The 461373-nt window shown below is 65.6% G+C and carries 379 protein-coding genes, 6 tRNA genes and 2 pseudogenes (2 of these 387 only partly in view); 191 read left to right on the top strand and 196 right to left on the bottom strand.

Features of this window, described 5'->3' with window-relative positions; genetic code table 11:
- On the top strand, positions 1-585 hold the 3' portion of the coding sequence (locus FDY95_RS09770) for a murein hydrolase activator EnvC family protein (protein WP_138077198.1). It extends 873 nt beyond the left edge of the window; only the last 585 of its 1458 coding nucleotides appear in the window; its start codon lies off the left edge, out of view; it ends in the stop codon at positions 583-585.
- A 277-nt stretch (positions 586-862) separates the two neighbouring features.
- On the opposite strand, the gene FDY95_RS09765 is transcribed toward FDY95_RS09770, so the two are convergent.
- The gene (locus tag FDY95_RS09765) at positions 863-1780 is read right to left on the bottom strand and encodes a GAF domain-containing DNA-binding protein (protein WP_171025617.1); all 918 of its coding nucleotides are present in this window, start codon (positions 1778-1780) and stop codon (positions 863-865) included.
- A 304-nt stretch (positions 1781-2084) separates the two neighbouring features.
- Between FDY95_RS09765 and FDY95_RS09760 the strand changes: the two genes are divergently transcribed.
- The 10 genes from FDY95_RS09760 (at position 2085) to FDY95_RS09715 (ending at position 19571) form a co-directional block, all read left to right on the top strand.
- Complete coding sequence (locus FDY95_RS09760; protein ID WP_171025616.1) at positions 2085-2303, top strand: Sec-independent protein translocase subunit TatA/TatB; 219 nt, start codon at positions 2085-2087, stop codon at positions 2301-2303.
- A 12-nt stretch (positions 2304-2315) separates the two neighbouring features.
- Positions 2316-2714 (top strand): Sec-independent protein translocase subunit TatA/TatB, encoded by a 399-nt coding sequence (locus FDY95_RS27070; RefSeq protein ID WP_138077194.1) that lies wholly within the window; start codon positions 2316-2318, stop codon positions 2712-2714.
- 106 nt (positions 2715-2820) lie between these two features.
- Complete coding sequence (gatA, locus tag FDY95_RS09750; protein WP_138077192.1) at positions 2821-4269, top strand: Asp-tRNA(Asn)/Glu-tRNA(Gln) amidotransferase subunit GatA; 1449 nt, start codon at positions 2821-2823, stop codon at positions 4267-4269.
- A gap of 15 nt (positions 4270-4284) precedes the next feature.
- On the top strand, positions 4285-6390 hold the full coding sequence (locus FDY95_RS09745; protein WP_138077190.1) for a lytic transglycosylase domain-containing protein: 2106 nt from the start codon (positions 4285-4287) through the stop codon (positions 6388-6390).
- A 248-nt stretch (positions 6391-6638) separates the two neighbouring features.
- Positions 6639-8912, top strand: coding sequence for an NADP-dependent malic enzyme (locus tag FDY95_RS09740; protein WP_171025615.1), 2274 nt, complete (start codon positions 6639-6641; stop codon positions 8910-8912).
- Between the two features lie 178 nt (positions 8913-9090).
- On the top strand, positions 9091-9696 hold the full coding sequence (ruvA, locus tag FDY95_RS09735) for a Holliday junction branch migration protein RuvA (RefSeq protein ID WP_138077188.1): 606 nt from the start codon (positions 9091-9093) through the stop codon (positions 9694-9696).
- A gap of 39 nt (positions 9697-9735) precedes the next feature.
- Positions 9736-17262 carry a T9SS outer membrane translocon Sov/SprA gene (gene sov / locus FDY95_RS09730; RefSeq protein WP_246073976.1) on the top strand — a complete coding sequence of 2509 codons (7527 nt, stop codon included), beginning with the start codon at positions 9736-9738 and terminating at the stop codon, positions 17260-17262.
- A gap of 168 nt (positions 17263-17430) precedes the next feature.
- Positions 17431-17811 (top strand): glycine cleavage system protein GcvH, encoded by a 381-nt coding sequence (gene gcvH / locus FDY95_RS09725; RefSeq protein WP_138077186.1) that lies wholly within the window; start codon positions 17431-17433, stop codon positions 17809-17811.
- Positions 17812-17825: 14 nt separating this feature from the next.
- A complete protein-coding gene (locus FDY95_RS09720; RefSeq protein WP_138077184.1) occupies positions 17826-18227 on the top strand; it encodes a VanZ family protein in 402 nt (133 codons plus the stop codon).
- A gap of 33 nt (positions 18228-18260) precedes the next feature.
- Positions 18261-19571 carry a M28 family metallopeptidase gene (locus FDY95_RS09715; protein WP_138077182.1) on the top strand — a complete coding sequence of 437 codons (1311 nt, stop codon included), beginning with the start codon at positions 18261-18263 and terminating at the stop codon, positions 19569-19571.
- Positions 19572-19845: 274 nt separating this feature from the next.
- Here the strand turns inward: FDY95_RS09715 and FDY95_RS09710 are convergent, their stop codons facing one another.
- Both FDY95_RS09710 and FDY95_RS09705 read right to left on the bottom strand, forming a co-directional pair.
- A complete protein-coding gene (locus FDY95_RS09710) occupies positions 19846-20388 on the bottom strand; it encodes a hypothetical protein (protein WP_138077180.1) in 543 nt (180 codons plus the stop codon).
- 320 nt (positions 20389-20708) lie between these two features.
- Positions 20709-21599 carry a YicC/YloC family endoribonuclease gene (locus FDY95_RS09705; RefSeq protein WP_138077178.1) on the bottom strand — a complete coding sequence of 297 codons (891 nt, stop codon included), beginning with the start codon at positions 21597-21599 and terminating at the stop codon, positions 20709-20711.
- A 173-nt stretch (positions 21600-21772) separates the two neighbouring features.
- On the opposite strand from FDY95_RS09705, the gene FDY95_RS09700 reads away from it, so the two are divergent.
- From FDY95_RS09700 to FDY95_RS09685, 4 genes are all read left to right on the top strand, one after another.
- Positions 21773-24571, top strand: coding sequence for a TonB-dependent receptor (locus FDY95_RS09700; RefSeq protein WP_171025614.1), 2799 nt, complete (start codon positions 21773-21775; stop codon positions 24569-24571).
- 186 nt (positions 24572-24757) lie between these two features.
- The gene (locus tag FDY95_RS09695) at positions 24758-26422 is read left to right on the top strand and encodes a T9SS type A sorting domain-containing protein (RefSeq protein ID WP_138077174.1); all 1665 of its coding nucleotides are present in this window, start codon (positions 24758-24760) and stop codon (positions 26420-26422) included.
- Positions 26423-26601: 179 nt separating this feature from the next.
- A complete protein-coding gene (locus FDY95_RS09690; protein ID WP_138077172.1) occupies positions 26602-27816 on the top strand; it encodes a glycosyltransferase in 1215 nt (404 codons plus the stop codon).
- The gene (locus FDY95_RS09685) at positions 27813-29156 is read left to right on the top strand and encodes a lipopolysaccharide biosynthesis protein (RefSeq protein WP_138077170.1); all 1344 of its coding nucleotides are present in this window, start codon (positions 27813-27815) and stop codon (positions 29154-29156) included. Before FDY95_RS09690 ends, FDY95_RS09685 begins: the two co-directional genes overlap by 4 nt.
- A 43-nt stretch (positions 29157-29199) precedes the next feature.
- On the opposite strand, the gene FDY95_RS09680 is transcribed toward FDY95_RS09685, so the two are convergent.
- Positions 29200-30021, bottom strand: a complete 822-nt coding sequence (locus tag FDY95_RS09680) for a class I SAM-dependent methyltransferase (protein WP_171025613.1) — start codon at positions 30019-30021, stop codon at positions 29200-29202.
- Between the two features lie 120 nt (positions 30022-30141).
- Positions 30142-31128 (bottom strand): AAA family ATPase, encoded by a 987-nt coding sequence (locus FDY95_RS09675; RefSeq protein ID WP_138077166.1) that lies wholly within the window; start codon positions 31126-31128, stop codon positions 30142-30144.
- A 357-nt stretch (positions 31129-31485) separates the two neighbouring features.
- Here FDY95_RS09675 and FDY95_RS09670 point away from each other — a divergent pair, with 357 nt between their 5' ends.
- Both FDY95_RS09670 and FDY95_RS09665 read left to right on the top strand, forming a co-directional pair.
- A complete protein-coding gene (locus FDY95_RS09670) occupies positions 31486-37149 on the top strand; it encodes a T9SS type A sorting domain-containing protein (RefSeq protein WP_138077164.1) in 5664 nt (1887 codons plus the stop codon).
- 63 nt (positions 37150-37212) lie between these two features.
- The gene (locus FDY95_RS09665; RefSeq protein ID WP_138077162.1) at positions 37213-37431 is read left to right on the top strand and encodes a PID-CTERM protein-sorting domain-containing protein; all 219 of its coding nucleotides are present in this window, start codon (positions 37213-37215) and stop codon (positions 37429-37431) included.
- A 167-nt stretch (positions 37432-37598) separates the two neighbouring features.
- Here FDY95_RS09665 and FDY95_RS09660 read toward each other — a convergent pair whose 3' ends face one another.
- Both FDY95_RS09660 and FDY95_RS09655 read right to left on the bottom strand, forming a co-directional pair.
- Positions 37599-37988: a hypothetical protein gene (locus tag FDY95_RS09660; RefSeq protein WP_171025612.1), complete on the bottom strand. Its 390-nt coding sequence runs from the start codon at positions 37986-37988 to the stop codon at positions 37599-37601.
- 524 nt (positions 37989-38512) lie between these two features.
- Positions 38513-46285 carry a beta strand repeat-containing protein gene (locus FDY95_RS09655; RefSeq protein WP_138077158.1) on the bottom strand — a complete coding sequence of 2591 codons (7773 nt, stop codon included), beginning with the start codon at positions 46283-46285 and terminating at the stop codon, positions 38513-38515.
- A 345-nt stretch (positions 46286-46630) separates the two neighbouring features.
- On the opposite strand from FDY95_RS09655, the gene xrtX reads away from it, so the two are divergent.
- Positions 46631-47155, top strand: a complete 525-nt coding sequence (gene xrtX, locus FDY95_RS09650; protein WP_138077156.1) for an exosortase X — start codon at positions 46631-46633, stop codon at positions 47153-47155.
- Entirely contained in the window at positions 47145-47660 is a 516-nt protein-coding gene (locus FDY95_RS09645; RefSeq protein WP_138077154.1) for an XrtX-associated membrane protein, read from the top strand. The genes xrtX and FDY95_RS09645 overlap by 11 nt, the downstream gene beginning before the upstream one ends.
- A 377-nt stretch (positions 47661-48037) precedes the next feature.
- Here FDY95_RS09645 and FDY95_RS09640 read toward each other — a convergent pair whose 3' ends face one another.
- Entirely contained in the window at positions 48038-48547 is a 510-nt protein-coding gene (locus tag FDY95_RS09640) for a hypothetical protein (protein ID WP_138077152.1), read from the bottom strand.
- Between the two features lie 337 nt (positions 48548-48884).
- On the opposite strand from FDY95_RS09640, the gene FDY95_RS26280 reads away from it, so the two are divergent.
- Complete coding sequence (locus FDY95_RS26280) at positions 48885-49037, top strand: hypothetical protein (RefSeq protein WP_171025611.1); 153 nt, start codon at positions 48885-48887, stop codon at positions 49035-49037.
- A 129-nt stretch (positions 49038-49166) separates the two neighbouring features.
- Here the strand turns inward: FDY95_RS26280 and FDY95_RS09635 are convergent.
- The 4 genes from FDY95_RS09635 to mutS form a co-directional block, all read right to left on the bottom strand.
- Positions 49167-49249, bottom strand: a tRNA-Leu gene (locus tag FDY95_RS09635).
- Positions 49250-49306: 57 nt separating this feature from the next.
- A tRNA-Gly gene (locus tag FDY95_RS09630) sits at positions 49307-49382 on the bottom strand.
- Between the two features lie 143 nt (positions 49383-49525).
- Positions 49526-49601: transfer RNA gene (locus FDY95_RS09625), tRNA-Gly, on the bottom strand.
- 250 nt (positions 49602-49851) lie between these two features.
- Positions 49852-52524, bottom strand: a complete 2673-nt coding sequence (gene mutS, locus FDY95_RS09620; protein WP_138077355.1) for a DNA mismatch repair protein MutS — start codon at positions 52522-52524, stop codon at positions 49852-49854.
- A gap of 272 nt (positions 52525-52796) precedes the next feature.
- Between mutS and FDY95_RS09615 the strand changes: the two genes are divergently transcribed.
- The 3 genes from FDY95_RS09615 to FDY95_RS09605 all read left to right on the top strand — a co-directional run bounded on the left by FDY95_RS09615 (position 52797) and on the right by FDY95_RS09605 (position 54813).
- Positions 52797-53345, top strand: coding sequence for an RNA methyltransferase (locus tag FDY95_RS09615; protein ID WP_138077150.1), 549 nt, complete (start codon positions 52797-52799; stop codon positions 53343-53345).
- Positions 53346-53425: 80 nt separating this feature from the next.
- Entirely contained in the window at positions 53426-53851 is a 426-nt protein-coding gene (locus FDY95_RS09610; RefSeq protein ID WP_138077148.1) for a hypothetical protein, read from the top strand.
- On the top strand, positions 53848-54813 hold the full coding sequence (locus FDY95_RS09605; RefSeq protein WP_138077146.1) for a J domain-containing protein: 966 nt from the start codon (positions 53848-53850) through the stop codon (positions 54811-54813). Before FDY95_RS09610 ends, FDY95_RS09605 begins: the two co-directional genes overlap by 4 nt.
- Before the next feature lie 79 nt (positions 54814-54892).
- Here the strand turns inward: FDY95_RS09605 and FDY95_RS09600 are convergent, their stop codons facing one another.
- Together FDY95_RS09600 and FDY95_RS09595 are read right to left on the bottom strand one after the other, a co-directional pair.
- Positions 54893-55660: a TerC family protein gene (locus FDY95_RS09600; RefSeq protein ID WP_246073975.1), complete on the bottom strand. Its 768-nt coding sequence runs from the start codon at positions 55658-55660 to the stop codon at positions 54893-54895.
- 116 nt (positions 55661-55776) lie between these two features.
- On the bottom strand, positions 55777-56274 hold the full coding sequence (locus FDY95_RS09595; protein WP_138077144.1) for a YajQ family cyclic di-GMP-binding protein: 498 nt from the start codon (positions 56272-56274) through the stop codon (positions 55777-55779).
- Between the two features lie 111 nt (positions 56275-56385).
- Here FDY95_RS09595 and FDY95_RS09590 point away from each other — a divergent pair, with 111 nt between their 5' ends.
- Positions 56386-56829, top strand: coding sequence for a GNAT family N-acetyltransferase (locus FDY95_RS09590; RefSeq protein ID WP_138077142.1), 444 nt, complete (start codon positions 56386-56388; stop codon positions 56827-56829).
- 6 nt (positions 56830-56835) lie between these two features.
- Here FDY95_RS09590 and FDY95_RS09585 read toward each other — a convergent pair whose 3' ends face one another.
- The gene (locus tag FDY95_RS09585) at positions 56836-57159 is read right to left on the bottom strand and encodes a DUF962 domain-containing protein (protein ID WP_138077140.1); all 324 of its coding nucleotides are present in this window, start codon (positions 57157-57159) and stop codon (positions 56836-56838) included.
- 68 nt (positions 57160-57227) lie between these two features.
- Between FDY95_RS09585 and FDY95_RS09580 the strand changes: the two genes are divergently transcribed.
- Positions 57228-57716, top strand: a complete 489-nt coding sequence (locus FDY95_RS09580; protein ID WP_138077138.1) for a PaaI family thioesterase — start codon at positions 57228-57230, stop codon at positions 57714-57716.
- 102 nt (positions 57717-57818) lie between these two features.
- Here FDY95_RS09580 and FDY95_RS09575 read toward each other — a convergent pair whose 3' ends face one another.
- Entirely contained in the window at positions 57819-58799 is a 981-nt protein-coding gene (locus FDY95_RS09575; protein WP_138077136.1) for an NYN domain-containing protein, read from the bottom strand.
- 407 nt (positions 58800-59206) lie between these two features.
- The gene (locus tag FDY95_RS09570) at positions 59207-60034 is read right to left on the bottom strand and encodes a metal-dependent hydrolase (RefSeq protein WP_138077134.1); all 828 of its coding nucleotides are present in this window, start codon (positions 60032-60034) and stop codon (positions 59207-59209) included.
- 148 nt (positions 60035-60182) lie between these two features.
- On the opposite strand from FDY95_RS09570, the gene mfd reads away from it, so the two are divergent.
- Both mfd and FDY95_RS09560 read left to right on the top strand, forming a co-directional pair.
- Entirely contained in the window at positions 60183-63689 is a 3507-nt protein-coding gene (mfd, locus tag FDY95_RS09565; protein ID WP_138077132.1) for a transcription-repair coupling factor, read from the top strand.
- A 123-nt stretch (positions 63690-63812) separates the two neighbouring features.
- Positions 63813-64817, top strand: a complete 1005-nt coding sequence (locus FDY95_RS09560) for a hypothetical protein (protein WP_138077130.1) — start codon at positions 63813-63815, stop codon at positions 64815-64817.
- Positions 64818-64928: 111 nt separating this feature from the next.
- Here FDY95_RS09560 and FDY95_RS09555 read toward each other — a convergent pair whose 3' ends face one another.
- The 4 genes from FDY95_RS09555 to FDY95_RS09540 form a co-directional block, all read right to left on the bottom strand.
- A complete protein-coding gene (locus tag FDY95_RS09555) occupies positions 64929-65168 on the bottom strand; it encodes a hypothetical protein (protein WP_138077129.1) in 240 nt (79 codons plus the stop codon).
- A 463-nt stretch (positions 65169-65631) separates the two neighbouring features.
- Complete coding sequence (locus FDY95_RS09550) at positions 65632-66462, bottom strand: alpha/beta fold hydrolase (RefSeq protein ID WP_138077127.1); 831 nt, start codon at positions 66460-66462, stop codon at positions 65632-65634.
- Positions 66463-66756: 294 nt separating this feature from the next.
- Entirely contained in the window at positions 66757-67092 is a 336-nt protein-coding gene (locus FDY95_RS09545) for a DUF5615 family PIN-like protein (RefSeq protein WP_138077125.1), read from the bottom strand.
- On the bottom strand, positions 67089-67319 hold the full coding sequence (locus tag FDY95_RS09540; protein WP_212744880.1) for a DUF433 domain-containing protein: 231 nt from the start codon (positions 67317-67319) through the stop codon (positions 67089-67091). Before FDY95_RS09540 ends, FDY95_RS09545 begins: the two co-directional genes overlap by 4 nt.
- A gap of 242 nt (positions 67320-67561) precedes the next feature.
- On the opposite strand from FDY95_RS09540, the gene FDY95_RS09535 reads away from it, so the two are divergent.
- From FDY95_RS09535 to FDY95_RS09525, 3 genes are all read left to right on the top strand, one after another.
- Positions 67562-68095, top strand: a complete 534-nt coding sequence (locus FDY95_RS09535) for a hypothetical protein (RefSeq protein WP_138077123.1) — start codon at positions 67562-67564, stop codon at positions 68093-68095.
- 467 nt (positions 68096-68562) lie between these two features.
- Positions 68563-69219 carry a hypothetical protein gene (locus tag FDY95_RS09530; protein ID WP_171025610.1) on the top strand — a complete coding sequence of 219 codons (657 nt, stop codon included), beginning with the start codon at positions 68563-68565 and terminating at the stop codon, positions 69217-69219.
- Between the two features lie 258 nt (positions 69220-69477).
- On the top strand, positions 69478-70662 hold the full coding sequence (locus FDY95_RS09525) for a tail fiber domain-containing protein (RefSeq protein ID WP_138077119.1): 1185 nt from the start codon (positions 69478-69480) through the stop codon (positions 70660-70662).
- 97 nt (positions 70663-70759) lie between these two features.
- On the opposite strand, the gene FDY95_RS09520 is transcribed toward FDY95_RS09525, so the two are convergent.
- The 5 genes from FDY95_RS09520 to FDY95_RS09500 form a co-directional block, all read right to left on the bottom strand.
- Positions 70760-71473 (bottom strand): DUF1345 domain-containing protein, encoded by a 714-nt coding sequence (locus FDY95_RS09520; protein ID WP_138077117.1) that lies wholly within the window; start codon positions 71471-71473, stop codon positions 70760-70762.
- Positions 71474-71553: 80 nt separating this feature from the next.
- The gene (locus FDY95_RS09515) at positions 71554-72951 is read right to left on the bottom strand and encodes an FAD-binding oxidoreductase (RefSeq protein WP_138077115.1); all 1398 of its coding nucleotides are present in this window, start codon (positions 72949-72951) and stop codon (positions 71554-71556) included.
- Positions 72952-73385: 434 nt separating this feature from the next.
- On the bottom strand, positions 73386-74114 hold the full coding sequence (locus FDY95_RS09510; protein WP_171025609.1) for an energy transducer TonB: 729 nt from the start codon (positions 74112-74114) through the stop codon (positions 73386-73388).
- Between the two features lie 348 nt (positions 74115-74462).
- Complete coding sequence (locus FDY95_RS09505) at positions 74463-75623, bottom strand: alpha/beta hydrolase (protein ID WP_138077111.1); 1161 nt, start codon at positions 75621-75623, stop codon at positions 74463-74465.
- Positions 75624-75783: 160 nt separating this feature from the next.
- A complete protein-coding gene (locus tag FDY95_RS09500; RefSeq protein WP_138077109.1) occupies positions 75784-77703 on the bottom strand; it encodes a glycoside hydrolase family 13 protein in 1920 nt (639 codons plus the stop codon).
- A gap of 240 nt (positions 77704-77943) precedes the next feature.
- Between FDY95_RS09500 and FDY95_RS09495 the strand changes: the two genes are divergently transcribed.
- The 5 genes from FDY95_RS09495 (at position 77944) to FDY95_RS09475 (ending at position 81749) form a co-directional block, all read left to right on the top strand.
- A complete protein-coding gene (locus tag FDY95_RS09495) occupies positions 77944-78525 on the top strand; it encodes a hypothetical protein (RefSeq protein WP_138077107.1) in 582 nt (193 codons plus the stop codon).
- A complete protein-coding gene (locus tag FDY95_RS09490; RefSeq protein ID WP_138077105.1) occupies positions 78522-79202 on the top strand; it encodes an OmpA family protein in 681 nt (226 codons plus the stop codon). The genes FDY95_RS09495 and FDY95_RS09490 overlap by 4 nt, the downstream gene beginning before the upstream one ends.
- A gap of 209 nt (positions 79203-79411) precedes the next feature.
- The gene (locus FDY95_RS09485) at positions 79412-80437 is read left to right on the top strand and encodes a N(4)-(beta-N-acetylglucosaminyl)-L-asparaginase (protein WP_138077103.1); all 1026 of its coding nucleotides are present in this window, start codon (positions 79412-79414) and stop codon (positions 80435-80437) included.
- Complete coding sequence (locus FDY95_RS09480) at positions 80434-81144, top strand: copper homeostasis protein CutC (protein WP_138077101.1); 711 nt, start codon at positions 80434-80436, stop codon at positions 81142-81144. Before FDY95_RS09485 ends, FDY95_RS09480 begins: the two co-directional genes overlap by 4 nt.
- Before the next feature lie 44 nt (positions 81145-81188).
- Complete coding sequence (locus FDY95_RS09475; RefSeq protein ID WP_138077099.1) at positions 81189-81749, top strand: GNAT family N-acetyltransferase; 561 nt, start codon at positions 81189-81191, stop codon at positions 81747-81749.
- A 78-nt stretch (positions 81750-81827) separates the two neighbouring features.
- On the opposite strand, the gene FDY95_RS09470 is transcribed toward FDY95_RS09475, so the two are convergent.
- Complete coding sequence (locus FDY95_RS09470) at positions 81828-82811, bottom strand: GlxA family transcriptional regulator (RefSeq protein ID WP_138077097.1); 984 nt, start codon at positions 82809-82811, stop codon at positions 81828-81830.
- 134 nt (positions 82812-82945) lie between these two features.
- On the opposite strand from FDY95_RS09470, the gene FDY95_RS09465 reads away from it, so the two are divergent.
- The 3 genes from FDY95_RS09465 to FDY95_RS09455 all read left to right on the top strand — a co-directional run bounded on the left by FDY95_RS09465 (position 82946) and on the right by FDY95_RS09455 (position 84874).
- A complete protein-coding gene (locus tag FDY95_RS09465) occupies positions 82946-83377 on the top strand; it encodes a DoxX family protein (protein WP_171025608.1) in 432 nt (143 codons plus the stop codon).
- A 232-nt stretch (positions 83378-83609) separates the two neighbouring features.
- A complete protein-coding gene (locus FDY95_RS09460; protein ID WP_138077093.1) occupies positions 83610-83999 on the top strand; it encodes a hypothetical protein in 390 nt (129 codons plus the stop codon).
- Positions 84000-84178: 179 nt separating this feature from the next.
- A complete protein-coding gene (locus FDY95_RS09455) occupies positions 84179-84874 on the top strand; it encodes an START domain-containing protein (protein WP_138077091.1) in 696 nt (231 codons plus the stop codon).
- 80 nt (positions 84875-84954) lie between these two features.
- Here the strand turns inward: FDY95_RS09455 and FDY95_RS09450 are convergent, their stop codons facing one another.
- On the bottom strand, positions 84955-85263 hold the full coding sequence (locus tag FDY95_RS09450) for a hypothetical protein (protein WP_138077089.1): 309 nt from the start codon (positions 85261-85263) through the stop codon (positions 84955-84957).
- A 140-nt stretch (positions 85264-85403) separates the two neighbouring features.
- Entirely contained in the window at positions 85404-86105 is a 702-nt protein-coding gene (locus tag FDY95_RS09445) for a DsbA family oxidoreductase (protein ID WP_138077087.1), read from the bottom strand.
- Between the two features lie 232 nt (positions 86106-86337).
- Here FDY95_RS09445 and FDY95_RS09440 point away from each other — a divergent pair, with 232 nt between their 5' ends.
- Together FDY95_RS09440 and FDY95_RS09435 are read left to right on the top strand one after the other, a co-directional pair.
- Positions 86338-86940 carry a hypothetical protein gene (locus FDY95_RS09440; RefSeq protein WP_138077085.1) on the top strand — a complete coding sequence of 201 codons (603 nt, stop codon included), beginning with the start codon at positions 86338-86340 and terminating at the stop codon, positions 86938-86940.
- Positions 86941-86946: 6 nt separating this feature from the next.
- Entirely contained in the window at positions 86947-87447 is a 501-nt protein-coding gene (locus FDY95_RS09435) for a YdeI/OmpD-associated family protein (RefSeq protein WP_138077083.1), read from the top strand.
- A gap of 91 nt (positions 87448-87538) precedes the next feature.
- Here FDY95_RS09435 and FDY95_RS09430 read toward each other — a convergent pair whose 3' ends face one another.
- Positions 87539-87967, bottom strand: a complete 429-nt coding sequence (locus FDY95_RS09430; RefSeq protein ID WP_138077081.1) for a hypothetical protein — start codon at positions 87965-87967, stop codon at positions 87539-87541.
- A gap of 306 nt (positions 87968-88273) precedes the next feature.
- Complete coding sequence (locus FDY95_RS09425; protein ID WP_138077079.1) at positions 88274-88726, bottom strand: DUF2141 domain-containing protein; 453 nt, start codon at positions 88724-88726, stop codon at positions 88274-88276.
- Between the two features lie 364 nt (positions 88727-89090).
- On the opposite strand from FDY95_RS09425, the gene FDY95_RS09420 reads away from it, so the two are divergent.
- On the top strand, positions 89091-90425 hold the full coding sequence (locus FDY95_RS09420; RefSeq protein ID WP_138077076.1) for a Gfo/Idh/MocA family protein: 1335 nt from the start codon (positions 89091-89093) through the stop codon (positions 90423-90425).
- Between the two features lie 141 nt (positions 90426-90566).
- On the opposite strand, the gene FDY95_RS09415 is transcribed toward FDY95_RS09420, so the two are convergent.
- Together FDY95_RS09415 and FDY95_RS09410 are read right to left on the bottom strand one after the other, a co-directional pair.
- On the bottom strand, positions 90567-91379 hold the full coding sequence (locus tag FDY95_RS09415; RefSeq protein ID WP_138077074.1) for an alpha/beta fold hydrolase: 813 nt from the start codon (positions 91377-91379) through the stop codon (positions 90567-90569).
- Complete coding sequence (locus FDY95_RS09410) at positions 91376-91789, bottom strand: hypothetical protein (RefSeq protein ID WP_138077072.1); 414 nt, start codon at positions 91787-91789, stop codon at positions 91376-91378. Before FDY95_RS09410 ends, FDY95_RS09415 begins: the two co-directional genes overlap by 4 nt.
- A 537-nt stretch (positions 91790-92326) precedes the next feature.
- On the opposite strand from FDY95_RS09410, the gene FDY95_RS09405 reads away from it, so the two are divergent.
- Positions 92327-93385, top strand: coding sequence for a ferredoxin--NADP reductase (locus FDY95_RS09405; protein WP_138077070.1), 1059 nt, complete (start codon positions 92327-92329; stop codon positions 93383-93385).
- Between the two features lie 8 nt (positions 93386-93393).
- Here the strand turns inward: FDY95_RS09405 and FDY95_RS09400 are convergent, their stop codons facing one another.
- Both FDY95_RS09400 and FDY95_RS09395 read right to left on the bottom strand, forming a co-directional pair.
- Positions 93394-93627, bottom strand: a complete 234-nt coding sequence (locus FDY95_RS09400) for a hypothetical protein (protein ID WP_138077068.1) — start codon at positions 93625-93627, stop codon at positions 93394-93396.
- Positions 93628-93906: 279 nt separating this feature from the next.
- Entirely contained in the window at positions 93907-95436 is a 1530-nt protein-coding gene (locus FDY95_RS09395) for a T9SS type A sorting domain-containing protein (protein WP_138077066.1), read from the bottom strand.
- A 196-nt stretch (positions 95437-95632) separates the two neighbouring features.
- Here FDY95_RS09395 and FDY95_RS09390 point away from each other — a divergent pair, with 196 nt between their 5' ends.
- Complete coding sequence (locus FDY95_RS09390; RefSeq protein ID WP_171025607.1) at positions 95633-96934, top strand: MFS transporter; 1302 nt, start codon at positions 95633-95635, stop codon at positions 96932-96934.
- 266 nt (positions 96935-97200) lie between these two features.
- Here FDY95_RS09390 and FDY95_RS09385 read toward each other — a convergent pair whose 3' ends face one another.
- Entirely contained in the window at positions 97201-97800 is a 600-nt protein-coding gene (locus tag FDY95_RS09385; protein ID WP_138077062.1) for a DUF4136 domain-containing protein, read from the bottom strand.
- 161 nt (positions 97801-97961) lie between these two features.
- On the opposite strand from FDY95_RS09385, the gene msrA reads away from it, so the two are divergent.
- Complete coding sequence (msrA, locus tag FDY95_RS09380) at positions 97962-98636, top strand: peptide-methionine (S)-S-oxide reductase MsrA (protein ID WP_138077060.1); 675 nt, start codon at positions 97962-97964, stop codon at positions 98634-98636.
- 194 nt (positions 98637-98830) lie between these two features.
- On the opposite strand, the gene FDY95_RS09375 is transcribed toward msrA, so the two are convergent.
- From FDY95_RS09375 to FDY95_RS09360, 4 genes are all read right to left on the bottom strand, one after another.
- Positions 98831-99406, bottom strand: a complete 576-nt coding sequence (locus FDY95_RS09375) for a fasciclin domain-containing protein (RefSeq protein WP_138077058.1) — start codon at positions 99404-99406, stop codon at positions 98831-98833.
- A 140-nt stretch (positions 99407-99546) separates the two neighbouring features.
- Positions 99547-102414 (bottom strand): TolB-like translocation protein, encoded by a 2868-nt coding sequence (locus tag FDY95_RS09370; RefSeq protein WP_138077056.1) that lies wholly within the window; start codon positions 102412-102414, stop codon positions 99547-99549.
- 179 nt (positions 102415-102593) lie between these two features.
- A complete protein-coding gene (locus tag FDY95_RS09365; RefSeq protein ID WP_138077054.1) occupies positions 102594-102992 on the bottom strand; it encodes a hypothetical protein in 399 nt (132 codons plus the stop codon).
- A 61-nt stretch (positions 102993-103053) separates the two neighbouring features.
- Positions 103054-103449, bottom strand: coding sequence for a hypothetical protein (locus tag FDY95_RS09360; RefSeq protein ID WP_138077052.1), 396 nt, complete (start codon positions 103447-103449; stop codon positions 103054-103056).
- Between the two features lie 174 nt (positions 103450-103623).
- Between FDY95_RS09360 and FDY95_RS09355 the strand changes: the two genes are divergently transcribed.
- The 3 genes from FDY95_RS09355 (at position 103624) to FDY95_RS09345 (ending at position 108969) form a co-directional block, all read left to right on the top strand.
- Positions 103624-106662 carry a PAS domain S-box protein gene (locus FDY95_RS09355; protein ID WP_171025606.1) on the top strand — a complete coding sequence of 1013 codons (3039 nt, stop codon included), beginning with the start codon at positions 103624-103626 and terminating at the stop codon, positions 106660-106662.
- Between the two features lie 190 nt (positions 106663-106852).
- Entirely contained in the window at positions 106853-108010 is a 1158-nt protein-coding gene (locus tag FDY95_RS09350) for a methionine aminotransferase (protein ID WP_317129483.1), read from the top strand.
- Between the two features lie 152 nt (positions 108011-108162).
- Complete coding sequence (locus tag FDY95_RS09345) at positions 108163-108969, top strand: amidohydrolase (RefSeq protein WP_246073974.1); 807 nt, start codon at positions 108163-108165, stop codon at positions 108967-108969.
- 130 nt (positions 108970-109099) lie between these two features.
- Here FDY95_RS09345 and FDY95_RS09340 read toward each other — a convergent pair whose 3' ends face one another.
- Positions 109100-111382: a T9SS type A sorting domain-containing protein gene (locus FDY95_RS09340; protein ID WP_138077046.1), complete on the bottom strand. Its 2283-nt coding sequence runs from the start codon at positions 111380-111382 to the stop codon at positions 109100-109102.
- Positions 111383-111484: 102 nt separating this feature from the next.
- Here FDY95_RS09340 and FDY95_RS09335 point away from each other — a divergent pair, with 102 nt between their 5' ends.
- Entirely contained in the window at positions 111485-112807 is a 1323-nt protein-coding gene (locus tag FDY95_RS09335) for a UDP-N-acetylmuramoyl-tripeptide--D-alanyl-D-alanine ligase (protein WP_246073973.1), read from the top strand.
- 80 nt (positions 112808-112887) lie between these two features.
- Here FDY95_RS09335 and rfbC read toward each other — a convergent pair whose 3' ends face one another.
- From rfbC to FDY95_RS09305, 6 genes are all read right to left on the bottom strand, one after another.
- Positions 112888-113433 (bottom strand): dTDP-4-dehydrorhamnose 3,5-epimerase, encoded by a 546-nt coding sequence (gene rfbC, locus FDY95_RS09330; protein WP_138077043.1) that lies wholly within the window; start codon positions 113431-113433, stop codon positions 112888-112890.
- A gap of 74 nt (positions 113434-113507) precedes the next feature.
- A complete protein-coding gene (locus tag FDY95_RS09325; protein ID WP_138077041.1) occupies positions 113508-114626 on the bottom strand; it encodes a glycosyltransferase family 4 protein in 1119 nt (372 codons plus the stop codon).
- A 402-nt stretch (positions 114627-115028) separates the two neighbouring features.
- Positions 115029-116468, bottom strand: a complete 1440-nt coding sequence (locus FDY95_RS09320) for a T9SS type A sorting domain-containing protein (RefSeq protein ID WP_138077039.1) — start codon at positions 116466-116468, stop codon at positions 115029-115031.
- 374 nt (positions 116469-116842) lie between these two features.
- A complete protein-coding gene (locus FDY95_RS09315; RefSeq protein WP_138077037.1) occupies positions 116843-117592 on the bottom strand; it encodes a hypothetical protein in 750 nt (249 codons plus the stop codon).
- Between the two features lie 83 nt (positions 117593-117675).
- Entirely contained in the window at positions 117676-118428 is a 753-nt protein-coding gene (locus tag FDY95_RS09310; protein ID WP_138077035.1) for a hypothetical protein, read from the bottom strand.
- A gap of 83 nt (positions 118429-118511) precedes the next feature.
- A complete protein-coding gene (locus FDY95_RS09305) occupies positions 118512-119261 on the bottom strand; it encodes a hypothetical protein (protein WP_138077033.1) in 750 nt (249 codons plus the stop codon).
- A gap of 421 nt (positions 119262-119682) precedes the next feature.
- On the opposite strand from FDY95_RS09305, the gene FDY95_RS09300 reads away from it, so the two are divergent.
- The 7 genes from FDY95_RS09300 (at position 119683) to ppk1 (ending at position 131075) form a co-directional block, all read left to right on the top strand.
- Positions 119683-122298: a glycoside hydrolase 5 family protein gene (locus FDY95_RS09300; protein WP_138077031.1), complete on the top strand. Its 2616-nt coding sequence runs from the start codon at positions 119683-119685 to the stop codon at positions 122296-122298.
- A gap of 94 nt (positions 122299-122392) precedes the next feature.
- Positions 122393-123271, top strand: a complete 879-nt coding sequence (locus tag FDY95_RS09295) for a GNAT family N-acetyltransferase (RefSeq protein ID WP_138077029.1) — start codon at positions 122393-122395, stop codon at positions 123269-123271.
- Positions 123272-123375: 104 nt separating this feature from the next.
- Complete coding sequence (gene hflX / locus FDY95_RS09290; protein ID WP_138077027.1) at positions 123376-124740, top strand: GTPase HflX; 1365 nt, start codon at positions 123376-123378, stop codon at positions 124738-124740.
- Between the two features lie 220 nt (positions 124741-124960).
- A complete protein-coding gene (locus tag FDY95_RS09285) occupies positions 124961-126238 on the top strand; it encodes a M43 family zinc metalloprotease (protein WP_138077025.1) in 1278 nt (425 codons plus the stop codon).
- Positions 126239-126508: 270 nt separating this feature from the next.
- Entirely contained in the window at positions 126509-128218 is a 1710-nt protein-coding gene (locus FDY95_RS09280; protein ID WP_138077023.1) for a GEVED domain-containing protein, read from the top strand.
- Positions 128219-128379: 161 nt separating this feature from the next.
- Positions 128380-128877 (top strand): phosphohistidine phosphatase SixA, encoded by a 498-nt coding sequence (gene sixA / locus FDY95_RS09275; protein WP_138077021.1) that lies wholly within the window; start codon positions 128380-128382, stop codon positions 128875-128877.
- 101 nt (positions 128878-128978) lie between these two features.
- Positions 128979-131075, top strand: coding sequence for a polyphosphate kinase 1 (gene ppk1 / locus FDY95_RS09270; protein WP_138077019.1), 2097 nt, complete (start codon positions 128979-128981; stop codon positions 131073-131075).
- Between the two features lie 259 nt (positions 131076-131334).
- Here the strand turns inward: ppk1 and FDY95_RS09265 are convergent, their stop codons facing one another.
- From FDY95_RS09265 to FDY95_RS09255, 3 genes are all read right to left on the bottom strand, one after another.
- Entirely contained in the window at positions 131335-132501 is a 1167-nt protein-coding gene (locus tag FDY95_RS09265; protein WP_138077016.1) for a DUF6268 family outer membrane beta-barrel protein, read from the bottom strand.
- Between the two features lie 164 nt (positions 132502-132665).
- Positions 132666-140495, bottom strand: a complete 7830-nt coding sequence (locus FDY95_RS09260) for a right-handed parallel beta-helix repeat-containing protein (RefSeq protein ID WP_171025605.1) — start codon at positions 140493-140495, stop codon at positions 132666-132668.
- Positions 140496-141323: 828 nt separating this feature from the next.
- Entirely contained in the window at positions 141324-145247 is a 3924-nt protein-coding gene (locus FDY95_RS09255) for a metallophosphoesterase (protein ID WP_246073972.1), read from the bottom strand.
- Positions 145248-145475: 228 nt separating this feature from the next.
- Here FDY95_RS09255 and FDY95_RS09250 point away from each other — a divergent pair, with 228 nt between their 5' ends.
- The gene (locus FDY95_RS09250; protein WP_138077012.1) at positions 145476-146699 is read left to right on the top strand and encodes a Pycsar system effector family protein; all 1224 of its coding nucleotides are present in this window, start codon (positions 145476-145478) and stop codon (positions 146697-146699) included.
- A 164-nt stretch (positions 146700-146863) separates the two neighbouring features.
- Here the strand turns inward: FDY95_RS09250 and FDY95_RS09245 are convergent.
- Positions 146864-146935: transfer RNA gene (locus FDY95_RS09245), tRNA-Arg, on the bottom strand.
- 177 nt (positions 146936-147112) lie between these two features.
- Here FDY95_RS09245 and FDY95_RS09240 point away from each other — a divergent pair.
- The 8 genes from FDY95_RS09240 (at position 147113) to FDY95_RS09205 (ending at position 157554) form a co-directional block, all read left to right on the top strand.
- Entirely contained in the window at positions 147113-147943 is an 831-nt protein-coding gene (locus tag FDY95_RS09240) for a TlpA family protein disulfide reductase (protein WP_138077010.1), read from the top strand.
- 249 nt (positions 147944-148192) lie between these two features.
- Positions 148193-149350, top strand: a complete 1158-nt coding sequence (locus FDY95_RS09235; RefSeq protein ID WP_138077008.1) for a DUF2652 domain-containing protein — start codon at positions 148193-148195, stop codon at positions 149348-149350.
- Between the two features lie 410 nt (positions 149351-149760).
- Positions 149761-149964, top strand: coding sequence for a hypothetical protein (locus tag FDY95_RS09230; protein WP_138077006.1), 204 nt, complete (start codon positions 149761-149763; stop codon positions 149962-149964).
- Positions 149964-150827 (top strand): UDP-2,3-diacylglucosamine diphosphatase, encoded by an 864-nt coding sequence (locus tag FDY95_RS09225; RefSeq protein WP_138077004.1) that lies wholly within the window; start codon positions 149964-149966, stop codon positions 150825-150827. Before FDY95_RS09230 ends, FDY95_RS09225 begins: the two co-directional genes overlap by 1 nt.
- Positions 150828-150848: 21 nt before the next feature.
- The gene (locus FDY95_RS09220; RefSeq protein ID WP_138077002.1) at positions 150849-151895 is read left to right on the top strand and encodes a glycosyltransferase family protein; all 1047 of its coding nucleotides are present in this window, start codon (positions 150849-150851) and stop codon (positions 151893-151895) included.
- 163 nt (positions 151896-152058) lie between these two features.
- Positions 152059-153516, top strand: coding sequence for a GH1 family beta-glucosidase (locus tag FDY95_RS09215; protein WP_138077000.1), 1458 nt, complete (start codon positions 152059-152061; stop codon positions 153514-153516).
- A 54-nt stretch (positions 153517-153570) separates the two neighbouring features.
- A complete protein-coding gene (locus FDY95_RS09210; RefSeq protein ID WP_138076998.1) occupies positions 153571-155805 on the top strand; it encodes a choice-of-anchor I family protein in 2235 nt (744 codons plus the stop codon).
- A gap of 120 nt (positions 155806-155925) precedes the next feature.
- Positions 155926-157554, top strand: a complete 1629-nt coding sequence (locus FDY95_RS09205) for an SBBP repeat-containing protein (RefSeq protein WP_138076996.1) — start codon at positions 155926-155928, stop codon at positions 157552-157554.
- 137 nt (positions 157555-157691) lie between these two features.
- On the opposite strand, the gene FDY95_RS09200 is transcribed toward FDY95_RS09205, so the two are convergent.
- The 9 genes from FDY95_RS09200 to FDY95_RS09160 form a co-directional block, all read right to left on the bottom strand.
- The gene (locus FDY95_RS09200) at positions 157692-159308 is read right to left on the bottom strand and encodes a Na+/H+ antiporter (protein WP_138076994.1); all 1617 of its coding nucleotides are present in this window, start codon (positions 159306-159308) and stop codon (positions 157692-157694) included.
- Positions 159309-159573: 265 nt separating this feature from the next.
- Complete coding sequence (locus FDY95_RS09195) at positions 159574-160569, bottom strand: aldo/keto reductase (protein WP_138076992.1); 996 nt, start codon at positions 160567-160569, stop codon at positions 159574-159576.
- A gap of 325 nt (positions 160570-160894) precedes the next feature.
- Positions 160895-161779 carry an SDR family oxidoreductase gene (locus FDY95_RS09190; protein WP_138076990.1) on the bottom strand — a complete coding sequence of 295 codons (885 nt, stop codon included), beginning with the start codon at positions 161777-161779 and terminating at the stop codon, positions 160895-160897.
- Positions 161780-161889: 110 nt separating this feature from the next.
- Positions 161890-162807, bottom strand: a complete 918-nt coding sequence (locus tag FDY95_RS09185; RefSeq protein WP_138076988.1) for a helix-turn-helix domain-containing protein — start codon at positions 162805-162807, stop codon at positions 161890-161892.
- A 55-nt stretch (positions 162808-162862) separates the two neighbouring features.
- Positions 162863-163741: a glycerophosphodiester phosphodiesterase family protein gene (locus tag FDY95_RS09180; RefSeq protein ID WP_138076986.1), complete on the bottom strand. Its 879-nt coding sequence runs from the start codon at positions 163739-163741 to the stop codon at positions 162863-162865.
- Positions 163742-163976: 235 nt separating this feature from the next.
- Positions 163977-165482: a calcineurin-like phosphoesterase C-terminal domain-containing protein gene (locus FDY95_RS09175; RefSeq protein ID WP_138076984.1), complete on the bottom strand. Its 1506-nt coding sequence runs from the start codon at positions 165480-165482 to the stop codon at positions 163977-163979.
- Between the two features lie 269 nt (positions 165483-165751).
- The gene (locus FDY95_RS09170) at positions 165752-167182 is read right to left on the bottom strand and encodes a SusD/RagB family nutrient-binding outer membrane lipoprotein (protein ID WP_138076982.1); all 1431 of its coding nucleotides are present in this window, start codon (positions 167180-167182) and stop codon (positions 165752-165754) included.
- Positions 167183-167437: 255 nt separating this feature from the next.
- Positions 167438-170626: a SusC/RagA family TonB-linked outer membrane protein gene (locus tag FDY95_RS09165; protein ID WP_138076980.1), complete on the bottom strand. Its 3189-nt coding sequence runs from the start codon at positions 170624-170626 to the stop codon at positions 167438-167440.
- Positions 170627-170863: 237 nt separating this feature from the next.
- On the bottom strand, positions 170864-171232 hold the full coding sequence (locus tag FDY95_RS09160) for a hypothetical protein (protein ID WP_212744879.1): 369 nt from the start codon (positions 171230-171232) through the stop codon (positions 170864-170866).
- 260 nt (positions 171233-171492) lie between these two features.
- Here FDY95_RS09160 and FDY95_RS09155 point away from each other — a divergent pair, with 260 nt between their 5' ends.
- Together FDY95_RS09155 and FDY95_RS09150 are read left to right on the top strand one after the other, a co-directional pair.
- Positions 171493-171858, top strand: coding sequence for a hypothetical protein (locus tag FDY95_RS09155; protein WP_138076978.1), 366 nt, complete (start codon positions 171493-171495; stop codon positions 171856-171858).
- Positions 171859-171883: 25 nt separating this feature from the next.
- Complete coding sequence (locus FDY95_RS09150; protein WP_138076976.1) at positions 171884-172810, top strand: PAS domain-containing protein; 927 nt, start codon at positions 171884-171886, stop codon at positions 172808-172810.
- 148 nt (positions 172811-172958) lie between these two features.
- Here FDY95_RS09150 and FDY95_RS09145 read toward each other — a convergent pair whose 3' ends face one another.
- Positions 172959-173987, bottom strand: coding sequence for a LacI family DNA-binding transcriptional regulator (locus tag FDY95_RS09145; RefSeq protein WP_212744878.1), 1029 nt, complete (start codon positions 173985-173987; stop codon positions 172959-172961).
- Between the two features lie 613 nt (positions 173988-174600).
- Here FDY95_RS09145 and FDY95_RS09140 point away from each other — a divergent pair.
- The 12 genes from FDY95_RS09140 to FDY95_RS09085 all read left to right on the top strand — a co-directional run bounded on the left by FDY95_RS09140 (position 174601) and on the right by FDY95_RS09085 (position 194525).
- A complete protein-coding gene (locus FDY95_RS09140; protein WP_171025604.1) occupies positions 174601-177816 on the top strand; it encodes a SusC/RagA family TonB-linked outer membrane protein in 3216 nt (1071 codons plus the stop codon).
- Positions 177817-177940: 124 nt separating this feature from the next.
- On the top strand, positions 177941-179461 hold the full coding sequence (locus FDY95_RS09135) for a RagB/SusD family nutrient uptake outer membrane protein (protein ID WP_138076973.1): 1521 nt from the start codon (positions 177941-177943) through the stop codon (positions 179459-179461).
- Positions 179462-179637: 176 nt separating this feature from the next.
- On the top strand, positions 179638-181506 hold the full coding sequence (locus tag FDY95_RS09130) for a glycoside hydrolase family 2 protein (RefSeq protein WP_138076971.1): 1869 nt from the start codon (positions 179638-179640) through the stop codon (positions 181504-181506).
- A 104-nt stretch (positions 181507-181610) separates the two neighbouring features.
- Positions 181611-183044 (top strand): agarase, encoded by a 1434-nt coding sequence (locus tag FDY95_RS09125; RefSeq protein WP_138076969.1) that lies wholly within the window; start codon positions 181611-181613, stop codon positions 183042-183044.
- Between the two features lie 167 nt (positions 183045-183211).
- Positions 183212-184138 carry a sialate O-acetylesterase gene (locus FDY95_RS09120; RefSeq protein ID WP_138076968.1) on the top strand — a complete coding sequence of 309 codons (927 nt, stop codon included), beginning with the start codon at positions 183212-183214 and terminating at the stop codon, positions 184136-184138.
- A 118-nt stretch (positions 184139-184256) separates the two neighbouring features.
- Positions 184257-185312, top strand: a complete 1056-nt coding sequence (locus FDY95_RS09115) for an endo-1,4-beta-xylanase (RefSeq protein WP_138076966.1) — start codon at positions 184257-184259, stop codon at positions 185310-185312.
- A gap of 199 nt (positions 185313-185511) precedes the next feature.
- Positions 185512-187800 (top strand): beta-glucosidase BglX, encoded by a 2289-nt coding sequence (gene bglX / locus FDY95_RS09110; RefSeq protein WP_138076964.1) that lies wholly within the window; start codon positions 185512-185514, stop codon positions 187798-187800.
- Between the two features lie 197 nt (positions 187801-187997).
- On the top strand, positions 187998-188855 hold the full coding sequence (locus FDY95_RS09105) for an SDR family oxidoreductase (RefSeq protein WP_138076962.1): 858 nt from the start codon (positions 187998-188000) through the stop codon (positions 188853-188855).
- Between the two features lie 100 nt (positions 188856-188955).
- Positions 188956-190119, top strand: coding sequence for a mannonate dehydratase (gene uxuA, locus FDY95_RS09100; protein ID WP_138076960.1), 1164 nt, complete (start codon positions 188956-188958; stop codon positions 190117-190119).
- A gap of 269 nt (positions 190120-190388) precedes the next feature.
- A complete protein-coding gene (locus FDY95_RS09095; protein WP_171025603.1) occupies positions 190389-191417 on the top strand; it encodes a LacI family DNA-binding transcriptional regulator in 1029 nt (342 codons plus the stop codon).
- 239 nt (positions 191418-191656) lie between these two features.
- Complete coding sequence (locus tag FDY95_RS09090; RefSeq protein WP_138076956.1) at positions 191657-193714, top strand: M13 family metallopeptidase; 2058 nt, start codon at positions 191657-191659, stop codon at positions 193712-193714.
- Positions 193715-193826: 112 nt separating this feature from the next.
- Positions 193827-194525 carry a TIGR04283 family arsenosugar biosynthesis glycosyltransferase gene (locus tag FDY95_RS09085; protein WP_138076954.1) on the top strand — a complete coding sequence of 233 codons (699 nt, stop codon included), beginning with the start codon at positions 193827-193829 and terminating at the stop codon, positions 194523-194525.
- An 80-nt stretch (positions 194526-194605) separates the two neighbouring features.
- On the opposite strand, the gene FDY95_RS09080 is transcribed toward FDY95_RS09085, so the two are convergent.
- From FDY95_RS09080 to FDY95_RS09035, 10 genes are all read right to left on the bottom strand, one after another.
- Positions 194606-196069 carry a T9SS type A sorting domain-containing protein gene (locus FDY95_RS09080; RefSeq protein ID WP_138076952.1) on the bottom strand — a complete coding sequence of 488 codons (1464 nt, stop codon included), beginning with the start codon at positions 196067-196069 and terminating at the stop codon, positions 194606-194608.
- Positions 196070-196404: 335 nt separating this feature from the next.
- Complete coding sequence (locus tag FDY95_RS09075) at positions 196405-197094, bottom strand: DUF1345 domain-containing protein (RefSeq protein WP_138076950.1); 690 nt, start codon at positions 197092-197094, stop codon at positions 196405-196407.
- Positions 197095-197168: 74 nt separating this feature from the next.
- Positions 197169-198494: a sensor histidine kinase gene (locus tag FDY95_RS09070; RefSeq protein WP_138076948.1), complete on the bottom strand. Its 1326-nt coding sequence runs from the start codon at positions 198492-198494 to the stop codon at positions 197169-197171.
- 165 nt (positions 198495-198659) lie between these two features.
- Positions 198660-200048 (bottom strand): sigma-54-dependent transcriptional regulator, encoded by a 1389-nt coding sequence (locus FDY95_RS09065; RefSeq protein ID WP_138076946.1) that lies wholly within the window; start codon positions 200046-200048, stop codon positions 198660-198662.
- A 293-nt stretch (positions 200049-200341) separates the two neighbouring features.
- Complete coding sequence (locus FDY95_RS09060) at positions 200342-201535, bottom strand: ABC transporter permease (RefSeq protein WP_138076944.1); 1194 nt, start codon at positions 201533-201535, stop codon at positions 200342-200344.
- 160 nt (positions 201536-201695) lie between these two features.
- Positions 201696-202949 (bottom strand): ABC transporter permease, encoded by a 1254-nt coding sequence (locus FDY95_RS09055; protein WP_138076942.1) that lies wholly within the window; start codon positions 202947-202949, stop codon positions 201696-201698.
- Positions 202950-203112: 163 nt separating this feature from the next.
- On the bottom strand, positions 203113-203781 hold the full coding sequence (locus FDY95_RS09050) for an ABC transporter ATP-binding protein (protein ID WP_138077341.1): 669 nt from the start codon (positions 203779-203781) through the stop codon (positions 203113-203115).
- A 393-nt stretch (positions 203782-204174) separates the two neighbouring features.
- Positions 204175-205284, bottom strand: coding sequence for a hypothetical protein (locus tag FDY95_RS09045; protein WP_138076940.1), 1110 nt, complete (start codon positions 205282-205284; stop codon positions 204175-204177).
- Positions 205285-205547: 263 nt separating this feature from the next.
- Positions 205548-207083 carry a TolC family protein gene (locus FDY95_RS09040; RefSeq protein ID WP_171025602.1) on the bottom strand — a complete coding sequence of 512 codons (1536 nt, stop codon included), beginning with the start codon at positions 207081-207083 and terminating at the stop codon, positions 205548-205550.
- Positions 207084-207422: 339 nt separating this feature from the next.
- Positions 207423-208667 carry an efflux RND transporter periplasmic adaptor subunit gene (locus tag FDY95_RS09035; protein ID WP_138076936.1) on the bottom strand — a complete coding sequence of 415 codons (1245 nt, stop codon included), beginning with the start codon at positions 208665-208667 and terminating at the stop codon, positions 207423-207425.
- Between the two features lie 274 nt (positions 208668-208941).
- On the opposite strand from FDY95_RS09035, the gene FDY95_RS09030 reads away from it, so the two are divergent.
- From FDY95_RS09030 to FDY95_RS09020, 3 genes are all read left to right on the top strand, one after another.
- Complete coding sequence (locus tag FDY95_RS09030) at positions 208942-209337, top strand: hypothetical protein (protein WP_138076934.1); 396 nt, start codon at positions 208942-208944, stop codon at positions 209335-209337.
- Between the two features lie 95 nt (positions 209338-209432).
- Complete coding sequence (locus tag FDY95_RS09025; RefSeq protein ID WP_171025601.1) at positions 209433-212018, top strand: DUF4132 domain-containing protein; 2586 nt, start codon at positions 209433-209435, stop codon at positions 212016-212018.
- A gap of 2 nt (positions 212019-212020) precedes the next feature.
- Positions 212021-212227, top strand: coding sequence for a hypothetical protein (locus FDY95_RS09020; protein ID WP_138076930.1), 207 nt, complete (start codon positions 212021-212023; stop codon positions 212225-212227).
- A gap of 195 nt (positions 212228-212422) precedes the next feature.
- Here the strand turns inward: FDY95_RS09020 and FDY95_RS09015 are convergent, their stop codons facing one another.
- Entirely contained in the window at positions 212423-213820 is a 1398-nt protein-coding gene (locus FDY95_RS09015; RefSeq protein WP_138076928.1) for a M20/M25/M40 family metallo-hydrolase, read from the bottom strand.
- 217 nt (positions 213821-214037) lie between these two features.
- On the opposite strand from FDY95_RS09015, the gene FDY95_RS09010 reads away from it, so the two are divergent.
- A complete protein-coding gene (locus tag FDY95_RS09010) occupies positions 214038-215522 on the top strand; it encodes a nicotinate phosphoribosyltransferase (protein WP_138076926.1) in 1485 nt (494 codons plus the stop codon).
- 180 nt (positions 215523-215702) lie between these two features.
- Here FDY95_RS09010 and FDY95_RS09005 read toward each other — a convergent pair whose 3' ends face one another.
- A complete protein-coding gene (locus FDY95_RS09005; protein ID WP_138076924.1) occupies positions 215703-216119 on the bottom strand; it encodes a MarR family winged helix-turn-helix transcriptional regulator in 417 nt (138 codons plus the stop codon).
- A gap of 75 nt (positions 216120-216194) precedes the next feature.
- On the opposite strand from FDY95_RS09005, the gene FDY95_RS09000 reads away from it, so the two are divergent.
- Positions 216195-216728: a cupin domain-containing protein gene (locus FDY95_RS09000; protein ID WP_138076922.1), complete on the top strand. Its 534-nt coding sequence runs from the start codon at positions 216195-216197 to the stop codon at positions 216726-216728.
- Positions 216729-217020: 292 nt separating this feature from the next.
- Here FDY95_RS09000 and FDY95_RS08995 read toward each other — a convergent pair whose 3' ends face one another.
- The 14 genes from FDY95_RS08995 to FDY95_RS26945 all read right to left on the bottom strand — a co-directional run bounded on the left by FDY95_RS08995 (position 217021) and on the right by FDY95_RS26945 (position 231094).
- Positions 217021-218121, bottom strand: a complete 1101-nt coding sequence (locus FDY95_RS08995) for an AIR synthase-related protein (RefSeq protein ID WP_138076920.1) — start codon at positions 218119-218121, stop codon at positions 217021-217023.
- A 267-nt stretch (positions 218122-218388) separates the two neighbouring features.
- Positions 218389-219891 (bottom strand): amidophosphoribosyltransferase, encoded by a 1503-nt coding sequence (gene purF / locus FDY95_RS08990; RefSeq protein ID WP_138076918.1) that lies wholly within the window; start codon positions 219889-219891, stop codon positions 218389-218391.
- A 78-nt stretch (positions 219892-219969) separates the two neighbouring features.
- Complete coding sequence (gene purN, locus FDY95_RS08985; RefSeq protein WP_138077339.1) at positions 219970-220689, bottom strand: phosphoribosylglycinamide formyltransferase; 720 nt, start codon at positions 220687-220689, stop codon at positions 219970-219972.
- 2 nt (positions 220690-220691) lie between these two features.
- Positions 220692-221990: a phosphoribosylamine--glycine ligase gene (gene purD, locus FDY95_RS08980; RefSeq protein WP_212744877.1), complete on the bottom strand. Its 1299-nt coding sequence runs from the start codon at positions 221988-221990 to the stop codon at positions 220692-220694.
- Positions 221991-222003: 13 nt separating this feature from the next.
- Entirely contained in the window at positions 222004-222483 is a 480-nt protein-coding gene (locus tag FDY95_RS08975) for a GNAT family N-acetyltransferase (RefSeq protein WP_138076914.1), read from the bottom strand.
- Positions 222480-222842 (bottom strand): hypothetical protein, encoded by a 363-nt coding sequence (locus FDY95_RS08970; RefSeq protein WP_138076912.1) that lies wholly within the window; start codon positions 222840-222842, stop codon positions 222480-222482. Before FDY95_RS08970 ends, FDY95_RS08975 begins: the two co-directional genes overlap by 4 nt.
- Positions 222839-223786, bottom strand: coding sequence for a phosphoribosylaminoimidazolesuccinocarboxamide synthase (locus FDY95_RS08965; protein WP_138076910.1), 948 nt, complete (start codon positions 223784-223786; stop codon positions 222839-222841). Before FDY95_RS08965 ends, FDY95_RS08970 begins: the two co-directional genes overlap by 4 nt.
- 18 nt (positions 223787-223804) lie before the next feature.
- A complete protein-coding gene (locus FDY95_RS08960) occupies positions 223805-224737 on the bottom strand; it encodes a phosphoribosylformylglycinamidine synthase subunit PurQ (protein ID WP_212744876.1) in 933 nt (310 codons plus the stop codon).
- A gap of 12 nt (positions 224738-224749) precedes the next feature.
- Entirely contained in the window at positions 224750-227791 is a 3042-nt protein-coding gene (locus FDY95_RS08955; protein WP_138076908.1) for a phosphoribosylformylglycinamidine synthase subunit PurL, read from the bottom strand.
- A complete protein-coding gene (locus FDY95_RS08950) occupies positions 227788-228327 on the bottom strand; it encodes a hypothetical protein (RefSeq protein WP_138076906.1) in 540 nt (179 codons plus the stop codon). The genes FDY95_RS08955 and FDY95_RS08950 overlap by 4 nt, the downstream gene beginning before the upstream one ends.
- 42 nt (positions 228328-228369) lie before the next feature.
- The gene (gene pyrE / locus FDY95_RS08945) at positions 228370-228987 is read right to left on the bottom strand and encodes an orotate phosphoribosyltransferase (RefSeq protein ID WP_138076903.1); all 618 of its coding nucleotides are present in this window, start codon (positions 228985-228987) and stop codon (positions 228370-228372) included.
- Positions 228950-229720, bottom strand: a complete 771-nt coding sequence (pyrF, locus tag FDY95_RS08940) for an orotidine-5'-phosphate decarboxylase (protein ID WP_138076901.1) — start codon at positions 229718-229720, stop codon at positions 228950-228952. Before pyrF ends, pyrE begins: the two co-directional genes overlap by 38 nt.
- On the bottom strand, positions 229708-230586 hold the full coding sequence (locus tag FDY95_RS08935) for a dihydroorotate dehydrogenase (protein ID WP_138076899.1): 879 nt from the start codon (positions 230584-230586) through the stop codon (positions 229708-229710). The genes pyrF and FDY95_RS08935 overlap by 13 nt, the downstream gene beginning before the upstream one ends.
- A gap of 379 nt (positions 230587-230965) precedes the next feature.
- Entirely contained in the window at positions 230966-231094 is a 129-nt protein-coding gene (locus tag FDY95_RS26945; protein ID WP_262710175.1) for a hypothetical protein, read from the bottom strand.
- A gap of 662 nt (positions 231095-231756) precedes the next feature.
- Between FDY95_RS26945 and FDY95_RS08930 the strand changes: the two genes are divergently transcribed.
- Positions 231757-232335, top strand: coding sequence for a DUF4468 domain-containing protein (locus FDY95_RS08930; RefSeq protein ID WP_138076897.1), 579 nt, complete (start codon positions 231757-231759; stop codon positions 232333-232335).
- Positions 232336-232461: 126 nt separating this feature from the next.
- On the opposite strand, the gene FDY95_RS08925 is transcribed toward FDY95_RS08930, so the two are convergent.
- The 3 genes from FDY95_RS08925 to FDY95_RS08915 form a co-directional block, all read right to left on the bottom strand.
- A complete protein-coding gene (locus FDY95_RS08925; RefSeq protein WP_138076895.1) occupies positions 232462-234270 on the bottom strand; it encodes a lysophospholipid acyltransferase family protein in 1809 nt (602 codons plus the stop codon).
- A gap of 497 nt (positions 234271-234767) precedes the next feature.
- Positions 234768-235655 carry a DNA/RNA non-specific endonuclease gene (locus FDY95_RS08920; protein ID WP_138076893.1) on the bottom strand — a complete coding sequence of 296 codons (888 nt, stop codon included), beginning with the start codon at positions 235653-235655 and terminating at the stop codon, positions 234768-234770.
- Between the two features lie 546 nt (positions 235656-236201).
- Complete coding sequence (locus tag FDY95_RS08915; RefSeq protein WP_138076891.1) at positions 236202-238367, bottom strand: T9SS type A sorting domain-containing protein; 2166 nt, start codon at positions 238365-238367, stop codon at positions 236202-236204.
- Positions 238368-238686: 319 nt separating this feature from the next.
- Between FDY95_RS08915 and FDY95_RS08910 the strand changes: the two genes are divergently transcribed.
- The 7 genes from FDY95_RS08910 (at position 238687) to FDY95_RS08880 (ending at position 247307) form a co-directional block, all read left to right on the top strand.
- On the top strand, positions 238687-240048 hold the full coding sequence (locus FDY95_RS08910; protein ID WP_138076889.1) for a sigma-54-dependent transcriptional regulator: 1362 nt from the start codon (positions 238687-238689) through the stop codon (positions 240046-240048).
- Positions 240049-240085: 37 nt separating this feature from the next.
- Positions 240086-243706 carry a PAS domain-containing protein gene (locus FDY95_RS08905; RefSeq protein ID WP_138076887.1) on the top strand — a complete coding sequence of 1207 codons (3621 nt, stop codon included), beginning with the start codon at positions 240086-240088 and terminating at the stop codon, positions 243704-243706.
- 71 nt (positions 243707-243777) lie between these two features.
- On the top strand, positions 243778-244206 hold the full coding sequence (locus tag FDY95_RS08900; RefSeq protein WP_138076885.1) for a hypothetical protein: 429 nt from the start codon (positions 243778-243780) through the stop codon (positions 244204-244206).
- Between the two features lie 12 nt (positions 244207-244218).
- Positions 244219-245331 carry a DUF3616 domain-containing protein gene (locus FDY95_RS08895; RefSeq protein ID WP_138076884.1) on the top strand — a complete coding sequence of 371 codons (1113 nt, stop codon included), beginning with the start codon at positions 244219-244221 and terminating at the stop codon, positions 245329-245331.
- Positions 245332-245468: 137 nt separating this feature from the next.
- Positions 245469-246008, top strand: a complete 540-nt coding sequence (locus tag FDY95_RS08890) for a hypothetical protein (RefSeq protein ID WP_138076882.1) — start codon at positions 245469-245471, stop codon at positions 246006-246008.
- A gap of 87 nt (positions 246009-246095) precedes the next feature.
- Complete coding sequence (locus FDY95_RS08885) at positions 246096-246629, top strand: acyl-CoA thioesterase (RefSeq protein WP_138076880.1); 534 nt, start codon at positions 246096-246098, stop codon at positions 246627-246629.
- A 123-nt stretch (positions 246630-246752) separates the two neighbouring features.
- Positions 246753-247307 carry a type 1 glutamine amidotransferase domain-containing protein gene (locus tag FDY95_RS08880; protein ID WP_138076878.1) on the top strand — a complete coding sequence of 185 codons (555 nt, stop codon included), beginning with the start codon at positions 246753-246755 and terminating at the stop codon, positions 247305-247307.
- A 94-nt stretch (positions 247308-247401) separates the two neighbouring features.
- Here the strand turns inward: FDY95_RS08880 and FDY95_RS08875 are convergent, their stop codons facing one another.
- The gene (locus FDY95_RS08875; RefSeq protein WP_138076876.1) at positions 247402-247911 is read right to left on the bottom strand and encodes a DUF6992 family protein; all 510 of its coding nucleotides are present in this window, start codon (positions 247909-247911) and stop codon (positions 247402-247404) included.
- A 116-nt stretch (positions 247912-248027) separates the two neighbouring features.
- Positions 248028-248729, bottom strand: a complete 702-nt coding sequence (locus tag FDY95_RS08870) for a porin family protein (protein ID WP_138076874.1) — start codon at positions 248727-248729, stop codon at positions 248028-248030.
- A gap of 196 nt (positions 248730-248925) precedes the next feature.
- On the opposite strand from FDY95_RS08870, the gene FDY95_RS08865 reads away from it, so the two are divergent.
- The 5 genes from FDY95_RS08865 (at position 248926) to FDY95_RS08845 (ending at position 251666) form a co-directional block, all read left to right on the top strand.
- Positions 248926-249000: transfer RNA gene (locus tag FDY95_RS08865), tRNA-Val, on the top strand.
- Between the two features lie 215 nt (positions 249001-249215).
- The gene (locus FDY95_RS08860; RefSeq protein WP_138076872.1) at positions 249216-249638 is read left to right on the top strand and encodes a hypothetical protein; all 423 of its coding nucleotides are present in this window, start codon (positions 249216-249218) and stop codon (positions 249636-249638) included.
- A gap of 300 nt (positions 249639-249938) precedes the next feature.
- A complete protein-coding gene (locus FDY95_RS08855) occupies positions 249939-250211 on the top strand; it encodes a hypothetical protein (protein ID WP_138076870.1) in 273 nt (90 codons plus the stop codon).
- Between the two features lie 77 nt (positions 250212-250288).
- The gene (locus tag FDY95_RS08850; RefSeq protein WP_138076868.1) at positions 250289-250693 is read left to right on the top strand and encodes a hypothetical protein; all 405 of its coding nucleotides are present in this window, start codon (positions 250289-250291) and stop codon (positions 250691-250693) included.
- A 37-nt stretch (positions 250694-250730) separates the two neighbouring features.
- Complete coding sequence (locus tag FDY95_RS08845) at positions 250731-251666, top strand: histone deacetylase family protein (protein ID WP_246073970.1); 936 nt, start codon at positions 250731-250733, stop codon at positions 251664-251666.
- Between the two features lie 18 nt (positions 251667-251684).
- On the opposite strand, the gene FDY95_RS08840 is transcribed toward FDY95_RS08845, so the two are convergent.
- The 3 genes from FDY95_RS08840 to FDY95_RS08830 form a co-directional block, all read right to left on the bottom strand.
- A complete protein-coding gene (locus FDY95_RS08840; protein ID WP_246073969.1) occupies positions 251685-252416 on the bottom strand; it encodes a methyltransferase domain-containing protein in 732 nt (243 codons plus the stop codon).
- Positions 252417-252569: 153 nt separating this feature from the next.
- On the bottom strand, positions 252570-253685 hold the full coding sequence (locus tag FDY95_RS08835) for a type III polyketide synthase (RefSeq protein ID WP_138076866.1): 1116 nt from the start codon (positions 253683-253685) through the stop codon (positions 252570-252572).
- 123 nt (positions 253686-253808) lie between these two features.
- Positions 253809-254951 (bottom strand): NAD(P)/FAD-dependent oxidoreductase, encoded by a 1143-nt coding sequence (locus FDY95_RS08830; RefSeq protein ID WP_246073968.1) that lies wholly within the window; start codon positions 254949-254951, stop codon positions 253809-253811.
- A gap of 196 nt (positions 254952-255147) precedes the next feature.
- Here FDY95_RS08830 and FDY95_RS08825 point away from each other — a divergent pair, with 196 nt between their 5' ends.
- Entirely contained in the window at positions 255148-255525 is a 378-nt protein-coding gene (locus FDY95_RS08825; protein WP_138076864.1) for a T9SS type A sorting domain-containing protein, read from the top strand.
- A 335-nt stretch (positions 255526-255860) separates the two neighbouring features.
- On the opposite strand, the gene FDY95_RS08820 is transcribed toward FDY95_RS08825, so the two are convergent.
- Entirely contained in the window at positions 255861-256949 is a 1089-nt protein-coding gene (locus FDY95_RS08820) for a flavin-containing monooxygenase (protein ID WP_138076862.1), read from the bottom strand.
- Positions 256950-257039: 90 nt separating this feature from the next.
- Positions 257040-259109 (bottom strand): FAD-dependent oxidoreductase, encoded by a 2070-nt coding sequence (locus FDY95_RS08815; RefSeq protein WP_138076860.1) that lies wholly within the window; start codon positions 259107-259109, stop codon positions 257040-257042.
- Between the two features lie 296 nt (positions 259110-259405).
- Between FDY95_RS08815 and FDY95_RS08810 the strand changes: the two genes are divergently transcribed.
- On the top strand, positions 259406-261163 hold the full coding sequence (locus tag FDY95_RS08810) for a DUF5723 family protein (RefSeq protein WP_138076858.1): 1758 nt from the start codon (positions 259406-259408) through the stop codon (positions 261161-261163).
- 104 nt (positions 261164-261267) lie between these two features.
- Here FDY95_RS08810 and FDY95_RS08805 read toward each other — a convergent pair whose 3' ends face one another.
- Positions 261268-262704: an aldehyde dehydrogenase family protein gene (locus tag FDY95_RS08805; RefSeq protein ID WP_138076856.1), complete on the bottom strand. Its 1437-nt coding sequence runs from the start codon at positions 262702-262704 to the stop codon at positions 261268-261270.
- A 197-nt stretch (positions 262705-262901) separates the two neighbouring features.
- Between FDY95_RS08805 and FDY95_RS08800 the strand changes: the two genes are divergently transcribed.
- Together FDY95_RS08800 and FDY95_RS08795 are read left to right on the top strand one after the other, a co-directional pair.
- Entirely contained in the window at positions 262902-263435 is a 534-nt protein-coding gene (locus tag FDY95_RS08800; RefSeq protein WP_171025600.1) for a GNAT family N-acetyltransferase, read from the top strand.
- 328 nt (positions 263436-263763) lie between these two features.
- Positions 263764-264192: a hypothetical protein gene (locus FDY95_RS08795; protein WP_138076852.1), complete on the top strand. Its 429-nt coding sequence runs from the start codon at positions 263764-263766 to the stop codon at positions 264190-264192.
- Between the two features lie 110 nt (positions 264193-264302).
- On the opposite strand, the gene FDY95_RS08790 is transcribed toward FDY95_RS08795, so the two are convergent.
- Positions 264303-266039 carry a T9SS type A sorting domain-containing protein gene (locus FDY95_RS08790; RefSeq protein WP_171025599.1) on the bottom strand — a complete coding sequence of 579 codons (1737 nt, stop codon included), beginning with the start codon at positions 266037-266039 and terminating at the stop codon, positions 264303-264305.
- A gap of 261 nt (positions 266040-266300) precedes the next feature.
- Here FDY95_RS08790 and FDY95_RS08785 point away from each other — a divergent pair, with 261 nt between their 5' ends.
- Both FDY95_RS08785 and FDY95_RS08780 read left to right on the top strand, forming a co-directional pair.
- Positions 266301-267470, top strand: a complete 1170-nt coding sequence (locus tag FDY95_RS08785; RefSeq protein ID WP_138076849.1) for a hypothetical protein — start codon at positions 266301-266303, stop codon at positions 267468-267470.
- A gap of 48 nt (positions 267471-267518) precedes the next feature.
- Complete coding sequence (locus tag FDY95_RS08780) at positions 267519-268718, top strand: MFS transporter (protein ID WP_212744875.1); 1200 nt, start codon at positions 267519-267521, stop codon at positions 268716-268718.
- Positions 268719-268806: 88 nt separating this feature from the next.
- Here FDY95_RS08780 and FDY95_RS08775 read toward each other — a convergent pair whose 3' ends face one another.
- The 3 genes from FDY95_RS08775 to FDY95_RS08765 form a co-directional block, all read right to left on the bottom strand.
- Positions 268807-269466, bottom strand: a complete 660-nt coding sequence (locus FDY95_RS08775; protein ID WP_138076847.1) for a T-complex 10 C-terminal domain-containing protein — start codon at positions 269464-269466, stop codon at positions 268807-268809.
- A gap of 370 nt (positions 269467-269836) precedes the next feature.
- A complete protein-coding gene (locus FDY95_RS08770) occupies positions 269837-271225 on the bottom strand; it encodes a pectate lyase family protein (protein WP_246073967.1) in 1389 nt (462 codons plus the stop codon).
- A gap of 489 nt (positions 271226-271714) precedes the next feature.
- Positions 271715-272965, bottom strand: a complete 1251-nt coding sequence (locus FDY95_RS08765; RefSeq protein WP_138076845.1) for a S41 family peptidase — start codon at positions 272963-272965, stop codon at positions 271715-271717.
- Positions 272966-273220: 255 nt separating this feature from the next.
- Between FDY95_RS08765 and FDY95_RS08760 the strand changes: the two genes are divergently transcribed.
- From FDY95_RS08760 to FDY95_RS08740, 5 genes are all read left to right on the top strand, one after another.
- Positions 273221-273895 carry a head GIN domain-containing protein gene (locus FDY95_RS08760; protein ID WP_138076842.1) on the top strand — a complete coding sequence of 225 codons (675 nt, stop codon included), beginning with the start codon at positions 273221-273223 and terminating at the stop codon, positions 273893-273895.
- Between the two features lie 198 nt (positions 273896-274093).
- Positions 274094-275731 carry a hypothetical protein gene (locus tag FDY95_RS08755; RefSeq protein ID WP_138076839.1) on the top strand — a complete coding sequence of 546 codons (1638 nt, stop codon included), beginning with the start codon at positions 274094-274096 and terminating at the stop codon, positions 275729-275731.
- 113 nt (positions 275732-275844) lie between these two features.
- Positions 275845-276408 (top strand): pseudouridine synthase, encoded by a 564-nt coding sequence (locus FDY95_RS08750; RefSeq protein WP_317129480.1) that lies wholly within the window; start codon positions 275845-275847, stop codon positions 276406-276408.
- A gap of 127 nt (positions 276409-276535) precedes the next feature.
- Positions 276536-278029 (top strand): TPM domain-containing protein, encoded by a 1494-nt coding sequence (locus FDY95_RS08745; RefSeq protein ID WP_138076833.1) that lies wholly within the window; start codon positions 276536-276538, stop codon positions 278027-278029.
- 89 nt (positions 278030-278118) lie between these two features.
- Entirely contained in the window at positions 278119-278664 is a 546-nt protein-coding gene (locus FDY95_RS08740; protein ID WP_138076830.1) for a GNAT family N-acetyltransferase, read from the top strand.
- A gap of 85 nt (positions 278665-278749) precedes the next feature.
- Here the strand turns inward: FDY95_RS08740 and FDY95_RS26940 are convergent, their stop codons facing one another.
- Both FDY95_RS26940 and FDY95_RS08730 read right to left on the bottom strand, forming a co-directional pair.
- Positions 278750-281860 carry an SBBP repeat-containing protein gene (locus tag FDY95_RS26940; RefSeq protein ID WP_138076827.1) on the bottom strand — a complete coding sequence of 1037 codons (3111 nt, stop codon included), beginning with the start codon at positions 281858-281860 and terminating at the stop codon, positions 278750-278752.
- Between the two features lie 144 nt (positions 281861-282004).
- Positions 282005-284044, bottom strand: a complete 2040-nt coding sequence (locus FDY95_RS08730; protein ID WP_138076824.1) for an amidohydrolase family protein — start codon at positions 284042-284044, stop codon at positions 282005-282007.
- Positions 284045-284195: 151 nt separating this feature from the next.
- Here FDY95_RS08730 and FDY95_RS08725 point away from each other — a divergent pair, with 151 nt between their 5' ends.
- Entirely contained in the window at positions 284196-284708 is a 513-nt protein-coding gene (locus FDY95_RS08725; protein WP_138076821.1) for a cold-shock protein, read from the top strand.
- A 209-nt stretch (positions 284709-284917) separates the two neighbouring features.
- Here FDY95_RS08725 and FDY95_RS08720 read toward each other — a convergent pair whose 3' ends face one another.
- The gene (locus FDY95_RS08720) at positions 284918-285463 is read right to left on the bottom strand and encodes a DUF1697 domain-containing protein (protein ID WP_138076818.1); all 546 of its coding nucleotides are present in this window, start codon (positions 285461-285463) and stop codon (positions 284918-284920) included.
- Between the two features lie 522 nt (positions 285464-285985).
- Here FDY95_RS08720 and FDY95_RS08715 point away from each other — a divergent pair.
- From FDY95_RS08715 to FDY95_RS08685, 7 genes are all read left to right on the top strand, one after another.
- Entirely contained in the window at positions 285986-288247 is a 2262-nt protein-coding gene (locus tag FDY95_RS08715) for a beta-1,3-glucanase family protein (RefSeq protein WP_138076815.1), read from the top strand.
- A gap of 214 nt (positions 288248-288461) precedes the next feature.
- Positions 288462-289319 (top strand): hypothetical protein, encoded by an 858-nt coding sequence (locus tag FDY95_RS08710; RefSeq protein WP_138076812.1) that lies wholly within the window; start codon positions 288462-288464, stop codon positions 289317-289319.
- A 96-nt stretch (positions 289320-289415) separates the two neighbouring features.
- Positions 289416-290123, top strand: a complete 708-nt coding sequence (locus FDY95_RS08705) for a lysoplasmalogenase (RefSeq protein ID WP_138076809.1) — start codon at positions 289416-289418, stop codon at positions 290121-290123.
- Positions 290124-290199: 76 nt separating this feature from the next.
- Positions 290200-291192 carry a 23S rRNA (adenine(1618)-N(6))-methyltransferase RlmF gene (rlmF, locus tag FDY95_RS08700; protein ID WP_138076806.1) on the top strand — a complete coding sequence of 331 codons (993 nt, stop codon included), beginning with the start codon at positions 290200-290202 and terminating at the stop codon, positions 291190-291192.
- A gap of 297 nt (positions 291193-291489) precedes the next feature.
- Positions 291490-291930, top strand: coding sequence for a VOC family protein (locus tag FDY95_RS08695; RefSeq protein WP_138076803.1), 441 nt, complete (start codon positions 291490-291492; stop codon positions 291928-291930).
- 54 nt (positions 291931-291984) lie between these two features.
- Entirely contained in the window at positions 291985-292539 is a 555-nt protein-coding gene (locus FDY95_RS08690; protein ID WP_138076800.1) for a dihydrofolate reductase family protein, read from the top strand.
- A 224-nt stretch (positions 292540-292763) separates the two neighbouring features.
- Positions 292764-293366, top strand: coding sequence for a hypothetical protein (locus FDY95_RS08685; protein WP_138076797.1), 603 nt, complete (start codon positions 292764-292766; stop codon positions 293364-293366).
- A 75-nt stretch (positions 293367-293441) separates the two neighbouring features.
- On the opposite strand, the gene FDY95_RS26275 is transcribed toward FDY95_RS08685, so the two are convergent.
- The 5 genes from FDY95_RS26275 to FDY95_RS08665 form a co-directional block, all read right to left on the bottom strand.
- Positions 293442-293603 (bottom strand): hypothetical protein, encoded by a 162-nt coding sequence (locus FDY95_RS26275; protein WP_165822070.1) that lies wholly within the window; start codon positions 293601-293603, stop codon positions 293442-293444.
- A 331-nt stretch (positions 293604-293934) separates the two neighbouring features.
- Positions 293935-294168: a hypothetical protein gene (locus FDY95_RS08680; RefSeq protein WP_138076794.1), complete on the bottom strand. Its 234-nt coding sequence runs from the start codon at positions 294166-294168 to the stop codon at positions 293935-293937.
- A 296-nt stretch (positions 294169-294464) separates the two neighbouring features.
- Positions 294465-294872 (bottom strand): hypothetical protein, encoded by a 408-nt coding sequence (locus FDY95_RS08675; RefSeq protein ID WP_138076791.1) that lies wholly within the window; start codon positions 294870-294872, stop codon positions 294465-294467.
- A 115-nt stretch (positions 294873-294987) separates the two neighbouring features.
- Positions 294988-295419 carry a hypothetical protein gene (locus tag FDY95_RS08670; protein WP_138076788.1) on the bottom strand — a complete coding sequence of 144 codons (432 nt, stop codon included), beginning with the start codon at positions 295417-295419 and terminating at the stop codon, positions 294988-294990.
- Between the two features lie 106 nt (positions 295420-295525).
- Entirely contained in the window at positions 295526-296218 is a 693-nt protein-coding gene (locus FDY95_RS08665; protein ID WP_138076785.1) for a hypothetical protein, read from the bottom strand.
- Between the two features lie 325 nt (positions 296219-296543).
- Here FDY95_RS08665 and FDY95_RS26270 point away from each other — a divergent pair, with 325 nt between their 5' ends.
- Positions 296544-296687, top strand: a complete 144-nt coding sequence (locus FDY95_RS26270; protein WP_171025598.1) for a hypothetical protein — start codon at positions 296544-296546, stop codon at positions 296685-296687.
- A gap of 65 nt (positions 296688-296752) precedes the next feature.
- Here FDY95_RS26270 and FDY95_RS08660 read toward each other — a convergent pair whose 3' ends face one another.
- From FDY95_RS08660 to FDY95_RS08640, 5 genes are all read right to left on the bottom strand, one after another.
- Positions 296753-297292, bottom strand: coding sequence for a hypothetical protein (locus FDY95_RS08660; RefSeq protein ID WP_138076783.1), 540 nt, complete (start codon positions 297290-297292; stop codon positions 296753-296755).
- Positions 297293-297570: 278 nt separating this feature from the next.
- Positions 297571-298977, bottom strand: coding sequence for a dihydrolipoyl dehydrogenase (gene lpdA / locus FDY95_RS08655; protein WP_138077325.1), 1407 nt, complete (start codon positions 298975-298977; stop codon positions 297571-297573).
- A gap of 340 nt (positions 298978-299317) precedes the next feature.
- A complete protein-coding gene (locus FDY95_RS08650) occupies positions 299318-300850 on the bottom strand; it encodes a dienelactone hydrolase family protein (protein WP_138076779.1) in 1533 nt (510 codons plus the stop codon).
- A 43-nt stretch (positions 300851-300893) separates the two neighbouring features.
- Positions 300894-302552 (bottom strand): M1 family metallopeptidase, encoded by a 1659-nt coding sequence (locus tag FDY95_RS08645; RefSeq protein ID WP_246073966.1) that lies wholly within the window; start codon positions 302550-302552, stop codon positions 300894-300896.
- A gap of 210 nt (positions 302553-302762) precedes the next feature.
- Complete coding sequence (locus FDY95_RS08640; protein ID WP_138076772.1) at positions 302763-303548, bottom strand: SDR family oxidoreductase; 786 nt, start codon at positions 303546-303548, stop codon at positions 302763-302765.
- A 359-nt stretch (positions 303549-303907) separates the two neighbouring features.
- Between FDY95_RS08640 and FDY95_RS08635 the strand changes: the two genes are divergently transcribed.
- From FDY95_RS08635 to FDY95_RS08625, 3 genes are all read left to right on the top strand, one after another.
- A complete protein-coding gene (locus FDY95_RS08635) occupies positions 303908-304876 on the top strand; it encodes an EamA family transporter (RefSeq protein ID WP_138076770.1) in 969 nt (322 codons plus the stop codon).
- Positions 304877-305202: 326 nt separating this feature from the next.
- Positions 305203-306228 (top strand): sensor histidine kinase, encoded by a 1026-nt coding sequence (locus FDY95_RS08630; RefSeq protein WP_138076767.1) that lies wholly within the window; start codon positions 305203-305205, stop codon positions 306226-306228.
- A gap of 3 nt (positions 306229-306231) precedes the next feature.
- On the top strand, positions 306232-307008 hold the full coding sequence (locus tag FDY95_RS08625) for a LytR/AlgR family response regulator transcription factor (RefSeq protein WP_138076764.1): 777 nt from the start codon (positions 306232-306234) through the stop codon (positions 307006-307008).
- A gap of 78 nt (positions 307009-307086) precedes the next feature.
- Here FDY95_RS08625 and FDY95_RS08620 read toward each other — a convergent pair whose 3' ends face one another.
- Positions 307087-307578 (bottom strand): DUF4126 family protein, encoded by a 492-nt coding sequence (locus FDY95_RS08620; protein WP_171025597.1) that lies wholly within the window; start codon positions 307576-307578, stop codon positions 307087-307089.
- A gap of 145 nt (positions 307579-307723) precedes the next feature.
- Between FDY95_RS08620 and FDY95_RS08615 the strand changes: the two genes are divergently transcribed.
- The 5 genes from FDY95_RS08615 to FDY95_RS08595 all read left to right on the top strand — a co-directional run bounded on the left by FDY95_RS08615 (position 307724) and on the right by FDY95_RS08595 (position 315968).
- A complete protein-coding gene (locus FDY95_RS08615; RefSeq protein WP_138076759.1) occupies positions 307724-310507 on the top strand; it encodes a glycogen debranching protein in 2784 nt (927 codons plus the stop codon).
- Positions 310508-310729: 222 nt separating this feature from the next.
- Positions 310730-311134, top strand: coding sequence for a group III truncated hemoglobin (locus FDY95_RS08610; protein ID WP_138076756.1), 405 nt, complete (start codon positions 310730-310732; stop codon positions 311132-311134).
- A gap of 100 nt (positions 311135-311234) precedes the next feature.
- Positions 311235-312860: an L-tyrosine/L-tryptophan isonitrile synthase family protein gene (locus FDY95_RS08605; RefSeq protein WP_171025596.1), complete on the top strand. Its 1626-nt coding sequence runs from the start codon at positions 311235-311237 to the stop codon at positions 312858-312860.
- Positions 312861-313038: 178 nt separating this feature from the next.
- Positions 313039-314811 carry a TauD/TfdA family dioxygenase gene (locus FDY95_RS08600; protein ID WP_138076750.1) on the top strand — a complete coding sequence of 591 codons (1773 nt, stop codon included), beginning with the start codon at positions 313039-313041 and terminating at the stop codon, positions 314809-314811.
- A complete protein-coding gene (locus FDY95_RS08595) occupies positions 314808-315968 on the top strand; it encodes an NAD(P)/FAD-dependent oxidoreductase (protein WP_138076747.1) in 1161 nt (386 codons plus the stop codon). Before FDY95_RS08600 ends, FDY95_RS08595 begins: the two co-directional genes overlap by 4 nt.
- Positions 315969-316108: 140 nt before the next feature.
- On the opposite strand, the gene FDY95_RS08590 is transcribed toward FDY95_RS08595, so the two are convergent.
- The 8 genes from FDY95_RS08590 to FDY95_RS08555 form a co-directional block, all read right to left on the bottom strand.
- A complete protein-coding gene (locus FDY95_RS08590) occupies positions 316109-316537 on the bottom strand; it encodes a hypothetical protein (protein WP_246073965.1) in 429 nt (142 codons plus the stop codon).
- 38 nt (positions 316538-316575) lie between these two features.
- A complete protein-coding gene (locus tag FDY95_RS08585; RefSeq protein WP_138076744.1) occupies positions 316576-317247 on the bottom strand; it encodes a carboxypeptidase-like regulatory domain-containing protein in 672 nt (223 codons plus the stop codon).
- 79 nt (positions 317248-317326) lie between these two features.
- Positions 317327-317761, bottom strand: coding sequence for a hypothetical protein (locus FDY95_RS08580; RefSeq protein ID WP_138076742.1), 435 nt, complete (start codon positions 317759-317761; stop codon positions 317327-317329).
- A gap of 229 nt (positions 317762-317990) precedes the next feature.
- Entirely contained in the window at positions 317991-318371 is a 381-nt protein-coding gene (locus FDY95_RS08575; protein ID WP_138076739.1) for a hypothetical protein, read from the bottom strand.
- A 398-nt stretch (positions 318372-318769) separates the two neighbouring features.
- Entirely contained in the window at positions 318770-319480 is a 711-nt protein-coding gene (locus FDY95_RS08570) for a Crp/Fnr family transcriptional regulator (protein WP_138076736.1), read from the bottom strand.
- Between the two features lie 427 nt (positions 319481-319907).
- Entirely contained in the window at positions 319908-321572 is a 1665-nt protein-coding gene (gene odhB, locus FDY95_RS08565) for a 2-oxoglutarate dehydrogenase complex dihydrolipoyllysine-residue succinyltransferase (protein WP_138076733.1), read from the bottom strand.
- Between the two features lie 131 nt (positions 321573-321703).
- Positions 321704-324556 carry a 2-oxoglutarate dehydrogenase E1 component gene (locus tag FDY95_RS08560; RefSeq protein ID WP_138076730.1) on the bottom strand — a complete coding sequence of 951 codons (2853 nt, stop codon included), beginning with the start codon at positions 324554-324556 and terminating at the stop codon, positions 321704-321706.
- 231 nt (positions 324557-324787) lie between these two features.
- Complete coding sequence (locus FDY95_RS08555) at positions 324788-325975, bottom strand: L-dopachrome tautomerase-related protein (protein WP_138076728.1); 1188 nt, start codon at positions 325973-325975, stop codon at positions 324788-324790.
- Between the two features lie 444 nt (positions 325976-326419).
- On the opposite strand from FDY95_RS08555, the gene FDY95_RS08550 reads away from it, so the two are divergent.
- Positions 326420-326884, top strand: a complete 465-nt coding sequence (locus FDY95_RS08550) for an RlpA-like double-psi beta-barrel domain-containing protein (RefSeq protein ID WP_138076725.1) — start codon at positions 326420-326422, stop codon at positions 326882-326884.
- Positions 326885-327096: 212 nt separating this feature from the next.
- Here FDY95_RS08550 and FDY95_RS08545 read toward each other — a convergent pair whose 3' ends face one another.
- Together FDY95_RS08545 and FDY95_RS08540 are read right to left on the bottom strand one after the other, a co-directional pair.
- Positions 327097-328107: a hypothetical protein gene (locus FDY95_RS08545; protein WP_138076721.1), complete on the bottom strand. Its 1011-nt coding sequence runs from the start codon at positions 328105-328107 to the stop codon at positions 327097-327099.
- A gap of 92 nt (positions 328108-328199) precedes the next feature.
- Entirely contained in the window at positions 328200-328601 is a 402-nt protein-coding gene (locus FDY95_RS08540; RefSeq protein WP_138076719.1) for a hypothetical protein, read from the bottom strand.
- Positions 328602-328743: 142 nt separating this feature from the next.
- Between FDY95_RS08540 and FDY95_RS08535 the strand changes: the two genes are divergently transcribed.
- The gene (locus tag FDY95_RS08535; protein WP_138076716.1) at positions 328744-330798 is read left to right on the top strand and encodes a WG repeat-containing protein; all 2055 of its coding nucleotides are present in this window, start codon (positions 328744-328746) and stop codon (positions 330796-330798) included.
- Between the two features lie 22 nt (positions 330799-330820).
- On the opposite strand, the gene FDY95_RS08530 is transcribed toward FDY95_RS08535, so the two are convergent.
- Complete coding sequence (locus FDY95_RS08530) at positions 330821-331249, bottom strand: DUF6799 domain-containing protein (RefSeq protein ID WP_138076714.1); 429 nt, start codon at positions 331247-331249, stop codon at positions 330821-330823.
- A gap of 132 nt (positions 331250-331381) precedes the next feature.
- Here FDY95_RS08530 and FDY95_RS08525 point away from each other — a divergent pair, with 132 nt between their 5' ends.
- Entirely contained in the window at positions 331382-331672 is a 291-nt protein-coding gene (locus FDY95_RS08525; RefSeq protein WP_212744874.1) for a hypothetical protein, read from the top strand.
- Between the two features lie 62 nt (positions 331673-331734).
- Here FDY95_RS08525 and FDY95_RS08520 read toward each other — a convergent pair whose 3' ends face one another.
- The gene (locus tag FDY95_RS08520; RefSeq protein WP_138076711.1) at positions 331735-333288 is read right to left on the bottom strand and encodes a hypothetical protein; all 1554 of its coding nucleotides are present in this window, start codon (positions 333286-333288) and stop codon (positions 331735-331737) included.
- A 206-nt stretch (positions 333289-333494) separates the two neighbouring features.
- Here FDY95_RS08520 and FDY95_RS08515 point away from each other — a divergent pair, with 206 nt between their 5' ends.
- The 4 genes from FDY95_RS08515 (at position 333495) to FDY95_RS08500 (ending at position 336011) form a co-directional block, all read left to right on the top strand.
- Positions 333495-334091: a hypothetical protein gene (locus tag FDY95_RS08515; RefSeq protein WP_138076708.1), complete on the top strand. Its 597-nt coding sequence runs from the start codon at positions 333495-333497 to the stop codon at positions 334089-334091.
- Between the two features lie 103 nt (positions 334092-334194).
- Positions 334195-334413 (top strand): CsbD family protein, encoded by a 219-nt coding sequence (locus FDY95_RS08510; RefSeq protein ID WP_138076705.1) that lies wholly within the window; start codon positions 334195-334197, stop codon positions 334411-334413.
- Between the two features lie 127 nt (positions 334414-334540).
- Positions 334541-335119 carry a DNA-binding protein gene (locus FDY95_RS08505; RefSeq protein WP_138076703.1) on the top strand — a complete coding sequence of 193 codons (579 nt, stop codon included), beginning with the start codon at positions 334541-334543 and terminating at the stop codon, positions 335117-335119.
- A 49-nt stretch (positions 335120-335168) separates the two neighbouring features.
- Positions 335169-336011, top strand: a complete 843-nt coding sequence (locus tag FDY95_RS08500) for a DUF1206 domain-containing protein (protein ID WP_138076701.1) — start codon at positions 335169-335171, stop codon at positions 336009-336011.
- Positions 336012-336088: 77 nt separating this feature from the next.
- Here FDY95_RS08500 and FDY95_RS08495 read toward each other — a convergent pair whose 3' ends face one another.
- From FDY95_RS08495 to FDY95_RS08485, 3 genes are read right to left on the bottom strand one after another with little or no spacing between them, the layout of a single operon-like run.
- On the bottom strand, positions 336089-336418 hold the full coding sequence (locus tag FDY95_RS08495; RefSeq protein WP_138076699.1) for a hypothetical protein: 330 nt from the start codon (positions 336416-336418) through the stop codon (positions 336089-336091).
- Positions 336418-336801, bottom strand: coding sequence for a hypothetical protein (locus FDY95_RS08490; protein ID WP_138076696.1), 384 nt, complete (start codon positions 336799-336801; stop codon positions 336418-336420). The genes FDY95_RS08495 and FDY95_RS08490 overlap by 1 nt, the downstream gene beginning before the upstream one ends.
- A gap of 28 nt (positions 336802-336829) precedes the next feature.
- Complete coding sequence (locus tag FDY95_RS08485; protein ID WP_138076693.1) at positions 336830-338062, bottom strand: NAD(P)-dependent oxidoreductase; 1233 nt, start codon at positions 338060-338062, stop codon at positions 336830-336832.
- Positions 338063-338282: 220 nt separating this feature from the next.
- On the opposite strand from FDY95_RS08485, the gene gcvP reads away from it, so the two are divergent.
- Positions 338283-341210 carry an aminomethyl-transferring glycine dehydrogenase gene (gcvP, locus tag FDY95_RS08480; RefSeq protein ID WP_138076691.1) on the top strand — a complete coding sequence of 976 codons (2928 nt, stop codon included), beginning with the start codon at positions 338283-338285 and terminating at the stop codon, positions 341208-341210.
- Between the two features lie 100 nt (positions 341211-341310).
- Here gcvP and FDY95_RS08475 read toward each other — a convergent pair whose 3' ends face one another.
- The gene (locus FDY95_RS08475; RefSeq protein ID WP_138076688.1) at positions 341311-341604 is read right to left on the bottom strand and encodes a hypothetical protein; all 294 of its coding nucleotides are present in this window, start codon (positions 341602-341604) and stop codon (positions 341311-341313) included.
- Positions 341605-341686: 82 nt separating this feature from the next.
- Positions 341687-341974 (bottom strand): SH3 domain-containing protein, encoded by a 288-nt coding sequence (locus FDY95_RS08470; RefSeq protein WP_138076685.1) that lies wholly within the window; start codon positions 341972-341974, stop codon positions 341687-341689.
- Between the two features lie 213 nt (positions 341975-342187).
- Between FDY95_RS08470 and FDY95_RS08465 the strand changes: the two genes are divergently transcribed.
- Entirely contained in the window at positions 342188-342790 is a 603-nt protein-coding gene (locus FDY95_RS08465) for a DUF4136 domain-containing protein (RefSeq protein WP_138076682.1), read from the top strand.
- Between the two features lie 71 nt (positions 342791-342861).
- On the top strand, positions 342862-343518 hold the full coding sequence (locus tag FDY95_RS08460) for a hypothetical protein (protein ID WP_138076679.1): 657 nt from the start codon (positions 342862-342864) through the stop codon (positions 343516-343518).
- Between the two features lie 65 nt (positions 343519-343583).
- Here FDY95_RS08460 and lipA read toward each other — a convergent pair whose 3' ends face one another.
- Complete coding sequence (lipA, locus tag FDY95_RS08455) at positions 343584-344489, bottom strand: lipoyl synthase (RefSeq protein ID WP_138076676.1); 906 nt, start codon at positions 344487-344489, stop codon at positions 343584-343586.
- 173 nt (positions 344490-344662) lie between these two features.
- The gene (locus FDY95_RS08450) at positions 344663-345445 is read right to left on the bottom strand and encodes a hypothetical protein (protein WP_138076673.1); all 783 of its coding nucleotides are present in this window, start codon (positions 345443-345445) and stop codon (positions 344663-344665) included.
- 110 nt (positions 345446-345555) lie between these two features.
- Here FDY95_RS08450 and FDY95_RS08445 point away from each other — a divergent pair, with 110 nt between their 5' ends.
- Positions 345556-345963, top strand: a complete 408-nt coding sequence (locus FDY95_RS08445) for an OsmC family protein (RefSeq protein ID WP_138076670.1) — start codon at positions 345556-345558, stop codon at positions 345961-345963.
- A 222-nt stretch (positions 345964-346185) separates the two neighbouring features.
- Here the strand turns inward: FDY95_RS08445 and ytxJ are convergent, their stop codons facing one another.
- The 4 genes from ytxJ to FDY95_RS08425 form a co-directional block, all read right to left on the bottom strand.
- A complete protein-coding gene (gene ytxJ / locus FDY95_RS08440; RefSeq protein WP_138076667.1) occupies positions 346186-346527 on the bottom strand; it encodes a bacillithiol system redox-active protein YtxJ in 342 nt (113 codons plus the stop codon).
- Entirely contained in the window at positions 346527-346850 is a 324-nt protein-coding gene (locus FDY95_RS08435) for a hypothetical protein (protein ID WP_138076664.1), read from the bottom strand. The genes ytxJ and FDY95_RS08435 overlap by 1 nt, the downstream gene beginning before the upstream one ends.
- Before the next feature lie 78 nt (positions 346851-346928).
- Positions 346929-347264 carry a hypothetical protein gene (locus FDY95_RS08430; protein WP_138076662.1) on the bottom strand — a complete coding sequence of 112 codons (336 nt, stop codon included), beginning with the start codon at positions 347262-347264 and terminating at the stop codon, positions 346929-346931.
- 134 nt (positions 347265-347398) lie between these two features.
- Entirely contained in the window at positions 347399-349378 is a 1980-nt protein-coding gene (locus tag FDY95_RS08425; protein ID WP_138076659.1) for an alpha-ketoacid dehydrogenase subunit alpha/beta, read from the bottom strand.
- 126 nt (positions 349379-349504) lie between these two features.
- On the opposite strand from FDY95_RS08425, the gene FDY95_RS08420 reads away from it, so the two are divergent.
- Both FDY95_RS08420 and FDY95_RS08415 read left to right on the top strand, forming a co-directional pair.
- Entirely contained in the window at positions 349505-350110 is a 606-nt protein-coding gene (locus FDY95_RS08420) for a hypothetical protein (protein ID WP_138076658.1), read from the top strand.
- Between the two features lie 227 nt (positions 350111-350337).
- A complete protein-coding gene (locus tag FDY95_RS08415; protein ID WP_138076655.1) occupies positions 350338-351621 on the top strand; it encodes a M16 family metallopeptidase in 1284 nt (427 codons plus the stop codon).
- 115 nt (positions 351622-351736) lie between these two features.
- On the opposite strand, the gene FDY95_RS08410 is transcribed toward FDY95_RS08415, so the two are convergent.
- The 3 genes from FDY95_RS08410 to FDY95_RS08400 form a co-directional block, all read right to left on the bottom strand.
- Positions 351737-352201, bottom strand: a complete 465-nt coding sequence (locus tag FDY95_RS08410) for a hypothetical protein (RefSeq protein ID WP_138076652.1) — start codon at positions 352199-352201, stop codon at positions 351737-351739.
- A 129-nt stretch (positions 352202-352330) separates the two neighbouring features.
- On the bottom strand, positions 352331-352666 hold the full coding sequence (locus tag FDY95_RS08405; protein ID WP_138076649.1) for a hypothetical protein: 336 nt from the start codon (positions 352664-352666) through the stop codon (positions 352331-352333).
- Between the two features lie 57 nt (positions 352667-352723).
- Complete coding sequence (locus FDY95_RS08400; RefSeq protein ID WP_138076646.1) at positions 352724-353110, bottom strand: hypothetical protein; 387 nt, start codon at positions 353108-353110, stop codon at positions 352724-352726.
- A gap of 140 nt (positions 353111-353250) precedes the next feature.
- Between FDY95_RS08400 and pheS the strand changes: the two genes are divergently transcribed.
- The gene (gene pheS / locus FDY95_RS08395; RefSeq protein ID WP_138076643.1) at positions 353251-354291 is read left to right on the top strand and encodes a phenylalanine--tRNA ligase subunit alpha; all 1041 of its coding nucleotides are present in this window, start codon (positions 353251-353253) and stop codon (positions 354289-354291) included.
- Between the two features lie 214 nt (positions 354292-354505).
- Here pheS and FDY95_RS08390 read toward each other — a convergent pair whose 3' ends face one another.
- From FDY95_RS08390 to FDY95_RS08370, 5 genes are read right to left on the bottom strand one after another with little or no spacing between them, the layout of a single operon-like run.
- Positions 354506-354973 carry a DUF2231 domain-containing protein gene (locus tag FDY95_RS08390; RefSeq protein ID WP_138076639.1) on the bottom strand — a complete coding sequence of 156 codons (468 nt, stop codon included), beginning with the start codon at positions 354971-354973 and terminating at the stop codon, positions 354506-354508.
- A 40-nt stretch (positions 354974-355013) separates the two neighbouring features.
- On the bottom strand, positions 355014-356294 hold the full coding sequence (locus tag FDY95_RS08385) for a DUF3570 domain-containing protein (RefSeq protein ID WP_138076636.1): 1281 nt from the start codon (positions 356292-356294) through the stop codon (positions 355014-355016).
- Between the two features lie 12 nt (positions 356295-356306).
- Positions 356307-356543, bottom strand: coding sequence for a DUF4266 domain-containing protein (locus FDY95_RS08380; protein ID WP_171025595.1), 237 nt, complete (start codon positions 356541-356543; stop codon positions 356307-356309).
- Positions 356544-356552: 9 nt separating this feature from the next.
- A complete protein-coding gene (locus tag FDY95_RS08375) occupies positions 356553-357641 on the bottom strand; it encodes an FAD:protein FMN transferase (protein ID WP_138076633.1) in 1089 nt (362 codons plus the stop codon).
- 5 nt (positions 357642-357646) lie between these two features.
- Complete coding sequence (locus tag FDY95_RS08370; protein WP_171025594.1) at positions 357647-358105, bottom strand: thioredoxin family protein; 459 nt, start codon at positions 358103-358105, stop codon at positions 357647-357649.
- A 290-nt stretch (positions 358106-358395) separates the two neighbouring features.
- Between FDY95_RS08370 and FDY95_RS08365 the strand changes: the two genes are divergently transcribed.
- The 3 genes from FDY95_RS08365 (at position 358396) to FDY95_RS08355 (ending at position 364623) form a co-directional block, all read left to right on the top strand.
- Positions 358396-360537, top strand: coding sequence for a glycoside hydrolase family 97 protein (locus tag FDY95_RS08365; protein WP_394348391.1), 2142 nt, complete (start codon positions 358396-358398; stop codon positions 360535-360537).
- 198 nt (positions 360538-360735) lie between these two features.
- Positions 360736-363393 (top strand): T9SS type A sorting domain-containing protein, encoded by a 2658-nt coding sequence (locus FDY95_RS08360; RefSeq protein WP_138076627.1) that lies wholly within the window; start codon positions 360736-360738, stop codon positions 363391-363393.
- A 93-nt stretch (positions 363394-363486) separates the two neighbouring features.
- Positions 363487-364623 (top strand): TlpA disulfide reductase family protein, encoded by a 1137-nt coding sequence (locus FDY95_RS08355; protein ID WP_138076624.1) that lies wholly within the window; start codon positions 363487-363489, stop codon positions 364621-364623.
- 371 nt (positions 364624-364994) lie between these two features.
- Here FDY95_RS08355 and FDY95_RS08350 read toward each other — a convergent pair whose 3' ends face one another.
- From FDY95_RS08350 to FDY95_RS08340, 3 genes are all read right to left on the bottom strand, one after another.
- Positions 364995-365753 (bottom strand): LytR/AlgR family response regulator transcription factor, encoded by a 759-nt coding sequence (locus tag FDY95_RS08350; protein ID WP_138076622.1) that lies wholly within the window; start codon positions 365751-365753, stop codon positions 364995-364997.
- Entirely contained in the window at positions 365750-366868 is a 1119-nt protein-coding gene (locus FDY95_RS08345) for a sensor histidine kinase (RefSeq protein WP_138076620.1), read from the bottom strand. The genes FDY95_RS08350 and FDY95_RS08345 overlap by 4 nt, the downstream gene beginning before the upstream one ends.
- Before the next feature lie 243 nt (positions 366869-367111).
- Positions 367112-369667: a TonB-dependent receptor domain-containing protein gene (locus FDY95_RS08340; protein ID WP_212744873.1), complete on the bottom strand. Its 2556-nt coding sequence runs from the start codon at positions 369665-369667 to the stop codon at positions 367112-367114.
- Between the two features lie 469 nt (positions 369668-370136).
- Between FDY95_RS08340 and FDY95_RS08335 the strand changes: the two genes are divergently transcribed.
- The 6 genes from FDY95_RS08335 to FDY95_RS08310 all read left to right on the top strand — a co-directional run bounded on the left by FDY95_RS08335 (position 370137) and on the right by FDY95_RS08310 (position 374625).
- Positions 370137-370526, top strand: coding sequence for a hypothetical protein (locus tag FDY95_RS08335; protein WP_138076617.1), 390 nt, complete (start codon positions 370137-370139; stop codon positions 370524-370526).
- A gap of 122 nt (positions 370527-370648) precedes the next feature.
- Positions 370649-372010: a HupE/UreJ family protein gene (locus tag FDY95_RS08330; protein ID WP_246073964.1), complete on the top strand. Its 1362-nt coding sequence runs from the start codon at positions 370649-370651 to the stop codon at positions 372008-372010.
- A 34-nt stretch (positions 372011-372044) separates the two neighbouring features.
- The gene (locus tag FDY95_RS08325; protein WP_138076614.1) at positions 372045-373448 is read left to right on the top strand and encodes a DUF3500 domain-containing protein; all 1404 of its coding nucleotides are present in this window, start codon (positions 372045-372047) and stop codon (positions 373446-373448) included.
- A 272-nt stretch (positions 373449-373720) separates the two neighbouring features.
- The gene (locus FDY95_RS08320; protein ID WP_138076611.1) at positions 373721-374164 is read left to right on the top strand and encodes a Rieske (2Fe-2S) protein; all 444 of its coding nucleotides are present in this window, start codon (positions 373721-373723) and stop codon (positions 374162-374164) included.
- Between the two features lie 97 nt (positions 374165-374261).
- Positions 374262-374335, top strand: a tRNA-Asn gene (locus FDY95_RS08315).
- A gap of 5 nt (positions 374336-374340) precedes the next feature.
- Positions 374341-374625 carry a hypothetical protein gene (locus FDY95_RS08310; protein ID WP_138076608.1) on the top strand — a complete coding sequence of 95 codons (285 nt, stop codon included), beginning with the start codon at positions 374341-374343 and terminating at the stop codon, positions 374623-374625.
- Positions 374626-375302: 677 nt separating this feature from the next.
- Here the strand turns inward: FDY95_RS08310 and FDY95_RS08305 are convergent.
- Both FDY95_RS08305 and nhaA read right to left on the bottom strand, forming a co-directional pair.
- A complete protein-coding gene (locus FDY95_RS08305; RefSeq protein ID WP_138076605.1) occupies positions 375303-376769 on the bottom strand; it encodes a mechanosensitive ion channel family protein in 1467 nt (488 codons plus the stop codon).
- Between the two features lie 148 nt (positions 376770-376917).
- A complete protein-coding gene (gene nhaA, locus FDY95_RS08300; RefSeq protein WP_138076602.1) occupies positions 376918-378237 on the bottom strand; it encodes a Na+/H+ antiporter NhaA in 1320 nt (439 codons plus the stop codon).
- A 240-nt stretch (positions 378238-378477) separates the two neighbouring features.
- Here nhaA and FDY95_RS08295 point away from each other — a divergent pair, with 240 nt between their 5' ends.
- The 5 genes and pseudogenes from FDY95_RS08295 to FDY95_RS26935 form a co-directional block, all read left to right on the top strand.
- Complete coding sequence (locus FDY95_RS08295) at positions 378478-378885, top strand: hypothetical protein (RefSeq protein WP_138076599.1); 408 nt, start codon at positions 378478-378480, stop codon at positions 378883-378885.
- Between the two features lie 10 nt (positions 378886-378895).
- Positions 378896-380272: a DUF389 domain-containing protein gene (locus FDY95_RS08290; protein WP_138076595.1), complete on the top strand. Its 1377-nt coding sequence runs from the start codon at positions 378896-378898 to the stop codon at positions 380270-380272.
- A 116-nt stretch (positions 380273-380388) separates the two neighbouring features.
- Positions 380389-381654, top strand: a complete 1266-nt coding sequence (locus FDY95_RS08285; RefSeq protein ID WP_138076593.1) for a cation:proton antiporter — start codon at positions 380389-380391, stop codon at positions 381652-381654.
- Between the two features lie 139 nt (positions 381655-381793).
- Positions 381794-382417, top strand: coding sequence for a sigma-70 family RNA polymerase sigma factor (locus FDY95_RS08280; RefSeq protein WP_138076590.1), 624 nt, complete (start codon positions 381794-381796; stop codon positions 382415-382417).
- Between the two features lie 4 nt (positions 382418-382421).
- Positions 382422-382541, top strand: a pseudogene (locus FDY95_RS26935) (zf-HC2 domain-containing protein); the annotation flags it as partial.
- 14 nt (positions 382542-382555) lie between these two features.
- On the opposite strand, the gene FDY95_RS26580 reads toward FDY95_RS26935, so the two are convergent.
- From FDY95_RS26580 to FDY95_RS08260, 3 genes are all read right to left on the bottom strand, one after another.
- The gene (locus tag FDY95_RS26580; RefSeq protein ID WP_138076587.1) at positions 382556-383383 is read right to left on the bottom strand and encodes a spondin domain-containing protein; all 828 of its coding nucleotides are present in this window, start codon (positions 383381-383383) and stop codon (positions 382556-382558) included.
- A 67-nt stretch (positions 383384-383450) separates the two neighbouring features.
- The gene (locus FDY95_RS08265; protein WP_138076584.1) at positions 383451-384290 is read right to left on the bottom strand and encodes a molybdopterin-dependent oxidoreductase; all 840 of its coding nucleotides are present in this window, start codon (positions 384288-384290) and stop codon (positions 383451-383453) included.
- Between the two features lie 13 nt (positions 384291-384303).
- Positions 384304-385020, bottom strand: coding sequence for a cytochrome b/b6 domain-containing protein (locus tag FDY95_RS08260; RefSeq protein ID WP_138076581.1), 717 nt, complete (start codon positions 385018-385020; stop codon positions 384304-384306).
- A 281-nt stretch (positions 385021-385301) separates the two neighbouring features.
- On the opposite strand from FDY95_RS08260, the gene FDY95_RS08255 reads away from it, so the two are divergent.
- Positions 385302-386087, top strand: coding sequence for a DUF1223 domain-containing protein (locus tag FDY95_RS08255; RefSeq protein ID WP_138076578.1), 786 nt, complete (start codon positions 385302-385304; stop codon positions 386085-386087).
- Positions 386088-386092: 5 nt separating this feature from the next.
- Here FDY95_RS08255 and FDY95_RS26265 read toward each other — a convergent pair whose 3' ends face one another.
- Positions 386093-386242 (bottom strand): hypothetical protein, encoded by a 150-nt coding sequence (locus FDY95_RS26265; protein WP_171025593.1) that lies wholly within the window; start codon positions 386240-386242, stop codon positions 386093-386095.
- Positions 386243-386358: 116 nt separating this feature from the next.
- Between FDY95_RS26265 and FDY95_RS27125 the strand changes: the two are divergent.
- Both FDY95_RS27125 and FDY95_RS08250 read left to right on the top strand, forming a co-directional pair.
- A pseudogene (locus tag FDY95_RS27125) lies at positions 386359-386499 on the top strand (DUF2254 family protein); the annotation flags it as partial.
- Position 386500: 1 nt separating this feature from the next.
- Positions 386501-387046 (top strand): DUF2254 family protein, encoded by a 546-nt coding sequence (locus FDY95_RS08250; RefSeq protein WP_171025592.1) that lies wholly within the window; start codon positions 386501-386503, stop codon positions 387044-387046.
- 29 nt (positions 387047-387075) lie between these two features.
- On the opposite strand, the gene FDY95_RS08245 is transcribed toward FDY95_RS08250, so the two are convergent.
- Positions 387076-389121: a HelD family protein gene (locus FDY95_RS08245; RefSeq protein ID WP_246073984.1), complete on the bottom strand. Its 2046-nt coding sequence runs from the start codon at positions 389119-389121 to the stop codon at positions 387076-387078.
- Between the two features lie 321 nt (positions 389122-389442).
- The gene (locus tag FDY95_RS08240) at positions 389443-389715 is read right to left on the bottom strand and encodes a hypothetical protein (protein WP_138076569.1); all 273 of its coding nucleotides are present in this window, start codon (positions 389713-389715) and stop codon (positions 389443-389445) included.
- Positions 389716-389862: 147 nt separating this feature from the next.
- Between FDY95_RS08240 and FDY95_RS26260 the strand changes: the two genes are divergently transcribed.
- Entirely contained in the window at positions 389863-390039 is a 177-nt protein-coding gene (locus FDY95_RS26260; protein WP_171025591.1) for a hypothetical protein, read from the top strand.
- A gap of 86 nt (positions 390040-390125) precedes the next feature.
- On the opposite strand, the gene FDY95_RS08235 is transcribed toward FDY95_RS26260, so the two are convergent.
- The 5 genes from FDY95_RS08235 to FDY95_RS08215 all read right to left on the bottom strand — a co-directional run bounded on the left by FDY95_RS08235 (position 390126) and on the right by FDY95_RS08215 (position 396466).
- Complete coding sequence (locus tag FDY95_RS08235; protein WP_138076567.1) at positions 390126-392483, bottom strand: T9SS type A sorting domain-containing protein; 2358 nt, start codon at positions 392481-392483, stop codon at positions 390126-390128.
- A 265-nt stretch (positions 392484-392748) separates the two neighbouring features.
- Positions 392749-393408 (bottom strand): sterol desaturase family protein, encoded by a 660-nt coding sequence (locus FDY95_RS08230; protein ID WP_138076564.1) that lies wholly within the window; start codon positions 393406-393408, stop codon positions 392749-392751.
- A 73-nt stretch (positions 393409-393481) separates the two neighbouring features.
- Positions 393482-393982 (bottom strand): shikimate kinase, encoded by a 501-nt coding sequence (locus FDY95_RS08225; RefSeq protein WP_171025590.1) that lies wholly within the window; start codon positions 393980-393982, stop codon positions 393482-393484.
- Between the two features lie 159 nt (positions 393983-394141).
- Positions 394142-395203 (bottom strand): ABC transporter permease, encoded by a 1062-nt coding sequence (locus FDY95_RS08220; RefSeq protein WP_171025589.1) that lies wholly within the window; start codon positions 395201-395203, stop codon positions 394142-394144.
- Positions 395204-395296: 93 nt separating this feature from the next.
- The gene (locus tag FDY95_RS08215; protein ID WP_246073963.1) at positions 395297-396466 is read right to left on the bottom strand and encodes a BT_3928 family protein; all 1170 of its coding nucleotides are present in this window, start codon (positions 396464-396466) and stop codon (positions 395297-395299) included.
- 142 nt (positions 396467-396608) lie between these two features.
- Between FDY95_RS08215 and FDY95_RS08210 the strand changes: the two genes are divergently transcribed.
- The gene (locus FDY95_RS08210; RefSeq protein ID WP_138076559.1) at positions 396609-396905 is read left to right on the top strand and encodes a GIY-YIG nuclease family protein; all 297 of its coding nucleotides are present in this window, start codon (positions 396609-396611) and stop codon (positions 396903-396905) included.
- Between the two features lie 79 nt (positions 396906-396984).
- Here FDY95_RS08210 and FDY95_RS08205 read toward each other — a convergent pair whose 3' ends face one another.
- The gene (locus FDY95_RS08205) at positions 396985-397530 is read right to left on the bottom strand and encodes a DUF1599 domain-containing protein (RefSeq protein ID WP_138076557.1); all 546 of its coding nucleotides are present in this window, start codon (positions 397528-397530) and stop codon (positions 396985-396987) included.
- Positions 397531-397684: 154 nt separating this feature from the next.
- Here FDY95_RS08205 and folP point away from each other — a divergent pair, with 154 nt between their 5' ends.
- A complete protein-coding gene (folP, locus tag FDY95_RS08200; RefSeq protein WP_138076554.1) occupies positions 397685-398566 on the top strand; it encodes a dihydropteroate synthase in 882 nt (293 codons plus the stop codon).
- An 18-nt stretch (positions 398567-398584) separates the two neighbouring features.
- Positions 398585-399427, top strand: a complete 843-nt coding sequence (gene cdaA, locus FDY95_RS08195; protein WP_138076552.1) for a diadenylate cyclase CdaA — start codon at positions 398585-398587, stop codon at positions 399425-399427.
- 113 nt (positions 399428-399540) lie between these two features.
- On the opposite strand, the gene FDY95_RS08190 is transcribed toward cdaA, so the two are convergent.
- From FDY95_RS08190 to kbl, 3 genes are all read right to left on the bottom strand, one after another.
- The gene (locus tag FDY95_RS08190) at positions 399541-399846 is read right to left on the bottom strand and encodes a hypothetical protein (RefSeq protein ID WP_138076549.1); all 306 of its coding nucleotides are present in this window, start codon (positions 399844-399846) and stop codon (positions 399541-399543) included.
- A 133-nt stretch (positions 399847-399979) separates the two neighbouring features.
- A complete protein-coding gene (locus FDY95_RS08185; RefSeq protein ID WP_138076546.1) occupies positions 399980-401215 on the bottom strand; it encodes an exo-beta-N-acetylmuramidase NamZ family protein in 1236 nt (411 codons plus the stop codon).
- Positions 401216-401358: 143 nt separating this feature from the next.
- Positions 401359-402606 carry a glycine C-acetyltransferase gene (gene kbl, locus FDY95_RS08180; protein ID WP_138076545.1) on the bottom strand — a complete coding sequence of 416 codons (1248 nt, stop codon included), beginning with the start codon at positions 402604-402606 and terminating at the stop codon, positions 401359-401361.
- Positions 402607-402904: 298 nt separating this feature from the next.
- Here kbl and FDY95_RS08175 point away from each other — a divergent pair, with 298 nt between their 5' ends.
- Complete coding sequence (locus FDY95_RS08175) at positions 402905-403678, top strand: DUF475 domain-containing protein (RefSeq protein WP_138076542.1); 774 nt, start codon at positions 402905-402907, stop codon at positions 403676-403678.
- A 304-nt stretch (positions 403679-403982) separates the two neighbouring features.
- Here FDY95_RS08175 and FDY95_RS08170 read toward each other — a convergent pair whose 3' ends face one another.
- The 4 genes from FDY95_RS08170 to FDY95_RS08155 form a co-directional block, all read right to left on the bottom strand.
- Complete coding sequence (locus FDY95_RS08170) at positions 403983-405119, bottom strand: PepSY-associated TM helix domain-containing protein (protein WP_138076540.1); 1137 nt, start codon at positions 405117-405119, stop codon at positions 403983-403985.
- Between the two features lie 10 nt (positions 405120-405129).
- The gene (locus FDY95_RS08165; protein WP_138076538.1) at positions 405130-405630 is read right to left on the bottom strand and encodes a GyrI-like domain-containing protein; all 501 of its coding nucleotides are present in this window, start codon (positions 405628-405630) and stop codon (positions 405130-405132) included.
- Between the two features lie 83 nt (positions 405631-405713).
- Positions 405714-408179, bottom strand: coding sequence for a TonB-dependent receptor (locus FDY95_RS08160; RefSeq protein WP_138076535.1), 2466 nt, complete (start codon positions 408177-408179; stop codon positions 405714-405716).
- 241 nt (positions 408180-408420) lie between these two features.
- On the bottom strand, positions 408421-409527 hold the full coding sequence (locus FDY95_RS08155; RefSeq protein WP_138076532.1) for a patatin-like phospholipase family protein: 1107 nt from the start codon (positions 409525-409527) through the stop codon (positions 408421-408423).
- Between the two features lie 157 nt (positions 409528-409684).
- On the opposite strand from FDY95_RS08155, the gene FDY95_RS08150 reads away from it, so the two are divergent.
- From FDY95_RS08150 to FDY95_RS08130, 5 genes are all read left to right on the top strand, one after another.
- The gene (locus tag FDY95_RS08150; RefSeq protein WP_138076529.1) at positions 409685-410683 is read left to right on the top strand and encodes an NAD-dependent epimerase/dehydratase family protein; all 999 of its coding nucleotides are present in this window, start codon (positions 409685-409687) and stop codon (positions 410681-410683) included.
- A 119-nt stretch (positions 410684-410802) separates the two neighbouring features.
- Positions 410803-411528 carry a DUF3891 family protein gene (locus tag FDY95_RS08145; RefSeq protein WP_138076526.1) on the top strand — a complete coding sequence of 242 codons (726 nt, stop codon included), beginning with the start codon at positions 410803-410805 and terminating at the stop codon, positions 411526-411528.
- Positions 411529-411614: 86 nt separating this feature from the next.
- On the top strand, positions 411615-412592 hold the full coding sequence (locus tag FDY95_RS08140; protein WP_138076523.1) for a YihY/virulence factor BrkB family protein: 978 nt from the start codon (positions 411615-411617) through the stop codon (positions 412590-412592).
- 96 nt (positions 412593-412688) lie between these two features.
- Positions 412689-413384 (top strand): spondin domain-containing protein, encoded by a 696-nt coding sequence (locus FDY95_RS08135; RefSeq protein ID WP_138076520.1) that lies wholly within the window; start codon positions 412689-412691, stop codon positions 413382-413384.
- A gap of 52 nt (positions 413385-413436) precedes the next feature.
- The gene (locus FDY95_RS08130; protein WP_138076517.1) at positions 413437-414129 is read left to right on the top strand and encodes a hypothetical protein; all 693 of its coding nucleotides are present in this window, start codon (positions 413437-413439) and stop codon (positions 414127-414129) included.
- Positions 414130-414213: 84 nt separating this feature from the next.
- Here FDY95_RS08130 and rlmN read toward each other — a convergent pair whose 3' ends face one another.
- Together rlmN and FDY95_RS08120 are read right to left on the bottom strand one after the other, a co-directional pair.
- Positions 414214-415287 (bottom strand): 23S rRNA (adenine(2503)-C(2))-methyltransferase RlmN, encoded by a 1074-nt coding sequence (rlmN, locus tag FDY95_RS08125; RefSeq protein ID WP_138076514.1) that lies wholly within the window; start codon positions 415285-415287, stop codon positions 414214-414216.
- 206 nt (positions 415288-415493) lie between these two features.
- Positions 415494-415928 (bottom strand): thioesterase family protein, encoded by a 435-nt coding sequence (locus FDY95_RS08120; protein ID WP_138076512.1) that lies wholly within the window; start codon positions 415926-415928, stop codon positions 415494-415496.
- A gap of 226 nt (positions 415929-416154) precedes the next feature.
- Between FDY95_RS08120 and mnmD the strand changes: the two genes are divergently transcribed.
- From mnmD to FDY95_RS08090, 6 genes are all read left to right on the top strand, one after another.
- The gene (mnmD, locus tag FDY95_RS08115) at positions 416155-416835 is read left to right on the top strand and encodes a tRNA (5-methylaminomethyl-2-thiouridine)(34)-methyltransferase MnmD (RefSeq protein ID WP_138076509.1); all 681 of its coding nucleotides are present in this window, start codon (positions 416155-416157) and stop codon (positions 416833-416835) included.
- A 28-nt stretch (positions 416836-416863) separates the two neighbouring features.
- Positions 416864-417112, top strand: a complete 249-nt coding sequence (locus FDY95_RS08110; RefSeq protein WP_138076506.1) for a hypothetical protein — start codon at positions 416864-416866, stop codon at positions 417110-417112.
- A gap of 69 nt (positions 417113-417181) precedes the next feature.
- Complete coding sequence (locus FDY95_RS08105; protein ID WP_138076503.1) at positions 417182-417727, top strand: hypothetical protein; 546 nt, start codon at positions 417182-417184, stop codon at positions 417725-417727.
- Between the two features lie 49 nt (positions 417728-417776).
- Positions 417777-419003, top strand: coding sequence for a DUF2157 domain-containing protein (locus FDY95_RS08100; protein ID WP_138076500.1), 1227 nt, complete (start codon positions 417777-417779; stop codon positions 419001-419003).
- Positions 419003-419557 (top strand): GDYXXLXY domain-containing protein, encoded by a 555-nt coding sequence (locus tag FDY95_RS08095; protein WP_138076497.1) that lies wholly within the window; start codon positions 419003-419005, stop codon positions 419555-419557. The genes FDY95_RS08100 and FDY95_RS08095 overlap by 1 nt, the downstream gene beginning before the upstream one ends.
- A 34-nt stretch (positions 419558-419591) precedes the next feature.
- Complete coding sequence (locus tag FDY95_RS08090) at positions 419592-420038, top strand: hypothetical protein (protein WP_138076494.1); 447 nt, start codon at positions 419592-419594, stop codon at positions 420036-420038.
- 57 nt (positions 420039-420095) lie between these two features.
- Here FDY95_RS08090 and FDY95_RS08085 read toward each other — a convergent pair whose 3' ends face one another.
- From FDY95_RS08085 to bshC, 3 genes are read right to left on the bottom strand one after another with little or no spacing between them, the layout of a single operon-like run.
- Positions 420096-420593 carry an ExbD/TolR family protein gene (locus FDY95_RS08085; protein ID WP_138076492.1) on the bottom strand — a complete coding sequence of 166 codons (498 nt, stop codon included), beginning with the start codon at positions 420591-420593 and terminating at the stop codon, positions 420096-420098.
- 56 nt (positions 420594-420649) lie between these two features.
- Positions 420650-421237: a 5-formyltetrahydrofolate cyclo-ligase gene (locus FDY95_RS08080; protein ID WP_138076490.1), complete on the bottom strand. Its 588-nt coding sequence runs from the start codon at positions 421235-421237 to the stop codon at positions 420650-420652.
- 5 nt (positions 421238-421242) lie between these two features.
- A complete protein-coding gene (gene bshC, locus FDY95_RS08075) occupies positions 421243-422823 on the bottom strand; it encodes a bacillithiol biosynthesis cysteine-adding enzyme BshC (protein WP_138076488.1) in 1581 nt (526 codons plus the stop codon).
- A 161-nt stretch (positions 422824-422984) separates the two neighbouring features.
- Between bshC and FDY95_RS08070 the strand changes: the two genes are divergently transcribed.
- Both FDY95_RS08070 and FDY95_RS08065 read left to right on the top strand, forming a co-directional pair.
- Positions 422985-423191, top strand: coding sequence for a hypothetical protein (locus tag FDY95_RS08070; RefSeq protein ID WP_138076487.1), 207 nt, complete (start codon positions 422985-422987; stop codon positions 423189-423191).
- A 203-nt stretch (positions 423192-423394) separates the two neighbouring features.
- Entirely contained in the window at positions 423395-424576 is a 1182-nt protein-coding gene (locus FDY95_RS08065; protein ID WP_171025588.1) for an acyltransferase family protein, read from the top strand.
- Between the two features lie 6 nt (positions 424577-424582).
- Here FDY95_RS08065 and rimO read toward each other — a convergent pair whose 3' ends face one another.
- Together rimO and FDY95_RS08055 are read right to left on the bottom strand one after the other, a co-directional pair.
- Positions 424583-425896 (bottom strand): 30S ribosomal protein S12 methylthiotransferase RimO, encoded by a 1314-nt coding sequence (gene rimO / locus FDY95_RS08060; RefSeq protein ID WP_138076483.1) that lies wholly within the window; start codon positions 425894-425896, stop codon positions 424583-424585.
- A 166-nt stretch (positions 425897-426062) separates the two neighbouring features.
- Entirely contained in the window at positions 426063-426596 is a 534-nt protein-coding gene (locus FDY95_RS08055; protein WP_138076481.1) for a GNAT family N-acetyltransferase, read from the bottom strand.
- Positions 426597-426694: 98 nt separating this feature from the next.
- Here FDY95_RS08055 and FDY95_RS08050 point away from each other — a divergent pair, with 98 nt between their 5' ends.
- Positions 426695-427273, top strand: a complete 579-nt coding sequence (locus tag FDY95_RS08050) for a Crp/Fnr family transcriptional regulator (protein WP_171025587.1) — start codon at positions 426695-426697, stop codon at positions 427271-427273.
- 1 nt (position 427274) lies between these two features.
- On the opposite strand, the gene FDY95_RS08045 is transcribed toward FDY95_RS08050, so the two are convergent.
- The 10 genes from FDY95_RS08045 to FDY95_RS08005 form a co-directional block, all read right to left on the bottom strand.
- Entirely contained in the window at positions 427275-427601 is a 327-nt protein-coding gene (locus FDY95_RS08045) for a DMT family transporter (RefSeq protein ID WP_138076477.1), read from the bottom strand.
- 152 nt (positions 427602-427753) lie between these two features.
- The gene (locus FDY95_RS08040; RefSeq protein ID WP_138076475.1) at positions 427754-429070 is read right to left on the bottom strand and encodes an acyltransferase family protein; all 1317 of its coding nucleotides are present in this window, start codon (positions 429068-429070) and stop codon (positions 427754-427756) included.
- Positions 429071-429207: 137 nt separating this feature from the next.
- Positions 429208-429657, bottom strand: a complete 450-nt coding sequence (locus tag FDY95_RS08035; protein ID WP_138076473.1) for a hypothetical protein — start codon at positions 429655-429657, stop codon at positions 429208-429210.
- 35 nt (positions 429658-429692) lie between these two features.
- The gene (gene ftsY / locus FDY95_RS08030) at positions 429693-430670 is read right to left on the bottom strand and encodes a signal recognition particle-docking protein FtsY (RefSeq protein WP_138076471.1); all 978 of its coding nucleotides are present in this window, start codon (positions 430668-430670) and stop codon (positions 429693-429695) included.
- 257 nt (positions 430671-430927) lie between these two features.
- Entirely contained in the window at positions 430928-431089 is a 162-nt protein-coding gene (locus FDY95_RS08025) for a DUF4295 domain-containing protein (protein WP_138076469.1), read from the bottom strand.
- Between the two features lie 8 nt (positions 431090-431097).
- Complete coding sequence (rpmG, locus tag FDY95_RS08020) at positions 431098-431280, bottom strand: 50S ribosomal protein L33 (protein WP_045689232.1); 183 nt, start codon at positions 431278-431280, stop codon at positions 431098-431100.
- A gap of 203 nt (positions 431281-431483) precedes the next feature.
- Positions 431484-433118 (bottom strand): aminopeptidase P family protein, encoded by a 1635-nt coding sequence (locus tag FDY95_RS08015; RefSeq protein WP_138076467.1) that lies wholly within the window; start codon positions 433116-433118, stop codon positions 431484-431486.
- Positions 433119-433342: 224 nt separating this feature from the next.
- Positions 433343-433582, bottom strand: coding sequence for a 50S ribosomal protein L28 (rpmB, locus tag FDY95_RS08010; protein ID WP_138076465.1), 240 nt, complete (start codon positions 433580-433582; stop codon positions 433343-433345).
- A 189-nt stretch (positions 433583-433771) separates the two neighbouring features.
- Positions 433772-433933: a DUF5522 domain-containing protein gene (locus FDY95_RS26255; protein WP_171025586.1), complete on the bottom strand. Its 162-nt coding sequence runs from the start codon at positions 433931-433933 to the stop codon at positions 433772-433774.
- 9 nt (positions 433934-433942) lie between these two features.
- On the bottom strand, positions 433943-434323 hold the full coding sequence (locus FDY95_RS08005; RefSeq protein WP_138076463.1) for a Rid family detoxifying hydrolase: 381 nt from the start codon (positions 434321-434323) through the stop codon (positions 433943-433945).
- A 167-nt stretch (positions 434324-434490) separates the two neighbouring features.
- Here FDY95_RS08005 and rocD point away from each other — a divergent pair, with 167 nt between their 5' ends.
- The 6 genes from rocD (at position 434491) to FDY95_RS07970 (ending at position 439877) form a co-directional block, all read left to right on the top strand.
- Positions 434491-435753, top strand: coding sequence for an ornithine--oxo-acid transaminase (rocD, locus tag FDY95_RS07995; protein WP_138076461.1), 1263 nt, complete (start codon positions 434491-434493; stop codon positions 435751-435753).
- Between the two features lie 147 nt (positions 435754-435900).
- Complete coding sequence (locus tag FDY95_RS07990; RefSeq protein WP_138076459.1) at positions 435901-436140, top strand: hypothetical protein; 240 nt, start codon at positions 435901-435903, stop codon at positions 436138-436140.
- 130 nt (positions 436141-436270) lie between these two features.
- Complete coding sequence (locus FDY95_RS07985) at positions 436271-436837, top strand: hypothetical protein (protein ID WP_138076457.1); 567 nt, start codon at positions 436271-436273, stop codon at positions 436835-436837.
- A gap of 230 nt (positions 436838-437067) precedes the next feature.
- Positions 437068-437364, top strand: coding sequence for a hypothetical protein (locus FDY95_RS07980; RefSeq protein WP_138076455.1), 297 nt, complete (start codon positions 437068-437070; stop codon positions 437362-437364).
- A gap of 223 nt (positions 437365-437587) precedes the next feature.
- Positions 437588-438580 (top strand): porphobilinogen synthase, encoded by a 993-nt coding sequence (gene hemB, locus FDY95_RS07975; protein WP_138076453.1) that lies wholly within the window; start codon positions 437588-437590, stop codon positions 438578-438580.
- A gap of 100 nt (positions 438581-438680) precedes the next feature.
- A complete protein-coding gene (locus tag FDY95_RS07970) occupies positions 438681-439877 on the top strand; it encodes a transglutaminase domain-containing protein (RefSeq protein WP_138076451.1) in 1197 nt (398 codons plus the stop codon).
- A 666-nt stretch (positions 439878-440543) separates the two neighbouring features.
- On the opposite strand, the gene FDY95_RS07965 is transcribed toward FDY95_RS07970, so the two are convergent.
- Positions 440544-441980, bottom strand: coding sequence for an APC family permease (locus FDY95_RS07965; RefSeq protein ID WP_138076450.1), 1437 nt, complete (start codon positions 441978-441980; stop codon positions 440544-440546).
- Between the two features lie 146 nt (positions 441981-442126).
- On the opposite strand from FDY95_RS07965, the gene FDY95_RS07960 reads away from it, so the two are divergent.
- From FDY95_RS07960 to FDY95_RS07950, 3 genes are all read left to right on the top strand, one after another.
- Positions 442127-443110 (top strand): cation diffusion facilitator family transporter, encoded by a 984-nt coding sequence (locus FDY95_RS07960; RefSeq protein ID WP_138076448.1) that lies wholly within the window; start codon positions 442127-442129, stop codon positions 443108-443110.
- A 93-nt stretch (positions 443111-443203) separates the two neighbouring features.
- Positions 443204-444427, top strand: coding sequence for a glycoside hydrolase family 1 protein (locus tag FDY95_RS07955; RefSeq protein ID WP_138076446.1), 1224 nt, complete (start codon positions 443204-443206; stop codon positions 444425-444427).
- Positions 444428-444596: 169 nt separating this feature from the next.
- Complete coding sequence (locus FDY95_RS07950; protein WP_171025585.1) at positions 444597-445301, top strand: phospholipase D-like domain-containing protein; 705 nt, start codon at positions 444597-444599, stop codon at positions 445299-445301.
- Between the two features lie 185 nt (positions 445302-445486).
- Here the strand turns inward: FDY95_RS07950 and FDY95_RS07945 are convergent, their stop codons facing one another.
- Positions 445487-446383, bottom strand: coding sequence for an alpha/beta hydrolase (locus FDY95_RS07945; protein ID WP_138076442.1), 897 nt, complete (start codon positions 446381-446383; stop codon positions 445487-445489).
- A gap of 202 nt (positions 446384-446585) precedes the next feature.
- Between FDY95_RS07945 and FDY95_RS07940 the strand changes: the two genes are divergently transcribed.
- The 3 genes from FDY95_RS07940 to FDY95_RS07930 all read left to right on the top strand — a co-directional run bounded on the left by FDY95_RS07940 (position 446586) and on the right by FDY95_RS07930 (position 448968).
- A complete protein-coding gene (locus tag FDY95_RS07940; RefSeq protein WP_138076440.1) occupies positions 446586-447305 on the top strand; it encodes a tetratricopeptide repeat protein in 720 nt (239 codons plus the stop codon).
- Between the two features lie 67 nt (positions 447306-447372).
- Positions 447373-448074 carry a hypothetical protein gene (locus tag FDY95_RS07935; protein ID WP_138076438.1) on the top strand — a complete coding sequence of 234 codons (702 nt, stop codon included), beginning with the start codon at positions 447373-447375 and terminating at the stop codon, positions 448072-448074.
- Positions 448075-448182: 108 nt separating this feature from the next.
- Positions 448183-448968, top strand: coding sequence for an SDR family oxidoreductase (locus FDY95_RS07930; RefSeq protein WP_138076436.1), 786 nt, complete (start codon positions 448183-448185; stop codon positions 448966-448968).
- Between the two features lie 238 nt (positions 448969-449206).
- Here the strand turns inward: FDY95_RS07930 and FDY95_RS07925 are convergent, their stop codons facing one another.
- From FDY95_RS07925 to FDY95_RS07905, 5 genes are all read right to left on the bottom strand, one after another.
- Complete coding sequence (locus FDY95_RS07925) at positions 449207-450097, bottom strand: ATP-grasp domain-containing protein (protein WP_138076434.1); 891 nt, start codon at positions 450095-450097, stop codon at positions 449207-449209.
- A 124-nt stretch (positions 450098-450221) separates the two neighbouring features.
- Positions 450222-452681, bottom strand: a complete 2460-nt coding sequence (locus FDY95_RS07920) for a M4 family metallopeptidase (RefSeq protein ID WP_138076432.1) — start codon at positions 452679-452681, stop codon at positions 450222-450224.
- 362 nt (positions 452682-453043) lie between these two features.
- Complete coding sequence (locus tag FDY95_RS07915; protein WP_138076430.1) at positions 453044-454363, bottom strand: amidohydrolase; 1320 nt, start codon at positions 454361-454363, stop codon at positions 453044-453046.
- Between the two features lie 60 nt (positions 454364-454423).
- Entirely contained in the window at positions 454424-454849 is a 426-nt protein-coding gene (locus FDY95_RS07910; protein WP_138076427.1) for a BLUF domain-containing protein, read from the bottom strand.
- Between the two features lie 43 nt (positions 454850-454892).
- Positions 454893-455711, bottom strand: a complete 819-nt coding sequence (locus FDY95_RS07905) for a phytanoyl-CoA dioxygenase family protein (RefSeq protein ID WP_138076426.1) — start codon at positions 455709-455711, stop codon at positions 454893-454895.
- A 354-nt stretch (positions 455712-456065) separates the two neighbouring features.
- On the opposite strand from FDY95_RS07905, the gene FDY95_RS07900 reads away from it, so the two are divergent.
- From FDY95_RS07900 to FDY95_RS07880, 5 genes are all read left to right on the top strand, one after another.
- Positions 456066-456848, top strand: coding sequence for a WG repeat-containing protein (locus FDY95_RS07900; RefSeq protein WP_171025584.1), 783 nt, complete (start codon positions 456066-456068; stop codon positions 456846-456848).
- Between the two features lie 517 nt (positions 456849-457365).
- Complete coding sequence (locus tag FDY95_RS07895) at positions 457366-457800, top strand: helix-turn-helix domain-containing protein (protein WP_138076422.1); 435 nt, start codon at positions 457366-457368, stop codon at positions 457798-457800.
- A 55-nt stretch (positions 457801-457855) separates the two neighbouring features.
- The gene (locus FDY95_RS07890) at positions 457856-458674 is read left to right on the top strand and encodes an energy transducer TonB (protein WP_138076420.1); all 819 of its coding nucleotides are present in this window, start codon (positions 457856-457858) and stop codon (positions 458672-458674) included.
- Positions 458671-459225 carry an energy transducer TonB gene (locus FDY95_RS07885; protein ID WP_138076418.1) on the top strand — a complete coding sequence of 185 codons (555 nt, stop codon included), beginning with the start codon at positions 458671-458673 and terminating at the stop codon, positions 459223-459225. The genes FDY95_RS07890 and FDY95_RS07885 overlap by 4 nt, the downstream gene beginning before the upstream one ends.
- 87 nt (positions 459226-459312) lie before the next feature.
- Positions 459313-460869: a hydroxymethylglutaryl-CoA reductase gene (locus FDY95_RS07880; protein ID WP_171025583.1), complete on the top strand. Its 1557-nt coding sequence runs from the start codon at positions 459313-459315 to the stop codon at positions 460867-460869.
- Between the two features lie 196 nt (positions 460870-461065).
- Here the strand turns inward: FDY95_RS07880 and FDY95_RS07875 are convergent, their stop codons facing one another.
- Positions 461066-461373, bottom strand: the 3' portion of a protein-coding gene (locus FDY95_RS07875) for a hypothetical protein (RefSeq protein WP_138076416.1). 220 nt of this gene lie beyond the right edge of the window; the window shows 308 of its 528 coding nt (coding positions 221-528); the start codon falls outside the window, past its right edge — the gene reads right to left on this strand; the stop codon is at positions 461066-461068.

Below are 461373 nucleotides of genomic sequence, written 5' to 3'. Positions count from 1 at the left end.
GCCGCCGAACGGGCCGAGCGCGCCGAGCGCAACAACGCCACGGCCGCCGAACAGGCCACCGCCAAGCGCGAAGCCACCGAAACAGCCGAAGCGGCCGAAGTAGCCGTAGCGGCCGAAGAAGCCAGCACCCACGTCGACCGGGTGGTGCTGACGCCCGAAACAGCGGAGCTGTCGTCGTCGTTCGCCGAAAACCGCGGCCGGCTGCTGTGGCCGGTGGCGCGGGGCTTCGTCAGCCAGCGCTTCGGCCGCCACCCCCACCCCGTGCTCAAGCACGTGACGGTGGACAACCGCGGCGTCGACATTCAGACCACGGCCGGGGAGCCCGCTCGCGCCATCTTCGACGGCAAGGTGCTGACCGTGGCCAACATTGCCGGCATGAACAACGTGGTGATGGTGCAGCACGGCGAGTATTTCACCGTGTACGCCAAGCTGCGCACCGTGAGCGTGAGCGAGGGGCAGACGGTGAAGATGCGCCAGCCCATCGGCACGGTGTATACCAACCCGGAGGGCACCACGGAGCTGCAGTTTCAGGTGTGGCGCAACAGCACCAACCTCAACCCGGAGCAGTGGCTGGGCCGCAAATAGCTGTTGCTACACGGGAACTGCCAATTTCGGACCGGCCGGAAATAAAAAAACACCGTACAGCGTACGGTGCCTTTCTGAGCTATGAAAACAAACTTAGCTATCAGTTAATCCCTCCTTGGCAGGGCCTAAGCCCAAGCGCCAACGGATTAATCCCCCGATAACAAGCGAAAGATACGAAGTCAATCGGTTTTTGGTCGTTCGGTTTTCGTCCAAATCCGAGATTTTGTCGACCAAAGCCGCCAATTGCTATCTGAGCGCAGCCCGGCGGTGGGCCGAACTACACCAGATTCAGCCGGCTCATCAGGTCGGCCTTGTAGGAATTGCCGATGGGCACCGACGAGGCCCGGCCGCCGTCCACGATAAGCGAGTCGCCGTCGATGGCCACGATGCTGCTGATGCGCACGATGTACTTGCGGTGCACGCGCACGAAGTCGCGGGCGGGCAGGCGGGTGAGCATGTCCTTCATGGTGGTGTACACCGTGTACCGTTCGCTGGCCGTGTGAATGTTGACGTAGTCGCCGAGGGCTTCGAGGTAGGAAATTTCGGCCGTATCGAGGCGGATCAGCTTGTGGTCCTGCTTGACGAAAATCTCGCTGCGCCCGGCCGAGTACAGCGAGTTGGCGGCGCTGTTGGCCATGCGCAGCAGCCCCTCCAGCTTGGCCTTCTCCTGCTCCAACTGCATGCGCGCCCGGCGCAGCTCCAGGTGCGACACCACTTCGCGGGCCAGGGTGCGCAGGGCGTCGCGCTGGGCGTCGTTGAGGCGGTGCGGCTTGGTATCGAGGGCGCACATGGTGCCCAGCGGGTAGCCCTCGGGCGACATCAGCGGCGCGCCCACGTAGTATCGGATGTTGGGGGCATTGGCCACCAGCGGCGTGTGGCTGAACAGCGGGTCCAGCGTCGCGTCTTCCACTTCCAGAATATCCCGGTTGAACAGCGCGTGGTGGCAGAACACGTCTTCGCGGGGCAGGTTCTGCACGCCCGGCACACCCACCTGCGCCTTGGTAAACACCCGCTCGGCATCGATCAGGTTGACCATGGAAATCGGGGTGTTGCAGATAAAGGCCCCCAAGCGGGCCAGGCCGTCGAAGGCTTCCTCCGTGGGCGTATCCAGAATCTGATACGCCCGCAGGTGTTCCAGCCGCTCTTCCTCGACTTTGGCCGGGGTTGCCGCCGCGGGTTGGGGCGGGGGGTACATCGCACGTAGAGTCATTGCCGCAGAGCTTGGTCGCAAAAATCGATGGAGGTAGATAATCCGACTGGTACCGGTATACCGAGTCGTGCTCCAAAGTACGGAGCCTAAAACTTATCGAATAAGTTCGGGCCGGTCAACACTACGCAGAACCCGTCCAACGTGGCTGAATCGTCGCCGAATAATGAATTGGCCTGCGGGGGAACCTCTACCGCCCGGTTCTGTTTGGAAATTATCGGGTACCTTTACCATCCCTACGGCGGGCGGGCCCGTATCTCCTGCTGTAGATTAACACCCACTGCGGACTCCCATGCTCAACTCGCTTTTCCTGATCGGTAATTTTGGCACGACCGAAATTCTGCTGATCGTCTTCATCGTCATTCTGCTGTTCGGCGCCAAGCGCATTCCGGAGCTGTTCAAGGGCCTGGGCCAGGGCATGCGCGAGTTCAAGGACGCGTCGAAAGAAGACAAGCCCGAATACCGCGACCAGAACCCGAACTACCGCGACCCGCAGCCGCCCACCCGCTAAGCTTCGTTCGTCATGCACACGCCTTTTCTGCTTTTCCTGGAAGGCATTGGTGGCGGCGAGTTGGCCGTTATCGTGCTCTTCATCCTGGTGTTCTTCGGCGCCAACAAGATTCCGGAGCTGGCCCGGGGCCTCGGCAAGGGCATCCGCGAGTTCAAGGACGCCTCCCGCGAGATTCGCAGCGAGATTGAAAACGCCGGTCAGACGGGCTTTCAGCCCAACAACGGCTACCAGCAGCCCGCCGCCCCGCAACAGTCTTACCAGCCGGTACCTCCGGCCCCGGCAGCCTACCAGCCCACTGGCCTCGATCAGCCCACGGCCGATTACCAAGCCCCGACGGCGGCACCCGAGCAACCCACGGTGACGCCCGCCGGCCTGCCCCACGAATCGAATACTTCGGCGAAGTCGATTTAATTTCGAACTTTCGCAGCCTGCTTTTGACGGCCGCCGCGCACCCCGCGGCGGCCTAGCCTTTTCACCCCAATCCTGCCGCCCGCCGCGGACCGTTTGGCCCCTACGCATGAAACGCTTCAACTCCCTCACGGAAGTTCGCCACGAGCTGACCGCCGGTACCCTTACCTGCCGTCAGCTCGTTGAGTATTACCTGGATAACATCGAGAAAAAGAACGGCCAACTCAACGCTTTCCTGGAAGTGTGGGCCGACGAAGCCCGCCAGCAAGCCGAGGCCGTCGATGCGAAGCTGGCGGCAGGCACGGCCGGTAAGCTGGCCGGCATGGTCATCGGGCTGAAGGACGTGCTGGCCTACAAAGACCACGCGCTACAGTCCAGCTCGCACATTCTTGACGGTTTCAAGTCGCTGTTTACCGGCACAGCCGTGCAGCGCCTGCTCGACGAGGACGCCATCCTGATCGGGCGGCAGAACTGCGACGAGTTTGCCATGGGCGCTTCCAACGAAACGTCCTACTTCGGCCCGGCCCGCAACGAAATCGACCCGGACCGCGTGCCGGGCGGCTCTTCGGGCGGCTCGGCGGTGGCCGTGCAGGCCGATATGTGCCTGGCTTCCATCGGCTCCGATACGGGTGGCTCGGTGCGCCAGCCGGCGGCCTTCTGCGGCGTTGTCGGGCTGAAGCCCACGTACTCGCGGGTGTCGCGCTACGGGCTGATTGCCTACGCTTCGTCGTTCGACCAAGTGGGGCCGATTACCCGCTCGGTGGAGGACGCGGCGCTGCTGCTGGAGGTAATGGCCGGTCCCGACGAGTTCGACTCGACGGTGAGCCAGGAGCCGGTGCCCGCCTACTCGCAACTGCTGGAGCCCAAGGCGCACTACCGCGTGGGCTACATCCGCGACACGGTGGAGCACCCCGGCCTCGCGCCCGACATCAAGCAGGCCCTGGAATCGACCATTGAGCTGCTGCGCGGGCAGGGCCACGTGGTCGACGCGGTGGACTTCCCCTACCTCGACTACATCGTGCCCAGCTACTACATCCTGACTACGGCGGAGGCCAGCTCCAACCTGGGCCGCTACGACGGGGTGAAGTACGGCTACCGCGCCCCCGACGCGACGGACCTGGAGTCGCTCTACAAAAAGTCGCGCAGCCAGGGCTTCGGCCAGGAGGTGCAGCGGCGGATTATCCTGGGCACCTTCGTGCTGTCGGCCGACTACTACGACGCCTACTACACCAAGGCCCAGCGCGTGCGGCGCCTCATCAAGGAGCAGACCGACGAGCTGCTGCGCCAGTATGACTTCCTGATCCTGCCCACGGCGCCGACCACGGCTTTCCGCATCGGGGAGAACATGAAAGATCCGCTAGCTATGTATCTTGCTGATATCTTTACCGTTCAGGCCTCGTTGGCGGGCGTACCGGCCATTTCGGTGCCCGTCGGCCACGACGGCCAGGGCTTGCCCATTGGCTTGCAGGTGCTCAGCGGCGCGTTCCGCGAAGCCGACATGCTGGCCTTTGCCAAACACCTGACCGAAACCGTGGGGGCCTCCGTAGTAGCTCCCTAACGTGAAGTTGAACGCATGAAAAAGTCGCTCCGAGCCTCCGCCTTGTTTCTGCTGGCCGCCGCTTTCGTCCGCCCCGTGGCGGCCCAAACGCAGCTTCCACCCGTAACGATGCCGGAGGCCGGCATGAGCGACGACACCACGCGGGTGCGGCTGGAGTTGCAGCCCGACTCGCTGGTGGCCGAGCCGGTGCAGCTCGATTCGGTGCGGCTGGCCTGGCTGCAGGCCCCGCCCGAAGCCCGCGACCTGATCTGCGACCGGGTGGCCTGCTTCGACTCCGACGTGCCGCACGCTTTCAACTCGACGGTGCTGGCGCACATCAACTTTTTCACGCTGCGCAACCGCAACTACATGCAGCGGGTGCTGGAGCGCGAAAACCTGTACTTCCCGCTGTTTGAGAAGTACCTGACCAAGTACAACCTGCCGCCCGACCTGAAGTACCTGGCGGTGGTGGAGTCGGCGCTGATTCCGACGGCCAAGTCGCGGGTGGGCGCTACCGGCCTGTGGCAGTTTATGGGCCCCACGGCCAACGACCTGCGCCTGCGTCGCGACGAGTGGGTGGACGAGCGGATGGACCCCGAAAAGGCTACCGAAGCCGCCTGCAAGCACCTGCGCTACCTCTACGGCGTGTTTCACGACTGGGAGCTGGTGCTGGCGGCCTACAACTGGGGCGCGGGCAACATTCAGCGGGTGATGCGCAAATCGGGCAAGCGCAATTTCTGGGAAATGTACCCCTACATGCCCAAGGAGACGCGCAACTATGTGCCCAGCTTCACGGCCATCATGTACGCCATGAAGTACGCCGAGCAGCACAACCTGCACTCGGCCGAGCTGAAGTACCAGTACGCCCAGCCCATGGACACGCTGCAGCTCAACGGGCAGGCCTTCGACATGATGCGCCTGAGCCAGGCCGTGGGGCTGGACTCGACGGCCATTCTGCGCTTCAACCCCGAGCTGCGCCGCCCTTACCTGCCCGACGGCTACCGCGCTTACACCCTGCAGTTTCCGGCCGACCGCCGCGCCCTGCTGCAGTCGGTGGACCGCTCGGTGCTCTTCGGCTACTGCCGCCCGCAGGCCGCCCTGCCCACGCCGATGGAGCCGCTGCCACCCCGGCTGGAAGGCGTCGAGCCTTTCCCCTCGGCCCGGCAGCTAGCCGCCAGCAGCCGCCGCAAGCCCGCTGCCGCAACAGCGGATGCTCCGACGGATGAACCTCCGCGCACGCAGCGGAAGCTGCACAACGTGAAGCGCGGGCAGACCCTGGCCGAGCTGGCAGAGTGGTACGGCGTGTCGCAGACGCAGCTGCGGCGCTGGAACAACCTGCCCAAGGGCCGGGCGCTGAAGCCCAAGCAGCAAATCGTCGTGTTTTTGCCGGCCAAGAATGGCAGCGTTAATTCGGCTTCGACTCAGAATGTGGCCGTCCGCCCGACTGCCGCTCCAGCCGTGGCCGCCGCGCCGCGCACACCCACCGAAATGGGCGTGAAAGTGAGCAAGCTCGCGGTTAAGCCCACCGCCAAACCGGAAACGCCGGAACCGGAAGAAACGGCAGTAGCAGCGGCGCCAGTCGCCGCTCCGGTTGAGCGTCCGGCCGCCGAACCGCGCAAACCGACCCGCACCACACGACCGGTGGCTGCAGCGCCGACGAGGGAAAGCAGCGCCGACGCTGAATCGGTGGCTGCGCCGGAACCAACGGCTGCCGTATCCGCCGTGCAAACGCAGCAGGACGCGGCCACGGAGTACGTCATTCGCAAGGGCGACTACCTGACCAAGCTGGCGCGGGAGCGTGGCCTGTCGGTGGAACAGCTGGTGGCCTGGAACAACCTGAAGTCGCAGGTGGTGACGCCGGGGCAGAAGCTACGCCTCACGCCGCCAGCCGATGCGGAAGCTACGGGCAATGACGAATCGGAGAAACCGGCAGTTGTGGCTGCAACGCCGAAGCCAAGCTCCAAGCCCGGCAAAGTGCTTGCCCTACCCCTGCAGCAGCGCGTACACGTGGTGCAGCCCGGTGACACGCTCTACAACATTTCGCGCCGCTACCAGGGCCTGACGGTGGAGCAGCTGCGCAAGCTCAATCACCTGCAATCAGACGAGGTGAAGCCCGGCCAGAAGCTCATCGTGGCCAGCTAGTAGCCGCGTGGGCCGTACGCGCGCGCAGACGGTCTTATCTGTCCCGGCGAGGCCACTTTGGTTTTGGCTTGGCCTATCGGCGTACACGTCCCCGAGGGTCAGCCGCTGGGCCGGCTACGATTACCGGGAGCCCCGACTGGCCGAACCAGGTTACGGCCGGAGCTTTGATTCCGCTTAATTTCGCCCGAACTTGCCCAACGGCGCTGCCTTCAGCGGGCGGCGCCGTTTTGCATCTGAATTCCCCCCGCATGCTGAAGATAAACAAGGAAGACGCGCTTAACTACCACCAGCAAAACCCCGCCGGCAAAATTGAGGTGGTACCCACCAAGCCCGTCAGCACCCAGCTCGACCTGGCCCTGGCCTACTCGCCGGGCGTGGCCGAGCCCTGCAAGGAAATTGCCGCCAACCCCGACGACGTCTACAAGTACACGGCCAAGGGCAACCTGGTGGCCGTGATAAGCAACGGCACCGCCGTGCTCGGCCTGGGCAACATCGGGCCCGCCGCCTCGAAGCCGGTAATGGAAGGCAAAGGCGTACTGTTCAAGAAGTTCGCCGGCATCGACTGCTTCGACATCGAAATCGACGCCACCGACCCCGACGAGTTTATCCGCGTGGTGAAGGCCCTGGAGCCCACCTTCGGCGGCATCAACCTGGAGGACATCAAGGCCCCGGAGTGCTTCGCCATCGAAACGGCCCTGCGCGAGCAGATGAACATTCCGCTGATGCACGACGACCAGCACGGCACGGCCATCATTTCGTCGGCCGGGTTGCTGAGCGCCCTGGAAGTCGTCGGGAAGAAAATCGATGAAATTCAGGTGGTGGTGAGCGGGGCCGGCGCGGCCGCCGTCAGCTGCCTGCGCCTGTACCTGGAGTTGGGCCTGAAGCGCGAAAACGTGGTGGTGTTCGATAAGGACGGCGTCATCAACGCCCGGCGCACCGACCTGGCGCCGCTGCAGATGCAGTTTGCCACCGAGCGGCCCGTCACCACGCTGGCCGAAGCCATGGAAGGCGCCGACTTCTTCCTGGGCCTCTCGGCGGCCAACGTGCTGGCGCCCGAGCTGCTGCTGAAGATGGCGAAGGACCCCATCGTCTTCGCTCTGGCCAACCCCGACCCGGAAATTGCCTACGAGCTGGCCCTCTCGACGCGCGAGGACATCATCATGGCTACCGGCCGCTCGGACCATCCGAACCAGGTCAACAACGTGCTGGGCTTCCCCTACATCTTCCGCGGGGCCCTCGACGTGCGCGCCACGGAAATCAACGAAGCGATGAAGCTGGCCGCCGTGCACGCCCTGACGGAACTGGCCAAAGAGCCGGTGCCCGACATGGTGAACAAGGCCTACGGCGACAACACGCTGACCTTTGGCCGCACCTACCTGATTCCCAAGCCCCTCGACCCGCGCCTGATTACGACCCTCTCCCCCGCCGTGGCCAAAGCGGCCATGGAAAGCGGGGTGGCGCGCATTCAGATTACCGACTGGCAGGCATATGAGGACGAGTTGCGGGCCCGCCTCGGCGTCAACCAGAAGCTGATGAACCGCATCACCTCGCGGGCCCGCTCGGCCCCCAAGCGCGTGGTGTATCCCGAGGCCGACAACTACAAAATCCTCAAAGCCGCCCAGATTGCCCACGACGAGGGCATTGCCCTGCCCATCCTGCTGGGTCGCCGGGAGCGGATTGAGAAAATTGCTCGCGAAAACAACCTCGACCTCGAAGGCTGCCAGATCATTGACATCCTGCAGGAGCACGAAGCCAAGCGCGACGAGTACGCCGACCTGCTGTTCCGCAAGCGGCAGCGCAAGGGCATGACGCTCTACGAAGCCAAGCGCCTGATGCGCGAGCGGAATTACTTCGGTGCCATGATGCTGGACACCGGCGAGGCCGACGCCTACATCACCGGCCTCACCAAGGACTACGGCAAGAGCATTCTGCCCGCCTTCCAGATCATCGGGGTGGAAGACGGCGTGCAGCGGGCCGCCGGCATGTACATCGTGCTGCACCGCAAGGGCCCGTTCTTCTTCGCCGATACCACCGTCAACATCGACCCCACGGCTGAGCAGCTGGTCGACATCATCGGCCTGACGGCCCGCGCCGTGCGCTTTTTCGACACCGAGCCGCGCATTGCGGTGCTGAGCTACTCCAACTTCGGCTCGAACACCGGCCCGCTGCCCGACAAGATGCGCCGCGCCACGGAGCTGGCCAAGCGCCGCTTCCCCGACCTGATTCTGGACGGCGAGATGCAGGCCAACACGGCCCTGAACCGAAATCTGCTGCAGGAGCACTACCCCTTCTCGGAACTGGCCGAAAAAGGCGCTAACACGTTGATTTTCCCCGGCCTGACTTCCGGCAACATCGCCTACAAGGTGTTGCAGGAAATCGGCGGGGCTGAGGTCATCGGGCCGGTGCTGATGGGCATGCGCAAGCCGGTACACATTCTGCAACTCGGCGCCTCGGTGCGTGACATCGTCAATATCACCGCCATTGCCGTGTCGGACGCGCAGACTTATAATCAGCCGCTGTAAGGTCACAGAAGATAGACGGCGCCTACCCGGCGCCGTCTATCTTTCTATATACTAATATAATTAGCATGATAATCTAATACCATTGGAACAAACTACGCTCCCGTATCCTTACACTTCTTACCGATATTGCCGCTAGCCGGCTGCATTTCGGTTCTTTTCGAGCTTTTGAATTCTTGCTATGATTGCATACCTCGACGGTAAACTTGCCTACAAAGACCCGACGCTGGCCATCATCGATGTGCAGGGCGTGGGCTATGAAGTGAAGATTTCCTTGGCCACCTATTCCAAGCTGCCCGCCGACGGCGAAAAGGCCAAGCTCTACACCTACCAGCACATCAAGGAGGACGCGCACGCGCTCTACGGCTTCCTCGACCCGAACGAGAAGGCGCTGTTCATGCACCTGATTTCGGTGTCGGGCATCGGGCCGGGCACGGGCATTGTTATCGTCTCGTCGATGTCGGTGGGCGAAATTCGGCAGGCCATCGTGCAGGAAGACGTACGCTCGATTCAGGCCATCAAGGGCGTGGGGCCGAAAACGGCGCAGCGCATCGTGCTGGATTTGCGCGACCGGCTGCGCAAGGACGAGCTGCTGGCCAAAGCCGGCGTAGAAACCGTCCCGCTGGCCCGGCAGCACAATACAAACCGTGCGGAAGCGTTAGCCGCGCTAGTGACCCTGGGCTTTGCGCGGGCCGTGGCCGAGAAGACGTTGGATGGCATTCAGCAGAAGCACGGCAACGACCTGAGCGTGGAGGAATTAATTAAATTTGCTCTTAAGTCGAATTAGGTTTTCGCGGGCCTTCGGGCCCTTTTGTTTCGCCCTTGCTTGACCACGCGTACTAAGTCTCTCACCACCCTTTCTTCCGTCGTTGCTGCGTCGCTGCTGACCTGGTGGTCACAGGCCGAGCCGGCGGGTGGCCGCTCGTTCGCGTTTTCCCAGCTCTGGAGCTGGCTGCAAACGTCGCGCCTGCACGCGCCCTTGCTCGTGGCCCTGCCGGATACCACCCGGCCGGTGCCGGGCGACACTGCGCGCTACCGGGCCAGCCGGCGTCCGCGCGTGGCCCCGACGGACCGCTCGGGCAACTTCCTGACGGAGCGGCAGCGCCGTTCGCCGCTGATTTTGCCGCTGCCCGCCAACGTGAAGCCGCAGGTGACGCTGGGCGACTCCCTGAATTACGTGGACGTGGAGGAAAATGTTGGCGCGGACATCGACTACCGCGACCCGGCCCGCCTCAGCTACGCCGAATTTCAGAAACTCCAGGAGCAGCAGGCCATTCGCAACTACTTCCGCAACAAGGCGGAGGGGGGCGTGGCCGGCGGCCCCGGCAACCCGACGGCTGCCAAGCGCCTGATTCCGAAGATCTACATGGCCCCGACGCTGGGGCGCATCTTCGGCGGCGACTTTATCGACATTCGGCCCAACGGCTCGGCCACCCTGGCGCTGGGCTGGCGGCAGAACTTCAACGACAACCCCTCGCTGACGCTGCGCCAGCGCCGCAACGGCGACTTTAACTTCCAGCAGAACTTCAACCTGAACCTGAGCGGACAGATCGGGGACAAGCTGAAGATTCTGTTCAACTACGACACGCGGGCGGCTTTCGACTTTGAGAACCAGATCAAGGCCGACTTTACGGGCTACGACACCGACATCATCCGCAAGGTGGAGATGGGCAACGTGTCGCTGCCCTTGAACAACACCCTGGTGCAGGGCGGGCAAAACCTGTTCGGGGTGAAGACCCAGATGCAGTTTGGGCGCCTGAGCGTGACCAGCGTGGCGGCCCAGCTGCGTGGCACCGCCGACGAGGTGACGGTGCAGAACGGGGCGCAGTCGCGCAACTTCGAAATCAAGGCCTCGCAGTACGAGGCCAACCGCCACTTCTTCCTCTCGCAGTTCTTCCGCGACCGGTACGACGCCGTGCTCAGCAACCTGCCCACGGTGCAGAGCGGGGTGGAAATCCGCCGCGTGGAGGTGTACGTGACCAACGACAACCGCACCACCGAGACGCTGCGCAACGTGGTGGCCCTGGAGGACGTGGGCGAGCCGCTACGCACCTACCGCGACGATTTCCTGGTGGCCGGCCGCCAGAGTCGCCCGGCGGCCAACGACGTCAACTCCTTGTATGAGCGGCTGCCCGCCACGATCAGTCCCGACCGTAACGTACAGAGCATCGACGGTGTGCTGCAGAATAACAGCAACCTGCAGCTGGAAAAGACGGTGGACTACGAGCGGGTGCGGGCGCGCAAGCTCGATCCGCGCGAGTACACCTACAATCCGCAGCTGGGTTACTTATCGTTGAACACGCCGCTGCTGCCCGAACAGGTGCTGGGTGTGTCGTACGAGTACTTTTTCAACGGCAAGTCTTACAAGGTAGGCGAGCTGCAGGAAGACTATTCCAACGTGCCCGAAGAAGGCGTGGTGTTCTTGAAGCTGCTACGCGCTACCAACCCCGGCGTGGGGCGGGCCGACTTCAACCAGAACCTGCGCAACGACCGGCTGCGCACCGGCAACCTGCCGGTGTTCGACCTGATGATGAAGAACATCTACGCCCTGAACGCCTCGCAGCTCAGCCGCGACCAGTTTCGCCTGGATGTGATTTACAAGGACGACGCAACGGGCGTGGACATCATTTCGCTGAAGGAAGGCGAAAAAGTAACGAACCGGCCGCTGACCCAGGTGCTGAACCTGGACAACGTCAACCCAAACAACGACCGGCCGGCCGACGGCAACTTTGACTTTCTGCAGGGCCTGACCATCGACCCGGAGCTGGGCAAGATCATCTTCCCGGTGATAGAGCCCTTCGGCAACTACCTGCAGGCGCAGTTCAACCCGACGACCGAAGCGGCGCTGATTCAAAAGTACGTGTACCCGGAGCTGTACGTGCAGGTGCAGAGCGACGCGCAGCAGAAGCAGGAGAAAGACAAGTTTTACCTGAAAGGCCGCTACTCGGCCACCGCCACCGACGAAATCACGCTGCCGGGCATCCGCATTCCGGAAGGCTCGGTGCGGGTGTACTCGGGCTCGACGCTGCTGACCGAGGGCGCCGACTATCAGGTGTTCTACGACCAGGCCAAGGTTAAAATTCTCAACGCCAGCTACCTGAACTCAGCCAACGAGCTACGGGTGGAATTTGAGCGCGACGCCGTGGTGCAGGTGCTGCCCCGCAAGCTGCTGGGCACCCGTCTCGACTATAAGGTGTCGGAAGACCTGAACTTCGGGGGCACCATCATGCACCTGCTCGAAAACCAGGCCGCCGGCATCAACCGCGTGAACGTGGGCGACGAGCCGAGCAACAACACCATTTACGGGCTGGACATGAGCCTGCGCCGCGAGTCGCGGGTGCTCACCAAGTACATCGACATGCTGCCCTTCGTGAACACGAAGGCGCCGTCGTCGGTGGCACTGAGCGCGGAGTTTGCGCAGTTTGTGCCGGGCCGCTCGCAGCTGGGCCGCGGCGAAAACGGCGTGTCCTACCTCGACGACTTCGAAAACGCCCGCACGCCCTACACCCTAGGCAACAACAACACGACCAATCCCTGGCGCCTGGCCACCACGCCGCGGCGCATCATCAGCGAGCAGCAGCTGCCCGAGCGCACCCTGGGCGTGGCCAACTCGCGCGCCCGCATTGCCTGGTACACCATCGACCAGACCTACTTCACGAACGGACCCTCGAAACCCAACAATGTGTCGGAAGAGGACCTGCGCAACCACTACGTACGGGGCGTCACGCGCACGGAGGTATTCCCGAACCGCGACCCTGGCACGCTGGGCGGCGGCTACGAAAACACCTTTGACCTGGCTTACTTCCCTTCGGAGCGCGGACAGTACAACTACAACCCCGACGTCTCGGCGGATGGGCGCTTCCTGAACCCGAATAACCCGCAGAAGAACCAGCAGAACTACGGCGGCATTTCGCGCGAAATCACCTTCGATACCGATTTCGACAACGCCAACGTGGAATACCTGGAGTTCTGGCTGATGGACCCGTTCATCAACAGCCAGGGTAACAAGTACAACACCATCGACGACTCGGACCCGACGACGCCGAAAACGCCCAACACCACCGGCGGGGAGCTGTTTTTCAACCTCGGCACGGTATCGGAAGACCTGCTGAACGACGGGGTGTACGAGTTCGAGAACGGCCTGGCCGATACGGACGACCAGAGCAACGTGCGCAACACTATCTGGGGCCGGGCCACCCGCCTGCAGTTTCTCACCGATGCTTTCAGCAACGCCCCCGGTGGCCGCGACCGGCAGGATATCGGCCTCGACGGCCTGGCCGGCAGCGAGGAGCAGGATTTCTTCCGTGCCATTCCCGGTTACGCGGGCTTCGAAGACCCGTCGGCCGACAACTTCCGCCACCACCTCGACGCGTTTTACGACCAGAACAACACCAAGATTCTGGGCCGCTACAAGTACTACAACGGCATGGAGGGCAACTCGCGCGCTACCAGCGGCACGCAGAGCTCCACGGCGGCGCCCGACAAGGAAGACCTGAACCGCGACAACGTCATCAGCGACACGGAGCAGTACTACGAGTACCGCGTCCCGCTCGCGCCCAACGGGGCCGGGCAGCTGGAAGTGGGCCGCAACTTTATCGTGGACAAGGTGACCAACCGCATTACCGGCACCGGCGACGACGTGTCGTGGTACCAGTTCCGCATTCCGATTCGCCAGCCTACCGGCATTCAGGGCGCATCGCAGCCATTCGGCTTCAAGTCCATCCGCTTCCTGCGCATGTACATGACCGGCTGGAGCCAGCCCGCGGTGCTGCGCTTCGTGCAGATGCAGTTCGTGGCCAACCAGTGGCGCCGCTTCCTCAGCGTCATTCCCGAGCCCGGGACGCAGCCCTGCTTGAACTGCACCACCGACGCCGAGGCCTTTGCCATTTCGACGGTGGGCGTCGAGGAAAACGGCGCTTCCAGCGGCCAGGGCACGGCCATTCCGTACGTGACGCCGCCCGGCATCAAGCGCGACCGGGAATACGGCTCGACCACGACCGTGCGTAACCAGAACGAACAGTCGCTGCGCCTGTGCGTGGAAGGCCTGCGCCCGGGTTTCGCCAAGGCGGCCTACAAGAACGTGAACCTGAACCTGCTGCGCTACAAGCGGCTGAAGATGTTCCTGCACGCCGAATCGGATAACCGCAACCTGCAGGACAACCAGGTGCAGGCCTTCATCCGCTTCGGCACCGACTACAACCAGAACTACTACCAGTACACGCTGCCGCTGATCATCACCAAAACCACCGACAGCAACGTGGACAACATCTGGCCGGTGGCCAACCGCGTGGACATTCCGCTGCAGGCGTTCATCGACGCCAAGGCCCGCCGTGCGGAAGCCGGCCTCAGCTTGCAGGTGCCCTTCACGACGCGCTACGAGATGAAGCTCGAAAACGGGGAAATAGCCGTGGGCCAAATCACCGTGCTCGGCAACCCTGACCTGAGCGCGCTGCAGGGCCTGATGATCGGGGTGCAAAACCCCGCCATCAACGGCATCGACCATTCGCTGTGCCTCTGGGCCGACGAGCTGCGGGTGAAAGACTTCGACCAAACGGACGGCTGGGCCGCCACGGCGCGCTTCAACACCCGCCTGGCCGACGTGGCCAACATCACCGCCACCGGCGCCTTCACCTCGGTGGGCTTCGGCTCGCTGCAGGACCGCCCCTCGCAACGCTCGGTCGACAACATTGCCCGCGGCGACGTGAATGCCGCCGTGGCCGCCGAGAAGTTTCTGCCCGAGAAGCTGGGGCTGCGGGTGCCGGTGCTGCTGCAGGCGGGCGCCGAAATCCGCTCCCCTAAGTACGACCCGCTCGACCCGGACATGACGCTGGCCCAGTCGCTGAGCAGCAAGTTTGCTAACGACCAGGACCGCACCGCGTACCGAAGGGAAGTCACCGATCAGACCAAGAGCAAGTCCATCAGCCTGCTGAACGTGCGAAAAGAGCGCACCAACCCTGACCGGAAGCCCAAGCCCTACGATATCGAGAACCTGGCGCTGAGCTACTCCCTGACCGAGCGCACCCACACCGACATCCAGACCGACCGCGACTTCACCCGCACCTACACCGGGGCGGTGGCCTACACCTACCAGCCCACGCCCAAGGCCTTCGAGCCGCTGAGCAAGGTGAAGCTGTTCGACTCGCCCTACCTGAAGCTGCTGAAGGAGCTAAACTTCACGCCCCTGCCCTCGCGCTTCGCCTTCCGCGCCGACCTAGACCGCCGCTACAACGAGCGGTTCCTGCAGCGCACCCAGGCCCAGGGCCAGGTTCCGTCGACCGAAGGCATTCCGGGCGTGTACCAGAAGAGCTTCTTCATCAACCGCATCTACGACCTGAAGTGGGATTTGACGCGGAGCCTGATCCTGGACTACACCGCCACTAACCGCAGCAGCGTGGACGACAGCGTGGGCCGCACCATCGGCAACTCGCCGGAGGCCGTGCGCAACCGCGAACTGATCAAAACCAACCTGCTGAAGGGCGGCCGCACCACGAACTTCAACCAGACCGTGGCGCTGACTTACCGCCTGCCGCTCGACAAGTTTCCCCTCACCGACTGGCTGTCGGCCGATGCGCGCTACGCGGCCAACTACAGCTGGCAGGCGGCTTCCACGGCCATTCGGGCCCCCATCGACAGCCTGACGGACCCGAACACCGAGTTGGTCAACATCGGCAACACCATTCAGAACAGCCGCGACGTGAGCGTCAACGGCCGCATCGACCTGGTGAAGCTCTACAACAAGGTCAAATTCCTCAACATCATCAACAACGCGCCGGCCGGCGGTGCGGGCAAAGGCCAGGCCGGCGCCCAGAGCACCATGGACCGCCTGCGCCGCGGCGCCCCCGAAGCAAGCACCGACGCGAAGAACCAGGGCAAAGCCGCAGCCGACTCAGCCAAAGCGCCCGAATTGCGCGTGCTGAAGGCCGTGCTCCGCTCGTTGATGACGGCCCGCTCGCTGAATTTCACCTACACCCGCACGGCCGGCACGCTGCTGCCGGGCTACCTGCCCAAAACCCGCCTGTTCGGCTTGAGCAGCAACTTTTCGGCCCCGGGCCTGCCGTTCATTCTGGGCCAGCAGTACGAGCTGCCGGAACTGTACGACATGGCCAGTCGGAACAATTGGTACACTCTGCGCAGCGACCTGCTGAACACCCCGCTTAGCTCGCTAAGCACCTCCAACCTGCAGCTGCGCACCTCGCTGGAGCCCATCCGCGACTTCAATATCCAGGTAGAGGCCCGGCAGCAGAAGGTGCGCAACCGCGAAACCTTTTACCGCGTGCCGGTGGATGAACAGACGCTGAAACCCATTTCGGACCAAGTAGACCTGACCACGCTGATTCCGCTGGGCTCGGGCTCGTTCAGCACCACCACCATTGCCATCAACACGTTGTTTGGGGACCTGCGCAAGAACAACACCTCGGCCGCGTTTGATCGGTTTGTGGAAAACCGCCGTCAGGCCCGCAACCGCCTGCAAGACGCCAATAGGGCCAGAGGAGGCCTCTACGGCTACAACTCCCAGGATGTGCTGCTGCCGGCCTTCCTCGACGCGTACCACGGCAAGTCGTCGGACGGTGTATCGACCAAGAAATTCGACCCGTTCAAGATGCTGCCGCTGCCCAACTGGCGCGTCGACTACAACGGCCTCTCCAACCTGCCGCTGGTGCAGAAGTACTTCCGCTCGGTGGCTCTCCGTCACTCCTATACCGCCGATTACCAGGTGCTGGGGTACACCACCTCCACCCAGTACAACGCCGAGCCCGAGGGCCTGGCCGAGAAGGTCAACGAGCAGAACCAGTACATTCCGTACTACATCATCAACCAGGTGACCATGTCGGAGCGCCTCTCACCGCTGGTGGGCGTGAACTTCCAGACGCTGGAGAAAATCAACGGCAGCGTGGACTACGGCCTCGACCGGATGCTGGCCCTGAACACCACCAACGCCCAGGTTACGGAGCTGCGCAACAAGACGCTGACCATCGGCTTCGGCTACACCACCAACCGCTTCCGCATTCCGTTCCGCATCGGCGGCGAACAGCGCATTCTGACCAACGAGCTGAACATGCGCCTCGACCTCTCCATCCGCGACAACGTGACCATTCAGCGCAGTATCGTGGACGTGGTGGCGCCCGACACGCAGAACCCGGATTCCGGTTCGCCTGGCAAGGCCAGCCAACAGGTCACCAACGGTAACCGCCAGGTACAGCTGCGCCCCACCATCGACTACGTCGTCAGCCAGCGCCTGAACCTGCAGTTCTTCTTCACCCGCAACGTGTCGCAGCCCCGCGGCGGCACCACTTCCTTCAAGAACGCGGCCACCGAAGGCGGCATTCAGCTGCGCTACAGCCTCTCGCAGTAGCGGTGAATGAGTGATTTAGTGAATGGGTGAAGTAAGGCCTCCTTGCTTCACCCATTTATTTTTATGGCCCCAGCAATTCACTCATTCACTGATCCACTCATTCACTATCTCACTATCTTTGGCCGCCCGCGGTGGCGGGCGTACACTCCATTTCCCTGTTTGCCCAATATGAACCTCCCGGCTAACCTGAAGTACACCAAAGAACACGAGTGGGTCCGCATCGAAGGCGACACCGCTTACGTGGGTATCACCGATTTCGCGCAGAAAGAGCTGGGCGACATCGTGTACGTGGACATTGATTCGGCCGACAAGGACGTCAGCAAGGACGAGGTGTTCGGCACGGTGGAAGCCGTCAAGACCGTTTCGGACCTGTTCAGCCCCCTCAGCGGCACCGTGCTGGAAGTCAACCCCAAGCTCAACGACGCGCCCGAAACCGTCAACTCCGACCCTTACGGCGACGGGTGGATGATCAAGATGAGCATCGGCAACCAGGCCGAGCTTGAAGGTTTGCTGTCGGCTGAGGCCTACGGCGAGCTGGTAGGCGCCTAATTGCCCGGCCGGCCATGCTCCGCGTGCTCACGGCGCTGGTCGCCCTGGCCTGGACGGCCTTCATGCTCTGGGGCACGCTCAGCCCGCTCGATCAGCTGCCGCCCCTGCCCCAGTGGGACCTGCTCTCGTTCGACACGGCGGCCCATGCCGGCATCTTTGTAGTAACCGCGGTGCTCTACGTTTTGACGGCCCGGTGGCAACGGCTCTTTCCGGGCCTGCGCCACCGGGCTTTCCTGTGGACACTGGTGGTGTGCCTGCTGCTGGGCGCCTTCATCGAGCTGACGCAGACCCTCATGGACCTGGGCCGCCTGGGTGAGTGGACCGACATGATCAGCGACGCGCTGGGCACCGTGGCCGGCCTGGGCCTGATGCACCTCACCCGCCGTTGGTGGGACGTGCTGCCCGCCACGGCCTGAGGCCCGGCTTCTACTACTTACGCTATTCGTTGTATGCTGCCCCGTAGGCCATTCTCCGCTCATCGTGTTGCCGCGCTGGCGCTGGGTGCGCTGCTGCCGGGGTTGGGCCTGCTGTCGGCGCAGGCCCAGGATATGGCCCGCGCCCGGCAAACCATTGCCACCCTGGCCAGCCCGCGCATGCACGGCCGCGGCTACGTGCAGCAGGGTGAGCGGCGCGCCGCCGATTACCTGCGCCGCCGGTTCAAGGCCCTGGGACTGCAGCCACTGGCCCCGGAGTACTTCCAGCCGTTTGCCTTCGACGTCAACACCTTTCCCGGCCGGCTCAGCCTGCGCGTGGGTGGGCAGCCGCTGACGCCCGGCGCCGACTTCATTGCCGCCCCGGGCTCCGGCGCCGGCCAGCTGCAGGGCCAGCCTATTCAGCTCGATTCGCTGATTTTCTCGGATGAAGCCGCCGGCCAGCGTTTTCTGCGCGAGCCGCTACGGGGCCGCATCCTGGTGCTGCGGCAGCGCGACGCGGAGCGGCTGCGCATCCTGCCCGAAGTATTTGCCCAGCACGTAGCCGAGGCCGCCGCCCGCATCGAGCTGGTGCCCGGCAAGCTCACGGCCTCGCTGGCGCCCGCGCAGGCCGGGCAGGTGCAGCTGCAGGTAGTGGCCTCGCGCTGGCCCTCTGCTCCCGCTCCTGTTGATCTTACCGTCGAGGCCCGGCTGCGCACCGCCTACCCCACGCAGAACGTCGTGGGCGTGGTGCGCGGCGCCGTACAGCCTGATTCGTTTATCGTCGTCACGGCCCACTACGACCACCTGGGCCCCATGGGCCGGCAGGCCTACTTCCCGGGCGCCAACGACAACGCCAGCGGCACCGCGCTGCTGCTGGAGCTGGCCGCTCACTACTCCCAGCTCGCTCACCGTCCGCGCTACTCCGTAGCGTTTCTGGCCTTCGGAGCCGAGGAAGCCGGGCTCGTCGGCTCCCGCTACTTCGTGGCCCATCCGCTGCTGCCCCTCGACCGCGTCCGGTTCCTGCTCAACCTCGATTTGGAAGGCACCGGCCAGGCGGGTGCCACCGTAGTAAACGGCAAGGTGCATGAGTCGGAGTATCGGCTCCTCGAAAGCCTGAATACGACCGGCAGCTACTTGCCCGGCCTGGCGCCCCGGGGCCGGGCCGCCAATTCCGACCATTACCCGTTTTCGGAGGCCGGCGTGCCCGCCTTCTTCCTGTACCTGCGCGGCACGCCCACCCACTACCACGACGTGTACGACCGGGCCGAAACCCTCCCACTGTCTGGTTTTGCGGGGCTGTTCAGGCTAGTCTTGGCTTACTGCCAGCGGCTGGAGCACCCGCTGTAGGCCCGCTGGCTGACGAGTAGAGTGCGAGCCCATAAGCCACGGAACGGCATGGCTCAGCTTCTCTACGCGCTCATTTCGGGTCCTGCCCATATCCTTGGCAGCTGGCAGCTACAGCCTAGTACGTATCCGATGCTATATAATAAGGTGTGTAGCGAGCAACTGGCAGGCCACCCGGCTCGGTGGGCTGGCTTTAAAGCAATCATCCCGGAATCGTCCGCGGTGGAGGCGGATGATTCCGGGATGGAATAAAAACAGGCGGGTGGCGCCGCGCTGTTTAGCTATTGCTGCGCAAGGAGCTCATCACTTGCTTGGCTACCGATTCCCACTCCGGCTTCTGGCGGTCGGGGCAGGAGAAGGTGCACATCAGCAGGCGGCCTTCGATGTCGGTGAAGAAAATCAGTTGGTAGACCTGGTGGCCCAGCTCCGGCTTCATCATTTCGATGTAGCCCACCTTGCGGCCATTGATTTCTTTTACGCCATCGGAGAAGAACGTCGCATCAGAGTACTGCTTGCGGTAGGTCTTCATGAAGTTGGATGCGTACATATCGACCATGTCCTGGTCGGCCGTGTTGTCGGTGTACGAGAAGGAAAGGCTGGCGTGCGAGGTGTTGGTGTAGATGACGCTCGGACGGCTCTGCGCTTTGGCGTAGAGGAAGTCCATCTGCTGCTCGCTCATCACCTCGAATCCTTTCGGAATCAGGATTTCCACCCGTTCGCTCAGAACGCGCTTCTTGATTAGCTCCACTTCGGCGAACGGCTTAGCGGCCATTAGCAGCACTGCGAGGCAGAGCAACGGGGCGAGTAGAACTTTCTTCATGACAAGGACCAAAAAATGGTGAACATTCTTTCTGGGTAAACTACCGAACAGTGCGGAGGGCATCTGTTTGGATAACACAATTTAGGAAGAAAAGCCGTCAGTACAAGAACTTTATACAAAAATAATTTAGTGCAAAAGTAAAGGCAGCTGAATCGGCTGGAAAAACGGGGCTAGTGGGTGCGTAAAGCGTGTTTGAATCATCTCAGCAGCCAATCTGCAGTCCAGTCTGCGGCTTGGCAAGCATCCGCATAGCGCTATGCAGAATTGTATTGATAATGTTCAATTGCATTTACGAATGGTGTAGCGACACGGTTTTGATCTTAAAGAATATTATTGAGCTGTTCCTTGATTTTTTCCAGCTCTTCCTTCATCCCGACGACCAGATGTTGGATGGTCGAGTCATTGGCTTTGGAGCCAATGGTATTGATTTCCCGACCAATTTCCTGCGAAATAAAGGCTAATTTCTTTCCGCTGTACTCGGGCAGGTGCACCGTTTCGGTGAAGTAGTGCAGATGGCTGACCAACCGCACCTTTTCCTCGGCGATGTCAAGTTTCTCAATGTAATACAGGAGTTCCTGCTCGAAGCGGCTGGGGTTGAACTGGTCGCTCTGGGCCAGCTCGGCCAGGCCGTCGTGCATGCGGCGGCGCACGTTCTCCAGGCGCGTCGGGTCGTGGCGGTCCACGTCGGAGAGCTGGATGCGGATGCGGTCGATGTAGCTCAGGATTTCGGTGGTCAGGGCCTGGCCTTCGGTGCGGCGGAAGTCGGCAGTGCGGTCGAGGGCTTCCTGCACGATGGGCTGCAGCTCGGCCCAGGTGAGCTGGGGCTCGTCGTCGGCGGCGCTGGCCTCGTTGGGCGACTGCACCACGCCGGGCAGGCGCAGGGCCAATTCCAGGATGTTGTCGGTGGGGGCGCCCAGTTCCTGCGCGATGCTCAGAAGCTCGTGGTAGGCGGCCGTGAGCGTTTCGCGGTGCAGGCTGGCGCGGGAGCGGACGGCGGCCGGGCGGTTCAGGTCGATGCTGACGTTGACTTTGCCGCGCACCAGGTGGCGCCCGACGAGGTTGCGCAGCTCCAGTTCGCTGCCGGCCAGGGAGCGGGGCATGCGCAGGCTCAGGTCCAGGCCTTTGGAATTCAGCGACTTGATTTCGACAACGACGGTGTAATGCTCGGTTTCGCGCTGGGCGACGCCGTAGCCGGTCATGGACAGCAGCATGCAGGCAGAGTGGTGAAGGGGGCGACAAAAGTACTGCTAATTCAGATATTCAGCTAGTTACATGGTGAATAACATAAGCATAACAGGGGCGTCACACTGGCGTAACAGGGTCAAAATACTTTTGCGGCGCCAACTAGCACATGCTCATGCGCCGTTCTTTATTACTTGCGCCAATGCTGACAATCAGCACTTTGGCCGTTGCTCAACAAGGCTCCATCGTCGGAAAGGTCCTCGATAAAAAAACCGGCGAAGCCGTTATCGGGGCCACCGTGATTGTGACGGGCACCACGCAGGCCGCGCCGGTGGACGTGGAGGGCAACTACGAGCTGCGTCTGAAGCCCGGCATTTACGGCATCACCATTCAGAACCTCGGCTACAAGCCCATCAACTTCACCGGCATCGAAGTGAAGGACGGGCAGAAAACGACGCTGAACAGCACGCTGGAGGAAAGCGCGCTGGCGCTGAAGGAGGTTACTGTGACTGGGCAACGCCAGACCGGCACGGAGGTAGCGCTGCTCCAGGACCTGCGCAAGAGTGAGGTGGTGGTGAGCGGCATGTCGAACGACCAGATTGTGAAAACCCTGGACCGCGACGCGGCCGAAGTGGTGAAGCGCATTCCGGGCGTCACGATTCAGAGCAACAACTTCATCGTGGTACGCGGGCTGGCGGAGCGCTACAACACGGTGCTGCTCAACGACGCGCTGACGCCCTCGGCCGAGGTGGACACTCGTTCCTTTTCGTTCGACGTGCTGCCCTCGTCAGTTATCGACCGGGTACTGATTTTCAAGTCCGGGTCGCCGGAGCTGCCGGGCGAGTTTGGCGGCGGCGTGGTGAAGGTATACACCAAGAACTCGGTGCTCGACAACACGACCTCACTGAGCGTGTCGGGCTGGCACCGCAACGGCACCACCTTCGGCCAGAACTACATGCAGAGCCGCCGCGGCAGCACCGACTGGCTGGGCTTCGACGGCGGGCAGCGCCAGCTGCCGGGCGCGGTGGCCGAGCAGGGCGTGATTCGCTCGGATCAGTCGACGCCGGCGCAGCTGGCTAGCGCGGCCAACGGGCTGCGCGGCACCACTTGGCTGCCCTCGCTGGGCCGGGCGCTGCCGGACATCCGCGCCTCGCTGGGGTTGACGCGCAAGTTTGAAATCGGCTCGGCCTACCTAAGCAACGTCACGTCGATTTCGTACTCCAACACCCGCGAGCAGTACGGGGTGGAGCGCAACCGCTACACCAAGGACGTGGACCTGGAAACGGGCCAGCGCGGCACGCAGTTCGAGTTCAAGGACACCCGCGCCGTGACGGGCGTGCGCCTGGGCGTGATTCATAACTGGCAGGTGCGCCTGAACAGCCGCAACCGCCTGGAGCTGCGCAACTTCTTCAACCAGTACGGCACCGACGAGGTGATTCACCGCACCGGGCTGGAGGAAGACCGGCAGCGCGACGACTACGCCCTGCACTACCAGAGCCGCAGCATTTACTCGGGCCAGCTGCAGGGCAGCCACGACTTGGGTGCCACCGAGCACACCACCGTGACCTGGGCCGCCGGCTACAACTACGTGTACCGCGACGAGCCCGACTACAGCCGCTACCGCTACCAGAAACAGATATTGCCAGGTGTAGAGCGCCCCTACTTCGTGAACGTGCCCCTGGAGGGCAACATCACCGAGGCCAGCCGCTTCTTCTCCAACCTGCACGAAAACACGGTGATGGGCAGCGGGCAGTGGGAGCGGCGCATCATGGGCCGCGACACGACCAGTGTGAATCAGTACAAGCTGCGCGCCGGCTTTTACACCGAGCGCAAGGTGCGCGACTACCAGCAGCGCTACTTTTCCTTCGTGCGCGGCTCGGGCTTCAACCTGCCCAATGAGGTGCAGTTGCTGCCCATCGACCAGATTTTTGCCCCGGCGAACCTGGACCCGGTGAAGGGCTACACCGTGGCCGAAGGCACCAAGCCGGAGGACAGCTACGAGGCCGAAAACGTGCTGCTGGCCGGTTACGTGGGCGCCGTGGCCCCGCTGACGGACAAGCTCAACCTCTCGGGCGGGTTGCGCGTGGAGCACAACCGCCGCCAGCTGCACAGCGCCGGCCGCCGCACCTACCAGGAAAACCGCACCATTCCGCTGCCCTCGCTGAACGCGAGCTTTAACTTCAACGAGCGGTCGGCGCTGCGCCTAGGCGGCAGCGTGACGGTGAACCGGCCGGAATTCCGCGAAATCTCGCCGAACCAGTACTACGATGTGGCCAACAACGCCATGATCGTGGGCGACTCGACGCTGAAAACGGCCACCATTTACAACGCCGACCTGCGCTACGAGTTCTACCCCACCAAGTCGGAAATGGTGTCGGTGGGCGTGTTCTACAAGAAGTTCCGCAACGCCATCGAGCAGACGACGGTGAACGTGACCGGCAGCCAGTTGTGGATCGGTTACCAGAACGCGCAGAACGCCTACGACGTGGGCGCCGAGCTGGAAGTGCGCAAAAGCTTGCTGGGCGTAACGGAAAGCGCCTTTTTGCAGCGCCTCTCGCTGATTTTGAACGCCTCGGTGATTCACAGCCGCGTGCAGCTGCCCAAGGGCCAGGCAACCGACGGCTTCGCGCTGCAGGACCGCCCGCTGCAGGGCCAGTCGCCCTACGTGGTCAACGCCGGAGTGTTTTACCAGGACGATGACCGGAAGTGGCAGGTATCGGCGCAGTACAACGTGATTGGGCAGCGCTTCTCCTTTATCGGCGACTACACCCAGAACTTCTCGGTGATTGAGATGCCGCGTCAGGTGATTGATCTGGCCGTGACCAAGGGCGTGGGCCCGCACCTGCAGCTGAAGGCCGGCGTGCAGGACTTGCTGAACCAGCCCGTGCGCCAGTTCTACGACTTCAACTACAACAGCAAAATCGACGCGGGCGAGCAGCTGCCGTTTGCCCGCTACCGCCGGGGCCGCTACACCATGCTGGGCCTGGTCTACAACTTCTAACGGCTAAACAGCCTGACAAAAAAACGGTCGTGCGGAGCAGCTCCGCACGACCGTTTTTTTGTCAGCCGGGCGCGGACTACACAATATCGTAATACGCCCCTAACGAAACGATAACGCCCGCGGTAGCCCCGTGGGCGTCGTCGTGATGGACCTTTGTCGCGCAATCGACAACTCAGGTTCGCCTCTATGAAAAAGCTTGTACTCCCGCTGTTCCTGGCCCTGGCTGCGGCCGCCGCGCTGCCCTCCACCGCCCTGGCGCAGAGCACCTGCCCGGCCACGCCCACGCCCATTACCATCACGGGCACCATCACGACCAACACCACCTGGACCAGCAATAACATTTACCTGCTAAGCGGCTACGTGTACGTGGCCAATGGCGCCACGCTGACCATTCAGCCGGGTACCATCATCAAGGCCGACAAGACGCCCACGCCGGGCGGCGTGCTGGTGGTACTGCAGGGCGGCAAGCTGATTGCCGACGGCACCGCTGCCCAGCCCATCGTATTTACCTCGAACCAGCCCGCTGGCAGCCGCAACCGCGGCGACTGGGGTGGCATCGTGATTTGCGGCCGCGCGCCCATCAACCAGCCCGGCAGCCCGGCCGTGGAGGGCGTGCCCAGCGCCACCTTCGGCGGCACCGACGCCAACGACAACTCCGGCGTGCTGCGCTACGTGCGCATCGAATACCCCGGCGTGGCCCTCTCGCAAAACAACGAAATCAACGGCCTGACGCTGGCCGGCGTGGGCGCGGGCACGACCATCGACTACGTATCGGTATACGCCTCGGGCGACGACTCCTTCGAGTGGTTCGGGGGCACGGTGAATGCCAAACACCTGGTGGCCATTGCCGCCACCGACGACGACTTCGACACGGACTTCGGCTTTACCGGCAAGGTGCAGTACGCCGTGACGGTGCGCGACCCCAACCAGGCCGACGTATCGGGCTCGACGGCGTTTGAATCGGACAACGACGCCAACAGCTCGACCCTGACGCCGATTACGGCCCCGGTTTTCTCCAACGTCAGCGCCTTCCTGACTAACCCCTCGGTAGCGGCCAACTTCACCCGCGCCATGCACCTGCGCCGCAATTCGCAGATTTCCATCTTCAACTCGGTGCTGACGGGCTGGCCCGTAGGCCTGACCCTGGACGGCTCGACCACCCAGGCCAACGCCACGAGCGGGGCGCTGGTGCTGAAAAACAACGTCATGGCCGGCATGACGACTGACTTTCAGTCGGCTTCGCCCACCACCTACAACGTGCAGGGCTTCTGGGGCGACGCCAGCCGCAGCAACACGACCTACGCTAACATCAGCAGCCTGGGCCTGAACGCGGACAACTTCACCATCAACTCGGCCGCGGCCAGCACCAACTCCTCGACGGCCCCGAACTTCACGCTGCCGGCCGCCTCGCCGCTGGTATCGGGCGCGGCCTTCACCGACGCCAAGCTGGCCGGGGGCTTCTTCGAAAACGTGGCCTACCGCGGCGCGTTCGGTCCCTCGGGCAACTGGACGGCCGGCTGGACTAACTACAACCCGCAGAACACCTGCTACAACGTAGCTGGCGTAACCTCGGCCAAAGCCAAGTCCGCCGCCGTGCAGGGCCTGAGCGTGTACCCCAACCCCACGGCCGGCGCCAGCCAGCTGAGCTTCACGCTGGCGCGCCCCGCTGCCGTGACGGTGCGAGTGCTCGACGTGACCGGCCGCACCGTGGCCACCGTGAGCCAGGACCGCACGCTAACCTCCGGCGAGCAGCAGCTGGCCCTGCCCGGCAATCTGAAATCCGGCCTGTACACGGCCACCGTGCAAACCGGCGAATCGGTGGAAGCTGTGCGCTTCGTGGTGACGCAGTAATTACCAACCGTCCGGTTTTAGGCTTACCCCCTTATCCTTATCCACCAGCGCGGCGGTCCGTTTCCGAAAGGAGGCGGGCCGCCGTCGTTTTAGCGGTTGAGCCGCTGGCCGCCGCGCCGATTCCGCCGCTGATTGCCGAACTTGCCCGTTGTCGGCCTTTTCGCGGCCCCGCTTACCCCATGCCCCACCCGCCGCTGCCCCGCGTGCTCATGCTGCCCAAGTGGTATCCCCACCGCTACGACGACCAGGACGGTGACTTCGTGGCGCGGCACGTGGCGGCCATTGCCGGGCACGCCGAGGTGGCCGTGCTGCTGGCCACGGTGGCGCGCGCCCGCCTGCCCCAGCTGGCCGTGTGCGAAGCCGATTGGGATGGGCCCTGGCCCACGCTGCGCTACTACTACCGGGCCCGCATCACCGGCCTGGCCCCGCTGGACAAGCTGCTGAAGCTGCTTCTCTACTTTGCCTGCGTGGCCCACGGCTACGGGCAGCTAAGCCGCCGCTGGGGCCGCCCGGCGCTGGTGCACGTGCACGTGCTGCTGCGCACCGGCGTGGCGGCCTGGCTGCTCCGGCTGCTGACGGGAATTCCCTACCTCGTCACCGAGCACTGGACGCTGTATCTGCCCGAGCGCAGCCACCTCATCGGCCCGGCGCGGCGCTGGCTGACGCGGCTGGTGGTGCGCGGAGCAGCGGCGCGCCACACCGTGTCGCAGGCCCTGGGCGACGCCATGACGCGGCTGGGCTTCACGAGCCGGCGCGAAGTCGTCATTGCCAACGTGGTCGATACGGCCCTGTTTCGGCCCGTCGAGGCCCCTACCCTGCCCGAGCCAAATCGGCCACTGCTGCACGTATCGGCCTTCCATGATTCGGTGAAGAACCTCTCCGGCGTGCTGCGCGTGGTGGCCGGGCTGCGGCACGAGCTGCCCAACCTGCGCCTGCGTGTGGCCGGCTACGGCCCCGACGAAGCCCGCCTGCACGCCTACGCCGCCGAGCTGGGCCTGCTGGCCGATGGCACGGTGACGTTTCTGGGCAAGCTGCCGCACCCCGTCGTGGCCCACGAAATGCAGCAGGCCGCCGCGCTGGTATCGTTCAGCCGGGCCGAAACGTTCGGCTGCGTGCTGCTGGAGGCCCGGGCCTGCGGTTGCCCGGTGGTGGCCACCCGCACCGGCGGCGTGCCCGAGCTGTTCGAGCCCGCCGGCGCCTTCGGCCTGCTGGTAGCCCCCGACGACGAAGCCGCCCTGGCCGCCGCCCTGCGCCGGGTGCTGACCGGACAACTCCCCCTGAACCCGGCCGCCCTGCGCGCCGACGCCGACCACCGCTGCAGCCCCGCCGCCGTGGGCCGGGCCTTCGCCGACCTGTATAGCGCCATCCTAAGCGCATCCCAAGCCCCCCGATGAACCTGCCCCGCCTGCTGCATACGTTCGTGGCCCGGCTGGGCGTGGCGCTGCTCAACTTCGGGGTGGTATGGCTGACGGCGCGCTACCTGGGCGCGGCCGGGCGCGGGCAGGTCAGCCTGTTCGTGACGGACATGGCCCTGAGCCTGCTCTTCATCGGGTTGCTCGGGGGCTCCTCGCTGATTTACCTGGCGCCGCGACGCAGCGTGTGGCACCTGCTGCTGCCGGCGCTGGCCTGGGCCACGGTGGTGTGCGCGGCGGGCAGCGCCGGCATCTGGTTGTGGCGCGGCACCGGCTGGGCCTACGCCGCGCACTTGTTCGGCGTTTCGTGGCTGCAGGCGGCGTTTTCCATCGTCACGCTGCTGCTGCTGGGCCGCCGCCGGGAGCAGAGCTTCAACTACCTGAACCTGGCCCAGGCCGGGCTGCTGACGGCGGGCCTGGCGGCCGTGTTTCTGGGCCTGCAGGTACGCCTGGTGGCCGTGTACTGGTGGGCCAGCTACCTGGCCTATGGCCTGCCGCTGCTGGCCGGGCTGCTGCTGCTCGCCCGCCTGCCCGACCGGTGGCGGCGCCAGCCCGGTGAGCTGCGCGAGGTGACGCGGGAGCTGGCCAAAAACAGCCGTGGGGCGCACCTGGCCAACATCCTCTCCTTCCTCAACTACCGACTGAGCTACTACTTCCTGGCGGCCCTGGCCGGTCCCAAAGCCGTGGGCGTGCTGTCGGTGAGCGTGGCGCTGGCCGAGGCCATCTGGCTGATTCCGCGCTCGGCGGCGCAGCTGCAGTACGTCGACGTGGTGCACGCCGACGACAAGCAGGCCCAGGCCCGGGCGCTGGCGCGCACGGCCCGGCTCACCTTGCTGGCCACCGGGGCGGCGGTGCTGGTGCTGGCCCTGCTGCCCACGCCCCTGCTGGCGGCCGTATTCGGAGCCGAGTTCGGCGCGGCCCGGCCGCTGCTGGCCCTGCTGGCCCCGGGCGTGCTGATTTTCAGCCTGAACATGCTGCTGAGCAGCTACTTCGCCGGGCTGGCCGCCTACCGCACCAACAACCTGGCCACCGGCGCCGGCCTGGTGGTGACGCTGCTGGCCAGTGCCCTGCTGATTCCGCGCTTCGGGGCGGCGGGGGCCGCCCTCAGCTCCACCCTCTCCTACTTCACGTCCACCGCCTGGCTGCTGCTGGCATTCCGGCGCCACACCGGCATCGGCCTGGGCCGGCTGCTGCCCGGCTGGGCCGACGTGGCAAGCCTGCCACGGCTCCTGAAAACCGGGGAGCTGTCCGCAGAAGCTGAGGATGTGCCCCGGCCCGCAGCGGCCGACGAATCGGCGGTGCGAAATCCGGCTCAGCCCTGAACCGGCGCCGGTTGCCAACGACGTGGGTCCGAGGCGGCCGTTGCTACGCCACGAGCGGCCGCACGCTGACTTCAAAGGCCCCGGGCGCGGCAAAGCGGCTGGGGACCGAAGCGGGCAGTGGCGCGGGACTGTAGAGGGCGCAGAGCGTGTTGCCGACAGCGTACAGCTGCCCGGGCGCGGTGGCGGGCAGGCCGTCCAGAATGCCGCTGAGCACTTCCCAGCGGGGCACGCCGGGCTGCCGGGCCGCGTCGTGCCACACCACCACCGACTGCGGGTGCAGCAGCTCACGGAACACGCGGGCGGTGTCCTCGCGCACGGCTTCGTAGCTATGGTCGCCGTCGATGAACACCACGTCGAAGGGCCCGAGGCCGCGGTAATCGAAGGTGACGGAATTGCCTTGCAGGTGGGTCACGTTGGCCAAGGGGCGCGAGAAGTGACCGTGCAGGGCAATGTACTCCTCGGGCAGCTTGAGGCGGCGCAGCTCCTCATCGGACAGGTTGAGCGTGTGCACCGAAGCAGCTACTTCGGCCACGGCGGCGGCACTTTCCCCGCGCCAGGTTCCGATTTCGAAGTACTTCGCGGCAGCCCCGGCGCGGCGCACCAGGGCGCGTAGCAAGAGCAGGTCGGTGGGCAGGGAGCCGCCCTCGCCGAAGGCAAAGGGGCGCAGCACGTCGCCGCCCGGCGGCAGCAGCGGGCGCAGCGGCGTGACGGGCAGGCCGCCCTCGGGCGTGAGCTGCCAGCGGGCGGCGTGGCGCAGGGCGCGCTGCTGCCACTGGGCCTCATCGGCGGTGAGCACCACGTTGAGCAGCCAGGGGTTGCGCACGAGGCTGCCGAGGGCGCGCAGGGTTTTGGAAAAGCGGGACAAACGGTAAAGTGGTGAGATGGAGAACTGGTGAAGTGGTGGGTTGCTGTCCGGGAGGCGTGGTGCCGCGCAGGCAGCGCAATTGGCCCGCCTACCCTTTCATCAAGCTCGCCACTTCATCGCCTAGCTGATGGGCACCTTGCGCAGCATGGCTTCGATGAGGTCCTGGGTGCGCACGCCGTCGGCTTCGGCTTCGTAGGTGAGCATGATGCGGTGGTTGAGCACGTCGGCGGCCACATCCTTGATGTCCTCGGGCAGCACGTAGTCGCGCTCGTCGAAGAAAGCTACGGCGCGGGCGGCCCGGTGCAGGGCAATGCTGGCGCGCGGGCTCACGCCGTACTGCACGTACTGGGCAAACTCGGCCAGGTCATACTCGGCGGGCTTGCGCGTGGCAAAGACCAGCTCGATGATGTACTTCTCCAGCGTGTCGGAAATCTGCACCTGGTTGATCAGCCCGCGGATGCCGTTGATATCGTCTTTGGTGAGCACGGCCTGCACGTCGCTGCGGTACGAGAGGTTGGCCATGCGGCGCATCACCTCCAGCTCCTCGGCCTTCTTGAGGTAGTCAACGAACACCTTCATCATGAACCGGTCGACCTGGGCCTCGGGCAGCGGGTAGGTGCCTTCCTGCTCCACTGGGTTTTGGGTGGCCAGCACCAGAAAGGGCAGATCCAGCGGAAACGTGGTGTCGCCGATGGTTATCTGCTTTTCCTGCATGGCCTCCAGCAGCGCCGACTGCACCTTGGCCGGGGAGCGGTTCACCTCGTCGGCCAGCACCAGGTTGGCGAAGATGGGGCCCTTCTTCACCTCAAAATCGGAAGTGGCCTGGTTGTAAATCATGGTGCCCACCAGGTCGGAGGGCAGCAGGTCGGGGGTGAACTGCACGCGCTGAAAATGCAGGTGCAACACCCGGGCCAGCGTGCTGATGGTAAGTGTTTTGGCCAGCCCCGGCACGCCTTCGAGCAGGATATGACCGCCCGTAAAGAGGCCGATGAGCAGGCGGTTGAGCATGTACTGCTGCCCGACGACCACCTTGCCCACTTCGGCCGTGACCTGCCGGATTTTCTCCTGGTAATGCTGGGTGAGGTCCTGGGGGCTGGATTCGGGCATAGAAAGGCTGGGTGACCGGAGGCTAAAGGTACGAGCAGCTACCGGAAGCGGCTGCGTGCCACTAGCGAATTTGTAACCGCTCGGTGGCGGCCCGCCGGATTTAGAAAATATCAATGATTCAGGGAACAATCTTGCCTAAATGACGGCATTTAACCAAGATTACCGTTATCCTTTTCAGCTAAGCTATGACTATATCCTGAAGAAAAACATCCGCAAACGTTTGTAAACCAATACATAATTCGAGAAATAGGCTTTAGCTACCCTTGGTACTATATCCAGGTATCATACTTATTCCCGCTTTTGAGTTTCACGGCTTCCATTGCCTTTTCATTTTCTCATTTTTTTCCACCTCACTGTATGCTCAAATCTTTACTCGCGGGCCAGCCCACATCCTGGCCCACCCCATTGCGGACAAGGCGGTGGCGGGCTCGGCGCACGCTGCTGGCCGCTCTTCTCTGGCTGCTCACCTGCGGCTCGGCTTGGGCGCAGGCTAACTTGTACACTTTCAGCCAAAGCACGGGCACCTACACGCCCATTACGGGCGGCACGGTGGCGGGCACGGCCACGGCCGGCAGCAACTTTTCGCTGGACGACAGCAACTTCACGCTGGCGGCGGGCACCATTCCTTTCACTTTCACCTTCGGTGGTACGGGCTACACCGGCTTGGTCATCAACACCAACGGCTACGTCACGTTTGGCAGCACCGCACCGGGTGTCAGCGGTTACGTACCGCTTTCGGCCACTACCGGTTATGCGGGCGCCGCGGCCGCCATTGGGCACGACCTGGTGGGCGACGCCACGGCGGGCAACCTCGGCCAGATTCGCTACGAAACCGTTGGGACGGCCCCGAACCGGAGCTTCGTGATTCAGTACACGAACTTCAAGCGCTACGTCTCGGCTATTCAGGCGGATAACCTCAACTTCCAGATTCGGCTGAACGAGACGAGCAACACCGTCAGCTTCGTTTACAATACTGTTACCGTCGCCTCGACGACTACCGGCCTGCCCCAGGTGGGCCTACGCGGCGCCTCCAACGCGGTGTACGTGAACCGCACGACGACCACCAACTGGAGCGCCAGCACGGCTGGCACGGCCAACACCGCCACCATGACGCTGAGCAGCACGGTGCGCCCCGTCAGCGGCCTGACTTACACCTTCACGCCACCCGCGCCCTGCACGGCCCCGCCCACGGCGGGCACCGCGGTGGCCAGCGTGGCCAACGGCTGTGCTTCCATTGCCAGCACCACGCTTTCCCTCACCGGCTCGGCGACGGGCACGGGTGTGACGTACCAGTGGCAGCAGTCGGCCACGGGCGCGGCTGGCTCCTACACCAACGTGAGCGGCACCGGCACCAACGCCACCTACACCGCCACGAACGTTACCTCGACCACCTACTACCAGGCCATTGTGACCTGCTCGGGGCAGTCGGCCACTTCCACGTCGGTGGTGGTAATGGTAAACTCCGCTACCCCGGCTTACGCCGCCCTGCCGGTGACGGAGGGCTTCGAAAGCTGGCTCAGCCGCTGCGGCAACAGCGAAGTACCCGGCAACAGCTGGCGGAATACGCCCCTCACCGGCGACAACTCCTGGCGCCGCAACGACCAGGGTTTCAGCACCGGCGGCTGGCGCTATCCCGGCGATGAGCCGGCTCCGTATCTGGTCAGCAGCAGCCAAGGCAGCTACTCGGCCCGCTTCCACAGCTTCGGCACGGCCAGCGGCGGTGTCGGGTCGCTGGATTTGTTCGTGGACCTGAGCGCGGCCGGCACCAAGACGCTGACCTTCGACTACATCAACCCCACCGGCACCGACAAGCTGGACGTGCTACTCAGCTCCGACGGCGGTGCCACCTTCAGTGCCACCCCGCTGCTGACGCTGGGCACGGCCAGCGCCTTCGGTGGCCAGTCCGTTACGTTCCCGGCCTCTTCGGCCACCAGCGTTATCCGTTTCCGGGCCACTTCCGACTTCGGCAACGACGACATCGGTTTCGACAACCTGCGCCTGCAAGTGACGCCGTCCTGCCCGGGCGTGGCTTTCCTGCCCACCCGCAACATCACCAGCAACGCGGCTACCATCCGCTTCGGCGCGGTGGCTGGGGCTACCAGCTACACCGTCAACTACACCCCCGGCGGCTCGCCCATTACCGTCAACACCGCCGATACGGTGCGCCTGACCGGCCTGACGCCCTACACGGTGTACACCGTCACCGTCACCACCAACTGCGGCGGCGGGCAGAACGGCACGGCCACCACCAGCTTCCGCACCGGCATCGGCAATGATGAATGCAGCGGCGCGGTGGCCCTGACCCCAGGCGCGCCCGGGGCCAGCTGCAACACGGCTACCTACACCACCAGCGGCGCCACGGCTTCCGCCGTCACCAGCCCCTGCACCACCATTGCCGACGGCGACGTGTGGTTTTCCTTCGTGGCCAGTGGCCCGCGCCACACCATCACGGTGGTGCCCACATTCGACTTCGACGCCGTGATTGAGCTGCGCTCGGGTGCCTGCCCGGGCACCAGCGTCAGCTGCCAGAACGCCTCCACCAGCGGCGGCGGCGCGGGCACGGAGGCCCTGGTGGCCACCGGCCTGACCAGCGGCCAGACTTACCTGGTGCGCGTGTACAGCGCCCTGGCCGGGGCCGGCAGCGGCAACTTCGACATTTGCATCACCACGCCCGCCAACTTGCCCTGCGCCCAGGTGACCAACGCCGTGGTGACGAACACGGGCAGCACGAGCACGGCCAGCACCGCGTCGCTGACGTTTGACGCGGCTGCCGGGGCGACGAACTACTTCTTGACGCTGGCGCCCACGGCGGGCGGCACCACATCTACGGCCACGTTGGCGGGCAGCCCGGTAAGCCTCACCGGCCTGACGCCCAATACCTCGTACACCATCACCATCAGCACGAACTGCTCGAACGGTGGTGCCTCGAACCCGGTGACGGTGGTCTTCACCTCGCAGGCGCCGCCGACTCCGCCGGCCAACGACGAGTGCGCCACGGCCACGCCGATTACCAGCATTGGGGTGGGCAGCTGCGGCACGGCCGTGGCCGGCACCAACGCGGGCGCCACCGCCTCCTCCACCACCGGCACGCCCGCCCCGGGCTGCGCCAGCTACAGCGGCGGCGACGTGTGGTACTCGCTCACGGTGCCCGCCAACGGCATCGTGCAGGTGGAAACCAATCAGGGCAGCGGTACCAGCCTCTCCGATACCGGCCTGGCTCTGTACTCAGGTAGCTGCGGGAACCTCACGCTGCTGGGCTGCAGCGACGACGAGGGCGTGGACGCCTTTTCGCTGCTGCGCCGCACCGGCCTGACGCCCGGCGCTACCATCTACGTCCGCGTGTGGGCGTACGATAACAGTACGACCGGCACCTTCAGCATCTGCGCCCAGACCGACCCGGCCTGCGCTCCGCCCACCAGCGTAGCGGCCAGCGCAATTACGTCGACCTCGGCCAGCATCGGCTTCACGGCTTCGGCATCGGCTGCCACTTATAAGGTGCGCTACCGCATGCAGGGCGACACGACCAGCGTGGTGGTAACGCCCGCCCCGACGGCTTCGCCGGTGCTCCTCTCCGGTCTGACGCCGAATACCCAGTACACGGTGACGGTAAGCAGCAACTGCTCGGGAGGCCTGACGGCCGCCGCTTCGTCCATTACTTTCACCACCCTGCCTGCGCCGCCGGCCAACGACGAGTGCGCCACGGCCACGCCGATCAGCAGCATCGGGGTGGGCAGCTGCGGCACGGCCGTGGCCGGCACCAACGCGGGCGCCACCGCCTCCTCCACCACCGGCACGCCCGCCCCGGGCTGCGCCAGCTACAGCGGCGGCGACGTGTGGTACTCGCTCACGGTGCCCGCCAACGGCATCGTGCAGGTGGAAACCAGCCAGGGCAGCGGCACCAGTATTTCCGATACCGGCCTGGCCCTCTACTCGGGCGCCTGCGGCAGCCTTACGCTGCTCAGCTGCAACGACGACATCAACAGCGGCACCAACAACTTCTCCCGCCTGCGCGTCACCGGCCTCACGCCTGGCTCGACCATCTACGCCCGGGTGTGGGAGTACAGCAACGACGCGTTCGGCTCCTTCAGCATCTGCGCCCAGACCGACGCGCCCAGCCTGACCGTGAGCACCCCGCAGAACGTGCAGGGCACCTACACCAACGTGACCATCACCAGCGGCGGCGCCGCCCGCCTGACGGGGGCGCTGACGGTGACGGGTACGCTGACGGTGCAGGACGGCGGCATTCTGGCCACCAACTGCCAGCCCATCACGGGCACGGGTAGCTTCGTGCTACAAGCCGGCGGCCACCTGCGCATCTGCGACGCGGCCGGCATCAGCCAGAGCGGCGCTACCGGCGCCATCCAGCTGACGGGCACCCGCACCTTCAGCAACGACGCCATCTACGTGTACAACGGCACCACCACCGGCCAGGTAACCGGCCCGGGCCTGCCCAGCCGCGCCCGGGCGCTGGTGGTGCGCAACGGCAATGGCCTCGGCCTGAGCGGCGCCCTGCAGCTCAGCCAGGGCATCCTGCTGAACGGTGGCGACCTGGCCACCGGCGGCAACGCCCTGACCCTGCTCAGCTCGGTGAGCGGCACGGCGGTGGTGGTGAACCGCAACGGCGTCGTGAACGGCCCGGTGACGGTGCAGCGCTACATCGACCCGAGCCTGAACAGCGGCCCGGGCTACCGCCACTACTCGGCACCGGTGAGCAACACCACCGTGGCCGACCTGGCGACCAGCGGCTTCGCGCCGGTGGTGAACCCGGCCTACAACAGTTCGGCCACTCCGAACCTGGTGACGCCCTTCCCGACGGTGTTCGGCTACGACGAAAGCCGCACCCAGACCAGCCCGGCTACCACCTACAGCCCCTTCGACAAAGGCTGGGTTTCGCCCGCCACTTTGTCGGACCCGTTGACGCCCGGCCAGGGCTACACCGTCAACATCAGCGCCTCGCAGACGGTGGATTTTGTCGGTACGCTCAACAACGGCCCCGTTAACCGCTTGCTGGTACGGACCACCGCCGCCGGGGGCTACCACCTGGTAGGCAACCCGTACCCCGCGCCCATCGACTGGAGCAAGTTGACGCTGCCCGCCGGGCTCGAAAACGCCATGTACGTGTACCAGAGCACCTCGCAGTACGGCGGGGTGTACCGCAGCTACGTGAACGGCTTCGGCAATCCGCGTATCGCCTCGGGGCAGGGCTTCTTCGTGCACATGACCCAGAACGGTGCGACGACGCCGTTTACCTTCACCAACGCCCTGCGCGATACCAGCTTCGTGACGGCGCCCAGCTTCAACCGGGACGTGGAAACCCGCCCGGTGGTGAAGCTGACGCTGGCCCGCCCCGGTGCGGCCATGGCCGATGAAGCCTACGTGTACTTCGAAAACGGGGCTACCGCGGGCTTCGATGGCTCCTACGACGCCCTGAAGCTGCAGCACAACTCGGGCGGCGTGCCCTCGGTGTATGCCCTGGCGGCCGGCACCGAGCTGAGCATCAACGGCCTGCCCGCCCTGACGGCCCGCACCGTGGTGCCGCTGGGCATCGACGTGCCCCAGACCGGCAGCTACACCTTCGAGGCGGCCCAGTTGCTGAACCTGACCACGGCCACTGTGTACCTGCACGACGCCGTGACCGGCCAGTACCTCGACCTGCACCAGCAGCCGCGCTACGGCTTCACGGCAGCCACCGCCGGCCCGCTGACGTCGCGCTTCGAGCTGGTGTTTGAGCCCCAGCGCCCCACGGCTGCGGCTACGGGCCTGTCGGCCGCCAGCGTCACGCTGTTCCCGAACCCGGCGCACAGCAGCTTCGCGCTGCTGGTGCCGGCCGTGCCGGGCGCCACGCAGGTCCAGGCAACGCTGCTCAACAGCCTGGGCCAGGAAGTGCGCCGACAGACGGGGGCCTTGCCCGCCAGCGGCACTCGCCTCGACGTGAACGTGACTGGCCTGGCCACCGGGGTGTACACCGTACGCCTACAGGCTGGCAATGCGCAAGTCACCAAGCGTCTCGTTATCGAATAAGCCACCGCACAACGGGCCGGCCCCGCCTGGGACCGGCCCAGTGCCTATTTTCTCCTCCGACTCATGAAGCTTCTCCACCACTTTTTCCCGGCCTTGGGCTGCTTGGCGCTGGCGCTGTTGCTACCGGCCGCCGTTCTGGCCCAAGACCCTGGCTCGGGTGGCCCTACGCCCGGCGCCCCCGAACCCACCGCTGTCCCCCTTGATGGCGGCGCCTCGCTGCTGCTGGCCGCCGGCGCCGCGTACGGCCTGCGCCGGCTGCGGCGCGCCTCGAAGGCTCGCTGAGCTACTTCCGCTTCCCGCCTTCTCCAACGAGCCCGCAACGCCCCTGGTGTTGCGGGCTTTTTGCGTTGTATCGCGCGCAGAATCCCCCTCAGGGCACGGCCAGCCCCGGGCTGAGCGGTAAACGCATAGGCCTTCGAGGCGCCGGCCGGGTACCAGCGCCACCAAGGCTACCCTGCCGTCGGCTCCCCCGCTGCGTCCAGGGCTTGCGTCAGCGCTTCGGCTTCGGCCCGTAGGCCGGCCAGGCGGGCGCGCAACAGGGCCAGGGGCGCGGGGCCGCTACGGTCTTCCAGTTCGTTGAGGGCCGCGTTGCGTAGCCGGTCCCACGTGAGTTGCTGGTCTTCGCGGCGGCGCGGAGGCATTGGGGCATCGGCCTCGGCGGCAGCCAGGGCGGCGGGCAGGGTTTCGGCGGCCACGCGGTGCATGGCCACGGCGGCTCGCTCCGGCAGTTCATACTGGAGGCGGAACTCGATGTTTTGTACCTGGAGCTGACAGAAGGCTAGTCGGCGGCGCAACGGGGCCGCAGCCAGCGGCACGGGGATGGTCGGGGCCGTGAGCAACGGGGCCAGCTTGCGCAGGCGAAAATGCGCTTCGGCGGGCAGAGGCCGCGTTTCAGCTCCGGCCTGCGCCACCTGCACCTGCCTAATGCCCAGCAGGCCGGCTACCTGGCCTGGGTGAACCCAAAATGGTAGCGCACCCGGGAAAGCAGGTTGGTGGCCCGGGCCAGCCGGTCACGGTATTTCATGGCGGGGCGAAGGAATTGTTATGATTATGGAAACGGCAAAAAATTTATAACAAGCCGTGGTTATACATTTTCAATCAGCTGAAATTGTATAACACCCCGCTAAGCACCTAGGTGGCCCGCCTCCCCCAAATGCTTCCCGCGCCTCTGCACTTCGCCCGGGCCCGCCGACCCTCTGTCGCGGACAGACGGCGCAAAACGACCAGCGCCAACTCTTGCCGGGCTCCTCTCCCCTGCCTGCCGGTTCGCCGCCAGCGGGGCAGCGGCCGGTGAAGGACTGCCCACCAAACAAAAAGCCCCGCCGGCAGAACCGGCGGGGCTTTTTAGCCTGGGAGAGTTTGACTACTCGCGCACGATGCGGCGGGTGTCGGTGCCCCCTTCAGTCACGGCGCGCAGCAAGTACACGCCCCGGGCCACCTGGCCCAGGTCGATAACCTGTTGCGTCTGGCCGGCGGCCACCTTGTGGGTGTACACCACGCGGCCCGTTGCGTCGAGCACCGTCAGTTCCACGGCCTTGGTGTAGCCGCTCAGCTGCAGGGTCAGCTGGCCGTTGGGCGTCGGGTTCGGGAACAGCGTCAGCGACGAGCCGGCCAGCGGCTTGCTGGTGGCCGTTACCGTCAGCGCGACCGAAGCCAGCGAAGCGCAGCCCTGGGCCGAGGTCACCACCACCGAGTAAGCCCCGGGGTTGGTCGTGCCGTTGGCGGTGTAGGTCTGGCTGGTGGCGCCCGTAATGGCCGTGGTGCCCACGTACCACTGGTAGGTGCCGCCCGTGGGGGCAGCGCTGGCCGTCAGCACAGCCGTGCCGGGGGTGGTGTACTGCACCGTCACCGTCGGCTGGGCCGGGCGCGGGCTGATGGTCACCGTCGCCGTGCTCGTCACGGCGGCGCAGCCACCGGCGGCGGCCACCGTGTTGGTCACGGTGTAGGTACCCGCCACGGAGTTAGCCAGGCTGATGGCCCCCGTGGTAGCGTTCAGGCTCAGGCCCGTGGTCGACGTGAACGTACCGGCCGTGGCACCAGTGCCGAGCGTAGCGGCAATGGTACCGGTAGCGCCGGCGCAGTTGCTGCCCGTAGCCGGGTAGCTGAACGTGGCCACCTGCGGAGCGGTAATCGTCACCTGGGTAGTCGAGGTGACGACCGCGCAGCCGCCGCTGGCCGCTACCGTGTTGGTCACGGTGTAGGTGCCGGGCGTGGAGGTCGAGGGCGTGATGGCGCCGGTGGTGGCATTCAGCGTCAGGCCCGTCGTCGAGCTGAACGTGCCGGCCGTCGCGCCGGTGGTCAGCGTCGGCGTCACCGCGGCCGTGGCCGAGGTGCAGTACGAGGTAGCGGCGTAGCTGAAGCCCGCCGTAGCCGGGGCCGTGATGGTCACCGTCGCCGTGCTCGTTACGGGTCCGCAGCCACCAGCAGCGGCCACCGTGTTGGTCACGGTGTAGGTGCCGGGCGTGGAGGTCGAGGGCGTGATGGCGCCGGTGGTGGCGTTAATCGTCAGGCCCGTCGTCGACGTGAACGTGCCGGCCGTCGCGCCGGTGGTCAGCGTCGGCGTCACCGCGGCCGTGGCCGAGGTGCAGTAGCTAGCCGAGGCGTAGCTGAAGCCCGCCGTGGCCGGCGTGGTCACGTTCACCTGAATGGCGGTGCGCGTGGCGCTGGCGCACTCGTTCGACACCTGCCAGTTGTAGAAGAAGTAGTAGTAGCCGCTGAGCGTGGCGCCCGTGATGTTCACCAGGCCACTGGCCGAGGCGTACGGATAGGCGGTAGCGGGCGTAGCCGTGGTGTAGTCCCGGATCAGGCTCGGCGAGGCCGCGCTCAGGTAGAGCGTGTAGCTGCCGGCGCTCGGCACGGCCAGGTTCACCGTCAGGTCGGTCGGCGAAACGCTGGCCGAGGTGTTGGCCGGCACGTTCACCGTCACCGAGCTGATGACGTTGGCCGCCGCCGTGCTGCTGCCGCTGAGCAACTGGATGGTCGCCGTGCCCGCCGCCGCATTGGCCGTGCGGTACACGGTCACCTGGCGGATGGTCAGCCCGTCGGTGGTGGTGAAGTACAGGCCACCCGTGGTGGTCGTGCCGTCACCGCCATTGGTGCTGGCTTTGCCCACCGATTCGCTTACGCCGCTGAAGGCCTCCACGAAGTACTGGCGCGAAGCCGTCAGGGCCGGCGTGGTGAACGAGGTGCCGGTAGCCAGGGCCGTGCCGCCGGTGCTGGCTTCGAAGAAGCGCAGGCTGGTGCCCGTGGGGGCCGTAGCCGTCAGCGTGGCGGTATTACCCGAGCACACGGTCACCGGGGTATTGGTGCTCGTTACCGTCGGGTTGGTCACCGTGATGGTCAGTACGTTGCTGGTGGCGGCCGTCTGGGCGGCGCAGCGCACCTGGGCGCGGTAGTAGCTCGTGGCGGTCAGCACCGGCGTGGTGTAGGTAGCCGCCGTAGCGCCGCTGATGTCCGTGAAGGTCACGTTGTCGGTCGACTGCTGCCACTGGATGCTGCCGTTGGCCGCGCCGGTCAGCGTCAGCGTTACCGTGCCGCTCACGCACACGTTGCGGCTCGAAGCCGTAGCGGTGCCGGCCACCGGAGCCGTTACCGTGCGGGTCACGGCCGGGGTCAGGCCGTCGTTGCTCGTGTTCAGGTCGCCGGTTACCGTCGCCGTCAGGGCGAAGGAGTAGGTGCCGGTGGCCGACATGTCCAGCGTGCCGGTCAGCGTCACGTTCTGGGTGGCGCCGGCAGCCAGCGTGCCCGTCGAAACGGTGCCGGTCAGCGTTTGCGCGCCACCGGGCGTGGTCACCACGGCCGTTACGGTAGCCGGGTTCACGGCGAAGTCCAGGGTCTGGGTGCCGTCGTTGCGCACGGTTACCGTCACGGCCTCAGCGGCCGAGTAGCAGCCCTGCGTAGCGGTGGGCGCGGCCAGGGCCGAAGCGGCCAGGTCGATAGCTACCGGGCTGTTCACGCGCAGGTTGTCGACGTGGAAATCGTAGTCCGGTCCGTCGTTCACGGTGCCCTCCGAAGCGAAGAAGGCCACGATGATCTGCTGGCCGGCGTAGCTGCCCAGGTTGATGCTGTAGCTGGTCAGCGAGCCGTTCGAGGGCTGGTTGGTGGCATTGAACTGCGCGAAGGCCGGAATGCGGGTGAAGCTCACGCCGCAGTCGGTGGAGATGCGCACTTCCACGAAGTCGTCGGTACCGGTCATGCCGGCCGGGTCGGCGGTGGTCGCGTTGTAGTCCGAAAGCCCCGCGTCGAAGGTCAGCACGGTCGAAGCCGTAGCCAGGAACTTGGGCGACACAATCCAGTCGTTCTTGCCCAGGTCGTAGAGGTTCAGCTTGGCCGTGGTGTTGCCCGTCGGCAAGGTGCCGTTCACCCAGCTCGAAGTAGTACCGGTGGGCACGGTGGCGCCGGTGGCTTCCGTCCAGCCCGGGAACACCGTGCTCAGGTTCGAGCCGGTGAAGCCGGTGAAGGTCACCACCTGGCCCTGAGCGGCTACGGCCGTCGCGGTGCGCGTAACCGTCACCTGGTCGTTGCCGGGGTTGCCGTCGCCGGTTACCGTGGCCGAAACGGCGAAGGAGTAAGCCCCAGCGGCCGACATGTTGAGCGTGCCGGGCAGGGTTACGTTCTGCGAGGCGGCGCTGGCCAGCGTACCGGTGCTGACGGTGGTCGTGAAGGTCTGGGCCGAGCCGGTCGGGGGCGTTACCACCACCGTCACCGTCACCGGGTTGTTGGCGAAGTTCAGCGTGCCGGCGGCCTGGTTGTTGATGCGCACGGTTACCGCTTCGGTAGCACCGTAGCAGCCGGTAGCCGCCGGGCTGATGAGTTCGGCCGCCGCAATGTCGAGGGCTGCGGGCGTAAACTCGTCACCGCCGATGTCCGGGGTCGTGGTGCTGCGCGTCTCGCCGTCGAAGTCCACCGTAATGCCGCTAACGGGCACGCCGGCGTTGTTCAGGTTCACGCTCTGCGCGTGCAGGTCGGTGGTCGATGCGAACTGCGGATTCACCGTCTTGGAGGTAGCCGGGGCATCCTGGCCGGTTTCGGTGTTCCAGGCCGCCAGGGTGGTGCGCAGCGTGCCGCTGGTGGTCAGGCTGCCGGTCTGGCCCACCGCGAAGGTCGAGCCGGTACCCACGAAGAAGTCGTTGTTCGACGAGGTCAGGCCCGCGTAGGCGCCGGCCGTGCTGCTGTAAGCCAGGCCGATAGCCAGGCTGTTGCCGGTGCCGGTGGTCTGGGTGTTCAGCAGGATGTTGTTGCGCACTTCCACCGTCGGGGTCGTGCCGCCAATGGCCAGCGCGAAACCGGGGTAGTTGCCGCCCGTCTGCGTGCCGGTCATCGACACGGAGTTGAACACCACGCGGGTGGTCGAGCCGCTGCCGCCGCCCACGAAGATGCCCACGCCGTAGTCGCCGCTGGTCCCGTTCGAGGACACGCCGGCCACGAAGTTGTTGTCGATGGTGGTGGTGCCCGAGGCGGCGCTGGCCAGGCCAATGCCCGCGGCCGAGTAGGTGCCCGTCTGGCGCACCGCGCCGATGTAGTTGCGGCTGATGGTGGCGTTGGTCACCTCGCTGCCGGTGAAGGTGCTGGTGGAGTACGCCAGGCCCATGCCCACGCTGATGCCGGCCACGTCGCCGGTGCCCGAGAAGTCGATGCCGTCAATGGTGTTGCGGCTGATCTGGATGTTGTTCTCGAAGCCCACCACGATGCCCACGCGGCCCAGCTTGGCGGTACCGGTGGCGTTCAGGTCGTTCTGCGTGATGACGGTGCCGTTGTTTTTCACCGCCGCGCTGGTGCCGAACGAGTAAATGCCGTACTGCGCGGCCTGCACTGCCACGTTCTGCACCGTGTTGCCGGTGTTGCCGGTGGTGTTGGCCGTGGCCGTCGTCATCACGATGCCCGCCAGCGTGGCGGCCGAGCCGCTGCCCACCACCGTCAGGTTCTTAATCGTGTTGTTGTTCGCGGTTTCCGTGCCCGACGAGGGAACCGTCACCAGAATGCCGGTGCTGGAGGTACCGGTGTTGGTGTTGGTGATGGTCAGCGCGCGGTTCGGGCGCGGGTCGGTGCCCGAAAGGGTGCCGCCGTTTGTGCCGTCGATGATGATGTAATCCGCGCCGTTCAGCGCCAGCAGGGCCGTGGCGTTGCTGCCGGTGATGGTGCTCGTCACGCCCGTGTTGGGCTTGATGGTGAGCGTATTCACGGCGCTGGCATCGGCATTCGGCGCAATGATGAGCGGGAAGGTTTCCGCCGTCGAGTACGTCGCGTCGAGCAGCAGGAAGGTGACGGCGCCGCCCAGGGAGTTGGCGTTGTAGGCCGCCAGGGCCGCCGTCAGGGTGGCGTACGTGCGCGTCGGGTCGGGCGAGGTGCCCGTGCCCACGTAGTACGTGCCCGACAGCACCGACTGAATCAGGTACTGGTACACCGTGTTCGGCGTGGTGGTGCCGGGCGGCGTAGCGCCGCTGCCGCCCACCGGGTTGGTCGATACGTTGCCCAGCGCGTCCTGCGCGGCCACGTAGTATTGCACCACATCGGAGCTGACTACGCCGCCCACCAGCGAATAATCGAAGGTGAAGGTGTAGCTGCTGCCGCTTACCGTGGTGGCATTCACCGACACGAACGCGCCGGTAGTGCCCTTGCGGAAGTACAGGCGCGGGGCGCTGGTGCCGGTGGCCACGCCGCTCGGGTCGGCGATGGTCACGGTCAGCGTGCGGTTGCTGGTGCTGGTCGTGCCGCCCAGGGCCGTAAAGCTGATGCTAGGGCCGCTCAGGTCCTGCGGGGTAAACGTGCCCTCGTCGGCGCCCAGATCGGGCGTGCTGCCGCTGCGCGTGTCGCCGTCGAAGTCGACGGTGATGCCGCTCACCGCCGTGCCGCTACCCTCGATCTGCGTGGGCGTGGCCGGGTTGATGTGCAGGAAGGTGGCGGCCGTGCCCGTCGTGCTCAGGAAGGGCGGGTTTTCCGTTACCGACAGCTGCTCCCGCGTGCTGATGTAGCCTTTGTAAGCCGTCAGCGTCTGCTGGGCGTTGGCCAGCGTGCTGGTGCCTTCCACGTAGATGACGCGGTTGGCCGCCGGCGTGCCGGCGTAGTACAGGTTATTGTTGGTGGTGCTGGCCAGGCTGGTGCCCGGCGCACTCACGTAGCGCAGCGCCGCCGTAGCGCCCGTAGCGCCGGGGGTGGAGGTATTCACCACCACGTTGTTGCGCATGTCCACCGCGGGCGTGGTCGAAGCCACGTAGATGCCCGAGCTGCCAAACGTAGTCGTCGAAGTCGACGAGGCGTTCAGGTACACCGTGTTGTAGTACAGGTTGGCGGTGGTAGCCGCGCCCACGTAGATGCCGCCCAGCGCCGCCACGCCGGTAGCGGCCGGAGCCGTCACGTCGCCGATCAGGTTGTTGCTGGCCGTTACCGTCGTGCCCGAGCTGATGTAGAGGCCGTAGGCCGTGCCGCTCGCGCCCGACACCGTCAGGCCGTAGATCTTGTTGCGCGAAATACCGACCGTGGCGCCGGTCAGGTTGTAAATGCCGTACACCGTGCCCGCCACGCTGCTGCTCAGCCCGCCAATGACGTTCTGGGCGTAGGTTTTCGTGGTGGTGGCTACCGGGTTGGAGTAGATACCGTACACCACCGACGAGGTCGAGGTGGTCGTGCCCGTGATGCTCAGGTTGGTAATCGTGTTGCCCGTCACCGTTTCCGAAGTCGGCGAGCTGGTATCGGCGTAGCCGTACAGCGAGGCGCTGCTCGTGCCCACCGTGGCAATGGTGTTGTTATTGATGGTGTTACCCGTCACCGTCGCCGCCGTCGTCAGGGCCTGAATGCACCACATCGTGCCGCTGGTGTTGGCCGTCGACCCGCCCTTGGTGTTGCCCGTCAGCTGGTTGTTGGTGATGTTGAGCGTGGCGGGGCTACCGCCCGAAATCATGTAGAACGAGCTGGTGCCCGGCACGGTGTTGTTGCTCACCGTGTTGCCCGAGATGGTCACCGTGCCCGCCCCGGCCGAGTTGTAGATGCCGTAGAACGTGGCCGCCGTGGCCGTAGCGTACGAGCAGTTCGTCACGGTATTGCCCGAGATGGTCACCGTCGCCGTCGAGGCGCCCATGCCGTTTTCGATGCCCGACATCTGCGACGTCGTGGCGCCGCTGGCCAGCGTGATGGTGTTGTTGGTGATGTCAACACTCGTGCCCGAGCCCGCGTTGCCGTAGATGCCGCGGATGGTGCTGGTCACCGTCGAAGCCGCCACCGCCGTCGAGGCCGTAGCCGACGTGTAGTTCAGCGTGCTGTTGATGGTGTTGTTCGAGGCCTTGAAACCCGTCTGGTAGTTGGCCCCGATGGCCCACGCCGACACCGAGCTGCCGAAGTTGCCGATGGTGTTGCCCGCGGCGCCGCCGGCGGGCGTCAGGCCCACTTGGTTGTTGGTGTCGTAGTTACCCGTGGTCGACGAGGTCGAGGCCGAAAAGTCGATGCCTTTCGTCGCGTTGGTCACCACGTTGCCGTACACCAGGTTGTTGGAGTTGGCGCCGGCCGGGCTCGTAGCCGCTACGGCCGTGCTGCTGGCCGTAGTAAACGAAACGCCCGCAATGCCGATGGTGGCCGTATTGGTTTTGTTCAGCGTCACCACGCAGTTGCGGATGATGTTGTTCTGCGCGCCGTCGGTGGCCGAGGCCCGCATCAGCACGTAGCCAAACTCCGTCTGGGTGGTGGCGGTGGTGTTGGCCGCGCTTTCCGCCACGTCGATGCCGTCGAAGGTCACGTAGTCGGCGCCCGAAAGGCGAATCACGCCGTCGAGGCTGGTGCTGGTGCCCACGCCGGCCGAAATCAGCGGGTTGGCCCCCGCCCCCGATTTCTGGAAGACGATGGGGTTGGCCGCCGTGCCGGTAGCCGTGATGGTCAGGTTGGCGGCCGTTTCGGTGTAGCCCGCGGCCACGTTGAACGTCACGCCGCCCGTGCCAACGCCCGCCGTGTTCAGGTCGGTGATGGCCGCGCTTAGCGAGGCATAGTCGCCGGGAATGGCTTTGGTTCCCGTGAGCTGGGCCCACGCCGACGAGCTGCCGAGCAACGTCAGCAGCATCGCCGCCAACAGCTTGGGCAACCAGTTTCCGGCGCCGGCCCCCGCGAACCGGCGCAGTCCGCCGGACTGCGCTGTGCGTAAAGGTGTGTGCATGAAAAAAGGGTAAGGTGGAAAAGGGAAAAACAAAAGCTAGCCCGCCGCCCGCAAGCAGACCATTCCGGCGTGAAGGCCGGATGAGGGTCGACTTGACAAACAGTCAGCTAGCCAGTAGTGTAAAACACTGAATTAGAGGTTACCCACGCGCCCTTGTTGAGTGCAGGGAATTTCCCGGAAAGCTACACAATGGTTTTGTATTTCTTCCGTGGATTCTATCGAAATTCGCCTAACGTTCAATTTTCCCCGACCAATACCCGTCACTTGCCGACTGCCGGCCCCCTCCCACGATTATGTGGCCGGCAGCGCTAGCAAGTGCCCCCCTTCTGGTGCTAGCTTTACCCTATGCAAGCTTACGCTACCAATCCCCGTCTGCTGCGCCGCTTCCTGCTCACGGCAGCCGGCCTATACTTGCTTTGGTTTTTCGGCTACGAGCAGTGGCTGCACCCCCTCGGCCGCCTCGACGAAGCCCTCTCGCTCAACATCGCCACCGCCAGCGCGGCGGCCCTGCGCCTGCTGGGCTGGGCTGGCTCCGCCGCCGGGCGCCTGGTGTCGGTAGACAGCCAGCCGGCCGTGCTGGTCTTCGATGCCTGCAATGGCCTGGTGCTTTACGCGCTGTTTACCGGGTTTATTGTGGCGTTTCCGGGCGGCGCCTGGCGGCTCAAGCTGCCGTACATCGCGCTGGGCATCGGCATCATCTACCTGCTCAACGTGCTGCGGGTGGCGGCCCTGGCCCTGAACCAACTGTACTCGCGCAGCACCGTCGATTTCAACCACCACTACACGTTTACTTTCATCGTGTACGGCTGCATTTTCCTGCTCTGGATGCTGTGGGTGCGCCGCTACGCCGTGCTGTCCCATGCCTCTTGAGCCTACCCGTGGCGCCCTGCCCTGGCGCGTGCGCCTGCCGCTGGCTGCTTTGCTGGCCGCCCTGCTGTTCTGGGCCGGTACCTACGACGTCGCGGTCTTTGCCTGGCTTACCGCCGGCTGGCAGCGCCTACTGGAGGCCATTGGCCTGAGCCCGCTTGCCCAGCGCATTCAGCAGGGCATCAGCGGCGACGTCACCACCCGCAGCCTGCCGGCTATGCTCACTTACGGCCTCGCCTACACCAGCATCTGCCTGCTGATCCTGGCCCTGCTGATTCCGCGCCGGGCCATGCGCACTGCGGCCGGGCTGTACCTCGGGGTATTTGCCCTGAGCGCGCTGCTGCTGCTCGGGGGCAAGGCCGCCGGCGACGTCCGCTGGGCCTACCAGCTGGGCCGCCGCCTCATCGACTTTATCGTGTCGCCGCTGCCCGTTATTGCCCTGGTGCCGCTGCTGCGCTGGCACTATGCGCCACCCCGCACGAGCCCGGTTGCCCCCATCGAACTATAACCACTCGGCAGTGCTTGGCCAAGCACTCGGGAATCTCACGCAGTGTTGCGGCGCAGCAGCAGCAGTTGGCTGTAGCGTTGAGCCGGTTGAGTTGGTGCTTCACCAGGTGTTATTGCGTGTAGAATGTAGGGCGCGTAGTTGTGTAGGCACTGCACGCCGGTGAACATGCATGTGCGCCGCACGGCGCCGGTTTCTACGTCAGAATATACCTCGCAGAAGAAGTTACCGGGCCTATGGTGTAGCGCCACGGCATATTCCTCTTCCCAACGCTGGGCTAGATATATACCCCTGCCTCCCTGCTACGCCAACGACAGTAGCTCGAGGGGCAGGAGAAGAAAAGCATTGTGGAAGGAGGGCACAAGAACAGGCGAGCCTGCTCAGGTAGCAGCCACAGCGGCGCTCATCATGGTCATGTAATAATTGGCGCAATGCACTATGAGCAGCAGCAGCACGGGTTTGAAGGCCAGTGCCTCGAAGGCGTCGGTGGTGGCCAGAGCGTACTCGTAGGCAAACTGCTTCCATTTGAAGTCAGGCTGCACTGCCAGCAACTCTTGGTGCTGGGCATCGGTGAGTACGAACCGATTCTTAAAGAAACCTTGCTGCTTGAAGACAAAATCCTGTTCCAGCTGGCCGGGGATGGCCGCGTGCAGGATGATGTTGCCGTTCCAACCCATCTTGAAGCGCATTAGCGGGCGGCCGTCCTGCAGCAGCTCAATGGTGGTGCCCCAAAAGCCTTTGGGCTTGACCTCGAACGCGGACTGATCGGCCAGCGTGAGGGTTGCCTCAAACGCAAACCACTTCGGGTAGACCAGTTGCCCGAGCGGGTGGGCGCCTTGCGTCAGGGTGAAGTGGCGGTTGCCGTCGGCGGTTGCGTGGTACTCGGCCATGCGTGTAGGAGCAAGGGTAGCAGCGGGGTTGCTGGCGGGAAAGATAGACGACTAGCGCAGTAAGTCTTATTGAGCCGCAAATTTCTCGGGTGTGAACATGCCCCGGTCGCGCAGCCCTTCCCAGCTTCCGCAGATTGCCGGTCACAGCGGGCGGGGTGGTGAGCCCGACAGCTCGAAGAGCTGAAGGCGCCGGGTGGCAACGTACCCGGCGGGGCCATCCACACGCAGCAGCAGGTGCAGGCCCGCTGGCGGCGCACCCACCCGCACCAGCGCGCTGGCTCTCATAGGTCAGCAGAAAGAGCAAGCCAACATATCCACGACCAGTAATCAGCCATCCATGGCTACCCCTTCTTTCCGGGTGTTGCCTCTGGCTGAGCAATTAGCTGCTCCCATCGAGCACGGCACTTTCCTTGTGTCGCGCTGGAAATATGAAGACGCCATCACCCGCTTCCACATGCCAGGCCGCTTCTTGGACGATGTCCTACTATGATGCGACGACCACCGGGCGAGCCGGCGAGCTATACTTCTTCAATAGCCGCCTTTATCAGCAACATTGTACCCTGAACGGCATACCAATACGCGAAAAAGCCTCACCACTCAATGTAGCGAGGCTTTTTCGTACCAGAGACGGGACTCGAACCCGTACTTCCTTGCGGAAAAGGGATTTTAAGTCCCTCGTGGCTACCATTACACCACTCTGGCCTGTGCGAGCAGCTTGCACAAAAATAAAAAAGGATGCTGCCGGAGCAACATCCTCTTTGGAGCGGGAGACGAGGTTCGAACTCGCGACCTCGACCTTGGCAAGGTCGCGCTCTACCAACTGAGCTACTCTCGCTTGAGTTTTTGGCCACCGGGGTGGCTTTTGGTGGCACAAAGGTACAACAAGAAATTTCTTGTTGTCAAGCATTGGGCTAAAAATCTGTGCCCCCCGATTTGCTTGAAACGAAAAAGAGGATGCTGCCGAAGCAACATCCTCTTTGGAGCGGGAGACGAGGTTCGAACTCGCGACCTCGACCTTGGCAAGGTCGCGCTCTACCAACTGAGCTACTCTCGCTTGAGGTCATTCGCCCTGGTGGCGAATTGGTGACACAAAGGTAACGCAAGAATTTCTGAAGTCAAGAGTCACGTCTGATTTTTTCGCTTACGAAACCGCTTCCATTTCATTTTCAGGCACTTTTTTTTCAAATCACCTTCCAAAAACAGCAACAAACTGAAGCATTTAGCAGGGCTTTCAGAAGTCAGCCAACCGGCAATAGTGCTGCGGCCCGTCGCCAAGGCCACTTATAGCAGCCCGGCTCCGGACGCTAGCTTTTGCGGTTAAGCGCCACCTTCAGCTCGTTCAGCTTCAGCAGGGCTTCGATGGGCGTGAGCGTGTTCACGTCGAGGTGCTGCAGCAGCTCGCGGATGTTTTCCAGCACCGGGTCGGCGGGCTCGAACATGCTCAGCTGCAGCGTGGGGCGCGGGGCGCTGGCCGTGGCGACGGGGCGGGCGTGGGGTTGGGCAGCTTTGCCGCGGCCGTTGGTGGCCGGGGCGGCGTCAGCTTCTACCAGCTCCTCCCCTGCTCCGCCGTCCTCGGCCCCGACGCTGGTGCGCTCCTGCTCCAGGTGGTGCATGATTTCGTTGGCGCGCAAGACCACGGCGGGCGGCATGCCGGCCATGCGGGCCACGTGGATGCCGAAGCTGTGCTCGGAGCCGCCTTCCTGGAGTTTGCGCAGGAACAGGATGCGGCCATCGGCTTCCTTCACGGCCACGTTGTAGTTGCGCACCCGCGGGCACTGCTCGGCCAGCTCGTTCAGCTCGTGGTAGTGGGTGGCGAAGAGGGTCTTGGCGCGGGCCTTGGGGTGGTTGTGCAGGTGCTCCACGATGGCCCAGGCAATGCTGATACCGTCGTAGGTGCTGGTGCCCCGGCCGATTTCGTCCATCAGCACCAGGCTGCGGTCGGAGAGGTTGTTCAGGATGGAGGCCGTTTCGGTCATCTCCACCATGAAGGTACTCTCGCCCTTGGAGAGGTTGTCGGAGGCGCCGACGCGGGTGAAAATCTTGTCGATGACGCCGACGTGGGCGGCTTCGGCGGGCACGAAGGAGCCGATCTGGGCCAGCAGGGCAATCAGGGCCGTCTGGCGCAGCAGGGCCGATTTACCGGCCATGTTCGGCCCGGTGATGACGACGATTTGCTGGTCGTCGCGGTCGAGACGGATGTCGTTGGGGATGTACTGCTCGCCGGGGGGCAGCTGCCGCTCGATGACCGGGTGGCGACCCTGGCGGATGTCGAGCAGGCTGCCATCGTCGACGGTGGGGCGCACGTAGCGGTGCTGGCGGGCGGTGCTGGCGAAGGAGGCTAGGCAGTCGAGCACGGCCACGGTGCGGGCGTTCTGCTGCACCTGGCTCACGAACTCGTTGGCCGTCAGCACCAGCTCGTCGTAGATGCGCTGCTCGATGACGAACAACCGCTCCTCGGCGTGCAGGATTTTCTCCTCGTAGGTTTTCAGCTCCTCGGTGATGTACCGCTCGGCATTCACCAGGGTCTGCTTGCGAATCCACTCCGTCGGCACCTTGTCCTTGTGGGCGTTGGTGACTTCGAGGTAGTAGCCAAACACCTTATTGTAGGCCACTTTCAGCGAGGAAATGCCGGTGTTGCGCTGCTCCCGCTGCTGCAATTGCAGCAGGTAGTCCTTGCCGGTGTAGGCAATGGCGCGCAACTCGTCCAGCTCCTTGTCGATGCCGTCCAGAATCAGGTTGCCCTGGTTGGTGAGTACGCCGGCGTCGGGGCGGATTTTGCTTTGAATTTCCTTGCGGAGCGTGTCGCAGGGGTTGAGCTGGTCGGCCAGCTTCTGCAGGGCGCGCACGTCGGTGGCGTGCAGCAGCTCGCGCATGGGGGCCAGGGCTTCGAGGGCGCGGCTGAGCTGCAGCAGCTCCCGGGGGTTCACGCGGCGCACGGCGACCTTGGAAATCAGGCGCTCCAGGTCATTTATCTGGCGCAGCTGGTCGCGGATGGCTTCCAGCAGGTCGGCTTGCTCGTGCAGGGCCTGCACCGTATCGAGGCGGCGCTGAATCTGGGCGGGCTCCTTCAGCGGCAGCACCACCCACTTGCGCAGCAGGCGGGCGCCCATCGGGGTCAAGGTCTGGTCGAGCACGTCGATGAGGGGGACGCCGCCGGCGTGCTGGGCCGAGAGCAGCTCCAGGTTGCGCACGGTGAAGCGGTCCAGCCACACGTACTTGTCTTCCTCCAGCCGCCCGATGCCGTTGATATGGCCGATGTCGTTGTGCTTGGTTTCGGCCAGGTAGTGCAGGATGCAGCCGGCGGCGATGATGCCGTCGGTGAGGTTATCGACACCAAAGCCTTTCAGACTGGTCGTCTTAAAGTGGCGCGTCAGGGTTTCGTGGGCGTAGTCGTTGCCGAACACCCACTCGTCGAGGGCGTAGGTGCAGAAATCGGGGCCGAAGGCGGTTTCAAAATCGCGGCGGCTGTTTTTGCAGAGCAGCACCTCGGCGGGGGCGAAGTTCTGCAGCAGCTTGCCGAGGTAGCCCATGTCGCCCTGGGCCACCAGAAACTCGCCGGTGCTGATGTCGAGGAAGCTGATGCCGGCCTGCTGGCCGCGGCCGAAGTGCACGGCGGCCAGGTAGTTGTTGGCGCGGCGCTCCAGCACGTTGTCGTGCAGGCTCACGCCGGGCGTCACCAGCTCGGTGATGCCGCGTTTGACGAGGCCCTTCGCCTGCTTGGGGTCTTCCAGCTGGTCGCAGATGGCTACGCGCTGACCGGCGCGCACCAACTTGGGCAGGTAGGTATCGAGGGAGTGATGGGGAAAGCCGGCCAGCGCGGTTTCGGCGGAAGTGCCGGCGCCGCGCTTGGTTTCGACGATGCCCAGGATGCGGGCGGCCGTCACAGCATCCTCGCCGAAGGTTTCGTAAAAGTCGCCCACCCGGAACAGCAGCAGCGCGCCGGGGTGCTGCTGCTTGAGCTGGTGGTACTGCTTCATCAGCGGGGTATCGGCCACGGGGGCGGGACCGAGGGTGCCGTGGGTGCGGACGGGCTTCTTATCGGGCTTATCGGTAGCTGTCTTCACAGTAGAGGGGCGGCAATAGGTAGAATACGGGCCGACGGGCGGCCCGCAGATCGGGCAAAAAAGAGCGGGAGGCCGTAGCTTGCGCCTTCATCTGAACAGCGCGGCGGGGCCAAAGCGTTTCGTGGGCGGCTTGTTCGGATGGCTTGTTCTGTCGGCTGCACCAGCCGAAGCTTATGCCCCCTTTCATGCGGAAACTAACCATCCACGAGCTGAACCGGCTCACGGTCGAGGACTTCAAAAATACGGAGAAATTCCCCTTGTGCGTGGTGCTCGACAACGTGCGCAGCCTGCACAACGTGGGCGCCGCCTTCCGCACCTGCGACGCCTTCGCAGTGAACAAGCTGTGGCTGGGCGGCATTACCGGCCGGCCGCCGCACCGCGAAATTACCAAGACCGCGCTGGGCTCCGATGAGTCGGTGCCCTGGGAGCACGCGCCCGACGTGCCCGCGCTGGTAGCCAGGCTGCGGGCCGAAGGCTGGCAGGTGGTGGCCGTGGAGCAAACCACCGGCTCGGTGCCGCTGCCCGCGTTTCAACCGGCCCCGAATCAGCCGCTGGCGCTGGTGTTCGGCAACGAGGTGTTCGGCGTGGACGACGCGGTACTCGGGCACTGCGACGCGGCGGTGGAAATTCCGCAGTTCGGCACCAAGCACTCCTTGAACGTGTCGGTGACGGTGGGCGTGCTGGTGTGGGACGTGCTGACGAAGTGGGGCGTGACGGCGCAAGCTGCTCCGTAGCCCAACGGGCACCATTGTATCGTGCGGGCCGTTGTCCGGCCACGGCCGGCTTTAGCGCGGGCCGTTTCTATCTTGCTGCTATGCCCGATTTCGACGCTACCGACAACCTGCTGCGCCAGCTACGCCCGGCCGTAACAACCGACACGCCCCCTTCCGCCGCACTATCGGCCGATGCGCTGCTCCACCAGGCGCTGCGGCCCATCCTGAAGCTGCTGAATCTGCGCCTGCTGCAGCTGGTGGCCGATTTTGCCCGTGACTACCGCCTGCCGCTGCTCAGCGCCGCCCCCGCCGACCAGGCTCGTCTGCTCGACGAGCTGCTGCGCCGCAACCAGCGCCTGCAGCACACGGCCGTGGGCATGGCCACGGCTCTGCTGACGGCGCCCGAATACGAGTACTACCGCCACCACCGCGCCGAAGTGAACCGCCGCCTGCTGGAGCTGCTGCGGCAGCGCGTCGCCACGCAGGTGCCGGCCGTGGTGGCCCTAGCCGCCGAAGCCGCCGCGTGAGTACCTATTACCAGATCCTGGAGCTGCCGGAGCAGGCCACGGCCGCGGATATTCGCCGGGCCTACCTGCGGCTGGTGCGCCTCACCCACCCCGACCGCACGCCCGATCCGGCCGCGCACCGCCGTTACCTGCTCATCAACGAAGCCTATGACACGCTGCGCCAGCCCGCCCTGCGTGCCCACTACGACGCCCGCCTGCGGGCCCAGCGGCAGCCCCCGCGCCCGACGTACGCCCAGCCCTTCGGCGGCAATGCCTACCAAGTGCTGCGGGTGCCGTACTCGGCCACGCCGGAGCAGATTGAGCAGGCCTATCAGCGCTGGCACCGCGTGCTGCACTTGGCTCCCGCGGCCGACCCTGCCATGCAACGCCAGCGCGCCGACCTGGAGCATGCCTACGCCACCCTACGCGACCCGCGGCTACGCCAACTGCACCTGATCCGCCTCAAGCAGCAGCCCCCGAGCGGACTCGACCGCGAAGCCGCCTTCTACGCCCGCTACGCCCCCAAAGCCCGGTTGGTCTGCCGCGTGCTCATGGCTTTTGCGGCCCTGCTGCTGCTCGATTTTGCCTGGGTGCGCGACGTACCGCACGCCGTGGTGCAAAGCGTGGAGCTACGCCAGATTCAGGACCGGCGGGGCGTGGTCGATTCGTATTATTTCATCCGAACGCCCAGCGCCACCTTCCGCGCCGATGACCTCTACCCCTTAGGAACCGACTTGCACCTGCGGCGCAGCGGCATCTTCGGTCAGGTGCGCTCTTACTACCCCACCGGCGTGCCGCAGGACGAAGACCACAGCTACGTCGGCGGCTTTTTTGCGCGGACGCTGGCGGCGGTTGCCGTACTGGTCGGCGCCATTGCGGCCTGGGGCAACCGCCGCGGCAGCTCAGCCAAAACCACCTGCGACGCGGCGGCCATTGCCGCTATCATTGCCGTTATGGCGGTGTATATCCTGCTGCGTTTGTAGACGTCTAGCCATGAGAAACGCCCGCTTCAGCTATGCTAAAGCGGGCGTTTCTCATTAGGCCAAAGCGGCTGTCCGTTCCCTAATCAAACCGCGAGTCGCGCAGGTGCACCGGGTCGGCTTGCTTGCGCAGGCGCATGTTGAGCAGCTCCACCAGCAGCGAGAAGAACATGGCGAAGTAGATGTAGCCTTTCTCGATTTCCTTGTGGAAGGATTCCATCACCAGCATCACCCCGATCATAATCAGGAAGGACAGGGCCAGCATCTTGATGGTCGGGTTGCGGTTGACGAAACCGGCCACTACGCCCGAGAAAACCAGCATGACGGCCATCGAAAGGATAACGGCCAGAATCATAATCAGCACGTTGTCGACCAGGCCCACGGCCGTCAGGATGGAGTCGAAGCTGAACACGATGTCGATGAGTACGATCTGGATGATAATGCGCCCCATCGAGCTGTAGCTCTTGCCCGGGCCGTCGGCCTCTTCCTCGCCCTGCAGCTTGGTGTGGATTTCGGTCGTGCTCTTACCAATCAGAAACAGGCCGCCGATGAAGAGAATGATGTCGCGCCCGGTCACGCCGAAATCGTGCTCGGCCCAGGGCACATCCACGTGGAACAGCGGGTTTTTCAGCCCCACAATCCACGAAATGCTCATCAACAGCCCGATACGGATCAGCAGCGCCAGCAGTAGGCCGATGGTGCGGCCGCGCTGCTGCTGCGCCGGGTCGAGCCGGTTGACGACGATGGAAATGAAAATGATGTTGTCGATGCCCAGCACGATTTCCATGAACGTGAGGGTCAGCAGGCTCACCCACGCCTGCGGGGAGGAAAAGACGGAAAAGTCGAACACAGTTTTTTAATTATGAATTATGAATGCTGAATTCTGAATTGGGCTGGCATTCAGCCAATGGCCCATCCGAGTAATTCATAATTCATAATTCAGCATTCATAATTGCTAAGCTGCGCTTAGCTTTTCATGTTCACGAACTGCAGCGGCTGGCCGATGGTGGCCGCGTTCTGGCGCAGCAAGGCAATGACGGCCTGCAGCTCGTCGATTTTCTTGGCCGTCACACGCAGCTGCTCGCCCTGAATCTGGGCTTCCACTTTCAGCTTCGAATCCTTGATGAGCTTCTGAATCTTGCGGCTCAGGTCCTTGTCGATACCGGCGCGCACCTTCAGCTTTTTCTTGATCAGCGCCCCGCTGGGCTCTTCCTCGGCCGAAAAATCCAGGCTGGTCGGGTCGATATTCTGCTTTACCAGGCGGGTCATCAGAATGTCCTCCAGGGACTTCACCTTCATAGAGTTTTCCGACGACACGGTAATGACGTTGTTGGCTTTGTCCAGCTCGATACCGCCCTTGGTGTCGCGGAAGTCGTAGCGCGTCAGCAGCTCTTTTTTGGCGTTGTTGACGGCGTTTTCCAGGGTTTGCGGGTCGATTTTGCTGACGATGTCGAAGGAGGCCATGGTCGAAAGGTGGGATGGATATTGCGCGGCGCGGGGCCGTTCAGGGCGCCAAAGTTGGCTAATTTGGACCGAAGCACAACTTTCGTCCGCCGCGCCTCCGGCCTTCTACGCATGACCGCCTCCCTCGATACACCCCACTCCCCCGCCGACTGGGCCGCCTACTACCAATTGCGCTACCAGGTGCTGCGCCAGCCCTGGCAGCAGCCCCTGGGCTCGGAGCGCGCCGACGACGACGACGCGCCCACCACCACCCACGTGCTCTGGCGCGCCCCCGACGGCACGGTGGCCGGCGTGGCCCGCCTGCACCCCAGCGCCCCTGGCCAGGGCCAGGTGCGCTACATGGCCATCAGCCCCGCCTGGCAGGGCCACCAGGTGGGCCGGCAGCTGCTGGAATACCTCGAAGCCGCCGCCCGCCAGCAGGGCCTCGCGGAAATCGTGCTGCACGCCCGCGAAGCGGCCGTGGGCTTCTACCAGCGGCTGGGCTACGCCGTGGTGGCGCCGTCACATACGCTTTTCGGCTCCATTCCGCACTTTCTGATGCGCAAGGAGTTGTAGGAGCAGCTAAGCCCGGAACTTCTCCCGTCCGCGCAGCAAGTCCCAGTACAGGCGGAAGTCGCCGCGCAGGGAGAGCAGCGGATGCCGGAACGTAGCCGGCCGGTTGTGCTCCACCAGGAGGTGCCCCAGCCAGGCAAAGCCGTAGGCCGCCACGATGCCCGCCGGCAGCAGGGCCGGCCGCCGGGTGGCCACGGCCCCGACCACGCTGGCCAGAAACAGTGAGGTGCCCACGAAGTGCAGCACGCGGGTGCCCGGGCGGCGGTGCTCCCGCAGGTAGTAGGGGTAGAAATCGGCAAACGTGGGGCGGGCGGGCAGTGGGGCAGGTTCCATGGGCTCAGGCGTAGGGTCTGAGGAAAGAAACCTAACTTTTCGGCCATTCCCAAGCTCCTCGTTGCCCTATGGCCGCCCTGCCCGATGTTGCCACCCTGGTGGCCCTCTACGACCAGATCAATGCCTACGGCCGCGCCAACGGCATGCAGCTCACCGTGCACGCCCCGGGCCGCGTCAGCTACGCCATGACGGTGCAGGAGCAGCACCTTTCCTCACCCGGCACCGCCCACGGCGGCATCATTGCCGGGCTGATGGATGCCGCACTCGGCGCGGCGGCCCTCACGCAGGCCTTTCTCGACCAGGAGTTCGTGTCCACCGTCGAGTTCAAGCTCAACTTCCTGCACCCCGTGCACCTGCACGACGCCCTCGTGGCCCACGCCGAGGTGGAGCACCACGGCAAAAGCCTTGTGGTGGTGGGTGGCCGCATCGAGTGCCCGGCCCGGGACGTGGTGGTGGCCCGCGGCCTGGGCACCTTCAACCGCTACCCGGCCACCAAGCGCGAGTTCGTGCAGGCCGTGGCCGGGCAGCTCGGCCTGGAGAAGCCCGCCGACGAATAGCCCCCAAACGCACCGCCGCCGGACGCGGCCGTTTCCTGCGGCGGAAACGGACCGGTCCGGCGGCGGAAGGCTCCGGGCCGAAGTATGGGGTATGCGGGTAGTCTAGAGGCTTTCCGACTCGGCCCCTTCGGGCTCGTGCTGGTACTCGCCTTCGGCGGGTGCCTCCACTTTGCGCACGTTGCGGGCGCAGTCTTCGTTGCGGTGGTTGCGGCCGACGGTGAATTCAACCCAGTCACCTTCGTGCAGCTCGTTGAAGTCCTGGCCGTCCGACATGTCGGCGTAGGAGAAGAACAGGTTGTTGGGCGGCATCACCACGAAGCCGTAGCCGTTCTTCAGGTTCTTGATGGTGCTGATGCCGATGGAACCTTCCGGACCGGCCGCCGAGGGCACGTAGGGCTTCGGCGTGGCCACGTTGGGGTAGGGCGAGGGCTCCGGCTGGTTCACGAACAGGTTGTCCACCAGGTCGCCGCCGCGGTTGCTGTCGATGACCTCGTTCATGGCCACGGCGTAGTTCACCGTTTCGAGCAGCAGCTGCGAGGGGCGCGTGACGCGGTTTTCGCCTTTGAAGTCGGTGTACTTGAAGTCCCAGCTCAGCAGCATCACGCGGGTGCCGATGGTGTTGAGCTTCTTGATCAGCGGCACGTAGTCGGAGTCACCGGCGATGAGCACTACCACATCGAGGTGCTTGGTCATCGACAGCTCCAGCGCTTCGAGGGCCAGCCACACGTCCACGCCTTTTTCCTGCAGGCGGCCGTCGCGCGTCTTCAGGGGCATATAGTGCGTCTGAATCGACATATTCATCAGAATATCGTCGAGCAGCCGGTCGTGGAACAGGCGGTCCTTGTCGCGGGCTTCAGTGGCCGAGAGGCGGCCGCGGAAGAAGTGGGGTTCCGTGATCTGGCACAGACGCACGTCGGCGTCTTCGTCTTCGGCTACTTGGTGCCGAATGAACTCGTGCAGGCCTTCCAGGCTGATGCGGGCTTTGCGGTCATGCTGGAAGTAGTAGTAATCACTGATCTTGAGGAAATAGTTGCCGTCATAGAAGACGCCTATCCGGATCAGCGGGCTATTGATGTGACTCATGATTGCGAGAGGTGTGCAAGAGGGTAAGAGAAGGGTGCGGTGGCTTCGGGCCCGGTAGCCGGAAGTTGCCAAAGGTACAAAGACATAGTGAAGTTTGGATGGAGTAAGGGGTGCAAGAAGACTCAGAACAATACCATAATTTACCCTAAAATAGTTCTAAAAACAATAGCTGTTTTCTGTTCCTTGCAGCTACTGACGCCCTACTCAGGGGTGAGGTTGCAGCAGTGGCCTGCCACCCGGTAGCAGCAGTAGCGGCCAATGTTGCGGCCCTTCTCATGGTTTGGTCTGAAGCTGCAATGTTACAAATCCCAGCCGATACCTAACCACTTTCAGTTAATATTTGTTGAAGCCTATATGATTAGTGGTGGTTGTGACGGAGTTATTCCCATTTTTGGAAAAAATCCAGTTTAACTCAAATTGTACCGTTGCCACCAGAGCAGCGCCACGACCAGCCCATAGGCGGCGCAGATACCCAGCTCCAGCAGGTTGCCGGCCGTCGAGCCGGTTGAAATCAGCGGGACTTTCAGGGCTTTGTCCGACAACGGGAGAAAATAGCGCACCCCGGACTTGGTAAGCGTGTCGGCCAGCAGGTGCGACATGTAGCCCGCGCCGGCATACACCGCTACGCCGTGCCAGCCCAGGTCTTTGTTCGCTAAGTGGCCGATGTAGGTCCAGAATGCGGCGGCCCAGATGGTGTGGGTGTACGAGCGGTGCGAGGTGTACGGGGCGGCCGTCACGAAGGCGCCGAGCAGGCTCAGCCAGAGCATCTGCTCGTAGAGCCCGATCAGCACCGAGGCCGCCCCGGTGAAGAGCAGCGCCAGCTTGCGCACCGCCTGGTTTTGCATGGCCATGCCGATCAGAAACGTGGCCAGCGCGGCGGTGTAGGCCACGCGCTGGTTGGGGCCGGGCGGCAGGTTCAGGTAGGCGAAAATGGCCAGCATCACCGCCATCATGGCGAAGGCCCAGCGCACGTAGCTCTGCAGAAAGCCCATGCGCTTGCTCAGGCGGGAATTGGGGTGGTCGAGGTCGGGGGCGAGGGAGGAAAAGCCGGCCAGGGCAATGCCGGGCAGGGAAAAGCGCACATCGGAGGTAACGGCGGCAATGCCAACCCCGGTAATCAGGCCAATAGCTAAGTGAGAGGAACCGCGCACTAGAATCAGAAAAAACGACGTGACGAAGGTAAACCACGCCGCCCGCCCGCGCCAGTTTTTCCGACCAACTCCGGGATTTTCCATGCGGACGCCCCCGAATATTCGCCCGATTAGTTGCTGGCCGCCCCGGGGAAACTTTAAGCTCCCCGCCACGGTATTGGTAGCAGCGTGCCCGACCGGAATACCATCCGGCCGGGCTTCTACCTTTGCCCCCTCTCCCAGCCGATACCCCGTGCAGACCTCCGAATTCCTCCGCCTCTACAGCCTCGACACCGACATCCAGACCCTCGCGCTGAACCTCAAGCCCGGGACGGAAGGCGGCGCCGGCCAACGCTTCCACCTGCGCGGCCTCGTCGGCAGCCAGGACGCGGTGGTGGCCGCTACCCTGCACCTGGAGCGGCCCGACGAGCACCTGCTGTTCATCCTGCACGACCGGGAAGAAGCCGCCTACTTCGCCTCCGACCTGCAGCACCTCGTGGGCGAGCGGGAGGAAGTGCTAACTTTCCCCAGCTCCTACAAACGCTCCTATTCCTTCGACGAGACGGAAAACGCCAACGTACTCATGCGCGCCGAAGTGCTGAACCGGCTAAGCGGCAAATCGGGCGAGAAGGGCAAGACGGCCGACGAGAAAACCAAAGCCAAGGCCAAGCAGGACGGGGAGCCGCTGCCCAAGGGCGCCCTTATCGTGACGTATCCGGAGGCGCTGTCGGAAAAGGTAATCAACCGGCAGAGCCTAGTGCAGAACACGTTTTCGACCAAAGTCGGGGACCGGCTGGACGTGAACTTCCTGGGTGAGCTGCTGGCCGAGTACGACTTCGAGCGCACTGACTTCGTGTACGAGGCCGGGCAGTACGCCATCCGCGGCGGCATTGTCGACGTGTTCAGCTACGCCAACGAGCTGCCCTACCGCATCGAGCTGTTCGGCGACGAAATCGACTCGATTCGCACGTTCAACCCCGAGTCGCAGCTGTCGGTGGAGCGGCAGGAGCAGATCAGCATCGTGCCGAACGTGCAGACCAAGCTGCTGACCGAGCGGCGCGAGGGGTTCCTGGAGTTTTTGCCGGCCAATACCGCCATCTGGACCAAGGACGTGCGGCAGCTGCTCGACGTGGTGGGCGAGCAGTTCGACAAGGCCGAGCAGAACTTCAAGACCGTGCTGGAAGAAGGCCACGGCGTCAAAATCGTGTCGAAGCCGGAGGAGCTGTTTGAGACGACCAAGGCGCTCAAGAAACACCTGGAGCGGTTTCCGGTGCTGGAATTCGGCAAGCGGTTCTACTACAAAGAAGCCGAGCAAGTGCAGTTCACCGCCAAGCCCCAGCCCTCGTTCAACAAGGACTTCGGCCGCCTGACCAAGAACCTGCTCGACAACCAGCAACGCGACTTCACCACCATCCTCACCGCTGAATCGATGCGGCAGCTCGACCGGCTGCGCACCATCTTCGACGAGCTGGGCCGCGAAATCCGCTTTCAGCACCTGGCCCTGGGGCTGCGCGAGGGCTACATCGACGAGGAGCGGAAGCTGCTGGTGTACACCGACCACCAGATTTTCGAGCGGTACTACCGGGCCCAGGAAAAGCGCAAGTTCAGCAAGAAAAAGGCCCTTACCCTCAAGGAGCTGCGCACCCTGCAGCCCGGCGACTACGTGGTGCACCAGGACCACGGCATTGCCCGCTTCGCGGGCCTCACGCAGGTGGAAATCAACGGGCACCAGCAGGAAGCCATCCGCCTGGTGTACCGCGACGACGACGTGCTGACCGTGAGCATTCACGCCCTGCACAAGATTGCCAAGTACTCGGGCGCGGAGGGCACGCCGCCTACTATGTCGAAGCTTGGCTCCCCGGAGTGGGAAAACAAGAAAAAGGCGGTCAAGAAGAAGGTCAAGGACATTGCCGCCGACCTCATCCGCCTTTACGCCAAGCGCAAAACCGCGCCCGGCCACGCCTTCGCCAAGGACTCCTTCATGCAGGCCGAGCTGGAATCCAGCTTTATCTACGAGGACACGCCCGACCAGGCCAAGGCCACCGAGGACGTGAAGCACGACATGGAGCTGCCCCACCCGATGGACCGCCTGGTGTGCGGCGACGTGGGCTTCGGCAAGACGGAAGTGGCCATCCGCGCCGCCTTCAAGGCCGTGGCCGACGGCAAGCAGGTGGCCGTGCTGGTGCCCACCACCATCCTGGCCATGCAGCACTTCAAGACCTTCCGCGACCGGCTGGGCGAGCTGCCCGTCACCGTCGACTACATCAACCGCTTCAAGACCACCAAGCAGGCCAAGGCCACGCTGGAAAAAGTGGCCGAGGGCAAGACCGACATCCTCATCGGCACGCACCGGCTCACCAACAAGGACATCAAGTTCAAGGAGCTGGGTTTGCTCATCATCGACGAAGAGCAGAAGTTCGGCGTCAAGACCAAGGACAAGCTCAAGGAGCTGAAGGTGAACGTGGACACGCTCACGCTCACCGCCACGCCCATTCCGCGCACCCTGCACTTCTCCCTGATGGGCGCCCGCGACCTGTCGGTTATCAGCACGCCGCCGCCCAACCGCCAGCCGGTGCAGACGGAGCTGGCCGTGTTCGACGAGCACCTGGTGCGCGACGCCATTGCCCGCGAATTGAAGCGCGGCGGGCAGGTGTTCTACGTGCACAACCGCGTGAAGGACCTCACCGAGCAGGCCGCCATGATTCAGCGCCTGGTGCCCGACGCCCGCATCACCAGCATCCACGGGCAGCTGGAGGGCGACGTGCTCGAAAAGCGCATGATGCAGTTCGTGGAGCACGACTACGACGTGCTGGTGTCGACCAACCTCATCGAGTCGGGCCTGGACATTCCCAACGCCAACACCATCATCATCAACCGCGCCCACATGCACGGCCTCTCCGACCTGCACCAGATGCGCGGGCGCGTGGGCCGCTCCAACAAGAAAGCCTACTGCTACCTGCTCACCCCGCCCGTGGCGGGGTTGCCCGCCGACGCCCGCAAGCGCCTGAGCACCCTGGAAGAGTTTTCGGACCTCGGGGCGGGCTTCAACGTGGCCATGCGCGACCTGGACATCCGCGGCGCCGGCAACCTGCTCGGCGGCGAGCAGTCGGGCTTCATCAACGACCTGGGCTACGAAACCTACCACCAGATCCTCGACGAAGCCGTGCAGGAGCTCAAGGAAACCGAGTTCCGCGACCTGTTCCTGGGCGACACCACCGGCCGCCTCAAGGACGCCGCCGACTTTGCCCGCCCCCGGGAGTGCAACGTGGAAACCGACCTGCAAATCCTCATTCCCGATACCTACGTGGGCAGCGTCTCGGAGCGCCTGCAGCTCTACAGCAAGCTGGACCGCGCCTGGGAGCCCGAGGAGCTGCGCCGCCTGCTTGCCAGCATGACGGACCGCTTCGGCCCCCTCCCGCCCGAGGTGGAGCAGTTGGCCGACATCGTGCGCCTGCGCTGGCAGGCCTGCCGGGTGGGCTTCAGCAAAGTCTCGCTCAAGAAGGACACCCTCAAGGGCTACCTCGACGCGGGCGAAGGCCACGAGCCCTACTTCCAGGGCGAGCAGTTCGGCCAGATCCTGAACTACGTCCAAACCCACCCCCGCCGCGCCAGTATGAAGGAGCGCAAGGAGCAGCTCATCGTCACCATCACCGACGTGCCCGGCGTGCTGCCCGCCCGCCAGCTCCTCACCGACCTGACCATCGACGCCCCCGAACCCGTGCTGGCCGCTAGGGTGACGGATGACGAGGACGAGGGGTAAGCTGCGCTAGCAGCTGCGGAAACGGACGCCGCCCCACTGGGGCCTTCTGGTGAAGGAGGCTCTGGGGGGGCGGCATATCTACCAGTCAACCAGTACAACTCTTTAAACTAAAATCCCCCCATAATGAAAACAATTCTTAAACTCGTTTTTTACAACAAAAAAATAAGAACACTTACCTTATTTACACTAATATCTACATTATATTCAATATTAATCATACTAAAATTAGACAATCCATTCACTTCCGATATAAAAGATATATTCTTTCAACTAATTACAATAAGCGGAATATTTACAGCACTAATGTTTGCAATAATTACACTTAAATTATCTGAAACAACACTAAAGAGACAAGAAAAAATAAGTCAATATAGAGCAGATTGCAGAAAAATAGCAGCATTCCAGTCTTTCACCCACTCCTTGAGATACTTAGATGTTTTTCAAAACGTCCACTTCTTAGAGAAGAAGTATATTAGGATCAAAAGTTACTTAGACTATAGAAAATCGTATGAAGATGATGAGGAAACCACAAAGGACATCAAGGAGGGTAGGACTACAGGATCTGATTACTACGCATTTGAGCTTTACGGAGCAATTAGAGACTTTTCCCATAGAGGCGGTGCATTCAATACAATATTTTTACCACACAAAGAATACATGTTTTCTTTAGAGAAAATCGAATATCTACACGAATGCTGCAACTATATATGGTATTGGCTAGACAAGAACCATACTAATATCAGACAAAGGACAAACAACAGCTACTATTTACACTCAAGTTATTGGAAAGATCAAATGAAAAAACTGACACCTGTTTTCGCCAACGATGTAGTGCTTGAGGAAGATAAAATATCTCAATTCTTGATGAGCGTAGCATCCGACTACGAGCAGTATATTCAGAAAATGATTTTAGATATGAATGAAATCATTTATAATTTATCGCCCAAAATAATTCTACCATTAGTTAAAGACCTGATAATTATAAGCATATTTTGGCATACTTATTCCTCTTGCAACGGTACTCTTCAATATAAATCTTTTTTCAAAAGAGTTAATATGCTTCGCTTGCAGCATAACAATATCAGTATTCATAGTCAACTTTATATCGGACGTATATACAATATTTAGCTATGATTCATTTAAAATAAAATACGAATCAGAACATCATCAGTTATATCCAGACCGGTACTAAAAACAGTAAAGCCTCGACAAGAACGAGGCTTTACTGTTTTTAGTAATCTACTTACCAATCTGTTTTTTAACCCATGCGTCAAGATCGTCCCGCTTAACAGGAGCTTTACCTGGATAGGCATCAAGGTGGCGTGCAATGATGTTCCGGTTAGAATGACTGACCTCGTACTTGTTGGTAGTCAAAAAATGATTGATGAAGTAGTCCACTTCATAGTACTCGGTCAATGACACGAAAACTCGGTCAATTTTGCCTATGTACTTTTTATTGTCCTCGCTTTTCCAAGCCATGACGGTAGGGGTTTTGTGAATGAAAATCCTGAATACACATATCATTATGGTGCCAACAACACCTGACACTTACAAAATACGCCTTCACTGAGTTTAAACGCAGTTTTTGCTTTATATAGTGGCATATAAATATTGCTTAGTCATTTCATTTTGGCAGGGTTATCTTTTTCATAATGAAACTGTGCTACCCTAAGCTGCCCCCGCCTCCCCAGCAGCCCGCCCCATACCCGGACCACAGATGGAAACGGATGAGAGAACGGATGGAACGAATAGCAGGCAGCCCGCCCCCCGCTGACGCCAGATACTAACTACTCCCCTCTCCTTTTCACGTCGCGCATCAAGCGAGGTAGGGGGCCGGGAGGGTGAGGCGCCCGGCCTATCCGCTTCGCCCCGATGCTACCTACCCGCCGACGCCCGGCTTCCCATCAGCGGAAGCCGGGCGTCGTGCTATTCAGCCCTGTTACTACTGAGCCGCCGACGTTCCGGGGGCCACCGCCGCGTCCACTGCCAGCGGCTTCGTCGCGGCCAGAATCAGCGCCACGGTTTCGGCGGGCTGGTCCCAGTGCGGGAAGTGGCCGCAGCGGTCAAACCAGTACAGCGCGGCATCGGGGAAGGCGGCCGTGGCGCGGCGGGCCTGGCTGGGAAAGCACACCCGGTCCTGCCGGCCCCAGCCGATGACCAGCGGGGCCCGCAGGCTACCGCGCGGGGCGCCCTCCTGCCGAGGACCGTAGGCCAGGTGGCGCAGCAGCTCATCGAACACCGGCGTGTGCACGAAGCTGCGCAGCTCCGTCAGGGCCACCTGGGCTGGCAGGCGCCAGGGCCGGGCCGAAAACTGCGCCAGCAGCAGCGTGCGCGTGAGGGCGTTGCCGGTGAGGGCCGGCAGCAGCGGTTCGGCGGCACGCAGCAGCCGCACCGATCCTGCTACCGAGTAGTAGAACGCCGGTACCTGCCAGCCCTGCCAGAAGCCGCCGGGGTCCAGCGCCACCGTGGCGCCCACCGCCCCGCGCCGGGCCAGCTCCAGCACCATGCGCGCCCCCATCGACGAGCCCACGCAGGCCACGCCCGTCAGCCCCTCGGCCCGCAGCCAGGCTTCCACCGCGTCGGTGAGGCTGTAAAACGAGTTTTCGCCGGGCAAGGCGGGCGATTGGCCGTGGCCGGGCAGGTCCAGGGCAATGACTTCGCGGCGGGCGGCCAGCGCGTCGAGGATCGGATTCCAGGAGCGCCAGCTGCCGCCGATGCCGTGAATGAGCAGGAGTGGCTGGCCGTGGCCGCGTCGGATGTGGTGCAGTTCCATGAGCGTAGGTGTAGGGGTGATTGGGCAGGCCATTCCCACCGGGCCGGCCGCCCCTGCCGGGGTAGTACGCAGCGCCTGCGCCCATAGCCGTAACTCAGGCCGGCGGCAGCCTCTCACCGGCCCAGCTTCGGCTACCCCAAACGCCTCCCCGGCAGCCTGCCCCATCCCGGACCACCGATAGGAACGGCTGCAACAACGGATGCCGCTGATACCGCGCAGCCCGCCCCCCCGCTGACGCCAGATACTAACCACTCCCCCACTCCTTTTCGGAGAGGGAGCCGGGGGGTGAGGCGCCTAGTGCAGCGTCAAACAATACGTTTCCGTCGCCGGGGCCAGCTCCGCTTCAATAGTAGCCTGATGCCGCAGCAGCAGCGCCGCCAGCGCGGCGGTGGGCTGGTTGCCGGTGCGCAGCAGCAATACTTTGGGCGGGGCACCGCGCAGGGCGCTCAGCTCCGCGAAATCATCGTCGTGGGTGACGATGACGAAATCGTGTTGGCGGGCGTAGTCCCAGATCAAGCGGTCCTGGCGGCCGAGCAGGCCCAGGCGGCGCACCTGCTCCGAGCCGGGGAAAGCGGCGGCAATCAGCGCCACCACCCGGTAGAAAATGTTTTCGTCCAGGAGCAGCTTCATCCGGCGATACGCAGGTGCCGTTCCCGGTCGGCGGCGTAGAGCAGGCAGGCCTGGATTTGCTCCCGGCTCAGTTCGGGGAAGTCCTCGATGATTTCCTCCACCGACTGCCCACCGCCCAGCCAGCCCAGCACGTCGGCCACCGCGATGCGCGTGCCCGTCAGGCACGGCCGCCCGAAACGGATTTCGGGGTCGATGGAGATGTAGTGCTGGTAAGTCAAGTAGACCATAGTGCCGGGATGAGTACTGAACTCAAAGTACGGCAAATTCAGCGGTTTCGCTCCCCCGCCAGTGCCCCCACCCAGCTACCGCCGCTGCCCCCGCCTCCCCAGCAGCCCGCCCGGACCACTGATGGCAGTGATGGGAATGATGCCGCTGATACCTTGCAGCCCGCCTCACCGCCAGAACGCCCCCCCTCTCCCTAAGGAGAGGGGGCCGGGGGGTGAGGTCCACCCTAAGCCACTCATCCGCTATGCCCGCCCGTCCGTTCTTGCTGCTCCTGTGCTGCCTGCTGCTAGCCTCCCCGGGCCGGAGCTTCGCCCAAACGGCGCCCGACTGGCCCCGCAACCCCGAAACCGGCCGGGTCGAGTTCGTGGGCACCATCCCCTGGCCCACGCCTACCCCCACGCTCCAGCAGCAGCAGACCCTGGTGCGGCGCTGGTTTCTGCGCAAGCTTACCGTCTCCCCCGGCGCCCGGGCCCGCCGGCCGGCCGAGGCCACCTTCGCCGGGCTGCCCAACCATGCCTACCTCGATTCCACCGGCTACCAGCCCGGCCCCAGCAGCGGTGGTGTGCCGACCCGGGAAGAGGTGACCTGGCGCCTTCGGTATGCGGTGCAGCTGACTGCTACCCCAGCCGGCCTGGCCTACCGCCTCTCGGAGTTTGAAATTGCCGAAGTCGTGTTCGACGCCAGCACGTCCGACCAGCTGGAAGCGCAGCTCCCGCACTACCCGACCCAGCTGGCCGGGTTTCACCGCCGCCTGCGCAACGCCCTGGCCGGCTGGTAAGGCCCTGGCAGCCGTTCACTGGGGCCGGTCTGCCGTACCTGCTGCTTACTACCTCGCGCCGCCAGCTACAAACCATTCCCCCTCTACTCTTCGGAGAGGGGGCCGGGGGGTGAGGCGCCCAGTACAAGCCCGGCAGAGCCAGCAACACGCCCGCCACTACCCATTACAAGGTCGGCAGATGCCATTACAAACACGTCAGCAGCCGTCACAAGGTCGGCAGATGCCGTTGCAAGCATGGCAGATACCATTACAAGGTCGGCAGACACCATTACAAGCATGGCAGATGGCATTACACGCTTGGCAGCGGCCGTTACAAGGTCGGCAGCAGTCAGTACAAGCCCGGCAGCAGCCACTGCAGAAATTTCCGGCGCCGCCGAATAGCAGCAGGCGGCCATTCTCCTATATTTCTCCTAACCAACCCACCAATCATCATCACTATGAATGACAAGCAACGGGCGAAACTGCAAATGATGCAAGCCACCCTGGCCGTGCTCGATCAGCACGCCGACCTCTACCAGGCCAACGCCGCCTTCGCCAAGGCCCGCCAGCGACTCCAGGACCTGGTAGCCGACCTCGACCCCACCGCCGACAACCAGCAGGGCGCCGCCCGCGCGGCCAAGCCCGGTGCCGTCAAGAAGGCCACCAAGCTGCTGCTGGCCCAGCGCACCGCCGAAGTCGCCGCCGCCCTCTACGCCCACGCCGACGACACCGACGACCTCAACCTGCAAACCGACAGCGACTACTCCGAAAGCCAGCTCAGCCGCGCCACCGAAAACGACCTGCTGCGCATCGCTAAGCACCTGCACCAGCGCGCCACCGACCTGCTCCCCCAGCTCAAAGACCAGGGCGTCACCACCGCCGAGCTGGACGAGCTGGCCGCCGCCCTCAAATCGTTTCAGGCGGAACAAGCCGCCCCGCGCGTAGCCGCCGCCACCGGCAAAGCCCACACCCAGTCCCTCGCCGCCGACCTGCGCGAAGCCTTTGCCCTGCTCCGTAACCGCGTCGACAAGTTCATGGTCCGCTACCAGCGCAGCCAGCCCCAGTTCCACACCGCCTACCAGTCGGCCCGCCAAACCATCAACACCGCCGCCCGCAAAGAAAAAGCCCCCAAACCCACCGCCTAACCCCAGCCCCAAGCCCCCGCACGAGTCGTCAGGCTCCCCCTCTCTCTAAGGAGAGGGGGCCGGGGGGTGAGGTCACCCCGTTGCCCGTCCCTATCCACTTCGCACCTATTGCCACTTACCGCCGAGGCCCGGCTCCCCACCAAGCGGGAGCCGGGCCTTGTGCCTTTCCCCTGTTTAGGGTACAAAGTGCGGTGCCGAAGCCCCAGGAGCCAGCCCTAGCTTGCGGCCGCAAACACCCCTTGCCACCTACCTGCTGCCATGAATCACTTTGCCGCCCGCCTCGGCCTGCTGCTGGCTCTTGCCCCCGCCTCCACCACCCTGGCCCAAAACGTCGGCATCGGCGTCACGGCGCCCCTGAGCCGCCTGCACGTCGCGGGCGGCAGCGTGCTGTTTTCCGCCCCCGGCGACGTATCCGGCAGCGCCCTGCCCATCACCGGCGAGGGCCGCCGCCTGCTCTGGTACGCCGACAAAGCCGCCTTCCGGGTGGGCTACGTCAGCAGCATCAACTGGGACAACGCCAACATCGGCCTCTACTCCTTTGCCGCCGGCAACGACCCCACGGCCAGCGGCCGAAGCGCCGTGGCACTGGGGGACTATTCCTCGGCCAGCGGCGTGCGCGCCGTTGCGCTGGGCGCCGGCGCGCTGGCCACCAGTGACGACGCCCTGGCGTTGGGGGCCAGCGCCATTGCCAACGGCATCAACAGCATCACCCTCGGCCCCAGCATCAACAACGGCAACTTTAGCGTGGCCATTGGCATGCAGAACCGGGTTACCGGCAACTTCGCCATTGCCATCGGCAAAAACGCCTACGCCGCCCACCAGGGCTCCATGACCCTGGGCGACGGCAGCGCCGGCTTCAACGCCGACTACATCACCAGCTCGGCCAACAACCAGATGACCATGCGCTTTGCCGGCGGCTACCGGCTCATTACCTCCCGGCGGGGCAACTCCCCGACGACCACCGAAACGGGCACCCTCACCGGCGTGGAGCTGCTCGCCGGCGCCGGCTCCTGGACCACCCTGAGCGACCGGCGCGCCAAGGAAAACTTCCGCCCCCTCGACGCCGAGCAGGTGCTGCTGAAAGTGGCCGCCCTGCCCATCACCGAGTGGAACTACAAGGCGCAGCCGGCCACCCAGCGCCACGTCGGCCCCATGGCCCAGGACTTCTACCAGGCCTTCCGCCTCGACGGCATCGGCCGCGACACCACCATCAACACCATCGACATCGACGGGGTGAACATGGTCGCCATCCAGGCGCTGGAGAAGCGCACGGCCCGGCTGCAGCAGGACAACGAGCAGCTGCGCGCCCAGCTTCGGCAGAAAGACGAGCAGCTGGCTACGCAACTACAGCTGCTGACCAAGCGCCTGGCCGCCCTGGAACAGGCCGCCCCCGCGCCGCCCCGCCCCCGCAAAAGCCCCACGCAGGCCGTAGCCACCAACTAGGCGGCATGGCCCGTTGAACCAAAAGTCGAAGCATCCCTACCGCTTCGTCCAGCTCCCCCGCTCATTTGGAGAGGGGCCGGGGGGTGAGGCCGCCCCCTCACAGCATATCCGACAGAATATTGATGCCCAGGGCTAGCACGGTGGTATTGTAGGCAAAGGCCAGCAGCCCGTGCAGCATCACCAGCCGGCGCATGGTCTTGGTGGTGATGAGCACGTCGGAGGTCTGGGCCGTCACGCCCACCACGAAGGCCAGGTAGGCAAAGTCCCAGTAGCTGCACGGCGCCGCGCCCGCAAAGCGAAACCCGCCCGTCTCGTGGCCCGGCCGGTCGGGGTCGGGGCAGAAATAGATGTGGGCGTAGCGCAGCGTGAAGAGCGTGTGCAGCAGAAACCACGAGCCCACCACCGAGCCCACCGATACGAGCACGTGCTCCAGGCGCTCCTCGTAGGGAAAAGCATCGAGGCCGTGCAGCAGCAGCAGCACCGCGCTCAGGCTGGCCACGCTGCCCAGGATGAGCAGCATGTACATCACCGCCCAGCTCCGGTGCGGGTTCAGGGCCCGGGCCGAGCGGCGGATAAAGCCAATGTCGGCCCCGGCCATCAGCTGCCAGGCCATGGCCAGCCCGCTGAATACGTACCCGTCCCAGGCCAGCATCAGGCGGGTGAGCAGGTCGAAGTCGGCCGGGGCCAGCGCGTAGGCCACGACCCCGCCCACCAGGGCCAGCAGCAGGCGCAGCAGGCGGCCCCGGGTGGTCAGCAGCGCCGGCCGGGCTACCCCGCTCACGGCCTGCGCAAGGTGGAATGCAGTGTTCATGGCATAGCAGCCAGCGGCCGGCTGCTCCCCCAACACACCGCCCCCGGCGCGGCAAACGAGAGCCGCGCCGGGGCCGGGGTTCAGGTGAAGACGTGTTCCCGCTCGGCCGGCCGGATGTTCTGGTTGACGCGGAACAGGTTCTGCGGGTCGTACTGGGCCTTCACGGCCGCCAGCCGCGCGTAATTCGCGCCGTAGGTGGCCCGCACCCGCTCGTCGCCCTCCTCCATCATGAAGTTGACGTAGGCCCCGCCCGCGGAGTACGGGTGCAGCGCCTCCCAGTAGGCCCGCGCCCAGGCCGTAATGGCCTCGTCGTTGGCCGCATCCGGGTCCACGCCCACGATGACCATGGCCCAGGTGGCCCCGCGGTAGCTCCAGGCCGTGTCGTGCGGCCCCACGCGCCCGGCCGCCCCGTTGATGGGGTAGAGGTGCATGCTGGAGTGCATGGTGGGCAGTAGGGCCCCGAAGCGTACGTGCTGGGCAATGGCCTCCTCGGGCAGCTCATTCACGAAATCGGCCTTCCAGTACCAGTGCAGCCCCGGCGGGTACAGCCCGTCGAACATGCTCTGCAGCGCCGGCAGCGGCATGGGGCTCACCAGGTCCAGCGCCGGGGTGCGGAACGAGCGCACCGCCCGCAGCGCCTGCTCGGCCTGGGCCGGCGGCCCGGTGTAGCACCACACGATGCCGCACATCTTGCGCAGGTGCAGCGCCTCCGGAAACGGCGGCCCGGGCGGTACCGTCATGAAGGCAAAGAAGCCGTTGATGGTGTCCGGCGCGGTCTTGATGAACTCCTGGTACCAGCGCAGCAGCTCGGCCGCGTCGTCGAGGGGCCAGAGCATGGGCCCGGCCACCACCTGGTCGACCGGGTGCAGCCGAAACCGGAAGGAAGTGACCACCCCGAAATTGCCGCCGCCGCCCCGCAGCGCCCAGAACAGGTCGGGGTGCTGCTCGGCCGTGGCCTGCACGTAGCGGCCGTCAGCCAGCACCACGTCGGCCTCCAGCAGGCTGTCGATGGTGAGGCCAAACTGCCGGGTGAGGTAGCCCAGCCCGCCGCCCAGCGCCAGCCCCGCCACCCCGGTGGTGGAGATGATGCCGCCCGGCAGCGCCAGCCCGAAGGCGTGGGTGGCGTGGTCGATGTCGCCGAGGGTGCAGCCGCCCTCCACCGTCACGGTGCGCTCCTCCGGGTCGATGTGGATGCCGCGCATCAAACTCAGGTCGATGACCACCCCGTCGTTGCACAGGCCCAGCCCCGCCCCGCTGTGCCCCCCGCCCCGGATGGCCACCAGCAGGCCCTCGCGCCGGGCATAGTTGACGGCCTCGATGACGTCGGCCACGTCGGCGCAGCGCACGATGAGGGCCGGCCGCTTGTCAATCATGCCGTTGTACACGCGCCGGGCCGCGTCGTAGGCCGCGTCCTGGGGCTGAATGAGCTGCCCGCGCAAGCTGAGCGTGGGCAGGGTATGCGTTTCTTCCGCTAACATAAGCTCGTAGGGAGGAAGATAGGTCGGGCCCTTACCGGCCCGTGCAGCGCCGCCGCCCAGCTGGCCGACCGCGAAGAATGCGTCTTCGGCGCGGCCGAAACCCCGCGCCGCCCCGAAATTTGTGCGGCCCAGCCCCGGCAATGCCCGACCGGCCCCACCCCGGCAGCCTCGCCCGGCTGCCGCCCCCCTGCTCCGGCCCGCCCAACGGGCCACCAATATTCTACTTGCTGAATATACTCATTTTATCCCCCATCTGCCCAGCTATTCACCGACAACGCCCCCAACCTGCTGGCCGGAGGCGTTGCGGTTGGGAGCCGAAGCCCAGTCATCAGATTATCTCACCGTTCAAGAAGCAGCAGTACCAGTCGCAAAGCTTGGCTACCTCGGTGTGAAAGCCGGTCAGCCAATAGCCCGGCACCGGCGCCCGGGGCCGTTTATTGGATGGTGAAAGTCACCGGCAGCTCCACTTCGGCGGCCACGGGCCGGCCGGCGGCCTGGGCGGGCACCCAGTTGGCCGGAATCAGCTTCACGGCTTTCAGCGCTTCCTCGTCGCAGCCGTAGCCAATGCCTTTGGCCACGCGGTAATCCGCGGTTTTGCCCTCGGCGTCGATGGTAAACGCCACGCGTACCTCCCCGCTGATCTGGCTGCGCAGCGCCGCCGCCGGGTATCTGACGTTCATCCCGATTACCTGCATTATGCCCTCGTTCCCGCTGATGTAGACGGGCTTTGCGTCGAGGGCAACCCCGGGGCTCAGCGCCCGGGCCGTCATGCGCTCCTCGCCTTTGCCGGGCTTGTTGAACAGCAGCTGCCGCCTGGTATAGTCGTATTGCTGGGTTGGCTTGCCTTCGTAGTCAAAGGCCTCCCACACGCCCACTTTCTGGTCGTTGCGGTAGCGGCCACGGGCCAGCACGTGCTTGCCGTCCCAGAAGTACTCGGTCCACACGCTGTCGCGCACACCGTTGCGGTAGTAGCCGCTTTCGGCCAGGCGGCCCGACATGCTCAGGTAGCTTGCGTAGGGGCCGTGCTTGATCTTGGGGTCGGCCGTCAGCACGCTGTACTGCTCCCGGTAGCCGGTCTGTCGTTTGGTCACTTTCCGGGTTTGCTGGCCGTAGCCAGTCGTCGCAATGCCCAACAGGGCAAGCAGACCAATAATCTTCGTCATAAAGCGCTGATCATACCGTGCAATATAACGCCCGGCGCGCCGCATCCCACCGCCCACGGGGCCCCGGGCCGGCCGGGGCTACAGGCAGCCGAGCCGCGGCCAGCCCCGCACCGCCGATATTCCCCGGCCGCGCCGAAGTCGCGGGCAAAGCGCAGTTAAACAGCAGTCCTAGGCCCACCGGCCCTGCGGTAGTGCGGAGCGGTACTCGGCACACCAGCCATCCTAACAAGCCAACACGGCGCCTCCGAGCCGAAGGCGCCGTGTTGGCTTAAGACTGGTTGGGAGGCCCTCCCAGATCAATTGAGCGTCGTGGCCGAGCCCAGGTTTTTAGGCACCGGCCGGGGCGCGCTACTTCATCAGAGCGGCTTTCAGCTCGCCGCCGCCCAGGGCCTGGGCTTCCTTAGCCTGAGGCACCACGGCGGCCATGCCAAAGAATTCGTGCGTTACGCCGTCGTAGTTCTGGAATTTCACCGGCACGCCGGCGGCTTTTAGCTTGTCGGCCAGCATCTGCCCGTCGCTCATCAGCGGGTCCAGCTCGGCGGTGATGACGGTGGCGGCCGGAAGCCCCTTCAGGTTGGCCGATACCAGCGAAATCAGCGGGCTCTTGCCGTCGGCGGCCGAGCGCAGGTACTTGTCGAAGAACCAGCCCATCATGGCCTTGTTCAGGGGCTTGGCCTGGGCGTTTCTCTGGTACGAAGGCGTGTTCAGGTCGTAGCCCGCAATGGGGTACACCAGCAGCTGGTGCTTGGGCAGCTGCACCTTTTTGTCGCGAGCCATCATGCTCACGGCGCAGGCCAGGTTGCCCCCGGCCGATTCGCCGGCCACGGCTACGTTGGCCGGGTCGCCCTTAAACGAGGCGGCGTTTTTCAGCACCCACTGGTAGGCCCCGAACGAGTCGTTGTGGGCCGTCGGGAACTTGTGTTCCGGCGCCTGCCGGTAGGCCACCGACACGAAGATGGCCCCGGTCTGGTCGACCAGGCCGCGCACCGACGCGTCGTAGGTATCGAGGTTGGCAATAACCCAGCCGCCGCCGTGGTAATACACCACCACCGGCAGCGGCCCCGTGGCATTCTTCGGGGTGTAAATGCGCACTTTCACGCCGGGCATCACCACGCGGCTCATGGTATCGGCCGTGACGGGCGGCATCGGAATGTTGTTTTGCTGCATCAGCTTCATCACCGCGTCGGCGGGCGTGGGCTGCTGCCGGGCTTCCGGGGCCGTGAGCGTTTCGATGGGCTTGCCGCCGAGGCCGGCCAGCGTTTCGATGACGGCCTGCATTTCGGGCTTGATGCTGGGGCCCCAGGCGGGCTTGGCCCCGGTGGGCTGGACGGGCTTGGGCGCGGCGGCGCTGGCCGTATCGGCCGGCATGGTGGTGGTGGCCGAGTCGGTGGTGGCAGCCGCGTCGCCGGCCGACTCGCCGTTGGGATTGTTGGAACAGGCAGCCAGCAGGCCTAGGGCCGCGACGGGCGCGGCCCAGCGGGCGGCCAGGGAGTGAAGCTTCTCAGCCATGGAAATATTGAATGATTTGGTTGTGAGTTGGCAAGCATGTACGGGGAAATACGACCCGCTGGCTATCAATCGTCGGCGAATGGCCCCAACGCCAACGCGGCTGCCTCCCGCCAGGGGAAGCAGCCGCGTTGCTGTGTGACGAAACCGGGTCGCCGCGCTCCTACTTCTGCAACTCCAGCACCACGGCCGTCTTGGCGGGCAGCTGCAGGGTTTTCAGGTCGGCCAGGGTTTCGCCGGTCAGCACGTTACGGGCTTTGGTGAAGCCGCTCATGCGCTCGGTGAAGCGGGCCGTGGGCAGGGCGGCGGGCTTATCGGTGGCGTTGGTGGCCACCAGCACCGTGCCGGCCTGGTCGTAGCGGAAGTACACGTAGATGCCGTTTTCGGGCAGGTACTGCATCAGCTTGCCCGCGTGCAGCGTGGGGTGGCTCTTGCGGTACTGGGCCAGGGTCTTCACGAAGTTGAACGCGTCGTTTTCGGCCGCGCTGCGGCCAGCGGCGGTGAACTTGTTTTCCTTGTCGCCGGCAAAGCCGCCGGGAAAGTCGCGGCGTACCTCGGCGTCGGAGGGGTTCTTGAAGTTCTTCATCAGAATCTCTGTGCCGTAGTACATCGACGGAATGCCGCGGGTGGTCAGCAGCCAGGTCAGCCCGATTTTGTACTTGGCCACGTCTTCGCCCATTTCCGAGAGGAAGCGGTTGTGGTCGTGGTTGTCGAGGAAGGTGACGAGCCGGGTGGGGTCTTCGTACACCGCGTCCTGCTCCAGGGCCTGGTACATGCGCTGCACGCTGTTGTCCCAGCCGGTGGCGTCCTTGCCGCCCACTTCCTTCAGGCCCGCCAGCATGCCGCCTTCCAGCACGAAATCGAGGCCGCCGGGCTGGTTGGACTTGAACGGAAACGCCACCTTGTTGCGCACGAAGTAGGCCTGGTCGATGGCGTTGCTCACCGCCGACTCGCCGAAGATGTGAATCTTGGGGTACTCCGTCAGCAGCGCCGCGTTGCAGCGGTTCATGAAGGGCAGGTCGTTGTACATATAGGTGTCGATGCGCCAGGCGTCGACGCCGAAGTTTTCCACCGTCCAGAGCGCGTGCTGGATGAGGAAGTTGGCCACGTAGGGGTTCTGCTGGTTCAGGTCGGGCAGGAAGGGCACGAACCAGCCGTCCTGGGTGATTTTGCGGTCAATCTGCGCCGCGTACGGGTCGATGATGGGCTGCTGCCGGTACGAGGTATTGGTGTAGCTGGGCCACTGGTGCAGCCAGCTTTTCATGGGCATATCCTTCACCGTCCAGTGGTTGATGCCCACGTGGTTGTACACCGCGTCCTGCACCACTTTCAGCCCCTGCGCGTGGGCCTTCTCCACGAAGGCCTTGTAGGCCGCGTTGCCGCCCAGGCGCCGGTCCACGTTGTAGTGGTCGGTGAAGCCGTAGCCGTGGTAGGCCGAGCGCATGTTGCCGCCCTCGTCGGTGAGCGGCTGGTCGTTTTCGATGACGGGCGTAAACCACACGGCCGTCACGCCCAGGTCCTTCAGGTAATCGAGGTGCTGGGCCGCGCCCTGCAGGTCGCCGCCGTGGCGGTAGAAGGGGTTGGCGCGGTCGGCGTTGGGGTCGGCCATGTCGCTGAACTTGTCGTTCGACGGGTCGCCGTTGGCAAAGCGGTCGGGCATGGCCAGGTAAATCAGGTCGGCCTGGGTGACGCCCTGGCCTTTGGAGGCGTTGTCGCGGGCGCGCAGCTCCCAGTTGCGCGTCACCGTCTGGGCACCTTTCTTGCCCACCAGCTTCACCTGCCCGGGCTTGGCCGTGGGGCTGATGCTCAGGTCGAGGAAGACGTAGTTGGGGTTTTCGACGGTATTGGCCTTCACCAACTTCACGCCGGGGTAGTCGACGGTGTAGGTGAGCGTGCCGGCCTGCGGGCCGTAGACGAGCAGTTGCACGTCGTGGTGCTTCATGCCCACCCACCAGTTGGTCGGGTTCAGGCGCTGAATGGCGGGCGTGGTTTGGGCCAGGCCGAGCAGCGGCAGCAGGGCGGTGGCCAGCAGCAAGCCGGCGCGGCGGAGGCGCGCCGGGCGGGCGGGAGCGGAAAACGGCATAAATCGGGGCGTGGGAATGGGGAATCGAGCGGGTAAGGCACCGGGCGGGCCCGGGGCTGCAATATTGGAAAGTCCGGCAGGCAAATCCCGCCGGACCTAAAAAAAAGACTCAACTATTGCCTCATGTAGACGCCTCAGGCGGGGCCTCGGCCGCCCCCAGGCCGCAGCACCGCAGGGGAGTTCGGGCAAACCCCGGTGGCCGGGCGCCGTATTCCAAAAACACCATATCGGAATACTCCAATGCACAAGCACCTCATTGCGTTGGCCGCAGCTGCCCTGAGCCTAGCCGCCTGCAGCCAGGACAAGCCCGCCGACACCGCTACCACCACCGAAACCAGCACCACTACGACCACTGCCCCGGCCGAGCCCGCTGCCCCGCCCGCCGATGCCGGCGTGGCCCGCACCGAGGCCGCTACGCCGGCCCCGGCCCCTGCTCCGGCCGCCCTGGCTACCCAGCCCGGCCCGAAAAGCACGCAGGTAGCGCTAACCAAAGCCCGCGTGGTGGGCGACATTCTCAGCGTGGAGCTGCAGTACAGCCTGCCACCCACGGCCGAAACCTCCGCCACCGTCTACGAAGACATTGATCAGGTCAATTACATCGACGACGCTACCTCGCGCAAGTACGAGGTACTCAAGGACCAGCAGGGCAAGTACATGGCCTCGCCGCTTTCCTACAACGACAAGCAGTTTCACGCCGATGTGCGCAAGACCGGCGTCGCCATCGTGACGCTGAAGTTTCCGGCGCCGCCTGCCACCAGCCAGACGATTTCGCTCAGCATCCCCGAAGCCGGCTCCTTCGACGCCGTAGCCGTGCAACGATGAGCCGCCTTACGCTTTTGGCGGCGCCGCTGGCCTTTGCCGCCTGGCTCGGCCTCGGCAGTTGCTCCGATAAGTCCGCCGACCACACCACCGACGCCGGCCAGTCCATGACGGGCACCGACGGCCGGCCCGTGGGCGCCGCCAATCAGCCCGCTCCCGCAGCGGCCCCGGCGGGTCCGGCCGCCGCGCCCGCCGAAACGCCCGCGGCTACCACCGCCCAAAACGCACCGGCCGTCGACCGGGGTCAGAAGCTCACCGGCGTCGTCAGCGACCTGTCGGGGGCGGCCAGCGACCTGGGTGCGACGATGACCGACATGGGCTTGGTCATCAACTTCAACGCCGACGTGCTCTTCGACTTCGACAAGGCCGACATCAAGCCCGAAGCCGGCCCCACGCTGCAGAAGCTGGCCGAGGTGGTGAAGCAGTATACCAAGAGCCGGGTGGTCATCAACGGCTACACCGACGCCAAGGGCAACGACGCCTACAACCTCACCCTCTCGCAGCGCCGCGCCCAGGCCATTGCCGATTGGCTGCAGCAGCACGGCGCCAACGCCGGCGGGCAGATTCAGGTGAAGGGCTACGGCGAAGCCAACCCCGTGGCGCCCAACGCCCGCCCCGACGGCTCCGACAACCCCGCCGGCCGCCAGCAAAACCGCCGGGTGGAGGTTATCATCTCGTAGCTGCCCCTTCGCTTAGCTCTGCCAGCAATTGCGTGCCGGCTTGGTCGTCTTCGCTGACGCCCGGGCCGGCACGCCGCTGTTGCGGCTGGCCGCCGCCTGCGGCGGCTAAGAGCAGACGCAGCGGGCCACTGCTCCGCTGGCAGTCCGGACAAGGCAAAGCGCCGGAATCTTTCGTTCTTTCGCGCCCAGCTTATCCGCTCACCTGCCCCATGCCAAACCGCCGAAAATTCCTTCAAACCTCGGCCGCCGGCTTGGCCGCGCTGGCCACCGGCCAGGCCCTGGCCGAGGCCGCCCGCCCCGCGCCCCGCGCCGCTGTCGGCAAGCCCGTCGTTATTTCCACCTGGGATGCGGGCATCAACGCCAACCAGGGCGCCTGGAAGGTGCTGCAGCCCGGCGGCCGCGCCCTCGACGCGGTGGAGGCCGGCGTGATGGTAACCGAGAATGAAATCGGCTGCTGCGTGGGCCTGGGTGGCCGCCCCGACCGCGACGGCCGCGTCACGCTCGACGCCTGCATCATGGACGAGCAGTTCAACTGCGGGGGCGTGGCGGCGCTGGAGCGCATCAAGCACCCCATCAGCGTGGCGCGCCGCGTGATGGAGCGCACCCCGCACGTGCTGCTGGTGGGCGAGGGTGCCCAGCAGTTTGCCCTGGCCCAGGGTTTTCCGCTGGAGCCCAATAAGCTTAGCGCCGATGCCGAGAAAGACTACCGCGAATGGCTGAAAACCAGCCATTACAAGCCGGTCATCAACGTCGAAAACTCCGACCGGCGGCCGGTGGGCCCGGTCGGCGGCAAGCACAACCACGACACTATTGCCATGCTGGCCCAGGACGCGCGCGGCAACCTCAGCGGCAGCTGCACCACCAGCGGCATGGCCTTCAAGATGCGCGGCCGCGTGGGCGACTCCCCGCTGATCGGCTCGGGCCTGTACGTGGACAACGAGGTGGGCGCCGCCGCCGCTACCGGGCAGGGCGAGGACGTCATCCGCATTGCCGGGGCCAGCCTCATCGTGGAGCTGATGCGCCAGGGCCTGAGCCCGAAAGCCGCCTGCAAAGCCGCCATCGAACGGGTGGCGCGCATCAAGGGCAGCAAAGCCCGCGACATTCAGGTCTGCTTCATCGCGCTGAACAACCGCGGCGAATACGGCGCCTACGCCCTGCAGAAAGGCTTCAACTACGCCGTGCAGACCGCCGACGGCAAAAACACGCTGCTCGACAGCGAGTACCTGCTCAAGTGAGCCGCCGGCTGGAAATCTGCGCCGCGTCGTTGCACTCGGCGCGGGCGGCGCAGGCCGGCGGGGCGCACCGCATCGAGCTGTGCCAGAACCTGGAGCAGGGCGGCATCACGCCCAGCTACGGCCTGCTGCGGCAGGTGCTGCGGGAGCTGACGATTCCGGTGTTCGTGCTCATTCGCCCCCGCCCCGGCCATTTCGTGTACGACGCGGGCGAGCTGGCCATCATGCGGGCCGACATCGAGCTGTGCCGGGAGCTGGGCGCCGCCGGCGTAGTGCTGGGCGTCCTCACCCCAGAAGGCCGCGTGGACGTAGCCGCCTGCCGCCCGCTCCTGGAAGCCGCCGGTCCGCTGCCCGTAACCTTCCACCGCGCCTTCGACGACTGCCCCGACCAGGCCGCCGCGCTGGAGGACGTTATCGGCCTCGGCTGCCGGCGCGTGCTGACCTCGGGCGGCGCGGCCACGGCCGAGGCTGGCGTGGCCCGCTTGGCCGCACTGGTGCGGCAGGCCGCCGGGCGCTTCGTCATCATGCCGGGCGCGGGCATTACGGCCGCCAACGTGCGGGCCATTGCCGCGGCCACCGGCGCCGAAGAGCTGCATACCAGCGCCAAACGGCGCATCACCGGCCCGCAGCCCGTCAGCCTATTCGGCGCCGAGCGGTGGGAAACCGACGCGGCCCTGGTAACTGAACTGGTAGCGCTGCTGGCCGATTAAGCGGCGCGGGTGGTATTTTCAGCCTGCACTACCCGCCCGCCGCCATGATACCCACGTTCCGCGCCCTGCATTCCGACGGCATCACCCTGCACCTGATCAACGAGGACAACCTGGCCGATATTGCCACGCGGTTTCAGGGCCACCCCGATTCGCACGGCATGCTCGACGAGCTGTTTCGCAGCTACCTGCCGCAGTACGACCGGCAGGGCCGCCGCACCAACTTCGGCTTCTACTCCTGCCTGGGCCCCGCGCTGGCCGGCATGACCCTGCTCACCGTCGACAGCTGGGAGGAGCGCAGCGGCAGCACCGGCGCCGACGTGTTTGAGCACATGCGCGGCCGGGGCATCACGCCGCGCAGCAAGCCGCACCTCTTCTACCTGGCCTTCGAGCTATTGGGGCTGAACCGCGTGGCCACCGGCTTTCGGGTATCAAACCTGGCCTCGCGCCACTCCATCGAGAAAACGCCCGGCTTTCAGTACGAGGGCCGCATGCGCGAATCGGGCCTGAACGACGCGGGCGAGTTCGAGGACGAGCTGCTCTACGCCATCCTGCGCCGCGACTGGCAGCAGCTCTACGACCCGGCGGCGGTGCAGGTGCTGGCGTAGCAGGGCGTGGCCATTCATCCCGGCGGCAGCCTATCCGTAATTACCGCTTCCGCAGCCGTCCCCGCCGCGCTACGCGCATTACGCCACCGGTACCCGCTCCCGCCCGTACTTCTCGCGGTACTGCTTGGGCGAGAGGCCGGTAATGCGCTTAAAGGCCACCCGAAACGCCTTCGGGTCGGAGTAGCCCACGCGGTACATCACCTCATTCACGTTATCGGGCGAGGTTTCCAGTCGGTTTTTCGCCGCCTCGATCTTGACGCGCTGCATGTACTCCACCACCGAGTTGGCGGTGGCTTTTTTGAAGCGCCGCTCCAGGTTGCGGCGGCCCAGCGCCAGCATATCGGCCAGCTGATCCACGGTCAGCTTTTCCTGGTAGTTGTCCTCGATGTAGGTCTGAATGCGCTTGATGGGCTCGTCGCCGTGCTCTTTCTGGCCCTGGAAGATGACGAAGGCCGACTGGCTCACCCGCTCGATGTCAATCTGGAACACCTTGGCGCAGGTCACGGCCATGTCGCGGCCCGCGTATTTCTCGATGAGGTAGAGCACCAGATTCAGGTATGAAAAGGCCCCGCCGCTGGAGTAGATGCCGTGTTCGTCGGTGATGAGGCGGTCCTCCACCAGCTGCACCCGCGGAAACATGGCCCGGAAGTAGTGCGCCGCCGCCCAGTGCGTGGTGCACTGCCGCCCGTCGATGAGGCCGGTGGCGGCCAGCAGAAACGCGCCCACGCACAGGCTGGCCACTTCGGCGCCCTGCCGGTACTGCTGCGTTATCCAGGGCAAAAAGTCCTGGTTTACCTCTAGCGCCCGGCCCAGGTCGCCGTCCACGGCCGGAATAACGACCAGGTCGGTGCTAGCCACGTCGCCGATGAGCTGCTCGGTGCGGATGTTGTAGAGCCCGCCGCACACTGGGGTTTCGTGGGTTAGTCCCACCAGCTGCACCCGGAACAGCGGCGGCCGGCCCAGCCGCTGCAGCAGCTGATTGACCTCCGAAAACACCAGCCGCGGGCCCTCGATGCTGCCCAGCACGGCCCCGTGCGGCACCAGAATGGATATCTGCTTCATGGCTTCAATGATGGTCCGTGGAATGTCGGGATAAACCCGCAAATGGTCGCATCCGCCCCTCGCGGCAGCCGCAAATTACTAATATTTTTGGCATACCAATCAACCCCAAAATGCTTAGCCAAGCACCCCGCGTCATGGAACCCAAAACCGCCACCACGCTTTACTGGACCCTCACCTTGCCCTTCGCCGCCTTCATGCTGTTCGGCGGCGTTTCCGAAGTTATTCACCACCCTTCGGGTCAGGAAATCATGCAGCACCTGGGCTACCCCGAGCATGTGCTCACGGTGCTGGGCATCGGCAAGCTGCTGGGCGCCGTGGCCCTGGTGCAGCCGTGGTTCCGCACCGTTAAGGAGTGGGCCTACGCCGGCTTCACGTTCAACCTGCTCGGGGCCTGCGCCGCCCGCTACGCCGCCCACGACGGTTTCTGGCTGGTAGCTTCGCCCCTGCTGTTCCTGGCCTTCATGCTGGCCTCCTGCGCGCTGTGGCGCCGCGTACGCCCGCAGCAATTCGGCTCCGGCACCGCACATGTGGCCGTTGCTTCGAGCCTGGGCACCGTGGCGGCCTAGCGCTGACCGATTCTATCTGCACGTGTATTCAGGTCCCCGCCACTACCGGCCCGTGCAGCTGGTAGTGGCGGGAGCGTTTCTGCTGCCCCAGTCACACTTCTACGGTCGGATTCATCGTCTATTCAATGATTAATAACACCTGTTCTGGGAACATGAATAAAAATTTCTATTTCATGTAACTTATTATATAAAATATTTACCTATATTTATACAAACCTCTTTCAAACCAACTATGATCCACACGGCTACCTCCACCGCTTCCGAGTCGATCCGCTTTGTCGTTCAATCGACCCGCGCCAATGCCACCGCCGTTACCCCGGCCGATTCAGCGGCAGCTACCAACACCATTCAGCCGGCTTCGCTGGCCTCTCGCGAGCAGTTTCTGGCCTTTCTGGCCCTGAACGCCCACTTCAGCACCGACGACCTCATCGACCTGCGCGAATTGCTGAGCTGCTACCCGGCCGCCGCCGTGTACAACGCCGTGCAGCGCGCCTGCCGCACCTACCTCGACGAGCAGCGCGCCGACGGCCACGCCGCCGCCCGCGAAGTGCAGCTCAGCAAGCTGTTGCTCTCGCCCCTGTTCCATTTTGCCTGCCGCACCCACCTGCCGGCACTGGCTTGAGACTGAGTGCCTCTGGCTGACGAAACGTGCTCAACGGCTCGCAGCAGGACCCGGAAACCGCGGAAGTCACATAAAGTTGGGGCTTCCGGCACGAAAACTGTTTTATTCAACCGCAAGGTTGTATTTTCACAATTCGGTTTGCCGCTCGTTTCCCACCCAAGGTCTCACGTTCGTTCCTGATGCGTACCACCCGCGCGCTGTTTATTGCCAGCCTGGCCTCGGCGCTGAGCCTGGTCGGGCCCATCACGGCGCCGTTGCCCGCGCAGGCGGCCGCGGTGGAATCGTGGCGGCTGGAAACCAACAAGAACGGCATTCAGGTGTACTCGCGCCATTCGCCGGATAGCCGCTTCAAGGAAATCCGGGTGCATTGCGAGATGCCCGGCACCCTGGCGCAGCTGGTGGCCCTGTATACCGACGTGGACAACTACACCGAGGTTATCAGCAATACCAAGCGCGCGCGCCTGCTGCGCCGCGTGAGCGAAACGGAGCTGTACTACTACCTCGAAAGCCAGATGCCCCGCCCCGTGGCCAACCGCGACGTGGTGATGCACCTGCAGTTTCAGTACGCCCCGGCCGAGCGGCAGCTCATCATCCACACCAACTCGGTGGGCGGCATGGTGGCCCCGCAAAACGATATCGTGCGCGTGCCATCCTGGACGGGCCAGTGGACGGTGCGCCAGATTACCGACAGCCGCCTGCAGATTGCCTACACCTTTCGGGTGGACCCGGGCGGCGAGCTGCCGACCTGGCTGATCAACATGATTGCGCCGGTGGCGCCCTACAACTCGTTTATGAAGCTGCGCAGCGGCCTACAACTGCCGCGCTACCAGAGCCGCTCGTTCAATTTTCTGAACCCCGAAACGGCGCAGCGCTAATTGCGGCTGCTTCAGCAGCGCCCGCCGCGGCTCCGGCTTACTGGAAGCACCGCGGCGGGCGCTGCTGTTTCCACGTAGCCTCACTGCCCGCTCACGTACCGATGAGCCGCAGCGGCCAGCGCGGGCCACTGCGCATGATATTCGGCGGGCACCTGCACCCATTCCTTCATCGGGCGGCCCTTGCCGGAGGGGTCGAACAGCCGGGCGCCGTCCAGGGCCAGGGCCTCGCGGTGGGCCTCGTCGGCGAGCTTGAAGACCATGGCTTCCTGGAAAAAGCACACGAAGGCCTTGCCGTTGATTTTGAAGCAGGGCTTGCCAAACAGCTGGCCCGCTTCGGCGGCCGGCTGGGTAGCGCCGATGGCGCGGAATTCGGTTTCGGCAGTAGACATGAGGAGGACGAGGAAGAAGCCGAAGATAGCGGCCTTCCCGGCCTGACGGAGCGTGGGGCGGCCCGCACCGGCCCAAAATGCCGACCGCGCCCCCAACAGGAAGCGCGGCCGGCGTTTGGCACGAAGCAGGTCATCCGACCTTAGCAGTCGGCGCCGTCGAGGCCGCAGGCGGGGCCCTCGGCCAGGGTTACGGGGCTGGGCGCGGGGTTCCGCTCGTCCCACACCTTGGTCAGTACTTCCTGAAACAGCTCGGCCGGCTGCGCGCCCGACACGGCGTACTTGTCGTCGAACACGAAGTAGGGCACGCCGCGCACCCCGATCTGCCGGGCCTGGTATTCATCAACGCGCACTTCCTGGGCGTAGGCTTCGGAGGCCAGCATCCGAGGCACGGCCTCGGCGGGCAGGCCCAGCTCGGCGCCCAGCTCCTGCAGCGTGACGGCGTCGTCGAGGTTGCGGCCCTCGGTGAAGTAGGCGGCAAACAGACGCTCCTCGGCGGCATCCTGGCGGCCGTGGGCAGCGGCTAGGTGCGCGAAGCGGTGGGCCTTGAAGGTATTCACGGGCTGCATCCGCTCGAAGTCGAAGCGCAGGCCCACTTCCTGGGCCACGCCGGCCATGTAGTCGTTCATGCGTCGGCCCTCGGCTTCCGACACGCCCTTGCGCTCGGCCAGCAGCTGGTGAATGGTCTGGCCGGGGCGGGTTTGCATGTTGGGGTCCAGCTCGAAGCTGCGCCAAATCACCTCCACCTTATCGGCGTGGGCAAACTGCTGCAGGGCCGCTTCGAAGCGCCGCTTGCCGATGTAGCAGAACGGGCACATGATATCGGACCAGATTTCAACTTTCATATCGTCAGGGGCAAAAAGGAGTACGGCGGCTATAAGCCCGGCCGGGCCCGAAAGGTTTCGGCGCGGCGGTTCCCCGCCGGAAAGCGGCCCGGCCGGCCGGTGGCGGTGGGTCACCTGATTCTGCTGGCCGGGCCGGCGCGGGCTTTTTCGGGCCCGGCCTGCGGCAGGCGGGGCTTTTATGCTTATCCTTACTCTCCGAAAACCCGCCGTTGGCCCTTCTCTCCTCTGCCCGATGAAACGCTACGCTCTCCCCCTGCTGGCCGCCACCTTGCTGCTCGGCAGCTGCAACCAGAACCCGCCCGCCAATGAGCAGTCGGCCCCCGCGGGCGACGTGAAGGCCCCCGAAGCCGGTGCCGCCGACGCCAGCGAAGCCGCGCCCGGCGTGTCGGGCTCCACGCCGGCCGAAGCCCCGGCGGCCGCCGCTACCCCCGCCAAGCCGGTGGAAATGGCTTTCCGCTTCGAGCCGATGAAGAACACCGACGGCGGCCCGGCCCGCACCATTGCCTACCTGGTACTGAGCGGCGGCGAGTCGCGTGAAATCGACCTGGGCCCCTTCGCCGGCAAGCCCGACCAGGTGGACGCGGCCGAAGCCAAGCGCGCCAACTTCCCCGGCAGCATGGTGCTCGGCTTCCGCAGCTACGACCCCAACTCCGGCACCAGCAACGACCTGGCCGTGCTACCCGGCACCGCCGGCCACGTGCGCATCGTGCAGCGCCGCCTGGAGGAAGGCGCCGACAAGCAGCCCGAGTTCCAGACCTCGCGCGAGCTGTCGGTACCCAGCGGGGCCGAGTTGCGTGCCGCTCCGGTCAAGAGCGAGCCGGCCAAGAAGAAGTAAGCCCGGATGGCCGCCGCTGACTTCACGTTTCAGGGCCAGCTGCTGCCCAACGGCCTCGGGTTCATGCCCATGGCCATCATCATCGTGCCCGAAGACGTGGTGGAGGCCCTGGGCGGCAAAAGCGTGAAGCGCGTGGTGGGCACGCTCAACGGCCACCCCATCCGCCGCGGCCTGCTGCCGATGAGCACCGGGGAGCGGTTTCTGCTCGTGAGCAAGGCCCTGCGCCGCGAGCTGCGCCTGAGCGCCGACGCCCCCGTAACGGTGACCCTGGCCGCCGACCCCAACCCCGATCAGGTGGACATGCCCGAGGAGCTGACCGAAGGCCTGGCCGAGTGGCCCGAAGCCGCGGCGGCCTTCGCCCGCCTGACGCCCGGCCGCCAGCGCAACCTCGTGCATTACATCGACGCGGCCAAGCGGGCCGAAACCCGCGCCCAGCGCGTGGTGAAGCTGCTGCACCAGCTGGCCAGCGGTGCCGACCCGTTCCGGCCTCTGAAAGAGCCGCTGTAAACAGCAGACCGCCCAAACGCCGGCCGCCCGCCACTCCAGCTCGATCTGGGAATGGCGGGCGGCCGTGCGTTATCGGTGGGCGTGACGGGTGCTAGCTCAGCGCCTCGCGTACCCAGTCCTTGGCATCGTCCAGGGAGGGAAGGGAAGCGGCCTCCAGGGTGTAGTGCGACTGGGCGACGGTGTTGGCAATGTATACCTGGGTGGCAATGCGGCCGAAGATGTTTTCAGCGGTGACAATGCCGATGTGGCGCAGGCCGGCGGCGTAGGCGCGTGGGTTCCAGTCGGTTTCCAGCCAGATCTGGTCGGCGGGCGTGATGGCACTCATCTGGCGCGCATCCATCAGCCAGCCCAGCGGCCAGTGCAGCTGCGCCTGGTCGGCAAAGGCTTCCAGGGAGTTGTCCATCAGGCTGCGAAACTGCTGCGAGTTGGCAAACGCGTGCCATTGAACCACCACGCAGGGCACTTCCGGGGCAAACAGCAGGGAGCCGTAGGATTCAGCTTCTAGAACAACGTCGGACATGGGCGGCAGGAAACGCGGGCGTCTGGGCAAAGCTAATAACCTCCGCCAATTCGCCTGGTTTCATGCCCGCAAACGGCGCAAAGCATCTGCGGGTTACGGCCTCGCCCCGGCGCGGCAGGCTACCGGCGTCCCTGCGGCGGCAGCGCCGTTTTTAGTGGCTGAAAAGGTAAAATCGCCCGCACCAGCGCCCGGTCTGATGCCAAAATAAAGCAGCCCGACCAGAGTGGCCGGGCTGCTTGTTAGGTTGTCAACGGTTGGCCGCACGTCCGGCCATTCCGCTCGGACTCATGCAGCAAGGCGCGGGCCTCAGGGCTTCAGCACGATGCTGACCACCTTGCCGGGCCCGCTGACGGTGAACTTGCAGTCGTCGAAGTCGGGCGGGGCGAAGCGCGGGCGCACGTTGTTGGAAAACGCGAAGGGCTCGGTCGGGATGCCCATCATGTTCTTGTCCAGCTTGTCGTTGTTGTTGGTATCCTGCGTAATGGCCACGGCCCAGTCGCCGTTGGGCAGGTCGACGGGCAGCGTGATGCGGTCCAGCCCACCGGGGCGCACCACCTTCACGAAGGCGTACTGCTTGGGCTGCAGAAACGATTCGCGCAGGTTGTAGAAGTAGAGCTTTACAGCCGACTCCGTGGAGGCCAGCTGCGACACCACGACGGTAACGGACGAGGTGGTCACCGGATTACCGGCGACGCAGGGCGCGGCGGCCCACAAGAGGCCGGTGCCGAGGGCGACGAAGGCAAGCTGAAACGACTTCATAACGGATGACGGCTGGTGGGTTCCTGGGTAGGGAATCGTTAAGATACACAAAATAGTTGCCTTTCAGCAAGATAATCGGCCTTCGCTCAGCGCTGGCCAGCTGCCTTTCATCCCGACAAAGCAGCCGGGAGTCGGCCCTAAGCCACTTTCCGGCTGCTGGTCGGCGACGCATAATAATATGGCCGCTTGCGGCTGCCACCCGCCGCCAAACAACCGTTTGGTAGCCTGCTTTGGCAACGTTCCCGATAACGTTTGCGCAAAAAATCAGCCGGCAAGGGCATGACTTTCAGAAGAATTAGCTCAACATTCAACCTCGCAACCCGCTCACCGACTCGTTCCCACCCGCTTTTTTCCCACCCACGCCATGCAACGCCGCACCTTTCTGCAGCATTCGGGCACAGTAGCCGCCGGCGCCTTTTTGGCGCCCGATCTGCTGGCGGGTGACCTTGTGGCCGGGAAGAAGACGCGGGTGGCCATGGTGGGCACCGGGCACCGCGGCCTGGGCATGTGGGGCGTGGACGTGCTGAAGGAGCACGGCGAGCGGGTGGAGTTTGTGGGCCTGTGCGACATCAATCCTGGCCGGGTGGAAACCGGCAGGAAAATGCTGGGCGTGAGCTGCCCCACCTTCACCGACTTCGACAAGATGATGAAGCAGGTGAAGCCCGACGTGCTCATCGTCACCACCGTCGACGCTACCCACGACCAGTTCATCGTGAAGGGCATGGAGTACGGGGCCGACATCGTGACGGAGAAGCCCATGACCACCGACGAGAAGAAGGCCCAGGCCATTCTCGACGCGGAGCGGCGCACCGGCAAGAAGGTGAAAGTGACCTTCAACTACCGCTACTCCCCGCACCGCCAGAAAATCTACGAACTACTGCGCGCCGGGGCCATCGGGCAGGTCACCTCGGCCGACTTCCACTGGTACCTCGACGTGCATCACGGCGCCGACTACTTCCGCCGCTGGCACCGCCGCCGGGAGTTTAGCGGCTCGCTGCTGGTGCATAAGGCCACGCACCACTTCGATCTGCTGAACTGGTGGCTGGAATCGGACCCGGAGGAGGTGTACGCCAACGGGCAGCTCAACTTCTACGGCAAGAACAACGCCTTCCGGCACACCAACTGCCGCCCCTGCCCGCACAAGGACAAGTGCGCGTTCTACTGGGACATGACCAAGGACGAGCGGCTGATGAAGATTTACGCGGCCAACGAGCAGCACGACGGCTACCACCGCGACGGCTGCGTGTGGCGCGAGGACATCGACATTTTCGACAAGATGGCGGTGCAGATCAAGTACGCCAACCAGGTGCAGGTGAGCTACTCGCTGACCACCTACTCGCCCTACGAAGGCTACCGCATTGCCTTCAACGGTACGAAAGGCCGCCTGGAAGCCTGGATCAAGGAAAAGCAGACCTGGGACGAGGAGCCCTTCGACGAAATTCAGCTGACGACCAACTTCGGCAAGCGCGAAATCATCCGCCTGCCGAACAACGAAGCCGGCCACGGCGGCGGCGACGTGCGTCTGCGCAAGCAAATCTTTAGCCCCGATGGCCAGGACCCGTACCGCCAGGCCGCCGGCGCGCGCGACGGCGCCATGTCGTGCCTGGTGGGCATTGCCGCCCGCCACAGCATCGACTCGGGCAAGCCGGTGCGCATCGGGGAATTAACTACACTGAAGCCGCAAGTCAACCGGACGTAGCCAGGGGTTGGGAGAATGCACCAAAACTACTCCGGCTGGCAAGGGCATTGGGGAATGGACCCGACGCGAGCTTCAGAAGGGGCGTGAGCTAAGCAGCTCGCGCCCCCTTTTTTTGGTGGGTAGGGCCAACCGAGGGCGACGCTATGACAGTACCCGGCGCACAAAATCGGTGGCCAGGCGCAGCGTTTCATTGGGAGCTTCCTTGTGCGGGCTGTGGGCGGCGCCGGGCAGCAGCACCGCTTCGGCCGGCCCGCTCACCTGGCGGGCAATGGCCTCGACCTGCGCCACGGTGCCGTACTCGTCGGCCTCGCCCTGCAGCACCAGCACGGGGCACTGAATGCGGGGCAGCTCGGCTTCGATATTCCAGGAGCGGAAGGCCGGCCTCAGCCAGGTATCGGCCCAGGCGTGGAACACGGCGTCGGTTTTGGAGCCGTGGTAGCGGGCCAGCCGCTCGGGCAGGTTGGTGCCGTAGTACTGCTGCTGCGCGGCGCGGATGCCGGCCAGCGTGAGGTCTTCAACAAAGACGTGGGCGCCTTCGGTGAGCACGGCGGCCACGCGCGCGGGGTAGCGCGCGGCGGCCAGCAGGGCAATGCTGCCGCCGTCGGAATGGCCGAAGAGGATGGCCCGGGCAATGCCGCAGGCGTCGAGCAGCTGCCGGAGCACCAGGGCTTCGTCGGCCAGGTAGTCATTGTGGCGGGCCGGGCCGTCGAAGGGGGCCGACTGGCCGTAGCCGCGGCGGTCGTAGACGAGGGCCGGGCAGCCGGTGGCGGCGGCCAGGCGGGCGGGAAAGTCGCGCCAGAGGCGGATGCAGCCGAGCGAGTCGTGCAGGAACACCAGCGTGGGGCGCGGGGTGGCCGCGACATCAGGCGGCAGCAGGCGCTGCACGCGCAGGGCGTAGCCGTCGAGCAGAACGTCGGTTTCGGTGACGGTGAAATCGGCGGGGTTCAGGTTCATTGGCCGACGCCGCGCAGCCACTGCTTGGCTTCTTCCACGTCGTCGAACATCTTCAGCTCGAACACGTCGCCGATGCGTTGGTGCAGGTCCTCGATGGAAAGCTGGCCGAAGATGCCGGGCGAGAGGACGTGGGCAAAGTAGCGCAGTCCGGCCTGCAAAATCATCGGCGTCCAGACCTGGGCTACCCACTCGTTGGCCTCGGTGAAGCGGCCGATCAGCTCGGAATGGTCGTTGAGCAGCTTGGCGCAGGGCTCTTCGCGCAGCATGTCCACGTAGGCCAGGCCGCCTTCCTTCACCGTTTCCAGCGTTTGTACCCCCGACCAGCGGGCGTGAATCCAGCCTTCCGCGCGGTTGCGCTCGGCAGTGAGGTACACGTGGCCGTCGGGGCGGCGGAATTTGATAACGGACATGCAAGCGGGGTGGAATCGGGCGGCGCAGCGGGGTGGAAAAGCGCCAACGGCAGTCCAAGTATAACCTTCGGGGCCGGCCAAAGGTTACCCCACCCGTCATTACACCAACGGCTGCCCGCACTTTCCGGCCGTAAGATAATTGAGCATCTTTCCCTCATCCAATTTCCGGGGCGGCGCGGGCACCATCTTCACGCCTCGGCTGGAGCAACCCCAGCCGGACGGCTCGGGCCTGACGGTGTTGCGAATAACGTTGGGCCGCGAGGCGGGCGGTTGGATGCGGGGCGGCACCGAGCAACCCGTCCGCGTCATTGGCGTGCCGTTATCGGCCGAACCGGCGGAGGGCGGGCGGAAATTTCGCTGAATCAAAAACTTAACCGGCCGCCGGCCAACCAAACCAGCAAGGTTGCGTAAGTTGGCATCCGTCCTTTTTCCACAACCCAACACCCGGCGCCCGGCCGCCCTGCCTTTCTGCAGGGTAGCCGGGCGCCGCTGCTTGCGGCGGAGTTGCGTATTTGCGTCCAGACCCGCCTTCTACCTATGCCCTCCGCTGCCTCGCCCTACCGTCCGCTCCGCGTGCTGGCCGTGCGCGCCGAAACCGACGACACCCGTACGCTGGTGCTGGCGCCCGCCGACGACCGGCCCCTGCCCTACCGCGCCGGCCAGTACCTCACGCTGGTGCAGCACGAGCACGGCCACGAGGCGCGCCGCTCCTACTCGCTCAGTTCCAGCCCAGCGCTGCCCGAGCCGCTGGCCATTACCGTCAAGCGCATTGCCAACGGGCTGTTTTCGCGCCAGCTCGTCGACCGCGCCCAGCCCGGCGACGTGCTGCTGACCACCGGCGCCGCCGGCCTCTTCACCCTCCCCGATGAGCTGACGGACGTGCGGCAGGTGTGGCTGCTGGCGGCCGGCTCGGGCATCACGCCGGTGTATTCGCTGCTCAAGACCCTGCTGGCCACCCAGCCCCAGCTACCGGTGGTGCTGGTGTACTCCAACCACGCGCCGCACACCACCATCTTTCGGGCCGAGCTGGAAGCCTTGGCAGCACGGCACCCGCAGCAGCTGCGCATCGAGTGGCTGTTCAGCAACGCGCCCGACCTGGCGCGGGCTCACCTCTACAAAGAGCTGCTCGAAAGCCTGGTGCGGCAACACGCCGTAGCCGGGCCCACCGAGCTGCTGGCCTACATGTGCGGACCGCTGAACTACATGCGCATGTGTACCTACGCCCTGCGCGAGCTGCAGGTACCCCCGGCCCGCATCCGGCGGGAAAACTTCGTGACCGAGCCGGCCTCCGTGCCCCCGCTGCTCCCGCCCGATACCGAGGCCCACCCGGTGACGGTGCGCTGGGCCGGGCGGCAGTACGAGTTCGAGTCCCGGCACCCCGATACCATCCTGCAGGCCGCGCGCCGCCACGACCTGCGCCTACCCTACAGCTGCGAGGCCGGCCGCTGCGGCAACTGCGTGGCCCGCTGCACCCAGGGCCGGGTGTGGATGAGCTACAACGAGGTATTGACCGAGCGCGACCTAGCGCACGGCCTGGTACTGACCTGCACCGGCTACCCCGTGGGCGGCCCCATACAGCTCGAAATAGACGGTTGAACAGCGGCTTAGTCGATCCAATCGTCGAGGTCTTCCAGCTGCGAGGCGTGGCGGATTTCGTCGAAGAGGCGCTCGGCTTGGTGCAGGTCGGTGTTGGGGTCTTCGGTCCAGTGGCAGAGGGCGCGGCAGTACACTTTCAGGGCGCTTTCGGCGCCTGACTGCCGCTGCATCTCGTGGTGAAAGCTCTTGATGTTCTCGATTAGTGAAGTCCTCTTCACTAAGTAGTTCTGGATGGTAGCCATAGGTGCGGTTGGTACGGGCGTGTGGGGAAGCGAATGATACTGGAATAATACGCGGCAAGCCTAATAATTATCAACATTTCCACAATAATTAGTAATAATAATTACAAATACTCCTCTAAAGACACCTATTAGCTGCTACTGCGGTACCTCCAGCCGAGCGTGACGCTGCCATCTGGCCCGGCAGTGGCCTCTCGTTGTGCCGGGGATGCCCCATCCTGCGGGTGTATGCATTCGGCACCTGCCCCGCGCACCGCTAGCCCATTATCAGCCCATAAGCATTTATGGCTGCACGACCAGCCGCTGCGCCGGCCCCGCAGGTACGTTGCTCTGCTCGTAGCGCAGGCTGTAAACGCCGGCCGGCAGCCCGTTCAACGGCACTACCACCTCCCCAGTGGGCGCACCCGGCACCGCCACGGTGCGCACCGGGCGCCCCAGCGCATCGAAGAGGGCCACTGCGGCGGGCCCGGCGGCGGAGCGACGGTAAGGCACGCGCACGGCCTGTGCGGCCGGGTTGGGATAGGGCACACCCAGGCCGACCTCTTTGCCGGTGCCACGTGGCCGCCCGGCCGCCGTGACGATTCCCGGCAGCCCGCGCAAGCTCAGCCGCGCTGCATAAGGCGCCTGAATGGCCGCCCCCGTGGCGCTGGCCGTGCACGAACCCAGCACGTAGGCGGCGCTGTCGCCGTCCGCGAGCAGCTGGTAGGGCTGCGGGCGGTTGCAGGCCGGGCTGGGCAGCGCGTAGCGGGCCAGCTGCCGGCCCGTGGCCCCGTCCAGGCGCAGCAGGTAGTAGGGCGTGGCCACGTTCAGCGGGGTTTGGTCGAAGTGGGCCAGCAGCAGCAGCGAGCCGTCGGCCAGCTCCAGGGCCGAGCCGAAGGAGCCCAGCGCGCGGCCCGGCTGCAGCGGCCCGGTGGGCTGGTAGCGCCACACGTGGGTCCACTGCGGGCGCAGCTGCGCGTCCACTTTCACCGCCAGCGGTAGCGCCGGCCAGCCCGCGGCCGAATCGACGGCCATCGTACATAGAAACCCGCCGTCCGAGAGCGGCAGTAAGCTGCTGTTTTGCCATTCCCCGGGCGGCGCCACGTCGCGGCCGGGCCCGAGCGGAGCGTAGTGCAGGCCGCGCAGCGAGTCGCCCTGCTGGTTGAGCAGCAGCAGCTTCAGTTCGACGGTGCCCGTGGCGTAGTTGCCCGTGAAGCCGTAGAGCAGCAGGTGGCCCTGGCGGGTGAACTGCATGTCCAGGTTGAAGTCGGTCACACTCCAGCCGTAGTTCTTGCGCCAGAGCACGGTGCCGGCCGTGTCGGTCTTGAGCACCATGTGGCGCGTGCGGTCCGCATTGTAGAAGCTGTAGGCGCTCAGGAAATAGGCCTCGTCGGTGACCAGCAGCCCGTTGCCCAAATCCTGCTGGCCGGGGAACAGGTCGAAAGTGCTCGCCCAGCGCAGCGTCAGGTCCGGGCGGTAGCGGCGCAGCGTGACATCTTGGAAGTCGGCTGGCTGCGCGCTTGGCACCCCGAAGATATACACGTAGCCGCCCGCTGGCAGCGGCTGGAAATAGTTGCCGTTCAGGTTGTAAAAGCGCAGCAACGTAGTAGTCGTGTCCAGCTGTGGGTCCAGGATGACCCCACGTTGCCAAAACCCGGGCATCTGGAAGCCACGCTTAGCTATGCTGGTCAGCACATGGCGTGGAGCCACCTTGTGGGCCATGCCAAACCGGTAGATGCTGGCGCCTACGTACACCCGCTCGCGGGTCAGGCGCTGGGCCGGAGCAGCGTAGATTACAGTGGTCAGTAGCAGAAGCAGGAAGAAAGCACGCATAAAACAAGAGTATCCGACTGCGACAACGAAAAAGGGCATAATCAAACACAATCAGGCTAAATCGACCCGCTGGGTAGTAGGGCCATACCCGGCCGGGCTGTGGGTAGACGCTGGGCCCGGGCCTTGTCAGCAATATAGTGCGTGCGGAAAGATGCGCCCCACTGGCTTGTGCGCAAAGCTCCGTTCATTTGCCGGCATGACTTCGGCTTCTCCCCCGCGCACTACCAGCGCCCGCATCCGCTCCATCATCAGCGGCTCCATCGGCAACCTGGTGGAGTGGTACGACTGGTACGTGTACTCGGCCTTTGCCCTGTACTTCGCGCCGGTGTTCTTTCCCAGCGGCAACCTTACCCTGCAGCTGCTCAACTCGGCGGCCGTGTTTGCGGTGGGCTTTCTGATGCGGCCCCTGGGCGGCTGGCTGATGGGCACCTACGCCGACAGCCACGGCCGCAAAGCCGCCCTGCTGCTCTCGGTGCTGCTGATGTGCGCCGGCTCGCTGCTCATTGCCCTCACCCCGGGCTTCGCGCAGATCGGGTGGGCGGCGCCGGTGCTGCTGGTGCTGGCGCGGCTGCTGCAGGGCCTGAGCGTGGGCGGCGAGTACGGCACCTCGGCCACTTACCTGAGCGAAATGGCCGACGCCCGCCACCGCGGCTTCTACTCCAGCTTTCAGTACGTGACGTTGCTGGCCGGGCAGCTGCTGGCCCTGCTGGTGCAGCTGGGTTTGCAGCAGCTGCTCACGCCCGCCGAGTTGCAGCGCTGGGGCTGGCGCGTGCCCTTCGTCATCGGGGCGGCGGCGGCGCTGGTGGCGCTGTACCTGCGGCGGCACATGGCCGAAACGGCCTCGTTCAGCGAGCAGCAGGCCGCCGAAGCCGACGTGGTGACGGAAAGCAAGCTGCGCGTGCTGCTGCGCCACCCGCGCGAGGTGCTGACGGTAGTGGGCCTGACGCTAGGCGGCACCATCGTGTTCTACACCTTCACCACCTACGCCCAGAAATTCCTGGTCAACACGGCCGGCTTCAGCCGCGAGCAGGCCGCACAGATTTCCTTCTGGACGCTGGCCGTGGCCCTGGTGCTGCAGCCCCTCATCGGCGCCCTCTCCGACCGCGTGGGCCGGCGGCCGGTGCTGCTGTTCTTCGGGGTAGGCGCCACGTTGGGCACGGTGCCGCTACTCACGCTGCTGGCCCACACCACCAATGCCTGGGCAGCTTTCGGGCTGCTGGTGCTGGCCATCGTGGTGATGAGCGGCTACACGGCCATCAACGCGGTGGTGAAAGCCGAGCTGTTCCCCACGCACATTCGCGCCCTCGGGGTGGGCCTGCCCTACGCCCTCACGGTGGCCATTTTCGGCGGCACGGCCGAGTACATCGCCCTGCAAGCCAAGCAATGGGGCCTGGAGCCGGCTTATTACTGGTACGTGACACTGTGCGCGGCCCTGTCGCTGCTGGTGTACTGGCACATGGCCGACACCAAGCACACGTCCCGGATTGAGGGCGAGTAGGTAAGGCGCCTCCGGTCAGCCGGAAAACCAGAACGTCATCCTGAGCAGAGCGAAGGACCTTCCTCCAGACCCGCACCGCCGCTGCCAACAACGAGCCGACGCTGTTCAGCAACTGATAGCAACGACCAAGCGCAGCCACCCTTGCCCGAATGATTGGGCGACGGTGGCTGCGCTTCTAGGTTGGTGCAGGGCTCGAGGAAGGTCCTTCGCTCTGCTCAGGATGACGCCCTATTCATCTGTTCATCCAAAATCTGTTCACCGCCTCCTCACTTCTGCTCCTTCACCGGAAATTTGTCGAGAATGTCGCGGGCGGATTCGGCGAACCGCTCCCCGGCGCGGGCGGGGTTGTTGACGGCGTCGGACACGGAGCCGCGCCAGATCATGTTGTTGGTGCGGGCGTCGATGAAGTCGAGCACCAGCATGCCTTCCTGGTAGGTTTCGGTACGGTAGCCGCTCGGCGCCTGGTACCAGCGGGTGTAATTGACGGGAATGATGGCGCCGCGGTAGCTCACCAGGTAGGGGTAGCTTATGGGTACGGCGGGGTTGGGCGGGTTGGCCACGGTGCGCTCGGCCTGCTCCACGTAGAGGTGGTAAGTCAGGTACAGATCGGGCTTGCCGCTGGTGGCCTGGGTGAGGCCACGCTTGGCCAGCTCCGCGTCGATGGCCGGGCGCAGCACATTGTCCTGCAGCTGGCTGCGCAGAGCCGGCCCCTGGGTGTTGTCGGTTTTCACCTCGGTGTCGGCCCAGGCGTAGGTGCGGTACTGCGCGTAATCCACGTTGGCCTGCTCCTGCACGTTGACGGATGAGCAGGCGCCGAGCCAGCCCAGGATCAGCAGCAGCAGCGCAGTTATCGAATGGCGTTGCATGTCGGTAGCGGTTGATGAATGGTATGACTTCCTCCTACCCCGCTTGCGGCCAATTGGTTGTGTCCGCACGGCCGCAGACTCAGCAGTACCGGGCTGGTTTCTGCGGCCGCATCCGAATCAATCCGCCCGCTCGTATGTTCAGCCTGATGAATATGCTCCGAATGAAACAACTACTTGTGTTACTGCTGGCGGCGCTGGGCGCGGTCAGCTGCGAAGCCCGCTCCGGCGGCAACGAGGCGGCTACGCCGCCGCAGGAAGACCACCGCTTTGCCGAGCTGCCCAAGCCCCAGCCGGGCGAGGCCGTGGCCACCTTTGCCAGCGGCTGCTACTGGTGCGCCGAGCACGTGTTTGAAAGCCTGAAGGGGGTGCGCACCGTCATTTCGGGCCACGCGGGCGGCACCGTGCCCAACCCCACCTACGAGCAGGTGGGCCGCGGCGGCACCGGCCACGCCGAGGCCATCCAGGTGTACTACGACCCGAAGGTCATCAGCTTCCCGACGCTGCTGAAGGTGTTTTTCGTGCAGCACGACCCGACCACGCTCAACCGCCAGGGCCCCGACGCGGGCGAGGAGTACCGCTCCATTGCCTTTTACCGCAGTCCGCAGGAAAAGCAGCAGATCGAAGCCGAAATCCAGCGCGTCAACGCCGCCAAGCTCTACCCCAGCCCCATCGTGACGCAGGTGGTGCCGTTCAAGGCCTTCTACCCGGCCGAGCGCTACCACCAGGACTACTTCGTCAACCACCCCGACAACCCCTATATCCGCAACGTGTCGACGCCGCGCTACAACCACTTCGCGAAGGCGTTTCCGGAGCTGATAAAGAAATCGGGTACGTAAGGGCTTGCTTGCCGAAACGCACGATTACTGCCCTGCCGGTTTGCGAAACCGGCAGGGCTTTTTGCTGCTGCTTCGTTGGCAAGTCTATGCTTCTTCAGCTGAGCTACCATTGGCAATAATTCAATTTTCGCATAAACACCAAACCCCGCCAACTGAATGCTGTTGGCGGGGTTTGATGCGTCAGTGAGTGCAGCTTATTTGGGCAGCAGCACTTTGTCGATGACGTGGATGACGCCGTTGCTCTGCAGCACGTCGTAGGTCGAGATGCTGGCCACGTTGCCGCCCTCGTCGACGAGCACTACGTTGTGCGGGCCGTTCATCATGGCCGTCAGGGTGCCGCCGCTCACGGTCTTGAGCGTGGCCTTGCCCTTGCCGGCTTTGATGGCGGCCATCAGCTTGTCGGCGGTCATGTTGCCGGCCACCACGTGGTAGGTCAGCACCTTGGTCAGCGCGGCCTTGCTTTCGGGCTTCAAAAGGCTTTCCACGGTGCCCGCAGGCAGATTTTCAAAAGCGTCGTTTACCGGCGCGAAGACGGTAAAGGGGCCCTTGCCCTGCAGCGTTTCCACCAAACCGGCGGCTTTCACGGCGGCTACCAGCGTGGTGTGGTCCTTGGAGTTGACGGCGTTTTCGACAATATTTTTGCTCGGCAGCATGGCCATGCCGCCCACCATCACGCTGTTGGGCGAGAGTTGGGCCGACTGAGCCGAAGCCGAATACGAAGCACCGCCTAGCAGGGCAATCAGGGCCAGAGAAAACAGGTTCTTTTTCATCAGGAGGAATGCGGAGAGTGAATGTGCTGCACCTACGCCGCCCGGCTCGGCAGCGGATTTACCAGCCCGCATATTTTTCTTTCACCTTCCTGCCATCATCCTATTTACCAGGCCCTTTATATTTCTCTCGACCACCCCTATCAGATGCCGATATCCAGCACCAGCGGATCGAAGCGCCACTGCCCGACGTAGGTGTCGTACACGGCCCGCAGGCCGGTTTCGAGCGGGGTGCGCAGGCGCAGCACGTTGAACACCACCGACACCGAGCCGCCCACGTTGCGGTAGTCGCGCGTGCCCATGAGGCGGCCGCTCAGATTACGCCCCCGCGCCACGTCGACGAAAGCCGTGCTCTTGAAGCGCTGCACGTACAGCCAGCGGCCCGCGGCCCAGTGCGCGTCGAACAAGGGCAGGCGGTACTCGGCGCTGCCCACGGCCAGCCGGTCGAAGCCGGTGTAGCTGGAAGCCCGGGGAAAGAACACGGCCGGGGCAAACTGGTACTCGCGCTGCTGCTGGCGCTGGTAGCCGCCGCGCAGCCGCAGCGAATGGTGCTTGCCGATGCCGGGAAAGTACACGCTGCCGATGGCGGCCCACTGCCGGGCATCGAGCCCGTGGCCGAAGGGCGTGAAACGGCCGGTCAGCAGCAGGGCCTGGCCCCAGCGCGGGCCCACGTCGCGGGCGCTCTGCTTGAGCTGGCGGGCGTAGCTAAGGGTGGTTTCGAGGGCGTTGAGCGGGTTGTTCGGGCCTACGTCGCTAAGGTAACGGGCGGGCAGGTCGTAGCTGCGCACTTCCTCGTGCAGGTAGTAGGCGCCCAGGGTCAGCGCCTGCAGGTACTTGGAGCGCGTCAGGGTGAGCGGCAGGCGCAGGCCGGTGCGCAGGCGGGTGTAGCGCCACTGGTCACGGTATTCAGTGCCGCCCACGATGAGGCCGGAATTGCGCCCGCCGTGGGTCACGTCGAGGTCGAACACCGGGTAGCGGCCCTGGTAGCTCAGGCCCGCGAACAGGGCGCCGGTGCGCTCGGTCTGGTCGAAGCTCGCGCCGGCAATGGCCTGGGTGGTGCTCAGGTAGTCCTGGGAGCGGACGCCCAAACTCAGCCCGGTACCCTCGGGACTCTGCACCAAGCCGTAGCTGAACACGTGAAAGGCGTGGGCCAGCGGCGAGTAGGGCCGCACCGGAAAGCGCCCGGCCGAGTCGGGGGCGCTGAGCTGCGGGCGCAGGCGCGGGGCGCCGGGGTCGGTGGCCGAAAGCTGCCCGGAGTACAGCCGCTCGGGGTCGGCGGCCGGCGGCGTCACCGGCGTCCAGGCGGTGGGGTTTAGCGGCATTTCGACGATGCGGCTGCCCTGGGCCCGGAAATCATGGAAAGCCAGGTGCCGGCCGTCGGGGCTGACGGCGGCGTGGTAGGCGCCCAGCGGCCGGCTGGTGACCTGGTACGTCTGCCCGGTGGTGAGGCTGACGGCGTGCAGGTTGTCGATGCCCGACTGCGGTGAGTTGTAGAGCACGTAGTCCTGCCAGGGCACGGGGTTGCTCAGGTTCACGTTGGCCGCGGGCAGCAGGGCGCGGGCCGAGCCGGCAGTCGGGTCGAGCAGCTCGATGGTTTTGCCGGCCTTGTCGAGCACCACGGCTACCACGCGCTGCCCGTCGGGCAAAAAGCGGGGCTGCAGGTAGAGGCGGTTCTGGGGGTTGGGCCAGGTCTGGAGCACGGCGCCGGTGCGGGCATCGAGCAGGCGCAGGTGGTGCCGGTAGCTGTCGTCGGTTTCGGTGACGACGAGGCGCTGGCCGTCGGGCGAGAGGGCGGCGCTGGTGTAGCGCGTGCGGCGGGTGAGGCGGGTGAGCTTGCCCGTAGCCAGATCGAGTACGCGCAGCTCGGAGTAGGTGCGCTGGCCCCAGCGCGGGTCGGGCTGGTATTCGGGCCAGACCACCTTGCCGGCGGCCACGCTCAGGCCCTCGGGCAGGTGAATCAGCCCCGGCACAAACACTTTCTGCTCGCGGCCGTGGCGGCCCAGGCGCACCCACTGCGCAATGTCGTCCAAGCCCGCTTTCAGGGCCAGCACGGTGCTGTCGGTGAGGTACTGCGGGTATTCGTAATTGGTGTAAATCTTCGTCGAAGCCTGCCCGGCGAAGTCCTGTGCCGCCGTGACGGGCCGCTCCTGCTGCCGGGCGCGCCACGCCGAATCGGCCTCCTGCATGGCGCGCTGGTACACCTGCTCCACCTTCAGCCCGGTGACGCGGCGGATGCCGGCCGAAAACGAAAACGGGTAGAACGGAAAGCGGTAGTAGTGGTCGAGCACCCGGTCCCAGGCGTCGGGGCCGTGGTGGCTTTTCACGTAGGAGGTCAGGAAGTAGCCCAGCGTGTACCAGTTGGGCACCTGGTGGCGGAACGAGCCGCACACGGCCTCCGGGTACGAGTAGCGGCGGCCGGCCAGCAGGTTGGCGCGCAGGCCCACGTCGAACGAGGGAATGCGGCCCCGGCCGCTGCGCGTCAGGGCCGTTTCGGTGCCCACGGCGTCGCCCTCGAAAAACCACGGCGGCACGCCCACCGACATCACGCCCAGGGCGCCGTCGCCGAGCAGGGGCACCAGCACCCGGCCCAGGCCCTGCCGGGCCTTGTCGAACTGCCCCACGTGCCGGAACTCGTGCACCACCAGCTGATCCAGCCAGTCGACGGTGCCCAGGCTGGCCTCCTGCGGCGGCACCACGAAAAACTCGGCCCGCCGGGGCAGAAACGTCACGAAGCCGTTGCTGACGGTGGTTTGCGTCTGCAGCACCACCGTGAGGGGCCGCGCCGCCACGCCCAACGACCGGGTGCCGGCGGCGTGCGCCTGCTCCAGGCGCCGGGCCGTGTGCTGGGCCGCCGAATCGAAGCCGGCGGGGTAGAGCACGCGGAAATGCGGCGTGCGCACCCGTTGCCAGCGCAGCGCGGGCGGGTTCTGGTCGAGAATGGGCAGGCTCTGGGCGGCGGCGGGCAGGGCCGCGCCCAGCAGCAGCGGAGCAAGGAAGGCGGAGCGGAGCATCAGCGGTAAAGCTGCCCAGCCCGCCCCGCATTTGCAACCAGAGAAGCCCGGACAAGAGTTTAGGCGGGCAAGAGTTGGGGAGCTACAGAGGTTGAGAGCTATAGAATGGATTTTCTGCAACTCCTGACCCGACGCTACCGCCTCTTAAACTCTTACCCTTTCAAACTCACAAACTTCGCTCAGTCGCGGCAGCTGTCGAGCCAGTTGGCGGCGGCGGTGTAGTCGTCGAAGGCGCGGATGGTGGGCTGCTCGGCGTAGGCCAGGGCCTGGTTTATGCTCAGGCGGCCGTAGATGCTCTGGGCGTAGACCCAGGCGAAATACTGCACGCCGGACTCGCTCAGCTCGCGCATAAACGCGGTGCCCACCCATTCGGCCGCGTCGGCCCAGAGGGTGCATACCAGGCGGTTATCGTTGAGCACCTTGCAGCAACCCTGCTGGCGGGCGTAGTGCAGCAGGGTGGCGCAGCCGCGGTGGGCCGTGCGTACATCCTGCCGGGGCTGCCAGTCGGCGTAGAGCCAGCGGTGGTCGGGGTCGTAGTCGAGGCGCAGGGCCTCGTCGTGATATAGGTGGCGGAGCATGGATAACGGGCTAACGGTGGAGCGACAGCCGCTGCGCCCCGATGCTCCGGCCCGGCGGGCCTTACATCTGCCGCAGCCAGGCACTGGCCGTGTCGATGCTGTCAAAAGTCATTACGACGGGCTTGCTGGTGTGTTGCAGCGTGAGGTCGGTGCTCAGACGGCTGTACACGTTGGGCGAGTACACCCAGGCAAAATATTCCAGCCCGGCTTCGGCCATGAGCGGGAACCACACCTTGCCGCCCCACTCCGAGGCGTCGGCCCAAATCGTCTGCACCCGGCGGTTGTCGTTGAGCACCTTGCGGGCCCGCTCCTGGCGCAGCAGCTCCAGCATCTTCAGCGCCCCGGCCTGCACCGAAAAGGCATCCTGCTCGGCCTGCCAGTCGACGTAGAGCCAGTCGTTGGTGTAATCGTAAGAAATGCTGATAACAGCATCCTGGTGGAGGAGGCGTAGAGCCATGCGGGCGGGAAAGGGCAATCGGCCGTAAACGGCGGTATAGCCCGCAGGGTTGCGCTTCTGCTGGTCGATCAGCCAAAAAAATTCCGGATTGTCGGCCCCGGACCGCCCATGCCCCCGGCCCGAAGTGTATCTTTGGGATACGCTGCCCCACCGATTTTTCGCTCCCGCGCCGTCATGTCTTCGTCTCCGGCCCCTGATTTCGGGCTTCTGTTCGACGCCTTACCGACGCCCCAGCTGGCGCTGGCGGCCGATCAGACCGTGGTGGCCGCCAACGCCGCCATGGGCCAGTGGCTGGGCCGCCCGACTGCCGAGCTGCAGGGCACCGACGCCGCCACCGCCCTGCCCCTGGCCGACGCCGACTGGCCGCAGCTGATGACCGAATTGCGCCAGGAGCGCCGGGAGCAAACCGTGCGGCTGCTCACCGCCGCCGGCCCGCAGCCGCTCACGCTGCGCCCCGTGCCCGCCGATGCCGCCGCCGAGCTGCGCTACCTGCTGGTAGCGCCCGCCGCCCCGGCGCCAGCCGCAGCATCCGCTGCCGCGCCGCGTCGCCAACAGGAGCAGTTTCGCTTTCTGAGCGAGGTGATTCCGCAGCTGGTGTGGACCACCAACGCCCAGGGCCGCCCCGACTACTTCAACCAGCGCTGGCTGGACTACACCGGCCTGCCCGGTCTCGGCGCGGCCGACCCGGCCTGGACGGCCGCCCTGCACCCGGCCGACGCGCCCGCCGCCGCCGCGCGCTGGCAGCAGGCCCTCACCGGCGCCGAGCCCTACCGCGCCGAGCTGCGCCTGCGCGCCCACGACGGCCGCTACCGCTGGTTTCTGGTGCAGGCCCAGCCCCTGCGCACCGCCCAGGGACGCGTGAGTCAATGGTTGGGCACCTGCACCGACATCGACGACGCCAAGCGCGTGCAGCAGCGCCTGCTGGCCAAGGACCGGCAGCTGCAGCAGATCTTGGGCGAGGTGCCCGCCTATGTGGCTACGCTGTTCGGCACCGAGCACATCTGCTCCTTCGTCACGCCCAACTTTCAGGAGCTGCTCGGCGGCCGCCTGCGCCCGGGCTGGTCGGTAAATGAGACGGTGCCGGAGTTTCAGCAGCAGGGCTTGTCGGCCCTGCTCGACGAGGCTTACCACCTGGGCCGCACCATCACCCGGCAGGCCTGCCCGCTCGACTGGCTGAACGCCGCCAGCGGCCAGCCCACCCGCCACTACTACGACCTGACGCTGCAGCCCCTGCTGACCGAGCAGGGCCTGGTGCAGGGCGTGCTCTTCTTTGCCATCGACGCCACCGAGCGGGTGCAGGCCCAGCAGCGCAGCGAGCGGCTGACCGCCGCCGGGCGCCGCCGCAACGAGCAGGTGCGCGCCATGACGGAGGCCCTGCCGCTGATCAGTTTCAGCCAGGCGCCCAGCGGCCGGGTGGTGTACGTGAGCCCGCAGTGGGGCGACTACACCGGCGTGCCCAGCCTAGCCGCCGGGGGCCGCGACTGGCGCAGCTTCGTGCACCCCGCCGACCTGGCTGCGGTGGCTACTTCCTTTGCCCGCGCCCGCCGCGCCCGCACGCCCTGGACCACCCAGCTGCGCCTGCGTCGCCACGACGGGCAGTACTGCTGGCACCTGATCCGCTCCCTGCCGGTGTTCGACGAGCAGGGCCGCCTCAGCCGCTGGTACGGCTCGCTCACCGACGTGCACGAGCAGCAGGAGCTGCACGAGCGGCTGCGGCGCTCCGAAGAGCGGTTCCGGCTGCTCACCCAGAGCATTCCGCACATCATCTGGACGGCCGACGCCCACGGCCGCCTCGACTACCTCAGCCCGCAGTGGTTCCGCCTCACCGGCCAGGATGCGCAGGACCCCACCGTGCTCGGCCCCGAAGCCGGCTGGCTGCAGGCCCTGCACCCCGACGACGTGGCCCCGGCCCGGGCGCGCATCGTCACGGCCCTGCAGACGCGGCGCTCCTACGTGATGGAAGTGCGCCTGCGCCGCCGCGACGGGCAGTACCGCTGGCACCTGGTGCACGGCGTGCCCGAGCTGGACATCGACGGCGCGGTGCTGCGCCTGTTCGGCTCCAATACCGACATCCACGAGCAGTACGAGCTGCAGGCCGAGCTGCGCCGCTCCGAGGTCGAGTTCCGCTTCCTGGCCGACAGTATTCCGCAGCTGGTGTGGACGCTGGAGCCCGACGGCACGCCGAGCTTCCTAAACGAGGAATGGCAGAAGTACACCGGCCTGGCGCTGGCCGAGGTGCAGCAGCACGGCTGGGGGGCGCTGGTGCCCGAGTCCGAACGCGACCTGGCCGAGCACACCCTCCGCGAAAACGTGCGCCTGGGCCGCGTGCACGAACACGAAAACCGCCTGCGCCGCGCCGCCGACGGGCAGTACCGCTGGCACCTGCACCGCGCCCGCCCCATGCGCGACGTGCACGGCCGCATCGTGCGCTGGTTCGGCACCAGCACCGACATCGACGACTACAAGCGGTTTCAGCACGACATGGAGGCGCGCAACGCCGAGCTGATGCGCATCAACCAGGACCTGGACAACTTCGTCTACACCGCCTCGCACGACCTGCGCCAGCCCATCGACAACATGGGCGGCATCTTCCACGAGCTGGTGCGCTCGGCCCGCTTCGACGACCCCGATGCCCCGGCGCTGGTAACGATGTTCGAACACTCGCTGGAGCAGATTTACACCACCATTCAGGAGCTGTCGGCGCTGGTGCAGGCCCAGAAACACAGCCTGACGGCCGCCCCGGAGGAAGTGCGCCTGGAGCGGCTCACCCAGGAAGTGCTGCACAGCATCGGCGAGCAGGTGCGTGGGGCCGGGGCCGTGGTGGAAACCGACTTTGCCGCGGTACCCGCCGTGGAGTTTATCCGCCCCAACCTGCAGAGCGTGCTCTACAACCTGCTCAGCAACGCCGTGAAGTACCGCGCCCCCGACCGGCCGCCCCGCATCCGCGTGTGGACGGAGCGCCTGCCCGATGCCGTGCAGCTCACCGTGCAGGACAACGGCCTGGGCATCGATCTGGAGCGCCACGGCAAGGAGCTGTTTCAGCTGTTCCGCCGCTTCCACGACCACGTGCCCGGCTCGGGCACCGGGCTGTACCTGGTGCAGCGCCTGGTGCAGGCCCACGGCGGCAAGCTGGAGGTGGAAAGCCAGGTGGGCGAGGGCACCACGTTCCGGGTGTGGCTGCCGGTGGGTGGGAATGGACAGTTGATGCCGTAACATTACGTTTGTCATCCTGAGCGCAGCGCAGAACCTTCCTCACACCCTGCACGAACGAGAAGCGCAGCCACCAACGCCCTTTGCCGGAACGTCAGTCGCCAGGACTTAAGGGCTGGTGCAGGGGGCAAGCAAGGTCCTGCGCTGCGCTCAGGATGACGGGCCTTTTATTCGCCATTCTCCACTTCCCACCTTGCTTACCTCCAAACTCCCCGACGTCGGCACCAGCATTTTCGCGGTGATGACCCAGCTGGCCACCGAGCACGGCGCCATCAACCTCGCTCAGGGCTTTCCCGACTTCAACCCGCCCGCCGCCCTTACCGAGGCCCTGGTGCGCCACGCCCAGGGCAGCCAGCACCAGTACGCGCCCATGCCCGGGCTGATGCGCCTGCGCGAGCTGATTGCCGAGAAAACCGCCCGCGTCTACGGCGTCGCGGCGCCTGACGCTGGCACTGACATCACCGTGTGCAGCGGCGCCACCGAGGCGCTGTTTGCCGTCATCACGGCCGTGGTGCGGCCGGGCGACGAGGTGGTGGTGCTGGAACCGGCCTACGATTCCTATGCCCCGGCCATCCGGCTGGCGGGCGGCCGGCCGGTGTACGTGCCCCTGCGCCTGCCCGACTTTCGCCCCGACTGGGACCAGGTGCGCGCCGCCCTTTCGCCGCGCACCCGCCTGGTGATGGTGAATACCCCGCACAACCCCACCGGCGCGGTGTGGACCGAAGCCGACTGGCAGCAGCTGGCCGAGCTGCTGCGCGGTACCGAGACCCTGCTGCTCTCCGACGAAGTGTACGAGCACATGACCTTCGACGGGCGCCCGCACCGCTCGGCCCTGCAGCACGAGGAGCTGCGCGCCCGCGCCTTCGTGGTGTCGTCGTTTGGCAAAACCTACCACGCCACCGGCTGGAAGGTGGGCTACTGCGTGGCCCCGGCCGCGCTCAGCGCCGAGGTGCGCCGCGTGCACCAGTTCGTCACCTTCGCCGTGAGCACGCCCTTCCAGCTGGCCATTGCCGACGTGCTCGGCGACGCCGGCAGCTACGACTACCTGCCGGCCTTCATGCAGCAGAAGCGCGACCTGTTCGGGCAGCTGATGCGGGGCACCGGCTTCGAGCTACTGCCCTCCGAGGGCTCCTACTTCCAGCTGGCGCGCTACCAGCAATTGGCGCCCGGCGAGGCCGACGTGGCTTTTGCCCGCCGTCTGACGCAGGAAGCTGGCGTGGCCGTGGTGCCCGTGTCGCCCTTCTACCACGACGGCACCGACCACGGCCTCGTGCGTTTCTGCTTCGCCAAACAGGACGATACCCTGCGCGCCGCGGCCGAGCGGCTGCAGCAGTTTGCCGCCCGGCGGTAGGCACGGCTGGGTGGCGGCTGGTGTATCGAACTGAAAATCGGGCGCTTGTTGCATAATACCGGTGCAAATAGTAGCACTTTGCGTATTTCAATTTGGCTTTTCGGCGATAATTCAGTAACATGCTCGGGAAAGACCCCAAGCGCCCCTCCACCGTGTCCGACCTCACCGTTTCCTTCGTTCAGCTTGCCTTGAAGTGGCACTCGCCCGCGACCAACCGGGCTGAGCTGGCCGCGCACATCGCCGAAATATCCGTTGCCACCGACCTCATCGTGCTGCCCGAGATGTTCAGCACCGGCTTTAGCATGGACGCCGCGCACTGGGCCGAGCCCGTCGACGGGCCCACGCTGGCCTGGATGCGCGAGCTGGCCGCCCGCCGCGACGCCGTGATTACCGGCAGCGTGATGACCCGCGACGAGGAAGGCCACTTCTACAACCGCCTGCTGTGGGTGCGCCCCGACGGCTCCTATAGCCACTACGACAAGCGCCACCTGTTTCGCATGGCTGGCGAGCATGAGGTGTACAGCGCCGGGCAGCAGCGTCTGGTGGAAGAGTGGCGCGGCTGGCGCATCTGCCCGCTGATTTGCTACGACCTGCGCTTCCCCGTGTGGAGCCGCAACGACCTGCACCAGCCCTACGACCTGCTGCTGTACGTGGCCAACTGGCCCGCCGCCCGCCGCACCGCCTGGATAACACTGCTGCGGGCCCGCGCCATCGAAAACCAGGCCTACACCATGGGCGTCAACTGCCTCGGCCTCGACCCCGGCGGCCAGCCCTACGACGGCGACTCGGCCCTGCTCGACATGAAGGGCGAGTACCTGGTGGAAGTCGGCAACCAGGAAACGGGCATCACCCGCACCCTGCGCCGCGCCGACCTGGAGGCCTACCGCAGCCGCTTCCCCGCCCTGCTCGACGCCGACGAGTTTGAGCTGCGCACCAGTGGTGAGTTGGTGAAATTGTGAGATGGTGAGTTTGACGGCCTGACGGCTTTCCAACCAGCTTCTATACACCGAAACGGCCCCGGCTGCAGTTGCAGTCGGGGCCGTTTCCGTTCAGGCTCGTTGAGCGTCAGCTCACCAGTTCACCAGCTCACTATTTCACCGTAAGGCGCTGCACGCCGCGGCGGCCGTTGGCGTCGGTGGCTTCGAGCAGGTACACGCCGGCGGGCAGGGTGCGCACGTTCAGCTGGTGCTGGCGCTGGGCGGCATCGGCCTGCTGCATCACGCGGCCCAGCAGGTCGCGCAGCACTACGCGGGTGGCGGTGGGCGTTTCCACGGTCACCACGTCCTGGGCCGGGTTGGGGTACACCTGCAGCGGCAGGGCCTCGGCCGCCCGGGTGCGGGCGCTGGTCACGGTGTTGCGGGGGGCGAAGAGCAGCAGCCCGCCGGTTTCGGTGCCCGCCACCAGCTCGGGCCGGCCGTCGGCGTTGAGGTCGGCCAGGGCCAGGTGGTAGCGGCCACTGGTACCGCGGCCCAGGCGCGAGGTTTCGTACTGCGCGTTCAGGGTGTTTAGGAACAGATCGGTCCGGTCAAAGAGCACACCGGACTGGGCGCGGTAGTTGGCGTACAGGTGAATCGTGCCGGTACCGTCGACGGTCATCAGGTCAGGCGTGCCGTCGCCGTCCACATCGGCCACGGCGGGAGCCAGGCGCTGGGGTTTGGCACCGTTGCCCAGGCGAATGGCGCCGTAGTCGTTGCTGACCAACGTGAAGCCCGTGGCCAGGGGTTGGGTGGGGTTGCGGCGGTAATAGCGGAGCGAGCCGCTGTTGGTGCCGGCCTCAGTGCCCAGGAGCAGGTCGAGGTACCCGTCGCCGTCCACGTCGGTGAAGCAGGGCGCGTCCAGCGCGCCGTTGCCGATGCTGTCCAGATAGTTGAACTGCGCGGTATTAAAGCTTACCGCCTGCCCGGCGGCGGCCGTGTTCAGGTAGTAAAAAATGAACGACGACCCGTTGTAAGCGCTGCCGAAGGCCAAATCCAGGGCGCCGTCGTGGTTCAGATCGGCCAGCACCGGGCGCATGTTGCCAAAGCTGCGCGCCGAAAGGCCCAGGTAGTCACTGGTTACGAGGCTATACACCGGCTGCGCGCCCGTGCCTACGTTGCGGTAGTAGGCGAGCTGGGAGCGGTAGCCGGGGCTGGAAAAGGGCGTTCCGTACTGGTCCATGCCGGTAGCCACCAGCATGTCTACCTTGCCGTCGCCGTCGATGTCGCCGAAAGCCGCGGCCGCGGCCTCGCTTTGATCAAGCATCTGGCTTTGCAGGAAGCTGCCGGTGCGCCGCACGTACACCGGAGCGGTAGCCGTGCCGGTGTTTTCGAACCACACGCCGTTGTTGCGCAGGCTGGTCATGTCGGTATGGTCGACCTGGGCCGAGGCCACCAGCAAGTCCGTTTTGCCGTCGAAAGTCACGTCGACGAGGTACGGGGCCGGGTAGGTGGTCACCGAAACGGGGCCGGCCCCGTTCGGAATGCTGGTGAGCACGCTGCTGGCGTTGGTCGCGGCGGCGGCATTGGTGCCGGTATTACGAATGGCGGCCAACTCCACGGCTAGGTCGCGGCCTATCAGCAGGTCCTGGTCGCCGTCGTTGTCGAAATCCTGCAGCAGCAGGGCTCCGCCGCTGGTGTGGTTGGGGCGGCCGGTATCGGCGGGGCGGCACTGGGTGCCCGCGGTGGCGTAGCTGGTACCCGAGAGGCCGCAGTAGCGCAGGCCCGCCCAGGCTTCGGCCGAGCGGTAATTGAAGGTGAGCCCGCCGCAGCTCGTGCTGATGTTCTGGTAGTACTGAATGGTGGAACCGCCGAGCGGGCTGATCATCAGGATGTCAAGCTTGCCGTCGCCGTTGACGTCCTGAATGGCCGGCACGTCGTAGGGGCTAACGTAGACGCCGGTTACGTACGGCCGCCCGTCGATTTGCTGCGACTCCAGCTGCGCGCTAACGAGCTGCAAGGTGGGCCGCCCGCCGGCGCCGGCTACGTTCCGGTACAGGCGCACGTCGGACCCGTTGTTCGAGGCCCAGAGGTCGGGGCGGCCGTCGCAATCGTAGTCGCGCAGCAGGACCCAGTTGGTCAGGTCGGCGGGGAAGATGGTTTCGTAGTCGGGGGCGTATACCCAACGCTTGTTGGCGCCCGTGCCCGCGTTCAGGAAGGTGAGCACGCGGCCCGTCATGCGCTCAAACACGAACAGATCCTGCTGCCCGTCGCCGTTGAGGTCGATGTTGGAAAACTGCGGGCTATCGAAGCCGCCCACCCAGGCCTGGCGCAGGGTGTCGCCGGCGACCAGCACCGTGGCCAGGCGGGGGCGGTACTCAAAGCCGAAGCGGCTGGTTTGGGCGGCCACGCTCAGCGGCAGCAGCAGGGCCAGTAAGGCGGGTAAACGACGCAGCATAGCGGAGGAAGTGGGGGTAATCGTCAGGAATGATCCTGAAAAAGAAAATTAGGTTGGAACAAACAGCAAAATTTGCGCCGGAGCGGTTTGGTTCCGTTCCCAATGTACGCCACCCCCGCCGGTATGTCGCCGATTTCCATTCCTGACCTCTACGCCCACTTTCAGCAGTGCCGCCGCGTGAGCACCGACTCGCGCCAGCCCCAGGACCAGACCCTGTTCGTGGCCCTGAACGGCCCTTCTTTCCGCGGCGCCGACTTTGCCCCGCAGGCCCTGGCCCAGGGCGCCCGCGTGGCCGTGGTCGACGATGCCGCCCTGGCCGCCACCGACCCGGCGCGCTACGCCTACGTGCCCGACACACTGCTGGCCCTGCAGGAGCTGGCCCATTACCACCGCCAGCAGCTCAGCATGCCCGTGGTGGCCGTGACGGGCTCTAACGGCAAAACCACCACCAAGGAGCTGCTCAGCGCCGTGCTCAGCCGCCGCTACCGGGTGCAATACACCCGCGGCAACCTCAACAACCACATCGGCGTGCCGCTGACCCTGCTCAGCATCGACCCGCAGCAGCACGACATGGCCGTGGTGGAAATGGGGGCTAACCACCAGGGCGAAATCGACAGCTACTGCCGCTACGCCGAGCCCACGCACGGGCTCATTACCAACATCGGCAAGGCCCACCTCGAAGGCTTCGGCGGGGCCGAGGGTGTGGCCAAAGGCAAGGGGGAGCTGTTTCGCTACCTGGCCGAAACCGGCGGCACGGCCTTCGTGAACACCCAGGACGCGCGCCTGCCCGCGCTGGGCCAGCTGGTGCCCGCGCGCGTGACCTACCCGAGCCCGGGCGACACCTACCCGGCCGAGCTGCTCACAGCCGCCCCGCAGGTGGCCATGCGCCTGTTCGACGGCACGCCGGTGGAAGCCACCATCACCGGGGCCTACAACTTCGTGAACCTGGCCGCCGCCGCCGCCGTGGGGGCGCACTTCGGCGTGCCGTCGGCGGATATTGCCGCCGCCCTGGCCGCCTACGACCCCAAGAACAACCGCTCCCAGCTGGTACGTACTGAGCTCAACGAGCTGATTCTGGACGCCTACAACGCCAATCCGTCGTCGATGGCCGCGGCCATTGCCAGCCTGGCCGCCCGGCCCGGCGAGGCGGCCCGCAAAGTGGCTATCCTGGCCGATATGTTTGAGCTGGGCGACGAAAGCGCCGCCGAGCACCACGCCCTCGGCGACCTGCTGGCCCGCCAGGAATTCGGCCTGGTGCTGCTCATCGGCACCGAGATGCAGCGGGCCCAGCGCCCGGGATTCCGCCACTTCGCCACCAAGGCTCAGGCGGCCCACTGGCTGCACGAACATCCGCTGGAAGGCCGCCTCATCCTGGTGAAAGGCTCCCGCGGCATGGGCCTGGAAACGCTGGTTGGTGAGTTGTGAAATGGTGAAATGGTGAGTTGACGTTCTGGCATCCGGCCTCATGAACGTCAACTCACCATTTCACCATCTCGCTATTTCACCTAAAACGGCGACGCCAGTTCGCTCAGGCGGGGCAGAATTTCGTCTTTGGGCGACACGTTGGGGGCGTCGGCCCCCCAGTCGATGCCGAGGGCGGGGTCGTTCCAGAGCAGCCCGCCCTCCGAAGCCGGGTGGTAGTAGTTCGAGCACTTGTAGAGGAAGATGGTGTCGTCGTCCAGGGCCAGGAAGCCGTGGGCGAAGCCGACGGGCACGTAGAGCATGTTGGCGCGCTCGGCCGTGAGCAGGGTACTGGTGTGCTGGCCGAAGGTGGGCGAGTCGCGGCGGATGTCCACCACCACGTCGAGGGCGCGGCCGCGGGCCACGCGCACCAGCTTGGCCTGGGCGTAGGGCGGGCGCTGAAAGTGCAGGCCGCGCAGCACGCCGGCGGCCGAAATGGACTGGTTGTCCTGCACCCAGTCTTCCTCGATGCCGGCCTTTTCGGCCAGCAGCCGGGCGCTGAACGACTCGAAAAACGTACCGCGGGCGTCGCCGAACACGCGCGGCACCAGTTCGATAACTCCGTTGATCGGGTGTTGAATTACTTCCATCGGGCAAGCAAAGGGAGAGGCATGGGGAGAGGCGGCCGGCGCCGAAAACTACGCAGCAGCGGCCGGAAGTGGAATTAGCGGCGGCCGATTTCGGCCACGGTACGCAGGTATTTGTCGAGCACCAGCCGCTCGTCGAACTTGGTTTCGGCCAGGCGGCGCGAGGCCTGGCCCATGCGCCGCAGCTCGGCGTCGGGCAGGCCGAGCACCCGCAGCATCTTGGCCGCCAGGTCGCCCGAGGAGCGCACCTGGCAGAGGTAGCCGTTGTCGCCGTCGACGACGGTTTCGCGGCAGCCGGGCACGTCGGTGGTGACCAGGGGCTTGCCCAGGGCGGCGGCTTCGAGCAGGGTTTTGGGGGTGCCTTCGCGGTACGAGGGCAGCACCACGCAGTCGGCCTGCCGGATGTGGGCGGGCACGTCGTCGGAGGTGCCGAGGTACTCCACGTTGCCGGCTTTCATCCATTCCTCGAACACGGCGCGCTTCACCCCGACTCCACCCGACTCATCAATCCCGCCGAGCAGCTGAATGCGGGTGCCGGGCACGGCCTGGCGCACCTGCCGGGCGGCTTCGAAGTATTCCTCCACGCCCTTTTCGTAGAGCACGCGGGCAATCATGAGGAAGGTGAAGGGCTCGTGGCGCACCGGGGCGGCGGGGTCGGGGCGAAACTTGTCCACGTCGATGCCGGAGCCGGGCACGAGGTCGGTAATTTCCTTGCGCAGCAGCTTGTGTTGCAGAAACAGCTGCCGGTCGTCGTCGTTCTGGAAAAACACCCGCTTCGGGAACTGGAACGCGAAACGGTACAGGCCCAGGGCCACTTTGCTCACCATATTCTGCACGATAAACACCGTGCCGAGGCCCGACACGTTGTTGGCGCAGGGGATGCCCGCCAGCTTGGCCGCGATGGTGCCGTAGATGTTGGGCTTGATGGTGTAGTGCAGGATGACGTCGGGCCGCTCGCGGCGGTAAATCTGGTAGAAGCGGCGCGTGAGGGCGGCATCCTTTACCGGGTTGGTGCCCTTGTTTTCCATCGGGATGGGCACGTAGCGGCAGCCCAGCTCGGTTTCCAGCCGGGCGGAATAATCATCCGGGGGGGCAATGGCCAGCACCTCGTGGCCGGCCGCCTGCAGGGCGCGCACGAGGTTGCGGCGGAAGTTCCAGATGTTCCAGCTGGTATTGATGACGATGGCAACGCGCATAAAAAAGCCGGCGCGGGTTGGGCACCGGTGCGGCAAAGGTAGCACGAGCCGCGGGGCTACGCCGCATCGGGCAGGTCGGTTGGGCAGTTGATGCTCGGTTGACCTTGTTGACGCTCGGTTGACCAGGTTGAGGAGGCGGTTACAGCCGTTGACGGGCAGCTGCCCTCGTTGAGGCCCCAGCCAAAGCCGTTGACGCGCCCCGAAGGGTAATTGAGAAGCCGGACAGGGCATCCGCAAGGCTCTTGACGCCGCCGTGATGGCCCTTGAAGCGGCGGCTACGCCCGTGGAGGCGTTGCGCCGGGTCGTCGACGCGGCGCGGGAAGCGGCCTCGCCGCTCCCGGATACGCCAACGCATTCCGGAAGCGGCGAGGCCGCGGCGAAAACGGGTCCGGCCGGGCGCCGCTAGCGGTGGCGTACCTGCACCCGCTGCCGGGCCGGGCGGCCGGGCAGCTGCAGGAAATACGCGCCCTCCGGCAGCCCGCGGGTGCGCAGCTGGTGCTGCCCCGGCGCCAGCCGCGCTACCGGTGCGCCGGCGGCGTCGTAGAGGGTGGCCCCGGCGTTGCCGCGCACGGTCAGGGACTCGTCGGCGGGGTTGGGGTAGGCGGCGGCGCGGGCGCTGCCCATGCCGCAGGTGTAGTCGAAGTCAGCGCAGAAGAAGGTGCCCACCTGCACGGGGTTGACCGGCGCGGGCGCGGGGTTGCAGCTGTTACGCGCTTCCACCGACAGGTCGAACGTCCCCTGCGGATCGGTGATGTAAACGGATACCTGGCTGCCGGTGGAGCCGAAGCGCAGCCGGGCCCCGCTGCCGCTGATGGACCACTGAAACGTGGCGGCGGGGTCGGCGGCCCGGACCGAGAAGAACACGATGCCGGTATTGCACAGGTCACGGTCGTTGTAGGTCAGCTCCTCGGGCTGCGGCGGGCCGTAGCTGGCCTGAAAGCCTCGCGGGTCGCTGGCGGCGCAGCTGGCGTTGAGGGCCTGCACCTGTACCGTGCCGCTGCCGCCGCCCGTGGCCGAGCCCACCGTGACGCTGGCGCCGGTGGCCGTGGTGCTGCCGTTGACGCGCAGCGAGCCGGTGGTCGTCCAGGCGTAGCTGGTGGCGCCGGGGGCGCTGGCCGTCACGGTGGTGGGCTGGCACAGCACTTGCACCTCCCCTACGGGCTGCGGCAGGCCGCTGAGCGTGGGCGGGGCCACCTGCGGGCTGAAGCCCACCGAAACCGCCTGCGAGACGCTCACGGCCGGCGTCACGCAGCTATACACGGCCGAGGCCGTGACGGTGCCGCCGCCCGTGCCGCTGGGCGTCACCGTCACGGAGGCCCCCGTGGCCGGTCCCGTCCAGCCCGCGGGGTAGGTCCAGTTGATGACCGGGTTGCCGATGGCCGGACTCAGCGCGGCCGTGAACGTGAGCGGGCGAGTATCGCCGCAGGTCAGGCTCGGGTTGGCCGGTGCCACGCTCAGCGCCGGCGTGCGCGTGACGCCGAGCGTCACCCAGTCGCTGACGTAGGTTTTGAGCGACAGGGCCAGGTTCTGGAAGTTGCAGGTGGAGCTGTAGGCCCGCGCCTGCACCTGCCCGTTGGCGCCGCCGGCGGGCACCACCACGGTGATGGCGCGGCCGGTCACGTACTCGCCCTGCGCGTCGGGCGCCACGTTTTGCACTTGCCAGCCCGCGGGCACCCGCCAGACGTAGGTGGTGATGACGTCGCCCGGGGCGCTGGGAAACTCGCGCTGCGGCACGGAGTAGGTGTACGCCTGCCCGCTGCTGCACGGGTCGATGGTGGCCGGCCCGCTAACGGGCCCCGGCGTCCAGCCGCTCAGCGACTTGACCGAGAGCAGCTCGACCAAAGCATCCGGGGCGGTGGCAGGATCGTAGCCGGTTATATTTCCATTATTATCAAAACGGGGGCTTTCCAGTTGCGGCGTGATCTTGCCGGGCCACGCATCGTTCCATTGGACGGTAAACGTGGCCGCCTGGCTAGAGGAAATGGACGGCGTATTTGTCAATGAGCCATTCTGAATACTGGCAGGGGTGCTTTTCAGGCGCCAGCCCGCCGGGATATTGCCCAGCGTGTAGCTGCGCGTTTCGCCCGGACATACTTCCTTGATGTACGCCAGTTCTGGGCTGAGGCGAGGGGAGCGGACAGCAACGACAATAGCGCAGCTGCCAAGCCCCCGAGGAGCTTGTAAACGTGTTTCATAAGACGAAAAACGGGATTAGGTTATCTGCCGAAGCAGTAATGCACCGTCACCTGACGGAGGAGTTGCAGCCGCAGTTCATAGCTATAATCTATTGTCAGAGGGTCACTGTAGGATCGAACAAACGCTTCATTGGTGTCTAGTCTGACCCGCTTTGATTCGGTATCGATTCGCAGCTTAGCGTAGGAGCCGGTAATACTGGTTTCGGAGCTGATATAAAGCCAAGCTGTATAGTAGAAGCGTAGAGAAGCAAACGGACGCACGAACAATGAGTGCGTAGTAAAAGTGTTGCGGCTTTCCTCGTAGACGGGGACGGGGTTACCGTTCTGGTCGCGGATGCCGGTGTCGCCCGTGTTGAAGGTGAGCCGGTACCGGTACTCGCGGCGGTAGCCGGCGCCCACATCGGCCCCGGCGGCCACGGCCCAGCGCCGACCGAGTGGGCGCACCCACTCCAGGCCCGCGCTCAGCTCCAGCTGGGTGGTGCGGTAGTCGAAGTCGTCGTTGACGGTGGGCCAGTACGGGTCGTCGCGCTGCTGCCGCTGGTAGCTGCCCTGCGCGCCCAGGCGCAGGGCGCGGCCACCGGTGCCCAGGCGCCGCTTGTAGAGCAGGCCCACGGGAAGGGCGCGGTTGCGGGTGAAAAACCGGTCCAGCACCGGGCTGGCCGTCAGCCCCAACTCGTGCCGGTGGGTGGTCGTGGTATCAGGCGCCTGGGCCTGCGCAGAAGTGATAGGAAGCCCCGCCAGCAGCGGTAACAGAGCGCGGTAGTACTTCATCGACAAGCAAAGCGGTAGTGAATCCACGCCAAGCCCGCCAGGAGCTTGTGAACGTGTTTCATAAGACGAAAAACGGGATTAGGTTACCTGCCGAAGCAGTAATGCACCGTCACCTGACGGATGAGATGTAGTCGCAAATGCCAGTCATAGTCTATGGTCAAAGGGTTTCCATTGATAGTCTGGATGTATGCTTCATTGGTATCAGTACGTACCCTTTTAGAATAAAACACATCATCAAGCCGAGTGTAGGAGCCAGTAATACTGGTTTCAAGGCTGGCGTAGAGCCAGGGCGTAACATAGAAACGCACGGAGGCGAAAGGGCGCAGCAACGCCGTGCGGTAGGTAAAGGTGGAACGATCTTCTTGGTAGACGGGGACGGGGTTGCCGTTCTGGTCGCGGATGCCGGTGTCGCCCGTGTTGAAGGTGAGCCGGTACCGGTACTCGCGGCGGTAGCCGGCGCCCACATCGGCCCCGGCGGCCACGGCCCAGCGCCGACCGAGTGGGCGCACCCACTCCAGGCCCGCGCTCAGCTCCAGCTGGGTGGTGCGGTAGTCGAAGTCGTCGTTGACGGTGGGCCAGTACGGGTCGTCGCGCTGCTGCCGCTGGTAGCTGCCCTGCGCGCCCAGGCGCAAGGCGCGGCCACCGGTGCCCAGGCGCCGCTTGTAGAGCAGGCCCACGGGAAGGGCGCGGTTGCGGGTGAAAAACCGGTCCAGCACCGGGCTGGCCGTCAGCCCCAACTCGTGCCGGTGGGTGGTCGTGGTATCAGGCGCCTGGGCCTGCGCAGAAGTGATAGGAAGCCCCGCCAGCAGCGGTAACAGAGCGCGGTAGTACTTCATCGACAAGCAAAGCGGTAGTGAATCCACGCCAAGCCCGCCAGGAGCTTGTGAACGTGTTTCATAAGACGAAAAACGGGATTAGGTTATCTGCCGAAGCAGTAATGCACCGTCACCTGACAGAGAAGTTGCAAGCGTAAATTCCAGGCATCCTCTCTGTAAAGCGGACTGCCATTATATGTCTGTATGTACGCTTCGTTAGTGTCTGTCCGTACTCTTCTGGCGCTGCCGTCTGTGCGAAAACGGGTAAAAGAGCCCGTTACGGCTGCCTCGAAGCTGGTGTAGAGCCAAGGCGTGACATAGAGTCGTAAGGCAGTGAAAGGACGCAGCACTGCTGTGCGATAAGTGAAAGTAAACTCCTCTTCCTCATACACAGGCACGGGGTTGCCGTTCTGGTCACGGATGCCGGTGTTGCCCGTGTTGAAGGTGAGCCGGTACCGGTACTCGCGGCGGTAGCCGGCGCCCACATCGGCCCCGGCGGCCACGGCCCAGCGCCGACCGAGTGGGCGCACCCACTCCAGGCCCGCGCTCAGCTCCAGCTGGGTGGTGCGGTAGTCGAAGTCGTCGTTGACGGTGGGCCAGTACGGGTCGTCGCGCTGCTGCCGCTGGTAGCTGCCCTGCGCGCCCAGGCGCAAGGCGCGGCCACCGGTGCCCAGGCGCCGCTTGTAGAGCAGGCCCACGGGCAGGGCGCGGTTGCGGGTGAAAAACCGGTTCAGCACCGGGCTGGCCGTCAGCCCCAACTCGTGCCGATGGGTGGTCGTGGTATCAGGCGCCTGGGCCCGGGCGGCCAGCGCGCAGGCGGCCAGGCAGAGCGTGGCGAAACTGAAACGGAGCATAAGCTAAGCGAACATGAGTGCGCCGGCAAGCTAGCCCCGGCGCGGCATAGGGCGGCAAAGCACGGCCACCCGGCCCCGGCACGCCAGGAAGAACGCCCCGCGCCCGTGACGCGGCCACCACCGGGCACCCGGCGCATTTACCCCCCCACAAAAACCAACCGCTTAGCCAACAGCCACTTAAGCAAAACATCCTGCTTTTTCTTCCTTTGCTCAGTATAGGATTTGTGACCACCCGGCGCGGCGCGCTGCCGCTGGAGCCACACGGGCGGCGTACTCGTTGCGGAGGCCCCGCACGAGCCAGGCCGTACCTTTGCCGCCGGCTCCTGCTTCGGTCCCCAAAACCTGCCGGCATTCCTGGCGGGACATAGACCCGCGCTAGCCCACCGCTCCCGTTGCCCGTTCAGCTCTGGCTTGCTTATCGATGAATTTTCTGCGTTTTCTGTTGCTGCTGCCGCTGCTGTGCGGCTTTTCATTCCCGGCTTCGGCCCAACAAAAACCAACGGCGGGCGTGTTCGTCGATAAGCAGGGCGTGCTGCGCTGGGAGGATACCAAGCGTGAGGTAGCCCTGTTCGGGGTGAACTATACCGCGCCTTTTGCCCATGCCTACCGGGCGCACCAGGCCGTAGGAGCTGATGTGGAGCAGGCCATTCGGCAGGACGTGTACCACCTGGCCCGGCTGGGCGTCGACGCCTTCCGGGTACACGTCTGGGACGTGGAAATCACCGATACCCTGGGCAATCTGCAGCCGAACGAACACCTGCGGCTGCTCGATTTTCTACTGGCCGAACTCAAGCAGCGCGGCATCAAGACCATTCTGACGCCCATTGCCTACTGGAACAACGGCTACCCCGAGCCGGACTCGGGCACCGGCTTTTCCAGCATCTATTCCAAGGCCGAGGCCTACGTGAACCCGCGCGCCATTGCGGCCCAGGAGCGGTACCTGACGCAGTTCCTCAACCACCAGAACCCCTACACCAAACTGCTGCTGCGCGACGACCCGGACATCATTGCCTTCGAGGTGTGCAACGAGCCGCGCTACCACGAGCCCAAAGCACAGGTGACGGACTTTGCCAACCGCATGGTGCGGGCCATGCGGGCTACCGGCCTCAGTAAGCCTATTTTTTACAACATCGCCGAAAACTACGCCGTGCACGAGGCCATCCTCGACGCCAACGTGGACGGGCTGACCTTTCAGTGGTACCCGCAGGGCCTGGTGAGCGGCCACGAGCTGCGCGGCAACCTGCTGCCCTACGTCGACCAGTACCCCATCCCCTACCGCAACGACCCGCGCTTCCGGCGCCGGGCCAGGATGGTGTACGAGTTCGAGTCGGCCGACGTGCTGCAGCCCATCATGTACCCGATGATGGCCCGCAGCTTCCGGGAGGCCGGGTTTCAGTGGGCCACGCAGTTTGCCTACGACCCGCTGGCCATTGCGCCATTTAACACCGAGTACCAGACGCACTACCTGAACCTGGCCTACACCCCGAGCAAGGCCATCAGCCTGCTCATCGCGGGCAAGGTGTTTCGCACGGTGCGGCGCAATCAGCAGTTTCGCCGCTACCCCGCCGATTCGGTGTTCGGCCCGTTCCGCGTCAGCTACCGGGAGCAGCTCAGCGAGATGAACACCGACGAGGAATTCTACTACACCAACACCACCCGCACCGCCCCGAAGAAACCGACGAAGCTGCGGCACCTGGCCGGTGTGGGCTCCTCGCCGGTCGTCACGTACGCCGGCACCGGCGCCTACTTCCTCGACCGGCTGGCCCCCGGCGTGTGGCGCCTGGAAGTCATGCCCGATGCCGTGCCGGTGCGGGACCCGTTCGAGAAGACGTCGTTGCGGAAGGTGGTGACCAGCATTCAATGGAACGAGCAGCCGCTACGGGTGCAGCTGCCCGACCTGGGCGCGTCGTTCACGCTGCGCGGCCTCGACACGGGCAACCGTGCCGAGCAACGGGCGCAGGATGGCAAGCTGCGGGTGCGGCCGGGTACCTACCTGCTTGCGGTGCGCGACCAGGACGCGCAGAAGTCGATAACGCAAGATGCCAAAGTGGGTGCGCTTGGCCTGAGCGAGTTCGTGGCCCCACGGCACTTCTTGCTGTCAGAGCCCGTCATAGGTACGGGGGCGGTGCAGGCAACTCCGCCTCCGCAAACTACGGCGGGCCAGCCGTTGCGGCTGCGCGTACAGGTGGCCGGCGCGGAGCTACGGGACAGCCTGCTACTAGTGGCCCAGCACTTCTACGGCCGCACCCTGCGCCTGCCCATGACGCGCCTGAACATTTTCACCGCCGAAGCCACCGTGCCCGCCGAACTGCTGTACCCCGGTCTGCTGCGCTACTGGGTGGTGCTGAAGCCACAGGATAAGTCGAAGGGCCTGCCGACGCTGACCTTCCCCGGCGCCGTGCCGGGCCAGCCCTCCGACTGGGACTTCTACTCCCAGGAGCACTGGGAAGTGCCCATTGTGGCGGCGGGCAGCCCGCTGCCGCTATTCCGCGCCGGCCACGACCAGCGCCGGGTGGAAGTGCGCGGCACCGAAAACGCCTTTTCCGGCTGGGCCGATTACGTGACCACGCCTGCGGGCGAACTGACCCTGCGTCTGGTGGTGCCGGTACCCAAAACGGGAGCCAGCACATCCGAAACGGCCCCGGCCGTGAGCCTGCGGGCCTACTTTGCCGATCAGCTGCAGGGCCGCACCGGGGAGCTGGCCGGCGCCCAAGAGCTGCTGGTGCGCGCCCGCACGAGCCAGCCCGGCGCCGCGGTACAGGTGCTGCTCGTCACCAGGAATGCGGCGGCCTATGCCGCCCCGCTCACGCTGACTGCGGACTGGCAAACCGTGCGCATCCCGCTCAGCCGCCTGCAGCCAGCCCCGCTGCTTATCACCCCGCGCCCTTACCCCGGCTTTCTGCCCCTGCACTTCCAGCCCGCCACCCAGCCCGCCCAGCTGCGCCTCGCTGACGCGGAGGTGCTGCAAATCGTGGTCGACGGGCCGGCCATGGGCAGCCCGCTGCAGGTAGATATCGAGTCGGTGCAGCTGCAGTAAGGGCGGGGCGAAGTCCGAGGCAAATGGAGACCGGACGACCGGGGCCCGCGCGTTTGGCCGTACCTTGCTGCTTCGTTCCACCCGCCCTCACCCCATGCTCACCACCCCGCGCCTGCAGCTGATTCCGTGTACGCCGGCTCACTTCGAAGCCGCGCTGGCCGGCCACCACGTGCTGGCCGCCGTGCTGGGCGTGGCCGCCGAAGCCGGCTGGCCCGGCTCGGAGGAAGCCCGGCAAGCCCTGGCCCCCGGCTACCAGCACCTGCGCCGCGACCCGGGCCTGGCGCCCTGGTGGATCTACCTGCTCGTGCACCGGGCCGATCAGCGGCTCATCGGGCTGGCGGGCTTCAAGGGCCGCCCCGATGAGCAGGGCGCGGTGGAACTCGGCTACAGCGTGGCTGATGCCTACCGCGGGCAAGGACTGGCCACCGAAGCGGCCCAGGCCCTGGTGCAGTACGCCTTCGCGCAGCCCGCCGTACGCCGCGTGACGGCCCTGACCCAGCCCCAGCGCAACGCCTCCTGTCGGGTGCTGGAAAAAGCGGGTATGGCCTACGAAGGCCCGGTGCTCGACCCGAACTGGGGCGAAGTCTGGCAGTGGGGCCGCCTGCGCCCGGTGGCCGCCCCGGTGTCACTGGCCGCGCCGCTACGGGCCGCCGGCCTGATCCTGCTGCTGGCCCTGGGCAGCTGCGGCGGCGAGGCCGACAACGCCACTGCCCCGCCGACCGCCGCGCCCGCCGATGCCGTTGGCTTGGTCGATGCGGGCCAGGCCCTGTTCGAGCAGAACTGCGCCCTTTGCCACGGCCCCGACGGCAAGCGCGGCCTCAACGGTGCCCACGACCTGACCAAGAGCAACCTCAACCAGATGGGCCGGGCATACATGGTCACGAACGGCATGGGCAAGATGCCCGCCTTCAAGGGCCAGCTCACGCCCGAGCAGATCGAGCAGGTGGCCGCCTACAGCCTCACGCTGAAATAGCCCTGACCCTGGCTACGGCGTAGGCGCGTTACCCTCGCGTTACTTTTGCCGTATGTGACAGGCAGCCCCAGCTTCCCCTTTTTCCCGCTCCCGACTACCATTCCATGGCAAACCGCCCCGCTTCCAAACGTCGCACCAACAGCACCCGCCACCCCGGCGCCCACGATACGGTGAAGGGCCGCGCCGGCCGCATTCTGGCCAAGGGCAACAAAGACGCCACCTACGAAACCTCCGCCGAGCAGGAAACCGCCGTGCTGGTGGCCGTGCCCGACAAGCGCCAGGACGACGCGCTGACCACCGAGTACCTCGATGAGCTGGCCTTTCTAACCGAAACGGCCGGCACCGTGCCCACCAAGCGCTTTATCCAGAAGCTCGAAAAGCCCGACCTGCGCACCTTCGTCGGCTCGGGCAAGCTGGAGGAAATCCGCGCCTACGTGCAGCACCACAACAGCAGCGTGGTCATCTTCGACGACGACCTCTCGCCCTCGCAGCTGCGCAACCTGGAAGCCGAGTTGAAGGTGAAAATCCTCGACCGCACCCTGCTCATCCTCGACATCTTCGCCTCGCGCGCCAAAACGGCTACCTCCCGCACCCAGGTGGAGCTGGCCCAGTACCAGTACCTGCTCCCCCGCCTCACCGGCCTCTGGAGCCACTTGGACAAGCAGCGTGGCGGCGTGGGCATGCGCGGCCCGGGCGAACGGGAAATCGAAACCGACCGCCGCGTGGTGCGCGACCGGATCAGCCTGCTGAAAGACCAACTGCAGGAGTTCGACAAGCAAAGCCAGGTGCAGCGCAAGGCCCGCGCCGGCACCCTGCGCGTGGCCCTCGTCGGCTACACCAACGTGGGCAAGAGCACGCTGATGAACCTGCTCAGCCGCGCCGACGTGTTTGCCGAAAACAAGCTCTTCGCCACCCTCGACTCGACGGTGCGCAAGGTGGTGCTCGACAACGTGCCCTTCCTGCTCTCCGATACCGTCGGGTTTATCCGCAAGCTGCCCACGCGCCTGATCGAGAGCTTTAAGTCGACGCTGGACGAAATCCGCGAAGCCGACCTGCTGCTGCACGTGGTCGACATTTCGCACCCCATGTTCGAGGAGCACATTCAGGTCGTCAACGACACGCTCAAGGACATCGGCGCGGCCGAAAAGCCGACCATCCTGGTGTTCAACAAAATCGACCAGTACCAGACCGACGTGGACCCGGCCGCCCACCTGCACGACGTGGAGCCCGACCACGCCGAGGACCTGCACCACGCCGACGACGTGCAGCAGCGCCCCACCCTGGAGCAGCTGCAGGCTTCCTACATGGCCCGCCTCCACGATCCGGTCATTTTCATCTCGGCCCAGGAGCGTCAGAACATCGACGAACTGCGCACCATGATTTCGCGCCGCCTGCGTGCGCTCTACGCGCAGCAATACCCCGGCCATCCGCCCTTCCCCGACTTATCGGCCTACAGCGTCGAAGAATAGGCCGGCGCCTATCCCTTCATAGTCCTGTTTTTGCGAGAGCCTGGCCGTTGGCCAGGCTCTTCTTTTTGGCCAATCCAGCCGTCATCAACATTTTATTTTCCTTATTGATAGACACATATAATTTGCACTATTTAAAAATTAGCAACCTATTTTTTGCTTTTCTGTACAGTAATTCGTCTATTACCAGACAACTCCGCCAACACAACCACCAAACCCTTCTATGAAGAAAACGTTCTACGCCCTCACTTTCGGTTTGAGCTTTGCCGCCCTGCTGCCCGCTACGGCGCAGGATGCGGCCCGCGCCATTGCCCAGAGCGCCCAGCCCCAGGTGGAAATGCCCGGCGCCCCTGGCCGCCAATGCGCCTCGATGGAGGTATTGGCCCAGCAGATTGCCGCCGACCCGGCCATGAGCCAGCGCCTGGCCGCCATCGAAGCCCAGACGCGCAGCTTCGTGGCCAACCCGACCATGAACCGCACCAACGCCGTGGTGACCATCCCGGTGGTGGTGCACGTGGTGTACAACACGGCCGCGCAGAACGTGCCGCAGTCGCAGATCGACGCGCAGATTGCCACCCTGAACGCGGACTACGCCAAGCTGAACGCCGACGCGGCCAACACGCCTTCGATTTACGCCGGCCTGGCCGCCAACACCAACATCCAGTTCGTGCTGGCCAAGCGCGACCCGAACGGCGCGGCTACTACCGGCGTGGTGCGCAAATCCACCAAGACCCGCTCGTTCAGCTCAAACGACTTCGTGAAGTACTCCAGCAAGGGCGGCAGCGACGCCTGGCCGGCTAATAAATACCTGAACCTGTGGCTCTGCAACCTGGGCCAGGGCCTACTGGGCTACGCGCAATTCCCCGGCGGCGCGGCTGCCACCGATGGCGTGGTGGTGCTGTACTCCTCGGTGCCCGGGGGCGCGGCTACCAACTACAACAAGGGCCGCACCGCTACCCACGAAGTAGGCCACTGGCTGAACCTGCGCCACATCTGGGGTGATGCCAGCTGCGGCAACGACCTCGTGGCCGACACGCCCACCCAGCAGACCAGCAACGGCGGCTGCCCGGCTTTCCCGCACGTGACCTGCAGCAACCAGGGCGACATGTCGATGAACTACATGGACTACACCTACGACCAGTGCATGTACATGTTCACCACCGGCCAGTCCTCGCGCATGAACGCGCTGTTCGGCTCGGGTGGTGCCCGCGCCTCGCTGCTGACTTCGAACGGCGGTACCTCACCGCGCACGGCGCTGACCTCGTACTCGCTGTTCCCGAACCCGGCGACCTCGACCCTGACGCTGACCGATGCCAACGTGGGTACGCGCACCGCCAACGTGAGCGTGCAGGTGTATGACATCCACGGCCAGCTGATGAAAGGTGCCCGCTACAATGCCGCCACCGGTCGGGTAGACGTGCAGGGCCTGAACAAGGGCCTGTACCGCATTGCCATCAACGACGGCCAGCAGACGGTGCAGAAAAGCTTCATGAAGGAGTAGCCGGACAAGCCTCCCCGCTAATGCAAAAAGCGTTCATTCCGCGCGGAATGAACGCTTTTTGCATTAGCGGATAGTTGTACTAAGCCTTGACGGTCGGCCTGACAAAACCGCAATTTGTTGCAGGCTTTATTTACACCTGCAGGGATTAGCAATACTTTTTTTGAATAATTTTTCAACAAACACTTGTTAGCCAAGCAATAATTTCAAAGATTGCCACCGCGACTTTCAAAAAGTCATACCGTTCCCCTTTTCCACAACCAACCCCCTTTTATGAAGAAAACCGTTTACGCTGCCTTGGCGTGCCTGGGCTTGCTGACCTCTGCCGCGCAGGCACAGTCGGTTCGCCAGTGCGCTACCGTTGAAAACCTGCAGGCCCAGCTGGCGGCCGACCCCTCGCTGGCCGCCCGTCGTGCCGCTATCGAAGCCCAGGCCCAGGCCTACGTGTCCGGCAAGAGCAACGACGCCCAGCGCACCAACGCCGTCATCACCATCCCGGTGGTGGTACACGTGCTCTATAACACCTCGGCCCAGAACATTTCTGATGCCCAGATTCAGTCGCAGCTCGACGTACTGAACCAGGACTACAGCAAAACCAACTCCGACTACACCAAGACTCCGTCGGCGTTTGCCGGGCTGGTGGCCAACGTCGGCATTCAGTTCGTGCTGGCCAAGCAGACGCCTACCGGCGCCGCTACCACTGGCATCGAGCGGAAGCAGACTTCTACCACCTCCTGGGGCACCAACGACGCGATGAAAAAGGCCAGCACCGGCGGCCTCGACGCGTGGAACTCCAGCAAGTACCTGAACCTGTGGGTGTGTAATCTCTCGGGCGGCGTGCTGGGCTACGCGCAGTTCCCCGGCGGCGCGGCCGCTACCGACGGCGTGGTTATCCTGACCACGGCCTTCGGCAAAGGCGGCTCGGCCGTAGCACCCTTCAACCTGGGCCGCACCGCTACCCACGAAGTAGGCCACTGGCTGAACCTGAACCACATCTGGGGTGACGACGGCACCGCCTGCACCGGCACCGACAACGTATCGGACACGCCCAACCAGGCCGACGAAAACTACGGCACGCCGACCTACCCCAACCCCTCCTGCTCGAACACCAGCGACATGTTCATGAACTACATGGACTACGTGGACGACGCAGCCATGTACATGTTCTCGACCGGCCAGTCGTCGCGCATGAACGCGCTGTTTGCTACCGGCGGCGCCCGCGTAGGGCTGCTGACCTCGGTGGGCGGCACGGCTCCCGGCGGTGGCGGCGGTACCACCCCGACCTACTGCGCCTCGAAAGGCACGAGCGTGAGCTACGAGTGGATTGACCTGGTGCAGCTGGGCTCCATCAACCGCACCTCGGCCGCCAACGCCGGCTACTACGACGGCACCGCCAGCAGCACCACGCTGGCCGCGGGCTCGGCCCAGACCATCTACTACTCGGCCGGTTTCGCCAGCTCGGCTTACACCGAGTACTGGAAAGTGTACATCGACTACAACCAGAACGGCGTATTTACCGACGCCGGGGAGCTGGTAGCCAGCCGCAGCAGCAACGTGAGCACCACGCTGAGCAGCGCCTTCACGGTGCCCAGCACGGCCAAAAACGGTGCGACCCGCATGCGCGTGGTGATGAGCGACGCCTCGGCCACCACCAGCTGCGGCAGCTACAGCTACGGCGAAACCGAAGACTACACGGTGAACATCACCGGCGGCCTGCGCACCTCGGAATCGGCTAAGGCCACGCTGGCCGACTACAAGCTGTTCCCGAACCCGACCAGCGACGTGCTGAACCTGGTGCTGCCGTCCAACCACAAAGCCGGTGACGTGCAGGTGGAAGTGCTGGACGCCCGCGGCGCCAGCATGAAGCAGGTGCGCTACGACGGCTCGGGCATGCTGGAAGTGCAGCAGCTGCCGGCCGGTGTGTACACCCTGCGCCTGAAGGACGGCGACACGGTGGTACACCAGCGCTTCGTGAAGCAATAAGCTTACTCCAAGCGGCGCCCGACGCCGCCTCACTCACCTCTTTGCAAACCCGCTCCGCCGCCCGGCGGGGCGGGTTTTGCTTTTGGCGCCGCCGGGGCTGATAACTATTTTCGGCGGGCTACAGTAAAGAAGCCCGCTACTGCCACCTCTCCCCTCCCACGATGAAAATCCTGTACCTGATGCGCCACGCCAAGTCGAGCTGGAACTTCGACGGGCTCAGCGACAAAGAACGCCCCCTCAACAACCGCGGCCGCACCGACGCGCCTCAAATGGGCCAGGCCCTGGCCGAGCGCAACATTCAGCTGGATTTGCTGGTGAGCAGCCCGGCCGTGCGGGCCCTGAGCACCGCTGCCCTGGTGGCCAAGGAACTGAACTACCCGCCTGAGCGCATTCAGGTGCTCGACGGCATCTACGAAGCCGACCTCGACCGGCTGGTGGGCATCGTGCAGGAGCTGCCCGATGACGTGAACAGCGTGCTGCTGGTGGGCCATAACCCCACCATCACCGATACGGTGAACTATCTCTCGCCCAGTGCCGTGCACGAAATGACCACGGCCGCCGTGGTGTGCCTGCACTTCCAGACCGAGCACTGGGCCGACGCCCACCGCCACAACGCCGAATTGTACTTCGTGGACACGCCGAAAAACCACGAAGACTGATATTCAATGAGTGAATGGGCGAATGAGTGAATGAGTGATTGTCGTTCGGCTATCCTTTCCATTCACTCATTCGCTCATTCACTTATTCACTCATTGACAAGATGCCGCACGACGCCCTCACCACACCACCGCCCCCGGAGCCGACGCTGCTCAACCGCGAACAAAGCTGGCTGACCTTCAACGCCCGCGTGCTGCAGGAAGCCCAGAACCCCGAGGTTCCGCTGCTGGAACGCCTGAAGTTCCTGGCCATCTTCTCCTCCAACCTCGACGAGTACTTCAAGGTGCGCGTGGCCACGCTGCGCCGCCTGCAGAACCTCAAGCGCAAAACCCTGGCGAAGCTGGGCGAAGAAGACCCGGCCCAGCAGCTGCAGCAGGTGCTGGCCGAAGTGGGCCGACAGCAGGAATTGTTCGGCGACACGTTTCGCAACCAGATCCTGCCCGAGCTGCACCGCCAGCACATTCACCTCGTCACGGAGCACGACCTCACGGCCGAGCAGCGGCAGTGGGTCAAGGAATATTTCCGCGCCCGGGTGCAGGATCTGCTGTCCCCCATCGTGCTCGACGATAACCTGCACCACCTGTTCCTGAAAGACCAGGTCACCTACCTCACCGTGTACCTCTCGGGGCACGTGAAGGGCAAAAAGGCCGAGGACGAGGAGCGCGTGCTGGTGATGGAGCTGCCCACCAAGCGCCACGGCGGCCGCTTCGTGCAGCTGCCCGACGCGGGCCCCGAGCACTACGTGATGTTCCTCGATGATGTGGTGCGCTGCTGCGCCCACGAGCTGTTTCCGAAGTACCAGACGGTGGAAGTGAGCAGCATCAAGATGTCGCGCGACGCGGAGCTGGACATTCAGGAGGAAGTATCGGGCAACCTGCTGGCCAAAATCAAGAGCAGCCTGCAGAAGCGCGAAACCGGCTACCCCGCCCGCCTGCTCTACGACCCCACCATGCCTAAGGCCGCGCTGCGGGCCGTGATGCAAAAGACCGGCATCGGCAAGGACGAGCTGGTGGAGGGCAGCCGCTACCACAACTTCCGCGACTTTTTCGGCTTCCCGGGCTTCGGGCTGAAGGAGCTACAGTACCCGCCGCAGAATGCCCTGCCCCACCCCTCGCTGCCGCGGGCCAAGGAGGAAAGCCTGCTGGCTGCCGTGGCCCGGCACGACCACCTGATCCATTACCCCTACCAGTCGTTCGACTACGTGCCGCGCCTGATCAAGGAAGCGGCCAAGGACCCGGCCGTAACCGACGTGAGCATCACGCTCTACCGCGTAGCCAGCAAGAGCGAGGTGGCCAAAGCCCTGCTGAAGGCCGCCAAAAACGGCAAGCGCGTGACCGTGGTAGTGGAGCTGAAGGCCCGCTTCGACGAGGAATCCAACATTCGCTGGGCCGAGAAGCTGGAGCGGGCCGGCGCGGTGGTCATCTACGGGGTGCCCGAGTTGAAGGTGCACGCCAAGCTGCTGCTCATCACGCGGCCGGAAGAGGGCGCGCCGCGGCACTACGCCTACCTGAGCACCGGCAACTTCAACGAGGACACCTCCCACGTGTACGCCGACCACGGCCTCTTCACCGCCGACGAGCGGCTGACCGGCGAGGTGGCCCGCATCTTCGACTTCTTCCGCTCCCGCGAAACGCCCGCGCCCTTCGGCCACTTGCTGGTGGCACCCTTCGAGCTGCGCCAGCGGCTGAACCTGCTCATCGACGTGGAAATCGAGCACGCCCGAGCGGGGCAAGAGGCCTACATCATTCTGAAGCTGAACGCGCTGCAGGACGAGGCCATTATCCGCAAGCTCTACGAGGCCAGCCAGGCCGGCGTGCGGGTGGAGCTGCTCATCCGCGGTATTTCGTGCCTGGTGCCGGGTGCGGCGGGCCAGAGCGAGAACATTCAGCAGCGCGGCCTGGTGGACCGCTACCTGGAGCACGCCCGGGTGTACGTGTTCGGCAACGGCGGGCAGGAGCGCATCTACGTGGCCTCGGCCGACTGGATGTCGCGCAACCTGGACCGGCGGGTGGAAGTGGCCTTCCCCCTCTACGACCCGGACGTGCGCCGCGAAGTGCGCCACCTGCTCGACCTGCAGCGCCAGGACAACCAAAAGTCGCGCGACTGGCAAAACCAGTACCTGCGCGAAGCCGCCGAGGAAAAGCCCGTGCGCGCCCAGCAGGCCACCTACGACTACCTGCGCAAAAAGCGCCGCAAGTAGGCGGAGCCACAAGCCCCGGCGCGAGTGGCAGTCATTGCGAGGCGTAGCCGAAGCAACCGCAGGAAGGCGTAGCCAATCGGTCCTGTACAACGTGCCGCCGCTAACACAAGCCCCGCCCGAAACCTGCATCTGCAGTTTCGGGCGGGGCTGTTTTCGGGTTCTGCCAGTTTTGGCGGCGGTGCTACTGGAGGAAAGATTGGCTACGCCTTCCTGCGGTTGCCGCGCTTCGCTCGCAATGACTACGGGGTGAACCGTCGGCCTACTTGCTGGCGGTTTTGTTCAGGAACTTGCGCGGGGGCACCAGGAACAGCTCGAAGGCGGCGTAGGGGGCGCCGCCCAAGGTGTTGTCGAGCAGCAGCGGGCGCGGGCTCTTGCGCAGCAGGCCGAGGCCTTTGTTATTGGCCTCGTCGAGGGCGTTGAAGGAGACGTTGTAGCGGTAGCCCGCTTCCAGCCCGAACCAGAGGAAGTCGTAAATCTCCCGCTCCAGGCGCACGCGCGGCTTCAGCTCGGTTTCGCGCAGGATGAGGGTCTGCTGGCCGTTCTGCAGCGGTTCGCGCAGCTTGATGTTGTAGTTGTAGCCGTCGACGGTGTAGCCGGCGAAGAAGAGGGTGCTGCGGGTGGCGTTGTAGCGAAACGACACGCGGGCCGGAAACAGCGCTTCGACGCCCCAGCGTGGATTGAATGTGCGGTTGTAGAGAATAACCGGGTAGATGCTCTGCCGCCCGAACGTGTAGCCCAGCTGCCCGCCGATACCCCAGGCGAAGTTGGGGGAGCGTTTCCAGCCGTAGATAAATTCCCCCGACATCTTCAGGTAGTCGGGCACGTCCAGCTCACTGGAAGTATAGTCGCCGTTCAGCTCGCCCTTGATGCGGGCAATGTACCAGTGCACCTCATCGACGGGCCGGATGACGGCCAGCTGCGCCCCGATGACCTTCAGCCCCTTTTCTTCAAGGTTGCGGTAGAACGTGCTGCCCTCCGGGCTCTTGAAGTTAAACTCTTCCCGGTCGTAGTTCAGGCCGAGAATCATCTTCAGGTGCGGGTGGTTGATCAGCGGAGCGTAAGCCTTGATGTATGCCCGGGCATTCTTGGTGACGGTGGTCGAGGCCTGGCCTTCGGGGTTCCGGTCGCGCAGCTTGGAGTTAATGGAGAAGTTGCCGAGCCGTTCGTAGTGAGCCACTACGCCCTTGCTCGGGCCGCTGCCCAGCACCGAGGGCACGGCAAATTCCTGGCTCTGGCCCACCTGATCGGTGCGGGTGGTGTCGCTGGCCAGCGGGGCGGGCGGTGGGTACACCGGCGTACGCACCGGCTCACCGCCTTTGCGCGGGGGCTGATCCTGGGCCTGTGCGGCCGGGAAGCCCAGCACCAACAGGGAAAAGCTCAAACCGAGGCCGAGGCGCCAGGTGAGCAGCGTAGTAGTAGTATTCATGGGGCGAGTGCGGCAAAATGGTGAGAGAACCGGGAGCGGTGCTGGTCTAAACGCAAACGCGCCAAAAAGGCTACATCGGCCGGGCTGATGAATATCAGGGGAAAAAGAAAGGCCGCTGCCCCTTTCGGAGCAGCGGCCTTTGCCGTTCGTGGGTTCCATCCACCCTAGTATTTCACGAAGCGGCTGATCCGGGACTGGCCGTTGGCAGCCAGCACCTTCACTAGGTACGTTCCGGCCGGCAGTGCCCGCACGTCGAATGCCGTGCTGAGCGCGCCCGCCAGTTTGCCTTGCAGCACCAGCGCACCGGTCGTGCTGTACACCGTCACCTGGCTGGTACCGGCGGCACCGGCGAGGCGGATGTTCAGCGTTTCCGAAGCCGGGTTCGGGAACAGCGTCAGCTCTAGGCCGGCCGTCTTGCCGAAGCTCACCACCTTGGCTTCCGAAGCCGTGGTCGTGCCGTCGGTGTCCACTTGCTGCAGACGGTAGTACACCGTGCCGGCCAGGCGCGAGGCGCCCGCGTCGGTGAAGCTGTACGGCTGCGGCGTCGTGCTATTGCCGTGGCCGGCCACCTCGCCTACCTTCTCGAAGTGCAGGCCGTCGATGGAGCGCTCCACATCGAAGTGGTCGTTGTCCTTCTCTTGCGCCGTTTTCCAGTTCAGCAGGGCGGCGTCGCCCTGGGCCTTGGCCGTAAATTCGACCAGCGTGACGGGCAGCGGGCCGAAGCCGATGTTGAAGGTCACCGTCTGCGTGTTGGTGCCGCCGTTGGCGTCCACCGTCGTCACGTTGATGGTGTAGCTACCACCGCGCAGCAGCAAGCGGTTCGTCACCCGGATTTCGCCCGTAGCGGCGTTCAGCGCCAGGCCCAGCGTGTTAAGCTGGTTGGTGCCGGCGGCGTCGGTCGTCGTCGACGTAACGCCGGTGTTGGCGCCCGAAATCAGCGTGCCGTTGGCCACGGCCGTGTTGTAGAACGTGCCGGTGCTGGCGTAGCGGGCCGCGTTGGCGTCGAACAGGTAGCCAATCAGGTCCCCGTTGGAGTAGTTGCTGGCCGAGCCCCCGCGGTTCGGGGCGCTGGCGTACGCCGAGTTGACGTCTTGGCCCACGGCGATGGTGTAGATAGCCGTGTTCGAGGTAGCCGGAGTCGTCGCGTTATCGGTAGCCGTGTACGAGAAGAAGGCATTGCCGATGAAATTGGCGGCTGGGTCGAAGCGCAGGGTACTGATCTGCGCCGCCGTCACCGTCGCGTTGGCCGCCAGGGCCGTGGTCGAGCTGCCGATGAAGAGCTGCCCCACCGAGCTGCTCGGCACTGCCGTGATGGTGTAGGTCAGCGTGTTGCCGTCGGCATCGGTCGCCACCAGCGGCGAGATGAGCAGTGCTGCGGCCGTGTTGGCCTCGGGCGTCTGCAGGGCATTCACCACGTTGTAAGCCACCGGCGCGCGGTTGATCGACGTGCTGATGCTGGCCGTGTTGTTGCCGGCATTGTCGCCATCGGTCGTGCCGGGCGTGAGGGCGGCCGACACCGTGTAAGCCGCGCTCGGAGCCGTAAACGACACGTAGTTGGTCACCTGACCCACCGCACCAGCCGGCTGATTGCTGATGGCCGGGAAGGTGATGGTGATGAACCCGCCCGCAGCGGCCGACTGCGTGCTGCCGCTCGGCACCACGATGTTGGTGGCCGTATCGGGGATGCGCACCGTCTGCGTCGACGAAGCGGCCGACACACCGTTGTTCAGGGTCGTCACGGCATAGGTTACCGTGGCGCCGGGCTGCGTGGTCGTCGGGCCGCTGATGTCCGTGGCGACGTCGGCCGAAGGTGCAACCGTGACGGTCAGGCTGGTGGCGTTGTTAGCCAGGTTGCTTTCCGGCGTCGTCGGCGAGGAAATGAACGACGTAGCCGTGAACGAGCTCAGGTTGGACGGGGCGTTGAACACCACCTGGTAACCGCTCAACGTTGCGTTGCCGTTGAGGGTGCCAGGGCTGTTCCAGGTCACCAAACCGGTCGTGTTGTTGTAGCTGCCACCCGTGCCGCCGCTTACCGCAACGGTACCCAGGCCAGCCGGCAGTTGCAGCGCCAGCGCTACGTTGGCCGCCGGGTCCGAGCCCGCCGCGTTGGTGAAGTTGGTGGCAATGGTTACCTGCCCGTTGGGGCTGGTCTGCGTCGTCGAAGCGGCAATGGTAGCGCCCAGGTTGGCCGTGCCGGTGCCCGGCGTGGCTCCCGTGGTTGCCACCGAGGCGAAGTTGTTGTCGAAGTTGGCTTCGGCCGAGGCCGCGCTGGCTTGCGCCAAGCCGTTGACGCTGCTCGCGTCGGGCATGATGAACGTGGCCGTGTTGGTCACGCTGGCGCCGTTGACCAGGGCCGATACCGTGCCGAAGGTCACCAAGCCGCTGGTGTTGTTGTAGCTACCGCCCGGCACCACCACCGTGCCAAGACCGGCGGGCAGTTGTAGCGTGGGCACCACCGAAGTAGCCACCGAGGGGCCGTTGTTGGTCGTCGTCGTGGTATACGTCACCGCGCTACCGGCACCAGCCGTGCTCGGACCGCTCACGCGCTCTACCAGGTCGGCCGTCTGCTGCACCGTCGTGGCCACCGTGGCCGCGTTGTTGGTCAGCACCGTTTCCGGCGTTGTGGTGTTCACGTTGGCTACGGCCGAGTAGTTCGTAGCGCCCGAGGGCACGGTGAAGCTGATGGAGTTGGTTTGCGTCGTGCCCTTGCTCATCGCGCCAGCGAAGGTGAAGGTTACCACGCCGGTGGTGCTGTTGTAGCCACCGCCGCCGCTCACCGTCACGCCCGTCAGGCCGGCCGGCAGGCTTACCGTCTGCACCACGCCAACGGCCGCCGCCTCACCGAGGCTGCTGGTTGTCACCGTGTAGGTGGCCGTCTGACCGGGTACTACGGTGGTCGGGCCCGCCAGCGTGGTAGCCACGTTGGCTACCGGAGCCACTTCCACTTTGATCTGGGCCAGGTTATCGGCCGGCACCAGGTCGGTAGCCGTCGTCATCACCGTAGCCGAAGCCAGCACGAAGCCTTGGGCCGGGGCGTTGAACGTCACCGTGGCCGAGGCGCTGCCGGCCGGAGCCAAGTCGCCGAACGAGGTGAAGGTCACTAGGCCGGTGGTGGAGTTGTAGTTACCGCTGTTGCTCACCGTCACGCCCGTCAGGCCGGCCGGCAGTTGCAGGGTTTCCGTTACCGCAGTGGCCGTGGCCGGGCCGGCATTGTTGGCCGTTACCGTCAGCGTCACCGAGGCATTCGGGGCCACGTTGGTGGCCGAGCTGCTGATGTTGGTGTACACGTTCACCTGCGAGGCACTCGGGGCTACGGTAGCCACCGTGGCGTTGCTGGCCAGGTTGTTCAGGTACGCCGTGTTGTTGTTGGTCCCCGCCGAGGGGGAGTTCAGGTCACCGGCGTTGTCGCTGCTGGCGCCGGCCGTCACCGTGGCCGAGGGCACGGTGAAGTTGGCGGCCGGAGCCGCGAAGCTGATGCTGTTGACCACCGTCTGACCCACCGGCAGCGAGCCAATGGCCGGGAAGGTCACCTTGCCGTCGGCCGAGTTGTAGGTACCGCCGTTCGAGGCAAATACGCCCGTCAGGCCGGTCGGCAGCTGCACCACCTGCACCACGTTCGGGGCCGGCGACACCGAGCCCGCGGTGGTGCTCAGGTTGCTGGTCGTCACGGTGTAGGTGATTTCGTTGCCGCGCACCACGCCCGTAGCCGGGCCCGTGATGGTCGTGGCCACGTCGTAGCGCGGGTTGATGGTCACCGTCGTGGCCACCGTGTTGTTGGCCGTGTTGGTTTCCGTCACGGCGCCGCTGATGTTGGCCGTAGCCGTTACCGGGCCGGTGCCGGGCATGGCCGATACGGCCACGTTGTAGGTCTGCGAGGCGCTAGCCGCCAGCGTGCCCACCGGAATGGTCACCAGGCCGGTAGCGTTGTTGTAGCTGGCCGAAGCGAAGTTCTGCCCGCCCGTGATGGTCACGGTGCCGCCGTTGGTCGTCAGACCGGCCGGCAGCTGCAGGGTTTCTACCACCGTGCTGGCCGCCGTGGCGGTGCCGTTGGTAGCCACCACCACGTACGTCAGGGCCGTCCCGCCGTTGATGGCCGTGTTGTTGGCCGGGGACGTAATCGTGGTCGAGAGGTCGATGCTGGGGTTACGCACGTTCACCGTGATGAAAGCGGTGTTCGACGTAATGCCCGAAGTGTTGTTCACCGTGTACGGCACCGTGGCGATGCCGGTGAAACCCGCCGTCGGCGTGAACTGGACCTGACCGTTGCTCAGGAACTGGAAGGTGCCGCCCGTTACGCTTACCGCCGTGGTGCTGCCGGCCGCCAGGCCGTTCAGGGCCACCGTGGCCGGGTCGATGTTGTTCTGGTCGTTGGTCGTCACGGTCAGCGTGACGGCCGTGCCGGGAGTCGTGGTACCCGCGTCGTTGATGGCTACCGGGGCGTTGAGCACCGGCGAATCACCCGAGAATTCCGACGTGCCGTAGTTGCCAGCGGTGTTCGTGGTCAGCGTAGCCAGGGCCGTCAGCTGGGCGCCGGCGGCCGTCAGGGCCGTGCGCTGGGCCGCCGTTAGCGACGACAGCGCGATGGTCACCGTGAAGCGGTTGGTGTTGTCGGTGCCCTGGTCGCGGCCGTTGATCAGGCCCGAGTAGGTGCCCGTGCCCGGGTTGGTGTCCGCCGCCGAGCCTTCCACGAAGGTGTTGAAGAAGGTCTGGCCTTCGCCGAAGCCGGTGCCATCCGGGTCCGCCACGTACAGTTCCACCGTCACGCCCGGGCGGGCAAAGCCCTGCACGATCAGGTTGCCGTTGCGGATGGTCGACGAGGTGATAACCGGGAAGTTGATCAGACCGTTGGCCTGGCCGGTGTTGGCGTCCGCGTCGCCCGAGTCGTTCAGCGTCACGCCGTCGCCGTCGAAAGTGGCGCCCGTGGTCAGGTCGATACCCAGGTTGCCGTTGGCCGAGAAGCTGTTCTGCGAGAAGATGTTATTGCTCCCGTCGCGGGCCGAAATACCGTCGCCCACGTTGGCCGTGAAGGTGTTGCCCGTGATGGTGTTGTTCGAGCTGCCGTCGCGCAGGCCGATGCCGGCCGTCTGGCCGTTGCTGCTGTTCTGGCCGTTGCCGCTGAACACGTTGCCCGTAATGGTGTTGCCATTGCTCACACCGCTGATGAAGTCGATGCCGTAGCCCGCGTTGTTCAGGAACTGGTTGTTGGTGATGGTGTTGTTCGACGAAGCCGTCATTTCAATACCATCCGAGTTGTTCGACAACGCATTGCGCGAGATGTTGCCGCTCACCGTTGCGCCGCCCACGTTGTTGAGGCGGAAGTTGGCCCCGTTGCTGTAGAAGGTGTTGTTCTGGATGATGGCTGCGGTAGCGCCAGCATCCACACGCAGGGCGGCCGAGCCCGAGCCAGCGCCGTTGTTGGCGTTGGTGAAGCCCATGCCAATCACGCGCGTGTTGGCGGCCGTGGTAGCAAAGCCGTCGGTGCCGCCGAAGTTCACAATCACCTCCGGGCCGGTCGATTCGCTGCCGGCCGTCGTTACGGCGGCGTTGGAGTCGCCCACGTTGGTGGTCTGCGTCGAGCCGTTCAGCGAGGTGCTGGCGCCGGTGATGTTGGGCAGTGCCGAGGCCAGGGTGATGGTAGCCGCGCCGTTGGTCAGCTGGTTCACCAAGCCACTGCGCAGGCCGTTGTGGGCCACGCCGTCCGGAATCATGAAGATGCTCGTCTCCAGCCCGGCCGTCAGGCCCGTCTGCGATAGGTTGGTGTTAGCCAGAGCATTGCTGTTGAGCAGGAACTGGCGCAGCGAGCCTTGGCCCGCGTCGTTGGTGTTGGTGATGACGTCGAAGTTGAAGCCGAAGTCCACGCCGGTCACGCCCGAAGTGCTGGCCGTAATGGTCACCAGCGACTGCGGCGTCGCCGTACCGGCCGTCAGCGAAGCCAGCGTCTGCGAGCCGTTGTTGGCGGCAGCATCCTGCTTTTCGGGAGCTTCACCGCCTACGCGGTTCACGTTGCCGAATACAAACGTCTGCACCGGCAGCAATGCACTGGTATAGCCCGTGCGCAGCGAAGTCACGGTAGAGTTAACCACGCGCACCCGGTAATCACCGGCCGCCGGGGCATTGAAGCTGTACACCCCGGTGCTGTTGGTCGTGGTGGTACCCACCAGAGTGCCGGAGCTGTTGTAGAGCTCTACCGTGGCACCCGCGCGTTGGATGGCGTTGCTGGCAAAGCCGGAGTTCGTTGCCGAGGTGTTGGCCGTCGAGTAGTTGCGGCCAACGCCGCCGCCAAAGTTCACGTCTTCGAAGACGGTACCGCTGATGATGAACGGATTCACCCCAATGCTGGCGACCGAAGTGTTGTTGCCCGTGGCGCCGTTTTCATCCGCATCGGAGCTGATGGTCGAGGTAGCCAGAACCGGCCCCGTAGGCGGCGCCGTAAAGGTGATGGTGGAGTTGCGCGTAGTGCCGCTGGCAAAAGTCGCCAGCACCGGATACGTCACCAGGCCCGTGCCCGCGTCGTAAGCGTTAGCCACCACGGTGCCATTGTCGGTCAGCACCACGTTCGTCAGCCCGGCGGGCAGCTGCACGGTACGCACCACGTTGTTGGCCACGTCCAGGCCGCTGACGCTGCCGAAGCTCACGTTGAACTGCCCCTGCTGCCCGGCGTTTACCGGCGACGTCAGTTGCGCCGCGCTCGTAAACAGATCTGCCTGGGAGCACCACGAGAACGAGTGAATGCCGACGAACTGCCCGCCCGGGTCGGCCGGGGTCGTCTGCAGGTTGCGGTAGCGCAGCGTTATGCGCTGAATCAGTATCGGGAAGGTGACGACCACGTTGCCGTTGACGCCGAAGTTGTTGAAGTCGTTCTGGCCACGAATGCGGTTGCCACTCAGTAGCGTGTTGCTGCCGTTCGAACTCAGCGAAACGTCCGCACTCGTCAGGGTGTAAGCCGCGCCGCCCGAAGCGCCCGCGTACCCGTCTACCTGCAGTTCATCGGTCCAGCCCGTGTTGGTTTGGCCGCCCACCAGCTGGTCGATGTCCGATACGGTCAACGAGAAATTCTTCAGCGGACGGCTGAAGTTGAACGTAACGATTTGCGTTGCGGTCGTGTTGGCGCCGTAGTCAGCTTCCCAGATCAAAGCCGTACCGGGGGCGTTGCTCCCGGCCTGCACGCTCAGGCCCGAAGTCGAGCCGTTGACAGTGGTGGTGGTGTAGTCACCGGTCGTGATGGTCACGCCGTCCACGGTCACGGTTTTGCCGTTGACCGCCCAGTTTTCGGCCGGGCTGGTGGGGCGAGTAGCGAAGTTGAGGGCGTTGGCCTGGCCACAAGCGGATTTGCTGACGGGAATGGCATAGCCCGCCGGGGCTGATTCGGCGCCGTTATTGACGGCCGAATACGTAAAGCGTGCCGACCCGAAGTAGTTGGCAGCCGGGTCAAATGCCAGATTGGCCGCCTGCAGCGGCGTCAGCGGCTGGTTGGCGCTGACCGCGGCAGGGGTAATCACCGCTCCGGCAGCGTTGCGCGTCACATACAGCGTGCCGCTTGCTGCGTCCGGCAGCGTCTTGATGATGAAGCTCTGGGCAGTAGGCGTAGACGACAAAGCCTCCGACAGGGCCGTAATCCCGTACGAAGCCGGGATAATCAGGGCCGTCAGATCATTGGGCGAAGGCGTCACGTTGATGACGTAGTCGGCGTTGCCGGAAGTAGCAGCCCCGGCCCCTTGCCGCCGTACGCTATAAGTCAGCGAGATGACGCCGTTGTACGTGGCTATTGGCGTGAAGGCCAAACGGGGGTAGTCGGCCAGCAAATACTCCGTGCCCGCCACGATATTGACGAACGTAGAAGCGTCGGCGCTGTAGCCCCGCAGGCGCCCCTGCGTTGTGGCGTTGGGTATTGAGTTGAAGGTAAACCGGTTAGGAGCACCTGTACCGCCAGTGGTGGAATAGTTCAACGGCGAAATTTCCGTCAGGCCGGCGTCGCTGGCAATGGTTACGGCCACGTCATTGGCAATCAGTGCCGTTGGCCGGGCGCCAGTGCCTTTGGGAGTAACCGCTTCTGCCACCGGTACAGTAGACACCCTGGGTAGGGTGTTGCTGACTCGGCTGGTGCGCGGGTCAAGGTCTCCGCTGCGGGCAGAGACCGGTTGAGGTCGGGTTTGGGCTGTCACCGCTGTTGCGGTGCTCCCTAACCAGATCAGCAATCCGACTGTAAATCGTAAGGCTGTTCGCATTGGGTAAGTATTTGAGTGGATGGAAAATCAACGCTGTACCGCAGGCGCGGCTTCGGAGCCAGCAAAACTACCGGGCACCCTGCCACAGGCACAGCCCTTCTCGACAAACGGCGGATTTTACTGGCCGGAGGAGAGCTTCTTCTCGCTGAACAGTCGAGCCTTTAAGGCACCTTACCCATAATGGGAATTTTCTCATATCGTCCAAGCTTCCGAATTTCGTCACCGGTTCCGCATCAGTCCAAGCTTGAGCAAGCTCCTGTGGCAAGGGCCCAAAATTAGCTAACAAGCGGTTTTTCAGCAAGTAATACCGCAATTTAACATAGAATAATACAATTACTTAGCTGTTAATCGGTGATGTACGAAAGCAATTCACACGCAGATTTTAAAAATTAAAATATAATATTTATTATATCAAAAATGCCATTAATCCCGATGTGGGACCTTCCTTTCTCACGAAGGAGAGGTAGCCAGCATAGAGAGTCCGTTTCGATTTCTTGAGTCGAACCTGCGCTTCGGTTGCTTCTGTCCAATCACGGTTAAAAACAAAAGCCGCGACCCTAGTGGCCGCGGCTTTTGCTACTGAAAAGCAAGGAGTTGTTAGAACAGGAAGTCGAAGCCGATATTGACCAGTCGCTCCTCCCCGGCCGAGTACGTGGCGTTGATGACGGCCTGCTTCAGCACGTCGATCCAGATACCGCCGCCGAAGCCGGTGTGGTAGGCGTCGAGGCCCTTCTCGATGTCGTAGCGGCTGTATACCCGGCCGGCGTCGGCCAGGCCCATGATGCCGAACTTGCCGGGCACCAGGTAGGCGTTGAAGGTAAACAGCTGTAGGCGCACCTCGGCGTTGGCGTAGGTCATGCTGCGGCCGGCGTAGCGGGTGCGGCGGTAGCCGCGCAGGTTGGTGGTGCCGCCCAGGGTGTTGGCCTGGTAGAAGCGGTAGTCGCCCAGGTTGCGGGCGGCCCCAATGCGGCCGGCCCAGGTGAGCTGGAAGGGGAAGTTCGGCGACACGTAGAAGCGTACTTCCGAGGCCAGACGGCCGTACTTCAGCTTTTCGCCGTTGAGCTGGCTGTTGTATTCGGCCGAGTTGTACCAGCGCAGGCCGATGCGCGGGTTGATGGGCGAAGAGCTGGCGTCGAGGTTGAGGTAGGCCTTGCCGCCGAGGTAGCGGTTCATCCCGAAATCGGACTCGCGGATGCCGGCGGCGGCGCCGGTAAAGCCGTTGTCGATGCCGGACTGGATTTCGCGGCCGATCTGGGCGCGGTCGATGCGCCACTGGTCGTACTGCGGCCCGATGCCGAACTTCAGGAAGCTGAACACGTCGGTTTCCAGCGTGGGCGAGAAGTTGAAGCGCGAGAAGCGGATGCGGTAGGTGTCGTTGATGGCGCGGTTGCCGAGCGGGTTGCCGCTGCCTTCGCCCTGGGCTACGTTGCGGGTGTCGTTGCCTTCGCCGAAGTAGTTGTAGAGCAGCTGCGGGCCGTAGAGCTGCGAGCTGACGCGCAGGTCGTACTTGCCGAGCACGTCGGTGAAGACGCCGGTGTAGCGCACGTTGTAGGCCTGGCGCGAGGGGGCGTAGTTGGCCACCAGCGTCTGCTCGGTGGCAAACGGCTCGCGGCGGAAGCCGTAGGTGCGCAGCGTGCCGCCGCCGCCCACGAACACGCCGTCGTCGACGTTGTAGCCGAAGTACACGGCCGGGCCGAAGTAGGGCAGCTTGTAGTCGCGCTTGTTGGTGCGCGTGGGGTAGTCGTACTGGCTCACTTCGGTGCCCGGCGCCAGGCGCAGGCGCGTTTCCTTGCCCGGCACGATGACGTTGCCCGAGTCGGCGTCGTACACCTGCACCGAATGGGGCCGCAGGAAGGAGCCGCCTTTGGTCGATTCGTCGACGATGGTGTCGCGGTCGATGCCGCCGATGATGCGCAGGCGGATGCTGCTGGGCTCGTTGCCCCGCACGCGGTAGGAGTCGTTGCCGGCGAAGCCGTAGAGGCGGATTTCGTCGGTTACCTCGCCGTTGTAGGTCTGGTCCCAGAGGGTTTTGGTGGTCTTGCCCTCCTTGTTGACCTTCTTCACCAGCACGCGGGTTTTGTTGTCGGGCAGGCGCTCCACTACGAACCGCTCCTGCTTCTCGCTGCCCTTCACCTCCACTTTTTCGCTGAGCAGGCGGAAGTAGTCCTCGGCCAGCTGGGGCAGCAGGTCGCGGCGGCTCTTGAGCTTGGCGGCTATTTCGGGGCCGTGCAGCTTGTAGATTTGCTCGGGCCAGCGCGTGCGCAGGGCCGAGTCGATGGCCGCGTCGGTGAGGCGGCGCTTCATATCCTCGGCGGTTTCCACCCAGTCCTTGCGCGACATCTCGCCCAGGAACACGCGGTCATTGCTGAGCGCCGTGAGGTTCAGGCCTTTCCAGTCGGCGTAGTCTTCGCCGAAGTCCTGGAAGTTGCGCACGGCCCACTTGCGGCGAGCCAGCCAGGGGAAGAACCCGTCGCCCTTGAAGAAGGCAATATCGCGGTCTTCGGGCACGGCCGTGAAGGTCCGGTCCCCGTCCTCGTTCTTGCTTTCGGCCCAGCGCCACTGGTCCTCGTGCCGGTCCCAGTCGCCGATCCACATATCGAACAGGCGCGAGCGGACGAAGGCTTTGCCCTTGATGTGGTTGTCGTTGTCCTGGCGCATGCGCTCCAGCACCTTATCAGTGCCCACCAGGTTGGTGGCGAAGTTCAGCGAGGCCACGTTGCTCTGGTCGTCCTTGGCGTCTTCCTCCAGCGCGGCGGGCGTGTCCTGGAAGCGGGCCAGGTACTGGCCCAGCAGCGGGTCGCGGGGGATGTAGCGCAGCTCGGGGTTGGTGTGCAGAATGCCGGCACGGGCAGCCAGCGGCGGCAGCACGATGGAGCCGTAGGGGTGCTGGGCCGAAATCTGGTCCTGCAGAATGTCCTTGGCGGCCGATTCGCGCAGGGCCTCCGGCAGCACGGCCGAGGGGTCCTTGTCGAGCCCGCGGATGGTGTAGTTGCGGCCCTCCTCGTTGCGCACTTTCAGCGAGGCCGTCTGCTTACCCCCGCCGATGCGGTAGGCTTCGAGGCCGCCCTTCTCCGTGGCCAGGTCAAGCACCGGAAACTTCACCGGCGTGGCCCACTCGGCGCGGTAGTGCTTGCCGAACAGGGCCTGGTGGAAGCCGCTGCGCTCGGCGTAGCGCGGGTTCACGGCCACGGTCACCGTCGAGTCCTTGTAGTTGGGCCGGCCCTTGATGTCGACGTTGAACGGGTCGGGGCCGGTGGGGGCGTCGCCGGCAATGGCCTGCTTGGCATACAGCGCCTGGCGGTACACGATGCGGCCCGACTCGCCGCGGTCGTTCGGAATCCAGTATTCCAGCCACACCTCGCCGTTGTTGTAGTAGTTCACGCGGGCCCAGCCTTTCTCTTTGTCAGAGAAAAGGGCGTCGCCGTCGCGGCCGGTGCGCACGTGCTGGGTTTTGCAGCCCGAGCCCGACACGATCTGGTGCAGGTCGCCGACCTTGAAGTACTGCAGGTTGTGCTCGTGCCCGGCGGCGTAAATGGTGTTCGGGTACTTGGCAAAAATGTCCATCAACCCCTTCTTGTACTGCTGGTACAAGGGGTGCGGAATGTCCTGCGAGATGCCGCCGTACTTGCGCGCAAACGGGTACACCGAGCCGATAATCGGGAACGGGATGAAGGCGTACTTGTAGACGATGCTCAGCGGAAACAGGTGGTCGGCCAGGGTGAAGTAGCCGCCGTGGATGCCGTCGGAGAAGATGGGGTGGTGGGCAATGACCACCACGTTCTTGTTGCGGTGCTTGGCCATCAAATCCTCCAGCTGGGTGAAGAAGTCGGCCTCGTTGGCCACGCCGCAGCCGCTGTTGGCGCCGTAGGGACGCTCCGAGGTCTGCAGAAACCACTGCGAGTTGATGGCAATGATGGCCAGGTTATCCTGCACCAGGATTTCGTAGGGCCCGGGGCAGCCGTTGGCCGGCACGTAGAAGGCCCCGGTGCGCGTGAAGGCGGCCGAGTCCTTGTTCATGTAATCCTCGATGAAGTTCTGGGCCCGGATAACCTGGTCGAGCGAGCCTTTCTGGCCCTGTTTCCAGTCGTGGTTGCCCGGAATCATGTACTTCTCGCCCTTGTAGTTGCGCAGCACGTTGATCTGCTCGATCAGGCGCTGCTCCGACACCTTGCGGTCGAGGGCGCCGGTGGGCGGCAGGCCGTACTCGTAGATGTTGTCGCCGAGGTAGATGGTGGTGCTCCGCTCGCCTTCTTTCATGATCTGCCGGCGCAGAAAGTTGAGCGACGGCTCGCCGCCGGCTTCGGGCAGAGCGGGCTTGCCCACGTCGCCGATCATGAACACGGTGTAGGTGAGCTTGGAGCTGTCGGGCGGAGTGGTTTTTTCCCAGTCCTTGCCGATGCCGCGGTAATTCGGGCGTTCGGGGTGGGCGGTCTGGGTTTTGGTGCCTTGGGCGTGGGCCGAAAACCACGGCCCCAGGCTGCCGACCAGCATCAGGAAGCTAGTCAGGAGAAGTCGGCTCATAAGCGAGGATTGGAGAGAGAAGGTGCGGGTACAGGAGCGGCTCGGCGGGCCGGGCCACCACGGGCGGCGGGCGCGTCACTGCCCGATACGCAGGCCGGCCGCCTGGCGTTGGGCGCCGATACGCACCGCCGGGTAACGGGGTTGGCGCGGGGCGGCCAAACCTGACGGGCGTACTTGCGTTGAAATGCCGTTGGCGCGGCGCTGCCGCCGCCCTGCGCCCCTCTCTCAATGGAACCGACCCCGACCCTGAAACCGGCCAAGGCCGAAATCATCAAGCAAGCCAAAGCCTACATCGAGCAGCTGTTCGAGGAAAAAATGCCGCGCCAGCTGGTCTACCACAGCTTCAAGCACACCAACACCGTGGCCAAGGAAGCCGCCGCGCTGGGCCAGGCCGCCAAGCTCGACGCGGCCGACCAGGAGGCGCTGGTGCTGGCCGCCTGGTTTCACGACGCCGGCTACATCGATAAGTACGACGGCCACGAGTACCGCAGCATGGAAATAGCGGAGCAGTGGCTGACGGAAAAAAACTACCCGGCCGAGCGCATTGCCCTCATCAAGGACATCATCCGGGCCACCCACCGCGACGAAAAGCGCGACACCGAGCTGGCCAAGCTGATGGTGGACGCCGACATGAGCAACCTGGGCCGCGAAGACTGCCTGGCCGACGCCGAGCTGCTGCGCACCGAGTGGGAAGCCACCCAGGGCAAGGTGTACACCAACGCCCAGTGGGCCGAGTTTCAGCTCGACTTCCTGCTTCAGCACAAGTACCTGAGCGAAGCGGGCAAGGACCGCTACAAAGGTCAGCTCAAGGACAACATCAAGGACCAGCGCAAGTCGCTGAAAAAGCAGGAGAAAAAGGAGAAGAAGAAGGAGGAAGAGGCTCAGGGCTACGCCGAAGGCAAGCGCGGGGTGGAAACCATGTTCCGCTCGACCTACAGCCAGCACCAGCGCCTCTCGCAGATGGCCGACCAGAAGGCCAACATGATGATCAGCCTGAACACGGTATTGCTGTCGGTCATCATCACCTACCTCGGCGCCAAAACCTCCACCATCGGCCCGGCTTTCACCAAAAACCCCGTGCTGGCCATTCCGATGGGTTTGCTGGTGGCCACCGCGCTGGCCTCGGTCGTTACCGCCATTCTCTCGGCCCAGCCCGACGTGACGGCCTTCAAGTGGCTGCGCCGCTCCCCGCAGATTGCCACCAACCGCCGCGTCAACATCCTCTTCTTCGGCAACTTCACCAAGCTTAGCCTCGACCACTTTCAGGACGGCATGCACGAGCTGATGCGCGACCGGGACCTGCTCTACAACAACATGATAACCGACATTTACTACCTCGGTGAAGTGTTGTCGCGCAAGTACCGCCTGCTGCGCGTGAGCTACACCATCTTCATGGTCGGCCTGATTCTGACCGCCCTGGCCTTTGGCATCGTGCTGCTGTATAAGGCATAACGGCCTGTTCTGGACTGATAACGTGCTGGAGGGCACAACGCCGTGCTCCCAGCAACGCGCCGGATGCGGCACGGACGTTTGTTGCGCCGTATTTGGCCTTGCGCGAAGGGGTGCTCCATAACAAACAAAAAACCGCGTTTCCGTCATGGAAACGCGGTTTCGTGTAGCCGCGACGGGAATCGAACCCATATCAAGCGTTTAGGAAACGCCTATTCTATCCGTTGAACTACGCAGCCGGTTTTCGGTATCAGCAAAAATACACCGAAACTCCGGCGGGCCCAAATACTGGCACTTCGGGTAGCAACGCATATGGCAGGCTGTTCGGGTAGCGCGTGCCGCGAAACAGACGGGTTTGAATACTTTGGGCTCGGCTGCCCGCGTTTGCCCGTTACCGCATTCTAGATACTCCTGCCATGAATTACTTATCGCTCATTGCGTCCGGTCTGATTCTTTGGGGCCTGAATTCCTGCGGCCACGCGGCCGATTCGCCCGCTGCGGCTACTGCCGCTTCTCACACGATGGACAAGCAACCGGTGAGCCTGCACCCGGACCGGGCAGCTATTCTGCGCGACTTCAATTCCTGGTACGCTTACCATTACCGGCAGATACACTTAGCCCGGCACTTTGAAGGTCTGGATACCGCCGCGCAGCCCTTGGAGCGGCATGCGTTTCTCACGCGCCTGGCAACGGGGCGGTACGTGGCCTTTCAGACGCTGACCCAAAGCGGCGTGCCTTACTACCAGCTGCACGCCCTAACCAGCCCCAACCCGGACATCGTAAGAACCATCCAGCAAAGCGCCAACACCGAGCTGCGGCACGAGCAAATGGAAGGCAAGCCGCTACCGGCTTACGCCTTCACCGACCTGGACGGCCGCCGCTATACCCCGGAAACCACCCGGGGCAAGCTGCTGGTAATCAAGTGCTGGTTTATCGGCTGCTTTGCCTGCGTGCAGGAGTTTCCGCAGCTCAACCGCTTGGTGGCGCGCTACCCCAACCGGCCGGATGTGCTTTTCGTCAGCCTGGCCTTCGACCAGCCCCAGGCTCTGACGGATTTCCTGAAAAAACACGCGTTTCAGTACGCGGTAGTACCGCAGCAGCGCCCGTACATGGAGCAGCAACTCGGCGTGGATACGTACCCAACCCACATCTTGGTGGACCGCACGGGGCGCGTGGCTAAAGTGACCAACACCATAGAGGACCTGGAGCCGACCATGGCCGAGCTAGCCGCGGCCACGCCTCGCTAGGGGATGGATAGCAAGCCCAAAGAACGTCCGGCTTCAGCTGGCGTCCGCGCAGCCGAAGCCGGACGACCTGAAAAGCTTCCGAACACCTTTTCGATTACTATCCACTTCCCTTGAACCGCTGCTGGCGGGGCACGGCCCGTCGGGCGTTGGCTCAGATTGGCCGGCTTATAATGCTCGTAAAATATCCGCCGCGCGGGTGGGCGCGTATAGCCGGCGTGGCCTGCTACTCCTCCAACCTTTTTCGTCCGCATGGGCCTGCTCGATGACCTGCGCGCCGCGCGCCGCGCAGCCGGCCGGCGGCACCCGGCGGCACCTGGCCACGCCGCAGCCGACGATACCCAGCCCGCGCTGCTGCTGATTCCCGATATCAGCGGCTTCACGCGTTTTATTGCCGAGGCCCATCACCCGCAGGCCCCGCACCTGGTGGCCGACCTGCTCGAAATCCTCATCGAAGCCAACTGCCTGAATTTGGAAGTGGCCGAAATTCAGGGCGACGCTATTCTCTTTTACCGCCTGGGCGAGCCACCGCCGGTAGCCGAGCTGGTGGAGCAGTGCCGCCGCATCTTCCTCGATTTTCAGAACTACCTGCAGTTGGTGGCCCGCGACACCAACTCGGAATTGGCGGCGGCGCTGCACGAGGCCGGCCTCACGCTCAAAATCATCGGGCATTACGGCCGGGTGAGCGTGGCCGATATCCGGGAGTTTCGCAAACTGCTCGGGCGCGACGTGATAGTGGCCCACCGCCTGCTCAAGAACAACGTGGTCGGCTCGGAGTACGTGCTGCTCACCGAGGGCTACCTCAACACCCAGCAGCCCGCCGAAGTGGCCCGCTGCTTTGCTTGGACGCGCCTGCAGCCCAGCGCCACCCGCTACGATTACCTGGGCGACATTCGCTACTTCTACGCTTACCTCACGCCCCTGCGCCTGCTGGTGCAAGCCGAAATCGACCAGGGCAAGCTGCCGGTGACCTGCCGCGTACTGGCCCGGCGCACCGTGGCCGCCCCCTTGAGCCAGGTGCTGCGCGTAGTGAGCAACCTGCGCCTGCGCCCGCGCTGGCTGGCTGGCACCACCGCCGTGCATTACGACGTGACGAAAGCCCACCGTCCCGGCGCCAACTACAAGCTGGACCTCTACGCGGGCCAGATCGACCTGCAGGTAGTGCAGCGCCTCGAATCCGATGGCCACACCGAATACGTGGAAAAAGTGGCTCACTGGCGCCTGTTTCCCAACGCCTTGCTTTTCTTTCGCCTCGAAGTCGTCGACGACCAGCACTGCCTCGTTACGATGGAATTTCGCTACGGCCACGTAGCCAGTGCCCACCGCCTCATCCGCAAAGGCCAGCTGCAGCGCCTGCAGCGCTGGCTGGGCCAGTCGGTGCGACAATTGGCGGCGCTGTTCGGGGCCTGAGTGATTCCCACACTTGGGTGGGGCGTGCGGGCGCTGGCTGTCCCAATAAGCGGTTTTCGGTCACGACAGCGGCCGGGCTCGTGCGCGGCGGCTGGGGACGGGCGCTCAGGGCCCGTAACTAGGTGGCAAGCAGCCAACCGCGTAGCGCACAACGACCCACTCGATGTCCCTCGACCTGCCGCTCTGCCTGCAGGCTGAGGATACCGTAGCGGCCAGTAGGGCGCGTAAGACCTGATGGACCCTGCGGCCCGGAGGCGCAGTCAATTGCTGCTAGGGCCTTGGTTGCTGCTCGTCTACCGCACGGCCGGTCACACGCCGTCTGCATAATTTAATGACCTAACGATAACGCCGGCTTCACGACGGCATAACGGCGGCGCGCGTACTTCGAACCGGATTTCAACCCACTGGTTATGAGCCGCTCCGTGCTTGATTCGACCTCTTCCGCCCCGGCTTGGCTGCGCCGGCTGAGCTACGCGCTCTGCGAGCTGATTCTGCTGCTGGCCTACCGCACCGGCAGCCTGATGGCCTGGCAGCGCAGCCTGCACGGCGCCGGCCGGCAGGCCTGGCGCCCGGCCCGGGTGCGGCGCCGCTACCAACTGCGCACCGCTGCCTGATGCGCCCGCGCAAGCGCCGCCTCGACGTGGCGGTCATTTCCGATGTGCACCTGGGCACCTACGGCTGCCACGCCCGCGAGCTGCTGCGCTACCTGAAGAGCATCAAGCCGCGGGTGCTGGTGCTCAACGGCGACATCGTCGACATCTGGCAGTTCAGCAAAAGCTACTGGCCCGCCGCCCACATGCAGGTGGTGCGCCACCTGGCCGGGCTGGCCGCCAAGGGCACCCGCATCCACTACCTCACCGGCAACCACGACGAGCTGCTGCGCCGCTTTGCCGGCACCCGCCTCGGCGCGCTCAGCATCGAAAACAAGCTGGTGCTCGACCTGCCCCACGGCCGCACCTGGCTGTTTCACGGCGACGTGTTCGACGTGACCATGCGCCACTCGCGCTGGCTGGCCAAGCTCGGCGCCGAGGGCTACGATTTGCTGATTTTGCTCAACCGCCTCGTCAACTGGGGGCTGCGCCGGCTGGGGCGCCCGCGCGTGCAGCTCTCCAAGCTGGTGAAGGACCGCGTGAAAAGCGCCGTGAGCCTGGTCAGTGACTTCGAGCAGACGGCCGCCCGCATTGCCATCGACGAAGGCTACCAGTACGTGGCCTGCGGGCACATTCACTGCCCCGACATTCGGGAAGTAGCCACCGCGCGGGGCCGCGTCACCTACCTCAACTCCGGCGACTGGGTGGAAAACCTCACCGCCCTCGAATACACCGCCGCCGCGGGCTGGCAGCTCTACCGCTACGCCGACGACCCGCCGATGCAGCACGCCGAAACCAGCGAAGCGGACGCCAGCGAAACCTCCGCCGATGCCCTGCTGGCCGAGCTGCTGAAGGAATTTCACCTCCACCGCAGCCCCAATTCATAATTCAGCATTCATAATTCAGAATTGGAACCCCGTATCCTCTACGCCATCCAGGGCACCGGCAACGGCCACCTCGCCCGCGCCCTCGACGTGGTATCCCTGCTGCGGCAGCGGGCCGCCCGCCTCGACGTGCTGGTGAGCGGCCCGCCGGCCGATCTGCCCCTGCCCTTCCCGGTGCGCTACCGCTGCCACGGCCTAGGCTTTATCTTCGGCAAAAAGGGCGGCGTCGATTTTGCCCGCACCTTCTGGCAGCTGAAGTCGGCGCGGCTGCTGCGCGAGATTGAGCAGCTGCGGGTGCAGGACTACGACCTGGTCATCAGCGACTTTGAGCCCGTGTCGGCCTGGGCCTGCCAGCTGCGCGGGGTGCCCTGCGTGGCCCTGAGCCACCAGAGCGCGGTGCTGCACCCGCTGGCCCCGCGGCCCGATACCCTCGACCTCATGGGCCGGGCCGTGCTGCGCCACTACGCCCCGAGCACCGCCCAGTACGGCTTTCATTTCCAGCCCTACGCGCCGGGCATCAGCACGCCCGTCATCCGCCAGCAGGTGCGCGCCCTCACGCCCCGCGACGAGGGCCATTACACCGTGTACCTGCCGGCCTTCGACGAAGCCACGCTGGTGCAGCGCCTGCGCTACCTCAGCCGGGCCGTAACCTGGGAAGTGTTCAGCAAGCACAGCCCGGTGGAGGCCGAGCACGGCAACGTGCGGGTGCGCCCGGTGAGCGGCGCGGCCTTCCTCGACTCGCTGGCCCGCAGCACTGGCGTGCTCTGCGGCGCCGGCTTCGAAACGCCCGCCGAGGCCCTGTACCTGGGCAAAAAGCTGCTGGTGGTGCCCATGAAAAACCAGTTTGAGCAGCAGTGCAACGCCGCCGCCCTGGCCGCTATGGGCGTGCCGGTGGTGAAGAGCCTCAAGGACAAGCACCTGCCCCGCCTCGACCACTGGCTGCACCACGGCCAGCCGGTACCCGTCGACTACCCCGACCAAACCGCCGCCGTCATCGACAAGCTGCTGCTGGAGCAGCTGCCCGCCGGCGTGCGGCCGGTAGCACAGCCCGCGCTGCAACTGGCGTTGTAGCGCGGGCTGTGCCTCGTGCGTTGTAGCGCGAACTTTCAGTTCGCGTATTGTTGAGCGACCATTGTGCGCTCGGCTCGGACATCAGCAACGATACGCGAACTGAAAGTTGACTGCGTCGACCCGCGGTTCGCCCTACAGCCCGCTTTCCTTCGTTCACTTCGGCATGCCCGATTCCCTCTCCCCGGCCCTGCCGCCCGCTTTCTTCCCGCCGACGTCGCCCGCCGCGTACCACCGCGCCGATTTCGGGCCCGATTTCCACTGGGGCGTCTCCACGGCGGCGTACCAGATTGAAGGCTCGGGCGACTGCGACGGCAAGGGCCCGAGCATCTGGGACGAGTTTGTGCGGCGGCCGGGCAAGATCAAGCGCGGGGAGCACGGCCACGAGGCCTGCGACTTCTACCGCCGCTGGCCCCAGGACCTGGACCTGCTGCGCGCGCTGCACGTGCCGAATTACCGCTTCTCGGTGGCCTGGTCGCGGGTGCTGCCCCAGGGCACCGGCCCGGTGAACCCGGCCGGCCTCGACTACTACGACCGGCTGGTCGACGGCTGCCTGGCGCGCGGCATCGAGCCCTGGCTGACGCTTTACCATTGGGACTTGCCGCTGGCCCTGCAGCAGCGCGGCGGCTGGCAAAACCGCGCCGTGGTGGGCTGGTTCACCGATTTCACCGAGCTGATGGCCCGCCGCCTCGGCGACCGGGTGCGCCACTGGATGGTGCTCAACGAGCCGATGGTGTTCGTGGGCGCCGGCCACTTGCTGGGTATTCACGCCCCCGGCAAGCGCGGGCTGGGCGCCTTTCTGGCCGCTACCCACCACGCCGCCCTGGCCCAGGCCGAAGGCGGCCGGGCCCTGCGCGCCGCCCTGCCCGCCGCGGCGCAGATCGGCACCACCTTTTCCTGCTCCTACGTGACGCCCGCCCGTCCCGGCCTGCCCCGCGACGAGCGCGCCACTCGCCGCGCCGACGCCCTGCTCAACCGCCTGTTCGTGGAGCCCGCGCTGGGCCTGGGCTACCCCGTCGACGCGCTGCCCTGGCTGGGCTGGCTGGAGCGCTACATCCGGCCCGGCGACGAGCAGCGCCTTCCTTTTGCCTTCGACTTTCTGGGCGTGCAGAACTACACCCGCGAGGTGGTGCGCCACTCCCCCTTCGTGCCGCTGCTCTGGGCCACGCTGGTGGGCGCGGCCAAACGCCGGGTGCCGCACACCACCATGGGCTGGGAAGTGTACCCCGAAAGCCTCTACCACATGCTGTGGCAATTCAGCGCGTATCCGCAGGCGCCCCGGCTTATCGTGACCGAAAACGGCGCGGCCTTTCCCGACGAAGCGCCGCTGAATGGCCGCCTGCCCGACCCCGCCCGGCAGGCCTACCTGCAGGCCGCCATCGGGCAGGTGCTGCGGGCCCGGCGCGAGGGCGTGCCGGTGGACGGTTACTTCGCCTGGTCGTTTACCGACAACTTCGAGTGGGCCGAGGGCTACCGGCCGCGCTTCGGGCTGGTGCACGTCGACTACGCCACCCAGCGGCGCACGGTGAAGGACTCGGGCTGGTGGTACCGCGACCTGCTGGCCGGCGCGGCGGCGCCTTCGGCAAGCGGCCAGCGGCTTCACGATACGATAACCCGGCCGTAACGCCCCCGCAACAAGCCCCAAATAGCTTTGGCGCATCATTCAAACCGCTCCTTGATGCGTCCAAACCTTTACTCCTTCGGGCCGGCGGCGGCCCTGATTTCGGCCCTGGCCCTGGCCGCACCGGCTACGGCCCAAACGCTGCGCATGGCCGCCAGCACCGTCGCGGTCAATGAAAACGCGGGCACGGCTTCGGTCACGGTGAGCATTCAGAACCCGGGCACCGCCGCCGCCACGGTGCAGGCCGTGCTGGTACCCGGCCTGGGCACCGCCACCGCCGGCACCGATTTCACTTACGCCACTCCGACGACGCTGACCTTCCCGGCCGGCAGCACCAGCAGCCAGACCATCAACATCCCGCTCACCGACGACGCCCTGGCCGAGCCGGCCGAGTACTTCGCCCTGCGCCTGCAAAACCCCAGCGGCGCCACGCTGGTGGCCGGCGCCACCGACGCGCTGGTGTTCATCAAGGACAACGACACCGGGGCCCCGGCGCAGGCCCGCAATCTGCGCCTGCAGCACCTGGGCAGCTACCAGAACGGCGCCGCGGGCACCAATTCGGCCGAAATCGTGGCCCACGACCCCGGCACGCAGCGCCTGTACGTGGCCAACTCCGTGGGCGGCAAGCTCGACATTCTGAGCTTGGCCAACCCCGGCGCCATTACCGCCGTTGCCTCCATCAGCATGGCCCCGTACGGCGGCATCAACTCGGTGGCGGTGCGCAATGGGGTGGTGGCCTGCGCCGTCGAAAACGCGGCCCCGCAGAGCCCGGGCGCGGTGGTGTTCTTCAACCAGGACGGCGCGTTCCAGAAGCAAGTGACGGTGGGTGCCATGCCCGACATGATCAGCTTTTCGCCCGACGGCCGCTACCTCGTGACGGCCAACGAGGGCGAGCCGAACGCCGATTACTCGAACGACCCCGAAGGCTCGGTGTCGGTGATTGACTACGCGGGCGGCCTCGCCGGCGTGACGCAGGCCAGCGTGACGACGGTGGGCTTCGCGGGCTACAACGGGCAGGCCGCCACCCTGCGCGCGGCCGGCATCCGCCTCTACGGCGGCATCCCGGCCGCGCCCGCCACGGTGGCCCAGGACATCGAGCCGGAGTACGTGGCCTTCGATGCCGGCTCGCAGACGGCCTACATCACCCTGCAGGAAAACAACGCCGTGGCCACGCTGAACCTGGCCACCAAGCAGTTTACCAGCCTGCGCAGCGTGGGCTTTCAGGACCACAGCCAGCCCGGCTTCGCCCTCGACGCCTCCGATCAGGCCGCCGACGTGCTGCTGGCCAACTGGCCCATTCGCGGCCTGCGCCTGCCCGACGCGCTGGCCAGCTTCCAGGTGCAGGGCATGACCTACCTGATTACGGCCAACGAGGGCGACGCCCGCGAGTACACCGCCCTCACCGAGGCCGTGCGCCTGGGCAATGCGGCCTACCCGCTCGACCCGACGGCCTTCCCGAACGCGTCCTTGCTCAAGGACAACAATGCCCTGGGCCGCCTGAACGTGACCAACAAGCTCGGCGACACCAACGGCGACGGGGACTTCGACGAAATCTACAGCTTCGGCGGACGCTCCTTCAGCATTCTGAACGCCCAGACCGGCGCTGTGGTGCACGACAGCGGCGACCTGCTGGAGCGCCTCACCAGCACCGACCCGACCTACGGCGCCATCTTCAACGCCAGCAACACCACCGGCGCGCCCGCCCGCAAAAACCGCTCGGACGACAAGGGCCCCGAGCCCGAGGGCGTGACCACCGCCGTGCTGCGCGACACCGTGTACGCCTTCGTGTCGATGGAGCGCATGGGCGGCGTGGCCGTGTTCGACGTGAACAATCCCGCCCAGCCGCGCCTGGTGCAGTACGTGAACAACCGCTCCGTAACCAGCGGCACCGGCGACCAGGGCCCCGAGGGCATCGTGTTCGTATCGGCCCCGAACAGCCCCACCGGCCAGCCCCTGCTGATTCTGGCCAACGAGGTCAGCAGCACGGTGGCGGTGTACGGCGTGCAGCTGCGCGGCACCGTGCTGGCCGCCCACCATGCCCAGCCGGCCGCGCCGCTGGTGCTCTACCCCAACCCCACGCCCGGTGGCCAGGCGCTGCGGGTGCAGCTGCCCCAAAGCGCGGCCTCGGCCACCTACACCGTGCGCAACATGCTGGGGCAGGCCGTGGGCACGCAGAGCTTCCGCGGCGACGCGGTGCAGGTGCCCACCGCCGGGTTGGCGCCGGGCGTTTACGTGCTTAGCCTCGTGGCCGATGGCCGGACCGCCGCGCCGCAGCGCTTCATCGTGAAGTAGCGGCGCAGAACCTGGCGAAACCGGCTTCGACTCCGGGCCAGCTACCAGCCCCCGTTGCCGGCGCAACGGGGGCTTTTGCGTTTCTTTGTCCTGCTCATTCAACCTCTATTATCGCTCTTGATGTCAACAGTTGTACGCCACCTGCTGCGGCACCTACCCGTGGCCCTGCTCGGCCTGAGCAGCGCCCTCCCAGCCCGGGCCCAGACCCAAACTGCCCCCGCCTGGAGCACTGCCCAGAGTGTGGGCCGCGCCGCCCGCCACGCCGTGCTCGACGCGGCCGGCAACACCTACCACTGGGGCACCTTCTTCCCTTCGACCACCATCGGCGGCACCACGCTCACCAGTCGCGGCGACACCGATTCCTTCGTGGCTAAGTACTCGCCCACGGGCGCGCTGCTGTGGCTGCGCCAGCTGGGCTCCACCGGCTACGACGAAGCCGTGGATCTGACCGTGGATGCGGCCGGCAACGTGTACGTAACCGGCATCGTGGGCGGCGCGCTGGACTTCGGCGGCGCGACGGTGACGGCCACGAACCGGCAGGGCTTTCTGATGCGCTACAATGCGCAGGGCACGGCTACGTGGGCCCAGCTCATCAGCAGCCCCGACGTGAAACGCGTACGCCACGACGGCAACGGCCACGTGTTCGTGGTCGGCAACTTCACCGGCACGGTCGGCCTGGGTGGCACCACCGTCAGCGCCCCCGCCGGCTCGGTGCTGCACTACTTCCTGGGTCGGTTTTCCGAAGCCGGCTCCCTGGATTGGGCGCTGCCCGTCTTCGGCTACCTGAACGCGGGCAACGTGGCGTACCGCGACGTGCACCTGGCCCTGGCCCCCGGCGGCGCGCTGTACCTGGCGGCGGACTTCGACGTGGCCCCGACCGTCGGCAGCACCACACTGGCGCCGCGCGGGCTGCAGGACGCGATGCTAACCCGCATCAGCGCCCAGGGACAGCCCGAGTGGGTGCGGCAGTTCGGCGGCACCGGCCGCGAAGTGGTGGCCGGCCTATGCTGCGACGCAGCTGGCAACGCCTACCTGGCCGGCTCGTTTACCACGCCCTTCGCCGTGGGCAGCACCACGCTGACCGGCGCGGGCCTCACCGATGCCTACCTGGCCAAAGTCGCGCCCGACGGCAGCCCGCTGTGGGCCCAGAGCGGCGGCGGCCCCAGCGTCGACTACTTCATCGGCCTCACCGTGGATGCGGCCGGCAACGCCTACCCTACGGGCTCGTTCTACGACACAGCGCAGTTTGGCACCGCCACGCTCACCGGCGACCCTTCGCATACCTGCGCCTCGGTGGTGGCCTACTCGCCCCAGGGCCAGGTGCGCTGGGCCCAGCAATCCGGCGGCGGCGGCACCTCGGCCGGTTACAGCATCAGCCAGAGCAGCGCCGGGGATTTGCAAGTGTTCGGGTCCATGAGCGCGGGCACCGTCAGCTTCGGGCCGCTGGCCGTGACGCCCAGCGTCGCCGAGTTCTTCACGGCCCGCCTCAACGGGGCCGCCCTGGCCACCAAGACCGGCGCCAGCGTGCAGCCGCTGCCGCTCTACCCCAACCCCGCCACCGAGGACGTGCAGCTGCCCCTGGCCGCCGGCACCACGGTGCAGCTCATCGACGCGCGCGGCCGCGTGGTGCGCACGCAGCTCGTCACAACCGGCCCGGTATCGGTGCGGGACCTGGCCCCGGGACTATACACCCTGCGCGCCACCGATGCCCGCGGCCAGCAATACGGCGCCCGTCTGGTGGTGCAGTAAAAAATCTGCGCCGGCTTGAGGCAGGGCTGATCAAGCGGCAATAGCGGCAGCGGCGCGCGGGAGCTAATTCGGCTCCTGCGCGCCGCTGCTGTTGTTGGCGGCCGTTAACAGATGCAGCCACGGCGGCGGGGCACGGGCTACGCCGGCGCGGCCTCCTGCAGCTGCTTTTCGCGCAGCTTGTACTCTTCCAGATCGAGGATGGCGAGGTATTTTCGGATTACTTCCTCGTCGAACTCCATGCGGTGGTTCATCTCGTGCAGCAGGGCGCGCTGCTGGTCCAGCAGCGCCAGGTAGAGGTGGTGAAAGCGCTGCATGGTGTTGCCTTCGGCGGGGCGGCCGTCAAGCAGGGCCTGCTCCAGCACCTGGGTATCGAGCTGCAGCCGGGCCCGCAGGTTCTGCAGGTAGTCTGCGGGGGCGTCGGGCAGGCCGGGCTGCTCGTCCACGTAGCGCAGGGCCACCAGGGCCAGCTTTTTCTGAATCAGCAGCTCCTGCCGCGCCGCCGGGATGACGGCGTACTTGTCCTCCAGCTGAACCCAGCGAATCAGCCAGGGCAGCGTGAGGCCCTGCAGCACCAGCGTGACCAGGATGACCACGAAGGTGATGAACAGGATGAGGTTGCGGTAGGGAAACGGCTGGCCCGCGGGCGTGAGCAGCGGAATCGACAGCGCGGCGGCCAACGACACCACCCCGCGCATGCCTGCCCAGCCCGAAATGACGGGAAACTTCCAGCTCGGGTGGGCGTCGGCCACGGTGATGAAGCGGCTGGCAAACCGCGTAAACGCCACCGCCCCGAACGAGCAGAGCATCCGCCCCACGATGAGGGCCAGCGAGATAAGCAGGCCGTAGACGATGGCCTGGCCCAGGCCGCCGTCGAGCTGCCGGGTAATGGCGGGCAGCGCCAACCCGATGAGCAGAAACACCAGCCCGTTGAGCACGAAGCCGAGCACCGACCACACGTTCACGCCCTCGATGCGGCTGCGGTACGAGAGCATGGTGTGGCGCCGGCTCGACATCAGCAGCCCGCCGCTGACCACCGCCAGCACGCCGGAATAGTGGAAGTGCTCGGCCGCGTAGTACATGCAGTAGGGCGCCAGCAGGGTCAGCACGATGTCGATGCTGGGCGTGGTGGGCAGCCAGCGGTGCACGGCGTAGAAGGCGAAACCCAGCGCGACGCCGATGAGCGTGCCCAGTACGATGACCAGCACGAAGCTGCCCGCCGCCTCGCCGAAGTGAAACTGCCCGGTAAGCACCGCCGCCAGGGCGAAGCGGAACACAATCAGCGAGGAAGCGTCGTTGAGCAGACTCTCGCCCTCGATGATGCTGACCAGCGCCCGGGGCACCTTCACCTGCCGCATGATGGTGGTGGCCGACACGGCATCGGGCGGCGACACGATGCCGCCCAGCAGGAAGCCCAGCGCCAGGGTGAAGCCCGGAATCAGCGCCTGCGACACCACCGCCACCATGCAGGAGGTGAGAATGACGACCGGAAACGCGAAGCTGGTAATGACCCGCCGCCACTTCCAGAACTCCTTCCACGACACCTGCCAGGCCGCTTCGTAGAGCAGCGGCGGCAGGAAAATCAGGAACACGATTTCCGGGTCGATGGTGAGGTTGGCAAACAGCCCCAGAAAGCTCAGCGCCAGCCCGCCCAGCACCAGCACGATGGGGTAGGCCAGGCGCAGCTTGCTGGCCAGCATCACCAGGGCCAGGATGATCAGAACCAGGTAAACGAACTCCAGAAACAGGTTTTGCATGACGGGACGGCGGAAAAGCAAACGACTTTCCCACGCGCGGGCGCTGCCGGTCCGGCCCGGTCGCCGGCCCGGTTTTCGCGTCGGAACGGCCCGGAGCCCCAATGACGCGGCGGATTCCGCGGCCAGGCTCCGCCGCAAAATCACCGCGCCGGGCCTGCCTTCGTGGGTTGGTAATCTACTCCATCGGTCGGAGTAAACCGCATCGGGCGCCGGCCGGGGCCGCCCCGGCCGGCTTTGCCTTACCGTCTTGGCAGTCCGGGCCAGCCTAGCGGTTAATCATCTTCTGCTGGGCCTCGGCATAGCGGGCGCCCTGCACGGCTATCTGCGCGGCGGCCTGCTCGATCTGGCCCAGGTCGTCGGCCGTCAGGTCGAGGTCGACGGCGGCCAGGTTTTCCTCCAGGCGGTGCAGCTTGGTGGTGCCCGGAATCGGTGCAATCCACGGCTTCTGGGCCAGCAGCCAGGCCAGGGCAATCTGGGCGGGCGTGGCGTTTTTGGCCTGGGCAATGCGGTCCAGCAGGTCTACCAGCGCCTGGTTGGCCTTGCGGGCCTCGGGCGCGAAGCGCGGCACCGTGTTGCGGAAGTCCGACTTATCGAACTCGGTGTTTTCGTCGATTTTGCCGGTCAGGAAGCCCTTGCCCAGCGGGCTGAACGGTACGAAGCCGATGCCCAGCTCCTCCAGCGTCGGCAGGATTTCCTGCTCCGGCTCGCGCCACCACAAGGAGTATTCGCTCTGCAGCGCGGTTACGGGCTGCACCGCGTGGGCCCGGCGAATCACCTGCACGCCCGCCTCCGAAAGGCCGAAGTGCTTCACCTTGCCCGCCTGAATCAACTCCTGCACCGCCCCCGCCACGTCCTCGATGGGCACCTCGGGGTCGACGCGGTGCTGGTAGAGCAGGTCGATGCGGTCGGTGCGCAGGCGCTGGAGCGAGGCCTCGACCACCTGCTTGATGTGCGCGGGCCGGCTGTTGAGCCCGCCCCGGTTCTGCCCGGTGGCCAGATCGATGTCGAAGCCGAACTTGGTGGCAATGACCACCCGCTCGCGCAGCGGCGCCAGGGCCTCGCCCACCAGCTCTTCGTTGAAGAACGGGCCGTACACCTCCGCCGTGTCGAAGAAGGTGACGCCGCGCTCCACGGCGGCCCGGATGAGCTGAATCATTTCCTGCTTGTCGGCGGCCGGGCCCAGCCCGAAGCTCATGCCCATGCAGCCCAGGCCCAGGGCCGATACTTGCAGGCCGCTGCGGCCAAGTTCTCTCGTTTTCATTGTCGTCAGGGATTAGAAGCGGTAGTGCATTTCAAACGTCCCGCCGCCAGATTCGGCCGCGCCCCCACCAGCCGCATTCGACCAGCAGTGCCGGCAAGCCGCTGACAGCGGGCTGATTTGCAGGGCAAAGATCCGGCAAGCCAACCCAGCTGAAAATCAGAAATCAAACCAATGATTACACATTTCAAACGCTTCAGCGTTTGCGAATCAGCTACTACCGCTGGCGGGCTCACCCCCGAAACCAACACGTGGCGCGGCCAACCACTCGGGTCGACCGCGCCACGTCAGGGCTTACCTACGCTGGCGCCGGTATCGTTGACCGGGCTCAGCCTTCGAAGTAATGCCCCTGCTCCAGCTCGGCCAGCAGGCTCGGCCCGGTGGGCTGCCAGCCCAGTTCCTGCTGGGTGCGCCGGCTAGTGGCGGGCAGGTCGAGGCCCACGAAGCGCGCCATCCAGCCAAAATGTTCGGGCGCTTCCTCCACCGACTTCGATACCACCGGCAGCTGCAGGTGCCGACCGATAATGGCGGCCAGCTCACGCAGGGGCACGCCCTCGTCGGCCACGCCGTGGTAGCGCCCGCCGGCCCGACCCTGTTCCAGCACCAAGCGGTAGAGGCGGGCCGCGTCGAGGCGGTGCACGGCCGGCCAGCGGTTCAGGCCCTCGCCCACGTAGGCGGCCACGCCCTTGGCCCGGGCAATGTCGATGAGCGTGGGCACGAAGCCGTGGTCCCCGTGGTCGTGCACCGAAGCCGCCAGCCGAATCACCGAGGCGCGCACGCCCCGCGCCACCTGGGCCATTCCGGCTTCTTCCGACAGGCGAAACCCGGGTGTCGGAATGTCGTCTTCGGTGCCGGGCCGGCCGTCGGTGCTCAGGCCGGCCAGACCCGAGGTTACCACCAGCGGGCGGTCGGAGCCGGCCAGCGCGTCGCCGAGGGCTTCGATGGCGCGGCGGTCCGTTTCGGCGGCGGCGGCGTAGGCCGCGAAGTCGTGGTTGAACGCGGTGTGGATGACGCCCTCGGCCGCCGCCGCCCCGCGCCGCAGGCTGTCCAGGTCGTCGAGGGAACCGGGGTGTACGGCGGCGCCGGCGGCGGTCAGCGCCCGGGCATTGGCTTCGGAGCGGGCGAGGCCGAGCACCTGGTGGCCCGCGCCGAGTAATTCCTGCACGACGGCCGAGCCGACAAAGCCCGTCGCGCCAGTGACGAAAACACGCATGTGGTAGTTCTTTGAAAAGCGTTGGTGATGAACGCCACAAAGGTGCGGGGCACCGGCCGCGGCGAGGTTGCGCGGGTCAAACCATCTACTGTACCATTCAAACAACCCGGCTATTCCCGAAAAGTGCCGGGTGCCTGGCCGGTCTGCCGCTTGAAGAAGTTGCAGAAATGAGCCACGTCGGTGAAGCCCAGGCAGTCGGCAATTTCCGAGATGGTCCAGTCGGTCTGGCGCAGCAGCATCTTGGCCTCCTGCGTCACCCGGCTGCCGATCAGGGCCGTGGTGGTGTGGCCGGTGGCGTCTTTCAGCACCCGGTTGAGGTGGTTTACGTGCACGGCCAGCGCGTCGGCGTAGTCCCGGGCCGTGCGCAGGCGCAGCGGCTGCTGCGGGCTGTCGAGCGGAAACTGCCGCTCGAGCAGTTCGGCAAACTGGGCCGTGAGCCGGGCCGCAGCGGTGTGGGCGGTGCCCAGCGTCGGGGCGGGCAGCAGCTTTTGGGCGCGGTGAATTAGCTCCAGCAGGTAGGCGCGCAGCAGGTGGTACTTATAGGCGTAGCCGGAGCCGATTTCTTGCGCCATCTTCTCAAAAATGGCTTCGATGGCCACGTAGTCGGCGGCCGACACTTCCAACACCGGGTATGCGCCGGGCTGAAACATGGGCAGCTTTTCCAGCACCATCTCGCCCCGGGTGGGCAGCAGAAACTCGTCGGTGAAGATGCAGAAGTAGCCGGTTTGCTCCAGGTCGTGGGGCAGCCAGCGGTAGGGCACGCGGGGCGTGGCCAGAAACAGGGCGCGCCGCTCGATGTCGAACCCCTGGTCGGCGTACTCGATGCGGCTGCGGCCGTGGATCAAGCTGATTTTGTAGTGCGGCCGCCGGCCAAAAGTCATCGGCGGCCGGTCGTGGTAGCCCGCCATCAGGTCGGCCACGCGAAAAACGTTGAACTGGCCCGCCTCGCGCGGCGCGCCCAGCAGCGGCAGGGCGCCGCTGACGGGAACCAGGTGCGCTGGCAGGGCTTCGAGGGTATCAGTACTCATTATCTGCTGCTGTATAAATCAAATATACGCAGCCGACAATCAGAAGCCCCTTCACTTACGGCTGCGGGCCCCTTACGCTATCGGGGTAATCGGTGATGAGGCCGTCGACGTGCTGGGCGCGCAACTGGGCGGCCTCGGCGGCGGTATTCACGGTCCACGGAATCACCCGCAGGCCGCGCTGGTGGCAGGCATGCACCAGCGCCGGCGTGACTAGTCGGTACTGCGGGCTGTAGATGCTGGGCCGGAAGCTGAGGCGCCGCAGGTTGGCCTCCAGCCCGCCCTCGTTTTCGACCAGCAGCGCCGTTTGCACCGCCGGGTCCAGCCGGTGCACCACTTCCAGCGTGCGCGGGTCGAACGATTGAATAGTGGTGCGGGCCAGCGTGCCCTTGGCCGCTACCACGGCCAGCAGCAGGCGCACGAATTCCTCCGGGGCGGGGTGCAGCACGGCGTCGCTGGCGGGCGTGGTTTTGGTTTCGAGGTTGTAGCGCGGCGCGGGCAGGTGCTTCAGGCGCGCGTAGGCCTCGGCCGAGTCAATGACTTCGGCCAGCAGCGGCTTGTAGGTGCGCAGCTTCTGCTGGCGCGGAAACTTCGCGTAGGGCTTGCTGCCCACGTCGTAGCGGCGGATATCGGCGTAGGGCATATCGAAGAGGCGCAGGGCTTTGCCCTCGGCGGGCGTCAGCGGCTGGCCGGCAGGGCCGAGCACGAAATCGGCGTTCAGGTAAGGGTCGTGCGAGAGCAGAACCTGCCGGTCCTGGCTGATGGCAATATCCATTTCCAGCGTCGTCACGCCCAGGGCCAGGGCCCGGCGCATGGCCGGCACGGTGTTTTCGGGCAGCAGGCCGCGGCAGCCGCGGTGGCCCTGTAGGTCGAAGGCCGGCGGGCTTTGGGCAGCAGTTAGCAGGAGCGGCAGCAGAAACAGCAGGAGCTTGGACATGAAAAACAGCTTCAACGGCCCGGCCCGCAGCAGGTGCGTCGGACCGGGCCGGTGGAATGAATAATCGTTATACGGCGGCCGGCAGGATGCTCTGTTTCATTGCGCCTCACCCCCCGGCCCCCTCTCCGAAAAGGAGAGGGGGAGCCGGACGAAGCGGTAGAGATGCTTCGACAAGAGGACGCCAGATGAAGCATGACAGACAATAAACTCTCATTTCAAGCACTGCCAACTTCGCTCAAGCCGTCCACCGCTCGGTGTAGGTTTGGCCGAACCGGTCGGTGACTTCCACGCGCACTTCGCGGGCCTGGGGCGAGGGTGTGGCGGCGAACAGGTGGTCGGTGGCGGTGGGCTCCACCCATTTATGCTTGGCGGGCAGGTTGGGGCCGGCGTGCAGCTGCACGGCCAGCGGATCGAGGCCGGGGCGCTGCGGCATGGGGCCTTTGCTGACGCCGTCCTCGAACCAGGTGACTTTCCACTGCGGGTCCCAGTTCCAGACGTTCACCACCACGTCGGCGGGCTGCTCGGGCAGGCTGCCTTTGGGGTAGAGGCGCAGCTGGTGGTTTCGGTCGTGGCCCAGGGCCTTGTAGTACCACTTCACGTCCGCGCCGTCGACCTCGTACACCCCGTAGCCGCCGGGCGTGCCGTCGGTGCAGATGGGGCCGGTCCACCACGCCCCGCACACGGTGCCGTGCACGTGCTCGGTCACGTTGGGGGCGGTTTGCAGCACCTCGTTGAAGTGCGTGTGGCCCGACATGATGTGGGCCCGGAACGGCTCCAGCAGGCGGTACAGCTCCTTGCGGTTCGACACCACGCCGCCCATCGATTCCTCTTTCTGCTTGTCGCGCAGGTGCTGGCGGGTGTAGGCCGGGATGTGCAGGCTCACCACCACGGTGCTGCCCTTGGGCACCAGGGCCAGGTCCTGTTCCAGCCAGCTCAGCTGCTGCTCCGTCAGGTAGCCGATGTACTTCTTGGCCGCCCCGATAAAGAACACGTCGTCGAGCACCACGTAGTGCACCGCGCCGCGGTTGAAGGAGTAGTACGTGGGCCCGAACAGCTTGCGGAACGTGGCCGAAGAGCCTTCGTCGCTGCGGGCCGTCAGGTCCATGTCGTGGTTGCCGATGACCTGGAAAAACGGAATGCCCGTGGCCGCCACGCCCTGCTGGTAGTCCTCGAACAGCTCGAAATGGTCCCACACCAAGTCGCCGCAGCCGATGCCGTGAAACAGCGCCTGCGGGCCGTAGCTGGCCACCAGCTTCTGCGTGTCGGGCACGGCCGTGGCCTTAAACTCCTGGGCGTCGGCCTTGGAAATCATCTGCGGATCGGCCCACACGATGAAGTTGTGCCGGGTGTCGTCCTGGGCCAGTTTCTGCAGCTCAAAATCAGCCCGGAAGCGCCCCTTCGCAGCCTCCTTACGGCGGTAGAAGCGGGCCACGCCCTGCTCGTGCGGAATGGCGTAGCCCCGCGGCACCGAAATGTAGACGAACTCGGCCGTGGCCGGGCTAGTCAAGGCGTAGTTGCCCTTCGCATCGGTGACAACGACGCTGATACCGTCCGTCACGGCCACGCCGGCCAGGCCTTGCCCGCCCGCGTGCACCCGCCCGCTGAGCTGCTGCAGGCTGAGGTCGGGGGCCGCCAGGGCGGTGGCGGAGGGGCGGGCCAGCGTCAGGCCGGGTGTCAGCGTGAAGCCCAGGCCAGCCAGGCCAATGGATTTGAGGAAGGAACGGCGGGGTTGCTGAAGCATGGGGTAAGAAGGGTAAGCGGGTGTTGGGGTGGTCGGGTGGAACCTTGTTTATCAGGTCGTCATGTCGAGCTTGCCGAGACATCTCGCGTGCTGACGGCTGAGGGTAATGCTACTAGCAGTCAAAGCGGTAAAGATGCTTGGCTACGCCTTCCTGCGGTTCAGCAAGCGGACGCCAGATCAAGCATGACGTTCCTTTCCTCATTGTGCAACGTCAGCACGCGAGATGTCTCGACTTCGCTCGACATGACGGTCTTAATAGCGGATTCAGCTTACTTCTCCCACCACACCTTGGTATTCACGTCGTCGCTGCCCATCTGCTGCACGGCGCTGCGGTAGTTGGTGGCGTTGGTGGTCTGCACCACCAGCGGGTACTTGAAGCGCACCGGCATGCGGCCGCCGTTCTGCAGGTCCTGGCCGCGGGGCAACACGGGCAGACCGGTGCGGCGGTACTCAAACCACTGCTGGTAGTCCACGAAAAACAGCGCGTAGTACTTCTGCAGCAGGATGCGCTGCAGGGTGCCGTCGTAGCCGGCGGCGGGCGTCTGGAAGTAGGTGGCGGGCACCCCCCCCCCCCACTGCTCGATGCTGGCGCGCACGCCCCGCTCGTAGTGGGTGCGGGCGTCGGCGGTAGTCCAGCCGCGCTGGGCGCACTCGGCTTTAATGAACTCCACCTCGGCGTAGGGCAGCAGCACCGACACCATCGGGGCCGTCACCAGGGCAATGTTCAGGTTGGAGGGCTGGTACTGAAATTGGGCGTCGCTCCCGCCGTAGGCGCTGGGAATTCCCTTGTAGCCGATGGTGCTGGTCCCGGCCTTGTTTTTGGCCTGGGTGTTCCACCTGGCCAGGCGCGGGTCGCTCCAGGCGTTCAGGTTGTCGATGAAGAACTCGGCCGCGGCCCGGGAGGTGGTGAAGTCGATGGCCCGGCCCCAGGGCGACACGTTCGGGGCCACGCCGGTGATTTTCAGAATGGCCGACTCGCTGTTCTGGGTGAAGACCGGGTACGTCGTGGGGTTGTTGATGAGGCGCGCCAGCTCGGTCGGCGCGTTCATCTCCGGGCGCTTGCTCACGCGCAGCAGCAGGCGCAGGCGCAGGGAGTTGCAGAAGCGCTGCCAGCTGGCCACGTCGTTGGCGTAGAGCAAGTCCGAGCCGTACACCATCGTGCGGCTACGGTTGAACATGCCGTTGGCCGTTTCCAGGTCCTGTAGCAACTTGGTATAAATCTGCTGCTGCGAGTCGAACACGGGGTACAGCACGCCTTCCTCGGCGCGGGTGGCCTCGGTCATCGGCACGTCGCCGAAGGCGTCGGTGAGAATGGAATAGGCCCAGGCGTTCAGGGTGAGGGCAATGGCCTCGTAGTTCGGATCCTGCGCCGCCTGCGCGGCCAGGCGCATCTCGCGGATGTTGGCCAGCCAGCGGTAGTAAGTGGTCCAGGTGGAGTTGCCGGCGCTTTCGCTCACCACGTAGCGGTGCACCCCGCCCGATACGCTCGGGAAGGGCAGGGCCACCTGCATGATGTCGAAGGTAAACCCATCGGCGCGGGCCGTGTTGAAGCTGCTCAGCTCGTACACAATCGGGTTCAGCAGCGTGCCCGGGCTGATCCGCTCGATGCGGTTCGGGTCCACGTTCAGCTCTTCGAGCTTGTCAGTGCAGGCCGCGACGCCGCCCAGGGCCAGCAGCAGGAAAAGGGAGAGTTTTTTCATCGGAAAGAGGTCGGAAGAAAGGATGCTTGGGCGGTTGGGACGTCATGTCGAGCTTGTCGAGACATCTCGCTGGATAGTAATTCCGATCATCAGAACATTATCAGCCAACGTCAGCACGCGAGATGTCTCGACAAGCTCGACATGACGTTCTGTTTCGCGGCATACTGCCCATGCGGCGCGGACGCCGGTCAACCACCCCGGCTTTGGCCTGCGGCCAAAGCGTCCCCTCCTCGTCTGAGGAGGGGAGTTGTCGTGCTAGAACTGCAGCGTCAGGTTCACGCCCATCGTGCGGGTGCTCGGCAGCTGGCCCATTTCCACGCCGGGCAGGATGGTGCTGCCGTTCAGGGCGGCCGTTTCCGGGTCGAACATGGGGAACTTGGTCCACAGGGCCAGGTCGCGGCCGTAGAGGCCGATGGTGGCCCCGCGCAGGGCCTTGGTGCGGGCCAGCAGCGTGGCCGGAATGGTGTAGTCGATACGCGTCTCGCGCAGCTTCAGGAACGAGGCGTCGAAGGAGTTAGCCTCGATGTTGGCGCGGCGGTAGTACTCGGCGTAGTAAGCGGCCGGAATGACCTGCTTGGTGTTGGGCGCGTACGAGCCGTCGGCGTTCAGCACCACCCCGTCGCCGATGATGTAGCCTTCCTCCCGGCCGCGCAGGGTGTGCTTGAGCTTGCCCTGCTCGGTCATCTTGTGGTGGGTCTGCGAGTAGATAATGCCGCCGTACTGCCCGTCGAAGAGGATGCTGAAGCGGAAGTTGCGCACCTGAAACTCGTTCAGGAACCCGCCCTTCCAGTCAGCAAAGGCCCGGCCGATGTACTTGATGTTGGCCGGCTGTACCGGCAGCCCGTCCTTGGTGTACAGAATCTGTCCGTCGGGCGCCCGGTCGAAGCCGTAGCCCCAGATGTCGCCGGTGGTGCCGCCCACGGTGGCCAGCAAGGTGGCCGTGCCACCCGTGCCGATGACCTGCTGATCCACCAGCCCTTCGGCCAGGCTCATGACGCGGTTGCGGTTGCGGGCCCAGGTCACGGTGGTTTTCCACTTGAAGTTTTCCGCGTCGACGGGGCGGCCGTGCAGCACCACTTCCACGCCGCGGTTGCGCACTTTGCCCGCGTTCAGCACGGCCTTGCTGTAGCCGGTGGTCGGGTCCAGGGGCACTTCCAGAATCTGGTTGCGGGTCACGTTCTGGTACACCGTCACGTCGGCGCCCAGGCGGCCCTGCAGCATCAGGTACTCCGCGCCGGCCTCGTAGCTGGTCGTGATTTCCGGCTTGAAGTCGGTGTTGTGCAGCGTCGTCGGCACCGAGCCGGAGCCGGGGAAGTCGCTGCGGCCGTAGTACTTGCGGGTGCGGTACGGGTCGGTGTCGTTGCCCACCTGCGCCGCCGACAGCCGCAGCTTGGCCAGCGAAATGGAGGCGGGCAGCGGCAGCAGCTCGTTCAGGATAAAGCTGGACGAGATGGAGGGGTAGAAAAACGAGTTGTTCTGCCGCGGCAGGGTGCTCGACCAGTCGTTGCGCCCGGTGAGGTCCACGAAGATTTTATCCTCGAAGCTGAGCGAGGCCAGCGCGTACAGGCTGTTGATCTGCCGGTTGGTAATGACGCTGTTGACCAGCGGGTTGCTGGCCCCGTTGGTGAGCTTGTACACGCCCGGGATGACCAGGTTTTCCACCTCCGCGTCCATGCCGCGGAAGTGCCGGTACATCACGTTGCCGCCCACCGAGGTGCGCAGGTCGAAGCGCCCGGCCTTGGGCTGGTGGTAGGTCAGAAGGAAGTCGGTGTTCGACTCGTACTGGCTGATGGTCTGCTGCTTGTAGTAGCCGCGCTGGAAGTTGGCCGTGCTGTAGGGCCGGCGCTGCTCCCGCTCCTCCTGCGTAGCCGCCAGGCCCGAGCGCACCAGCAGATCCACCGTCGGGGTGAACTGGTAGGTGGCTGAGAGGTTGCCCACGGTGGTGCGCGTGTCCACCGCGTTGGTCATCTCGTAGGCAATCAGGTAGGGATTGTCGATAAACGAGCTGAACGGGTGCACCTGGTCGATCTGCTCCTGCCCGGTTTTCCAGATCGTGCGGTAGGCGTCCAGCGGCACGTTCGGGTTCTGGAAAATCATGAAGTAGGCCAGCGACTGGTTGTTGTAGCCCGTAGCCGGCAGGTTGTCGCTCCAGCGGTTGGTGAAGTTCACCTTCGTGGCCAGCTTCAGCTTGTCGGCAATGGTATGCTGGGCGCTGACGGCCGCCGTGAGCCGGTCGTAGCCGGTGTTGGGCATGATCCACTCGTTCTTGGAGTGCGTCACCGAGGCCCGGATGGAGCTGGTCTGGTTGCCGCCTTCCAAGGCCACGCTGTTGGTGAGCGTGGAGCCCGTGCGGTAGAAGCCCTTGATATTGTCCTTGTACGGCACCCAGGGCAGCCTTTCGGTCGACTGCGCCTGCGTCACCGGGTCGTACTGAAAGTAGGACTGCCCGTCAAACTTCGGACCGAAGGCGCTGCTGGTGCCGCCGGTATTGGCCCCGTCGGCCGAGGCGCCGTAGGAGTAGTACGGTTCGCCGGCGGCGTTGAAGGAGCGGCCGGTGCCCTGCCCGTACTCGTACTGGTAGTCGGGCCACTTCAGCACGGTATTCACGCTGTAGTTGCTGTTCACCGTCACGCCCAGGCCCTTGTGCTGCCGCGAGCCGCTCTTGGTGGTGATAATCAGCGCCCCGTTGGCCGCCCGGGAGCCGTACAAGGCCGTAGCCGAGGCGCCCTTCAGCACCGTGATGCTGGCAATGTCGTCGGGGTTGATGTCGGCAATGCCGTTGCCGAAGTCGATGGGCACGTCGTTGCCCGAGCCGGCTCCGTAGGCGCTGCTCACGCCCGAGCCGTTCAGCCCGCTGTTCATGGGCACCCCGTCGAGCACGATGAGGGCGTTGTTACCGTTCGGGTTCAGCGAGTTGTCACCACGCAATGAAATCCGGGTGGAATTCACCGGGCCCGAGCCGGGCGAAATCAAATTCAGCCCCGCCACCTTGCCCGACAAGGCCTGGGCGAAGTTGTTGGGCCGGGCGTTGGTCAGGCTTTCCCCGCTCACCGTTTGGGTGGCGTAGCCCAGGGCCTTTTGCTCGCGCTTGATGCCCAGAGCCGTCACCACCACTTCGTTGAGCTGCTTGGCATCAGGCGCGAGCTGCACGTTCAGCGCCTCCTGCCCGCTCACCGGCACTTCCTGCGGGGTGTAGCCGATAAAGGTGACGAGCAGGGTGGCATCGGGCGCGGCCTGCACGCGGTAGCGGCCCTCGGCGTCGGTGGTGGCGCCGGTGGTCGAGCCCTTCACCACCACGGTGGCGCCGGGCAGCGGCTGGCCTTTTTCGTCGGTCACGAGGCCCGTCACGGCCGGGCTCTGGGCCAGTACCGAATGCCCCAGAAAAAGCAAGGGAATACCCGCCGCGCCGAGTTGCGAGACTCGCGCTAAAGCACTGAACAGCATGGGTTGGGGTAGTTGTTGTCAGCCGCAAAACTACCCGCCGCACTTTAGCAAAGTATTACCCTTGGGCTACCGTATCGTGTACTTCTGACGTCCGGAAGCCGTGCCGAATTAACCGTGTCGTAACCTGCCAACAGCCAAGTCCGATTTAACTCAGCAGGTGCCAGCAGGGCCACTTCTGGTAGCCTGCGCAGGCTACGTCCGATCCGGCGAATATGGTATCGGCTGCTCTGGCCTGGTTTAATCGGCGGTGGGCGGTTCCTCGCCCCGGGCCGGGGCGGGCGGGGCGGCCCCGATCATGGTGGTCAGGTTTTCGACCAGCTGGCGCAGGTACTGGATTTCGGACTGCAGGGTGGCCGGCGGGCTGCTTTCGGCCAGCTGCTGCTCCACCAGGCGGCGCACGTCTTCGTTCAGGTACTGGCCCAGCGTCTTGCCCGCGCGGGCCGCGCCGCGCTCGAAGCTGGCCCGCGTGTCGCGGCTCACCCCGCGCACCGACCACGTGACGGGTGCCTCGGTGGTGCGCGGCGGCCGGCCGGGGCGGCGGCCGTGTCCCAGGGGCACTTCCACCACAGCCGCGTCGCCGGGCTGCTCGGGCGGCGTCTCCTCCACGATTTGTGTAATACTTTTCTCTATTTTTGTCATACCCAAATCCTCCGCCGGAGGCTCCACTGCGTAATCGGAGTTTTCCGAGGCGGCATCGGACGGTACTGCTGGCTCAGGGGTGGGGTCACCTTCGGTTGGGCTCATGACAAGTACGGCTTGGGTGGAAAATTCCTGTGTTTACGCAAAAAGGCCCACCCTGGCCAGAATAAAACGGTACGCTTGCATTCTAATGAGTATTCATTTGACCTCTTACCCGCTGGCTATCCGTGACTGATCTGACCTCGTTGTACGACGTAAATCTACCGGCGCTGGCGGCTACGCAGCTGCTCGGCCCCTGGCGCATCGTACAGCTGCGCGCGGCCCCGGCCGCCGAGCCATTGTGGGGCGAAGCTACGCACTTGCACCTCGACGCCGATACGCTGCGGCTGCAAAGCAACGACTCGCCGCCCCTCAGCGGCACCTGGCACTTGCAGCGCCACGCCCAGCTGGGGCAGCCTTTTTTGGTACTGCACCTGCCCGACGGCTCGGCCCAGGCCCTGATTACGCGCCTGCGCCGCTCGCCCGACGGGAGCGTGCGGCAGATGGTACTGTACTTCCAGTCGGGCCTGGAGCTGCAGCTCACCCACCCCTAACCTCGCACCCATTACGCAAGCACCCATGCCTGCCTCTCTCGGCTCTGCCCTGACCCCGGAACGCATCGACGCGGCGCTGGATGCCGCCGGCATCGGCGTGTGGGAAATGGATCTGCCCGCCCGCCGCTTCACCTGCTCGGCCCGCTGCAAGCACCTCTTCGGCCTGCTCCCCGACGCCGACGTGGCCCTGGCCGACGTGCTGGGCGCCTCCCACCCCGACGACCGTGCCCGGGTGGAGCAACAGCTCACCCAGGCCCTGGACCCGAGCGGCACCGGCCGCCTCTCGGTGGAATACCGCGTGCTGCTGCCCGACGGGCAGGTGCGCTGGGTACGCACCACCGGCCTGGCCGTGTTCGACGCGGCCCGCACCCAGGCGCTGCGCTTTCAGGGCATCACCAAAGACATCACCGAGCTGCAGACCGAGGCGCTCCGGCACCAGCAACGCCAGCTAGAGCTGCAGCAGCTGGTGGAACTGGCGCCCGGTATGCTCTGGATTGCCCAGCCCGACGGCGCGGTGACCTACTTCAACCCCGGCTGGCTGCACTACACCGGCCAGACGCCCGACCAAGCCCTGGCCTCGGGCTGGCAGGACGTGCTGCACCCCGACGACCTGGCGCGCTGCCTGGCCCGCTGGACGGAATCGGTGCGCGACGCCGTGCCCTACGAAATCGAGTACCGCCTGCACCGCCACGACGGCCAGTACCGCTGGTTTATCGGGCGGGCCCAGCCCCTGCTCGACGCCGCGGGCCGGGTGCAGCAGTGGTTCGGCTCCTGCACCGACATTCACGCCCAGAAGCAGACCGAGCAGGCCCTGCGCCAACGCGAAGACGAGCTGGAACGCGCCCGGCTGGACCTGGAGGCCAAAATCCGCTTCCGCACCCTGGCCCTAGAAGACGAAGTAGCGCAGCTGCGGCAGCGCCTCGGCGAGGCGCCCGCACCCGATCAGCCCTGAGACGGCGCCCGAAAGCATCAGGTGCGGGCTAGGGCTGATCGGGCCCCGGGCACAGGCCCTGGCGCCGATCAGCTGCTCGTCATAAGAAAACCGCCGGCTGAAAGTATCAGCCGGCGGTTTCGCTTTTCAGGAGCATGGCCCCGCGCCCTTATCCGCCCGTGGAGCGGCGCACCACCAGCGTCGACTGCAGCTCGGCGCTTTGAGTGGGCAGGACCGGGCGGTTTTTGCTGATGGCGCGGAAGAGGATTTCCGCCGCCTTTTTGCCCATTTCGTAGGCCGGCTGCCGGATGGTGGTCAGCGGTGGGTTGAGGTAGGCGGCGGTGGCCAGGTTGGAGAAGCTGATGATTTTCACCTCTTCGGGCACGCGCCGGCCCAGCTGCTGGCAGGCCTCGTAGCTGCTGATGGCCAGCGTCTCGACGGAGGCAAAGATGCCGTCGATGGCCGGGTCCTGCTCCAGCAGCTCGCGGATGCGCCGGGTGTTCTGGTCGCGGTCGAGGGTGCCGGGCACGATGAGGGATGCGTCGGTGGGCAGGCCGTGGGCCTGCAGGGCGGCGCGGTAGCCTTCCATGCGCTTCTGCCCGATGGAGAGCGTGTCGGAAATGAGCAGGTAGGCCACGCGGCGGCAGCCCTGCTCGATGAGGTGCTCGGTGGCGCGGTAGCCGCTGGCGTAGTCGTCGGTGGTGACGCGGGCGGTGGCAATGCCCTCCCCCACCCGGTCGAAAAACACCAGCGGCACGTTGCTTTCCACCAGGGTGGCGAGGTGGCTGGCGTCGGGGCTCTCGCTGGCCACCGACATCAGAATGCCGTCGACGCGCCCGCCGGCCAGGTGCTGAATGATGGTGGCTTCCCGCTCGTGGCTCTCGTGGGTGAGGTAGATGAGCACGTGGTAGTCGTTGGCCCGCGCAATTTCCTCCACCCCGTCGATGGCCAGGGAGAAGAAGTTGTTGGCCACTTCGGGAATGACCAGCCCGATGGTTTTGCTTTTGCGGCTGCGCAGGCCGCTGGCGTAAGGGTTGGGCTCGTAGCCGAGTTCCTGCGCCTTTTGCCGCACGCGCTCTTTGGTGTCGGCGGCTATTTCGTAGCTGTCGTTGAGGGCCCGCGAAACGGTGGAAATGGAGAGACCCAGCTCCTGGGCCAGTTGTTTGAGATTGGTACGTTGCAGGGGCTTGGAAGGCATCCGCGGGCGAAAGGCAGGCAAGAAGTGGAAAGCAGCCGGCAACCTCGTCGTTGCCGGGCAGGCGGCCGGTGAAGATAGGGGTTTACACGCAGCTTCGCGCGTTTTGGGCCAGTAGCGGCCGTTTGCGCAGCGGCTTATGGCTGATGGACTTAAGCGCAGCGGCGGCGGCCGGCAGCGCTGTAGCCAGCCGGAGTAACTGCTTACTTACACAACCCGATTTGCACCCAACCAAGGCTGGTTTTACACCCGTTTCGAGCCTAGTTGCGGCGTTTTTATCGAAAACGTTTCCGTAAATAAACCCAACGAGCAAAGGGTCAGCGGCCTGCAAGTATGCTGTACTTAGTTCTGTCAAATGCGCTCAGGCGCTTCAAAACGACAGAAATCCACCCTTTGTCACCCTCGCTTCCGGTCCGCCCCGCTTCGGCGCCAAAGTCCTGACCGGAGCCGTGTTGAGTGCCTACTCACCCCAACCCACGCCCCTCTTTATCCGGCCGGCAGCCGGGCCGTGCAGCCTGCCCGGTATTCATTCCGGCTCGGTCCCATAGCCCGGCATCGTCAGTGCCCCACGCCGGCCACTTTCCCTAGCACACACCTTTATTCCCACTCACTCCGCATGCCTCGTTCTCTACTCCAATTTCCCTTGCGCTGGCTGGTAAAGCCGTTGGTGCTGCTGCCGGTGCCCGCGGCCCTGGCCACGGCCAGTTTGGCTGCCGCGCCCAGCGCTGCACCCACCACCATCATTGCCGACGGGACCGTTTCGGGCCGCGTCGTCGATGAAAAAGGCCAGGGCATTCCCGGCGTCAACGTGGTGGTGAAGGGCACCGCCAACGGCACCCAGACCGACCCCGACGGCCGCTACAAAATCACCGCGCCCAGCGACGCGACGCTGGTCTTCAGCTTTATCGGTTACCTGGCGCAGGAAGTGCCGGTAAACGGCCGCGAGGCCTTGAGCATCACGCTCCAGCCCGACAACAAGACGCTGAGCGAAGTGGTAGTGGTGGGCTACGGCGCGCAGGAGAAGAAGCTGCTGGCCACGTCCATTGCTTCCATTCAGGCCAAGGACGTGGAGCTGATTCCGGTGGCCTCGCCCTCGGAGGCGCTGGTGGGCCTGGTGGCCGGGGCGCAGATTACCGAGCCCTCCGGGGAGCCGGGCCAGGGCGCCGTTATCCGGGTGCGCGGGCTGGGCTCCATCACGGCCGGCAACAACCCGCTGTACGTGGTCGACGGCTACCCGCTCAACACCCCCGACAGCTACTACCAGATTCCGCCCGGCGACATTCAGTCGATTCAGATCCTGAAGGACGCGGCGGCTTCGGCCATCTACGGCTCGCGCGGCGGCAACGGCATCGTCATCGTGACGACCAAGCGCGGGCGCACCGACGGCAAGACGCGCTTCAACTTCCAGGCCAACACCGGCATTCAGCAGGTAGCCAAGAAGGTGGACCTGATGAACCGCGACGAGTTCGTGGAGTACCTGCGCGAATCGTACGCCAACGCCAACAGCACGCCCCGGGCCGAGCTGACCACCTACCTGAACACCCCCGGCGGCTTGCCCGACACGGACTGGCAGGACGAGATTTTCCGCACCGGCGTGCAGCAGCAGTACCAACTGTCGGCCTCGGGCGGCACCGAGAAAAACCGCTTTTACATGTCGGGCGGCTACTTCAAGCAAACCGGCACGCTGAAAGGCTCGGGCTTCGAGCGTTTCTCCTTGCGCGCCAACTACGACGCGCAGCTGAGCAACAAGCTGAAACTGGGCCTGAGCCTGGCGCCCAACTTCACCCGCACCGACGTGGTGCCCACCTCGGGCAGCTACAACGGCGGCAACATCTCGGGCGGCGGCCCCGGCGGCGAAACCGGCGCCATCACGGCGGCGCTGATTATGCCCCCCATCGTGCCTACGCGCCTGGCCAACGGCGACTACGCCGGCCTGCGCACCGCCACCCGCGGCGGCATCACCAACCCCGGCGACCTGCTCAGCCCCCTGGCCCCGCTGGACCTCTACCAGGACCGCTCGAACGTGGTGCGGGCCCTGGGCATTGGCTTCCTCGATTATGAGCTGCTCAAAGGGCTGAACCTGCGCACCAACTTCGGGGCCGAGCTGGTCAACAACCGCCGCAACATCTACGTACCGGCCACGCTGGGCACGGCCGGCAACCAGGGGGCCAACCTCTCCACGCCGGTGCTCAACAACGTGGACGCGCGCCAGATCAACGGCACGAACATGAACTGGGTGTGGGAAAATACCGCCACCTACAACCGCACCTTCGGCCAGGACCACCGCCTGACCGTGCTGGCCGGTTACGCGGCCCAGTACAACAGCTTCGAGGGCAGCACCGTGCTGGGCCAGACCGGCACCTACGGCACGGCCGAAATTGAGTACCCGACGGCCGCCGGGCAGGCGTTCGGCTCGAACCTGAGCAAAACCGAAAACGCGCTGACCTCGGTGTTCGGCCGCGTCGACTACACGTTCAAGGAGCGCTACATCCTGACGGCGGCCCTGCGCCGCGACGGGTCGTCGCGCTTCGGCCCCGACAACCGCTACGCCACCTTCCCCTCGGTGGCGCTGGCCTGGCGCGTGGCCGAGGAAAGCTTTATCAAGCAGTTCCCCACCATTTCGGAGCTGAAGCTGCGCGCCTCCTACGGCGTGACCGGCAACAACAACATCGGCGACTACGGCTACAACAGCTACCAGGAAGCGGCCAACTACGTGCTGGGCGCCGGCACCGGCACCCGCCTCTACGGCTACGCGCCCAACGGCGTATCGCAGCGCAACCTGGGCTGGGAAACCAACACGCAGGTGGACGCAGGTTTCGACCTGGGCCTGTTCCGCGACCGGATCTACCTGACCGTGGCCGCCTACCAGCGCAACACCACCGACCTGCTGCTGAACCGCAACATCCCGGCCGTGCTCGGCTTCTCGTCGCGGGCGCTGGCCAACGTGGGCGAGGTGCGCAACCGCGGCCTGGAGTTCCAGCTGAACACGGCCAACATTGTGTCCGGCAACTTCACCTGGAGCACCGCCGCCAACCTTACGTTTAACCGCAACGAAGTCCTGTCGCTGGCCGGCCAGAACGAGCAGATTACCTTCGACGCGGTATTTGGCTACACTAGCTCCATTCGGGTGGTGCCCGGCCAGCCGCTGGGCGTGTTCTACGGCTACCAGCAGGAGGGCATCTACCGCGACCAGGCCGACATCGACAGCAGCCCCAAGTGGACGGCCAGCAACACGGTGGTGAAGCCCGGCGACTTCAAGTTCAAGGACGTGAACGGCGACGGGAAGATTGACACCCGCGACATCGGCGTCATCGGCAACCCCTTCCCGAACTTCACCTACGGCCTGCAGAACACGTTCGGCTACAAGGCCTTTTCGCTGGCCGTGACGCTGCAAGGCTCGCAGGGCAACGACATCCTCTACGGCGGCGACCGGTACACCTTCAACGCGCCCGGCGGTACCAACGCCCGCCAGGCCATGACCAAGCGCTGGCGCAGCCCCGAGGACCCGGGCGACGGCAAGACCCCGCTGGCCACCACCGCCGGCTCGCTGCGCACGCAGTTCAACTCGTACTTCATCCACGACGCCTCGTTCCTGCGCATCCGCAACGTGACCTTGCGCTACAACGTGCCGACGACCCTGGCTCAGAAGGCCAAGCTGCAGAGCGCCAGCGTGTATACCAGCATTCAGAACCTGTATACGTTCACGAAGTACTTCGGCTACAACCCGGAAGCCAACAACTACGGCAACTCCACCACGCCGACCTACGGCGTCGACCAGGGCTCGTACCCGATGGCCCGCACCCTCACCGTGGGCTTGCAGCTGGGCTTCTAATTTGAATTAGCGCTTCGTGCCGGGTGATTGGTGCTTAGGTCGTCCAAATTCGATTCGGCTCAGTCCGATTCAGACCGGGCCAAGCACCAACCCCTACCCACCAAGCACTAAAACCTTCCCTACCATGACTTTCAACTACAAGAATATACTGGCCGGCCTCAGCGTTTCGGCGCTGCTGGGTTTGGCGTCGCTGGGCACCACTTCGTGCAGCAAGGACTTCATCGACCTGGACGACCCCACGCGCCTGCTGTCCTCCGAGGGCTACCCCGATTCGCTCAGCATTGTGAGCGGGGTGACGGCCGCGTACTCGGCCCTGCAGGACCAGTACGGCAAGTCGTCGGCCAACAACCGCGGCATCTTCGTGTTCGGCGAAATTCCGTCGGACAACAGCACGGCCCTGACCTCGGGCGAGCGGCTCAACGAGTTTGACGACTTCTCCATCATCAGCGACAACCCGCGCCTGCAAAGCCAGTGGCTGATGACCTACCGCACCATTGCCCGCTGCAACATCATCCTGAGCCGGGGCCAGACCGTGAAGCTGACCGCCGCCAATCGCAACCGCTACTTCGGCGAGGTGCGCTTCATTCGGGCCTTGTCGTACTTCAACGCCGTGCGCATCTGGGGCGACGTGCCGCTGGTCACGGGCGAAATCGAGTCCATTCCCGACGCCTACCAGTTCGGCCGCACCCCGCAGGCGCAGGTATACACGCAGATCATCGAGGATTTGCGCTTCGCCAAGAAGTGGCTGCCCACCACACGCACCGGCAACGACCTGGGCCGCGTGACCAAAGGCGCCGCGCAGGGCATGCTGGGCAAGGTGTTTCTGACCCAGAAGCAGTACGCGCCGGCCGCCACCGAGCTGGACTCGGTTATCCGCGACAACCGCTTCTCCCTGCAGCCCGTCTTCGCCAACATCTTCGCCACCAGCAACGAGATGAACAGCGAAATCCTGTTTGCGGTGCGCTACACCAAGGGCGCCCTGGGCCTGGGCAGCGCGTTTACGACCTGGTTTATGCCGGGCTACAACGAAACGCAAACCCGCTCCATTATCGGCGCCAACTTCACCGGGCAGCAGTTCAACGTGGTGGATAGCGACTTGATAACCACCGCCAACGCCAGCGGCACCGCCGACGTGCGCACGGCCGCCTCCTTTGTGCTGCCGGCCGGCGCCTCGGCCACCACGTCCTACTACACCCGCAAGTACATCGACACGCCCACCAGCTCGACCGACGCCGAAAACGACTGGATTGTGCTGCGCTACGCCGACGTGCTGCTGATGTACGCCGAAGCCGTGAACGAGCAAACCGGCCCGAACGCCGCCGCGCTGTCGGCCGTGAACCAAGTGATTCGCCGCTCGCGCAACCTGCCGACGAATACCGCCAACGCCACCGTGGACCTGCCCGGCAGCATCAGCAGCACCGACCTGCGCACCCGCCTGGAGCTGGAACGCCGCCTGGAGCTGAATTTCGAAGGCCACCGCTGGTTCGACCTGGTGCGCACCGACCGCGCCATTGCGGTGATGAACGCCTACTTCGCCCGCAAAAACGCCACGACCCGCATCAACCAGAACAATCTGCTGTTCCCCATTCCGGTGCAGGAAATCCAGACCAACCCGATTCTGACCCAGAACCCGGGCTACAACTAGCCTATTCCTAGTGCCCCGCCTCAACCGAGGCGGGGTTTGGGGCCCTGACCACCCCAGCCAATTCAATTGTTAGCGCTACTCTTATTGTTTCCGCTGATTCACCAGCCCCTCTTCGGTTGAGGAGGGGGAATCTTCTCCGCGTCAGCATTCTGCTTTCCTCCCCCAACACCCGCTTAATGACTTTTCGAACTTCGCTGAAGACGCTGGCCGCCGCGTCCCTGCTGCTGGCCAGCGCTTTCAATGCCCAGCCGCTGCGGGCCCAATCGGCCCTGCTGCAGAACGCGCCCGGCCGCCGGGTGCTGAGCCTGAACGGCCGCTGGAATTACATCATCGACCCCTACGAAAACGGCTTCTACGACTACCGCCGCGAGGCCTTCGACCAGTCGAAAAGCGGCAAGGGGGGCTACTACGACAATGCCAAGCCCAGCACGAAGCAGGAAACGGAGCTGATTGAGTACGACTTCGACCACGCCGACGCCCTGCAGGTGCCCGGCGACTGGAACTCGCAGCGGCCCGAGCTGCTCTACTACGAGGGCACCATCTGGTACAAGAAAAGCTTCACGCTGAAGCCTGCGGCCGGCAAGCGCTACCACCTGTACTTCGGGGCCATCAACTACGAGGCGCACGTGTACCTGAACGGCAAGAAGCTGGGCATGCACAAGGGCGGCTTCACCCCGATTCAGTACGACATCACCGACCGCCTCGACCCCAGCGGCGAGAATTTCGTGGTGGTGAAGGCCGACAACACCCGCCGCCCGGAGGAAGTCCCGACCATTAACACCGACTGGTGGAACTACGGCGGCCTGACCCGGGACGTGTTTGTGGCCGAAACTCCGCAGACCTTCATCAGCGACTACAAAGTGCAGCTGGCCAAGGGCAACATGGGCCAGCTCGCCGGCTTCGTGCAGCTGACGGGTGAGGGCCGCGCAGGTCAGACGGTGACGCTGAGCATCCCGGAGGCCAAAATCACCCAGCAGGTGAAAACTGACGGTGAGGGCCGCGCCAGCTTCACGGTGCCCGCGAAGAAGCTCACGCTTTGGTCGCCGCAGACGCCGAAGCTGTACGCGGTGACCTTGAGCACCGGCACCGACCAGGTGCAGGACCGCATCGGCTTCCGCACCATCGAGACGCGGGGCGCGGACATTTTGCTGAACGGCAAGTCGATTTTCATGCGCGGCATCTCGATGCACGACGAGAATCCGCTGATTCCGGGCCGGGCCCGGGGCGAGGGTGACCTGCGCATGCTGCTGACCTGGGCCAAGGAGCTGGGCTGCAACTACGTGCGCCTGGCCCACTACCCGCACAACGAAACCATGCTCAAGCTGGCCGACGAAATGGGCCTGCTGGTGTGGGGCGAGGTGCCGGTGTACTGGACCATTGCCTGGCAGAACCCCGCCACCTACCAGAACGCCGAAAACCAGCTCACCGACCTGATTTCGCTCGGAAAAAACCGCGCCAGCGTGGTGGTGTGGAGCATCGGCAACGAAACGCCCCTGAGCGAGCCGCGCCTGAAGTTCATGAGCAGCCTGGCCCAGAAAGCCCGCTCACTGGACGACACCCGCCTGATTTCGGCCGCCCTGGAGCTGCACCGCACCCCCGACAACGTCATCCACGTGGACGACCCGCTGGGCGAGTTTCTGGACCTGACGAGCATCAACGAATATGCCGGCTGGTACTGGGGCGGCAAGCCCAGCGAAATCACCAAGTACACCTTCGATATCAAGTACAACAAGCCGGTCACCATCAGCGAGTTTGGCGGCGACGCCCTGGCCGGCTACCACGCCGACGCGGAGACGCGCTGGAGCGAGGAGTACCAAGAGGCGCTGTACCAGCAGCAGCTCAAGATGCTGGGCACCATCAAGAACCTGCGCGGCATGACCCCGTGGATTCTGGCCGACTTCCGCGCCACCCGCCGGCAACACCCGGTGTACCAGCAGGGCTTCAACCGCAAGGGCCTGATTTCGAGCACCGGCACGAAGAAAAAGGCTTTCTACGTGCTGCAGGAGTACTACCGGCAGCTGGCCAAGCAATACGACGGGAAATGATGCGCATTCCAAACGCCGCGGCCCCAGGGTTGAAACCCTGGGCTATTGATACCCAGTTCGCCCGGCTCACTAGCCCAGGGTTTCAACCCTGGGAATCCGGTGCCATGTGGGCCTCCCGGCTGGCGGTAGTTGGCCTGCTGCTCCTCACTGGCCTCACCACGGCCCAGGCCCAGCAGCTCGATACCACCGAGTACACCCTGCGCGTCGACGCGAAGAAGACGCTCAACAACTCCAAAATCGACGGCACGGCCTCGTTTTCGCCCTACAAGAGCTACGCCACGCGCAACATTGCGCAGCTGCGGGGCTTCAAGCCGGGCAAAACCAAGCTGAGCAAGTACGGCGGGCGCCTCGACAAGCGCACCACGGCCACGGGCTTCTACTACGTGAAGAAAGTGGACGGGCGCTGGTGGGCGGTGGACCCCGAGGGCTACTTCTTCCTGCACAACGCGCCCAACAACGTGCAGGCTGTCGGCTCGGAGCGGGCCCAGCAGGCCCTTAAGGAGCAGTTTGGCGACAAGGCCGGCTGGATGCGTAAGACCCGGCAGCTGCTGGTCGACAACGGGTTCAACGGCGCGGGGGCGTGGTCGGCGAACGAGGAAATCCGGGCGGAAAACGCCAAAGCCGACCGGCCGCTGGCCTACACCGTGAACCTGGATTTCATGGCCAAGTACGGCGACAAGCGCGGCGGCACCTACGTGCAGCCCGGCCACAAGGGCTACCCCAACGACGTCATCTTCGCCTTCGACCCGGGCTTTGCCGAGTTCTGCGAGCAGTACGCCCAGCAACTCACCAAGTACAAGGACGACCGGAACCTGTTCGGCTACTTCTCCGACAACGAGATGCCGCTGCTGCGCAAAAACCTCGACGGCTACCTCAAGCTCCCGCAGACCGAGCCCGGCTACCAGGCTGCCAAACTCTGGGCCGACCAGCGCGGCATCACCCTGGAAACCATTACCGACCAAAACCGGCAGGATTTCCTGGCCTTCGTGGCCGACAAGTATTTCAGCACGGTGGCCCGGGCGCTGAAAAAGTACGACCCCAACCACATGTACCTGGGCTGCCGCTTCCACGGCGCCCAGCGCTACTACCCCGAGCTGCTGACGGTGACGGGCAAGTACGTGGACGTGGTCAGCATCAACTACTACAATAACTGGACGCCCGAGCCCAAGTGGGTAAGCGAGTGGGAAAAGCTGGCGCAGAAGCCCTTCATCGTGACCGAGTGGTACGTGAAGGGCGAAGACGCCCCCGGCCTGGCCAACACCGCCGGCGCCGGCTGGGTGGTGCGCACCCAGGCCGACCGCGGCAAGTTCTACCAGAATTTCACGCTGGGCCTGCTGGAATCGAAGAATTGCGTGGGCTGGCACTGGTTTAAGTACCAAGACAACGACCCCACCCTAAAAGGCGCCGAGCCATCCAACACCGACGCCAACAAGGGCATCGTGAACTGGAGCTTCCAGCCCTACCAGCCCTTGCTGCTGCCCATGCGCGAGCTGAATCAGCAGATGTACCGCTTGGCCGACTACTTCGACAAGCAGTGAGTTACCAAGTGCGAGTTGTCAGTTGACAGTCGTCTAACCAAGCTGACCTCTCACCTGACAACTCGCAACGGACAACTGATAACGCCCGCATACCGCCGTCCGGCTCCCCCTCTCCTTTTCGGAGAGGGGGCCGGGGGGTGAGGCGCAACGCCACAAAGACCCAATCCATGCTCCGCCTAACCGTCCTCACTACGCTGCTGCCGCTGGCCGCCCTGGCCCAGACGCCGGCCCGGCCCGTGGCGGCGGGGCTGAAGCCGCAGGTGCGGACGGCAGTGGCGCCACCGGCGCGCCGGGAGCAGCTGCGGGTGTACCTGCTGCTGGGCCAGTCGAACATGGCGGGGCGCGGGGTGGTGGAGGCTCGGGACACCACGGCCACGGCGCGGGTGCTGCGGCTGAACGCGACCGGGCAGTGGGAAGCGGCCAAGGACCCGCTGCACTTCGATAAGCCGGTGGCCGGCGTGGGGCCGGGGCTGAGCTTCGGCCGGGCCATGGCGGCAGCCGAGCCGGATGCCGTTATCGGGCTGGTGCCCTGCGCGGTGGGCGGCACGGCCATCAGCGCCTGGCAGCCCGGCGCCGCCGACGCGGCCACCAACACCCACCCCTACGACGACGCCCTGCGCCGGGCGCGGCTGGCGCTGCAACATGGCACGCTGGCCGGCATCCTCTGGAACCAGGGCGAAGCCGACAGCAGCCCCGCGAAAAGCACCGCCTACGCCCAGAACCTGACCGCCCTCATCAACCGTCTGCGCCAGGACCTCGGCGCGCCCGACGTGCCCTTCGTGGCCGCGCAGCTGCCCGCGTTCCAGTACGAGCGGCCCGACAGCCTGGGCCGCCGCATCAACGCCGGGGCCGTGCAGCTGAATCAGGCGGTGGCCCGCCTCGCCCAAACGGTGCCGCACTACGCCTACGTCACAGCCGAAAACACCCGGCACCGCGGCGACCAATTGCACTACGACGCGGCCTCGGCCCGCCTGCTGGGCCAGCGCTACGCGGCGGCCATGCTGAAGCTGCAGGCCGCGGCTAAGCCAAAAGCGGAGTCGAAGCCGGAATTGAAAACGAAGTCGAAAGCCAAACCTGCCAAGTCTCGCTCCTAACCCGAAACGCAGCACCCACCGCAACTAACCAGCCTTCGTCAGGTTCAGCCGCATCATCTGGCTCCCCTCTCCCAGCGGGAGGGGCCGGGGGTGGGGTCGGCCGGAAGGTGATGCGCCTATGAAAGCACTGTCCTTCCTTTCGCTTATCCTGCTGCTCACTGGCTGCGGCAAGAAAGGCGCCGGCACCGACCCGGAGCCGCCCCTGCCGCCGGCCCTCGGCAGCCTGCGCGAAGCGGCCTTTCCCTTCGGCGCGGCCGTCAACGTGAACCTGATGCGCAGCACCACGGCGTACCAGCAGGTGGTGACGCGGGAGTACCGCAGCGTGACGGCCGAAAACGCCATGAAATTCCGCAGCCTGCACCCGGACGCCGCGACCTACACCTGGTCGGACGCCGACTACCTGGTGCAGTACGCCCGCCAGAACAACAGCCGCGTGCACGGCCACACCCTGATCTGGCACAACTCCCTGCCCAGCTGGGTCACGAATTTTCAGGGTGACTCCGCCGCCTGGGAAAACCTGATGAAGACCCACATCCAGACCGTAGTCGGGCACTTCCGCGGGCAGGTGGCCTCCTGGGACGTGGTGAACGAGGCCGTGGCCGAAGACGGCACCCTGCGCCCCAGCCCGTGGCGGCAGCACCTCGGCCCCGACTACGTGGCCCGGGCCTTTCAGTACGCCCGCCAGGCCGACCCCGACGCCAAGCTCTTCTACAACGACTACGGCCACGAGTACGGCCCCACCAAGCGCACCGCCATTCTGAACCTGGTGAACGGCCTCAAGAGCCGCGGCATTCCCATCGACGGCATCGGGCTGCAGCTGCACACCAATATCAACCGCTCAGACGCCAACCTGGCCGCGGCCATTACCACCGCCGCCCAGACGGGGCTGCTGGTGCACATTTCGGAGCTGGACGTGGCTGTGAATCCCGACAACCAGGCCGGCCTGACCCTTACCAGCGCCCTGCAGACCGCTCAGAAAGCCAAGTACAAGCTCATCGTGCAGACCTATAACGCCCTGCCCGCCACCCAGCGCTTCGGCATCACTACCTGGAACGTGACCGACGCCGATACCTGGGTGCGCGGCTACTGCAGCTGCCCCGACTGGCCCCTGCCCTTCAACGACCAATACCAGAAAAAGCCCGCCTACGACGGCATTGTCGAAGGCTTGCAGTAACCCCACGTTGCCCTCACCTGGCGGCTGCCGGCCGCATTGGGGAATGGGAAAAGCAGCTGTTTCGCAGGGAACAGGCGCCGCGCACCTTGGTGAGTGAGGTGCGCCGGGGCCACTGAAACGGCTGTGGCCAGTGGCCGCCAGTGAGTGCAACGAACGTTCTTTGCCGTGCCACCCACGGCGCTTTTTACCCTTTAATCGAATGCGCGTACCCCGCTACCACCATCTGCTCCTGGGCCTGCTGCTGGCTGCCACGCCCGCCGCGCTGGCCCAGAAAACCAAGATAAAGGTCAAGAAAGCCGCCGCGTCGGCCGCGTCGGCGTTGCCCCAGGTTTCCGCCGCCGATATCGAACAGCGCATAACTGCGCTGCTCGGGCAGATGACGCTGGAAGAAAAAATCGGCCAGCTCAACCAGTACTCCGGCCGCGAAGTGACCGGCCCGGCCAGCAACCGCAAAAACGACCTGCTCAACAGCATCCGCGCGGGGCAGGTGGGCTCGATGCTGAACGTGAAGGGCGTGGCCGACACCCGCCTGATCCAGGCCGAGGCGCTGAAGTCGCGGCTCAAGATTCCCCTGCTCTTCTCCCTCGACGTCATCCACGGCTACCAGACCGTCTTCCCGATTCCGCTGGGCGAAGCCGCCAGCTGGGATTTGGCCGCCATCCGCGAGTCGGCCCACGTGGCCGCCCGCGAAGCCGCGGCTTCGGGCATTCACTGGACCTTCGCGCCGATGGTGGACGTGGGCCGGGACCCGCGCTGGGGCCGGGTGATGGAGGGCGCCGGCGAAGACACCTACCTCGGCAGCCAGATTGCCCGCGCCCGGGTGCTGGGCTTCCAGGGCGAAAAGCTCGGCGGCACCGACGCCATCATGGCCTGCGCCAAGCACTTCGCCGCCTACGGGGCCGCCGTGGCCGGCCGCGAGTACAACGTGGTCGACGTGAGCGAACAGCAGCTCTGGCAGGTGTATCTGCCGCCCTTCAAAGCCGCGGCCGACGCGGGCGTGGCCACGTTCATGAACTCCTTCAACACGCTCAACGGCATCCCGGCCACCGGTAGCCGCTACCTGCAGCGCGACATTCTGAAGGGCCAGTGGCAGTACCCCGGCTTCGTGGTGTCGGACTGGGGCTCGATCGGCGAGATGGTGCCCTGGGGCTACGCCACCGACAAGGCCGACGCCGCCCGCAAAGCCCTGGCCGCCGGCTCCGACATGGACATGGAAAGCGACGCCTACCACACCACGCTGGCCCAGTCCGTCAAGGACGGCAAGGCCGACCAAGCCCTGCTCGACGACGCCGTGCGCCGCATTCTGCGCAAGAAGTTTGAGCTTGGTTTATTCGACGACCCCTACCGCTTCTCCGACGAGAAGCGCGAAAAGCAGGTACTCAACGACCCCCAGCACCGCGTAGCCGCCCGCGACATTGCCCGTAAGTCGGTGGTGCTGCTCAAAAACGACAACCACGCGCTGCCCCTGGCCCAGCCCCGCAGCATTGCCCTCATTGGCCCGCTAGCGAAGGCCAAGCGCGACCTGGCCGGCAGCTGGGTGGTACTGGCCGATACCGCGCAGATTACCTCGGTGCACGAGGGCCTCACCAAACGCGCCGGCAAGAACACCCAGGTGCGCTACGCCAAGGGCTGCGAGGTGCAGGGCGACTCCCGCGCCGGCTTCGCCGCGGCCGTCGAAGCCGCCAAGGCCTCCGACGTGGTGGTGCTCTGCGTGGGCGAAACCTGGGACATGAGCGGCGAGGCCAAGTCGCGCACCGACATCGGCCTGCCCGGCGTGCAGACCGAGCTGTTTCAGGTCCTAAAAGCCACCGGCAAGCCCGTGGTAGTCATTCTGATGGCCGGCCGCCCGCTGGTGTTCAACCAGATTGCCGACCAGGCCGACGCCATTCTCTACGGCTGGTGGCCCGGCTCGGAGGGCGGCCACGCCCTGGCCGACGTGCTCTTCGGCGACTACAACCCCGCCGGCAAGCTGCCGAGCACCTTCCCCCGCTCCCTGGGCCAGGTGCCCATCAGCTACCAGCTCTACAACACCGGCCGCCCCGTCACCAAGCCCGGCGACATCCGCTACAAGTCGGCCTACATCGACTCGCCCAACACCCCGCGCTACGCCTTCGGCCACGGCCTGAGCTACACCTCGTTCAAGTACGACGGCCTGAAGCTCAGCCAGCCCACGATGGCCGCCGGCCAGACGGTGCAGCTGCAATGCACCGTCACGAACACCGGTAAAGTGGCCGGCGAGGAAGTAGTGCAGCTCTACCTGCGCGACCTGGTGGCCTCGGTGGCCCGCCCGCTCAAGGAGCTGAAGGATTTCCAGAAAATCAGCCTCAAGCCCGGCGAAACCAAGACCTTGACTTTCACCATCGACCAGGACAAGCTGGCGTTCTACAACGCGAAGCTGGAGTGGGTGGCCGAGCCCGGCGACTTCCAGCTGATGATCGGCTCGGCCTCCGATGACATTCGCCTGGAAAGCAAGCTGACGCTGCAGTAAGAATCAACCGCCAATCCAGTCCGTCATGTCGAGCGAAGTCGAGACATCTCGCTCGATAGTATTCTGCTCGTTGACCGATGATTTCACTATCGGACATCAGCACGCGAGATGTCTCGACAAGCTCGACATGACGTTCTAAAAGTTGCGCTACCGCAGCGTCCGCCCCCACACTCCCCCGCTAATCCCCCAACCTATCCATGAGCCTTTCCCCCGACACTCTCCCGGCTCCGGCCCTCTCGGCCCTCAGCCAGTTTTCCCTCGAAGGCAAAGTCATCGTCATTACCGGCGCCACCGGCGTGCTGGGCGAGGCCCTGTCGCTGGCCGTGGCCGAGGCCGGCGCCAAAGTGGCCATCCTCGGCCGCGACGCTGAGCGGGCCCAGGCCCGGGTGGCCGCCATCGAAGCCATTGGCGGCGAGGCCCTGCCCCTGCTGGCCGACGTACTCGACCAGGCCCAGATGCAGGCCGCCTGCGACGAAATCATCCGCACCTGGGGCACTGTCGACGGGCTGGTGAACGGGGCCGGCGGCAACATGCCCGGCGCCGTCGTCGGGCCCGACCAGGACCTGTTCGACCTCAACCTCGACCACACCCGCCGCGTGGTTGACCTGAACCTGTTCGGCACGGTGATTCCGACCAACGTGTTTGGCCGCGTCATGGCCGAGAAGGGCAAGGGCAGCATCGTGAACGTGTCGAGCCTGACGGCGCAACGGCCGCTGACGCGGGTGCTGGGCTACACCATGGCCAAGAAAGCCGTGGAAGCCTACACCCAATGGATGGCCGTGGAGTTGGGCCTGCGCTACGGCGGCGGCCTGCGCATGAACGCCATTGCCCCGGGCGTGTTCCTCACGGAGCAAAACCGCACGCTGCTCGTCAACCCCGACGGCACGCCCACGGCCCGCGCCCGGCAGTTCATTGCCGGCACGCCCTACCAGCGCTTCGGCCAGCCCGAGGAGCTGACCGGCACGCTCATCTACCTGCTCAGCGACGCCTCCCGCTTCGTCAGCGGCGAGACGATTCTGGTCGACGGCGGCTTCAACGCCTACAGCGGGGTGTAATTTGCCGGCCCAAAACCATTGAACGTCATGTCGAGCGAAGTCGAGACATCTCGCTGGATAGTAATCATGACGGACAGCTAAACCAAGATCAAGCACAAACATGCCCATCATCCAAAGCTGGCGCTGGTACGGCCCTTCTGACCCGGTCAGCCTCGCCGATATTCGCCAGGCTGGCGCCACCGACGTGGTGACGGCCCTGCACCACGTACCGAACGGCCAGGTCTGGACCGTGGCCGAAATCCAGAAGCGCCAGGCCGAAGTGGCCGCCGCCGGCCTGACCTGGAGCGTGGTGGAGAGCGTGCCGGTGCACGAGCAGATCAAGACCCGCACCGGCGACTTTCAGCGCCACATCGAAAACTACCAGCAGAGCCTGCGCAACCTGGCGGCCTGCGGCATCCGCACCGTCACCTACAATTTCATGCCCGTGCTCGACTGGACGCGCACCGACCTGAGCTACGAGGTGGAGGACGGCTCCCGGGCCCTGCGCTTCGAGCGCGCCGCCTTCGTGGCCTTCGACGTGCTGCTGCTGCAGCGCCCGGGCGCCCGCGCGGAGTACGGCGCCGAGGAGCTGGCCGCGGCCGAAGCCCGCTTGGCGGGTATGAGCGCGGCGGAGCGGGAGCTGCTGGTGCGCAACCTCATTGCCGGTTTGCCCGGCTCGGAGGAAAGCTTCACCCTGCAGCAGTTTCAGCAGGCCCTCGACACCTACCAGGGCATCGACGCGGCCAAGCTGCGGGAGCACCTGATCCTGTTTCTGCAGGAAATCGTGCCCGTAGCCGAGGAAGCGGGCGTGGTCTTGGCCATTCACCCCGACGACCCGCCCTACCCCATCCTGGGGCTGCCGCGCGTGGTGAGCACCGCCGCCGACGTGCAGGCCCTCTGCGACGCGGTGCCCTCGCTCAGCAACGGCCTCTGCTTCTGCACCGGCTCCTTCGGCGTGCGCCCCGACAACGACCTGCCGGCCATGGTGCGCCAGTTTGCCAACCGCATCCACTTCATCCACCTGCGCAGCACCCAGCGCAACGAGGCGGGCGACTTTTACGAGGCCAACCACCTGGAAGGCGACGTGGACATGTACGCCGTGATGCGCGAGCTGCTGCTGGCCATGCAGCGCCGCGGCCAGAGCCTGCCTATGCGCCCCGACCACGGCCACCAGATGCTCGACGACCTGAAAAAGAAAACCAACCCCGGCTACTCCGCCATCGGCCGCCTGCGAGGCCTGGCCGAGCTGCGCGGCCTGGAAATGGGCATTTCGCGCAGCCTGTAGCTCATCCACGCCGTACCTGCCGCCGCTGCGCCCCACCACGCGGTTAGCAGCAAAAAAGCCCGCTTCCGGTCGGAAGCGGGCTTTTTTCGTTATTCTGGATTCCGCCCGATGCGGTTCGCAGCAGCACGGTTCCGGATGCGCCGGGCCGGGCCCGCCACTGAACCGGCAACCCGCCGGCGGAGTTTGCCGATATGGGCCGTACCACGCGGGCCGTGCTGCGCCAACCGCCCGATTTACCCGAACTTGCTCCTTCATCGTTTCTTCTCCCCGTGTCCACGCACCGCGCTTCTATTTCGGATCTGGCAGCCCAGCTGAATCTGTCCGTTTCCACCATTTCGCGGGCGCTCAGTGACCACAGCAGCATCAGCGACGCCACCAAGCGCCGGGTGTGGGAACTGGCCAGGCAGCTGAACTACCAGCCCAACCAGCTGGCCGCGGCCCTGCGCAAGGGCCGCAGCAACACCCTGGGCGTCATCGTGCCCCACATCGACGGGCACTTCTTCGCCCTGGTGCTCAAGGGCATCGAGAACGTGGCCAATCAGGCGGGCTTCAACGTAATGATCTGCCAGTCCAACGAAAACGCGGCCCACGAGAAGAAAAACCTCGACACCCTGCTTAACGCCCAAGTCGAAGGCATTCTGGTGTCGTTGTCCCTGACCACCAAGGACGTGCAGCACTTCGAGGACGTGCGCCGCCGTCACCTGCCGCTGGTGTTCTTCGACCGTATTCCGGATTCGCCCAACGTCAGCGCGGTGGTGCTCGATGACTACCAGGGCGCCTACCAGGCCGTGGAGCACCTCATCGGGCAGGGCTGCCGGCGCATTGCCCACATCGGCGGGCCCCAGCACCTGAACATCTGCCGCAACCGCTACCGCGCCTACCGCGACGCCCTGCAGGCCCACGGCCTGCCCTACGACGAGCAGCTGGTGTATTTCTGCGACCTGACCCTGCCCGAGGGCCTGCAGGCAGCCGAGGTCCTGCTCAGCCGCCACGTGCCCTTCGACGCCGTGTTTGCGGCCAACGATCTGGCCGTGGCCGGGGCCATGCAGGTGCTGCGCGCCGCCGGCCTCCGCATTCCGCAGGACGTGGCGCTGGCCGGCTTCAGCAACGAGCTGTTTACCCTGCTCACCGAGCCCCACCTGACCACCGTGGACCAGCGCTGCGAGGAAATGGGCCGCACCGCCGTGCGCCTGCTGCTCGACATGGTGGCCGACCAGACCCGCCAGCTGCCGCCGCGCCAGATCGTGCTGCAGCCCGAGCTGCTGGTGCGCGCCTCCTCGCAGCGACTGGAGGCGTAGGGGTTTCAGCCCAAAGGCCGTTGAAGAGCACCGGTCCTTAGAACGGTCATGCTTCATCTGGCGTCCGCTTGCCGACTATTCCTGCCTGAACAACCTCAGCCCGCTTTCAGCCAGAAGCGGGCTTTCTGAGGGCCTGCCGTTGTCCGAAGCAGATTGCGAATGACCGCTGCCACCTTGCAGCCTGCCGGCTCGTCCGGGCGTCTGTTACCTTCACGTTTCCACTCTCCTCCTTTCTCTCCATGACCCACCTTTCCGCCATCGGCCGCTGGCTGCTGGCCGCGCCCGTGCTGGGCGCCTCGCTGCTCACCGGCTGCCAGTCGGGCGACTCCGGCAAAGCCCAGCCCGACGTGCTGCAGGCCAGCCTCGACACCACCGCCCGCCCCGGCGACGACTTTTTCCAGTACGCCAACGGTACCTGGCTCAAGCAGCACCCCATTCCGGCCTCCGAAAGCAACTGGGGTATCGGCAAGGAAGTGCAGAACGAGGTGTACGCCCGCCTGCGCGCCCTGAGCGAAGAAGCCGCCAAGGCCAACGCCAAGGCCGGCAGCACCCAGCAGAAAATCGGGGACTTCTGGGGCACCGGCATGGACTCGGTGGCCATCAACCAGCAGGGTGCCGCCCCGCTCAAGGCCGAGCTGGACCGCATCGGCGCCATCCGCTCGGGCGCCGACGTGCCCGCCGTGGTGGCCCGCCTGCAGATGATGGGCGTCGACGCGCTGATCGGGCCCTACGTGGGGCAGGACGCCAAGAACAGCGAGAAAATGGCCCTGCACCTCTACCAAAGCGGCCTGGGCCTGCCCAACCGCGACTATTACTTCAACAAGGACCTGCGCACGCGCAACATCCGCCAGCAGTACGGGCGCCACGTGCAGCGCATGTTCCAGCTGCTGGGCCAGGACTCGGTGGCCGCCAAGCAGAACAGCGCCCGCGTGGTGGCGCTGGAAACCAAGCTGGCCGCCGCTTCGCGCAAGCTGGAAGACCTGCGCGACCCGTACCGCAACTACAACAAAATGGCCGTGGCCGGGCTCAACCAGCTCACCCCGGGCCTCGACTGGCCGGCCCTGCTCGGGCAAATGGAGCTGGGCAAGGTCGATACCGTCATCGTGGGCCAGCCGGAGTTTTACCGCACGGTGGGCCAGCTGCTGAAGTCGGCGCCGGCCGAGGACTGGCGCGCCTACTTGCAGTGGCAGCTGGCGCACGCCTACGCCCCCACGCTCAGCCAGGATTTCGACCAGGAAAACTTCCGCTTCTACGGCACGGTGCTGCAGGGCAGCAAGCAGCAGCGCCCCCGCTGGAAGCGCGTGCTCGACGCCGAGGAATCGGCCATGGGCGAGGCGCTGGGGCAGCTGTTCGTGAAGGAGTACTTCTCGCCGGCCACCAAGCAGCGCTACGAGCAGATGACCCAGAACGTGATGACGGCCTTCCGCGAGCATATTCAGCAGCTCGATTGGATGAGCGCCGAAACCAAACAGAAAGCCCTGGTGAAGCTCAGCAAAATCACGCCGAAGGTGGGCTACCCGGACAAGTGGAAGGACTTTTCCTCGCTGGACGTGAAGCGCGACTCCTACGCCCAGAACGTGATGCGCGCCAACGAGTGGAAGTACCGCTACAACATCGGCAAGCTCGGCAAGCCCGTGGACCGAACCGAGTGGGACATGACGCCGCAGACCTACAACGCCTACTACAACCCCTCCAACAACGAGATTGTGCTGCCGGCGGCCATTTTCGCCATTCCGGGCGTGAAGGATGAGGATGCCGATGACGCCATCGTGTACGGCTACGGCGGGGCCAGCACCATCGGCCACGAGCTGACCCACGGCTTCGACGACGAGGGCAGCCAGTTCGACGAGAAGGGCAACCTGCGCAACTGGTGGACCAAGCAGGACCGCGCCGAGTTCCAGAAGCGCGTCAACCAGATTGTGCGCCAGTTCAACGGCTACACCGTGCTCGATTCGCTGCACATCAACGGCAAGGCTACCGCGGGCGAAAACATTGCCGACCTGGGCGGCATTGTCATTGCCTACGACGCCTTCAAGAAAACCGAGCAGTTCAAGAAGGGCGAGAAAATCGGCGGCCTCACGCCCCAGCAGCGCTACTTCCTGGGCTACGCCCTGGGCTGGCAAAGCCACCAGCGCGACGAGCAGCTGGCCCAGCGCATCATGACGGACGTACACTCGCCCGCCCAGTACCGCGTGAACGGCCCCATGGCCGACGTGCCCGCCTTCTACGAAGCCTTCAAGGTGCAGCCCGGCCAGAAGCTCTACCGCGCCGACACGGCGCAGGTACGCATCTGGTAAGCTGGCCCGACCAGGTACCCAGCCAAGCCAGGCAGCCCCGCGCTGCCTGGCTTGTTTGTTTCCGGCCGCGTCCACTTTTGCGTAGAAGCAGTCCGTTTCCCCACTTTCGCGCATGGTTCAGCCCGCCGTAAGCCTCATCATCCCGACTTACAACGAAGCCGCGGTCATCGGGCCGCTGGTGCGCTACCTGCGCGCGGCGGCGGGCCCGGCCGGGCCGGCGCTGGAAATCATTGTGGCCGATGGGCAGAGCACCGACGCCACGGCCGCCGAAGCCGCCCGGGCCGGGGCGCGGGTGGTGGCGTGCCCGCAGCGCGGCCGGGCTCCGCAGATGAACCACGGCGCCCGCCACGCACGCGGCGAGCTGCTGTACTTCCTGCACGCCGACACCTTTCCGCCCGCCGATTTTCTGCCGGCCATCCGGCAGGCGGCGCAGGACCACGTCGGCGGCTGCTTCCGCCTGCGGTTCGACTCCCGGCACTGGTTTCTGCGCCTGAGCGCCTGGTTTACCCGCTTTCCCCTCGACCTCATCCGCTTCGGCGACCAGAGCCTGTTCGTGCGGCGCGCCGTGTTCGAGCAGGCCGGCGGCTTCCGCCCCGACATGCTGGTGTTCGAGGACCAGGAAATCGTGCCGCGGCTGCGCCGCCACGGACGCTTTGCGGTGCTGCCGACGGCGGTAGTCACCTCGGCCCGCAAGTACCGCGACAACGGCGTATTTCGCCTGCAGGGCATCTTTTTGCTGCTGTGCCTGCTCTACCGCCTCGGCGTGCCGCAGCCCCGACTGCGCGCTGTGTACCGCGCCCTGATCCGGTAAGACAACCATTGAAGCAGTTGCCCTAAACAGCACCGCCCGGCTGGTGGGCCGGGCGGTGGTAAGCTCATAAGGTCAGCAGGCTATTCGCGCACTACTTTCAGCGTGGCCACCTGCTTGCCCTGGCGCACCGTCAGGAAGTACACGCCCACGGGCAGCTGGGCGGCACCGCTCAGCAGCAGCGTGGTGCTGCCGGCGCTCAGCTCCTGTTTGCTGGCCAGCAGCACGCGGCCGATGGCGTCGTGCAGGCTCAGCGTGGCGGGCCCGGCCGTCTTGGTGCTCACCTGTACGTTCAGGCCTTCGTTGCCGAAGGGGTTAGCCAAGGCCTGCACGCCGAAGCCCACGCCCTCGATGCGCACCGTGCGCACGGGCGAAAGAGTTTGCTTGCCGTCGTTATCGATCTGGCGCAGGCGGTAGTACACCAGGTCGGTGGCGTAGCGGGCAATCTGCGGGTCGAGGTACTGGTAGTCGTGGCGCTGGGTGGTGGTGCCGTGGCCGTTCACCATGCGCAGGCGCTGGAAGGCGCGGCCGTCAGCACTGACTTCCACCTCGAAGCCGACGTTGTTGGTTTCCGAGGCGGTGGCCCAGCGCAGCAGGGCGTCGGAGCCGCGGCGCTCGGCCGTAAAGTCGAGCAGCTCCACCGGCAGCGGGTTGGCCAGGTTGCTGACGGTGAAGAAGCCCAGGGCGCCGGACTGCGCGCTCAGGCTGCGGCTGTTGGCATCGGCCGGGGCATTCAGCGGGGCCCAGGGGCCGCTGGCCGCCGGGCCGCGCCACATGCGGCTTTGCGAGAGGTTGGTGTTGCCGTTGTCGTCGTCGCTCACCCAGGCCAGGGTCACGGTGACGGGCTTGTTGCTGGCGGGCGCGCTGCCGGCCGCAATCTGCCAGATGCGGTCAATGCCCTTGGGGTTGTTGGTGTTGGCCGGGTCGGTGCCGTAGCTCACGCCGGCCGTGTTCAGGCCCGCCGTGCGCGTGACCGTGACCGTGCCGAAGTTGTTGGTGTTCGGGTTCAGCGTCAGCCCACCGGGGAATACCACGTCGCTGCTGCCGTTGACGCCCGTTCTGATGACCTGCAGGTTGCCTTTCACGTAGCGGCCGGCGGATTCGCCGACCAGCGTAGCGCTGTTGGGCAGCTTCACGGCAGCGGCCTGCGCGGTGAGGACGATGCCGTTGGTCAGCGTCAGCTGGTTGGTCACCGTCACGTCGGCGGGCACGTCCACCCGGTTGTTGCCGGCCGTGGCTTTGTCCACGGTCAGGTTGTAGAACGAGGCGCCGCCGGCCGTCAGGGTTTGGTTGGTCGTGCCGGTCAGGCTCAGCGTGCCGGTGCCGGCCGCGTCCACGGTGCCGGCGTTGGTCACGTCGCCGGTGACCTGCACGGTGCCGTTGTTGAGCAGGGTGCTCCCGCTTTTATTCTCGAAACCGCCGCCGACGTAGAGCGTGGCGCCGCTGCCTACCGTGAGCTGCGCCCCGTTGTTGGTCAGCGTCTGCGCCGAGGCTATGGTGGTCAGGCCCAGCAGGCCGAGGGTAACGAGCGAGTAAGCGTGTTTCATAACCAGGGTTTGGACTCCACGAATGTACAGGATACCAAGACAAATATGGTATTAGCCTGCATTATTCCGAGGTGCATTTTACGTTTTGACAAAAAAGCCGCTTCGATATTAGCTTCTTGACGCGGCACTGCGGCTGGCTGCAATCATCATTGCGTGCTGAAAGTTACGCGTGGCCTCTTGCATTGCTAACCCAAATATCCGCACTTGCTATCGTCCATCCTATTCCACGTTGTACCCCATTTGGGGGACATGCTACCCGGTACGGCACTGAGTATACCGCGCCCGTGCTGCGGCCTTACTCTGCCATGCTTTTTAGGCGCCGCCGCACCTTCAGCTCAGAGCACCCCGGCAATGGCACCCACCGTCAGGGCCACCACGGCGGTGTTGAAGCCGAAGGAAATCAGCCCGTGCAGCAAGGCCATGCGCCGCAGCACGCGCCCGTCGATGCCGATGTCGGCCGTTTGGGCCGTCATGCCGATGACGAAGGCGAAGTAGGCAAAGTCGAGGTAGTCGGGCTCGGGCTGGGCGCCGGGAAACTGCAGGCCGCCCTCGCCGCCGTCCAGTTCGGGGTCGTAGTAGAGGTGGGCGTAGCGCAGGGTGAAGAGCGTGTGCACCAGCAGCCAGGCCGTCATCACCCCCGCCACCGACAGCCCGGCGTAGCGCAACAGCAGCGGGCCGTGCTGGGCGCGCATCACGTCGAGCAGGGCCACCACGGCCAGCAGGCTGGCCAGCGAGGCGCCCAGAATGAACACGAACGAAGCGGTGCGGCCGGGGTCCTCGGTGCGGGCTACCGTGCGGATGTGGTTGGCATCGGCCGTGACGATGGCGGCCCACAGCAGCCCGAGCGAGGCCAGCGCAAACGCATCCCAGCCCGCCACCACGCGGGTGAGCGGGTGCAGCGCGGCCGGGGTGAGCAGGTAAGCAACGCCACCCAGCGCCGCCGCCAGCAGCAGGCGCGCCAGCGCCGGCAAGCTGCCCAGGCGGTGCAGACGGCGAAACAGAAAAGACGAAGAAGCGGCGGGCATAGAAACGGCAACCGGCCCGCGGATGGGCGCGGGCCGGTGGCCAAGATACGGGCCCGGCGCCAGCCGGGGCGGCGTCAGCGCGCGGCTCCTTCGGCCGGCGTCAGGCCGATGCGGAAGGCGGTGCGGCCGGTGGCCGCGTCGGTGGCGAGGCTGAAGGCGAAGCCGTGCTGCAGCAGAATGTCGCGGATCATGGTCAGGCCGATGCCCTGCCCGTCGCGCTTGGTGCTGAAGAAGGGCGTGAACAGCTGCGGCTGCACCTCGGGCGCAATGCCGGGGCCGTCGTTTTCGATGATGATTTCGGCGGGGCGGGCCGTGGTGCGCACCCACAGGTTGCCGTCGTGGTCAATGGCTTCGAGGGCGTTTTTGCAGATGTTGAGCAGGGCCTGCTCCATCTGCTGCGCGTCGAGGTCGACGTAGAGCGGCCCCTCGGCCAGCTGCCAGTGCCAGCGGATGTTGCGCTTCTCGCTTTGCACCTGCAGCAGGCGGCAGATGGCCTTGAGCTGCTCGTGCACGTCGACGGGCCGGGGCTGGGGCGGAGGCAGGCGCACCAGATTGGCAAAACCGGCAATGAAGTTCGCGAGGTGGGTATTGCGCTGCACCGATACGTCCAGCGCCTCGGTGAAGTCGGGCCGGTCGTCCTCGGCCAGCTGGGCGGCGTAGTAGCGGAAGGATTGCAGGATGGAGTTGACGGCGCCGATGGAGTTGTTGATTTCGTGCGACATCATCCGGATCAGCTTCTCGTAGGCCTGCTTTTCCTGCCGGATCAGCTCCTGGGTCAGCTCTTCCAGCACGATGAAGCGCCGGGTAAAGCCGCGGTCGAGGAAGTGGGAGGCGCTGGCGCGGTAGGTCTGCAGGCCCGAGAGCTGCACCACCTGCGGCGGCCCGGGCTCCAGCTGCCCCAGCACCCGGCCCCACTCGCCGGGCAGGGCCGTGGGCGGCTGGCCCAGCAGCCGCGCGGCGGGCAGCTGCAGGCAGCGCTCGGCCGCGGGGTTGAGGCCCTGAATCCGGCCCTCGAAATCGAGCAGCAGAATGCCCGCCGGCGACGCGTCGATCAGGCGCTCCAGCAAAAAGCTCTTCTCGTGCTGGCTCACGCGTTCCTGCCGCAGCTCGTCAATCATGGTGTTGTAGGTGCCGATGAGCTGGTCCATTTCCGTCTGGCCCACCGGCAGGAATTTCATGGTGAAGTCCCGGTCGCGGATGGCCTCGGTGCCGGCCGCAATCAGGTTCAGGGGCCGCACGAAGCCCCGGTACAGCTGCGCGCTGATGACGGCCGTGACGATGAGCAGCGCCTCCGTGGCCAGGAACAGCACCAGGTTGGACTCGCGCAGCTGAAACGCCAGCCCCGCAATAGCCGCGTGGATAAGGACGACGAAGAGGATGTACTTGGTGCGGAGGGTCATGCGGGGAGGGCGGCGCGGGGCTGAGCAGCCCAAAGAACGTCATGTCGAGCGCAGTCGAGACATCTCGCTGGATAGTATCCTGCTCGTTGAACGAAGAAATTACTCTCGGACATCAGCACGCGAGATGTCTCGGCTGCGCTCGACATGACGTTCTATAGAGCCTGGCTACTGCGCCGCGTCGAAGGGAATGTTGAATTTCTCCAGGCGGCGGTAGAGGGCGCCGCGGCTCAAACCCAGGGCTTTGGCCACGCGCGAGAGGTTGCCGGCGTAAAACTCCACCGTTTTGCGGATCATCTGGGCTTCCATTTCGTCCAACGTCATCAGACCCACTTCGGGCAGGGCGCCGGGCTCCACTTTCACCGGCAGGCGCTGGGCCTGGGCCTGGAAGTCCTCGGGGCCCAGCTCGTCCTTGCCGCTGACGAGCACGGCCCGCTCCACCAGGTTTTTCAGCTCGCGGATGTTGCCCGGCAGCGGCTGCTCGCGCAGCCAGTGCAGGGCGCGGGTGTTCACCTTCAGGGCCGGGCGGTGGTAGGCCGTGCGCAGGTTTTGCACGAAGTGCTGGGCCAGCAGGGGCACGTCGTCGGGCCGCTCGCGCAGGGCGGGCAGGCGCACCGTTATCAGGTTGATGCGGTAGAAAAGGTCTTCGCGGAAGCGGCCTTCGCGCACTTCCTGGGCCAGGTCGCGGTTGGTGGCGCAGATGACGCGAATGTCGAGGGAGCGGCTGCGCGAGTCGCCGAGCACCTCGTAGGTGCGGTCCTGGAGCACCCGCAGCAGCTTCACCTGGCTGCCCAGGTCCAGCTCCCCGATTTCGTCGAGGAAAATGGTGCCGCCGTTGGCCAGCTCGAAGCGGCCCTGCCGGTCGGCCTTAGCGTCGGTGAAGGCCCCGCGCCGGTGCCCGAACATTTCGCTCTCGAACAAGGACGCCGAAATGCCGCCCAAGTTCACCTTCACGAAAGGCTTGTGGCGCCGGTTGGAGTTCTGGTGAATGGCCTCCGCAATCAGCTCCTTGCCCGTGCCCGATTCGCCCTCGATGAGTACCGAGGCATCGGTGGCGGCCACCTGGCCCACGCTGCGCAATACGTGCAGCAGCTGCGCGTCCTGCCCCACGATATTGGCGAAGTTGTACTGCTTATCGAGCTGTCGGCGCGTGGGACTGACCTCGTCGGCGGGCGCCGTGGCGGCGTTTTCGGCCAGGCTGAGCGCGGTGCGGATAGTTTGCAGCAGCGCGTCATTGTTCCAGGGCTTGGTCACGAACTCGGCCGCGCCGGCCTTCATGCCCTCCACCGCCAGGCTGATGGAGCCCCAGCCGGTGATGAGGATGACCGGCAGCTGCGGGGCCACGTCCTTTACCTGCCCGAGCAGGCGCAGGCCGTCTTCGCCGGTGGTGGCCAGGGAGTAGTTCATATCCATGAGCACCAGCTGCGGGGCGGCGTCGCGCACCACGCGCAGGGCCTCCTCGGGGGTGGCTACGGCCTTGGTGGCGTAGCCGGCCTGCTTGAGCAGCAGCCCCAGGGAAGTGCGCACGGCAATATCATCGTCGACGATAAGAATCATAGCTGCGGAGAGAGAGTAGCGAAGGACGGAATTTCGGGGCGGAAAGGGAAGCGCGGCCGCAGCAGGTGGTGGGCGAAGCTCCCCTCCTTGTTGAAGGAGGGGACGCCAGGCCGCAGGCCTGGCTGGGGTGGTTGCGTCGTTGCTGACGTTGCGTGGACTATAGCTGAATGAGTCCGGGCCGCGCCGACATCCGTGCCAGTTGTGGTCTACGCAACGTCAGCAACGACGCAACCACCCCAGCGGCGGGTAAACCCGCCGCGTCCCCTCCTCAGCGGAGGAGGGGAGTTGTCGTGCTATTCTTCGCGCAGGGACACGGCGGGCTGAATGCCGGCGGCAATGCGGCTGGGCTGGAAGGCGCAGATGGCCGTCAGCACATAGATGAGCACGGCGGCCAGCAGGATGGCCAGCACGTACACCGTGGTGGGCACGCCGAACACGCCCAGCAGCGGAAACTGCGCGGCCAGGATGACGCCGGCCAGCACGCCCAGCGTGGTCACCACCAGCATTTCACCCAGAAACTGCCCGCCGATGCCCGCGCCGGTGGCGCCCAGGGCCCGGCGCAGCCCGATTTCGGCCCGGCGCTGGTTGATGTTGTACCAGAGCACCCCGAACAAGCCCAGGGCCACGTTTACAATCAGGAACAGGGACACCACGCCGAGGGCAATCAGCGGCGTCAGCACGATTTTCATCTTGTCGTGGCGGCTTTCGTCGAGGGTGGTGACGGTGGCGTGCCAGCCCTTGGTCACGTCCTGAATTTCCTTGACCAGGCGCTGCTCCAGCACCGCGCCGCTGCCGGCCTGCACCCGCACCAGCAAGTTGGGCCGGTCGTTGGGGTCGAAGCGGTCGGCGCCTTCCAGCACGTGCCGCTCGAAGACGGCGGGGTTATTGCCGTCGAAGTCGCTGCCGCGGCGGTAGGCATCAATCACGCCCACCACCTGCCACGACTCGATGCCCTTGTCGTTGCTGAGCACTTTGCCCACGGCCGGCTCCGAGCCGAACAGGGCCTTGGCGAATTCCTGGTTCACCACCACCGGCCGGCGCGTGGAGGCGTCGTCGCGGCGCTCAAACCAGCGGCCGGCCACCACGTTCTGGCGCAGCACTTTCTGCATCTCGTCGTCGGCGTCGTAGCGGTCGGTGAGCGGGCCCTGCTTTTTCTGGTAGTAGAACTCGTTGGTGTTCATCGAGCTGAACGAGAAGGGCGTGTTCGAGCTGGTGCGCGTAACGGCCACCACGCCCGGCGTGGCCTGCAGGCGCTGCAGCATCAGCTGCAACATCTCCTTGCGGCTGGCCGTGTCCTGGCTGGGCGACACGTTCACCTCCCACACGTTGTCGTAGGCGAAGCCGGCGGGCTGGCGGTAGTTGTAGTAGCTGCTCACCAGCAGGCTGCTCACGGCGAACAGCACGAAGAAGGACAGCAATATTTCGCTGATCAGCAGAAAGTTGGACCGCTTACGGTTCCAGATCAGGGTGAAGAGGTGACGGATCATGGCTGGAAGGTTCTGATGAGGGTGTCATGTCGAGCGTAGTCGAAACATCTCGCGTGCTGATGGCCGAGAGTAGTTTCTTCGTTCAACGAGCAGATTACTATCAAGCGAGATGTCTCGACTGCGCTCGACATGACGGACTGATTATACCACTGTATCTGAATTACTTACCACTCGCTTTCAGGGCCTGCACCGGCTGCAGGCGCGACATCTTGAAGGCCGGGTACACGCCCGACAGCACCCCGAAGAACACCGTCACGAGCAGGGCCCAGGCGAAGATGCGCCAGCTCATTTCGAACTGCGCGTAGGCCAGCAGCTGCGCCCCGCTGATGAGCTGCAGCGCCCCGTAGGCCAGCAGCAGACCCAGCACCCCGCCGATGAGGGTCAGAAAGATGTTTTCGACCAGGAACTGGCCCACCAGCGTGCCGCCGGTGGCCCCGAAGGCCTTGCGCACCCCGATTTCGGAGCTGCGCTCCATGATGCGGCTCACGTTGATGTTGACCAGGTTCAGGGCGGGCAGCAGCATGAACAGCAGCGCCAGGCCGGCCATAATGGGGTAGAGCAGCTCCATGCCGTCGGACTTGTAGTCGGTGAGCGGCGACATCAGCTGGCGCGAGAAGGAGGCAATCAGCCGGTCGGCGTGCAGCTCCAGGAACTGCTGGTTTTTCGGGTCGGGCAGCGGCACGCGCTTCATGGCGTTTTCGAACTCGGCCTGCACGGCGGGAATATCGTCGGCCGATTTGGCGAGGATGATGGCCAGGTAGTCGCCGTTCACCTTCACCTGCTGCAAGTCGTCGGGGCTCACCGACAGCGGCACCCACACGTCGGCGTAGGAGCTGAAGCGCATGGCGGGCACGTCGTCGACCACGCCGAGCACGCGGTAGTTGGTCTGGTTCACCACGATGGTGCGGCCCACCACGCCGGTTTCGGTGCCGAAGTACTGGCGGGCGGTGCTGCGGTTGATGACGGCCACGTGGGCAGCGGCTTTCACGTCGGCCTCCAGGAAGGCGCGGCCCTCGCGGAAGTTGAAGTCGAGGATCTGCCAGAAGTTGGCGTCGGTGTAGCGCAGGTCCAGGTCGAGCTTGCGGTTGCCTACGTAACTGGGCGTGGCGTGGAAGTTGGAGGCAATGGCCACCTTTTCCGGGGTGCGCAGCGGGCGCACGTACTTGTCGAGCAGGTAGTAGCTGGGCGGCGTGTTCATGTTGCCCCCGTCCTTGAATTTGACGTGCAGGAACTGGGCAAAGGTGAGCCGGTCGATGCGCGACTCGGGGTAGTGCGCGCCGAAGGAGTTGTCGAAGAAGGCCACCACCACCAGCAGCACCATCAGGGTGAAGCTGATGCCGAAGAGGCTGATGAAGGTGAAGAACTTGCGGCGCAGGAGCACCTTCCAGGCGAGTTTCAGATAGCTTAATAACATGGGGCTTGGGGACTTGGGAGGGCGGGGAAGCTTGGGAGGCCGTCATGTCGAGCCTGTCGAGACATCTCGCGTGCTGACGTCCGATAGCAACTTGCCCGCTCAACGAGCAGATTACTATCCGGCGAGATGTCTCGACTTCGCTCGACATGACGGGCTGGCGGGCCTAGCTGACCTGGCTGCCGTCGAAGAAGCGGATGAGACGCTCGGTTTTGTGGGCCATGTTCTCGTCGTGGGTTACCATCACCACGGTGGTGCCCTGGTCGCGGTTCAGGCTCAGCAGCAGCTCCATGATTTCCTCCCCCATCACCGAGTCGAGGTTGCCGGTGGGTTCGTCGGCCAGGATGATTTCGGGGGCGCCGGCCAGGGCCCGGGCAATGGCCACGCGCTGGCGCTGCCCGCCCGAGAGCTGCGAGGGAAAGTGCCGGGTGCGGGCGCTCAGGCCCACGCGCTCCAGCGCCTGCTGGGCGCGCTGCCGCCGCTCCTTGCTGCTCAGGCCCGCGCGGTAGAGCAGGGGCAGCTCCACGTTGTCGAGCACCGAGAGGTCGTTGATGAGGTGGAAGCTCTGGAAGATGAAGCCGATTTTGTGGTTGCGCACCCGGGCCAGCTCCTTGTCGGAGTAGCTGGTCACCGCCCGCCCGTCGATTTCGATGACGCCGCCGGTGGGCTCGTCGAGCAGGCCCATCAGGCTCAGCAGGGTCGATTTGCCGCAGCCCGAGGGACCCATGATGGACACGAACTCGCCCTTGTTGATGGTCAGGTTCACCCGGTTCAGCGCCACCGTCTCGATGGTGTCGGTCTGGTACACTTTCTCGATGTCGCGCAGCTGGAGCATGGGCGTGGTTTTCAGCGAAGCTGGCGCGGAAGCGGCCGGGGCCGGGGTTAGCGTCGTTTCCATAGGGCTTGGGGGAGTTTGGGCTGAGAAAGGGGTTTCGGATAAGGGCGGCGCTGTCCGGTTTCGTGCGGATCGGGCACCGGGCCGGGTATAGGTAGCCAAGCGGCGTGCCATTTATATAAAATACTAATAATCAGTATTTTAATACGCAATAAACTACTTGTTCAGTCTAAAATATTGTCCATAATCGGACACGGTGTTCGGAAATGCCACGCCCCTTGACCGCATCCGCACCCCCGCTCCGTCCGGCCGGGCAGGGCCACAAAAAAGGCCGGACTGCGCGCCCGGCCTTTTCAGCATGTCAGAAGTAGTGCGCGGTGTCGTCGTCGCGGCTTAGTTGCAGTGGCCCGGCCCGATGACGCCGTTGTTGTAGTCGTCGAGGCGGCCGCTCAGGGTGCTGGTTTGGGCGGTCGGCACGCTGGGCAGCGGACTGGCGGCCATATTCTTGCCCACAAACATGGCATCGGCGGCGGCCAGGTCGGCGCTAATCACGCTGCCGTCGCTGCCATTCGCCAGGTTCAGCTTGGCGGCAATCAGCTGGTAGGCCAGCGCCACCAGCCCGTTGCCGCGCACCGGCGTGTTCAGCACGGCCAGCAGTTGGGTGCGGGTGTACGTGGTGCCGCCCAAGGTCAGCGCCTGCACCGGCCAGTCGTGGTTTTTCCAGTAGCCCTGGGTGAGCGTGCAATGACTAGTCGGGGGAGCGGGCCGGCAGAAGCGCAGGTTGTCGAGGCCCATGGAGCCGCCGATGGTTACTTCGATGTATCTGACGCCCGGCGTGTTGCCCAGGCTTACCACTTCCACCCCGTTGGGGCCGGCGTCGCTGAAGTTGTACTGCCCGCCGAGCTGGGCACCGCCTTTGCTGGCGTACAGCTTCACGTAGCCGTATTCATGCTCGCTGTTGTAGGCGTATTCCACGTCGATGACGGTAATCGAGGTGGCCGTGACCGGGCTGCTGAAATTGAAGCCAATAGTGCCGGGCGTCTCAAACTCGTTAAAGTCGTCGTCGTTGGGCTCCACGTTCGCGTCGTAGCTGAAAAAGTTATGCAGCACCAGGATGTTGCCCAAGGCCGTGGTATTCTGGAAGGGCCCTGGGCCGCCACCGAAACCGATGCCCACGCCCCCAAACGCACTGTTGGGGCTGCCCAGGTCCGTGTCTTCCAACGACGACACCGTGGGGCTGCTGCGGAACACAATGGCTTCGCGGTCGAAGGCGTAGTGCGGATTCTGGCTTTCGACGCCCACCGCCACGCCGCCGGTGCTGTTGATGGAGGTGGGCCGGGTGCCCGCCGCCACGTTGTCGAAGGAAATGACGTCGGGCGTGCACGTGGCCACGTCGGCGCTCAGGGTTGCGGTAGGTGCTGGTTGGGGGGTGAGGTCGGTTTTCTGGCAGCCGGCTACCCACAGGGCGGCCACCGTCAGGCAGACGAGGCTAATCTTACGCATGATTGGAGGGAAAACACGGGTTGGTCTACGCACGCAGGCAACAGGGGGCTCCGGTCGCTAGCAGCACCGGACCAAGCTCACTCGGAAGTGAAATGAAGATAGTTGAAATAAATTTAGTACAACTATTTATATTTTAAATATAATTAACTCAGCATTACGGCGTCAGAAATCCGGCTGTCTGGCTTTGGCAGTAAGCACCAAGGCCCAAAGCCGATACACGACTCTGGGCCCTGGCAAATGGCTAAAAAACGACTTGGCTGTACCTACTCCGTCTGCGCCGTCAGCAGCGGCTGCTGGTGCTCGAAGTCGTAGAGCGTGAGGGTGCGCAGTTGGTAGTAGGCCACCCAGCAGGCGCGCAGGGCGGCCACGTAGCCGCGCTTGGCGCGGTCCTTTTCGCCCTGGGCAATGTTGAGGTCGTTGAGGGTGATGCGGCCGACTTTGTAGGTGGCCTGGGCAATGTCGTAGCGGCGCTGCGAGAGGGAGTCGGCGCGGGCGGCCAGCTGCAGCTGCTGGTTCAGCGCGTCCAGCTGCCCGGCCTGGCTCAGCACCGACTGCTCGAAGGTCAGCTGCTCCTGCTCCACCGTCACGCGGGCCTGCTGCCGGGCCAGCTCGGCGGTTTTCACGGCCGCGCGGGTCTTGCCCCAGTCCACGATGGGCACGGCGAAGCCCAGGCGCACCTGCTGCTGGTCGGCGGGGTTGACGTAGGAGCCCGCGAACTGCTCGGCGCTGCTGGTCAGGCCGAAGGAGGCCGTCAGGTTGGCCTGGAAGCCCGTGGTGCCCTTGGCCTGGGCCACGTTGCGGTCGGCTTCCAGCAGGCGGCGCTGAAACATCAGCCCCTCGCGGCGGTACTGCCGGGCCTGCTGCAGGGCCGCCGCGGGCGTCACGCTCAGCAGCGGGGCGGCGCCGGGCACGTCCAGCGCGGCCGTGGGGTCGATGGTGAGGCCGGTGTAGCCCTTGAGCTGCAGGGCCGCGTTCTGGGCATCCACGCTGGCCTGCATTTCGGCCTGGCGGGCGTTGAGCATGTTCAGCTCCAGCAGCAGCAGGTCGTTTTCGGAGAGGCGGCCCAGTTTGCTTTTTTCGCGGCCGGTGCGCAGCAGCTCTTCGCTGGCGCGCAGGTTCTGGCGGGCCACCTGGGCATTCACCTGTTGCAGCAGCACGTCGAAATACAGCTCCGTGACGCGGCGGGCAATGGTTTCGCGCTCCTCCACGTACTGGCGCTGGCTTTCCTGGTAGCGCAGCGGCTCGATGCGCTTGTTCCAGCTCAGCTGGTTGAACCCGCCCAGGGGCTGGCTCAGGCCGATGGCCACCGGGTTGCTGTTGTAGAGCCGCTGCCCGGCCCCTTCGAAGCTGTCGAAGCGCTGCAGGGTGCTGCCCACCGTGACCTTGCCGCCCGTCAGCCCGATGCCCTGCGTGACGGTGGCGCCCACGTTCGAGGTGTTGATGCGCACGTAACGGAAGTTGGTGGTGCCGTCGGGTTGCTGCACGGCCAGAATGGTGCGCGAGTAGTTGGGCAGCACCCCGTCGATGGCCAGCAGCGGCTTGTAGTCGGCCCGGAACGAGCGGTACTGCCAGAGGCTGGTTTCGCGGTTGGTGTGCGCCTGCTTGGCCACCGCCGACTGCACCAGCGTCAGGTCGATGACCTGCGGCAAAGTCAGGGCGGCCTGGGGCGCGCGGCGGTCGGCGGGCCGCTCCTGGGCCAGCAGCACCTTCGGAGCAAAAATCAGCAGCAGCAGGGCCACGATGCTCACCATCAGCAGCCAGAGGCGCAGCACATCCAGGTAAAACGAAAGGGTTTTCATAGCGCAGAAAGGCAGGGCGGAGCGTTGGGCAGTTACGAGCATCGGTGGAGCAGGCAGTGAGGCGGCGCGGGAGCAGTGTGGCGGAAAACTCCCCTCCTCAGCTGAGGAGGGGATGCTTCGGCGTCAGCCGAAGCGGGGATGGTTGCGTCGTTGCTGACGTTGTTTAGACCATCGGCAACCGTGCTGATTTCGGCGGGCTTGGTTGAGGCAGAAGGCGCTGATCCGACTGGAGGCGGGGTTACCCTCTGACGGCGCGGACGCCCGTCAACCACCCCAGCCAAGCCTGGCGGCTTGGCGTCCCCTCCTCATCTGAGGAGGGGAGCTGGTCGTTCTTTCGCGCTACTTAATCGTCAGCGCGGGGGCTTCTTCGTAGTTTTTCGTGTCGCTGATGACGACCTGCTCCCCGGCGCGCAGGCCGCTGATGACCTGCACGTAGTCGAAGTTGGAATCGCCCAGGCGCACGGTGCGGCGCAGGGCCTGGCCGTCCTGCACCACGAACACCACCTGCTCGCGCCCGCCCTGGAAGAAGGGGCCGTTCTTGAGGCGCAGCACCTGGTGGTGGGCCCGCGTCACCACGAACACGTCGGCGCGCAGGTTGGCGCGCAAGGCCGGGTGGTGGTGGTCGTCGAGCTGGGCGTAGAAAGTCACCACGTTCTTCTCCACCGCCGGGCTGATGGAGCTGATGGTGCCGCGCAGGTCGGTGCCGTTCAGGCGCACCACCACCGGGTCGCCCAGGTGCAGGGAGTCGGCGTAGGTATCGGCAATGGTGCCGCGCACCCGGAACGACGACAGATCGGCCACGCGGGCAATGACCTGGCCCTGGCTCACCGTCGAGCCGATGTCCTCGTTGACCCAGGTGAGCACCCCGGCCTGGTCGGCGCTGATGTTGGCCTGGCGCAGCTTGCCGGCCAGCTCCTGGATGCTGCGCTGCTGAATCTGCATGGTGTAGCCCAGGCCGCGCTCATCGGCCTGGTTCGACTGGCGCTGGTTGCGGATCTGCCGGCGCACGCGCTGCAGCTCCAGTTCGGCAATCTTCAGGTTCAGCTCGGCCTGACGCACCGCCTCCGGGGTGCCCGAACCGATGCGGAGCAGGTGCTGCTCGTCGCGCAGGCCCGACTGCAGGCTGCGCACCTTCTCCTGCTGCACCTGCTCCTGCGACTCCAAATCGTTCAGGCTGCGCTCCAGCGAGAGCTGCAGCACCGAGCTTTTGTTTTGGTTCTGCAGCTGCTCGTCCTGCAGCTTGCCCAGGGCCGTGCTGGTCAGCTCCTTGTCGAGCTCCACGATGGTCTGGCCCGGCTGCACCCGCGCGCCGGCCGTCAGCAGCACCCGCCGGATGGTCGACTGGATGGGGCTGGTCACCACCGCTTCGTGGGCCGGGATGATGAGGCCGGTGGCCGTGAGCGAGGCTTCCACGTCGCCGGTTTCCACCGGGGCCGTCAGCAGCTCGTTCTGGCTGATGCTGGGCTTGAGCGCGCCGCGAAAGGCCCACAGCGCGCCGGCCAGCAGCAGCAGCACGGCCGTGGCCCCGAGCCAGCGCTGGCGGCGGCGGCGGGCCTGGGTGGCGGAGGATATGGCTCTGTCCATTTTCGTTCGGATTGGGGTCGGTTCTGCTGGATAGTAGCCAAGCCCAATGCCAAACTCTTAAGTCATTAATAATGAGTAATTAACAATTAACAATTGCGCTGGCGACGTGGCAAATTCTGTCCGCTTCCGGACACTGTGTTCGGTTCTGCCGGTGGCCGGCGGCAGAACCGAACAACGGCTCAGCTCGTCAAGGCTAAATAGCAGCGGCTGAGTGCTTCGGTTTCGGCCAAACGTCGTACATTAGCAAAAAGCTAAATAATTTAGCAAACAAGCCATGACAAACACCTTGCTGATTCAGGACGAAACGGCCACCGGCGCCGTCCTGCACCGCCTGGCGCTGGAGCTGGCCCAGGAAACCATCACCGTGCGCGAGCTGATCGAGCAGCGCGTGCGCCAGGAAGTAGCGGCCTACAACCAGCGCAACGACGACGTCTTCTCGGGCCTGGTGCAGCCCACCGATTCGGAGCGGGTGCTCAACGGCTACCGGCTGAAAAAGCACCACCTCATCGACGCCGAAAAGCAGCTGTACCGGGCGCTGGAGGCCTTTCAGCAGAACGGCTACTTTATCCTCGTCAACGACCGGCAGGTGGAAAGCCTCGACGAGCCGATCTGGCTGGGCGCCGGCGCCACGGCCTCGTTCGTGAAGCTCACCCCGCTGGTCGGCGGCTGATTGATTGGTCGATGAGCGCCTGGACTGAACTCTGGCAACGCGCGCAGGACGCCGCAGCCCGGCTGTTTGCCGATGTTTCTCCCAACCCCTCCCCTATGCCCGCTACCCAGAAGAAAGCCCGCGAGTTTGAAAAAGCCCTGAACGGCGGCAGCCCCGAAGCCCGGGAAATGAAGCCCGTGCTCAGCCAGCTGCTCACCGACATCGAGGAGCGCGGCATGAGCTACTACAACATGAAGCTGCTCGACGTGCCGGCCTACGCCCAGGGCATTCGGGACCAGGACGCCGCCTACAAGGGCCGCCTGGCGCTGGCCGCCGCCGAGGCCATCCGCTTCTGCCGCGACAACTACGGCCAGGTGGATTACCAGATCCGCTACCTGCTCGAAGGCCTGCTGCAACAGCTGCTGCGCTCCACGCTGGAGCTGAGCCCCGCCGCCTGGCAGCGCCTGCTGCAGCTCTACGGCCTGGAATTCAGGAAGCCGGGCGACGTCGGCGACGCCCTGCGCACCATGCCGGTGCTGCTGACACTGAACCAGCTGGAAAAGCACCTGAAAAAGCACGGCCCCGACGAGCAGCTGACCGCCTACCTGAGCCAGGTGCTGGCCGCTACCGAAGACCAGACCAGCGGCTACGGCAGCGGGCAGGCCGTCAAGATCCGGGTGAAGCTGCAGGAGCTGCTGGGCGCTGAAGGTGACAACGCCCTGCCCACCGTGCGCTTTCCCGACGGCGACGCGCTGGGTCAGGCGCTCAACGAATTCGTGGACGGTCTGGCTCCCGACGATGCCCGCACTCTGCCCTGGCTGCAGCTGCTGCAAATCTGGCAGAAAGCCAGCGGCGGCCAGCCCTCGGCCAAGTATATGAAGGAGGTCGACGCGGCCGTCACGGCCATCGGCCCCGAGGCGGTGCGCCGGCAGGCCGACCAGTGGCTGCAGCTGCTGGCCGCCCTGCCGGTGGAGGAGCGGCAGCACACCCACACCTACAACGACGCCAGCACCTACACCTACTCGTCGTGGGACTTTCTGCAGGAGCCCAGCCTGAACGTGGGCAAGGCCCTGGCCTGGACGCTCGGGCCGCTGGCCGACACGGCCGTGCTGCTGCACCTGGCCGCCCTCACCGAGAAGTGCTACCGCAAGATTCCGGGCCGCGGTCCGCTGGCCGTAGGGCTGGGCAATGCCTGCCTGCTGGCCCTCTCGCAGGGCGGATTGCCGGGCGTGGCCCAACTTTCGCGCCTGCGCCCCAAAGTGCGGCAGGCCAATACCCAGGAGCTGATCGGCCGCTACATCGAGAAGGGCGCGGAGAAGCTGGGCGTCACGTCGGCCGAAATCGAGGACATGGCCGTGCCCACGGCGGGGCTGACCCACGGCCGCGCCGACTACGACTACGGCGACTACCACGTGGTCTTGCAGCTCACCGACGGCAAGGCCGAAGTGAGCTGGCACAAGGGCGACAAGGCGCTGAAATCGGCCCCGGCGGCGCTGAAACAAAGCCACGCCGAGGAGCTGAAGGAGCTGAAAGCCGACCACACCCAGGCCCAGCAGACCTACACCACCCAGCGCGACCGGCTCGACCGCAGCTTCGTGGAAGGCCGCCGGATGCCCTACCGCTGGTTCCGCCAGTACTACCTCGAACACGGCCTCGTCAGCCAGCTGGCCGAGCGGCTGATCTGGCGCTTCTACCACGCCGACGACACGCACCAGGACGCCCTCTGGCTCGACGGCGCCTGGCACGACGCGCAGGAGCGGCCCGTAGCCACGCCCGCCGACGAGGCCCAGGTGCAGCTCTGGCATCCGGTGCTGGCCCCCACCGGCGAGGTGCTGGCCTGGCGCGGGCTGCTGGAGCGCCGGGAGCTGCGGCAGCCCTTGAAGCAGGCGTTCCGGGAGGTGTACCTGCTCACCCCGCCGGAGGAGCGCACCCGCACCTACTCCAACCGCATGGCCGCCCACGTGCTGAAGCAGCACCAGTTCAACTCCCTGGCCAAGCTGCGCGGCTGGCGCTACAGCCTCATGGGCGCTTACGACAAGGGCTACGAGTCGGACGCGGCGCAGCTGAGCCTGCCGGCGCACGATTTGCGGGCCGAGTTCTGGGTGAGCGAAGTCAACGCCGACGGGGCCTGGAACGACACCGGCATCTGGCACTACGTCAGCACCGACCAGCTGCGCTTCACCCGCCTGCAGGGCGAGGAGCCGCTGCCGCTGACCGACATTCCGCCACTGGTCTTCTCCGAAGTCATGCGCGACGTGGATTTGTTCGTGGGCGTGGCCTCTGTCGGCAACGACCCGCTCTGGCGCGACGGCGGCGGGCTGGTGCAGTATCGCAACTACTGGGAAAGCTACTCGTTCGGCGAGCTGAGCGAAGTGGCCAAAAACCGTAAGCTGGCCCTGCAGCGCCTGGTACCGCGGCTGAAAATCGGCAAAGTGAGCGAGGTGCAGGACAAGTTTCTGGTCGTGCGGGGCAAGCTGCGCACCTACAAGATTCATATGGGCTCGGGCAACATCCTGATGGAGCCCAACGACCAGTACCTCTGCATCGTGCCCGACCGCAGCCCCAAGCAAACGGCCGGCACCGACGTGTTCCTCCCCTTCGAGGGCGACGCCATCCTGAGCATCATCCTCAGCAAAGCCCTGCTGCTGGCCGACGACGATAAAATCACCGACGAAACCATCACCCGGCAGATTAATAGCTAATTATGGCGCCCGTTCCGCAAAATGGCCAGGTAGCCCGCCCCGGCTGGCGCTGGTTTCTGGATGAAGTATCCAACAACGTCTACCGCGCCCGGCTGGTCGACGCGGCCGGCCGCACGGTGGAAACCACCGGCTCCGACCCGGCCGCGCTGCTAAGCTGGTGCCAGCAGGCCGCCGCCGACATCGAGCAGACACTAAAGGCAGAACGATAAAAGCGCAGCCAGCGCGCTGGCCGCAGTCTTCAGGGGCTTCAGCCCCGATGACTGCAGGCCAAAAAACGGGAGCAAGTCTCTGACTTGCGTCGGCCGCACGGTGCGGTTCCGCGCAAGTCAGAGACTTGCTCCCGTTTTCGTGGCTGGAAGTCTCGCCGCAAGCGGCTAAGACTTCCGCCAGCCTCCAGCCGCTCCCTACTTCCGCTGCCCCGCGTCCGTGATGCGCGTGGGCGTATCGGTGCCGGCCACGATGCCCCGGGCACTGACGGCAATGGCCTCGATAACCGTGGTCATGTTCTTCAGGTCCAGCGTTTCCACCTCGTCGTCGACGGAGTGGTAGAGCTTGTCGGTCGGAATCTGGTCGGTGCTGATGCTGTGGGCGGGCACGCCCAGGCGGGCCAGGGTGGCGTTGTCGGAACGGTAGAACAGTTGCTGCTCGGGGTAGGGGTCGGGCTCGAACTTGAACGTGCTGCCCTGCAGGTTGCGCTGCAGAATCGGGCCGAAGTCGGACTTGTCGAAGCCGGTGATAAAGGCCGAGCCGGGGCCGAACTTCGACACCTTGCCGATCATCTCGATGTTGAACATAGCCGTGACCTTGGCCGCGTCGAGCTGCTTGCTGAAGTACTGGGAGCCGAAGCCGCCGATTTCCTCGGCCGTGAAGGCCACGAAGATGAGCGTGCGGGCGTTCTGCTTGGTTTTCTTGAAGTGCTGGGCCAGGGCTACCACCGCCGCAGTGCCGGAGGCGTCGTCGTCGGCGCCGTTGGCAATGGAGTCGCCGGCCACCGGGGGCAGGATGCCGATGTGGTCGTAGTGGGCCGAAAAGACCACCTGCTCGGCGGCTTTGGCCTTGTCGCGGCCGGGCAGCACGCCCACCACGTTGGCAATTTTCATTTCGCGGATGCGGCTGCTGGCCGTCAGCTGGTAGCTGCTGCCGTCGGCCACCGGGCCCGAGGCCAGGATCAGGGCCGTGGTGTAGGGAGCGGGCTTTTCGGCGCGGAAGGCGCTGTGGCTGAACTGCCCCGCCAGGCGCTGAAACCACTGGGCGTGGGCCGGATCGAGCACGACCAGCACGTTGCCTTTGGGGGCGCGCAGCAGGGGCAGCACTTCCTTGCGAAAATCGGCCTGAGCGCCGAGGACCAGCACTTTCGGAGCTGCGTCGCCGCTACCGGCCGTCCACGTCACCGGGTCCGCGGCCGATACCTTCGCCGCCGGGGCCCCGGCTTGCCCGCTCGTCCAGCTCACCTGCTCCTGCCCCGAGGTTACCAGCAGGTGGTCGGCGGCGACGGGCGCGCCGTTCAGCGAGGCCGTGGCGCCGGTGGTCTTGACTTCGTAGGCCGGAAACTCCTGCAGAAACGAGGTCAGCCCGTTCATCGGCTGCAAACCGATGCGCCGGAACTCGCCGGCCAGAAACTGCGCGGCTTCGGGGGCGCCGGTGTTCAAGGCCCGGCCGCGCAGCTTGTCGTCGGCCAGGGTCTTCTCGACGCGCTCGATCAGCTTGGCGTCAATCTTGGTTTTGGCGGGCTTGGCCGCTTTCTGCCCGACGGCCGCGTGCGCGGCGCTGGCCAGCATTAATCCCAGGAGGAGTCGTTTCATAGGCGCAAAGTAGCGGAAGCCGCCCGGAGCGTTGCACGGGGCGCAGGGCGAAGCCTGGCGGCGCCCCGCCGGCACCACCATCCGGGCGCAGGCGGAGTGAGCAACGTGCCGGGTACGCGGGGCTGCGGGCGCCGGCTCGCCCGGCTCAGGTCCCGCGAAACCGGCCGAATTCTGCTCACTCCCGTACCTTTCCGCGGTTGCTGACCCAAACGCCGCTATGACCGCACAGCCCCTCTCCGCCCTCTACCGCCCCTCCCTTACCCTGCTCACCGACCTCTACCAGCTCACGATGGCCTACGGCTACTGGCGCCAGGGCATGCAGGACCGCGAAGCCGTGTTTCACCTGTACTTCCGCAAGGCGCCGTTCCAGGGCGGCTACGCGGTAGCCGCCGGCCTAGCCTACGCGGTGGATTGGCTGGAAAACCTGCGCTTCTCGGAGGACGACCTTGCCTACCTGGGCAGCCTGCGCGGCAGCAAGGGCGGCGTGATGTTCGAGCCGGGCTTCCTCGATTACCTGCGCGAGCTGCGCTTCACCTGCGACGTGGACGCGGTGGCCGAGGGCACGGTGGTGTTCGGCAACGAGCCGCTGATGCGCATTCAGGGGCCGCTGCTGCAGGCTCAGCTGGTGGAAACGGCCCTGCTCACGCTGGTCAACTTCCAGACGCTGATTGCCACCAAGGCCGCCCGCATCCGCGAAGCCGTGGGCCCGAACGACCAGATTCTGGAGTTCGGCCTGCGCCGCGCCCAGGGTTTCGATGGCGGCCTCTCAGCCAGCCGCGCGGCCTATTTGGGCGGGGCCGATGGCACCTCGAACGTGCTGGCCGGGCAGCAGTTCGGCATTCCGGTGAAGGGCACCCACGCCCACAGCTGGGTTATGGCCTTCGAAGGCGAAGAGGAAGCCTTCGAGAAGTACGCCGCCGCCTTCCCCGACGACTCGGTGTTCCTGGTCGACACCTACGACACGCTGCAGGGCGTGCGCAACGCCATCCGCGTGGCCCAGCGCCTGCGCGAGCAGGGCCACGAGCTGGGCGGCATCCGCCTCGATTCGGGTGACCTGACTTACCTCAGCGTGCAGGCCCGTAAGCTGCTCGATGAGGCCGGCTTCCCCAAAGTCCGCATCGTGGCCAGCAACGACCTGGACGAGCAGCTCGTCACCGCCCTCAAGCTGGAAGGCGCCCGCATCGACACCTGGGGCATCGGCACCAAGCTCGTGACGGCCTACGACCAGCCGGCCCTGGGCGGCGTCTACAAGCTGGCCGCCATGAAAAAAGCCGACGGCTCGGGCTGGGACTACACCATCAAGCTCTCGGAGCAACTGGCCAAAACCAGCATCCCCGGTATCCTGCAGGTACGCCGCTTCTACCACCAGGGCAAGCCCGTGGCCGACATGCTCTACAACACCGCCGAGCCCCTGCCCGAGCAGCTCACCATCGTCGACCCGCTCGATGCCACCCGCCGCCGCCCGGTGCAGTCCTCGGAGTTTCGGGAGCTGCTGGAGCCGGTGTTCCGCCAGGGCAAACGCGTAGCAGACCTGCCCGCCCTGGCCGACAGCCGCCAGAAAGCCCGCCAGGAAGTTACCAGCCTCGACCCGAGTATCCGCCGCTTCCTGAACCCGCACACTTACCCGGTGGGCCTGGAAAAAGGCCTGCACGACTTCCGCACCCAGCTGATTCTGGAGCACCGGCCGCAGCGGCCTGCCTAGCGGCGCTCTTACAGCAAGGCAAAATAGCGTCCCTGCTATTATCGCAAAGACAAAAGGGGCCGCTGACTGCATAGTCAGCGGCCCCTTCGTTTCGGGTGCTTACACCACCTAGATGTCGTACCGCAGCTCGCCTGCGCCCACTTTCAGCGTAGCCGTCGGCGCAAGGGAAGCGGCGGCCCGCTACTGCGCCAGCACCCGCAGGTACTCCCGAAACTGCTGGTACTGGGCCTCGCCGAGCTTGCGGGCCCACTGCTGCTCGAATTGCTGGTTGATGCTGCGGCCCAGCTTCCGCAGCGCCGCACCTTTTTCCGTCAGGCAGTAAAGCTGGGCGCGGCGGTCGGCCGGGTCGGGCTGCGGGGTGAGGTAGCCCCACTCCTCCAGCTGGTACACCAGGGCGCTCATCGACTGCTTGGTAATGCCCACGCGGGCCGCCAGCTCGGTGATGCGGGACCCTTGATCGGCAATGTACTGGAACACCCAGCCGTGGGAGGGACGGATTTCCGGGTGCCCGTGGGCGGCCAGCTGCGCGTGCAGGTTGGCGGCCAGCGCGTCCAGCAGTTCGCGCAGGTAGGCGCCGGTATTTATTTGGTCTGACATGATGATGTGACTTGACTTTTTAGTCAGCTTTACTGACCTTTATCGTCAGGTAAACGTACTAAATAAATCAACACCATGCACACCCCCACGCTTCACGCCAGCCCCAGCCCCGAGAATACCCGCGCCATTCCGGGGGCCGTGTTCCACTTCCTGGCCCGCGGCAGCCAGACCCAGGGCCGCTTCGCGCTGCTGCAGATTCAGGTGCAGCCCGGCGCCGAGCCGCCCGCGCACACCCACAGCCGCGAAGATGAGTCCTACTTCATCCAGAGCGGCCACGTGCGCTACCACATCGGCGAGCAAACCGTGGACGCCCGGGCCGGCGACTACGTGTATCTGCCCCAGGACGTACCCCACACTTTCCAGGTGCTCAGCGAGTCGGCGCAGGTGCTGATGTGGATCAGCCCGGCCGGCCTCGACCAGTGGTTCTGGGACCACAGCGCCCCGGCGCCCGAGGGCCAGGCCCTGCCGCTGCCCCAGGGCCCGCCGCCCCAGGAAGCCATTGCCGAATTCGTGCGCACCCTGGGCGACTACGGCGTGCAGATGCTACCGCCCGGCGCGCCCATCGGCAGCTCGCCCGCCGCCGCGCAGCCGGCCCTGATTCTGCACTAAAACCAGGGCGCGCCCGGATCCAACGCAACGGACTGGGCGCGCATCGGTGCCGCCTCGTGGACGGCGTATCCACCGTTTAACGTCGCGCTTACCAACGTTCTTCTGCCGTTATCAATGAAATACCGTTCAAGCTTCCTTGCCTCGTCGCTGGAACGTCAGCGCAGCCTTGCCAACTACCTGCTCTGGAGCTGGGCCGCGGCGGGCGGACTGCTGGCCGCTTTCCTGTTGGCCTGAACGTCAAACGCCGCTGACTCTGCAGTCAACGGCGTTTGGCATCCAGAAGAAGCTAAAATTAGATGTCGTAGCGCAGCTCGCCCGCGCCCACTTTCAGCGTAATCGTCGGCTCCGGGATGATGCGGCCGGCTACCTGGGCAGCATAGCCCTTGGCGGTCAGTTCGGCGGCTACGGCCTCGGCCTGGTCGGCGTCGGTGACGAGCAGCATGCCGTTGCCCATGTTCCAGTACAGGTAGGCGTCGGCGGGGCTGATGCCGCCCAGCTCGGCCAGCAGGCTCATGGCGGGCAGCGGCGCGAAGAGGTTGTCCAGCTCGGCCCCGACGCCCGATTTCAGCACGCGCTTGAAGTTATCGGCCACGCCGCCGCCGGTGATGTGCGCGGCCGCGTGCAGGGGCAGGCCGGCATCCAGAATGGCCGTGACGCCGGGCGCGAAGATGAGCGAGGGGGCCAGCATTACGTCGCCCCAGGTGGCACCCATCACATCAGCATCGGCGCCGGTATAGGGCGCTTTGTGCCACTCCTCACCGAAGGCTTTGGTGAGTACGCGGCGGGCCAGGGAGTAGCCGTTGGAGCGGAACGACGGGGAGCGAAGCGCCACCACGGCCTGCCCGGCGCGTACGTTGGCGCCGCTCAGCGGCCGGGCCAGGCTGGGGTGCAGCACGCCCACGGCAGTGGAGCACCAGTTGAAGTTCATGCGGGCGCCGGGGTAGCCGCCGATGCGGTTGCCCAGCTCGGCAATTTCGCCGCCCGTCACGGCAATCGAGCTGAACTGCGCCGCGTCGTACAGGCCGCGCATCAGCTCGTCCACCACTTCGTAGTTCAGGGTGTTCACGTCGATGATGTTCGACAGGTTGGTGGGGATGAAGCCGGCCACCACCAAATCGTCGGCCACCATGGCAATCAGGTCGTGGCCCAGCGTGTCGTAGCGGTCCACGCGCTCGGCTACTTCGATTTTGGTGCCGATACCGTCGGAGCCGATGCCCAGGCGCTCATTGCCGAAGCGGATTTCGTTGGAGAAGCCGCCTTCCAGGTCCTGGGCCGGTTCGCCGGGCTTGCCGGCGCGGGTGCCGAAGGTTTTCTTGGCCCAGTTGTAGGCGTTGCGCGAGGCGGCGTTGCCTTCTTCGATGGAGTAGCCGGCGGTTTCTTTGAGGTTGCTCATGCGAGGAGTTGAACGAAACTCCCCTCCTTTTTGAAGGAGGGGACGCCAAGCCGCAGGCTTGGCTGGGGTGGTTGCGTCGTTGCTGACGTTGTTTGGACCGCCGTTGACGGTTGATGCTGGGCTAAGCCGAACTCCGGTTTGCGGGTGGCGCTGATTCGTTCTGGAGTCAGAGGTTACTATCTGACGTCAGCAACGACCGAACCACCCCAGCGGCGGCTAAAGCCACCGCGTCCCCTCCTTCAAAAAGGAGGGGAGTTTGGTCGTGCATTAGTGCTCGGTCGGAGCCGGGGCTTTGGCGCTGACAGAGGTGGCGGATTTGTCCTTTTCCTCCTTGCGGTGGCTGGTGCGCTCCTCCTGAATGTGGCGCAGGTACTTGGTCACGTCGCCCGTCGGGTACTTGCCGGAGAAGCAGGCAAAGCAGCTGCCGCCGTGGCCTTTGTCCTCACCGAACAGCGTCTGCAGGTCTTCCAGCGACTGGTAAATCACCTTGTCGGCCTCGATGTAGCGGCAGATTTCCTCCTCGGTGTAGTTGGCCGCAATCAGCTCGGTGCTCATGGCCATGTCGATGCCGTAGATGCAGGGCGACACGATGGGCGGCGCCGAGGAAATGAAGTACACCTCCGTAGCTCCCGCCTCGCGCAGGATGCGCACGATGCGCCGCGAGGTGGTGCCGCGCACGATGCTGTCATCGACCACGGCAATCTTCTTGCCCGCCACGAACTCGCGGATGGGGTTCAGCTTCTTCTTCACCACGTCCTCCCGGCCCGCCTGGCTGCTCACGATAAACGAGCGGCCCATGTGGTTGTTCTTGACCAGCGCGCGGCGGTAGGGCACGCCGATGGCTTCGGCCAGCCCGGAAGCCGCGAAGTAGCCCGACGAAGGCACGTCGATAACCATATCCGGCTCCAGGCCGGCTTCGCGCACGCGGCGGGCCAGCATCTTGCCCAGGCGCACCCGCTCCCGGGCCACCAGCCGGCCGTGAATGACGGAGTCTTCGCGGGCGAAGTAGATGTGTTCGAACACGCAGAAGGCCTTGGGCTTGGCCTGCGGGTTCTTGTGGTGCACCTTGAAATCCTTGTCGATAAACACCGCCTGACCGGGGCCGATATTTTCCACCAGATCGAACTCCAGGTAGTCGAAGCAGGTCGACTCCGAAGCGAAGGCGAAAACCGGCCCGTCGGGCGTGTCGCGGCGGCCCATGACCAGGGGGCGGATGCCGTGCGGATCGTTGAAGGCCAGCAGGCCGTGGCCGGCAATAATGGTGATGGTGGCATAGGCGCCCTTCACCAGCTCCTGGGTTGTCTCAACGGCGTCGAAAATGTCCACCACCGACAGCGCGTCCAGGTTCTTGAGGCGCAGCTCCGAGGCGAAGGTGTACATGATCAGCTCCAGGTCGTTGCTGGTCTTGGGCAGCACGTGGTACTTCTGGTGCAGGCGCTTGGCGGCCGAGCGGAAGTTGATGACGTTGCCGTTGTGCACCATGGCCAGCCCGAAGGGGTAGCTGGTGGTGAAGGGCTGGGCCAGCTCGGCGTCGCCGGAGCCCTGGGTGGTGTAGCGCGCGTGGCCGATGCCGATGTTGCCCTTCAGCTTCTTCAGGTGCTTTGGCTTGAACACGTCGTTGATCAGCCCGTTGCCCTTGTGCAGGTGAAAGTTGCCGTCGAAGGAGGCAATGCCGGCGGCGTCCTGCCCACGGTGCTGCAGGGCGGTAAGGCCGACGACGATGTCGCCAACGACATCATCCGGGCCGAAAAAACCAACGATTCCGCACATATCGAGTTGTCAGTTGTCAGTGAGCCGGTTGTCAGGCCGACGAAGCTGGGGTGGGGCTTGAGAGGAAAAACGGTGGCGCTACGCTTGGGAAGTGGCAGCGGCGGGGGCAGGTGTTTTGGCGGGCAGTTCGCCCCGGATGAGGCGGGCCAGGGTGTCGGCGTAGAAGCGGTGCTCCACGGCCAGGCCCCGGCGCTCCACTTCCTGGAGCGAATCGGCGCCGCGCAGGTCGACGGGGGCCTGGGCCAGCACGGGGCCAGTGTCCAGGCCCTCGTCAACGAGGTGGACGGTGATTTTCGTTTCGGGCAGGCGGTTTTCCCAGGCCCAGTCGTAGGCGTGCAGACCCTGGTGCTGGTGGGTGTCGGCCGGGTGAATGTTGATGATCCGGCCCGCAAACGCCCGGATGAACGCGGGCGACAAAATGCGCATATAGCCGGCCAGCACCACGTAATCGGGCTGAAACTGCTGCAGCTTCGTCACCACTTCGGCGTCAAACTCGGCGCGCTTCCGGCCCCGCGAGTCGATGCTGGCGGTGGCGTAGCCCAGCTCGGCGGCGCTGTGCAGGCCGGCGGCTTCGGGAATGTTGCTGAACACCACGGCTACTTCGGCCAGGCCTTGCAGCACGCCTTCGCGCACTTCACGGGCCAGGGCTAGCATGTTGGAGCCGCGACCGGAGAGCAGGATGGCGAGGCGTTTCGCCTCACCCCCCGGCCCCCTCTCCGAAAAAGGAGAGGGGGAGCCAGTCGGTGCAGACGTGGTTCCTCCATTGTTCAATGATTCGCGCTGGGCTGCTTCCGTCATCATTACTGGGCTTGACCGGCCAGCTCCGGCGTGGGGCGCTGGCCGATGTCGGGGCGGTAGTAGGCGTCCTGGAACGTCACCTTTTTGACTTCGGCGTAGGCCCGCTCCACGGCTACTTCCAGGTCGGGGCCACCGGCTACCACCGTCAGCACCCGGCCGCCGCTGGTCACCAGCTGACCGGCCTCGTTACGCTTAGTACCGCCCTGGAAGACCAGCGTGGCGGGCGTCACGGCGTCGATGCCGTCGATGGCAAAGCCCGTCGGGAACTGCGCGGCGGGGTAGCCGCCGGAGGCCAGCACCACGCCCACGAAGGAGCCGGGTTTCTGCCGCAGGCCCACTTCGGCCAGGCGGCCGTCGAGGGCGGCGGTGACGAGGTCGACCAGGCTGCTGCTCAGCGAGGCCAGCAGTACCTGGGCTTCCGGGTCGCCGAGGCGCACGTTGTATTCCAGCAGCTTCGGGCCGCTGGGCGTGAGCATGATGCCGAAGTAGAGGAAGCCCATGAACGGCAGCCCTTCGGTGCGCAGCCCGCGCAAGGTCGGCTCGATGATGACTTCGCGCACCAGGGCCAGCACGTTGTCGTCGGCGAAGGGAACGGGGCAGTAGGCGCCCATGCCGCCGGTGTTGGGCCCCAGGTCGCCGGCCAGCAGCTGCTTATGGTCCTGCGAGGGGCTGAGCAGGCGCATGGTGTTGCCGTCGGTCAGGCCGATGATGCTGATTTCGGGGCCGATGAGCTTTTCTTCGACCAGGAAGGAGTACCACTGATGGCCGGCCGGAGCCAGGGTTTGCATTTCCGTCAGGGCCGTTTCAAACTCGGCTTCCGACGAACACACCCACACGCCCTTGCCGGCGGCCAGGCCGTCGTATTTCAGCACGGCGTGGCCCTGCAGTTCGGCGGCGGCGGCGCGGGCCTGGTCCAGCTGGTCGGAGCGGAACGTCCAGGCCCGGCCAGTGGCCACGCCGTGGCGGCGCATGAAGTCCTTCGACCACACCTTGGAGCTTTCCAGCACGGCAGCGGCTTTGCGCGGCCCGAACACGCGGATGTCGGAACCCTCGAAGTAGTCGGCCACGCCAGCGGCTAGCGGGGCTTCGGGGCCCACCACGATGAGCTTCACCTGCTGCTGCTCGCAGAACTGCTGGATGGCCGGAAAGTCGGTGGCGCTGACGGCGGGTACCGAGCCGGGGATGCCGGCGCCGCCGGGCAGCACGTGTACGCGGGCGCCGTCCTGGGTCATTTTCCAGGCCAGGGCATGTTCGCGGGCGCCGCTGCCGAGAAGGACGATATTGGTAGTGGGAGTTGCCAAGGGTCGAAGGGTGCTAGTTGGGAAAAGTGGCCGGCACCGGGCCAAGTTGCTTGCCGAAGCAGGCGGCATTGTCGCGGCCGACGTAGCGGCCGTAGTTGTCGATGCGCTGGTAGCCCTGCTGCTGGTAGAAATGGCAGGCTTCGGCGTTGGCCACCCGGGTTTCCAGCCACAGCTCAGCGTAGCCAACCGCCTGCGCCGAAGCCTCCAGCCCGGCCAGCACCGCCCGGCCGATGCCCTGACCGGGGTGCCTGGCGTACATGCGTTTCACCTCCCCTACCGAATCAGTAATCGGCCGTACGGCCCCGCAGCCTACGATTTCGTCGCCGCGCTGCGCCAGCAGAAAGATATGCCGCGCGTCGTCGGCCCAGTCCTGAAACGAGTCGCGCCCGTCGCCGCCGAAACGCGCGCCAAGCTGGGCCGACAGCTCATCGAGCAGCGGCCGGGCCTGCGGAGCGGCGGGGTGCGAGGCGACTAAGTGCAGCGGGCAGGTCATGCTTCGTGAATGATCAGGCTTTGGGCTACCAGAATCAGATTGTCTTGTTCGTGCGGCTTGCCAGAGTTGCCGAATGGGTCAAGTGAAAGGTAGTACAGACCGTTTTCAAGCTTCGTCAAAACGATGTCCGAGTAGTAGACGCCGGCGGTAAAATCTTCATCTAGCAGCACCTTCGTCACGCCGCTCAGCTCCAGTGTCAGCAGACAGCTTTCGTACTTGTTCGGCGCAACTTGCTTGCGTACTCGCAGCTGTACAGAACCTTTAGAAGCAGTAGGCTCACCATAGCGCAAGCTCAGCTCGACGGCGCGAATTTCACCGTCGTTGAGCGCGTATTGCTGGCCTACCGCTTCCAGATTCATCCGTTCAGCTGCTCCACCGGCGCGTCCTGCATGAAGCCTTCCTTCACCAGGTTCTGCACCAGGCGGGCGGGCACGTTCACGTCGGCATCGGCGGCGCCGGCCAGGGGCTGGCCGGTGATGCGCTGGTAGATGTCGAGGTAGCGGCGAGCCGCTTCGGCGGTTACTTCCGGCGTGAGGGCCGTGGGGTACTTGCCGTCGACTTTGTGGGCAATCAACCACTGGCGGATGTACTCCTTATCCATCTGGGCGGCGCCTTCGGGGTTGGCGGCGTAGTCGGCCGCGTCCCAGAAGCGCGAGGAGTCCGGCGTGTGGATTTCGTCGATGAGAATCAGCTCCCCGTTCAGCAGGCCGAACTCATACTTGGTGTCGACCAGGATGATGCCGCGCTCGGCCATCCACGCCGAAGCGAAGTTGAACAGCTGCAGCGCCACGACGCGCATCCGCTCGTACAGCTCGGCCGACACCCAGCCTTCGGAAACGAGGTTTTCCGGCGTGATTTCGCGGTCGGATTCCTCCTTGGTAGTCGGCGTCACGAGGGGCTCGGGGAAGCGCTGGTGCTTGGTCAGCCCGTCGGGCACCGAGACGCCCGAAAAGGTGCGCTGGCCCTGGAGGTAGCCGCGCAGCATGGAGCCGGTGAGGTAGCCGCGCACCACCATTTCCACCCGAATCGGCTCGGCCTCTTTCACCAGCATGGCGTTCGGGTCGACCACGCGGATAACGTGGTTGGGCACGATGTCGCGGGTCTTCTCGAACCAGAAATCGGCCAGGCCGTTGAGCACGGCGCCTTTGTAGGGAATGGCGGTTTCCAGCACCGAGTCGAAGGCCGAGAGGCGGTCCGTCACGACGATGAGCCGCTCGCCCGAGGGCACACGGTACGAGTCGCGGACTTTGCCGCGGTGCAGCAGTTCCAGCTGGGGCGTGTTGAATTGCGGGAGCGTGTTCATGCGAAGCGTCGGGGGCGGCTAGAGAGAAACTTGGTTGGCAGCAGCTTCGGTGGGCTGCGTGGCGCGCGTCTGGCGGATGTGCTCCACGATGTTGCGGAACAGCTTCAGCCCGTCGCCTTCCTCCGACGCGGCGGGGTCGAGGCGCTTGCGCCGGGCCCAGTCGGGGTGGTTGTAGAGCGAGAGGAAGGCCTCAGGGTGCGGCATCAGGCCGAAGACGTGGCCGGTGGTGTCGGTGAGGCCGGCGCAGTTCAGCTCGGCGCCGTTGGGGTTCAGCGGGTACTCGGCGGTTTCGCAGCCGGTGCTGTCGCAGTAGGTCAGGCAGTTCAGCCCTTCGGCCAGGATGCGGCTGCGGATGGCCTCGTCGCGGATGACCAGGCGGCCTTCGCCGTGGCGCACGGGCACTTCCAGCGAGGTCAGACCTTTCAGGAAGGGGGAACGGTTGTTGGGGTTCACCGCCAGGCGTACCCACCGGTCCTCATAGCGGCCCGAGGCGTTGTGGGTCAGCGTCACTTCGCGCTCCTGCTGGCCGGCGAAATCGGGCAGCAGACCCATTTTCACCAGCATCTGGAAGCCGTTGCAGATGCCCACCACGTAGCCGCCGGCCTGGATGAAGGCACCGATTTCCTCCAGCAGCGTGCGGCCCGAGGGCAGCTTGCGGAAGCGCACCTTGTTGGCCATGACCACGCCCGAGCCCAAATCGTCGCCGAAGGAGAAGCCCCCGGGGAAGTTGAGCACGTCGTAGTCGTGGATGCTGGTCTGCCCGCTGAGCACTTCATTAAAGTGCACGATGGTAGCCACGCCGCCCGCCAGCCGGTAAGCGGCGGCCAGCTCCTCTTCGCAGTTGATGCCGAAGCCGGTCAGGACCAGGGCGTGGACTGGTTTTTCGTTATTGGTTTTTGGTTCTTGGCCCGAAACCATCTGCGTCGTCAGGTTTTCTGCTTGATTGCTCATCGTCTCCACCTCCTAAGCTTGCAGGGTTAGTTCTTCGCCGGCCATTACGCGGTTTACCGGGCCGTTCGACCAGGCTTCGCGCAGCTCAGTCGTGGCGGCGTCCACCACCACTTTCTCCTGGTGACGAATCACCAAACGGCCACCATCAGTTACGATGCCCAGGCGGGTGGCGCGGCCGTTCATCAGCGCCTCAAAGGCTACCACGTCCTCCGGGGCCACGGTGGCCACGAAGCGCGAGTGGCTTTCCGAGAACAGCTCCGTCAGGGTCGGCAGCTCGCCGGCCAGGGTCAGCTCGGCGCCCAGCTGGTCGTCGCCGAACAGGCTTTCGGCCACGGCTACGGCCAGGCCGCCGTCGGAGAGGTCGTGGCAGGACAGGATCAGGTTCTGCTCGTGGGCCTCCCCTACTTTCTGGTACAGGTCCTTGGCTTCTTCGGGACGTACGTGGGGCACGTGCTGGCCCAGCTCGCCGAAGAGGTGGTACAGCTCCGAGCCGCCCAGCTCGTCGTAGGTGTCGCCGAGCAGGTACACCACGTCGCCGGGGGCCTTGAAGTCGGAGGTGACGGCGCGGCGCACGTCGGGCATCAGGGCGGTCATGGAGTAGAGCACCGTGGGCGGCACCGAAATCTTCTGCCCGTCGGCCTTGAAGTCGTTTTTCATCGAGTCCTTGCCCGAGGTCAGCGGGATGTGGTACGCCACGCACATGTCGCGCAGGGCCTCGCAGAGCTGCACCAGGGCCGCCAGCTTCTGCTTGCCGTCGGGGTTGGTGACGGGGTCGTACACCGAGTCGGGCACGCAGAAGTTGTCGTTCACCGACCAGAAAATCCCGTCGCCGGGCGTCAGGTTGGGCAGCTTGCCGCCCACCGAAATAATCTGCCGCACGGCCTCATCAAAGGCGCCGGCCGACATCTGGTAGGGGTCAATGTCGCCGTAGCGGGGCAGGATGCCGTTGCTGACGGCTACGCCTTCCCACGACTCGAAGTTGAACTGCACCACGGCCGCGTCCTGCGGGGCTTGGCCGGTGCGGCCCATCAGGGGCTTAACAACGGTGCGGCCCTTCACCTCGTGGTCGTACTGCCGAATCACGGCCTCGCGGGAGCAGATGTTCAGCGCCCCGAGCAGCTTCAGCAGCAGGTCCGTGGCGTCGAGCGAAGCGGGCAGCTTGGGCTCGTGCAGGGTCGGCAGCTGCCACTCGGCGTCGAGCACCTTGCGCGGCACGCCCTCGTGCAGGAATTCCAGGGCCAGCGACGCCACCGGCTGCCCGTCGAAGGTCACGTCGAGGCGGCCGTTGTCGGTGAAGTGGCCGATGTCCGACAGCTCCACTTCCATTTCGGCGGCCAGCGCGTGCAGCTCGGCCAGCTTCGCGGGCTCCACCACCAGCGTAAACCGCTCCTGCGACTCCGACAGGAAAATCTCCCAGGGGCGCAGACCGGGGTACTTCAGCGGCACGCGTTCCAGCTCCACCGTGGCGCCATTGCTAATGCCAGCCAGCTCGCCCACCGACGAGGACAGGCCGCCCGCGCCGTTGTCGGTGCTGCACTTGATCAGCCCCCGGCGCGTGGCCAGCAGCAGGAAATCCATGGCCAGCTTCTGCGTGATGGGCGAACCAATCTGCACGGCCGTGGCCGGCGCGGCTTCGTCCAGCTCGATGCTGCTGAAGGTGGCGCCGTGGATGCCGTCCTTGCCCACCCGGCCGCCGGCCATGATGATCCGGTCGCCGGCGTCGATGATTTTCTCCCAGGCGTCCTTGCCGTCGAGCTGCATGGGCAGCACCGCGCCGGTGCCGCAATATACCAGCGGCTTGCCGCGGTAGCGCTCATCGAACACGATGGCGCCGTTCACCGTCGGCACGCCCGACTTGTTGCCACCGTCCTCGATGCCCTTGCGCACGCCTTCGAATACCCGGCGCGGGTGCAGCTGCCCCGTCAGCAGCGGCCCGGCCCAGTTCGGCGGGCCGAAGCAGAGCACATTGGTATTAAAGAGCAGCCGCGCGCCGCCGATGCCGGTAGCCAGCGGGTCGCGGTTGTTGCCCAGGATGCCGGTAATGGCTCCGCCGTAGGGGTCGATGGCCGAGGGCGAGTTGTGAGTTTCGACCTTCCAGACGAACAACGAATCCTTGTTAATCCGCACCGCGCCGGCGTTGTCCGAAAACACCTTGATCAGCCAGTCGTTGCCGTTGGCGCGCAGCAGCCGGTCCACTTCCGACGTGGCGCCTTTGATATAGGTCTTGAACAGCCCGTCGACTTCCTTTTCCTCGCCCGTGACGGCGTTGCGGTAGCGGATGACGGCCGCGAATTCCTTGTGCTTGCAGTGCTCCGACCAGGTCTGGGCCAGGATTTCCAGCTCGCAGTCCGTCGGGTCGGGCGTCAGGCCCGCCTCGGCGCGGCTGATCTGCGTCTCCTTCGAGTAGTAGTAGTCCCGGATGGCCTGCATTTCCTCCAGGTTCAGCGCGTACACGTTCTCCTTCGAGAGTTGCAGCAGCTCGGCATCCGTCAGGTTTTCCAGGCGGATGGTGTGCGTGGTCGAGTCGGCGCCGCCGCCGGGCTGGGGCGTGAAGTCGCGGATGCCCTGGGCGGTGTGGCCCACCACGAAGCGGTTGATGAGCTTGTTACCCAGCAGCTCTTCGGCCAGGTGGCGCAGGTCTACTTCCGGCAGCTCGTTTTCCAGCAGGTACAGGCGCTTGCTGAAGATGTGCTGGGTGCGAATGTCCAGGTCCAGCCCGAGGAAGTCCTGCAGGGCGTTCTGAGCCGAGGTGCCTTCGTCGTCGGTCACGCCGGGGCCTTTCGCCACGAGGATGTAGCTCTTGAACGCCGGGGCCACGGCCCACTGGTCCAGCGCGGCGTCGTTGAGCAGCGGGTCCTGCAGGCACCGGGCGGCGAAGCTTTCGAGCTGTTCGGCCGTCAGCGGGTAGCGCACGGTGTACACGGCGCTGGTTTGTACCGCGCCGGTGAGCAGGTGCAGGTGCCGCCGGGCGGCTTCGGCCACGCGGGCGCCTTCGCCGTCGTGCTGGCCGGGGCGCGGAATCAGTTGGATGGTATGGGAGGCGGTGTTACTCAAAGCATGTAGCGCGAACGTTCCGTTCGCGTATCGTTGAACGATGGACTCCTGAACAATTGGCAGTTGGGTGAATACCGCCCGAATGAGGGACGTTCCGGGAAACGCGAAGTGAAACGCAGCTTGCGCCGCTCTTCGATTCGCGCTACCTCCCAAAACGCGGTAAGCCGCCCCGCGCCCGACGAACGGGCCACGAGGCGGCTTACACGAGGTTGCGGAGCCGGGCTCCGGTCAGAATCAGCAGAAAAAACTTCGCAGTTGTTTTCCAGGTGGTTTCCGAACGGCGCAGCTACGGGTTTTCGCAGCTGCTTTCGTAAGTCGGAAATACTGGCAGACGATTCGCTGTGCGGCGGTACTGAAGCAGCAAGGCGCTGCGTCTGGCGCTCGGCTATTCGCTCCTCCACCTCACCCCGCAACACGTCGAGCCGATGCCCCGCGGCTACGCTGAAGAGCGCGCTGCCGCGCCACATGCTGTCGAAGTCGGCCAGCAGCGTCGTTCGGGTCAGCGGGGGGTTGGTATGAGAGAGACTTCGTTGCACAGAGTAGCGAAGGAGATGCAAAGGTAACGACTCCGGCCGACCTTACCCAACGGCCGGCACCGCATCGGGCCGGCTACCGGGCTTGACGGCCGGAATACCCTTGGCGCACAGCGGGCAATTTTCGGGCTGATACGTGGCGGCCTGCACCGGCAGCAGCGCAAACAGCGGGAAATCCAGTCCGTGCTGCCCGCCCGTCCGGTCGATCAGGCAGGCCACGCCCAGCACCTCCACGCCCATGGCGCGCAGCACCACCGCCACCTCCATCGTCGATTTTCCGGTCGTCACCACGTCTTCGGCGATGATAACCTTCTGGCCGGGCTCCAAAGTGAAGCCGCGGCGCAGGGTCATCTTGGTGTCGGCGTCGCGCTCGGTGAAGATGCCGGGCACGGCCAGCTGCCGGGCCAGCTCGTAGCTCACCACCACGCCGCCCATGGCCGGGCCGACGACTACGTCGGGCTGCAGACCGGCTTCGCGGATGAGGTCGGCCAGCACCGAGAGGGCCGGCGCGGCCAGATCGGGGCGGCGCAGGAAACGGGCGCACTGCACGTAGGTATCGGAGTGCAGGCCGGAGGAAAGGCGGAAGTGGCCGCTCAGCAGGGCATCTTCGCCGCGGAGCTGCTGCTCAAAGTGTTGCTGAAAGTCGCTCGGCGCGTAGGGCATTGATTTGGGAAGTAAGTTCTCGGGCAGCGGCGCCGGGCTCGGCGGCCTGCCACAGGGCACGGGAAGTATTGATGAGCACGCCGAGGCCGTCGGAGGCGCGGCAGCCGGCCTGCACGGTGGCGGCCAGGTCGCCGCCCTGGGCGCCCACGCCGGGCACCAGAAACCACAGCTCGGGGCAGCGCTGGCGCAGGCGGCCGAGGGCGGCCGGATTCGTGGCGCCCACCACCAGGCCGAGGCCGGGGTACTCGTGGGTCAGGGTCTGCACCACGTCGGCCGAAAAGTCGCTGACGGTGCCGCCCTTCACCAGCTCCTGATCCTGCCAGGAGTGCACGGGCTTGTTCGACGTTTTGGCCAGCACGAACACGGCCTTGCCGGGCCGGGCGAAGGGCAGAATAGCGTCTTCGCCCATGTATGGATTCACCGTCACGCCGTCAGCCCCGATGACGTCGTAGGCAAAGGCGGCGTACCGCTCGGCGGTGTTGGCAATGTCGCCGAATTTGCCGTCGAGAATCATCGGCACGCCCTGGGGAATCCACTGGCGCAGGCGCTGCAGCAGGGCCACGCCATCGGGGCGGGCCAGGAAAAAGGCCAGGTTGGGCTTGAAGCCGGCGGCATACTCAGCCGTTTCTTCGACCACCTGTTGTAGGCGAGACTCCACGTTGTCCCCAACCGGGTCAAGGCCCACGCAGAGCAGGGAATTGGCCGTCTGGGCGCGGCGGGTTAGCTGTTCCATGTGGCGGCTGAGTTATCGGCGGTTTCAGGTTCGGATGCGGTTTCGCTCCACTCTGTGGCCAAACGACCGGAGAGGCCGGGCTCCAGCCATTCGCCGGTGGCCACCTGCACGGCCGCGGCGCCGCAGCGCAGGTAGTCGCGCACGTGCTGGGCGGTGAAGATGCCGCCGGTGCCGATGACGGGCAGCTTGATCTGCTCGTCGTGGGCCAGCTCGTACACGCAGCGCAGGGCAATGGGCCGCAGCGCCTCGCCCGAAAGGCCGCCCAGAATCGGGTCCCCGGCTTCGGGCAGGTGCAGGGCTTTCAGGGTGTTGGAAGCGGCCAGGGCGGTGGCGCCGCCCTGCTGGGCGGCCAGGCCGAGGGCGCGGACGTGGTCGGGCCAGGGCGGCAGCTTCACAATGAGGGCCAGGTCAGGGCCCAGCTCGTTGCGCACGGCTTCCACGGCCTCGCGCACGAAGCGCGGGGTCAGCTCGAAGCCTTTTTCGGTGCTGGCGCTGCTGATGTACACTTCCACCCCGGCAATCTGACCCGCGGCTTCGCGGGCCAGGTAGCGGGCGATTTTGCGGAATCCGGGGATGCCGGGGGCGGTGATGCTCACCAGCACGGGCACGTGGTGGCGCCGCAGCTGCGGCAGATGTTCCTGCACCAGCTGCTCGGCGCCGTCGGTGCGGCGGTCAGTGGTGTTCAGCAGCGAGGCATCGGCTACTTTGATGATGCCTTCGCCCCGGCTGCCGGGGCGCGGCTCCATGATGACGGTCTTGGTAAAAATGGCACCAAGGTGCTCGTAGCCGAGGCCGTCGGGCAGCTGCCAGGGGGCGGCGGCCAGGCACACGGGGTTCTGCAGCGTAAGGGAAGGTCCGAGTTGCATAGTGCGTTGGGGCTATCTGGTTCGGGCGGTTAGCCTGCGCAAAGGAAAGAACCCTGGGAGCAACGAGCGGGCCGTAGCGCGTCCTGCGAAGCTGGCCGAAGCACCTGCACCGCTTCCGCGGACACCTTTGTGCTCACCGAATTTGCCCGACTTAGTCGGCACAGATGCCTCGGCTGGCCTCGCAGAACGGAACTCACTGCCGTCATACTCACTGCTGTTGGGTTCTTTTCTCCGCCGGCGCTGCGTTTCAGGCCAACCGGGAAAAGCAAGAAAATTTGACCGGCTGGCGCCGGCTACGGCATGGAGTTGCGTAACCGGCGCCAGTGTTGTAAAAACAAAAGGCCCGGCAGAACAACCGGGCCTTGCAAAGGCGCAATGCCTAGCGGGCCTCTACATACTGACGGGCACCGCGCAGCATGGCATCCCATACTTTCACCACGGCCATGCGCTCGGGCGTCACGGTCCGATTGTAGTTCTGAGCTGTGGCGGGTGCCAGGGGTTGTTCCATTACTGGAGAAATGGGCTTATGAGGATGTGAGATGTTAGCGAAGCCAGCCGTTGTCCCCTGCATCCAAGCTAAGCGGACACAAAAAAACCGCTCCGGTAACAACCGGGCGGCCAACGAAGAAAAGACGGGAAGACGAAACGAAATCAACGGCAGGAAACGGGTTTCGACCCCGTTGCAGAACCGACGGAGCGACGGTTCTACGCTTCATCTGATGTTGATTGTGGAGAAGCACGTCGCAAAAGTATCCAAGTTCTGATACACCACAAGCAGGACGGAGAATATTTTGTGTGTTACGGAAATGTTACCTGCGCTTCGCTCTTCTATTATCAAAAAGCGGGCACCGCGCGTGCAGGCCCAGATACATTGCTTTGCTAACCAATAATTTACAACTATTTCCCTAGTAATATCTCAGCAAACCAAAGCCACAAAGGATTGCATTTTTTACTAATCCCCGATGGAAATGGATAGTTTGTTGAAAATGCGCAATGATAGAAATAATCCAAAATCGATGATTAACTTTCATTCAAATTCGCGGTAATAACCATTGCGCCCCGCGTATTCGGTCATGTTTTGCTAACAGAACCGTAACCCGGCCGCCACAGTTACGCCCGAGTTTTGCACAGCACATTTCCAAGCCTTCACCATTGCCTTTCTGCTGCACTATGAAGCGAATCTTACCCCTGCTCGGAATGCTTTTCGCGCTGCTGGCCTTCCCGGCCGCCGCGCAAACCGACGACGCCCCGTTGGAATACACCGAACGCGTGCCCGCCGAAAACTACGGCCAGCCCACCCTGCACGCCCGCGCCGCCGACTGGGCCGACCACCATTTCGCCTACGGCCCCAAAACCAACTTCGTATCGGACGCGGCCGCCGGCACCGTGAGCGTGCAGGGCACCATCAAGCTGAAGCCCGTCGACAACAAAGGCCAGAACCTGGAGCGCACCGCCCGCTTCGATTTCAACTTTAAGGCCACCGACCAGGGCTACACCTACAGCGTGAATAACCTCAAGGTCATTCCCGATCCGCAGCAGCCGGGCCAGCTGGTCAGCCTCGACGCCTACCTCTCGCTGCTGCGCGCCGAGAAGAACAACGACAAGACCAAGAACGACCGGCGCGTGCGGGCCCAGGCCAATGCCATTGCCAGCGAAATTGCCATGAGCTTCCGCTCGTACATGAACCAGATTCCGACCGCCGAAGACGGCAGCGTGGGCCTGCCCGCCACCGAAAGCGCCGGCAACTAAGCGGATCTGCCCCAAGCAAAAACGGCCCCGAGCGCGTGCTCGGGGCCGTTTTGCTTGGGACAGATCTGTTTTTCGGCTTAAGATGAAGCCCGAGCCGCAAAACGAACAACGAAAAACGCAGATACCTCACCCCTGCGCCGGCAGGCGCTCCAGCAGGCGGTGCGCCCGCTCGGGCAGCTCGGCCGCGTCGAGCACGATGAAGCCGTCGAGGGAGTTGCTGAAGGCCGGGTCCACGTTGAAGCCGATGAAGCGGGCGTTCAGCCGCACGTACTGGCGCAGCAGCGTCGGGATGCCCAGGCCGCGCGGCTCGATGCTGGCTACCAGGCGCCCCAGCGCGTCGATGCTGTCGACACCGGTTTGCAGCACGCCGGGGCGCTCGGCCGCATCCAGCGGGCGGTAGCGGAACTGCTTGCGCGGGCGCACGTGCGCGGCCAGCTCCGCGTCGAAACAGTGACGGCGGATGAAGTCAACCATGGCGCCCTTGGAAGCGGGCGTAAAGCGGTTGCTGATGCTCACCGGCCCGATGAGGTAGCGGTACTCGGGGTGCTGGCTGAGGTAGGCGGCAATGCCCTTCCAGAGCAGGGCCAGCGGCATGGGCTGGCGTTGGTACTCCTCGCGCACGAAGGAGCGGCCCAGCTCCAGCGACTGGCGTAGCAGCGGCTTCAGCCCCCGCCGCAGCCGAAACAGCGAATCCAGGTAAAACCCGCGCCGCCCGTGCTGGCGCAGGATGGCCCGCCCCGGCCCGATGCGGTAGGCGGCCACCAGCTTGCGCGCTGCCCGGTCGTACACGAACAGGTGGCGGTAGTAGTCATCGTGCTTATCCAGGTCGATGGCCTGCAGGGTGCCCTCCCCTTCGCGGCGGAAAGTCAGCTCCCGCAGCCGTCCGATTTCGCGCAGCACGTTCGGAATTTCCTTTTTCCTGGCCACGTACACTTCCCACTGCCGGCTCTGTACCAGACGCCGCGCCGGGCGCAGTGCGGCCAAATCGGCTTCGATGAGCGCGGGGTGGGTTTCGGCCACCACGTCCGCGGGCGCATTGGTGGCCTGCTTCAGCGGCGCCAGCAGGGCGGCCGAGCGGCTGAGCGTGGCCGGGGCCAGCGCGTGCACCCGGGCCCGCAGGTAGGGCATCTGCGCGTCAGCGGGCTGCTGGTGCAGCTCCTGCGGGCTCACCGCCTGCCCGATGCGCACCTGCACGGTGTGGCCGCGCTTGTTGAGCAGCTCGGCGGGCAGGCGGGCCGTGCGCAGCAGCGGGTGCACCAGCCCCAGCCAGTCGAACGAGCGGCTGTTGTGCCCGCTCACCCACACCGGCAGCACCGGCAGCCGCGCCGCCCGCATGAGCCGCCCCGCCGTGGGGTGCCAGGCCGATTCCTCGACGGGCCCGAACGGGGCGTGGCGGTGGGCTACTTCGCCGGCCGGGAAGAGTAACAGCGGCACGTCGTTGTGGAGGAACTGCAGCAGGCGGCGCAGGCCCGGGACGTTGCGCGGGGCATCCTCGGCGTCGGGGCGTACCAGCACGAACTGCTGGTGCAGCTGGGGCAGCAGCGGGGCCAGCAGTTCGTTGGCCACGGTGCGCAGCTCGGGGCGGGCCTGGCCCAGCACGTGCAGCAGCACCAGCCCGTCGAGCATGCCGCTGGGGTGGTTGGCCACGGCAAGGAAGGCGCCGGCGGCGGGCACGCGGCGCAGTTCGGCCGCGTCGTACTCCACCGTAATCTGCAGGCGCTGCAGAATGGCGGCCACGAACTCCAGGCCCGTCAGCTCGGCGGCCTGCTCGTAGAGGCGCTGCAGCTCGCGCAGGTGGGTGAAACGCTGCAGCACGGGCCGCAGCGCAGCGCGCGAGCGGCCCCCAAATCCGGCGGGCAGAGGAAGGTCGGCAGTGAGCATATCGAGCAGGGCCAGGGGCCCGGGAACGGCGGCGGTGGGGAGTTGCTCAAACATCGGCAGCAGCAGTTAGCCCGGCGTTATGACCGGATTATCATATTGTTATCTGCTGCCAAATAGCGGCGGCGGCGCGGCGCCCCCAAACCAAAACGCCCGGCCACCTGACTTTTCAGACTGGGCCCGAATACAAAAGGCTACCCCACGGAGTAGCCTTCTGACGACGTTAGCACGGGTGGTTTCTCACTCACTCACCTCCCCAAAATTAAGCAACCCCAGGGCCGCAGCCACGGCCCGGCCACAAGCGTAACACATTCATAATCTTGCTCCCGCGTGAATGAACCTGTTTGCCCCGGCAGCCTGGCACGGTTTTGTAAAACCGCCAGCCCAGGCCGTCCCAGCCGCCGGGGCAGCAACAGCAATTGCGCCCACTTTTCAGCACCGCATACTGGCCGGAGCAGCTGTTCGTTTACCGCCCACTACCGCTCACATAAACGTTCATAAAAAAGGCGACCCACGCTGTGGGCCGCCTTTTTTTAGCTGTGACTGTGGCTGACTCAGCTCGTTGGGCCGCTGTCGACGCGCGCCTCGATGGTACTCTGCACCGTCGACGAGACGCTGGAGAGGATGTTGTAGCCGGTGGCCGACTCGATGGCGTCGACCGTGGTGCGGTACGAGCCCCAGCTGGTGCTGATGGAGTTGGAGTTGGGCATGTCCACCGCAATGACGCGGGTGCTGGTGGTTACACGGCTGGCGTCGGAGGAGCCCTCGGGCAGCACGACGATAACCTTCCAGGTGCGGGCGGGCACCCGGATGCGGCCCGCGTCGATGGTGGTGGCGTAACCGTTGGTGCCAGTGCCGCCCTGGCCGTAGGAGCCGCAGATGATGTACAGCTCGTAGCCCTGGCCGACGAGCGTGCGGGCGTAGTTTTCCAGGTTGGCCCAGGTTTGCTGGTTGTTGGTGGGCGCCTGGGGCATCATGTTGGTCATCAGGAAGGTGGCCGAGTTATCGGCTACCGAGCCGGTGCGGTCGGCCGAGGGGCAGTTGTGGCCGCGGTCGAAGCCCGAGCCGCTGTAGCTGGTGCTGCCCGCGCGGTACCAGCCCGAGGGCAGGGTGGCATCGGCGGCGAAGTTGTCCTGGCGCGCCGTCGAGCCCAGCCAAGCCGAGCTCAGGTGCCACGACACCCAGTTGGGCTTGCCGTAGTCGCGGTGGTACGACATGGTGTACTGCGACTTCGACATCAGGTAGTTCGTCGAGTACGACGTGCTGGCGACGGCGCCGCTGGGGTTGCCCATGGCGAGGTTGCTGTCGCGCGTGGCATCGGCTTCCTGACTGTTGGCCTGCAGGTCGTCGGCCTTGGGCTGAACCAGGTCCTGCTTGGCGCAGGAAATGACCAGGGCACCCAGCACGAGCAGGGTACCAACGCGGGTAAGCGTTGCTTTCATGAAAATAGGTGTTTGGGGGAGAAAGAGAGGAGCAAAATTGGCAACCGCTCCGCGTCAGGAGGTTAAGCCCGGGTTACGGAGCTGTTACCATACTATGACGCAATGTAGCTTCTTCTAAGAATACAATTGAAATTATTTTAACTAAAAATGGAACCTTTTGGCCTAGTGTTTGCACCACATCATTCCGTTGCGGAAATAAGTCTACTGGTTTCCTTCCGTAGCGAAAGAGTTATTACCTGTTTTCCTTGGTCTGATTATGCTGTGTTTTCAATCGTTCGGGACTTGCTGCCTGCTCCCATCAGAGCAGGCAGCTTTATCAGTACCACCCAATCCACCCTGGCAATTGCCACGCAGCCAACGCGAACAACCTCTACTCGAAAGCTTCCCGGACACACCCATTACTCATTAGTTCTACTGCCTGATCCTTACGCGTTATCCACGCCGGTTGCCATTCTTAGTTCTGATAATCCCCTATAAGCACGCAAAGCACGTCGGCCCGGCTTCTGGTGAAGCCGGGCCGACGTGCTTTGCGTGTCAGACGGATTCTTAATGCACCACGCTCAGCCGCTCGTTGGCTACGCGCTGGCCTTGGGCATTGAGCAGCACTACCTGGTACAGCCCGGCGGGCAGGCCTTTCAGCGCGAGGCTGGCCGATTTCGGCGTCAGCGCCTGGCGGCGCACCAGCTGGCCGCGAGTGGTGTAGAGATACAGCACGCTGCCTTCGGCGGGCAGGCCGGTGCTCAGCTGCACGCTGGCGGCGTCGGAGGCGGGGTTGGGGTACAGCGTCAGGGCCACGTCGGCCTTGGGCTGCCAGCGCACGGCCTGCACGTCGGAGTAGCTGGCCGTGCCGTCGGTATCGACCTGGCGCAGGCGGTAGTACAGCGTACCGGCGGCGAGGCGGGCGGCTTCGGCGTCGCGGGTGGCGTAGCGGCGCAGAGAGGTGCTGTTGCCGGCGGCCGGCACCCGGCCGATTTCCGCGAAGCGGCCGTCGGCCACGGTGGCGCGCTCCACGGCAAAGTAGCGGCTGTTTTTCTCCATTGCCGTTTCCCAGCTCAGCTCCACGGCCGAGCCGGCCGCTTTGGCCTGGAAGGCGCGCAGCTCCACCGGCAGCACCGTGGGCGGCGTGATGGAGCTCGGGAAGCCCTGCACCGGGTCGTCGGCGAAGGCGTAGTAAATCTGCGCGTTGCTGCCCAGCCCGATGCCGTTGTTGATTTCCACTTCCACCCACTCGAAGTCCTGGGTGGTCATGAAGCCGATTTCCTGGGCATTGCCGCCCAACAGGCCGGTGCTCAGCAGGCTGCTGCCGCTGGCACTTTCCAGGAAAGTCCCGTCGGCGGCGTAGGTGCGCAGCGTCACGTTGCTCAGCAGGCTGGTGCTCAGCAGGCCGTTGTTGAAGCTCATGGCCACGCCGGCGCGGTTGCCCGCGTTGGCGTCGCCGTTCACGCGCAGGCGCAGGCGTTGCGAGCCGCCCAGGCTAACGGTCGGGAAGTTGATCTGCGCGTAGTTGCTCAGCGAAGCGTCGGCCGCCCGCTCCGGGTTGCTGATGCAGCTGGGGCAGTTGCCGCCGGTCTGGTAGTTGCCGCTGGTCTGGCCCGCCGCGAAGTCCGACAGAATGGGCTCCTGGTCCGCAAACGCCCGGGGCTCGATGCCAAAGCCGTAGTACACCTGCAGGTCGTCGAGCAGGCCCAGCACGCCGGTTTTTTCCAGCTCCACGTGGTCGAAGGGCTGGCCGGCACGGAAGCTCACCTGGTATTTGCCATCGGGCAGCAGCTTCAGGTCGAGCAGGTTGGCGGCCGAACCTGTTTCCTGCAGCACGCCGTCCTTGTAAGTCTTGACCTTGAGGCTGCTGAGCACATTTAGGTCCAGCAGGCTGCTGCTGCCAATCACGAAGCCAGCCTGGTAGCCCGCCGGGGCACTGCCCTCCAGCTTCACCTGCAGCGCCGTCTTGCAGCCGACGCCCGTCACGTGCAGGGTGGCGTTGTCGGTGAGCGAGGGCGTGACGGCGTTGAGCGGGTTAATCACGCCGGAGTTCAGGCACGCGAGGCCGCCCGAGGCCGTGGCCACGTAGTCGCTGGCCGAGGCGGCCGTCAAGCGCGAGAGGTAGCCGGTGGCGGTGGTCACCACGTTGGCCGGCACGGCGTAGGCGTAGTACACGTCCAGGGTGTTGAGCACGTTGAGCACGATGGTAGCTTCCACTTCCAGCTGGTCCACGGCGTACTGGCTGATAAAGTCCAGCTGGGTGCGGCCGTCGGCCAGGGTGGTGGCCGTCACGCCCGCGGCGCTGGCCAGCCGCGTGTCCTGCAGCGCTCCGTTGCGGTAAGTCCGCAGCACGATGGCGCCCAGCGCGCTGGCGTTGAGGGTAGTGCCATTGCTCACCACCACGCCCACGCGGTACAGGGCCGGGGCCGCGCCGTTCAGGCTCAGCCGCACGGCGGCCCGGTTGCCGGCGCCCACGCTTTGCTGCACCGTGGCGTAATTGGTGAGCGTGTTGTCGGCGGCGCGGTCGGGGTTGGCCACGCCGCAGCCCACGCACAGCACACCGTTGCGCTGTACGCTATATTGATCAGGTGCGGTGGGCGTCGCAAATTTGGAATAATACGGGTCTGGAGGCGTTTGCGCGGCCGCTTCAAAGGCCGGGCCGGCCAGCCCGGTTGCCACTCCCAGCAACAGGTAATTGGCCGCGTTAGTCAGCAGTGAGACAAGATGTTTCATAATTGCGCAGGTGTATCAGCCGACGGGTTTTGTTCGGCATGTAGCGCAATTGGCAATTCTATGGCCGCCAGGATGTTACCAACAACTACCCTTTGATTATCAAGATATTACGATTATATAAGCAAACTAATATTTTCCAGGCACTGGAATAGTAGTCCCATTTTGGGAATAGTTGGCAGCCTGCCCAGAATGACCTATACTAGCGGCACGCGCCCTTTTGTCCCTATTGCAACGTTCGAAAACAAACTCACCGGGAATCACCGATTCTCATGCCCGCGGCTTGGCTCTTGGCTAAGCGGCGGGGCGACTCCCCCCACACATGCCTTCGCCCTCCCTCACCGTTTTCATTATTGAAGACAACGCCTGGTACAGCGAATTGCTGGCTTATAAACTGACGCAGAACCCGGATTACACGGTTCGGCAGTTTGCTTCGGGGCAGGAATGCCTCAAGCACCTAGCCAGTGAGACGCCGGACCTGATTACGCTTGACTACTCGCTGCCCGATGCCTCCGGCGAGCAGATCATGGTCCAGCTGCGTGAGCGGCTGCCGGAGGTGCCGATCATCGTCATTTCGGCCCAGGAAGACGTGAGCACGGCCATCGAGATGCTCAAGAAGGGCGCCTACGACTACTTCGTGAAGGAAGCCGACACGGCCGAGCGGCTGTGGTTCAGCGCCCAGAAAGTAGGCGAGCAGCTGGCCTTGCGCCGCGAAAACGCCCAGCTGCGCCAGCAGGTAGGGCAGAAATTCGACCCGGCCCGCTCCATCGTGGGCACCAGCCCCAAGATCAAGGAGCTGCTGGCCCTGATCGAGAAGGCCGCCCGCACCAGCATCACCGTGTCGTTGAGCGGCGAAACGGGCACCGGCAAGGAGCTGGCCGCCAAGGCCATTCATTACCAGTCGCCGCGACGCGACCAGCCGTTCGTGGCCGTCAACGTGGCCGCCGTGCCGCGCGACCTGATCGAGTCGGAGCTGTTTGGGCACGAAAAGGGCGCCTTCACCGGGGCCGTGAGCCGGCGCGTGGGCTACTTCGAGCAGGCCCACGGCGGCACCCTGTTTCTCGACGAAATTGCCGAGCTGGACCTGAACTTGCAAGCCAAGCTGCTGCGCGTGCTGCAGGAGCGGGAGCTGATGCGCGTGGGCGGCGCCAAGCCCGTGCCCTTCGACGCGCGCCTGATGGTGGCCACCCACCGCGACCTGGGCGAGGAGGTGAAGGAAGGCCGCTTCCGCCAGGACCTGTACTACCGCCTGCTGGGCCTGCCCATCGTGCTGCCGCCGCTGCGCGAGCGGGGCGGCGACCTGCTGCTGCTGGCCGAAACCTTTCTGCGCGAGTTCTGCCTGCAAAACTCCATGCCGCTGCTGCACTTCTCGGAGGCGGCCCGCCAGAAATTGCTGCAGTACACCTTCCCCGGCAACGTGCGCGAGCTGAAGGCCGTGGTGGAGCTGGCCGCCGTGCTGGCCGAGGGCGACACGATTACGCCCAAGGACCTTTCCTTGCGCAACACCCTGCATCCCGAGGCCGAAGCCAACGGCCAGGAGTCGTTGCGTGAGCAGGTGGCGGGCATTGTGCAGCGCCACCTCGACGCGCACAACGGCAATATTTTGCACGTGGCCCACGTGCTGAAGATCGGCAAGTCCACCATTTACCGTATGATTCAGAATCACGAGGTGCGGGTGCGCTGAACCACGGCGGCGCCGCGCCCTTATCCGCGCCCTGCCTATGCGTCCTGAGTCTGCCCGCCTTCACCGCCAACAGCTGGTCCGCGTCCGCCGCTGGGCCCAGGACCGCTACGCCCGCCAGCAGGCCGAGCAGCAGCTGGCCGAAGCCCAGGCCCAGCTGGCAGCCCTGCAGCAGCAGGCCGAGCAGCAGCGCACCGCCACGGCGGCCCAGCTCAGCCTGCTGCTGCAGACGCTGCCCACCGCCGTGCTGGCCGAAACGCCCACCCGGCAGGTAGCCCTGGCCAACCAGCTGCTGTGCGACCTGCTGGGCCTGCCCGACGCCCCCGCCGCCCTGCCGGGGCAGCACACCGCCGCGGTGCTGGCCCGCGCCACCAATCCGCCCGTCGATGCGGCAGCCTTCGCGGCCTGGGTCGACCGCGCCATTGCCGACCCGGCCCAGGCCGGGCAGCCCACCTTCGACCTGCGCGACGGGCGCGTGGTGCAGGGCCACTACCTGCCGCTCCACCACGGCCCGGCGGTGGCGCTGCACCTGTGGAACTACGAGGACGTGACCCGGCAGCACCACGCCCAGCGGCGCATTCAGCAGCTGTCGGAGCTGTCGGAGCAGAGCCCGAACCCCATTCTGACGGCTGACCTGCAGGGCGAGCTGCGCTACGCCAACGCGGCAGCCGGCCCAGTGCGCACGGCCCTGGCCGACCCGGCCAACTTCGAAACCGCCGCTTTTCTGCGCCGCCACATTGCCGAAGCCGTGGCCGAGCAGCGCCCCCGTACCACGGAGTACCCGCTCGACGGGCATTTCTACATCTGGACGGTGGTGCCGCTGCCGGCCCAAGGCGGGGCCAACGTGTACCTGACCGACATCAGCGTGCGGCGCCGGGCCGAGGCTGAATTGCGCCGCAGCCAGCACCTGCTGGCCCGCATCAACGACACGCTCCCCACGCTGGTGTTCCTGTACGATGTGCTGCAGCGCCGCCTGCTCTACTGCAACGACCAGGCGGAAATGGTGCTTGGCTACGCACCCACCGAGCTGCAGCGTTTCGCGCCCGGCGCCATGCGCACGCTCGTGCACCCCGACGACATACGCGCGCTCATCAACACCTTCAGCCAGTACTCCACGCTGGCCGACGGGGGCCTGCTCGAAGCCGAAATCCGGCTGCAGCACCGCGACGGCAGCTGGCGCTGGCTGATGATCAAGATTACGGTATTCGACCGCGGCGACATGGGCCGGGTGCGGCAGGTGGTGGGCTCGGCCGAAGACGTGACCGAGCGCCACCGCGCCACCGAGGAGCTGGCCCGCAGCCGCCACTTCCTGGCGCGTGTGGCCGACACGGTGCCCAACATCATCTACCTTTACAACCTGCCGGAGGGCCGCAACATCTACTGCAACCAACAGGTGTTCAGCCTGCTGGATTACTCCGAAAGCGACCTACAGGCCATGGGTTCCGGCATGTTCGGCCACCTGATCGTGCCCGAAGACCTGCCGGTGGTGCAGGCCCACCACCAGGCCCTGCGGCAGGCCCCCGACGGCGTGCTGCTCACCACCGAATACCGCCTGCGCCACCGCGACGGCTCGGTGTACTGGCTGCGGGTGCGCGAGAGCGTGTTTGCCCGCGACGCCGACGGCCGCCCCCTGGAAATCATCGGCTCGGGCGAGGACGTGACCCAGCAGAAGCAAGACGAAGCCGAGCGGCAGCGCGCCCGGGCCCGCACGGCCGAGCAAAGCCGCCTGGTGCGGCAGGTTATCGACTCGGTGCCGCACCTGGTGTACCTCAAGGACAGCCGGGGCCGCTACGTGCTGGCCAACCAGGCCACGGCTGACCTGTTCGGTCTGACGGTGGAAGACCTCATCGGCCGCACCATCGAAGCCCTGCACCAGGACCCGGCCACCGTGGTCCGCTACCGCGCCCAGGACCGGGAGGTAATCCAGACCGGCGCGCAGCTGGCCGTGGAGGAAACCTTCGTGCGCGCCGACGGCGACGTGCTCTGCTTCCACAGCATCAAGCGCCCCTTCGTGCAGGGCGACGGCAAAGTGCTGGTGCTCGGCGTCGACAGCAACATCACCGAGCTGAAGCGGGTGCAGCAGGCCCTGCGCACGGCCAAGGAAGCGGCCGAGGAAAACGCCCGCGTGAAGCAGGAATTCCTGGCCAACATGAGCCACGAGGTGCGCACCCCGCTCAACGGCATTCTGGGCATGGCCGGCCTGCTGGCCAAAAGCACCCTCGACGACACCCAGGCCCACTACCTGACCCTGATCCGGCAGTCGGCCGACCACCTGCTGGTGGTCATCAACGACGTGCTGTCGGCGGCGCAGCTGGGGGCGGGCAAGCTGCGCCTGGAGTACATTTCCTTCGACCTCTACGCCCTGCTGCGCGATACGCTCGACAGCCTGCGGCTGCGCGCCACCGAAAAGCACATCCGGCTGTTGCTGGAGCTGCCCGAGGCCCCCGAGCCGGTGCTGGTGCTCGGCGACCCGCACCGCCTGCGCCAGATTCTGCTGAATTTGCTCGGCAACGCCATCAAGTTTACCGCCCAGGGCCAGGTCACGCTCAGCGGGCACTGGGTGGCCGAGGGGCAGGCGGCCGTGACTTTCCACCTCGCGGTGCAGGATACGGGCATCGGCATTGCTCCGCACCAGCTGGCCAGCATGTTTGAGCCCTTCACGCAGGCTTCGGCCAGCACCGCGCGCGAGTTTGGCGGCTCGGGACTGGGCCTGAGCATCAGCCGCGGGCTGGCCGAGCTGCTGGGCGGCCACCTCTGGGCCGAAAGCGCCCCGGGCCAGGGCAGCACCTTCCACGTAGAGCTGCCCCTGCCGCCGGCCCAGGAAGCCACGGCTGAAGTGCAGGAGCCCGGCGCTCCTTACGCTGCTGCGGCCACCGGCCTGCCGCCCGGCACCCGGGTGCTGCTGGCCGAGGACAACCCCGTCAACCAGCTACTGGCCGCCACCCTGCTGCGCGGCTGGGGCGCCACCGTCGATACCGCCGTCAACGGCCTGCAGGCGCTGGAGCTGTTCGAGCAGCAGCGCTACGACGTGGTGCTGATGGACATTCAGATGCCGGGCATGGACGGCGTGACGGCCGCCCGCCAGATGCAGGCCCACCCCGATCCGCAGCGCGCCCACACGCCCGTCGTGGCCCTCACCGCCCACGCCCTGCCCGGCGAGGCGGCCCGCTGCCGACAGGCGGGCTTCGTGGGCTATATTTCCAAGCCCTTCCAGGAAAACAAGCTGCTCACCACGCTGCAGCACCTGCTGGCCCCGGCCGCCGCGCCAGCACCGGCCGTGCCAGCCTCGGTGGTGCTGGCCGAGCCGGCCGCCCCACTCCCGCTCGACCTGGCCCCGCTGCGCCGCCTCGCCGCCGCCGACCCGGGCTTTCTGCGCCACATGATCGGGCTGTTTGTGCGCACCACGCCGCCCGTGCTCGAGCAAATGCGCCAACTCCTGGCCGAGCGCCGCTGGCCGGCCCTGGCCGATAAGGCGCATTTCCTGAAAAGCTCGGTGGGCGGCCTGGGCCTGGACGACCTGCTGCCCGCGCTGCGCGAGCTGGAAGCCGCCGCCCAGCCCGGCGGCCCGGCCCCGGAGCGGCTGGCCGAGCTGACGGAGCAGTTATGCGCGGCCCTGGAACGGATAATGACGCAGCTCAGCCAGGAGTACCTGGCCGACTAACCCCGCCTCCGGCGCCACCCGCCAACCGATTTCGCGTATGCACGCCCGAACCCCCTTCTCTCTGCTCCGTTATGTTGCGCCCCCGATTCTGGCTTCTGTCTCTGCTGCTGATAGTTACCCTGGCCACCAGCTGCGCCCGCCACCGCCGCGCCCAGCGCGAAGCCGCGGCCACCAGCACCGCCGCCGAAACCCACTCCGCCGAGGAAATCCGCCGCGAAAACGTGCGCGACCTAGCGTCCGTTATGGCCGACGAGCTGAAGCTGCGCGACGACCAGACCCAGCGCATCCGTCAGGTGCTGGCCGCCACCGTGGAGCAGGTCAACGCCGCGCAGGCCAAGTACGGCACCGACAAGGCCGCCCTGGGCAGCGCCCTGCGCCGCATCAATACCACTTCCGAAGGCCAGCTCAAGCAGATCATGACGCCAGCCCAGTACCAGCTCTACCAGCAGCGCAAGCCCCAGATTCAGCAGAAGCTGCGCGAACAGCGGGCCGGCAACTAACGCCATCTATTCATGCCTCGCACGTCTACCCGCACCCTGCATTTCGACCCGCAGCTCAGCCACAACGCCAAAGGCAAGCATGTGCGCGACAGTTTGTCGGCGGTGATGCGCACGGGCCCCAACCTGTGGGTGGCCGGCGACGAGCACACTTCCCTCGAACGCCTGCGGCTGCAGCCCGACGGCTCGTTTGGCCAGCATCAGCGCTTCCCGCTGCACCCGCTGCTCGATCTGCCGGGCGGCCCCGACGAGGAAATCGATATCGAAGGGCTGGCCTGGGCCGGTGACTACCTCTGGGTCATCGGCTCGCACGGCCGCAAGCGGGAGCAGCCCAAGCTGCCCAAGCCCGGTCAGCCGCCGCTGGACGATGCCGGGCAGCGCGAACAGGTGAAGCAGCTGAAAAAGGTGGAGCCGGTACCCAACCGCTACCTGCTGGCCCGCATTCCGCTGCTGCCCGATGCCGCTACCGGCGACTACGTGCTGACGCGAGCGGGCATTTCACCGCAGGGCACCAAGCCGCAAGCCGCCCGCCTGCCCATGCACGCCGAGGGCAACGAGCTGATGGACCTGCTGGCAAAGGATGACCACCTGGAGCGGTTTATTGCGCTGCCCGGCAAGGACAACGGCTTCGACATTGAAGGCATTGCCGCCGCGCCCGATGGCCGCGTTTTCGTGGGGCTGCGCGGACCGGTGCTGCGCGGCTGGGCCGTGGTGCTGGAGTTGCTGCCGCAGCCCGCCGAAGACAAGCCCGACGGCCACCTGCGCTTGGCCGAGCTGCCGGGCAGCGGCAAGCGCTACCACAAGCACCTCCTCGACCTGGACGGTATGGGCCTGCGCGAGCTGCACACCGTCGACCACCACCTCTACCTGCTGGCCGGCCCGACCATGGACCTCGACGGCCGCATTGCCGTGTACCGCTGGGCCGACGCGCTGCGCCCGCACACCGGGCACACCATTCAGCAGTGCGCTTGGCTGCTCGATGTGCCCCACCAGCCCGGCCACGACCGCGCCGAGGGCCTGACCAAGCTCGATGACGAGCACGTGCTGGTGGTGTACGACGCGCCGACCACCGACCGCCGCCCCGACTCCGACGACGTGCTGGCCGACGTATTTGCCTTGCCCGTCTGAGCGGCGCCAGGAGCAGAAAAAATATCAGGGAGCCGCCAGGCAACGCCCGCGGGGCCAGCGGCATCTGACGCCGTGGTTGCCGCCTGTTCGTGCCAGGCCGCCGCCTCGGTACCACCCGCACGGCTCTGCTCACCGCTATGTTCAAACCGCTTCTTGCCCCGCTCGTCCTCGTGTTGCTGGCCGCTGGCAGTGCCGCCGCCCAGGCCCCGGCCGCCGAAGTACAATCCCTGACCAAGCAGCTCAACCGCCTCATGGTCGACCCCAAGCCGGAGGAGCCGGCCGAAGTGCTGGTGTCGTTGGCCGACTGCGGCGTGCGCCAGACCGTACGCAAGTACCGCTCGGGCGACAACCCCGGCGCGCTCAACATTTCGGTGAGCAACAGCAAGAACGGCAGCAGCTGGGCGGCCAAATCCAACGACAAGGTGGAATTTGAGCTGAACCTGGGCCTGGAATGGAGCGAAATCGGGGCGGTGAGCTACTCGCTGGTGAAAGCCGAAGCCAAAGACCCGGCCCATTACGACCTGAAGCTGCTGCGCCGCCCGGCGGCCAAGGGCGGCAGCAAGTCGGGCATCGACTCCATCACCCTGCCGCTCTACACCACCAGCGAAACCGAAGTAGCCGAGGTGGTGCGCCGCCTGCGCGCGGTGCAGCGCCAGTGCACCGGCCAGAAAGGGTAACCCCGACGCCACCGCCCGCGCCGCCCGGCCGAGGGCCCTGCCCGGGGCCATTCGCGTACCTTGCGGCCGCATCCATTCCCGCCGCCTATGACCACGCCTGCCCTGGTGCGCACCCCCGAGTCGCGTCACCGCATCTATTTCCAGGACTGCGACCAGCTGGGCCACCTCAACAACGCCCGCTACCTCGATTACTTCCTCAACGCCCGCGAGGAGCACGTGCTGCGCCACTACGCCCTCAACCTGGGCCAGCTGGCCCGCGAGCAGCAGGCCGCCTGGGTAATTACCAAGCACCACCTGAGCTACCTCAAACCCGCCAACCACGCCGAGCAGGTGCTCATCCGCACCCAGCTGATTCACTTCGACAACTCGCGCCTGGTGGTGGAAATGCAGATGCTCGACGCCGACGGCCTGCGCCTGAAGGCCCTGCTGTGGTCGGAAATGGCCTACGTGAGCCTGACCAGCGGCAAGCGCACCGAGCACACCGACGCGCTCATGGACCTGCTCGACCAGCTCGACGAGGAAGAAATCAGCTACGACCCCGACGGCTTCGATGAGCGCGTGCAGGAGCTGCGCCGCCACTTCAAGCAGCAGCGCAAAGCTGCCGGCCAGCTCGACGAATAGGCCCAGCCGCCCCGCCCTGAACAACCCCGCCGCGGTATTTGCCGTTAAGCCAGAACCGGAACCAGCCCCTGCGGGCGGTTCCGGTTTTCGTTTCTATCCCCCCCCCCAAAACACCTGACTGCCATGAGTATTTTCGGTAACGACCCGCTGAAGGGCAAACACATAGCCGTACTGGCCACCGACGGCTTCGAGCAATCGGAGCTGGAAAAACCCGTCAAGGCCCTCAAGGATGCCGGCGCCGAGGTCGACATCGTGTCGCTCAAGAGCGGTTCCATCAAGGGCTGGGACCAGAAGGACTGGGGCGACAAAGTCAGCGTCGATAAAACGCTGGACGAGGCCAAGCCCGCCGACTACGACGCGCTGGTGCTGCCCGGCGGGCAGATGAACCCCGACATCCTGCGCACCGAGCCCAAGGCCGTGCAGTTCGCCGCCGATTTCGTGCGCGCCGGCAAAGTGGTGGGCGCCATCTGCCACGGCCCCTGGCTGCTGGTGGAAGCCGACGTGCTGCGCGGCAAGAATGTCACCAGCTGGGCCAGCCTGAAAACCGACATCAAAAACGCCGGGGGCCAATGGCAAGACTCAGAAGTGGTTGTCGACGGAAATCTGGTGACCAGCCGCAACCCTGGCGACCTGCCTGCGTTTAACCAAACATTAATTGAGAAGATTGGCGGCAAGTAATTGCCCCAAGCGCCTCACTCTTTAAGGCAACCGCCCGACCGTTCACGCGGCCGGGCGGTTGTTGTTTAGGCCCGCCTGATGTGGCCGACGCCCTTCACGGCACCAGCGCCAGCAGCGCCGCCGCGAAACGGTGAATCAGCCCGTACAGCCCCGCATCGAAGGCCAGCAGAAACCCGCCCTGCAGCAGCACCGCCTGCCCGAAGCCCCGCAGCCGCTCGGGGCGCTGCTCCCCGGCCCGCGCCGCCCGCGCCAGCAGCCAGGCCCCGGCGGTGACGTAAGCCACATCGAGGCCCACGTTGAGCAGCAGCAGCTTTTCCAGCCCGAACTGCGCCTCCAGGCTAGCCGCCAGCGTGCGGCCCGCCGCACGCAGCGGCCGCGCTTGAATGATGCCCCAGGTAGCAATGGTGGCGTTGACGGCGCCCCAGGCCACGTTCATCAGGTGGAAATGGTGCCGCACGGTGCGCCGGCCGGTGCGGGCCACCAGCCAGCCGCTCAGCAGCAGGTTTAGCAGGGCCCAGGCCCCCAGCAGGCCCATGCCCTGCTGGGTTAATAGCTCACGTTGCTGGTTTAGCGCATCGAGGGCCACACTGACGGAAGCGGGCATGGCGAAGGGTAGTAAAGCGGAACGGCTGCCGCCAAAGTAAGGACTACACGCAAAGAAGCCAGCCCGGTGGCCGGGCTGGCTTCCTAAAATTCAGCAATATGAATCAGCGGGTGGGGCTATTGCGAGAAGCCGAAGCCCACGTACACCTGCACCACGCTGTTTTTGATGTTGTCGATGCGGCTGTCGGGCGTCATCACGCCGTTTTCCATCTTCGGGTCGTTGTAGATGTCGCCCAGGCTCAGCACGTAGCGCCCCCCGATGCGGGCCGGCCCCACGCGGGCCTCAATGCCACCCACGGCGCCGTAGTCCAGCGAGTTGTAGTTGCGGTCGGCCAGGTTCACCGAGTTCTTGTTCTCCTTGGCGTTGACCAGCAGCGACACCTGCGGCCCCACGTGGAAGCTCACGTTGTCGACGAAGTTGTAGACAAACATCACCGGCACCTGCACGTAGTCGAGTTGGGTTTCGTACTTGGCCGTGTTCGGGGCGCCCGCGCTGGTGGTGCGGTACTGCGAACCGGCTTTGTAGCCCTGGCGGCTGTACAGCGCCTCTACCTGCAACGAGGTCTGGGGCGAAAAGCCGAACTGCGCGTAGGCCCCGGCGTGGAAGTTATTGCGGGCCGACAAATCGGTGTAGTTGTTCTTTTCGGTGCCGCGAATGGTCGAGGCGTTCCAGCCGCCCTTCAGGCCAAAGCCGTTGTTGCGCGAGTCCGGCGTGGTCTGGTAGTCCGACGATTTGCGGATGCCTTCGACGCCGCGCTGGGCGAAGGCGCTGCCGCCGCACAGGGCGCACAGCGACAAGATGAGTGCAATTTTTTTCATGACGAAAAGGCTTGAGGGTTAGGCTACGGCGCTGATTTGCCTGAGGAGGTTACAGCCGCATTAGCAGGGTTCTATACTAAGCCCGGCGGCCCCGGGTTACGCCCTCTCGCCCGGTTTTGAAAAATTTTCTTGACGAGAAGCTTGCAACGCATTATCTTACCAAGTTAAGTTTGTGGCTTCGGGCAATACCCCGTCCGGAGCGTTAGCTCAGTTGGTTCAGAGCGCCACCCTGACACGGTGGAGGTCACTGGTTCGAGTCCAGTACGCTTCACAGAATCCCCGCTTCCATACTAGGAGCGGGGATTTTTGATTTTTACCGGCGCCGACGCCACTGGGTCTGAGCCGACAGAAGCTGCCCAGGCCGTTGATATCAAGGCTATTCGGGGCAGTCCAACTATGCGTGGCAGCAGCTACAACTCCGTAAATGGGCGCCCATCTTCTATCTTGCCCTGCTCCATACTTGTACAACTACCTTATCCATTTCCGATGCCCTTGTTCCTACGCTCGCTCCTGTTTAGCCTGCTGATTCTGGCAGCCACGGCCTGCACCAAGAAGAAAGAACCCGAGCCTACGCCCCAGCTGGAAGGCACCTGGACGGTGCAGTACACTGAAACCACTTTTTTTAATGCTGATGGCGTGGTGTTGGTGCACAGCCCTTCGGCTCCGCCCGTTGAGCCCACCACGTATTTGTTTACGCCGTCTGATTACACGGTAACCGTAGGCAGCCGGCCCTACCTCTACACCTACACGCGCGAGCAAACCATCATCCATAGCCAATACGCAGCTGGTGGTATCGGCAGCAAGCTTGATCTGCTCATCAAGACGCTGACCCAATCCGAGCTGTTGCTGGAGTATAGCTACTCCGCAGGGGCTGGCTACAACCGCATCGTTATTCACCTGGCCCGTTAGCAGCGCCCCGGTAGCTAAGCCTGCTGGCCGATGAATCATTTGGGGGATGTAAACGCCATGCCCGGCCGACTGCCAGACCTGCTCCAAAAAGAAAGCCCGGGGCTATTTTACAGCCGGTTATGAACGGTTTCGCCGGCAGGTTTTTGTCGCGCGGCAAGGAAGTGAGCGGCCTGCTACGGCGGCCTTTTTTAAGCTATAATCCTATCTGGCTCCCCCTGAATTATATATGATATCATACTAAGGATTTATATTGCGGGGTACTTCGGTACACCTCGCCCTCCTCACACACCTATTGCCTGCATGCTAACGCCTTATGACCTGCGGTCCGCCGTGGGCTTGTACCACTATACCCGGTGGGTACAGAACTATGTCCAGGAGCTTCGGCCCTACCTGACGCCCGAGGCCCTCACCTCGGCCACCCTGCTTACCATCTGCGAATGTGGCTGCGCGGCGCGCAGCCAGTCGCCCGCCCACGCGCACTGCGTGGCCGAAGCCGACCTGCTCATGGCCCGTGAGTATTTCTGTACCGTGGCTGATCAGGAGTTGCGGGCCGCGCTGCCGGTCTCCAACTAAGCCGGCTACCCAAACGCCCGAATAACCATTCGGGCCGTTGCTGGTTATGCTTACGGTTCTTTACCGCCTGCCTTTCCTTGCGTCTTTACTTTGAAAACCGAGCCGGCCGCATCAGTGATGATCCGGCCGGCTTTGCCCGTCTGACTTACTCCGCCGGCCAGCGCAGCGAGGATGAGCTGCGCGCCCTGTTGGGCCACGTCACGCGCCTGCTGGCCCGCCGCGCCGATGGCCGCCTGCTGGTGGATCAGCGCCTGATGCAGCCCTTCTCAGCCTCCGAGCAGCGCCACATGACGCAGCAGTGGATGCCCGCGGCCGTGGCCGAAGGCGGCTACCGCTACGGGGCCGTGCTGCAGGCCCACGACGTGTTTGCCCGCCTAGCCACGGCCACCGTCACCACCCAGGGCCGCGAGCTGAACCTGACCTACCGTTACTTCGACGACGAGCCTGCGGCCGTGCAATGGCTGCTGACGCGGCCCACGTAACGCAACCCCGGCCGCGGTTTTGCGGTTGTTGCTCCTTGTGACGCTTCCCCTGCCCGCCGTTTCGCCCCACCCGCTGCCCGTGGCCTGGGCCCCGCTCTACGCCCACCCGCTGCCGGCTGGCCACCGCTTTCCCATGCTCAAGTACGAGCTGCTGCCCGAGCAACTGGTGCGCGAGGGCACCCTGCCCGAGGAAAGCCTCTTTGCCCCTACCCCGCTGCCGGAAAAGTACATCCTCGAAACCCACGAGGCCGGCTACTACCACCGCCTCTGCCACGGCCAGCTCACGCGCCAGGAAGAGCGCGCCACAGGCTTTCCATGGTCGGCCGAACTGGTGGAGCGCGAAGTGGCAATTCTGGGCGGCACGGTGCAGTGCGCCCGGCTGGCCCGGCACACCGGCGTGGCCCTGAACGTGGCCGGCGGCACCCACCACGCCTTTTTCGACCGCGGCGAAGGGTTTTGCCTGCTCAACGACCAGGCCGTGGCGGCCAACTATCTGCTGCGTCACGAAGGCATCGGCAAGGTACTCATCGTCGACCTCGACGTGCACCAGGGCAACGGCACGGCCGCGCTGTTTCGCCACGAGCCACGGGTCTTCACCTTCTCGATGCACGGCGGGCGCAACTACCCGGCCCGCAAGGAGCAGTCGGACCTGGACCTGCCCCTGCCCGACGGCACCGACGACGCCACGTACCTGCGCCTGCTGGCCGATACGCTCCCGCGCCTCCTCGACGCGGAGCAGCCCGAATTCGTGTTTTACCTCGCCGGCGTCGACGTGCTGGCCACCGACAAGCTGGGGCATCTGGGCCTCACCCGCGAAGGCTGCCGCCAGCGCGACCGGCTGGTGCTGGAGCTGTGCCACCGCCACCGGCTGCCGGTGGTGGTGTGCATGGGCGGCGGCTATTCCGAGCGCGTGGCCGACATCGTGGAGGCGCACGCCAATACCTTCCGCGTGGCCGCGGAGCTCTGGGGCTGACGCAGGGCTGCCGTCTGATTACAGCCCTGAAGCGACATCGGCCGAAGCGGCGGGCAGCACCAGCTGCCAGCGGAAGGCCCAGCGCCAGCGCAGCTCGTACTGCCCGATGCCGGCCTGGGCCAGCAGCCGCTGCCAGTCCTGCCGGCGGAAGGCGCGCAGCACCGACAGCGGCGCGTCGTGCTGCACCAGGTAAGAGCCGCCCAGCAGCCGTGTGAGCCAGCGGATGCTGTGGTAGGCCAGCGGGTGCCGGTGCAGGTCGTTCACCACGACGGCCACCCGGGCCTGCGCCTGCCACTGCCGCAGCATCCGCACCAGCTGCTCGTCGCTGAAATGGTGGCAAAACAGGCTGCTGGTGATAATATCGGGCCGGCGCCGGGCAAAGTCAGCGGCGAAGATGTCCTGCTGCGCGAAGCTGATTTCGGCAAAGTCCGCGCTGCGCGTAGCGGCGTACTCGACCATGAACGCGTTGGCATCGACGCCCACCAGCTCGACGGGCAGCTGCCGGCGCCGGGCCCAGCGCGCCAGGTGACGCAGGGTGTCGCCGCCACCGCTGCCCACGTCCACAATCTGCAGGGGCCGCGCCGGGCGCGGCCGGGTCAGCCGCGCCAGCGCATCGGTCACCACCGCGTAGCCGCCCAGCCGGGTGTTGATGATTTCCAGCTCGTCGAGGTTCTGCCGCAGCGCTTCGGAGGCCAGCGTCAGGTCGTCCATCAGCTCCGCTTGGTCGGAGCGCCGGGTGAAATCGGGCATTGTCCAGGGTATGCGGGTATGCGTTTAGGAGGGTATGAGTGATGGGCGAAGGCAGTGGGGAGTCAAGCTTTGCATATTCCAGCCGACAACCTAAAAGGTACGTGAAACGCGGCCCTGTCAACTCCCGAACTCCTACCCTCTTTAACTCCTACCCTACACATACGCCACCCGCAGCAGCATGGCTTCCAGCGTCAGGCCGGGGCCGAAGGCGAAGCTGAGCACCGGGGCGCCGTCGTCGGCCACTAGCAGGTGCTGCTGCAGCTCGCGCAGCACGAAGAGCACCGTGGCCGAGGACAGGTTGCCGACTTCGTGCAGCACTTTGTAGGCGTGGCGGTTGTCGGCCGGGGTGAGGCCCAGCTCCTGCTCGATGGCCTCCAGGATGCGCCGCCCGCCGGGATGAATGGCGAAGTGGCGCACGTCGGGCAGGCGCACGGGCAGGTGGCGCAGCAGGCCCTCGGTGAGCTTGCGGATGCCCTGCTTCACCAGCCGCGGCACGTAGCTCGAAAGGGTCATCTCGAAGCCGAAGTCGTTGACGTGCCAGGCCATGTCGGCCTGCCCGTCGGGCTCCAGGCCGCAATGGAAGGCGGCCAGCTCCAGGTTGGGCCGGCCGGCGGCGGGCTGCCCCAGCACCAGCGCCGCCGAGGCTCCGTCGCCAAACAGGGCGTTGGCCACGAGGTGGTCTTCCTCGGTGCGCTTCTGAAAGTGCAGGGTGCACAGCTCGGTGCACACCACCAGCACCCGGGCGCGCGGGTTGGCGCGGCAGAAGGCGTCGGCCAGCTTCAGCGCGTTGAAAGCCGCGTAGCAGCCCATGAAGTTTACGCAGGTGCGCTGCACGTCGGGGCGCAGGCCCAAGTGCTGCACCAGCTCGATGTCGAGGCCCGGCGCGTACATGCCCGTGCAGCTCACCGACACGAGGTGGGTGATGGTCAGCGGATCAATTTCGGGGGCCTGGCGCAGGCAGTCCAGCGCGGCTTCGGCGGCCAGGGGCAGGGCCTCGCGGCGGTACACCCGCATGCGCGCCCCCACGGTGGGAAAGGGCTCCAGGTCGGCCGTGTTCGGGAAGAAAGTATAGTCGCCCTCCTCGCGGCCGTAATCCGGCAGCACCGTGTGGCGGTAGCCGATGCCCGACATCCGGTAGATGGCCCGCAGCTTGCGCGTGCCCGCTTCGTCCATACCATGGGCGCGGGCCATGAATTCGGCAATCTGCGGCTGGGAAAGCCGGTGCGCCGGCGTTGCCGTGCCGATGGCGCTGAGGTAGCTGGTGGTCATGCAAGGGCAGTATACGCAAAGTCAATTGGCAATGAACAATGAACCGTGAACAATGATGGGGTGCCTGCCGGTCTGACCAGGCAGCGTTGCTTGCTCATTGCTCATTACCAATTGTTCATGGCCCTAAAATGCCGCCCCGTGCGTCTGCCGCATGAGGGCCTGCACCACCGCCGGGGCGTAGCGCAGCGTGCCCACCACCGCGTCGGTCAGGCGCGGGCCGCCGAACAGGCCCTGCACCCAGCGCCCCACGCGCAGCCGGCCGGCAAAGTGCTGGTGCCAGTCGCGGGTGTAGGCCGCTTCCAGGGCCAGGCGCGTCAGCTCACCGCGCAGGAAGGCATCGGTGTGGCGGGCGGCCAGGGCGGCGCCGTGCATGGCCATGGCCATGCCGTTGCCGCAGAGCGGGGTGATGAGGCCGGCCGCGTCGCCGCACATGAGCACGTGCTGCTCCACGCAGGTTTTCGGGGCGAAGGAAATTTCGTTGATGACTTCCGGGGCCTCGTACAGCCGCTCGGCTTCCGTGAGCACCGCGCGCAGATGCGGATTCCGGGCCAGCACTTCGCTTTCCAGCGCCGGAATGCTGCCGTGCCGGCGCAGCTGCTCACGGGTAGTGAGGTAGCAGAAGCAGTAGCGCCCGTCTTCCACCGCCGAGAGGCCCGCGTAGCCGTCGGCGAAGTTGTGCAGGGCAATCAGGTCCGGCGGAAAATCCAGCCGCAGGTGGTACTTGATGCCCACGTAGGGCGAGCGTTGCCGGAAAAAGGCGCGGTCGAGCTGCCGGTCCAGGGTGGCGCGCTTGCCGTAGGCGCCCAGCACCACGCGGGCCGTCAGCGCCTCGCCACCCGCCAGCGTCACGCCGAAAAGGCCGGCCGCGGCGTCGAACCGCACGTCGGCCGCGGTGGCGCCAAGCCGGAACTGTACGCCCCGCACCAGGGCCCGCTGATGCAAAAACTCATCGAGCGCGTAGCGGCTCACGCCGAAGCCGCCGAGGTCGAGCGGGGCGCTGAGCGTGCGGCCGCCAGGGGCCGACATGAGGAAGCGCGTGATACGGGCGGGCTGCAACGGCGCCGGGTCGGCGCCGAGGCGGCGCAGGTAGGGCAGCACCTCGTTCGAGACGTACTCGCCGCAGACGCGGTGGAAGGGATAGTGCCGCTTCTCTACCAAAGTCACGGCCCAGCCGCGCGCCGCCAGGTCGAGGGCGGCCGTGAGGCCGGCCAGCCCGCCGCCAATAATTAGAATATCACAATTGGCCTCGGCAGCGGAAGTCAACAAACAGCAGGGATTAAGCGGAAAAAAACGCCGGTTCGGCCGGAATTATTGTGCGATTGTCGGAAAGCTACCAGACAAGCCCTATATTTTGATAACTTATTTCAGAATAAGCCGTTACTTTTGTGGACGTTTTGTGTTCCGACGCGGCGTCCGTCAGCTCCTTTCCCACTTCCGACGCCTCAACACCTTAGGCTTCCTTATGTCCAAACAGCTACTATACGGTTTTCTGGTAACTGCTTTTAGCCTGTGCTGCCTGCAAAGCAGTTTACCCGTAACGGCCGCGCCCGCCGTGCGCCAGAGCGCGCCCCGCGCAACTTCCTCCGACGAGAAAAACATCGTGGTGTACCCCAACCCCAGCTCGGGCGTGGTGCACATTTCCGTTACCGGCTTCGAAGGCCGCAAGACCGAGCTGCGCGTGCTGAACGTCATTGGCACCGTAGTGTACCGTGAAACCATCACCGAGCTGGACAACCGCTTCACCCGCACCCTCGACCTGGGGCGTTTTGCCAGCGGCCTGTACTACATCAAAATCGACGCGGACAACAACAGCGTGATGCGCAAGCTGGTGATTCGCTAACCCTGCTTTAGTGCTACCGACCGCGCGGGCGGCTTCTCTTCGGGGAGGCCGCCCGCGCTGCGTTTGGGGAGCCCGAGGCGGATGAGGCCGACAAAAAAAGCCCCGCGGGCGAACCGGCGGGGCTGACGATGCGAACAGGAAGTCCGGGGTTAGCGACCAGCGCGAACCGGGACCGGCTGGAGCTGAGGTTTGCGGCCACCCAGAAGGCGGTTCAGCAGCGCGGCCAGTTGTTCGGCGAGCGAATTCAGCGTCATGAAAGAGTGCAAAAAAAGTGAAAGCCTATAGGCCAAAGTACTCACTTTAACTCGACTAGGCTACGACTAGTTTCGTTTTTTTCAGACGATTGTAGTTTTGGCTCCCAAAAGGCCGGTTACCACGCGGTGAGCGTCGCGGCCGGCACCGCCCATCAGGGCCGAGCTGCGGCTGTCGAGCCAGGGTAACCCGAGGAAGGCCAGCCCCGGCACCACGCTCAGGCCCCGGTGGTGCCGCGGCTGCCCGTCGGCATCAAAGGTCGGCAGTTCGATCCAGGCGTAATCGGGCCGAAAGCCGGTGGCCCACACCAGGGCCGCCAGCGCGGGCGTGGTGCCCGTGGCGCCGCGCAGGCCGGCCCCATCGGCGCCCCGGGCCCGGCCGATAAAGTGGGCGTTGGGGAAGCGGCGCAGCCGGCGCAAGTCGCCGGCCACCACGGGCTCGGGCTGGCGCTGCATCCAACCGCCCAGCAGGCCGTGGCGCGAGGCGCGCATCAGGCCCGTGGTTTCGAGTGTGGCCCACATCAGGGTATTGTTGGGCATGGCCCCGGTGCGCTCATCGAAGGCCACGTAGACCGGCCGGCCGGTGGTGGCCAGATCGGAGGCAATCTGCAGGGCCGAATTGCCGCTGCCCACCACGGCCACCGGCCCGGAAGCGGGCAGCTGGACGGGGCGGCGGTAGGCGCTGCTGTGCACCTGCACCACGCTAGGCAGCAACTCGGCGGCCCAGGCGGGTACGCGAGGCGCCGCGTAGCCACCGGTGCAGACAATCACGCGTCGGGCTAGGTAGCGGGTGCCGGCGGCGGTGCGGGCTTCGAAGTCAGCCCCGGCGGGGCGGCCGAGGTGCGCCACGGCCTGGTTCAGGTGAATGGCGAAGTCGAAATGCGCGGCGTAGTGGCGCAGGTAGGCGGCGGCTTCGTCCTTGGTGGGGTAGCGCAGACGCGGGCCGGGCCAGGGCAGCCCCGGCAGGCCGCTGGCCCAGGCCGGCGAAAACAGCCGCAGCGAATCGTAGCGCGTGGCCCACTGCTGCCCCACCGCCGCCGCCGCATCGATCAGGATGCAGGCCACGCCCGCCCGCTGCAGGTAGTAGGCGGCGGCCAGCCCGGCTTGCCCCGCGCCGATGACGAGCGTATCGGTGCGGTAATCGGGCTGGGCAGGGGCGGTGGTCAGGGGCATGAGGCGGCAGATTCAGCCGCAAAGGAACGGCGAAAAACCGATGGCCGGGGGCTTGGCGGCGCCTTGACGCGCGCGGGTGGCCGCGCGGCGCTACCGCCGGTGCTCCAAAACGTCCTGCGCCAGCAACGGCGGCGTGTAGCTGCCGCGGTCGGCGGCCAGGTCAATTTTCAGGTGCTGAGCGGTGTGGTGGGCCAGGGCCATGATGGTGAGCATGGGATTCACGCCGCTGCAGGCCGGGAAGGCCGAGCCGTCGGCTACGTAGAGGCCGCGCAGCTCATAGGCTTCGCCGCTGGGGCTGGTGGGGTGGTCGGCGCGGCGGCCGCCCATGCGGCAGGTGCTCATCTGGTGGGCGCTGTAGAGGCCGAAGCGGTTGGGCGACCAGTCGAGGCCGGGCAGGCCGTCGAGCACCGCCGGGTTCTGAATACGGCCCTGCTGCACCTGCAGCGTGGGCAGCGTGCCGTGGGGCAGCAGCACGGTGTGGGCCCCGGCCGCGGCGTGGATTTCGGCAGCGGCGCGCACCGCGGCGAGCATGCTGTGGCGGTCGAAGCGGCTGAGGCGGTAGCTGATCAGCGGCTGCCCCTGCCCGTCGACGCGCACGCGGCCCCCGTCCCGGTCGCGCGTCAGCACGATGAACGAGCCCAGGTGAGCGGCCTGCAGCATCAGGCGCTTGTGCGCGGTGCCGGAAGTCCAGGGTAGGGTCATGGCCATCAGCCCGAGGTGAGCGGGCGGCGTCTCGATTTTGGCACCGAAGTTGGAGCCGTCGAGGCGGGTGCAGGAGTCATTCACTACCGACATGCTCGGGCCGTACCAGGGCTCGATCAGCTCCGGATAAATGCCCGTGACGGCCACCGTGGGGTGCAGGTGCAGGTGCTGGCCCAGGTGCGGGTGGCGCAGGCCGCTGCGCAGCAGCAGCGCGGGCGTCTGAATGGCCCCGCCGGCCACCACCACGCGCTTGGCCTGCACCGTCACGCGCACGCGGCGGCCGTCGGCGGTGGTATGCCAGGCCTCGGCCCCGGTGACGCGGCCGGCCTGCTGGGTCAGGCGCGTTACCTGGGTGTTGGGCAGCAGGTCGGCCCCGTGTTCGGCGGCGGTTTTCAGGTAGGTGTTCAGCGTGCCCTGCTTCACGCCGTACTGGTCGCCGAAGGTACTGAAACCAAGGCCGCGGAAGTGCCGGTCGGAGTCATCCAGCCCCAGCTCGTTGCGCGGAATCAGCCGGGTGGGCTGGCCCAGGCGGGCCGAGCCGTCGAGCAGGGCCTGGTTCTGGCCGTTGTGGCGCGCATAGTCGGTGTTGACGTGCAGGGCCCGCGTCACCGCGTCGAGGCTGGCCTGAAACGAGGCCTGGGTGAAATGGGGCGCGTCGTGCTCCTGGGCCCATTCCCGCAGCACGTAATCAGGCGTGCGGAAGGACCCGGCCCAGTTGACGGTGGTGCCGCCGCCCAGGCAGGAGCCGGCCAGCAGGGTCACGCCGCCGTCGGTGGTGCCTAGGGTGCCGCGCGCGTCGTAGAGCTGCCCGATCATGTCGGCCTCGCGCTGCGTGAAGTCGCAGCCGTGGCAGTAGGGGCCTTTTTCGAGCACCAGCACGTGGTGGCCCGCGGCGGCCAGCTCACCGGCCACCACGCCCCCGCCGGCCCCGCTGCCGATGACCAGCACCTCGCAGCTGTAGTGCACATCCTGCGCGGGGCGGAGCGTGGGCAGCGGGCGCGGGGTATCGGCCAGGGGTTCCGAACCCGCCAGCGGCCCGGGGTAGCCGATAGGGGTCCAGGCGGGGTTGGGCGCGGCGGGCGTGGAGTCGGCGTAGAACAGGAAGGTGAGCAGCTTGCGCAGGGCCTGAAAGCCCTGACGCAGCGGCGGCAGCGGGCTGCGCGACCAGCGCTGCAGCAGCTTCTCGCGCTGCGCCGCGTTCAGGGCCACGAAGCGGCGCGGCGGGCCGCCCCAGCTCAAACCCAGCAGCGGGCTGTCGAGCAGGGCCAGCAGCTGCGCGAACTGCTGCTGCAGGGCCTCCGGCTGGGCTTCGAGGGCGGCCGTGAGCAGCTCCAGCCGCACGCCCTCGGCGCCGGAACGCTGCCAGAACGCGGTAGCCGCGGTTTCGGCGGGCAAGCTTGGGATGAACGTATCGGCAAGGGCGAGCAGCAGGTGCTGGCGGGCGGGAGTAAGCTTCATGCGGCGGGTGGGCTGGGCGGAAACGGGTGGCGCGAACCGCCCGCGGGCATCGGTTAGAAAAGGTACGCATTCGGGCCGATAAGCTCGGCATGCCGACTACTTTTCTGCCGAATCAGACGAGCTGACTCGATGAGATAAGCGCGCTAAATACCTGCTTCCGGGTATTGTAGGCCCTGGCTGAACAGGGTATTTTTGCTTTTTAATCCAACTGAAATACAGGCTGAGTGCAACTATTTCACTCTACTCAGTTGGCTTGAACTTCTCCGTCCTGCTACCCTCCTATTGCACCAGTCTGCATGAAACAACTTTTTACCCGCCTTTGCGCGGCGGCCCTGGGCGTGTTGCCCAGTACCGTCGTAGCCCAGACCACCTTTAGCCCCGCGCACGGCAACTACGCGGGCCTGGAGGGCATGAGCTGGAACCCCGGCACCCTCGCCGACAACCGCCTCTCGTGCCAGCTGCAGCTCATCGGCTTCGATGTGCACGCCACCAACAACGCCTACCGCTACGTGGGGCCCTGGACGCTCCGCTCCCCCGGCGCCAACGACCTGGACCTGAGCCAGCGGTACCTGACGCCGCGCCCGGGCAACGACGCGCGCCTGGGCGGGGTCGGCCTGACGCTGCGGGGCCCCGGGCTGCTGCTGCGCCTGAACGCGCGCAACACCGTGGCCGTGAGCAGCCGCGTGCGCACCAGCATTCAGGTCAATGCGGCCTCGCCAGAGTTTATCCGCAACGCCGTGGATGGCTTCGAGCAGCGCGCCGACGTGCGCAACCAGACCCTCAACCTGAACCTGAACGCCATTGCCGAGTGGAACGTGGGCTACGGGCGGGTGGTGCTCGATCAGGGCCGCCACTTCCTCAAGGCCGGCGCCACGGTGCGGCGCGTGAGCGGCATTGCCTCGGCCTACCTGCAGTCGAAGGCGCTGGACTACGAAGTGGTGGCCCGCACGGCCAGCACCGGCGACTCCACCCTGCACCTCAAGCGCTTGGACGCGGCTTTCGGCTACTCCAACCTCGATGCCTTCGACAATTTCGACGCCGGGCAGGCGCTGCGCTGGCTGAAGCCGGGCAACGGCAACGGCGCGGGCTGGGGCCTGGATGTGGGGGTGGTGTACGAGCTGCGCCCCCAGACCGAGCAGTACAACTACGTGGACAAGAAGGGGCGCAACCGGGTGGACCACTCGCGCAACAAGTACCGCCTGCGCCTGGCGGCAGCCCTGACGGATATGGGCTCGGTGCGCTACGCCCAGGCGATGAACTACGCCCGCATCCAAGCCACCAACCTGAAAGTAAGCGAAGCCGACGTCGAGGGCATCGACCTCGACAATCTCGACGAACGCATGAACCGCGTGCTGCGCACCGTGCGCTACCCGCGCACCACCGTCCTGAAAGCCAAGCTGCCCACGGCCCTGCACCTCGACGTGGACTACCGCCTGGCCGGCAAGCTGTACGTGAATGCGGCCATCAATCAGGGCATGACCGGGCGCTACGCGGTGGGCATGCGCACGTTTTCCACGGCCACGGTGTCGCCGCGCCTGGAAACCAAGTGGCTGGAAATTGCCCCCTCGGTGGCGCTGCTGAACAACTACCGCACCGTGGCCACCGGCATGTCGCTGCGCATGGGGCCGCTGCTGATTGGCTCCAACGACCTCTCGTCCCTGTTTGCCAGCGCCGATCCGTACGGGGCCAGCGTTTACATGCAGTTTTCGCTGCTGAACATCGGCAACGCCCGCTACAAGCCAAAGAAAGGGACCCGCAAGCCAGTACCGGTTCCGGCCCGACCGGCAATTCCAGCGTCTCCAGTAGTTGCGCCTGCTCCGGCCACTACCCCGGCCGTGATGCCCGCTCCGGCGGCCACGCCAACTGACACCGCGCCTGCTCCGGCGGAAACCAAGCCCGCCGAACCCGCCCCCCAATCGGCACCCGCCGAGCCCATGCCGGCACCGACCGAGCCAGCCCCGGCACCCGCCGAGCCCACGCCGGCAGAACAGAAGCCGACGGAGCCGGCCGCAACGCCGGTTGCTCCGTCGCCGGCTCCCGCTACGCAACCATGATCCGGCAACGGTCCCCGGCACCACTGAGCCGGATTAACCTCGTTTGATAAGCCCCACGGAACCTTGCCCCGTAAGCCGCTCCGGCTTCGTCGGGGCTTGGCATTTCACCCCAGATATTTCAGCAGCAGATCCACCACGCGCTGCACCTTGGGCGTGTAGGGCGGGTAGAAGAGCTTGATGCCGGTTTGGCCGACGCGCTGACGCAGCACGGCTTTTTCGTTGGAGAAGGCCAGGAAGCCGTAGTGCCCATGCGCCCGCCCGATGCCGCTGTTGCCGGCCCCGCCGAAGGGCAGCTCCAGGTGGCCCAGGTGAATGATGGTGTCGTTCAGGCAGGCCCCGCCGGCGGGCACGCGCCCGAGCACGTAGCGCTGCGCCTCCGGGCTGCGGGCAAACACGTACAGCGCCAGCGGCCGGGGCCGGGCGTTGACGAAGTCGGCGGCTTCCATGAGCGTGCGGAAGGGCACCACCGGCAGCAGCGGCCCGAAGATTTCCTCCTGCAGCACGCCACTGTCGGGGGCCACGTCGGTGAGCACGGTGGGCTCGATAAAGCACTGGCTCTGGTCGACGCCGCCGCCCAGGGCCACGGTGGCGCCGCGCCGCTGGGCGTCTTCGAGCAGGCCCGCGAGGCGCTGGAAGTGCTGGCCGTTGACGATGCGCGCAAACGAGGCGGAAGCGGCCACGCCCGCGCCCTCGGCGTCGTAGAAGCGGCGCAGCACCCCGCGGATTTCCTCGATCAGCGGGGCCTGTACGCTTTCGTGCACCAACAGGTAATCGGGGGCCACGCAGGTCTGGCCGGCATTCACGCACTTGCCCCACACCAGCTTCTCGGCCGCGTCGCGCAGGTCGGCCGAGGCATCGACGATGGCCGGGCTCTTGCCGCCCAGCTCCAGCGTGACGCTGGCCAGGTGCTCGGCGGCGGCGCGCATCACCACCTTGCCCACCTGCGGCGAGCCGGTGAAGAAGATGTGGTCGAAGGGCTGGGCCAGCAGGGCGGTGGCCGCGTCCTTGCCGCCTTCCACCACCACGACTTCGGCCGGATCGAACACCTCCCGCGCCATGCGGGCCAGCAGGGCCGATACGGCCGGCGTCAGCTCGGAGGGCTTGAGCACGCAGCAGTTGCCGGCGGCCAGGGCCGAGGCCAGCGGGCCCACGGCCAGGTAAAACGGGTAGTTCCAGGGCGCCATGATCAGGGCCACGCCCTTGGGCTCGTACTGCACCCACGAGGTGGTGCCGAGCAGGGCTAGCGGCGTACTTACCCGCTTGGGCGCCATCCAGCGTTTCAGGTGCCGAATGGCGTGGCGAATTTCGGCCTGGGTGGCGTAGAGCTCGGTGACGTCGGTTTCGGTGGCGGGCTTGCCGAAATCCTGGTGCAGGGCCTGCTGCACGGCCGCGCGGTTCTGGCCTATCCACTGGTGCAGGCGCTGCAGGCGGCCGGCCCGTTCGGCCACGGATTCGCGGCGCAGGGCTTCGCTGCGGGCGCGCAGCCGGGGCAGCAGGGCGGCAAGGTCAGGGGCTTCGGCAGCGGGGGCGGGCGTGGGCATGGCGGGAGCGGGAATCAAACCTAAAGTAAGCTGAAATCGGCGCGGATGCTCCGGCTGGGGCCGTCTGCCCGCAGATTCGGGTGCCGCGCCCAGGCGGCCCGCCGTTTCCCGTTTGGCAGCGAATGGCCAGATTTTGCCGCAAAGCGCCGCGCCGTGCCGTATCTTACGCAGACCTCCGCTCCTCTCCGCTTTCGTGCATGACTAGTTTGCCCCCGTTGCTGCAGGGCGCCCGCGTGACCCTGCGCCCGCTCACGCCCGCCGACAAAGACCTGTTTTACCAGTGGGCCGTGCGCTCCGATGCTACCCCGTTCATCTTCAACACGGCCGACAACAGCGGCCTGCCCACCTGGGAGCAGCTGTTCAGCGACTACCAGCCCCACTACTTCGACGCCTCCGACCCGGCGCAGGGCCAGTCGTTCGGCATCCTGGCCGACGGGCGGCTGATCGGGCAGGTCAATTACGATGGCGTCGATCCGCTGGATAACTCCACCGAGCTGGACATCTGGATTGCCAGCAGCACCGACACCAGCCGCGGCTACGGCACCGACGCGCTGACCACCCTGATGGACTACCTCTTCGCGCAGCTGGGCGTGGAAGTGTGCACCATCGTACCGGCGGCCTCCAACACCCGCGCCGTGCGGACTTATGAAAAGGCCGGTTTCCGGCTGGCCCGCGAGGTGACGCACAACCAGGTGCGCTGGCTGCACATGGAGCGGCAGCGGCCGGCGTAACTGCCAGCAACTGAGTTATGCACAAAGTTTTCCACACCCTGTGCATTACTTTTTAGCTCCCCTATCCATCCGGTAATCAGCGGACTGCAGCCGGGCTGGACCGCGGCTGCGCCCGGGAAGTGGGCCGGATTGCCTGGTTCACTGCCGCCGGGCCGCTTCGGGATGTGGCGCCGGCTTCGTAATTTTACACCCATTCGGCCCCGCTGACTACCGCCGGCCCGCCTCTATCCTGGCGGGCACAGTGCCGGACACGACTACGCGGGGCTACTTATTTCGTCTGTCTTGCCGCCGGTGCCTGGGTGCCGCGCGCCTTTTTGCCCACCACCGGATGTCCCCACTGTTACCCGACCGGGAAACCGTCTTTTTTCGCAATGCGGCCGGCAGTGTCATTTTTCACTCGGCCGGCTACGTGGAGCTGGCCTGGCGCTCCAGCCGCATCGAGCTGGGCGAATTGCAGGCATTTTACGAGCAGGCGCTGAAGCTGCTGCAAAGCACCGGCTCGGGCCGGATCCTCTCGGTGCACGGCCAGCGGCAACCCCTCTCGACGGCGGCCCAGCAGTGGCTCACCGGCGACTGGATTCCGCGGGCCATCCGGCAGGCGGGCTTCCGCCATTGCGCCATCGTGGAGGGCCAGGACCCGGTGCACCGCCTCTCCACCCAGGGTGTGGTTTCCAGTGCGCCCACCACCGTCGAGTTCCGGCGCTTCCCGCACCGCGCCGATGCCGAAACCTGGCTGACCAGTCAGCGCGCCAAGTAGCATCAGCATTGGCCCAAGCGCGCCGTCAGCCGCTCGGATCAGTCTTGCTCAGAAACACGCCCCGCCGGAACGGCCGTTCCGGCGGGGCGTTGACGTTTTGACGGCCCGATTTAGCGCTTCACGATTTTCGTCGTCAGGTGCAGCTGCTCGTCGGCGAAGAGCAGCAGGTAGTTGCCGGCGGGCAGGCCGGCCAGGGGCAGGCGCGTTTCGGTGCGGCCGGCGGCGGCGGCGTAGCGGGCCACCACCTGCCCGTTGAAGCCGTACACCGTCACTTGGGCGGCGCGGCCGGCCAGCGGGTGCTGCAGGGTCAGCTGCTCGGTGGCGGGGTTGGGGTAGGCCTGCAGCAGCGTGGTCGTTTCCTGCCGGGCTTTGCTGCTGGTGACGGTGGCTACGAGGCCGTTGAGGTAGTTTTCCAGGTTGGTGTAGCCGTTGGCGGCCAGGTTCTGGCGGTCGGCGGCGTTGTTGGGGTTCAGCCCGTTCTGCACTTCCCAGGCGTCGGGCATGCCGTCGTGGTCGGTGTCGGCGGGGGCGGCGCCGCAGGTCAGGCTGGGCCAGGCCGTCTGCGACACGGAGTAGGGCGTGCCGTGGGGGTAGCCGCCCTGCACGTCGATGATGCGCCCGGTGCGGTTGAGGACGTTGTTGATGATGCGCTGGTCGAGGGTGTCGCGGGCGGGCAGCACGCAGCCCACGTTTTGCAGCACCGCCGCGTAGGCCTGCTGCGCCGTTTCGGCCGGAATCGGAATCAGCGGGAAGGGCGTGGTCACGCGGGCCGTGGCGGTGTCGGCCACGCTCCCGCCGTTCATCAGCGCGCCCAGCCAGTTGCGGTTGGTCACGCTGGAGCTGCCGTCCACGTAGTTGCCGGTGAAGTAGTACTTACCGTAGGGCAGCGTGGGCGTGCTGGTTTGCTTGTAGGGGTTTAGGATGCGGAACTTGGCGCTGTTGCTGGTGTTCGGGCCGAACTTGTAGTAGTTGCCCACCACGTTGTAGTTGGCGCCTTCGCCGCCGTACACGTTGTTGGAGCCCCAGTTGTAGAGCACGTTGTTGCGGAAGTCGCAGTTTTCCCAGCCGTTGATGTTCACGTAGCGGCTGCCGTTGAAGCGCGGGGTGCGGCTCAGGCAGTGGGCAAAGAGGTTGTGGTGAAACGAGGCGTGCTGCCCGCCCCATATGCCGCCGTAGCCGTGCCGCTCGTAGTCGGTGTCGCCGGTTTCGAAGTGGTAGGAGTAGTTCAGCGGCTCGCTGATCAGGTTCCACTGCAGGGTGGTCGAGTCGCCGCTGTACACGGTAAAGGCCTCGTCGTTGGACCAGCTCATGGTGCAGTGGTCCACCACGATGTTTTTGTAGCCGGTGCCGCTGAGCGCGTCGCCGTCGCCCGAGCCGTTGACGGGGTTGCCGTTGGCATCGACGATTTTCTGAAACCGGTCGCCGAGACGGATGCGCAGGAAGCGGATGACGAGGTTGTTGGCGCTGATGCTCACCGGGTAGTCGGCAATGCAGATACCCTCGCCGGGGGCCGTCTGGCCGGCAATGGTGGTGTTGGCCTTGTTAATGCTCAGCCGCGACGTGAGGTGGATGGTGCCGCACACCCGGAACACGATGGTGCGCGCGGTGGCCGTCTGCGTCAGGGCGTAGCGCAGCGTGCCGGGCGTGGTGGAGGCACCGGTAGCGTCGGACAGCGAGGTTACTTCAAACACCGTGGTCGGCGCCGCAGCCTTGCCCCGGCCGCCGGTGGTAAACTTGCCGGCGCCCTCGGCCCCGGGAAAGGCCACCTGCTGGGCGTGCAGCGCGGGGGCGGCCAGCAGCAGCGCGGCAGCCGCTGCGCCGCGCAGAAAAGTAAAAGGTCGGGTCATAGGGAGGAATGCGGAAGAAAAAGCGCGACGCGGCCCCGGGAGGCCGCCGGCGCCGTTGGCGCCGACACGCTTAAATACAAGCTAATACTACTGCCGCCGCGGGCCCGAACACGGCGGGTTTGGGGCTTTTATTTGCGCAATCGTTATCGGGAACGTTGCCAATGCGGCGACGCCCACAGCACACCAGGGCCGTCCGAGGCCTTAGCTGAACTTGCACTGGCGGCGTCAGCGTTAGGCAGACACCGCCTAGCCGCCACCGCGTTGTCTGCTTCCCGAATTCTTCATTTTCTGCAATTAGCCGCGCGCAAGCCCGGGGCGCTCCGCCACCGGTCGGTGGCCCTGGCCTGGCTGCTGGCGACGCTGCCGGGCCTGGGCCGGCAAGGCCGCCCCGCGACACCGATACCCACGCTGGCGCTGCAGCCGGTGCCCGCCGCCATTACGCCCACGCAGTTCTACGTGGCGGCCGTGCTCGATGAGCGGGCCGAGCCCGGGGCCGTGGCTTACCTGCTGCCGCGCCCCGCCCGGCCAGACCAGCTCCCGCCGCCCGCCGAAGCTGTGGATCTGCGGGGCGGCGGTCTGGCGGCCATCCGCGAGTTTGTGGCCCGGAGCGTGCCCCGCGCGGCCGGGCTGCGCCCCGTCACCATCCGGCTGCGCGAGTGCCGCCTGCAGGAAAGCCCCGGCGCGCCGGGCTGGGCCACCGGCAAACTCACCCTGGCCCTGAGCTTCGAGTGGCAGCGCAGCGGCCGCCCCATCGCGCTGACCACCTACACCGGCGCGGCGCGCTACCAACGGCCGCTCAGCAGCTCCTACGCCGCGGCCGAGCCCGCGTTACGGCAGGCGCTGGTGGCCGCCCTGCAGTACTTCGACGGCTGGATGAACCGCGAAGCCACCGCCAACGCCAAGCTGGCCCAACGCCTGCAGGTGCACCCCAGCAACTACCCCTTTCAGCCCGACGCCGACACGCTGCTGTACTCGCCCGCCCACCCGCTCACCTACAACGACTTCCTGGCCGTGCCGCGCCCGCGCCACGGGGCCGTGGGCGCGGTGTTTCCCAGCTTCGCCTACACGGCCCAGGACGAAGCCCGCAACGGCGTGCTCCACCTGCACCTGCAAACCAAGGTGTTCGTGGTACGCACCTCTTCCTGGCTGCTGCCCTCGGCCCACGACGCGTACTCGCTTAACCACGAGCAACGCCATTTCGACCTGGTGCAGCTGGTGGCCGAGCGTTTCAAGCGCAAGGTGACGCCCGACAGCCTCACCCTCGACAACTACGACGCCCGCATGCAGTTCCAGTTTCTGCAGTCCTGGCGCGAGATGAACCAGCTGCAGGAGCAATATGACGCCGAAACCGGCCACGGCCAGCACCAGGCCGCCCAGCAGCGCTGGAATGCGCGCATCGAGGCCGAACTGCGGCGCTACGGAGTGAAGTAGGCGCGCCAGCAGCCGGTTCCGTCCTACCTTTACCGGCCGCTTCTGCTTATGAAAACTATGACGACGGGTTCGGCTGCGGCGACGCGGGCGCGGGTGGCGGTGACGCTGTTTTTCCTGGTTTCGGGCTTTGGGTTTTCCACCTGGGCCTCGCGCATTCCCACCATTCAACATCAGCTGGGGCTGAATGAAGCGCAGCTGGGCTCGGTGCTGCTGGCTTTGCCGGCGGGGCTGATGCTGACCCTGCCCGTCACCGGCCTACTGCTACAGCGCTTCAGCTCCCGGCAGATCATGCTGGTGGGCGCGGTGCTCTACAATGTGGCCCTGGCTTTGCTGGGATTCGCGGCGCACACCTGGCAGCTGGTGGTGCTGCTGTTCTGCTTCGGCTCCTCGCGCAACCTGCTCAATATTGCCGTCAACGCCCAATCGGTGGGGGTGCAGGCCCTGTACCCGCGCTCCATCATTGCCACCTTTCACGGCGTGTGGAGCGTGGCGGGCTTCGCGGCGGCGGCCGTGGGCGCGGGCCTGGTGGCCCTGCACGTAGCGCCGGGTTACCACTTCCTCGGCGTGGCCCTGCTGCTGACCGGGCTGGCCCTGGCCTTCTTCCCCGGCACCCTGCCGCTGCCGCCCAATACCGGCGGTCCGGCCCGCCCCGGCTTTGCCTGGCCCGACAAAACCCTGCTCAAATTCGGCCTCATGGCGTTTACCTCCATGGCCTGCGAGGGCACCATGTACGACTGGAGCGCCATCTACTTCGCCAAGGCCGCGCACGCGCCGGTGGGCACCGTGGGCTTCGCCGTGTACATGGTGGCCATGACCACCGGCCGCTTCGTGGGCGACACCCTGGCCAGCCGCTTCGGGGTGCCCACGCTGCTACGCGGCAGCGGGCTACTGATGACCGGCGGGCTGCTGCTGGCCGCCGCCGTGCCGGTGCCGCTGGTGGCGGCAGTGGGCTTCGCGCTGGTGGGCCTGGGCGTGGCCTGCGTGGTGCCGCTGGTGTTCGGCATGGCCGGGCGCTCGGCCCGGCTCAGCGGCGGCCCGGCCATTGCGGCCGTTTCCACGGTGGGTTACTTTGGCTTCCTGGTGGTGCCGCCGCTGGTGGGCTTCGTGGCCGAAGCGGCCAACCTGCGCTGGGCCTTCGCGCTGATGGCCGGGCTGGGCCTGGTGCTCTTCGCGCTGGTCAGCCGCCTGCGGGCCGACGAAGGCGCGGTGGCCGCCCCGGCCCCGGCCGAAGCGGCCCTGCTGGATTAGCTCATTGGCCTTCGCAACGGCCTGAGACTACCGCGCCCCGACTTCCAGAAGGAAGCCGGGGCGCGGGGTGTTGGGGAGCAGGCGCGGACTAGTCTTTGATTTTCACCTGGCCGTCGTCGGCGTCGCGCTTCACTTTGGTGCCGTTGGCGTACTCCACTTTCCGGTCACCGTCCTTGTCGATTTTCACGGTGGTGCCGTTCGAATACACGATTTTCACCTCGCCGCCCTTGTTCTCGTACTTCACGATGCGCGGGCCGCGGCGGCGCGGGCGCCGAACGGGCTCAGCGGTGGTCGTGGTGGTGGTCGTCGTTACGGCGCTGCCGTCGCTGTAGTAGCGGGTGCGGTTGGTTTCGTAGGTGCGGTACTTCGCGTCGTCGTTCACGATGGTACGCACTTCCGTGTCGGTGTCGGTATTGATCTGGCGCACGGTGGCAGTGCGGCCGGCGGTGTCGGTGGCGTCGTCCAGGTCGCCGATGCGCTGGGCGCGGGTGTAGTAGGTGGTGCGCAGGCGGCGCACGCGGGCCGTGTCGTTCTGGTAGCCGAGGTCGGCGGCCACCTGGTCGGCGGTGCGGTAAGCCTGGTCCTGGTAGATGGTGGTATCGGCGCCGCTCACGTCGTTGTCCACCACCACGGCGGTATCGGCCGAGGGCGTGGTGGCCGCGTCGACGGCGGCGGGCTTATCTTGGTTGCAGGCGGTGGTCAGGGCTAGGCCGGCTGCCGCGGCAAGCAACAGAATGTTGCGTTTCATGGTCGTAGGGGTCAGAGAAGGGGGAATGCAGCATAGCCGGGCGGCTATGTTGGGCGTTAGGTACGGGGCAGCTACGGTCGGGGTTGCCGGGGGCCGTTACCCGCCGTGCTAGCCAGCCCCTTAGCGAGGCCCGTTCGGGCATCATATTGACGAAGGCAGTACCTTCCTGCCCCCCGCACCGCCGCCACCTACGAAGTGCTGACGCTTGCTGATAACGCCGAAGCGCAACCACCGCGCCCGGACGAGTGGGCATTGGTGGCTGCGCTTTGGCGTTGTGCGTGGTTCGAGCAAGGTCCTTGACTACGTCGACCTTCGGTTCCTTCGTCGGGATGACGTTCCAGTCTGCTCCTTCCGCTTTTTCCGTTCCGGCTTACTGCGCGGCCAGCTCGTTCAGGTAGGCTTCCAGCATGGTGTAGCCATCGGCGCCCACTCTGGCGCGGTCGGCGGCGTCCTGGGGGTTGAGCTTGCGCTTTTTCTCCCAGGCGTCGGGCATGCCGTCGTGGTCGGCGTCGGCGGGGGCTTCGCCAGCCTTCAGCACCGGCCAGGCTTGCTTCGACACCTCGTAGGGCGTGCCGTGGGGGTAGCCGCCCTGCACGTCGATGAGCTTGCCGCTACGCTTGCGCACTTCCTGCACCACGCGCTCGTCCAGCGCGTCGCGGTGGGGGCGCACGGTGCCGGCCCCGCGCAGCACGGCCTCGTAAGCCTGCTGAGCCGTTTCGGCCGTTACGGGGCCCAGGTTCAGGGCTCGGTCGGTGCGGACCGCTGCTTTGTCGCCGCCGCCCTGCAGGTCCACGCCCTTCCAGTTGTCGGCGGTGCGCTCGGGCGAGCCGTCGACGTAGTTGCCGGCCACGTAGTACTTCCCGAAGGGCAGGGTTTCCGACTTGTAGGGATTCAGCACCCGGTAGCGCACCGATTCCTTGGTGCTCGGGCCGTACTTGTAGTAGTTGTGCACCACGTTGTAATTGCCGCCTTCGCCGCCGTACACGTTGTTTTCGCCCCAGTCGTAGAACACGTTATTGCGCAGCTCGCAGTTTTCCCAGCCGTTCTGCTTGGCCTGCCGGCTGCCGTTGAAGCGCGGGGTGCGCGAGTTGCAGTGGGCCAGCAGATTGTGGTGAAACGAGGCGTGCTGCCCGCCCCAGATGCCGCCGTAGCCGTGGTGCTCGAAGTCCTTGTCGCCCGCTTCGAAGTGATAGGAGTAGTTCAGCGGCTCGGTGATGAGGTTCCATTGCAGCGTGAGCGAGTCGCCGTTGTAGAAGCTGAACACTTCGTCGGTGCTCCAGCTTACGGAGCAATGGTCGATGATGATGTTCTTCTTGCCGAAGCCCCCGCCGAAGGCATCGTCGCCGCCCGCCCCGTCGACCTGGCCCTTGTTCTGGTTTTTGTCGCCCATGCGGCAGCGGATAAAGCGCACGATGACGTTGTTGGCTTTTACGCTCACGGGGTAGTCGGCCAGGCAGATACCGTCGCCGGGCGCGGTTTGGCCGGCCAGGGTGGTGTTGTCCTTGCTGATGGTCAGCGGCGAGGCAAGGTGAATGGTGCCCGCCACCCGGAACACCACGGTGCGCGCCGCCGCCGGGGCCGTGAGGGCGTGGCGCAGGCAGCCGGGCTGGCCGTCGTCGCTGAGGTTGGTGACTTCAAACACCGTGGTCGGCGCCGCTGCCTGGCCCCGGCCGCCGCTGGTGAAACGGCCCGCGCCCTCGGCACCCGGAAACGCCAGCCGCTGGGCAGCGGCGGGCTGGGCACCCGTGGTCAGTAACACGGCCCAGGGGGCCCCAACGGCAAAAAGGCGCGCAGCAGCGCGCGCGCGGAACAGGGAAATCCAGGGGAGTCGCAACGGAAATCGGGCAGAGAGTGGGAATCGGCCGAGAGCAGCCGCACGCAGCCGCCTTGGCATTGAATATTACCGAAATACCCGGCCAAATCGGCCCGCGCCCGCGCCGTTTATTTGCGCAATCGATATCGGCAACGTTGTCACCGGACGCCGGATGAGGTTGGCTGAACAACTCTGATCCTGCCCTTACCTGATTTAGGCAGCCTCGAAAAACTCCAGCACGGTCATGCTGAGCCTGTCGAAGCATCTCTACCGCGTCGTTGAATTCGGCAGGGCGTCATGTCGAGCGTAGCCGATACATCCCGCGTGCTGGCGCCAGACTTACTATCTGGCAAAGCAGTAGAGATGCTTCGACAGGCTCAGCATGACGGCCAATCAACTCAAACGACTTTCCACACGGGCCTCCGGTTGCGGTGCCTACTTCAGCAGCCGCAGGGCTTTGTCCAGCGCGGCGTCGGTGGGTGGAGCAGCGGGCGGCACCAGCACTTTGGGGCGGTAGTCTTCGCGCGGGGTGCCGTCGACGTGGTAGAGCTTTTCGGTGGGCAGGCTGAAGCCGATGCCGGAGTTGGGCAGGCGGTAGAAGTAGATGGCGCCGTTCAGCCCGGCCAGCTCGGTGCCGACTACCGTAACCTGCGGCAGCGCGTCGAAGCCGATGGCGAGGCCCTCGCCCATGCTGCCCGTCCAGCGGCCGGCCAGCACCACCACGCGGCCGGCGTAGCGGCGGCCGCGCGGGCTTACCAGCTCCGCCCATTTGCGCTTCACGCCGTAGGCCCGCTCCTCGGCCACCAGCTCGTGCTGCTGGTAGTACTGCTCGCGGCCCACGAAGCGGCTCAGGATGGCCCGGGCCACGGTGGTGGTGCCGCCGCTGGGCGTGTCGCGCAGGTCGAGCACCAGGGCGCGGGTATCCAGCAGCGAGTCGAGGGCGCTGTCGAAAGCCGTTATCAGGCCGTTGTCGCCGAGGCTGTTGTGCAGGCGGATGTAACCCGTGCGGCCGTAGCGGCGGCTTTCGAGGCGGCGCGGGTGGCTGCTGTTTTCCAGCAGCGGGCGGGGGTGGTCGGGGCGCACATCGCTGCGCGAGGTGCCCTGGCGCAGCTGCCAGCGCCGCTCGGCGTCGTGGCGGCCGGCCAGCAGCACGTTCAGGGCGTAGGTGCGGGCAGCGGGGTCGGCGGTTTTCAGGCAGGCGGGCAGGTAAGCGGCCACCGCTTCGGCCACCGGCACGCCGTCCACGGCCACGATTTCGGTGCCGGGCCGCACGCCCACCAGCGCGGCGCCGAAGCCGGGGCGCACGTCGCGCACCACGGCGCGGGTGCCGTCCCACTCGGCGTACACGTCGCTGCCGGAGGGCACCAGGCGAGGCGAGTCGGGGCGGTTGGTGCCGAGGGCGGCGTGGTGGTCGTAGAGCTCGGCCAGCATGGTTTCGAGCAGGCGCACCAGGGCCCGGCGCGAACGGAGCGTATCGGCCTGGGGCAGGTAGCGGGCCCGCACCCGCTCCCAGTCGGTCTGCTTCCGGTCGAAGTAGGCGTAGTCGTCGTGCACGGTCTGCCAGAAAAAGGCCACGTCTTCGCGGTACTGCGCCGGCGCCAGCGGGGGCGGCCCGGCCTGGGCCGGCGCGGGCCGTGGCAGCGCCAGCAGCAGCGCGGCGGCGAGCAAGTGCTTGAGCTTGTTCATGGTGACCAGGACATAAACCAACCGCAACCTACGATTTGCCCGCCGGCTTTGCCACCGGCCGCTGGCTCTGAGCTCAACGGCCGCTGCTGCGCCGGACCTCAGCCGCCGCCGGCCCGGCGCACGGTACCACGACTAGCCAAGACGCGAATACACGCTTCTGCCGCGACGAAAAAAGTAGCGCCTCTTCAGGCAACGCTTCACCGCGCCGGCCCATCTACCACCCCGAACACTCCATCGCAACCCTTCTTCCAAGCTATGAAACGTCTGTTCTCTCTCCGCTCCGCTGCCCTCACGGCCACGCTCATTGGTACTTCGGCCCTGGCCGCGCTGGCCCAGGACGCCGGCGCCCAGCTGCGCCCCGTCGGCAGCTTCGAGCAGGTGCGCGCCAGCGGCGCCATCAACGTGGTGCTGCGCCAGGGCCCGGCCGAAGTGAAAGTGGAAGCCGCCCCCAGCGTGCTGGCCCAGGTGCGCACCGAAGTGGACGGCAATACGCTGAAGATTTACCGCGAAAAGTCCGGCGGCATGAACTGGGGCAAGTCCGAGAAGGTGACCGTGTACGTGACCAGCCCGCGCCTCTCGGGCGTGGAAGTCAGCGGCGCCAGCGACGTGAAGGGCGCTTCCCCGATTTCGGCCGAGCAGTTCAGCATCAAGGCCAGCGGCGCTAGTGACGTGACCTTGCAGCTCACCGCCCAGCAGCTCACGGCCCACGCCAGCGGCGCCAGCGACATTCGCCTCACCGGCCGCGTGGAGCGCCAGCAGGTGCACGTGAGCGGCGCCAGCGACTACCGCGCCTACGAGCTGCAAAGCCAGCAGGCCCAGGTGGAAGCCTCCGGCGCCAGCGACGCCTTCGTGTACGTCGACGGCGAGCTGAACGCGCACAGCTCCGGCGCCAGCGACGTGCACTACAAAGGCAAGGCCCGGCAACGGTAGGTCGTTTTTCGTTGTTCGTGGTTCGTTCTAGAACTGCCGGCCTCCTGAAGAAAAACGCCGCAGCGGCTGAAGCTCCCACCCGGCGCTTCAGCCGCTGCTTGGTTTAGGGCCGTATCTGACGCGCACCGCGGGCTGGCCGCATACGCCCGCGCGGTGGCCGGACGTTTCGTAGCTTCCCGCCTTAGCTCCGTTTTGCCCGTGCGCGCATTCCTACTCCTGTTATTCGTCTTTCTGACCTTGGGCGCGGCACCGGCCCGGGCCCAGCAGCCCACGCCCACCCGCGTCATCGAAGCCCTCTACGACCAGCTTAGCGCCTACCAGCTGCGGCGCTACCAGCCCGACAGCGGCTATCAGCTGCTCACGCTGCCCTCCACGTTTTCGGGCCCCGAGCTGGCCGCCCTGCGCCTGCGCGAGCGGCAGCTGGTGCGCGTGGATCTGGTGTACTCGGCCTACCGCTTCGACCCCAAGTTCAGCCAGCGCCAGCTCAACATCGACCGCCTGCGCAACCTCGACGAGCGGCTGCCCGGTTTGCTCATGGACCCGAGTATTACCTGGAACCTCATCGAGCAAACCGGCTGCACCACGCCCGACGAGTGCCAGCAGTACTTCCACGGCTTCGTGCTCTACATCGAAAAGCGCTATACCAAGGCCGATACCAAAGCTGAAATCGGTCGGCTCACGGCCCGGCTGAATGCCACCGAGAAGAAGATTGAGCGCATCCGGGCCGTGCGCAAGTCGCCGGGCAAGCCGCTGGCCTGCGGCTACCCGCACGTGGAAGACAAGCTGCGCAAGCTCACCAAGCGCATCAAAAAGGCCTACGACTGCACCCAGAAGGACCGCCGGCCGCGCACCGTCACGTTTCAGGCCGAAGTCAGCCGCCAGGGCAAGGTGCTGAACGTGCGCCTGCCCGCCGTCGACTCGGCCGGGGCCGCCGCGCCGCCCTGCCCCGAGGAGCTGACCGGCGCCATTGCCGAGGGCCTGGCCTTCACCGACGGTTTTCTGCTGGGCAAGCAGCGCCTGCCCTTCACCGTCACGGGCCGCCTGAGTTTGCCGCTGCGCCCGCAGCAGGGCTTCAAGGTGACGGGCTACTATTTGGCCGACTCGCTCATGCGCAAGTACCGCGTGAAGCTGCTGCGCGACGGCTGCCAGGCCCGGCAGCTGCGGCCCGGCGACGCCACCGAGGAAGACCCCATCCCCAACCCCGACCCCAACGTGGTGACGCGGGTGCTGGAGCGCCACCCCGACTGGCAGAAGCAGACGGTGGTGGCCGACGTGACCGGCAGCATGTACCCCTACACCGCCGATTTGCTGATCTGGCTGCAGCTGGCCGCCGCGGGCCCCGAGAAAACCTTCGTGTTCTTCAACGACGGCGACGACCTGCCCGATAAGCAGAAGCGCCTGGGCCAGACCGGCGGCCTCTACGACGCGCGCACCAACGACTACGGCCGCATCCGGCAGCGCGTCATCGAGGCCATGGGCGCGGGCGGGGGCGGCGACGCGCCCGAAAACGACTGCGAGGCCCTGCTGCGCGCCCACCAGCTGGCGCCCGAGGCGCAGGACATCATCCTGGTGGCCGACAACCACACTTTCCCCCGTGACACCAAGCTGCTGGAAGGCACCCGGCTGCCGGTCAAAATCATCCTCTGCGGCGTCACCGACCACATCAACCCCAAGTACCTGGCCCTGGCCCGCCGCTACGGCTACTCCCTGCACACCCTCGATACGGACCTCACGAACCTCAGCGAGCTGCCCGACAACCAGATTACCATCATCGAGGGCGTGCGCTACCAGACCACGCCCGGCGGCTTCCGGCGCGTGAGCGGGCGGGCCGAATAACGCTGGCGCGGCCCCGGGTGGCCCCTCGGCGGCGGGCCGTATCTTTGGGGTCCGCGTCGACTGTTTAGCGCATGAACCTACCGGCCTTTCCCCCGCCGCACCGCCATTTTCTCTTGCACAAGCCCTTCGGCTACCTCAGCCAGTTTGTGAGTCAGGACGCCCGCGAGGCCCGCAAAAAGCGTTTCCTGGGCGAGCTGCACGACTTTCCCGCTGGCGTCATGGCCATCGGCCGCCTCGATGAGGAAAGCGAGGGGCTGCTGCTGCTCACCACCGACGGCCGGGTGAGCGAGCAAATCCGCAACGGCGGGGTGGAAAAGGAATACTACGCCCAGGTGGACGGGCTGATAACGGCCGAGGCCGTGGCCCGGCTGCAGCTGGGCGTGGAAATCGGGCTGCGCGACGTGAAATACCAGACCACCGACTGCCGGGCCCGCCGCCTCGACGCGCCCCCCGACCTGCCGCCCCGCGTCCGCCCCATCCGCGACGAGCGGCACGGCCCCACCAGCTGGGTATCGATTACGCTCACCGAGGGCAAATTTCGGCAGGTGCGCAAGATGACGGCCGCCGTGGGCTTTCCCACGCTGCGGCTGGTGCGCGTGCGCATCGGCGGGCTGACGCTGGATGGGCTGGCGCCGGGCGAAGTGCGGGAGGTGACCGAGCTGCAGGCGCTGGTGTAACGCGGCGCGGCTTGCAGCAGTATTGTTCAGCTAAGCAGGCGCTGCGGTGCCAGGGGCCGAGTCGGCTGCGGTACTGCGGAGGAATATCTTGCTATCTGATCCTGCCGCCCGGCCTTTACGTTGTCCGATGCTTCGTTTGCTGCTGCCCGCTCTTCTGTTTCTGCTGCTCCCCGGCGTGCCGGCCGCGGCGCAGGCCCCCGATGCCTACCTGACGCAGATTCCCGACCCGAAGCGGCTGGGCGAATCCTACGTCAGCAACCCCGACCACGTGCTGGACGCGGGTACGGTGGCCGACCTGAACGCCACCCTGCAGGCCCTGGACCAGAGCGGCCGGGCCCACATCGACGTGGCGGTGGCACGCAGCATCGGAGAGGCGGTGCCGAAGTCAGCGGCCACGGCGCTGTTCAACCGCTGGAAAATCGGGGATGAGACCAAGGACAACGGCCTGCTCATTCTGCTGGTGATGGATCAGCGGCGCGTGGAGTTTGAAACCGGCTACGGACTGGAAGCCGACCTGCCCGACGTCGTCTGCTACCGCATTCAGCAGCGCTACATGGTGCCGGCGCTGCGGGCGGGGCAGACCGACGAGGCCGTACGCCAGGGCGTGGCGGCCGTCATCCGCCAGCTGAGCACCGGCAACATGACCGCCGCCGGGGCCGATTCGGTGCCGCCCGCCTACTGGCCCGACGGCACGCGGGTACAGGTGGCCGACGTGGACGTCAACGCGCTGGCGGCGGCGCAAGCGGCGGAGCCCGGCATCGGGGTGGTGATAGGGGGCGTGGTGGCGTGGCTGGCCATGCTGCTGCTCTACGGGCTGCTGTGGTACGCCACCACCAAGGGCAGCCCCCGGCGCTACCTGGCCCTGATGGTGCTGCTGGTGCCGGTTGGCCTGGCCATTGCGCTGCTGATGTCCAGCAGCGCGGCGCTGAAGGCCGGGCTGCTGCTGGGCCTGGGCTACGTGGCGCCCTGGCTGTATACGCTGTGGTATCTGCGGGGCGTGCGCCGCCGGCAGCTTGGCGAGTGGGCGGCGCTGCCCCGGCACGAGCAGTACCGGAATCTGCAGCTGGCGCACCAGGGGCTGGGCTTCACGGCCTGGGCATTTCCGCTGCCGCTGGCCCGGTACTGGCCCCGCTACCGCCGCCAGCTGCAGGAGCTGCGCGAGGCGCCCTACGCCTGCCCCCACTGCGGGCAGCCCATGCGCCGCCTCAGCGAAACCGACGAAGACCCGTACCTGGACGCGGGCCAGCAAACGGAAGAGCAGCTCAAATCGGTGGACTACGACGTGTGGCACTGCGACGCCTGCCAGCACACGCTCAAGCTGGATTACCAGAACCCCGATTCCGACGCCGAGCCCTGCCCTGAGTGCCACTACCGCACTTTCCGCGACGGGGGCCGGCAGGTGGTGCAGGCGGCTACCCGGTACTCCAGCGGCTGGGGCTGGGCGCGGAAGCGCTGCCGACACTGCGGCTACGAAACCAAGGAGCGCTACACCATTGCCCAGCTGCCGGACCCCTCGTCGCGCAGCAGCTCGTCGTCCAGCAGTTCCTCCTCGTCGTCCAGCAGCAGCAGCTCCAGCAGCGGGGGCTCCTCGGGCGGGGGCGGCGCGGGCAGCAGCTGGTGAGTATGCGGCGGGCGCGTGGGCGGTGGGTGAAGGCGGCGGTTTCGCCAAAAGCTGCCTACTTGCGGACCGCATCGTCCTATTTTCCGCCCATGCCCCCTACCCTAGCCGTGCGCGAGCTGCGTGCCGACGACATTCCGCGCATTGCCGATTACTGGCTGGGTTCTGCGCCCGCGCACCTGACCGGTATGGGCGTGGATCTGGCTAAAGTGCCCGACCGCGCCGGCTGGACGGCCATGCTCACCCAGCAGCTCAACACCCCGCTGCCCGAAAAACAATCGTACTGCCTGATCTGGGAAGTGGATGGGCGGGCCGTGGGGCATTGCAACATCAACCAGATCCGGCCCGGCGAGCAGGCCTACATGCACCTGCATCTGTGGAATGCCCCGGGGCGCCGGCAGGGCCTGGGGCGGCAGCTGGTGCGGCTGGCGCTGCCGCGCTTCTTCGCGGCCTACGCGCTGCAACGGCTGTATTGCGAGCCGTACGCGCTGAACCCGGCGCCCAACCACGCGCTGGCCCAGCTGGGCTTCCGCTTCGTGCGGGAGCACGTGTGCACGCCGGGCAGCCTCAACTTCGAGCAGCCGGTGAAGCTCTGGGAGCTGCGCCGTGAGGACTTGGAGCGGCTGGGGCTGGCCTAGCAGCTCAAAAGGCCCGGCCCTAAACGCCAACGGCGCCCGTTTGCACGAAGCAGACGGGCGCCGTTGGCGTTGGGAGCAGCCGCTGCTAGTTCAGCAGCAGCTGGCCGGTGTGCGTGCCGGCGGCGGTGCGCAGCTGCACGGTGTACGCGCCGGCGGGCAGCGCGGGCAGCTCCAGCGTGTAGTCCAGGCGGCGAGCAGGCAGCGGCCGGGTTTCGTGGCGCACCAGCTGGCCCAGGCTGTTGAGCACGCGCAACTCGGCCGTGGCGCCCGACAGGTCAGTGGCCAGCAGGCGCACGTGGCGGCCAGCGGCGGGGTTGGGATAGAGCTGCAAGGGAGCCAGGCGGGCGACCGGGCGCTGGCTGGTGACGACGGCCGGCAGGCGCGCCACGAAGCCGCGCTCCTTGCCCGAGGCCGCTGAGGTGAGGCTGAGGGCGCCGAAGCTGGCCGTGGGCCCGTCGAAATAGCCGCTCAGGTACAGGTTGCCGCTGGCGTCGACGCTGAGGCCCTGACCAAAATCATTGCCTGCTCCGCCGGCCTGGGCGGTCCAGAGCCAGTTGCCCTGGGCGTCGAGCTGGGAGAGGAACATGTCGTTGATGCCGTTGGCGGTGAGCGAGGATGCCCCGAAGCTAGCCGCCGTGCTGGCAAATGAGCCCATCAGGCAGGGCGTCCCGTTGGGGGCCAGCACGAGCCGCTGAGCCACGTCGTAGGCGGCGCCGCCGGCCGAGCGGGCCCAGAGGGCGTTGCCGCTGGCATCGAGCTTGGCCACGAACACGTCGGAGCTGCCGCGGTTGGCGAGGGTGCTGCTGCCCAGGGTGAGCGGGCCGCCGAAGAAGCTGCCGGCCACGTAGAGGTTGCCGGCGGCATCCAGGGCCACGTCGGCCACGTTGGCCCCCACCTGCCGGGCCCAGAGCCAGGTGCCGGCCGGGTCGATTTTGGTCACGAAGCCGTTGCTGCCTGGGTTGGTATTGCTGAGGGAAACGGAGCCAAAACTGAGCGTATTGCTGACGGAGGAACCGACCAGGTACGCGTTGCCGGCCGCGTCCAGGACCAGGCCGCGCACGTCGTCATGGGCGCTGCCGACGGCCTGCCGGGCCCAGAGCCAGGTGCCGCTGGCGTCGAGCTTGGCCACGAAGGCATCGGGGGCGTAGCCGGAAGTGGCGGTGAGGGAGGTGCTGCCGAAGGTGGCGGTGCCGCTGAAGGCGCCGGCCAACCACACGTTGCCGCTGGCGTCGGTGGCCAGGGAATTGCCGTAGCGCGGGTTATTGGCACTGGGATACGAATAGGTGCCGATGCTGCGGGCCCAGATGGGGGTACCGCTGGCGTCGAGCTTGGCCACGAAGGCGTGGGGGTCGAACGTGGTGGGGCTGGTGAGCGTGGTGCTGCCCAGGGTGAGCGTACCGCCGAAGAAGCCCGTCACCAGCACGTTGCCGCTGGCGTCGCGGGCCAGGTCGTAGGCTACCTCGGGGCCGGCGCTGCCCAGCTGCTGCGCCCAGAGGCAGTTGCCGCTGGCGTCGAGCTTGGCCACGAAGACGTCGTCGTAGCCGCGGCTGGTGAGGGTGGTGCTGCCGAAGGCCACGGTGCCGCTGAAGGAACCGGCCACGTAGAGGTTGCCGCTGCCGTCGGGCACGGACTGGGTGCACTGGCTGCCGCTGCCGCCGTTGTCGGGGGCGCGGGCCCAGAGCCAGGTACCCTGGGCGTCGAGCTTGCCCACGAAGCTGAATATCCGGGAGCCGATGCTGAAGCTGTTGGCGACGGTGAGGGTGGTGCTGCCGAGGCGTACCATCTCGCCCACGGTGTACCCAACCAGCCAAACGTTGCCGGCCGCATCGGCGCCGAGGCCGACACTACCCTCGCTGTCGGCGCCGGTCACCTGCCGGGCCCAGAGCCAGCTGCCCTGCGCGTCGCACTTGGCCACGAAGGCGTCGGCCGCCGAGGAGTAGGCGGAGGTGTTGGTGAGCGTGCTGCTGCCGAAGCTGATGGCCAGGTCGTTGAATTGCCCGGTTACGTAGGCGTTGCCGCTGCCGTCCACGGCCACTCCTCCGATGTTGGTGGTGGACTGATAGCTAAGGGTGCCGCTGCCGCTGGAGGCGCTAGCCCAGAGCCAGGCGCCCGTGGCGCTCAGCTTGCCCAAGTAAACGCTGTAGCCGGCGTAGCCCGCCGTGCCGGCGCTAAGCGTAGTGCTGCCCAGCGTAATCGAATTCTGAAACAGACCGGCCACGTAGACGTTGCCACTGCCGTCGGCGGCCAAGAAGGGTTGGGCGGCGAGCTGCCGTACCCAGAGGTAGTTGCCGGCCGCATCGAGCTTGGCCACGAAGGCGGCGCCCGCCGCGCTGGCCGTGAGCGTGGTGCTGCCCAGCGCAATCGAGCTTTGGAACGAGCCGCTCAGGTACACGTTGCCGCTGGCGTCGGTGGCCACGTCGCGGGCCGCGTTGGTGCCGGTGTCGCCGGCCCCTTTGGCCCACAGCCAGCTGCCCGCGGCGTCCAGCTTGGCCAGGAAGACGGAGCTGCCGAAGGTGCCGGCCGCGGCGTTGGAAAGCGTGGTGCTGCCGAACGTGGCCGTGGCCGTGCTGAAGGAGCCCGTCAGGTAGGCGTTGCCGCTGGCATCCACGGCCAAGCGGTCGGTGCGGGTGTCCGTGCGGCGGGCCCAGAGCCAGTTGCCGCCGGCGTCGAGCTTGGCCACGAACTTGTTGTCGATGCCGGGCGTGGTAGCCGTCAGCGTGGTGGTGCCGATGGTGATGGCGGCGCTGCTGGGCGTAAGCCCGGTGGCCAGGGTACCGAAGATGCCCGTCACGTAGGCGTTGCCGGCGGCGTCCACGGCCAGCGCCGTGATGCCGTCCCCGTTGAGCCCGCCGGCGCTGCGCACCCAGAGGTAGTTGCCGCTGGCGTCGAGCTTGGCCACGAAGGCGTCGCCGCCGCCGTAGGGCACGTAGGGGTCGGTGCTGGTGAGCGAGAGGCTGCCGAAGCCCGTGGTGCCGATGAAGTTGCCGGCTACGTACACGTTGCCGGCCGCGTCGCGGGCGGTAGCGCTGATATAGCTCAGGCTGTTCAGGGGCGAGGCCACGGTGCCGGTGGCCCAGGCGGCGCCGAAGGCGGGCGTGGTCTGGGCGTGGGCGGCGTTACCGGCCAGCAGCATGAGCAGCAGCAGCCAGGGCGCGCGGCGGATTACGGGAATAAGTGAGCGTAATGGGTGTTTCATGCAAGCGTAAAGGATGGGAAATGAAAAACTACCGTGGCCGGCGCTGCTTCGCTTTGAATAGTGCGTGCAGACCTGCCCGCCAAACTACGCCAAGCCGGCCTGATAACGAATTTCTGGCTCTTAGTTGGGTGCTGAGCGCGTCCGTCACTTCCCAAAATCCGCCAGCTCCCGCATGCGTGCCGGCTCGTACACCTGGCCCTCCTTGATGACGAGCCGGACGCGGCGGACGTTGCGGATTTGCTCCAGGGGGTTGGCGTCGAGGATGAGCAGGTCGGCTTGCTTGCCGGCTTCGATGGAGCCGCTGCGCTGCTGCAGCTGCATGACGCGGGCGGGGGTGATGGTGGCGCACTGCAGGGCCTGCAGGGGCGTGAGGCCGGCCTGCACGTAGAGCTCCAGCTCGCGGGCGAGGCTGCTGCCGGGGAAGCCCATGTCGGTGCCGGCCACGATGGGGATGCCCGCGTCGTATAGACGGCGGGTGAGCTGGCCGAAGCTGGCGAGGATGGGCCGGGCCTGGGCGGCGCGCTCGGGCGTGGTGCCCATGCTCTGAAACAGGGCTTGCAGGGGCTGGGGCAGGCGCTGGAAGTCGGGCTCGATGGCCCGGATGTCGTCCTGGGCGCTGCGGGCGGTGATTTCGTAGACGCCAAGGGTAGGGTCGATGACGGTGCCGCGGGCCTTGAGGATGCCGATGACGCGGGTGGCGGTGGTGTCGTCGAGCACCAGGGTGCGGTCGGGGCGGTTGGTGAAGAGCTGGGCCACGAAGGGCAGGTGGTTGATCTGGTCCATGCCGGCGTTGATGCCCTGCAGGGCCGTCATGCCGTCGGGGATGTGGCCGGTGACCGTGAGGCCCTGCCGGTGGGCTTCCTGGCAGATGGCCTGTACCACGTCGGGCCGCAGGGAGCTGTAGAGCTTGATTTGCTGGAAGCCGGCGGCCTTGTAGCGCTGCACCACCTGGGCGGCTTCGGCAGCGTTATTGGCCCGCACGATGCCCAGGGGGCGTTTGCCGTCCCCGTCGATGATGCCGGCCTTGAGGATGCGCGGGCCCACGCCGCGGCCCGAGTTGATGGCCTGCTCGATGGCGTTGATGTAGCTGAACTCGTTGCCGCAGTCGCGCACGGTGGTGACGCCGGCGGCCAGGTAGGCCGGGCCCCACTCGGCCTGCTGAAAGTGGGCGTGCATGTCCCAGAGGCCCGGCACGATGGTTTTGCCTTCGGCTCGGATGACTTGCGCCTGCTTGGGCACCCGCACCTTGTCGGCGGGCCCGACCTGGGTAATCCTGCCGCCTTCCACCAGCACCGTGGCGCGGGGCAGCGAAATGCCCTGCACCACGTCGATAACGGTGCCGCCGACGATGGCCAACACGGCGGGTTTGGTTGATTTCGCGGTTTGCGGGGCCGGGCCGGGCGCCGGGCCGGCGGCCATTTCGGCGGCGAACAGGCGCATGCCGTGGGTGGCGGCACGGGCAATGAGGGTGGGCAGCAGGGCGGCGTAAGGCTGCCGCAGCATCTCGATTTTGTCGCCCTCGGCGTCGTTGGTGATGATGCAGGCGAGGCGGCCCTGGGGGTCGGTCCAGAGCAGCTCGTTGCCCCACACCAGGCCCTTGAGCACGTAGCGCGTCAGCACCAGGGGCCGGTTCTCGAAGGTGAGCGTGTCGTGGCCGTCTTCGCGGATGCGCACCGTACCCGCGGGCAGCAAGGGCAACGCGGCGGGGCGGCCGTGCTGCTGCCAGTAGCGCAGCAGCAGCCACTGCCCGGTAGCGGGCGAGTAGCCGCTGGTGGGAAAGTGCGCGGCTTTGGGGTCGAGCTTGAGGTCGGTTATATCCTCGCCCTGGGCGTGATGGACGCGCAGGCGGGTGCCGCCGTCGAGCATCTGCAGCGAGTCGTTGATGGTAGAGAAGCGGGAGGTATTGCCCTTGGCCACCAGGCTCAGCGGCTCGCCGCCGGGGGTGAGGGTGAAGCGCGCCCGCAGCGGCACCGGCGTGCCCCGGTCGACGAAGCGAAACTGCACGTCGTAGGTGTGCTGCTGGGCCGAGCGGGTGAGGCGGTAGGTTTCCTTGCCGATGCGCTGCTCGAACTTGTGGAGCAGGAAGGTGGCGCTGTCGGCGGCCGGGGCGGGGGTCTGGGCCCGGGCTCCGGCCGCCAGCAGGCTGAGGAGCAGGGCGGTCAGCGGGGGCAGGGTTTGTTTCATCGGAGGCGAGATAGTAGCGGCGGGCGGGAACAAAGTGAGAGGCTTTGTGCGCTATTACAAGGTGGCAATTGTTTTTTGCCCTATCTTCATCCGTCTGTCGGCGGCCCGCGGTACTTCGCGGTCCGGCAGTATTCATTCCCCGCAGTAAACCATGGCAAAAGGACAAGAAGGATTTAACAAACGCGAGAACGAGAAGAAGCGCCAGAAGAAGCGCCAGGAAAAGGAAGGCCGCCGCGAGGAGCGTCAGGCCAATGCCAAAAAAGGCCAGAACCTGGAAGACATGCTGGCTTACGTCGACGAGTTCGGCAACATCACCTCCACGCCGCCCGACCCCAACAAGAAGCGGGAGGAAATCAGCCTGGACGACATCCAGCTCGGTGCCCGCCGCCGCGACGACGACGACGCTTCGGGCTCGTCGGCCCGCGTAGGCATCATCACCAACTTCAACACGGCCAAGGGCTACGGCTTCATCAAGGACCAGCAAAGCCAGGACAGCATCTTCGTGCACGTCAACGAGCTGGTGGACAAGGTGCGCGAGGGCGACAAGGTGACCTTCGAAGTGATGCGCGGGCCCAAAGGCCTGAACGCTACCGGCGTGCGCCGCTACGAAGCTCCGGCACCGCCGGCCGCTTCGGCTGCCCCGGCGGCTCCCGCCGCGGAGTAGGGGGCCTCACCCCCCAGCCCCCTCTCCAAAAGAGAGGGGGAGCCTGACGTCAAGGCATAAACAAACCGGCCGCTGCTCCTTGGAGCGGCGGGCCGGTTTGTTTTTTTATTACGGGTAATAGTCGGGGCTGGTACGGGCAAGGCGTTAGGCTCCCCCGAAGAAATGCTTGATGCGCATTTCCCCCTTGGAGAGGGGGCCGGGGGTGAGGCTTACTGCCGGGCGGCTTCCAGGATTTTGACGGCCGTGTGCACGAAGCGCGTGGTGGTGAGCTTGCCCAGGGTTTTGTCGAGGAAGGTGGTGGACGAGGGCGGGCGGCCATCCTGCAGGTGCCACACGACAAAGGCCTCCTGCCCGGTGAGGTGGACGATTTCGTACTCGCCCTTGGGGGAGCGGTGCGGCAGCACTAGGTCCGTGGGGGCGGGCTGGGCCAGCAGCATCAGGCAGCGGCGTTGGGTGTCGGGAGCCGGGTCGGGGCCGAAGGGCTGCAGGGCCAGCAGCTGGGCCAATTCGTCGGTGGTGCGCAGGAAGGTGGGCACGGCGTAGCCCAGGGCCTGTTGCAGATGCTGTTCGATGCGGGCGGTGAGCTGGGCGCGGTCGAGGTCGGCGGGGGCGTCGAAGAACACGTTGCCGGTCTGGATGTAGGTGCGCACGCGCTGCAGGCCGAGGGCGGCCAGGTGCTGGCGCAGCGCCTCCATGCTCACCCGGTGCCCGCCCACGTTGATGCCGCGCAGCAGGGCAATGTAGGTGGTCGTCATAGGCGGGCAAGCTACGGAAAAGGCGGCGGCGCAACGCGGGGCCGGCAGGCAGCCGGGGAGCCGGAGCAATACCAGCCGGCTGAGGTAAGTGCAAAAAAAATCGAGCCAACCGATTGTTTTTTATCCGCGCCGAACGTGTGGCCTAACCGGCAACGGCAAGTTCATCCTGTTGCCTGCCGACTAGACAAGCCGGGGTTTGGGGCGAAAAAAGCAGGGAAAGGCAGCGGCGCGGCGGTGTGTGCGCTAAGCGTGCAGCCACGACCGGAGCCAGCCAGAACGGGCCGAAACGGCATTTTTATTTCCGGGTAAAAGCCCATTAGCTTAGGCTCCGCAGCCCGGGCCGGCCGGTGGTTTCCCCGCCATTCGCGCCTTGCCGACGCCCCGCTGCGCTATCGTTTCCGCTGACTTCGTCACCGCCTCGCCGCCGCTACGGCCGGGAGGCGGGGGTGCGCCTGCTTTTCCCGGTGCTGCTACGCCGCGCCGGGCGTGCTTTCTACCATTTCCCACCACAACCAACTCCCCATGAAAAGAACTACCCTTTTGTCAGTGCTGACCGTGCTGCTCATGGCCCTGCTCGGGCCGCTCGGCGCCCGGGCCCAGGGCAGCATTCCGTTTACCATTGCCAACAACTCGCCCTACGCCGACACCGACCTGTACGTGGCCATCGTGGGCATCGACGGGGCCGGCAACCACGTGTGGATCAATGCCGCCAACGGGCAGGTGCTGCCCATGTCGGCCTCGTACAATACGGTGACGGGGCCGACCTACAACGGCAACACCGGGCCGGGGCAGAATTCCAAGTACGCGGCCTGCTTTACGCGGCTGAGCAGCATTCCGAACAAGACCTTTACGCTGCCCTACATCGCGGGCTGCCGGGTGTTCATTTCGCAGGGCCAGCAGCTGTATCTGTACTTCTTCGGTGCTTCGGGGGCGCCCTCGGGCTACGCCGCGCCGGACTTTCAGAACCCCAACGACCCGAACAAGGGCATCCGCTACGAGTTCATCGAGCTGACGAACAACCAGTACGGCTTCTTCGGCAACACCACGCGCGTGGACTCCTACAACTACCCGATGGGCCTGGAGCTGTGGGGCGGGGGCGGCTTCTACAAGCGCGCCGGCGAGCAGAAAAGCCACGCCGACATCCTGGCGGCCTACCAGAGCTTCGCCCCGACCGAGTTTCAGGGCCTGCGCAACGCCTCGGCCGGTACCATCACCTGCCCCGGCAAGTCGGCGCCGTTTCAGGCGGGCGGGGCCTACGCCAACTACTTCGGCGCCTACCTCGACGCCATCTGGAGCAAGTACGTCAACGAGGATTTGATTTTCTACGCCGGCGACGCGGGCGTATTCAAGGGTCGCATCAGCAACGGGCGGCTGACGGTGGTCGGCCAGTCGGGCGGCTTTGCGGGGCGCACGGGCATCGTGGCGCGCAAGCCCACGACCCAGGAAGTGCTGGAGGGCAAGGGCGCCCTGGACAACCGCGTGAGCGACGGGGACTGTGACCTGGTGGTACAGTCGCAGCTGTGCGCGGCCATCAACCGCCACGTGGTGAACACCACGACCACCAACCCCGGCCAGCAGAACTGGTACAACGCCGCGCAGTACTACGTGACCGGCCCGGCCAACTACTACTCCAAGTTCTGGCACCAGGGCGGCATCAGCGTGGACAACCTGAGCTACGGCTTCGCCTACGACGACGTGAACGACCAGTCCTCGACCCTGCACACGCCCCAGCCGACCAAGGTGGTAGCCACGTTCGGGGGCTTCGTGGGCATCGGCCAGCCGCCGGTATCGGGCGTGGCTACCATGTACAAGGACTGCAACTACACCGGCACCGCCACGGCCCTGCCCGTGGGCGACTACACCCTGAGCGCCCTGCAGAGCCGCGGCATCCTAAACGACGACATTTCCTCGCTCAAAGTGAACAGCGGCTACGAGGTGGTGCTGTATGAAAACGACAACTTCTCGGGCAGCTCCCTCACGGTGGGCAGCGCCGGCAACAGCTGCCTGGTGAACAACGCCCTGGGCACCAGCAACTGGAACGACAAAGCCACCTCCGTGCGGGTGCGCGCGGCCTCGGCGGCCTTCAGCGTGACGCTACAGGCCGAAGCCGCCAACGTGAACAACGGCATGACGGTGGAAGCCTGCTCCGACACCGGCGGCGGGCAGGACATGGGCTACGTGGACGCGGGCGACTACCTGGTGTGGAACAACATTAATTTCCCCACCACCGGCAGCTACCTTATCGAGTACCGGGTGGCCAGCGGGGCCAGCGGCGGCACCATTTCCGCGGACCTGAACGCGGGCTCGATTCAGTTCGGCAACACCACCATTCCGGGCACCGGTGGCTGGCAAACCTGGACCACCGTGTCGAAGACCGTCACCATCAACGCGGGCACCTACAACTTCGGCATCTACGCCCAGTCGGCCGGCTGGAACCTCAACTGGGTGCGCATCAGCAAGGCCGGCGCCGCCCGCGCGGCGGCCACGGCCCCTACGCTTGGCCAGTTGAGCCACGCCGTGCAGCCGGAAAAAACCGAGTCGGCGGGCAGCCTGCTGACAGCCGTGCTCTACCCTAACCCGGCCGTGGACCAGCTGCGCCTGAGCACCGACGCCCCGCTGACCGGCGCGCAGTACCGCATCCGGAACCAGTACGGCCAGCCCGTCATCAGCGGACAGCTGGAAGCAGATGGCACAATGGACGTGACCAAGCTGCCGGCCGGCGTGTACACGCTGGTGGTAACGGGTAAGGATGGGCAAACCCTGACGCGGCGCTTTATGAAGTAAGCCGCCGCGGCAATTAGCAGTTCGAAAGGGCTGCCCCGGCGTGGGGCAGCCCTTTCGCGCTTCGTGGCGAGGCCCTGGGGCCGCCAACCCCGCGCACGGCGCGGGTAGCCGGGCGTTTTGTGCGAACTTTGCGGGGATATTCCACCCTAACCTGGGGCCTTGCGGGCTGATTTCAGCTACTCCGTGCGGACCCGCTGTCTTCACTTATACTTCGATGAAACGCCTTGCCGCCGTTGTCTGGCTGGCGCTGAGCCTGCCGGCCTGCGCCCCGAGCGTCGTGGTGAAAACCACCGCCCCCGCCACCCCGCCTTTGCCCGAACAGGAGGGCTTTGTGGTGGTGAAAGAAACCGAGCCCTTCGACGCCCCGGCGCAGGAGCTGGGCACCATTCAGATCAAGGACGCGGGCCTGAGCGTCGACTGCGAGTACGAAACCGTGGTGGCGCTGGCCAGTGCGCGGGCCCGGCAGCTCGGGGCCAACGTGCTGCGCATCGACGAGCACCGCCCGCCCAGCCCCTTGGGCAGCACCTGCCACCGCATCCGTGCCCGGGCCCTGCGCGTGGCCGACGTGACGCCCTACGAGAAGGAGCTGCTGTGGCACCCACTGCGCCCCCTGCGCCGCGCCGACTTCAAGGGCAGCCCGGCCAACCGCCCCTTCGAAGCGGCCACCAACAGCGGCATCCGCTACCACTACGCCGGCCGCCTCTACACCGGCGCGGTGCAGTTGAGCGTGGAAACTTACTTCGACTGCCAGAACTCCTACTTCAAGGGCACCCGCGACGCGGAGCAGACCTTGGCCCACGAGCAGATTCATTTCGACATCAGCGAGGTGTACGCCCGCCGCCTCACCAAGCTGTTTCAGGAGCAGACGCCCGACACCCGGGAGCTGGCCCGCCAGCAGGACGCGCTGTACCAGAAAGTAATGACGGAGTGCCAGACGCTGCAGGATCAGTACGACAGCGAGGCGTACGCCGACCGCAGCCGGACGGCCGCCTGGCGCACCCGCATCGACCAGGAGCTGCGCGCCCTGCAGCCCTACGCCGGCAAGCAGATCAGCATCAAGATCAAGGTCTGAACCGGGCCAGTCTGGCGCCGACGAAACGGCGGCTCATGCCGGCAGCTGGCGGGCGTGAGCCGCTTTTTGCTTCCTTAGGCTTCTGCTCCCGCCCCGATGAAAAACGCCTTCCTGTTTCTGTTCGTGCTGGCCACCGCCGGCGAGCTGCTGGCCATGCTCGTACCCGCGCTGCCGCCCGCCCTGCACTACGCCTGCAAACCGCTGCTGCTGCTCAGTCTGGGCCTGTATTACCAGCAGGCGGCCCCGCGACCGGCCCCGGCGGTGCTGGCCGCCCTGGCCCTGTCCTGGCTCGGCGACGTGCTGCTGCTGTTTCAGTCGGACCGGCAGCCGCTGTTTTTCATCGGCGGGCTGCTCGCGTTTCTGGGGGCGCACCTGGGCTACCTGTGGGCCTACCGCCGCCACCAATGGGGCGGTCCGGCCCGCACTACGGGGCAGCACTGGTGGCTGGCGGCGCCGGTGGTGGGCGCGGGCGTGCTGCTGCTCACCGCCCTATATCCGCACCTGGGCCCGCTGCGGCTGCCGGTGCTGCTGTACGCGGCCGTGCTGGTGCTGATGGTGCTCGGCGCGCTGGCCCGCACCGGGCGCACCACCGCCCGCAGCGCCTGGTGGGTGACGGCCGGGGCGGCGCTGTTTCTGGTATCCGACTCCGTGCTGGCCCTAAACAAGTTTCTCGCGCCGCTGCCGCTGGCCGGTTTCTGGATCATGCTGACCTACTGCGCTGCCCAGCTGAGCATCGTGCGCGGGTTGTTGCTCCACGAAACCGTGACCGAGCCCCGGCCCGCTCCGGCCCGGGCCCGCGCCTGACGGCGGGCTGGCTAGCTTTGTATCCGGCAGCCCGGCTTGCGGGTCGCCGACCACTTCCCTTTTTTGCGCCTGCCCTATGCTGCCTGCTTCTGCCCCCTCCCCTGCCGACAAGGACGGCCTGCACCCGCGCAACCGCCACCGCGGCCGCTACGACTTCGCGCAGCTGACCGCCACTTCGCCCGCGCTGGCGCCCTTCGTGACGACGGTCCACGGCGAGGCCAGCGTCGACTTTGCCAACCCGGCCGCCGTAAAAGCCCTCAACCAGGCCCTGCTGCGGCAGTTCTACGGCATCGATAACTGGGACCTGCCCGCCGGCTACCTCACCCCGCCCATTCCCGGCCGCGCCGATTACCTGCACCACCTGGCCGACCTGCTGGCCGCCGACAACGCGGGCGTGGTGCCGCGCGGCAAGGGCATCCGGGTGCTCGACGTGGGCGTGGGCGCCAACTGCATCTACCCCATCATCGGCCACCACGAGTACGGCTGGCGCTTCGTGGGCACCGAGGTCGACCCGCTGGCCGTGCGCGTGGCCCGGCAGATTGTGGCGGCCAACCGCCCGCTCAGCGGCGTGGTCGATATCCGCCTGCAGCCCCACGCTACCGACATCTTCAGCGGCGTGGTGAAGCCCTCCGAGCACTTCGACCTGACCCTGTGCAACCCGCCCTTCCACGCCTCGGCCGCCGAAGCGGAAGCGGCCAGCCAGCGCAAGGCGCGCAACCTGGGCACCGGCCGGGCGCCCGTGCCGGTGCTGAACTTCGGCGGGCAGGCCCACGAGCTGTGGACGCCCGGCGGCGAGGCTACCTTCCTCTGGCGCATGGCCGAGGAAAGCGCCCACCTGCGCCCCAACTGCTACTGGTTTACCACGCTGGTGTCGAAGAAGGACACGCTGCCGGGCCTCTACAAGTCGCTGAAGAAGCTGGGCGCCATCGAGGTGCGCACCGTGCCGATGACGCAGGGCCACAAGGTGAGCCGCTTCGTGGCCTGGACGTATTTGAGCGCCGAAGAGCGGCAGCAGTGGCGGCAGAAGCGCTGGGCCGCGCCGGCGGCTCCGACGGCGCCGGCCTTCTAAGCGCAAGGCCACTGGAAAAGACCGTCATGCGGAGCGCAGTCGAAGCATCTCTACCGAACGACGCAACGAAGCGGTAGAGATGCTTCGACAAGCTCAGCATGACGTTCTTTTATCCCCTATCTACGCCTCCTACCGCGGATGCAGCAGCCCCTCCGGCTGCCGGCTCATCAACCCTAATCTACATCCTGAATTGCTAAAAATTTTGTCGCAATCCACCCCGCAGGTTGTCGCATTTAGCCTACCCCTGGGGCTGATTGACGCCGTATTTTTGTCATGTAACCATTTAACCTCACGACCATGGCAACTAAAATCTTTGTCAACCTGCCCGTCCGCGACCTGAACGCTTCGGTGGCGTTTTTCACCCGGCTTGGCTTCCAGTTCAATCCGCAGTTCACCGACGAAAAGGCCACTTGCATGGTCATCAGCGACGATATCTACGTGATGCTGTTGGTGGAAGCCTTCTTCCAGACGTTCACGCCCAAAGCCGTTACCGACGCCCGCCAGGCCAACGAAGCCATCATCTGCCTCTCGGTCGACAGCCGCGCCGAGGTCGACCGCCTTGTCGACGCGGCTCTGGGAGGCGGGGGCCAGTCGCTGCCGGATGATGAGCACGGCGCCGAGTTCATGTACGCCCGCAACTTCGAGGACCTCGACGGCCACCTCTGGAACATCCTCTACATGGACCCCAGCTTCGCGCAGCAGCCCGCGACGGCCGCCCCGGCCGAAACCCAGGCGTAACGGCCGGCGGCTTATCTTAACCGGCGTACACCGCACAACCAGCAACTACTTCCGATGAGAAAACTAAAGCTGCAGGTGCAGATGACCGTCGACGGCTTCATGGCGGGCCCCAACGGCGAAATGGACTGGCTGACCTTCGCCTGGGACGACCAACTGAAGGATTACGTCACGGCCCTGACCACGCCCGTCGACTGCATCGTGCTCGGGCGCAAGCTCGCGCAGGGTTTCATTCCGCACTGGGCCGCGCACCCCGAGGCCGAAGGCGCCGCCACGATGAACGGCACCCCGAAAGTGGTTTTCACCCACACGCTCACCCACTCCGAGTGGCCCGGCACCGCGCTGGCCCAGGGCGAGCTGGTGGCCGAAATCAACCAGCTCAAGCAGCAGCCCGGGGGCGACATCATTGCCTACGGCGGGGCCACGTTCGTCTCGGCCCTCATCCGCCACGGCCTCATCGACGAGTACCACCTGTTCGTCAACCCGGTGGCCATCGGGCGGGGGCTGCCCATCTTCGGCGAGCTGAGCGGCACCCAGCCCCTGACGCTGGTGCGGGCCCAGGCCTTTGCCTGCGGCATCGTGGTGCAGCACTACGAGCCCAAACGCGGCTGATAAGCCCGGTTCTTCCCTCTCAACTGACGGTGTTCTTTACCACGCTCTGCCTATGACGTAGCCCCCAGCAAGCCACTTCCAACTCACACGCCGAACCGCCCCCGCAGCAAGTTGCGAGGGCGGTTCGTGCTTCTGGCGTCGGCGGTGGAAATTGATATTTATCAAGCGCCGGCGCCGGCCGGTCGGGCACCTTTGGGCCAGATCTTACTTTGCCTTCCGCGCCCATGTCCAACGCTCCTGAATCCAGCCGGCCCCTGTGGTGGTTTCTGGCCCTGCCCTTCGGTATTTTCTGCCTCTACAACGTGCTGGGCGGCCTGCTCTACGCCCTGGCCGTGATGGGCAGCCACCTCACGCACGAAGAAGGGCCCCAAATACTATCCTGCGCCAGCGCCGCCGAAGCCCGGGCCGCCGGCGTGCTGCTCGATACCGTGCTGGTTACGCCCCGCCGCATCCGTTACGGGGCCTACACCATCGAATTCACAGAGGGCTGGCTGGAGGAGCTGCGCGAAACCCAGCGCCCCGCCTGGTACGCCCGGCCCACGGTGCGCCCCGCCGGGTTGGTGCGCCTGCACATCGGCTACCGCGTGCGCCGCCACGATTCCGCCGCGCCGACCGCCGACGCGCCCTACCTGCACTACGAGCAGGAGTACGGCGGCACTCCCATCGACCAGGAAACGCCCATCGAAGTGGTGGCCCCGCGGCTGCGGCCGGATTATTACCACCTGCCGCTGCCCGTTCGCTTCAGCCTCGACGACGGGCCCGGCGGCTTGCCGGCCCGGGCGTTGGTGGCCTGTCCGGCCCGGCAGTGCCCGCCGCGGGCGCGGTAGGCGGGTCCCAAACACAATTGCCCAGAGCAAGGCCCTGGGCAATTACAACTAGTGCAAGTCGGTATAGCGTGGCGGCTAACGCACCACAAATCCTTTGGCTTCCCAGGCTTTTACGTTCTGGGTACGGACAAACCGGGTTTCGATGTGGCCCCAAGCGTCCTGCTTGTACATCACGGTTTTGCCCTGTTCGCGTGCCTGGAGCTTCTCCATGTGCTCGGCGTGCGAGAGGGTAACCATCGGGGCCGGTTCGGCGGCTTTTGCCCCACGGGGGCGTCTGTTGGGAGTTGACATATGCCTGTAACTACGAACTACCCTAAAAGGATCAGTTCCAGCGAATTTTATTCGGAAAGACTGAACTTTTTATAGCAAATCAGTCTTTCCGCCGCCCAATCGACCCCGGCCCGACGGCGCTACCGATGGTCCGCGGGCAAAAAAGCCGATGCCGCCCGCCAAAAACGCGTCAACAAACAGCCCGCGGCCGACGCGGGCGGGGCATCAGTCGCGGGCTGTTTTTGCCGGGCGCGGCAGGCGGCGGGTAGCAGGAAAGCCGCTAGCCGCCGGCTCGTTCTTACAGGCGGGCGCCTTCCATGGAGCTCAGGCTTTCGCCCGTGTTGGCGTCGGTGTCGCCGCCGATGAGGGCGCTGAAGAGGCCCCGGCGCTGCGCCAGGTAGCCCAGGCCCAGGGCCAACAGGGCCGAGCCGCCCACCACTTTCTTGGTCGTGCTCAGCTTCCGCAGCGACTTGGCGGCGCCGCTGAGCAGGGACTTGTTCTTCTTCGCGGCCTTGGTTTTTTTCTTCGTCATGACGCAAGTGCTTGAATGTGGAAAGAGGAGCCCCGGTGGCGTGGGCCGAACAGGGAGTATGCGCAACTGCCCGGCGGAAGGTTGCCGCCATGCTCATTCTTAACACCACTGCCGAGCCGCAAGCCCGGCAGTGGCCCACCCACCCGTTGACGTAGAGACGCGACCCATCGCGTCTCAATCGTTGCTGAAGTTGTTACAGGTGTGCCGTTCAACGCCAACCGTTCAACGCCAGCCATTCAACGCCAACCGTCCAACGACGAGACGCGATGGGTCGCGTCTCTACTGTTGCAGCTGCGCTATTCGTCGTCGGGACTGGCGGCTTTTTTGCCGAAGTCGTGGGCGTGCTTCTCCGGCTTATGTGCTTTGTGAGCCTTGTGCGGGCGCGGCGGGGGCACGGGCTCGGCGTCGGCATCTTCGATGTCGGCTTCCCGGTAAGTTGCCTGGTGCCGGGGCGCGGGTCGCCAGGGCAGCGGCAGCAGCCCGGCCACCGGCGAGTCGCGCCAATCGTCCGAGTGCTGCAGGTTTTTGAGGTAGTAGTAGCCCGCTGCCACCACCGCCAGCCCGCCCACCAGCTTCTGCAGGGGGCTGAGCTTGGCAATTTCATCGGTGACCTTGCGGTACTTCTTGATGGAGAGGGCCGTGGCGTCGAGCAGGCTGTCCGACACGCTGTCCTGCTTCTTGCTCTTCTTGTGCTTCTTGCCCATAGCCGTACGGAGTAAGGGGCCAGCACCGCGCCGCCTTAGGGCCAAGGCGCTGGTCGGGACTCTGTTATTCGCAGGCGCGGGCCGGAAGGTTGTGCCCGGGCCCGGCCGGGCTGCCTCAGATGTGCGAGCCGACCACGACTTGCTGCCGCAGCCACCGCCGGGCCGCTGCTTCCTCGTCGAAGGCGACGTAGGTGGGCGCCTGGGGCCAGCCGAGCAGCTGCTGATCGACGCTGCCCAGCCAGGCCAGCAGCTCGGGCCGGCTCAGCAGGGCCGCGTAGCGGTAATTGCCCTGCACCACGGCCCGCGGCAGCCAGTGCGTCATTACCCACTGCTGCTCTTCCACCGTGATGGAGTCGACCCACCGGTTATCCACCAGCGCCTTGCCCGTGCCCAGCGCGCGGATGATGCGCAGCAGCGCGTTCATAGCCTCCTGGTAGTCGGCCAGGGTGTGCGGGCCGGGCTGCCAACGCATCAGCGCGAAGCCCTCGGGGTCGGGCTGCACCGTGGCGGCGGCGTTGGTGAAGCGGAGCGGGTCGGGCGCGGGCATGGGGGAGGCGGGGTGCGGGTCGGGGGTCAGCGGCGCCCGAATGTAACCGGTTTCGGGGCCGGCCAACGCACGGTCCGCCCCAAGTCAGCTGCCAGACGCCGGGCCGCTACCCGTCGTAACTCTCCTTCTGAAAGCCAAAGACGCGCAGCTGGGCGTTGTGCGTGGTGGGGTAGTTGGCCTTGATGTGGTGGATGAGGGCCCGCAAGGCCTGGCGCAGCTGCCGCTCCCCCAGCACCTTCGTGCGCACCTTGCCGCTGCGCTGCCCCGCCGAATCGAGGCTGAGCTGCACCAGGGCGGCGTATTCCGCGTAGCGGGGCTGCCAGTAGGTGCTGCCGTATTTGCGGTCGGCCAGGCCGTGCGCGGCCAGGCTTTCCAGCAGCTTCGCCAGCGCCTGCACCCGCTCCACGCGCCGCCGGGGCAGCGTATACCGCGCCGTGCTGATGCCGAAGGCGGGCAGGTAGCCGCGGGCCGTTTCCCAGTCGTAGGCCTCCTTCAGGTAGTTTTTCACGTGCTTCAGCGCCGCATCGAACTCCTTGTCGAGGGCCAGCAGGCGGCGAGCCTGGGGCGGGCGCTCATCCCCGGAGTTGTCGGCGGCGGTGCGGTGCTGCTCGTAGGCTTCGGCCTGGGCGAGCAGGTCGGCTTTGCTGAGCCAAAGCAGCGCGGGCAGCTCGGCCTGCTGCCAGTGCCGCGCCACGGTGAGGGCGAGGCTGGCCAGCAGCGTTTCGGTCAGCGGCAACTGGCCGCGGTAGCGTTTAGGCTTCGGAGCCGCCGCAGCGGCGGGCGTATCGGTGGTAGCCATTAGCAGGGATGGGAATAACTAGTCCTGGGGGAAGATAAACAGTCAGCGGCAAGCTCATCTGCTTTTTCCTAGCTTTTTTGCAGATAAAATAACTCTCGGGAAAAATATTCGAGTGGTTTTCTGGTCATCAATAGTCCCCAAGGCGTTTTTTCGGGCTATATCCAGTCGATTTCAAGCTTTTTCTGTTTTTTCGCCTTTTGCTGCATTCAGATAAAAGCTGGGAAAAATAGAATATGCTCGGGTACAGGTGAGTGAATGGACTACTCCCGCGTCGTATGCTTGTGCTCCATCTGTTTCTGCCTGCTTAACTGCTCAGAGGCTTTTCTTGCGGCGGGAGAAGCGCATCTGCCAAGACCCCGGCTCCGCCCTCATCGACGACGTGGACGAAGAGCAGAACGACACCCTGACCGCGCTGTTCACCACCACCAGAGCCGGCATTGCCCGCCGCCGGGACGAGCTGCTAGGGTAGCCGCCGCCAGGTACTGCTGAAACGGGAGCCGCCCGCCACGTTGTGGCGGGCGGCTTTTTGGTTGTCTAGTTCCCGACGCGAACAATGTTGCCGTGCTGATAGCGGTAGCGGCCGGCGGGGAGCTTCGTCAGGATAGCGCAGGTAACTGAGTCGGGCTTACCTACCGTGTAAGTAGCTCCAACAACCACTTCGTGGTTACGCAGCGCCATTTTCCTTTCACAGCTAACGACTAATTCATCCGCAGGCGTACCCTCTGCCCCGGGGCCATGAGTTTCTTCCTCGATTTCCGTTAAGCCCCTCAGCAGCAAAACCGGTTTGGCGCTAACATCCAGCACGGCTTGGTACACCCAGCGGCTGCCACTTCCCGAGCCCATGTGATACGTCTCGACGGTGGCTAAAACTTCGGGCGCTCCGCGACCGTCCAAATTCAGTGTATCAAGGACAACTGTGCCATTGCCGTTGCGCCACCACGAATTATCGTCCCACTCAGGCAGTGCCAACTGAACTTCAGTCCAGACACTTGAGCCTGGAGTTGGTTGGTAAAACAGCCGTGGAGCTTGGTCGACTTCCCGCACCTGCAGGAATCTTCCCAGAAGCGTATCCACTTGCATTCCGCTAGCGGCGGCCGTTTGCAAGCCTGAAAGGTCCACCCGTTGCCAAGCCAGCTCCACGGGCCCTATACTATCGTGGATTGCAAGGTTGGACATCGGGGCTGGCATCACGAAAGCCGCTGACGCTACCGCTGGTTCAGCTACCGGAGCGGTAGCCTGGGTTTGATCCGCCGGCTGCCCCCCACACCCCATTAACAAAACAAAGGCAGCCATGAGCAGGCTGCCTTTGCAAACATTGCACTGTATCCGCATACGGTTACTGCCGTGCAGGATTACATATGAATCGCCCGGTTCTCGGTGGCGGCCAGGCAGGCTTCCTTCATGGCTTCGGCGTAGGTAGGGTGGGCGTGGCTCATGCGGGCCACGTCCTCGGCGGAGGCGCGGAACTCCATAGCCGTCACGGCTTCGGCAATGAGGTCGGCGATGCGCGGACCGATCATGTGCACGCCCAGGATTTCGTCGGTTTCCTTGTCGGCCAGCACCTTCACGAAGCCGTCGAGGTCCATACTGGCGCGGGCGCGGCCCGAGGCGCGGAAGGGGAAGGAGCCGGTTTTGTAGGCGCGGCCCTGCTCTTTCAGCTGCTCTTCGGTGTAGCCCACGCCGGCCACTTCGGGCCAGGTGTACACCACGCCGGGGATGAGCAGGTAGTTCACGTGGGGCTTCTGGCCGGCAATGCGCTCGGCCACGAACACGCCTTCTTCCTCGGCCTTGTGGGCCAGCATGGCGCCCCGAGTCACGTCGCCGATGGCGTAGATGCCGGGCACGTTGGTTTGCAGGTGCTCATCGACCTTGATGCGGCCGCGCTCTTCCAGCTGCACGCCGGCGGCTTCCAGGTTCAGGCCGGCGGTGTAGGGCACGCGGCCCACGGCCACCAGGCAGTAGTCGCCCTCAAACTTCACTTCCTCGCCCTTGGGATTGGTCGCGGTTACCGTCACGGTGTCGCCCTGGCGGGTGGCGCCGGTGACTTTGTGCGAGAGGAAGAACTCGATGCCGATTTTGCCCAGGATGCGCTTGAGCTCCTTGCCCAGGCCGCGGTCCATGGTGGGGATGAGCGAGTCCATGAACTCCACCACCGACACCTTGGCGCCGAGGCGGGCGTAGACGGAAGCCATTTCCAGGCCGATGACGCCGCCGCCGATGACAATCATGTGCTTGGGCACCTCGCGGATGTTCAGGGCCTCGGTGCTGGTGATGATGCGCTCCTTGTCCTGGGCGATGAACGGCAGCACCGTGGGCTTGGAGCCGGTGGCAATGATGACGTTCTTGGTTTCAATCTGCTGGGCCTCGCCGCCTTCGCGGGGCACGATGCTGATGTGGTTCTTGTCGATGAACGAACCGACGCCCTTGATGACGTCGATTTTGTTTTTCTTCATCAGGAACTGGATGCCGTCGACATTGGCCTTCACCACCCCGTTTTTGCGGTCGATGAGCTGGTTCATGTTGATCTGCAGGCCACTCAGCTCGATGCCGTGCTCCTTGAAGGTGTGGCCGGCATTGTGGAAGTGCTCCGTGGAGTCGAGCAGGGCCTTCGAGGGAATGCAGCCCACGTTCAGGCAGGTGCCGCCGAGCGTGTCGTATTTCTCGATGATGGCCGTTTTGAAGCCGAGCTGGGCGCAGCGGATGGCCGCCACGTAGCCGCCGGGGCCGGAGCCGATGACGGTAACGTCGTATTGGTTCATGCTGAAAATCGGGTTGATGAAGCGCTGCGGGCAAAGGTAAGGCAGAATGCCCAGCGCCGTAAGGGAAAACACGGCGGCCGCGGGAAAGGTTGATGAGCGGTCAGCTCCCCTCCTCATTGGAGGAGGGGACGCCGTTGCGCCAGCAACGGCTGGGGTGGTTGCGTCGTTGCTGATGTTGTTTAGCCCGCAGAGGGCGCGGAAGTTGCCGCAGAGGGCGCAGAGTCGTTCGGACTAACTGTTCTGGAGTCAGCAACGACGGTCAACCACCCCAGCTTTGGCTGGCGCCAAAGCGTCCCCTCCTCATCTGAGGAGGGGAGTTGTCGTTCTGCTGCCCGCCCGGCTACTGCCCGGCGGCTCCAAGCGCCTTCAGGTGCTGCTGGGCGTTAGTGTTGCCGGGGTTCAGCTCCAGGGAGCGGCGGTAGTGCTGAATGGCGGCCGCGGTGTCGTGGTTGTTTTCGTCGGCTTCGGCCAGGCTGTCGAAGAGGTTGGCGTCGGTGGGGTAGACCTCGGTGCCGAGGCGGAAGATGGCCAGGGCGGCGGGCAAATCGTGAGCCTCGCGCATGAGCTGGTAGCCCCAGGTGTTCAGGGCGCCTTCCGAGAGGGCAAACGTGGGCTCCTGCTGCTGCAGGCGGCGGTAGATGTCCAGGGCCTTGCCAAAGCCCTGCTGGGCCAGCGCGGCGGCAAAGCTGGCCTGCGTGGGCACCGGGCCGGCCTGGGCGGGCAGGTGGTAGGCCAGGGCGGTGTGGGCGGGCACGCCGTTTTGGGCGGGCGTGCGGTCGAGAAACTGCTGGCCGGTGGCGTTGCCCTTCAGGGTGAAGTTGAGGAATTCGAGGGCGTAGCGGCAGCTCCAGCGGTAGGCGGCTTTCACTTCGGCGCGGGAGTAGTCGGTGAAATGCGCCGGCGAAGCCACGCGCAGGGCCGCCGTCGAAAAGTCGATGTGCTCCAGCGGGTTCATCACCACGTGGTAAAGGTCGGCGTACCGGGCCTCGTTGAGCAGGATGGCGGTGGTTTCCATGCCGTCGGCGGCCAGCTCGCGCACGGAGGCCGGCCGGCGCTGCACGTACAGCCAGGGCACGGTGAGGCGGGTGCGGGCAATGGCCTTGGTTTGCTCGCGGTACTGGGTGCCGTCGAAGCTGATGATGGCGCCGATGCGGTTGTCCTGGGCAGCGGCCAGGGCATTGGCCAGGCCGCCCCAGCTCCAGCCGGCCACGGCCGCGTGGGCGGCGTCGGCCTGGGGCAGGGTGTGGGCGAAGGACAGCAGGAAGCGAATGTCGCGGGACTGGGTGTCGAGGCCTTCCGGGTCGAAGTTCATCGGGTAGGTGCGGGTGCCGAGGCTGCGGCTGGCCAGCACCACGTAGCCCTGGCTGGCGAGGTACTCGCAGAAGTCGGCCGCTTCGTGGGCCGCCCCGCCGCCCCCGGCCGCGTAGATGACCACCGGAAACTTGCCGGCGGCGGGCGCGGCGTTCGATACGGCCCACATACGCTGCTCCAGCATGGCCTGGGCGGCTTTGGCCCCGATTCGGGCCATGGCCCACTGCCGCCGGCCATCCAGGTAGGCCGTCAACTCCGCTTCGGGGCGGCCGAAGATTTCGTCGGTGGCCTCGGTGCGCACGTAATCGGCATAACGCAGCGGGCTGCCGCCTTTCTGCGCCGGGTACCACACCAGCGTCTGCACGGGCCGGGCCCGCTCGCCCGCGTAGGGCTTGCCAGTGACCAGGTCGGTTGTCTCGCGGTAGGCTCGAGAGTAGTCGTACTGCTGCACCACGCGGAAGCCGACGCTGTGCGGGCCGGGCTGAAGGTCGGCGAAGCCGGCGCCCGCGTGGGCCGCCCGGGCAATGAGGCCCAGGATGCACAGGGCGAGTAGTCGGAGCATGGAAACTGGTAAGATTGAGAGAGGGCGCAAACGTACGGCGCCCCTACTCCACCAGCACGCCGATGTAGTAGTTGAACGTGTCGACTTCAAGGTTGTCCTTGCTCAGACCGGGCACGTCGACGGCCTGAAACGTCGTCGTGGGTTGAATCAGGCGCCATTCGCCGCCCTTGGCGCGCACCCGCACCGGCATATCGAAGCCGCGCACGTCGGCAATCCAGCGGGCCACGGGGCGGCCATCCGGCTCGAAGCGGATTTCCAGAGTGGGGATGCTGGGGTGGCGCAGGTACTGGTCGAACATCTTGGTCAGGTCGCGGCCGGCCTGCTGGTTGATGTAGCCCACGATTTGCTCGGTGCTGACGGTCTGGTGGTAGAACTGCTGGTTGAGCCCGCGCAGAATCTGCCGCCATTTCTGGTCGTCGTTAATCACCGTGCGCGCCATGTTCAGCAGCACGGCGCCCTTGGGGTACATGTCGCCCGAGCCTTCACGGTTCACGCCGTAGGGCCCGATAATAGGTGCGTCATTCTGGATGTTGCGCCGCATCCCGTGCAAAAATTCCAGCGCGGCCGGTTTGCCAAACTGGCTTTCGGCGAACAGGCTTTCCGAGTAGGTGGTAAACGACTCGTGAATCCACATGTCGGCAATGTCCTTCGAGGTGATGTTGTTGCCGAACCACTCGTGGCCGCTTTCGTGCACCACAATGAAGTCCCACCGGGTGCCCCAGCCGGTGCCCGACAGGTCGCGGCCCAGGTAGCCGTTGAGGTACTTATTGCCGTAGGCCACGGCGCTCTGGTGCTCCATGCCCAGGTGCGGCGTTTCCACCAGCTTGTAGCCGTCTTCATAAAACGGGTACGGCCCGAACCACGACTCAAACGCCTTGAGCATGGGCTTCACGTTGGCCCCGAACTGCTTTTTGGCCTTGTCCACGTTTTCCGGCAGCACCCAGTAGTCCAGCGTCAGCCGGCCCTTCTCGCCCTGGTACGTGTCGCCGATGTGCGCGTAGTTCGCCACGTTCAGGGCCACGTCGTAGTTGTTGATGGGGTTCGTGACGGCCCAGTCGAAGCGCGTGAGGTTGCCCTTGAGCTGGGTGGTTTTGCGCAGGCGCCCATTCGAGACGTCCGTCAGCCCCTTGGGTACCGTCACGCTGATCAGCATCGAGTCGGGCTCGTCGGACTGGTGGTCCTTGGTGGGCCACCAGATGCTGGCGCCCACGCCCTGGCAGGCTGTGGCCACCCAGGGCTGCCCGGGGCCGTGCTCGGTGAACACGAAGCCGCCGTCCCAGGGGGCACGCTGGGCAATGGTGGGGTTGCCGCCGTAGTACACGGTGAATTCGTCGCGGCTGCCCTGCCGGATGGGCTGCGGGAAGGTCACGAACACCGCGTTGGCCTCGCGGGTAAAGGGCAGGTTCTGGCCCTTGTAGGCCACGCGCTCCACTTTCAGGTTGGCGAAGAGGTCGAACTGCAGGCGCGTGAAGTCCTGCGTGGCGGTGAAGCGGAACAGGTTGGAGCCGCTGATGGCCTTCTGGCCGATATCGAGCTTGACGTCGAGGTGGTAATAGTTGACGTCGTAGCAGCTGCGCGGCGGCGTGAGGGTACCGCGCAGCGAGTCGGCGCGGGTGAAGGCGGGCTTGGCTTGCAGTAGCTGGGCCGTGCCGAAGCGCGGCAAGGCCAGCAGGGCCACGGCGCCCAGAGCAGCCCGAAGCACGGAAAAAGCAGAGGGGAAACGCATGGCGAAAAATACACCGTACCCACGGCTGAAGCTGCGTCGGGCCGGCAGATTCGACGAATCAGCGCTGTTATAGCCGCATTGCGTCGCCACTCAGATTATTATTCACAACTGAGTGCGCACTAGTAATAACAGTTACCAGTTTCAAAATCATTACCAGTAACCATCGTTACCAAATACATATCCTTGCTACCGCACCTTGGCCCGCGTGAGGAACCGGGCAAACAAGCCCGGCGCGAAGCGCTTCAGGAACACGCCCAGGGTTTCGCGGCCGCCAATGTAGGCTTCGTTTTCGCCGCGGGCAATAAGGGGCAGGGCCCGGCGGGCAAATTCGGCCGGGGCCAGGCCTTGCTCAGTGGCTTCGTCCATGGTGCCGAGGGCGCGCCCGTCGCCGGTCAGCGCATTTACCGACACCCCGGTGCGGATAAAGCCCGGGCAGAGGATGGTAATACCCACGCCCGAGCCGTGCAGCTCGGCCCGCAGCGAGTCGAAAAAGCCGTGCAGGGCGTGCTTGCTGGCCGCGTAGGCCGAGCGGTAGGGCGTGCCGAACTTGCCCACGAGCGAGCTGATGGTGACAATGCGCCCGCTGCCCTGGGCCAGCAGCTGCGGCAGCACGGCCTTGCTCAGCGCCACCGTGCCGAAATAGTTGACCTCCATCAGGCGGCGGTCCACCTCCAGCGAGGTTTCCAGCGCCAGGCTGCGCTGGCTCACGCCGCCGTTGTTCACCAGCACATCGAGGCGGCCGAAATGGGCCAGCACCAGCTGCACCTTGGCGGGCAGGCTGGCGGCATCGGCCAGATCCAGCGGCACCACCAGCGTTTCGGCGGGGGTGCAGGCGGCCACGCGTTGCAGCTCGGCTTCGTTGCGGGCCGACAGCACGAGGCGGGCACCCGCCCGGGCAAATGCCCGCGCCAGGGCCTCACCGATACCGGCCGAGGCGCCCGTTACCCACACCACCTGGTTCTGAAAGCTCATACCGCCAAGGTAAGCAGTTGGCGGGCTACGGTGGCGCTTGCAGCGGTTCACCCCGCTGTCATTGCGAGCGAAGCGCGGCAATCTTTCCTCTAGTAGCACCGCCGCCAGAATACATACAAACCCAAAACAGCACAGCCCGAAAATACAGACGCGAGGTTTCGGGCGGTGCTGTTTTCGGGTAGTACGTGTTGCACCGTTTGTGCCGCGAGAGGAAAGATTGCTTCGCTTCGCTCGCAATGACGGTGGGGTGACACGTCGGCCGCAAGATCCGGGTTGGATGCCGCCGGGGCGTCCAGTAGGTTTGCGGCCTCGTAGAAGGCTGCGCCGCTGGTTGGCGCGGCGTTGCGCTGTTGAACCGTATGTCCGTTGCTTCCTCTCCTGCCCGCCCCGCGCCCCTGCTCATCGGCGCGGCGCTGCTGGCCATTTACCTGATCTGGGGCTCTACCTACCTGGCCACCAAGACGGCGCTGACGGCCTGGCCCCCGCTGCTGCTCTCGGGCCTGCGCTTTCTGGTGGCGGGCAGCGTGCAGTACGCGGCCGTGCGGCTCAGCGGCGGCCCCGGCCCCACCCGGCAGGACTGGGGCCGGGCCGCGGTGGTGGGCTTGTGCCTGCTGCTGTTTGGCAACGGCGGCACCACGTTTTCGCAGCAGTACATTCCCTCGGGCCTGGCCGCCCTGCTGGTGGCCTCGGTGCCGATGTTTCTGGCCGTGCTGGGCTGGCTGAGCGGGGTGTCGCCGCGGCCCACGGCCACGGTGGCGGCGGGGCTGGCCCTGGGCGTGGGCGGACTGTATTTGCTGGCCAGCACCCGCCCGGCGGCGGCGGTGCTCATTCCGGGGCACCCGGTGCTGGGTGTGGCCATCGTGCTGGGCGCCTCCTTTATGTGGTCGGTGGGTTCGTTGGTATCGAAGCAGAAGCCGGTGGGCGGCTCACCCTTCCTGGGCGTGGGCATGCAGATGCTTTGCGGCGGATTTTTCCTGCTGCTGGCCGGGTTGCTGCACGGCGAGGCGGCGCAGTTTCACCTCGGCGGCATCGGCTGGCAGCCTTGGGTGGCCTTCAGCTACCTGGTGGTGTTCGGCTCGTGGATAGCCTTTTCGGCCTACATCTGGCTGCTGCGCACGGTGGAGCCGGCCCTGGCGGGCACCTACGCCTTCGTCAACCCGGTGGTGGCGGTGCTGCTGGGCCAGGCCGTGGGCGGCGAGCCGCTGAATGCGCAGATGGGTGGCGGGGCGGTCCTGATCGTGCTGGCGGTGATGCTGGTGGTGCTCGGTGGCCGCCGCAAGCCGGCCGTGCCCGTCGCCGGTGCGGACGCCGTGCCGACGCGGCGCTGAAGCCCGGCGGGCGCCGGCTCGTACCCGATTTCGTGGGGTTTGTTTGAATTTTCGGTGCCTTCGCCGGAATGGCCTGGAGCGCCGCCGCCGGGCAGCGCACCTTTGCAGCACCAATCGTACTCGCTCCGCTATTCCGCTACCCACACAATTACTGATTACCATTCCGGCCAAAGCCTGACACTGTGCAAGAGGTGTTCCGGGCTTTGGCCGGGCTGTTCCATAGGGGTTTGGTGGGCGCCCGGTGCTCCGGCGGATTGCGTGTATTTTTGAAGTGGTTTGCCCGGTGCTGCTTCGCAGCCGCCCGCTCCGTTTTGCTCCGCCCCCTCGTGCCCACTTTTTTCACCAACCGCCTGCGCGCCTCCGATTACCGCGTCATCGCGCTGTACTGGCTGCTGGCGGCGCCCATCATCGGCTACGGGTACGTGGTGCAGTTCAGCTGGGGGCAGGCCGTGCCGGCCATTCTCTACAACATCGTGCTCGACACGGCGGCCGTGTACGTGCTGGTATTCGTGATTCTGCGGCAGCTGGCCCGCGGGCACCTGCTCCACGGCCTGCTCGCGTTTGTGGGCTTTGCCGTCGGCAGCGGGCTGCTGTACTTTTTCGGCTACGAGCTAATTCTGCGCGACTTCGGCCCGTTCTCTTTTCGGCGCCTGATCTGGGGTATCATGCACCACGCCCAGAGCTACGGCGTGCTCGGCGTGCTGATGATGGGCAAGAGCTACTTCGACGCCCAGCACCGGCTGCTGCGGGTGCAGAAGGCCCAGGCCGAAAGCGAGCTGAAAACCCTGCGCGCCCAGATCGACCCGCACTTTCTGTTCAATAACCTCAACATCCTCTACGCCCTCATTCAGCAGGACCGCGAGGAAGCCAGCCACTTCCTGAGCTGCTTCTCCTCGCTGTACCGCTACCTGATCCGGCACCGCGACGCGGACCTGGTGCCGCTGGCCGAGGAGCTACGCTTCGCCGAGGAATACATCTACCTGCTGCGCCACCGCTTTGGGCAGGCCTACGACTTCCAGACCACGCTGCATGTGGCGGAGGCCGAGCTGCACCAGCGGCTGGTGGTACCCGGCACGCTGCAGGTGCTCATCGAAAACGCCATCAAGCACAACCGCGGCGGCGACGATGTGCCCCTGCTGGTGACCCTGGACGTGCATTCCGACGCCCTGACCGTGCGCAACCGCGTGGCCCCCAAGCGCACCCCGACCGACTCGACGGGCACGGGGCTGCACAACCTGCGCGAGCGGTACCGCCTGCTGGCCGACGCGGAGCTGCTGGTGCAGCGCGACGCGTTTTTTACCGTGACGGTTCCGCTGCTGGCGCAGCAGGCGGTGCCCGCTATTCCCGCTTAGCCTATGAACGTGCTCGTCATCGAAGACGAAGAGCTGTCGGCGCGGCAGCTGGTGCAGTACCTGAACGTGCACGACCCGGCCGCGCAGGTGGTGCAGGTGGTGCGCAGCATTGCCAAGGGCCTGGCCTGGTTTGCCGAAAACCCCATGCCCGACCTGATTTTCTCGGACATCGAGCTGCTCGACGGCAACGTATTCGCCCTCTACCAGCAGGTGCAGGTGACCTGTCCCATCATCTTCGTGACGGCCTACGACCAGTTTCTGCTGCCCGCGTTTCAGGTCAACGGCATTGCCTATCTGCTCAAGCCCTTCACTGCCGAGCAGTTCGGCCATACGCTCGACAAGTACCACCAGCTGCGCCGCAGCCTGACCCCAGCGGCCGGCGGGCTGAGCGCCGAGGTGCTAGCTCAGCTCAGCCAGGCCCTGCGCCCCGCCGCGCCCGCCTACCGGCAGCGCTTCTCGGTACGCCAGCGCAATAGCCTCTACATTCTGCCAGTAGAAGACGTGGTGTACCTGCAGGCCGACGAGGGCGTGGTGTTTGCCATCGACCGGCAGGGCACGCGCTACCCGCTCAGCGGCACGCTCACCGAGCTGGAGCGCCAGCTCGACCCGGCTCAATTCGGCCGCCTCAACCGCTCGGAGCTGGTCAACATCGGCTTCGTGGAGAAGGTAGAGCCCTACTTCAACAACCGCCTGCTGGTGAAGCTGCGCCCCCTACCCGACGTAACGCTGACCACCAGCACCGCCCAGACGCCCGATTTCCGCCGCTGGCTGGAGGGGTAATCAATGAGTGAATGAGCGAGCGAGTGAGTGAGTGATTTGTATGAACGAGAATCACTCATTCACTCACTCGCTCATTCACTATTGCCTCGGCTGGTGGCTGCCGAGCACGGCTTTGCCGGTGGCCACGGTCAGCACATCTTCCAGCAGGCCCACCCAGGGCTCTTTCAGCGGGGTGCGCTGGGTGGTGAGTTTGCGCAGGTAGAGCGCGGCGAAGGAGCCGGCCACGGCGCCCAGTCCACCCACGGTGGCGCCCTTGAGCAGGCTGCCCCGGTTAGTTTTATAGAGCACCGCCCCGATGAGAGCCCCCGACAGGGCGCGGCCGGCCAGCACGGGCGGCGCGGTGCGGTCGGGCATGTTGGGCAGTTTGTCGCTGGCCATTTCGGCGCCGGCCAAAGCTTTCAGAGTGTTGGCCGCGGCGGGCGTTTGCAGCCAGCTCAGGGCCGAGTGGGCGAGGCGGCCTGAGGGATGGTGGCGCAGGGCGCTGCTGAGCAGGGCCGGGGCCGTCATGGAGCGCATGCCGGCCACGGCGCCGAGGCCGAGGGTTTGCCAAAAGGGCGAGGAAGAAGCCATCGTGAAAAGGCGGCTGAATGAACCGCCGCGGAAGCTTACGGGCATCGGGGCCGCAGGGTGAAGCCGGGGCGAAAAATGCGGGTACCGGAGTCGAAGCCGGTGGCGTTGCGTAGCTTCACCGCAGCGTTATTTGCGCCGCTTGTTTATGCTTTGTCGTCCGTTTTTCCCGCTGCGCCTGCTGCTGGTGCCGCTGCTCGTGGCGGGTTCCTGCCAGATGCCGAAATCGACCACCCAACCCGCGGCCACCACCCCGCCCCCTGCCCCGGCTGGGCCCGTGTGGCAATCGGCCGCCTACACCGTGTACCGCGACTCCGTGGTGCAGGGTCCATACGTGGCCCGCGCCCGCTCGCGCACCGAGCTGACCTCGAACTACCAGAGCCCGGCCAACGCCTTCCAGAGCCCGCGGGTGAGCTTTAAGTTCAGCCTCAACGGCAAGGACAACGAAATGCCGCCCGGCCAGGACCACGTATTTGTAGCCCTGCCGCGCGCCGGGGCCGCGGGGCTGGAAACGCCGCTCATCGTATTCGGCCGGCAGTACGTGGGCCCCGCGCCGGTGCCGCCCGAAACCTACCTGGCGCCCAACACACCGCTCAAGATCCGTCTGGACCTGCGCCCGGTGCTGGCCGCGTTCAAGCAGCAGGGCTATTACCAGCTCTACAACGGGCAGAAGCTGTACCAGCAGGACCTGAAACACGTGCTGGTGGCCGGCAACACCGCCCCGCTGAGCTGGGACTTCGACAACCTCATCAACAAGCCCGGGCTGGAATTGACTGACCCCGACGGGAACGGCATCTACGAAACCACCGTGGTGCTCAACGCCCACGACGCGCAGAAAACTACCGCCCAAAGCTGGAAAGCCAGCCTCGACGTGCGCGACCTGCCGCAGTATCACTCCGATTATCCGCTCTTCGACGCGCTCTACAACCTGGCCCTGGAAGAAGCCCGGCGCGCCGTGGAGCCCGACGGTACCTTCCGCACCGGGCAGGAGTGGGCGGGCGTCTGGACGCGCGACATCAGCTACTCGATCATTCTGGCCCAGGCCGCCATTCAGCCCGAAGTGGCCAAAACCAGCCTGCTACGCAAGGTATCGGCCGACGGCCGCATCATCCAGGACACCGGCACCGGCGGCGCTTACCCCTGCTCCACCGACCGCATGATCTGGGCCGTGGCCGCCTGGGAAGTCTACCTCAGCACCGGCGACGAGGCCTGGCTGCGCCGGGTGTACCCCATCGTGCGGAAGTCCATTGAGGAGGACATGCAGAACGACATCTACGACCAACGCCGCAGCGGTCTGGTGCACGGCGAAACGTCGTTTCTGGACTGGCGCGAGCAAACGTACCCGAAGTGGATGCAGCCGGTGGACATCTACCAGTCGACTTCCCTGAGCACGACGGTAGTCCATGCGCAGGCTAATTTTGTGTTGGCCCAGATGGCGAAGCGTCTGGAGCCAGCATCAGACAGCTCCCCTGGGTCGTCGATAGACTGGATGGCGTACCAGCGCGGCGTCTACGGGCGACGCGGTATCCAGGCATTTTTCTGGCAGGAACAGCGCGGAGCCTTCGCGGCGTACCGATACGGCCGCACCTCCGTGCTCTATGAACTGCTGCCGGCGCCGCGCACCGAAGCCCTAGGTACGGCCCTGGCGGTGCTGTACAACATGGTCAAACAGCCGCAGCAGGTCATTGCCAACATGCCCGTCATGGACTTCGGCATTCCGTACGTGTACCCGCAGACGCCGGGCATCCCGCCCTACCACAACAACGCTGTGTGGCCCTTCGTGCAGAGCTTCTGGGGACTGGCCGCCGCCAAAGCCGGCAACGAAACGGCCTTTATGGAAAGCGTGGCCGCCGTGAGCCGGCCGGCGGCGCTGTTTCTGACCAATAAGGAAAACTTCGTGGCCTCCAACGGCGACTACGCCGGCACCCAGGTCAACAGCAGCAACATGCTCTGGAGCCTCTCCGGTGCGCTGGGCTTGGTGTACAAGGGTCTGTTCGGCCTGCGCTACGACGTGGCCGGGCTGACCTTCGAGCCCTTCGTGCCCCAGGCGCTACGGGGCACCCGCCGCCTCACCAATTTCCATTACCGCCAGGCCACGCTGGATATCGAGCTGACCGGCTTCGGTAATAAAATCCGCAGCATCACGTTGGACGGCCAACCCTTACCCGACGCCCGCCTGCCCGCCGCTACCACCGGCCCGCACGCCGTCCGCATCGAGCTGACCAGTGAGCCGCTGCCGCCCTCCACGCAGCACAAAGTGCCCCACCACGTGGCGCCGATGACGCCGGAGGTGCGCTACGCGGCCGGCCGCCTCAGCTGGGCGCCGGTGGCCGGCGCCAAGGCCTACCAGGTGCTGCTGAACGGACAATTTGCGGCCCGCACCACCGAACCAGAGTTCGTGGTGCCCAAGCCCACGGCCTACGCCGCGTACCAGGTGGTGGCCGTGGATGCTGCGGGCTTTGAGGGCTTTGCCTCCGAGCCGCTGCCGGTGGAGGCCGAGCCTTTCCGGCGCTACGTGCAGCTGGAAACGGCCGCCAAAAAGTCGACCAAGCCCTATAAGGGCTACACGGGCAAGGGCTTCGTGGAAATCAGCCGCACCGTGAACCGGGAGCTGACCTTCCAGGTAGACCTGCCGGCGGCGGGCTCCTTCGCGCTGGATTTTCGCTACGCCAACGGCAACGGCCCCATCAACACCAGCAACAAATGCGCCCTGCGCACCCTCTACCGCAATGACCGCGCCCTGGGCCTGGTAGTGCTGCCCCAGCGCGGCGTGGACGAATGGTCGGACTGGGGCTATTCCAACCCCATCCAGGTAAGCCTGCCCAAAGGCCGCAGCACTTTCACGCTGCGCTTCGATGCGGCCAACGAAAACATGAACGGCGAAATAAATCAGGCCATGCTCGACCATTTGCGCCTGACGCGCCTGCCTTAGCGCGGCGACGCGCCCGTTACCACCCAAAAATGGCCCGGCTGCTCCAGTTGGGCCGTTTTTGTTTACCGGTTATTGACTTCGCGCCCGATTTATTTCCTTGCAATTAACACTGATAATCAAGGATAAATGACAACAATCATTTGGCCGTGCAATCGATTGCGCTATCTTAGCCCAACCTGTTCCTCACCGCGGCCGTATCTCGGTCCCCAGCTCATTCGCTCTATGACAAACGCTCCAGCCTCTGCTCTTACCGACATCACGCGGGAAGCCGACGTGAAAACGCTCGTCGATACGTTCTGCGAGAAGGTCAATCAGGATGAAGTGCTCAGCCCCGCCTTCAACGCGGTGGCCCGCGTACACTGGCCGCATCACCTCTTCACGCTCTACAACTTCTGGAGCACCGCCCTCTTCGGGCCCAAAACCGGCCGCCAGTCCGCCGCGTCCAGCGACCTGGGCCTGCCGCTGGAAGGCCCCAACTGCCGCCGCTGGCAAAACCTGTTCGACGCCGCCGTGCGCGAAAATTTCGCCGGCCCCAAAGCCGAAGAAGCCCGCCACAAAGTCCTGAACCTGGGCGCCCTGCTCGACGCCTCGTTCCCGAGCCGGAATACCACGCTGACGGTTTCGTAAACAGCTTCGGCCGGGCATTTTCCTTCCCACGGCGCCCGCCAGATACCAGGTAATGCGGATATTGGGGTACCATTTCGGTCCCCGTATCCGCATTGCTATTTTGACTCCTCCCGATTCCGCCTACCGGGCTGCCGCCACCGCCCGGCGGCGCCTGCTTGATACCGGCCTGCGCCTCTTTGCCGAGCGCGGCTACCACCAGGTAACCGTGGCCGATATTGCCGCTGCGGCCGGGCAGCCGCTGGCCGAGGCTTACCGTTTTTTCGGCTCGAAAACCGACTTCGTACTCGGCCTCTACCAGCGCATCCACGACGAGCTGGAAGCCCGCGCCGCCGACCTACCCGCCGCCCCGCTGGCCGAGCGGTTCCGGGCGCTGCTGCAACTGAAGCTCCGCCTGCTGGCCCCGCACCGCCCTACCCTGCGCGCCCTGGCCGCCTCCCTCATCGATGCCGAGGCGCCCGCCGGCGTGCTCAGCCCCGACACCGAAAGCATTCGTCTGCGCGGACTGGCGTTGTTCGAGGCCGTGGTGCAGGGTGCCGCCGATGCCCCTGCGCCCGAGGTGCAGCCGGCCCTGGTCCGCTCGCTTTACGCCGCGCACTGGGGCGTGCTGCTGCTGGCCCTGCTCGACCGCAGCCCCGACGGCGCGGCCACGCAGCAGGCCCTCGACCTCATCAGCGCCGGCCTGAGCGTGGCTGCGCCGCAACTGGGTAGCCTGCTCGCGCCGCTGCTCCTTGGCCAAGTCAGCCAGGTGGTCGAGCAGTTCCTGCAGCTGACTCCGGCTGATTTCGACCAAGCCCGGCAAGTGATAAAGCTGATTATGCGGCACCGCAAAGTGCTGGAGGGCGACGAGGCCACGAATTCGGAGGGCTGCGCCGCCGAGCCCTGCGCGCAGTGCCTGGGCCTGCACCTGCCGCGGCTGCAGTACTTCATCAGTCAGGGCCAGCCAATTCATCTGATTCTGCCGGCCTTCCCGGCCAAGTCGCCGAACCGGCAGAAGGTGCTGGGCCCGCTGCCCGACCTGGGCGAGGAAATTGCGCTGACCACTTTGCAAAGTCTCTGCGACGACATCCGGCAGGTGTACGCGCCCGGCGCGCGCCTGAGCATCTGCGCCGACGGCCGGGTGTTTGCCGACCTGGTGCAGGTCAGCGACGAGGAAGTGTCAGCCTACAACCACGCCCTGAAGCAGCTCATCGAGCGTCTCGGCACCCGCGACCTGGACGTGGTCAACCTGGAAGACCTCATCGAAACCACCGACTTTGACGCGGCCCGGCAGTGGATAACGGCGGAGTACGCCGAGCCGCTGGCCGAATTGCAGCAGCGGGTGCGCGAATCGGCCAGCCAGCGGGCCATGTTCAACGGCATTCACCGCTTCGTGGCCGAGGACGGGCAGGCCTTGGCGCCGGAGAAGAGCAAAAGCCGGGTAAAGGAGGAAAGCAAGGCGGTGGCTTACGAGGTCATTCGGCGCAGCAACGCCTGGACGCGGCTGCTGGCCCAGGAGTTTCCGCACGCGCTGCGCCTGAGCATCCACCCCCAGCACCCACACGCCGATAAAATCGGCCTGCGCATCACCCGCGCTGTGGACAACTGGCTCACGCCCTGGCACGGCGTGGTGCTGCTCCGCCCCAACGACTACCTGCTGATGAAGCGGCAGCAGGCCGAGGCGCTGGGCGCCACGCTGGTGGCGCAGGACGGCCGGCCGAGCCATTTCGTGACGCGGCCGGAATCTTGAACCTCGTGGCCAAATACTGCACGGAATATCCAGCCAGAGCGCCGCATCTTGCTGGCCGGTAATACCCGCGTTGGCTTACCGCTCCGGCAGCAGCACGCGAGCTTGGCTACACCGACCTTCGGGTCCTCGGCTTCGCTCGGAATGACGTCCTGCTTTTTTCCGCTATACCGCCTTACCTATGTCCACCTACCTCCTCGAACCCCAACAGCCCTTCGGCCTGCTCGTGCACGCCGCCGAACCCGGCCGCACCATTGCCGATATTCCCGCCGCGCAGATCGAAAGCTGGGTGCAAGAGCACCGCATCCTGATTTTCCGCGGGTTCGAGCTGTTCGACAAGCCGCAGTTTGCCCTCTACGCCCAGCAGCTCGGGGAGCCGCTGCAGTGGCCGTTCGGGGCCATCAACGAGCTGAAGGTGAAGGCCGATGCCAAGAACTACCTCTACACCCCGGCCGCCGTGCCCCTGCACTGGGACGGCGCCTTTGTGGGCCGCATTCCGTACCTGATTTTCTTTCAGTGCCTGCTGGCCCCGCGGCCCGAGGACCACGGCGGCACCACTTTCGCTGACACCACCCGCGCCCTGGCCCGCGCCCAACCCGCGCAGCGGCGGCGTTGGGAAAAAGCCACCCTGCGTTACCGCACCGAGAAAATCGTGCACTACGGCGGCGTCATCACCCAGCGGCTGGTGCAGCCCCACCCCGTTACGGGCGAGCCGACCATGCGCTTCGCCGAGCCGGTGCACGACCTGAACCCGGTATCGGTGGAGGTGCTGGGCGCCTCGGCCGACGAGCAGGCCGCCCTGATTCAGGAATTGCAGACGGCCCTGTACGCGCCCGAGGTGTTCTACACCCACCGCTGGCAGAGCGGCGACATCGTGCTGGCCGACAACCACGCGCTGCTGCACGGCCGGGAGGCGTTTTTGCAGGCCAACGAGCGGCACATTCAGCGCATTAATCTACTGGCCCGGCCCCAGGACGGCGGGCTGCGGCGCTTCCTCAAGAACAGCAAAGCCCTGCGCCGCACCGAGTTTCTGCTGGCCGAAATTCCGATTTTCGTCATTCCCATCCTGCTCAGCGCCGAGGACCGAAGCTTCCTGCGCCGGCCGGAGCTGTACGTGGGTCTGGGCGGCATCTACCTGCTGTTCAACTTCGGCGACCTAGTCAACGCCTACGCCGACCGCCGCCTCGACGCCATCTACAAAAGCCACCTGTCCAACGCCATTTTCGAGCTGGGCGAGGCCGGGGTGCGCTGGCAGATGCGGGCCTCGGTGGCGGGCACGGTGCTCATCAGCCTCTGGCTCACGCGCCGCACCGGGCGCTGGCAGTTCGTGCCGCTCACCGTCATCGGCTGGGCGCTGGGCTTCCAGTACTCGTGGAAGCCGCTGCACTTCAAGTCGCGGGGGCTGTGGCAGCTGCCGGCGCTGTGGGCCGTGCTGTTCTTCGGGCCGATGGCCTACACCGGCAGCCTCGTTACGCACTTCCCGCGCCGTCCGGTTCTCACCCTGGCCGCTGCCTACGGCCTGCTGCAGATGGCCGTCATCCTGCTCAACAACGCGGAGGACTACACCGAGGACCAGGCCGCCGGCATCGAGACGATGGTGGTAGCCCTGGGCCTGCACCGCAGCCTGCGCCTGGCCCAGACGGCCGTGGTGGGCGCCGGGGCGGTGGTGCTGGGCTCCTTCGTGCACCTGTACCGCAGCGAAAAAATGCCCCGGGCTGCGTACCTGGGCCTGCTGCCGCTGGTCGGCGCGCTGGTGCACGTCACGCGGGGCTACGCGGCCATCAATCGGCAGATTGCGCCCAAAGACGAGCCGGCCGCTACCACCGTGCTCAAGGAAAACGGCATGAAAGTACCGCAGTGGCTGAATGCTACGGCCTACACCAGCCTGCTGGCCGCGGGCGTGCTGTTTGCCGTGCGGATGCTGCGGAACCGCAAAAAGCAAGCTGCGCTATGAGTAGCCTCACCGATAAAACAGCGGCCGAAGTCTACGACTGCGCCATCGTCGGCGGGGGCGTGGCGGGCCTGACGCTGGCCATTCAGCTGGCGCAGTCGGGCCGCCGGGTGGTGCTGTTCGAGAAGGAAACCTACCCCTTCCACCGGGTGTGCGGCGAGTACATTTCGATGGAGAACTACGACTTCCTGTGCCGCCTCGGGGTGCCGCTGGCCGAGATGAACCTGCCGGTGATGACGCGCTTCACCCTCTCGTCGCCCAGCGGCGTGGCTCTGCACCACCGGCTCGATATCGGCGGCGTGGGCATCACCCGCTACGAGCTGGACCCGCTGCTGGCCCGGCTGGCCGCCCGGCACGGGGCCAGCATCCACGAGGGCACCAAGGTCACCGACGTGACGTTTGCCGACGAGCAGTTTATCCTCACCACCAGCACCGGCTCCACTTTCCGGGCCCGGACCGTGTGCGGCGCCTGGGGCAAGCACGCCAACCTCGACGGCAAGCTCAAGCGGCCCTTCCTGGCCGAAAGCCGGCAGGGCCGGCAGTTCGTGGCCGTGAAGTACCACCTGCAGCTCGACTACTTTCCCGCCGCCACGGTGGAAATGCACAACTTCCGCGACGGGTACTGCGGCCTCTCGCCCCTGCCCGGCGGCCTCACCAACTGCAGCTACATCAGCGACCTGCGCAACCTGCGGGCCCACGGCAACAGCGTGGCCGAGATGGAGCGGCAGGTGCTCATGCAAAACCCGCTGCTGCGCCCTTACATCGAGGCGGCCCAGCGCGGCGACTTCACGCCCGTGGTTATTTCCCAGATAACCTTCCGGGAGCGGTCCACCGTCGACCAGCACGTGCTGATGCTCGGCGACGCGGCCGGCACCATTGCCCCGCTCTGCGGCAACGGCATGAGCATGGGCATGAACGCGGGCTTCCTGCTCCACCCGCTGCTGCTCGACTTCCTGGCCGGCCGTATCTCGCGCGCCGCGCTGGAAGAGCAGTACACGCAGCAGTGGCGGCAGCTGCTGAGGTTGCGCATCACCGCCGGCCGCCTGATTCACCAGGTTTTCGGTCAGCCCCAGTTGACTTCCGCCGGCATCCAGGTGCTGCGGCGCCTGCCCTTCCTAACAGACTTCATTCTGAAGCAAACCCACGGCCAAGCTTACTAAACCAGCCTCAACGCCAAACGACGCGCCCAGCGCCCGGTCTACCCAAATCCGGGGCTGAGCGCGTCGTTGGCGCAGGGCGGCAGCGGGGCCGCCGGAGCAGGAAAAAGGAGCGCGGCGGGTTGGGACGCCGCGCCATGAGACTAGAGCGTGCCGGCCTGCACCCGCAGCACCTCCCGGGCCGTGGCCAGGTTGGTATCGTGGGCGCTGACGGCGAGGTAAATGAACTTGCGCCCCCCGTCGGCGAGGCGCATCAGGTGCAGCTGATTCGAGAGCGAAATCAGGATGTCCTCGATGTGCTCGTCGATGAGGTTGAGGGCCGTGAGGGCCTTCTGCTTCTGGCGCACCACTTCCGCGTTGAAGGCCGCGGCGGTGGCCGGGGCAATGTCGGCGGAGTTGGAATGAGCGGCCAGGCTGGTGCCCGTGCGGGCATCCACCACGGCCACGGCCAGCAGCTCGGGCAACGCGGCCAGCACCTGCTGCACTACCTCGCCGGCCGTGACTTCCGCCTGCTGGGCGGCCACGCGGGCATGTTTGGTAGCGGTTTTCTTACGATACGACTTGGGTTTCACGGAGTAAGCGTTAGGCCCGGGCGCGTCGCGGCGGCGGGCTAGAAAAGAAACCAGCGGCGCTGCTTGGCGCGGGGCGACAGGGTTACGTTGGCCGGGGCCGCGTTCTGCACCTGCAGCTCCTGGTCGTGGTAGCCACCGTAGCCGTACACCAGCGTCTGCTGGCCGGCGGGCACGCGCATGGCGTAGCTGCCCGAGGCATCGGTGCTCACGCCGAAGCGCGTGCCCTTCTGCAGCACGGTAGCGCCCACCAGGGGCTGACCATCCTGACCCAGAATGCGGCCTTTCACCGTCACCATGCGAATGGCGCTGGCAGCGTCGGCAGTGGCCGGGGCCACCAGCTCGACGGTTTCGGCCGTGGGCAGGTTGTCGGTCGGCAGGTTGTTGTTGGGCAGATTGGTGCCGGCAAACACCATCCCGCCCACCAGGGCGGCGCAGGTTACCAGCCCGGCGGCGCGGCGGCGGAAGCGCGCCGGCTCGGCCTGAATGTGCCGAATCTGGCGGCCAACCCAGCCCGGCGCGGCCACCTCGGCCTCGGGCTGAATCTGGTGCCAGCGGGTGAGCGTGTCGTGGGCCTGGTCGGCGTCGCGGCGCAGGTAAGCCTCCACGGCGCGGGCCGAAGCCGGGCTCAAATCACCGCGCAGGTAGGCGTCGCGGTACACGGGCAGCAGGTCGCCCGTTTGCGGATCAAAAGGAGAAGCGGTTAGTCTCATGTGAGAAATTGGAATGGAGAAAGGGTAGAATACAGTATCTGACTGCTGCCTCCACCCGCTCCACCCACCGCCGGGCAGCTCAGGCTTCGCAGGTGCGCAGCACGTCGCGGGCAATGCCCAGGTTGGTGTCGCGGCAGTCCACCGCCACGTAGAGCACGCGCCGGCCGTCGGCCAGCACGCGCAGCAGGTGCAGCTGGGTGCGCAGCGTAATGAGAATATCCTCCAGCGCCTCGTCGGGCTGGCCCAGGGCGGCCAGGGCCAGCCGCTGCTGCCGCACCACCTCGGCGTTGAAGCCGGCCACCTTGCCGGGGTTCAGCTCGCGGGCCGTGGTGTAGCTGGCCAGCAGCTGCCCGCCCTCGATGCGCACCACCGCGGCGGCCAGCAGCTCGGGCAAGCCGCTCAGCACGCGGTGCAGCACGCCTTCGGCAGCGTGGCGCTCGGCGCTGGCGGGGCCGGCACCCACCACCTGGTGCAGCGCGGGGCCGGTTAGCTTCTGGAGAAAAGGAATGTTCATGCAGCCTCGCGTTCGGCCCCGGGCGGGGCAGTCATTCGGGCCGCCGGCACGGTGGGCAAGCGCCACCGGGTAGTCCGCCACAGCTGATGCTTCAGCCACCGCAGACTACCCGAGCGTCGCCGCTTGCGTGCGGCAGTTATGTGAGCTGGTAGAGGTCAGGAAGGGTATTCGGAGCGCACCGCGGTGGTCGGCCGGCCCTGCGCAGGCACCGGCCGAGGCACCGTTGGTATTAGTTGAGGGCGGCCGAGTGGCTGCGCAGCACTTCGCGGGCAATGGCCAGGTTGGTGTCGCGCTGGTTCACCACCAGGTAGATGAACTTGTTGCCCGTGTTGTTCAGCTTGATCAGGTGCAGCTGGTTCGAGAGCGTGATGAGGATATCCTCGATGATTTCGCCGGTCAGCTTCAGGGCCGACATAGCCTTCTGCTTCTGCTTCACCACTTCCGTGTTGTAGGCGGCGGCGGTGTCGGGGTTGATGTTGGGCGAGTTGGTGTGCGAGGCCAGCGACATGCCGGAAGTCACGTCCACCACGGCAATAGCCATCAGGGTGGGCAGCTCGTCGATGACGTTCTGGACGATTTTGCCAGCGGGGTTGTTTACGGAGTAAGCCATTGGGGAGGGAACTGTTTATGTGAGGGTTTGTGAAGTCAACTTTTGCAAATTCAATTTTATCAAGCTTTAAGACTGGCTGGTGGCCGGGTAGGCTGCTTGCGGCGCTGGCTGCGCTCCTTTGCCGCAAGCGAGCTTTACACCCGGCGTGAACCACCTATCAATCAGCCGATTTGCTTTTACAAAACTCCTGCAAACAGTCGCCTAAAAAAATGACCGCCGTCAATTTCGTTTTTGATTCTCATCAAAAACTAGCTTTTCATGAATCCAAAATAGTCCTACTTGCGTAGCTGTCAAGTTGCTTAAACGCCAACGGGCGCCCCGTTTCCGGAGCGCCCGTTGCTATTGGGTATCAAGCACATTCGACCGCGGCAGTTGAGCCCCGCCCGCCGACGCTGCCCTTAATCGTACTGCGTCGAAATCTGCGTCAGCGTGGCGGCGTTCAGGATGGTGATTTTGCTGCCCTTGGTGGCAATCAGGCCTTCTTCCTTGAACTCCGACACCAGCCGGCTGGCCGTTTCGGTAGCCGTGCCGATGAGCGAGGCCAAATCCTCACGCGAGATGGGAATAGCGCAGTTGCCGGAATCGACGCAGAAGGTGCGGTGCAGCAGCAGCAGGGCCCCGGCCAGCCGCTCGCGCACGGGCTTATAAGTCATGTGCAGCATGCGCGTTTCCGTCTCGTTGAGCGAGTCGGTGAGGTGGCGCAGCAGGGCGCGGGTAAACTGCGTGTTCTGCTCCATCAAACTCAGCACGTCGGTGCGAGGCACCATGCACACCACGCAGTCTTCCAGGGCCACGGCCGAGCAGGCGTAGGGCGCGTCGCTCATCAGGGCCCGAAAGCCCATAGTGTCGCCCTCGCGGGTGAAGCGCATGATCTGGGCTTTGCCGTCGCCGCCGGTCTTGGTCATCTTCACCTTGCCCTCGAAGATGCAATAGAGGCTATTGAGCCGGCTGCCTTCGCGGAAAATCACCTGCCCTTTCTGGTAGGTCTGAAAGGTTTTGGTGGTCGACACCAGGTTCAGTTCGGCCAGTTGGCAGCAGCCAAGCAACGACTGCTGACGGCGCGGGCAATCCTGGCAGTTGGTGGGCGCGAGAGAGGGTACTTGTTTCATCAATAGGTGGCATCATCGGCCGGGGTCCGGAACAGTTGTTGGTCCGAGCCACCGACTTCTAATAAGGGTGGGTAGGTGGCAGTCAGCGCTCCGCCTCAATGGGTAAAATGCTTGCTGACAACCGGCGGTATACAATTTTGCGGCCGTGCACTGCCCTGCGTGCCAACACTTCGCACCGATAATTACAACTACCTTGACAGCCTGACCTTTAACCTGATTTTAACCCGAAAAAAATTACGCAAATCCGTTTCTACCCCTGCGCAGCGCCTGCTACTTATTCCCATAACGGTATAAACGCGGATTGAGCCTTTCCCAAAACCGGACAACGTTTGAACATCAGCCAGCCCGGCTTCACTTCGCCGTGCAATGCAAACGGCCCCGTTCTCCGATGAGAACGGGGCCGTTATTTTTTAGCGTACTGCCACGCTTACACGCCCAGCAGCAGGCGCATCGGGTCTTCGAGCAGCTCCTTCACGCGCACCAGGAACGACACCGACTCGCGGCCGTCGATGATGCGGTGGTCGTAGCTCAGCGCCAGGTACATCATCGGGCGGATGACCACCTGCCCGTTTTCGGCGATGGGACGCTGCACGATGTTGTGCATGCCCAGGATGGCCGACTGCGGGGCATTGATGATCGGGGTGCTCATCATGGAGCCGAACACGCCGCCGTTGGTGATGGTGAACGTGCCGCCGGTCATCTGCTCGATGGTGAGCTTATTGTCGCGGGCCAGGCCGGCGAGGCGGGCAATTTCCTTCTCGATGCCGTCGAAGCTGAGCTGCTCGGCGTTGCGAATCACCGGCACCACCAGCCCTTTCGGCGCCGATACGGCAATGCTGATGTCGCAGAAGTCGTTGTACACGATGTCGGTGCCGTCGATCTGGGCATTCACGGCCGGCCACTCCTGCAGGGCCACGCACACGGCCTTGGTGAAGAACGACATGAAGCCCAGGCCCACGCCCTTCTTCTCCTTAAACTTGTCCTTGAACTTGTTGCGCAGGTCCATGATGGGCTGCATGTTCACCTCGTTGAAGGTGGTGAGCATGGCCGTTTCGTTCTTCACCGCCACCAGGCGGCGGGCCACCGTCTTGCGCAGGTTCGACATCCGCTCCCGGCGCTGATTTCTGTTGCCAGTTGCCGGTTGCGAGTTGTCAGTTTGCGGTGCAGCAGCCGGCTTCGCGGCCGGAACAGCCGCCGGGGCCGGGGCTGCAGCAGCTTGCGGCTGGGCCTTCAGCGCATCTTCCTTGGTGATGCGCCCGTCGCGGCCCGTGCCCTGCACGCCACCCGCGTTGATGCCTTTCTCTTCGAGAATCTTGCCAGCGGCCGGCGAAGGCACGCCCGATGCGTAGGTAGCCGAGCTGCTGGTGGCCGCCTGGGCCGCCGGAGCGGCCGCCGCAGCCTGGGCCGGAGCCGCCGCGGGGGCAGCCGCCGGAGCACCGGCACCCGCGCCTTCGATGCGGGCAATAACGGCGCCGATGCCGATGGTTTCGCCTTCCTGGGCCACGTGGCGCAGGATGCCGGCCGCTTCGGAGGGCAGCTCAAACGTGGCTTTGTCCGATTCCAGCTCGGCAATGACCTCGTCCTGGGCCACCTGGGCGCCGTCGGGCTTCAGCCACTTGGCCACCGTCACCTCGGTGATGGACTCACCCACGGCCGGAATCTTCATTTCCTTGGTTTCGCCGCTGCCAGCAGCGGGTGCGGCGGCCGGAGCAGCCGGCGTACCCGAAGCCGCGCCGCCGGCGGGCGTGCCGCCGTAGCCGGCCTGGTCGCTGGCCTTGGGGTTTTCCTCACCTTTGCTGACGGGGTCAGCCTTGGGAGCTTCAGCTTTCGGGGCCTCAGCCGCCGGAGCCGCTGCGCCGTCGCCGCCGATTTCGGCAATGACGGTACCGATGCCGATGGTTTCGCCCTCGGCCACACGGATTTTCAGCGTGCCGTCGCCCTCGGCGGGCAGCTCAAACGTGGCCTTGTCCGATTCCAGCTCGGCAATGACTTCGTCGCGCTTTACGGCCTCGCCGTCTTTCTTGAGCCACTTGGCGATGGTGACTTCGGTGATGGATTCGCCGACGGCGGGTATTTTGATTTCCAGAGCCATGTACTAGCTGGTGGGAATGATGTCGATGGTGGGAAATTAGAAAGCGGAAGCGGAATGTAGCGCTGCCGGCTCGGCAGGTGTCATTCAACGATTGTGGTAGTACGACTCAGAGTCGTACTACCACTTCGGGCTTAGTCCTGCTTCTTGGCTACTTCGGCCGTGGCTTTGATGTTCTTATCGGCCACGGCGGCCGTGGGCAGCTCAAAGGCGCGGGCCACAATCTGCTTCTGCTCCTGCACGTGCACCTTGTTGTAGCCGGTGGCGGGCGAAGCGGAGGGCTTGCGGGCTACCACGTCGGCCAGCTCGCGGCGCATGTAGCGGAGCATGAAGTTCCAGTAGCCCATGTTTTCGGGCTCTTCCTGCACCCACACCAGTTCGGCCTTCGGGTACTTCTTCAGCTCCTCGGCCAGCTGGGTCTGCGGGAAAGGGTGCAGCTGCTCCAGGCGCACGATGGCCACGTCCTTGCGCTCCGACTTGGTTTGCTCCTCGAGCAGGTCGAAGTACACCTTGCCCGAGCACAGCAGTACGCGCTTCACTTTCTTCGCGTCGGCGTAGGTGTCGCCGAGCACTTCGCGGAAGGTGCCGCTGGTGAATTCGTCCACCGGCGACACGCACAGCGGGTGGCGCAGCAGGGACTTCGGCGACATCACCACGCAGGGCTTGCGGAACGACCACACCAACTGCCGGCGCAACAAATGGAAGAAGTTGGCCGGCGTGGTGATGTTGGCCACCACCATGTTGTTTTCGGCCGCCAATTGCAGGAACCGCTCGGGGCGGGCGTTGGAGTGCTCCGGGCCCTGGCCTTCGTAGCCGTGGGGCAGCTGCATCACCAAGCCGTTCATGCGCTGCCACTTGCTTTCCGAGGAGGCAATGAACTGGTCAATCATCGTCTGGGCGCCGTTGGCGAAGTCGCCGAACTGGGCTTCCCAGATAACCAGCGCCGTGGGATTGGCCATGGCGTAGCCGAATTCGAAACCGAGCACCGCGTACTCGCTCAGCAGCGAGTTGTAGATGCGCAGCTCCTCCGGCTGTCCGCCCTCGATGTGGTTCAGCGGGGTGTACGGGGCCGAGGTAACGGCGTCGTGCAGGACGGCGTGGCGGTGCGAGAAGGTGCCGCGCTGCACGTCCTGGCCGCTCACGCGCACGATGTGGTTTTCGAGCAGCAGCGAGCCGTAGGCCAGCTGTTCGCCAGCGGCCCAGTTGAGCACCCGCGTCTCGAAGAACATCTTGTTGCGCTCCTTCAGCAGGTTTTCAATCTGCTTGATGGGCTTGAAGCCTTCCGGAATGCTGGTCAGCGCCTTGGCCACTTTCTGCACCACTTCCTCGCTGATACCCGTTTCCGGCGACTTGGCGAAGTCCTCGTTGGTGGAGCGGCGCAGGCTGCGCCACTCGTTTTCCAGCGGCTGGTACTTGTAGGGCAGCGGCTGCTGCTTCACCAGGTCGAGGCGGGCCTGCAGCAGGTCGCGGAACTCGCGGTCCATCTGGTTGGCCAGCTCCTTGTCCACGTCGCCGCGCTGCACCAAGGTCGCGTTGTACACCTCGCGCGGGTTCTGGTGCTTCGAGATGATGTTGTAGAGCGCCGGCTGGGTGAATTTCGGCTCGTCCGACTCGTTGTGGCCGTGGCGGCGGTAGCACACCATATCGATGAAGATATCGGCGTGGAACTGCTGGCGGTACTCGGTCGCCAGCTGCACCGCAAACACGACGGCCTCGGGGTCGTCGCCGTTCACGTGCACCACCGGCGCATCGATGATTTTGGCCAGGTCAGTCGAATAAATCGACGAACGGGCGTCCTCGAAGTCGGTGGTGAAGCCCACCTGGTTGTTGATGACGAAGTGCAGGGTGCCGCCGGTCTTGTAGCCTTCCAGCTGCGACATCTGCGTTACCTCGTACCCGATGCCCTGCCCGGCCACGGCCGCGTCGCCGTGAATCAGGATGGGCATGATTTTCTTGAAGTCGCCGCCGTACTGGTGGTCCAGCTTGGCGCGCACGAAGCCTTCCACCACCGGGTTCACCGCCTCCAGGTGGGAGGGGTTCGGGGCCAGCTTCAGGTTCACTTTCTTGCCGCCGGCCGCGTCCACTTCCGACGAGTAGCCCATGTGGTACTTCACGTCGCCGTCGCCCATGGTCAGGTCCGGCACGGCCGTCCCCTCGAATTCCGAGAAGATCTGCTCGTAGGTCTTGCCCATGATGTTGGCCAGCACGTTCAGGCGGCCGCGGTGTGCCATCCCGATCATGACTTCCTCCACGCCCAGCTCGGCGCCCTTCTGAATGATGGCGTCCAGCGCGGGAATGGTGGTTTCGCCGCCTTCCAGCGAGAAGCGCTTCTGGCCCAGAAACTTCGTGTGCAGGAAGTTCTCGAACACCACCGCCTCGTTGAGCTTGCTCAGGATGCGCTTTTTGTACTCCACACCGGGGTTGAAGCTCAGCGAGTCTTTCTCCACCTTGGTGCGGAACCAATCGAGCACCTGCGGGTCGCGGATGTACATATACTCGAACCCAATGGTCCGCGTGTAAATCTTCTGCAGCGCGTCGATGATGTCGCGCAGCTTGGCGCCGCTGCCGAGGCCCAGCAGCTCGCCGTTCTTGAAGCTCGTGTCCAGGTCGGCGTCGCTCAGGCCGAAGTCGGCCAGGCTCAGGCGAGCCTGCCGGTCTTTCCGCTCGCGCACCGGGTTGGTGCGGGCCACCAGGTGGCCGCGGCTGCGGTAGGCGTGGATGAGGTTGCGCACCGCCGTTTCCTTGTCGGCCGAAACCGAGTCAGAAGGGCCGATGGCCGTCGTGCCGATGGTAGAGGCCGATGTGGTCAGCACCCCGGTGCCGGTAGCTTGCTCAGCGCCCTCTTCGGGGTAGGTCTGCGAGAAGTCGAAGCCCTCAAAAAACTTGCGCCAGCCGAAGTCTACCGATTCCGGGTCAGCCTTGTAGGCCTGGTACAGCTGGTCGATGTAGTCGCCATGCGCGTTGGCGATATAGGAGTATGCGTCCATGTAAACGGCTATGGTGGGAAGGCAAATGTAAGGTGTATTCAGCTAAGCACAAATCTACATTCGCATACACGAATAGACTTGTTTTTCAACACGTAATACAACACCCCAACAATGCCGATTGTTAGCCAAACCGCTTTAAGCAAGCAGTAATCTGCAAGAAAAGAATTTTAGCTAACGCATCGGCCCGCCCAAAGTTGAGCGGGCCGTTGGCGGGACCGTGGTGGAGTGTTCCTATTTGGGCAGCTGCATCTTGAACAGGCGGTAGGGCTGGTTCTGCTTGCCCACGCCCTTATTCCAGGTCGGCGTCTTGTGAATGGCCGAAGCCGTGACGTACAAAGTGTTGTCGGGTGTCAGGAAGTAGGTATCGGGCCACTGCAGGCGTGCGTCCTTGGCCAGCGTTTCGATCTTACCGTCAGGTGTGCGGCGCACCACCGCGTTCTGCTCGATGGCAGTGATGTACACGTTGTTGTTGGCGTCGATTTCCAGCCCGTCACAGGCCGGGGTTTTGCCCAGGTTTTCGACTTGGGCGCCCAACTGCTGCTCACTCAGTGATGCGTTGCGCAAAGCTGCCGTCGGGATGCGGTAGAGCGTGTAGCCCGTCACGGCGTGGTAATAGAGGTGCTTGTTGTCGCGGCTGAGGGCAATGCCGTCGGAGTGCAGCTTGGCGGGCTTGCCCATCGGGTCGAGCATGGGGTTGCCTTCCACGTTCAGCTTTATGTCTTCGGCCTTTACTGACGGGTGGTTGGTCAGCACGCGGCGGGCTTTTTGGGTCTTCAAATCAACCACCACCAGACCGCCCTGGCTGGATTCGGTGATGTAGGCGTAGTTGTTATCCAGGTCGATGCGCACGTCGTTCAGGTAGGACTTGCGCGGGGCCACTGCCTGGTCGAACCGAATGGTCTGCACCACTTGGTTGGTCTTGGGGTCGATTTTGACCAGCTTGGGGCCACCGGGCACGGTGTACTTCAGACCAGGCGCGGCGGGGTCCAGCACCCAGAGCATGCCGCTCCTATCCACAGTAGCCGCCTGCGGGCTGATCCAGTGCTTCTCCGGCTCGGTGCGCACCGAGTCGTTCCAGGTGCACCACTTGGCGTCGGGGTAGGGCTGCACGGAGTTGTCGGGGCCGAGGATGGCAATGGGGTTGACGGGGTTGTAGTCCCAGCGCGGCGAGACGAGTAGCACCCGCTGGTCGGGCAGCACGGCCACGCCTACAAACTGCGGTTCACGCAGTTCGCCAACGAGTTGCAGCGGCGAATCGGCCGGCGCTTGGGGGGCAGCGGCAGCGGCGGACGCGGAGTCAGCCGGCGCATTTGAATCGGTTGTCGTACCTTTGTCGGCCCCGGAGTTGCAGCCGGCTAGTGCCGCCGCGAGTAGCATGGGCAGCAGGACAGCCTGGGTGTTGTTGGCGAAGTATCGCATAGCAAGGGGGTTTGGGTTTGGGTAGAAAGGCCTTGGCGCTGGCTTCCGCAGCCCAATGACCTACCCTACTACGCTGGTTGCATCCTGGCGTTTGATGTTATTAGCCGCCTGCTTTGGCGGGTGCGCAGCTCGTCACTAACCTTTCCAGCAAGCGGCCGTTTAACGACTTCTTTTTGGCTGCTGGCTGCGCCAAAACGGCTTTTATATAATTTATACCATAAAAATTATTGCTTAAAACCAGTAATTATTTACCTTGACCAACTCCGAACCCGGTAAGTCAGGCCAAACGGGCCTCCTTCATTCATATGATTCCCGACCGCGTGACGGCCGGACCTTAACCGCCCCAGGTGAAAGAGGGCGTGCACGAACCCAAACGTCATGTCTATAGCGCTTTTTCTGCTTTACCTTTTCCTCCCCACCCCTGCTCCTTCCGTTCCCCGGCACTTGCCCACCGCGCACCTGGCGCCGCGTGTGGCCGCAGTGAAGCCCGCGCCAGCCCCCGAGGCGGTAGCTTATCATCCACCCAAGAAGCTACCGACTTACCACGTAACGGCCACCGTTTATATGGCCGTAGCCGGGCAAACCGATGACGAACCGTTCGTCACGGCCGACAACTCCCGCATTTCGCCCCACCAAACCCATAAAAGCCGCTGGGCCGCCCTTTCGCGCGACCTGCTGAAACACTGGGGCGGCCCCTTCAATTACGGCGACTCGGTGCGTATAAGCGGCATTTCGCCGCAGCTCGACGGCGTATACATTATCCATGATACCATGGCCCGGCGCCACAAGCACTGCTTCGACGTGCTCGTGGGAGCTAAAGAAGCGCACCTGTCCGATATGTGGCACAACGTGCGCCTGACGCCGGTACCCGCCCGCCCCGCTCCCCAGCCGGAGTGGCAGGCCGGTTAAGCAGCCACGCTTTTCTTTCTTCGCTAACCCACCAGCCGCTAAGCAGCCGCTGCCCGTTGGCGCGTGACCTTTCGCTACCTTTGGCAGCGGAAAGCACCGTGTTGCCGCAAGCTCATAGTCAGCATCTTACGAACTAACCGCAACAAAAACAGGGCCTTCTTCCGCGCATCGTTCGCGGAGGAAGGCCCTGGCTGGTTTTGGCGTCGAGCTGCTTATACCGGGAAGGTGGTGAGCGTACGGGGCTGGCCGTCGGCGTCGTAGAGGTAGCTGAGTGGCTCGCGCGGGTTCTGCAGGATGTCGCGCAGGCTGATCTGCCAGGGCAGCCAGAGCTCTTCCAGAGTCTGGGCGTAGGCCATGGTGTCCCAGGGGCTGAACACGGAGCCGGTCACGTCGTCGAGGAAGGTATCCATCACCAGCACCGTGTCGTCGGGCTTGACGGGGCGCGGGAAGAACTCGGGAATGGCGCTGAGCAGGTAGGCGCCATAGTACACGCGCGCTTTGAACTCGGCCAGCTGCACCGGATGCAGGGGGCGGCTGAGGGCGTCATCGTACACGCGCTGCATCACGTGGCGCAGCATGTCGTTGTCGAGCAGGCAGCCGATGACGACCACGCGGCCCAGGCGGACGCTGAACACCATGGTAGCCAGGTCGTCCTCGTAGGCAAAGGCGGGCTCATCGGGGCCGAGGTCGACGTTGAGGATGAACAGGGAGCCGGGCTGGAAATCGTCGAACTCCATGGGCACGCGCAGGGCCTGCAACACCTGGAAAAACGAGCGGAAGCGGCTGAACAGGGTGCGGTTTTCGGCCAGCGGGTAGCGCGGCTTGATCAGCGGCTCCTGCTCCCGGGCCAGCTCGTTGACGAAGATGCCGTAGAACATCTTGCCCAGCCACAAAAACAGCGTCTGCTCGTCCAGCTCCCGTAGGCCGGCGGGGTCGGCGGCGGTGGCAGCCTCGATGCGGGCCTCCAGCCGGTCGACGTGCTCGTGGTGGCAGCGCGGGCAGCACGGAATCGTCAGCTCCCGGAAGGTGGTGCTGCTCTGGTCGAGCAGGCGTATTTCCTTGTCGGCCAGCTGGTAGCGCTGCGTCAGCCAGGGGGCGAATACCGGCACGTTGTCGCGGGCCGGGTCGACGGCGGTGCCGCACAAAAAGCACACCGGGGCTACCAGCTGCATGCGGGCGAAGGGGTCGTAGAGCGTGAGGTCGGGCGAGGAAGAAGCGGCCATAAGGTGCAAAAATACGCTGCCCGCCGCAGCCGAACAGTACGTTCGGTGCGGCGGGCAGCGTATAACCGGCGGCCGGGCCGCGGGTTTTGGACTTAGCGCGAAAGCGAGGAGCCGAGCTTGATGAGCAGCTTGCCGAGCTGGGCCAGCGGCGGACCGTAGCCGGCGGAAGCTTCGTCGGCCACTTTGCCGGTTTCGGCGCCCAGCGTGGCCAGGGTTTCGGCCACGGCGTGCGGGTCGGCGTCGGAGCTGGTGAGCTGCTCGCGCAGGTGCTGCAGCTCCTTGATGATTTTGGCCAGGCCAGGCTTTTCGCTGGCGCGCAGCACTTCGGCCCACCGGTCAATTTCGGTCAGCCCGTACTGGTTGGCCTGGGTGGGCGCCCCGTCGCTGAGCAGGGCCAGCGTGTCGTCGATGAGGGCCGAGTGCTGGCCGTCAGTGACTTCCAGCGGAACCTGAAAATCGGGTGTGTGAGCGGGGGTGGGCGTTAGCGAATCCATGGCGAGAGGTTGTGAAAAGTCAGGCGAACAAGCGCGGGAGCTGCTTGCGTATACTTGGGCTGATTCCAAAAAGTTGAGGTCGGCGGCCCCGGTCGGTACCACGGTGGTGCGCGGCGGAGCCACCCACTCGCTTTGCTGCCCCATGCTGCACGTTTTTCAGCCTACTGCTTTTTCCGATCCGGCCCGGCAGCACCTCTTCGAAGCCGTCCGCGAGGCGCTGCGCGGCGGCCTGCCCGCCGACGCCCCGGCGCTGCTGGCCGGCCCGCTGCCGCTGCCCGACGGCCGCGTGGTCGATGCCGTATTGGTGCGCCCGCACAGCCTTACGCTGCTGCTGCTGCACCCCGGCGCGGGCGGCGAGCTGCGCATTCCTTCCTTCACCGAGCAGCCCTGGTCGTTGGCCGGCCTGCCCGTTGTACTGCCCGGCGGCGCCCTCAACCCCTACCAAGCCTTCGCGCAGCTGAGCCCCGACGTGCTGGCCTTGCTGGAGCCGTTGCTGCCGCCGGAAGCGGTGAATTCGCGCTTCGTGACGGGCCTATGGCTGACCGACGGCCCGCTGCGCTTCGGGCCCGACGTGGAAGCCAGCATGGCGGCCGCGCCCGAAGCCCGGCAGCTGCAGCTGCTACCCGAGCTGGCCCGCCTGCCCCGCCGCCTGGCCCAGCTGGCCACACCCGAAATCGAGCTGACGGCGGCCGACATTCAGCACCTGGCCACGGCTTTGCCCGCCGTGCTAGCCGGCCCGGCGCCCGCGCTTGCGGCCACCGAGGAGGAACCGGAGGCTACGCTGGGCTCGGTGGTGCACAACACGGCCCGGCAGCTCTGGCGCTGGCTCGGAGCCGAAGACGTGGACGAACTGCCGCCCGACTCCTACGCCCTGGCCGCCCGCAGCGAAGACCAGAAACACGAGCTGGAAGAGCAGCAGGCCGCTTTGCAGCGCCAGCTTACCGAGCAGCTCCAGGCCATCGAGGCCCGCGAAGCGGCCCGCGAGCAAAGCATGGCCCAGTTGCGCGCCGAGCTAACCCAGGCCCAGCAGCAGGCCGCCCCCAACGCGGCCGAGCTGCAAGCTCGCTTAGCGGCCGAAAGCCAAGCCAAAGCTGCCGAGGATGCCCGCCTGCAGGCCGCCCAGGCCGAGTGGCAGCGCCGCAACCAGGACCTCGACGCGAAAATCAACGCGCTGGAGCAGCTGATTCAGCGGCTGCAGGCGCCTGTGGCGGCGGCTTCGGCAGCGAGTCCGCCCGCTTCCTCAGTGGCGCCGGTCCGGACTGCGGAACCATTAGCTCCGGCCAAGCCGGCTCCGGCCGCCACCGCGGCAACAACTGCGGAAGCGGCGGCACCGCCCGTCAAAACACCGCCAGCCCCGGCGCCGGCCGCGGTGCCGCCCGCCAGTCCGGCACCGGCTACTGACGCTGCCGCCCCTTCCTTACCGCTGGGGGAGCGGCTGCGCGGCGGGCTGCAATGGGCGCGGGAAAAAGCGCAGCCGCTGCTCGGGCCGCTGCGGCAGCGCATGCCCGGCCCCGACCACTGGCTGTGGCTGGCGCTGGGTGGCGTGCTGGGCCTGGGCCTGATGCTGTGGCTGGGCACGCAGGTTTTCCAGGGTCCGCCGCCGGAGCCTTACCAGGCTGATGGCCGCTGGGGCTTTGCCCGGCGCGGCGAGCCGGTGGTACCGGCGCAGTACGCCTCGGTGCAGCCGTTTCAGGACGAGCGGGCGGTGGTGGAGCGCGACGGGGCCTTCGGAGCAGTGAATGCCGAGGGCCAGGAAGTGGTGCCGCCAGCCTACGACGCCATGAACAGCTACGCCGGGGGCTACGCCCGCGTACGCATAGGCGACCTGTACACCTTCGTCGACGCGGACGGGCGCGAGTTCAGCCACTACTTCTACAACGCCTACGACTTCGCCGAGGGCTACGCGCCGGTGCTCGACCAGCGCGGCTGGTTTTACATCAGCGGCCCCGAGGCCGGCGTGCCCGCGCACCCGCGGCTGTTTCAGGAAGCCTACCCGTTTCGCGATGGGCTGGCCCGCGTGCGCAAGAATGGCACCTACACCTTCATCAGCCCGGCCCAGCTAAGCGACACGACGCAAAGCAGCGCCCCCTTCGGCCGCTACGAGCAGGCCACGGATTTTGCCGACGGCCGGGCGCGGGTGCAGCAGAACGGCCGCCGCTTCGTCATCGACAGCGACGGGGAGGAAGTGGCCGAATAGCGCGGCGGCTGGGGGCTCGTGGTCAGTCGCCGTGCTTGCGGCCGTGCTTTTTGCCGAATTGCTTCCACCACTTCTTGAGCTGGCCCGGCGGTACGCGGCGCGTCGGCACGGCGTAGGCAGCTCGTATGGCCGGGCTAGCGGCGGGGGCGGCCAGCGCCCAGCTGCCGTTGGCCTGCTGCTGGCTTGCGACGGGGTTGCCGCGCAGGTCGCAGCCCTGGCCTTCGGCCAGCTGGGTGCGGCCCCCATCGGGGCGAAGCACGAAGCCCTCGGGCGTGACGGTGCGGCCGTTGGGCAGGTGCACTTCCTGGGTGAGCGGGCGCAGCTGTCCGTGCCGCAAGAGGTAGGTGGAGCCGTTGCGGCGCAGAAAGCCGTCGTCGGCCTGGGCCTGGACGCTGCTGAGGCTTAAGCTGAGCAATAAGGCCGTCAGCAGGCAGGAAAGAAAAGCGGGCATTGGCAATGATGAGGTGGCCGGTGGCGGGACCGGGGTTGTACGCAGCGCTCCGCCGGGCCGTTGGGGCTTGGGTTACCTTCGGCGGCGGGCGAGTATTAAGGGGCAGCTAATCCACCAAAACAACCGACAACCATGAAAATGACCTTCAAGACCCTGCTGGCCGTAGCCGCTTTTGCCGCCTTCGCTACCACTTCGTGCAGCGAAAAAACCGGTGAGCACGCCGAAGCTACCGCTGAAAGCGCCACCAACGACGCCGCCGCCAACGTAGATGCCGCCGGCAACGCCGTAGAAAATGCCACCGACAAGGCTGCCGCCGAAATGAAGGAAGGCGCCAACGAAATGGCTACCCCCGAGAAGGGCGACACGGCTGTGGTGGTAGAAAAAACGACCACCAAAGTGGTGGAAGAAACCCCGAAGCAGTAGTTCCGGGTCCGGTTCGGACTCACTGAAAGGCTCGCTCCTGACGCAGGAGCGGGCTTTTTTCGTTAGGCGGGCACCGGCAGAACGGGCGGCTGGGCGGCGGTCAGCTCCATCAGCACGTCGTAGTAAGGGCGGCCCATCATGCGGGCGCGCAGCCAGGCGTAGAAGCTCATGGCCTGCAGGTCTTCGCGCTCCAGGGGCAGGAAGCGCGGCATTTCGGCCACGCGGGCCGCGAAGGCCGGACGGCTGGCGGCGGCGGGGTCGTCGAGGATGTCGCGCACCAGGGCCAGGTAGCTGAGCACGTAGCGGTAGGCGCCGCCGTCGGGTCCGAACCGGTCGCGCACGAGGCGCTCCACGGCGCGCAGGCGGTGGGTGGCTACGTCGGGGTTGCCCATTTCCAGCTGGGTCAGCAGCTCGCCCAGATTTTTATTGAGCAGCCACTCCACGCCCATGGTTTCCTCGCACCAGTGGTCGGAGCGGCCGATGGTGAGCAGAGTATGAGCCGTGCGCTGGTACTGGCCCTCGGCGAAGTAGTGGAAGCCCAGGCCGAGGCGGGCCGTGAGCTGGTCGCGCGGGGTGAGGGCGTGGGTGCGCAGCAGCTCTTCCACCAGCTGAATGCTCTCGGCGTTGCGGCGCAGGAAGGCTAGGTTGGCGGCCAGCAGGAAGATGTAGCGCGGGTAAAACTCGTTGTAGTGGCTGCGCGGGCCGCTTTCGATGAGGCCGCGCAGCTGCTGCAACGACTCCACCGACTCGGGGAAACGGCGGTTGCGGTACTGCGCGTGGGCAATCATGTAGAGCAGGCCGAGCTGGTACTCGCGGTGGGCGGGCTGGAAGCCGTGGCGCTTTTCCATCAGGTGGTAGCAGCGCCGCACGAAGGGCTCGAAGGAGGCGAAGTCGCGGCGCACCAGCATGGCCGAGCGGGCAATGGAGAGCAGACGGTAGAGCAGCGAGGGGCGGCGGCCGAAAGCGTCCTGCAGGTCGTACTCGCGCAGGATGTCCTGCATGATCTGGTCGAAGGCCACCACGCCGCCGGAGCGGCCCTGGGTGCGGGCCTGGCGCAGGCGGGCGCGCATCAGGCTGTAGGCAATGGCGGCGCGCTCCTCCTCCTCGGCGGCGGGCTTGTTGCGGTTGCGGCGCCGGATGATTTCCTCCAGCGGCTCGGCGTGCTCCCCGTGGGCGTGCTCGATCTGCAGGTTATACACCGTGTTGAGCAGCTCGTACTGCTCGTTCTGGCTGGCCAGCTTCTCGGCCTTGCGCAGGGTGGCCCAGGCCAGGCGCGGAATGCCCGCGTCGAAGAGGTACTGGGCCAGGCTGAGCTGCCCGCGCACGGTGCTGGCGGCCGTCAAGTCCTGGTCGCGCTGCTTCAGGAGCAGGAAATCGGTGACTTGCCGCAGCAGGCGCTTGCGCAGGGCGTAGTAGGCGGTGGCGTTGGGCTCGGCGGGCGGGTAGAGCTGGGCCAGCAGCTCGGCGGTGCTGTATTCCTGCTTGTGCCAGAGGAGCTCGCAGAGCTGCGCGTCTTTGCGGCCCTTCTCTTTGCGGCGCTGGCGCTGCAGGAAGCGTAGGAATTCCTTCCGGTCGTCGGGCGAGAAGGTGGCGAGGGTGGTGCGTAAGTCGTCCATGACACTGCCAAACTACGGCATTGTGGCCGATGGAATGCAAGCCGGAAGAAAAAAGCTGATGTCCCTGACCCCACATATAAATGTGGCTAATACAACGCCATTAGCGCAAACCTGCTCTGTTCGTAAAGTCAGATAATGGGCCATTTCGGCGCCCGTCGCCGCAGTGCCGCCACCTAGCTTGCCGACGTTATTTCTCCCCTCCCCCTATGCGTACCCTTCTTCCCCTCGCCTTGCTGCTCGGCCTTCCCCTGTTTGCCAGCGCCCAATCCAGCCCCGATTCTCTCGCCACCGCTGCCGCTGCGCCGCTGGCCCTCGATACGACAGCCCACGCCCGGCCCGTTGCCGCGACCCAGTTGCCTCTCGACTCGGTGACGGCCCTGATGACCGCGCCCGACACCGCTCTGGCTTTGCTGCAGCCATTATCGGCCCCGGAGCGGTACGCGCTGGGCCGTGCCAACGCCAAACACGACTATCATCCGCCCAAGGGCACCTTCTGGATTGGGATGGGTACCGGCTTCGTGGCGCCTACCCTGCTGTTGCCAGCGCCCTTCCCGCTCGGGCTGGTGGGCAGTGCCGGCAGCGCCGTCGCCATAGGCATGGTGAAGCCCAAGCCCGAGCGCCTGCAGGCCAGTGCCCAGCGGCCCGCACTACTGCGCGACGCGGATTATCAAAAAGGCTATGCCCACCAGGCCCGCAACAAGAAGCTGGGCCGGACCATGGCCGGCTGGGGCGTCGGTACCGCTTTGTGGGTTGGCGCATTGGTCATCACGTTGGCCGCGCTGCTCAGCGGTGGCTTCAGCTAAACCAGCTGCGGGTGATGAGCAGGCAACAGCGGGCAGCAACTTCTAGCTCGACCGTGCCGTACACCGGCTACATTCTTTCTCACCCCAAAACACCACACCAATCATGGACCTGAACAACAATAACATCGACGACTCGACCGAACTGCGCGCCCGCAGCAACTGGAACGAAATCAAGGGCCAGGCCAAGCAGAAGTGGGGCCAGCTCACCGACGACGACCTGACCTACGAGGAAGGCCGCCAGGACGAGTGGTTCGGCCGCCTGCAGGAGCGCACCGGCGAAGCTGTCGACGACATCAAGAACTGGTTCCGCCGCACGTTCTAAGCCGGCCCCGTCATTACTGATGACCTATCGAAACGCCCCGTAGCCCGTGCTGCGGGGCGTTTTTTTCATCCGGCGCAGTGTGTCCTGCCCCCTCGACGCGTATATTCCTCCGGCTATCCGGTTTCTCATGCGCATCAATTCCGCCGAGCTATACACTCTGGGCAACAAAGCTCTGTTTAAGCTCCCGAAAACTGCCTTTTTCTGCTCGCGCGACTACCCCGCGGCCATCGAGCGGCAGACGTTTCTGTGGGCGATGGAGCAGCGCTACCGCGGGCACTGCATCCTCTCAGGCTTTCACTCGCGCCTGGAGCAGGCCGTGCTGCGCTACCTGCTGCAGGGCCACTGGCAGCCGGTGATTTACGCCCTGGGGCGGGGCATTCAGCCCGGCACGCGCTTCGAGTACGAGGCCGACATTACGGCCGGCCGGCTGCTGTTCGTCACGCCCTTCGAGCCCGGGGTTCAGTCCGTCACGCAGGATACGGCCGACATTCGCAACCTGCTCATCGCCGATCTGGCTGACCAGTTTTTCATTCCCTACCTCTCGCCCGGCGGCAACCTGGAGCGCCTGCTGCGCATCGAAACTATCCGTGCCAAACCCATTCTGACGCTTGATCTGCCCGAGAACCAGCCGCTGCTGGCCCTGGGCGCTCAGCTGTATCGGCCCGGCGGCGTGCTTGGCCACGCCCCGCGCGCGGCTCAGCCATAAAGGCCGCGGCTTGCGTATGCCGAAGGTTCCAACCTAGCATCTTCCTTCCATGGCAACGCTTTCTTCTTCCATTCCGGCGCATCTGCCGACTTCCCCCTCCGAGGGCATCCGGGCGCTGGCGCGCTTCGGCTTCGCGGCCAAGGGCGTGGTCTACGGCATTCTGGGTGCGCTGGCCGTCATGGCCGCCACCAATATCGACGGCGGCCGCACCGCCGACAAGCAGCAGGTGTTGCAAACCATTCAGAACATGCCCCTGGGCCGCTGGCTGCTGGGCCTGGTAGCCTTCGGGCTGGCCGGCTACGTGGTGTGGCGCTTCGTGCAGGCCATCCGCGACACCGAGGGCAAGGGTAATGGCGCCAAGGGCATTGCCACCCGCCTCGGCTACGCAGGCTCGGCCCTGGGCTACGCGGCCCTGGCCTTCGTAGCCGGCAAGGCGGCCTTCGAAAACACCACGGCCGGCGCCGGCGGGGACGGCGACACCCGCCAGACCTTCGTGGCCACGCTGCTGGCCCAGCCCTACGGGCAGTGGCTGGTAGGCGCCATCGGGTTGTTCGTCATCGGGGTGGGCGTGTACCAGCTGGTTCGGGCCTATTCGGGCTCGTTTGCCAAGCACGTCAACCACAGCCAGCTGCCGGCCGCCCAGCAGCGCCTCGTGTACCGCGTGGGCCAGCTCGGCTACACGGCCCGGGGCGTGGTGTGGGGCATTCTGGGCTATTTCCTGGTGCAGGCCGCTCGCCACGCCAACGCCAACGAAGCCGAAGGCACCGAGGGCGCGTTTGATTTCCTGGCCTCCATCGGCCGGGCCCCGCTGCTCATCGTGGCGCTGGGCCTGGTGGCCTATGGGCTCTACATGCTGGTGCGGGCCAAGTACCCGATTTTGCGCGGGGTGTAGGCCCGGCCGGCGTGCCTAAGCAGAAACGCCCCGGTGCCTTAGCGGCGCCGGGGCGTTTCTGCTTAGGCACGCCGGCTTCACTGCACGATGTGTTCACGGATGAGCGTCCAGGTCTGCGCCGGCCGGTTCAGCGCCCGGATGCGCCGCCGCACCAGCCCGTAGCGCGGGGCCCAGTAGTAGGTTACCGTGGCCCCGTCTTCCGACTGGTCGCGCAGGTTCGTGGCCTGCACCACGTCCGCGTAGTGGCGGGCGCCCAGCGGCAGCGGTTGGGGGTGGCGGTACAGGTATAGGCCCGCTCCGTTTCGGATGATGACCGGCTGCCCGGCCGGCAGCGGGTATTCCAGCACGTAGCCCGTCGTGGCCGGGTCACCGCCCGACGCGCCCCCGCCCACCTGGCGGCTGCGCATCAACCGCGCGCACCCCTCCGGGTTGGCCAGAGTAGGAAAGCAAGGTGCATCAGTTCCGTAGCGGAAAAGAAGTCCGCTACGGAACTGTGCTGAACTTGCACCTCTAGCCCTTCGCGATAGTCGATAATTTTACCTCGTTCAGTTGTTGCTCCGATGCCGGTGTTCAGCCGGGTGACCCAGGCGCTGTCCAGCGCTTGGGTGGCCGAGTCCTGATAGACCCAGTAAGTACCTTCCTCGAAGCGCACCAGCGCCTTGAAATCGGCTGGCAGCAAGGCCGTGTGCGGCTCCTCCTCTTTGCGGCACTGCACGACCAGCAGCCCCAGCAGCACCAGGGAAAAAACGGGTCGTTTCAGTGCGTAAAGCCCCGACTGGTATTTCGGCACGGAGTCAATTATCAGAGCTTGGTACTGCTTAGGAAGTTGCCAGTACATCCTCGCCCACGTAGTCGCGCAGGTAGTCGTAGCGCGGGGTCAGCTGGCCGCCGCGGGCAATGGTGGCCCGCTCGATGATGCCGTCCGGGTCGGGGCCGAAGAGGTGGGGAAACACGTTGTCGATGAGCTGGCGGCCGAAGTCCCGCGAGGCATTGCGCGGCAGCTCGCAGGGCAGGTTGTCGACGGCCATGACGGTCAGGTTCAGCGGGTGCGAATACGCCGCTTCCAGCTCCCCGGTGCGCGGGTTGTAGTCGAAGGCCGGATCGGGGATGCTGGTGCTGCGCTTGGTGACGGGGATGCTGCCGTCGATGTCGCAGGTCACGTCGGCAATGGTGTTGATGCGGAAGTTGGGCCGGCGCGTGTCGTCCTCGGTGAAGAGCCGGGGCGCCTTCGGGTCCCAGTAGGCGCAAGCAATGAGCAGGTCGGTCACCGGCAGGTACCGGTCGAACGTCGAGAGGTACTCCTCCGGGTGATGATGGAAGTTGGGCGTGTCCCACACGCGGCCGTCCTTGCGGGCATTGTAGTCGGAGGAGCGCAGCTGGGTGTACACCGGCTCCGTGAAGTCGTGGTAGAGGTAGTCGTACACGCTCACCCGCCGGATGCCCATCTTGTCGAGCACCTGAATGGCACCCTGGGCCACGCGGCCCGAGCCCGTCACGGCCATCTTGATGGGCGGCAGGGCCTTCACCTTGAAGTATTCTTCCTGCATGTCGTCGAGGTCGGTGCAGAGGTAGGCGGGCTTGAGCTGGAACAGGCCGTGCTTGCGGCCGTAGGTGAGCAGGCCGTTGTAGGCGCCCACCACCCCGGCCCAGTAGCCGAAGGCCACGATGCGCTCCTCGCGGGCGTTGGTCAGCACCTCGTAGTCGATGAGCGTGATGTTCTTCTGGAGCACGGCGCGCAGCAGCTTGCGGTTGGCCGGCTGCTTTTTAATGGTGTGCGAGAAGAACATGTAGGTCTTGTTCGGCACGAGCTGCTCCACGGGTACTTCCTTCACCCCGAGCAGGATGTCGCAGTCGGCCACGTCGGGCTGCACCCGGATGCCCAGGTCGCGGTATTCCTGGTCGGCGTAGCTGCGGATGTCGCTGCTCTGCACCACCACCTGTACCTGCGGCCAGGTCTGCTGCACTTCCGCGCACTTTTTGGGGGTGAGCGGCACGCGCCGGTCGACGGGGATTTTGCCTTCGCGGATCAGGCCAAGCTTGAGCGTATTCATGGGGAATGCAGAGTCGGTAGGGAACGGCAAACTTAGGATTTTTGGCCGGAGCGGCCGGCGCGCCCGGGGCCGGCCGGCCGAAAAACCCGGGCCCGTCCGCTTCGTTCGCCGCCGCCACTTTTTTGCCCGCGGAATGGTTTAAGCATGAAGCCTTTTCGGCCTACCTTTGTCGGGGCCGTCACCCACGGCCCCTTTTCCCCGCCAACCATCCGTTTCCCATATGAAGTTGTCCTTCAAGCCCGCCGACGTGTTTGTTGACCGCCACAACGGTCCCGACGCTGCGGCCGTGGCCGAGATGCTGCGCACCATCGGCGTAGAGTCGGTCGACCAGCTCATCAACGAAACCGTGCCCGCCCGCATCCGCCTGAAGCACGAGCTGAACCTGCCTGCCGCCCTCACCGAGCGGCAGTTTTTGCATCGGTTCAAGCAGATTGCCGGCCAGAACAAGGTGTTCCGCTCCTTTATCGGCCTCGGGTACCACGACACGCAGCTGCCCCCGGTAATTCTGCGCAACATTATGGAAAACCCCGGCTGGTACACGGCTTACACGCCCTACCAGGCCGAAATTGCCCAGGGCCGCCTCGAAGCCCTGATCAACTACCAGACCATGGTCATCGACCTGACGGGCCTGGAAATTGCCAACGCCAGCCTGCTCGACGAGGGCACCGCCGCCGCCGAGGCCCTGCACATGTTCCACGGCCTCACGAAGAAGAAAAACGCCACCAAGTTCTTCGTCTCCGAGCAGGTGCTGCCCCAGACCATCGACGTGCTGCGCACCCGCGCCACGCCGCTGGGCATCGAGCTCATCATCGGTGACCACCGCACGGCCGACCTCGCCGACGAGGCCCTGTTCGGCGCCATCGTGCAGTACCCCGCCGCCGACGGCGAGGTGTTCGACTACACCGACTTCATCTCGCAGGCCCACGACCACGGCATCATGGTAGCCGTAGCCGCCGATCTGCTGGCCCTCACCCTGCTCACGCCCCCCGGCGAAATGGGCGCCGACGCGGTGGTGGGCAACTCGCAGCGCTTCGGGGTACCGCTGGGCTACGGCGGCCCGCACGCCGGCTTCCTGGCCACCAAGGACGCCTTCAAGCGCGTGATTCCCGGCCGCATCATCGGCCAGAGCGTCGACGCGGCCGGCAACAAGGCCTACCGCATGGCCCTGCAGACCCGCGAGCAGCACATCCGCCGCGAAAAGGCTACATCCAACATCTGCACCGCGCAGGTGCTGCTGTCGGTCATTGCCGGCATGTACGCCGTGTACCACGGCCCGCAGCGCCTCACCCAGATTGCCTCGAACGTGCACCTGCTCACCCGCCAGCTGTCCACCGGCCTGCAGGAGCTGGGCCTCTCGCTGAGTGCCGAACACTACTTCGATACGGTGAGCCTCGCGCTGGAAAGCGCCGAGCTGAGCCAGGCGCTGAAGACGGAGCTGGAAGCCAACGGCATCAACCTGCGCTACTTTGGCGAGAGCAGCGTGGGCATCTCGCTGCACGAAAAAGCCGAAGTGGAAGACGTGGCCGACATCCTGCGCGCCTTCGCCAAGGTGCTGGGCAAGCCCGCCCCGGCCGCGGCCGAGCTGGTAGAGGCCCCGGCCGATCTGGAGCTGAACTGGCCCCAGTCGCTGATTCGCACCTCGGAGTTCCTCACGCACCCGGTGTTCAACACGCACCACGCCGAGCACGAGCTGCTGCGCTACATGAAGCAGCTGGAAAACAAGGACCTGAGCCTGGCGCACTCCATGATTTCGCTGGGCTCCTGCACCATGAAGCTCAACGCCACCGCCGAGATGATTCCGGTGACCTGGCCCGAAATCGGCCAGCTCCACCCCTTCGCCCCGCGTGAGCAGGCCCAGGGCTACGCCGAAATCTTCAAAGACCTGGAAGCCTGGCTGTGCGAGGTTACCGGCTTCGACGCGGTGAGCCTGCAGCCCAACTCGGGTGCCCAGGGCGAATACGCCGGTCTGCTGGTGATTAAGGCCTACCACGAAGCCCGCGGCGACCATCACCGCAACGTGGCCCTGATTCCGGCCTCGGCCCACGGCACCAACCCCGCCTCGGCGGCCATGTGCGGCATGAATATCGTGGTGGTGAAGAGCACCGAGCAGGGCGAAATCGACCTGGACGACCTCAAGGAAAAAGCCGAAAAGCACTCGGCTAACCTGTCGTGCCTGATGGTGACCTACCCGAGCACGCACGGCGTGTACGAGGAAAGCATCATCGACATCTGCAACCTGATTCACGAGCACGGCGGCCGCGTGTACATGGACGGCGCCAACATGAACGCCCAGGTGGGCCTGACTTCGCCCGCCAACATCGGCGCCGACGTGTGCCACCTGAACCTGCACAAAACCTTCTGTATCCCCCACGGCGGCGGCGGCCCCGGCGTGGGCCCCATCGGCGTCGTGGCCGATCTGGCCCCCTACCTGCCCGGCCACGTGGTGGTGGATGCCGACGGCCGCTCGGGCGGCGCCGTGTCGGCCGCGCCCTGGGGCTCGGCCAGCATCTTGCCCATCAGCTACGCCTACATTGCCATGATGGGCGGCGAAGGGCTGAAAGCGGCCACGCAGACGGCCATCCTGAACGCCAACTACCTCAAGGCCCGCCTGGAGGAGCACTACCCGGTGCTCTACACCGGCGCCCAGGGCCGGGTGGCCCACGAGATGATCCTGGAGTGCCGCCACTTCAAAAAGGCCGGCATCGAGGTGGAAGACATTGCCAAGCGCCTGATGGACTACGGTTTCCACGCGCCCACCGTATCGTTCCCGGTAGCGGGCACGCTGATGGTGGAGCCCACCGAATCGGAAGGCAAGGAGGAGCTGGACCGCTTCTGCGAGGCCATGATCAAGATCCGCCAGGAAATCCGCGAGGTGGAGGAAGGCCGCGCCGATGCCAAGGACAACCCGCTGAAGCACGCCCCGCACACCGCCGCCGTGCTGCTCGACGCGGAGTGGACGCGCCCCTACTCGCGCGAGCAAGCCGCCTACCCGACAGATTTTGCCCGCCGCTACAAATTCTGGCCCTCCGTATCGCGCATCGACTCGGCCTTTGGCGACCGGAACCTGATCTGTGCCTGCACGCCCATCGAGGCCTACGCCGACCAGGAAGAGCACCTCGTGCCCACCGACAAAGGCCCGTCGTACTAACGGCGCGGCGCTGAGCAATCGGCCCAAAGCAACGGCCCGGAACCAGCTGGTTCCGGGCCGTTGTGGTTTTAGGCGTCGGGGTGGTGGCAGGCGGTGGCGGCTACTTGCCCTTGAAGCAGGTTCGGTACATGTAGCCGGTTTCGGTTTTGCCCGCGTTGGTGGCGCGCACTTTCACGAAGTACTGGTCGACGGTGTCCATCACCTGCACTTCGGTGCCCGAGGTAATGGCCATGAGCTGGGTCGATTCCTTTTTCATGCCGTCGTAGAGCGGGCAGTCCACCACGGTATTGCGGGCCACCGGGGTGTTGTTGCTGCGGTTGGATGCGCTGTCGTCTTTGGCAGCGCTGCAGGCGGCCAAGCCGAGCAAGGCCAGAAAAAGTAGAGTTTTGGGCATAGGGGGTGGATTGTTTCGGGAATGTAGCGAAATGCCGCAGCTCTTGCGCTTTTATTTTCTCCCTACCGCAACCGTTCCCGCCTCAGGGGGCGGTGCTCAGGCAAGCCCGGTACATGTAGCCCGACAGCACCTTGCCCTTTTTGCTGAACTGCGCATACACGAAGTAGGCGTTGTTGGCCGAGTCGGTTACCTGCACCTGCGCCCCCGCCGGCACGATGGAGAGCATGGGCGACTGGGTGCTGGGGCGGGTATACAGGCAGCAGGCGGTGCCGGTGGTGCGGTCGGCGGCCTTCTGCGCAAGCGGCGGAATCTGGGCCGTGGCTGCGGGCTGCTGCGCGAGCAGCAGGCGCGTAAGTAGTAGCAATAGCATAGGGCGGGAAGGCAGAGCGGGAATAGGACCTCTAATCTGCCAAAAAACTGCATTTAATCAAAATAAAATTGGGCCGAAATTTTCCATCACTCTGGCCGGAATCCAACAATCCGGGAACGGCCGGCGCGGGCCTGACGTTAACAGAATAGCCACCAGAAACCAGCTTGTCGACGCCGGCAAAGCGGTTTTCGGGCTTTCCTAACTCGTCTTATCATGCAACGCTTCCCTCACTTGTTTTCCCGCCCCCTCGCGCTGGCCGCCATCGGCCTGGCGCTGCTGCTGGGCTCGGCCGGCTGCGCCACGGTGCCCCGCGTGGGCGTCACCTCCGACTTCGACCACGCCGTCAACTTCCGCGCTTACAAAACCTGGGCCTGGTACCCCGAGCAGCCCGCTGACGCCGAAGGCGGACCCGCCAAGGGCTACAACTCCTTTTTCGACCAGCGCATGCGCCGCTCGGTGGAAGCCGAAATGGTGCGCAAAGGCCTGACCAAGGCCGATAAGAACCCTGACGTGTACGTAGCCTACTCCGCCCGCGTGGAGGACAAGCAGCGCGCCGCCAACCCCGGCTACTACGGCCCCTACGGTTACCCCTACTGGGGCTACTACGGCCTCGGCCGCTCCTACCAGACGGTGCAGGACTACAAAGCCGGTAACGTCATCATCGACATCGTGGACGCCAAGCGCAAGGAGCTGGTGTGGCGCGGCTACGGCCAGAGCCAGGTCGACCAGCAGACGCTGTCGGAGCAGGAGGTGAACCGCCTCGTCACCGGCGTGCTCGGCGACTTTCCGCCCACCGACAACACCGCCCGCCGCTAAGCGACGCAACGTTTTGCCCCGCAAAAGCCTCATCGGATTCCGATGGGGCTTTTTGTTTTATTCCCGGTTTGATGATTCGACGCGCTATTTCCCTGGCTTTACCCCTGCTGGCGGCGGCCCTCAGCGGCTGCAACGCCCTGTACGCCGGCCTGGTAATGGGTATGCACGACACGCCGCCCCACACGCCCGCCCGCTTGGCCGCCGACGTAGCCCGCTACCAGGTGCCGGCCAGCCAGGTGGCGGTACTCGACACCAGCTACCTGCGCTTCGTGCGGCAACAGGCGCGGGATGCGCGCACCTACGAGGCGGCCAAAAACCACGGCCAGCTGCTGCAACTGCTCTATTTTGACGACGCCGGGCAGCTCGTGTCGTTTCACATCAACTGCTACGCCCCGCCCAAGCTGCCCAGCCTGAACCTCAACTGGAACCCCGGCGGCCGACTCAACACCTTTCCGCCCGCCTCGCAGGTGGCACCCGACCAGCTGCTATCGTTTGCGCAGCTGCTCACGTTTCTGCGCACGCCCGCGGGGCAGCCGCTGGCGCCGGAGCAGTTTGCGGTGGCGCCGGGCAGCTACCGCGTGGTGGTATTCTGGAGCCATACCATGGGCCGTCAGACGCGCATCCTGCTGCGCGAGCTGGCCCAGAACCTGCAGCGCGTGCCGCCCGGCCAGCCCGCTCCGGCGGTGCTCTACGTCAACAACGACGCCTACCTCGGCCTGCTCGACTAAACACGCAGGGCCCGGCTTCACTGCTGAAACCGGGCCCTGGGGCAATGCTAAACGCGGCTGGCGGCCTAAATCGGCACGTTCACATGCCGCTCGGCGTGGTAGGAGCTGCGCACCAGCGGGCCGCTCTCCACGTACTTCAGGCCGCGGCGCAGGCCTTCTTCCTTGTAGTGCGCGAAGAGGTCGGGGTGAATGAACTCGGCCACTTCGATGTGACGCTTGGTGGGCTGCAGGTACTGGCCCAGCGTGAGGATGTCGAGGCCGTTGACAACCAGGTCGTCCATGGCCTGGTACACTTCTTCCTTGGTCTCGCCCAGGCCCAGCATGATGCCCGACTTGGTGCGGCGGCCGGCTTCCTTGGTGCGGCGGATCTGCTCCAGGCTGCGGTCGTACTTGGCCTGCGGGCGCACGAGGCGGTAGAGGCTGCCCACCGTTTCCATGTTGTGCGACACCACTTCCTGCCCGCCGGCAATCATCGTGTCGAGCGCGGCCCAGTTGGCCTTCACGTCCGGAATCAGCGTTTCGATGGTCGTGGCGGGCGACAGCAGCTTGGTCTGCACCACCGTTTCGTACCACACGCCGGCGCCGCGGTCCTTCAGCTCATCGCGGTTCACGGAGGTGATGACGGCGTGCTTCACGCCCATCAGCTTGATGGCTTCGGCCACGCGGCGGGGCTCGTCGAGGTCGTACTCGGTGGGGCGGCCGGTAGCCACCGCGCAAAACGAGCAGGAGCGCGTGCAGATGTTGCCCAGGATCATGAAGGTGGCCGTGCCGGCGCCCCAACACTCGCCCATGTTCGGGCAGTTGCCCGACTCGCAGATGGTGTGCAGTTTATGTTCGTCCACCAGCTTGCGCACGTTGGCGTAAGCCTGGCCCACGGGCAGCTTCACGCGCAGCCAGTCGGGCTTGCGGGGCTTGGCCGGCGCCTGAGCAGCTTCAGGCTGAATGACGGGTAAGGTCAGGAGAGTATCCATCCTACAAAGGTAAGCGGTAGCGGGTTGCGGCGCAGCACCGAATTGCCGGCCGTGCCCGGTAAACAGCGCAGCCCGCCTGTGAGTTGCAAACCCACCCGCCGGGCCCGAAAAAGCCCGTCGCCGGCCGACCTTGCGGGTCCGGCCGGCGACGGGCTTATGTGGTAACATGGCTTTTACTTGCGCGAGCCGATGTAGAGCGTCACGTACACCGAGTTGAAGAGGTTGTTGTTGAGCCGGCTTTCCGGCACCCCGGTTACCTCCATCGTCACCAAGCGCTTGGTATACGCCTCGATCAGGAAGCCTGCTTCGATACCCGCCACGGCGTCGCGGTAGCGGCCGTACTCAAAGTTGAGGGCTCCGCGCAGGTGTGCGCCCACGTTGGGCTTCACGTTGCCGATGCCCGAGAAAATGGGGGCCCGGTCATAAATCTTGTTGACCTCGTAGTGCTTGACGGGGTCGTACTGCTCGGCCCGGATGTCTTCGCGCGGGTTGGGGTTGCTCTGCGGATCGGGCTTGGGCGTGTAGTCGTAGTAGATGTAGTAGGGCAGCAGCAGCCCGATGGACGGCCCGGCCCCGAACATGGCATCCACTTCCACGCCCGACTCGGCCGCTTTGCGGAACAGGGTGCGCTGCAAGCCCACGGTGGGGCGCAGGGCGAAGAGGTAGTTGGTCTTGCCCTGCACATACACGCCCCCAATGTTGTTCTGCACGCGCTGCTCCTTACGGCTTTTCACCTCCACGCCTTCGAGCAGCCAAAAGCGGGCCCAGTCGTCGTTGAGACGCCGGGTCGAGCGCACGGCCACCCCGCCGATCAGGCCGGCGTTGGTGTTCAGGTTGATGCCATAGGTAAATTCCTTCTCGTAGCTCGGCGCGTCCTGGGCCTCCTGGGCCTGGGCGGCAGATGCGGCCAGCAGCGCGGCCGGGAGCAGGATAGCGGAGTATAAAAACGGGCGCACGGCAGCAGAGGCGGGCAGGAAGGAAAACAAACGCGCGGCCGCCCACCCGGGGCCAGCCACTCCGAAAGTACGTAAATTTGAGCGCATCCGTCTGTAGTTTTTCTGAATTTATGAGCACTGCCACCGCCCGGTACGCCGGCCAGCTGCGCACCGACGCTACCCACGTAGCCTCGGGCACCACCATTCACACCGACGCCCCGGTCGACAACCACGGCCGCGGCGAGGCGTTTTCGCCCACCGACCTGGTCAGCGCGGCCCTGGGCTCGTGCATGATGACCATTATGGGCATCGTGGCGGAGCGCCAGGGGCTGGACCTGCGCGGCGTGACGTGGAGCGTCACCAAGCACATGGCGGCCGAGCCGCGGCGCATCGCCGAAATCGAGCTGGCATTCCGGATGCCCGCCTCGCTTTCCGACAAAGAGCGGTCCACGCTGGAAAACGCGGCCCGCACCTGCCCGGTGGCTCTCAGCCTAAACCCGGAAATCCGGCAATCGGTTCAGTTCTCCTACGAGGGCTAAAGCGCTTCGTTACAGTTGAGTTGCGCCTCTTCGGAGCGGCCTTTATACAGAACGTCATTCCGAGCGAAGTCGAGGAATCTCGCGTGCTGACGTCCGGTAGTAATTTCCTCGTTGAACGAGAAGAATACTATCAGACCAAACACGCGAGATTCCTCGACTTCGCTCGGAATGACGTTCTTTTTTCGCCGTAAGGACGTTTGCAAGTATCGTCCTACAGTTCGCTTACGCGGCTACCTTTTTCTTCACCTCGCCGAGCTGAATGCTCATGTGCGAGGCGTCGTAGCTGCACTGACCGTCCTGAATCAGCAGCAGCTGGGGCGACTGGTGCTGCACGCCAAACTGCTCGGCAATCTGGTTGGACACGGGGCGGTAGCGCAGCAGGTCGAGGTAATAAACCTTCACTTCGGCAAGGCCGGCATCGGACCACTGGCGCTCCAGGCGGCTTTTGGCCATGGCGCTGATGGAGCAGCTGGTGCTGTGCTTGAAAATAACGACGGGGTGCTCAGCCGATTCGCGCACGATATCGGCGAGTTGTTCGGGCTGGGTCAGGGGAGTCCACTGCATCACTCGGATTCTTTGGGTTGTTTTTTGGGCTTACGCGTGGTAATCATCTTTTGGTCGCTTACCCGGGGCGTGCCCGTATTATCGAAGCGGTAACGGTTGCTGCCCTCCGGCAGGTTCCGCTCGGGCGTTTCGCCGGGGCGCAGGTCACGCTTGTCGACGGCCAGGTGCGACTGGCGCAGGTCTTCGGGCGCCTGGTACTTGCGGGCCGCTTTCAGCGACTTGCGGGCGGCGCGCTTCTGCGATACAAACTCGGTTTGGGCGGCGGCGGGCAGGGCGCTCAGGCCCCAGAGCAGCAGTCCGGCAACGGTAATACGAATCAGCATACGGGGGACAACAACGGATGGGAGGAATAGTGCATTTTAGCTATACGCACCGCAGGCAAGTAAGGACAAATCAGCGAATTAGAACGGCAACGTGATACCCAGGAAGCGGCGCTGGCCGATTTTCTTCTTGAGCTTGCGGCGGTTCATCTTGGGCTTTTTGAGCAGGCCGTTCTTGTCGTAGCTGTTCTTCTGCACTTTGGCCGGCTCGGCCGCCGCGTCGGTGCTGGAGCCGTCGGCGGCTTCGGTGGCGTCGGGGTCTTTTTTCTTGGACTTTTTCACTTTCACCACCGGCCCCTTGGGGTTTGGAATGCGGTAGGGGTGAAACAGGCGGCACCCGCTCAGCGCGGGGCCGGCCAGCACCGCCAGCACCAGCAGCAGCCAGCTCAGCCGGCGCAGACGCAGAATCTCACTCACAGGGGCAGCGGGGTAAATCGTGGTAGTCCGAAAAATACGAAGGGACTTTTAAAAGGAGCTAGGAACCAGGAGTTAGGAGCTAGAATGATGTAGAACCTCAATTCTAGCTCCTAACTCCTGGCTCCTAGCTCCTCCTAATAAGCCAGCAGCTTCTCCACGCACTTGCGCAGGCGGTTGTCGGCCAGGAAGTTGTGCTCCAGGTTCGGGGCGAAGGGAATGGCCGTGTCGAGCGAGGCCACACGCTGGATGGGCGCGTCGAGCTTGGTGAAGCAGTGCTCGGCAATCCAGGCACCGATTTCGCCGCCGATGCCGCCGGTGAGGGTGTCTTCGTGCAGGATGATGACGCGGCCGGTTTTCTCCACCGTTTTGCGCACGGCTTCCTCGTCCCAGGGCAGCAGGGTGCGCAGGTCGAGGATGTCGCAGTCAAGGCTCATTTCCTCAGCCAGCTTGGCGGCCCAGTGCACGCCCATGCCGTAGGTGATGATGCTCAGCTCCGAGCCTTCGCGGGCAAGGCGGGCCTGCCCGATGGGCAGGGTGTAGTAGTCATTCGGCACCGGCCCGCTGATGCTGCGGTAGAGCATCTTGTGCTCGAAGAAGATAACCGGGTTGGGGTCCTCCAGGGCGGCGCAGAGCAGGCCCTTGGCGTCGTAGGGCGTGGCGGGGTACACCACTTTCAGGCCGGGCGTGTGCACAAACCAGGCTTCGTTCGACTGGGAGTGGAAGGGGCCGGCGGCCGAGCCGGCGCCGGTGGGCATGCGCACCACCACGTCGGCGTTCTGGCCCCAGCGGTAGTGGCTTTTGGCCAGGTTGTTTACAATCTGGTTGAAGCCGCAGGTCACGAAGTCGGCAAACTGCATTTCCACCATGGCCTTCTTGCCGCGGATGCTCAGGCCCAGGCCGGTGCCGATGATGGCCGACTCGCAGAGCGGGGTGTTGCGCACCCGCGCCTTACCGAACTGCTGCACGAAGCCGTCGGTAATCTTGAACACGCCGCCGTACTCGGCAATGTCCTGGCCCATGAGCACCAGCTCCGGGAAGCGCTCCATGCTCTGGCGCAGCCCGTCCGAAATGGCATCCACGTAGCGGCGCTCGGTGCTGGGCGCGTCGGCGGCGGGCGCCTGATCGGGCGCGTCGAAGGGGCGGTACATATCGGCCACCTCTTCCTGCTCGTCCACCTGGATTTCCGGCGTTTCGAACACCACGCGCCAGGCCTCGTCGATTTCGTCCTTGATGGTGCGGCGGTAGCGCTGCTTGGCTTCCTCGTCGAGCACGCCCTGCTCCAGCAGGTAGCGCTCGAAGTTCTCGACCGGGTCTTTCTGGGCCCACTCTTCGAACAGCTCCTGGGGCACGTACTTGGTGCCCGAGGCCTCCTCATGGCCGCGCATCCGGAAGGTCAGGGCCTCCAGCAGCACGGGGCGCGGGTTCTGGCGCAGGTCCTCGGCGAGGCGGCGCACCGTGTCGTACACTTCCAGCACGTTGTTGCCATCCACCTGCACCGCCTCGATGCCGTAGGCCGGGCCCTTGTTGATGAAGTAGCCGTGGCGGAACTGCTCGTTGGAGGGCGTGCTCAGGCCGTAGCCGTTGTTTTCGACGATGAAGATGACCGGCAGCTGCCACACGGCGGCCACGTTCAGGCCCTCGTGGAAGTCGCCCTCCGAGGCGCCGCCGTCACCGGAGTACACCACCGTCACCTTGCCCTCGTCGTTGAGCTTCGAGGCCAGGGCAATGCCGTCGGCCACGGCCAGCTGGGGGCCCAGGTGGCTGATCATGCCCACGATGTGGTGCTCGTTGGTGCCGAAGTGGAACGACCGGTCGCGGCCCTTGGTGAAGCCGGTTTTCTTGCCCTGCCACTGCGCGAAGAGGCGGTCGAGCGGCAATTGCCGGCAGGTAAACACGCCCAGGTTGCGGTGCAGGGGCAGGATGTACTCATCCATGTGCAGGGCCAGCGTGCTGCCCACCGAAATGGCTTCCTGCCCGATGCCCGAAAACCACTTGCTCACTTTGCCCTGACGGAGCAGGATGAGCATTTTCTCTTCGATCATGCGCGGCTTTACGAGGCCTTCGTAGAGGCGCAGCAGGTCGTCGTTGGAGTAGTCTTTGCGGTCGAATTGCATGGGGTGGAAGGGGTTCGGGGGAAAGTGGCGGCAAAGGTAGAAGGTTGGGCGGTTCGGGGCATACCCGGGGGTTGTGCTCATCGGGCCGGCTGCCTATCTTGCCCCCATTATTCCGGCTCATTTGTTATGCGTCCACTGCTATTTGCCTTATGCGCCGCTCTGCCGGCTTATTCCGCCCCGGCCCAATCGGCCCAGCCGGTTTCCCCGGCCTCGTGCTGGCTGTTCGGAGCCAAGCTCGGTGTCAGCGCCTTTCAATGGCATAACGCCCGCCTCAATTCCAACGGGAGCTTATTGCGCCCCACGGCGGCCCTCAATGCAGGCCGTTACGTTGCGGCAGCCCGCCTGTCGCTGCACGCGGAGGCCTTGGTGGAACAACGCTACCATTTCACGCAGCGCCCCCTGTATGTCTTGTTGCCGCTGTACTTGCGCACTGGCATGCCCACGGGCCGTTTTCACATGGTGCTGGGGGGCGGCTGGGGGAGGCAGCTGGGCTCGGGCAGCCCCCGGCTCAACGAGAAACATCACCCGAACGAGGCCTTTGGAACCCTGGGCTTGGAGGTAGGCGTCGGCCGGCAGGCTACCCGGCACGCGGCCAGCCTCGGGCTGTATTACCGCCGGGGCACGACGGGCTACACATACTACAGCTATTCGCCGGGCGGGCAGTACTTTGCCGATGCGAAGGACCAGCCCCAAAGCCTGAGCCTGACGCTCAACTATTTTCTACTGCGCTGAGCGGCTACTGAGCAGGCTCCGCGGTCCGGATTGCCCTCCTGTTCCCCGGGCCACCGCCGGGTGGGCGTGGCCGATTGATGGCCGTCCGTCGCGTATCCAGGCTGGGCCTTCTATCTTCGATACCCCGATGGGGTGCCGTAACCGGCGCTGTTCCGTAGCAAGGCCCGACCGAACCCGGCGACGTTTTCGTAGGTTATTGCCCTAGTCGCCCCACTCCTATTGCCTCTATGATCAACTTCCAGGAATTCACCCTGTCGAACGGCCTGCGCTGCCTCGTGCACGAGGATTTCACGCAGCCCATGGCCGTGCTTAACGTGCTCTACAACGTCGGCTCGCGTGACGAAGACCCGGCGCACACCGGTTTTGCCCACCTGTTTGAGCACCTGATGTTTTCGGGCTCGGTCAACATTCCGAGCTACGACGAGCCGCTGCAGCGCGTGGGCGGCGAAAACAACGCCTTCACCTCGCCCGACATTACCAATTACTACCTCACCCTGCCCGCCCAGAACATCGAAACCGCGTTCTGGCTGGAGTCGGACCGCATGCTGAGCCTGGCGTTCAGCGAAAACGGGCTGGAAGTGCAGCGCAAGGTGGTGGTCGAGGAGTTCAAGCAGACCTACCTCAACCAGCCCTACGGCGACGTGTGGCTGAAGCTGCGCCCCCTCGCCTACCAGCAGCACCCCTACCAGTGGGCCACCATCGGCAAGGAAATCGGCCACATCGAAAACGCCACCATGCAGCAGGTGCGCGACTTTTTCCAGAAGCACTACTCGCCCTCGAATGCCATTTTGGTGGTGGCCGGGCACGTGAGCCTGGCCGAGGCCCAGCAGCTGGCCGAAAAGTGGTTCGGGCCCATTCCGGCGGGCACGCCCTACGAGCGGCAGCTGCCCCGGGAGCCGCGCCAGACCGAAGCCCGCCTGCTGACGGTGGAGGCCGACGTGCCGCTGAGCGCCCTCTACAAAGTGTACCACATGCCCGCCCGCACCGACGACGACTACTACGCCGCCGACCTGATGAGCGACGTGCTGGGCCGGGGCAAATCGAGCCGGCTGTACCAGCGCCTGGTGAAGGAGCAGCAGCTGTTCAACTCGCTTTCGGCCTCGGTCATGGGTTCCCTGGAGCCGGGCCTGCTCGTCATCAGCGGCAAGCTCAACCAGGGCGTGGACCTGGCCGCCGCCGATGCCGCCGTGGAAGCTGTGGTGGCCGAACTCAGCGCCGCGCCCATCGAGGCCGAGGAGCTGGAGAAGGTAAAAAACCAGGCCGAGGCCAGCATTGTGTTCAGCGAAGTGGAGCTGCTGAACCGCGCCATGAACCTGGCCTACGCCAAGCTCATGGGCGACGCCGACCTGGTGAACCAGGAAAGCGCCCGCGTGCAGGCCGTGCAGCCCGCCGACGTGCTGCGCCTAGCCCAGCAGGTGCTGCGCCCCGACAACTGCTCGACGCTGCGCTACCAGGCCCGTCCCCGCGAGGCGGCCGCAGTGGCCATTGAGGCGGAGGAAGATCTGGCGTAGGCCTCCTAGAACGGCTTCAGCCACAAAAAAGCCCTTCCCGCGGACTGCGGGAAGGGCTTTTGCTATTGACCAAGGTTCAGAGCCGGTTGGCGGCAACTCCGGCGAGTGGGGCAGGCTACTCGCGGGGGCGCATCGAGGGCTTCTGCTCGATGGGACGGCCGCGGTAGTCGTAGCGGGTGCGGCTCATAGGGCGCAGCGCCGAGCCGGGCGCCACGCTGGTGCCCTCGATGGGGCGGGCGTCGTTGGCCGCACCGCCACCTATGTTGCCCCCGAAACCGCCCGAAGCAGCCCCGGCGGCATCGGTAGCCGTGGGTGCGGCGGGGGCCGGAGCAGCCTCAACGGGCATAGCGGCAGCGGGCGTACCAGCGTCGGCGGCTACGGCCGCTTTGGTGGTGGCGGGCTTGGCGCTAACGGCTTTGGGCGCGGCGGCTTTCTTGGGTGCCGGCGCCGGGGCGCCCCAGCCGTCGTTGCTGCTGCTGCCCCAACCGTCGTTGGATTTGGAAGATTTTTTGGAGGTCTGCGCCTGCGCCTGCACGGTCATCAGGCCCAGTACCAATCCGAGTAATGCCAACCGTTTCATGGTCTGAATCTTAAGAAAGCGTGGTGGAAAAATACGTGTCGTGGGGTGCGTCAAACGGTCTGATTTTCTGTGGTATCAGGCGCCATTTTGCCGCTGGTCCCCCCCGAACCCATCGCCGCCGCAAACAGTTCAGCGGCGCTTGGATTTCCGGGTGGTCGTGGCCTTGCCGCCGGCCGAGGTGCTGCCGCTGGCCGACATGGAGGTGGCCTGGCCCTTCGTGGTTTTCACCGGCGTAGACGTGAGCTTGGCTTTGGGCTTGAGCGGGCGGCCCATGTAGTCGGTGGTGAGGGCCAGGGGGCGGCCGATGCGCATGCCGGGCGCCAGCTTTACGTCGTCGGACGACTTGGGCTGGGTGCGGGCGCGGGTGCCGCGGCCGCTGTGAGCCTTGCGGGTCTGGGCCTGGGCGGCATTGGTGCCGGCCACGAAGAGCACGAGTAGCAGCGGGAGTAGAAATCGGCGAAGCATGGCGAAGAAACAGGTGGAGTGAGGGGGTGAAACAACCCGGCAAGCCGGGCCGGCACGTTAGGGCCGGGTGGTGGTTTTGACCGGCTTGGTGGTGGCGGGCACGGGGCGGCCGTTGTAGTCGTCGCGGGCGCGCTCCACGGGCTGCACCGGCTCGCCCGGCGCCGCGCTGATGCCCTGCCCGGCGGGTACACGGCGGGTATCGGTAGGCTCCGACTGACGTGCTGGCTTCTTGTAATTGGAGGCGCGGCCGTTGTAGTCGGTGCTGGCGCGACCCAGCTCCACGGTTTCGCCCGGGGCTACGGTGGCGTCGCCGTCGTTGGCGGTGGTGGCGCGGGCGGGCGCTTTCGGGGCCGGGGCTGCCTGGGCGGGACGGCGGGTGGGCGTGGCTTGGGCCAGCAGGGCGGCGGGGAGCGTGGTCAGCAGCAGGGCGAGGAGCAGGCGCATCGGCGGGTGAGGTAAGGTGGTGGACTAATGCTTCATACGTAAACGCGCCGTAGTCAGCCACCCACCGGGGCTGGTCGTCCGGCCCCGGCCCCGGCCAAGGCGCGGTTGGAGCCCGCCGAGGGCCTATCTTTGCAGGACTTATGCAGGACACGATCCAACAGCTTCAGCAGGAAATCGAGGCCTACGACGTCACGACGGCGGCCGGGCTCGACCAGTTTCGCATTGCCTACACCGGCCGCAAGGGCCGCATTGCCGACCTCTTCGACCAGCTCAAGACCGTGCCGGCCGAGGACCGCCGCAGCGTGGGCCAGCAGCTCAACGCCCTGAAGCAGCTGGCGCAGGACAAATTCGACCAGCGCCGCCAGCAGCTGGAGGACGAGGCCGCCGCCCAGCCCGCCGACGCCGGCTACGACTACACCCTGCCCGCCGTGCCCGGCGCCCTGGGCACCCGCCACCCGCTGAGCCTGACCCGCGACGAAATCGTGCGCATCTTCTCGCGCATCGGCTTCAACGTGGCCGAGGGACCCGAAATCGAGGATGACTGGCACAACTTCTCGGCCCTGAACTTCCCCGAGAACCACCCGGCCCGCGAAATGCAGGACACCTTCTTTTTGCCGCCCGCCGGCGGGGAAGAGCAGAACCGCTTGCTGCGCACCCACACCAGCACGGTGCAGGTGCGCCTGATGCAGAGCCAGAAGCCGCCGATTCGCAGCATCATGCCGGGCCGCGTGTACCGCAACGAGGCCATTTCGGCCCGGGCCCACATGGTGTTCCACCAGATCGAGGGCCTGTATATCGACGAAAACGTGAGCTTCGCCGACCTGAAGCAGACCATCTACTACTTCGCCCAGGAGTTTTACGGGCAGGACGTGAAGATGCGAATGCGCCCGTCGTACTTCCCCTTCACCGAGCCGAGCACGGAAATTGATATTTCCTGCCTGATCTGCAAAGGCGTGGGCTGCAACATCTGCAAGTACACCGGCTGGGTGGAAATCATGGGCGCCGGCATGGTCGACCCGAACGTGCTGCGCGCCTGCGGCATCGACCCGGAGCGGTACTCGGGCTTCGCCTTCGGCATGGGCCTGGAGCGCCCGACCATGCTCAAGTACCAGATCAAGGACCTGCGCCTCTTCACCCAAAACGACATGCGCTTCCTGCGCCAGTTCGAGGCTATTCACTAGGCTCCGTACACCCCATCAAAAAAGGCGACTCCCATCCGGGAGTCGCCTTTATTATGGATCAGCTTCTGCTGAACAGTCAAGCATAGTCTACGAGGCCACGTCATGCTGAGCTTGTCGAAGCATCTTTACCGCTTCGTTGCACGAATCCAGACGAAGCGGTAGAGATGCTTCGACTGCGCTCAGCATGACCGTCCTGGATTTTCCGGATTGGGCCCTAGTCAGCGTCGACGGGCGCGACGAAATCGGGGCGGGCTTCGGGGTGCATGATCTGCCCGCCCAGGTTGCCGGTGCGCGCCAGCAGGCCGAAGCTGGCCACGGCGCCGGCCAGGGTGAGGTAGGTGAACAGGGGCGCGCGGGCCGCGCCGCGGCGGCGGGCCAGCAGGCTCACCAGGGCCAGCAAGCCGGTGGCTTCCATGGCCCACAGGCTCAGCTCGGCCGCTTCTTCGTGCTCGTGAATCAGCGCGTGCGTCACGCCGGGGCGGTGCTCCACCACTTCCTCGGCGCCCTCGCCCGTGAGCTGGGTGGGAATGGTGAGCAGCGCCGCCACGACCAGCGTGACGAGGCCGGCGTTGATCAGCGCCTCGTGACGGCGCAGCACGGCAATCAGCAGCAGGATCAGGCCGAACAGGCTGGCGAAGATGGGCGAATGATTGAGCAGCAGGTGCAGGTGGGCGGTGTTCATGGCGGCGGTGGAGTTGGTTGGTGAAGTAGCGGCGCGGAGCTTAGGGCATGGTAAACGAGAGGTCGGCGCTGACGAGGTTGGCCGTCAGGCCGGTGCTCTGGCGGTAGTAGGCGTAGCGCAGATCCAGGGCCTTGAACTTGGCTACGCGCCCGCCGAAGGGCGTTTTGAAACGGCCGATGCCGTACACCGGCGAGTAGCGCAGACCCAGGCCTACCTTGTTGGCCGAGAAGCCGGCCAGGTCGTAGTCGGAGGTGTAGTATTCGTCGCTGATGCTGTGCTGTAGGTAGGGCGCGAAGTACTTGGCGGCCGTCTGGGTGTGGTAGCGGTAGAAGGGGTAGAGCACGAAGAAGGGCGTGAGCTTCACCGGCGTTTCCAGCTCCACGGTGTGCGCCCGGATGCCGAAGTTGTCGTTGTAGAAGCGGTAGTAGCTGCGCAGCTGCACTAGGTCGGTGGCGTAGTAGTTCAGGCGCAGGCCCACGGGGTATTTGTAGCGCTGGCGCGGCAGCAGCTCGGTTTTGGCCGTGCCGCGGGCCTCGCCGGTTTCGCGGAAGTACACCCGGTGAAACGGCGTGCTCAGCAGCCCGCGCTGGGCCACCAGCTCGGTGCTGATGGCTGCCTGCACGCGCTGGGTGAGCACCTGCGAGTACACCAGGTTCAGGTTGTAGCTCTGGCGCGTGTCGTAGCCGGAGCCGTGCTCCCCGCCCCCGCCGGTGCGCAGCTCCACCGGCAAAATCAGGGTGGCGCGGTCGAAAAAGGCCTGGGCGGCTACGCTGAGCTGGCGGTTGCCGTCCGCGGAAGTGCGGGCCCAGCTGCCGGTGACGTTGAACGAGAGGTAGTCGTATTCCTTGGAAAAGCCCGCGCCCAGGCCCACGATGGTGCGCTGATCGGCCAGCTGGCGCGAGTAGCCGAAGTCGGCGTGGTAGCGGGTGTCCTGGCTGGAGGGCGTCGACAGCACGTAGTCGATGCGGTCGGTGGAGGCGGAGGCGTACACGTCCATGCCCACGTTGGCCGAGAGGCGCGTCACCGAGTCCAACGGCACGTTCAGGATGATGGTGGGCGTCAGGTCGGTCAGGTGCTGGGTGCCGATGCCGCCCTCCACGGCGCCGTGGTTGCCGTCCTGCTGGTAGTAGCTGGTGAGGATGTTCAGCTCGGTTTCGCCGTTGTTGTGCGGGTTGGGCGGACTCGGGGCCGCCGCGGGCGCGCCGTAGCCGTCGACGCGGTTGGGCGTGGGCGTGGTCTGAGCCCAGGTCAGGGCGGGCGCGGCGGTCAGCAGCAGGGCCAGCGCGGCGCGGCGCCAAGGGAAGTAGAAAGAATAGCTCATGCGCGCGGTCCGTTAGTTGCAGCCGCAGCCGCCCCCGACTTTGCCGCCGTTGGCGCCGCCGGCGCCTTCGCGGTAGCTTTCGAAGTTGGTTTCGTAGGTTTCGATGCGCTTGTTGGCCAGCTGCATGTCCTCGTCGTTGAGGTACATTTTCTGGTAAGCCGCCACCGACACGCAGCTCGTCAGGCCGCTGCCGCCCAGCAGCAGCAGCGCGCCCAGCGCCAGCCGGGGCAATATGGGAGGAAGATTCATGGAGTCAGATCAGGGTTTGGCGGCGGTGGCCGGGGCCGGTTGGTTGGAATAGTAGCGCACCTGCATGCCCTTGGAAGTGAGCGTGCGGCCGTCGTCGGTGATGAGCGTGCAGTCGACGCCCTTCAGGCCGTTGATAAAGGCCAGCCCGGCCTCGGCGCCCTTCACGAAGACGACTTCGTCGAGGCCGTCGGCCAGCTCCACGTCGGGGCAGATGATGGTGACGGACTTCAGCCCGGTGCTCGGCAGGCCGGTGTGCGGGTCGATGATGTGGCCGTACACCTTGCCGCCCACGGTGAAGTACTGCTCGTAGTTGCCGGCCGTCACCACGGCCACGTCGGTCACGTCGAGCCAGCTGTTGATGCCGCCGTGCGGGTGCTGCGGGTCGCCGATGGCCACGCGCCACAGCGAACCGTCGGCCTGCCGGCCCCAGCACGACACGTCGCCCGAGCCGTTGATGAGCCCGCCCCGAATGCCCATCTGCTGCATCAGCGCCTGGGCGCGGCGCACCCCGTAGCCCTGCAGAATGCCGGCCAGGTTCATCCGCATGCCCTTGTCCTGGAGCATCACGGAGTGCGCGGCCGGGTCGAGGATAACTTTGCGGTAGTCGATGCGGGCCACCGAGGCTTTTATCACCGCAGGCGCGGGCAGGGCGGCGTGTTCCTGCCGGTCGAACTTGTAGATTTTCTCCCCGCCGGCGAAGGTAATGTCGAAGGCGCCGCCGCTGAGGGCCGAGAGCCGCAGCGTGCGCTGAATCAGGTCGTACACTTCCTGGTCGACCACCACCGGCCGCAGGCCCGCGTTGCGGTTGATCCGGATTACCTGCGAGGTCGAATCCCAGTACGAGAACAGGCGGTCGATGCGCTGGGCTTCGCGGATGCCGGCGCGCACGGCCCGCCAGCCCAGCGAGTCGTCGGTGGCCACGGCGGTGAAGGTGAAGCGGGAGCCCATGAGGTGGGCGGCGCGCATGTAGTTGCGCGGTGGCGCGGCCCGGGGCGCCTGCGCCCGGGCCAGCGGCGGGACGGCCAGCAGCGCGAGCAGGAGCAGCGCGGCCGGCGCCATGCGCCGCAGCGCGCCGGTCAAGCGGCAGATCGAATGCATGCGAGTTAGCGGTTGGTCAGCAGCTGGCTGAGGTGGGCGTCGTAGGCGGCGGGCCCGCCGGGGCGGTAGCCGGTTTTGGCCAGCACCTTGCCTTCGGGCGAGAGCAGCACCACCAGCGGGAAGGAGCCTTCCTTGTTGAGCTGCGCGGCGGCCTGCTCGTTGCGCTTGGTCTGGTCGGCGGGCAGCTTGTTTTTCTTGCTGCGCAGAAAGTCGAAACGGGCCAGCACCAGCTTGTCCTGGGCGTAGCGCTGAAACTCGGGCTGGTCGAACACTTCCTGCTTGAGCATGATGCAGGGCTTGCACCAGTCGGAGCCCGAAAAAACGGCCAGCACGGGCTTATTGGCGGCTTTGGCCTGTTGCAGAGCCGCCACGAGGTCGTTGTTCCAGGTGACGGCGGCGGGAGTTTGCGCCCGGGCGCCCGAGAAGCTCAGCAGCGCGGCAAGGCAGAGAAAGAGGAAACGCATGGCGGAAGTGGGGTTGGCAGGATTAAAGCGCTTTAATGCCTTAACCCCGCTACCATACGTCAGCAGTTCCCCGGCGTTGATGATTATTGTCATTAAACCGCGGGCGGCGCCTGAATGACGGCTAGGGACGCGGCTACGCAGCGCGGGGACGCGCCGCTTGCCGCCGCGGGGCGTGAGTGACTAATTACTCCGGGCGGGGCGGTTTTTACTTGCGTTATTTTTTTATGTTTTGTGCTTGCCGCACCTTTGCCGGGCCGCAGTTTCTGCTTTCCCACCAACCCGGCCCGTTTATGATGCACCGCGCTACCTCATTCCTACCATCTTTTGGCCCCGCCCGGCTGCTCACCCTGCTCTGCCTGCTGCTGGGCCTGACGGCCCGGGCCGAGGAAGTCAAGTCGCCCAACGGGCAGCTGACCTTGAACTTCGACCTGCAGGGCGGCGTGCCGACGTACCGGCTGCGCTACAAGGGCCGCGAGGTCATCAAAACCAGCAAGCTGGGCCTGGAGCTGAAGAAGACCACCAGCCTGCAGAGCGGCTTCGCGCAGACGGACAAGCAGACCCGCTCGTTCGACGAGACCTGGACGCCGGTATGGGGCGAGTCGAAAACCATCCGCAACCACTACAACGAGCTGGCCGTGACCCTGACGCAGGCTGAGACGCAGCGCACGATGCGCATCCGCTTCCGGGTGTTCGACGACGGGCTGGGCTTCCGCTACGAGTTTCCGCGCCAGCCCAAGCTCGACTACTTCACCATCAAGGAGGAGCGCACCGAGTTTGCCCTGGCCGGCGACCATAAAGCCTTCTGGCTGCCCGGCGACTACGACACCCAGGAGTACAGCACCGTCACCTCCAAGCTCTCGGAAGTGCGCGGGCTGATGAAATCGGCCGTGACGGGCAACGCCTCGCAGACCACCTTCTCCCCCACCGGCCTGCAGACGCCGCTGATGCTCAAAAGCGCGGACGGGCTCTACATCAACATCCACGAGGCGGCGCTCATCGACTACTCCTGCATGCACCTGGAGCTGGACGATAAGACGATGGTGCTGACCTCGCACCTGACGCCCGACGCGGTGGGCGACAAGGGCCTGATTCAGACCCCGGCCAACTCGCCCTGGCGCACGGTTATCGTCAGCGACAAGGCCGGCGACATTCTGCTCTCGAAGCTGGTGCTGAACCTGAACGAGCCCACGAAATTCAAGGACGTGTCGTGGATCAAGCCGGTGAAGTACGTGGGCGTGTGGTGGGAAATGATTACGGGCAAGAGCACCTGGTCGTACACCAACATGGACAACATCAAGCTCGACTCCGTTGACTACCGGAAGGTGAAGCCCAACGGCACGCACGGCGCCAACAACGCCCACGTGAAGGAGTACATCGACTTCGCGGCCCAGCACGGCTTCGACGCGGTGCTGGTGGAGGGCTGGAACACCGGCTGGGAAGACTGGTTCGGCAAGCACAAGGACTACGTGTTCGACTTCGTGACGCCCTACCCCGATTTTGACGTGCAGGAGCTGAACCGCTACGCCCAGAGCAAGAACGTGCGCATCATCATGCACCACGAAACCTCGGGCTCGGTGCGCAACTACGAGCGGCACCTCGACTCGGCGTTTCAGTTCATGAACAAGTACGGCTACAACGCGGTGAAAACCGGCTACGTGGGCGACATCGTGCCGCTGGGCCACCACCACTACGACCAGTGGCTGATCAACCACTACAACTTCGTGCTGGAAAAGGCGGCCCAGCACCACATCATGGTGAACGGCCACGAGGCGGTGCGCCCCACCGGCCTGGCCCGCACTTACCCGAACCTGATTGGCAACGAGGCGGCGCGGGGCACGGAGTACGAGTCGTTTGGCGGCAACAACGCCGACCACACCACCATCCTGCCCTTTACCCGCCTCATCGGCGGCCCGATGGACTACACGCCGGGCATTTTCCAGACCAAGGTCAGCGCCTACAACCCGCAGAACACCTCCTTCGTGCACTCGACGCTGGCCCGGCAGCTGGCCCTGTACGTGACCATGTACTCGCCCCTGCAGATGGCGGCCGATTTGCCCGAGACCTACAACCAGCACCTCGACGCCTTCCAGTTCATCAAGGACGTGGCCGTGGACTGGGACGACACCAAGGTGCTGGAAGCCGAGCCCGGTGACTACATCACCTACGCCCGCAAGGCCAAGGGCAAGAGCAGCTGGTTCATCGGCAGTACCTGCGACGAGCAGGGCCGCACCTCCGCCATCGACCTGAGCTTCCTGGAGCCCGGCAAGAAGTACGTGGCCACCATCTACGCCGATGCCCCGGACGCGCACTACGAGAAAAACCCGCAGGCTTACCAGATCCGCAAGCAGACGGTGACCCGCAAAACCAAGCTGACTCAGCGCTGCGCCCCCGGCGGCGGCTACGCCATCAGCCTGGTCGAAGCCGGCCGCTAAGCGCACCGCGCCGCCGGGCTTGCCGGAGCAGCCGGCCCGCTTGCTCTAGACCCACGCCAAACGGGCCGCACTTTTCAGGAAGGTGCGGCCCGTTTGGCGTGGAATGCAACCCCACACAACGGTAGCCCCCGGTACTGCGGCGGCATCATCTACCGCCTCGTCACTTTATCTTTGATAGCCTTAATGTTTCTCCATTCTATGCCCCTACTTCTTTTACCCCTCGTCTTTCTGTCGCGCCGGTCGAAGTGCTGGTTGCCCTTGCTGGGCTGGCTGCTGATGGCCGGCCTGGCCTCCGCGGCGCCCCACGACGCAGCTTCCTCGCTGGCGGAGGCCCTGGCCCCCGACGGCTCCCTGCGCCCGGGGGCGCACGGCACCTTCGACGCCCGCCAATTTCGCATGTTCACCGCCCCCGACGGGCATCCCGTTTTCCGCCCGGCGTCAGTCCTCGGCACCGGCGACGAACGTTGGCAAACGGGCTTTGGCATGGCCGGCCCCAACAACCGCGTGTACGCCGTAGCACGCATCGGCACCACTATTTACGTAGGCGGGCAGTTTAGCACCGCCGGCAACGTGGTGGCGCGCAGCATCGCCCGCTGGGACGGCAGCGCCTGGAGCAGTCTGGGCACGGGCACCAACAACGGCGTGAGTGGCAATAACGGCGTGAGCGGCACGGTATACGCCTTGGCCGCCGCCCCCAACGGCGACCTGTACGTGGGCGGGCGCTTCACCACGGCCGGGACCGTGGCGGCCAACCACGTGGCGAAGTGGAGCAACGGCAGCTGGAGCAGCCTCGGCAGTGGCCTCAGCCAGGCGAGCGGGCAGTCCTTGCTGGTGTCGGCGCTGGCGGTAGCGGCCAACGGCGACCTGTACGTGGGCGGGCGCTTCAACGCGGCCGGCGGCGTAGCCGCCAACAGCGTGGCCCGCTGGGACGGCACCGCCTGGGACGCCCTGGGCACCGGCCCCAACAACGGCGTGAGCGGCGTTATTCCCCAGGTGTCGGCGCTGGCGGTAGCGGCCAACGGCGACCTGTACGTGGGCGGCTCCTTCGACACAGCCGGGGGCCGCAGCGCCAGCCGCATTGCCAAGTGGAACGGCACCGACTGGAGTACCTTGGGCTCGGGCATCGGCACGCCCACCAACGGCTTGGTGAACTGCATCGTGCTGCAAGGCAACGAGGTGTATGTAGGCGGCGGCTTTCAGCAGGCCGGCGGCGTTACCGTCGACTGCCTGGCGAAGTGGAGCGGCTCGGGCTGGAGCCGCGTGGGCGGCGCGGGCTTTGCCAACGGCAACAGCAACGGCAGTGTCGACGCCATAGCTTTCGTGGGGTCTGATATGTACGTGACGGGGGGCTTCCAGCAGGCCTACGGCGCGGTGGCCGACTACCTCGTGCGCTGGAACGGCACCGCTTGGAGCCGCGTGGGCACGGGCCTGGGCCCGCTGAGTGCGGGCGCCGGCGGCGAGGCCCTGCTGGTGGCAGGCACCGATCTGTACGTAGTCGGCCGCTTCCTGAGCGCCGGCGGCATTCGCGCCGACAACATTGCCCGCTGGACGGGCAGCAGCTGGAGCAACCTGAGCCCGGGGGGCGCCGCGGGCTTCCACGGCTTCGATGGGAGCCTGTATACGCTCAGCGCCCACGGCTCCGATGTGTACGCGGGCGGCCTGTTCCAGCAGGCTGGCGGCGTGGCCGTCGAAGGCGTGGCGAAGTGGAACGGCGCGGGCTGGACGCCCTTGTACAGCGGCGCGTACGCCGGGGGTATGCAAGTGCGCAGCGTGGCCGTAAAGGGCTCAACGGTGTACGTGGGCGGGCTGTTCTTCAGCGCCGGCGGCGTCAGTGCCAACAACGTGGTCCAGTGGGACGGTACCACCTGGAGCAGCCTGGGCAGCGGCACCAGCAACGGTGTAAACGGCAACGTGTATTCGCTGGCGGTGGTGGGCGCCGATGTGTACGTGGGCGGTACCTTCACCCAGGCCGGCGGCGTGGCGGCCAACAACATTGCCCGCTGGGACGGCACCGCCTGGACTCCGCTCGGCTCCGGCCTGACGCACCCAACCCTCGCGCAAGCGTCGGCCATGGCCGTGGTGGGCACTGATTTATACGTCGGCGGGCAGTTCAACAACGCCGGCGGCACCACCGTCACCAACCTGGCCCGCTGGAACGGCAACAGCTGGAGCGCGGCGGGCACGCCCCTGAATGGCCCCATCTACGCGCTGAGCGCCGCCGGCTCGACGCTCTACGCGGGTGGCCGCTTCACCCAGATCGGCGGCATGGCGGCCAATAACGTGGCCCGCTGGGACGGCACCGCCTGGAGCAGCCTGGGCACCGGCACCAGCAACGGCGTCACGGGTACCGTGCAGGCCCTGGCGGTTATCGGCAGTGATGTGTACGTGGGCGGGCGCCTGACGCAGGCCGGCCCCACGGCCGTCAGCAACGTGGCCCGCTGGGACGGCTCCGCCTGGAGCAGCCTGGGCACCGGCACCAACAACGCCGTGAACGGCCTGGCAGCCGTCGGCAACCGCCTGATGGCTGGGGGCAGCTTCACGGCCGTCGGCGACGAAAGCCTGATTATGAACTACGTCGGCATCTACGACCCGGCCGTGGCCACGGCCAGCCAGTGGGCGGCCACGGCGCCCGTGGCCGACCTCTACCCCAACCCGGCGCAGCACCACGTCACGCTGGCCTTGCCGCGCAGCCCCAGCGCGCGTACCGTGCAGTTGCTCGATGTCCGGGGCCGCCTGCAGCGGCAGATGCAGCTGCCCGCCGGTGCCCAAACCCTCACGGTATCGGTCGAGGGGCTGCCGGCCGGGGTGTACCTGCTTCGTTGTGGCTCCGCCACTCGCCGCGTGGTGGTGCGCTAAACCCGGCGCGCCACCTTTCGGCTGAAATGGCGTCATTGTGGGCGCATTCCTCCCGTCGTCCCGTCTGTATCCGCTTACCCTCACCGCTTCCTGATGAAAACCCTACTCTCCGGCAGCCTCGCGCTGCTCGCGCTGACGGCCGCCCAGGCCCCCGGCGAAACCTACGTGCTGAAAGGCAAGCTCGGCCCCAAAGCCAACGTGACCAAGGCCTACCTGAGCTACGCGCTCAACAAGCAGCGCGTGACCGACTCGGTGGCCGTGCAGAACGGCACGTTTGAGTTCAAGGGCGCGCAGGCCGAGCCGCTGGCTGCCCGTCTCACCTTCAGCCACGGCGGCGCCCCGCTCAGCAAGTCGCAGGACGTGACGACGCTGTACCTGGAGAAGGGCACCATCACCGTCACCACCGCCGACTCGGCCAGCAAGGCCACCGTGGCCGGCACCCCGCTGAACGTGGAGGACGCCAAGCTGCAGGCCAAGCTCAAGCCGCTGTCGGACAAGTACGACGCCTACGTGAAGGAATTCCGCGCCCTGCCCAAGGAAAAGCAGGGCGACGCGGCCACCGTGAAGGCGCTGGAAGCCAAGCTCGACCCGCTCGACGCCCAGGAGCAGCAGGTGTACGCGGCCTACGTGAAAGCCAACCCGGGCGCCCGCTACAGCCTGTTTGCCCTGCCCAAGGCCATCGGCTACGTGCCCAAGGCCGATGAATTCGCGGCCCTCTACAACGGCCTCACGCCCGCGCTGCGCGCCACGCCCGCCGGGGTGCGCCTGGCCGAGCAGCTGAAGCGCGTGCAGAAAGTGGCCATCGGGGCCACGGCGCCCGAATTCACCCAGAACGACCCCGACGGCAAGCCCGTGGCCCTGAGCAGCCTGCGCGGCAAGTACGTGCTGCTTGATTTCTGGGCCTCGTGGTGCGGCCCCTGCCGCCGCGAAAACCCCAACGTGGTGAAGGCCTTCAACGCCTACAAGGACCAGGGCTTCACCGTGCTCGGCGTGTCGCTCGACAAGCCCACCGGCCGCGACGCCTGGCTGAAGGCCATTCAGGCCGACGGCCTGGCCTGGACGCAGGTATCGGACCTGAAGTACTGGCAGAACGCCGCCGCCCAGGAATACGGCGTGCAGGCCATTCCGCAGAACTTCCTCATCGACCCGCAAGGCAAAATCGTGGCCGCCAACCTCACCGGCGAGGAGCTGCACGCCACCCTGGGCCGCCTGCTGAAGAAGTCGAACTAATATCCTCGCGGAGCCCGCCCCCGGAGGCCGCAGGGTCGGGTTCGACCCGAACCAGTTCGGGTCGAACCCCAGCTGGTTACCATCCAAACCGACTCAGTTCAGGTCGGACCCGAACTGAGTCGCCCAAAAGAAGAACTAACCGAGGTCAGACCCGAACTGAGTAGCCAACAAGAGGAGCTGACTGAGGTCGGAGCCGAACTGGGTATCCAAAAAGAGGAACTAACCGGGGTTAGAGCCGAACTGGGCAGCTAAAAAGAAGAACCCGTTCAGGTTGGACCTGAACGGGTTCTTCTTTTTGGCGAATGAGCTGCGTGGTGCCTGGCGGTAGCGTCCGGCAGGGCGGCGGCTGTTCATCGGAAGCCGAACCGGCCTTAGCGGCCCAGCCAGTCCTTGAACTCGGTGGCCCGGTCCACGCTCACCAGCACCGGCTGACGCGCAACGGGCTGCAAAGTCAGCTCCAGGCGGCCAGCCGAGTGGTTGTGAATGGTGTCGATGGCGCCGATGCCGACGAGGTACTGCCGGTTCACCCGGAAAAACTGCCGCGGGTTGAGCACCTGCCCCAGCTTGTCGAGGCTGTAGTCGATGACCAGGCGCTGGCCCTGGCGCGTGATGAGGAAGGTGGCGCCGTCCTCGAAGCAGAAGTAGGCCACCTCCTGCGTCTCGACGCTGCGCAGGCGCGTGCCCACCGACACCAGAAACCGCTCCTTGTACTCCGGGGCGGGCGTGGGGCTCACCAGGCGCAGCAGGGCCGGCAGATCCACCGGGGCGAAGTGCTGGCGCAGGCGCTGGTACTTCTCGATGGCCGCCACCAGCTCCTCGTAGTTGATGGGCTTGAGCAGGTAATCGATGCTGTTCACCTTGAAGGCCTGGATCATGTACTCGTCGTAGGCTGTGGTGAAGATGATGGGCGAGCTGACCTGCACCTGGTCGAAGATGCGGAAGCCCAGGTCGTCTTCGAGGTGGATGTCGAGAAAGATGAGGTCGGGCGCCGGGTGGGCCTGCAGCCACTGCACGGCCGTGGCTACCGAAGGCAGGCGCTCCAGCACCTCGATGGCCGCGTCGTACTTGCGCAGCTGGCCTTCCAGGCGGCGGGCCGTCAGGTTTTCGTCTTCGATGATCAGGACTCTCATGCGGGCAGCAGGGGAATGCGGACGATGAATTCGCGGTTGGTGACGGCCACTCCCACCAGGCGCGGGGTCAGCAGCCGGTAGCGGTTGTGGATGTTTTCGAGCCCCACGCCGGTGCCCGGGTAGCTGGCCGGGCGGCGCTGCAGGGTGTTGCGCACCACCAGTGCGTCGCCCTCCTGCTCGATGCGCACCAGCAGCGGCTCCTGCCGCGACATGGTGTTGTGCTTCACCGCGTTTTCCACCAGCAGCTGCAGGGTGAGCGGGGGCAGGCGGTAGGCCAGCCGGGTGGCCTCGGGCACGTCCACCTGCACGTCGAACTTCTCGTCGAAGCGAATCTTGAGCAGGAAGGTGTACGCCTTGATGAAGTCCAGCTCGGTGCCCAGCAGCACCAGGTCGTGGTCCTGCTGCTCCAGGGTGTAGCGGTAGGCCCGCGAGAGTTGGTCGATGAACCGCTCCGAGAGGTCGGCGTCGACGTGCACCAGCGAGGACAAAATGCTCAGGCTGTTGAACAGGAAGTGCGGGTTCACCTGGCTTTTGAGGGCGGCGAAGCGGGCCTGCAGGTTTTCGGTTTCGAGCTGCTCGGCGCGCAGGTGGAAGGCCCGCACCCGCATCAAGGCCCGGCTGTTGGCCACCAGGTAAAAGGCCGAGAGCATCAGCATCAGGAAGAAGCCGTCGTTGGCGCGGCGGTGCAGGGCCAGGTGCTCGGGCGTGAGCCCCGGCGGCCGGCTGGAGCGCAGCCCCGGCAGCAGGTGGAAAAAGGTGCGGATCAGCGTGCTATACACCAGGATAAACCCGGCCGCCAGCACCATCGACACCAGCAGGGTGGCCAACTGGGCGGGCAGCTTCAGCTCCAGCAAGAAGTCCTCGCCGAACCAGCCGAACAGCCGCTGCTGAATCCACTCCACCAGGTTCAGCCAGATGAAGTAGAAGCCGAGCATCACCACCACCTGCATCAGCAGAAAGGGCACCGAGCGCAGCAGCCCGTCCCAGTTCTGGTGCCACTCCGGGAAGTTCAGGTAGGTGTGAATCGGGAAGTAGATGATGACCAGGCTGAGCGCCAGCTTCCATTTCTGGCGGGCGCTCAGGTGGTAAGTAGCCGGGGCGGGAGCTGCGGTCATGGTGTTGGCGTCACGGAACCCCTCCGGGGCCGGCCCCCTCTCCAAGGGGAGAGGGGGAGCCTGACGACTGCGGGAGGTAGTTGGTGTATCCTTTCGGTTAATGTAGGCACGGCGGCGCGCCAACTGACAGCGTCACTCGCCCCGGCATCAGCATAATGCCATTGCTGACGTCCGGCTCCCCCTCTCCCCTTGGAGAGGGGGAGCCGGCCCCGGAGGGGTCCCGTGAGGCGCCCGGAGCACGACTTATTGCCCCTCGCCGCCCTTCAGGTCGTCGTTGGTCACTTCCTTCTTGCGGCGCTGGGTAGGCGCGGTAGTCAGCTTGCCAATGCGGTAGCTGAAGTTGACGCGGAAGCCGAGCATCTGCATGGTATTCACGCTGCGCTGGCTGATGAGCGGCGACTCCACCGAGCTGCGCACCCGGTTGGTCGGCGTCAGGAAGTTGTCCAGGCCGAAGCCCAGGCTGCCTTTCTTGTCCCACAGGTCGCGCTTGAGGCCCAGGCTGTACACCCCGAAGCCACTCTGGTAACCCTGCAGCTGCACCTGCCGCCCGCGGTAGAACGCGAAGAACTGCAGGCCCCACTTCGGAGTGAAGTTGTAGCTGCCGAACATGCGCCCGCTCACCACCCAGCCCCGGTTCGAGGCGTTGTAGAGCGGGTCGGTGCCGTTGTTGCGCAGCACGGCGTAGTAGAGGTCGGGGCCGCCGCTGAGGCTGAGCTTGCCGGCTAGGTTCACGTTGGCAAACACGTTCACCCCGTAGGCGTTTTCGGTGCCGATGTTGGCATAAGAGGTCCGAATGGTGTCGCCCCGCAAGGTGCGCAGGGCCTGGATGGAGTGGTCGGTATTGCGGGCGAAGCCGCTGAAGCTAAGCGTGGTGCCCTTCAGGAAGGTGCTGTACGACAGCTCGTAGCTGTTGGTAAACTCCGGGCGCAGCAGCGGGTTGCCCTGCGTCACGTTCAGCGGGTTGGCGGCCTGAATGTTGGGGTTCAGAAACTGCAGCGAAGGGCGCTGAATGCGGCGGTTGTAGGCTGCCTTGATCATGTCGCCGTTCGCGAGCTTGCGCGAAAGGTTTACGCTGGGCACCCACACGTCGTAGCTGGGCAGCTGCACCGTCTGCCCGGTCTGGAAGTCGGCGTTGATGTCGGTGTGCTCGTAGCGGACCCCGGCCTTCAGCGAGTAGGTTTTCAGGAAGCTCAGCGTGTACGAGAGGTAGCCGGCGGCCACGTTCTGGTTGTAGTTGAACACGTTGGTGAGCGAGCTGCCGGGCAGCTGCCGGAAGTCGCCGGTGGCGCCGTCGGCCAGCAGGTAGGTGTACTCGCTGCGCACCCGGCGCATGATGTCCTTGGCGCCCAGCTCCAGCAGCTGGCTTTTGCCGATGGGCACCTGGTAATCGGCCTGCACCGTGGCTTCCTGGTTGTAGCTGTCGTTCTGGTTTTTCAGCCGCTGCGTCACCGCGTCGCCTGCGTAGAGGGTGTTGGTGAAGTCGTTGGTGGCGTTGGTGCGGCTGTAGAGCGTGAGCAGGCTGAACTCGTGCTGGGGCTTGGCGAACAGGTGGTTGTAAGTCAGGCTCAGGTCCAGGTTATTGGTGCGGTCGGTGGTGACGGCGTCGCGCAGGGAGCTGCTGAGCAGGGTGCCGCTGGTGCTGGCCCCGCTGTACGTCTGCGTCAGCAGGCGGTCCTGGTAGTTGGTGCCGTTGCGCACGCCCAGCTGCACGCCCAGCGACAGGGCGTTCTGCTTGTTGAAGTCGTAGTCCCAGCCGAAGTTGGCGCGGCCGCCCAGGTTCTGGCGGCGGGCGTCGGCCTGCTGGGTGGTCAGGCGCTGGGTGCCGTCGACGGGCGAGGTGGCCAGCTGGGAGTTTTCGAAGGAGCCGGGCGTGTTGTAGCTGGTGCGCACGCCGCCGCCGAGCGTGAAGCCCATCTTGCCCTGGCGGTAGCCCGCGTTCAGGCTCAGGTCGCTGGTGCGGAAGCCCGCGCTGGTGCGCAGGTCCAGCGTTTTGCCCTGCAGGTTGTCCTTCTTGGTGATGATGTTGATGATGCCGCCCGAGCCCTCCGCGTCGTACTTGGCCGAGGGCGAGGTAATGACTTCCACCGACTTGATCTGGTCGGCCGGAATCTGCTTCAGCGCGTCGGCCACGTTGCTGGCGGCAATGGTCGAGGGCTTGTTGTTGATGAGCACCTTGATGTTGGACGAGCCGCGCAAGGACACGTTGCCGTCCAAATCCACCGACAGCAGCGGCACGCGCTTGAGCACGTCGGTAGCGTCGCCGCCGCGGGTGGTTTCGTCCTTCTCGGCGTTGTACACGGTGCGGTCCACCTTTTCCTCCACCAAGGAGCGTTGGCCCTGCACCACCACTTCGCCCAGCTGCTGTGCCGACGAGGCCAGCGTGAGCGTGCCCAGGTTCTGGGTTTCGCCCGCGTCGCTGAACGTCACGCCGGGCTTCTCCAGATTTTTGTAGCCGATAAAGCTCACCTGCACCGTGTAGGTGCCGGCCGGGATACCGCCGATGCTGAACTTGCCCTTGTCGTCGGCCACGCTGCCGTCGATGGGCTTGCCGGCGGCGTTAAGCAGGGCCACCGTGGCGAAGGGCACCGGCTGCTTGGTGCCCGCGTCGAGCACCGTGCCGGTGAGCTTGCCGCTGCCCTGCACCACGGGGCCGGGCAGGGCGGGGCGGGCGTCGCCGACAGCGGGGGCACCCGCCGGGCGCTGCCCGCCGGGGCGTTGGCCCTCGGGGCGGGGCTGGTCTTGGGCGCTGACGAGCAGAGGCGTACTGATAAGGGCTAGGCAGACAAGCTGGCTTTTCATAACAAGGGGTTCCGGGCAGTGGCCGGTAGTGCCACAAAGCTACCGCCGCCGCCCGCCCGGGTTCGGGTCGATATGGTTGAGTGCCGGATTTCGCAGCATGAACGCCCGATTCCAGCCGGGGAGTCGCCGGCCCGTTCTGCCCGAAAAGGCTCAGCCCGACGGTGCCGCCCGCAGCCGCTTGCCGGCCGGCAACATCCCGCTGGCTTTGCAATCAACACCTGCTCAAAACGCCCCATCGACGGCCGCGGCCGCCCGTTTCCCGACGAAGCACGCCTTTGCATCGACCAACTGGCCAGCGCGGGCGTAGGCGGCCGCGCGTTGGCGCTTATCGGCTGAATGCCAGGCTCAGTCGGCAAAAAAACCTACGCAGTCTATTGCAGTCGATATGTGGCAATGAGCCAGTGCAATTTCGATGCAGATACGGCGCCTCACCCGGCCGCCGTGGCCCCACCAGCTTTCCGTTTCTGCCATGACTTTCGCCGCCTGCCTCCGCCTGTTGCTCGTCCCCGTTCTGCTGGCCGCTGCCTGCCCGGCCCGCGCCCAGCTCGCCGACCGCGAAGTGCCCGCCCCGCGCGTGCAGGTGGCCGACCTGCCGGTGAACCTTTCGCCCCTGGCCGCCCTCGACTGCGCCCCCGAGCAGCTGCTGCGGGCACTGGTGACCGAGCTGCGCCTGCAGCCCCACCAGGCCCTGGCCCTGCGCCACTCCCTGCTCGCCACCCCCGATGGCGCCGCCGAAACCACCGTGCCCGCCGCCGAAACCCTGCGCCTGCTGCTGAGCAACGCCCAGCTCGACCAGCTGCAGCAGCTCACCGCCACCCCGAGCACCGTGCTCAGTACCTGGGTGGCCCTGTACCGCTAAACCGACCATCAACGAGCGTGGCGGCATATTCTCCGCGCCCGGCATTACCCACCGCCCCACTCCTACCCCGCGCCGGCTGGCTGTCCTGCCTACTGCCGACCTAGCTTCGGCGCATCTCCTGCATGAAAACAACCACGCCCAATTTGCTTTTCCGCCCGCTGATTTGGCGCTGCTACGCCGGGCTGCTGCTCCTGCTGAGCATCGGCCCGGGCCGTCTGGCTGCCCACCCCATGCCCAACTCCCTGGTGGTGCTGGACCTGCAGCCGGGCGGCGTGGCGGCGGAGCTGCAACTGCCGCTGAGTGAATTGGAGCCGGCTTTCGGCCACCAGCTGCTGCTGCACCCTGAAAGCCTGGTGGCCGAATTCGGCCCGCAGCTGCGCGCTTACCTGGCGCAGCACATCCGCCCCGTCAGCCCCGACGGCCGCCCCTGGACGGTGCGCGTGGGCGCCCTGCAGCAGGTACACGACGCGGAGCAAACCGCCACCGGCCCATACCAGGAGCTGACGGCCCAGCTGTGGCTGCAGCCGCCCACCGGAGCCAGTGCGCGCACGTTCACGCTGCACTACGACGCCATTGTGCACCAGGTCGTCACGCACGTCATCCTGGTATCGGTGCGGCGCGACTGGGCCGCCGGCCGCGTGGGCGACGACGCCCCGACGGCGGTAGGCGTGATTCGGCTGGACGTGCGCAACAACGTGGTGCCGCCGCTGGTGGTGGACCAGGGCGCGGCCACTGGCGGCTGGTGGGCGGGCCTGCGCGGCATGGTAGGGCTGGGCATGCGCCACATTGCCGAGGGTACTGACCACCTGCTGTTTCTGCTGGCCTTGCTGCTGCCGGCGCCGCTGCTGGCGGCCGGGAGCCGTTGGGGCGGCTTCGGCGGGGTGCGCTACAGCCTCCGGCGCCTGCTGCGGATAGTCACGGCTTTCACCCTGGGCCACTCGCTCACGTTGCTGGCCGGGGCGCTGGGCTGGCTGCGGCTACCCGCGCCGCCCGTCGAGGTGCTGATTGCCGTGTCCATTCTCGTCTCGGCCGGGCACGCGCTGCGGCCGCTGTTTCCGGGGGGCGAGGCCTACGTGGCGGCCGGCTTCGGGCTGGTGCACGGGCTGGCCTTTGCCAGCACCCTGGCGGGCCTGCACCTCAGCGCCGGCCCGATGGCGCTGAGCATCCTGGGCTTCAACCTCGGCATCGAGCTGATGCAGCTCTTGGTCATCGGCCTGACGGTGCCCTGGCTGCTGCTGCTCAGCCGCACGCCGCGCTACGCCCCGGTGCGTGTGGTGGGGGCCGTGGGCGCCGCCGTGGCCGCCCTGGCCTGGATTATCGAGCGCACCGTGCTCGACGGCACGCCCTTCTCGGCTCTCGTGGCCCGCGCGGCCGGGCTGGCGCCCTGGCTGCTGGCCTTGCTGGCGGCGGGCGCGCTGCTCAGCTACCGGCGTTACCGCGCACAGCCCGCTTACAGCCCCCAGCTACCGACGCGCTTATCCTGAATTCGCTTCTACCTCAACTCTTCCCGTCTTTGTCATGAACAAGTTAGTACTCGTCGCCCCGCTGCTGCTGGCGGCCTCGGCCTACGAACAGGTCGTTGATTTCTTCTCGCCGCTGGCCCCGGTGGCCGCGCTGGCTGCTCCTGCGGCCGCCACCAGCGCCAAAGGTGTGGCCGGCGTGCGCAGCGTCAGCTCCACGGCCTCGGTGGCCGACGTGGTGACGGCCGCCAATGCCTTCATGGCCACGCTCAGCAGCAGCCAGCTGGCCACGCTGCAGCAGACGTTCAACTCCACCAACGTGCAGAAGTGGTCGAACCTGCCCGTGAGCCCCGGCAGCCGCCTGGGCCTGCAGCTTAGCACCCTCACGGCGGCGCAGCAGGCCGCGGCCCTGGCCGTGGTGCAGGCCGCTACCGGCACCGTGAGCGGCGACGGGTTCAACGAGGTGCAGCAGATCCGGGCGGCCGACGACAACCTGACGGCCAACGGTGGCGGCTCGGCCTACGGCAGCGGCGTTTACCTCATTGCCTTCTTGGGCACGCCCAGCACCACCAGCACCTGGATGCTGCAGTTCGGCGGCCACCACCTGGCCACCAACATCACTTTCAGCAACGGCTACGCCACCGGGCCCACGCCCAAGTTTGAAGCCACCGAGCCGCTGACCTTCACCACGGCCAACGCCAACGTCTTTGCCACCGGCACCGTGTGCGCCCCGCTCAGCAACGAGGCCGCCGCCATGCTGGCCATGCTCAACGGCCTGACCGCAGCCCAGAAAAGCACCGCTTTCCTGAGCCAGACCTTCAACGACATCGTGCTGGGGCCGGGGCAGGACGGCAACTTCCCCGTCACCCGCGTGGGGCTGCCGGTCAGCCAGCTCAGCGCCGCCCAGCAGGAACTGGTGATGAACGCCATGGCGCCCTGGGTGCAGGATGCCGACGACGCCACCGCCGCCAGCCTGCTGGCCTACTACCGCACCCAGCTGGCCAACACCTATATTGCCTACGCCGGCACCGGCAACCTGACCACCAGCGGCGACTACGTGCGCATCGACGGGCCCAACGTGTGGATTGAGTTTGCCTGCCAGGGCGGGGTGGTGTACCGCAACCAGATCCACTACCACACCATCTGGCGCGACCGGGCCCGCGACTACGGCGGCAACTTCTACACCACCGTGACGGGCACGCAGGTGGCCAAATCGGCCGAACTCTTCTCGGTGTATCCCAACCCCGCCCCCGGCGGCCGCGCCCTGCAGGTGCAGCTGGCCCAGAGCGCCACCGCCGCCACTTACACCCTGCGCAACACCCTGGGCCAGACGCTGGCCAGCAAATCCTTCCGCGGTGACGCCGTGCAGGTGCCCACCGATGGCCTGGCCCCCGGCACCTACGTGCTTAGCCTCGTGGCCGACGGCAAAGCTCCCGCCACGCACCGCTTCATTGTGAAGTAAGACCGGCCAAGGGGGCAGCCGCCGGCTGACCGCACACAGCTTGGCAATACCTCTCCACACCAACGAAGCGCTGGCCTAGTGGCCAGCGCTTCGTTGGTGTAAGCCCCTCGCCTACCCTCCGCTTAATTGTTTGCCTGCGCCTGTTCGTAATACTGCTTTGCCCCCGCGTCCAACAAAGTACCCAGCAACCGGAGTATCCAACCTGGGGCAACTATGGCACGTTTCCTACCGTCAGGTTGAACACAAAAGCGAGCTTCTGACGTTATTGCGCCATGCCTATTTCGTCTCGTTTGTATTTGCTGTCGGCCATGGGGTTGTTGCTGGCATGTCTGGCTGGCTGTGGGTCGTCCGATGCCAATGTGGAGCCGGCCATACCATCGGCGGTGGTCAGCGACTTGGTTAATCTCACCACTCAAGAAGCAGCCGCGCTGCGCTTCGACAAAGGATTTATCTACCGGCCGGGCGGGGTGCGGGGCATCATCGTGGTGCGGCAGAGTGCCCAACAATACTTGGCATTCGAACGCAACTGCTCCTACCAACCCTATGACGCCTGCGCCAAAGTCAGCGTAGATGCCTCCCGCTTTTTCCTCGTTGACACTTGCTGTGCGTCACGTTTTGATCTGACCAATGGCCTGCCCACTAGCGGGCCGGCCCGCCGGTCGTTGCGCCAATACACCACCACCTTAAACGGCAACTTGCTGTACATCACCAACTAATAATAATTATCAAAAAAAATATTCACCTAGAACTTGCGTAAGGCCTTTTCTGTATCTAATATTGCACCCGCAACGGCAATGAAACGCCGCCATAACCGCTTCCTTAGCTCAGCCGGTTAGAGCATCTGACTGTTAATCAGAGGGTCCCTGGTTCGAGCCCAGGAGGGAGCGCAGCAATGAAATACCCGCCCTACCCGGCGGGTATTTTTATTTCCAGGGCGCAGGACGAGGTTTGTGTTGAAGGTCATACCGGTATTTGTGGCTACAGCAGTAGCATAACCAGTACAGAAACCAGTAACCTGGCCAGTACAAGACCCCAAGTGCAACGTTTGCCCGTCCACCGGCGCAAAATCAACGTCAGCTTCTTTCCCCGCCTCGCGGCCATCAACAAAGCTGGCTATTGCCCCGTGCGCATCATGATGCGCTGGCACAACCAAGAACCCCTTGCTGGACACCGGTGAACACGCCACGCCCGAGAAGAAGGGCAAACCGGCCTGGATGCCGCGGTGCCGCTGCCGCCCATTGCCTTGCTTATCGGCGGACGGTGGAACGGGCAGTTTCCCCGGCGGCATGCACAGGACCGCAACGAGTGGATCAAGCAGGTAGCCAAAGAATCGGGTTTGAACCGGAAGTGGGATGAGGTGGCCCGGTTGACGTGGACAGCGTGCGGACGTATTCCCCATTTGTCAAGGCAAGCACCTGGCACATCAATCAGCCGGGGAAACGGCGCAGATACGACGAGGCATTCAGGGCCGAAGCCTTGCGTCTGGTACAGGAAAGCCGCTCGGCCCGGGCGGCGGCGCCTTGGTCAGCTGGTCGGTGCTTGCTGGCTGTTTTCGGGTGCGACTGGTAGCTGCGGGATGGTGCTGCCCGCCTCCGGCCCCGTGCGCGTAGCCCGGTAGTGCGGCGACATGATCTCGACGCCGGCGCGGGCAAACGCCTCCTGAATGTGCTGGTGCAGCTCGGAGTAGAGGCTGTTATTGACTTTTTGAGCAGTAGAGGGCCTTTTTTACGGGCTTGCTCATGAGCCGCAAGTAGCCCGCAGGTCAAAAGCACGGCCTGCGTGCCGTGGCGGGCCTCTAATGCGTTAGGCCCATTTTTACAAACCGCATTTTGACGCAGCAGTCCATAACAGGCTCTAGAGGGCGGCCTGCCGGTGCGGCTGCCGGGTGTAGGCGTTGATCTGGCAGGCCACGTAGAAGTCCTCCAGGCTGGTTTGCAGCACGAAGGGCGCGGGTGTGGCCTCGATGCCCTGCGTAGCGCGGGCCGCCGCCAGCAGCAGCTCGTGCACCTGCGGCCAGGGTACGTCGTAGCCGATGGTGACGGTGGAGTGCAGCACCAGCCCCTCGCGCTCGGCGGCCACGCTGTAGTTCACAGTGTGACCGGTCAGGATGTTGGAGTTCGGGATGGTAATGTCCTCTTTCCTGATGGTGCGCAGGCGCGTGACCAGCAGGGTCTTTTCCAGCACGTCGCCCACTGCTTCGCCGATTTTCACCCGGTCGCCGACTTTGAACGGGCGCATGTAGGTGATGACGATGCCGGCCACCAGGTTGCCGATGGCCGAGGTGGAGCCGAAGGAGATGATGAAGCCCAGCAGCACCGACACGCCCTGGAACACCGGCGAATCGGAGCCGGGCAGGTAGGGGAAGATGACGATGAACATGAACACGTACAGAGCGAAGCGCACCAGGTTGAAGGTCGGCAGCGCCCAGTCGGCGTAGAAGCCCTCGATAACCAGCTTGCCGGCTGCCACCTCCCCGGCCAGAAAGCGCAGCAGCTTCACGGTGTAGGTGGTGAAGAAGTAAATGACCACGATGGTGAGCAGGTTCGGCACGTAATGCACCACGGCCAGCACCACCCGCTGCCCCGGCCCGAGCACGTAGCCCAGCAGCTGCCGCGAGAAGCCCTCCGTCCACGGAAACAGGCTGAACAGCAGCGGCAGGGCCAGGTACACCGTCAGGGCCACCAGCACCAGGCGCAGCAGCTTCAGGGCGGTGCGCAGCACGGTCAGCTGCCGCGCCTGAGTGAGCAGCTCGTGTTGATGCGCCAGGGCTTCCGGGGGCTGCCGCGCCAGCGTAGGATGGGCCGGTTGATGGCCCGAAACAGCCGGTTCAGCCCGTAAATCAGCCCGCCGAGCATCAGCAGGGTGAGTACGGCCAGGGCACCGCGCTGGAGCAGCTCGGTCAGGCTGCCGGCCTGCTGGGCGGCCGTGAGGTGGCGCCGCAGGATGCCGAGGTATTAACCGGGCCACGGCCGGCCGGGGCTGCCCCAGGGCCTGCGCTTCGGCTTCGCCCACGCTCAGCAGGTGAGTGTCGGCGTACATGATTTCGGAGTCGCGCTCCGCATCCACCACGTGGAGCGAATCGGGCCGGAACAGCGGGGCGTCGAGCAGGGCCAGCAGGCGGCGCTGGATGGCCTCGGCCCGCTCCTTTGGCCCGAACGAGCCCACCCGGCCGTAGACGCGAAACAGCGTGTCGGCGGGCGGCAGCACGACGGCGGCGCCGGCCGGACGTGGCGGCCGGGCACCGGAAGCCAGTGAATCGGCGGGCTGGGCAACGGCGCCCCAGCTCAGCACCAGTAACCAGCAGAGGAAAAGGCACTTCATAAGCAGCAATAGACGCGCAAAACAGAGAAGTGGCCGAATACCTGGAGCTGCCGCCCGGCACCGTCAAAACCCGCCAGCGGCAGGCCCTGCGCCAGCTCGCGGTGCTGTGGCAGTAGCCCGGCACGCGGAGTAACGCGGCCGGGGCTGGTTAGCCAGCTTCCGCCGGCGCCGGGACGGCCCGCAGCCACAGCCAGCCCAGCGTGCCGGCCAGGCCGGACGCCAGCAGAATGGCCAGCTTGGCCACGGCTTCGGCCGAAGAATGCACGCCGAAGGCCAGCAGCGTAACGAACAGCGACATGGTGAAGCCGATGCCGCCCAGCAGCCCCGCCCCCCACAGCTGCCGCCACGTCACGCCCGCCGGCAGCGCGGCCCAGCCCAGGCGCACCGTCAGCCAGGCCAGCGTGCCGATGCCCAGCGGCTTGCCCACCACCAGCCCGGCCAGGATGCCCAGCGCCAGCGGCGAGGTCAGTTGCCCGAATACCGAACCATCGAGCGTGAGGCTGGTGTTGGCGAAGGCGAAGAGCGGAATGATGCCGAAGGCCACCACCGAGTGCAGGCGCTGCTCCAGCTTCTGGGCCGGGGAGCTGATGCGCTCCGACAGCTCCTCCAGCTCCTCGCTGATGGTGCGAGGGTCGGCGTCGCGGGCGTGGGCTTCCAGGCTGATGAAGCGCAGCCGCTCCTCCAGCAGGCGCAGCAGCGCCGGCCGCGCCTGCCCGATGCGCGCAGGAATGGCCACGGCCAGCAGCACCCCGGCCAGCGTGGCATGGATGCCCGACTCGAGGGTGCAGTACCAGAGCACCACGCCCAGCAGCAGGTACAGCCACAGGCTGCGGGCCCCCAGCAGGTTCAACCCCAGCAGCGCCAGCCACACGCCCAGGGCCGCCAGCAGGTAGGGCAGATGAATTTCCTGGGTGTAGAAGCCGGCAATGACCAGCACCGCCCCCAGGTCGTCGACGATGGCCAGGGCGGTGAGGAACACCTTCAGGCCCAGCGGCACCCGGGAGCCCAGCAGCTGTAAGGCGGCCAGGGCGAAGGCAATGTCGGTGGCCATGGGGATGCCCCAGCCGCCGGCCGTGGCGGTGCCGTGGTTGAACACCGCGTAGAGCAGCGCGGGCACCAGCATGCCGCCCAGGGCTCCGGCAATGGGCAGGGCCGCCTGCCGCACGGAGGCCAGCTCTCCGTCGAGCATTTCGCGCTTGATTTCCAGGCCCACAATCAGGAAGAACACCGTCATCAGCCCGTCGTTGATCCAGTGCAGCAGGCTTTTGTCGAGTACCAGCTGACCGAACGACAGCCGGAAATGCTCGTCCCACACCGCCGGGAAGTAGCGGGCCGGACCCCAGCTGGTGTTGGCCAGCAGCAGGGCCAGCGCGGCGCTCAGCAGCAGCACGATGCTGCCAGCGGCCTCGCGCCGGAAAAACTCGGCGAAGGGCCGGACCAGGGGGCGAACGAGTTGAGGTACAGCCATTAGAAAGAGTTAGAGGGCAGGAGGCGGGCCGGCGCGTGCGCAACTGAAACGGGCCAACCCTGGCCGCGAAGGTCGGGAATTACGTAGTGGACGGACGTTGCTCCGCTTTCCGTCTGAAAAACGCCGCACAAGGGCCCGCTGCTGGCGGGCTTTTGTCATTCCTGACTGACCGCCCCCAGCCCTGATCGGAACGAGCGGCGCCGCCGGGGCGTTACGCTTCCAGCTGATCTGCCTTGCCGCATGCCCACTACCCACACCTATTTCGCCAACGCGCTCGGCGCCGTGCTCTACGTCCCCGATGCCTACCTCACCCTGCGTTGGACCGACCAGCCGCTGAGCAGCCACGAGTGGCGGGCCCTCTACGTGCACGCCCGCAACCTGCTGGAGCGGGCCGGGCTGCGCGGCGTGCTGGCCGACCACCGGGCTGCCACGGCCCCGCCCACCGCCGCCGACCAGCAGTGGCTGCTCACGCGCTGGCTGCCCGACGTGGCGACCCGCACCGGTCTCGTGCGCTACGCCGCCCTACCCGCCCCCAACCCCAGCCACCGCCTGCATACCGGGCCGGTGGTCCACGACCTGCGCCGGTTCCTGACGGTGGGCCTGTTCGACGACCCGGCGCCGGCGGCGGACTGGTTGCGGGCGGCGTAGCTTTGGGCCCATGAATGTGCCGCTTTTGCGCTGGCTGCGTCAGCGTTTCGACCTGGCCCATGACATGGCCGACCCGGCCGACATCGTGGCCGATGTGCAGGAAGGCATGGCCTTTCGGGGCACCAACCTGTGGGTACTAATCTTCGCCATCTTGGTGGCCTCGGTGGGGCTGAACGTCAACTCCACGGCCGTCATCATCGGGGCTATGCTCATTTCGCCGCTCATGGGGCCGATTGTGGGCATCGGCTTCGGGGCGGCCACCGTGAAGCTGGATCTGATTCAGCGCGGGGTGAAAAACCTGCTTATCGCGGCGGGCATCAGCATCCTGGTCTCGGCGCTGTACTTCCGCCTCACGCCCCTCACCGATGCGGGCTCCGAACTATTAGCCCGCACCCAGCCCACCACCTGGGATGTGCTCATTGCCCTGTTTGGCGGCGCGGCCGGGGCCGTGGCCCTGACGCGGCGCGAGCGGGGCAACGCCGTGCCGGGCGTGGCCATTGCCACGGCTCTGATGCCCCCGCTGTGCACGGCCGGCTACGGGCTGGCCACGGGGCACTGGTCGTTTATGTTCGGGGCCCTGTACCTGTTCAGCATCAACGGCGTGTTCATCAGCCTGGCTACCTTCCTGGTGGCCCGTATTCTGCCCCTGCCGCACCACTCCTTCGCCAGCCCGCACCGGGCGCGGCGGGTGCAGCTCGGCATCTGGCTGGTGGCCCTGTTCACCGGCGTCCCCAGCCTCTACCTGGCCGCGCGCATCGTGCAGCGCACCGTATTCGCCCACAACGCCCAGCGCTTCGTCGACGAGCAGTTCAACCAGCAGCCGGGCACGTACGTGGTCACCCGCCGCATCGAGGCCGATACCCGCCACATCAACGTGCTGCTGGCCGGGCAGGTGCTGACGCGGGCCCAGCTGCGCACGGCGCGGGCCGCGCTGGGCCGCTACCGGCTGGAGAAGACCGAGCTGACCGTGCGCCAAGGGCTGGCCCAGCTCGATTCGGCCGATGCCCAGACCATGCGCAACAGCCTGCTGGAAGACGTGCGCAGCCGCAACGAGCAAACCCTGGCCGGCTACGATGCCCGGCTGGCCCAGCTACAGCAGCTGCTCACCCAGGCCGATAACCCCGCCCTGACCGGCTTGCCGGCCGCCCCCGCCCTGCTGCGGGAGGTGCAGGCCGAGCACCCCGACGTTCAGCAATTAGGACTCAGCCGCCTGGTGCAGCCCGCTGTCGATTCGCTGCGGGCCGACACGACGCTGGTGGTGGCCGTGCGTACGGGCCGGCCGCTGCCCGCGGCCGAACAGCAGCGACTGAACCAGTGGCTGCGCGTACGCGCCGGCGGCAAACGGACCGTTCAGCTGCTGGTGGAGCCTGTGGACACCCGGCGCTGACGCCCAGGAACGCGAAATGGCGCAGATGAAGCGCGTCCTGGCCCGGAGCAAGTAGCCGCGCCGGCGGCATCCCCTGTGCGCGTCTCTATCTTGCGCGCCCACCCGCACCGTTGCCCATGGAGTTATTTACCCTCATCACGCTGCTCATCGTCGTGGCCGCGGCGTTTGCCTACCTCAACTCCCGCTTCCTGAAACTGCCCGACGCCATCGGCATCATGGTCGTGTCGCTGGGCTTTTCGCTGCTGGTGCTGGCCGCTGGTTGGGTGCAGCCCGGGTGGTTTGCGCACACGCGCCAGGCCGTGGCCGGCATCGACTTCGACCGGGTGCTCTTCGACGTGATGCTGAGCCTGTTGCTCTTCGCCGGCGCCTTTCACACCGACGCGGCTGAACTGCGGGTGGAGCGGCGCTCGGTGATGCTGTTTGCCCTCGTCGGCACCGTGCTGAGCACCTTCCTGATCGGTACGGGGCTGTACGGGCTCAGCCGCTGGCTGGCGCTGGACCTCTCGTACCCGCTGTGCCTGCTGTTCGGGGCGCTGATTTCGCCCACCGACCCGATTGCCGTGCTGGGCATCCTGGCCCGCTTCAAGCTGCCGGAAAGCGTGAAAACCAACATCGTGGGCGAGTCGCTCTTCAACGACGGGGTGGGGGTGGTCATCTTCGCCACCGTCTACGAGCTGGTGCTGGGCCAGGAACTGGGGGCCGGCGGCATTGCCTGGCTGTTCGTGCAGGAGGCGGGCGGCGGGGTGCTGTTCGGGCTGGTGCTGGGCTACGGCCTGTACCGGCTGCTGCGCTCCATCAACCACTACCAGACCGAGGTGCTGCTGACCCTGGCGGCCGTGATGGGCGGCTACCTGCTGGCCCAGCGCCTGCACGTATCGGGGCCGCTGGCCATGGTGGTGGCGGGCCTCTTCGTGGGCGACCGGGCCCGGCAGGACGCCATGAGCCACCAGACCGAGGAGTACGTGGACAAGTTCTGGGAGCTGATCGACGTGATTCTGAACGCGCTGCTGTTCGTGCTCATCGGCATCGAACTGCTGGTCATCGAGTTCGAGCCGTCCTACTGGCTGATCAGCCTGCTGGCCATCGGTCTGGTGCTGCTGGCCCGCTACCTGGCCGTGTGGCTGCCCTACCGGCTCACCCGCCGCTGGCTCAACCTGGATAACAACGCCCCGCTGATGATGACCTGGGGCGGGCTGCGCGGCGGCATTTCGGTGGCGCTGGCCCTGTCCATCAGCAACGCCGTGCCGCACAAAGGCCTCATCGTGGCCATTACCTACGCCGTGGTCTTGTTTTCCGTCATCGGGCAGGGCCTCACGCTGGAGCGGCTCATCCGCCGCCTGTACCCCGCCGGCGCGGCGGAAGCGGAGCCGCAGCCCGAGTAAGGCAACGTCCCGCGGTGGGAGCAGGGCATGTTTTTTTGACGAGCCGGCGTAAGGACACCGCGCCGGGGGCGTCCAACCGGCTACCTTACCCACGGCCGGCCCCACCGGCTGCCGTTGTCCTCCGCTCCGCCCTCTGCCGATGAATGCCCCTCCGGACCGTGCCGCCCCCACCGCCGAGCCGCACCTGTGGCTGGCCCGTTTCGGCGACGAGCTGTACCGCTACGCCCTGGGCCGGGTGGCCGACGCGGCCATGGCCGAGGAGCTGGTGCAGGAAACGCTCGTCAGCGCCCTGGGCGCGCTGGATTCGTTTCGGGGGCAGGCCTCGGAGCGCACCTGGCTGTTCGTGATTCTGAAGCGCAAGCTCGTCGACCACTACCGGCGGCAGGCCCGCTCGCCCTTCGTGCCCCTCGACCTGACGCCCGACCACGCCCCCGAAGCCGCGTTTTTTCGCCCCGCCGACGGCCACTGGCACCCCGAGCAGTACCCCGCCGCCTGGGCCACCGACGAGGCAGGACGCGGCGACCTGGCCCTGGAGCAGCAAGAGCTGCAACGGGTGCTGCAGGGCTGCCAGCAGCGGCTTTCCGCGCAGCACCTGGCCGTGTTCGTGCTGCGCTTCGTGGAGGAGCTGCCCGCCGAGGACATCTGCCAGGAGCTGAGCCTGACCGCGGCCAACTACTGGGTTATCGTACACCGGGCCAAGCTGCAGCTGCGGCGCTGCCTGGAAAAAAACTGGTTTCAGCTCCCTTCGCCCCGTCAAACCTAGCGTCATGTCCATTCCCTCGCCCCTGTTCAACTGCCGGCAGGCCACGCTGCTCATCGAGCGGCGGGCCGATGAAACGCTGCCCTTCAAGACGCAGGTGCAGCTGCGGGCCCACCTGCGCCTGTGCCCGTACTGCCGCCGCTACGCCTTCCAGAGCCTATTTCTGGCCCGGCAGGCCCGCGCCGCCGCTGAGCACCGCGTGCCCGCCGACGTGGTATTGCCGCCGGCCGCCCGCCAGCGCATCCAGCAGGCCCTCGACCAGCGGCTCGGCCGGTAGCCGGGCCGGCCTTTAGTTGAGGCGCTCCAGGTGCCAGATGCCCACGGCGGGGCCGTCGCGGGGGCCATGCCGGTGGCGGGCGGCAGCAGCAGCGGGCGGATGGGTTCGGCGGGCGTGGTGGGCTGGTTGGGCGCGGTGAAGCTGGGGCCGCTGTCGGTGCCAGCGTCGTAGGCGCGGGCGGGCACCGAGCGGCGGGCCACCCACTGGCCATCCACCAACAGGTTTTCGGCTTCGAGGGCAGCAAACCAGTCGGGGCTGGGCGCAATCATCGTCACTACCGCCAGCAACGGGTGGTCCGCGTCGAGGCGGATGGTATCGGTGAAGGTGCCGGGCGAGTTGAAGCCGCCCGCGCCGTCGAGCAGGCGCAGGGCCGCGCCGCTGCCGCGCAGGGCGTTGATTTCGGTGCGCAGGAAGCCGTTGTGGCCCAGCTCGGCCATGTCCTTGATGCCCTTGCTGGCCAGCTGCCCCGGCCGGTAAATCAGCCCGTCGGCGCGGTGCGAGAGGCCCATCGGCGGCGAAAAGTGCGCGCCGTATGGAAAGTTGGCGTGGGTGCTGGCGCTCCACGTCGCCTCGAAGGTGACGCGGTACAGCGCCGCGCCGGGCAGCGGCGCGGGCTCCTCGGCCGGGGTATCGGACTGACAGGCGGCCAGGAAAAGTAACGGGGCAAGCAGCAGCAGGTAGCGCGTTTTCATGCGGGTATTGAGCTTAGGGAACGGCGAAGAGAGTAGTGGCGAAGCGTGTGTACCAGCCTGGCCGGGACTAGTGCCCGGCGTGCCAGTCGTAGCCGCGCTCGGCCCAGTAGTCGGCGGGGCGCTGGGCCACGAAGGACAGGGTGCCGAGGCGCTTGAGGTACTTGATGCCGTACTTGAGCGGGGTGACGAGGCGCAGCGGGGCACCGTGCGCCAGCGTGAGCGGCTGCCCGTTCATCTCGTAGCACAGCAGCGTCTGCGGGTGCAGGGCGCTTTCCAGCTCTAGGCCCACGTAGTACTGCTCGTCGGGCGTGACGAGGCTCACGTACGGGGCCGCGTCGGGGGGCAGCTGGTCGGCAATGGGGCGGCCCGAGGCGGTGGCCAGCGGGTAGCGGGCCAGCAGATCGGCCAGCCGCACCCCGGCCCAGGTCACCACGGTGCTCCAGCCCTCGATGCACTTCAGCTCGGTGGTAAACTCGGTGCGGGGCAGCGCCTGCAGCTGCGCCAGCGTGAACTGCTGGCGGCGCGGCGCCGTACCGGCCGGGGCGTAGCCCAGCACCTGCAGCTGCCAGGTGGCCGGGTCGAAATCCTCGCTGAGGCCCACGTGGCCGTTGACGCGGGGCGGGCGGGCGCGGGCCTTGGCAAACTCCGGGGCCAGGCGGGCGCTGCGGTAGTATTCATTGCTGAGGCGGGCGTTGAAATCGAGCACCCGACGCAGCCCGCCGGGAAGGCCGTCGGCGTCGGGCGTGTGGAGCAGGTAGCGCCAGCCGGCCAGGCCTGCCAGCCCGGCCAGGCCCAGGGTGATAAACGAGCGGCGGGTGCGCGTAGCGGCGGTACGCTCGGTAGCGGCATCGGCAGAAGCAGGCGCGGCGGCCGGGCCAGAACGAGGTTCTTGGGGTTCTTCGGTCATCGGGAACGGGCGGTTAGCTGGGCGACGATGCGGACACAGCGGGCGGGGGCAGCTGCTCGCCAGGCGGCAGCGGGGCGGCCTCGTCCTGCAGCTCGAAGCCGGCCACCATGGCCCGGAAGTTGTTCCAGCCGGCGCGCACCACCTGGGCAATGTGGACGAGGAAAAACAGCACGTAGCTGATGGTGAGCGTGAAATGCTCGGCGCGGGCCCACTCGTAGCCGCCGAGCAGGGTGGTCAGCCAGGCCAGCTGCGTGGGCTTGTAAATGGCCAGGCCGGTAAGCAGGGAGCCGGCGCCCATCAGCACCACGGCGGTGTAGGCCAGCTGCTGGGCGCCGTTGAACTTCTGCGGCGGCAGCGGCTCCTTGCGGATGCCCAGATCGTGCAGCACCGTCTGCCAGGCGCCGGCCAGGCTGTGGCGGCCCGGCAGCAGGTAGCGCCACTCGCCCGAAACGGCCGTGTAGAGCACGTACAGCAGCCCGTTGAGGGCGAAGACCCACATCAGCACGAAATGCCACGACATGCCCTGGGCCAGCTTGTGGTCCACGTCGAAGGCCGCGTAGAACGACTGCGGGAAGAACTTCAGCAGCGTGGTGCGCCCCCAGCCGAGGCGGTACACGTCGTTGGCCCAGTAAATCCAGAGGCCGCTCCAGATCATCAAAGCCAGCACCGGAAAATTGATCCAGTGAAACCAGCGGATGGCCAGCGGGTGCTTTTCAACGAGTCGTTTCATGGCGGGGCAGTGAGGCAGCGTGGGGGACCGGCCGTGGGCGGAAGCTACGCAACGGCCGCCCACCCGCCAGACGCCCGCCCGCGCCCAACCTTACAGGTCGCCGCATTTATTTTTTGCCGCTCACCGGCCCGCCGGGCGGGGCTTTGAGGTCAGACCAGCGCCAACTTCCTCCGCGGCCGTTCAGGGTGCGTCCACCACCCCGGCCGCTGCCGTTGTAAGGTCGCCGGGCCGCCGGCGTCTACCTGCCCGCCGCCGTGTTGCTCACCGATTTTCCCCGCGCCATGTCCCGCTTCCCGCTTGCTTTCCTGGCCTCGCTGCCGCTCGTCGGGGCCCTGCTGTTCGCCGCGCGCCCCGTACCGCCCCGGCCAGGGGCACCGGCCGGGCGCGTGCCGGTGGTCGTGGAGCTGTTTACCTCCGAAGGCTGTTCCTCCTGCCCGGCCGCCGACGCCGCGCTGCGGGAGCTGGAAACCACGCAGCCGGTAGCGGGCGCGGAGATTATAGCCCTGGGCCAGCACGTGGACTACTGGAACCGCCTGGGCTGGCACGACCCGTTTTCGGCGCCCCAGTTCACCGAGCGGCAACGCGGCTACGCTCGCGCCTTCAACATCAACAGCTACACCCCGCAGGCGGTAGTGAACGGCCGCGCCGAGCTGGTGGGCAGTCAGCGGAGCCGGCTGCTGGAGGCCGTGGCGCAGGCCGCCCGGCAGCCCCGGGCCACCGTAGCCCTGGCCGCCGCGGGCCCCGGCCAGCTCACCGTGCGCGTACGCGACTTGCCCGCCGGTACGGGGGCGGCCACCGTGCTGCTGGCCCTCACCGAAACCGGCCTGGCCAGTCAGGTAGGCCGGGGCGAAAATGATGGCCGGCAGCTGCGCCACGCCGCCGTGGTGCGCGCACTGCGCCCGCTCGGCCCCGTGGGCGCCGACGGGCAGTTTGCCGCCACCGTGCCGCTGCGGCTGGATGCCGGCTGGCAGCGCGGCCACCTGCGGGCCGTCGTGCTCGTGCAGGCGGCGGCGACGCAGCATATTGTGGGCGTGGCCGACCTGCCACTGGGAGCCGCCACCGAGTAGGCGGCTCAGCCTGCCGCCGCTTCCGCCGGCGGGCTGGTCGGCCGCCCCGGCGACCGGGTGTCCGGCTGGGCGAGGGTTTCGCGCAGGAAGCCGGCCTTGAGGTGCTCGTAGAACGAGTGCGGGTCGACGAGCGAGGCCACGGCCTGGGCCATCATGCCGAGTCAGCACAAACGCCAGCAGGGGCTGACGCCGCAGTCAGGCAAAGCTGATTTGCTAGCTGGGTGAGCCCGCCGCGCCCCAGGCCCTGCCCGCCGAGCGCCCCGGCTCGGCCGTGCCCCTGGAGGCCGCCGCCATCGGCTACGTGCAGCACCTGGATGCCGAGCTGCTGCTGCGCTGGGCGCAAAACCACGGCGCCTTCGTGCGGCTCACGCAGCCCGTGGGCGCCTTCGTGGGCGAGCAGGACGTGCTGGGCCATGTCTGGCCGGATCCGGCCGGGGCCGCCCCGCCCGACGAAGCTGCACTGGCCCGGCTGCGCCCCGGCGTGGGCCTGGCCCCGCACCGCAGCATTCGAGCAGGACGTCGCCTTCGGGCTGCAGCAGCTGGTCGACATTGCCCTGAAGGCCCTCTCGCCCGGCATCAACGACACCACCACCGCCATCATGGCCGTCGATCAGCTCGGGCAGCTGCTGCGGCGCCTGGCGGGCCGCTCGTTTCCCGCCCGCCTGCGCGCCGACGAAGCCGGGCAGCCGCGGGTATGGCTGCCCGCCCCCGACTTTGCCGCCTACCTGCGCCTGGCCTTCGACCAGGTACGCCTCAACGCCAAGGGCAACCACGCCCTGCTGCGCGCCCTGGCCCGCACCGGGCGGGCCGCCTCGGATTGCCGCGCCCCGGCGGCAACCTGGTGCACGCGCTCGGCTTTGAATGCAGGCGTTCTTGCTCGGGTCGGGCTGCCCGTCAAGTGGTTTTTGGGCTGGCATCGGCAGGAGGAGTTAATACGTCGCCTTGTCCGTTCCCGCTAGGCCACCTCAGCCGCTGCCTCAACCAATCACTAGACGGCCAGGAACGGAGTGATGTCGCCGGCATACGTCAGCGTGAGCTGGTGCATAGCCCGGGTGCAGGCAACGTAAAGCATACTCCTATCGACCTCCGTTTTGTAGGTGCGGGCGGAGGCAAACGGCACAACGACCGCGTCAAATTCCAGCCCCTTCGCCAAGTGAGCCGTAGTGATGACAGCGCCTTCTTTGAACGCCGTGGATTCGTCCGTGAGCAGGTGCACGCCCGGCGCCTGCAGCGCCTCATGCACCAGCACTGCCTGCTCCATGGTTTTGCAGATGATGCCCAGCGACTGATTTCCGGAGTGTTTGAAGGCCACCACCAATTGCTTGACAACCTCTATTTCCTCCGTCTGGCTGGCGCAGCGCCGGATGACGGGCTCCTGGCCGTGCCGCTCCAGCGGAATGATGTGCGGGTTCGGCGTGATGCGCTGCGCGAAGGACGTAATTTCGACGGTGGAGCGGTAGCTGCGGTACAGCTTCACGATGTCGGCCTGCGGAAACACCCGTTCGATGGTTTCGGCGGAGGAAGCGCTGTACGGGTTCACCGTCTGGCTCACGTCGCCCAAGATGGTCTTGCGGCAGTGGAACAGCCGCGACAGGACGGCGTACTGCACCGGCGTGTAATCCTGCATTTCGTCCACCAGCAAGTGCTTCACCTGGTCGTAGCCGGTAAGGCCCTCCAGGCGCAGGCGCAGGTAGATCAGGGCAAACACATCGGCGTATTCCAGGGGCCGCTGCGGGTCGAGCTTGAGCAGCTCGGGCCGGCCGATCCAGCGGTAAAAGTCGCGGTAGAACTCCAGCACGTTGGCGTAGCGGAACATGCGCGGAATGCCCTCCCCGATGGCAGCTTTTTCCCCGCCCGTGAGCTTCCGATCCGCCTTGTCGCGCACGTAGGCCCGCACGTCGTTGGCCACCTGTCCAAAGCGCTTGAGCAGCGGTACCCGGTGGTAGGCCTTGAACTTCTGCTGGATAAATACGCCGGGCACCACGGTGCGGCCCACCCGCAGGTCGGCCACGCTGAAGTAGTTATTTTCGACGTGCAGCAGGTACTGATTCAGCTGACTGAGGAACTCAAACGAGGACTTGAACCGAATCCGCTCGATGAACGCGGCGTCGTGGTCGGCCAGCAGCGCCGAGACCTGCTCGAAAAAGGTCTGGAACGTGTACTGACTGCCGAGCAGGTCGGCCGCCAGCTCCTCCATGCCCAGCTCGGGAATGTGCTCCTCGCCCAGCTCGGGCAAGACGTTCGAGATGTAGTCGGCGAAGACCTTGTTGGGCGAAATGATGAGGATATCCTTGGCCGCAATAGTGTCGCGGAAGCGGTAGAGCAGGAAGGCAATGCGGTGCAGGGCAATGGACGTTTTGCCCGAGCCGGCCACGCCCTGGATGACCATCACCGACGCGTCCTCGTTGCGGATGACCGCGTTCTGGTCGCGCTGAATGGTCGCGACGATGTTCTTCATCTTGTCGTCCGACGACTTGGCCAGCTCCCGTTGCAGCACGTCGTCGTGGATGTTCACGTCGCTGTCGAGCATGAACTCCAGGCGGCCGTCCCGGATTTTGTACTGCCGCTTCAGCTCGATGCGGCCGTGGATGGTACCCGAGGGAGTCTGGTAGGCGGCGTCGCCCAGCTCGAAGTCGTAGAACAGGGAGGAGACCGGGGCGCGCCAGTCGTAGATCAGGTTCTGGCGGTGCTGCTCGTCCAGAAACGAGTGCACGCCGATGTACACCGGCGCGGCGGCCTGGCCCGCGGCGGCAAAATCGACGCGGCCGAAGTAGGGCGACTGGGCCAGCTTGAGCAGGCGGCGCTTGCGGGCCACGGCCCCTTCGCCCGTATAGGCCATGCGGTTGATGGACTGCTCGGCGGCCACCATGTCGGCGTCGTCCATGCCGGACTGGTGCTCGTGGATGTACTGCTTTTTCTGCCGTAGCTCGTCCGAAAACTGCCTTACCGCGTCATCAACGCGCTTTACAGCCAACGCAAGCTTCTCCTTCACCTCTTCGAGGTATTCTCGTTCTTCTTGTTCCGTTGCGTTCATCACGGGCAGCTCTTGGGAAATGGACGTCAAAGGTGCTATCAAATTCCGGTCTGCCGAAGGGCGCCGCCGGATTTCTTGGGGGCCGCGCCGTCGGCAATCCGGCCCGGCGGGCCTCATCCCGGCCGGTAGTCCGTGCGGCTTCGGCGCGCCTACTCTTTCCGCAAACGCAGTTGCGCAGGCCGCACCGGCCCGCGCTGGGCGCAGCCCCCACAAACCGGCTCAGGCCGCCGGCAGACACAAAAAAAGCGGCTGCCGGGTGGGCAGCCGCTTTTTTACAAGCGTTGGGTTCGGCCGCTAAGCCTGAGCTTAGCCGGGCGCTGTTTAATTTAACCACACTTCGGCCACCACTTCGAAGCGGTGCGGACCGAAGGCGTTGTAGTATGGGGCGGAGCCCTCGAAACCCAGTACGTGAATCAGGGACATCCCTTCCAGCCGGCTCGGCACCAGCCGCACGGGGTACACGCGGCCCTCTTCGGGCCAGTCACCGGCGTGGTTGGCCGGGCGGTTGCCGGCATCCACGCAGTAGGCGTAGTGCAGCACGGGCTCGTGGCGCGTGGCTTCGGCGAGGCTCAGGTTGGCTACTTCGTTACTCATCTGGCCAAGATACACGAAAGTCGGATCGATAGTTCACCGCCCGCCGGACGCCCGGGCGTCAACCTTTTGCCCGGCCCGGCAGTATGCGCCTTTAGCTGGCTACCCAAACGCGGCGGCCCGGTTTTGCACCTTCTTCCCTCTACACCCATGAAACGTTCCCTCCCCTGGCTGCCGCTTCTGCTGGCGGTGCTGCTGCTTCCCCTGACCGGCTGTGAGGTTATCGGCGACATTTTCAAGGCCGGCGCTTACACGGGCATTATCGGCGTTATCGTCGTGATAGTACTGCTGCTGTGGCTGTTCAGCCGCTTTTTCCGCCGCAGCTAGGCCCCGACTCTCCCCGCCCCAACGCACGGCGCCCGGCTCATACCATTGAGCCGGGCGCCGTTTATTTATCGTCTTACCGGGCCGCGCTACTGCTTCACCACGCGGGCCGTGTGCTGGCCGGCGGCGGTGCTCACGCGCACGGAGTACACGCCCGCGGGCAGGCGGCGCAGGTCGAGCTGCGGGCGCTGGGTGCCCACCACCACGCGCCGGCGCAGCACCTCCGTGCCGAGCACCGATTGCACCGTCACCTGCAGCGACGTGCCGGCCGCGGCATCGGTCCAGAGCTCAAACAGGCCGGTGCCGGGGTTGGGCGTGATGGTCAACGCGGCCTGGTCGCCGGCCGCTGGGGCCACGGCCACCACGCTCGACAGCGTTTCGGTGCCGTCGTTATCGATTTGGCGCAGGCGGTAGTAGGTCAGCTCGCGGGCCGGGCGGGCATCCACGAAGCGGTAGTCGCGGCGCTGGGTGCTGGTGCCAGCCCCGGCCACCGTGCCCACCGTCTCAAACGTCTTGCCATCGAGGCTACGCTCCACCACGAAGCGGGCGTTGTTCTGCTCGGTAGCGGTGGCCCAGGTGCAGGTCACCGCGCTGCCCGTGCGCTTGGCATCGAAGCTCAGCAGCTCCACCGGCAGCACGCCGTTGCCGCTCGACGATACCCCGAACGGCGAGAAGCTGTTGATGCCGCCGCGCTTCACGCCGTGGGCGCCGGTGCGGGGCTGCGTAGCGCCCGGGCGGTTGGTCACCCGGTCCCACTGCCCCCCGGTGAAGTGGTCGACGAAGGCCTGGGCGGGCACGAAGTCCGCCGTGGCATCGGCCGTATTCCACTCCATGGCCAGCTGCACGTCCACGTTCGGGATGGTAGGCGTCTCCTTGCCGACCAGCCAAGTTTTCTTTACCACTTCGCCCTGCACGGGCGGGCCCACCGGCTCTTCGTTGGCATTGTAGCGGTGGTACACGTTGTCGATAACGCGCACCTCAAAGATGTCCTGGCTCTGGGCCGTGTTCTGCTGAATGCTCACGGGCGAGTACGACGTGGCCGCGGTACCCACCGGGAACAGCACCGCCGTGCTCGTGCCATTGCTCAGGCCCGCCACCGGCAGGCGCAGCTTGCCCGCGCCGTTGGTCACCACAAACGAGGTCGGTGAGGTGCCCACGATGGCGCCCAGGGTCGACAGCGTGAGGTTGTAGGCGCCCAGGGCCAGGTCGGCCCCGCCGCGGAAGCTGAGCGTATCGGTCACCGTCACGTCGCCGCCGAGGTTTTTGCTGCCGGTGCCGATGACGCGCAGGCGGCTGTACTGCTTGGCCTGCACGGTGTGGTCGGTGGTGCCGCTGTATTCTACGGTGCTGCCCACGTTGAGGGTGCCCAGGCGCAGGGTGCTGGAGTTGGTTTTCTCGATGCGCAGCGTGGAGCCGGTCGTCACGTCCACCGTGCCGTTGATGTCAGCACCGGCGGCTACCAGCAGCTTGGCCGGCGCACTGGTCTGGCCCACTACGATTTTGGAGTTGGTGCCGCTCACCGTCCAGCTGCCGCCGAGGCGGTCGGCCGTAACGTCGGCGCCGCGCACGTAGAAAATCTGGTTGGCCGTCGTGAAGTTGGCGGGCGCGGTGCCCGTGCCGTCGGCGTTCGGGCCCCAGGTACCCGGGGCGTTGTAGTTGCCCGTGGCCTTGCTGTAGAAGATGGTCGACTCGGGCGTTACCGTCACGTCGTCGATGCCCAGGCCGTTGCCGTTGGTGGCGTTGTTGAGCGAGTATTTCCAGCGCAGCATGATTTCCGCGCCGTTGGCCAGGTTGACGTTCGGAATGGTGTACGACAGCGTCACCCGGTTGCTGGCCACGTTGCCGTTCTGGTTGGTAATCGGCTTGGTGGTCGAGGGCGCAAACACGGTCAGCTGCGGCACGGCCGTCCAGGTGCCCGCCGCATCATAGACCGAGGCCGACGTGGTAGCGGTGCGGTAATGCACCTCGAAGTTGGCCTGGTCGATGGTGCCGGAGTTGTACCACTGCTCCAGTGTGTAGGTCACCGCCAGGTTCTTGATGACGGCACCGGTGCTGTTCTTGTAGCGCAGGCCCGCGTAGCCCGTGCCCGACTGCCCGGTGGCCAGGCCGCCAATGGCGCGGTCGGTAGAGCCGGCGCTGCCGAGGCTGTAAAACTGCGCCGTCGTCACCGAGCCGTCGTTGGCCCCCAGCCGGTCGGGGCTGTAGTCGTAGAAGCCGCTGGGCAGCGGAAACGTGGGCGAGTTCTGGAAGTACACGTTCGAGCCCAGGTACAGGCCCGTCAGGGTCACGTTGTTGGTGAAAGTCGGCGGCGTGGCGGCCGTGCTCGTGGTGAGGGTGTTAAAGGTTTGCGTGTTGGGGTTGAAGTTGCTCAGGACAATCTGCCCGCGAACGGTCAGCGCCTGCAGCAGCAAGCCGGCTCCCAGAGCCAAACGGTAGAGGTGGTGCATGCTCAGTCGAAGCTGATGAGTGGGTACGGGCAATCCTTGCACACTGGACAAAGATTACCATTTACAAATTTAAAAATACCCACCCCATATACCACTCACGTTCCCAAAATAGGAATTATAATATAATTATTCCCACTAAAGGACTGGATTAGGATTTCAAAGAATTAGCCGTTTTCTATATATACTATACAAAGAAACGGCGCCGGCTGCATCTGCCCTGGACAGACACGGCCGGCGCCGCTGCAACCCTAACGTTGGTCGGAATCTAGGACTTGGCTTCCTGCCGCTTATCCTCGGGCATAGTACCGATGATATGGTCCCAGATGGTAGTCGACACGCCAAAAGCCACCTCGTCCTGCCGGTAGTGGTGCTGGGCGTGGTGGTGCCACCAGAATTTCAGGAAGTTCTTGGGTGGGTTGTACACGTGAATGGCGTAGTGCACAAACAGGTACGTAGCGTAGCCGAACACGAAACCGGCCAGAATGCCGAAGCCCGCATTGCCGAAGGTGAAGCGGAAGATGAAGAACAGCAGCGAGGCCACAAACACCGTCAGGATGGGCGGCATGGCCAGGCGGGTCTTGTCCTTGGGATACTCGTGGTGCACGCCGTGCATGGTGTACTGAAACTTGGCCTTGCCGGGCGTATTCGTTTTCATGTGGTACAGAAAACGGTGCATCAGGTACTCCACCAGCGTAAAGGCAAACCAGCCCACCAGAAACAGCCCGAAAGCCGACAGACCGGTCAGCAGCCCGCGGCTCAGGCCGTAGTACAGGCTGACGGCGGCAACGCAGAAGAAGATAGACAGGGGCGCGGCGATGTGCGTGTGCGTCATACGCTCCAGCACAGGGTTGTCAAACAATTGCGCCGAACCTTTGTGCTTGGGCTTGTGGAGTTGGCCCGACGCAGGAGCAGCCTTTTGTTCCATGTAGATTGAGAAAGGTGTGGTTCAGGGGCAAAAGTAGCCACCGCCGCGCAAACGCGCCCGCGCCCCGAAAGGTTTAGCCGGTGGCAAGGTAGCGCCGCACCAGGGCGTACACGGCTTCAACCGTGCACGTAAGGCCGGCGCAGCGCAGCGCGGCCTGCCCGTAAAACTCCTTTCGGGCCGCCAATGTTTCCGCCAGCCGCTGAGCCAGGGCCGCCGCGTCGGGCAGGGCGGCCAGCAGGGGGCGGCTGGCGGCGGCGTGCTGCAAGCGGGCCACCAGCTCGGCCACGGGCACATCGAGCCAGAGCGCGAGGCCGGCTTGGGTGAGCAGGGCCATGTTGTGGTGAAAGCAGGGCGTGCCGCCGCCGGTGGCCAGCACCAGCCGCGGGTGCGCTGCCAGCACTTCCCGCAGCGTATCGGCCTCCACCTGCCGGAAATACGCCTCGCCCTCGGCGGCGAAAATATCGGCCACGCTGCGCTGCTCCCGCCGCACGATTTCCTCGTCTAGGTCGCGGAACGGCAGCTCGAAGCGCACGGCCAGCCCGCGGCCCAAGGTGGTTTTGCCCGCCGCCGGCATCCCGACGAGGTGAATTCTGAATGTTGAATTATGAATTATGAATTGGTCGGCGGGCTGGCTTGTCGGCTGCGCGCCGGCTACCGGCTCTGGCTTGGCTGCTGCGCGTTCTGCACCATCGGGGCTCAATTCAGAATTCATAATTCCTAATTCAGAATTCCACTAAGAAAGCTTCACCCGCGGGTCAAGCACAGCGTAGAGCACGTCGACGGCAATGTTGATGACCACGAAGAGGAAGGCCACGAACAGGGTGGCGCCCATCACCACCGGGAAGTCCAGGTTTTCGACGGCCCGCAGCGTGACGGTGCCCAGGCCCTTCCAGTTGAAGATGTACTCGATGAAGAAGGCCCCCGCCATCAGCGAGGCCAGCCAGCCCGATACGGCCGTCACCACCGGGTTCAGGGCGTTTTGCAGGGCGTGGTGCCACACGGTGCGCGGCTTCGAAAGGCCCTTGGCCCGCGCCGTGCGCACGAAGTCCTGCGACAACACGTCGAGCATGGAGCTGCGGGTGAGCTGCACGATGACGGCCAGGGGCCGCACGCCCAGGGCCAGCGCGGGCAGCAGCAGGTTACGCCACACCACGTGCGACTCGGCCGTGAACGGGTCCGTCTCGAACAGCTGCCCGGTCAGGCTCAGGCCCGTCCAGTGGCTCCAGTAAAAGCCGAACGTCATGGCAATGAGGATGGCGGCCACGAATGAGGGCACCGAAATGCCCAGCACCGATACCGTCAGCAGCGTGCGGTCGACCCAGGTGTGGGCCCGCAGCGCCGCCACGATGCCGAAGCCAATGCCGAGCACCGCCGCCAGCAGCATGGCCGCCAGCGCCAGCCACAGCGTGCCGTCGAAGTGGTCGAGCAGAATGTCGAGCACGTCTTTATTCGACTGAAATGAGCGGCGCAGATAGGGTTTCTTGAGCACCACGGCCCGCTCGTCGCCCAGCGGCAACAAGGTCACGCCCCCGTAGCGGGCCACCCCGGCCGAGTCGCGCGGGTGCACGCCCACCGGCGACACGTCGTTGAGGTAGCCGGCCAGCTGCACGGGCACGGGCTGATCGAGGCCCAGGTCGGCGGCAATGGCGGCGCGGGTGGCCACGTCGCTGCGCTGGCCCGCCAGCAGGGCCACCGGGTCGCCGGGCAACACCTGAAACAGCAGGAACACCGTCAGGGCCACGCCGGCCAGAATCAGGATGCCGTGCAGCAGGCGGCGCAGGATGAAAAAGAGCATGAGTCAGTTGTCAGTTGCGAGTTATCAGTTGTCAGTTCGTTCCAAACAATGCGTTGAGCACTGACAACTCGCAACTGACAACTGGCAACTACTCTACAGCGCTTCCTCCAGCTTGGCGCGGCTGGGAATGTCGTGGTAGTGGTACTTGCCCTTCACCACGCCGTCCTGCAGCAGCAGGAAGCCGGGGTTGGAACGAATCATCGATTTGAGCACAGTCGCGTCGGCGAAGTAGTACTTGCCGGGCAGGTTCACCTCGTGGCGGAACACGTCGAACTCGGTGGGCGAGCTGCTGGTGATAATCATCGGGGTGATGTGCTTCTTCGAGGAGTCGGCACCGGCGATGAGCAGGTTGATGGCCGGGAACCGGTCCCGGTCGGCCTTGGCGGTGTTCTGAATGATGACCAGCAGCTTGTTGCCGGTCAGCACTTCCTTGGTCAGCTCTTCCTGCTCGCCGCCCCACACCCGAAAATCGGTGATTTTCGGGCCATCCTCGGGGTTTAAGGCCACCATCTGCTTGAACTTCCAGAGCGTATCCGTGGGGTAATCGGTGAATTCCTGGGTGGTGCCGTTCTTCTCCATGATGTACTTGTAGCGCAGCGGCGCCGAGGGCTGCATCAGTTTGCCGATGTCGTTGCCCACCTTGTAGGGCAGGAAATCGAAGTAGGGCAAATGGCCCAGGGCGTACACCCCGATGCCCACGGCCACGGCCAGCGCGAAGGTCACGTACATGGTGCCCAGCGTGCCCTTGGCGAAGACGCGGCGCAGGTAGCGCTGATTGAAGAACACTACCGCCCAGAGCAGCAGCAGGAACATGTCCTTGAAGAACGAAGTCCAGGGCTTGAGCTTGATAAAGTCGCCGAAGCAGCCGCAGTCGGTGACCTTGTTGAAGGCGGCCGAGTAAAACGTGAGGAAGGCGAAGAACACCAGCAGCACGAACAGGCTCCAGAGCGTGGTGCGCAGGTTCCAGCGCAGCAGCAGGGCCACACCCAGCACCACTTCCAGCGAGCTAAGCGTGATGCTCAGCGTGCGGGCCATGCCGTGAAACACCATGAAGAACGAGCCGAAACTCTGCGAGAATACCTCGAAGTATTCCTCCAGCTTGTAGGCCGTGCCGATGGGGTCGTTCAGCTTGATCAGCCCCGAGAAGATAAACAACCCGCCGAGCAACAGCCAGCAGATTCGAACGAGCGTGCGCATGACGTGGGACGGCTGATTGCCGGCCGTCATGGCCGAGGTAGCAGCAGCGGAAGCGGAAGTGGACATAGTACAAAGTAAGCGGCTGGCAAACGGCCGGGCAACGCGGAAGGTTTAAGGGCAGGAAGAAATACCGGACGACACCACTAGAACGTCATGTCGAGCTTGTCGAGACATCTCGCGTGCTGACATCCGATAGTATCTTACCTGCATGAGCTACTTCGTCTATATCCTCAGCAACCCGGCCCGGACAGTGCTTTACATCGGCGTGACCAATGATTTAGAACGCCGGTTGCACGAGCATGGTCAAGGCTTGGGAGATGCCGGCAAGTTTACCGGACGCTACCAGTGCAATTTGTTGGTGTATTTCGAAATCAGCCCGGATGCCGTGCAGGCCATTGCCCGTGAGAAGCAGCTCAAGAACTGGAGCCGAACCAAGAAGGAATGGCTGGTCGGCACGCTGAATCCGCGCTGGGAGCCAATTGATCCGCGCACCTGGCAAGGATAAGGATGCTATCTAGTGTCAGCACGCGAGATGTCTCGACAAGCTCGACATGACGTTCTGATTGCCTCGCCCCTACCCTTACTTACTCCACCGCCCCGCGCAGAATCAGCGCAAACACGGCGTAGTTGAGCATGTCGCGGTAGTTGGCTTCCACACCTTCCGAGGCCAGGGTGCGGCCGTGCAAATCTTCGATCTGCTTGGTGCGGTGCAGCTTCATCAGGATGATGTCGGTGATGCTCGACACGCGCATGTGGCGCCAGGCCTCGCCGTAGTCGTGGTTTTTGGCGAAGAGCAGGCGGCGGTTTTCCCCGATTTCCTCGTCGTAAGTGGCCGCCACGGCGTCGGCGTCGAGGTCCAGGGGCGCGTCGGCGGGCAGGTGCAGCTGCATCAGGGCAATGACGCAGTAGTTCACGATGGCCACGAACTCGTCGTCGATGGGGTCCTGCACCAGCTGCGTGCCCTTCTCCTGAATGGAGCGGATGCGCTGGGCCTTGATGTAAATTTGGTCGGTGATGCTGGGCAGGCGCAGGATGCGCCACGCCGTGCCGTAGTCGTGGGTTTTGGCCAGAAACAGCGTCCGGCACTGCCCAATGACCTCGTCGTACTGCCGCGGAGTTTGGTCGTTCAACGTGAAAATGCTATTTTTAAAACAGAGCGGAGGTAGTAGGGCTTTGGTCTTAGAACGTTCTTTGCGCAGTTGACGGCTTTGCTTTCCGGCAATGCCTCAGCGGGCCTCGCCTACGTCCGAACCGTTACCCGCCAAGCTCCTAAGCCTGAAATCCATGACTGGTCTGTCCGCGCAAGATACGCTATTTCGAGGCCGGCAGACGCTGCGCTGCCCCGGCGGCTCCGTGCTCGACCTGAGCCGCCCCCAGGTCATGGGCATTCTGAACGTGACGCCCGATTCGTTCTTCGCCGGCTCGCGGCTGGAAGCCGAATCCGACGTGCTGCGCCACGCCGAGCAGATGCTCGAAGCCGGCGCGGCCATCCTCGACCTCGGCGGCTACTCCTCGCGCCCCGGCGCCGCGGACATCAGCCCCGAGGAGGAGCTGCGCCGGGTGCTGCCCGCCTGCGAAGCCATCCGCCGCCGCTTCCCCGAGGTGTTTCTCTCCGTCGACACCTTCCGGGCGCAGGTGGCCGAACAGGCCGTGCAGGCCGGGGCCAACATGATCAACGACATCGGCGGGGGCCTGCTCGACGCGGACATGTTTCCCACCGTGGCGCGGCTGCGGGTGCCCTACGTGCTCATGCACATGCGCGGCACCCCCCAGACCATGACCCAGCACACCCAGTACGACGAAGACCTGGTGCTATCGGTCACGCGCTACTTCCGCGACCGGCTCACGGCCCTGCGCGCCCTCTGGCCCGCCGCCGACGTGGTGCTCGACCCCGGCATCGGCTTTGCCAAGACCCCGCAGCAGGGCTACGAGCTGCTGCGGCGGCTGCCCGAGCTGCGCACCGTCTTGGATTTGCCACTTTTGGTAGGACTTTCCCGTAAAACCCTCGTTTGGAAACCCCTGGGCCTCACGCCCGACGCCGCCCTGCCCGGCACCATCGCCCTGAATACCCTGGCCGTGCTCGGCGGGGCCCGCCTCGTGCGCGTGCACGACGTGGCCGAAGCCGTGCAGACCGTCCGCCTGCTCGAAAACACGCTTAGTACCTGATTTCAACCCCCAACGCCCATGTTTAACCCCGTCGCCATCGGCTTCCTGCGCATCGGCTGGATCGACGTCGTCGACGTGGTGCTGGTGACCATTCTGTTCTACCAGATCTACAAGCTGCTCACCGGCTCGGTGGCCCTGCGCATTTTCCTGGGCTTTCTGTCGATTTACCTCGTCTACCTGGTGGTGAAAGCCGCCGGCATGGAGCTGCTGACCATGATCCTGGGGCAGTTTATGTCGGTGGGCGTGCTGGCGGGCATCATTTTGTTTCAGCAGGAAATCCGCCGCTTCCTGCTCAACATCGGCAAGGTGACGGCCCTGGAGCGGATGCGCATGTTCTCGTGGCGCCGCGAAACGCCCATGCAGCGCATGTCCGTCACGCCCTTCGTGGAAGCGGCCAAGAGCCTGGCGGGCAAGAACACCGGCGCCCTCATTGCCTTTCAGCAGGCTTCGGATTTGAAGTTCTACGCCGAATCGGGCGACCTGCTCGACGCGGCCGTGAGCAAGCGCCTGCTCATGAGCATCTTCAACAAGACCTCCCCCCTGCACGACGGGGCCGTCATCATAGCGCAGGGCCGCATTCGGGCCGCGCGCTGCATTCTGCCGGTCAGCGAAAACCCCGACGTGCCCGCCTCCATGGGCCTGCGCCACCGCGCCGCCATCGGCCTGACCGAGGTGACGGACGCGGTGGTGCTGGTGGTGAGCGAGGAAACCGGCCAAATGTCCTTGGTGCGCGGCGGGGAAGTATTCCGCAACCTTTCCTCCTCCGATTTGCGCACCAAGCTCAACGAGTTCCTCTTCGACGCGCAGCCCCGACCGGCGTCCCCGGCGTCGGTGGGCTCGGCGGCGGAGGTGGCGGCTTGAGCCGAACCACAGCTTCCTACATCCTGACAGCCGTTTTTGGTCATTCCGAAATCCGGAACGGGGGCCGACAACCGTTTTTGCCCGTCCCGGAAAACGGAACGCGTCACGATGCTTTAGTGGGGAGCGGCTTTGGCTGGTTTGGCTGCTTTTGTGGTAGAAGCGGGAGCCGGAACCTGAAATCGGGTACCCGTGCCCGTGGCATTCTGGAAGCTGCCACTCACCGCCGCCTTATCGGCATTGCGGTCGGCTTCGGCCTGCGACACGCTCGACATTCCCTGCACGGCCACACCGGAGCCGTTTTGCTTTTGCGTCTGGTAGATAATCGAGGGGGTCGATGAAGTTGCGGGCTTATTTGCTTGAGCAAATGCGCTGACAGCTACGGCCGTCAGCACGAAGGTTAAGGAGACCAGTCTTTTCATGGCAGTTAGCTAATGGTGAGAGGTGCATGTCGGCTTGTATTCCAAGGTAGCAGGGTCCACTTAGATTCAATACCCTTTGGTCGGCCGGATGCGTTGCCCAGCTTGTCGGGATGCTTCAGGGTTGCTGGCGCCCCTACTTATACAGCAGGTACCGCTGGCGCATCTGCTTGTACTGGCTCAGGGCCGGCTCCCAGGAGGCGCGGATCTGCGCCGGCGTCTGGCCGGCTTCGATCTGCTTCTGAAAGTCGAGGGTGCCGGCCAGGCCGTTGATGTTGCCGATTTCCTTGCTCTGGGTGCGGTCGAAGAAGTGCGCCTTATCGGGGTAGGCCTGGTAGAGGGTAATCATCCAGTCCAGGTTGATGCGCTTGGTTTTGCGCAGTTCGCGGGTGTCGTACCGGCGCAGGTCGAGGCCGTAGCACATCTGGTTCATGTACAGCGGCGTCTCGCTCATGCCCGGAATGCTGACGGGCGTGTAGGCGAAGTCGAACTTGCCCTTCAGGGCCGGACTGCCGAGCACGGTGAAGGGAAACTGCGTGCCGCGGCCGTGGTTGAGCACCGTGCCCTCGAACAGGCAGGTGGAGGGGTAGAGCAGAATGCTCTGCTGGGTATTGAGGTTGGGCGAAGGTTTGACGGGCAGCACGTATTCCATGTCGTGCCGGTAGTTCTTCACCGGGATGATGCGCAGCCGGCAGGGCTTGCCGCCGGGCAGCCACTTTTCGCCGTTGGCCATCTGGGCAAACTCGGCCACGGTGAGGCCGTGGGCAATGGGAATGGGAAACTGCCCGATACCGGATTTGAGCTTCATGTCGAGCACGGGCCCGTCGACGAGGTAGCCATTGGGATTGGGCCGGTCGAGGATGAGCAGCTCCTTGTCGTTCTGGGCGCAGGCGTCCATCAGGTTGCGCAGCGCGTTGATGTTGGTGTAGAAGCGGCAGCCCACGTCCTGCAGGTCGTAGAGCAGCACGTCCACGTCGGCCAGGTCTTCGGCGGAAGGCTGGCGCTTCGGGCCGTAGAGCGAAATGATGGGAATGCCGGTGGCCGGGTCTTTTTCATCGGCCACGTGGACGCCCGCGCTGGCGTTGCCCCGGAAGCCGTGCTCCGGCCCGAACACCTTCACGATGTTCACGCTCCGGCTCTGCAGGCTGTCTACTAGGTGCCGCTTGCCGATGATGGTGGTGAGGTTGGCCAGCACCGCCACGCGCTTGCCCTGCAGGTAGGGCAGGTAGGCCGCGGTCTGGTCGGCTCCGGTGACGATGCTGCTTTTGGTCGGAGCAGCGGCCGGGCCAGGCGTTTCGGTCGGCGGCGAGGTCAGCAAGCCGGAGACGGTACCGGTGGCCAAAAGCCAGGACAGGACAACGGGCAATTTCATAGCAAAGGCGGGAATGACAGTGGTCGGGAGTTGCTATGGAAGGTAGCGTTTATCGGATTGAGCCCAAGGAGTGGGCCGTCAACAACAAGGCCCGGCCGCTTGCGCAACCGGGCCTTGGTATTTACTCAGGCACGCAGCAAGCCTCACGGCGTGTTCGTCACCACCTGCCCGGCTTCGGGCTGCTGAGCCGAGGGGTCTTTGATGGTGCCCAGTTCCCGCCCGACTTCGATAAAGGCATTGATAGCCTTGTCCAGATGCTCACGCGTGTGGGCAGCGGAGAGCTGCACGCGGATGCGGGCCTGGCCCTTGGGCACCACCGGGAAGTAGAAGCCCACCACGTAGATGCCCTTTTCCAGCATCTTGGCCGCGAAGTCCTGGCTGAGCTTGGCGTCGTAGAGCATGACGGGCACGATGGGATGCTCGCCGGGCTTGATGTCGAAGCCGGCGGCGGTCATCTTCTCGCGGAAGTACTTGGTGTTTTCCTCCAGCCGGTCGCGCAGCTCGGTGCTTTCCGTCAGTAGGTCGAGCACGCGGATGCTGGCGCCCACGATGGCCGGAGCCAGCGTGTTGGAGAACAGGTAAGGCCGGCTGCGCTGGCGCAGCATGTCGATGATTTCCTTGCGGCCGGAGGTGAAGCCGCCCATAGCGCCACCGAGGGCCTTGCCCAGCGTGCCGGTGATGATGTCGACGCGGCCCATGGCGTTGCGGTACTCGTGGGTGCCGCGGCCGGTTTTGCCGAGGAAGCCCATCGAGTGGCACTCGTCAATCATCACCAGCGCCTCGTACTTATCGGCCAGGTCGCAGATTTTATCGAGCTGGGCGATGGTGCCGTCCATGCTGAACGAGCCGTCCGTCACGATGATGCGGTGGCGGGTGCCCTTCTCCTTGGCGTCCTGGAGCTGCTTTTCCAGGTCCTGCATGTCGTTGTGGGCGTAGCGGTAGCGCTGAGCCTTGCACAGGCGCACCCCGTCGATGATGCTGGCGTGGTTCAGCGCGTCGCTGATGATGGCGTCCTGCTCGTTGAACAGGGGCTCGAACACCCCGCCGTTGGCGTCGAAGGCGGCGGCGTAGAGGATGGTATCCTCGGTGCCCAGAAACTCGGCCAGCTTCTTTTCCAGCTCTTTATGGATATCCTGGGTGCCGCAGATAAAGCGCACCGACGACATGCCGTAACCGTGCGAGTCGATGGCTTCCTTGGCGGCCTTGATGACCTCGGGGTGCGACGACAGGCCCAGGTAGTTGTTGGCGCAGAAGTTGAGCACCTCCCCGGCCTCCGAGGTTTCGATTTCGGCGCCCTGGGGCGAGGTGATGATGCGCTCCTTTTTGTAGAGGCCGGCGTCCTTGATTTCCTGGAGCTGCTGCTGCAGATCGGGCTGAAGGGTGGTGTACATGGGGAATGGGCTTTCGGGAATGACGGGGAACCGCCGGCGAAGGTACGGCGACAAGGAATGTAGCGCGAACTTTCAGCTCACGTATCCCAGGTAGTATTCTTCCGTCAGGGTAGATTCCGTTCTGCGACAACCGTTCAGGATACGCGAACTACAACCGAAGGTCAGCGCAGCTGAAGTTCGCGCTACGGCGCGGACGGCGTTTAACGTGCTGCCACCGTAAAAGCCGTTGTTTTGCATTTTCGCCCTCACCTTGGGCTTTGGCCGGACCTTTTCGGCTTTTCCGGGGTTACTTGTCTGCATGAACGTCCACCTCCAACAGATTCTCGACAACCCGCTGGCCGCGGCGGCCATTGTCGGCAACCTGGTCATCATCGAAAGCCTGCTGAGCGTGGATAACGCGGCGGTGCTGGCCACCATGGTCGGCGACCTGCCCAAGGAGCAGCGCCAGAAAGCCCTGCGCTACGGCATCATCGGGGCCTACGTGTTCCGGGGCATCTGCCTGCTCTTCGCCTCCTTCCTCATCAATTTCTGGTACCTCAAGCCCCTGGGCGGCCTGTACCTGCTCTACCTCTGCTACCAGCAGTTCCGGCCCAAAAGCCGCGGCAACGACGAGGACGACGACGCGCCCGTGAAGGAGAAAAGCTGGCTGTACCGCCGCACCTTGGGCGCCTTCGGGCAGTTCTGGGCCACCGTGGCGCTGATCGAGCTCATGGACCTGGCCTTTTCCATCGACAACGTCTTCGCCGTGGTGGCCTTCACCGACAACCTCATCCTGGTCTGCATCGGGGTGTTTATCGGCATTCTGGCCATGCGGCTGGTGGCCCAGGCCTTCGTGCTGCTGATGGCCCGCTACCCCTTCCTTGAAACCTCGGCCTTCCTGGTCATCGGCATCTTGGGTCTGAAGCTGGTTTTGTCCTTGTTCGATCATTTTCAGCCCGAGCACCCCGTCAGCATCTTCCTCGAAAGCCAGGCCGCCGACGTGGGCCTCACAGTGCTGACGGTGCTCATGTTCCTGGTGCCGCTGGCTTCTTCCCTGCTCTTCAACGTGCCCCGCCACCAGCGCCTGCCGTAGCAGCCCGGCAGACGGTAACGCTGGCCGTCATTGCGAGCGAAGCGAAGCAATCCTTCCTCCAATAGCACCGCCGCTGCCGCTGGCACCAACCGAAAACAGCCCCGCCCGAAACCTGCAGACGCGGAGTTTCGGGCGGGGCTGTTTTCTGGGAGTGCGTCTTGTACCGCTTCTACCGCGAGGGGAAAGATTGGCTACGCCTTCCTACGGTTGCCGCAGCTGCGCCTCGCAATGACGGCGGGGTGAACCGTCCGCATCAGCCCCGCGAGTTTTCCACACGGCTTTGCACACGCGGTGGATAAAGGCATCAGGCCAATGCGGGGCGGGGCTTCGGTTTGTTGGTCTTATGGCGGCGGCCCCACCAGATAACGGTGCCCGTCACGGGCAGGCTGGCCGAAATCAGGCTGGCCAGGAAAGCCACGATTTTGCCGCCGAAGCCCAGTATCTGGCCCACGTGCAGGTCGTAGTTCATATCGGAGAAGCGGGTGGCCGGGCTCTTGCGGGCGTGGGGCAGGAACTGCAGCACCTGCCCGGACACCGGGTGCAAGGCGTATTCGTCGCGGTGGTAGTAGTGCAGGGCTTTGGCGTAGGTCCAGCAGTACGCCGGGTCCTTGCGGCTGCCCGTCGGGCCCAGCAGAATCATTTCGGCCCGGGGCGAGAGGCGCCGCGCGGTGCGGTAGACCACATCGGCCAGGGGTTGCGTAGCCGCGGCCACCGGCTGCAGCGTGTCCACTTTGGCCGTTATCTTCTCCTGAGGGTCCACCGGGCCGCCGTTGATGACGAACATGCTCGATTCGAGCATCCAGGGAAAAATCATGAACAGGCCCGTCAGCGCCAGGATCAGCCCGATGCTGGCCGCGTAGAAGCCGAGCACGTTGTGCAAATCGTAGTTGATGCGCCGCCAGCGCGCCCCCCACTTGATGGTCAGGCGCTGCTTCCGCTCCTGCCGGCGCTTGGGCCACCACAGCACCAGGCCGGTAATAAGCATCACCACGAACGTGCTGATGCCGAGGCCCACCACCCACCTGGCCACCGCCTCGGGCAGCAGCAGGTGCATGTGAATTTCCTGAATGATGCTAAAAAAGTGCGTGCGCAGGTCCGTCTCGTGCAGCACCTGCCCGCTATAAGGATTCAGCGACACCATGATGGGCGCCCCGGCCTTGTCGGTGAAGAATACCGTGGCCGAGCGCTCGGGCCCGAAGTAGGTGGTCCAGGTATCAGCCGCTCTGATGCCCGGATGCGGGGCCAGGGCCGCCGCCTGCAGGCGCGAAGGCAGCAGCATGGCCGTATGCTGCGCTTCCACCTTACGCCAGGGCTCGGTCAGGTCGCGGATGTCGTCCTGAAACACAAAGATGGCGCCGGTCAGGCTCACGATGAACACCACCAGCCCGGAGGCCAGCCCCAGCCAGAGGTGCAGTTTACCGACGGCTTGCTTTAGCTTCATAGGGCGGGACTTAGCTAAGGGCCGGCGCCTCGGCGCCCGCCAGGATGGGAAACCAGATTTCTACGCCCCCCTGACCGGTGGCCGGGTCGAACTCGGGGCCGTACCGCTCGATATCGGGCGTGGGGGCCCAGTGCAGGCCCGAGGTCGGGTACCACTGCTGCCAGATGGCCCACCAAGTAGCCGCCAGCGTCTGCAGCGAGTCGGTGTGGCGGAATACGGCGTAGCGGGCTGCCGGCACCCGCAGGCGGCCCAGGCCGGCGGGTAGGGCCGCCAGGTCGGCCACTTCGCAGGCGCACAGGTACTCGAACATCCGCTTGCCCGGGTCGGGCCGGCACAGAATGCCGTAGACAGTGCCCGGGTTCAGCAGGCCCGGCAGCGGCTTCAGGGCCCGGAACCGGGCCCACTGGGCCGGCACGGTAGCCTCGGCGGTGGCAAAGTGATGCACGCCGCGCAGTCCGCCCAGCAGCATGGCCGGGCCGGTTTCGAAACGGGGAACGGGCAGGGTAGTCATCGGGAACTAACGGAGAAATGGGAAACGCGAAAGTCCGCCCCGACCCCAACGGGCCGGCGCGGACTTTATCGGACGGCGCCGACTTAGAATTTGTAGGCCACGCTGCCGACAATGCTGCGCAGCTTCTGCGGGTTCATGGTCGTGTAGCCGGTCCAGTACTGCTGGTCGGTCAGGTTATCCACCTTGGCCGACAGGCGGTACTTGGGCTGGTCGTAGAAGATGCTGGCGTTGAAGATCGTGTAGCTGGGCAGCTTAAACACGTTGTTGTTCGCGTTCTGCACGCGGTTTTCGCTGACGTAGTTGCCGCCGACGCCCGCGCCCAGGCCGCGCAGCGCGCCCTCGGGCTGGCGGTAGCTTACCCAGGCGTTGGCCAGGTAGGGCGAGGAAGCGGTGTTGGGGCGGCGGCCGTTTACGTCCTCGGGCGAGTCCTCAAACTTCGACTCGTTGTAGGAGAAGCCGCCAATCACGTTCAAGCCGCGCACCGGGTTGGCCACCAGGTTGACTTCCAGGCCCTGGCTGCGCTGGGTGGCGTCCTGGGCGTTAATGGCTTCAAACGTGACGGGCGAGTAGCCCAGCAGCCGCAGCCGGTCCTGCACCCGGATGTTGTAGTAGCTCACCGTGGCACTGAGGCGGCCGCCGGCCGCGTCTAGCTTCACCCCGCCTTCCCACTGGTTGGCGCGCTCGGGCCGGGCCAGCGGGCGGCTGCCGTCGGCGGCCAGGTAGAGACCCAGGTTGTTGAAGCTGTTCTGGTAGTTGGCAAACACGCTCACCCGGTCTTTCACCGGCTGATATACCACCCCGAACTTAGGCGAAAACGTGGTTTGCTTGTACGCGGCCACGGGCGAGTAAAACAGCCCGCCCGTGTTGCTGACGTGGTCTACGCGCAGGGCGGCCAGCACGCTCAGCTGCTCGGTCAGGTTCAGCACGTCCGATACGAAGGCGCTGTACGTGTTCGACTTGGTGGTGACCAGGTAGCGCCCACCGCCGCCGCTGGCGTACACGGCGTTCATGGTAGCGCCGTTGAACTGATCCAGCACGGGCCGCGGCGAGGCCAGGGCCACCGTGTCGAAGTTGGCGCCCACGAAGTTGATGTCCGAGTGGGTGCGCAGGAAATCCAGGCCCAGCACCACGCGGTTGCGCAGGCTGCCCACCCGGAAGTCGCCGTTGAACAGCTGTTGCGCCTCCCACAGCTGCTTCTGGCTGTTGTCCGTCGATTGGTCGGCCCGCACCAGGTAGTTGTCGGCGGCGGGCAGTTCGGGATGGCGGCGGCGGAAATCTGCGGTCGACGGCGTCAGGTAGAAGTACGCCGAGTTGCCGTTTGAGTAGCTGTGGCTGCTGGTCAGGTAGGTCGTGGCCGTGAAGCTGGGCGAAATCTTGTACTGCACCTGCCCGAACAGGTTGGTGCTGCGCGAGTCCTGAATCAGGCCCGGCCCCTGGTACGACCGGCGGTAATCGAACGGCGACTTGTCGGCCCGATCGAAGCCCAACTGAGCCGGCGTAAAGTACAGGAAGATGAACTGCTTGCCCGTGCCCCGGCCTTGGTAAATTTCCGCGTCGAGGTTTACCGTCAGCCGGTCCGTGGCGCGCCACTGCAGGCTGGGGGCCACGGCCAGGTTCTTGTTGAAGCCGGTGTAGCCCTTGTTCTGGAAGTTGTCCTCGTAGGTGTAAGCCGTATTCAGGCGCAGGCCCAGGGTTTTGGGCTCATCGGCAGGCGCGCTCTGGTCCACCAGGTTCACGTCGGCCGACACGCGGTGAAAGCCGTAGCTACCGGCCGCCACATTGATTTCGCCGCCGAAGGTATCGAGCGGTTTCTTGGTCACGCGGTTCATCAGGCCGCCGTACGAGGTCAGCGACGAGCCGAACAGCGTGGCCGAGGGACCTTTGATGACTTCCAGCTTCTCCAGGTTCACCGCGTCGATGTCGCCGGTTACGTTGCCGGCTACCCCGTTGCGCAGCTGGCTCTGGGTGACAAAGCCCCGCGCGGCGTAAAAGGCGCCGCCGTCGCCGCCGCGGCCGGTGGCGTCCCACATTTTCTGCAGGCCCGGCGCGTTGCGCGTCGCGTCGTCCACCGAAAACACCAACTGCTCAGTCAGCAGCTCCTTGCCCACGGTGGCGTATACCTGCGGGTTTTCCAGGTTGCTGAGCGGCATCTTGTTCACGTCCACCGACTGCTTGCGGTCGAACTTGTTGATGCGGTTGCCCTGCACCGTCACCTCGCGCAGGCGCTGAGCGCTTTCGGCCAGCACAAAGTCCACCGTCACCGGCTGCCCGCCGCTCACCGTCACTGGCTTCTCCGTCGTCTGCAGCCCCACCGCCGATACCACCACGCTGTACTCCCCGTCGCGCACCCGGTCGATGACGAACTGGCCCTTGCTGTCGGTGATGGCGCCCTGGGGGCGGCCCTTCAAGCCCACGGAAACGGCTTCGGCGGGTGAGCCGTCCTGGGTGCGGACGGTGCCGCGAATGGTGGAGGTGGCTTGCTGGGCCCAGGCGGGCAGCGCAGTAGCCGAAACGATGGTTGCTATTCCTAGCAGGCGGCGGGTATTCATGAGCTGATTTTATTTGGAATCATTCCAAAGAACATTCAAATAAAGACCAGCAACTTTGCCCAGTAAAATCGTTACCTGATTTTGTTCTAAAGTTTATATGATTGATTAGAAAAAGTCTAAATAAAGAAAGTTTTGTTGTTCGTCAGTACCCTACCGCTGCCCCGGCAGAGCAGTAAAAAGCCGGTGCCCCGGACGGCAACGAGCCATCCGGGGCACCGGCTTTGGGTAGGAAGCGGCAGACTTATTTCTTGGCCTGGGCCCGCTGCAGGTAGGCCTGCACGCCGAGGCGGCCGCTGTCCATGAGCTGCTGCTTTTCGGCCTCCGACATGCGCTTGATCTTGGGCGCGAAGCCGGCGGTGTTGATGCTCACGGTGCGCGTCCAGTCCTCGGGGCGGGCGGGGTTCAGGTTTTCCTCCGTCAGGTTGTAGAGCGCCCCCACGTAGGTGCCGAAGTTCTTGATTTCGTAGGGCGCCAGGGCCTGCCGGCCGGTGGGCAGCGTATCGAGGGCAATCTGCTCGGCCCGGTCGACGCGCAGGCCCAGGGTCTGGGGGTTGAACACGTTGCCGCGGGCATCGGGCGTGGCCGGGGCGCCGGCGGGCAGGTAACGCGGCTTGTCGAAGAGGTCGATGGGGTAGTTGGCCAGCATCCCGCCGTCGACCATCACCTGCACCGGCTGGCCTTTCTCGGGCCGGCCGTGGACGACGTTGCCCTGCGCGTCGAGCAGCACGGCGCGGAAGTACAGCGGAATGCTCATCGAGATGCGCACCGCGTCGGCCACGCGCATCTGGGGGTTGGTTTCGTAGCTGAACACCTGCACGCGCTGCAGGGTGAGGTTGGTGCCGGTGGTGTACAGGTCGCGGAAGTGGCCGGGCTGCTGCTGGGCCAGCTGGTGCAATTCCCCTAGGGTCAGGTTGGGCTTGCCGGTCTTGCGGGCCACCAGCCCGGCTATTTTGTTGGTGAGGGCGTCGCCGAGGTACCAGCCGTACTGCTTGCGCATGCGATGCGAGCCGCCGAAGAAAAACCAGCGGCCGTCGTTGAAGCGCTGAATCGGGGTGTTGTTGACTTCCTGCACGATTTCGGCCGGGGTGTAGCCCACGGCCAGCAGCGCGGCCTGAATGGCGCCCGCCGAGGTACCGCCCACCCGCTCGATGCCGCGCAGCACGCCCTGCTTGTCCAGCTCCTCCAGCGCGCCGCCGTAGGCCACGCCGCGGATGCCGCCGCCCTCCATCACCAGGTTGCGGTAGGGGTGCGCCGACTGGGCCCGCGCCGCCCCGGCTAGCAGTAGCAGGCCGCTGAGCAGGGCCAGCCCGCGGCGCATCATCGTCACTGGTATAGTACTGTGCATCATAGCCCAAAGATAACCGTACTAGCCTCGAACGTTGCACGGCCCGGCCGGCCGCGTGCCGCCGCCCGCCAAACCGGGTATCTTTGCCGCCGGCCCGCCGCGGCCCCGAGACACCTTTCCCCTGATCGGCATTCCCCCACTCCTTCCCCCCTCCCACCCCATGAGCACTACCGGCACAGGCGACACAATTCTGGTAATTGGCGCCGGCGGACAACTGGGTTTCGAACTCACCCACGAACTGCGCCAGCGCTACGGCGCTTCGAACGTCATTGCGGCCGACGTGCGCCTGCCCAAGCACCCGGAGCTGGCCGAAGCCGGCCCCTTCGAGCAGCTCGACGTGCTCGACCGCGCCCGCCTCGGCGAAGTGATGCAGAAATACCGCCCCAAGCAGGTGTATCACCTGGCCGCCCTGCTCTCGGCCACCGCCGAAAAGAACCCCGAGTTTGGCTGGCAGCTGAACATGGACGGCCTCTTCAACGTGCTGGGCGCGGCCCTGGAGTACGACAAGCCGCGCATCTACTGGCCCAGCAGCATCGCCGTATTCGGCCCGAACACCCCGCGCGAAAACACCCCGCAGTACACCGTCATGGACCCCGGCACGGTGTACGGCATCAGCAAGCAGGCCGGCGAGCTATGGCTCGACTGGTACTTCCGCCGCCACGGCCTCGACGTGCGCAGCCTGCGCTACCCCGGCCTGATCGGCTACAAGAGCCTGCCCGGCGGCGGCACCACCGACTACGCCGTCGACATCTACCACCACGCGGCACAGGGCCTCGCCTACCAGTGCTTTCTGCAGGAAGACACCTACCTGCCGATGATGTACATGCCCGACGCGCTCAAGGCCACGCTGGATATCATGCATGCCCCGGCCGAGCAAGTGAAAATCCGCACCAGCTACAACCTGGGCGCCATGAGCTTCTCGCCGGCCGAAATAACCCGCAGCATTCAGCAGCACCTGCCCGATTTTCAGGTGAGCTACCAGCCCGACTCGCGCCAGCAGATTGCCGACAGCTGGCCCAAGAGCATCGACGACAGCCGCGCCCGCGCAGACTGGGGCTGGCAACCCGAGTTCGACCTGAACAAGATGACGGCCGATATGCTGCAGCACCTGCGGGAAGAGCCGCAGTACCTGGCCCCCCTGGCCGCCGCCGCGAAGTAGACTGAACGTGGTGCCACGACTCCCCAAGTCGTGGCACCACTGTTTCTAGGGAGTAGATGCCGCGTATCCGGCGCGGCGGTTGGCGCGTATCGACAGCAGCTTTATCCGCGACGCGCCCCATGATTGTCAACTACACCGCCGAGGGCTGGCAGATTATCTACCAGCAGGCCCACGCCCTGCTGGCGGCCCAACTGCTGCACCAGTGGCCCGCGTTTCTGCCTCTCGACCGGTGGGTGGGCCTGCTGGCCGCCGCCGCCCAGCACGACGACGGGCAGCGGCGCTGGGACGGCCGCTACGCCCTCACGCCCGCCGGCGCCCCCGCCGACTTCACCATGAAGGACTTCTCGCCCGAGCAGGCCCGCGAAGTCATGCGCGAGGCGCGGTTTCAGGGCCGCTGGCGCAGCCTGCTCACCAGCATGCACCTAAGCTTCCTGTACGAAGAGCTGCGCGGCCAACATTCTGAAACCGACGCCTTTCTCGACGAGCAGCGCCGGTGCCAGCAGCGTTGGCGGCGCGAGCTGCGGCTGAAAAAGGACGAAGCCCAGCGCGCCTACGCCCTGCTGCAGTGGTGCGACCGGCTCAGCCTCATTCTGTGCCGCCACGAGCTGCCCGACATGGAGCGCGCCCTCGAAATCAGCCAGGGCCCCGACGGGCGCCGCTACGACGTGCGCCGCCGCGCCGATGAGTCGGTGCAGGTGACGCCCTGGCCCTTCGCGGCGGCGGAATTCGAGGTGTCGGTAGAGGCGGCGGGGCTGCGGCAACTGCAGTTCGGCAGCGACGAGGAGCTGAGCACGGCCCTCAAGGCAGCCCCGCTCGACACGCTGCGCTGGACGCTGCACCGTTGAGCTTGGGCCCTCGGCAGGCCAACGCCCGGCGCGGGGCGCCGTAGTACGGCAGAATCCTCCTTTGCCCGTTCCGGCCTCCGCTGCTTATGGCTTCCTCATTTCGCCTCTCTTCCCTGCCCTCGTTGCTGAGCACCACGCTCGGGCAGTTCAATGAAAACAACTCCCTGCGCCTGGCCGCGGCCCTGTCCTACAACGCGGTGCTCTCGTTGCCGCCGCTGTTGCTCATCGTCATCACCGCCGCCGGCTACCTGTTCGATCAGGAAGCCATTCAGGGACAAGTATTTGCCCAGCTCAATGGCCTGGTGAGCCCCGACGCGGCCAAGACCATTCAGGACTCCATCAACAGCTTCAACCAGCAGCGGCAGGGCGGTATTTCGGCCGCGCTGGGCATCGGCACGCTGATTTTTACGGCCACTACGTTTTTCGTCACCCTGCAGGAAAGCCTCAACAGCATCTGGAACCTGCGCGTGAAAACCGACGGCAACACCGGCGTGCTCAAGCAGTTCATTCGCGACCGGGTGCTGTCGTTTGGCCTGATCCTGAGCATTGCTCTGCTGCTGCTCATTTCCTTTGTCATCAGCGCCACGCTCAGCTTTTTCACCGATTACCTGCAGCGCATCATGCCCGACGTGGCCGTGGTGCTCATCCGCCTGGTCGATTTCGTGCTGTCGTTCAGCATCACCACGGTGCTCTTCGCCCTGATTTACCGCTTCCTGCCCGACGCCATCATCCGCTGGCGCGACGTGTGGGTGGGCGGCTTCGTGACGGCCTTGCTGTTTGTGCTCGGCAAGTACCTGCTCACATTCTACATCAGCAACGCCAACCCCGGCTCGGCCTTCGGGGCGGCGGGCTCCATCATCGTGCTGCTGGTCTGGATTTACTACTCCTCGCTCATCATCTTCTTCGGGGCCGAGCTGACCCAGCAGTACGCCGACTGCTACGGCGCCCACGTGGTGCCCAAGGCCCACGCCGTGCGCATCGAGGTGCGCGAGGTGCCGCCCGGGGAAAGCCTGGAAGAGCAGAAAACCGGCCGCCCGCACGCCGAGGGCCGCTGGCGCGGCTAGGCCAGTCGCCCGTTTAAGAACCTGAATGATTGCGGTAAGGCACGAATCCGCTTCGGCAGAGCGTTGCGTTAGCTACCTGCTACTTTCCGGTCTGCCATGAATCGTTTGCTACTCCCCGCTCTACTGGCCGCTACGGCCTGCACCACCGATAAAGACGTCCAGCCCGCGCCGAGCCCAGCCACTTACCGCGTCACCTTCGAAGCCACCTGGAGCCCGGCCACCCACCCCGGGGCCTACCCGGCCGGCGCGCATTTTTCGCGGCTGATTGGGGTAGCCCACGCCAGCTCCGGTGGCACCGGTATCGGCGATGTTGCTTACCGGGCCTTATACAGCCAGGGGGGCTTAGCCAGCACGGGCATCAAGGATATGGCGGAGCGCGGCAACAACACCGCGCTCCGCACTGAAATAGCCACGCTACAGCTCAGCAAGCAGGTGAGTGGCTGGTTTGAAAGCCGCCAGGCCTTCATCGGCTCCCCGGGCCGGTTTGTCGACACCATCACCGTCGATGCGCAGCACCCGCTCGTCACGGCCGTCACCATGATTGCGCCTAGCCCCGACTGGTTTGTGGCCCTGGAAAGCCCGTCGCTGCTCGACGCGGCGGGCCAGTGGCAGCCGAGCCTGAGCGTGGGTGCCCGTGCCTACGACGCCGGCACCGACAGCGGGCCCGCCTTCGACTCGCCCGATCAGCCCACCGCCCCCGCCCAACCGGTGACGCCCATCGGCACCGGCCCGCTGGCGCCGGGGGGCACTGCTACGTCGCTCGGCACTTTCCACTTGGAGCGCATCCGGTAGGGCCGCCCGTTTGCTTTCTTCCGGCTTACCTTTGAGAATTACACTCTTTGGTATGCCCCGTTATTTTCTCGCGTTAGCCACTGCGCTGCTGCCCTTGGCCACCTTGGCCCAAACCAAGCCCGCCGCCCCGTCCACGACTCCATTGGAAAGCCAGCTCACGGCCGAAATCTGCCAGGATTTCGATAAGCTGAACGCGGCCAAGCCCTTCGCTCAGCTCAGCAAGGAAGAAGCCATGAGCACCCTGCAGCAATCGATGACGCAGGTGGCCATGAATCACCCGCAGGAGATTGAGCAACTCATGAAGGCCAGTGGCGCCGATGCGCAGTCGGCCATGCAGGCCATGGGCCAGCGCGTGGCCAGCCAGCTCGCTGCCGACTGCCCCGTGGCCATGACGCTGTTTGCCCGCCTGGCCGGCACCGACCCGGCCACGGCCCAAGCACCCGACATCACGGTGAGCGAAGCCGAACGCCCGCTGCTTACCAAGCTGGCCACTGATATCTGCACCGACCTCACCGCCCAGGACGCCAAGAAACCGCTGCTCAAAATGCCCAAGGCCGACCGCATGGCCATGGTGCAGAAAACGATGGAGCGGCAGATCAAAGCCCACGCCACCGAGCTAACCCAGCAGTACGGCCCGACTTTTCTTCAGGACATGCCGCGTATTACCGCCATGGGTGCGAAAGTGGGCGGCCTGATGGCCAAGCAGTGCCCCACGCAGACGGCGGCCTTCACCATTCAGCCCTGACCAGGTAGACAACCTCTTCCAAACGCCAAACGGCCCGCCGAGCAGCATGTGCTTGGCGGGCCGTTTGGCGTTTGAGGAATACCGTTACGCCGGCTGGGGCTGGCCTTCCTTGGTGGCCAGCTGCCCACAGGCCGCGTCGATGTCCTTGCCGCGCGAGCGGCGCACGTTCACCTGCACGCCGCGGTCGGCCAGGTACTTCATGAAGGGGACGAGGCGGTCTTCCTGGGCATTGAGGAAAGCGGCCGGCGCGATGGGGTTGTACTCGATCAGGTTGACCTTGCAGGGAATCCACTTGGTAATTTCCAGCAGGTCCTTGGCGTCCTGAATCGAGTCGTTGAAGTTGTCGAACACGATGTACTCGTAGGTCACCATGCGGCCCGTCACCTGGTGGTAGTGCTGCAGGGCCTCCTTCAGCACCGGCAGCGCGTTCGACTCGTTGATGGGCATGATGGTGTTGCGCTTCTCGTCGGTGGGCGCGTGCAGGCTCAGCGCCAGGTTGGCCTTGAAGCCGTCGTCGGCCAGCTTCTTGATCATCTTGGAGATGCCGGCGGTGCTCACGGTAAGGCGACGGGCGGCCATGCCCAGGCCGTCCTTATTGTCGGTGATGCGCTCCACGCTCTTGAGCACGTTGGCGTAGTTGAGCAGCGGCTCGCCCATACCCATATACACGATGTTGGTGAGCGGGGTGCCGAAGTGCTCCTGGGCCTGCCGGGCGATAATGGCGACCTGGTCGAAGATTTCGGCCGTGTCGAGGTTGCGCTTGCGCTCCATGTAACCGGTGGCGCAGAACTTACACGTCAGCGAACAGCCCACCTGCGAGGAAATGCAGGCCGTCATGCGCTCATCCTTCGGAATGAGCACGCCCTCGACGAGGTGGCCGTCGTGCAGGCGGAAGGCGTACTTGATGGTGCCGTCCGAGCTTTGCTGCTGGGTATGAATCTGCACCGCGTTGATGGCGAAGTGCGCTTCGAGCAGCTCGCGGGTGCTCAGCGAGATGTTGTTCATCTCACTGAACGAGGTGGCAACGTTGCGCCAGAGCCACTCCATCACCTGTTTGGCGCGGAAGGGCTTTTCGCCGTGCTCAACGAAGAAAGCTTTCAGCTCGTCGAGCGAGAGTTTGCGGATGTCGCGTCGGGTGACGATGGGCAGCGTAATCATGGCACAAAGGTACAAACTAGCCGCCGCTTAGGTTCCCGGTGCGGGTGGTCATTGTGCTGCATGAATGCATTGACTCAGAACGTCATGTCGAGCGAAGTCGAGACATCTCGCGTGCTGATGGCAGGTAGTGACTCCTTTTCAACGAGGAAATTACTATCCGGCGAGATGTCTCGACTTCGCTCGACATGACGTTCTGATTTGCCGCTTTACTGCTCCTGCCCCGTCAGCCGGGCGGCCAGGTCGGCGGGCAGGCTGCGAAGCTTGCGGGTGGTATAGTCGAAGCAGAGCATACCGGTTTTGGCGCGGGCAATGTCGCGGCCGGCGGTGGTCTGCACCTGGTACACCACGTCGAAGCCGTACTTGTGCAGCTCGGTGGCGGCCATCTGCACGCGCAGCACGTCGCCGTAGAAACCCTCGCCCCGGTACTCCACAGCCAAGTCGGCTATGATTAGGCCCTGGCCGGTGGCCGGGTCCAGCTCCGCCAGCTGCATGTGGCGCAGAAACTGCACCCGGGCCTCGTGCAGCAGGCTCACCAGGGCGTCGTTGCCGAGGTGGTTGCCGTAGTTCAGGTCGGTGATGCGCACGGGCAGCTCCACCGTCACGGAAAAGGATTGGGGCAGGACAAGTTTGATTCGGGCCATGAACCGGCAAGAAAAGCGGGCCGGCGGTGAAACTTACCGGGCGGCGGCTACGATTAAGGCCGCACCGTCGGGCGGGGCAGCGCGTTGAGAGACAAGTTTTTCGGGGCAGGCAAATATCGGCATGCCAAATTGGTGAACGAACGTTTTGCCCGTATCTTACCCCGCCGCCCGGCTCCCCACCGGTTCATTCTCCCCTCTGTTCCCCCTCTTCTTCACCGTTCTCCCAATGATTGTAGAAGTACGCCCCACGGCCGACGGCTCCAATACGCTGTACGTACCCGCGCTCGACGAGCATTACCACTCCACGCACGGTGCCGTGCAGGAGGCGCTGCACGTGTACCTACAGGCCGGGCTGGAACCGGTGCTGGCCACGGCCACCGGCCCGGCGCCAGTGTGGGTGCTGGAAGTAGGCTTCGGCACCGGGCTGAACGCGCTGCTGACCCTGCAGCGCAGCCTCACCGCCAAGGCCCCCATTTTTTACGACACCATCGAGAAGCACCCGCTGTCGGCGGCGGTTATCCGCAAGCTTGGCGCCGAGCGCTACATCCTCAACCCCGAGCTGCTGGAGTGCTACGAGCTGCTGCACGAAGCCAGCTGGGAAACCCCCGAGGCCCTGACCGCGCAGTTTGCCCTGCTCAAGCTGGAAGGCGCCCTGCAGGATTTGCCCCTGGCCGAAGACACCTACCAGGTTATCTATTTCGACGCCTTCGCACCCGAAAAGCAGCCCGATATGTGGACCGACGAGGTGTTTCAACAGCTCTACGCCGCCGCCGCCCCCGGCGGCTGCCTGGTGAGCTACTGCGCCAAGGGCTCCTTTAAGCGCAGCCTGAAAGCCGCCGGCTGGCAGGTGGAAAGCCTGCCCGGCCCGGCTGGCAAGCGCGAAATGACCCGGGCCTGGAAACGCTAAGGCCCAGTCGAAACTTCGGTAACGCGCGATGGAAGTAGAAATAGCCTGCCCCAAATGCGACTGGCACCTCGAAGCCGGGTCGCGCTGGCAATGCACCTGCGGCCATTCCTGGAACACCTTCGACACCGGCGGCACCTGCCCGCGCTGCCTGCACCGCTGGCACGACACGCAGTGCCTGAGCTGCGCCGGCTGGTCGCCCCACCTCGACTGGTACCGCAACCTGGACCAGTGGGTGGCCGAGCAGCTGGTAGCCGAGCTGCAGCCCGCCGCCCGCTGACTTGATTACCTTTTCTGACGGCCGGTGCCGGGCACTTTTGCAGCCCGGCACCGGCCGCTTTCGTTTGCCATGAAACTCAACCGTCGCCTCAACCAGCTCACCGAGGCCGAATACCGGCACCTGCTGGCCAATTATCGGCGCTACACCGATTTCAACTCGCTGGGCCTGTTCCGCAGCCTGCTCGAAAACGACAAGCTGGAACCGACGCAGCGCCAGCGCCTGCGGGACGCGGCCATCGAGGCATTCCCGAAGTTCTACGAGTTCCTGCAGCTGAAGGACCCGCACACGTATTTCCGCCTCCGCACCCTGGGCCAGGAGCTGACCGTGGCCGACGAACGGACGTTCTGGGAGCAAATCAGCCAGGCCCAGCAGCGCCTGCTGGCCGATAAGCGTCTCCGGCACCGCAACTTCGGCATGTACTCCAAGCACAGTTGCGGCTACGATACCTGCCCGCTCAACGGCCTGATGATTCGCCCGGGCTCACCCATCATGGAAGATGCGGTGTGCTTTTCCACCGACCGGCGCAGCCCCTGGCTCGACCACAACCGGCGCTCCGACCAGCGTCGCCGGGCACGAAAAGCGTGGGCTAACGGCCGCGGGCACGTCGAAGAATAGCAATCCTCCCGGTCTGTTTGCGCGGTTCCGCGTAAGTTGAAGCCGCATTATGAGTCAACACTTCCTCGATACCGAAGGGCCCGGCTGGGTGGAGCGCGGCATCATCAGCCCCGAGCAGCTGCAGCAGCTGCGGGCGCTGTACCCCGAGCAGCCCCGCGCCATTGGGCTGCTGCCCATTCTGGGCTCGGTGCTGGTGGGCCTGAGCGCGCTGAGCGTGGTGGCGGCCAACTGGCAGGGCCTGCCCGAAATTCTGCGGCTGGGCTTGCTCATCGGCGCGCTGGTGGGCGCCTACGCCGGCAGCGAGTATTTCCTGGCGCGCGGGCACCGCGGGCTGGGCGTGGGCCTGGCCAGCCTGGGGCTGCTGCTGTTCGGGGCCAGCATTGTGCTCACCAGCCAGCTTTACCAGCTCGTCGGCTACGACGTGACTGGACTGCTGGCCTGGGTGGTGGCCGGCGTGGCCCTGACTTACGTGTACCAGAGCCGCACGCTGCTCCTGCTTACCGTGTTCATCGGGGCCATGGCCCAGGGCTACAGCGTGGGCAGCCTGAGCACCTACAGCTACGCCACCGCCCTGCTGACGGCCGGCGGGCTGGGCTACTACTGGTGGCGCCGCCCCGACGGCTTCTGCGGGGCCGTGCTGGCCACCGGGCTCTTGTGGCAGTCGGCCCTGCTGATTGAGCATCTGCACGTCAAAATCACCTGGTTTTTTGTGCCAGCCATGCTGGTCTACGCCGTGGGCGACTGGCAGCCGGACCGGCCGGCGGCCCGCTCTTGGCAGGCTCCGCCGCTGGCGGCCGCGTTTCTGTTCATGCTCGGGCTGGCCATGTTCGGCGAGGCGGGCAGCTACACCGACCGGCTGCGGCCGCAGCTGGTGGGCTTCCTGGGGGCCTTGCTGCTGGTGCTGCTGATTTCGGTGGCGGGCAAGCGGGCCCGGGGCCGCCTCGGCAGCACCGCCGACTGGCTGCTGCTGCTGCCCGGCTACTACTTTCCCGGCGGGCTGCCGCTGGCCGTGGCCGCGCTGGTAGTGCTCTACGCCTACTCCGGCTCGGTGCTCTACCGCGGCTTCCGCGAGCAGGCGCCCGAGCGCGTCAACCTCGGCACCGTGCTTTTCGTGCTCACCACGATGGTGGCGTACTTCAAGCTGACCTGGGACTTCCTGAACAAGTCGTTGTTTTTCCTGCTCGGCGGGCTCTTGCTGCTCGGCCTGAGCTGGTACCTGCGCCGCCAGGCCCGCACCCTGCCGACCACCGACCAACCGCCCACGCCCCAGCCCTGATGCTCACGTCCCCGCTTTTTTCGTCCGCGCCCGAGCAGCGGCGCCGCCGGGTGCAGCTGGTGGTGGCCGCGCAGGTGCTGTTCGTGCTGCTGGTGGCCGTGGCGGGCTACGCCGTCAGCCACTACGGGCGCACCGTGGCCCTGCGCACCTCCCCCATCGACCCGCGCGACCTGCTCCGCGGCGACTACGTGAGCCTGAACTACGACATCAGCCAGGTGCCGCGGCGCCTGTGGCGCGGCGAGGACGAGCCCCGGCGGCGCCGGCCGGTGTACGTGCAGCTACAGCCCACCGCCGCCGGTTACTACACCGCCGTGGCCGTATACCCCGCCGCCCCCGCCACCCTGCCCGCCGACCACGTGGTGCTGCGCGGTTGGGTCGGCAACGTGTGGCGGCAGGGCCTGCAGCTGCGCTACGGCCTGGAGCGCTACTACGTGCCCGAAAACACCGGCCTGGGCCTGCAGCGCCAGCCCCTGCTGGTGCGCGTGAGCATCGCGCCCTGGGGTCAGTCGCGCATCACGGGCATCGAAAAGCTGCCCGCAGTCGGCCCTAAGTAAGATGCCGCCGCGCCTATTTCGTTTGTCGCTACTTATGGCCGGCTGGGTGGCCGGCACGCTGCTGCTTTACGGATTACTGAATGGCTTCCACCGCCAGTCAACCCTCGATATCCAACTGCACAATACGTATTTCGTGCTGGCGCCGCCGCACGCTCTGCTGGCCATTGCCCTGTTGCTGGCCCCGGTAGCGGGTGGCTGTTACGCGCTGTTGCGGCGGCGCACTTCGCGGGCGGTAGCAGTAGCGTCGGGCGTGTTGGCGCTGCTGCTGATTTACCTGCTCGGTGACGCCAGTAACGCTGTGGCAGCAGCTGCCAACTACAGCTTCTGGTTAAACCAGAGCGGGGCTATGGTAGCTCCGACTGCTACGACGGCTGATGGCAGCGTGGTGCGCCTGTTGGCGGTGCTCCGAGTGCTGCAGGTACTTTTCGGAATCGTTGCCTTGCTGGCTGGCATTGCGCTGGGCCGCCGGTACACACGTTAAACGACGGCGCCCGACCCCGAACGACTCGGAGCCGGGCGCCGTCGGGCGGCCCTGTTGCTAGCGGCTTAGCAAAGCCAGATCGGCCGGAGCAGTGTCGACCACAGCATACTTGTGTTGGCCGGTGATGGTCATTTCGTCGAGGGCGTCGACCATGTCGCGGTAGGTGGCCTCGGGCGTGGTTTTGATGAGCACCAGCAGGTTCGGGTTGCTACGGCGCTGCTCCAGCAGCACCCGGCGCAGGCCGTCGGCTGCAAAGTTGGTGGTGCGCAGCTTCGGCTGGTCGGCAGCGTCGTTCAGGCCGAGGAAGTAATGCACCTGGCCATTTTTATCGAGCAGCAAGGTCAGGGCGTTGCGGGCGGGCACGCCCGTTTCGGGGCCTTTGGTGGGCATGGTCAGCTGCATCACGTTGGGCTTGCTGAACGTGGTGGTGAGCATGAAGAAGGTCAGCAGCAGGAAGGCCAGGTCCACCATCGGCGTCATGTCGAGGCGAAACGCGCGCTTTTTGGCGCGGGGCTTGGTGCTGCGGGGCTGGGCGGCGGCTTGGATTTCGGCCATGACGGATAGCGGGTTGGAGGTGAATAACTACCCGCTGAACGGCCCCGTCGTCCCGCTTATTGCCCGCCCGCCGTCGGCCCGAAGTGCCACACCCGCTCGGGCGTCACGCAGGCGTGCAGGGGCACGTCGCCGGGCCACGCGTCCTCGATGCGTGGCCCCGGCGGCTCCAGGCTCAGCCCGATGCGCCGGGCCTGCGGGCAATCCAGCAGAAATCGGTCGTAGAATCCTTTGCCGTAGCCCACGCGCTGGCCCTGCTCGTCGAAGGCCAGCAGCGGCAGCAGCACCGCGTCGAGTTCGGCGGGCTTGATCTGTGGTGCCCCGAGCGGCTCCGGAATGCCCCAGGCGCTTTCGACCAGCGGCGTATCGGGCGTCAGCAGGCGTTGCGTGAGGGTGCCGTCGGCCTCCACCAGCGGCACCACCACCCGTGTACCGGGCTGCTCGGCCCACAACCGTCGGATGATGGGCCAGGTATCCAGCTCCTGCCGCCGCTGCAGGGGCAGAAACACGTGTACCGTGCGCCAAGCTGCCACGTCGAAGCCACTGAACAGTTGCGCGGCCACTTGGGCGCTGCGGGCCGCCAGCTCTTCGGCCGGCAGGGCGCGGCGGCGGGCCAGCATCAGGCGGCGCAGCTCGGCTTTCAGCATAGGCGCTATTCCTCCTCGATGACGGTGAACTGCAGCGCCAGCGGGTCGAAGGCGTCGATGAGCTGCCCGATGAAGCCGGGGTTGTTGGTGAGGATGCTGAGCACGTTGTCGTGGCGCTCCTGCAGGCCGCCGGCGGGGAAGAGCTTTTCCTTGAGCCCGCTGAGCTGGTTGTAGGCCGTTTCGTGCTTGGTTTCGGCGGCCTTGCTCAGGCGCTTTTCCAGCCCGGCCACGATGCCCGTCACCTTCTGCTGCTCGGCGGCTACGGTTTTCACCAGCGTCGGGTCCACGCGCTGGGCCAGGGCCGACACGGCGGCAAAGGCCTCGGCCAGCTGCCGTTGCTGCTCGGCCAGGCTCACGTCCTCCTGCCCCACGGCGGCAGCCACCTGCTTTTTCAGCTCGGGCAGCGGGCGGAACAAGTCGTCGGTCGTCAGGCCCAGCTTGCGCAGCTTGCCCAGGTGGGTGCGGCCCACGTACAGGGCCGAATTGCGCAGCAGCACCAGCGGCATGGGCACCTGATAGTGGTCGAACACGCCCTTGAGCTGCAGCCAGTAGTTTACTTCGGCCCCGCCGCCCACGTAGCAGAGGTTGGGCAGCAGCAGCTCCTGGTAGAGCGGGCGCAGCACCACGTTGGGGCTGAAATGCTCGGGGTGCTCCTCGGCGTGGCGCACGGCCTCGTCCACCGGCCAGCGGATATCGGTATTGCGCACCACCACCTGGCCGTCTTCCAGCTCCAGCCGCTCGCGCTGCCCGCCGTCGGTCAGGTAAAAGAGGTTGAGCGGGCGCGAGTACACCTGCGGCTTGTAACCGGCCGCTTCCAGGGCCTGGTCGGCGGCCTGCACGGCCTGGTAAGCCGGCTGGCGGCGCAGCTCCTCGGCCAGCACCGGGGCCAGCACCGGTTTCAGGTCGGCGTCGTCGGGCTCGATGCTTACCAGGCCAAACTCGCCGAACAGGGTGTGCACGAGGCGGCGCATGGCCTCGGCCAGGCTGCCGCTCTGCTCGTAGGCCTCGCGGAAGGCGGCGGGCACTTCGGCGGGCAGCTGGCTGAGCACCTGCTCGGCCAGCCCGTCGAGCTTCAGCCGGCCCACGGGGCCGCCGGTGCCTTCGGTCTGCCACTCCAGCTTCCGGCCGAACAGGTGCAGGTGATTGATTTCGGCGAAGTCGTGGTCTTCCGAGGCCAGCCAATACACCGGCACGAAGTCGTGCTGCGGGTACTCCTGCTTGAGCTGCCGGCAGAGCTTGATGACGGTGGCAATCTTGTAGATGAAGTACAGCGGCCCGGTCAGCACGTTGAGCTGGTGGCCGGTGGTGACGGTGAAGGTCGTGTCCTGGGCCAGCAGGGCCAGGTTCTGCCGCACGGCCGGATGCACTTCGGGCAGGGTTTCGTATTGGCGCTGCAGGGCGGCCGTCAGGCGGGCGCGGGTGGCGGCGGGATACTGGGCCTGTTTTTCCTGGATCTGCTCCCGAAAGGCCGCCAGCGTGGGGAAGCGGTGGTAAAACGGCTGAAGCCGGGGCTCCTGATTAAGGTAATCGGTGAGGAAGGAGCTGAACGCGCCGGTAGCGGCGTAGGGCAGACAGTGCACGGGCATGGGGGTCGGGGGGGAACGGTGCGGGCTGCAACGTTCGCAAAAAAACCGCACCCCGCCCCGAATGTTCAGACGTAACCTTATTTCGCCGCTTGCGTCTTTTTTGCACCGTGGCAATTCTGTATATTGCTTAACCACCCTTCACCGCTTGCCTCCACCCACTTATGCACCTTATCACGCTTCCCTGGGTCTGGTTGACCCTGCTCGGGCTATTGCCCTGGCTGTTCACCATCTGGCACATCCGCAGCGGTGAATTTCCCGGCCGCTGGGAGCGGCGGCGCTGGTTCAACACCGTAACCTACCTGCCCATCATCGGCATGTGGCAGTACTGGACCAGCGGCGTGCACCGCCGCAACCTCTCGCACCACTAAGCTCAGCCGCTCCGTGTAGCCGCGCAGGGCGCCGCCTTCCGATTCTTGCTTTTGCCACCGCTACCACCCTCCAGGGTGCGTGGCGGTGGCTTTTTTTGGCCGCTGCGGCTAACGCGTTAAACATATATGATTTTATATTCTTATACCGATATTTTACTATTTATCATCAAATAATGACTATATTAATTACTCACAGACCTGCTATGAAAACCCGCGCAACGTATTTCCCAAATCTGGACGGCTTGCGTACCGTGGCCTGCCTGGGCGTGTTTTTGTTCCACACGCTGTACCTCTACGCCTACCTCTGGACGCCCCACGACGCCCCCGTATTTCGCTACGGGCTGAGGCTGTTGAGCGTGGGCGCGCAGGGCGTGAGCCTGTTTTTCGTGCTGTCGGGCTTCCTCATCACCTACCTGCTGCTGCAGGAAGAAGCCGAGCAGGGCCAGGTCAGCATCCGGGGCTTTTACCTGCGGCGCGTGCTGCGCATCTGGCCGCTGTACTTCGCCTGCATGGCCTTTGGCTTCGTGGTGGTGCCCTGGTACATGCACCTGACCGGGCAGCCCTGGCACGAAACGGCCGACCCGGGCATGTACGCCCTGTTCCTGGCCAACCTCGACGCATTTCGCCACGCCAATGCGGTTCCGGCCACTTTCAACCTGGCCGTGCTCTGGTCGGTTTCCGTCGAAGAGCAGTTTTACCTGGTGTGGCCCGTGCTGCTGATGGTGCTGTTTCGCTGGTGGCGGCCGGGCGCCTTTCTGCTGATTATTGGCGTTTCGCTCTGGTTTCGCTACACCCACGCTACCGACGATGCCCGGCTCTTCGCGCACACGCTCTCGGTGGCCGGCGACCTGGCCGTGGGCGGGCTGGCGGGCTGGGCCAGCTTCCGCTACGCGGGTTTCCGGGCCTGGCTGGGGCGCTGGCCGCGCTGGGCCGTGCCCGCGGTCTACGTCGCGTTGTTCGCGCTGATGGCCGGACAGCACGCCCTTGGTTCGCACCCGCTGAACGTGGCGGTGGAACGGCTGGTGCGTTCGGCGTTTTTCGCCTTCATCGTGCTGGAGCAGAATTACGCTGCGCACTCCCCGTTCAAGCTCGGGCGCAGCCGCTGGCTCACGTACTGGGGCACGTTCACCTACGGCTTCTACTGCCTGCACCCCATCGTCATCATGGTTGTCAGCGAGGCCATCACGCGGCTGCACCTGCCCACGCAGCTGCCCACCGTCATCGGACTGGCGCTGGTAAGCCTGCCGCTGAGCGCGGGCCTGGCCTGGCTGAGCTACCAGTACCTGGAGCGGCCCTTCCTGAAACTAAAAACCCGGCGCCTCGCGGCGCCGGGGGTATCTAGCTCCCAAACCCAGGAAGTGCGGGAAGCCGTCGTCAACGGCTGATAACCGCTACTTCACCACTTCGCCGTACAGGTCGAAGTCGGAGGCTTCGGTAATCTTCACCTGGGCGAAGTCGCCGAGGCGCACGTACTGCTCGGTGGCGGGCACCAGCACCTCGTTGTCGACTTCGGGCGAGTCGTACTGGGTGCGGCCCACCCAGTAGCCGCTTTCCTTGCGGTCGAAGAGCACCTTGTAGGTGTTGCCCACTTTCTGCTCGTTCAGGTCCATCGAAATGCCCTGCTGCAGCTCCATGATGGCGTCGGCGCGCTCCTGCTTTACTTCGGCGGGCACGTTATCTTCCAAGGAGAAGGCATGGGTGTTTTCCTCGTGCGAGTAGGTGAAGATGCCCAGGCGCTCAAATTTGGTCTTCTCCACGAAGTCGTACAGCTCCTGGAAGTCCTGCTCGGTTTCGCCGGGGTGGCCGGCAATGAGGGTGGTGCGCAGGGCAATGTCGGGCATGCGCTGCCGGATCTGGTCGACCAGCTCCACCGTGCGGCGCTTCGTGATGCCGCGGCGCATGGTCTTGAGCATGTTGTCCGAAATGTGCTGCAGGGGCATGTCGAGGTACTTGCACACGTTTTCGCGCTCCTGCATCACGTCCAGCACTTCCATCGGGAACTGCGAGGGGTAGGCGTACTGCAGGCGGATCCAGTCGATGCCGTTCACGTCGGAGATGCGGCGCACCAGCTCGGCCAGCTTCCGCTCGCCGTATTTTTCCAGGCCGTAGTAGGTCAGGTCCTGGGCAATCAAGATCAGCTCCTTGGTGCCCAGGCGGGCCAGCTTGGTGGCCTCGGTGACGAGGTCGTCCATCGTCTTATCGACGTGCTTGCCGCGCATCAGCGGGATGGCGCAGAACGAACAGGGACGGTTGCAGCCCTCGGCAATCTTGAAGTAGGCGTAGTGCTTGGGCGTGGTCAGCAGACGCTCGCCCACCAGCTCGTGCTTGTAGTCGGCGTTCAGGGTCTTGAGCAGCTGGGGCAGCTCCAGGGTGCCGAAATAGGCGTCGACCTGCGGAATTTCCACCTCCAGCTGGTCCTTGTAGCGCTGCGAGAGGCAGCCCGTCACGTACACCTTATCCACCTTGCCGGCTTCCTTGGCGTCGGCGTACTGCAGGATAGTGTCGATGCTTTCCTGCTTGGCGTTGTCGATGAAGCCGCAGGTGTTGATGATGACGATGCCCGACTCGTTCTTGGTCGATTCGTGGGTTACGTCGTAGCCGTTGCCGCGCAGCTGGCCCATCAGCACTTCCGAGTCCACCAGGTTCTTGGAGCAGCCCAGGGTGATGACGTTGACCTTGTTGGCCCGATTGCCTTTTACTTTCATCTGCTGAGGGCGCGAAGGTTCACTTCGCGTATCGTTTTGGGGCGCTGCGCCGGCTCGGGAAGCACCTAGTTCTGAACAAATTGCCGCGTTTTCGCCGCCGGCGAAAATCGGAGGGCAAAGGTACGAACCCGGCAACGCCTTTTCCTAGCCGGAACGTTCCTTTGGTTTAAGGACGCGCGCCGGGCACGGGCCGCTTCATCAGGATGTCGGTCTGCGCGTCGTCGCCCACGGTAAACACGTGCTGGCCGAATTCCACGAAACCGTTTTTCTGGTAGAAGCGAATGGCCCGCGGGTTTTCTTCCCACACGCCCAGCCACACGTACTCGGCCCGGGCCTGCGCGGCCAGCGTCAAGGCCTGCTCGTACAGGGCCTGCCCCACCTGCTGCCCCTGGTTGGCCCGCAGCACGTAAATCCGCTCGATTTCCAACGCGGGGGCCGCCTGCGCTTCCGTTTGCGCCGGCCCGGTATTGACTTTCAGGTAGCCGACGACCGTGCCCGCCAGCTCCGCGAAGTAAAAGGCCGAGTCGGGGTTTTGCAGCTCGACCATCAGCTTATCGAGGGCAAAGCCTTCGGTCAGGTAGTTCTGCATGTTCTGCTCGGAGTTGCTGGCCGCAAAGGTTTCCGCAAACGTCTGCCGGCCAATGCGCTGCAATTCGGCTACGTCCTGTACGGTAGCTACGCGGATGATGAGCTGGTTCATGTGCTTGTTTGGTTGAATGAAATGAGGGCGTGGGTTGGCTGAATTGCCCGCGCTGCTGCGGACCTTCGGCGGGCCGTTGGGCGTTTATGCTGCCGCGTATGACTTTGTCTGAAATTCTGCAATCCACCTATCCGCTGCCGGAAGCTTCGCTGGCTAAACTGCTGGCTTTGGCCGAGTACGTGGAGCTGCCCAAGGGGGCCCTGCTCTTCCGCGACGACCAGCTGGCCCGCCACATCTACGTGCTGCAGCGCGGCCTCGCCCGGATTTTTGCCCGGCGCGAAGAGCGGGAGGTCACCTTCTGGTTTTCCGCCGAAGGCGCGGTGCTCGTCTCGATTCGCGGCTACACCGAGCAGGCGCTGAGCTACGAAACCATCGAGCTGCTGGAGGACAGTGCCCTGTTCCGGCTCGACATGCCCGCGCTGCAGGAGCTGTACCAGACCGATGTGCACGTGGCCAACTGGGGCCGGGTGCTGGTGGAGCGCGTGTGGCTGCAAACCGAGCAGCAGCTCCTGGCCCGGCAGTTCCGGACCGCCACCGAGCGGTACACCGACCTGCTGCGGCAGAACCCGCAGCTGCTGCAGCGCGTGGCCCTGGGCCACATTGCCTCGTATCTGGGCATCACGCAGGTCACGCTGAGCCGGGTGCGCGCCCAGCTAAAACAGCCGCCATCCGCCTAGCCTAGGCCGATACCGCCTTCAGCCCCAGCACCGAGCCGATCAGCGTGGCAAGAAAAAACAGGCGCGGGCCGGTCAACGGGTCCCCGAAGGCGAGGACGCCCAACCCGGCGGTGCCGACGGCGCCGATGCCCGTCCAGACGGCGTAGGCGGTGCCCAGCGGGATATGCGCCAAACTCAGGTTGAGCAGATAAAAGCTCAACGCCGCGCAACCCGCGAAGGCCGCGTACCACCCCACCGACTCGGAGCCAGTGGCCAGCCGGGCCTTGCCCAGACAGAACGCAAACGCGACTTCGGCCAACCCGGCCAGTACCAGAAATACCCAATGCATGGCAAACAGGAAACGTGTGCGGCAAAGGTCCGGCCCCGCGCCCGCGTTTCTTTTTACCAATGTTAAAAACGAATCGGGCGAGCATACGGCTTACGTCGAGCCGCCAGAACCCGGGCTTAGCCGTGCTCCCCAGCCGGCTTAGCGCCCCAGGCCTACAGCCCTCTTCCCCCCGTCAGCACGCCGTACGCGGCCGGGGCCGCACGGCGCAGCAACGCCCCCAGCAGCACCGCCAGGGCCACCACCACCAGCGGCAGCAGCAGAAAGGTGAGCAGCAGCTGCTGCGGCCAGCGGCCCAGCACGGCTTCGGTGGCGTAGTTGACCAGCGGCACGTGCAGGGCGTAAATTATGAACGAGAAGCCCGTCAGCCACACAAACCAGCGCCGGCGCATGGCCGCCCGCACCACCGCGTTCGAGCCGAACCACATGACCAGCACGCCCAGCAGTTCGGCGGCTTTGTGCAGCAGCAGCATTGGAATAAAGGGAGGCTGCTCGAAGTAGAAGGCCAGCCAGGTTTTAAGGGTCAGCAGGGCCAGCCACAGCGCGGCAAACAGCCCCAGGTGAAACCAGCGCGGCTGCAGCAGCACCTCCGCCCCGCGGCGGCGCAGCCACACACCCAGGCCGAAAAACAGTAGGCCCGAGCCTTCCATCAGCGGCCCCAACGCCGGCTCGACCACCCACAGCAGCCGGGTGGTGGCCGCCAGGTAAATAAGCCCGCCGCTCACGATGACCAAGCCCCCCAGCCACTGCCAACGGGCCGCGCGGTGGCCCGTGGTGCGCAGCCACAGCCAGGCCCCTACCCCCAGCAGCATCAGCCCGGTGCGGGGCAGGCTGGACTCGGACAGCCAAAACAGGCCGGCCACGGTAAAGTAAAAGCCGGGCAGCCGGTCGATGGCCGCACGTAACCACGGGTAGGCCAGGTTCATCACCAGCAGGCTGCGCAGAAACCACAGCTGAAACGGCACCGGCAGCAGCAGCCAGCGCAGCAGCAGCTGCCCCGGCGAGTAGCCGCTGACGAAGGGATTCTCGGGCCCGAAAATGCTCAGCGAAGCACTCAGCACTAATTGCCGGGTGTACGGGTGCTGCTCCAGGGCCCAGGTGAAGGCCAGCCCTAACAAACTCCAGAGCAGGTAGGGAAGCAGCAAGGTGCGCAGCCGCCGCTTCGCCCGCTCCCGGTGCGGCGTGCCCGCGTCGTGGTGGGCGAAGAGGTAGCCCGAAATGGCGAACAGAATGGGGATGCGGAAGCGCAGCAGCCCGTTGGCCAGGAAGTACTGCAGGAACGTGCCCACCGCCAGCGGCTCGTCCACCGGCGTGAAGGGCTGCAGGTAGCGGCTGTGCAGGTTGTAGGCGTGCACGTATACCAGCAGCAGCATGGCTACCAAGGACCAGAACCGCAGCTTCTGGCTCAGAAACGGATCAAGACGGGCGGGCTGCACCAGGGCCGGGGCGGGCGCTTTGTAAATAATCTGCATGCGTAAGCAGATGCGCCTTCACCTGCATTGGTTGTCTTTGCAAAGCAAGGATGGTAGGCTTCCATGGTTAATCCACATGTACCATGTATGCCTGCTTGACCACAGGATACATCTGGAAAAACATCCAAGCTGCGTATTTATTGCCAGAGGAAGTCAAAACGACCGTTCTCCATGCGAAACGTGCTTTGCCCCCGCAATGCAAAGGTCCCGCTCATACGTTTGCTGATGGCATCATAGGCAATTCCACCTACGGCATTGGGCGGGTCAACTTGCACCGTTTGGCCGAGCACCGTCGCGTCGATACGATACAGCTGCAACCCGGTCCAGTTTGCTCCCGGCGCAGTTTGTTGATAATACACGGTAATGGCCGTTTGCCCGTCGGCATTGGCGCCGCGGATTACCATGGACTGCAATCCACCGCTAGACGCGCCTGATTTAACTGGCGTCCAGGTTATAATGCGACCATCCAGAGTAACCTGCATTTCGTCCTGTGGCGGGGCAGGCTGTTTCGGTAACACGTATTTAGGTGCCTCACAGCTTATCAACAAGGCGCAGCATGCCAATACAAGAGTCTTGTAGATACCCATAGGATTACCGTTTATCCAATAACGTAACGCCGTCCTTATTTTTTAGAGAACAGCGAATCCACGAAGGTGCGGCGGTCGAACAGCTGCAGGTCGGTCATTTTCTCGCCCACGCCGATGTAACGCACCGGTACATTCAGCTGATCGGATATACCAATAACCACGCCACCTTTGGCCGTGCCGTCGAGCTTGGTAATGGCCAAGGCCGTCACCTCGGTGGCTTTGGTGAATTCCTTGGCCTGCAAAAAGGCGTTCTGCCCGGTGCTGCCGTCGAGCACCAGCAGCACCTCGTGCGGCGCGTCGGGAATCACTTTCTGCATCACGCGCTTGATCTTGCTCAGCTCGTTCATCAGGTTCACCTTGTTGTGCAGGCGCCCGGCCGTGTCGATGATGACCACGTCGGCTTGCATTTCCACGCCCTTCTGCACCGCGTCGTAGGCCACGGAGGCCGGGTCGGTGTTCATGCCGTGCGAAATGACCGGCACGCCCACCCGGTTGCCCCAGATGATGAGCTGGTCCACGGCGGCGGCGCGGAAGGTATCGGCCGCGCCGAGCACCACTTTCTTACCGGCCGAGTGGAAACGGTGGGCCAGCTTGCCGATGGTCGTGGTTTTGCCCACGCCGTTGACACCCACCACCATAATCACGAAGGGCTGCCCGCCGGCCCGGTCGCTGCGCTCCAGCACTGCCGTCGAGCCGGAGTTGTTCTTTTGCAGCAGCTCGGCAATTTCCTCGCGCAGGATGCGGTCCAGCTCCGAGGTGCTCACGTACTTGTCGCGGGCCACGCGCTTCTCGATGCGTTCGATGACCTTCACCGTCGTGTCGATTCCCACGTCGGCGTGCACCAGCACGGTTTCCAGCTCGTCGAGCACTTCCTCGTCGACGGTGCTCTTGCCCACCACGGCTTTGCTGAGCTGGTCGAAGAAGCTGGTTTTGGTTTTTTCCAGCCCCTTGTCCAGGGATTCGCGCTGCTCCTGGTTTTCCTTGTCCTTCTTAAAAAAATCGAACAGGCCCATGTATCTGGTGCTTCGTGCCTAGTGCTTGGTGCTTGGGAAATAGACAGCCGCGGCCATCTGCCGTCTGCGGCGACGGGTGGGTGCCACCGGCCCAGGCACCAAGCTCTGGGCACGCAGCACACCGGGGGTAATACGCAAAAAAGTCCCACGGAAAGGCGGGACTTCTTCACTTAGTGAACGGGCGCGTAGCGGTGGCCCCGTGGGGCACCGGATGGGCGTTGGCACAGCCTCTTGACCGTACGCACCCGCTAAAGGTCTTACTTGATGCCGGTAGCGAGGAACTCCTGCACTTTGTCAACGGGCACCATCTCCTCCTTGAAGGTGTAGGCGCCGGTTTTGGGCGAGCGGACCGCGCGGATAACCTTAGCCCAGTCTTTGCCGCCCGAGGTTTTCAGGGTAGCTACTACTTTCTTAGCCATGACTCAGCTTACTTGATTTCCTTGTGAACGGTCATTTTCTTGAGCACCGGGTTGAATTTCTTCAACTCGATACGCTCCGGAGTATTTTTCCGGTTTTTCGTCGTGATGTAGCGCGAGGTGCCCGGCTGGCCCGAGTTCTTGTGCTCGGTGCACTCCAGGATTACCTGCACCCGGTTTCCTTTCTTGGCCATCGTGGTACGGTCAGAACGTGGGTTTCGATTTTAGGACTGCAAAGATACGAAATGGTTTGATAAAGTCAAACACCTGAGTGGTTGTTCGTTGTTGGTTTCTCGTTATTCGTTGCCCGTTTCCGGGCTGAATCAGCTATACAAAGCTGACATTGCTGCCTTGGCAAAGCCGAAAAACGAGAAACAAGCAACGAAAAACCAACGCCTTACTTCAGCACCGGCAGCTTGAAATCGTCCAGGGCGCTGGGCTTGGCCATCAGGGCTTCGATGTCGGCCACGCTGCGCGGGGCTTCCTTGGAGAGGTTTTCCCAGCCGTTGCTGGTGACGAGAATGTCGTCCTCGATGCGCACGCCGATGTTCCACCACTTTTTGTCGCAGTCACTGCCTTCGGGAATGTAGATGCCGGGCTCCACGGTGATGACGTTGCCGGCCTGCAGCGGGCCGTAGCCGCCCCGGTCGTGCACGTCGAGGCCGAGGTAGTGCGAGGTGCCGTGCGGGAAGTAGCGGCGTACCTCCGCGTCGGTCTTGATGATGCCGAGCTTCTTCAGCCCCTCCACGATGACTTTGTTGGCGGCTTCGTGCGGGGCGCGGAAGGCGGCACCGGGCTTGCAGGCCTGAAAACCGGCTTCCTGGGCGGCCAGCACCAGCTCGTAAATCTGCTTTTGCTCGGGGCTGAACTTGCCGGAGGGCGGCACGGTGCGCGTCACGTCGGCCGAGTAGCCGTGGTACTCGGCGCCGCAGTCCATCAGCACTAGGTCGTTGCCCACCCGGGGCTTATCGTTGACTTCGTAGTGCAGAATGCAGCCGTTGGCGCCGGCCCCCACGATGCTGGGGTAGCCTTCGTACTCGGCGCCGTACTTGCGGTACACGTACTCGTGCAGGCCCTGCAGCTCCATTTCGCCCATATCGGGGCGCAGGGCTTTCATCACCTCCTGCTGGCCCACGGCACTGATGCGCACGGCCTGGCGCAGCAGCTTCAGCTCCTCGGGCGTCTTCACCGCGCGCAGCTCGTCGAGGGCGTTGTTGAGCGCGCCGCTGTCGAAGCGGGTGGCGGGGCGGGCGGCCACCACTTTTTCGCGGGCCTCCTTGGTGTCGGCCTTGAGGTAGGCCTGCACGTAGGCGTCGGCGGCCAGGGCGGGCTGTTGGCTGGCCTGATTGGTGATATAAGGCCGCAGGTTATCGGCATTGACCACCCCGAAGCGGCTGATCAGCTGGTGAATTTCGGTGAGGCGCGGGTTGTAGTCGGCGGGCACCTTGGCCTGCTGGCGCAGCGCGGCCACCAGGTTGAAGAGGTCGGCCGGGTCGTCGGCCTCGTCGCGCACGTCGGTGGGCAGCTCGGGCAGCAGCACTTGGCTGAACTTGTCCCAGGCAATGCCGGCGGTGGCGAAGTCCTTGTTATCGGCCACGTACTGCAGCTTCAGCTCCTGCTTGGCGCCCTCCTTGCCGAGGCGGCGGCCGGTCCACAGCTCGCGTTTCGGGTCGCGGGGCTGCACGAACAGCGCCTCGGTCACGCCGCTCTGCCCACCCACCGTCTGGGGCTCCTTGAAGAGCACCAGCACGCCGTCGGGCTCGTCGTAGCCAGTGAGGTAGTAGAGGTCGGGGTTTTGATGATAGAGGAAGCTGATGTCGTTGGCGCGGTTGCGCACCGGGGCCGTGAGGATTACCGCCACCGAACCGGCGGGCATCAGCTGGCGCAGGGCGTCGCGGCGGCCGCGGTGGAAGCCGGGGTCCAGAAAATCAGCGGGCCGGCCGGGGCCGGCCTGGCGTTGGGCCAGGGCGGGCGCGGCGCTCAGGGCACCCGCGCAGAGCAGCGCGAAGGTTCCGCGACGGAACCACGACATCGACGTCATACCGAAATAAGCAGGGGCTCAGCGCGGCACCGGAGGCGGTGGCGCTGGCCGTGGCTAAAAGAAGCGAAAGTTGGGCAGAAGTTGCGCTACCGGCGCCGCAACTTCTGCCCAACTTTCGGGCTGGCCGGCACTTCATCGGGCCGGACGCAAAAAAGCCGTTGGCCGCCCGACGACCAGCGTCAGGCAGCCAACGGCGCGGTATCAACCAGCCGGGACTAGTATACTACGTAGCCTTCCTGCTTGGCTTTTTTCAGCACGGCCATGATGCCGTTCTTGTTGATCGTGCGGATAGTCGAGGTGGCTACGCGCAGCGTTACCCAAGCATCCTCTTCGGGGATGTAGAAGCGCTTCTTCTGCAGGTTCGGGTAGAACTTGCGCTTGGTCTTGTTGTTGGCGTGCGACACGTTGTTACCAACGCGGGTACGCTTGCCGGTCAGGTCACAAACTCGGGCCATGGCTATGTGTACTTTGGAGTGACGATGCTAGAAAAAGGGACGCAAATATCGGTAAAAGTCTGACTAAGTCAAACTCTACCTGAAAAATAGTGCGTTAGCCCCTTTCTCGGAAGCGCGGTGGCCAGCAATTCATCTGAGAAAAAATAGCCGCTGCAGGTTTACCAGGCAGTGGCGCGCCCCGGCGGAGCACTAGGGCCGGCCGTCGGGCTTTTTCTTGCGCCAGGGGCAATGCCGGCAGCCGCTGCCGCAACAGGTGCCGCGGCGCCGGTGGTACTGCTCGGTGAAGACCATATAGCCCTCGGGGGTGTAGTAAAAGTCGCCGGGCTGCAGCGGCTGGGGCTGGGCTTTCATCTGCGGCGCTTAACCCCGCAGGGCGGCAATACATTCAATTTCGACCAGGGCATCGAGCGGCAGCCGCGACACTTCCACGGTGGTGCGGGCCGGGCGGTGGGTGCCGAACACGACGGCGTACACGGCGTTCATGCGCTGGAAATCGGCGAAGTTTTTCAGGAACACCGTGGTTTTGACCACGTCCGCCAGCCCCAGCCCGCGGGCTGACAGCACCACGTCGAGGTTGATCAGGGCCTGCCGCGTCTGCTCCTCGATGGTCGTAGCTTCGATGCGCATGGTGGCGGGGTTGAGCGGCGTCTGGCCGGAACAGAACACGAGGCCGCCCGTAACAATGGCCTGCGAGTAGGGGCCAACGGCCTGGGGGGCTTCGGGGTGGTGAAGAATTTCCATGCGGCTGCGGAGCGAGGTGAAGGCCGCAAAGGTAGGCGCCGCCGCGAGTTGACCGTAGCCGGGTGGCCGGCGGATCAGGGGCGGCGTGCCGGGGTACCATCGGCAGCCGTTTTCCGTACTTTTGAAACCTCTCCGCTCCTGTTTTCCACTCCCAAACATTCCCCGCCATGTCCGTTAGCACGCCCCCCGCTACCGCCGCCCCCATTCAGCTCAGCAGCCACGACCTGATGCAGCTGGAAGACCAGTACGGTGCCCACAACTACCACCCGCTGCCAGTAGTGCTCAGCCGCGGCGAGGGCGTGCACCTCTGGGACGTGGAAGGCAAGCACTACTACGACTTCCTTTCGGCCTACTCGGCCGTGAACCAGGGCCACTGCCACCCGCGCATCATCAAGGCGCTGACCGACCAGGCCCAGAAGCTCACGCTGACCTCGCGGGCCTTCTTCAACGACCAGCTCGGCCGGGCCGAAAAGTACCTCTGCGAGCTGTTCAACTACGACAAGGCCCTGCTGATGAACTCGGGCGCCGAAGCCGTGGAAACCGCCCTGAAGCTGGCCCGCCGCTGGGGCTACGAGCAGAAGGGCATTGCCCCCAACCAGGCCCGCATCGTGGTGGCCGAGCACAACTTCCACGGCCGCACCACCGGCATCATCTCCTTCAGCACCGACCCGGACTCGACCGGCGGCTTCGGGCCCTACATGCCCGGCTACCAGGTGGTGCCCTACGATGACCTGGCGGCCCTGGAAGCCGCCGTGCAGGACCCACACGTGTGCGCTTTCCTGGTCGAGCCGATTCAGGGCGAGGCGGGCGTGGTAGTGCCCTCGGATGGCTACCTGGCCCACGCCCACGCCATCTGCAAGCGGCACAAAGTGCTGCTGATTGCCGACGAAATTCAGACCGGCCTGGGCCGCACCGGCGAGCTGCTGGCCTCCTGCTACGAGGGCCTGCACGCCGATATGCTGGTGCTGGGCAAGGCCCTGAGCGGCGGGGTGCTGCCGGTGTCGGCGGTGCTGGCGCGCAATGAAATCATGCTGGGCATCAAGCCCGGGCAGCACGGCTCGACCTTCGGCGGCAACCCCCTGGCCTGCGCCGTGATGGTGGCCGCGCTGGACGTGCTGCTGGAGGAAAAGCTCACCGAAAACGCCCGCTACCTGGGCGAGGTGTTCCGCGAGCGGATGCGCCGCCTGCAGGCCAAGCGCCCCGAAGTGGTGGAGCTGGTGCGCGGCAAGGGCCTGCTCAACGCCGTCGTCATCAAGCCCGCCGCCGACGGCCGCACCGCCTGGGACGTGTGCGTGACGCTGATGGAGCGCGGCCTGCTGGCCAAGCCCACCCACGGCGACATCATTCGGTTCGCCCCGCCGCTGGTCATCACCGAGGAGCAGCTGCACGAGGCCTGCGACGTGATTGAGGAGGTGATTCTGGCGTTTTAGGAATTGCCGGACTTAGCGCTACCGGCGAGCCACTCGACCAGCCATTCCGGATTTTCGCACAGCGGCGGAACGGTTTCGGCGAATCCGGCGGTTAGGCGGCAGCGGAGCAAGCTAGTTTTGCTTCGTCTTCACCGCTAACCCGCTGTTATGCTGACTCGTTACACTCTGCTATTCGCCGTGGCCGCCCTCTCGCTGGCCAGCTGCCAGACCACCAAATCGGCCGTTACCGCGCCGCGCTGGGAGTTTACCACCGTGGCGGCTACCGACTCCACCGAGGCCGTGGTGCTGATGCACGATTCGCAGAGCCCCGAGCCCACGCGCGCCGTGGTATCGATGCGCGAGGCGCGGGCGCTGTCGGCTGAGCGCGCCGGCGCCAACCGCCGCTAAGCCGGCCGGCTTTTTCTTCGATTTCTTTGTTTCGCCGCCCCGGGCTTACCCGGGGCGGCGAACTGCTTTGCGGGCCCTGCGTACCTAGCGGCGCCGGGGCCTATCTTGCCCCGGCTCATGCCTTCGCTCGATGACGCTTTTTACTTTCCGCTTCCGGCCGCTTATGCTGGGCCTGGGCCTGCTGGGCAGCGCGCTGCTCAATAGCTGCGCCAGCTCCCAAACCGCCTTTTCGTTTCAGCCGGCGCCTGTTGAGTCGGCCGTCCCCGCGCCGGTTGCCGTACCGATTGAAACTGCCGACAGCGTACTTCCTGCGTCTGCTCAGCCTGCCCTTTCCGCAGCGGCAAGCACCCGTCCCGCGCCGGCGCAGCCCGCGCCTCGGCATCGGGCCGCCCCCGTGGCGGCCCGGCTACGCGCCCAGGGCCCGCGCCGCTTTGCGCCCCGACCGCGACTACTAAGGCAGCCGGCGCGGCACCAAGCCAGTCGGCCCGCCCGCCCCGCTGCCGGCCGCGACACCTGGCACATCGTCCTCGGGGCGCTGCTCATCGTGGGCAGCGTGGCGGTGGGCTTGTGGCTGGGCGGCTGGCTGGGCTTGGGCGTGGGCGCGGCCATCATGCTGCTGGGCGACTATTTTCTGGTGCTCGGCATCGGCGGCAAGCATGCCTGGCAGGAGATATTCCAGGAGTTTTTTAATATGTGAGGTCATCAACCTCGCCTATTATGCTCCTGTCAGCCGGCCACCGGCTTCGTTATTTCATTGTATTGACCGGTGTACTAGCCGCTGGCTGCCGCACGCCGCAAGCAGCCTTCCACTTCCAGCCGAGTCCTCCGGAATTAGCCCGGCCCGGTGCGGCAGGTGCGCCGCCCGTAGCCCGCGAAGCCACCCCGGCTGTTCCGCTTCCATCCCCGGTTCGTCGGTCGATCCGCCAGTTGCGCTCTGTTCACTTTCGCCCGGCGGCCGCTGCTGCCACCGCGCCCTGGCACCGCACCCGACCGGCCACCTTCGTGAGCCGCCATGCCCGGCGCCCGGCCGAGGTCCGGCGGCTGGCGGCACCGGCGCTGCGGGGCGGCGATGTGCGCGACTTTCTGAGCCTCCTGGCGTTGGCGGGCGGTATCGTGCTTTGGGTGGTCGTCGGCGGCTGGGCCGGGGCCGGGCTGTTTGCCCTGAGCCTGCTGGTGATACTGGGCATCATGCTCTGGGGCTTCGGCAAGGGCGACATGCCCTAGCGCGGCCAACCCGGTGCAGGCCTGCTCGGTGCAAGCGCGCTTGGTCGTCGGCAGCCTTGGCAGCCCCGCCCGGCCCCCACAAACAGCCTGATTCGGGCCACTAGCGCGGCCCGCCAGGCGGGCTGGTGCCATGCGCGTGGAGCGCGGCAGCGGCAATCGGCTGCCCGCCGCCGCAACTTTATCTTTGCCCCGGCTGTTTTGCCCGGTTGATTTACACGTTCTCATGGCACTAATCCCCACGCACCGCCCCCGGCGGAACCGCAAGTCCGAAGTCATTCGCAACATGGTGCAGGAAACCACCCTGTCCGTCCACGACTTCATCTACCCCGTGTTCCTGATCGAGGGCGAGAATAAGACCATCGAAGTCACGTCGATGCCCGGCATTCAGCGCTTCACGGCCGACCGCCTGCTCGACGAAATCGGCGCCTGCGTCGACCTCGGCATCAAGTCCTTCGCGCCCTTTCCCAGCATCGATGACCGGCTGAAGGACCGGCTGGCCCAGGAAAGCCACAACCCCGACGGGCTCTACACCCGCACCATTGCCCAGATCAAAAAGGCCTTCCCCGACGTGGTCATCATGTCGGACGTGGCCATGGACCCCTACTCCTCCGACGGGCACGACGGCATCGTGGACCCGGATTCGGGCGAAATCCTGAACGACGCCACCCTGGAAGTACTCGGGCAGATGGCCCTGGCCCAGGCCCGCGCCGGCGCCGACATCATCGGGCCCTCGGACATGATGGACGGCCGCGTGGCCTGGATCCGCGACGTGCTCGACCGCAACGCGTTTTCGCACGTGAGCATCATGAGCTACACCGCGAAGTACGCTTCGGCCTTCTACGGCCCCTTCCGCGACGCGCTGGGCTCGGCCCCCAAGAAGGGCGACAAGAAGAGCTACCAGATGAACCCTGCCAACCGCCGCGAGGCCCTGCGCGAGCTGGCCCTCGACGAGCAGGAAGGCGCCGACATGGTGATGATCAAGCCCGCGCTGAGCTACCTCGACGTGATTCGGGAAGTGCGCAACCACACCCAGCTGCCCGTGACGGCCTACAACGTGTCGGGCGAGTACGCGATGGTGAAGGCCGCCGCGCAGAACGGCTGGGTCGACGGGGAACGGACGATGATGGAGGTGCTGATGAGCATCAAGCGCGCCGGCGCCGACGCCATCCTGACCTACTTCGCCAAGGAAGCCGCCGCCGTGCTGCGCCGGGGCTAAGCCCGCGTCGTCACCACCTGGAACTGGGCAAATTCGGCGGTATTTCGCTGGATTTGCCCAATTTTATTGCCCATTCCTCCCCATCTATTACTTCCGCATCGTGTTTTCCCGCGTTGTTATTCTCGCCACGCTGGTGCTGCTGCCCGCCGCGGCCTGGGCCCAGCAACAGCCGCTCCCGGCTGCTTACCAGACCATTGATGCCCGCATGCAGCAGGTGCCCGACTCGGCCGCTCGCTCCGTAGGCGGGCTCGCGCGCTACATCAAGGCCAGCTTTACCACCGACGACGACCGGGCATGGGCGGCCTTCGATTGGGTGGCGCGCCAGCTTCGCTACGACGCGGCCAACATGTACAGCGTGGACTACTCACGCGAGCCGGCCGACATCGTGGCACAGGCCCTGAGCACCCGCCTCGGCGTGGGCACCGACTTTGCCGAGCTGTACGCGGCCCTGGCCAACGCCCTCGGCCTGCGCACCTACGTGGTGGCGGGCTTCAGCAAGCGCCCCGACGGGCAGCTCTCGCCGGTGCCCCATGCCTGGTGCGCCACGCGCCTCAGCGGCCAGTGGTACCTGCTCGACCCCGCCTGGGCGGCCGGCACGGTGGCAAAGGGCACGTTTGTGCCCCAGCTCAACAGCGCGTATTTCAAGATGCCGCCGACTGACTTCGTACGTACTCACCTGCCCTTCGACCCGCTGTGGCAGCTGCTGCCGGCGCCCTACTCGCTGGCGCAGTTTCAGCAGGGCACGGCCCCGCCCGCGCCGGCCCGGCCCTGGGCCAGCGCCGATTCGCTGGCGGCCTACGAGCGGCTGGACTACGTGGGGCAGCTGCGGGCGGCCAGCCGCCGGGCCCGGCAGGCCGAGCAGCCACACCAGCTGGCCACCATGTATCAGGCCCACAACCGGCAGCGCGAGCAGGAATACCAGGTGACGCAGCACAACCGCATGCTGCTGGATTACAACCGCGCCCAGCAGCTCACGGAGCGGGCCGTCGAGCGGCTGAACGCGTTCTTCACCTACTACAACCACCAGTTTCAGCCGCGCAAAACCGATGCGCAGCTGCAGCAATTGCTCAAGCCCATTGCGGCCGATTTTCAGCAGGCCAAAGCTATTCTGGCCTCCGTGCAGTTTGCGGACGAGACGCGGCAGGCCACCGTGCGGGCCCTGACGGCCTCGGTGCGCACCGGCGAAACCCGCCTGAAGAACAGCCAGGCCTTTCTGGCGCGCTACCTGCGCACCAGCCCGCCCCAGCGCGACGCGCTGTTTACGACTCGTGGCGGCCCCAACGAAATGACGCGCTAACTCCCGAAATAGGCCAATCCGGGCGGCCTGAATGTTCGGGGCGGCCTTGCCAAAAAGCCCGCCCCAAAGCTGGGACGGGCTTTCCAGGGTAAAGCCATGCCCCAACGGCCGGCTTTAGCAGCGAAGCACGGGAAGCGGCAACCTCAAACGGACCGTTTGCCGTTGGCGGATGCACCCCGTATACTTCCCCAATTCGATAGGCTGGCTGGTAACGGGCGGAGCCTGCCCGGCGGCCCAACCGAGCCAGCCAAGCGGGCCGCCGGGCCTACAATCCAGGGTAGACTGCGGGCCCGAGCCGCTATTCTTCGGCAGCCCACGGATGGGCTACCGAAGAACATTGGGTGGAGTATGAGTCGAATATACATTAAAGCAGATTTAATTTAAATAAAAGTGCAATTATTTTACATATATTAATCCTATTTGCACTCACCCATTTACCATTACCACGCACAAAAGCTAGCGGCATCGTCCTGATATTTGTCATGTTTTGTGACGAAGAGGGCCACTATCTTAGCGTTGTTGCTTTGGTAAGTAGCAGGTGGAGTCTTTGGGATTCTACTGCTATTTCCATTTAGTAAGCCCCGGTCGAAGTGGTGTTCGGCCGGGGCGTTTTGTTGGTCTGCGGGTGAGAAGCTCAGCCGACTGGCACAGCTAGCGTGGGCGCGGCTAGCGGCGAAATGGCCAGCGGCCCAGGCGTCGGCTCCAGAGCACGAAAATGACCGTGCCCAGGCCCATCATCAGTAGGGCCGCCACCTGAAACGGGAGAAACACCCGGGTGTGGGCCGCCGCGTCGGTGTAGAGCACGATGCCGTCCTTGATGCTGAAAAACACCCACAGCCACACGGCCACGGCCACGATGACGGGCAGCGGGTAGAGCGGCATGCGGAAGGGCAGCCCCTGCGTGCCCCGGCGGCGGCGCAGCAGCACCAGCCCCACGGCCTGCCCCACGAACTGCACCAGGATGCGCATGGCCAAGATGGCGCTGATGACTTCGCCCAGCTTGAAGAGCAAACTGAACACGAAGCCTACCCCGCCCAGCAGCAGCAGCGACACGTGCGGGAAGTGCTTGGTGGGGTGCGTGCGGGCAAAGACGGGCAGAAACTCGCCGTCGGCGGCGGCGGCGTAGGGGATGCGCGAGTAGCCCAGCAGCACCGCGAAGAGCGAGGCAAAGGCCACCCAAAGCACCAGGGCCGTGGCCGCTTTGGCCGCCGTGGCCCCGTACAGCCGCTCGACGAAGGTGCTGACGATGAACTTCGACTCCTTGGCCTCCTGCCAGGGAATGACCGAGCCCACGCTCCAGTTCAGCAGCAGATACAGGGCCATGATGCCGAGGATGCTCAGGAAGATGCTGCGCGGAATCACGCGCTGCGGCTCCCGGATTTCGCCGCCCAGGTGGCACACGTTGTAGTAGCCCAGGTAGCTGTAGATGGTCTTGACGGTGGCCTGCCCCATGGCCGCCGACAGTAGAATGCCCGGCAGCGCCGCCGCGCCGCCGGCTGGCAGCCAGGCCACCGCGTGGGTGGCGTGGGTGAGCCCGCCGATGATCAGCCAGGCCATGAGCCCGAGCACGCCCACCCAGAGCATTACGCCCAGCCGGCCGATGTCGCTGATGCGGCGGTAGAGCAGCGCGATGAGCAAGAGCACCACCGTGCCCGACACCAGCTTGGGCTGCCACCACTCGGGCAGGGGCACCAGGTAGCTGAAGTACTGCGCGAAGCCGATGGCGCCCGAGGCCAGCACCAGCGGGGCCTGCACCAGGGTTTGCCACACGTAGAGGAAAGAAAGCAGCCGGCCCCATTTCTGCTCGCCGTAGGCCAGCTTCAGAAAGCGGTAGGAGCCGCCGGCCTCGGGGTAGGCCGCCCCCAGCTCCGACCAGATCAGCCCATCGAAGATGCTCAGGCCGGCGCCCACCAGCCAGGCCAGCAGGAAGTACGGCCCCACGAAGCCCATGACCAGCGGCAGGGTGACAAAGGGCCCGATGCCGACCATGTCAATCATGTTCAGGGCCGTGGCCGAGAGCAGGCCCAGCTCGCGGCGCAGAGGGGGCGCGGCGGGCGGCGCGAGGGTGTCGGGGGCCAGCGGTGGAGTAGAGGTGTCGGGCATAGAGCGGGGCGTGAGGGCGGCGGGGCAGCCGGCGCGGTGTAACCCGCGAAGGGCCCGGGTGGTTTTGGATGTAAGTTGCGGGCTATTCAGCCAAACGCGGCGGCTTACGTATAGCAAGGCCGGCCGACCACTCTAACCCCGTTTCTGTGGCAAACCCCAATTCCTCCAAAGCCGCCCTCTACGGCGGACTGCTCGCCAACATCGGCATTGCCGTCAGCAAGTTCGTCGCCGCCTACTTCACCCGCAGCTCGGCTATGCTTTCGGAGGGTATTCACTCCCTCGTCGACAGCGGCAACGCCGTGCTGCTGCTCTACGGCATCAGCCGCAGCCAGCGCCCGGCCGACGCGCGCCACCCCTTCGGGCACAGCAAGGAGCTGTATTTCTGGGGCCTGATCGTGGCCGTGCTCATCTTCAGCATCGGCGGCGGCATGTCGTTCTACGAGGGCATCAAGCACATCGAGCACCCCGAGCCGCTCACCGACCCGCTGTGGAACTACGTGGTGCTCGGCATTTCCATCGGCTTCGAAGGCTGGGCGCTGTACTTGGCCATGAAGGCGCTGTTTCAGCTGGAAGGCGCCCGTGAAGCCGGGTTCTGGACCACCCTGCGCGGCAGCCGCGACCCGGCCGTCTTCGCCTCGGTGCTCGAAAACCTGGCCGCCGTGGTGGGCCTGGTGGTGGCGCTGCTGGGCGTGTACTTCGGGCACTTGCTGAACAACCCCTTCCTCGACGGGGCCGCCTCCATCGTTATCGGCCTGATTCTGATGCTGGTGGCCGTGTTCCTGGTGGGCCGCACCCGCGCCCTGCTGGTGGGCGAAGGCGTGGATGCCGACACCCTGGCCACGCTGGAGCGCCTCACCGAGCAGGACCCGGCCGTGGAATGCCAAGCCCGCACCCCGCTCACCATGTACCTCGGCCCTTCCGACGTCATCCTGGCCCTCGACGTGAAGTTCCGCACCGGCATCAGCGCCGCCGAGGTGGAGCAGGCCATCGACCGGCTGCAGGACAACATCCGGGCCCAGTACCCGGAGTTCAAACGTATCTTCATCGAGGCCCACGCCGTATCGGCCCGGGAGCGGTCAGGGCCAGCGCCGGCACTGAATACCGCTGCCCAGGCCGCCGCCAAGCCCTGAAGCCGCCGGTTGCCTTTATCCGCTTCACCTTTCAGTCATTCCCGCACCGCAGTAGGCCGCTGTTCCGGCGGCTGTCACTTCACTTTCGATGCTATGCTTGACTTCAACAACGCTTCCCGCTCTGCTTCCCCGTTCCAGTCGTTCTGGATGGGCGGCTACGAATGCACCGATCAGCAGAACTGCTTCGGCCAGCGCGTAGACTTTCTGCACCTGACCGGCCACTACCAGCAGCTCGACCAGGACTATGAGCGCCTGCAGCCCTTCGGCATCGGCACCGTGCGCGAGGGCATCCGCTGGAGCCAAGTGGAGCGCACGCCCTACCACTACGACTGGAGCACGGTGGCCGAACTGCTCGAAGCCGGCCGGCGCCAGGGCGTGCAGCAGCTTTGGGACCTGTGCCACTTCGGCTACCCCGACGACCTGACGCCGCTGCACCCCATGTTCGCCCGGCGCTTCGCCTCGCTGTGCCGCGCCTTCGTCGACTTCTACCGCTCGGTGCGCCCCGAAGGCGAGCTGATCGTGACGCCCATCAACGAGGTGAGCTTTATGAGCTGGCTGGGCGGCGACGCCCGCGGCACCGTGCCCTACTGCGTGGGCCAGGGTTGGCAGGTGAAGTACGGCCTGATGCGGGCCTACATCGAGGGCGTGGCGGCCCTGCGCGAAGCCGACCCGGGCATCCGCATCCTCACCACCGAGCCGCTGGTGAGCATCGTGCCGCCGCACGGGGCCACGGCCCGGCAGCTGCGCGAGGCCCGGCAACAGCACGAGTACCAGTACCAGGCCGTCGACATGCTCAGCGGGCGCATCTGCCCCGAGCTGGGTGGCCGGCCCGAGTACCTCGACCTGCTGGGCTTCAACTACTACTACGACAACCAGTGGGAGTGCCACAGCAACGCCCGCCTGGGCTGGGCCAACGAAACCTGCGACCCGCGCTGGCGCCCCCTGCGCAGCCTGCTGAAGGAGGCCTACCAGCGCTACCACCGCCCCGTCGTCATCACCGAAACCAGCCACCCGCTGGAGCACCGCCCCGACTGGCTGCGCTTCGTGGCCGCGGAGTGCGCGTCGGCCATCGAGGCCGGCGTGCCGCTGCTGGGCGTGTGCCTCTACCCCATCATCGACCGGCCCGATTGGGACTACCTGGACCGGCCCTGGCACCGCTCGGGCCTCTGGGACGTGGAGCAGCGCGCCGACGGCACCCTGGAGCGGGTCCTCTACGAACCATACGCCGCCGCCCTGCGCGACGCCCAGCAGCACGTAGCCGCCGCCGTGCCCGGCCGCAGCAAGGCCCGCAAAGCCTCGGCACTGCTGCTGCCCTAGAGTCCTGACCGAAACGATAGGTCGTTTTTGGAAATCGACCTATCGTTTTCAGAAACCCGATGGCCCGTTTCCAAAGCCGTTCTGACCGTTGGAAGCTGCGCACGGCTCCCCCCTCGGCAGGGCCGTTGCCCGGATGCCCCTTCCTGTTTTCTGCTTCTGCTTATTCCCCATGCCTGTTTCCCCCGCCGCCGATACCGAAGTTCTGCTGACCCGCTTCCGCCAGGCCCTGGCCGACGCCACGCTTTCCACCCAGGAGGCCGCCATGCTGCAGCGCGAAACCGCCGCCTTCGTGGCGCAGGGCGGCGACGTAGCGCAGTTGCGGCAGCAGGTATTCGGGCTGGCCAAGGAAATGGTGACGAGTCCGCTCGACAAGGCCATCATCAACTGGCTGGCCGGGGCCACGGCGGTGCTGCCCGGGGCGGCGGCGCACCAGCCGCAGGTGTACTTCAGCCCCGGCAACGAGTGCGTGGGCGCCATCCGCCGCTTTATCGAGCAGGCCGCCGCCCACCTCGACGTGTGCGTGTTCACGGTGGCCGACGACCGGCTGACCGAGGCCCTGCTGGCCGCCCACCGGCGCGGCGTGCGCGTGCGCCTCATCACCGACAACGACAAGCTGCTGGACCGGGGCTCCGACGTGCGGGAGCTGCAGCAAGCCGGCGTGCCCGTGCGCGTCGACCGCACCGCCGACCACATGCACCACAAGTTTGCCGTGGCCGACCACCGCGCCGTGCTCACCGGCAGCTACAACTGGACGCGCTCGGCCGCGCTCTACAACCTCGAAAACCTGCTCATCACCGACGACCCCGCCGTGGTGCAGCCCTACGACCGGGCCTTCGAGAAGCTCTGGCACGAAATGGCCGTGTTCGAGGGCTGACCAGCCCCGCAGTTCGCAAAAAGCAAAGGCCGCCCCGGATTGAGGCGGCCTTTGCTTTTTGCCAGTCAGCCGCGTCGTTGCTCAGCGGAGCAGGTAGTAGAGTCGGACGGGGTCAATGGACCGCAATCAAAAAGGCAGCGGTTTAGCAGACCGTCGTGCTGCCCACCCAGCCCCGCCGAAACGACCTACAACCGCGCCGCCGTGTCGGCCTGGATAAACGCCCGCAGCTCGCGGTAGATGACGTTGCCGGGCCAGTAGAGCTGCAGCACCATGGCCGCGTGCTTTTTGCCGGGCAGCACGTGGTAGGGCGGCGCGGCCCCCAGCGCCGTCAGCCGCTGCCGGAATTTCTCGTTGCTGCGGGTGATGGAGGGGTAGGTCTTCGCGCCCACGAACACCAGAAAGGGCGGCACCCCGGCGTGCAGGTGATACAGAGCCGAGGCCTCGCGCCAGCCCGCCGGCTCGGGCCCGAAAGCCGCGAGGTACTGCCGGTCGTCGGGAAATTCCATGCGGCGCAGGTAATCGTACATGTCGAGGCCGGCGGCGTCGTCGAGGATGACGCCGCGCACCGGGTTGCGCGGCTGCCCGCGGCGGGCGAAGAGGGCGTCATCGGTGGCCAGCCAGGCGGCCAGGCCGCCGCCGGCCGAGTGGCCCATGAGGTAGATGCGGCCGGCGTCGCCGCCGTACTCCCGGATGTGGGTTTGCAACCAGAGCACGGCGCGTGCGCAGTCGTCGGCCATTTGCGGCACGCGCACTTGCGGGGCGAGGCGGTAGTTGACGACCACGGCCACCACGCCCAGCCGGGCCAGGCGCCGGCCCACGTAGCTATAGAAATCCTTGTTGCCGCTGGCCCAGCTGCCGCCGTGAATGAACACCACTACCGGCCGCGGCGCGGTAGCTGGTTCGCGCGGGGCGTACACGTCGAGGCGGTGGCGGGTGGCGTCGTAGGCCGAGTCGGTGGCGGGCACGTAGGCCACGTCGGCCGTGCGGCGGCTGGCGCGGGCCACGGCCAGTTCATTGGCCGCTACCAGCAGCAGCGGCAGCACCAGCAAAGCCGGCACGAGCAGCCAGCGGGAAATTGTCATAAGCAGCCAAAAAATGCCGCACCCGGTGCGGGCGCAGCCGAACTACGCAGGCCCCGCCCCGACGGATGTCGCCCCGCACTGAATTGGCCAGGCCGGGCAATGATCGGGCTGCGGCGACGTTGGCGGTGGGCGGGGCGCTGTTCGGCCCGGCCCCGTACCTTTAGGAACTCGGGGCGCGCCGCCTGCGTCCCGGTTAGTACCGATGAAACGACTTCCTTTTCTGCTTTCCCTGCTCACGGCCGGCCTGCTGCTGACCGATCCGGCCCAGGCCCAAAAAGTCAAAGCCAAAGGCACCGCCGCCGACGTGCCCGCCGCAGCCCGGCGCCTGCTGCCGCTGTTCGGCGGCCTCACGCCCGAAGCGGCCCAGCAGCTGGTGGGCGCGGCCTTCCTGCAGAGCGCCGAACAGAGCTTTGCCTCCCGCACCGAAGCCAGCCAGTTCTTCGCCAACAAGGCCTACGAATACCTCAAGGAAGGCCAGGCCGACACGGCCCGCTACCGCTTCAACCTGGCTTGGGTGCTCGACCCGAAAAACCCCGCGCCCTACCGCGGCCTGGGCTTGCTCACCGCCAGCAACTCCCCCGACGAAGCCCTCCAGCTGTTCAGCCAGGGCCTGGCCCTGGCCCCCACCGACGCCCAGCTACTCACCGACGTGGGCGGAGTCTACCTCATTCGCTTCGAGCAGACCAAGAAGAGCAAGGACCTGAAAACGGCCGACGATTACCTGCACCGCGCCCTCGCGGCCGACGCCAACAACGCCTACGCCTGGCAGCAGCTGGCCTGGGTGCAGTTCAAGCAGGAAAACTACCCGGGCGCCTGGGAATCCCTGCACAAAGCCCGCACCCTGGACTTCAGCAGCATCGATTTTGAGCTCATCAGCCAGCTCAAGGACAAGCTGCCCGACCCGCAGGGCATGTTTAAGTAAGTTCGGGCCCGGCAACGCCCGCCGCGCGGCGGGCGTACTCCGGCCCACTCACCATTGCTTCGATTTCGTGCGCATAGCCTCCTTTCTCCTCGGCGCGGCCCTGCTGGCGCCGCTGGCCTCGCAGGCCCAGGGCCCCCGCCGCCACTACGACGCGCAGGGCCGCGGCTTCTACCGCGGCCCGCTGCGCCTCACGGCCGGCGGCGGCGCGGCCCTCTACTTCGGCGACCTGGGCGGCCTGCGCCCGGGCCCGGCCGTCAGCGCCGGGCTGGTGTACACCTGGCGCCCGCACTGGGCCGTGGGCGGCGACCTGACCTGGTTTCAGCTGGCCGGCACCGACAAGCTGCTGGAGCGCGCCCTGGCATTCCGGGGCCGCAACCTCTCGCTGACCAGCTTCGTGCGCTTCGAGCCGCTGACCGACCCCTCGTGGTACGGCGCCACGCGCAACCAGTACGCCCGCATCAAGCCCTATCTGCAGGCCGGCGGGGGCTTCGCCATCTACAACCCCAAGGCCTACCGGGGCGTGAACATCCCGAATGTGCCCGAAGGCTTCCTGCCCCCCGAGCGGCCCGACTACCCCGGCACGGCCCTGATTGCGCCCGTCGGCGGCGGGCTGAGCTTCAACGTGGTGCCGCGCCTCTGGATATCGGCCCAGGGCCTCTACACCTTCACCACCACCGACCACCTCGACGACGTGAGCCGGCGCGGCAACCCCGCCCAGAACGACGGCTACGCTACCTTCGAGCTGAAAGCCGAATACCAAATCAAGTAGCGGCCGTAGCGCGCGGCTCAACGTATTGCTGCTGACGTCCGGGCGCTGACCATTTCACGATACGCGAAGCAACGCTTCGTGCTGCCTCCATCCTTTCTCCGCCGAGCTATGCCCTTTCCCACTGATGCGGCCACGCGCTGGTCGCTGCAAGACCGCGTGTTCATCGTCACCGGGGCCTCGGCCGGCATCGGGGCGGCCGTGGCCCAGGAGCTGCTGGGCTTCGGGGCCACAGTGGTCGTGGTGGCCCGGCGGCCCGAGCCGCTGGAAGCCGCCGTGGCCGCCTGGCAGCAACAGGGCCTCGATGCCCACGCCATTCCCAGCGACGTAAGCCGCCTCGACGGCCGTCAGACCCTGCTCAACGCGGTGCAAACCCGCTGGGGCCGCCTCGACGGGCTGGTGAACAACGTGGGCACCAACGTGCGCAAGCCTACCACGGAGTACACCGCCGAGGAGTACCAGCACGTGATGCAGACCAACCTCGACTCGGCCTTCAGCCTCTGCCAGCTGGCGCATCCGCTGCTCAAGGCAAGCGGGGCCGGCGCCATCGTCAACATCTCCTCGGTGGCGGGCCTGACGCACGTGCGCACCGGCGCCGTGTACGGCATGACCAAGGCCGCCCTGGTGCAGCTCACCCGCTACCTGGCCGCCGAGTGGGCGCCCGACGGCATCCGCGTCAACTGCGTCGCGCCGTGGTACATCCAGACGCCGCTGGCCGCCGGGGTGCTCAGCGACGAGGACTACCGCCAGGAGGTCATCGGCCGCACGCCCATGCGCCGCATCGGCGAGCCGCAGGAAGTGGCTGCGGCCGTGGCCTTCCTCTGCCTGCCCGCCGCCAGCTACATTACCGGCCAGACGTTGTCGGTCGACGGCGGGTTCATTGGGCACGGCTTCTAGGACCACGGATTCGACGGATTTTTCGGATTACGCGGATTTTGCGGCCGGGAGCAGCACTAGCAGTCATTGCGAGGACGAAGGACGAAGCAATCCTTCCTCTCGCGGCACAAACCGCACCGCCCAAAACCGGTAACTCCAGTTTCGGGCGGTGCGGTTTTCGGCTTCTGCCAGTTGGGCCGTCGTGCCGCGAGAGGAAAGATTGCTTCGCTCGCAATGACGGCGGAGCGAGCCGGCGGCGCTACTTGCGGCTCAGCAGCTCCAGCAGCGCGTTGGCGTAGCGGGCGTAGGCGGCGGGGCCGGCCGAGTCGAGGTAGAGGAAGGGCTCGATCAGCTCCAGCTCCATCAGCCAGAAGCCGCCTTCTCCGTTTTCCACCCCGTCGACGCGGGCGTAGAGGCAGCCGGGGGCGAAGTGCTGCACGATGTCGGCGGCCCGCTCCTGGATGAAAGCGGGGGGCGTTTCGGCGTGGATGCCGCCGCCGAACATGTGCTGCACGCGGAAGTCGCCGGACTTGGGCGTCTTTCGCAGGCAGTGGCTGAGCTGCCCGCCGAAAAACAGCAACGACCACTCGCCCGCCGTCTGAATCTGCGGCAGGAAGGGCTGGGCCATGAAGTCGCCGGCATCCACCAGGGCCTGCAGCTGCGCGGTAGCGGCGGCAGCCTCGTCGGGGGTGAGGGCAAAGGTGTCCTTGGCGCCGCCGCTCACGGTGGGCTTGAGCACCAGCTTTTCGGGCTGGCCCAGCGCGGTGAGCAGCGCGGCGGTGTCCACGCGGCTGCCCTTGGGCAGCCACACCGTCGGCACGATGGGCACGCCAGCCTGCTCCATGGCGCGCAGGTAGCTTTTGTCGGCGTTGGGCCGCACGATGCTCGTTGGGTTCAGCAGGCGCACGCCGCGCTGGTCCAGCTCGTCGAGCCAGCGGTGAAACTCGGCGGGGCGGTCGAAGTAGTCCCAGGGCGACTTCAGCACCGCCGCGTCGAACTGCTCCCAGCGCACCGCGGCATCCGACCACGAGGCAAACGTGACATCGAGGCCGCGGGCGCGCAGGTAGTCGGCGAGTTGGTGGTCTTCGTCGGCGACGCCGGTGCTCTGGTACTGAGCCAGGGCGTCGCAGGTAACAAGGGCAAGGTGCATAGGGCGGAACAGACGCGGCGCTGGCCAAAACGGACGCACCACCGCGGGCCCGCAAACATAAAAAAAGCCCGCCGCGCGGCTGCGCGACGGGCTTTTCATCATCCCTAACGGTAGTGGAAGGCGGTTATTCCTTCACGAAGCGGGTGCGGAAGGCTTTCTGGCCATCCGACAGGCTCACTTGGTAGATGCCGGCCTTCAGGTTGCTCACATCGAGCTGGCCACCGGCCACTACGCGCACTTTCACCTCAGCACCGCGCTGGTCGTACACCTTTACCGACTTCAGCTCGCCGTTGTTGGGCAGGGCCACGGTCAGCAGGCCGGCCGTCGGGTTCGGGTAGGCCACCGCGTCGCGGGCCACTTCGTTGCCGATGGCCGTAGCACCGCTGATGCCAGCTACGCTCGGCGCGACGGCGGCACCGCCGGTGATGTTCACCGTGTAATCCTCGGTTTCGCCGTAGCTGAAGGTGCCGCAGCTGGTGGTAGCCGAAGCGTCGCTCATGATGACGCGCATCCGCGTCGTGCCGTTTTTAGCCGTGGTGGGCACCGTGAAGGTACCGCTCAGCGTAGCCGCGCTCGACGAGGAGCCCGACACGACCAGTTCGCCGGCATCGGTGAACACGCCGTTCTTGTTGTAGTCGATGTAGACTTTCCAGTACTCGGTGTACGCCGTGCTGGTGAAGCCGGCCGAAAAGTAGACGGTGGCCGCAGCGCCGGCCGCCAGCGAGGTGCTGGTAGCGGTGCCGTTGTAGTAGCCACCGGTTTCTTTAGCCGAAGCGCGGTTGATCGAGCCCAGCTGCACCAGGTCAATCCACTCGTACGACTGCGTCGAGCCGTTTGAAGCGCAGTACGTGGTGGTACCGCCACCGCCGCCACCGGCAGCAGCGCCTACACCGACAGCGGCCCAGGCGTTGGTCACGGCCGTTACTTGCGTCGAGCCAGCACCGTAGAGGTCGGTGGCAGCCGAAATGGCGGCCGTGCGGGCAGCCGCGTAGTTCGACGAAGCTGAGAGGTACACGCTTTCGGTGCGGAAGGCAATTTTAGCGGCGGCATCGATGCCTACGCCGGCCACCGAGAAGGCCGTGCCTTTGTCGTTGGTGCCCGAGCCGCCCTGCGCCAGCAGGTAGAACCAGTAGTTCAGCACGCCCGAGTTGGTGTGCACTCCGCCGTAGTCGTTGCTCGAGGTGGGCGAGGAGGTGGTAGCGCGCCAGTAGGTGCCCTGGTAGGTGTCGGGCTGGGAGTAGGCGTTGGGGTTGCTCATGGAGCGCAGCGCGCCGCCGGCTTTCATGATTTCCTCGCCGATCAGCCAGGTGCTCTTGCCGGTCAGGCCGTAGTTCGATACCGCCAGGGCTTCCACGCAGGCGCCCCAGATGTCGGAGAAGCCTTCGTTCATGGCACCCGACTCGTTCTGATAGGTCAGGTTAGCCGTCTTTTCGCACACGGCGTGGCCGATTTCGTGGCCGCACACGTCCATGGCCGTCAGCGGCTTGAAGGTGCTGGCCCCGTCGCCGTAGGTCATCACCGAGCCGTTCCAGAAGGCGTTTTCGTAGCCAGCGCCGCCGGGTACGTCGTCGAAGTGCACGTAGCTCTTGATTTTGGCGCCCGCGTTGTCGTAGGAGTTGCGGCCGTGCACGTTCTTCCAGTAGTCGTAGGTGGCCTGGGCACCGAAGTGGGCGTCGCCGGCTACGTTGTCGTAGTTGGCGTTGTTGTACTCGGCGGCCGTCCAGTTGTTGTCGGCGTCGATGAAGTCAACGGCGGCGGTGTAGCTGTTGCCCTTCTTGGCGTTGTAGGTTTCGATGCCAAGGCCGCGGGTGTACTCGCGCAGGCGGTAGCCGCCGGTGGTGGTTTCGTTGGCCAGCGAGCGGGTGCCGTTGTAGGCCGTGGCGAAGGTAGCCGTGGCGGCGGCGTGCTTGATGATGGCGTCCTGCATCACGATTTCGCCGGTGTGGGCGTCCACGTAGATGTAGGCGCGGCTCACGGGCTGGGCCGCGTACACGTCCAGCTTCCAGGCCAGGGTGAGCTGACCGGCTTTGGCCGCGTCCATGCTCATGGCGTTGCGCACCAGCACCAGCTCCCCGGCCGGCTTGAAGGTGCTCTTGCCTTCGGTTTCCATAGCGGCAGCGCCTTCGTTCGGCAGCTGCCACATGTACTTGCTGGCGCGCACGAAGCTCATGGCCGCCTGCAGCGCCGACTCGGCCGACACGGAGGGCCGCACGCTGAGGCCTTCGGGCAGCTTCTCGAAGTCCCCGCTGAGGCTTTCCACGGCGCCGTTGCGGCGGTGGGCGGTGTAGGTGGCGTGCTCCACCTTCACTCCTTTGTAGTACTGCTGGAATTTCTCGTGGGTAAAGCCCAGCTCGTCAGCTTCGGTGCGCGCTACGCGCAGCTCGTCGTTCTGGGTAAGGGGCAGGGCGGCGGCCAGGGCCACGCGCGAATCGAGGGGACGGGCGGCAGCGGGGAACTGCACGAATTCGGGTTGGCCATCGGCCCCTTTCAGGAGTTGGGGTGCGCCGACGCGGGCGCCATCCTGGGCTTGGGCAGTCAGGCTGCCGAGCAGGGCCAGCCCGAGGGCGGAGTACTTGTTAAGCATGAACAGTGATTAGGAGAGTTGGTTGGGAAAAGAGTTGGACTGTTACCAGATGGGGACTGGATGTTCGGCAAATTAATGATTTTTTAATCTCAACTAATTTTTATGCGAGTTTATGAGTAAATATTTTTTTCACTGAAAAAAGCTCAAAAAACTCAACCCATTACCCATCGTTCCGTAACGCGCACGCCTGCCCGCCGGCACCACGGGCGCGGGCTCATTATTTGAACATTTCCGCCAACGCTACGCGGCCCCAATCCACGCGCCGGCGTTGATTTTGCCCGCTGCCACCCGGCCTTACACACAGCCGCGCCGCCGGCTCCTGCTGCGAGGAACCGGCGGCGCGGGCAACGGAAGAGGCGTGCTTAACGGCCGCTATTTCCCAGGTAATCGACGGCCAGCTGCGCGAGGGTGCGCACGCCCAGGTTCAGGCCCGAGTCGTCGACGTAGAAGCCGGCGGTGTGGTGCGGAGCGGTGCGCGCCGGGTCGGTGCCCTGAGGCATGCCGCCGAGGTAGAGAAAGAGGCCGGGCACCTGCTCCTGGTAGCAGCCGAAGTCCTCGGCCCCGGTCACGGCGCGCATTTCCGTCACGTTCGGAATGCCGGCCACGCGGCGCAGGGTGGGCAGCATGCGGGCCGTCAGGGCGGGGTCGTTGTAGGTGAGCGGGGCAGCGGGGCGCACCTCCACCTCGGCGGTGGCGCCGGCGGCTTCGGCCACGTTGGTGGCCACGCGCTTCACGCTCTGGGCCAGCAGCTCGTGGGTTTTGGCGTTGAGGGCGCGCAGGGTGCCCTGCAGCTCCACCTGCTCGGGAATGATGTTGTTGCGCACCCCGCCGTGCACCATGCCCACCGTCACCACGGCCGCGTCGTCGGTGAGCTGCACCTCGCGGCTGACGATGGTTTGCAGGGCCACGATGATCTGGGCGGCGGCCACCACCGGGTCGACGGCCAGCCAGGGGTAGGCGCCGTGGGCCGATTTGCCCTTCACCTTGATCTGAAACACGTCGGCGCTGGCCATCATGCCGCCGGCGCGGTACTTCAGCTGGCCCACCTCGGTCTGGGCGTTGATGTGCAGCCCGAACACGGCGTCGACCCGGGGCTTGTCGAGCACGCCTTCCTTCACCATGAGCCTGGCGCCGCCTTCCTCGCCGGGGGGCGGACCTTCCTCGGAGGGCTGGAAGATGAACTTGACGGTGCCGGGCAGCTCGGCTTTCATCGAAGCCAGCACGTTGGCGGCGCCCAGCAGCATGGCCACGTGGGCGTCGTGGCCGCAGGCGTGCATCACGCCCACTTCCTGGCCGTTGTACTGGGCGCGCTCCTTGGAGGCGAAAGGCACTTTGCGCTCCTCCGTCACGGGCAGCGCGTCCATGTCGGCGCGCAGGGCCACCACGGGGCCGGGCTTGCCGCCGCGCAGCAGGCCCACCACGCCGGTTTTGGCCACGCCGGTCTGCACTTCCAGGCCCAGGCGCCTGAGCTCGGCGGCAATGAGGGCGGCGGTGCGGGTTTCGCGGTTGCCCAGCTCGGGGTGCTCGTGAATGTCGCGGCGCCAGGCTATGACCTGGGCCTCCACGCGGGCCGCGGCGGCCTCGATGCGGCCGTCGGCGGTGGGTTTCTTTTGGGCCCGCAGGGGTGGGGCGGTCAGCAGCCCGCAGGCGAGCAGCAGGGCGGTAGGACGAAGGCGGAGCATACGGGGCCGAAAGGTCGGGCGGCAAGGTACGATGCGCGGCCGGCCGGGCCAACGGGCGCGCTACTCCGGGCGCTCCTCCCGCAAATGCGTGCGCAGCAGCTCTAGCAGCATCACGTCGGCGTGGCTAAGGCCGGTATTGGCCAGGTTTACCTCCTCCGGCGCGAGGTAGCCGTGCACGTAGCGAAACAGATCGGGGTCGAGGGGGCGGAAGGCCATGGCCCAGTCGCCGAAGCTGCGGCCCACCACGGCTTTGTCGGCCAGCTTCACCAGGCTGTGGTGGCGCGCATCCTGCCCGATGTGCTCGTAAAGGGCCGCCAGGGTTAGCTCGTCGCCTTCGAGCAGCTGCAGGAAATGGCCGGGGCCGTAAAACAACATGCCGGTCACGTTCAGCTCCGTGTTGCGGGCCCGGGCACTGGTCAGCAGCGCGCGCAGCTCGGCGTCGGTCAGGGGCTGGGTGGGCGTGCTGAGGTAGATGAGGTGGTGCATAGGGTCAGGGCGGGCGGATAGCCAGCAAGATAGAAACCGAATGTCAACGCAGCCAATCGAGGAAGCGCAGGTACAGCGGGGTGGCGCTGCCGGCGTGGCGGGGCTGCCGCGGCCCGCTGAGAATGGGCACGTAGAGTACCCGGCGCAGTGAAACTTCGCCGGGCGCGGCCGCGCGGGCCACGCGGTGCCAAAGGCGGCCGTCGTGCACGGTCAGGTCGCCGGCTTCGGTTTCCAGGGCCAGCTCGGCCGCGTCGGGGCGGGTATCGAGGAAGTAGCGCTTGCGCCAGAGCAGCCCGGCCAGGCCCTGGCGGTGGGTGCCGGGCAACACCCGCAGCCCCCCGTGGGCGGCGGGGCAGGCGTCGAGGTGCAGGCCCACGTTGAGCATGGCGGCGGGGCGGCGCCCGTCGAACACGTCGCGCAGGGCATCGGTGTGCCAGCCCATCTGGCTGAACCGCGAGCCGGGCGCGTGCCGGTACTGGCCCACCACCAGGCCGTTTTTCTCCTCCACCCCGAGGCGGACGTCGGGCCCGTCGAGCAGGGCGAAGAGGGCCGGCAGGCGTGCATCCTGCAGCCAGCGGGCCAGCCCCGGGCTGTGCTGGGCGGCAAAAGCCAAGCGCTGAATCAAGGGCCGGCCGGCTTCGTCGCGGCCGAACTTGAGCGGAATGCCGTTGACCCGCCGCACGCCCTCGCGCAGCCAGCGGGCCTGCAGCTCGGCTATGGCCGCGCGCAGCGCCCCCACCTCGGCGGGCCCGGCAAAGCCGCGAAAGTGCAGGAAGCCGTGCTGCCGGAAAAACGCCGCCTGCGCGGGCGTCAGGCCGTCGGCGGCGAAGGTGAAGCGCGGATAATCGGCGGAAAGCGACATGAGAGCGGCAGGCAGCGGATACCCGGAAGATACTGCCGCCGTCCCGGAGGTTGGTTGCGGCTCCGCATTTGATGATGAACTGCTTATAGGTCGTCATGTCGAGCGAAGTCGAGACATCTCGCTGGATAGTAATTCTCTCCTTGAGGTTGCCACCGGCCATCAGCACGCGAGATGTCTCGACTTCGCTCGACATGACGGGCTGTTCCGATGCCGTCCAGTGAAGCGGCAGCGAGGCTTCCCCTGCGCGCGGCCCGACGTTCGGCAGTTCACCCGCTCACCTTGCTCCGGCGCGTCGAAATGCGTAATTTCGGAGGCCCTCACTGCTGGGCTCTGCCTCCACCCTACCCCGTCCGCATGATTCGTTTCGCCTGGCTACTGCTGGCTGTGGGCCTGTGGTCCGCCCCCCGGCCCGCCCCCGCCCAGCCCGGGCCGGCGCGGTTGGTGCCCTACCGCAAGGGCGCGCAGTGGGGCTACGCCGACCGCCGCGGCCGCCTGGTGCTGCCCCTGCGCTACGACGAGGCCGGCCCCTTCGTGGATGAAGTGGCCTGGGTGCGCGTGGGCCCGCTCTACGGCTACATCGACGGCGCGGGCAACGCCGTCACGCCGGTGCAGTTCGAGCGGGCGGGCACCTTCCGCGGCGGCCGCGCCCGCGTGAGCCTGCCCGGCGGCGAGGCCTTCGACATCAACAGCAGCGGGCAGCGCCTCACCGCCCCGCCCGAAGTGCTCGAAGAAGACTTCATGGCCCAGGGCGACCCGGTGCGGCAGGGCGGCAAGGTGGGCTTCCGCTTCACGGTGGGCCACGCCGAGGTGCCGCCCGTGTACGACGAGGTGCGCGACCTGTACCACGACGGCCTGCTGCTGGTGCGCCGCGGCCCGAAGTGGGGCGTGGTCGACAACCGGGGCCGCCTGCGCCTGGAGCCGCAGTTCGACGCCATTACGGCCGTGGAGCAGAACGGCTACCAGTTCCCCATCGTGGAGCAGCAGGGCCGCTTCGGCTACCTCGGCGCCGATGGCAAGCTGCTGGTGGCGCCCAAGTACGCCGCCGCCGAGCCCTTCGTAGCCGGCGTGGCCCGCGTGACCACCGCCGCCGGCCAAACGGGCTACATCGACACCGACGGCCGGGAGTACTTCGAGTAGCAGGCCAGCCGCCAGGACCTGACGCGAGCCACCTGCCCCCGCCCAGGTCGGCCAGTGCTCGATGCAGGAGTCCTTTCGCTGCCCCAGTTTTGATACACGCTTCGCTGGTTTATGCGCTTCCACCGACGGTTATACTAGTCAGTCAGCATGTATAAGAGCAGTGATTATCAGTAAGAATACTGCTGCTTGTTTTATACGCTCCCGCACGTGTGGTAATCATACGCAGCCGCCGTCTACACAAGCTTGCACATGTGGCAAGCATACATGACTGCCATCGATAGAGACTCGCACAGGTGCAGACGATACACGATTGCCGCTGATAGAAGCTGGCACATGTGGCAAGCATACACGAAGGCTGTTTTTGGGCGCCTTCATCGACGCGGCCGATACACGACGGGCTGATTGGGCAACCCAGGGGGTCGGAATGGGCGCTGGCCGTGCTTTGGTAGTCAGTCGGGGGCTCTGTATCTTCCCGTTTACCCCGAATTAGCCCCCCGCGGCTGTTCCAGCCATTGCTATGCCCGTTATTCCTGCCGAGCCCACCGGCGTGCCCGTCATCGACGCCCTGGCCGAGCGCATTGCCCGCCGCGACCAGCCCCGCGACACCACCGACCCGCGCCGCTTCGAGCCGGACCGCATCCGCGCCCGCATTGCCGAGGCCCTGCGGCCCCTGGTGCCGGGCCGCAACAGCCGCGGCTACGGCACCATGAGCCACATCTGTTATGCCTTCGTGGAGCGCGAGGCCAGCACCACGGCCCAGCTGGCCGCCGCCGCCGGGGTGCAGCGCATTGCGGCCGGGCACGCCCTGGGCAGCCTAGTGCGCGCTGGGGTGCTCCGCTGGGCCAACGTAGGCACGCACCGCTACTACCGCCTCACCCGCTTCGGCGAGGACTGGCTGCTGGCCCTGGCCCGCTGCGAGACGCCGCCCGCCGCGCCGGCAACGGGGCAGTAGTGGCGGCCAATATTCCGGCTGGTGTGCGCGTTAGCGCTGTCTATTCCCGTCCGTTATGCTACACGAACTGCCCATCACCAATATCCGCCTGCTGGCCTGCCACGAAGACTGGCACCGCATGACGCCCACCGAGCAGGGCCGCCACTGCGCCGCCTGCAACAGGGAAGTCGTGGACTTCACCCAAGCCTCGGCCGCTGAGCTGGTGCAGGCGCGCATCGAATCCGCTGACGGGCGGGTTTGCGGGCGCTTCCGGCCGAACCAGCTGACGAGCGGGCGACCGGTGCGCTTTGGGCTGTGGGCGCGGGCGTTTGCGCTGGCAGCGGCGTTGGTGTTCGGCCAGGGCCTGACGGCCCGCGAAGCCTGGGCGCAGACGCGGAAAGCCACAACGACCAATGCCACGACGCGGCGGCCGGCGGCCCGGCCAACGCGGCGGCCGAAGCCCGTTCCGCTCGCCGGAGTCCCGGATATGGAAATCCAAGTAATAGGTATCAGTATAGACCTACCGGAGCCCATGCTGGAACCAGAACCAAGCCCGGCACAAGAGGCCTCCCGCATTTACGACTACACGGAGCAGATGCCCCAGCCGCCCGGCGGCCCGGAGGGGCTACGGGAGTATCTAGGGAAGAATCTGCGCTACTCCGCCGAAGCCCGGCAGCAGCAGGTTGAAGGCAAGGTATTCGTGCAGTTCGTCGTGCGCCCCGACGGGCAGCTTTCCGATCTGAAGGTTCTCAAAGGCATTGGGGCCGGCTGCGACGAGGAAGCCCTGCGCGTCATCGGCCAGATGCCCGCCTGGACGCCGGGTCGGCAGAATGGGCAGGTCGTGGCGGTGCGCTATACCCTGCCGGTTACGTTCAGCCTGCCGACAAAGAAATGAACACCCCGGGCCAGCCGATGCGCTTATTCGCCATTCTACTCCTGCTGGCCGCGAGTATCGGCTACGCGCAGGCTCAACAGCAACCGGCCAAACGGCGAATCAAGTCCACGCCGTCCAAGTTCGACGGCATTCCCCTCGAAGCCCAGCAGACACCAGTACCGGCTACGCCTATCGATACGTTCGCGGGCCGCCCGGTATACGCCTACGCCGAGCAACAGCCCATGTATCCTGGCGGTGTAGAGCAGATGCAGGCGTTTCTGATGCGCCAGCTGCGCTACCCGCCCCAGTACGCACGTACTACAATCGAAGGCCGCGTATTCGTCAGCTTCATCGTTGACCGTGACGGTCAGATACAGCGCCCAACCATACTTAAGAGTCTAGCCGAATACTGCGACGCGGAAGCCCTGCGCGTGGTGCGGCTCCTGCCCCGATTTACGCCCGGCTACCGGGCCGGTCAGTCGGTAGATGTGCGCTACGTGGTGGCCCTCCGCTTCGATTGCAGCCAGGGCTGGCAATCCGGAAACAAGCCCAAGGGCCGGCGTCGGCAGTAGCATTCCACTCGGAAACCCTTAAACTTATGGCCGGGCCCGCGCCCGTTGCGTACTTTCCCGCGCCACCTTCCGAACTCTATCCCGGCCATGATCTTTTCCCCGAGCCCGATGCTGCTCAAGCTGCTCTACACCCGCGGCAGCCTGCACAACCTCCCCGACCACGGCGGCGTCGCCTTCTCCCTCAAGAACCGCCTCGACACGGTACACCTCACCCGCATCGACTCGGTGCGCGTGGACGGGCGCACGCTCGGGCCCGAATCGATAACGCTGGACCTGGGCGACGGCAACGTGCGCCCGGCCACCGAGCTGGCCGAAAACGGCGGGCTCAACTTCCCGGTGGGCCAGAGCCTGACCGTGCGCCTGCACACCGAGCCGCTGCCCGAGGGCATGCACCCGGTGCACCTGCAGTTTCAGGCCGAGCCCTTCGGGGCGCTGAACGTGGAAGTGGAAGACGCCATCGTGCACGAGGACTCGCGGGTGCGCATTCCGCGCCAGGACCAGGACGACTACTCCGAGGCCGCCATTCAGGCCCGGCAGCGCTTTGCCGAGCAGTTCAGCGGGCAGCAGTTCGAGCACCTCGGCAAGTACTCCTTCGACCCGCACATGCTGCAGGGCAACTGCGAGCATTTCACCGGCGTGGCCCAGATTCCCATCGGGCTGGCCGGGCCGCTGCGCGTGAACGGGGAGCACGCCCAGGGCGACTTCCTCATCCCGATGGCCACCACCGAAGGCACCCTGGTGGCCAGCTACAACCGCGGCATGCAGGTGCTCAACCTCTGCGGCGGGGTGAAGTGCACCGTCATCGGCGACGCGATGCAGCGCGCCCCGGTGTTCGTGTTCGACGACGCCCGCGGCGCCCGCGACTTCGCCAAGTGGATCGAGCAGGAAATCGGGCCCATCCGCACCGAGGCCGAATGCACCTCGCGCGTGGCCAAGCTGCAATACATCGACACCTACCTGGCCAACAAGTTTGCCTACCTGCGCTTCAACTACAGCACCGGCGACGCGGCGGGGCAGAACATGGTGGGCCGGGCCACCTTCGCGGCCTGCTCCTGGATTCTGGAAAACTACAAGGGCGCCCCCATCCGGCACTTCTACCTGGAGTCGAACTTCGCCACTGACAAGAAGGCCTCGCAGATCAACGTGATGCGCACCCGGGGCAAGCGCGTGGTGGCCGAGGCCGTCATCAAGCGCGACATTCTGCAGCAGCGCATGCGCGTGACGCCCGAGCAGCTGGCCTATCACGGGCAGGTGAGCAACGTGGGCGCCTTCCTGAGCGGGGCCAACAACAACGGCGCGCACTCGGCCAACGGCATCACGGCCATGTTCATTGCCACCGGGCAGGACGTGGCCAACGTGTCGGAGTCGTCGGCCGGGGTAATTTACTCGGAGGTGACAGCCGAGAAGGACCTGTACCTGAGCATTACCATTCCCTCGCTCATCGTGGCCACCCACGGCGGCGGCACCGGCCTGGCCACCCAGAACGAGTGCCTGCGCATGCTGAACTGCGTGGGCCGCGGCACCGTCAACAAATTCGCCGAAATCGTGGCCGGCGTGGTACTGGCCGGCGAGTTGAGTCTGGCCTCGGCCATCAGCAGCTCGGACTGGGTCAGCTCGCACGAGCAGTACGGCCGCAACCGGTAACGCAGAGCCCAGGGAACCGTCGACCAGCGTGGCCATCCTGATTCCTCGCGACCCCGCAGATGCACTGGCAGCAACCGAAAACAGCACCGCCCGAACCTGCAGACGCGGGATTCGGGCGGTGCTGTTTTCGGTGGTAGGCTCGTTAGCTAGGGCCCAGCGGCTACGCTGGTCGGCGGTTCTGGCGAGGCACCGCGGCCTACAGCGGGTCGGCGGTGACTTTGAAGCGCGAGTCGGCGCGCACGGTCACGTCCTGGGGCACGTTGCGGCCCACGGTGGCGCGGGTTTTCAGCGTGTACTGGCTGGCCTTGAGGTAGGCGTCGAGCTTGGCCGCGCTGGGTGTGAGCGTGATGGTGCGCTGCCCCTGCGGAATGGAAGTGGCCGAGGCCAGCACGATTTCATCGGCGCCATCGGCGCTGATGCGGATTTCGATGCTCTGCAGGAAGTCGAAGTTCTGCGACGAGGGGTCGGTGATGGTCAGCGTGAGCTTGTCGAGCTTGACGTCCT

Origin of the sequence: Hymenobacter jeollabukensis (genome assembly GCF_005771675.1) — a bacterium.
GTDB lineage: Bacteria > Bacteroidota > Bacteroidia > Cytophagales > Hymenobacteraceae > Solirubrum > Solirubrum jeollabukense.
This window is presented reverse-complemented; position numbering and strand designations above follow the sequence as displayed.

What these genes read in the sequence shown, in the direction of transcription:
- FDY95_RS09040 (WP_171025602.1), bottom strand. Translation starts at nt 207,083, where the DNA reads ATGAAAACCCTTTCGTTTTACCTGGATGTGCTGCGCCTCTGGCTGCTG.
- FDY95_RS09015 (WP_138076928.1), bottom strand. Translation starts at nt 213,820, where the DNA reads ATGAAACGACTCCTCCTGGGATTAATGCTGGCCAGCGCCGCGCACGCG.
- FDY95_RS08035 (WP_138076473.1), bottom strand. Translation starts at nt 429,657, where the DNA reads ATGGGTATCTACAAGACTCTTGTATTGGCATGCTGCGCCTTGTTGATA.
- purF (WP_138076918.1), bottom strand. Translation starts at nt 219,891, where the DNA reads ATGTGCGGAATCGTTGGTTTTTTCGGCCCGGATGATGTCGTTGGCGAC.
- FDY95_RS26945 (WP_262710175.1), bottom strand. Translation starts at nt 231,094, where the DNA reads ATGGAACAACCCCTGGCACCCGCCACAGCTCAGAACTACAATCGGACC.
- FDY95_RS09560 (WP_138077130.1), top strand. Translation starts at nt 63,813, where the DNA reads ATGAAAACAATTCTTAAACTCGTTTTTTACAACAAAAAAATAAGAACA.
- FDY95_RS08675 (WP_138076791.1), bottom strand. Translation starts at nt 294,872, where the DNA reads ATGGGCAAGAAGCACAAGAAGAGCAAGAAGCAGGACAGCGTGTCGGAC.
- FDY95_RS09285 (WP_138077025.1), top strand. Translation starts at nt 124,961, where the DNA reads ATGAAGAAAACGTTCTACGCCCTCACTTTCGGTTTGAGCTTTGCCGCC.
- FDY95_RS26940 (WP_138076827.1), bottom strand. Translation starts at nt 281,860, where the DNA reads ATGAAACACCCATTACGCTCACTTATTCCCGTAATCCGCCGCGCGCCC.
- FDY95_RS09280 (WP_138077023.1), top strand. Translation starts at nt 126,509, where the DNA reads ATGAAGAAAACCGTTTACGCTGCCTTGGCGTGCCTGGGCTTGCTGACC.
- FDY95_RS08255 (WP_138076578.1), top strand. Translation starts at nt 385,302, where the DNA reads ATGTCCCGCTTCCCGCTTGCTTTCCTGGCCTCGCTGCCGCTCGTCGGG.
- FDY95_RS08880 (WP_138076878.1), top strand. Translation starts at nt 246,753, where the DNA reads ATGAGTATTTTCGGTAACGACCCGCTGAAGGGCAAACACATAGCCGTA.
- FDY95_RS09395 (WP_138077066.1), bottom strand. Translation starts at nt 95,436, where the DNA reads ATGCGTGCTTTCTTCCTGCTTCTGCTACTGACCACTGTAATCTACGCT.
- cdaA (WP_138076552.1), top strand. Translation starts at nt 398,585, where the DNA reads ATGTTTAACCCCGTCGCCATCGGCTTCCTGCGCATCGGCTGGATCGAC.
- FDY95_RS27070 (WP_138077194.1), top strand. Translation starts at nt 2,316, where the DNA reads ATGCACACGCCTTTTCTGCTTTTCCTGGAAGGCATTGGTGGCGGCGAG.
- FDY95_RS08370 (WP_171025594.1), bottom strand. Translation starts at nt 358,105, where the DNA reads ATGCGTTTCCTCTTTCTCTGCCTTGCCGCGCTGCTGAGCTTCTCGGGC.
- FDY95_RS08240 (WP_138076569.1), bottom strand. Translation starts at nt 389,715, where the DNA reads ATGAGTAACGAAGTAGCCAACCTGAGCCTCGCCGAAGCCACGCGCCAC.
- purN (WP_138077339.1), bottom strand. Translation starts at nt 220,689, where the DNA reads ATGACGGAAGCAGCCCAGCGCGAATCATTGAACAATGGAGGAACCACG.
- FDY95_RS08715 (WP_138076815.1), top strand. Translation starts at nt 285,986, where the DNA reads ATGAAAAGAACTACCCTTTTGTCAGTGCTGACCGTGCTGCTCATGGCC.
- FDY95_RS08885 (WP_138076880.1), top strand. Translation starts at nt 246,096, where the DNA reads ATGACCACGCCTGCCCTGGTGCGCACCCCCGAGTCGCGTCACCGCATC.
- FDY95_RS09430 (WP_138077081.1), bottom strand. Translation starts at nt 87,967, where the DNA reads ATGTCCGACGTTGTTCTAGAAGCTGAATCCTACGGCTCCCTGCTGTTT.
- pyrE (WP_138076903.1), bottom strand. Translation starts at nt 228,987, where the DNA reads ATGCCCTACGCGCCGAGCGACTTTCAGCAACACTTTGAGCAGCAGCTC.
- FDY95_RS08840 (WP_246073969.1), bottom strand. Translation starts at nt 252,416, where the DNA reads ATGCCCGATTTCACCCGGCGCTCCGACCAAGCGGAGCTGATGGACGAC.
- FDY95_RS09035 (WP_138076936.1), bottom strand. Translation starts at nt 208,667, where the DNA reads ATGGACAGAGCCATATCCTCCGCCACCCAGGCCCGCCGCCGCCGCCAG.
- FDY95_RS09570 (WP_138077134.1), bottom strand. Translation starts at nt 60,034, where the DNA reads ATGGAAAATCCCGGAGTTGGTCGGAAAAACTGGCGCGGGCGGGCGGCG.
- FDY95_RS08150 (WP_138076529.1), top strand. Translation starts at nt 409,685, where the DNA reads ATGAGCACTACCGGCACAGGCGACACAATTCTGGTAATTGGCGCCGGC.
- FDY95_RS09655 (WP_138077158.1), bottom strand. Translation starts at nt 46,285, where the DNA reads ATGCACACACCTTTACGCACAGCGCAGTCCGGCGGACTGCGCCGGTTC.
- FDY95_RS09315 (WP_138077037.1), bottom strand. Translation starts at nt 117,592, where the DNA reads ATGAAGTACTACCGCGCTCTGTTACCGCTGCTGGCGGGGCTTCCTATC.
- FDY95_RS07910 (WP_138076427.1), bottom strand. Translation starts at nt 454,849, where the DNA reads ATGCACCACCTCATCTACCTCAGCACGCCCACCCAGCCCCTGACCGAC.
- pyrF (WP_138076901.1), bottom strand. Translation starts at nt 229,720, where the DNA reads ATGGAACAGCTAACCCGCCGCGCCCAGACGGCCAATTCCCTGCTCTGC.
- FDY95_RS08965 (WP_138076910.1), bottom strand. Translation starts at nt 223,786, where the DNA reads ATGAACACGCTCCCGCAATTCAACACGCCCCAGCTGGAACTGCTGCAC.
- FDY95_RS08975 (WP_138076914.1), bottom strand. Translation starts at nt 222,483, where the DNA reads ATGACCTGCCCGCTGCACTTAGTCGCCTCGCACCCCGCCGCTCCGCAG.
- FDY95_RS08600 (WP_138076750.1), top strand. Translation starts at nt 313,039, where the DNA reads ATGTCCACCTACCTCCTCGAACCCCAACAGCCCTTCGGCCTGCTCGTG.
- FDY95_RS08040 (WP_138076475.1), bottom strand. Translation starts at nt 429,070, where the DNA reads ATGCAGATTATTTACAAAGCGCCCGCCCCGGCCCTGGTGCAGCCCGCC.
- FDY95_RS08360 (WP_138076627.1), top strand. Translation starts at nt 360,736, where the DNA reads ATGCCCCTACTTCTTTTACCCCTCGTCTTTCTGTCGCGCCGGTCGAAG.
- FDY95_RS09145 (WP_212744878.1), bottom strand. Translation starts at nt 173,987, where the DNA reads ATGCCTTCCAAGCCCCTGCAACGTACCAATCTCAAACAACTGGCCCAG.
- FDY95_RS08225 (WP_171025590.1), bottom strand. Translation starts at nt 393,982, where the DNA reads ATGCCGGCGGCGGGCAAAACCACCTTGGGCCGCGGGCTGGCCGTGCGC.
- ftsY (WP_138076471.1), bottom strand. Translation starts at nt 430,670, where the DNA reads ATGGGCCTGTTCGATTTTTTTAAGAAGGACAAGGAAAACCAGGAGCAG.
- gcvH (WP_138077186.1), top strand. Translation starts at nt 17,431, where the DNA reads ATGAACCTCCCGGCTAACCTGAAGTACACCAAAGAACACGAGTGGGTC.
- FDY95_RS08800 (WP_171025600.1), top strand. Translation starts at nt 262,902, where the DNA reads ATGACTAGTTTGCCCCCGTTGCTGCAGGGCGCCCGCGTGACCCTGCGC.
- FDY95_RS08815 (WP_138076860.1), bottom strand. Translation starts at nt 259,109, where the DNA reads ATGAAGCTTACTCCCGCCCGCCAGCACCTGCTGCTCGCCCTTGCCGAT.
- gcvP (WP_138076691.1), top strand. Translation starts at nt 338,283, where the DNA reads ATGAAGTTGTCCTTCAAGCCCGCCGACGTGTTTGTTGACCGCCACAAC.
- FDY95_RS08895 (WP_138076884.1), top strand. Translation starts at nt 244,219, where the DNA reads ATGCCTCGCACGTCTACCCGCACCCTGCATTTCGACCCGCAGCTCAGC.
- FDY95_RS08385 (WP_138076636.1), bottom strand. Translation starts at nt 356,294, where the DNA reads ATGAGCTATTCTTTCTACTTCCCTTGGCGCCGCGCCGCGCTGGCCCTG.
- FDY95_RS08555 (WP_138076728.1), bottom strand. Translation starts at nt 325,975, where the DNA reads ATGCGATACTTCGCCAACAACACCCAGGCTGTCCTGCTGCCCATGCTA.
- FDY95_RS09440 (WP_138077085.1), top strand. Translation starts at nt 86,338, where the DNA reads ATGAAACGCTACGCTCTCCCCCTGCTGGCCGCCACCTTGCTGCTCGGC.
- FDY95_RS08635 (WP_138076770.1), top strand. Translation starts at nt 303,908, where the DNA reads ATGTCCGTTGCTTCCTCTCCTGCCCGCCCCGCGCCCCTGCTCATCGGC.
- FDY95_RS08695 (WP_138076803.1), top strand. Translation starts at nt 291,490, where the DNA reads ATGGCAACTAAAATCTTTGTCAACCTGCCCGTCCGCGACCTGAACGCT.
- FDY95_RS08515 (WP_138076708.1), top strand. Translation starts at nt 333,495, where the DNA reads ATGCGTACCCTTCTTCCCCTCGCCTTGCTGCTCGGCCTTCCCCTGTTT.
- FDY95_RS09455 (WP_138077091.1), top strand. Translation starts at nt 84,179, where the DNA reads ATGCGTACCACCCGCGCGCTGTTTATTGCCAGCCTGGCCTCGGCGCTG.
- FDY95_RS08165 (WP_138076538.1), bottom strand. Translation starts at nt 405,630, where the DNA reads ATGACTACCCTGCCCGTTCCCCGTTTCGAAACCGGCCCGGCCATGCTG.
- FDY95_RS08325 (WP_138076614.1), top strand. Translation starts at nt 372,045, where the DNA reads ATGAACAAGTTAGTACTCGTCGCCCCGCTGCTGCTGGCGGCCTCGGCC.
- FDY95_RS09255 (WP_246073972.1), bottom strand. Translation starts at nt 145,247, where the DNA reads ATGAGCCGACTTCTCCTGACTAGCTTCCTGATGCTGGTCGGCAGCCTG.
- FDY95_RS09365 (WP_138077054.1), bottom strand. Translation starts at nt 102,992, where the DNA reads ATGCTCCGCCACCTATATCACGACGAGGCCCTGCGCCTCGACTACGAC.
- FDY95_RS08875 (WP_138076876.1), bottom strand. Translation starts at nt 247,911, where the DNA reads ATGCCCGCTTCCGTCAGTGTGGCCCTCGATGCGCTAAACCAGCAACGT.
- FDY95_RS09425 (WP_138077079.1), bottom strand. Translation starts at nt 88,726, where the DNA reads ATGAAGTCGTTTCAGCTTGCCTTCGTCGCCCTCGGCACCGGCCTCTTG.
- FDY95_RS08775 (WP_138076847.1), bottom strand. Translation starts at nt 269,466, where the DNA reads ATGAAACGCAACATTCTGTTGCTTGCCGCGGCAGCCGGCCTAGCCCTG.
- FDY95_RS07930 (WP_138076436.1), top strand. Translation starts at nt 448,183, where the DNA reads ATGCCCTTTCCCACTGATGCGGCCACGCGCTGGTCGCTGCAAGACCGC.
- xrtX (WP_138077156.1), top strand. Translation starts at nt 46,631, where the DNA reads ATGCAAGCTTACGCTACCAATCCCCGTCTGCTGCGCCGCTTCCTGCTC.
- FDY95_RS09295 (WP_138077029.1), top strand. Translation starts at nt 122,393, where the DNA reads ATGCTCACCACCCCGCGCCTGCAGCTGATTCCGTGTACGCCGGCTCAC.
- FDY95_RS08420 (WP_138076658.1), top strand. Translation starts at nt 349,505, where the DNA reads ATGCGTCCACTGCTATTTGCCTTATGCGCCGCTCTGCCGGCTTATTCC.
- FDY95_RS09305 (WP_138077033.1), bottom strand. Translation starts at nt 119,261, where the DNA reads ATGCTCCGTTTCAGTTTCGCCACGCTCTGCCTGGCCGCCTGCGCGCTG.
- FDY95_RS07945 (WP_138076442.1), bottom strand. Translation starts at nt 446,383, where the DNA reads ATGACAATTTCCCGCTGGCTGCTCGTGCCGGCTTTGCTGGTGCTGCCG.
- FDY95_RS08335 (WP_138076617.1), top strand. Translation starts at nt 370,137, where the DNA reads ATGACTTTCGCCGCCTGCCTCCGCCTGTTGCTCGTCCCCGTTCTGCTG.
- FDY95_RS09585 (WP_138077140.1), bottom strand. Translation starts at nt 57,159, where the DNA reads ATGGAACCTGCCCCACTGCCCGCCCGCCCCACGTTTGCCGATTTCTAC.
- FDY95_RS07890 (WP_138076420.1), top strand. Translation starts at nt 457,856, where the DNA reads ATGCTACACGAACTGCCCATCACCAATATCCGCCTGCTGGCCTGCCAC.
- FDY95_RS08495 (WP_138076699.1), bottom strand. Translation starts at nt 336,418, where the DNA reads ATGCGCAGCCGCCAGGTGGGCGGGGGCGCGTCGGGCGGTGACCCGGCC.
- FDY95_RS08320 (WP_138076611.1), top strand. Translation starts at nt 373,721, where the DNA reads ATGCCTATTTCGTCTCGTTTGTATTTGCTGTCGGCCATGGGGTTGTTG.
- FDY95_RS09670 (WP_138077164.1), top strand. Translation starts at nt 31,486, where the DNA reads ATGCTCAAATCTTTACTCGCGGGCCAGCCCACATCCTGGCCCACCCCA.
- FDY95_RS08280 (WP_138076590.1), top strand. Translation starts at nt 381,794, where the DNA reads ATGAATGCCCCTCCGGACCGTGCCGCCCCCACCGCCGAGCCGCACCTG.
- FDY95_RS09515 (WP_138077115.1), bottom strand. Translation starts at nt 72,951, where the DNA reads ATGTTAGCGGAAGAAACGCATACCCTGCCCACGCTCAGCTTGCGCGGG.
- rpmG (WP_045689232.1), bottom strand. Translation starts at nt 431,280, where the DNA reads ATGGCCAAGAAAGGAAACCGGGTGCAGGTAATCCTGGAGTGCACCGAG.
- FDY95_RS09120 (WP_138076968.1), top strand. Translation starts at nt 183,212, where the DNA reads ATGCTCCGCCTAACCGTCCTCACTACGCTGCTGCCGCTGGCCGCCCTG.
- FDY95_RS08740 (WP_138076830.1), top strand. Translation starts at nt 278,119, where the DNA reads ATGCCCCCTACCCTAGCCGTGCGCGAGCTGCGTGCCGACGACATTCCG.
- FDY95_RS08790 (WP_171025599.1), bottom strand. Translation starts at nt 266,039, where the DNA reads ATGACCCGACCTTTTACTTTTCTGCGCGGCGCAGCGGCTGCCGCGCTG.
- lipA (WP_138076676.1), bottom strand. Translation starts at nt 344,489, where the DNA reads ATGGATACTCTCCTGACCTTACCCGTCATTCAGCCTGAAGCTGCTCAG.
- FDY95_RS09185 (WP_138076988.1), bottom strand. Translation starts at nt 162,807, where the DNA reads ATGAGTACTGATACCCTCGAAGCCCTGCCAGCGCACCTGGTTCCCGTC.
- FDY95_RS08745 (WP_138076833.1), top strand. Translation starts at nt 276,536, where the DNA reads ATGCTTCGTTTGCTGCTGCCCGCTCTTCTGTTTCTGCTGCTCCCCGGC.
- FDY95_RS08295 (WP_138076599.1), top strand. Translation starts at nt 378,478, where the DNA reads ATGCCCACTACCCACACCTATTTCGCCAACGCGCTCGGCGCCGTGCTC.
- FDY95_RS09205 (WP_138076996.1), top strand. Translation starts at nt 155,926, where the DNA reads ATGTCAACAGTTGTACGCCACCTGCTGCGGCACCTACCCGTGGCCCTG.
- FDY95_RS09080 (WP_138076952.1), bottom strand. Translation starts at nt 196,069, where the DNA reads ATGAAACACGCTTACTCGCTCGTTACCCTCGGCCTGCTGGGCCTGACC.
- FDY95_RS09690 (WP_138077172.1), top strand. Translation starts at nt 26,602, where the DNA reads ATGCCCCACCCGCCGCTGCCCCGCGTGCTCATGCTGCCCAAGTGGTAT.
- FDY95_RS09645 (WP_138077154.1), top strand. Translation starts at nt 47,145, where the DNA reads ATGCCTCTTGAGCCTACCCGTGGCGCCCTGCCCTGGCGCGTGCGCCTG.
- FDY95_RS07885 (WP_138076418.1), top strand. Translation starts at nt 458,671, where the DNA reads ATGAACACCCCGGGCCAGCCGATGCGCTTATTCGCCATTCTACTCCTG.
- FDY95_RS08925 (WP_138076895.1), bottom strand. Translation starts at nt 234,270, where the DNA reads ATGTTTGAGCAACTCCCCACCGCCGCCGTTCCCGGGCCCCTGGCCCTG.
- ytxJ (WP_138076667.1), bottom strand. Translation starts at nt 346,527, where the DNA reads ATGCAGTGGACTCCCCTGACCCAGCCCGAACAACTCGCCGATATCGTG.
- FDY95_RS09400 (WP_138077068.1), bottom strand. Translation starts at nt 93,627, where the DNA reads ATGGCTACCATCCAGAACTACTTAGTGAAGAGGACTTCACTAATCGAG.
- FDY95_RS09180 (WP_138076986.1), bottom strand. Translation starts at nt 163,741, where the DNA reads ATGTCCAAGCTCCTGCTGTTTCTGCTGCCGCTCCTGCTAACTGCTGCC.
- FDY95_RS08720 (WP_138076818.1), bottom strand. Translation starts at nt 285,463, where the DNA reads ATGACGACCACCTACATTGCCCTGCTGCGCGGCATCAACGTGGGCGGG.
- FDY95_RS09020 (WP_138076930.1), top strand. Translation starts at nt 212,021, where the DNA reads ATGGCGCCCGTTCCGCAAAATGGCCAGGTAGCCCGCCCCGGCTGGCGC.
- FDY95_RS08425 (WP_138076659.1), bottom strand. Translation starts at nt 349,378, where the DNA reads ATGCAATTCGACCGCAAAGACTACTCCAACGACGACCTGCTGCGCCTC.
- FDY95_RS09710 (WP_138077180.1), bottom strand. Translation starts at nt 20,388, where the DNA reads ATGAAGAAAGTTCTACTCGCCCCGTTGCTCTGCCTCGCAGTGCTGCTA.
- FDY95_RS08825 (WP_138076864.1), top strand. Translation starts at nt 255,148, where the DNA reads ATGTCCAAACAGCTACTATACGGTTTTCTGGTAACTGCTTTTAGCCTG.
- FDY95_RS08970 (WP_138076912.1), bottom strand. Translation starts at nt 222,842, where the DNA reads ATGAATCTGGAAGCGGTAGGCCAGCAATACGCGCTCAACGACGGTGAA.
- FDY95_RS09135 (WP_138076973.1), top strand. Translation starts at nt 177,941, where the DNA reads ATGACTTTCAACTACAAGAATATACTGGCCGGCCTCAGCGTTTCGGCG.
- FDY95_RS08055 (WP_138076481.1), bottom strand. Translation starts at nt 426,596, where the DNA reads ATGAACCAGCTCATCATCCGCGTAGCTACCGTACAGGACGTAGCCGAA.
- FDY95_RS08620 (WP_171025597.1), bottom strand. Translation starts at nt 307,578, where the DNA reads ATGGCTTCTTCCTCGCCCTTTTGGCAAACCCTCGGCCTCGGCGCCGTG.
- FDY95_RS08100 (WP_138076500.1), top strand. Translation starts at nt 417,777, where the DNA reads ATGAGTCAACACTTCCTCGATACCGAAGGGCCCGGCTGGGTGGAGCGC.
- FDY95_RS08520 (WP_138076711.1), bottom strand. Translation starts at nt 333,288, where the DNA reads ATGGACGACTTACGCACCACCCTCGCCACCTTCTCGCCCGACGACCGG.
- FDY95_RS09575 (WP_138077136.1), bottom strand. Translation starts at nt 58,799, where the DNA reads ATGAGTCACATCAATAGCCCGCTGATCCGGATAGGCGTCTTCTATGAC.
- ruvA (WP_138077188.1), top strand. Translation starts at nt 9,091, where the DNA reads ATGATTGCATACCTCGACGGTAAACTTGCCTACAAAGACCCGACGCTG.
- FDY95_RS09675 (WP_138077166.1), bottom strand. Translation starts at nt 31,128, where the DNA reads ATGCCCGAATCCAGCCCCCAGGACCTCACCCAGCATTACCAGGAGAAA.
- FDY95_RS08070 (WP_138076487.1), top strand. Translation starts at nt 422,985, where the DNA reads ATGCACCTTATCACGCTTCCCTGGGTCTGGTTGACCCTGCTCGGGCTA.
- FDY95_RS09005 (WP_138076924.1), bottom strand. Translation starts at nt 216,119, where the DNA reads ATGTCAGACCAAATAAATACCGGCGCCTACCTGCGCGAACTGCTGGAC.
- FDY95_RS08670 (WP_138076788.1), bottom strand. Translation starts at nt 295,419, where the DNA reads ATGCCCGCGCCCGACCCGCTCCGCTTCACCAACGCCGCCGCCACGGTG.
- FDY95_RS09530 (WP_171025610.1), top strand. Translation starts at nt 68,563, where the DNA reads ATGATGCAAGCCACCCTGGCCGTGCTCGATCAGCACGCCGACCTCTAC.
- FDY95_RS09700 (WP_171025614.1), top strand. Translation starts at nt 21,773, where the DNA reads ATGCTGACAATCAGCACTTTGGCCGTTGCTCAACAAGGCTCCATCGTC.
- FDY95_RS08810 (WP_138076858.1), top strand. Translation starts at nt 259,406, where the DNA reads ATGAAACAACTTTTTACCCGCCTTTGCGCGGCGGCCCTGGGCGTGTTG.
- FDY95_RS09610 (WP_138077148.1), top strand. Translation starts at nt 53,426, where the DNA reads ATGCCCGATTTCGACGCTACCGACAACCTGCTGCGCCAGCTACGCCCG.
- FDY95_RS09390 (WP_171025607.1), top strand. Translation starts at nt 95,633, where the DNA reads ATGACTTCGGCTTCTCCCCCGCGCACTACCAGCGCCCGCATCCGCTCC.
- FDY95_RS07920 (WP_138076432.1), bottom strand. Translation starts at nt 452,681, where the DNA reads ATGCTTAACAAGTACTCCGCCCTCGGGCTGGCCCTGCTCGGCAGCCTG.
- ppk1 (WP_138077019.1), top strand. Translation starts at nt 128,979, where the DNA reads ATGCCGCACGACGCCCTCACCACACCACCGCCCCCGGAGCCGACGCTG.
- FDY95_RS09125 (WP_138076969.1), top strand. Translation starts at nt 181,611, where the DNA reads ATGTGGGCCTCCCGGCTGGCGGTAGTTGGCCTGCTGCTCCTCACTGGC.
- FDY95_RS08390 (WP_138076639.1), bottom strand. Translation starts at nt 354,973, where the DNA reads ATGAACACCGCCCACCTGCACCTGCTGCTCAATCATTCGCCCATCTTC.
- FDY95_RS08415 (WP_138076655.1), top strand. Translation starts at nt 350,338, where the DNA reads ATGATCAACTTCCAGGAATTCACCCTGTCGAACGGCCTGCGCTGCCTC.
- FDY95_RS08190 (WP_138076549.1), bottom strand. Translation starts at nt 399,846, where the DNA reads ATGAAAAGACTGGTCTCCTTAACCTTCGTGCTGACGGCCGTAGCTGTC.
- FDY95_RS09025 (WP_171025601.1), top strand. Translation starts at nt 209,433, where the DNA reads ATGCCCGCTACCCAGAAGAAAGCCCGCGAGTTTGAAAAAGCCCTGAAC.
- FDY95_RS08930 (WP_138076897.1), top strand. Translation starts at nt 231,757, where the DNA reads ATGAAGCGAATCTTACCCCTGCTCGGAATGCTTTTCGCGCTGCTGGCC.
- FDY95_RS09705 (WP_138077178.1), bottom strand. Translation starts at nt 21,599, where the DNA reads ATGCTGCTGTCCATGACCGGCTACGGCGTCGCCCAGCGCGAAACCGAG.
- FDY95_RS09540 (WP_212744880.1), bottom strand. Translation starts at nt 67,319, where the DNA reads ATGGTCTACTTGACTTACCAGCACTACATCTCCATCGACCCCGAAATC.
- FDY95_RS26265 (WP_171025593.1), bottom strand. Translation starts at nt 386,242, where the DNA reads ATGATGGCCCAGGCCGTGGCCTCGCTCGTCGACCCGCACTCGTTCTAC.
- FDY95_RS26280 (WP_171025611.1), top strand. Translation starts at nt 48,885, where the DNA reads ATGGCTACCCCTTCTTTCCGGGTGTTGCCTCTGGCTGAGCAATTAGCT.
- FDY95_RS07900 (WP_171025584.1), top strand. Translation starts at nt 456,066, where the DNA reads ATGATTCGTTTCGCCTGGCTACTGCTGGCTGTGGGCCTGTGGTCCGCC.
- FDY95_RS08220 (WP_171025589.1), bottom strand. Translation starts at nt 395,203, where the DNA reads ATGCTCTTTTTCATCCTGCGCCGCCTGCTGCACGGCATCCTGATTCTG.
- FDY95_RS09210 (WP_138076998.1), top strand. Translation starts at nt 153,571, where the DNA reads ATGCGTCCAAACCTTTACTCCTTCGGGCCGGCGGCGGCCCTGATTTCG.
- rfbC (WP_138077043.1), bottom strand. Translation starts at nt 113,433, where the DNA reads ATGGAAGTAATTCAACACCCGATCAACGGAGTTATCGAACTGGTGCCG.
- FDY95_RS08025 (WP_138076469.1), bottom strand. Translation starts at nt 431,089, where the DNA reads ATGGCTAAGAAAGTAGTAGCTACCCTGAAAACCTCGGGCGGCAAAGAC.
- FDY95_RS09065 (WP_138076946.1), bottom strand. Translation starts at nt 200,048, where the DNA reads ATGATTCTTATCGTCGACGATGATATTGCCGTGCGCACTTCCCTGGGG.
- FDY95_RS09545 (WP_138077125.1), bottom strand. Translation starts at nt 67,092, where the DNA reads ATGAAGCTGCTCCTGGACGAAAACATTTTCTACCGGGTGGTGGCGCTG.
- nhaA (WP_138076602.1), bottom strand. Translation starts at nt 378,237, where the DNA reads ATGGCTGTACCTCAACTCGTTCGCCCCCTGGTCCGGCCCTTCGCCGAG.
- mnmD (WP_138076509.1), top strand. Translation starts at nt 416,155, where the DNA reads ATGATTGTAGAAGTACGCCCCACGGCCGACGGCTCCAATACGCTGTAC.
- odhB (WP_138076733.1), bottom strand. Translation starts at nt 321,572, where the DNA reads ATGGCTCTGGAAATCAAAATACCCGCCGTCGGCGAATCCATCACCGAA.
- FDY95_RS08705 (WP_138076809.1), top strand. Translation starts at nt 289,416, where the DNA reads ATGAAAAACGCCTTCCTGTTTCTGTTCGTGCTGGCCACCGCCGGCGAG.
- FDY95_RS08015 (WP_138076467.1), bottom strand. Translation starts at nt 433,118, where the DNA reads ATGTCGTGGTTCCGTCGCGGAACCTTCGCGCTGCTCTGCGCGGGTGCC.
- FDY95_RS09010 (WP_138076926.1), top strand. Translation starts at nt 214,038, where the DNA reads ATGACCGCACAGCCCCTCTCCGCCCTCTACCGCCCCTCCCTTACCCTG.
- FDY95_RS08710 (WP_138076812.1), top strand. Translation starts at nt 288,462, where the DNA reads ATGAAACGCCTTGCCGCCGTTGTCTGGCTGGCGCTGAGCCTGCCGGCC.
- FDY95_RS26580 (WP_138076587.1), bottom strand. Translation starts at nt 383,383, where the DNA reads ATGAAAACGCGCTACCTGCTGCTGCTTGCCCCGTTACTTTTCCTGGCC.
- FDY95_RS08230 (WP_138076564.1), bottom strand. Translation starts at nt 393,408, where the DNA reads ATGGAACAAAAGGCTGCTCCTGCGTCGGGCCAACTCCACAAGCCCAAG.
- FDY95_RS08540 (WP_138076719.1), bottom strand. Translation starts at nt 328,601, where the DNA reads ATGGATTCGCTAACGCCCACCCCCGCTCACACACCCGATTTTCAGGTT.
- FDY95_RS08350 (WP_138076622.1), bottom strand. Translation starts at nt 365,753, where the DNA reads ATGAGAGTCCTGATCATCGAAGACGAAAACCTGACGGCCCGCCGCCTG.
- FDY95_RS08470 (WP_138076685.1), bottom strand. Translation starts at nt 341,974, where the DNA reads ATGCTATTGCTACTACTTACGCGCCTGCTGCTCGCGCAGCAGCCCGCA.
- FDY95_RS08310 (WP_138076608.1), top strand. Translation starts at nt 374,341, where the DNA reads ATGAAATACCCGCCCTACCCGGCGGGTATTTTTATTTCCAGGGCGCAG.
- FDY95_RS09685 (WP_138077170.1), top strand. Translation starts at nt 27,813, where the DNA reads ATGAACCTGCCCCGCCTGCTGCATACGTTCGTGGCCCGGCTGGGCGTG.
- FDY95_RS08215 (WP_246073963.1), bottom strand. Translation starts at nt 396,466, where the DNA reads ATGTCCACTTCCGCTTCCGCTGCTGCTACCTCGGCCATGACGGCCGGC.
- FDY95_RS08465 (WP_138076682.1), top strand. Translation starts at nt 342,188, where the DNA reads ATGCAACGCTTCCCTCACTTGTTTTCCCGCCCCCTCGCGCTGGCCGCC.
- FDY95_RS09030 (WP_138076934.1), top strand. Translation starts at nt 208,942, where the DNA reads ATGACAAACACCTTGCTGATTCAGGACGAAACGGCCACCGGCGCCGTC.
- FDY95_RS08380 (WP_171025595.1), bottom strand. Translation starts at nt 356,543, where the DNA reads ATGAATCTTCCTCCCATATTGCCCCGGCTGGCGCTGGGCGCGCTGCTG.
- FDY95_RS09490 (WP_138077105.1), top strand. Translation starts at nt 78,522, where the DNA reads ATGAGCCGCCTTACGCTTTTGGCGGCGCCGCTGGCCTTTGCCGCCTGG.
- FDY95_RS09720 (WP_138077184.1), top strand. Translation starts at nt 17,826, where the DNA reads ATGCTCCGCGTGCTCACGGCGCTGGTCGCCCTGGCCTGGACGGCCTTC.
- FDY95_RS09130 (WP_138076971.1), top strand. Translation starts at nt 179,638, where the DNA reads ATGACTTTTCGAACTTCGCTGAAGACGCTGGCCGCCGCGTCCCTGCTG.
- FDY95_RS08530 (WP_138076714.1), bottom strand. Translation starts at nt 331,249, where the DNA reads ATGCCCGCTTTTCTTTCCTGCCTGCTGACGGCCTTATTGCTCAGCTTA.
- FDY95_RS08475 (WP_138076688.1), bottom strand. Translation starts at nt 341,604, where the DNA reads ATGCCCAAAACTCTACTTTTTCTGGCCTTGCTCGGCTTGGCCGCCTGC.
- FDY95_RS09470 (WP_138077097.1), bottom strand. Translation starts at nt 82,811, where the DNA reads ATGAAGCAGATATCCATTCTGGTGCCGCACGGGGCCGTGCTGGGCAGC.
- FDY95_RS26255 (WP_171025586.1), bottom strand. Translation starts at nt 433,933, where the DNA reads ATGAAAGCCCAGCCCCAGCCGCTGCAGCCCGGCGACTTTTACTACACC.
- FDY95_RS08760 (WP_138076842.1), top strand. Translation starts at nt 273,221, where the DNA reads ATGAAACGTCTGTTCTCTCTCCGCTCCGCTGCCCTCACGGCCACGCTC.
- folP (WP_138076554.1), top strand. Translation starts at nt 397,685, where the DNA reads ATGACTGGTCTGTCCGCGCAAGATACGCTATTTCGAGGCCGGCAGACG.
- FDY95_RS09375 (WP_138077058.1), bottom strand. Translation starts at nt 99,406, where the DNA reads ATGAAAAAGAACCTGTTTTCTCTGGCCCTGATTGCCCTGCTAGGCGGT.
- FDY95_RS08090 (WP_138076494.1), top strand. Translation starts at nt 419,592, where the DNA reads ATGGCCGGCTGGGTGGCCGGCACGCTGCTGCTTTACGGATTACTGAAT.
- FDY95_RS09410 (WP_138077072.1), bottom strand. Translation starts at nt 91,789, where the DNA reads ATGTCCGTTATCAAATTCCGCCGCCCCGACGGCCACGTGTACCTCACT.
- FDY95_RS08960 (WP_212744876.1), bottom strand. Translation starts at nt 224,737, where the DNA reads ATGAGCAATCAAGCAGAAAACCTGACGACGCAGATGGTTTCGGGCCAA.
- FDY95_RS09555 (WP_138077129.1), bottom strand. Translation starts at nt 65,168, where the DNA reads ATGGCTTGGAAAAGCGAGGACAATAAAAAGTACATAGGCAAAATTGAC.
- FDY95_RS08535 (WP_138076716.1), top strand. Translation starts at nt 328,744, where the DNA reads ATGCTGCACGTTTTTCAGCCTACTGCTTTTTCCGATCCGGCCCGGCAG.
- FDY95_RS09760 (WP_171025616.1), top strand. Translation starts at nt 2,085, where the DNA reads ATGCTCAACTCGCTTTTCCTGATCGGTAATTTTGGCACGACCGAAATT.
- FDY95_RS08065 (WP_171025588.1), top strand. Translation starts at nt 423,395, where the DNA reads ATGAAAACCCGCGCAACGTATTTCCCAAATCTGGACGGCTTGCGTACC.
- FDY95_RS09715 (WP_138077182.1), top strand. Translation starts at nt 18,261, where the DNA reads ATGCTGCCCCGTAGGCCATTCTCCGCTCATCGTGTTGCCGCGCTGGCG.
- FDY95_RS09215 (WP_138077000.1), top strand. Translation starts at nt 152,059, where the DNA reads ATGCCCGATTCCCTCTCCCCGGCCCTGCCGCCCGCTTTCTTCCCGCCG.
- FDY95_RS08265 (WP_138076584.1), bottom strand. Translation starts at nt 384,290, where the DNA reads ATGACCGAAGAACCCCAAGAACCTCGTTCTGGCCCGGCCGCCGCGCCT.
- FDY95_RS08890 (WP_138076882.1), top strand. Translation starts at nt 245,469, where the DNA reads ATGTTCAAACCGCTTCTTGCCCCGCTCGTCCTCGTGTTGCTGGCCGCT.
- FDY95_RS09520 (WP_138077117.1), bottom strand. Translation starts at nt 71,473, where the DNA reads ATGAACACTGCATTCCACCTTGCGCAGGCCGTGAGCGGGGTAGCCCGG.
- FDY95_RS08260 (WP_138076581.1), bottom strand. Translation starts at nt 385,020, where the DNA reads ATGAAACGACTCGTTGAAAAGCACCCGCTGGCCATCCGCTGGTTTCAC.
- hemB (WP_138076453.1), top strand. Translation starts at nt 437,588, where the DNA reads ATGGCACTAATCCCCACGCACCGCCCCCGGCGGAACCGCAAGTCCGAA.
- FDY95_RS08640 (WP_138076772.1), bottom strand. Translation starts at nt 303,548, where the DNA reads ATGAGCTTTCAGAACCAGGTGGTGTGGGTAACGGGCGCCTCGGCCGGT.
- FDY95_RS09085 (WP_138076954.1), top strand. Translation starts at nt 193,827, where the DNA reads ATGGTTCAGCCCGCCGTAAGCCTCATCATCCCGACTTACAACGAAGCC.
- FDY95_RS08005 (WP_138076463.1), bottom strand. Translation starts at nt 434,323, where the DNA reads ATGGAAATTCTTCACCACCCCGAAGCCCCCCAGGCCGTTGGCCCCTAC.
- FDY95_RS08665 (WP_138076785.1), bottom strand. Translation starts at nt 296,218, where the DNA reads ATGGCTACCACCGATACGCCCGCCGCTGCGGCGGCTCCGAAGCCTAAA.
- FDY95_RS08910 (WP_138076889.1), top strand. Translation starts at nt 238,687, where the DNA reads ATGCCTTCGCCCTCCCTCACCGTTTTCATTATTGAAGACAACGCCTGG.
- FDY95_RS08330 (WP_246073964.1), top strand. Translation starts at nt 370,649, where the DNA reads ATGAAAACAACCACGCCCAATTTGCTTTTCCGCCCGCTGATTTGGCGC.
- FDY95_RS08500 (WP_138076701.1), top strand. Translation starts at nt 335,169, where the DNA reads ATGGCAACGCTTTCTTCTTCCATTCCGGCGCATCTGCCGACTTCCCCC.
- FDY95_RS09355 (WP_171025606.1), top strand. Translation starts at nt 103,624, where the DNA reads ATGTCTTCGTCTCCGGCCCCTGATTTCGGGCTTCTGTTCGACGCCTTA.
- FDY95_RS09740 (WP_171025615.1), top strand. Translation starts at nt 6,639, where the DNA reads ATGCTGAAGATAAACAAGGAAGACGCGCTTAACTACCACCAGCAAAAC.
- FDY95_RS09500 (WP_138077109.1), bottom strand. Translation starts at nt 77,703, where the DNA reads ATGCCGTTTTCCGCTCCCGCCCGCCCGGCGCGCCTCCGCCGCGCCGGC.
- FDY95_RS08340 (WP_212744873.1), bottom strand. Translation starts at nt 369,667, where the DNA reads ATGAAAAGCCAGCTTGTCTGCCTAGCCCTTATCAGTACGCCTCTGCTC.
- FDY95_RS08095 (WP_138076497.1), top strand. Translation starts at nt 419,003, where the DNA reads ATGCTCACGTCCCCGCTTTTTTCGTCCGCGCCCGAGCAGCGGCGCCGC.
- FDY95_RS08365 (WP_394348391.1), top strand. Translation starts at nt 358,396, where the DNA reads ATGATGCACCGCGCTACCTCATTCCTACCATCTTTTGGCCCCGCCCGG.
- FDY95_RS08045 (WP_138076477.1), bottom strand. Translation starts at nt 427,601, where the DNA reads ATGCATTGGGTATTTCTGGTACTGGCCGGGTTGGCCGAAGTCGCGTTT.
- FDY95_RS08505 (WP_138076703.1), top strand. Translation starts at nt 334,541, where the DNA reads ATGCGCATCAATTCCGCCGAGCTATACACTCTGGGCAACAAAGCTCTG.
- gatA (WP_138077192.1), top strand. Translation starts at nt 2,821, where the DNA reads ATGAAACGCTTCAACTCCCTCACGGAAGTTCGCCACGAGCTGACCGCC.
- FDY95_RS09195 (WP_138076992.1), bottom strand. Translation starts at nt 160,569, where the DNA reads ATGAAAACGAGAGAACTTGGCCGCAGCGGCCTGCAAGTATCGGCCCTG.
- FDY95_RS08780 (WP_212744875.1), top strand. Translation starts at nt 267,519, where the DNA reads ATGAAAACTATGACGACGGGTTCGGCTGCGGCGACGCGGGCGCGGGTG.
- FDY95_RS09550 (WP_138077127.1), bottom strand. Translation starts at nt 66,462, where the DNA reads ATGGAACTGCACCACATCCGACGCGGCCACGGCCAGCCACTCCTGCTC.
- FDY95_RS08820 (WP_138076862.1), bottom strand. Translation starts at nt 256,949, where the DNA reads ATGCCCCTGACCACCGCCCCTGCCCAGCCCGATTACCGCACCGATACG.
- FDY95_RS09115 (WP_138076966.1), top strand. Translation starts at nt 184,257, where the DNA reads ATGAAAGCACTGTCCTTCCTTTCGCTTATCCTGCTGCTCACTGGCTGC.
- FDY95_RS08235 (WP_138076567.1), bottom strand. Translation starts at nt 392,483, where the DNA reads ATGCACCACCTCTACCGTTTGGCTCTGGGAGCCGGCTTGCTGCTGCAG.
- FDY95_RS09335 (WP_246073973.1), top strand. Translation starts at nt 111,485, where the DNA reads ATGTACGCCACCCCCGCCGGTATGTCGCCGATTTCCATTCCTGACCTC.
- FDY95_RS09140 (WP_171025604.1), top strand. Translation starts at nt 174,601, where the DNA reads ATGCCTCGTTCTCTACTCCAATTTCCCTTGCGCTGGCTGGTAAAGCCG.
- FDY95_RS08795 (WP_138076852.1), top strand. Translation starts at nt 263,764, where the DNA reads ATGTCCCCACTGTTACCCGACCGGGAAACCGTCTTTTTTCGCAATGCG.
- FDY95_RS08080 (WP_138076490.1), bottom strand. Translation starts at nt 421,237, where the DNA reads ATGCTGAAAGCCGAGCTGCGCCGCCTGATGCTGGCCCGCCGCCGCGCC.
- rpmB (WP_138076465.1), bottom strand. Translation starts at nt 433,582, where the DNA reads ATGGCCCGAGTTTGTGACCTGACCGGCAAGCGTACCCGCGTTGGTAAC.
- FDY95_RS09615 (WP_138077150.1), top strand. Translation starts at nt 52,797, where the DNA reads ATGCGGAAACTAACCATCCACGAGCTGAACCGGCTCACGGTCGAGGAC.
- FDY95_RS08290 (WP_138076595.1), top strand. Translation starts at nt 378,896, where the DNA reads ATGAATGTGCCGCTTTTGCGCTGGCTGCGTCAGCGTTTCGACCTGGCC.
- FDY95_RS09580 (WP_138077138.1), top strand. Translation starts at nt 57,228, where the DNA reads ATGGCCGCCCTGCCCGATGTTGCCACCCTGGTGGCCCTCTACGACCAG.
- FDY95_RS09510 (WP_171025609.1), bottom strand. Translation starts at nt 74,114, where the DNA reads ATGACGAAGATTATTGGTCTGCTTGCCCTGTTGGGCATTGCGACGACT.
- FDY95_RS09640 (WP_138077152.1), bottom strand. Translation starts at nt 48,547, where the DNA reads ATGGCCGAGTACCACGCAACCGCCGACGGCAACCGCCACTTCACCCTG.
- FDY95_RS09070 (WP_138076948.1), bottom strand. Translation starts at nt 198,494, where the DNA reads ATGACCCTCCGCACCAAGTACATCCTCTTCGTCGTCCTTATCCACGCG.
- FDY95_RS08460 (WP_138076679.1), top strand. Translation starts at nt 342,862, where the DNA reads ATGATTCGACGCGCTATTTCCCTGGCTTTACCCCTGCTGGCGGCGGCC.
- FDY95_RS08245 (WP_246073984.1), bottom strand. Translation starts at nt 389,121, where the DNA reads ATGAACGCAACGGAACAAGAAGAACGAGAATACCTCGAAGAGGTGAAG.
- FDY95_RS09445 (WP_138077087.1), bottom strand. Translation starts at nt 86,105, where the DNA reads ATGAAAGTTGAAATCTGGTCCGATATCATGTGCCCGTTCTGCTACATC.
- FDY95_RS09190 (WP_138076990.1), bottom strand. Translation starts at nt 161,779, where the DNA reads ATGCGTGTTTTCGTCACTGGCGCGACGGGCTTTGTCGGCTCGGCCGTC.
- FDY95_RS08855 (WP_138076870.1), top strand. Translation starts at nt 249,939, where the DNA reads ATGCTAACGCCTTATGACCTGCGGTCCGCCGTGGGCTTGTACCACTAT.
- FDY95_RS09165 (WP_138076980.1), bottom strand. Translation starts at nt 170,626, where the DNA reads ATGCTGTTCAGTGCTTTAGCGCGAGTCTCGCAACTCGGCGCGGCGGGT.
- kbl (WP_138076545.1), bottom strand. Translation starts at nt 402,606, where the DNA reads ATGTACACCACCCTTCAGCCCGATCTGCAGCAGCAGCTCCAGGAAATC.
- FDY95_RS26275 (WP_165822070.1), bottom strand. Translation starts at nt 293,603, where the DNA reads ATGGTTACCCTCTCGCACGCCGAGCACATGGAGAAGCTCCAGGCACGC.
- FDY95_RS08585 (WP_138076744.1), bottom strand. Translation starts at nt 317,247, where the DNA reads ATGAGACTAACCGCTTCTCCTTTTGATCCGCAAACGGGCGACCTGCTG.
- FDY95_RS09695 (WP_138077174.1), top strand. Translation starts at nt 24,758, where the DNA reads ATGAAAAAGCTTGTACTCCCGCTGTTCCTGGCCCTGGCTGCGGCCGCC.
- FDY95_RS08615 (WP_138076759.1), top strand. Translation starts at nt 307,724, where the DNA reads ATGCTTTGTCGTCCGTTTTTCCCGCTGCGCCTGCTGCTGGTGCCGCTG.
- uxuA (WP_138076960.1), top strand. Translation starts at nt 188,956, where the DNA reads ATGCCCATCATCCAAAGCTGGCGCTGGTACGGCCCTTCTGACCCGGTC.
- FDY95_RS08120 (WP_138076512.1), bottom strand. Translation starts at nt 415,928, where the DNA reads ATGGCCCGAATCAAACTTGTCCTGCCCCAATCCTTTTCCGTGACGGTG.
- FDY95_RS09200 (WP_138076994.1), bottom strand. Translation starts at nt 159,308, where the DNA reads ATGCAAAACCTGTTTCTGGAGTTCGTTTACCTGGTTCTGATCATCCTG.
- FDY95_RS07925 (WP_138076434.1), bottom strand. Translation starts at nt 450,097, where the DNA reads ATGCACCTTGCCCTTGTTACCTGCGACGCCCTGGCTCAGTACCAGAGC.
- FDY95_RS07955 (WP_138076446.1), top strand. Translation starts at nt 443,204, where the DNA reads ATGCTTGACTTCAACAACGCTTCCCGCTCTGCTTCCCCGTTCCAGTCG.
- FDY95_RS08050 (WP_171025587.1), top strand. Translation starts at nt 426,695, where the DNA reads ATGACTTTGTCTGAAATTCTGCAATCCACCTATCCGCTGCCGGAAGCT.
- FDY95_RS09250 (WP_138077012.1), top strand. Translation starts at nt 145,476, where the DNA reads ATGGAACCGACCCCGACCCTGAAACCGGCCAAGGCCGAAATCATCAAG.
- FDY95_RS09370 (WP_138077056.1), bottom strand. Translation starts at nt 102,414, where the DNA reads ATGCTCCGCTCCGCCTTCCTTGCTCCGCTGCTGCTGGGCGCGGCCCTG.
- FDY95_RS09105 (WP_138076962.1), top strand. Translation starts at nt 187,998, where the DNA reads ATGAGCCTTTCCCCCGACACTCTCCCGGCTCCGGCCCTCTCGGCCCTC.
- FDY95_RS08685 (WP_138076797.1), top strand. Translation starts at nt 292,764, where the DNA reads ATGTCCAACGCTCCTGAATCCAGCCGGCCCCTGTGGTGGTTTCTGGCC.
- FDY95_RS08730 (WP_138076824.1), bottom strand. Translation starts at nt 284,044, where the DNA reads ATGAAACAAACCCTGCCCCCGCTGACCGCCCTGCTCCTCAGCCTGCTG.
- FDY95_RS08085 (WP_138076492.1), bottom strand. Translation starts at nt 420,593, where the DNA reads ATGGCCGAAATCCAAGCCGCCGCCCAGCCCCGCAGCACCAAGCCCCGC.
- FDY95_RS08510 (WP_138076705.1), top strand. Translation starts at nt 334,195, where the DNA reads ATGGACCTGAACAACAATAACATCGACGACTCGACCGAACTGCGCGCC.
- FDY95_RS08160 (WP_138076535.1), bottom strand. Translation starts at nt 408,179, where the DNA reads ATGAATACCCGCCGCCTGCTAGGAATAGCAACCATCGTTTCGGCTACT.
- FDY95_RS08105 (WP_138076503.1), top strand. Translation starts at nt 417,182, where the DNA reads ATGAAACTCAACCGTCGCCTCAACCAGCTCACCGAGGCCGAATACCGG.
- FDY95_RS07940 (WP_138076440.1), top strand. Translation starts at nt 446,586, where the DNA reads ATGAAACGACTTCCTTTTCTGCTTTCCCTGCTCACGGCCGGCCTGCTG.
- FDY95_RS08650 (WP_138076779.1), bottom strand. Translation starts at nt 300,850, where the DNA reads ATGCTCCGACTACTCGCCCTGTGCATCCTGGGCCTCATTGCCCGGGCG.
- FDY95_RS08610 (WP_138076756.1), top strand. Translation starts at nt 310,730, where the DNA reads ATGACAAACGCTCCAGCCTCTGCTCTTACCGACATCACGCGGGAAGCC.
- rocD (WP_138076461.1), top strand. Translation starts at nt 434,491, where the DNA reads ATGTCCGTTAGCACGCCCCCCGCTACCGCCGCCCCCATTCAGCTCAGC.
- hflX (WP_138077027.1), top strand. Translation starts at nt 123,376, where the DNA reads ATGGCAAACCGCCCCGCTTCCAAACGTCGCACCAACAGCACCCGCCAC.
- FDY95_RS09485 (WP_138077103.1), top strand. Translation starts at nt 79,412, where the DNA reads ATGCCAAACCGCCGAAAATTCCTTCAAACCTCGGCCGCCGGCTTGGCC.
- FDY95_RS08870 (WP_138076874.1), bottom strand. Translation starts at nt 248,729, where the DNA reads ATGAAAAAAATTGCACTCATCTTGTCGCTGTGCGCCCTGTGCGGCGGC.
- FDY95_RS09505 (WP_138077111.1), bottom strand. Translation starts at nt 75,623, where the DNA reads ATGGCTGAGAAGCTTCACTCCCTGGCCGCCCGCTGGGCCGCGCCCGTC.
- FDY95_RS08485 (WP_138076693.1), bottom strand. Translation starts at nt 338,062, where the DNA reads ATGAATACGCTCAAGCTTGGCCTGATCCGCGAAGGCAAAATCCCCGTC.
- FDY95_RS07965 (WP_138076450.1), bottom strand. Translation starts at nt 441,980, where the DNA reads ATGCCCGACACCTCTACTCCACCGCTGGCCCCCGACACCCTCGCGCCG.
- FDY95_RS09055 (WP_138076942.1), bottom strand. Translation starts at nt 202,949, where the DNA reads ATGTTATTAAGCTATCTGAAACTCGCCTGGAAGGTGCTCCTGCGCCGC.
- FDY95_RS07985 (WP_138076457.1), top strand. Translation starts at nt 436,271, where the DNA reads ATGACGCTTTTTACTTTCCGCTTCCGGCCGCTTATGCTGGGCCTGGGC.
- FDY95_RS08140 (WP_138076523.1), top strand. Translation starts at nt 411,615, where the DNA reads ATGGCTTCCTCATTTCGCCTCTCTTCCCTGCCCTCGTTGCTGAGCACC.
- sixA (WP_138077021.1), top strand. Translation starts at nt 128,380, where the DNA reads ATGAAAATCCTGTACCTGATGCGCCACGCCAAGTCGAGCTGGAACTTC.
- FDY95_RS08595 (WP_138076747.1), top strand. Translation starts at nt 314,808, where the DNA reads ATGAGTAGCCTCACCGATAAAACAGCGGCCGAAGTCTACGACTGCGCC.
- FDY95_RS08920 (WP_138076893.1), bottom strand. Translation starts at nt 235,655, where the DNA reads ATGAAAGCAACGCTTACCCGCGTTGGTACCCTGCTCGTGCTGGGTGCC.
- FDY95_RS07990 (WP_138076459.1), top strand. Translation starts at nt 435,901, where the DNA reads ATGCTGACTCGTTACACTCTGCTATTCGCCGTGGCCGCCCTCTCGCTG.
- FDY95_RS09765 (WP_171025617.1), bottom strand. Translation starts at nt 1,780, where the DNA reads ATGTACCCCCCGCCCCAACCCGCGGCGGCAACCCCGGCCAAAGTCGAG.
- FDY95_RS08155 (WP_138076532.1), bottom strand. Translation starts at nt 409,527, where the DNA reads ATGATGCACAGTACTATACCAGTGACGATGATGCGCCGCGGGCTGGCC.
- FDY95_RS09240 (WP_138077010.1), top strand. Translation starts at nt 147,113, where the DNA reads ATGAATTACTTATCGCTCATTGCGTCCGGTCTGATTCTTTGGGGCCTG.
- FDY95_RS09665 (WP_138077162.1), top strand. Translation starts at nt 37,213, where the DNA reads ATGAAGCTTCTCCACCACTTTTTCCCGGCCTTGGGCTGCTTGGCGCTG.
- FDY95_RS08145 (WP_138076526.1), top strand. Translation starts at nt 410,803, where the DNA reads ATGATTGTCAACTACACCGCCGAGGGCTGGCAGATTATCTACCAGCAG.
- FDY95_RS08570 (WP_138076736.1), bottom strand. Translation starts at nt 319,480, where the DNA reads ATGAAACAAGTACCCTCTCTCGCGCCCACCAACTGCCAGGATTGCCCG.
- FDY95_RS09415 (WP_138077074.1), bottom strand. Translation starts at nt 91,379, where the DNA reads ATGAACCTGAACCCCGCCGATTTCACCGTCACCGAAACCGACGTTCTG.
- FDY95_RS08400 (WP_138076646.1), bottom strand. Translation starts at nt 353,110, where the DNA reads ATGCGCCTGCTCCTCGCCCTGCTGCTGACCACGCTCCCCGCCGCCCTG.
- FDY95_RS08625 (WP_138076764.1), top strand. Translation starts at nt 306,232, where the DNA reads ATGAACGTGCTCGTCATCGAAGACGAAGAGCTGTCGGCGCGGCAGCTG.
- mutS (WP_138077355.1), bottom strand. Translation starts at nt 52,524, where the DNA reads ATGAAGCAGTACCACCAGCTCAAGCAGCAGCACCCCGGCGCGCTGCTG.
- FDY95_RS09045 (WP_138076940.1), bottom strand. Translation starts at nt 205,284, where the DNA reads ATGCGTAAGATTAGCCTCGTCTGCCTGACGGTGGCCGCCCTGTGGGTA.
- FDY95_RS08410 (WP_138076652.1), bottom strand. Translation starts at nt 352,201, where the DNA reads ATGAAACGGTTGGCATTACTCGGATTGGTACTGGGCCTGATGACCGTG.
- FDY95_RS08355 (WP_138076624.1), top strand. Translation starts at nt 363,487, where the DNA reads ATGAAAACCCTACTCTCCGGCAGCCTCGCGCTGCTCGCGCTGACGGCC.
- FDY95_RS08690 (WP_138076800.1), top strand. Translation starts at nt 291,985, where the DNA reads ATGAGAAAACTAAAGCTGCAGGTGCAGATGACCGTCGACGGCTTCATG.
- FDY95_RS08725 (WP_138076821.1), top strand. Translation starts at nt 284,196, where the DNA reads ATGGCAAAAGGACAAGAAGGATTTAACAAACGCGAGAACGAGAAGAAG.
- FDY95_RS08445 (WP_138076670.1), top strand. Translation starts at nt 345,556, where the DNA reads ATGAGCACTGCCACCGCCCGGTACGCCGGCCAGCTGCGCACCGACGCT.
- FDY95_RS09235 (WP_138077008.1), top strand. Translation starts at nt 148,193, where the DNA reads ATGGGCCTGCTCGATGACCTGCGCGCCGCGCGCCGCGCAGCCGGCCGG.
- FDY95_RS09060 (WP_138076944.1), bottom strand. Translation starts at nt 201,535, where the DNA reads ATGATCCGTCACCTCTTCACCCTGATCTGGAACCGTAAGCGGTCCAAC.
- FDY95_RS07880 (WP_171025583.1), top strand. Translation starts at nt 459,313, where the DNA reads ATGATCTTTTCCCCGAGCCCGATGCTGCTCAAGCTGCTCTACACCCGC.
- FDY95_RS09090 (WP_138076956.1), top strand. Translation starts at nt 191,657, where the DNA reads ATGACCCACCTTTCCGCCATCGGCCGCTGGCTGCTGGCCGCGCCCGTG.
- FDY95_RS08915 (WP_138076891.1), bottom strand. Translation starts at nt 238,367, where the DNA reads ATGAAACATCTTGTCTCACTGCTGACTAACGCGGCCAATTACCTGTTG.
- FDY95_RS07895 (WP_138076422.1), top strand. Translation starts at nt 457,366, where the DNA reads ATGCCCGTTATTCCTGCCGAGCCCACCGGCGTGCCCGTCATCGACGCC.
- FDY95_RS09420 (WP_138077076.1), top strand. Translation starts at nt 89,091, where the DNA reads ATGCAACGCCGCACCTTTCTGCAGCATTCGGGCACAGTAGCCGCCGGC.
- FDY95_RS08680 (WP_138076794.1), bottom strand. Translation starts at nt 294,168, where the DNA reads ATGACGAAGAAAAAAACCAAGGCCGCGAAGAAGAACAAGTCCCTGCTC.
- FDY95_RS09075 (WP_138076950.1), bottom strand. Translation starts at nt 197,094, where the DNA reads ATGCCCGCCGCTTCTTCGTCTTTTCTGTTTCGCCGTCTGCACCGCCTG.
- FDY95_RS09525 (WP_138077119.1), top strand. Translation starts at nt 69,478, where the DNA reads ATGAATCACTTTGCCGCCCGCCTCGGCCTGCTGCTGGCTCTTGCCCCC.
- lpdA (WP_138077325.1), bottom strand. Translation starts at nt 298,977, where the DNA reads ATGAACCAATACGACGTTACCGTCATCGGCTCCGGCCCCGGCGGCTAC.
- FDY95_RS08835 (WP_138076866.1), bottom strand. Translation starts at nt 253,685, where the DNA reads ATGACCACCAGCTACCTCAGCGCCATCGGCACGGCAACGCCGGCGCAC.
- FDY95_RS09310 (WP_138077035.1), bottom strand. Translation starts at nt 118,428, where the DNA reads ATGAAGTACTACCGCGCTCTGTTACCGCTGCTGGCGGGGCTTCCTATC.
- FDY95_RS09265 (WP_138077016.1), bottom strand. Translation starts at nt 132,501, where the DNA reads ATGAATACTACTACTACGCTGCTCACCTGGCGCCTCGGCCTCGGTTTG.
- FDY95_RS08995 (WP_138076920.1), bottom strand. Translation starts at nt 218,121, where the DNA reads ATGAGCAACCTCAAAGAAACCGCCGGCTACTCCATCGAAGAAGGCAAC.
- FDY95_RS07950 (WP_171025585.1), top strand. Translation starts at nt 444,597, where the DNA reads ATGCCTGTTTCCCCCGCCGCCGATACCGAAGTTCTGCTGACCCGCTTC.
- FDY95_RS09495 (WP_138077107.1), top strand. Translation starts at nt 77,944, where the DNA reads ATGCACAAGCACCTCATTGCGTTGGCCGCAGCTGCCCTGAGCCTAGCC.
- FDY95_RS09000 (WP_138076922.1), top strand. Translation starts at nt 216,195, where the DNA reads ATGCACACCCCCACGCTTCACGCCAGCCCCAGCCCCGAGAATACCCGC.
- FDY95_RS08575 (WP_138076739.1), bottom strand. Translation starts at nt 318,371, where the DNA reads ATGGCTTACTCCGTAAACAACCCCGCTGGCAAAATCGTCCAGAACGTC.
- FDY95_RS08905 (WP_138076887.1), top strand. Translation starts at nt 240,086, where the DNA reads ATGCGTCCTGAGTCTGCCCGCCTTCACCGCCAACAGCTGGTCCGCGTC.
- FDY95_RS09325 (WP_138077041.1), bottom strand. Translation starts at nt 114,626, where the DNA reads ATGCGCGTTGCCATCGTCATCAATACCAGCTGGAACATCTGGAACTTC.
- FDY95_RS09225 (WP_138077004.1), top strand. Translation starts at nt 149,964, where the DNA reads ATGCGCCCGCGCAAGCGCCGCCTCGACGTGGCGGTCATTTCCGATGTG.
- bglX (WP_138076964.1), top strand. Translation starts at nt 185,512, where the DNA reads ATGCGCGTACCCCGCTACCACCATCTGCTCCTGGGCCTGCTGCTGGCT.
- FDY95_RS09340 (WP_138077046.1), bottom strand. Translation starts at nt 111,382, where the DNA reads ATGCTGCGTCGTTTACCCGCCTTACTGGCCCTGCTGCTGCCGCTGAGC.
- FDY95_RS09465 (WP_171025608.1), top strand. Translation starts at nt 82,946, where the DNA reads ATGGAACCCAAAACCGCCACCACGCTTTACTGGACCCTCACCTTGCCC.
- FDY95_RS08545 (WP_138076721.1), bottom strand. Translation starts at nt 328,107, where the DNA reads ATGGCCGCTTCTTCCTCGCCCGACCTCACGCTCTACGACCCCTTCGCC.
- FDY95_RS09300 (WP_138077031.1), top strand. Translation starts at nt 119,683, where the DNA reads ATGAATTTTCTGCGTTTTCTGTTGCTGCTGCCGCTGCTGTGCGGCTTT.
- FDY95_RS08250 (WP_171025592.1), top strand. Translation starts at nt 386,501, where the DNA reads ATGTCTGGCCGGATCCGGCCGGGGCCGCCCCGCCCGACGAAGCTGCAC.
- FDY95_RS09450 (WP_138077089.1), bottom strand. Translation starts at nt 85,263, where the DNA reads ATGTCTACTGCCGAAACCGAATTCCGCGCCATCGGCGCTACCCAGCCG.
- FDY95_RS08560 (WP_138076730.1), bottom strand. Translation starts at nt 324,556, where the DNA reads ATGGACGCATACTCCTATATCGCCAACGCGCATGGCGACTACATCGAC.
- FDY95_RS09175 (WP_138076984.1), bottom strand. Translation starts at nt 165,482, where the DNA reads ATGCTTCAGCAACCCCGCCGTTCCTTCCTCAAATCCATTGGCCTGGCT.
- FDY95_RS08210 (WP_138076559.1), top strand. Translation starts at nt 396,609, where the DNA reads ATGAGCTACTTCGTCTATATCCTCAGCAACCCGGCCCGGACAGTGCTT.
- FDY95_RS08765 (WP_138076845.1), bottom strand. Translation starts at nt 272,965, where the DNA reads ATGAACAAGCTCAAGCACTTGCTCGCCGCCGCGCTGCTGCTGGCGCTG.
- FDY95_RS09460 (WP_138077093.1), top strand. Translation starts at nt 83,610, where the DNA reads ATGATCCACACGGCTACCTCCACCGCTTCCGAGTCGATCCGCTTTGTC.
- FDY95_RS09170 (WP_138076982.1), bottom strand. Translation starts at nt 167,182, where the DNA reads ATGAAAAAACTCTCCCTTTTCCTGCTGCTGGCCCTGGGCGGCGTCGCG.
- FDY95_RS08525 (WP_212744874.1), top strand. Translation starts at nt 331,382, where the DNA reads ATGAAAATGACCTTCAAGACCCTGCTGGCCGTAGCCGCTTTTGCCGCC.
- FDY95_RS09050 (WP_138077341.1), bottom strand. Translation starts at nt 203,781, where the DNA reads ATGCTCCAGCTGCGCGACATCGAGAAAGTGTACCAGACCGACACCATC.
- rimO (WP_138076483.1), bottom strand. Translation starts at nt 425,896, where the DNA reads ATGAAAGTAAAAGGCAATCGGGCCAACAAGGTCAACGTCATCACCCTG.
- FDY95_RS08805 (WP_138076856.1), bottom strand. Translation starts at nt 262,704, where the DNA reads ATGCCCACGCCCGCCCCCGCTGCCGAAGCCCCTGACCTTGCCGCCCTG.
- FDY95_RS08285 (WP_138076593.1), top strand. Translation starts at nt 380,389, where the DNA reads ATGGAGTTATTTACCCTCATCACGCTGCTCATCGTCGTGGCCGCGGCG.
- rlmF (WP_138076806.1), top strand. Translation starts at nt 290,200, where the DNA reads ATGCTGCCTGCTTCTGCCCCCTCCCCTGCCGACAAGGACGGCCTGCAC.
- FDY95_RS09230 (WP_138077006.1), top strand. Translation starts at nt 149,761, where the DNA reads ATGAGCCGCTCCGTGCTTGATTCGACCTCTTCCGCCCCGGCTTGGCTG.
- FDY95_RS07915 (WP_138076430.1), bottom strand. Translation starts at nt 454,363, where the DNA reads ATGCTCCGCCTTCGTCCTACCGCCCTGCTGCTCGCCTGCGGGCTGCTG.
- FDY95_RS09595 (WP_138077144.1), bottom strand. Translation starts at nt 56,274, where the DNA reads ATGGCCTCCTTCGACATCGTCAGCAAAATCGACCCGCAAACCCTGGAA.
- FDY95_RS08185 (WP_138076546.1), bottom strand. Translation starts at nt 401,215, where the DNA reads ATGAAATTGCCCGTTGTCCTGTCCTGGCTTTTGGCCACCGGTACCGTC.
- FDY95_RS08860 (WP_138076872.1), top strand. Translation starts at nt 249,216, where the DNA reads ATGCCCTTGTTCCTACGCTCGCTCCTGTTTAGCCTGCTGATTCTGGCA.
- FDY95_RS09150 (WP_138076976.1), top strand. Translation starts at nt 171,884, where the DNA reads ATGCCTGCCTCTCTCGGCTCTGCCCTGACCCCGGAACGCATCGACGCG.
- FDY95_RS07905 (WP_138076426.1), bottom strand. Translation starts at nt 455,711, where the DNA reads ATGTCGCTTTCCGCCGATTATCCGCGCTTCACCTTCGCCGCCGACGGC.
- FDY95_RS09405 (WP_138077070.1), top strand. Translation starts at nt 92,327, where the DNA reads ATGCCCTCCGCTGCCTCGCCCTACCGTCCGCTCCGCGTGCTGGCCGTG.
- FDY95_RS09535 (WP_138077123.1), top strand. Translation starts at nt 67,562, where the DNA reads ATGCCCGCCCGTCCGTTCTTGCTGCTCCTGTGCTGCCTGCTGCTAGCC.
- FDY95_RS09475 (WP_138077099.1), top strand. Translation starts at nt 81,189, where the DNA reads ATGATACCCACGTTCCGCGCCCTGCATTCCGACGGCATCACCCTGCAC.
- FDY95_RS08580 (WP_138076742.1), bottom strand. Translation starts at nt 317,761, where the DNA reads ATGAACATTCCTTTTCTCCAGAAGCTAACCGGCCCCGCGCTGCACCAG.
- FDY95_RS08935 (WP_138076899.1), bottom strand. Translation starts at nt 230,586, where the DNA reads ATGCAACTCGGACCTTCCCTTACGCTGCAGAACCCCGTGTGCCTGGCC.
- FDY95_RS08900 (WP_138076885.1), top strand. Translation starts at nt 243,778, where the DNA reads ATGTTGCGCCCCCGATTCTGGCTTCTGTCTCTGCTGCTGATAGTTACC.
- FDY95_RS09435 (WP_138077083.1), top strand. Translation starts at nt 86,947, where the DNA reads ATGGCCGCCGCTGACTTCACGTTTCAGGGCCAGCTGCTGCCCAACGGC.
- rlmN (WP_138076514.1), bottom strand. Translation starts at nt 415,287, where the DNA reads ATGATTACGCTGCCCATCGTCACCCGACGCGACATCCGCAAACTCTCG.
- FDY95_RS26260 (WP_171025591.1), top strand. Translation starts at nt 389,863, where the DNA reads ATGAAACGTTCCCTCCCCTGGCTGCCGCTTCTGCTGGCGGTGCTGCTG.
- FDY95_RS08135 (WP_138076520.1), top strand. Translation starts at nt 412,689, where the DNA reads ATGAATCGTTTGCTACTCCCCGCTCTACTGGCCGCTACGGCCTGCACC.
- FDY95_RS09360 (WP_138077052.1), bottom strand. Translation starts at nt 103,449, where the DNA reads ATGGCTCTACGCCTCCTCCACCAGGATGCTGTTATCAGCATTTCTTAC.
- bshC (WP_138076488.1), bottom strand. Translation starts at nt 422,823, where the DNA reads ATGCCCGTGCACTGTCTGCCCTACGCCGCTACCGGCGCGTTCAGCTCC.
- FDY95_RS08175 (WP_138076542.1), top strand. Translation starts at nt 402,905, where the DNA reads ATGAACGTCCACCTCCAACAGATTCTCGACAACCCGCTGGCCGCGGCG.
- FDY95_RS08130 (WP_138076517.1), top strand. Translation starts at nt 413,437, where the DNA reads ATGCCCCGTTATTTTCTCGCGTTAGCCACTGCGCTGCTGCCCTTGGCC.
- FDY95_RS09745 (WP_138077190.1), top strand. Translation starts at nt 4,285, where the DNA reads ATGAAAAAGTCGCTCCGAGCCTCCGCCTTGTTTCTGCTGGCCGCCGCT.
- FDY95_RS08110 (WP_138076506.1), top strand. Translation starts at nt 416,864, where the DNA reads ATGGAAGTAGAAATAGCCTGCCCCAAATGCGACTGGCACCTCGAAGCC.
- FDY95_RS08375 (WP_138076633.1), bottom strand. Translation starts at nt 357,641, where the DNA reads ATGCATTCGATCTGCCGCTTGACCGGCGCGCTGCGGCGCATGGCGCCG.
- FDY95_RS08405 (WP_138076649.1), bottom strand. Translation starts at nt 352,666, where the DNA reads ATGCTTCGCCGATTTCTACTCCCGCTGCTACTCGTGCTCTTCGTGGCC.
- msrA (WP_138077060.1), top strand. Translation starts at nt 97,962, where the DNA reads ATGAAACAACTACTTGTGTTACTGCTGGCGGCGCTGGGCGCGGTCAGC.
- FDY95_RS08435 (WP_138076664.1), bottom strand. Translation starts at nt 346,850, where the DNA reads ATGCTGATTCGTATTACCGTTGCCGGACTGCTGCTCTGGGGCCTGAGC.
- FDY95_RS08170 (WP_138076540.1), bottom strand. Translation starts at nt 405,119, where the DNA reads ATGAAGCTAAAGCAAGCCGTCGGTAAACTGCACCTCTGGCTGGGGCTG.
- FDY95_RS09385 (WP_138077062.1), bottom strand. Translation starts at nt 97,800, where the DNA reads ATGCAACGCCATTCGATAACTGCGCTGCTGCTGCTGATCCTGGGCTGG.
- FDY95_RS09590 (WP_138077142.1), top strand. Translation starts at nt 56,386, where the DNA reads ATGACCGCCTCCCTCGATACACCCCACTCCCCCGCCGACTGGGCCGCC.
- pheS (WP_138076643.1), top strand. Translation starts at nt 353,251, where the DNA reads ATGCAGGACACGATCCAACAGCTTCAGCAGGAAATCGAGGCCTACGAC.
- FDY95_RS08345 (WP_138076620.1), bottom strand. Translation starts at nt 366,868, where the DNA reads ATGACCGCAGCTCCCGCCCCGGCTACTTACCACCTGAGCGCCCGCCAG.
- FDY95_RS08305 (WP_138076605.1), bottom strand. Translation starts at nt 376,769, where the DNA reads ATGAAGTGCCTTTTCCTCTGCTGGTTACTGGTGCTGAGCTGGGGCGCC.